At 45.2% G+C, this 461373-nt stretch carries 378 protein-coding genes, 10 tRNA genes, 1 other RNA gene and 1 pseudogene (1 of these 390 running past the window's edge); 140 read left to right on the forward strand and 250 right to left on the reverse strand.

Annotation, left to right across the window (positions count from 1 at the left end; genetic code table 11):
• Positions 1-171 precede the first annotated feature (171 nt).
• The 4 genes from J7623_RS03625 to J7623_RS03640 all read right to left on the reverse strand — a co-directional run bounded on the left by J7623_RS03625 (position 172) and on the right by J7623_RS03640 (position 3703).
• A complete protein-coding gene (locus tag J7623_RS03625) occupies positions 172-903 on the reverse strand; it encodes a LytTR family DNA-binding domain-containing protein (RefSeq protein WP_291917238.1) in 732 nt (243 codons plus the stop codon).
• Positions 900-2057 (reverse strand): histidine kinase, encoded by a 1158-nt coding sequence (locus J7623_RS03630; protein ID WP_291917241.1) that lies wholly within the window; start codon positions 2055-2057, stop codon positions 900-902. Before J7623_RS03630 ends, J7623_RS03625 begins: the two co-directional genes overlap by 4 nt.
• A 313-nt stretch (positions 2058-2370) precedes the next feature.
• Positions 2371-2718 (reverse strand): DUF4907 domain-containing protein, encoded by a 348-nt coding sequence (locus tag J7623_RS03635; protein ID WP_291917243.1) that lies wholly within the window; start codon positions 2716-2718, stop codon positions 2371-2373.
• Complete coding sequence (locus J7623_RS03640) at positions 2711-3703, reverse strand: kelch repeat-containing protein (protein ID WP_291917245.1); 993 nt, start codon at positions 3701-3703, stop codon at positions 2711-2713. Before J7623_RS03640 ends, J7623_RS03635 begins: the two co-directional genes overlap by 8 nt.
• A gap of 247 nt (positions 3704-3950) precedes the next feature.
• Between J7623_RS03640 and J7623_RS03645 the strand changes: the two genes are divergently transcribed.
• Positions 3951-5285: a DUF4270 family protein gene (locus J7623_RS03645; RefSeq protein ID WP_291917247.1), complete on the forward strand. Its 1335-nt coding sequence runs from the start codon at positions 3951-3953 to the stop codon at positions 5283-5285.
• Between the two features lie 9 nt (positions 5286-5294).
• A complete protein-coding gene (locus J7623_RS03650) occupies positions 5295-6524 on the forward strand; it encodes a hypothetical protein (protein ID WP_291917249.1) in 1230 nt (409 codons plus the stop codon).
• An 83-nt stretch (positions 6525-6607) separates the two neighbouring features.
• On the opposite strand, the gene J7623_RS03655 is transcribed toward J7623_RS03650, so the two are convergent.
• The gene (locus tag J7623_RS03655) at positions 6608-7987 is read right to left on the reverse strand and encodes a GH1 family beta-glucosidase (RefSeq protein WP_291917251.1); all 1380 of its coding nucleotides are present in this window, start codon (positions 7985-7987) and stop codon (positions 6608-6610) included.
• Positions 7988-8273: 286 nt separating this feature from the next.
• On the opposite strand from J7623_RS03655, the gene J7623_RS03660 reads away from it, so the two are divergent.
• Positions 8274-9314 (forward strand): formylglycine-generating enzyme family protein, encoded by a 1041-nt coding sequence (locus J7623_RS03660; protein WP_291917253.1) that lies wholly within the window; start codon positions 8274-8276, stop codon positions 9312-9314.
• Positions 9315-9317: 3 nt separating this feature from the next.
• Here the strand turns inward: J7623_RS03660 and J7623_RS03665 are convergent, their stop codons facing one another.
• From J7623_RS03665 to hisG, 22 genes are all read right to left on the reverse strand, one after another.
• Positions 9318-9827 (reverse strand): thioredoxin domain-containing protein, encoded by a 510-nt coding sequence (locus J7623_RS03665; protein WP_291917255.1) that lies wholly within the window; start codon positions 9825-9827, stop codon positions 9318-9320.
• A 5-nt stretch (positions 9828-9832) separates the two neighbouring features.
• Positions 9833-10285 carry a redoxin domain-containing protein gene (locus J7623_RS03670; RefSeq protein ID WP_291917257.1) on the reverse strand — a complete coding sequence of 151 codons (453 nt, stop codon included), beginning with the start codon at positions 10283-10285 and terminating at the stop codon, positions 9833-9835.
• A 110-nt stretch (positions 10286-10395) separates the two neighbouring features.
• Positions 10396-11784, reverse strand: coding sequence for a M56 family metallopeptidase (locus J7623_RS03675; RefSeq protein WP_291917259.1), 1389 nt, complete (start codon positions 11782-11784; stop codon positions 10396-10398).
• A 45-nt stretch (positions 11785-11829) separates the two neighbouring features.
• A complete protein-coding gene (locus J7623_RS03680) occupies positions 11830-13329 on the reverse strand; it encodes a TonB-dependent receptor plug domain-containing protein (protein WP_291917261.1) in 1500 nt (499 codons plus the stop codon).
• An 11-nt stretch (positions 13330-13340) separates the two neighbouring features.
• Entirely contained in the window at positions 13341-13700 is a 360-nt protein-coding gene (locus tag J7623_RS03685) for a BlaI/MecI/CopY family transcriptional regulator (protein WP_291917263.1), read from the reverse strand.
• A gap of 188 nt (positions 13701-13888) precedes the next feature.
• Complete coding sequence (locus J7623_RS03690; RefSeq protein WP_291917265.1) at positions 13889-15028, reverse strand: redoxin domain-containing protein; 1140 nt, start codon at positions 15026-15028, stop codon at positions 13889-13891.
• 70 nt (positions 15029-15098) lie between these two features.
• Positions 15099-16184, reverse strand: a complete 1086-nt coding sequence (locus tag J7623_RS03695; RefSeq protein ID WP_291917267.1) for a TlpA disulfide reductase family protein — start codon at positions 16182-16184, stop codon at positions 15099-15101.
• 223 nt (positions 16185-16407) lie between these two features.
• Entirely contained in the window at positions 16408-17004 is a 597-nt protein-coding gene (hisIE, locus tag J7623_RS03700; protein ID WP_291917269.1) for a bifunctional phosphoribosyl-AMP cyclohydrolase/phosphoribosyl-ATP diphosphatase HisIE, read from the reverse strand.
• 21 nt (positions 17005-17025) lie between these two features.
• Complete coding sequence (gene hisF, locus J7623_RS03705; RefSeq protein WP_291917271.1) at positions 17026-17781, reverse strand: imidazole glycerol phosphate synthase subunit HisF; 756 nt, start codon at positions 17779-17781, stop codon at positions 17026-17028.
• An 11-nt stretch (positions 17782-17792) separates the two neighbouring features.
• Positions 17793-18938: a 1-(5-phosphoribosyl)-5-[(5-phosphoribosylamino)methylideneamino]imidazole-4-carboxamide isomerase gene (gene hisA / locus J7623_RS03710; protein ID WP_291917273.1), complete on the reverse strand. Its 1146-nt coding sequence runs from the start codon at positions 18936-18938 to the stop codon at positions 17793-17795.
• A gap of 1 nt (position 18939) precedes the next feature.
• Positions 18940-19533, reverse strand: a complete 594-nt coding sequence (gene hisH / locus J7623_RS03715) for an imidazole glycerol phosphate synthase subunit HisH (protein ID WP_291917275.1) — start codon at positions 19531-19533, stop codon at positions 18940-18942.
• A gap of 4 nt (positions 19534-19537) precedes the next feature.
• Positions 19538-20311: a tryptophan synthase subunit alpha gene (trpA, locus tag J7623_RS03720; protein ID WP_291917277.1), complete on the reverse strand. Its 774-nt coding sequence runs from the start codon at positions 20309-20311 to the stop codon at positions 19538-19540.
• 7 nt (positions 20312-20318) lie between these two features.
• On the reverse strand, positions 20319-21527 hold the full coding sequence (gene trpB, locus J7623_RS03725; RefSeq protein ID WP_291917279.1) for a tryptophan synthase subunit beta: 1209 nt from the start codon (positions 21525-21527) through the stop codon (positions 20319-20321).
• 6 nt (positions 21528-21533) lie between these two features.
• Positions 21534-22169, reverse strand: a complete 636-nt coding sequence (locus tag J7623_RS03730) for a phosphoribosylanthranilate isomerase (protein ID WP_291917281.1) — start codon at positions 22167-22169, stop codon at positions 21534-21536.
• A gap of 6 nt (positions 22170-22175) precedes the next feature.
• Entirely contained in the window at positions 22176-22976 is an 801-nt protein-coding gene (gene trpC, locus J7623_RS03735; protein ID WP_291917283.1) for an indole-3-glycerol phosphate synthase TrpC, read from the reverse strand.
• 10 nt (positions 22977-22986) lie between these two features.
• Positions 22987-23982, reverse strand: a complete 996-nt coding sequence (trpD, locus tag J7623_RS03740; RefSeq protein ID WP_291917285.1) for an anthranilate phosphoribosyltransferase — start codon at positions 23980-23982, stop codon at positions 22987-22989.
• An 87-nt stretch (positions 23983-24069) separates the two neighbouring features.
• Positions 24070-24639, reverse strand: coding sequence for an aminodeoxychorismate/anthranilate synthase component II (locus J7623_RS03745; protein ID WP_291917286.1), 570 nt, complete (start codon positions 24637-24639; stop codon positions 24070-24072).
• A gap of 2 nt (positions 24640-24641) precedes the next feature.
• Complete coding sequence (locus J7623_RS03750; protein WP_291917287.1) at positions 24642-26054, reverse strand: anthranilate synthase component I family protein; 1413 nt, start codon at positions 26052-26054, stop codon at positions 24642-24644.
• A 364-nt stretch (positions 26055-26418) separates the two neighbouring features.
• Positions 26419-27555, reverse strand: coding sequence for a bifunctional histidinol-phosphatase/imidazoleglycerol-phosphate dehydratase HisB (gene hisB, locus J7623_RS03755; RefSeq protein ID WP_291917288.1), 1137 nt, complete (start codon positions 27553-27555; stop codon positions 26419-26421).
• Positions 27552-28625 (reverse strand): histidinol-phosphate transaminase, encoded by a 1074-nt coding sequence (hisC, locus tag J7623_RS03760; RefSeq protein WP_291917291.1) that lies wholly within the window; start codon positions 28623-28625, stop codon positions 27552-27554. The genes hisB and hisC overlap by 4 nt, the downstream gene beginning before the upstream one ends.
• Before the next feature lie 22 nt (positions 28626-28647).
• Positions 28648-29928: a histidinol dehydrogenase gene (gene hisD, locus J7623_RS03765; RefSeq protein ID WP_291917293.1), complete on the reverse strand. Its 1281-nt coding sequence runs from the start codon at positions 29926-29928 to the stop codon at positions 28648-28650.
• Complete coding sequence (gene hisG / locus J7623_RS03770; RefSeq protein ID WP_291917295.1) at positions 29928-30782, reverse strand: ATP phosphoribosyltransferase; 855 nt, start codon at positions 30780-30782, stop codon at positions 29928-29930. The genes hisD and hisG overlap by 1 nt, the downstream gene beginning before the upstream one ends.
• Positions 30783-31267: 485 nt before the next feature.
• Between hisG and umuD the strand changes: the two genes are divergently transcribed.
• The 5 genes from umuD (at position 31268) to J7623_RS03795 (ending at position 35131) form a co-directional block, all read left to right on the forward strand.
• On the forward strand, positions 31268-31687 hold the full coding sequence (gene umuD, locus J7623_RS03775) for a translesion error-prone DNA polymerase V autoproteolytic subunit (protein ID WP_291917297.1): 420 nt from the start codon (positions 31268-31270) through the stop codon (positions 31685-31687).
• 11 nt (positions 31688-31698) lie between these two features.
• Positions 31699-32193 (forward strand): hypothetical protein, encoded by a 495-nt coding sequence (locus tag J7623_RS03780; RefSeq protein WP_291917299.1) that lies wholly within the window; start codon positions 31699-31701, stop codon positions 32191-32193.
• Between the two features lie 6 nt (positions 32194-32199).
• Positions 32200-32955: an SOS response-associated peptidase family protein gene (locus J7623_RS03785; RefSeq protein ID WP_291917301.1), complete on the forward strand. Its 756-nt coding sequence runs from the start codon at positions 32200-32202 to the stop codon at positions 32953-32955.
• Positions 32956-33119: 164 nt separating this feature from the next.
• Positions 33120-34121 (forward strand): TlpA disulfide reductase family protein, encoded by a 1002-nt coding sequence (locus J7623_RS03790; RefSeq protein WP_291917303.1) that lies wholly within the window; start codon positions 33120-33122, stop codon positions 34119-34121.
• An 11-nt stretch (positions 34122-34132) separates the two neighbouring features.
• Positions 34133-35131: a hypothetical protein gene (locus tag J7623_RS03795; protein WP_291917305.1), complete on the forward strand. Its 999-nt coding sequence runs from the start codon at positions 34133-34135 to the stop codon at positions 35129-35131.
• Positions 35132-35206: 75 nt separating this feature from the next.
• Here the strand turns inward: J7623_RS03795 and J7623_RS03800 are convergent, their stop codons facing one another.
• The 4 genes from J7623_RS03800 to J7623_RS03815 are packed head-to-tail and all read right to left on the reverse strand — an operon-like array spanning position 35207 to position 42636.
• On the reverse strand, positions 35207-36544 hold the full coding sequence (locus J7623_RS03800; RefSeq protein WP_291917307.1) for an alkaline phosphatase family protein: 1338 nt from the start codon (positions 36542-36544) through the stop codon (positions 35207-35209).
• Positions 36545-36562: 18 nt separating this feature from the next.
• Positions 36563-38299, reverse strand: a complete 1737-nt coding sequence (locus tag J7623_RS03805; RefSeq protein ID WP_291917309.1) for a RagB/SusD family nutrient uptake outer membrane protein — start codon at positions 38297-38299, stop codon at positions 36563-36565.
• Between the two features lie 18 nt (positions 38300-38317).
• Complete coding sequence (locus J7623_RS03810; RefSeq protein ID WP_291917312.1) at positions 38318-41647, reverse strand: TonB-dependent receptor; 3330 nt, start codon at positions 41645-41647, stop codon at positions 38318-38320.
• Between the two features lie 17 nt (positions 41648-41664).
• A complete protein-coding gene (locus J7623_RS03815; protein ID WP_291917315.1) occupies positions 41665-42636 on the reverse strand; it encodes a FecR domain-containing protein in 972 nt (323 codons plus the stop codon).
• 201 nt (positions 42637-42837) lie between these two features.
• Here J7623_RS03815 and J7623_RS03820 point away from each other — a divergent pair, with 201 nt between their 5' ends.
• Together J7623_RS03820 and J7623_RS03825 are read left to right on the forward strand one after the other, a co-directional pair.
• Positions 42838-43395, forward strand: a complete 558-nt coding sequence (locus J7623_RS03820; protein ID WP_291917316.1) for an RNA polymerase sigma-70 factor — start codon at positions 42838-42840, stop codon at positions 43393-43395.
• 143 nt (positions 43396-43538) lie between these two features.
• Positions 43539-44522: a hypothetical protein gene (locus J7623_RS03825; RefSeq protein ID WP_291917318.1), complete on the forward strand. Its 984-nt coding sequence runs from the start codon at positions 43539-43541 to the stop codon at positions 44520-44522.
• On the opposite strand, the gene J7623_RS03830 is transcribed toward J7623_RS03825, so the two are convergent.
• Both J7623_RS03830 and J7623_RS03835 read right to left on the reverse strand, forming a co-directional pair.
• Entirely contained in the window at positions 44512-44946 is a 435-nt protein-coding gene (locus tag J7623_RS03830) for a DUF4267 domain-containing protein (RefSeq protein ID WP_291917320.1), read from the reverse strand. The two genes, J7623_RS03825 and J7623_RS03830, sit on opposite strands and share 11 nt — an antisense overlap.
• A gap of 63 nt (positions 44947-45009) precedes the next feature.
• Positions 45010-45588, reverse strand: coding sequence for a Crp/Fnr family transcriptional regulator (locus J7623_RS03835; RefSeq protein ID WP_291917323.1), 579 nt, complete (start codon positions 45586-45588; stop codon positions 45010-45012).
• Positions 45589-45759: 171 nt separating this feature from the next.
• On the opposite strand from J7623_RS03835, the gene J7623_RS03840 reads away from it, so the two are divergent.
• Positions 45760-48453: a histidine kinase gene (locus J7623_RS03840; RefSeq protein WP_291917324.1), complete on the forward strand. Its 2694-nt coding sequence runs from the start codon at positions 45760-45762 to the stop codon at positions 48451-48453.
• Positions 48450-49199, forward strand: a complete 750-nt coding sequence (locus tag J7623_RS03845) for a LytTR family DNA-binding domain-containing protein (RefSeq protein ID WP_291917326.1) — start codon at positions 48450-48452, stop codon at positions 49197-49199. Before J7623_RS03840 ends, J7623_RS03845 begins: the two co-directional genes overlap by 4 nt.
• A gap of 2 nt (positions 49200-49201) precedes the next feature.
• Here the strand turns inward: J7623_RS03845 and J7623_RS03850 are convergent, their stop codons facing one another.
• From J7623_RS03850 to J7623_RS03895, 10 genes are all read right to left on the reverse strand, one after another.
• Positions 49202-49648, reverse strand: coding sequence for a hypothetical protein (locus J7623_RS03850; protein ID WP_291917329.1), 447 nt, complete (start codon positions 49646-49648; stop codon positions 49202-49204).
• Between the two features lie 160 nt (positions 49649-49808).
• Complete coding sequence (locus tag J7623_RS03855; protein ID WP_291917331.1) at positions 49809-50843, reverse strand: isoaspartyl peptidase/L-asparaginase family protein; 1035 nt, start codon at positions 50841-50843, stop codon at positions 49809-49811.
• Between the two features lie 22 nt (positions 50844-50865).
• Entirely contained in the window at positions 50866-51909 is a 1044-nt protein-coding gene (locus J7623_RS03860) for a cyanophycinase (RefSeq protein WP_291917333.1), read from the reverse strand.
• 55 nt (positions 51910-51964) lie between these two features.
• Positions 51965-53359 carry a RagB/SusD family nutrient uptake outer membrane protein gene (locus J7623_RS03865; RefSeq protein ID WP_291917336.1) on the reverse strand — a complete coding sequence of 465 codons (1395 nt, stop codon included), beginning with the start codon at positions 53357-53359 and terminating at the stop codon, positions 51965-51967.
• Positions 53360-53371: 12 nt separating this feature from the next.
• Positions 53372-56731 carry a SusC/RagA family TonB-linked outer membrane protein gene (locus tag J7623_RS03870; RefSeq protein ID WP_291917338.1) on the reverse strand — a complete coding sequence of 1120 codons (3360 nt, stop codon included), beginning with the start codon at positions 56729-56731 and terminating at the stop codon, positions 53372-53374.
• A gap of 106 nt (positions 56732-56837) precedes the next feature.
• On the reverse strand, positions 56838-57908 hold the full coding sequence (locus J7623_RS03875) for a FecR domain-containing protein (protein ID WP_291917340.1): 1071 nt from the start codon (positions 57906-57908) through the stop codon (positions 56838-56840).
• Positions 57909-57958: 50 nt separating this feature from the next.
• The gene (locus J7623_RS03880) at positions 57959-58510 is read right to left on the reverse strand and encodes a sigma-70 family RNA polymerase sigma factor (RefSeq protein ID WP_291917342.1); all 552 of its coding nucleotides are present in this window, start codon (positions 58508-58510) and stop codon (positions 57959-57961) included.
• Between the two features lie 97 nt (positions 58511-58607).
• Positions 58608-60146, reverse strand: a complete 1539-nt coding sequence (locus J7623_RS03885; RefSeq protein ID WP_291917344.1) for a hypothetical protein — start codon at positions 60144-60146, stop codon at positions 58608-58610.
• A gap of 532 nt (positions 60147-60678) precedes the next feature.
• Positions 60679-61788: a serine hydrolase gene (locus J7623_RS03890; RefSeq protein ID WP_291917346.1), complete on the reverse strand. Its 1110-nt coding sequence runs from the start codon at positions 61786-61788 to the stop codon at positions 60679-60681.
• A 223-nt stretch (positions 61789-62011) separates the two neighbouring features.
• The gene (locus tag J7623_RS03895) at positions 62012-62371 is read right to left on the reverse strand and encodes a cupin domain-containing protein (RefSeq protein WP_291917348.1); all 360 of its coding nucleotides are present in this window, start codon (positions 62369-62371) and stop codon (positions 62012-62014) included.
• A 644-nt stretch (positions 62372-63015) separates the two neighbouring features.
• On the opposite strand from J7623_RS03895, the gene J7623_RS03900 reads away from it, so the two are divergent.
• From J7623_RS03900 to J7623_RS03935, 8 genes are all read left to right on the forward strand, one after another.
• Positions 63016-67101 carry a hybrid sensor histidine kinase/response regulator transcription factor gene (locus J7623_RS03900; protein ID WP_291917350.1) on the forward strand — a complete coding sequence of 1362 codons (4086 nt, stop codon included), beginning with the start codon at positions 63016-63018 and terminating at the stop codon, positions 67099-67101.
• Between the two features lie 199 nt (positions 67102-67300).
• Positions 67301-70492, forward strand: coding sequence for a TonB-dependent receptor (locus J7623_RS03905; protein WP_291917352.1), 3192 nt, complete (start codon positions 67301-67303; stop codon positions 70490-70492).
• A gap of 18 nt (positions 70493-70510) precedes the next feature.
• On the forward strand, positions 70511-72160 hold the full coding sequence (locus J7623_RS03910) for a RagB/SusD family nutrient uptake outer membrane protein (RefSeq protein WP_291917354.1): 1650 nt from the start codon (positions 70511-70513) through the stop codon (positions 72158-72160).
• Between the two features lie 18 nt (positions 72161-72178).
• Complete coding sequence (locus J7623_RS03915; protein WP_291917356.1) at positions 72179-73420, forward strand: glycan-binding surface protein; 1242 nt, start codon at positions 72179-72181, stop codon at positions 73418-73420.
• A gap of 63 nt (positions 73421-73483) precedes the next feature.
• Complete coding sequence (locus J7623_RS03920; protein WP_291917358.1) at positions 73484-75214, forward strand: alpha-L-arabinofuranosidase; 1731 nt, start codon at positions 73484-73486, stop codon at positions 75212-75214.
• A gap of 8 nt (positions 75215-75222) precedes the next feature.
• Positions 75223-75618, forward strand: a complete 396-nt coding sequence (locus J7623_RS03925; RefSeq protein WP_291917360.1) for a hypothetical protein — start codon at positions 75223-75225, stop codon at positions 75616-75618.
• A gap of 122 nt (positions 75619-75740) precedes the next feature.
• The gene (locus tag J7623_RS03930; protein WP_291917362.1) at positions 75741-76553 is read left to right on the forward strand and encodes a hypothetical protein; all 813 of its coding nucleotides are present in this window, start codon (positions 75741-75743) and stop codon (positions 76551-76553) included.
• Positions 76554-76901: 348 nt separating this feature from the next.
• On the forward strand, positions 76902-78506 hold the full coding sequence (locus tag J7623_RS03935; RefSeq protein WP_291917365.1) for an NAD(P)/FAD-dependent oxidoreductase: 1605 nt from the start codon (positions 76902-76904) through the stop codon (positions 78504-78506).
• A 128-nt stretch (positions 78507-78634) separates the two neighbouring features.
• On the opposite strand, the gene J7623_RS03940 is transcribed toward J7623_RS03935, so the two are convergent.
• The 3 genes from J7623_RS03940 to J7623_RS03950 form a co-directional block, all read right to left on the reverse strand.
• Entirely contained in the window at positions 78635-79699 is a 1065-nt protein-coding gene (locus tag J7623_RS03940; protein WP_291917366.1) for a hypothetical protein, read from the reverse strand.
• A 291-nt stretch (positions 79700-79990) separates the two neighbouring features.
• Positions 79991-80061, reverse strand: a tRNA-Gln gene (locus tag J7623_RS03945).
• Positions 80062-80138: 77 nt separating this feature from the next.
• A complete protein-coding gene (locus tag J7623_RS03950; protein WP_291917368.1) occupies positions 80139-80621 on the reverse strand; it encodes a DUF4126 family protein in 483 nt (160 codons plus the stop codon).
• Between the two features lie 242 nt (positions 80622-80863).
• Between J7623_RS03950 and J7623_RS03955 the strand changes: the two genes are divergently transcribed.
• Positions 80864-81196: a DUF4870 domain-containing protein gene (locus J7623_RS03955; RefSeq protein ID WP_291917369.1), complete on the forward strand. Its 333-nt coding sequence runs from the start codon at positions 80864-80866 to the stop codon at positions 81194-81196.
• A 77-nt stretch (positions 81197-81273) separates the two neighbouring features.
• On the opposite strand, the gene J7623_RS03960 is transcribed toward J7623_RS03955, so the two are convergent.
• Entirely contained in the window at positions 81274-83208 is a 1935-nt protein-coding gene (locus tag J7623_RS03960) for a LuxR C-terminal-related transcriptional regulator (protein WP_291917370.1), read from the reverse strand.
• Positions 83209-83576: 368 nt separating this feature from the next.
• Here J7623_RS03960 and J7623_RS03965 point away from each other — a divergent pair, with 368 nt between their 5' ends.
• The 3 genes from J7623_RS03965 to J7623_RS03975 are packed head-to-tail and all read left to right on the forward strand — an operon-like array spanning position 83577 to position 85481.
• Positions 83577-84230, forward strand: coding sequence for a FadR/GntR family transcriptional regulator (locus J7623_RS03965; RefSeq protein WP_291917371.1), 654 nt, complete (start codon positions 83577-83579; stop codon positions 84228-84230).
• A 12-nt stretch (positions 84231-84242) separates the two neighbouring features.
• Positions 84243-85076: a sulfite exporter TauE/SafE family protein gene (locus J7623_RS03970; protein WP_291917372.1), complete on the forward strand. Its 834-nt coding sequence runs from the start codon at positions 84243-84245 to the stop codon at positions 85074-85076.
• Between the two features lie 9 nt (positions 85077-85085).
• The gene (locus tag J7623_RS03975) at positions 85086-85481 is read left to right on the forward strand and encodes a DUF1634 domain-containing protein (protein ID WP_291917373.1); all 396 of its coding nucleotides are present in this window, start codon (positions 85086-85088) and stop codon (positions 85479-85481) included.
• A gap of 2 nt (positions 85482-85483) precedes the next feature.
• Here the strand turns inward: J7623_RS03975 and J7623_RS03980 are convergent, their stop codons facing one another.
• The 5 genes from J7623_RS03980 to J7623_RS04000 all read right to left on the reverse strand — a co-directional run bounded on the left by J7623_RS03980 (position 85484) and on the right by J7623_RS04000 (position 91358).
• A complete protein-coding gene (locus tag J7623_RS03980; RefSeq protein WP_291917375.1) occupies positions 85484-85876 on the reverse strand; it encodes an acyl-CoA thioesterase in 393 nt (130 codons plus the stop codon).
• Between the two features lie 176 nt (positions 85877-86052).
• Entirely contained in the window at positions 86053-87522 is a 1470-nt protein-coding gene (locus J7623_RS03985; protein ID WP_291917377.1) for an RICIN domain-containing protein, read from the reverse strand.
• A 370-nt stretch (positions 87523-87892) separates the two neighbouring features.
• Positions 87893-88681, reverse strand: coding sequence for a TerC family protein (locus J7623_RS03990; protein WP_291917379.1), 789 nt, complete (start codon positions 88679-88681; stop codon positions 87893-87895).
• 174 nt (positions 88682-88855) lie between these two features.
• The gene (locus J7623_RS03995; protein WP_291917381.1) at positions 88856-90325 is read right to left on the reverse strand and encodes an RICIN domain-containing protein; all 1470 of its coding nucleotides are present in this window, start codon (positions 90323-90325) and stop codon (positions 88856-88858) included.
• 181 nt (positions 90326-90506) lie between these two features.
• A complete protein-coding gene (locus J7623_RS04000; protein ID WP_291917383.1) occupies positions 90507-91358 on the reverse strand; it encodes an AraC family transcriptional regulator in 852 nt (283 codons plus the stop codon).
• A 103-nt stretch (positions 91359-91461) separates the two neighbouring features.
• Between J7623_RS04000 and J7623_RS04005 the strand changes: the two genes are divergently transcribed.
• Positions 91462-92526, forward strand: coding sequence for an SDR family oxidoreductase (locus J7623_RS04005; RefSeq protein ID WP_291917386.1), 1065 nt, complete (start codon positions 91462-91464; stop codon positions 92524-92526).
• 108 nt (positions 92527-92634) lie between these two features.
• On the opposite strand, the gene J7623_RS04010 is transcribed toward J7623_RS04005, so the two are convergent.
• The 6 genes from J7623_RS04010 to J7623_RS04035 form a co-directional block, all read right to left on the reverse strand.
• Positions 92635-92705, reverse strand: a tRNA-Gln gene (locus J7623_RS04010).
• A 114-nt stretch (positions 92706-92819) separates the two neighbouring features.
• Positions 92820-93872: a glycosyltransferase family 9 protein gene (locus J7623_RS04015; protein WP_291917387.1), complete on the reverse strand. Its 1053-nt coding sequence runs from the start codon at positions 93870-93872 to the stop codon at positions 92820-92822.
• Positions 93873-93883: 11 nt separating this feature from the next.
• Complete coding sequence (locus tag J7623_RS04020) at positions 93884-94489, reverse strand: DUF4254 domain-containing protein (protein WP_291917389.1); 606 nt, start codon at positions 94487-94489, stop codon at positions 93884-93886.
• A gap of 750 nt (positions 94490-95239) precedes the next feature.
• Positions 95240-96664 (reverse strand): amino acid permease, encoded by a 1425-nt coding sequence (locus J7623_RS04025; RefSeq protein WP_291917390.1) that lies wholly within the window; start codon positions 96662-96664, stop codon positions 95240-95242.
• Positions 96665-96742: 78 nt separating this feature from the next.
• On the reverse strand, positions 96743-97351 hold the full coding sequence (locus J7623_RS04030; protein WP_291917392.1) for an OmpH family outer membrane protein: 609 nt from the start codon (positions 97349-97351) through the stop codon (positions 96743-96745).
• A 147-nt stretch (positions 97352-97498) separates the two neighbouring features.
• Positions 97499-98188 (reverse strand): DUF4397 domain-containing protein, encoded by a 690-nt coding sequence (locus J7623_RS04035; RefSeq protein ID WP_291917394.1) that lies wholly within the window; start codon positions 98186-98188, stop codon positions 97499-97501.
• A gap of 138 nt (positions 98189-98326) precedes the next feature.
• Between J7623_RS04035 and J7623_RS04040 the strand changes: the two genes are divergently transcribed.
• Positions 98327-98884, forward strand: coding sequence for a hypothetical protein (locus J7623_RS04040; protein WP_291917396.1), 558 nt, complete (start codon positions 98327-98329; stop codon positions 98882-98884).
• 543 nt (positions 98885-99427) lie between these two features.
• Here J7623_RS04040 and rpoC read toward each other — a convergent pair.
• From rpoC to J7623_RS04150, 22 genes are all read right to left on the reverse strand, one after another.
• Positions 99428-103726, reverse strand: coding sequence for a DNA-directed RNA polymerase subunit beta' (gene rpoC, locus J7623_RS04045; RefSeq protein WP_291917398.1), 4299 nt, complete (start codon positions 103724-103726; stop codon positions 99428-99430).
• A gap of 122 nt (positions 103727-103848) precedes the next feature.
• Entirely contained in the window at positions 103849-107658 is a 3810-nt protein-coding gene (gene rpoB, locus J7623_RS04050; RefSeq protein ID WP_291917399.1) for a DNA-directed RNA polymerase subunit beta, read from the reverse strand.
• A 217-nt stretch (positions 107659-107875) separates the two neighbouring features.
• Positions 107876-108247 (reverse strand): 50S ribosomal protein L7/L12, encoded by a 372-nt coding sequence (gene rplL / locus J7623_RS04055; protein ID WP_291917400.1) that lies wholly within the window; start codon positions 108245-108247, stop codon positions 107876-107878.
• Between the two features lie 135 nt (positions 108248-108382).
• Positions 108383-108910: a 50S ribosomal protein L10 gene (rplJ, locus tag J7623_RS04060; protein WP_291917401.1), complete on the reverse strand. Its 528-nt coding sequence runs from the start codon at positions 108908-108910 to the stop codon at positions 108383-108385.
• Between the two features lie 58 nt (positions 108911-108968).
• Positions 108969-109658 (reverse strand): 50S ribosomal protein L1, encoded by a 690-nt coding sequence (gene rplA, locus J7623_RS04065; RefSeq protein ID WP_291917404.1) that lies wholly within the window; start codon positions 109656-109658, stop codon positions 108969-108971.
• Between the two features lie 44 nt (positions 109659-109702).
• Positions 109703-110146 (reverse strand): 50S ribosomal protein L11, encoded by a 444-nt coding sequence (rplK, locus tag J7623_RS04070; RefSeq protein WP_079470671.1) that lies wholly within the window; start codon positions 110144-110146, stop codon positions 109703-109705.
• A gap of 221 nt (positions 110147-110367) precedes the next feature.
• A complete protein-coding gene (locus J7623_RS04075; RefSeq protein ID WP_291917411.1) occupies positions 110368-111579 on the reverse strand; it encodes a transglutaminase-like domain-containing protein in 1212 nt (403 codons plus the stop codon).
• A gap of 91 nt (positions 111580-111670) precedes the next feature.
• Positions 111671-112873, reverse strand: coding sequence for a transglutaminase domain-containing protein (locus J7623_RS04080; RefSeq protein WP_291917413.1), 1203 nt, complete (start codon positions 112871-112873; stop codon positions 111671-111673).
• Between the two features lie 73 nt (positions 112874-112946).
• The gene (gene nusG / locus J7623_RS04085) at positions 112947-113513 is read right to left on the reverse strand and encodes a transcription termination/antitermination protein NusG (RefSeq protein ID WP_145672408.1); all 567 of its coding nucleotides are present in this window, start codon (positions 113511-113513) and stop codon (positions 112947-112949) included.
• On the reverse strand, positions 113514-113714 hold the full coding sequence (gene secE, locus J7623_RS04090; RefSeq protein WP_106527941.1) for a preprotein translocase subunit SecE: 201 nt from the start codon (positions 113712-113714) through the stop codon (positions 113514-113516).
• Positions 113715-113824: 110 nt separating this feature from the next.
• A tRNA-Trp gene (locus J7623_RS04095) sits at positions 113825-113898 on the reverse strand.
• 101 nt (positions 113899-113999) lie between these two features.
• The gene (gene tuf, locus J7623_RS04100; RefSeq protein WP_291917421.1) at positions 114000-115187 is read right to left on the reverse strand and encodes an elongation factor Tu; all 1188 of its coding nucleotides are present in this window, start codon (positions 115185-115187) and stop codon (positions 114000-114002) included.
• A 72-nt stretch (positions 115188-115259) separates the two neighbouring features.
• Positions 115260-115333, reverse strand: a tRNA-Lys gene (locus tag J7623_RS04105).
• Positions 115334-115446: 113 nt separating this feature from the next.
• Positions 115447-115518, reverse strand: a tRNA-Thr gene (locus tag J7623_RS04110).
• A gap of 38 nt (positions 115519-115556) precedes the next feature.
• A tRNA-Gly gene (locus J7623_RS04115) sits at positions 115557-115629 on the reverse strand.
• Between the two features lie 193 nt (positions 115630-115822).
• A tRNA-Tyr gene (locus J7623_RS04120) sits at positions 115823-115907 on the reverse strand.
• 54 nt (positions 115908-115961) lie between these two features.
• Positions 115962-116035: transfer RNA gene (locus J7623_RS04125), tRNA-Thr, on the reverse strand.
• Positions 116036-116271: 236 nt separating this feature from the next.
• The gene (locus tag J7623_RS04130) at positions 116272-116571 is read right to left on the reverse strand and encodes an HPF/RaiA family ribosome-associated protein (protein WP_291917423.1); all 300 of its coding nucleotides are present in this window, start codon (positions 116569-116571) and stop codon (positions 116272-116274) included.
• A 161-nt stretch (positions 116572-116732) separates the two neighbouring features.
• Positions 116733-117719 (reverse strand): tyrosine-type recombinase/integrase, encoded by a 987-nt coding sequence (locus J7623_RS04135; protein WP_291917425.1) that lies wholly within the window; start codon positions 117717-117719, stop codon positions 116733-116735.
• Between the two features lie 41 nt (positions 117720-117760).
• Positions 117761-117958, reverse strand: coding sequence for a 30S ribosomal protein S21 (gene rpsU / locus J7623_RS04140; RefSeq protein ID WP_291917427.1), 198 nt, complete (start codon positions 117956-117958; stop codon positions 117761-117763).
• Positions 117959-118029: 71 nt separating this feature from the next.
• Positions 118030-118356, reverse strand: a complete 327-nt coding sequence (locus tag J7623_RS04145; protein ID WP_291917429.1) for a cupin domain-containing protein — start codon at positions 118354-118356, stop codon at positions 118030-118032.
• A gap of 170 nt (positions 118357-118526) precedes the next feature.
• Positions 118527-119279 (reverse strand): LexA family transcriptional regulator, encoded by a 753-nt coding sequence (locus tag J7623_RS04150; protein WP_291917431.1) that lies wholly within the window; start codon positions 119277-119279, stop codon positions 118527-118529.
• Between the two features lie 109 nt (positions 119280-119388).
• On the opposite strand from J7623_RS04150, the gene J7623_RS04155 reads away from it, so the two are divergent.
• Positions 119389-119835: a hypothetical protein gene (locus J7623_RS04155; protein ID WP_291917433.1), complete on the forward strand. Its 447-nt coding sequence runs from the start codon at positions 119389-119391 to the stop codon at positions 119833-119835.
• Positions 119836-119920: 85 nt separating this feature from the next.
• Here the strand turns inward: J7623_RS04155 and J7623_RS04160 are convergent, their stop codons facing one another.
• On the reverse strand, positions 119921-120592 hold the full coding sequence (locus tag J7623_RS04160) for an SdpI family protein (RefSeq protein WP_291917435.1): 672 nt from the start codon (positions 120590-120592) through the stop codon (positions 119921-119923).
• Between the two features lie 324 nt (positions 120593-120916).
• Between J7623_RS04160 and dinB the strand changes: the two genes are divergently transcribed.
• The 5 genes from dinB to J7623_RS04185 all read left to right on the forward strand — a co-directional run bounded on the left by dinB (position 120917) and on the right by J7623_RS04185 (position 126496).
• Complete coding sequence (gene dinB, locus J7623_RS04165) at positions 120917-122134, forward strand: DNA polymerase IV (RefSeq protein ID WP_291917438.1); 1218 nt, start codon at positions 120917-120919, stop codon at positions 122132-122134.
• 84 nt (positions 122135-122218) lie between these two features.
• Positions 122219-122371, forward strand: coding sequence for a hypothetical protein (locus tag J7623_RS04170; RefSeq protein ID WP_291917441.1), 153 nt, complete (start codon positions 122219-122221; stop codon positions 122369-122371).
• A gap of 187 nt (positions 122372-122558) precedes the next feature.
• On the forward strand, positions 122559-125516 hold the full coding sequence (dnaE, locus tag J7623_RS04175) for a DNA polymerase III subunit alpha (protein WP_291917443.1): 2958 nt from the start codon (positions 122559-122561) through the stop codon (positions 125514-125516).
• A 42-nt stretch (positions 125517-125558) separates the two neighbouring features.
• A complete protein-coding gene (locus J7623_RS04180; protein WP_291917445.1) occupies positions 125559-126011 on the forward strand; it encodes an antitoxin Xre/MbcA/ParS toxin-binding domain-containing protein in 453 nt (150 codons plus the stop codon).
• Between the two features lie 26 nt (positions 126012-126037).
• Complete coding sequence (locus J7623_RS04185; protein ID WP_291917448.1) at positions 126038-126496, forward strand: RES family NAD+ phosphorylase; 459 nt, start codon at positions 126038-126040, stop codon at positions 126494-126496.
• Between the two features lie 110 nt (positions 126497-126606).
• On the opposite strand, the gene J7623_RS04190 is transcribed toward J7623_RS04185, so the two are convergent.
• The 10 genes from J7623_RS04190 to trpS form a co-directional block, all read right to left on the reverse strand.
• A complete protein-coding gene (locus J7623_RS04190) occupies positions 126607-127929 on the reverse strand; it encodes an aspartate kinase (protein WP_291917451.1) in 1323 nt (440 codons plus the stop codon).
• A gap of 80 nt (positions 127930-128009) precedes the next feature.
• Entirely contained in the window at positions 128010-129083 is a 1074-nt protein-coding gene (locus tag J7623_RS04195) for an Ldh family oxidoreductase (protein ID WP_291917454.1), read from the reverse strand.
• Positions 129084-129093: 10 nt separating this feature from the next.
• Positions 129094-129405, reverse strand: a complete 312-nt coding sequence (locus J7623_RS04200) for a DUF3467 domain-containing protein (RefSeq protein WP_291917457.1) — start codon at positions 129403-129405, stop codon at positions 129094-129096.
• A gap of 135 nt (positions 129406-129540) precedes the next feature.
• The gene (locus J7623_RS04205; RefSeq protein WP_291917460.1) at positions 129541-131013 is read right to left on the reverse strand and encodes a SusD/RagB family nutrient-binding outer membrane lipoprotein; all 1473 of its coding nucleotides are present in this window, start codon (positions 131011-131013) and stop codon (positions 129541-129543) included.
• Positions 131014-131056: 43 nt separating this feature from the next.
• Positions 131057-134374, reverse strand: coding sequence for a SusC/RagA family TonB-linked outer membrane protein (locus J7623_RS04210; protein ID WP_291917463.1), 3318 nt, complete (start codon positions 134372-134374; stop codon positions 131057-131059).
• A 67-nt stretch (positions 134375-134441) separates the two neighbouring features.
• A complete protein-coding gene (locus J7623_RS04215) occupies positions 134442-134609 on the reverse strand; it encodes a hypothetical protein (protein ID WP_291917468.1) in 168 nt (55 codons plus the stop codon).
• A gap of 717 nt (positions 134610-135326) precedes the next feature.
• Positions 135327-137399 (reverse strand): helix-hairpin-helix domain-containing protein, encoded by a 2073-nt coding sequence (locus tag J7623_RS04220; protein WP_291917469.1) that lies wholly within the window; start codon positions 137397-137399, stop codon positions 135327-135329.
• The gene (locus J7623_RS04225) at positions 137366-138160 is read right to left on the reverse strand and encodes a hypothetical protein (RefSeq protein WP_291917472.1); all 795 of its coding nucleotides are present in this window, start codon (positions 138158-138160) and stop codon (positions 137366-137368) included. The genes J7623_RS04220 and J7623_RS04225 overlap by 34 nt, the downstream gene beginning before the upstream one ends.
• 223 nt (positions 138161-138383) lie before the next feature.
• On the reverse strand, positions 138384-139019 hold the full coding sequence (locus tag J7623_RS04230; RefSeq protein WP_291917476.1) for a deoxynucleoside kinase: 636 nt from the start codon (positions 139017-139019) through the stop codon (positions 138384-138386).
• A 45-nt stretch (positions 139020-139064) separates the two neighbouring features.
• Positions 139065-140072: a tryptophan--tRNA ligase gene (gene trpS, locus J7623_RS04235; protein WP_291917480.1), complete on the reverse strand. Its 1008-nt coding sequence runs from the start codon at positions 140070-140072 to the stop codon at positions 139065-139067.
• Positions 140073-140294: 222 nt separating this feature from the next.
• Between trpS and gatC the strand changes: the two genes are divergently transcribed.
• The 5 genes from gatC to J7623_RS04260 all read left to right on the forward strand — a co-directional run bounded on the left by gatC (position 140295) and on the right by J7623_RS04260 (position 143315).
• Entirely contained in the window at positions 140295-140585 is a 291-nt protein-coding gene (gatC, locus tag J7623_RS04240; RefSeq protein WP_291917482.1) for an Asp-tRNA(Asn)/Glu-tRNA(Gln) amidotransferase subunit GatC, read from the forward strand.
• A 5-nt stretch (positions 140586-140590) separates the two neighbouring features.
• The gene (locus tag J7623_RS04245) at positions 140591-141292 is read left to right on the forward strand and encodes an ABC transporter ATP-binding protein (RefSeq protein WP_291917485.1); all 702 of its coding nucleotides are present in this window, start codon (positions 140591-140593) and stop codon (positions 141290-141292) included.
• 127 nt (positions 141293-141419) lie between these two features.
• Positions 141420-141980 carry a cob(I)yrinic acid a,c-diamide adenosyltransferase gene (locus J7623_RS04250; protein WP_291917488.1) on the forward strand — a complete coding sequence of 187 codons (561 nt, stop codon included), beginning with the start codon at positions 141420-141422 and terminating at the stop codon, positions 141978-141980.
• Positions 141981-142001: 21 nt separating this feature from the next.
• A complete protein-coding gene (locus tag J7623_RS04255; RefSeq protein ID WP_291917491.1) occupies positions 142002-142592 on the forward strand; it encodes a riboflavin synthase in 591 nt (196 codons plus the stop codon).
• 36 nt (positions 142593-142628) lie between these two features.
• A complete protein-coding gene (locus tag J7623_RS04260; protein WP_291917493.1) occupies positions 142629-143315 on the forward strand; it encodes a hypothetical protein in 687 nt (228 codons plus the stop codon).
• Here J7623_RS04260 and J7623_RS04265 read toward each other — a convergent pair whose 3' ends face one another.
• The 5 genes from J7623_RS04265 to J7623_RS04285 form a co-directional block, all read right to left on the reverse strand.
• On the reverse strand, positions 143316-144668 hold the full coding sequence (locus tag J7623_RS04265; RefSeq protein WP_291917496.1) for a DUF58 domain-containing protein: 1353 nt from the start codon (positions 144666-144668) through the stop codon (positions 143316-143318). It abuts the gene before it with no gap.
• Between the two features lie 87 nt (positions 144669-144755).
• Positions 144756-145736 (reverse strand): MoxR family ATPase, encoded by a 981-nt coding sequence (locus J7623_RS04270; protein ID WP_291917499.1) that lies wholly within the window; start codon positions 145734-145736, stop codon positions 144756-144758.
• Between the two features lie 3 nt (positions 145737-145739).
• The gene (locus tag J7623_RS04275) at positions 145740-146966 is read right to left on the reverse strand and encodes a DUF4350 domain-containing protein (protein ID WP_291917502.1); all 1227 of its coding nucleotides are present in this window, start codon (positions 146964-146966) and stop codon (positions 145740-145742) included.
• Positions 146963-147733, reverse strand: a complete 771-nt coding sequence (locus tag J7623_RS04280) for a hypothetical protein (RefSeq protein WP_291917506.1) — start codon at positions 147731-147733, stop codon at positions 146963-146965. The genes J7623_RS04275 and J7623_RS04280 overlap by 4 nt, the downstream gene beginning before the upstream one ends.
• Before the next feature lies 1 nt (position 147734).
• Positions 147735-148730 (reverse strand): stage II sporulation protein M, encoded by a 996-nt coding sequence (locus J7623_RS04285; protein WP_291917509.1) that lies wholly within the window; start codon positions 148728-148730, stop codon positions 147735-147737.
• Between the two features lie 127 nt (positions 148731-148857).
• Between J7623_RS04285 and J7623_RS04290 the strand changes: the two genes are divergently transcribed.
• Positions 148858-149595 carry an RDD family protein gene (locus J7623_RS04290; RefSeq protein WP_291917512.1) on the forward strand — a complete coding sequence of 246 codons (738 nt, stop codon included), beginning with the start codon at positions 148858-148860 and terminating at the stop codon, positions 149593-149595.
• A 168-nt stretch (positions 149596-149763) separates the two neighbouring features.
• On the opposite strand, the gene J7623_RS04295 is transcribed toward J7623_RS04290, so the two are convergent.
• On the reverse strand, positions 149764-150216 hold the full coding sequence (locus J7623_RS04295; protein WP_291917515.1) for a DUF5684 domain-containing protein: 453 nt from the start codon (positions 150214-150216) through the stop codon (positions 149764-149766).
• A gap of 192 nt (positions 150217-150408) precedes the next feature.
• Here J7623_RS04295 and ffs point away from each other — a divergent pair.
• The 5 genes from ffs to J7623_RS04320 all read left to right on the forward strand — a co-directional run bounded on the left by ffs (position 150409) and on the right by J7623_RS04320 (position 155362).
• Positions 150409-150508, forward strand: an RNA gene (gene ffs / locus J7623_RS04300) — signal recognition particle sRNA small type.
• A 124-nt stretch (positions 150509-150632) separates the two neighbouring features.
• A complete protein-coding gene (gene fsa / locus J7623_RS04305; protein ID WP_211971751.1) occupies positions 150633-151283 on the forward strand; it encodes a fructose-6-phosphate aldolase in 651 nt (216 codons plus the stop codon).
• A gap of 242 nt (positions 151284-151525) precedes the next feature.
• Entirely contained in the window at positions 151526-153019 is a 1494-nt protein-coding gene (gene glpK / locus J7623_RS04310) for a glycerol kinase GlpK (protein ID WP_291917523.1), read from the forward strand.
• 33 nt (positions 153020-153052) lie between these two features.
• Positions 153053-153763, forward strand: coding sequence for an MIP/aquaporin family protein (locus J7623_RS04315; RefSeq protein ID WP_291917526.1), 711 nt, complete (start codon positions 153053-153055; stop codon positions 153761-153763).
• A 288-nt stretch (positions 153764-154051) separates the two neighbouring features.
• Positions 154052-155362: an NAD(P)/FAD-dependent oxidoreductase gene (locus tag J7623_RS04320; RefSeq protein ID WP_291917529.1), complete on the forward strand. Its 1311-nt coding sequence runs from the start codon at positions 154052-154054 to the stop codon at positions 155360-155362.
• A 61-nt stretch (positions 155363-155423) separates the two neighbouring features.
• Here the strand turns inward: J7623_RS04320 and J7623_RS04325 are convergent, their stop codons facing one another.
• Positions 155424-156713, reverse strand: a complete 1290-nt coding sequence (locus J7623_RS04325; RefSeq protein WP_291917533.1) for a DUF5103 domain-containing protein — start codon at positions 156711-156713, stop codon at positions 155424-155426.
• Between the two features lie 182 nt (positions 156714-156895).
• Here J7623_RS04325 and J7623_RS04330 point away from each other — a divergent pair, with 182 nt between their 5' ends.
• Complete coding sequence (locus J7623_RS04330) at positions 156896-158131, forward strand: FtsX-like permease family protein (protein ID WP_291917535.1); 1236 nt, start codon at positions 156896-156898, stop codon at positions 158129-158131.
• 934 nt (positions 158132-159065) lie between these two features.
• Positions 159066-159176 (forward strand): hypothetical protein, encoded by a 111-nt coding sequence (locus J7623_RS31735; RefSeq protein ID WP_366838378.1) that lies wholly within the window; start codon positions 159066-159068, stop codon positions 159174-159176.
• A gap of 1245 nt (positions 159177-160421) precedes the next feature.
• Here the strand turns inward: J7623_RS31735 and J7623_RS04340 are convergent.
• Together J7623_RS04340 and J7623_RS04345 are read right to left on the reverse strand one after the other, a co-directional pair.
• Positions 160422-161456: a hypothetical protein gene (locus J7623_RS04340; RefSeq protein ID WP_291917539.1), complete on the reverse strand. Its 1035-nt coding sequence runs from the start codon at positions 161454-161456 to the stop codon at positions 160422-160424.
• 6 nt (positions 161457-161462) lie between these two features.
• Positions 161463-162203, reverse strand: coding sequence for an RNA methyltransferase (locus tag J7623_RS04345; RefSeq protein WP_291917541.1), 741 nt, complete (start codon positions 162201-162203; stop codon positions 161463-161465).
• A 153-nt stretch (positions 162204-162356) separates the two neighbouring features.
• Here J7623_RS04345 and J7623_RS04350 point away from each other — a divergent pair, with 153 nt between their 5' ends.
• Positions 162357-164738 (forward strand): BamA/TamA family outer membrane protein, encoded by a 2382-nt coding sequence (locus tag J7623_RS04350; RefSeq protein ID WP_291917544.1) that lies wholly within the window; start codon positions 162357-162359, stop codon positions 164736-164738.
• On the opposite strand, the gene truB is transcribed toward J7623_RS04350, so the two are convergent.
• On the reverse strand, positions 164719-165414 hold the full coding sequence (gene truB, locus J7623_RS04355; protein ID WP_291917548.1) for a tRNA pseudouridine(55) synthase TruB: 696 nt from the start codon (positions 165412-165414) through the stop codon (positions 164719-164721). The two genes, J7623_RS04350 and truB, sit on opposite strands and share 20 nt — an antisense overlap.
• 121 nt (positions 165415-165535) lie before the next feature.
• Between truB and J7623_RS04360 the strand changes: the two genes are divergently transcribed.
• Positions 165536-166333: a methyltransferase domain-containing protein gene (locus tag J7623_RS04360; RefSeq protein WP_291917550.1), complete on the forward strand. Its 798-nt coding sequence runs from the start codon at positions 165536-165538 to the stop codon at positions 166331-166333.
• A gap of 112 nt (positions 166334-166445) precedes the next feature.
• On the opposite strand, the gene J7623_RS04365 is transcribed toward J7623_RS04360, so the two are convergent.
• The 3 genes from J7623_RS04365 to J7623_RS04375 all read right to left on the reverse strand — a co-directional run bounded on the left by J7623_RS04365 (position 166446) and on the right by J7623_RS04375 (position 169691).
• Complete coding sequence (locus tag J7623_RS04365) at positions 166446-167186, reverse strand: shikimate dehydrogenase (protein WP_291917552.1); 741 nt, start codon at positions 167184-167186, stop codon at positions 166446-166448.
• A gap of 137 nt (positions 167187-167323) precedes the next feature.
• A complete protein-coding gene (locus J7623_RS04370) occupies positions 167324-168088 on the reverse strand; it encodes a phosphosulfolactate synthase (RefSeq protein ID WP_291917555.1) in 765 nt (254 codons plus the stop codon).
• Between the two features lie 181 nt (positions 168089-168269).
• Entirely contained in the window at positions 168270-169691 is a 1422-nt protein-coding gene (locus J7623_RS04375) for a tetratricopeptide repeat protein (RefSeq protein WP_291917557.1), read from the reverse strand.
• A gap of 149 nt (positions 169692-169840) precedes the next feature.
• Between J7623_RS04375 and J7623_RS04380 the strand changes: the two genes are divergently transcribed.
• Positions 169841-170263, forward strand: a complete 423-nt coding sequence (locus tag J7623_RS04380) for a hypothetical protein (RefSeq protein WP_291917560.1) — start codon at positions 169841-169843, stop codon at positions 170261-170263.
• A 462-nt stretch (positions 170264-170725) separates the two neighbouring features.
• Here J7623_RS04380 and J7623_RS04385 read toward each other — a convergent pair whose 3' ends face one another.
• The 3 genes from J7623_RS04385 to pafA all read right to left on the reverse strand — a co-directional run bounded on the left by J7623_RS04385 (position 170726) and on the right by pafA (position 174014).
• Positions 170726-171373 carry a hypothetical protein gene (locus J7623_RS04385; RefSeq protein ID WP_291917563.1) on the reverse strand — a complete coding sequence of 216 codons (648 nt, stop codon included), beginning with the start codon at positions 171371-171373 and terminating at the stop codon, positions 170726-170728.
• Between the two features lie 49 nt (positions 171374-171422).
• Entirely contained in the window at positions 171423-172202 is a 780-nt protein-coding gene (locus J7623_RS04390) for an enoyl-CoA hydratase-related protein (RefSeq protein ID WP_291917566.1), read from the reverse strand.
• Between the two features lie 144 nt (positions 172203-172346).
• Positions 172347-174014 carry an alkaline phosphatase PafA gene (pafA, locus tag J7623_RS04395; RefSeq protein WP_291917568.1) on the reverse strand — a complete coding sequence of 556 codons (1668 nt, stop codon included), beginning with the start codon at positions 174012-174014 and terminating at the stop codon, positions 172347-172349.
• 174 nt (positions 174015-174188) lie between these two features.
• Here pafA and J7623_RS04400 point away from each other — a divergent pair, with 174 nt between their 5' ends.
• The 3 genes from J7623_RS04400 (at position 174189) to J7623_RS04410 (ending at position 179509) form a co-directional block, all read left to right on the forward strand.
• On the forward strand, positions 174189-175430 hold the full coding sequence (locus J7623_RS04400) for a pyridoxal phosphate-dependent aminotransferase family protein (RefSeq protein ID WP_291917571.1): 1242 nt from the start codon (positions 174189-174191) through the stop codon (positions 175428-175430).
• Positions 175431-176101: 671 nt separating this feature from the next.
• The gene (locus J7623_RS04405; protein ID WP_291917573.1) at positions 176102-177175 is read left to right on the forward strand and encodes a PepSY-associated TM helix domain-containing protein; all 1074 of its coding nucleotides are present in this window, start codon (positions 176102-176104) and stop codon (positions 177173-177175) included.
• Positions 177176-177181: 6 nt separating this feature from the next.
• Positions 177182-179509, forward strand: coding sequence for a TonB-dependent receptor (locus J7623_RS04410; RefSeq protein ID WP_291917577.1), 2328 nt, complete (start codon positions 177182-177184; stop codon positions 179507-179509).
• Between the two features lie 99 nt (positions 179510-179608).
• On the opposite strand, the gene purL is transcribed toward J7623_RS04410, so the two are convergent.
• Positions 179609-181837, reverse strand: coding sequence for a phosphoribosylformylglycinamidine synthase subunit PurL (gene purL / locus J7623_RS04415; RefSeq protein WP_291917580.1), 2229 nt, complete (start codon positions 181835-181837; stop codon positions 179609-179611).
• Between the two features lie 290 nt (positions 181838-182127).
• Here purL and J7623_RS04420 point away from each other — a divergent pair, with 290 nt between their 5' ends.
• Positions 182128-184317, forward strand: coding sequence for a glutamine synthetase III (locus J7623_RS04420; protein ID WP_291917583.1), 2190 nt, complete (start codon positions 182128-182130; stop codon positions 184315-184317).
• Between the two features lie 198 nt (positions 184318-184515).
• Here the strand turns inward: J7623_RS04420 and accC (J7623_RS04425) are convergent, their stop codons facing one another.
• The 3 genes from accC (J7623_RS04425) to efp form a co-directional block, all read right to left on the reverse strand.
• The gene (gene accC, locus J7623_RS04425) at positions 184516-185853 is read right to left on the reverse strand and encodes an acetyl-CoA carboxylase biotin carboxylase subunit (protein ID WP_291917585.1); all 1338 of its coding nucleotides are present in this window, start codon (positions 185851-185853) and stop codon (positions 184516-184518) included.
• Positions 185854-185987: 134 nt separating this feature from the next.
• On the reverse strand, positions 185988-186467 hold the full coding sequence (accB, locus tag J7623_RS04430) for an acetyl-CoA carboxylase biotin carboxyl carrier protein (protein WP_291917589.1): 480 nt from the start codon (positions 186465-186467) through the stop codon (positions 185988-185990).
• A gap of 126 nt (positions 186468-186593) precedes the next feature.
• The gene (gene efp / locus J7623_RS04435) at positions 186594-187160 is read right to left on the reverse strand and encodes an elongation factor P (protein ID WP_291917591.1); all 567 of its coding nucleotides are present in this window, start codon (positions 187158-187160) and stop codon (positions 186594-186596) included.
• A gap of 234 nt (positions 187161-187394) precedes the next feature.
• On the opposite strand from efp, the gene J7623_RS04440 reads away from it, so the two are divergent.
• From J7623_RS04440 to J7623_RS04450, 3 genes are all read left to right on the forward strand, one after another.
• Positions 187395-187853, forward strand: a complete 459-nt coding sequence (locus tag J7623_RS04440) for a redoxin domain-containing protein (protein WP_291917594.1) — start codon at positions 187395-187397, stop codon at positions 187851-187853.
• Positions 187854-187950: 97 nt separating this feature from the next.
• A complete protein-coding gene (gene mdh / locus J7623_RS04445; RefSeq protein ID WP_291917597.1) occupies positions 187951-188892 on the forward strand; it encodes a malate dehydrogenase in 942 nt (313 codons plus the stop codon).
• 239 nt (positions 188893-189131) lie between these two features.
• Positions 189132-189593, forward strand: a complete 462-nt coding sequence (locus tag J7623_RS04450) for a MarR family transcriptional regulator (RefSeq protein ID WP_291917600.1) — start codon at positions 189132-189134, stop codon at positions 189591-189593.
• Here J7623_RS04450 and J7623_RS04455 read toward each other — a convergent pair.
• From J7623_RS04455 to J7623_RS04465, 3 genes are all read right to left on the reverse strand, one after another.
• The gene (locus J7623_RS04455; protein ID WP_291917603.1) at positions 189590-190825 is read right to left on the reverse strand and encodes an MFS transporter; all 1236 of its coding nucleotides are present in this window, start codon (positions 190823-190825) and stop codon (positions 189590-189592) included. The two genes, J7623_RS04450 and J7623_RS04455, sit on opposite strands and share 4 nt — an antisense overlap.
• An 83-nt stretch (positions 190826-190908) precedes the next feature.
• Positions 190909-191595 (reverse strand): DedA family protein, encoded by a 687-nt coding sequence (locus tag J7623_RS04460; protein ID WP_291917605.1) that lies wholly within the window; start codon positions 191593-191595, stop codon positions 190909-190911.
• Positions 191596-191660: 65 nt separating this feature from the next.
• Positions 191661-192938 carry a dicarboxylate/amino acid:cation symporter gene (locus J7623_RS04465; protein WP_291917607.1) on the reverse strand — a complete coding sequence of 426 codons (1278 nt, stop codon included), beginning with the start codon at positions 192936-192938 and terminating at the stop codon, positions 191661-191663.
• A 198-nt stretch (positions 192939-193136) separates the two neighbouring features.
• Between J7623_RS04465 and J7623_RS04470 the strand changes: the two genes are divergently transcribed.
• Entirely contained in the window at positions 193137-194636 is a 1500-nt protein-coding gene (locus tag J7623_RS04470) for an amino acid permease (RefSeq protein WP_291917611.1), read from the forward strand.
• 166 nt (positions 194637-194802) lie between these two features.
• On the forward strand, positions 194803-195513 hold the full coding sequence (locus tag J7623_RS04475) for a YebC/PmpR family DNA-binding transcriptional regulator (RefSeq protein WP_291917613.1): 711 nt from the start codon (positions 194803-194805) through the stop codon (positions 195511-195513).
• Between the two features lie 107 nt (positions 195514-195620).
• Here J7623_RS04475 and J7623_RS04480 read toward each other — a convergent pair whose 3' ends face one another.
• Both J7623_RS04480 and J7623_RS04485 read right to left on the reverse strand, forming a co-directional pair.
• Complete coding sequence (locus J7623_RS04480; RefSeq protein WP_291917616.1) at positions 195621-196343, reverse strand: response regulator transcription factor; 723 nt, start codon at positions 196341-196343, stop codon at positions 195621-195623.
• Between the two features lie 247 nt (positions 196344-196590).
• Positions 196591-197547, reverse strand: coding sequence for a D-2-hydroxyacid dehydrogenase (locus J7623_RS04485; protein WP_291917618.1), 957 nt, complete (start codon positions 197545-197547; stop codon positions 196591-196593).
• Positions 197548-197841: 294 nt separating this feature from the next.
• Here J7623_RS04485 and J7623_RS04490 point away from each other — a divergent pair, with 294 nt between their 5' ends.
• Complete coding sequence (locus tag J7623_RS04490; RefSeq protein WP_291917620.1) at positions 197842-198141, forward strand: hypothetical protein; 300 nt, start codon at positions 197842-197844, stop codon at positions 198139-198141.
• 479 nt (positions 198142-198620) lie between these two features.
• On the opposite strand, the gene J7623_RS04495 is transcribed toward J7623_RS04490, so the two are convergent.
• Complete coding sequence (locus tag J7623_RS04495; protein WP_291917623.1) at positions 198621-200999, reverse strand: thiamine pyrophosphate-dependent enzyme; 2379 nt, start codon at positions 200997-200999, stop codon at positions 198621-198623.
• Positions 201000-201223: 224 nt separating this feature from the next.
• Between J7623_RS04495 and J7623_RS04500 the strand changes: the two genes are divergently transcribed.
• Both J7623_RS04500 and J7623_RS04505 read left to right on the forward strand, forming a co-directional pair.
• Positions 201224-201628, forward strand: coding sequence for a DUF1573 domain-containing protein (locus J7623_RS04500; protein ID WP_291917626.1), 405 nt, complete (start codon positions 201224-201226; stop codon positions 201626-201628).
• A gap of 110 nt (positions 201629-201738) precedes the next feature.
• Positions 201739-202938 carry a pyridoxal phosphate-dependent aminotransferase gene (locus tag J7623_RS04505; RefSeq protein WP_291917629.1) on the forward strand — a complete coding sequence of 400 codons (1200 nt, stop codon included), beginning with the start codon at positions 201739-201741 and terminating at the stop codon, positions 202936-202938.
• A gap of 794 nt (positions 202939-203732) precedes the next feature.
• Here the strand turns inward: J7623_RS04505 and carA are convergent.
• Together carA and J7623_RS04515 are read right to left on the reverse strand one after the other, a co-directional pair.
• Positions 203733-204845 carry a glutamine-hydrolyzing carbamoyl-phosphate synthase small subunit gene (carA, locus tag J7623_RS04510; protein WP_291917632.1) on the reverse strand — a complete coding sequence of 371 codons (1113 nt, stop codon included), beginning with the start codon at positions 204843-204845 and terminating at the stop codon, positions 203733-203735.
• Between the two features lie 138 nt (positions 204846-204983).
• A complete protein-coding gene (locus tag J7623_RS04515) occupies positions 204984-205811 on the reverse strand; it encodes a hypothetical protein (protein ID WP_291917634.1) in 828 nt (275 codons plus the stop codon).
• A 234-nt stretch (positions 205812-206045) separates the two neighbouring features.
• Here J7623_RS04515 and J7623_RS04520 point away from each other — a divergent pair, with 234 nt between their 5' ends.
• The 5 genes from J7623_RS04520 to J7623_RS04540 all read left to right on the forward strand — a co-directional run bounded on the left by J7623_RS04520 (position 206046) and on the right by J7623_RS04540 (position 214375).
• The gene (locus J7623_RS04520; protein WP_291917635.1) at positions 206046-206609 is read left to right on the forward strand and encodes an RNA polymerase sigma-70 factor; all 564 of its coding nucleotides are present in this window, start codon (positions 206046-206048) and stop codon (positions 206607-206609) included.
• A 74-nt stretch (positions 206610-206683) separates the two neighbouring features.
• On the forward strand, positions 206684-207808 hold the full coding sequence (locus J7623_RS04525; RefSeq protein ID WP_291917637.1) for a FecR domain-containing protein: 1125 nt from the start codon (positions 206684-206686) through the stop codon (positions 207806-207808).
• 206 nt (positions 207809-208014) lie between these two features.
• Positions 208015-211503 (forward strand): TonB-dependent receptor, encoded by a 3489-nt coding sequence (locus tag J7623_RS04530; protein ID WP_291917641.1) that lies wholly within the window; start codon positions 208015-208017, stop codon positions 211501-211503.
• A gap of 17 nt (positions 211504-211520) precedes the next feature.
• Positions 211521-213020: a RagB/SusD family nutrient uptake outer membrane protein gene (locus J7623_RS04535; protein ID WP_291917644.1), complete on the forward strand. Its 1500-nt coding sequence runs from the start codon at positions 211521-211523 to the stop codon at positions 213018-213020.
• Positions 213021-213025: 5 nt separating this feature from the next.
• Entirely contained in the window at positions 213026-214375 is a 1350-nt protein-coding gene (locus tag J7623_RS04540) for a glycoside hydrolase family 16 protein (protein ID WP_291917647.1), read from the forward strand.
• A 215-nt stretch (positions 214376-214590) separates the two neighbouring features.
• On the opposite strand, the pseudogene rplQ reads toward J7623_RS04540, so the two are convergent.
• The 34 genes and pseudogenes from rplQ to fusA form a co-directional block, all read right to left on the reverse strand.
• Positions 214591-214941, reverse strand: a pseudogene (gene rplQ, locus J7623_RS04545) (50S ribosomal protein L17); the annotation flags it as partial.
• A 154-nt stretch (positions 214942-215095) separates the two neighbouring features.
• Positions 215096-216091, reverse strand: coding sequence for a DNA-directed RNA polymerase subunit alpha (locus J7623_RS04550; protein WP_291917653.1), 996 nt, complete (start codon positions 216089-216091; stop codon positions 215096-215098).
• Positions 216092-216160: 69 nt separating this feature from the next.
• Positions 216161-216766: a 30S ribosomal protein S4 gene (gene rpsD / locus J7623_RS04555; protein ID WP_079470751.1), complete on the reverse strand. Its 606-nt coding sequence runs from the start codon at positions 216764-216766 to the stop codon at positions 216161-216163.
• Positions 216767-216922: 156 nt separating this feature from the next.
• Positions 216923-217324, reverse strand: a complete 402-nt coding sequence (rpsK, locus tag J7623_RS04560; RefSeq protein WP_291917657.1) for a 30S ribosomal protein S11 — start codon at positions 217322-217324, stop codon at positions 216923-216925.
• Positions 217325-217431: 107 nt separating this feature from the next.
• Positions 217432-217812: a 30S ribosomal protein S13 gene (gene rpsM, locus J7623_RS04565; protein WP_291917660.1), complete on the reverse strand. Its 381-nt coding sequence runs from the start codon at positions 217810-217812 to the stop codon at positions 217432-217434.
• Positions 217813-217871: 59 nt separating this feature from the next.
• Positions 217872-217988: a 50S ribosomal protein L36 gene (gene rpmJ / locus J7623_RS04570; protein ID WP_073083232.1), complete on the reverse strand. Its 117-nt coding sequence runs from the start codon at positions 217986-217988 to the stop codon at positions 217872-217874.
• 69 nt (positions 217989-218057) lie between these two features.
• On the reverse strand, positions 218058-218276 hold the full coding sequence (infA, locus tag J7623_RS04575) for a translation initiation factor IF-1 (protein ID WP_012789309.1): 219 nt from the start codon (positions 218274-218276) through the stop codon (positions 218058-218060).
• Positions 218277-218424: 148 nt separating this feature from the next.
• Positions 218425-219225 carry a type I methionyl aminopeptidase gene (gene map / locus J7623_RS04580; RefSeq protein ID WP_291917664.1) on the reverse strand — a complete coding sequence of 267 codons (801 nt, stop codon included), beginning with the start codon at positions 219223-219225 and terminating at the stop codon, positions 218425-218427.
• A gap of 258 nt (positions 219226-219483) precedes the next feature.
• Complete coding sequence (secY, locus tag J7623_RS04585; protein ID WP_291917667.1) at positions 219484-220827, reverse strand: preprotein translocase subunit SecY; 1344 nt, start codon at positions 220825-220827, stop codon at positions 219484-219486.
• A gap of 78 nt (positions 220828-220905) precedes the next feature.
• Positions 220906-221352, reverse strand: coding sequence for a 50S ribosomal protein L15 (gene rplO, locus J7623_RS04590; RefSeq protein WP_291917670.1), 447 nt, complete (start codon positions 221350-221352; stop codon positions 220906-220908).
• Between the two features lie 119 nt (positions 221353-221471).
• The gene (gene rpmD / locus J7623_RS04595) at positions 221472-221657 is read right to left on the reverse strand and encodes a 50S ribosomal protein L30 (RefSeq protein ID WP_291917673.1); all 186 of its coding nucleotides are present in this window, start codon (positions 221655-221657) and stop codon (positions 221472-221474) included.
• Positions 221658-221765: 108 nt separating this feature from the next.
• Entirely contained in the window at positions 221766-222284 is a 519-nt protein-coding gene (rpsE, locus tag J7623_RS04600) for a 30S ribosomal protein S5 (RefSeq protein WP_291917675.1), read from the reverse strand.
• Positions 222285-222335: 51 nt separating this feature from the next.
• Positions 222336-222689 (reverse strand): 50S ribosomal protein L18, encoded by a 354-nt coding sequence (gene rplR / locus J7623_RS04605; protein ID WP_291917677.1) that lies wholly within the window; start codon positions 222687-222689, stop codon positions 222336-222338.
• 90 nt (positions 222690-222779) lie between these two features.
• Positions 222780-223334 carry a 50S ribosomal protein L6 gene (gene rplF, locus J7623_RS04610; RefSeq protein ID WP_291917681.1) on the reverse strand — a complete coding sequence of 185 codons (555 nt, stop codon included), beginning with the start codon at positions 223332-223334 and terminating at the stop codon, positions 222780-222782.
• Positions 223335-223461: 127 nt separating this feature from the next.
• Entirely contained in the window at positions 223462-223860 is a 399-nt protein-coding gene (gene rpsH, locus J7623_RS04615; RefSeq protein WP_291917684.1) for a 30S ribosomal protein S8, read from the reverse strand.
• 137 nt (positions 223861-223997) lie between these two features.
• Positions 223998-224267, reverse strand: a complete 270-nt coding sequence (gene rpsN, locus J7623_RS04620; RefSeq protein ID WP_142685981.1) for a 30S ribosomal protein S14 — start codon at positions 224265-224267, stop codon at positions 223998-224000.
• A 20-nt stretch (positions 224268-224287) separates the two neighbouring features.
• A complete protein-coding gene (gene rplE, locus J7623_RS04625; RefSeq protein WP_291917688.1) occupies positions 224288-224863 on the reverse strand; it encodes a 50S ribosomal protein L5 in 576 nt (191 codons plus the stop codon).
• Complete coding sequence (gene rplX, locus J7623_RS04630) at positions 224863-225201, reverse strand: 50S ribosomal protein L24 (protein ID WP_291917691.1); 339 nt, start codon at positions 225199-225201, stop codon at positions 224863-224865. The genes rplE and rplX overlap by 1 nt, the downstream gene beginning before the upstream one ends.
• Positions 225202-225360: 159 nt before the next feature.
• A complete protein-coding gene (rplN, locus tag J7623_RS04635) occupies positions 225361-225729 on the reverse strand; it encodes a 50S ribosomal protein L14 (protein WP_079470765.1) in 369 nt (122 codons plus the stop codon).
• 75 nt (positions 225730-225804) lie between these two features.
• Positions 225805-226065: a 30S ribosomal protein S17 gene (gene rpsQ / locus J7623_RS04640; protein ID WP_079470766.1), complete on the reverse strand. Its 261-nt coding sequence runs from the start codon at positions 226063-226065 to the stop codon at positions 225805-225807.
• 88 nt (positions 226066-226153) lie between these two features.
• Positions 226154-226354 carry a 50S ribosomal protein L29 gene (gene rpmC / locus J7623_RS04645; RefSeq protein WP_291917696.1) on the reverse strand — a complete coding sequence of 67 codons (201 nt, stop codon included), beginning with the start codon at positions 226352-226354 and terminating at the stop codon, positions 226154-226156.
• Between the two features lie 69 nt (positions 226355-226423).
• Complete coding sequence (gene rplP / locus J7623_RS04650; RefSeq protein WP_079470768.1) at positions 226424-226843, reverse strand: 50S ribosomal protein L16; 420 nt, start codon at positions 226841-226843, stop codon at positions 226424-226426.
• Positions 226844-226898: 55 nt separating this feature from the next.
• Positions 226899-227690 (reverse strand): 30S ribosomal protein S3, encoded by a 792-nt coding sequence (gene rpsC / locus J7623_RS04655; protein ID WP_366838294.1) that lies wholly within the window; start codon positions 227688-227690, stop codon positions 226899-226901.
• A 64-nt stretch (positions 227691-227754) separates the two neighbouring features.
• Positions 227755-228102: a 50S ribosomal protein L22 gene (gene rplV / locus J7623_RS04660; RefSeq protein ID WP_106527845.1), complete on the reverse strand. Its 348-nt coding sequence runs from the start codon at positions 228100-228102 to the stop codon at positions 227755-227757.
• Between the two features lie 97 nt (positions 228103-228199).
• A complete protein-coding gene (gene rpsS / locus J7623_RS04665; RefSeq protein ID WP_145672666.1) occupies positions 228200-228466 on the reverse strand; it encodes a 30S ribosomal protein S19 in 267 nt (88 codons plus the stop codon).
• Between the two features lie 66 nt (positions 228467-228532).
• Positions 228533-229366 carry a 50S ribosomal protein L2 gene (gene rplB, locus J7623_RS04670; protein WP_291917706.1) on the reverse strand — a complete coding sequence of 278 codons (834 nt, stop codon included), beginning with the start codon at positions 229364-229366 and terminating at the stop codon, positions 228533-228535.
• Between the two features lie 84 nt (positions 229367-229450).
• Complete coding sequence (gene rplW / locus J7623_RS04675; protein ID WP_291917710.1) at positions 229451-229750, reverse strand: 50S ribosomal protein L23; 300 nt, start codon at positions 229748-229750, stop codon at positions 229451-229453.
• A 61-nt stretch (positions 229751-229811) separates the two neighbouring features.
• Positions 229812-230450 carry a 50S ribosomal protein L4 gene (gene rplD / locus J7623_RS04680; protein WP_291917713.1) on the reverse strand — a complete coding sequence of 213 codons (639 nt, stop codon included), beginning with the start codon at positions 230448-230450 and terminating at the stop codon, positions 229812-229814.
• 1 nt (position 230451) lies between these two features.
• Entirely contained in the window at positions 230452-231069 is a 618-nt protein-coding gene (gene rplC / locus J7623_RS04685; RefSeq protein WP_291917716.1) for a 50S ribosomal protein L3, read from the reverse strand.
• A 192-nt stretch (positions 231070-231261) separates the two neighbouring features.
• Complete coding sequence (rpsJ, locus tag J7623_RS04690) at positions 231262-231567, reverse strand: 30S ribosomal protein S10 (RefSeq protein ID WP_012789286.1); 306 nt, start codon at positions 231565-231567, stop codon at positions 231262-231264.
• Positions 231568-233514: 1947 nt separating this feature from the next.
• Entirely contained in the window at positions 233515-234132 is a 618-nt protein-coding gene (locus J7623_RS04695) for an outer membrane beta-barrel protein (protein WP_291917718.1), read from the reverse strand.
• Between the two features lie 388 nt (positions 234133-234520).
• The gene (locus J7623_RS04700; RefSeq protein WP_291917721.1) at positions 234521-235294 is read right to left on the reverse strand and encodes a polysaccharide deacetylase family protein; all 774 of its coding nucleotides are present in this window, start codon (positions 235292-235294) and stop codon (positions 234521-234523) included.
• A 7-nt stretch (positions 235295-235301) separates the two neighbouring features.
• The gene (locus tag J7623_RS04705) at positions 235302-236027 is read right to left on the reverse strand and encodes a glycosyltransferase (protein ID WP_291917725.1); all 726 of its coding nucleotides are present in this window, start codon (positions 236025-236027) and stop codon (positions 235302-235304) included.
• A 339-nt stretch (positions 236028-236366) separates the two neighbouring features.
• On the reverse strand, positions 236367-238511 hold the full coding sequence (gene fusA, locus J7623_RS04710) for an elongation factor G (protein ID WP_291917729.1): 2145 nt from the start codon (positions 238509-238511) through the stop codon (positions 236367-236369).
• Positions 238512-238980: 469 nt separating this feature from the next.
• Between fusA and J7623_RS04715 the strand changes: the two genes are divergently transcribed.
• From J7623_RS04715 to J7623_RS04750, 8 genes are all read left to right on the forward strand, one after another.
• Positions 238981-239487, forward strand: a complete 507-nt coding sequence (locus tag J7623_RS04715) for a T9SS type A sorting domain-containing protein (RefSeq protein WP_291917731.1) — start codon at positions 238981-238983, stop codon at positions 239485-239487.
• 40 nt (positions 239488-239527) lie between these two features.
• Positions 239528-240706 carry a type IX secretion system outer membrane channel protein PorV gene (gene porV / locus J7623_RS04720; RefSeq protein WP_291917733.1) on the forward strand — a complete coding sequence of 393 codons (1179 nt, stop codon included), beginning with the start codon at positions 239528-239530 and terminating at the stop codon, positions 240704-240706.
• Between the two features lie 116 nt (positions 240707-240822).
• A complete protein-coding gene (locus J7623_RS04725; protein WP_291917736.1) occupies positions 240823-241266 on the forward strand; it encodes a hypothetical protein in 444 nt (147 codons plus the stop codon).
• Between the two features lie 29 nt (positions 241267-241295).
• On the forward strand, positions 241296-244790 hold the full coding sequence (locus tag J7623_RS04730; RefSeq protein ID WP_291917738.1) for a hypothetical protein: 3495 nt from the start codon (positions 241296-241298) through the stop codon (positions 244788-244790).
• Between the two features lie 462 nt (positions 244791-245252).
• Positions 245253-245759 (forward strand): T9SS type A sorting domain-containing protein, encoded by a 507-nt coding sequence (locus J7623_RS04735; RefSeq protein WP_291917740.1) that lies wholly within the window; start codon positions 245253-245255, stop codon positions 245757-245759.
• A 63-nt stretch (positions 245760-245822) separates the two neighbouring features.
• On the forward strand, positions 245823-246971 hold the full coding sequence (gene porV / locus J7623_RS04740; RefSeq protein ID WP_291917743.1) for a type IX secretion system outer membrane channel protein PorV: 1149 nt from the start codon (positions 245823-245825) through the stop codon (positions 246969-246971).
• Between the two features lie 46 nt (positions 246972-247017).
• Complete coding sequence (locus J7623_RS04745; RefSeq protein ID WP_291917745.1) at positions 247018-247455, forward strand: hypothetical protein; 438 nt, start codon at positions 247018-247020, stop codon at positions 247453-247455.
• Positions 247456-247468: 13 nt separating this feature from the next.
• Positions 247469-251047, forward strand: a complete 3579-nt coding sequence (locus J7623_RS04750) for a hypothetical protein (protein ID WP_291917748.1) — start codon at positions 247469-247471, stop codon at positions 251045-251047.
• Between the two features lie 206 nt (positions 251048-251253).
• Here J7623_RS04750 and rpsG read toward each other — a convergent pair whose 3' ends face one another.
• From rpsG to J7623_RS04765, 3 genes are all read right to left on the reverse strand, one after another.
• Positions 251254-251721 carry a 30S ribosomal protein S7 gene (gene rpsG, locus J7623_RS04755; RefSeq protein WP_291917749.1) on the reverse strand — a complete coding sequence of 156 codons (468 nt, stop codon included), beginning with the start codon at positions 251719-251721 and terminating at the stop codon, positions 251254-251256.
• Between the two features lie 29 nt (positions 251722-251750).
• A complete protein-coding gene (gene rpsL, locus J7623_RS04760) occupies positions 251751-252131 on the reverse strand; it encodes a 30S ribosomal protein S12 (protein ID WP_012789278.1) in 381 nt (126 codons plus the stop codon).
• A 401-nt stretch (positions 252132-252532) separates the two neighbouring features.
• Positions 252533-253627, reverse strand: coding sequence for a branched-chain amino acid aminotransferase (locus tag J7623_RS04765; RefSeq protein WP_291917751.1), 1095 nt, complete (start codon positions 253625-253627; stop codon positions 252533-252535).
• Between the two features lie 131 nt (positions 253628-253758).
• Here J7623_RS04765 and J7623_RS04770 point away from each other — a divergent pair, with 131 nt between their 5' ends.
• Genes J7623_RS04770 through J7623_RS04785 form a run of 4 tightly spaced genes read left to right on the forward strand, consistent with a single transcriptional unit; the run spans position 253759 to position 255939 of the window.
• Positions 253759-254256 carry a hypothetical protein gene (locus J7623_RS04770; RefSeq protein ID WP_291917753.1) on the forward strand — a complete coding sequence of 166 codons (498 nt, stop codon included), beginning with the start codon at positions 253759-253761 and terminating at the stop codon, positions 254254-254256.
• A gap of 29 nt (positions 254257-254285) precedes the next feature.
• Entirely contained in the window at positions 254286-254870 is a 585-nt protein-coding gene (gene rdgB / locus J7623_RS04775) for an RdgB/HAM1 family non-canonical purine NTP pyrophosphatase (RefSeq protein WP_291917756.1), read from the forward strand.
• Positions 254871-254890: 20 nt separating this feature from the next.
• Positions 254891-255343, forward strand: a complete 453-nt coding sequence (locus tag J7623_RS04780; RefSeq protein ID WP_291917759.1) for a thioesterase family protein — start codon at positions 254891-254893, stop codon at positions 255341-255343.
• Between the two features lie 2 nt (positions 255344-255345).
• The gene (locus J7623_RS04785) at positions 255346-255939 is read left to right on the forward strand and encodes a nitroreductase (protein ID WP_291917762.1); all 594 of its coding nucleotides are present in this window, start codon (positions 255346-255348) and stop codon (positions 255937-255939) included.
• A gap of 113 nt (positions 255940-256052) precedes the next feature.
• On the opposite strand, the gene J7623_RS04790 is transcribed toward J7623_RS04785, so the two are convergent.
• Positions 256053-257621, reverse strand: coding sequence for a glycerol-3-phosphate dehydrogenase/oxidase (locus J7623_RS04790; RefSeq protein ID WP_291917765.1), 1569 nt, complete (start codon positions 257619-257621; stop codon positions 256053-256055).
• A 202-nt stretch (positions 257622-257823) separates the two neighbouring features.
• Here J7623_RS04790 and J7623_RS04795 point away from each other — a divergent pair, with 202 nt between their 5' ends.
• Together J7623_RS04795 and J7623_RS04800 are read left to right on the forward strand one after the other, a co-directional pair.
• The gene (locus tag J7623_RS04795; protein ID WP_291917768.1) at positions 257824-260337 is read left to right on the forward strand and encodes a mechanosensitive ion channel domain-containing protein; all 2514 of its coding nucleotides are present in this window, start codon (positions 257824-257826) and stop codon (positions 260335-260337) included.
• Between the two features lie 124 nt (positions 260338-260461).
• Positions 260462-260535, forward strand: a tRNA-Met gene (locus J7623_RS04800).
• A gap of 110 nt (positions 260536-260645) precedes the next feature.
• On the opposite strand, the gene J7623_RS04805 is transcribed toward J7623_RS04800, so the two are convergent.
• From J7623_RS04805 to J7623_RS04845, 9 genes are all read right to left on the reverse strand, one after another.
• On the reverse strand, positions 260646-261794 hold the full coding sequence (locus tag J7623_RS04805; RefSeq protein ID WP_291917771.1) for an AhpC/TSA family protein: 1149 nt from the start codon (positions 261792-261794) through the stop codon (positions 260646-260648).
• A gap of 84 nt (positions 261795-261878) precedes the next feature.
• A complete protein-coding gene (locus J7623_RS04810; protein WP_291917773.1) occupies positions 261879-262796 on the reverse strand; it encodes a TlpA disulfide reductase family protein in 918 nt (305 codons plus the stop codon).
• Between the two features lie 72 nt (positions 262797-262868).
• The gene (locus J7623_RS04815) at positions 262869-264155 is read right to left on the reverse strand and encodes a TlpA disulfide reductase family protein (protein ID WP_291917775.1); all 1287 of its coding nucleotides are present in this window, start codon (positions 264153-264155) and stop codon (positions 262869-262871) included.
• A gap of 107 nt (positions 264156-264262) precedes the next feature.
• Complete coding sequence (locus J7623_RS04820; protein WP_291917778.1) at positions 264263-265720, reverse strand: RagB/SusD family nutrient uptake outer membrane protein; 1458 nt, start codon at positions 265718-265720, stop codon at positions 264263-264265.
• Between the two features lie 15 nt (positions 265721-265735).
• Positions 265736-269293, reverse strand: a complete 3558-nt coding sequence (locus J7623_RS04825; protein ID WP_291917781.1) for a SusC/RagA family TonB-linked outer membrane protein — start codon at positions 269291-269293, stop codon at positions 265736-265738.
• Between the two features lie 254 nt (positions 269294-269547).
• Positions 269548-270762, reverse strand: a complete 1215-nt coding sequence (locus J7623_RS04830; protein WP_291917784.1) for a FecR family protein — start codon at positions 270760-270762, stop codon at positions 269548-269550.
• 91 nt (positions 270763-270853) lie between these two features.
• Positions 270854-271453, reverse strand: coding sequence for a sigma-70 family RNA polymerase sigma factor (locus J7623_RS04835; RefSeq protein ID WP_291917786.1), 600 nt, complete (start codon positions 271451-271453; stop codon positions 270854-270856).
• A 69-nt stretch (positions 271454-271522) separates the two neighbouring features.
• Positions 271523-271888, reverse strand: coding sequence for an avidin/streptavidin family protein (locus J7623_RS04840; RefSeq protein ID WP_291917788.1), 366 nt, complete (start codon positions 271886-271888; stop codon positions 271523-271525).
• Between the two features lie 245 nt (positions 271889-272133).
• On the reverse strand, positions 272134-272601 hold the full coding sequence (locus J7623_RS04845; protein ID WP_291917790.1) for a DUF4265 domain-containing protein: 468 nt from the start codon (positions 272599-272601) through the stop codon (positions 272134-272136).
• A 140-nt stretch (positions 272602-272741) separates the two neighbouring features.
• On the opposite strand from J7623_RS04845, the gene J7623_RS04850 reads away from it, so the two are divergent.
• Positions 272742-273266 carry a hypothetical protein gene (locus tag J7623_RS04850; RefSeq protein WP_291917793.1) on the forward strand — a complete coding sequence of 175 codons (525 nt, stop codon included), beginning with the start codon at positions 272742-272744 and terminating at the stop codon, positions 273264-273266.
• Between the two features lie 180 nt (positions 273267-273446).
• Here J7623_RS04850 and J7623_RS04855 read toward each other — a convergent pair whose 3' ends face one another.
• From J7623_RS04855 to J7623_RS04880, 6 genes are all read right to left on the reverse strand, one after another.
• The gene (locus tag J7623_RS04855) at positions 273447-273929 is read right to left on the reverse strand and encodes a RidA family protein (protein WP_291917796.1); all 483 of its coding nucleotides are present in this window, start codon (positions 273927-273929) and stop codon (positions 273447-273449) included.
• Positions 273930-274830: 901 nt separating this feature from the next.
• Positions 274831-276168 (reverse strand): hypothetical protein, encoded by a 1338-nt coding sequence (locus J7623_RS04860; RefSeq protein WP_291917799.1) that lies wholly within the window; start codon positions 276166-276168, stop codon positions 274831-274833.
• Positions 276169-276174: 6 nt separating this feature from the next.
• Complete coding sequence (locus tag J7623_RS04865; RefSeq protein WP_291917800.1) at positions 276175-277389, reverse strand: DUF4998 domain-containing protein; 1215 nt, start codon at positions 277387-277389, stop codon at positions 276175-276177.
• Between the two features lie 28 nt (positions 277390-277417).
• Positions 277418-278587, reverse strand: a complete 1170-nt coding sequence (locus J7623_RS04870; protein WP_291917802.1) for a DUF5000 domain-containing lipoprotein — start codon at positions 278585-278587, stop codon at positions 277418-277420.
• 49 nt (positions 278588-278636) lie between these two features.
• Positions 278637-280577, reverse strand: coding sequence for a RagB/SusD family nutrient uptake outer membrane protein (locus tag J7623_RS04875; protein WP_291917805.1), 1941 nt, complete (start codon positions 280575-280577; stop codon positions 278637-278639).
• 22 nt (positions 280578-280599) lie between these two features.
• Entirely contained in the window at positions 280600-283740 is a 3141-nt protein-coding gene (locus J7623_RS04880) for a TonB-dependent receptor (protein ID WP_291917807.1), read from the reverse strand.
• 276 nt (positions 283741-284016) lie between these two features.
• On the opposite strand from J7623_RS04880, the gene J7623_RS04885 reads away from it, so the two are divergent.
• From J7623_RS04885 to J7623_RS04895, 3 genes are all read left to right on the forward strand, one after another.
• Positions 284017-284751, forward strand: coding sequence for a GntR family transcriptional regulator (locus tag J7623_RS04885; protein WP_291917811.1), 735 nt, complete (start codon positions 284017-284019; stop codon positions 284749-284751).
• Between the two features lie 89 nt (positions 284752-284840).
• The gene (locus J7623_RS04890) at positions 284841-286634 is read left to right on the forward strand and encodes a class I mannose-6-phosphate isomerase (RefSeq protein ID WP_291917814.1); all 1794 of its coding nucleotides are present in this window, start codon (positions 284841-284843) and stop codon (positions 286632-286634) included.
• A 43-nt stretch (positions 286635-286677) separates the two neighbouring features.
• Entirely contained in the window at positions 286678-288048 is a 1371-nt protein-coding gene (locus tag J7623_RS04895; protein WP_291917817.1) for a sugar porter family MFS transporter, read from the forward strand.
• A 93-nt stretch (positions 288049-288141) separates the two neighbouring features.
• On the opposite strand, the gene J7623_RS04900 is transcribed toward J7623_RS04895, so the two are convergent.
• Positions 288142-288594, reverse strand: a complete 453-nt coding sequence (locus tag J7623_RS04900; RefSeq protein ID WP_291917820.1) for a lipocalin family protein — start codon at positions 288592-288594, stop codon at positions 288142-288144.
• 184 nt (positions 288595-288778) lie between these two features.
• Between J7623_RS04900 and J7623_RS04905 the strand changes: the two genes are divergently transcribed.
• The 3 genes from J7623_RS04905 to J7623_RS04915 are packed head-to-tail and all read left to right on the forward strand — an operon-like array spanning position 288779 to position 290805.
• Entirely contained in the window at positions 288779-289615 is an 837-nt protein-coding gene (locus tag J7623_RS04905; protein ID WP_291917823.1) for a hypothetical protein, read from the forward strand.
• Between the two features lie 45 nt (positions 289616-289660).
• Positions 289661-290194 (forward strand): sigma-70 family RNA polymerase sigma factor, encoded by a 534-nt coding sequence (locus J7623_RS04910; RefSeq protein ID WP_291918338.1) that lies wholly within the window; start codon positions 289661-289663, stop codon positions 290192-290194.
• Positions 290194-290805, forward strand: a complete 612-nt coding sequence (locus tag J7623_RS04915; RefSeq protein WP_291917826.1) for a hypothetical protein — start codon at positions 290194-290196, stop codon at positions 290803-290805. The genes J7623_RS04910 and J7623_RS04915 overlap by 1 nt, the downstream gene beginning before the upstream one ends.
• 6 nt (positions 290806-290811) lie before the next feature.
• On the opposite strand, the gene J7623_RS04920 is transcribed toward J7623_RS04915, so the two are convergent.
• On the reverse strand, positions 290812-293928 hold the full coding sequence (locus tag J7623_RS04920) for an efflux RND transporter permease subunit (RefSeq protein ID WP_291917828.1): 3117 nt from the start codon (positions 293926-293928) through the stop codon (positions 290812-290814).
• Between the two features lie 192 nt (positions 293929-294120).
• On the opposite strand from J7623_RS04920, the gene J7623_RS04925 reads away from it, so the two are divergent.
• Positions 294121-294486, forward strand: a complete 366-nt coding sequence (locus J7623_RS04925; RefSeq protein WP_291917831.1) for a helix-turn-helix domain-containing protein — start codon at positions 294121-294123, stop codon at positions 294484-294486.
• Between the two features lie 129 nt (positions 294487-294615).
• On the opposite strand, the gene J7623_RS04930 is transcribed toward J7623_RS04925, so the two are convergent.
• The 10 genes from J7623_RS04930 to J7623_RS04975 form a co-directional block, all read right to left on the reverse strand.
• On the reverse strand, positions 294616-295176 hold the full coding sequence (locus J7623_RS04930) for a sigma-70 family RNA polymerase sigma factor (protein ID WP_291917835.1): 561 nt from the start codon (positions 295174-295176) through the stop codon (positions 294616-294618).
• Between the two features lie 391 nt (positions 295177-295567).
• A complete protein-coding gene (locus tag J7623_RS04935) occupies positions 295568-295912 on the reverse strand; it encodes a DHCW motif cupin fold protein (RefSeq protein WP_291917838.1) in 345 nt (114 codons plus the stop codon).
• 10 nt (positions 295913-295922) lie between these two features.
• Positions 295923-296402 (reverse strand): hypothetical protein, encoded by a 480-nt coding sequence (locus J7623_RS04940; protein ID WP_291917841.1) that lies wholly within the window; start codon positions 296400-296402, stop codon positions 295923-295925.
• A gap of 162 nt (positions 296403-296564) precedes the next feature.
• Positions 296565-297434 (reverse strand): hypothetical protein, encoded by an 870-nt coding sequence (locus J7623_RS04945; protein ID WP_291917843.1) that lies wholly within the window; start codon positions 297432-297434, stop codon positions 296565-296567.
• 86 nt (positions 297435-297520) lie between these two features.
• Entirely contained in the window at positions 297521-300505 is a 2985-nt protein-coding gene (locus tag J7623_RS04950; protein ID WP_291917846.1) for a hypothetical protein, read from the reverse strand.
• Positions 300506-300515: 10 nt separating this feature from the next.
• Positions 300516-300998: a DUF4280 domain-containing protein gene (locus tag J7623_RS04955; RefSeq protein WP_291917848.1), complete on the reverse strand. Its 483-nt coding sequence runs from the start codon at positions 300996-300998 to the stop codon at positions 300516-300518.
• 9 nt (positions 300999-301007) lie between these two features.
• Complete coding sequence (locus J7623_RS04960) at positions 301008-301967, reverse strand: hypothetical protein (RefSeq protein WP_291917851.1); 960 nt, start codon at positions 301965-301967, stop codon at positions 301008-301010.
• Between the two features lie 4 nt (positions 301968-301971).
• Positions 301972-302457 (reverse strand): hypothetical protein, encoded by a 486-nt coding sequence (locus J7623_RS04965; protein ID WP_291917854.1) that lies wholly within the window; start codon positions 302455-302457, stop codon positions 301972-301974.
• 1 nt (position 302458) lies between these two features.
• Positions 302459-303958, reverse strand: a complete 1500-nt coding sequence (locus tag J7623_RS04970; RefSeq protein ID WP_291917857.1) for a zinc-dependent metalloprotease — start codon at positions 303956-303958, stop codon at positions 302459-302461.
• A gap of 18 nt (positions 303959-303976) precedes the next feature.
• Positions 303977-305755 carry a phage baseplate assembly protein V gene (locus J7623_RS04975; protein WP_291917860.1) on the reverse strand — a complete coding sequence of 593 codons (1779 nt, stop codon included), beginning with the start codon at positions 305753-305755 and terminating at the stop codon, positions 303977-303979.
• A gap of 322 nt (positions 305756-306077) precedes the next feature.
• Between J7623_RS04975 and J7623_RS04980 the strand changes: the two genes are divergently transcribed.
• The 6 genes from J7623_RS04980 to J7623_RS05005 all read left to right on the forward strand — a co-directional run bounded on the left by J7623_RS04980 (position 306078) and on the right by J7623_RS05005 (position 313016).
• Positions 306078-307343, forward strand: a complete 1266-nt coding sequence (locus tag J7623_RS04980; RefSeq protein ID WP_291917863.1) for an erythromycin esterase family protein — start codon at positions 306078-306080, stop codon at positions 307341-307343.
• A gap of 75 nt (positions 307344-307418) precedes the next feature.
• Positions 307419-309374 (forward strand): glycoside hydrolase family 97 protein, encoded by a 1956-nt coding sequence (locus J7623_RS04985; protein WP_291917866.1) that lies wholly within the window; start codon positions 307419-307421, stop codon positions 309372-309374.
• A 144-nt stretch (positions 309375-309518) separates the two neighbouring features.
• Complete coding sequence (locus J7623_RS04990; RefSeq protein ID WP_291917867.1) at positions 309519-310355, forward strand: helix-turn-helix domain-containing protein; 837 nt, start codon at positions 309519-309521, stop codon at positions 310353-310355.
• A gap of 283 nt (positions 310356-310638) precedes the next feature.
• Positions 310639-310962: a hypothetical protein gene (locus tag J7623_RS04995; RefSeq protein ID WP_291917871.1), complete on the forward strand. Its 324-nt coding sequence runs from the start codon at positions 310639-310641 to the stop codon at positions 310960-310962.
• A 127-nt stretch (positions 310963-311089) separates the two neighbouring features.
• Complete coding sequence (locus J7623_RS05000) at positions 311090-312388, forward strand: hypothetical protein (RefSeq protein WP_291917874.1); 1299 nt, start codon at positions 311090-311092, stop codon at positions 312386-312388.
• A gap of 34 nt (positions 312389-312422) precedes the next feature.
• Positions 312423-313016, forward strand: coding sequence for a hypothetical protein (locus J7623_RS05005; RefSeq protein WP_291917877.1), 594 nt, complete (start codon positions 312423-312425; stop codon positions 313014-313016).
• 64 nt (positions 313017-313080) lie between these two features.
• Here J7623_RS05005 and J7623_RS05010 read toward each other — a convergent pair whose 3' ends face one another.
• The 10 genes from J7623_RS05010 to J7623_RS05055 form a co-directional block, all read right to left on the reverse strand.
• Positions 313081-317145 carry a carbohydrate-binding protein gene (locus J7623_RS05010; protein ID WP_291917879.1) on the reverse strand — a complete coding sequence of 1355 codons (4065 nt, stop codon included), beginning with the start codon at positions 317143-317145 and terminating at the stop codon, positions 313081-313083.
• Between the two features lie 32 nt (positions 317146-317177).
• A complete protein-coding gene (locus tag J7623_RS05015; RefSeq protein WP_291917880.1) occupies positions 317178-318623 on the reverse strand; it encodes a RagB/SusD family nutrient uptake outer membrane protein in 1446 nt (481 codons plus the stop codon).
• Positions 318624-318641: 18 nt separating this feature from the next.
• The gene (locus tag J7623_RS05020) at positions 318642-321914 is read right to left on the reverse strand and encodes a TonB-dependent receptor (protein ID WP_291917882.1); all 3273 of its coding nucleotides are present in this window, start codon (positions 321912-321914) and stop codon (positions 318642-318644) included.
• Positions 321915-322122: 208 nt separating this feature from the next.
• Positions 322123-323292 carry a FecR family protein gene (locus J7623_RS05025; RefSeq protein WP_291917885.1) on the reverse strand — a complete coding sequence of 390 codons (1170 nt, stop codon included), beginning with the start codon at positions 323290-323292 and terminating at the stop codon, positions 322123-322125.
• 89 nt (positions 323293-323381) lie between these two features.
• Positions 323382-323972 carry a sigma-70 family RNA polymerase sigma factor gene (locus J7623_RS05030; RefSeq protein ID WP_291917888.1) on the reverse strand — a complete coding sequence of 197 codons (591 nt, stop codon included), beginning with the start codon at positions 323970-323972 and terminating at the stop codon, positions 323382-323384.
• A 176-nt stretch (positions 323973-324148) separates the two neighbouring features.
• A complete protein-coding gene (locus J7623_RS05035; protein WP_291917890.1) occupies positions 324149-324553 on the reverse strand; it encodes a RidA family protein in 405 nt (134 codons plus the stop codon).
• An 89-nt stretch (positions 324554-324642) separates the two neighbouring features.
• The gene (locus J7623_RS05040; protein ID WP_291917894.1) at positions 324643-325764 is read right to left on the reverse strand and encodes an NADH:flavin oxidoreductase; all 1122 of its coding nucleotides are present in this window, start codon (positions 325762-325764) and stop codon (positions 324643-324645) included.
• Between the two features lie 83 nt (positions 325765-325847).
• Positions 325848-326444 (reverse strand): Crp/Fnr family transcriptional regulator, encoded by a 597-nt coding sequence (locus J7623_RS05045; protein WP_291917897.1) that lies wholly within the window; start codon positions 326442-326444, stop codon positions 325848-325850.
• Between the two features lie 53 nt (positions 326445-326497).
• Positions 326498-327793 (reverse strand): hypothetical protein, encoded by a 1296-nt coding sequence (locus tag J7623_RS05050; RefSeq protein ID WP_291917900.1) that lies wholly within the window; start codon positions 327791-327793, stop codon positions 326498-326500.
• A complete protein-coding gene (locus J7623_RS05055; RefSeq protein WP_291917903.1) occupies positions 327756-330218 on the reverse strand; it encodes a DUF2339 domain-containing protein in 2463 nt (820 codons plus the stop codon). The genes J7623_RS05050 and J7623_RS05055 overlap by 38 nt, the downstream gene beginning before the upstream one ends.
• A gap of 235 nt (positions 330219-330453) precedes the next feature.
• Between J7623_RS05055 and J7623_RS05060 the strand changes: the two genes are divergently transcribed.
• From J7623_RS05060 to J7623_RS05080, 5 genes are all read left to right on the forward strand, one after another.
• Positions 330454-330969, forward strand: coding sequence for an RNA polymerase sigma factor (locus J7623_RS05060; protein WP_291917907.1), 516 nt, complete (start codon positions 330454-330456; stop codon positions 330967-330969).
• An 83-nt stretch (positions 330970-331052) separates the two neighbouring features.
• Positions 331053-332093 (forward strand): FecR family protein, encoded by a 1041-nt coding sequence (locus tag J7623_RS05065; protein WP_291917910.1) that lies wholly within the window; start codon positions 331053-331055, stop codon positions 332091-332093.
• 90 nt (positions 332094-332183) lie between these two features.
• Positions 332184-335558, forward strand: coding sequence for a SusC/RagA family TonB-linked outer membrane protein (locus J7623_RS05070; RefSeq protein WP_291917913.1), 3375 nt, complete (start codon positions 332184-332186; stop codon positions 335556-335558).
• 15 nt (positions 335559-335573) lie between these two features.
• Positions 335574-337157: a SusD/RagB family nutrient-binding outer membrane lipoprotein gene (locus J7623_RS05075; RefSeq protein WP_291917916.1), complete on the forward strand. Its 1584-nt coding sequence runs from the start codon at positions 335574-335576 to the stop codon at positions 337155-337157.
• A gap of 18 nt (positions 337158-337175) precedes the next feature.
• Positions 337176-338069: a glycerophosphodiester phosphodiesterase family protein gene (locus J7623_RS05080; protein WP_291917919.1), complete on the forward strand. Its 894-nt coding sequence runs from the start codon at positions 337176-337178 to the stop codon at positions 338067-338069.
• Between the two features lie 53 nt (positions 338070-338122).
• Here J7623_RS05080 and J7623_RS05085 read toward each other — a convergent pair whose 3' ends face one another.
• From J7623_RS05085 to J7623_RS05100, 4 genes are all read right to left on the reverse strand, one after another.
• On the reverse strand, positions 338123-338746 hold the full coding sequence (locus tag J7623_RS05085; RefSeq protein WP_291917922.1) for a hypothetical protein: 624 nt from the start codon (positions 338744-338746) through the stop codon (positions 338123-338125).
• Entirely contained in the window at positions 338736-339239 is a 504-nt protein-coding gene (locus tag J7623_RS05090; RefSeq protein WP_291917925.1) for an RNA polymerase sigma factor, read from the reverse strand. Before J7623_RS05090 ends, J7623_RS05085 begins: the two co-directional genes overlap by 11 nt.
• An 11-nt stretch (positions 339240-339250) precedes the next feature.
• Positions 339251-340120, reverse strand: a complete 870-nt coding sequence (locus J7623_RS05095) for a TraB/GumN family protein (RefSeq protein WP_291917928.1) — start codon at positions 340118-340120, stop codon at positions 339251-339253.
• 152 nt (positions 340121-340272) lie between these two features.
• Positions 340273-341388: a suppressor of fused domain protein gene (locus J7623_RS05100; protein ID WP_291917931.1), complete on the reverse strand. Its 1116-nt coding sequence runs from the start codon at positions 341386-341388 to the stop codon at positions 340273-340275.
• Positions 341389-341483: 95 nt separating this feature from the next.
• Here J7623_RS05100 and J7623_RS05105 point away from each other — a divergent pair, with 95 nt between their 5' ends.
• From J7623_RS05105 to J7623_RS05120, 4 genes are all read left to right on the forward strand, one after another.
• Positions 341484-342254 carry an NIPSNAP family protein gene (locus J7623_RS05105; protein ID WP_291917934.1) on the forward strand — a complete coding sequence of 257 codons (771 nt, stop codon included), beginning with the start codon at positions 341484-341486 and terminating at the stop codon, positions 342252-342254.
• Between the two features lie 197 nt (positions 342255-342451).
• On the forward strand, positions 342452-343375 hold the full coding sequence (locus tag J7623_RS05110; RefSeq protein WP_291917937.1) for a family 2A encapsulin nanocompartment shell protein: 924 nt from the start codon (positions 342452-342454) through the stop codon (positions 343373-343375).
• Positions 343362-345005: a family 2A encapsulin nanocompartment cargo protein cysteine desulfurase gene (locus J7623_RS05115; RefSeq protein WP_291917939.1), complete on the forward strand. Its 1644-nt coding sequence runs from the start codon at positions 343362-343364 to the stop codon at positions 345003-345005. Before J7623_RS05110 ends, J7623_RS05115 begins: the two co-directional genes overlap by 14 nt.
• A gap of 268 nt (positions 345006-345273) precedes the next feature.
• Positions 345274-345345: transfer RNA gene (locus J7623_RS05120), tRNA-Met, on the forward strand.
• A 96-nt stretch (positions 345346-345441) separates the two neighbouring features.
• Here J7623_RS05120 and J7623_RS05125 read toward each other — a convergent pair.
• A complete protein-coding gene (locus J7623_RS05125; protein WP_291917942.1) occupies positions 345442-346362 on the reverse strand; it encodes an Abi family protein in 921 nt (306 codons plus the stop codon).
• 282 nt (positions 346363-346644) lie between these two features.
• On the opposite strand from J7623_RS05125, the gene yiaA reads away from it, so the two are divergent.
• The 4 genes from yiaA (at position 346645) to J7623_RS05145 (ending at position 352757) form a co-directional block, all read left to right on the forward strand.
• Positions 346645-347079: an inner membrane protein YiaA gene (yiaA, locus tag J7623_RS05130; RefSeq protein WP_291917944.1), complete on the forward strand. Its 435-nt coding sequence runs from the start codon at positions 346645-346647 to the stop codon at positions 347077-347079.
• A gap of 167 nt (positions 347080-347246) precedes the next feature.
• A complete protein-coding gene (locus J7623_RS05135; RefSeq protein WP_291917947.1) occupies positions 347247-347420 on the forward strand; it encodes a hypothetical protein in 174 nt (57 codons plus the stop codon).
• Positions 347421-348129: 709 nt separating this feature from the next.
• Entirely contained in the window at positions 348130-351105 is a 2976-nt protein-coding gene (locus J7623_RS05140; protein ID WP_291917950.1) for a TonB-dependent receptor, read from the forward strand.
• A 20-nt stretch (positions 351106-351125) separates the two neighbouring features.
• Complete coding sequence (locus J7623_RS05145; RefSeq protein ID WP_291917953.1) at positions 351126-352757, forward strand: RagB/SusD family nutrient uptake outer membrane protein; 1632 nt, start codon at positions 351126-351128, stop codon at positions 352755-352757.
• Between the two features lie 106 nt (positions 352758-352863).
• Here the strand turns inward: J7623_RS05145 and J7623_RS05150 are convergent, their stop codons facing one another.
• From J7623_RS05150 to J7623_RS05165, 4 genes are all read right to left on the reverse strand, one after another.
• Positions 352864-355329, reverse strand: a complete 2466-nt coding sequence (locus J7623_RS05150) for a PQQ-binding-like beta-propeller repeat protein (protein ID WP_291917956.1) — start codon at positions 355327-355329, stop codon at positions 352864-352866.
• Between the two features lie 78 nt (positions 355330-355407).
• Entirely contained in the window at positions 355408-357192 is a 1785-nt protein-coding gene (locus tag J7623_RS05155) for a RagB/SusD family nutrient uptake outer membrane protein (protein ID WP_291917959.1), read from the reverse strand.
• Between the two features lie 20 nt (positions 357193-357212).
• A complete protein-coding gene (locus tag J7623_RS05160) occupies positions 357213-360650 on the reverse strand; it encodes a SusC/RagA family TonB-linked outer membrane protein (RefSeq protein ID WP_291917963.1) in 3438 nt (1145 codons plus the stop codon).
• A gap of 230 nt (positions 360651-360880) precedes the next feature.
• Positions 360881-361963 carry a FecR domain-containing protein gene (locus J7623_RS05165; protein WP_291917968.1) on the reverse strand — a complete coding sequence of 361 codons (1083 nt, stop codon included), beginning with the start codon at positions 361961-361963 and terminating at the stop codon, positions 360881-360883.
• Positions 361964-362170: 207 nt separating this feature from the next.
• On the opposite strand from J7623_RS05165, the gene J7623_RS05170 reads away from it, so the two are divergent.
• Complete coding sequence (locus J7623_RS05170; protein WP_291917971.1) at positions 362171-362773, forward strand: RNA polymerase sigma-70 factor; 603 nt, start codon at positions 362171-362173, stop codon at positions 362771-362773.
• A 322-nt stretch (positions 362774-363095) separates the two neighbouring features.
• On the opposite strand, the gene J7623_RS05175 is transcribed toward J7623_RS05170, so the two are convergent.
• Positions 363096-365225 (reverse strand): thiamine pyrophosphate-dependent enzyme, encoded by a 2130-nt coding sequence (locus tag J7623_RS05175; protein WP_291917973.1) that lies wholly within the window; start codon positions 365223-365225, stop codon positions 363096-363098.
• Between the two features lie 80 nt (positions 365226-365305).
• Between J7623_RS05175 and J7623_RS05180 the strand changes: the two genes are divergently transcribed.
• Positions 365306-365743, forward strand: coding sequence for a MarR family winged helix-turn-helix transcriptional regulator (locus J7623_RS05180; RefSeq protein ID WP_291917976.1), 438 nt, complete (start codon positions 365306-365308; stop codon positions 365741-365743).
• A gap of 148 nt (positions 365744-365891) precedes the next feature.
• On the opposite strand, the gene J7623_RS05185 is transcribed toward J7623_RS05180, so the two are convergent.
• The 4 genes from J7623_RS05185 to J7623_RS05200 form a co-directional block, all read right to left on the reverse strand.
• Entirely contained in the window at positions 365892-366503 is a 612-nt protein-coding gene (locus J7623_RS05185; RefSeq protein ID WP_291917978.1) for a fumarylacetoacetate hydrolase family protein, read from the reverse strand.
• A 50-nt stretch (positions 366504-366553) separates the two neighbouring features.
• Complete coding sequence (pth, locus tag J7623_RS05190; protein WP_291917981.1) at positions 366554-367129, reverse strand: aminoacyl-tRNA hydrolase; 576 nt, start codon at positions 367127-367129, stop codon at positions 366554-366556.
• Positions 367130-367293: 164 nt separating this feature from the next.
• Positions 367294-367884, reverse strand: coding sequence for a 50S ribosomal protein L25 (locus tag J7623_RS05195; RefSeq protein ID WP_291917984.1), 591 nt, complete (start codon positions 367882-367884; stop codon positions 367294-367296).
• 37 nt (positions 367885-367921) lie between these two features.
• Positions 367922-368890, reverse strand: coding sequence for a ribose-phosphate pyrophosphokinase (locus tag J7623_RS05200; protein WP_291917987.1), 969 nt, complete (start codon positions 368888-368890; stop codon positions 367922-367924).
• A 277-nt stretch (positions 368891-369167) separates the two neighbouring features.
• Here J7623_RS05200 and radC point away from each other — a divergent pair, with 277 nt between their 5' ends.
• From radC to J7623_RS05215, 3 genes are read left to right on the forward strand one after another with little or no spacing between them, the layout of a single operon-like run.
• Entirely contained in the window at positions 369168-369875 is a 708-nt protein-coding gene (gene radC, locus J7623_RS05205) for a DNA repair protein RadC (RefSeq protein ID WP_291917989.1), read from the forward strand.
• Positions 369876-369920: 45 nt separating this feature from the next.
• Positions 369921-370907, forward strand: a complete 987-nt coding sequence (locus tag J7623_RS05210) for a Gfo/Idh/MocA family oxidoreductase (RefSeq protein WP_291917991.1) — start codon at positions 369921-369923, stop codon at positions 370905-370907.
• 56 nt (positions 370908-370963) lie between these two features.
• Positions 370964-371290, forward strand: a complete 327-nt coding sequence (locus tag J7623_RS05215; RefSeq protein ID WP_291917994.1) for a lipoprotein — start codon at positions 370964-370966, stop codon at positions 371288-371290.
• Positions 371291-371302: 12 nt separating this feature from the next.
• On the opposite strand, the gene J7623_RS05220 is transcribed toward J7623_RS05215, so the two are convergent.
• From J7623_RS05220 to J7623_RS05235, 4 genes are all read right to left on the reverse strand, one after another.
• Positions 371303-371989 (reverse strand): 2-C-methyl-D-erythritol 4-phosphate cytidylyltransferase, encoded by a 687-nt coding sequence (locus tag J7623_RS05220; protein ID WP_291917996.1) that lies wholly within the window; start codon positions 371987-371989, stop codon positions 371303-371305.
• Positions 371990-372115: 126 nt separating this feature from the next.
• Positions 372116-373165 carry a tRNA preQ1(34) S-adenosylmethionine ribosyltransferase-isomerase QueA gene (gene queA / locus J7623_RS05225; RefSeq protein ID WP_291917999.1) on the reverse strand — a complete coding sequence of 350 codons (1050 nt, stop codon included), beginning with the start codon at positions 373163-373165 and terminating at the stop codon, positions 372116-372118.
• Between the two features lie 99 nt (positions 373166-373264).
• Positions 373265-375013 (reverse strand): ABC transporter ATP-binding protein, encoded by a 1749-nt coding sequence (locus tag J7623_RS05230; RefSeq protein ID WP_291918003.1) that lies wholly within the window; start codon positions 375011-375013, stop codon positions 373265-373267.
• Between the two features lie 20 nt (positions 375014-375033).
• Positions 375034-375804 carry an AMP nucleosidase gene (locus J7623_RS05235; RefSeq protein ID WP_291918004.1) on the reverse strand — a complete coding sequence of 257 codons (771 nt, stop codon included), beginning with the start codon at positions 375802-375804 and terminating at the stop codon, positions 375034-375036.
• Positions 375805-375898: 94 nt separating this feature from the next.
• Between J7623_RS05235 and J7623_RS05240 the strand changes: the two genes are divergently transcribed.
• Complete coding sequence (locus tag J7623_RS05240; protein WP_291918007.1) at positions 375899-376342, forward strand: type I restriction enzyme HsdR N-terminal domain-containing protein; 444 nt, start codon at positions 375899-375901, stop codon at positions 376340-376342.
• Positions 376343-376467: 125 nt separating this feature from the next.
• Here J7623_RS05240 and J7623_RS05245 read toward each other — a convergent pair whose 3' ends face one another.
• The 4 genes from J7623_RS05245 to J7623_RS05260 all read right to left on the reverse strand — a co-directional run bounded on the left by J7623_RS05245 (position 376468) and on the right by J7623_RS05260 (position 379636).
• Positions 376468-377886: a Glu/Leu/Phe/Val dehydrogenase gene (locus tag J7623_RS05245; RefSeq protein ID WP_291918010.1), complete on the reverse strand. Its 1419-nt coding sequence runs from the start codon at positions 377884-377886 to the stop codon at positions 376468-376470.
• Between the two features lie 38 nt (positions 377887-377924).
• Positions 377925-378164 (reverse strand): CcmD family protein, encoded by a 240-nt coding sequence (locus tag J7623_RS05250; RefSeq protein ID WP_291918013.1) that lies wholly within the window; start codon positions 378162-378164, stop codon positions 377925-377927.
• Positions 378161-378823, reverse strand: a complete 663-nt coding sequence (gene ccsA / locus J7623_RS05255) for a cytochrome c biogenesis protein CcsA (protein ID WP_291918015.1) — start codon at positions 378821-378823, stop codon at positions 378161-378163. The genes J7623_RS05250 and ccsA overlap by 4 nt, the downstream gene beginning before the upstream one ends.
• A gap of 144 nt (positions 378824-378967) precedes the next feature.
• The gene (locus tag J7623_RS05260) at positions 378968-379636 is read right to left on the reverse strand and encodes a heme exporter protein CcmB (protein ID WP_291918019.1); all 669 of its coding nucleotides are present in this window, start codon (positions 379634-379636) and stop codon (positions 378968-378970) included.
• 159 nt (positions 379637-379795) lie between these two features.
• On the opposite strand from J7623_RS05260, the gene accC (J7623_RS05265) reads away from it, so the two are divergent.
• Together accC (J7623_RS05265) and J7623_RS05270 are read left to right on the forward strand one after the other, a co-directional pair.
• On the forward strand, positions 379796-381286 hold the full coding sequence (gene accC / locus J7623_RS05265) for an acetyl-CoA carboxylase biotin carboxylase subunit (protein WP_291918021.1): 1491 nt from the start codon (positions 379796-379798) through the stop codon (positions 381284-381286).
• Between the two features lie 76 nt (positions 381287-381362).
• Complete coding sequence (locus tag J7623_RS05270) at positions 381363-381842, forward strand: GtrA family protein (RefSeq protein WP_291918024.1); 480 nt, start codon at positions 381363-381365, stop codon at positions 381840-381842.
• Positions 381843-381993: 151 nt separating this feature from the next.
• Here the strand turns inward: J7623_RS05270 and J7623_RS05275 are convergent, their stop codons facing one another.
• The gene (locus J7623_RS05275; protein ID WP_291918027.1) at positions 381994-382569 is read right to left on the reverse strand and encodes a thymidine kinase; all 576 of its coding nucleotides are present in this window, start codon (positions 382567-382569) and stop codon (positions 381994-381996) included.
• Between the two features lie 90 nt (positions 382570-382659).
• On the opposite strand from J7623_RS05275, the gene J7623_RS05280 reads away from it, so the two are divergent.
• Positions 382660-383688 (forward strand): hypothetical protein, encoded by a 1029-nt coding sequence (locus J7623_RS05280; RefSeq protein WP_291918030.1) that lies wholly within the window; start codon positions 382660-382662, stop codon positions 383686-383688.
• On the opposite strand, the gene J7623_RS05285 is transcribed toward J7623_RS05280, so the two are convergent.
• Positions 383658-384914 (reverse strand): glycosyltransferase N-terminal domain-containing protein, encoded by a 1257-nt coding sequence (locus tag J7623_RS05285; protein ID WP_291918033.1) that lies wholly within the window; start codon positions 384912-384914, stop codon positions 383658-383660. The two genes, J7623_RS05280 and J7623_RS05285, sit on opposite strands and share 31 nt — an antisense overlap.
• Before the next feature lie 109 nt (positions 384915-385023).
• Between J7623_RS05285 and J7623_RS05290 the strand changes: the two genes are divergently transcribed.
• The 6 genes from J7623_RS05290 (at position 385024) to rfbD (ending at position 391027) form a co-directional block, all read left to right on the forward strand.
• Positions 385024-386163 carry a DegT/DnrJ/EryC1/StrS family aminotransferase gene (locus J7623_RS05290; RefSeq protein ID WP_291918035.1) on the forward strand — a complete coding sequence of 380 codons (1140 nt, stop codon included), beginning with the start codon at positions 385024-385026 and terminating at the stop codon, positions 386161-386163.
• The gene (locus tag J7623_RS05295; RefSeq protein WP_291918036.1) at positions 386160-387473 is read left to right on the forward strand and encodes a UDP-glucose/GDP-mannose dehydrogenase family protein; all 1314 of its coding nucleotides are present in this window, start codon (positions 386160-386162) and stop codon (positions 387471-387473) included. Before J7623_RS05290 ends, J7623_RS05295 begins: the two co-directional genes overlap by 4 nt.
• A 16-nt stretch (positions 387474-387489) precedes the next feature.
• Complete coding sequence (locus J7623_RS05300; protein ID WP_291918039.1) at positions 387490-388434, forward strand: UDP-glucuronic acid decarboxylase family protein; 945 nt, start codon at positions 387490-387492, stop codon at positions 388432-388434.
• Positions 388435-388451: 17 nt separating this feature from the next.
• A complete protein-coding gene (rfbB, locus tag J7623_RS05305) occupies positions 388452-389507 on the forward strand; it encodes a dTDP-glucose 4,6-dehydratase (RefSeq protein ID WP_291918043.1) in 1056 nt (351 codons plus the stop codon).
• Between the two features lie 82 nt (positions 389508-389589).
• Positions 389590-390144: a dTDP-4-dehydrorhamnose 3,5-epimerase gene (gene rfbC, locus J7623_RS05310; RefSeq protein ID WP_291918046.1), complete on the forward strand. Its 555-nt coding sequence runs from the start codon at positions 389590-389592 to the stop codon at positions 390142-390144.
• A 16-nt stretch (positions 390145-390160) separates the two neighbouring features.
• Entirely contained in the window at positions 390161-391027 is an 867-nt protein-coding gene (rfbD, locus tag J7623_RS05315; RefSeq protein ID WP_291918049.1) for a dTDP-4-dehydrorhamnose reductase, read from the forward strand.
• A gap of 81 nt (positions 391028-391108) precedes the next feature.
• On the opposite strand, the gene J7623_RS05320 is transcribed toward rfbD, so the two are convergent.
• Positions 391109-391804, reverse strand: coding sequence for a hypothetical protein (locus tag J7623_RS05320; RefSeq protein WP_291918053.1), 696 nt, complete (start codon positions 391802-391804; stop codon positions 391109-391111).
• A 182-nt stretch (positions 391805-391986) separates the two neighbouring features.
• Here J7623_RS05320 and tyrS point away from each other — a divergent pair, with 182 nt between their 5' ends.
• A complete protein-coding gene (gene tyrS / locus J7623_RS05325) occupies positions 391987-393267 on the forward strand; it encodes a tyrosine--tRNA ligase (protein WP_291918057.1) in 1281 nt (426 codons plus the stop codon).
• Between the two features lie 67 nt (positions 393268-393334).
• Here the strand turns inward: tyrS and J7623_RS05330 are convergent, their stop codons facing one another.
• Positions 393335-394627 (reverse strand): amidohydrolase family protein, encoded by a 1293-nt coding sequence (locus tag J7623_RS05330; RefSeq protein ID WP_291918060.1) that lies wholly within the window; start codon positions 394625-394627, stop codon positions 393335-393337.
• Positions 394628-394660: 33 nt separating this feature from the next.
• Entirely contained in the window at positions 394661-397708 is a 3048-nt protein-coding gene (locus tag J7623_RS05335; RefSeq protein ID WP_291918063.1) for an amidohydrolase family protein, read from the reverse strand.
• Positions 397709-397902: 194 nt separating this feature from the next.
• Here J7623_RS05335 and J7623_RS05340 point away from each other — a divergent pair, with 194 nt between their 5' ends.
• The 4 genes from J7623_RS05340 (at position 397903) to J7623_RS05355 (ending at position 401756) form a co-directional block, all read left to right on the forward strand.
• Entirely contained in the window at positions 397903-398346 is a 444-nt protein-coding gene (locus tag J7623_RS05340; protein WP_291918066.1) for a hypothetical protein, read from the forward strand.
• 62 nt (positions 398347-398408) lie between these two features.
• Positions 398409-399737, forward strand: coding sequence for a glycerate kinase (locus J7623_RS05345; protein WP_291918069.1), 1329 nt, complete (start codon positions 398409-398411; stop codon positions 399735-399737).
• An 84-nt stretch (positions 399738-399821) separates the two neighbouring features.
• Positions 399822-400997: a mannonate dehydratase gene (gene uxuA, locus J7623_RS05350; RefSeq protein ID WP_291918073.1), complete on the forward strand. Its 1176-nt coding sequence runs from the start codon at positions 399822-399824 to the stop codon at positions 400995-400997.
• 288 nt (positions 400998-401285) lie between these two features.
• Positions 401286-401756, forward strand: a complete 471-nt coding sequence (locus J7623_RS05355) for a MarR family winged helix-turn-helix transcriptional regulator (protein ID WP_291918076.1) — start codon at positions 401286-401288, stop codon at positions 401754-401756.
• Between the two features lie 10 nt (positions 401757-401766).
• On the opposite strand, the gene J7623_RS05360 is transcribed toward J7623_RS05355, so the two are convergent.
• The gene (locus tag J7623_RS05360) at positions 401767-402714 is read right to left on the reverse strand and encodes a FecR domain-containing protein (protein ID WP_291918079.1); all 948 of its coding nucleotides are present in this window, start codon (positions 402712-402714) and stop codon (positions 401767-401769) included.
• A 163-nt stretch (positions 402715-402877) separates the two neighbouring features.
• On the opposite strand from J7623_RS05360, the gene J7623_RS05365 reads away from it, so the two are divergent.
• Positions 402878-404176, forward strand: a complete 1299-nt coding sequence (locus J7623_RS05365) for a tetratricopeptide repeat protein (RefSeq protein WP_291918082.1) — start codon at positions 402878-402880, stop codon at positions 404174-404176.
• On the opposite strand, the gene J7623_RS05370 is transcribed toward J7623_RS05365, so the two are convergent.
• From J7623_RS05370 to J7623_RS05385, 4 genes are all read right to left on the reverse strand, one after another.
• On the reverse strand, positions 404177-404416 hold the full coding sequence (locus J7623_RS05370; protein WP_291918084.1) for a hypothetical protein: 240 nt from the start codon (positions 404414-404416) through the stop codon (positions 404177-404179).
• A 101-nt stretch (positions 404417-404517) separates the two neighbouring features.
• Positions 404518-405681 (reverse strand): alginate lyase family protein, encoded by a 1164-nt coding sequence (locus tag J7623_RS05375; protein ID WP_291918088.1) that lies wholly within the window; start codon positions 405679-405681, stop codon positions 404518-404520.
• 1 nt (position 405682) lies between these two features.
• Positions 405683-407482 carry a glycoside hydrolase family 36 protein gene (locus tag J7623_RS05380; RefSeq protein ID WP_291918091.1) on the reverse strand — a complete coding sequence of 600 codons (1800 nt, stop codon included), beginning with the start codon at positions 407480-407482 and terminating at the stop codon, positions 405683-405685.
• 53 nt (positions 407483-407535) lie between these two features.
• On the reverse strand, positions 407536-410067 hold the full coding sequence (locus J7623_RS05385; RefSeq protein ID WP_291918094.1) for a glycoside hydrolase family 95 protein: 2532 nt from the start codon (positions 410065-410067) through the stop codon (positions 407536-407538).
• Positions 410068-410530: 463 nt separating this feature from the next.
• Here J7623_RS05385 and J7623_RS05390 point away from each other — a divergent pair, with 463 nt between their 5' ends.
• Together J7623_RS05390 and J7623_RS05395 are read left to right on the forward strand one after the other, a co-directional pair.
• Positions 410531-411409 (forward strand): AraC family transcriptional regulator, encoded by an 879-nt coding sequence (locus tag J7623_RS05390; RefSeq protein ID WP_291918096.1) that lies wholly within the window; start codon positions 410531-410533, stop codon positions 411407-411409.
• Between the two features lie 101 nt (positions 411410-411510).
• Positions 411511-412176 (forward strand): siderophore-interacting protein, encoded by a 666-nt coding sequence (locus J7623_RS05395; RefSeq protein ID WP_291918099.1) that lies wholly within the window; start codon positions 411511-411513, stop codon positions 412174-412176.
• Between the two features lie 12 nt (positions 412177-412188).
• Here J7623_RS05395 and J7623_RS05400 read toward each other — a convergent pair whose 3' ends face one another.
• The 5 genes from J7623_RS05400 to J7623_RS05420 all read right to left on the reverse strand — a co-directional run bounded on the left by J7623_RS05400 (position 412189) and on the right by J7623_RS05420 (position 420093).
• The gene (locus J7623_RS05400; RefSeq protein WP_291918102.1) at positions 412189-412791 is read right to left on the reverse strand and encodes a response regulator transcription factor; all 603 of its coding nucleotides are present in this window, start codon (positions 412789-412791) and stop codon (positions 412189-412191) included.
• Positions 412792-413133: 342 nt separating this feature from the next.
• Complete coding sequence (locus tag J7623_RS05405; protein ID WP_291918105.1) at positions 413134-414591, reverse strand: sulfatase; 1458 nt, start codon at positions 414589-414591, stop codon at positions 413134-413136.
• 147 nt (positions 414592-414738) lie between these two features.
• Entirely contained in the window at positions 414739-416082 is a 1344-nt protein-coding gene (locus J7623_RS05410; protein ID WP_291918109.1) for an alpha-L-fucosidase, read from the reverse strand.
• A 36-nt stretch (positions 416083-416118) separates the two neighbouring features.
• Positions 416119-418278 (reverse strand): alpha-galactosidase, encoded by a 2160-nt coding sequence (locus J7623_RS05415; protein WP_291918112.1) that lies wholly within the window; start codon positions 418276-418278, stop codon positions 416119-416121.
• Between the two features lie 21 nt (positions 418279-418299).
• Positions 418300-420093, reverse strand: a complete 1794-nt coding sequence (locus J7623_RS05420; RefSeq protein WP_291918115.1) for an alpha-L-fucosidase — start codon at positions 420091-420093, stop codon at positions 418300-418302.
• 783 nt (positions 420094-420876) lie between these two features.
• On the opposite strand from J7623_RS05420, the gene J7623_RS05425 reads away from it, so the two are divergent.
• The 4 genes from J7623_RS05425 (at position 420877) to J7623_RS05440 (ending at position 425586) form a co-directional block, all read left to right on the forward strand.
• Positions 420877-421452 (forward strand): TetR/AcrR family transcriptional regulator, encoded by a 576-nt coding sequence (locus J7623_RS05425; RefSeq protein WP_291918118.1) that lies wholly within the window; start codon positions 420877-420879, stop codon positions 421450-421452.
• 40 nt (positions 421453-421492) lie between these two features.
• Positions 421493-421930, forward strand: a complete 438-nt coding sequence (locus J7623_RS05430; protein ID WP_291918120.1) for a universal stress protein — start codon at positions 421493-421495, stop codon at positions 421928-421930.
• Positions 421931-422193: 263 nt separating this feature from the next.
• Entirely contained in the window at positions 422194-424773 is a 2580-nt protein-coding gene (locus J7623_RS05435) for a phosphatidylglycerol lysyltransferase domain-containing protein (protein WP_291918123.1), read from the forward strand.
• Between the two features lie 123 nt (positions 424774-424896).
• On the forward strand, positions 424897-425586 hold the full coding sequence (locus tag J7623_RS05440) for an AcvB/VirJ family lysyl-phosphatidylglycerol hydrolase (protein ID WP_291918125.1): 690 nt from the start codon (positions 424897-424899) through the stop codon (positions 425584-425586).
• A 12-nt stretch (positions 425587-425598) separates the two neighbouring features.
• Here J7623_RS05440 and J7623_RS05445 read toward each other — a convergent pair whose 3' ends face one another.
• The 5 genes from J7623_RS05445 to J7623_RS05465 all read right to left on the reverse strand — a co-directional run bounded on the left by J7623_RS05445 (position 425599) and on the right by J7623_RS05465 (position 433759).
• Positions 425599-426288 carry a LytTR family DNA-binding domain-containing protein gene (locus tag J7623_RS05445; protein ID WP_291918127.1) on the reverse strand — a complete coding sequence of 230 codons (690 nt, stop codon included), beginning with the start codon at positions 426286-426288 and terminating at the stop codon, positions 425599-425601.
• 447 nt (positions 426289-426735) lie between these two features.
• Positions 426736-427011 carry an HTH domain-containing protein gene (locus tag J7623_RS05450; protein WP_133808462.1) on the reverse strand — a complete coding sequence of 92 codons (276 nt, stop codon included), beginning with the start codon at positions 427009-427011 and terminating at the stop codon, positions 426736-426738.
• A 223-nt stretch (positions 427012-427234) separates the two neighbouring features.
• Positions 427235-428602 carry a peroxiredoxin gene (locus J7623_RS05455; protein WP_291918134.1) on the reverse strand — a complete coding sequence of 456 codons (1368 nt, stop codon included), beginning with the start codon at positions 428600-428602 and terminating at the stop codon, positions 427235-427237.
• Between the two features lie 195 nt (positions 428603-428797).
• Entirely contained in the window at positions 428798-430981 is a 2184-nt protein-coding gene (locus J7623_RS05460; RefSeq protein ID WP_291918138.1) for a DUF5916 domain-containing protein, read from the reverse strand.
• Positions 430982-431140: 159 nt separating this feature from the next.
• Positions 431141-433759 carry a family 20 glycosylhydrolase gene (locus J7623_RS05465; protein ID WP_291918141.1) on the reverse strand — a complete coding sequence of 873 codons (2619 nt, stop codon included), beginning with the start codon at positions 433757-433759 and terminating at the stop codon, positions 431141-431143.
• A 251-nt stretch (positions 433760-434010) separates the two neighbouring features.
• Between J7623_RS05465 and J7623_RS05470 the strand changes: the two genes are divergently transcribed.
• Positions 434011-435591 (forward strand): FMN-binding glutamate synthase family protein, encoded by a 1581-nt coding sequence (locus J7623_RS05470; protein ID WP_291918144.1) that lies wholly within the window; start codon positions 434011-434013, stop codon positions 435589-435591.
• Positions 435592-435710: 119 nt separating this feature from the next.
• Here the strand turns inward: J7623_RS05470 and J7623_RS05475 are convergent, their stop codons facing one another.
• The 6 genes from J7623_RS05475 to J7623_RS05500 form a co-directional block, all read right to left on the reverse strand.
• Complete coding sequence (locus J7623_RS05475; protein ID WP_291918148.1) at positions 435711-436469, reverse strand: amidohydrolase family protein; 759 nt, start codon at positions 436467-436469, stop codon at positions 435711-435713.
• Positions 436470-436653: 184 nt separating this feature from the next.
• Positions 436654-437379 (reverse strand): 6-phosphogluconolactonase, encoded by a 726-nt coding sequence (pgl, locus tag J7623_RS05480; RefSeq protein WP_291918152.1) that lies wholly within the window; start codon positions 437377-437379, stop codon positions 436654-436656.
• Between the two features lie 123 nt (positions 437380-437502).
• Complete coding sequence (gene zwf / locus J7623_RS05485; RefSeq protein ID WP_291918153.1) at positions 437503-439008, reverse strand: glucose-6-phosphate dehydrogenase; 1506 nt, start codon at positions 439006-439008, stop codon at positions 437503-437505.
• 25 nt (positions 439009-439033) lie between these two features.
• Positions 439034-440452 (reverse strand): NADP-dependent phosphogluconate dehydrogenase, encoded by a 1419-nt coding sequence (gene gndA / locus J7623_RS05490; protein ID WP_291918155.1) that lies wholly within the window; start codon positions 440450-440452, stop codon positions 439034-439036.
• 178 nt (positions 440453-440630) lie between these two features.
• The gene (locus J7623_RS05495) at positions 440631-443210 is read right to left on the reverse strand and encodes a phosphoenolpyruvate carboxylase (RefSeq protein WP_291918157.1); all 2580 of its coding nucleotides are present in this window, start codon (positions 443208-443210) and stop codon (positions 440631-440633) included.
• Positions 443211-443496: 286 nt separating this feature from the next.
• The gene (locus tag J7623_RS05500) at positions 443497-444333 is read right to left on the reverse strand and encodes an energy transducer TonB (RefSeq protein WP_291918160.1); all 837 of its coding nucleotides are present in this window, start codon (positions 444331-444333) and stop codon (positions 443497-443499) included.
• 1055 nt (positions 444334-445388) lie between these two features.
• Here J7623_RS05500 and J7623_RS05505 point away from each other — a divergent pair.
• Complete coding sequence (locus tag J7623_RS05505; protein ID WP_291918163.1) at positions 445389-446219, forward strand: YitT family protein; 831 nt, start codon at positions 445389-445391, stop codon at positions 446217-446219.
• 22 nt (positions 446220-446241) lie between these two features.
• On the opposite strand, the gene J7623_RS05510 is transcribed toward J7623_RS05505, so the two are convergent.
• Complete coding sequence (locus tag J7623_RS05510) at positions 446242-447315, reverse strand: cellulase family glycosylhydrolase (RefSeq protein WP_291918165.1); 1074 nt, start codon at positions 447313-447315, stop codon at positions 446242-446244.
• A 182-nt stretch (positions 447316-447497) separates the two neighbouring features.
• Between J7623_RS05510 and J7623_RS05515 the strand changes: the two genes are divergently transcribed.
• Positions 447498-448619 carry a DUF5009 domain-containing protein gene (locus J7623_RS05515; protein WP_291918168.1) on the forward strand — a complete coding sequence of 374 codons (1122 nt, stop codon included), beginning with the start codon at positions 447498-447500 and terminating at the stop codon, positions 448617-448619.
• A gap of 161 nt (positions 448620-448780) precedes the next feature.
• A complete protein-coding gene (locus J7623_RS05520) occupies positions 448781-449566 on the forward strand; it encodes an SDR family oxidoreductase (RefSeq protein ID WP_291918170.1) in 786 nt (261 codons plus the stop codon).
• 125 nt (positions 449567-449691) lie between these two features.
• On the opposite strand, the gene J7623_RS05525 is transcribed toward J7623_RS05520, so the two are convergent.
• Positions 449692-450318 (reverse strand): hypothetical protein, encoded by a 627-nt coding sequence (locus J7623_RS05525; protein WP_291918172.1) that lies wholly within the window; start codon positions 450316-450318, stop codon positions 449692-449694.
• 179 nt (positions 450319-450497) lie between these two features.
• On the opposite strand from J7623_RS05525, the gene J7623_RS05530 reads away from it, so the two are divergent.
• Complete coding sequence (locus J7623_RS05530) at positions 450498-451730, forward strand: glycoside hydrolase family 88 protein (protein ID WP_291918174.1); 1233 nt, start codon at positions 450498-450500, stop codon at positions 451728-451730.
• Between the two features lie 125 nt (positions 451731-451855).
• On the opposite strand, the gene J7623_RS05535 is transcribed toward J7623_RS05530, so the two are convergent.
• From J7623_RS05535 to J7623_RS05550, 4 genes are all read right to left on the reverse strand, one after another.
• A complete protein-coding gene (locus J7623_RS05535; protein WP_291918177.1) occupies positions 451856-453292 on the reverse strand; it encodes a SusD/RagB family nutrient-binding outer membrane lipoprotein in 1437 nt (478 codons plus the stop codon).
• Between the two features lie 13 nt (positions 453293-453305).
• Positions 453306-456491 carry a SusC/RagA family TonB-linked outer membrane protein gene (locus tag J7623_RS05540; RefSeq protein WP_291918180.1) on the reverse strand — a complete coding sequence of 1062 codons (3186 nt, stop codon included), beginning with the start codon at positions 456489-456491 and terminating at the stop codon, positions 453306-453308.
• A 345-nt stretch (positions 456492-456836) separates the two neighbouring features.
• Positions 456837-457223: a hypothetical protein gene (locus J7623_RS05545; protein WP_291918183.1), complete on the reverse strand. Its 387-nt coding sequence runs from the start codon at positions 457221-457223 to the stop codon at positions 456837-456839.
• A gap of 178 nt (positions 457224-457401) precedes the next feature.
• Entirely contained in the window at positions 457402-458235 is an 834-nt protein-coding gene (locus tag J7623_RS05550; protein WP_291918186.1) for an N-acetylmuramoyl-L-alanine amidase, read from the reverse strand.
• A 153-nt stretch (positions 458236-458388) separates the two neighbouring features.
• Between J7623_RS05550 and J7623_RS05555 the strand changes: the two genes are divergently transcribed.
• Positions 458389-459270, forward strand: coding sequence for a lysophospholipid acyltransferase family protein (locus J7623_RS05555; protein ID WP_291918189.1), 882 nt, complete (start codon positions 458389-458391; stop codon positions 459268-459270).
• A gap of 45 nt (positions 459271-459315) precedes the next feature.
• On the forward strand, positions 459316-460347 hold the full coding sequence (locus J7623_RS05560; RefSeq protein ID WP_291918193.1) for a fatty acid desaturase: 1032 nt from the start codon (positions 459316-459318) through the stop codon (positions 460345-460347).
• Here the strand turns inward: J7623_RS05560 and J7623_RS05565 are convergent.
• Both J7623_RS05565 and J7623_RS05570 read right to left on the reverse strand, forming a co-directional pair.
• Positions 460295-460999, reverse strand: coding sequence for a DJ-1/PfpI family protein (locus J7623_RS05565; RefSeq protein WP_291918195.1), 705 nt, complete (start codon positions 460997-460999; stop codon positions 460295-460297). The two genes, J7623_RS05560 and J7623_RS05565, sit on opposite strands and share 53 nt — an antisense overlap.
• Positions 461000-461154: 155 nt before the next feature.
• Positions 461155-461373 carry the final stretch of an aldo/keto reductase gene (locus J7623_RS05570; protein ID WP_291918199.1) on the reverse strand. Its footprint extends 678 nt past the window's final position, so only the last 219 of its 897 coding nucleotides appear in the window; its start codon lies beyond the right edge, outside the window; the stop codon is at positions 461155-461157.

A 461373-nucleotide genomic window follows, 5' to 3' on the forward strand; every position in this document is an offset into this window, starting at 1 on the left:
TGGTGGTATGGTTGTCTTAAAAAGAGAGCGAAGATCGGAAAAAAAGCAGAAAGCGGAAAGAATTACGAATTACGAATTACAAATTACGGATATATGGGTAGCTAGTCAACGCGAAGGTCATTCGCTGCTATCTACCCATATATCCGTAATTTGTAATTCGTAATTCCTTCCCTAGGAATTACGGTTAATAACGTCATAAAACCGATCCCGGTAGCCGTCTGAAATCGGGATCGACTGATTCGCGATCATAACGGTATTTTTTTCTACGCAATTGATTTTATTGAGAGAAACCAGGTAGGACCGGTGTACCCGTATGAATTTGTCGGCCGGCAGGCGGGTTTCGAATGATTTAAGGCTCCGCAGGGTCAATACGGGCAGGTTATGTGTATAGATCTTCGTATAGTCTTTCAGTGCTTCGATGAAAAGAATATCTTCCAGGTTAATTTTAATAATCTTGTACTCTGTTTTAATGAAGATGTAGTCATTTACCCAGGTGGCATCCATGGGTAGGGCGTTATTCCCGGTGCTCCCGCTTTTTTGCTGGCTTACCGACCAGGTTTCGCTGGCTTTGGCCGCCGCCTTCAGAAAGCGTTCAAAGGGTACGGGCTTCAGGAGATAATCTACCACATCCAGATTAAAGCCATCCAGCGCGTATTCACCATAAGCAGTAGTAAATACCACCATAGGAGGATACTTCAGCGATTTCAGGAACTGAATGCCAGTGATATCAGGCATTTTGATATCCAGGAACACCAGGTCTACCGGTTCGTCCTGGATGAATCGTAAGGCGGTCGCAGCATTTTCGAATTTGCCTGCCAGTGTCAGGAATGGAACTTTACGAATGTAATCTTCCATGATTTCCAGCGCCAGTGGCTCGTCATCCACTGCAATACACTTCATCATTTTTTCAACACAATTTTAAGATCTACAATAAATTGGTTTTCCGTTTCCCTGATATTAATCTCGTGCTCGTTTTCATAGAGCAATTCCAATCGCTTCAACACATTATCCAGGCCTATGCCTCCCCTTTCTGCCACCCTTTCTTTAAAGTGACTGTTGCGGACAATTAACCTGATCATATTTTCCGTTGTAGTAATAACAATATCGATAAAGGAATCTTCTGTATAACTGATCCCATGTTTGAAGGCATTTTCCACAAACGGCACCAGCAACATGGGTTCTATCTGCAAGCGATCTGCATCGCCATTCAGCTGGTAATTGATGTCAATATCTTTTGGCAACCGTAGTCGTTGTATTTCTATGTAGTCGTGCAGGTATCTTAATTCCTGTGACAGCAGTACCCTCGCTTCGTTGGACTCATAAATCATGTACCGCATAATGGTTGACAACTTCAATATCGCGTGCTCGGTTTGTGTTGACTGCTTATGCGCCAATGAGTAAATAGTATTTAGACAGTTAAACAGGAAGTGAGGATTAATCTGTGATTTTAAAAATTTTAATTCCGCATTCAACTTCTCCACTTTCAACTCTTCCCGCTGTTTTTCACTTTTAAACCATTCCAGTGCAATTTTTATAAAGCCGCTCATGAATAACATCAGGAGCGCAAAAAATCCGGATCTACGGAGTACCTCCGGAAAGAAGAGATATTCCAGGATAGTGGGAGCATCTGGTTCCATCAACGGAAGCCCTGAAAAGGCCACTGTAGCAGCTCGTAAACTGTCGATGTGTAATTCACCTCCTCTTGCGGACGATACCGGTATGGCCATTGCCCGGGCGCCGCTTTCCTCAACCATATCCAAACGTCGGTGGTGAAACGGCGGAAAGCGGCCAGAAGTTACTTCCGCATTGTTAAATTTTTTATCCATCCGTAACGCCATCATCGACGGTGGACGATGCCCGTATTTTCTGAAGAAATAATAATTGAGCGCCGCTTGTTGCGCGGTAATAAACACGATGAGTAAAGCGATACTGCAAAGGTATATCGCAATCTTCTTCCCATTAAAAAACCGGGGAATCAGCACATAGATATTCAGATAAAAAATACCAATCAGGAAAAGGTTATCTATCAATTCTTTGATAAAAAAACCGGTATGCAAAATCTGAATCCGATAAATGAAAAACGGAAAAAATAAAAAACATGCCCATCCGAGCACGTGCAGTGAAATAAGGAAGGGACGACTCCTGATGATCCGTTTAAAATTTAGCATCCTGTTATTTGATGCGATAAACTTACACCAGATAGGGTTAGGCTTGTGTTAAAAAACGTTAATCCTTTATAAGGGATTGTTAAATTTAAGAATGATATTAAAATCAGATTAAAAATCCGGGGCACAGCAATGCTTTACTGCGGGAGTATCGTATTCTTTTTCAAGAGATCCTCCCACAGCAAAGCCGCTGCAATAGCTAATATTATTCCGCTTCGGTAATGTGCATGTTGATCAATTCCTGCTGTGTCATGGCGGGAATTTTATGATGTGTTAACTTATCTGCCACCACATTTCCCACCCGCAAAGCGTTTTCCCTGCTGCGAAAAACACGGTGTCCTTCTACACCCGGCAACATGTTCTGATAGATGTAGGTATGACCATCTACGTTTACTTTGTAGCCCCAGCCACCATTTACTTCGAACGGTTCCACCTCCACTGCCAGCATATCAGCCCCATGGCCGGCGGCCTTCTTTTCACGTGTAGTTAACCAGGCAATACATGTTAACACCAGCACGGCTATACCGGCTATAATAAGGTTACGCTTAGTCATTTTTGTTATACTCTGCTGTAGGATCAAATTCACGCATATCATCCAATTGAAGGGTACTACTTACGCCCAGCACTACGAAGCCACGATCTTTTACTGCAAAGCCGGTAGCATACTGACGGGCAGCACCTTCGAAATCTGTTTTCTGTGTCCAGCGATCGGTTTCAGGGGTATATTCCCAGGTAGCTGCAGACAAACCACCCTTGATACCGGATACCACATATCCTTTACCTTTCATTGCAAAGGAAGCAGCGCCGCTGCCTGCAAAGTTGTAGGAATCATCAAAGCTGTCATCGCTTACATTCGCAATAGAATTGAGGGTAGCCCAGTTGGTACCATCAAACGCATAGAAGTCGGTGATGGCCGTGCTGTTGGCTGTGCCCATACATACATATGCTTTGTTATTGATCACAAAAACGGAAGCGTCCTGTCTTTTACCGCTGGGCAAACTTTGCGCCTGGGTCCAGGTGTCTGTAGCCGGATCATATGCCCAGTTATCTTTTAACCAGTTACCATCGTAACCGGTGGCGATATAACCTTTGGTACCCAGTCCGAATGCCACTGCGCCATAACGGCCACTGCCAGGGAAGGGTTTCTTAGGTGTCCATTTATTCTGCACGGGATCATATTCGTAGAAGTCGTTCATCTTGGTTAATCCATCAGTACCGGTGCCCACATAACCCTTTCCATTGATGCTCATACCCACTGCATTGCTTCGGCCAGGGCCAGGGAAAGGTGTGGTTACCTGTGTCCACTGATTTTGATCCACATTGTACATCCAGAAGTCTGTTAACCTGTTAAGTCCATCATAACCGGTTCCTACATAGGCTTTATTATCAATTACGAAAGAAGCAGCTGCATTTCTGGCAACGCCTTCAAACTCGGACCGTTTAATCCAGTTTCCTACCAGTGTAGTGGTGTTTGAACTTTTCGAACAGGCTGCCAGGGAAGCCATCAATAATAAACTATAACCTTTTAAATATCGCATTAGCATGTTCTTTTTACTGCTGCCAAAATTATCCGCCGAAGCATTCCGGCAAACAGGAAATAGCTATTCCCCTGATTTTAGCTGACGGATACCGTTATTTCATCTACCAGTTGGAATCTTTGGCAGGAAATGCTTGTTCCTGCGCTACTGGCGGCATAAAGGATATATTACGTTATTCATCGATAAATTTTGGCCATTGGCATATTAAAGGAACTGAAAGTATTGATCCTGTCTAAAATTGCGCACCATGAACAATACCATGTATCATTTATTTTTAAGGCGCATAAACGGAAGCATATGGAGATATCTTCCGGCATTTTTATTGGTGGCGGCCATCTCTTCCTGTCAGAAAACAGGTTTTACCTATAACAATATTGTAGACAATAATCAGCAAACAGACTATGTACTCTCTGATACCTTGTCTATACAAATGAAAACCATCCTGACAGACTCCATGCCTACCTCCGGATCGGAAGTAATGCTGGCTGGGAAAAGAACGGATCCCATCTTTGGCGCTTCTTCCGCCCAGTCTTTTTTCCAGATTGCAAAACCTGCTGCAGTCACCATCCCACTGAACGGTTCCGGGTACGATTCCATGGTACTCATCATGCATCCCAACAGTTATGTATCCGGCGATTCCAACCAGGTACAACATTTACAGATATACCGGGTTACTTCTACCATACAAACGGCCACTAACTTTTACTACCTGTACAACAACAGTAACTTCTCAACAGAAAGCACGCCTATCGGCAGTTTCCAGGGAGTAATACGGCCTAATACCGACAAAGAAATCAGGGCGTATATGTCGAACCAGTTGGGTACCCAGTTATTCAATATGCTGCGTGATCAAAGTGGTGATATCACCACTACTCCCACCTGGCTGGATTTCTTCAAGGGACTGAATGTACGGGGTGCTGCAGATAGTAAAACCATCAACGGTTTCCGGGCAAACGATACCAGCCTGGTGATGCGGTTGTACTATCATATCAATGAACAGATTGTTACCGCCCGGTATGTGGACTTTAAAATGCAGGCTTCTAACCTGCAGTTCAACCAGGTAAAAACAGTACGCACCGGTACGCCGCTGGCACCATTTGATGGCACCGTAAAAACGTTACCTACTGCCAGCACGGGCAACCAGGGCTTTTGTCAACCTATAGCTGGTACGGCTACACGTATTGATATTCCGTATATCAAGAATCTCGTGTACCTGGGGCAATTCTTCAAAATCATGAAAGTATATATGACCCTGAAACCGGTCAACGGCACCTATGTAAACGACCAGCTACCTCCAAGAGTAGCCCTTTGCGAAGTGGATAAGAACAACAATGTAACCGATACGCTTACTTATGGCCGGCTCACGGTGGATAACCAGTTTAACGTCAACACTAACTACACCTTCGACATCACCAACTATGTTATTAAGGAGCAAACCGTCTCTGATTTTTATTCACGGGGACTTCTGCTCACACCCAGTGCCACAGATGGCAGAACAACCATGGACAGGCTGGTGATCGGCGATCAGCAGAACACGGCGAACAAGGCGAAGATTCAGTTATACTATCTGTTGTACAAATAAAGGATACTCATGCGCATCAAAATATATAGCGGTTTTATTTTACTCCTGTTGTGCAGTACGGCAGCGAAAGCACAACACGGCCTTAATTCCATTTACTCTGCCTATGGTATAGGCGACCTGGAGGAAAGGGATTACAGTCGCAATTTCGGGCTGGGAAGTACTGGCATCGGCCGTCGCCATTCCGGCTATCTCAATGAACTCAACCCGGCTTCTTACAGTGCTTTACCTCCACAAAACTTTATGTTCGATGTTTCACTGAAAGCACAACAAATTAACTATAATGGCAGCGGCATTTCACAAAGTGCCGGCGACATCAACTTTAAGCGACTGGCCCTTGGCTTTAAAGCCGCCAAATTCTGGGGCATAGGTGCTGGTATCACCCCTTTCAGCAGTGTAGATTATAAATTGCTGAACCAACAATTCATGACAGGCACCGGGGCTCCGGTTACCGCTACTACCACTGGTACCGGTGGTTTCAACCGGGCTTATATCTCCAATGGTTTCCAGCTGAACAAAAATTTCTCAGTGGGTGTATCTACCGCGTTTCTCTTTGGTCCGCTGAACACCACCCAATACATTGGTTCTGATTCCTTACAAACACAACATAACCGGTATGGCTTCAAGCCTAACTTTACGGCAGGTGCGCAATATACCGGTAAGATCAGTAAAGACTGGCAACTGGGACTGGGCGCCACTTACCGCTTCCAGACCAAAATGAAGCTGCAGGACAAACTCAATATTGTAGACCAGAACGGTACTTCCCTGTATAGCAGAGATGAAGATCCTTCTTACTTTACCTTACCCGCTACCTATGGTGCTGGTCTTAGCCTGACCAATGGTACTTTCACCTGGGTAGCTGATTATCGTCATCAGCTCTGGAATAGTCTGAATGAAAAAGGTGCCACTTATAGCTACCAGGATGGAGATCGCTTCTCTACCGGTATAGAATATACGCTGAAACGCCAGTACTATAATCAAACTTACGAGGGCACTGTATTACAAGCTGGTTTCGCTTATAACAGGTCTCCACTGGTAGTGAGCAGTACACAAATCAAAGACATCTCAGGCTCACTGGGCTTTTCTTTACCCAGTAAAAATGGGGCGTTAAGATATTACATCGGCCTTGAAGCCGGGCAACGCGGACAAAACGGTCCGGCGCTGATAAAAGAAACATATGTGAATGCAGTGTTTAACTTCAGCCTGAGGGATATTTGGTTCTTTAAACGGTTGTCGCAATAGCAGAAAGCATAAAGCTATTATAGCGAATGACAGAAGCGGGTAAATCATTTATATACTCGCTCCTATCATTCGCTATAATAGCTTTATGCTTTCTGCTTTATGCTTTCTGCCTCCAACAACTGCCGGAACCAATAACCTGAATCTTTAATGGTACGCTGCTGGGTATCGAAATTGATATGCACCAGGCCAAAGCGGGCGCGATAACCTTCGGCCCATTCGAAGTTATCGGTGAGTGTCCAGGCGAAGTAGCCGTCTACCGGCACTCCTTCCTGGCGGGCTTTCAGTACACCTGCCAGGTATTCCTGGAAATAGGCAATACGTGCATGGTCTTCGATGCGGCCATCAGCGGAGATCTCGTCAGCAAAGGCGGCGCCGCCTTCTGTCACAATGAGTTTCTTAATATTTTTGTAGGCGGCAAATTGTTTCAACACTTCGTATAGGCCGTTGCCGTTAATCTCCCAACCTAATCCTGTCATGGGTACATTCCGGGATTTGGCCTTCACCTCCGAAATTTTAACGATGGGCATAAAAGAATTGTATTTCACTACCAGCGGGAAATAGTTCTGCACACCAATGAAATCAAAATCAAATGCCAGGCGGTCCCAATCGCGCCATAGGGCATAACGGCGCTCAATACGACGAAGCAGCGGGAAGTCGGCCACCGGGTAACCCATGCCCAGCGAAGGCTCCAGGAACAGGCGGTTAAAGAGCGCATCTGCACGGCGTGCCGCCTGTTGATCGGCAGCACTATCGGAATAAGGAATAATCTGGGAACAGGATAAAGCAGTGCCAATATTGGCGCCGGCTACTTCTTCACGAATCACTCGCCCGGCTTCTGCCTGCGCTAATACAGCATGATGCACTGCCGGCAAAAACCAGGACAACCCAAATTTACCTGGTGCATGCACTCCCAGCATATATCCCAGGGCAGTAAAGCCAAAGGGCTCATTCAATACGATCCAGTTTTTTACTTTATTGCCATATTCACGGGTACATACCCTTACAAATTCTTCGAAGGCGAATACCACTCCCCGGTGAGCCCAGCCACCTTTGTGTTCCAGCGCCTGTGGCAAATCCCAGTGATACAACGTAACATAAGGTTCCAACCCCAATTCCAGGCAGGCATCTATAACACGGTGATAGTAGTCGATACCGGCAGGATTGACAGCCCCCGTGCCTTTGGGCATAATGCGTGACCAGGAAAGCGAGAAACGGAATACAGAAAATCCCAGCAATTTTGCAAGCAGGATATCCTGTGTATAACGGTTATAGAAGTCGGTAGCTATCTGCGCGTGACTTTTATCTTTGATTTTGCCTTTGCGGCCGGAGAAAGTATCCCAAATAGAAGGTCCTTTGCCGTCTGTGTCGAAGGCTCCCTCATTTTGAAAAGCTGAAATTGTGACGCCCCAAAGAAAGTCTTCCCCAAAATCCTTGCGTGTAAAGGGTACTGCAGTTTTTTGCATATGCGATACCTATAAAACAGGGGCATAGCCACCCGTAACTGGCTGCAGTTTACAACAGTTTTTGCGGAAAAATGATTATATAATTGTTAACGCGGATTTTGCCTGTCAACAGGATTATACTGATTGCACTGATTTTTAATTTTTTGATTAAGAGATTTTGGAAGATACCAGCGGATAAATTTGTCTCATATCTTCCAAAATTCTATAAAATCAGTGTAATCCTGCTCACAGGCAAATCCGTGTAAAACACTATTTTTGAGAAACGACTAAACGGATTGACTACAATATGTTGAAAATAAACCTGGTGCTTGGATTAGCACTATTAAGCGCCTGCGCTGGCAACCCCAGTAAGCAGGCTACTGCCGGCAAAGAGAGAGACACCTTGAACAAGATGGTACTGATACCTGCAGGTTCCTTCCTGATGGGCGCTGACGACAGCACCGGTATGGCGGATGAATATCCCAAACACCGGGTAGACATTGCCAGTTTCTGGATGGATGAACACGAAGTGACCAAAGCTGAATTTGCCCGCTTTGTGGATGCTACCGGTTACGTAACAACAGCAGAGCAACCTATCGGCAAAGCAGAGCTTATGGCCAGCCTGCCACCAGGCACGCCGGAGCCCGACAGCGCCACACTGGCTACCATGATGGCACCGGGCGCACTGGTATTTACCCCACCGGATCACGCCGTTCCTTTTAATGATATTTCCCAGTGGTGGTCTTTTGTACCCGGCACCAGTTGGAAGCATCCGGAAGGACCATCCAGTAATATCGCCAACAGGGACCATGAACCGGTTACGCAGGTATCCTGGCTGGATGCACAGGCTTATGCCAAATGGGCCGGCAAACGGCTGCCTACAGAAGCAGAGTGGGAATATGCCGCCCGTGGCGGTCTCTCCGGCCAATTATACCCCTGGGGCAATGAACCACTGACCACCGGTAAAGCCAAAGCGAATACCTGGAACGGAAATTTTCCTTATAAGAATACCAAAACAGATGGCTACTATAGCACTGCACCCGTAAAATCGTATAGCCCTAATGGTTATCAGTTATATGATATGGCAGGGAATGTATGGGAATGGTGTGAAGACTGGTACGATGCCAACTACTATATACAGGGAGAAAAAGGCGTAAAAAATCCGGCTGGTCCGGCAGAAGGTTTGGATCCTGATGACCCGGGACAGGCTAAGAGAGTGATCCGTGGCGGTTCTTATATGTGCAGCGATGAATATTGCCGGGGATACCGGGTATCTGCCCGCATGAAAAGTACGCCTGAATCCGGTTTATCTAACCTGGGCTTCCGTTGCGTGCGTTCTGCTAATTAGCCATCATTCTTCCAGGAAGGAGGATAACACACGATAATCGCCATTATACCGCTTACCGTTAAGATAAAAGGTAGGCGTGCCATTTACACCACTACGTACACCACTTTCGAAATCCGCTTCTACCCTGCTTAATAGTTTGGGGGAGTCCATGTCATCGGCGAATTGCCGGAGATCTAATTCCATATCAGCCGCCAGTCTTAACAATAATGCTTCGTTGAGTTCGGGCTGACGGTTGTAAATAGCGTCATGCATGTCCCAGAAGCGATCTTGCCTGGCGGCCGCTTCTGCCGCCAGGGCTGCATCCATGGCAAATTCATGCGCCTCCTGCAGGGGGAAGTTGCGAAAAACGAAGCGTAGCCTGTCTGCAAAACGTTCCTGTAATTGTTTTACTATATAAAAAGCTTCCCGGCAGTAGGGACATTGAAAGTCGCCATATTCTACCAGCTCTATGGTAGCATTGGGCGCACCCAGGATATGATCCAATGCATTCACGGGAGGATTCAGGTTAGGCATCCACGTTAGTTTTTAATATTTTCCAATGCAGCCAGGATACCATCTGCACCTGGATTCTGACCAATAGGTGATAAGTAACTCCATTGAATAACACCTTGGCTATCTATTACAAAAAGTGCCCGTTGACTCACGCCATTTTCATACACACCATACAATTGGGACACGGCGCCTTTGGGTTCAAAATCAGCCAGCAGGTCGAAGTGTAGTTGACGGGCTTTGGCGAAAGCAGCATGGCACCAGGCGCCATCTACGGAGATCCCCAGCAGTACAGCATTATACTTTTCAAAGTATTTCAACATTTCATTGTACAATGCCATCTGATCGCTGCATACCGGGCTCCAGTCGGCCGGATAAAAAGCGAGGATCACATTTTTGCCTTTCAGTTCCGATAAGGTAACTGTTTTTTCTGGTGTGGAACTCAGTGTGAAGTCAGGAGCGATGTCGCCTTTTTGTAGCATAAGCAGGTGCATTAATCACCTATATAAACAGCCGCGGATAGATAATGTTGTATAGAAACAAAAATGCCACGGTGGCGGACCGTGGCTTTTCGTGATTGGCAATATGATGATTATTTAATGAAGATGGTATCCAGTTGCGTTTTTACCTTTTCCTGTACATCGCATTTCATTATGAGTGGCTGGGTGATGATGGTAAAGGTTTGTGGCTGACCTGGTAATACTGTTACTGTAGCATTTCCCACCATTGTCTGTGTTTTTACATCATGAGACCGTGTTGACTTCAGCTCCTGCGTATTTACTTTCACACCATTGACTGTTACCTGGATATCAGCTGGATTAATGGTGGTGGCTGTAGTGGTGGCTGTTTGCTGTGTCAGGTTATCACTGCAGAGCGTAAGGAAAACTGTAGCGGTATCGGCCGCTTTAAGCTGGGTAACCTGCCCGTTTTTCACGTCTCCACTGGTAACGGTAAAAGACTTACCGGTTGAGTCACACAAAACAAACGTAACCTGGGTAGAGATCTGTGGTGCTGCTGTAGCAGGAGTTACTGGTGGCGGCGGTGGTGGTACAGGCGCGGCCTGGTGCCTGGTGCCATGAGAAGTTTTAGCAGGCAAAGTATCCTTTACATTATTCATGTGCATAACTTCAGCAGCCCTGGTATAATTCAACGACAGCACGGTTCCCCCAACCAGCAAGCCTAATACCATATAGCGTATTACGTGGTAGCGGGATGATTTTTTGCTGTTCATCATCATAATTCTTTTTTTAAGGTGTGATAAATTGAAATTGTTTGCGATGGCCGTCGCATAAGGGATCCCACTAACTTTCACCAGGTTGTACTGGTAACTGATTTTATCAACGCCCTGCTGCAGCAGGTGACGATCGGTAATGAATTCCAGGTTTTCACGGATGGCTGTTTTCATGAGCCAGGCGCCGGGATTAAACCAGTAAAAAATATTATTCAATTCTCCCAGTAATGTATCGGCGGTATGCCATTGCTGCACATGCACTTTTTCATGGCGCAAAATTTCCGGCAGCTCTTCCGGCTGATGCAGGGAGGGATTAATGTAGATGTGACGGAAAAAAGAAAAAGGATTCACCGGTTGTTGTAACAATTGTACGGTGATATCATAGAGCTTTCCCGTTTGCGATTTCCGGTGAATTTTCCACAGGGAAAAAAGTTGTACCAAAAAACGTATAGCCATTACTGATACTCCTGTCCAGAAGATGTATACCAATACATTCCACACCGTGAATACAGGCGCCGGCGCCTGCCAGGATTGTAAATTGGGCACATAGGTAATGACACTTCCTGCAATTACTTTATGCTTATTTACAAATGTATTTACCGATATAAAGGGGAACAAGGATGAAAAAGCAATACCTGCCAATAGAAATATCCTGTTCAGCGTATAGAAGGTGAGCTTGCGCAAACCAAAGCGGTAAGCAAGAAAAAACAGTGTCAATGCAATATTCGCTTTCAGAAGATATATCAGCATAGCAGGCACCATAACGGCATTCAGCTTTATCAGTGATTTGAATAATTATTTTACAGTGGTGGAATCTTCTTTACGTACTTCCATTTTAATCTCTTGCAAAGTAACGCGCCCCTCTGGTTTGGTTTTAATCAGAATCACGCCGTTGTTGCCAGCACTGCCATAGCGTGCTTTAGCCGCATTGTCTTTTAAAACCTCCATAGAGGAAATTTTGTCAGGCGAAATATCGTTAACGGATTGGCCATCAGGCAATTCCTTACCGTCTACTAAAATGAGCGGCTCCATAAGAGTTTCGTCTCTCGTCCGAATTGCTAATTTTTTACGGGCGGCAGCGGGAGTCGGGTTCTTGAGCTCAATAAACACAATACCGTTATTCACTCCTTCGCCATATAGGGAGATGAGCGATTCTTTTTCCAATCCACTAACGTTTTTCAACACATCCACCTGGGCAATACTATTGGGGTTTAAAGCATCTGAAACAGCTTTTGTTACCGCCACACCATCCACTACATACACGGGATCCCCGTTACCCCGTACGGTGATGGTGTTCACAGCAGGGGATCCCTTTTTTACAGGTGTTCCTTTGATTGTTTTGGCATCTGGTTGAACAACTCTGGGGGTTACAGTAAATTTCTTAACAGGTACAGTCGTATCTGTTGTTATCCGGATGAAATTCAAGGCGGCAGATGCTCTTGTATAATTTAATGATAAAACTAACCCTCCTACTAATACTCCTAATATCACGTAACGTACCAATTGATAGCGGGACGACTTTTTACTGTTCATCATGATAATTCGTTTTTTAAGATGTGAGAAATTGAAATTGTTTGCGATGGCCGTCGCATAAGGGATCCCACTAACTTTTATAAGATTATACTGATAACTGGTTTTATCTACGCCCTGCCGTAACAGGTATCTGTCGGTAATGAACTCCAGGTTTTCGCGGATGGCTGTTTTCATGAGCCAGGCGCCGGGATTGAACCAATAAAATACCTGGTTAATTTCTCCCAGCAATGCATCCGCAGTATGCCACTGCTGTACATGCACTTTCTCGTGATGCAGGATGGCTGGTAATTCTTCCGGCTGATGCAGGGAGGGATTGATATAAATATGACGAAAGAACGAAAAAGGATTTACCGGTTGCTGTAATAGCTGTACGGTGATATCATCGATTTTACCCCGCTGCGATTGCCGGTGAATTTTCCACAGGGAAATCAATTGTATAAAAAAGCGTATAGCCATTACCGATACTCCTGTCCAGAAGATGTATACTAATACGGTCCATACGGTAAATACGGGCGCGGGCGACTGCCATGCGGATAGGTCAGGCACGTAGGTCATCACGTTGCCGGCAATAACTTCATGCTTATCCACAAATGCGTTGATAGGGATAAAGGGAAACAAGGAAGAAAATGCGATGCCTGTCAGTAGAAATAACCTGTTCAACGTATAAAAGGTGAGCCTGCGCAAACCGAAGCGGTAAGCGAGAAAGAACATGGTCAGTGCAATGTTCGCCTTTAACAGATATATTAATATAGCAGGTATCATAGTCAGCAGTTTTATTTGCCTTTTTCTATCATTTTGATAATTTCTTTCAACTCATCCGGGCTGATCTTCTTTTCTTTTGCAAAGAAGGACACCAGTTCTTTATAAGAGTTTTCGAAATAGTCTTTTACAAAGCCGTTCATAAACTTTTGCTTATAGGCAGCTTCTTCTATAGCCGGCGTATATTCATATACGTTACCTATTTTCCGGCTTTCCAGGAACCCTTTTTTCTCCAGGTTTTTAATCGTGGAGGCGAGGGTTGTATAGGGAGGCGCGGGCGCGGGATGTGCTTCCAGGAAGTCTTTTACCAAACCTTTCCCTACCTTCCAGATAGCCAGCATGGCTGTTTCTTCTTGCTGGGTCAGTTTTTCCATGATATTATTTTATGTTCAATTACGATTCTTTCGTAAATCTACGAAAGAATCGTAGATAATACAAAATTTTTTTTAGCGAAAAGCATAAAGCGAAAAGCATAAAGCTATTGTAGCGAATGACCAAAGCATATATTTCGCTTTAATCGTTCGCTACAATAGCTTTATGCTTTTCGCTTTATGCTTTAAGCTTATTTCAATATTTCTTCCAGCTTGGAGGCCAGTTCTTCGCCACGCAGGTTTTTAGCTACGATTTTTCCCTTAGGATCAATCAGTACATTCTGTGGGATAGCGCGTACACCGTAAAGATCTGCTGCCGCATTCTTCCAGCCTTTGAGGTCGGAAACATGTGACCAGGTCAGTTTATCAGCCTCAATTGCTGCCAGCCATTTTTCTTTTTTATCATCCAGGGAAACACCGAGAATTTCGAAGCCTTTGGATTTAAACTGGTCGTAGGCTTTTACTACGTTCGGGTTTTCTGCGCGGCAGGGACCACACCAGCTAGCCCAGAAGTCCACCAGTACATATTTTCCACGGAAGGAAGATAAGCTGATATTTTTGCCGTTGGCATCTGCCTGTGCAAAATCGATAGCGGGTTGGCCGATAGCGGTTTTACGCGCTGATTCCAGGCGTTTGGAGAACTCCTTACCGGAAGGGGAGTTTCTTGCTTCCTTGCTTAATTTCTTAAACAGCGGGGTTACCTCATCAGGTTTAATATCATATCCTGCTACCTGGTTCAATAAGAACATAGAGATAGGAGAACTGGTATTCTTAGACAGAAAATCATTCTCAATTTTCTTTTCTTCTGCATCTAATGCATCGTACTCCGCTTCCAGCTTTTTAATGCCTTCTTCGTCTTTCTTTTGTGCCAGTTCACGATATTTCTTCTGTAATGCAGCCCCTCTTTCGTTCACATCTTTTAATAACTCATTCAGCTTTTTATAGTCGTCGTTAGCCTTGGAGCCTGTTACTTCGGCTTTGCTGATAGAATCGGTTGTAGTGACATTGACAACCCCTTTATCCAGGAATACTGCGAGCATATCGCGGCCCATAGATACCGGCTTTTCAGTACCTTTCTGTACCAGCATCAGGCTGGCCATAGCGGGTTCTTCCAGGGTGCCGTTAAAAGTGAATTTACCATCTTTGATCTGAGCGCTATCCATAAAGCTCTCTCCGCCTTTCCGCATTCTCAGGTAAACAGTAGCGGGGTTATGCTGTTGAGAAACAGTTCCCTGTATAGTATAAGCTTTACCTGCTGCCGAGCCTTTCTTATCCTGGGCAAATATTACTGCCGGTACGAAAAGGGCGATCCCTACAATCGTTTTTTTCATTGGTTTTTGTTTTACGAACAACAAATTTGTAAAATCGGCTGATCAATCACAACCTGATTTTGATAAGCGGCTATTTCAGTACTTCCTCCAATTTGGCTTCCAGCTCCTCTCCACGCAGGTTGCGCGCGATGATCTTCCCATCAGGGCTCACCAGGAAATTGGAAGGAATAGACTGAATACCGTATTGTACTGCCACTTCGTTTCCCCATCCACGTAAGTCAGATACCTGTGTCCAGTGGAGGTTATCCTGGCTGATAGCCCTCAACCAGCGATCCCGGTTATCATCCAGCGAAACACCCAGGATGGTAAAGTTCTTATCCTTGTATTTATTGTAAGCTTTTACCACGTTAGGATTTTCCTGGCGACAAGGGCCGCACCAGCTGGCCCAAAAGTCCACCAGCACATATTTTCCCCTGAAAGAAGAAAGTTTTACGGGTTGCCCTTTGGTGTCTGTCTGGGAAAAGTCATCTGCTGCAATGTTGACTGCACTGACTTTCAAACTTTTTATATAGGCGGTTACGCTTTGTCCGTATTGTCCGTTTTTAACAGCGGGATCCAGCGAATTGAACAGGCGCTGGAATTCTTCTCCATCCAGCCGCGTCCGTAATTCGTTCATCAGCAACCAGATACTGGCAATGCTGGCGGGATGGCCTTTGATAAATTCGGTACCGGTTTTAATGACATCCTGGCTGAACTCATCCGCTTTTTTACGAAAAGAATTCTTTGCCGGCTCATCTTCCGGGTTAACATTTTTAGCGATCAGGTTTAAATCCTGTGCCCGTTTAATCAACGGCTCAAATGCTTTCTGGTACTGTTGCATAGCCTGCGTATTCTCATTCCCTTTCACTGCAGATGCAATGGGAAAAGTAGCGAGAGACGTAGTAAAATGCACGGGCTCACTACCGCCTGTTACGAATAACATCGGGTAATTCACATCCCTCAAAATCAAGGCATATACAGCGGGCTCTTTACCACTTTTTACCTTGAAACTAAACTGGTCATTCTTAATGACTACAGAGTCATCCGGGTTATTATCCTGGTCGTCAAAAAGGTATATGGTTTTGCCGTTCCCATTCTTCACAATGCCTGACACCTGCTGGGCATACACTCCTGTGGAAAACAGCCCTACAGTGGCTAACAGGAAAAATTGTTTCATTACGAATTATTTTAATTAGTTAGTGGGGTGTAATATACGAAGAGATTTTTAAGGGAGGGACCATGGTTGTTTACCGCTGATCATATTTTGGGGAGAAGATATCCGTATTTCAGATAATGATGATGAATTTATTGCCATCTGTTACGGGATGAATAATAATTATTAAGCCCGGTGATAACCGCATCACCACTATCTGAAAACGTTATTAACCCGGAAGATCCGGTTATTTATTGTGGCGTTGTTTTAACACCGATATAACATCTGACAACTGGAATCCTTTTGCCTGCAAAAGGATCAGGTAGTGAAACAAGAGATCGGCTGACTCATTGAGAAACAGGTCGTCGTTATTATCTTTTGCTTCGATCACTACTTCTACCGCTTCCTCTCCTACTTTCTGTGCAATCTTATTAATGCCGCGTGCAAAAAGGCTGGCAGTATACGACTTATCAGTAGGATTGTTTTTCCTATCGGCAATGATGCCTTCCAGCGTGGCAAGGAAATCATTGCTGATATTTTGCTCATCCCAGCAGGTATCTGCGCCGGTATGGCATACAGGACCCAGCGGGCTGGCTTTAATCAGGATGGTATCCTGGTCGCAGTCCACTTTCAGATCTTTTACGATCAGGAAGTTACCACTCTCTTCTCCTTTCGTCCACAGCCGGTTTTTGGAGCGACTGAAAAAAGTCACCTTACTTTCTGCCATGGTTTTTTCCAATGCTTCGCGGTTCATGTATCCCAGCATCAGTACTTTGCAAGTCACGGCATCCTGTATAATAGCTGGCACCAGGCCATCGGACGACTTTTGAAAATCTATCTGCATGTTAACTTATTTCAGGTATCTCTAAAATCTTACGTTCACACCTTTGTTGTAAAGAAAGGTTTTGAGCGCAGGTATTTCTATTTCTTTGTAGTGGAAGATGCTGGCGGCAAGCGCGGCATCTGCCTGGGCGTTTTGAAATACTTCAACAAAATGCTCCATATTACCGGCGCCGCCAGAGGCAATTACCGGCACATTGAGGTGCTGCGACAGTTGCCCGGTTATATCCTGGGCAAATCCTTTTTTAGTACCATCGTTGTTCATGGAAGTGAGCAATATTTCACCAGCGCCGCGGTTCACCGCTTCTTTGGCCCAGTCAAATGCTTTCACGTCCGTTTTCACGCGGCCACCATTCAGGTATACGTACCAGTCGCCGTCTTCAAAACGGGTATCAATAGCCAATACAACGCACTGGCTGCCGAATTCACGGGCCAGGCGGTCTACCAGCTCCGGATCCTTGAATGCGGAGGTATTAACGGAGATTTTATCAGCGCCGGATTGCAGTAATACGTTCACGTCTTCTACAGAAGCAATGCCACCACCCACCGTAAATGGAATATTCACGTGACGCGCAATACGCGTTACCAGTTCCGACAATGTTTTTCTTCGTTCATTCGTAGCTGTTATATCCAGGAATACCAGCTCATCAGCGCCCTGAGCAGCATATAATGCACCCAGTTCTATTGGATCACCGGCATCGCGGATATTCTCGAAGTTGATACCTTTAACGGTACGCCCGTCTTTGATATCCAGGCATGGTATGATGCGTTTGGTCAACATGTACTAATAATTTACAGGAATGTTTTTAATTCATCCATGGAGATGTTACCCTCGTAGATCGCTTTACCAATAATAGCGCCGCTACAGCCAATTTCCTGCAAGGCTGCCACGTCGCCAATATTACTTACGCCGCCACTGGCCACAAAGTTAATCGCCGGGAAGCGTGCAATGATTTTTTTGTACAACTCCGTAGAAGGGCCCTGTAATAAGCCATCTTTAGCGATATCAGTACAAAAGATATTGGTAACGCCCTGCGCGATATTGCTCTCCAGGAAATCGAATACAGACAGCTCCGTTGTTTCCAGCCAGCCACCTACGGCGATTTTCTCTTCCTTCACATCTGCACCCAGAAATATTTTGCCGGCACCATACTGTTTTACCCAACTGAAAAATAATTCCGGTTGCTTCACTGCCACACTACCAATGGTAGCCAGGGCAGCACCGCATTCAAATACAATATCAATGTCTTTCCCGGTTTTAATACCGCCGCCAAAATCCGTTACCAGGCTGGTTTTACCCACAATACTTTCCAGCACTTTCCAATTCACTACCTGGCCTTTTTTAGCGCCATCCAGGTCTACCAGGTGCAAACGTTTTACACCGATGGCTTCAAATTCCTTTGCCACCTCCAGCGGATGTTCATTGTATACTTTCTGCTGGCTATAGTCGCCCTGGGTGAGTCTTACACATTTGCCATCAATGATGTCGATGGCAGGGATAATTTCGAAACGTTTAGCTGTCATATTATGCAGGTCCAGCGGCAATTCCATTCTTACATATGAAATTCCGTTCTTTATAAAATAATCGCCTTTTTTTGTATAGCCCAGCTTATCATAAAAGCCAACAGCCGTATCGCGGGCGTTGCACCAGAGCAGCCTGATGCCCTCTTTTTTGCAGATGCTCACCAGGTGTGCCAGGATGGCTTTTCCATAGCCTTTTCCCTGCGCCGCCGGTAAGGTAGCCAGCTTGCGGAACTGCGCACTGTCGCGCCCCAGGAACAGGGACACTACGGTCACCATTTGTCCTTGATCAAACATGCCAAAGTGTAAGCCATCGGCATCATGATCTACTTTTACGGCCGACAATGATTCATTGGGATATAATACATCCCTGCGAAGTTGCAACGTATCATCTGCACTTATCGAACGAATATTCATCTCAGAGGTTCAAAAAGTTTTCAATAATACGGCCGCCGGCTTCTGCGGATTTCTCCGGGTGAAACTGTACTGCGTAGAAATTATTTTTCTGCAGGGCGGCGCTGTAGTTGATCACGTAGTTGGTAATGGCTACTGTGTCTGTACCTAATGCAGCATAGTAGCTGTGTACAAAGTACATGTAGGCATTTTCCGGTACATGCTCAAACATCACACTGTGTAAGCCGGTGATATTGTTCCAGCCAATCTGCGGTATTTTAAGCAGGTTTTCTACCGGCGACTGAAAGCGCTTCACGGCAGTATCAAAAACGCCGATGCAGTCGGTGTCATTTTCTTCCGAATGTTTACACAATAACTGCATACCCAGGCAGATGCCTAATACCGGCTGCTGCAGGTTGGCAATCACCTGGTCCAGCTTTCTTTCTTTCAGGTACCGCATCGCCGAGCTGGCTTCTCCCACACCGGGGAAAATCACCTTGTCGGCCGACATGATCTCTTCGTGATCATCTGTAACAGTACCGTTAACGCCTAAACGCTCCAATGCAAACTGCACAGAGCGGATATTACCGGCGTTGTATTTTATGATAACCGTTTTCATGTTATTACTGAATTATTCCCGAGATAAACGTCTTCACCGTTTCATCAATATTCCGGCTATGTTCAATGGCCTTGATAAAGGCAGTTCCTATAATGGCGCCATTGGCATGAGCCGAAGCCGCCTCAAAAGTAGCTTTATCTTTTATACCAAACCCAATTAATACGGGATTACTGAGCTTCAAATTTTTTAATCGCTCGAAATAAGCCTGCTGGTCTTTCATATCCTTGTCTTTTCCCGTAGTGGAAGAGGAAGATACTGCATAGATAAATCCTTTGCTCAGGCTATCTATTTTGCGGATCCGGGCTTCACTGGTTTCCGGTGTAACGAGGAAAATAAGGTGCAGGTTATATTTCTCAAACAGCGGGCGGTATTCATGCTCATATTCCGCCATCGGCAGGTCCGGTACAATAATGCCGTCTACACCTACTGCTGCACATTTGGCGCAAAAAGCTTCTACACCGTAAGTGAGCACCGGGTTGAAATATCCCATGAGGATTACCGGTACCTGTATGGTTTCCCGGAAGCCAGCCAGTTGCTCAAACAACACATGCAGGCTCATACCGTTTTGCAGGGCTTTGGTGCTGCTATCCTGGATAACCGGGCCATCGGCGAGTGGATCGGAGAAAGGCATCCCCAGTTCAATAAGGTCTGCACCATATTGCTGTAATGCGGTCATTACCGGCAGGGTATCATTTAACTCAGGAAAACCCGCGGTGCAATATATATTTAAAACGCCGTGTTGCTTTTTAGCGAACAGTTGGTCAATACGATTTTGCATAATCCATTTATTTTTTCATGTGACGGATATAGGTATCCAGGTCTTTATCCCCACGGCCGGAAAGGCATACTACCACAACATCTTCTTCTTTCAGCGGCAGGTCTTTTAATTTCGCCAGCGCGTGAGCGGATTCCATAGCCGGGATAATTCCTTCCAGCAGGCTCAGTTCGTAGGCTGCTGCCAATGCTTCCTCATCGGTAGCTGACAGGAACTGCGCACGGCCTGATTCATACAGATGTGCGTGCATGGGTCCAATGCCCGGATAATCCAGTCCGGCAGAGATGGAGTAAGGCTCTGTAATCTGTCCGTCGTCGGTTTGCATGAGCAGGGTTTTACTGGCGTGGATAATACCAATGGTACCCAGTTGGGTGGTGGCAGCAGAGTGACCGCTATGTACACCATGACCAGCAGCTTCAACAGCCACCAGTTTCACATTCTCCCGGTCCAGGTAATGGAAGTAGGCACCAGCAGCATTGCTACCGCCACCAATACAGGCCACTACGTAGTTAGGATCTTCACTACCGGTTTTGGCTTTCAATTGTTTCTTAATTTCTTCGCTGATCACCGACTGAAGCCGTGCCACCATATCAGGATATGGATGTGGGCCGGCAGCAGTGCCGAGGATATAATGTGTATTTACCGGGTTGTTGATCCAGTCGCGGATTGCTTCGTTGGTAGCGTCTTTCAGCGTTTTGCTGCCACTGGTAGCTGCTACCACGGTAGCACCCAGCATTTTCATACGCGCTACGTTGGGGGCTTGCCTTTCAATATCGATGCTTCCCATATACACCACACATTCCAGGCCCATGAGCGCACACACGGTAGCTGTGGCCACACCGTGTTGTCCGGCACCGGTTTCCGCTATGATACGGGTTTTACCCAAACGCTTCGCCACCAGGATTTGCCCGATAGTGTTGTTTATTTTATGCGCGCCGGTATGATTAAGGTCTTCCCGTTTGAGATAAATTTTTGATTTATATTTTTCTGACAAACGTTTCGCGAAATATAGCGGGGAAGGGCGGCCTACGTAGTCTGTTAGCAGTGCTTCAAATTCCTGCTGGAAAGAAGGATCACTCAGTATAGCCAGGTATTGGGATTGCAACTCTTCTACATTGGGGTACAACATTTCGGGAATGTATGCCCCACCAAACCTGCCATAATAGCCGTTCTTATCTACCTGATACCTGGAGTTGCCGGTGTTAATTGCAATATCCATGACCGATTATTTTATGATTGATGAATGAATTTGTTTTACAAAAGATTCCACCAGTGCTATGTTTTTCACACCGGGGCTGTCTTCAAATTTACTGTTCACATCCACTGCAAACAGCGCCGGTAAAGGCATCTCACTGAAATCCGCGGCCTGATCCGGGCCAATCCCTCCACTCAAAAAGAAGGGATGATCAAATGGATAGGTAGCCAGCAGTTCCCAGTTAAATCGTTCCCCGGTGCCGCCGTAGCCTTTTACAGAAGCGGTATCAAAGAGGAAATAATCCGTTACGGGAACAAACGGCGCCAGGTCTGCTTCCCAGTTAACGTGATCACCTATACGAAAAGCTTTGATCACAGGAACCAGCTCCCGGATGGTGGCACAATACGCCGGTGTTTCATCACCATGCAATTGTACCAGGTCCAGCGCATAGTCGGCAATGGTGCGTTGTACCTGCTCCAGGGAAGCATTTACAAACACGCCCACCTTTTTGATGCCGGTGGTTTCACGTACCGTTCTTGCGTCTATTTTATTGCCGGCAAAACGGGGTGATTTCTCATAAAAAATAAATCCTGCATAATCAACGCTGTTAGCTACCAGCGCCTGCAAATCATTTATTTTAGTGATGCCGCAAACTTTAATACGCATAGGTAATTATTTGTTTTCCAGGTCGTGGAGTGTTTGAACAAAATTTTCGAAGGCACGTGCCGGGTCTTCCTGTTTCATGAAATGCTCTCCGATAAGGAAGCCCTGGAAGCCAGCAGCTTTCAGCGTTACAATAGCAGCCGGATCATTGATTCCACTTTCTGCTACTTTCACTTTATCTGCCGGAATTTTCGGTGCCAGTTCACAAGAGCGGTTGAAATCCACCTGGAAGGTGATCAGGTCGCGGTTGTTCACACCTACGAGGTGGGTATGTTCCGTAACTTTCTCCAGTTGTGCTTCACTATGTACTTCCAGCAATACTTCCAGTCCGAGGTTGTGTGCAAAGGTAGCCAAACGGGCTACTTCCGCTGCTTCCAGGCATTCTGCAATCAGCAGGATCACATCGGCGCCAATGGCCCTGGCTTCGAGGATCTGGTATTCATCTATCACAAAGTCTTTACGCAGAATAGGAATCTGGTTAAAACTGCGGGCCTGTTGCAGGTCGTCTGAAGAGCCACCGAAGTACTTTTCATCGGTGAGTACAGAGAGCCCTGAAGCGCCGTAACGTGTATACGCAGTAGTTACCTGCTGCACGGTTACATCACCATTGATAAGCCCTTTGGAAGGGGAGCGGCGTTTGAACTCAGCAATGATACCGGTTTTTCCGGGCTGCTGCAGGAAATGCCGCAACGATAATGTTTCACGGGCAAATCCGGGCGCCTGTTCCAGGTCGGCGGTGCTACGCTGCAGCTTACGGGCAGCTACTTCAATATGCTTATGTGCAACTATTTCTGCTAAGATATTCTTCATAAAAATATACCTACGACTGCAACGCAATCAGATTTTTAAATGCGGTATGTGCCTTGCCGGATTCCAGTGATTCCACTGCGGCGGCGAAGCAATCCTCATACGAATTATATTTTCCGAGGCTGTACAGTCCCATTGCCGCATTGGCGAATACAACGGAATTCTGTGCCCAGGTACCTTCTCCTTTCAGGATCTTCATAAAGATCTTAGCGGCTTCCTCTGGCGTATTTCCCCCATAAATATCTTCCTGGTGTACTTTACGTTTACCCAGTTGCTCCGGCGTCCAGTCCTGCTCTCCTTTGTTGGTGATGACTTTGGTATCGGCAGTCAGTGATATTTCATCGTATCCATCCAGGCTGTGAACAATCACAAACTGCTTATCTGTTTGCTGGAACAGGTAATTATACACCCTGGCCATTTCCAGGCTATATACGCCTATCAACTGGTGCTTGGCAAAAGCCGGGTTCACCAGTGGTCCGAGCATATTGAAAAAGGTGCGGATACCCAGCTGACGGCGGATACCGGCAACATTTTTCAAGGCCGGATGAAACAGTGGCGCATGGAGGAAACAAATGCCTGACGCTTCCAGTTCCGCTCTCAGTGCCGCATCGTTGTTCTTGAATTTATACCCCAGCAATTCCATGACATTGGAAGCACCGCTTACGGAAGACACGCCATAGTTGCCATGTTTGGCCACTTTAGCACCGGCGCCTGCCACCACAAAGCACGACAAGGTAGAAATATTAAAGGTATTTTTTGCATCCCCGCCCGTACCTACGATGTCAAGTACATCATAACCGTTGAGATTTACAGGTACGCAAAGTTCCAGCAGGGCATCACGGAAGCCCAGCAGCTCATCGATGGTGATGCTGCGCATGAGGAATACCGTCATGAAAGCCGCCAGTTCACTTTCATTGTACATTCCTTTGGAGATGCTGATCAGGATATCTTTAGCAGCTTCGCGGCTAAAGGTTTTATGTTCGAAGAGATAATTAAGAATCTTTTTCATGATAGCTATTATTGAAGCTGTTAGCTTTTAGCAGTTAGTTGTTAGTGAGATGGATAATTCGCTGTTGATGCAGATGATTAGCTGTTACTACAGGCTTAACCAGTTTCTCAAAATCGTTTCTCCCTGCGGGGTGAGTACACTTTCCGGGTGGAACTGTACGCCGCTTACATCGTATTTATTGTGCTGCAAAGCCATGATAAAACCTTCCTCATCTTTTGCGGTAATGGTTAATTCCGCGGGGAGCGTAGATTCATCTACTACCCAGGAGTGATAACGGCCTGCCATTATTTGTTTAGGTAAATGATTAAACAGGCGTCCATCTTCCTTAATGATATTTACTTTGGTAGCCACGCCGTGGTACACTTCTTTCAGGTTGATGAGCGAAGCGCCAAAAGCCTGTCCGATGGCCTGTTGCCCGAGGCAAACACCAAAAATGGATTTGGTGGGCGCATATTCTTTGATGAGCGGCAGTAATAATCCGGCTTCTTCCGGAATACCAGGACCGGGTGACAAAATAATTTTATCGTAGTCGTTTACTTTCTCTAATGGAATTTCATCATTACGTACCACGGTTACCTTACCGTTGATGATTTTTTCCACGAGATGAACGAGGTTATAGGTGAAAGAGTCGTAGTTATCGAAAACGAGAATGTTCATGACTAAATTTTTTGTGCCAGCAGGATGGCTTGTTTTAACGCATTGAGTTTGTTGTTTACTTCTTCGAGTTCGGAAGAAGCGACTGATTTGGCTACCACACCAGCGCCGGCCTGATAATACAGCGTGTTCATTTTACTGAGCATAGACCGGATCATGATGGCGTGGTTAAAGTTGCCATTGAAGCCTACCATACCGATGCAGCCGCCATAGAAGCCACGCGCGGTAGGTTCGTACTGGTCAATGATTTCCATCGCACGGTATTTAGGCGCGCCTGACAAGGTACCTGCCGGGAAAGAAGAAGCCAGGAGGGTAAAAGGATTCATTTTCGGATCTACCTTTCCAGTAACTTCGCTCACCAGGTGAATTACGTGAGAATAGAAGTGTACCTGCCTGTATGAAGCTACTGCCACTTCGGTAGCATTTCTGCTCAAGTCGTTACGGGCAAGGTCTACCAGCATCACATGCTCTGCATTTTCTTTTGGATCTTCCAGCAGTTTATCAGCGAGGACTCTATCCTGTGCATCATCGCCTGTACGGCGGAAAGTACCCGCAATGGGGTGAATAGTAGCCTTGCCATTATTGATTACAATTTGTGCTTCCGGTGAGGAGCCCATTAATTTGTAATCGCCATAATCGAAGAAGAAAAGATAAGGAGAGGGGTTGATGGAGCGGAGAGCGCGGTATACGTTGAATTCATCGCCGGTGAAGGATTGCTGGAAAGCCCTGGAGAGTACTACCTGGAACACATCGCCCCGGAAGCAGTGTTGTTTGCCTTTCTCTACCATCTGCATATATTCCGCGTCCGTCATATTGCTTTCTTCTGTTCCGGTAGTGGCAAAAGGATACCCGGGGGAATCTTTGTGCCGGATGATCGACTCTACCAGTTCAAACTCGCTGTCCACGCCTTCTATCTGGTTCTCAATCAAAAAAAGTTCATCTTTAAAGTGATTGATAGCGATCACATATTGATAGTAGCGGTAACGCATCAAAGGAATGGTGTTACCGGGTTGTTGCTTCTTTTTATTGAATTCAATGGTTTCGAAAAACTGTACGGCATCAAAGGTAGTATAGCCGAAGAGGCCCTGTGCCGTTGGTACCGGGTTGTTGCCGGAGAAAGAAAAATTACCAAGAAACTTCCCCATTTCATCCAGTACCTGTTGTTTGTTCTTCAGTTCTTTTCTTTCAACCGGGAGGTTGGGATATTTAAATTCAAAATGGGAAGTTGAGGTAACTTCAATGCCTCCGATAGGTTTCACACATATATACGAATAGCTGTTATCACTGGCCCTGTAGTCGGTGCTTTCGAGGAGGATAGAACCCGGAAATTTATCGCGCAACCGCAGATATATTCCCACTGGCGTGTAGATGTCCGCCAGCATTTGTTTGGATCTCGTTTTTACTTGGATGGTACGCATGATGTATTGGGTGAAATGTTTTTTTATTTAAAAAGGGGGAAGGGCTGAAAAAGCGGAAGGCCCGCTGTGTAACAGCGGGCCTTCCAAATATATTTCTAAACGAAACATGGCACTGTAACACAGATCAGGAATTGATTCCGTGCCACCACCAATGTTTGTTTATAGTAATCATATTTTGCATAGCGGGACAAAAATGAAACATTTTTTTGGAAGATGCAAATATTTTTTTGAGCAGAAAGCAGAAAGCAGAAAGCAAAAAGCTATTTAAGCGGATATTTTAGCGGATATTCCTGTTACTACTCGCTTCCAGCATTCGCTTAAATAGCTTTCTGCTTTCTGCTTTCTGCTTTATGCTTTCGGCTCCTTATAATACTCCTTTGGTAGAAGGCAACTGCATATTATACGGATTGCGTTTCACGGCCATTTTAATGGCTTTTGCAAAAGATTTGAAGATGGCTTCTATCTTATGATGTTCATTTTCTCCTTCTGCTTTAATGTTCAGGTTGGCTTTAGCGCCATCTGAGAAGGATTTGAAGAAATGATAGAACATTTCGGTAGGCATCTCCCCTATCTTCTCCCTTTTGAAAGTGGCATCCCATACCAGCCAGTTACGGCCGCCAAAGTCAATGCCCACCTGTGCCAGGCAGTCGTCCATCGGCAAATAGAAGCCATATCTTTCAATACCGCGTTTATCCGCCAGGGCTTTGGCCATGGCTTCGCCCAGGGCAATGCCAGTGTCTTCTATGGTATGATGTTCATCGATATGCAGATCGCCTTTGGCAGTGATATTCAGGTCCATCGCACCATGACGGGCAATCTGGTCAAGCATGTGATCAAAGAAGCCAAGCCCCGTATGAATATTAGCCTTTCCGGTGCCGTCCAGGTTCAGTTCAATGCTGATATCTGTTTCATTCGTTTTTCGTACATGCGTTACCGTTCTTAACCCCAGTTTCAGGAATTCATAGATCCGGTTCCAGTCGGTCGATTCCAATGCTATCACGGACTGCAGCGCTGCTATATCATCACTGATCTCTGCATTTCCCAAACCAGCGCCTTCATTCATCCAGATGGCTTTGGCGCCCAGGTTTTTAGCCAGTTGTACGTCTGTAATCCGGTCACCGATCACGAAGGAGTTAGCCAGGTCGTAGCTGCCATCCAGGTATTTGGTGAGCATACCCGTGCGTGGCTTGCGGGTAGGCGCATTGTCTGCCGGGAAAGAGCGGTCGATGAATACTTCATCAAACTTCACTCCTTCATTTTCAAAAGCCCTGATGATCATCTGTTGTGCAGGCCAGAAAGTATCTTCCGGGAAAGACGTGGTTCCCAGTCCATCCTGGTTGGTCACCATTGCCAGCTCATAGTCCAGCTCAGCGGCTATCCGCGCCATGTTCACAAATACTTTGGGATAAAATTCCACTTTGTCCAGGCTATCGATCTGGTAGGTGGGTGGCACTTCTTTGATCAGGGTACCATCCCGGTCTATAAAGAGTACGCGTTTCATGCAGATACAGGTGTTTCTTTTTTCAGGTTAAAGGATTTCAATACCTCCAGCAGGTGCAGGTTTTCAGCCGGTGTACCAATGGTGATACGCAAACAGCCCATGCAAAGCTCAACTTTGGAACGGTCGCGCACCACAATACCCTGTTCAATCAGGTGATTGTAAATACCTTTTGCATCCGTGGTTTTCACCAGGATAAAGCTGGCATCGCTGGGATAAATCTCCAGTACTTCCGGCAACTGTATCAGCGCCGCGGAGAGCAGATCGCGTTCTATCACGATTTCGCGGATCCATTCATTTACCTGTCCTACATTATCGAGTGCCTGTAAGGCCAGTTCACTCGTCGCCTGGCTGATATTATACGGAGGCTTCACTTTATTGAAAGTGTTGATAATATCCTCGCTGGCAAAAGCCATCCCGATACGAAGTCCTGCCAATCCCCATGCTTTGGACATGGTTTGCAACACCACGAGATTAGGATATTCGGTGAGTTCCTGTATAAATGTTTTCTGACGGGAGAAGTTAATGTAAGCCTCATCTATCACTACAATTCCATCGAAGTTATTCAACAGCAGTTCTATGTCTGCGCGGTGAATAGAGTTACCAGTGGGATTGTTGGGAGAACAGATGAAAATGAGTTTGGTATTTTCATCGATGGCCTGTTGCAACGCAGGGATGTCCAGTTGAAAATCAGGTGTGAGACTTACTTTGCGGATCACTGCATCGTTGATGTGTGCGCTTACCTCGTACATGCCGTAGGTAGGCGGACAAAGTATTACGTTGTCCACACCGGGGTTTACGAAACAGCGGTAAAGCACGTCGATGGCTTCATCACTGCCGTGACCGATAAAAATATTTTGCGGCGGTACGCCTTTTACGTCGGCCAGTTTATATTTTAGCTTCCACTGCAATGGATCAGGGTAACGATTGTAATTCACCGGCAGCGGCGATCCGAAATTATTTTCATTTGCATCCAGGAAGATAGTAGCCTCTCCTTTAAACTCATCTCTGGCAGTAGAATAAGGTACCAGTCTTTTTATGTTTGCCCTTACGAGGGTATCGAGATTAAACATATCAGTGATATTATCTTGTTATTTAAACGCCGGTATTCTCCAGCTGTTGCAATCTTACGGTAACGGCATTTTTATGTGCTTCCAATCCTTCTGCTGCCGCCATGGCTTCAATAGTGGCGCCAATGTTTTGCAGTCCTTCCGGAGCAATTTGCTGGAACGTAATTTTCTTCACAAAACTATCCAGCGACACGCCGCTATATGCCCGCGCATAGCCATTTGTAGGCAGCGTATGGTTAGTACCGGAAGCATAGTCGCCCGCACTTTCCGGTGTATAATTTCCCATGAAAACGGATCCCGCATCAGTGACTTTATCCGCGATATTTTCTGCGCCGTTGCAGGCCAGGATCAGGTGTTCCGGCGCATAGGCGTTGAGCATATCCATAGCGGTATCCATGTCTTTCACCAGGATCATTTTACTATTTTCCAGCGCGGCAGTAGCAATACCTTTGCGGGGTAACTGCTCCAGCTGTGCATTCAGCGCATTGGTAACATCCGTCAATACTTTTTCACTGGTGGTGACCAATACTACCTGGCTATCGGGTCCATGCTCTGCCTGGGATAAGAGGTCGGCTGCCACAAAATCAGGCACACAGTTCTCATCCGCCAGCACGGCCACTTCTGAAGGACCAGCAGGCATATCAATCGCTACACCGCTTTTATTTACCAGTTGCTTGGCACAGGTTACATATTGGTTACCGGGGCCAAATATTTTATACACCTGGGGCACTGTTTCCGTACCGTAGGCCATAGCGCCAATGGCTTGTACACCCCCAATAGTAAATACTTTTCCAATACCTACCAGTTGCGCCGTATATAAAATAGCAGGATGCAGTGAAGGCGTACAGAGTACAATTTCCTTACAACCGGCTATCATAGCGGGTATACCGAGCATCAGGATGGTAGAAAACAGCGGTGCGGAGCCACCGGGGATATATAATCCTACCTTTTGAATTGCCACTGGTTTACGCCAGCACTGTACCCCCGGCATCGTTTCAATCACCTGTACTTTTTCCTGCTGTGCGCGATGGAAGGTAGTGATGTTTTTTGCAGCCTGCTGAATAGCAGCTTTCAGCGCGGGTTCCAGCGTAGCTTCGGCCTGTGCAAAAGCAGTTGCTGGCACCTGTATATTTTCCAGCGTGATTTTATCAAATTCCGCTGCAAACTTTCTGATGGCCTGGTCGCCGTTGATACGCACTTCCTGCAGGATATCATTCACTTTTTTTTCCAATGCAGAAGTATCCATTACAGGGCGTTGCAACAATGTGCTCCAGGTGCTTTTATCGGGGAATCTCGTTGTTTGCATCAGATCACCATTTTTTCGATAGGCACTACCAGGATACCTTGTGCACCGGCAGCTTTGAGGCTTTCGATGATATCCCAGAATTCATTCTCATTCAGTACAGAGTGCACAGAACTCCAGCCTGCTTCTGCCAATGGCAATACTGTCGGGCTTTTCATACCGGGCAGTAAGCCGATGATTTCATTCAGTTTATCATTAGGCGCATTGAGCAGCACATATTTATTATTCTTCGCTTTTCTCACTGCCTGAATACGGAATAATAATTTGTCGAGCAACAGCTGCTGTTCCGGTTTCAGGTCGTGGCAAGCGGCCAGTACGGCTTCTGACTTCAAGACGGTTTCTACTTCTTTCAATCCATTCATGAACAGGGTAGAGCCGCTGCTGACGAGGTCACAGATGGCATCTGCCAATCCAATACCAGGTGCAATTTCCACAGATCCGCTGATTTCATGAATTTCTGCGGTGATACCGTTGCGTTGCAGGAATTCTTCCACTATTACGGGATAGCTGGTAGCAATTCTTTTGTTTTGCAGGTCTTTCACGCCGGTGTAATCCACTGATTTTTCTACGGCCATAGAAAGGCGGCATTTTCCGAAGCCCAGCTTCTGAACAATGTTCACCTGCTTTTGTTTTTCCAGCACTACATTTTCTCCTACAATTCCTATATCTGCTACGCCATCTTCAATGTATTGAGGAATATCATCATCACGCAGGAAGAATACTTCCAGCGGAAAGTTCGCCGCCTCTGTTTTCAGCTTATTCACGCCGTTGTTAATGTCGATACCGCATTCCTTCAATAGTTTGATGGAGTCATCGTGCAGGCGGCCGGATTTCTGGATTGCAATTTTCAATTTCATCCTGGATAATAAATAAAAAAGGGGCTTACCTCTTCGGTAAGCCCCTGTTGATGATTTAATATAGTGATATACACATTATCATCCCAGCCTACCGCGTTGGTAAGAAATGATGGTGATGATGGATATGTATGTTTGTGTTCATAATTCGAGTGCAAAAATAGGAAGTAAAACGAGAAATCAAAGGTTTTTTTTGGATTAGTGCGGAAATTTAAATATAAGCACTTATACATAAGGACTGATATAAGTGCCGATATCAGGAAGAAAACGAAGATGTTTTGCAGCCGTATTACCAACTAAACTTTCCTCTCCAAAAAAATCTCACTGCGCCTGTTTTAGCACTCATTTCCCCTACTTCACTGATCTGCTGCAACTTAGTTCCACGCCCATTTTCATCGTTTGTAAATGATCTGTTAATTGATTTTTTAAACTAATAATTTTAGCTTTATTTTGCTAATATTATTAGTATTTATTAAAACGATAGTTATATGGAAGCATTGAAAATGAGCGGATTGAATATAACCCTGCCCTTCTTTAACACCAGCATCCCCGCAGGGTTCCCCGCCCCCGCCCTGGATTACCAGGAAGAAGAAATTGATCTTTCCCGTATTCTGCAACCCAACCCCGCCACCTCCTTTATTATACGGGTAAAAGGAGACAGCATGGCCGAAGCCAATATTCCCGATGGCTGCATGGCTGTGGTAGACCGCTCTATCCGCCCCGGTACCGGCGATATTGTAGTGGCCGCACTGAATGGAGAATATACCGTGAAACGATTGGTGAAAGCCGGCCGTAACTGGGTATTACATCCCGAAAATCCGTTTTATAAACCCATCATCATCACGGAAGATGCCGATTTCCAGGTGTGGGGCGTAGTTACCTCCGTGATTGTAGACATGCGTAAATAAAATTGATCGTTATGCACAATCCATTGGCACTATTATCAGGAGAACTGGTTACTGCCCTGCTGGAAAACGGCTTTACGCTGTTTGTCCGCCAAAGCTATGCCGCCGGCAGAACAAACACGGATATTCACATCCGGGAAGTATTCCTGATCACACCTTATAAAGATATCGGCGAAGCCAATATGCACTTTCAGCATATCCGTTTTGACAGCCGCAAATATATCTACCAGGCGCATCATCCGGAAGAAATAGCAAAATTGTACAAGGCTGCCTCACAGCCTGCCGGCTATAAAGTATATGCATCCCTGTTACAGCAGGAAGTATGGCAGCCGCCACTGATAATGGATCCGGCGGTAAGAAGATATATTTCCCGCAAAACCACCTGGCGGCCCGACAAGGAAGAAGCCGTACAGGCGGAGTTATTCCTGCATTACGGCGAATTGTATTTTACCCTGAAGTATGGAGATGAGGAAATAAAAGTACCTTTATCGGAGATAGACTACGACTAATTCATTATGTGTTACGATATCGCGTTTACTGCCAACATAGAAAGTATTTATAAATATTTGCCACAACTGCAGGCCGCCGGGAACCTGGATATCGACTTCGATACCACCTGGCATAAGATAGGGATGTCGTACCCACAATGGCCGGTGATCACACAACACAATGGATTAAAGCTGGAGAAGTATACCTGGGGTCCTATCCCTAAAATGCTGGACACTATTGATAAAGTAAAAAGACAGCGGCAATTATTCCTGAATGCCCGTAGTGAAAAAGTACTGGAAAATGGAACACTATGGAATGCCATCCGGCATCAGCGCTGCCTGGTACCTGCTACCGGCTTCTTTGAATACCGGCAAATCAGCGGCTGGAAGAATAAAGTAGCCTATTATATCAAGTCGAAAGAGCAGGACGTTTTTTTTATCGCCGGATTATGGGCCTTATCCAACTCCTGGGATGTGGATAAACCCGCCCGTATCCCCACATTCACGCTGCTAACACGAAATGCCAATCCACTGATGGCGCAAATCCATAATGGTGGCGACAATGCAGGCAGAATGCCAATGATGCTGACCAACGAACTTGCACAGGAATGGATTCAGCCATCTCTTACGGATACGGGTATACGTGAGATATTACAATATGAATTGCCTGCCAGGGAACTGGATTACTGGCCGGTAAACTCCGTGCGCAAAGTGAAACCCGACGATGCGTCTGTTATTGCCCCCGCAGTATATGAAGGGTTACCCGCCCTCCAGGCATATTAACCCCATGCACTACTAACCCTGCTGCTAAAACAACTCCTATCCCTTTGATGGCAGGCCATCACCCGATTGGTTTACCCATAATAAAACAGCTATTTTAAAAGTATTTCCGGTTGCGCTTCACCCTTTATGCATAGTGCGTTGTCTAGTAATAAAAGCGCACAAATATGATCAAAATAGCGAATAGCGTCTGTTGCTTACTGCTACTGCTCCTGCTACGACTGCCAGGCCTCGCACAGGGCTTCGAAATCAAGGGCTCCGTGAAGGATGTTAAGTACGGCAAAGTCCAGCTACTGGCGTTGGAAGACGATAAAGTGATACTGGCGGAAGCCGCTATCAAAGGTCATCAGTTCATTATTAAGGGAAAAGTGGATTATCCGCAACCGGCGAAGCTCATCATCAACGGTATTTCTTCGTTTGTTTTCCTTCAGAATACCCGCTATCAAATAGCAACAAATTATTTCGGATTGAATGGCAAACAATTAAAAGGCGGCCTGCTGAATGATCAGTACCAGTACTACCTGCAGGACATGACCAACCCTTCCAATCCCGACCGCACCCTGGAGTTCCTGGCTAAATATCCCGATACCGAAGTAGGTGCTTTCCTGGCTAACTATTGGGGAAAATATCCTTATTCCCGTGTGAAGTCCATGCTGGATGCCATGGGCCCTAACGCCCGTAAATCATGGTACGGTAAATTAGTGACACAACGGGAAGAAGTGATGTCCAAATCACAACCCGGTCGTGTAGTACCGGATTTCAAAGCCCTGGGCGTAAACACCGGCGATACCGTTAATTACAACCGCTTCCGCGGCAAAGTGCTGATGCTGGATTTCTGGGCTTCGTGGTGTCATCCCTGCCGCATGGAAATACCACATCTCAAAAAAGTATATGAGGCTTATCATGGAAAAGGCGTGGAAATTCTCAGCATTTCTGTAGATGCAGTAGATGCTGCCTGGAAAAAAGCGTTGGGCCAGGAACAAATGCCATGGACGCAGGCACGCGACCCCAGAGGATTTGAGGAAGATGGTTTCCGCAAAGTATTTGGGTTCGGCTTCGTTCCTTTTGCCGTCATCATCAACGCGGATGGCACCGTATACAATGTATGGGACCGCACCGGAAAACCATTGGAACAATTGCTGGATGAAGCATTGGCACAAACCAAATAAAAAAGAGATTCATGAAATATACTTTCCTGTTAGGGCTGTTTGGGTGCTGGAGTATCTCTGCCACCGCACAGCAGGTACCAAAACATACCAGCTTAGCTGATCAACTGAAAACCATCCAAAAAATAGTGGCCGAGGGCGCTAACGATAGCGTCGCCGCCAGCAAAGCAGCGATTCAGTTATTACCGCAACTGGACCTCGATAATCCGGCGTTAGCGGCTTTAAGTAATAATAATGCGAGCCCCCGCGTTGATGGTGTTTCGCAGGTACACAGCCTTTCTGCAAAAACTAATGACAACGCCATCAACAATTACATCGATGGATTCTTTAAAATACGTAGTCTCGCAGGAGTAGCCAATGGTTTCGACAGCGACAATGTGATGCGGTTAAAGTATGTGTTATATAACGTACAGAATGACCAAGTAAGATGGGCTTACTACAAACGTGTGGCTACCGAGCAAACGGGGCTTACTGAAGAAGATGCCACGCTGAACGCACTCAATGGAGATCTCACAAATGTTGTCCCTACACACCAGCGGCATAAATACGACTCCCTGTTACAACTCTGGCGCAATGTACGCCAGGGAGAACTGGTACCTGTTTTTACTTTGTATGATGATCACGGCGGCCAACTGATAACCAATACCAAAAATGAAAAAGAATGGGTTATCCAGGTGTATGTACCTACGGATACTGCCAGCATGCGCATCTACAAAAATTTCTGCGCCCTGGCTCAGCAATTTGAGAAAGATACCAATTTCATTTTTATGGGAATTAACCTGCAGCCAGGCACACCCACTGCGGGTACATTACCACAATATCATTTGAAATCAAAAGATATATCCGAATTCCGCCGCCTGTTTGCTATACGCGGAAACGCCCGCTGCATGGCTATACGGAACGGTTATTTCCAGATGGCCAGTATCCCGGATAATATTCCTGAAGATATGCTGACCATGTTGATAAAGTACAATTCCAACCTGCATTATCCATTGAAACAACACGAAGAATAAACTTCCGCCTTCTATAAATAAAAGAGGGGTGGTATCTATTACAGATACCATCCCCTTTTTTTATACCGCTTATTATTATTTTCCCAATACCCCTACCGGTACTTTCCCATCAGTATGCTCCAGTGATACCCCCAGCAACATTGCTACTACCGGTGCTACATCTGTTACACTCATCTCTTTCACATGACCGCCTTTGTTGATCCCGGCACCAAAGGCTACAAAGCCGGTTTGTATCTCTTTAAAATCAGGGTAATATCCATGAGTACCTCCTTTGGCAGCCTTTACCAGTTCCCCGGTAGCAGCGCCACCTATGGTCACGCCAGGAGCCGCCGCCAGCGCAAATGCGGCATGTGGGTTTGCCCCTGCTGTTTCCAGTTGCGCATGACTAATTATTTTAAACAACTGCTGCTCTGCCGCTGGTAAGCTTTTTAGAATGGCCAACACTTTATTGGCGGTGGCCACATCTTTCTCATCTTTCAAATGCAGGAAAGCGGCGCCGCCCGAAGCCAGGAACTGCGCTTTCCAATTGCCAGAAGACGCATTATTTAACAAGCCATTTTTAGCGAGTAAGATATTCGGAGAAAAAGTTTTGCTGATATCCACAAAACCATGATCACCGGTGACAATAACCGCAGTGTTTTCGTACATACCTGCCCGTTTGAGCGCTTCTATGATGGTGCCCAGCGCCCGGTCTGCCCCTGCAATTGCTCTTCTTACCAGCAATCCGTCACGGCCCTGTTCATGTTCATAATGGTCTGTACAGGCCAGGTGCAGCGTAGTAAACGCGGGCTTGTAGGTAGTGATCAGGTAAGCCGACATCCGGGCCACATTTTCGTCGAAGATCATTTCTTCACCTTCCATGGTGAAGTCTCTGGCGCCCAGTTTACCGGTGGCATTTTCCTGCACTTCCTGCCACAAGCCGGCAGGTGTACACCAATTAACCATGATATCGCGACGGTCCTTTTTCCCCGGCGTCCATACATCGGGAATGTTATAGTCAACAGGCGCCCCTACTGTTACCGGCCATATCACGTTGGCCGACTTCTTTCCTGCCCGGCGCACTACATCGTATAAGGTTGGTACCCGGATACTGTCGTAATTGAAATACCATATCCCACTGGCCCCTTTGGGCTCAAATGGTGCATTGTAGTATACGCCGTGTTTTGCCGGCGTTACGCCAGTGATCAGGGACGTGTGATTGGGATAGGTAACGGTGGGGAATACACTATTCACACCATCTGCGTAAGCACCCTGCTCTTTCATCATCCGCAGGTTCACCATGCCCCAGGAAGGATCTGTGTAAAACTCAGGACGGAAACCATCTATGGTAATCAGCACCACATGCTGCGCCTGCTGGGCAAAAGAAGAGAACCCTACCAGCATCAACAGCGCTATTCCTGTTATTTTCCTCATGCGATAATACTTAAAATGTTAGTTCCAAAATGGGTTTTGTTTTAATGCCGGGTTCAACGACAAATCATTATACGGGATCGGGTACAGGTATTTATAATCTTCCCATGTTCTTACAATATTCCCCAGCCAGATCAGGTTACCACTGGTACCCGCCGACAACCTGGTCTGATCACCATCAATGAGGAAATAATACACACCGGGAACCTTGGTGGCAGGCACTTTTTTCACGAAAGAAACATCCGGTTTCCCATCTTCATTTAAATCCATTAATACATCCATGGCTGGTACGTAAAGACCTACATAGGGGTTGGTCAGTAATCCACCGAGACCCCAACGCATCAGGTCATAAAAGCGGAAGCCTTCCATGATGAGCTCTATGGCGCGCTCACGGCGAACTTCCAAAAGCACAGGCACTTTCAGATTACCATAGAATTGACTTACCAGGTACGGATCAACTGTTGAAGGCATGTCGGTATTTTTTAAACCGGCCCGTTGTCTCAGGGGCTTAATAGTTGCGTTCCAATCATCTGTTGACAGGCCACCATTCAGCTCCGCTTTGGCTTCCGCCTTATTCAATAATACTTCTGCATACCGGATAATAGGAATGGAATTATTATTCTCTGCCACACCATCCGTGGCCTTCGAGTCCAGTGTAAATTTCACCGGTTGGTAACCAGTATAGGTATACGTAAAATCCGGTGCGGCCACTTGTCCTTCGCGGCTGTAATTTCCCATGCGAATGGTTTGTTGCAGGCGTAGATCGCGGTTCTTTACTTCCTCATTAAAAGGCAGGTTATCAAAACCCGGCTTGTCTGTAAAGCGGCTACCATCAATATTCAGATAGGTATCTGCAAAAGTTTTCACCAAACTGATACGGTTACCATAAGTAGCACTGGTAAAATACCAGTTGGCATCATTGAATACCCGCATGCTTTTATTACATACATAAGCCAGTATTATTTCATTAGCGCTGGGTGTTTCATTGATAAACAGGTTGCGATAATTCATAGTTGGATCGCCGGCGGTATTGAGGGTATATTGTCCACTTTTTATCACCTCGTCGGCGGCATCCAGAGAGGCTTGCAGCCATTTTTTCTCTGCAAGCTGGTTGTTGGTAGAATGATAACGGAGGAAAGTACCTTCAAACAGGCATACTCTCGACTTATAAGCCAGCGCCACCCATTTGGTAATCTGAGAACAGGTTACATCTTTCTTTGCACGGATGTTAGCACAGGCGAAATCCAGGTCTGCCAATACGCTGTCCATCACTGCAGCGCGTGGGTCACGGCCTTTATACAGCGCAGGATCATTCATCTCCAGGGGTTTTGAATACCAGGGTACGTCACCGAAACGTTTCACCTTTTCAAAGTAAAACATGGCTCTGAAAAACCTGGCCATACCGGCATAATGATTCTTCGCTTCGTCTGGAATTTTTGCCTGCCCATAATGCGCCAGGAAATAATTGATATTGCGCAGATCTGTCCAGGTCCAGCCACTGGACTGGGTTGCCGAGTATCCCCCCTTTATCAGAAAATTGTTCACATCTTTTCCTGCCATCACATCACTCATCACATCTCCCCTGATAATACTATTCCCATCAGGTAATATCTTATAAAAAGAATTGGCATACAATTGCAGGTCGGACTCTGTATTAAACGCGTTATCAGGGCTCAGTTTATCAAATGGTCTCAGGTTAAGGTCCGTCTTACAGGCCACCATCGCCAGCATCAATAACAGGTAAACACTCTTTTTCATCTTAATAAGCATTAAACATTAAAAAGTTACACTCAAACCAACGGTATATGTTTTCAGCATGGGGTAGGACATACCGTTACCGGCGCCAATACCACCTGCGTTGTTATTCAACTCCGGATCAGATCCTTCAATCACTTCAGGATCCAGCGTTTTCATGATTTTATACATAGGCGACCATGTCCACAGATTCTGACCGGTAAAGAAAACGCGTGCATTTTTCATCTTTACCTTTGATAACCATGCCTGTGGCAGGTTGTATCCTACTGTCAGGTTTTTCAGGCGGATATAGGCAACGTTCTGCACATATTTGGATTGCTGCACTGTCAACTCTGCATTGGAATTGAGTGCGGTGTAGCCTCTGAAGCGCGGGAAATATGCATCACGGTTGGTTTCTGACCAGCGTTTATCCATAATATCTTCCGGCATCCAGCTATAAGGACGATTATATTGTCCCCAGAAAAGAGAAGCATCTGTTCCGGGCCACCAGTCCCGCTTTCCGATACCCTGGAAGAAAATATCGAAGAAGAAATTATTCCAGTTGGCACTACCTGTGATACCAAATGCATAGCGGGGTTCTGTATTGCCAATGATCGCCTGGTCGCCAGGTTTCTCCACCGTACCTTCTCCCTGATCTATTTTACCATTGCCATCGAGGTCTTTGAAACGAATATCACCAGGCAGTAACAGGTTAGCATTAGATACTTTAATAAAAGATTGATCTGCGGTTCTTTTTGCCACCTCATCCTGGGTCTGGAAGTAACCATCATTCACGAAGCCCCACATATCACCTACCCGCATGCCCTTATAGTAAGTGTTGATAAGCCCCCTGGGGTTATTAAAGCGGGTAATATAAGACTGGTAGTCAGATAACACCACACCAACTGCATAGTTAAACGGTTTGTTGCTCACGTTGAACTGATCGCTCCAGTTCACAGATAACTCCCAGCCTTTGGTTTGCAGATCAGCATAATTGCCCTTGGGTACTGTTGTACCAAACACTGCAGGCACCGGCAATCCCGTGGTAAACATGTTGGTGGTATTGCGGGTATATTTATCGAAACTCAGCTTCAGGCGGTTCTTCAGGAAAGCTATGTCTACACCACCATTTAAGGTAGTCGCCTTTTCCCAGGTAAGGCCATCCGGAATCACATTGGGCTGTTGGGTATAGTCTGGTAATACACCGTTGACAGACATCTGCAGCTTGCTCACCGACATCATTTGCAGGAACTGGTAAGGACTGACATTTCCATTTCCCAGTGCGCCATAAGATGCTCTCAACTTTAAATCGCTGATGAAATTATTGGATACATTCCAGAACTTTTCCTTTGATACACGCCAGCCGGCAGAAGCAGAAGGAAAAAATCCGAACTGCTGCGATTGCGGGAATTTGGAAGAACCATCATACCGGCCATTTACTTCCAGCAAATAACGCTCATCGTAGTTATAGTTTAAGCGGAAGAAACCGCCCATGGTACGCCATTCATAACCGCCACCTGTCAACGTATAGTTCAATCCATTCATCAGGGAAAAATCAGGCATACTGGCGTTGATCATGCCATCATGCTGATAATACCTCGACTTAAACAACGTGTTTTCATAGTTATAACCTACCAGTACTTTAAAGGTATGTTTCGCAAAACGTTGTTCATAGTCGGCATAAAAGTTCATACCGGTATAAGTAGTCCGGTCGTTTTGTTCGTTCATTTTACTTTCCCCGCGTAATAATGTCTGGCCGGGCGTTTTGCTATAGGGCACCGGCGTATATAAACGGGTTTCTACGTTGGACGTATAGGCGTAGGTGAAGTCGCCGTTTACATGTAGTTTGTCATGCAAAAAAGAGGTGGTGAACCGGGAAGTATTTCTCAGTAACAACTGTGTTTGATCAGAATAGTTGTTGCCTGTTAAGAAACTACCAAATACAATAGCGGCATTTTCCGTGAGCGAACCATCCGGATTTTTCAGCATGGCCACGGGGAAAGCTTCATCGGAAATCCTTCTCCATACGGGTGTATTACTGGGATGATTCAGGATGGGAAAGAAATAAGTACGTTGGGAAAAATCGAAGTTATTTTCCAGTTTTAGCCAGTCGAAAGGCCTTACTGCTCCTTTTGCCCGTACATTATACATTTTGAATTTATCCGGGTTGTAGCGGAAAATACCATTCTGCGACATATATCTTCCGGAGAGATAATATTCTGATTTAGCATTACTGCCGGAAGCGGATAATGTTTGTTCGGTAGATGGATTCCTGTCGGCGTACAGCTCCTGCATCCAGTCGGTGTTGCCATAGTAAACGTAATTGCCGGTGGTAGGATCAGTCACTACTTTGGGCAGCGAAGGATCATCGTTGCGGCGTTTCAGTTCATCGAGATAATCGAGTGAGAAAGGGAATACGCTATTGGCTTTAGCGGGATGTGATTTATAGTCATTCCATGCGTAGTATGCTTCATCAAAATTTTTCGCCCATTCATAGCCATTTGTTACAAACTTTGGTTTAATGGTACGATCATTCAGGGAATAGTTGCTGGAATAAGTAAGTTGTGTACCGTTTTTCGCCGGGTTCCGGGTAGTGATCAACACTACGCCAAAACTACCGCGGGCGCCGTAGATCGCGGCAGAAGCGGCGTCTTTCAGCACTGACACGCTTTCAATATCGTTAGGATTGAGCAAATTAGGATCACCGGGCACACCGTCTATCAGCACCAGGGCGCTACCGCCGGCACCAATAGAAGTGGTACCCCTTACATTGTAAGTGGCACCACGGATAGGTTTTCCATCGGTCATACGAATATTCAGGTTGGGCAGCACTCCTTGTAATCCACGGGTGGCGCTGGTCATAGGCCTGTTTTCAAATACTTCTTTGCCCACCTGGTCTACCGCGCCAGTGAGGTTTACTTTCTTCTGCGTACCATAACCTACCACCACTATTTCACTTAATGCAGAAGAAGATTCTTTCAGCACTACATAAATAGATTGTTCTTTTTGCGGGTCCAGGTTTAGCTTGGTGATGACCTGTGTAACATAACCAACGTACGCCACTGTAAATACAAAGGGGCCTTGCTGGCGGGTGTTGTCAAAAGTAAAAATGCCTTTGGGATCTGTTACTGCAAAGCTTTTCAGTGTATCTGGTCCGCTTTTCAACTGTACCGAAGCGCCCGGTATCGGCTGGCCTTTTTCATCTTCAATTAAACCTTTAATCCATGTTTTCCTTTGCGCCTGTGCAGGCAGCAGGTTGATAAAAGCCATCAGTAACAGCAGGCCCAAAAATTTACTGCCCTTGTGAAACGTTGACTGCTGTTGAGGAAGGGACAAAGCTCCGCCCTTCGCTAGCAGGTAGCGATGTGTCATAATGCACAAATATTTAGTTAGTGATTTTTTTCTATACGGTAACCTGTACGTGTTGATATTATTTTTAAATCGTGCAACATCGCCATGCGATGCAGCACCTGCGACAGTGAATCTGTATCCCTGATCACACCAGAGAAAGCAATATCATTGAAAGCGGTATTGTTGCCCGTGATGTTAACATGATATTTTCCGGCAATCGTATCCAATACGGCGGATAGTGGTACCTGGTCGAAAGTAGCGGCTACACCACGCAGTGATCCAAACGCGATTGCCGGTGGTGCTGGCATTGTTTTAGTCACCGCAGCCACCAGGCTAGCTGTTCCGGTAAGCGTATTACATACCAGCTGTTGTCCCGGTTGCAGGTAACGTGTTTGATCATGCGCTTTCACCATTACCTTACCTGTGTGTAGTACTACTTTTACTTCCCGACGAACCGTGGTAATGGTAAAAGAAGTGCCCAGTGCGGTAGTAGCTACACCATTGCTGACTACGGTGAAGGGCAGCGGGGCATTTTTAGTGACATTGAAAAAGCCTTTCCCTTCCAGCAATATCAACCTGCTATTTTCTCCGAAAGGAGTAGCATAGCGGATAGTAGCATCTTTATATAGCACCACTTCTGATCCGTCCGGCAAACGCAGGGTCTTCGGCTGTTGCGTAGCATTATGAATCACGGTACTATCTGTATTGGCCGCCACTAATTTGTCCATCGTTTTTCGTGCAGGCGATGGCGTGGTTTTAAACAGCCACAGCGCACCTGCCAATAACAGGATAACCGCTGCTGCTGCCCAGCGAAGAGAGATCACCGCGGACTTCCCCTTTATGTTCCCCGCAATTACGCGGTACATCTCTTTTCTTTCGGCAGCATTAAATGCTGGCTCTCCGTCGTTCTTTTGCTGTTCGTACCAATGGTTATATTCCGCCAGCTCCGCCGCCGTGGCTGTTCCGTTAAGATATTGTTCCAGTAAATATTGCAGGCGCGAAGGCGTCATTGGTAGGTGTGTTTGTTATACTTATCACATCAACGCGCATTTACCCCCATTCTTTTTTTACTAAAAAAGTGGAATTCATATTTAGTTAACATTGGAGCAGTTGTTTACTATAAGTTAACATACAAAGCTTGTTACAGTAAATATCTTTGCCCGCAAAACCACATTCTTATCTACTCCGGCACTTACCATATATGCGATCACTTGTGGCAGCAAGCCAGAACCGGCGATACAAAAGCATTTGAGCAATTGTATGATGCTACCGTTGTAACCCTTAGTAACCACGCTTACCGGATACTAAAAGACCGCGAACAGGTAAAAGATATTATACAGGATGTATTTACCAGTTTATACCTCCGGAGAGATGAAATAGCAGCAGATGTGAATATCAGCGGTTACCTGAACAATGCCGTGAAATATAAAGTGTCAAATTTGCTGCGGAATAAACTGCTGCAGGAAAATCATCACCAGGTATTAATCAGGCAGGCTTATCAGCAGGAGGTGGTGCAACCAATACAATTAGAGCAGTCGGAATTAAAAAATCAAATTGCGCGAAGTATTAATACGTTGCCACAAAAATGCAGGGAAGTATTTATGCTGAGCTACTACGGTAATATGGGTTATAAAGCCATTGCGCAGGAAATGGGTATTTCTGTAAAAACAGTGGAAAAGCATATGAGTAAAGCATTGCAGGTATTACGCAGAGAGCTGAGAACTGCTCATCCGCTTGGCGCTTTGCTGGTGGCCATATTCATTAGCTAAAGCGCGGGTTGAGGTTTTGTTCAGGATTATGCTGATTAGAACTGATTTTTATTATTTGATTTTAGAAGATAAAAAAGAATCAGCCCAATCAGAATAATCCTGAATAACACAAAAAGCCGTTTATTTGTAGTAAATAGCGATGGATGAAACGTTTATTTTGTTGCTGTATCCTGCTCATACCCTTTTTTTCCCAGGCACAGGAATTAGTAAATTACAGGGATACATTACACAATTTTGCAGTAGGCGTACCCAAAGGATGGGATACCTGGAAAAGTACCCAGGCGCCCGCCATTAAATTTATTGCACAACGGTTGTTGGCGGACAGTACGCAAAAAGCACCGGAAAGTTTTAATGTAAGTATCCTGTCGGAACCCGCTTCCAGCCCGGATAAGATTGTAAAGAAACTATTGAACTATACTGGCCGGAACCCCTTCTTCCGGCTCATTGATTCAGGGAGTATTATCAGCAACGGCAGGCGCACCATATGGCTGGATGAAATACACCTGGAGCCGAACCGTCCCGACACCTTCTTTACCAGTATTTTCCTCTCGTATACAGATAATAAAGTGTACCTGTTGAGTGCCACTACCCTATTGCCTTTTTCCGGCGTTTATGCTCCTTTATTTCACCAGATCGGGGAATCATTCCAAACAGGAAAGGCCATACGAAAAGAGCGGCTTAAAATAGCGTTTCCGGCAACAGATAAGTGGAAGATGGTAGCAGATACGGAAGTCGATCATTTTGTGACCCGTCAATACCTGTTAGATCATGAAACACCGGAAAACTGGAGCCAGATGATTTATGCCATGACCATGGAAAATGTAAAGGTGCCGAATATTGACCAGGCCGTTAAAAGCTTTGCTGATGCGGCGATGAGCAAGTCGCCCGGAGCAAAAGTAACGGTATTGCGTAAAGAAAACCTGCCAGGTCACCGTGAGGCCTTGTTCAAGATAGAACCACCGGCAGTAACGGGAACGCCTGCTCCTGAATCCCAGCTTTATTACATCCTGCAAGGCGCCCGTTCTTTTCACGCGGTTTTCATAGCTAAAAAGGCTGCGGTTTTATCTCCCGACTATACCAAAACCTGGGGAAACATTTTCCGCCAAAGCCGGCTGATTAACGAATAGCCGGCGTTCCCACAGCGGCAAGCGAAGCGCTTGCCTTTTCAGCCCGGGGACCGTAAAACTGTATTCCAACGGCGGCGATAGCTGTCAATACAATGGCGATGATATGCGGCATGGCGGTCATTACATTACCGTGTGTGGCCTGCAACACCAGGGTCATGTCTACTATCGGAACAAAAATACCCGACAGCAATACCACCAGCAGTGCTTTCCGCATATTCAATGCTGCCAGTAAGGTAATGATGGCGCCGGAAAATAAATCACGGATCCCTTTGATATAGTGAAAGGAATAATCTCCTCCTGTATTAACATCAATGCCGAAGCCATGTTCTGCTATTTCCGGCTGCAACAGGAACTTGCAACCAATATACACCAATGTTAAACCAGATACGATAGTGAGGTACTTGAAGAAATTGTAGTGTTTCATATGTTTTGATTTTATAACACAAATTTCCTCCTTCGATGACTCAATTTCGTTCACCTGGGTTAACTAATTTCCTTTAGCTATCCGCGCTCGTATTCTGCTAAGTGATTGTGGTTTTACGCCTATATAAGAAGCAATCATGTATTGGGGTATGCGATGTTGCAACCTGCTGAACTTCTCAAAAAATTCCTGGTAACGTTCTTCCGGTGTAGCCGCATATAAAGAAGCTACCTGCTTCAGGGATTCCACAAATACGCTTTCTATAATTAACCGGCCCAGCCGATCTCCCTGTTTCAGCGTATCGTACATAAGTTGCAGGTTTTCGCGGGAAATAACCAACAACACACTTGGCTCCAGCGCCACAATACTGACGTTGGCCGGTTGCCGCGACAGGAAACTTTCATGATTGCCGAGCCATTCATTTTCGCAGGAGAAATAAGTATGCATCTCTTCGCCATCGCGGGTCATTACATAGCGTATTAATCCCTTCTCCACAAATGCTACCTGGTTAGCGACTTTCCCTTCCTGGAGAAAGTATTCATTTTTCTTCAGGCTTACCCGGTTAAACAAAGTGGGTATGAATAATTCCTCTTCTTCCGATAAATGGATCAGGTATTTAATAGACTGGATTAGTTGCTGGCTCATAGCCTATAAAAATAAATCTTTTATGTCAGCTAAAAGAGTGCTATGAAAATTATGTGTATACTGATTTCAGTTATATATTCACCGGATATTCAGTCGGCCTTACCGTTTGCTCATTGGATAAAACCCGGGCTGCTGATCCAGGTAGCTTTGGTACAATAAAATTATTGTATCATGAAAAAAACAGCCTATTTATGCTTACTGCTTATCCTGCCGCTACTGTTACGGGCACAGGATAAAACGGGATATTTTGCATTAAAACCCGGCGACTGGTTTGATATGCAAGTAACCCAGGGGACAGAAAATGGCCCATATAGTGACTTGGAGCCCACTATGCTATTTACTTCCAGGTATGTATTGCGATATTATTTGCAAACACTGTACCCCAATGGCAATCAACAATATCTAATCACACAGGAAAGAGTTGTCCGGTATTTTCCACAACGGGATGATAATTATGGATGGGCAGGATACGACAGCTATTATCCTCCCTATAAACAGGGACTGGATAAAAAACCCGCCGGCGGTTCCTTCCACCTGGAAATCACTCCCACCGGGCAAATAGTAACCCTTGTGGCAGACAAGGACCAACCACCCCCTCCCCTTCAGCTGGTTACCTACAGCCCCAAAAAAAGTATAGCCGCTGACGTTACTTACACCTACACTCCCATGCAGGCTGTAGAATTGCGCACCATAGTGGAACAGCTATTTGCACACCGCCCTTCCGAAAAAATAGTACCCATTCGTATTGCGGGTGAAAAAAAAAGCTATTCACAACTGCTCATTGCCGCTTCCTTTCCACTGACAGGTAATACCTTACTAAAAGGTATAGCACCATCACCGTCAGAAAAAACAATGAAGATTACCCTGCCGAATCTTACTATCCAGACTCCCATTAATAGCAAAGGAGAATTCTCCTGCCTTTTGCAGCTTTCAGAACCTACCCTGGGCTTTTTTAAGGGAGGGGGAACCGGAGGTGATTTTTTCATGGTGCCAGGCGATACACTTACTGTTAATGCCGGAAACCGCGCCGTGCCAATTACCTTTACCGGCAGTGCAGCAATGAATACTCAACTGGGTATGGAACTCAGTCGCCTCCTTTATGCCGGTGGGGTAAACATCAACAACGCCACCAGTCTCTCCGGTGTTTTAGCCATGCAAAACGCTGCCACCAAAGAATTCAATACATTGCTACATAATTATGAAGACAAGGCATCACCGGTAGCCCTGGATTATTACAAAACCGCCTGGCGTTACAATATCGCCAGCGACTGGCTCCTGTATCTTTATAGTCATAATTACCAGGCCGACAGCGCTTCCCTACCTTTTCAACGGCTACCCGAAGCTGTAGCCAGTGGCATTGATTATATGCCTGTGTTGTTGAACCCCTACAAAGAAAACTACTTCTACCGCTATTACCTAGGCTGGGCGTTACTTTTCCAGCAGTCACGCATCAGTATGTCTGCAGGTGGGAGTATAGTGGGCTTTTCATTTTACAAGGATTACTTTGCACTGCTTTCCTCGTTGAAAGGATATCCATTGTATTATATGCTATCTGAAGGCATCCGGAAGGAATTGAAAAGAAGAAGCTGGCAGGATAATCAACGTCTGAAACCTTATATGGAAGACTTTATCCACAATTGCGGAGATAGCAGTATGACCATTCCCATCATCAACGACTGGCAGTCAATGAATCGTTGGGCTCCAGGCAATGTGTTACCCTTCACGCAACTTCCACTTGTTAAAGGTAAAACCTACAACTTCCAAACAACTCCAGGCAAAATCACCTGCCTGATATTAAATGGTGGCGGTCCTATTGACGACAGTGTATTAGTGAATACCATTAAGCGTCATCCGGATGTGACTTTTGTATACGCTGCGATCAACGAATCTTTCCCGGTATCAAAACTTCCAATTCTCAGCCCATATTCTAACGTTACCGTCGTGGAACTGGAAAATAAAGACAAAGATAACTATGCCACCTATGGCTTTTCGGGATATGGTGAGAAAAACATAGTAATACTGGATAAATGGGGCAAAATTACAGCAGACCACATTCAAACAATAGATAATAACTGGAGTACAGTGGATGAGGCAATAGAAGCAGCTGCTAAAGTCCCCCGTGTTTCCTTCTTACAAAAATCAAATATCCTGAACATCGCAGGGTGGAGCTTCGGCTCCATTCTGTTTACCGCGCTAGTTGGTTTCTGGATATACCGCGCACGTATACGCCGCATTCGCGCCGCCGCAGCCATTCAAAGCACTATCCGGGAACTGGAAATAAAAGCCATCCGCTCACAGATGAATCCGCACTTTATTTTCAATGCACTCAACTCTATCCAGTCACTTATCAATACCTCCCAGTATAAAGCCGCTAATACTTACCTGGTGAAGTTTTCGATGTTATTGAGATATGTGCTGCAACACGCCGAAAAAAATACCCTGACACTGGAAGAAGAGTTAAATACCATCCGCCTGTACTGTGAACTGGAACAACTGCGCTTTGATTTTACTTTTAAAATAGCTATTGCAGAAGATATAGCTACTGAGTTGGTGGAGATACCCGGTATGATATTACAACCATTGGTGGAAAACGCCATCCTGCATGGCCTGGCAGCCAAAGGTAAAGCTGGTATTTTGCATATTACCGCCAAACAGGAAGACGCTACCCTTCTGATTACAGTACGAGATAATGGTAATGGCTACCATCCTTCGTCCGCTAATAACGGCCAGCATAATGGTGTAGGACTTAAACTGGTCAGGCAAAGACTAGAACTATTCAAAGTACCCGGACAAAGCGCCCGGCTGGATATCACTAACCATCACGGCACTACGGCATTACTCACGATTCCAATTGAAGCAGCATGAAAATAAAAAGTATCCTGGTAGATGATGAATACAAAAGCCGCGATAACCTGCGCGCATTGCTCACCGAATATTGCCCGGCAGTAGAAATTGTGGGAGAAGCTGATTCCGCCGCCACCGCGCTTAAGCTCATCAAACAACTGGAACCCGACCTGCTTTTTCTCGACATTGAAATGCCAGGTGGCTCCGGGTTTCAACTGCTACAATCCCTCCCCACCCACCGCAACTTCGAAGTTATTTTTGTAACCGCTTATGATCAATATGGCATTGCTGCTGTAAAAGCCTGCGCCATTGATTATGTACTAAAGCCTATTGATGTGCTGGAACTCTCCTCCGCCGTTGAAAAGGCGATGGCGCAAATTATTCCTCAACGGGAAAACCACCGGCTGCGGGAACTCATCGCCAACATCAGCAAACCCGCCGTAGAGGCCCGCATTGCGTTTCCGCTGGCAGACAAAATTGTTTTCGCCGCGCCAGAAGATATTATACGCCTCGAAGCCGCTGGAAATTACACGCATGTATACATCTCCGGACAAAAAAAATTAATTGTCTGCAAAACACTCAAGGAATATCATGACCTGCTGGCCGACAAACACTTTATCCGTACCCATCAGTCACATCTGATCAACCGACATAAAATTACCGCCCTCATAAAATCAGAAGGAGGCGCCATTGCTATGGAAGATGGCAGCCAGGTACCTATTTCCCGGCAAAGGAAAGAGGAGATCTTAAAGCAACTGATGAAATAACGTTAACGGGTATCCGCATTGTTAGCGCAATCACTTTCCGGCTGATGTACTTTTTCGAAATCCTTCTCATGATCATCATCTACAAAAACCACCGTTTCCTCCGGGGAAGAAGGAGAATATTGAATGGTCCATTCGGCGGTCCCCTTCTGCTGGTCCAGCCATTTAAAGGTATATACTGATTCCTTTCCTTTCAGCCGGTAACCACCATTTACCGGGGTGGTGCTTACAATACGGCTGTCGTTCACCTCCATCGGCAACACTTCATGAATTGCCGAATCAGTTACTTTCATTTTTCGCAAGTCCAATGCGCAGGGAATGTATATTACATAAGCATTATTAATACGGGTTACCTGGGTCCAGTTGCCTTCATAGGGTTGAGGCTGGCGCTTATTGGTACAGGCAGGTAACAACAGATACAACAGGGTTAGGGCAAATAACAATCTGGTCATGGGATAGTTAGGGTTTATATTTAAAAAGGCCCATTAAAAATATAGCATAAAGCTGAAAGCACAAAGCAAAAAGCTCTTGCAAAGAAGCAAAGGAGCAAAGAGGCTAAGGGAGAAATATCTTAGCGTCTTTGCTCCTTTGCTTCTTTGCAAGAGCTTTCTGCTATTTATAAATAGCAATTTCAATTTTACCATCTTTAGTAACAGCGCCTCTGTACATGCCTTCTGTATTAAAAGACATGGTCATGTTGCCTTGCTTATCCAATGCAATCAGGCCTCCGTCGCCACCCATATCGCCAACTTTTTTGATCACGGTATTGCCTGCCTGCTGTACAGTCAGTCCTTTATATTCCATCAGGGCAGAGAGATCATAAGCTACTACATTGCGAATATAATACTCACCCCAACCCGTACACGAAATTGCTGCGGTTTGATTATTAGCGTAAGTACCGGCGCCAATAATTGGAGAATCCCCTATGCGACCATATTTTTTGTTGGTCATACCACCAGTTGAAGTAGCGGCTGCGAGGTTACCCTGCTTATCTAACGCCACCGCACCTACGGTGCCAAATTTATAGTCTATGTTTTTGATACCCAGCTTTCCCGGATTCGTATAGGCGTTGGATTTAGCTGCAGCAATAGAGTCTTCACGCAATGCCCGTTGCAGGTCTCTCCAGCGCGACTCTGTTCTGAAATAAGCAGGGTCCACTATTTCCAGGCCTGCTTCTTTCGCAAACTTTTCTGCACCGGGGCCTACCATCATCACATGTTCCGACTTCTCCATCACCGCCCGTGCAGCACTTACCGGGTTGCGTACTGTAGTAACACCCGCTACCGCACCAGCTGCTTTGGTTTTTCCATTCATGATAGCTGCATCCAGCTCATTGCGGCCATCATGTGTAAAAACAGCGCCCTTACCTGCATTAAAAAGTGAATCATCTTCCAGTACCCTCACCGTGGCTTCTACCGCATCCAAACTGCTGCCACCACCTTTCAGCACACCATAGCCTGTTTCCAGCGCATGCTTCAGGGAAGCCTTGTAGGCCGCTTCCTTTTCCGGTGTCATATTCTTCTGCAGAATAGTACCCGCGCCACCGTGAATTACCAATACATAGGAAGATCGCTGCTGTGCTACCGCCGGTGTAAAGGCGGAGATACCCAGTATTCCCATCAATAAATAACCAAACCAACCTTTCATGTGTACATTTATTAAAACGTTATCAAATTGCTTTTTTCTTCAGTTGTCCGTTTTCTACCCACCACCAATACCAGGCGCCACCACTGGCTTTCGCGGGATCAAAGTCGGCTACAGAAAAACTGCCGTTGCCGCTGGCGCTGGCAGCTATTTCATATACCTTCAGTGCCTGGCCGCCGGCATTCCATTGCAGGGGTTGACCCTTTTCGCAAAGTTCCGGTTTTTTCAAACTATCTGTCAGGATAAAACAGGCCTTGCTTACGCCAAACACTTGCGCCATGCCATGCTCATCGATACATACCGCCGTTTTTTCATCCGGTGCAATACCTCTTGGAAAGATACCATGATCTTTGATAATACGACTCATAAACGTAACGTGGCGTCCTTCGCGGCCCCGCTTCATGTAATGCTGATCGCTGATCACAGATTGGAGATACGGTGCATGCAGGAAGTCGTTGTTGTACAAGGTAACCAACGGATCATATGGATTGGCCAGCACGGAGTCAGATACCGCGCTGCCGCCTTCTCCGCTGTAGTATAAACCACTCAGTATAGCGCATCCTGCGCTGGTACCGCCTACCGGCACCTTCTTTTCGTTTAGGAGGTAGTTGATAGCAGCATTCACTTTAGTGTTTCTCCAGTTATTCATGTAGCGCGACTGGTCCCCACCAGCGATGAAGAGCATTTCTGCGTTGCGGATAATATTGGCAACGGTATCATTGTTGGCCAGTTCACGGGTAGTAATATTGAGCGTTTCTACCGAATTCACTTTTCCGAGTGAATCGATATCATGGTTATAGCTGCCATTGCCGGAAGCGGTGAGTACCACTACATCGCCACCGCCGCTGCGTGATATCATCCATTGGAAAGCGCCGTCTACATTACCGCCGCCGCCAATCAAAACTACGCCGCCGCGTACAGGTGTAAGCACATCAGCTGTATCGCCAATGATACCAATGGATGCAGGCCGGCCGGGAATGGTGGGTACTTTAGCGGCACGTTGATAACAGGCCGTAAAACAGATAGCCGTTGCCGTTATCACCGGCAATAAGAAAATATTTTTTTTCATCTGATCATCATTACAAGTTGCCGGATATGTTGCCGGCATAGGTTATCAAATCGGGCTATTTATATTCCGGGTTTTGTTGCATGTTTTTGTTGGCCTTGGTTTCTGCATCGGGGATAGGGAATACATATCCGCGCTGGCCGGGTTTCAGCAATACGGCACCCAGGGAGTTGATAGCATCCGCCGGTTCACGCGTAACATTGAGCCCTCTCCTTCTCAGGTCAAATAAACGTTGTCCTTCAAAGGCCAGTTCTTTAAACCGCTCAGTGTAAATAGCCGTGATCAGGGCATCTTTACCGGCGAAGTTCTCCGTTGTATATCCAGTGATGCGCGCTGCACGCAAGGCGTTCAGGTCATTGGCGCCATCGCTTACGCGGTTCTTCTCTGCCAGTGCCTCTGCACGAATCAGGTACATCTCACCGGTTCTGAATAACTTAATGTCTGCCAGACCGATGTTACCATCCGGACCATAATATTTGTTAACGATGTATTTGGAAGTACCATCGCCACGGGTATCATCATAGAGAATGTAAGCAGGATAGCGTACGTCTTTGTCTTTATCAAACAGGTTAATTAGCTCAAAAGACGGCGCATAGTATACTACATCGCCATCGTAGTAAACAGCACCCACAGGATCATTCACCCCGGCCACCTGTTTCAGTTTCCAGATTACCTCTGATTGTTTGGTATCTTTCCAGATAGCAGGAAAATCAGCTGCACTGGCCAGGGGAGCTGCATCAATAGCAGCAGTAGCATAGGTGATGGCGTCATCCCATTTTTTAGCATACAGGGCCGCTCTTGCACGGATAGCGGCTACACCGGCCAACGTAATACGGGAGTTATCGTCTGCATCTGCAGGAATGAGAGTGCTGGCCAGTTGCAGGTCTTTCTCAATGGCAGTCATTACATCCCCAAAAGTATTACGGGCAGGAAAACCGATGACAGATGTATCCATGAATGGTACACCCATCGCGGCTGGTTCGTAGGCTTCCGCATAACTCTGTAATAGTTGAAAATGGCAATAAGCACGAAGCGCCAGGGCTTCGCCGCGGTACCTGTCTTTCAAAGCTATATCATTTCCCTTGGCAGGCACCCGGTTCACGGCACCCAGTACGCGATTCACGCGATCAATGGTGATGTAGTACTCCCCGAAAGAACCAGTGATAGTTGTACTGCCCGGATCTATCTGCCAGCGGTAGGAAGCCACTCCCCTACCCAAATTATTTTCACTGGGCAACGTACATTCATCGGAGAGCAGCGATACACTGTAGATGGTGTTGTAGGTTAATGCAGCGTAAGCGCCTATCAGGCCTCCATTCAGGTCGGCCACATTGCGGAAAGTTCTTTCCGGATCAATAATACTATCGGTAGGTTGCAGGTCCAGTTGCTTGTTGCAGGAGAACAATGCAAAAGGCAGTAGTATTAACAGGTATTTTATATAACGGATCGTCATGAGTTGCTGGTTTTAGAAATTAACATTCAGGCCAAAAGTGTAAGTCCGCGCACTGGGATAATCGAACATCCCGGTTCCGTTATTATTTTCCGGATCAAAGCTTTTCCATTTGGTCCAGGTGTACAGGTTCTGCGCCTGCGCAAATACCTGGACGCCCTGTACAAATTTCAGATGCGTGGCTACAAATGTTTTAGGAACGTTATAGCCGACACTCAGGTTTCTCAAACGCAGGTAAGATGCGTCCTGTATGTCTTTAGATGAATAGTTACGGGGCGATGTAATGCCTGGCAGAATAGCGTTATCACCAGGCTTTTTCCAACGATCGTATAACATACGCTTCGACTGATTACTGCTGGCGAAAGAAGGATTTTCATTATAGTAGTCTTCATTCAGGTAACGCATGGCTTTATTGGCAAAGGTGAAGAGCGCATTTAAGTAAAATCCTTTCCAGGTAAGTGAAGTATTAAATCCGCCGGTCAATGGTGGAATATAGGTACCAAATTCTGCTACGCTCAAAGCGGTTTCATTATAGTTGCTGGTTTTATTACCGGCGCGATCGTAATACAATGGTTTACCATTGGCCGGATCTACACCTGCCCACTTCGGCGCATAGTGTGAACCATAGGGCAGCCCTACTCTTACAATCTGGGAGAGGCCCTGTGTAAACTCTGTAGCGGTTCCTAAATCGGTGATCACGTTTTTATTATAGGCAAAGTTGACGCCGACCGTCCAGGTGAAATCTTTATGGCGGATCACATCTCCCTGTACATCCATTTCTATTCCCCTGTTGCGCATAGCACCGGAGTTAAGCGACAAGGTATAAAACCCGGAAGTAATGGACTGTGGCTGATCTACAAAGAGGTTGTTGGTAATTTTATTATACACATCGGTCACGATACGGATACGGTTATCCAACATACCGAGGTCAAAGCCAATATTCAGTTCTTTGGCGTATTCCCAGTCGTACGCCGGGTTACCGGCCTGGTAAGGATAAATACCCGGGTTGCCGCCATACTGAATTGTTTTAAACGTACGGAAATAAGCGAAAGGCCCGGTACCGGTAAATGGATTGGCAGAAGTACCGTAGCTGGCCCTGAAGCGAAGGTTATTCACCAGCGCCACATCTTTCAGGAAATTCTCGCGCTTCACTTCCCAGCCGAAACCAACAGAATAGAAGCCATGCCAGCGGTTATTAACAGGTACGGTAGACGCGCCATCCCTGCGGTAGCTGGCGTTCAGGGTATATTTTTCATTGTAGGTATAACGTCCTACTGCGATGTAAGAAGCCAGTGCGCTCCTGGTTCTGGCGCCATGTAATAAAGGAGAATAAGGAGAACCCGGCGTGATAGCTGCCGGAGTAGCAGGCAAACGGCCATCCAGGTAGTATCCGGTGTAATCGAAAGAGCGATAGTTGTTGCTCACATATTCATAGTAACCGGATACTTCAAAATCGTGCTTATCCACAATTTTGCCGTAGGTTAAACCGGAAGTACTTACCAATGTGAAGTTTCGGGTGGTACCTTCTCCGAAGCTGCCTTTGGCGCCATTGTCTACTTTATAACCGGAATAAGAATCCGGGTTGATATATTGTTCAGCAGTGGTTTCTCTAAAATCCAGTCCTAATCTCGTTTTAGCCACCAATCCCTTTGCCAGCTGATAATTCAGGGAAGTACCAATAATACTTTTCAGCTGATTTTCTTTAGCGGAAGTATTCAGCATTGCTTCTAACGCTTTGCTGCCTTCACGGGGATCGAGGGTAGGATATTCATGGCGGTTATAGCGGGTCATCAATGTACCATCCGCGGCATAAGGATATTCATATGGCATGGCGTAGTACACAGCAGCCAGCGTGTTTTCCCCGCTGCTGGAGGCTTCATTGCGAATAAAAGACGACTCCGTATAGCCGAGACCGATATTGATGTTGGCCGTTAATCTACCTGCATTGAAATCCACATTATTCTTGAAGCTGTAACGTTTTAAATCGGAACGTCGGGCAATACCCTGTTGATTAAAATAGTTGACAGAGCTATAAAATCTCACATTATCATTTCCTCCGCTGGCGCTCAGCTGCTGTTCCTGGAATTTCCCGGTTTGCAGGAAAAACTTCTTCCAGTTGGTATTCATGCCACGTAAGCTATCCAGGATATGATCTGCCTGTTTTTGCTCTGCTGGTGTTTTGGTAGCGTAATCAGGATTTTTGGGAGAATAATCCCAGCCGGGTCCATTACTTTCACCGGTTTCCAGCCCCACTTCTTCCTGGAATTGCAGCACTTCTTTCGAGTTCATCATCTCATACTTCGGCGTGGTCATATTGGAGAAGCCGTATTGTGATTTATAGCTGATGGCTACTCTACCGGTTTGGCCTTTTTTAGTAGTGATCACGATTACGCCGTTGGAGCCACGGGAACCGTACAATGCTTTGGCAGAAGCATCTTTCAGCACGGTCACGGAAGCAATATCTTCGGGGTTGATGCCCTGAAAAGCGCCGGATTCAATGGGGATGCCATCCATTACGTAGAGCGGTGCAGACGTACCATTGATGGTACCCACGCCTCTTACGGTTACAGTAGCACTGCTACCGGGTTGTCCGGAGCCGGCTGCTACTACCATGCCGGGCACACGGCCCTGGAGGATCTGGTCGAAGCTACCCATGGGTACCTGCGTAATTTTATCAGCACCTATAATACCGGAAGCGGCGGTAGATTTATCCCTGGCATAATTCGTATAACCGGTAACCGTTACTGCGTTCAGGGTCTTGATATCTTCGGTGAGTTTGATGTTGATAACCTGGCGGTTGTTAATTGGTACTTCCTGTGGCACATAGCCTACCAGTGAGAATCTCAGGGTTTTCACCTGGTCGGGAATAGTTAAGGTATAAGTACCATCTGCCTGGGTGAGCGCCCCGGCAGTGGCCCCTACGGCTCTTATTGTCACACCGGGAAGGGGGAGGTTATCCATGCCGCGCACGGTGCCGGTAATGGTGATATTGTCGGCCGCCGTAGTAGCCGGGGTTTGGGCATATACTACTACGAGGCCGTCTTCCTTCAGCCGGTAAGCCAGGTTGGTACCGGCAAAGGCCTGTGTCAGCACTGCATCAAGGGTAGCATCTGTTGCGGCTACGGTCACTTTCTTATTGTCCGGAAGTGTTTTATCGTGAAACACAAATCGATAAGTCGTTTGCTGCTCCACCGTTTTCAGCAATTGCCGGATACTTGTTTCCTTTACCTGCAGGGTTATATTTTCCTGCCCAAAACAAATAGCCTGCACCCGAAGGCAGGTCAAAAAAAGTAAAATTGTCAATTTCATAGTTAGCAGCAATTTGCCGGCGGGAACAGGCTTCCCTTTCCATTCCAGGAATACAAGTTTTAACATACCTTTGATGTTGGTTTAGTAAATGATCAATCCCGACATTTCTGAACTTTTCGGGGGAAGTGTGCCACCACTTCCCCTTCTTTATTTTTGGTTGACTTACACTACGTTATTTGCTGATAATAATGGCGCCATTCACCATTTTGAAATTGAAAGGATACGATAACTGCAAAGCATCCAGTGCTTTGATGATCGTTTCACTTTCGAAGGTGCCGGAGTAACGGTATTCTTTCACGGTATCATCTGCAAACTCCACCCGGATGCCGTACCACTTCTCCAGTTTCGCCGCAATGGCTTCCAGGGTTTCATTTTCAATTTCAAGCCGGTTGCGTACCCAGGCAATTTCTTTTGCTTTATGATTCACCGGATCTGCATCCAGTGGCGCTACCGCAAATGGTTTGGCTGCTGCGGTGATTAACTTTTGATTTGGTTGCAATACAATTTTTTGCCCGGGATGTGCCGCCACGGTCACTTCTACTTTTCCTTTAAACAGTGCCGTTTCTGTTTCATGATCAGGGTATGCGCTGACATTAAAAACAGTGCCCAGTACTTTGATATCTACCGCCGCCGTATGTACTATAAAAGGATATTGCGCATTTTGTGTCACATCAAAAAAAGCTTCCCCGGTGAGCGTGAGCTGCCTGTTGTGCCGGTTAAATCCGGGAGATAACTCTACCCTACTATTTTCCCGTAATACCATTGATGACCCATCTGGCAATACCACGGTTTTACGGGGATCTTTACCGGCATTGATCACCACTTCTTTTCCGGGTGTTGGGGAATGGCGGTAAAAAAAGAAGGCACTGCCCGCCAGCAATGCGATACCACCTATTGCGGCGGCATATTTCCATACCCGGAAGCGGGAACCGGCATGACCGGAGTCCTCGTCTACCGCCTGTTGCAGCAGATCATACCGGGCAATTCCATCTTCCAGATGCCTCAGCTGCTCCAGGCGATTACCCTGCCCGGCAGATAACAACTTTACAAGGCTACGTGCTTCCGCTATCAGAGCGGCTTTTTCAGGATGCTGCTGTTGCCAGCCTTCCCAGAACAACACATCCTTATCATGTTCCTCCAGGCAATAGCGCTGAAAGGATTCATCACATGCAAAATCGATGACTTCGTATTCCTGGAAATTCATGGAGGTAATGCCTTTGATTATACAGACGGCAGAATGCATGACTTTTCCTAAGCGTTTTTAAATTTTTTTTTCGGGAGATAGATACCTGCTTATTTCAGCATCTTCCGGAGGGACTTGATGGCATCATAGATGGTATTGTAAGCCGTTTTCACGGTTTGAGAGGTTTGTGCGGCTATTTGTTCATAAGAAAGGCCTTCAAAGAATTTCAGTCGTACCAGCTCAATCTGCCTGGGGGTTAAGGCTTTCAGGGCTTGTTGCAGTCGTTGCTTCAGTTCTTCATCCTGTTGCACCTGGATGATGATCTCTTCATAAGATAATTCATTTTCCGCATCGTTGTCCGTCATCCGGTGAATAGCAGTATGAATTCGCTGCTGGTAGGCCAACTGGTCCAGCAGCTGGCGTTTAAGGGCGGTAAACAGGTAGGCAGGAACGTTCGTTACGGGAGGCAGGGTTTGGTGGCGGCTCCACAACTGCAAAAACAACTGTGTGATACAGTCTTTCACCAGCTCATCGCTGCCGGTTGTTTTCAATCCAAACCGCAGCAGATGTGAATAAGTGTTGTTATACAGCGCAAACAACGCCTGTTTATCGCCGTTTCTCAGACGTTCCCAAAAAATGTTATTGTCTTCTTCATAAGACATACCAGTTGCTATGCCGGATAGTTTACCGTAATCATCCGCTGATTTCGCGCATCCTGGGGTTAAGATACTGCGAAAATTATTTTTTACTGCATTTCATTCAGATGCCCAGCATAATCTGCTCTTCTTCCAGCTCTGCCTCCTCCTTTGAAACGGCCGGGCGATCAATTTCCCCGGTAAGCAACAGCGTATAAGCCAGTAATAATACGATCAGCAATACCTGGTAACGTAATACAATAGGCGCTGCCAACACACTAAAGCCAAAATTGATCAAAATAAATGTCCAGCACAATAGCAACGCGATATTAAATTTACGGCTGGATTTCCTGATACCTTTTTTGACCAGGTAACGAATAGTTTCTTCCAAAAACAATAAATGGCAAATAACAATCAATGAAGGGAATAAGGCCATGAGCGTACTTTGCAGCTCATCGTATTTGCTCCTGGGCTTCTGTATTTTTCCATCCGTAAAAAAGGCAGTTACACTGGCAGTATCAAACACCATAAACGGGCGATTGTAAGCTGCTAATACCTCCGGCTCCGGCAATAAATACAGTATTGCATTTTCCCGCAGGTAGTGGCGCGCAAAATCTACCGGGTATTTTTTAATTGTGTATGCCCCGTAACTCCTGAACAGCGGCGCCAGGTTAGCCCAGCAAGTATAAACATCCGCGTCCTTATGTGCCTGTGAATACTCTCCCAACATCGTTTTTTGCGGGCCGGCATTATCCCACATAAATACTGCACCATCCCATACATGTTTCTTTTTGGAACTTTGTCGTAAATTTTCACAGTAATGATACACCAGCTTATGCACGTGCGCAAACTGTGCAGGTACCCCGGTGGAATCCAGCTTCCGGTATTGCAACATGTACATCGAATTATTCATCAGCTGCCAGCCACTGAAAACAGAGAACTCGCGTACACCGGTGTACTCATAAGTACGCTGCCTGACAAATCCCATAAAGGAAAGAATCAACATTACCGGCAATAAAATAGCCGCCGCCTTCTGCCATTTTTTATACTTCGACAACAATATCGGAATTAACGCCACCAACGGATAAAACATAGCGTGATAACGGATAGTGAAGGCTAAACCCAGCACCAGTGCATGTAATACAAGAATGAAATTAGTAGGCCTATGCAGCATCCAGAGCAGCAGCGTAATCCAGGTAAGTCCGAGTGATAAAAACACGGCATCCGAAATGAAATAATTACTGAGAAAAGGGAACAACGGGTTGATCAGCAAAAACGCATAGAAGCCATACCTGAAGTAACCATCCGGACGAAAAATATACACAATGCTAAAGTAAAAGAACCAGGCGCTCAATTCCAGCAAGGTCAATTGCAGCACGGCCAGCGCAGTTTCCGAATGCGATACCTGGTGAAACAGCCACAAAAATTTAGAATAGCCAAGTGGCCAAAGGTTATGATCCAGGTTTTGTAATGCTGTTGTCATATAGGAGCCGGTATCGGAAGTAAAATCCATATAAGGAAAAAAATGCTTGAATACCACCATCCTGATGATGACTACAGCTATAGCTATCGCTAACAACAGGCGATTCTGGCGGTCAGTGAAAACGAAAGCACCGAAACTCCGGGCAGGTGTATTAACAGGCAGCAAAGGTGATAATAGCATAGTTATACTTTTAATTGATCCAACCGGCAGGATCTATGGTTTTATGCGGTAATGAGGGTTTCTATTCAGGGTTGACTGCATGTACAAGTATAAGGGCTACAACTGAAACCGCAATTCAGTGAAGCGGGTTAATGTATACCTGATGACTAAACTTAATACAACGTACTACCCCGGAGGCTGCCACCTTTAAGCCAGGAAATAGGCCTGTATTGCCTTTATTGCATTACAAACGATTAAAATTCAAGGTTTTTTCAAAAAAACCGGGTTTAAAATTTGTTCTTTTTGCGAAAAGTCCTAATTTCGCCGTCCTGAATTACTATTGCCTGATAGTATAACGGTAGTACTCGCGACTCTGACTCGCTCAGTCTTGGTTCGAATCCAGGTCAGGCAACAAAAAGCCGAAGCTAAGCTTCGGCTTTTTTATTGTTGATTTCGATCGTTCTACCTTGTTTTACCGGTGATTGTTCAGTCACTGCGCCTCCGGCCTGATCATTTATATTTTCCCCGATAATGGCTTTGAGGTCAACGCTCTCTATTTTTTCACCGCACCTAATACATCCCTCACCAGCACCTGATTTACCTGGTCTGTTACATCATTGTAATAACCGGCGGTCATCACTATTTCGAGATCCAGCGAAGGTATCATAGCGATGGTTTGGCCACCGTTGCCTTCCGCCTGCGCCATATCTACCTGTTGACCGGCTACCTGCTGTTTGGTGCACCAGAACTGGAAGCCGTAGCCGACGTTTTGTTCATCAGAATCCACGGTCCATTTGGTGGATTGGGTAATCCATGCGGCGGGAAGTAGTTGTTGCCCTTTCCATTGCCCCTGCTGCATATAGAGGCGTCCTACGCGCGCCATATCGATGGGACGCATACGCAACCCTGAAGGCATCCAGTATATGCCATCAGCGCGTGCACTCCAAAGAAAGTTGGTGATACCCAATGGCTGGAAAAGGTAACGGTTGGCGAAATCACGTATGCTCATGCCCGTAGTTTTTTCAACGATTCGTCCAAGCAGGTGGGTGTTACCACCGCTGTAGTTGAAGACTGTACCTGGCTTCGCTATGCTTTTACATTGTAATACAAACCTGGTAGGGTCCTGTGCTTCCAGCATTTGTCGTTCGCTGTTAGCGGGATTGTCATAGGATATTCGTTCGTTCCAGTCGAGTCCCGGGCTCATCGTCAGTAAATGCCGGATGGTGATATCGGCTTTATCGCCGGTAGCATATTGCTGATAATCCGGGAAATAGTCGAAGATTTTATCGTCTATGCTTTTGATCTTCCCTTGTGCCAGCGCAATGCCTACACAGGCGGACACGATGCTTTTAGTCACGCTGCGGCAGTCATGCAAACTATCGCGTGTATGCGGTACTCTCCCTACAGGCGTGGGGAAAACAGCATCTTCCCCCGCAAAGTAATGTTCGTAGATGAGTTTGTTTTTTCGGAGGATAATAAGACTATGGATATTGTATTTGCCATTATTAATCTCATTTTCCAGTGCGATGATTTTCTGCTCGTCTATGTTGGCCTCTTCAAAGGTACCCGTTTCCTGGTCCGGTGTTTCGGGGATAGGCTTGTCATCATTTTTATGGCAGGCGCAAAATAAGAGGGCTAAAAGAATGGGAATGATGTTTCTCATAATAATAGGTTTTTCAATGGTGATATAAGCATGTACCTATACGACGGGAAGCGGAATATTTACCCCTACGAGAAGATGTTAAAAAAAGCTTTCTTAAAACTAAAAATTTGAAATCTCAGGAATAACTAACGGGAGCTTACTTGCAGTGTAGTAACTATATCCCCTACAACACCGAAAGGCAGCGAATCCGCTGCCTTTCGGTTTATACTTTCTCCCAAAAAAACTATCCTTCCCGGTGAACCAGGTCAATAGAAAACGCCGGCATACAAATAGCCATGTATTCACAAGGCTCTTCAAAAGGATTGCTGTATCTTACTCTCGCACCTTTTTTCACCAGGATGCTTTCTCCTTTCTGCAGCACCACGCTGGCGCCATCAATTTCAAATTCTTTTTTTCCGGAAATGATATAGGTGAATTCATCGAATTCAGGCGTTTGATGAGGTTCACTCCAACCCGCAGGTGCTACCATGTGTGCTACTGAAATGTTGCCATGACCGGTAGAGTTGCCCCATATTTCTTCAATCAGCTTGCCATCTGTTGTAGGCACCACGAACGGACTTTTTTGTACTATGTAATTTTTCATTGACTCGTTTGTTTGGACCTAAAATAACGTAAAAAACAAATGACCCACATCTCTCTAAAAACTTTCCTAACAAAAAGACAATATATACCGGGGAAAATAAAACCTTCACTACTATGCAGGGGCTGTCAACAAACGAATATCACTGGGTACAAACTATTTTTTAGATACCGATTTCCTGGTGGCCTTCCTGGATACAGTCTTCTTTCTTGTATTTGGATCCATTGGAATTAAAAGATGTCGAATTCCTAAGTCGTCTATCAACTTCGCTGCCTCTTCCGGAGATTGAGAAACTCGCTTTCTTTGCTCGATTAAAGCATTACAAATAATTTGATAAGTAGCGTCTGTCATATATAGTCTTTTTTTGATGAAAGATTTTTTTTAAAGTATTAATACCTCAGATATTTTTCCTTTAGCACTACAAAATTACGACCCATAGTCATTTTCCGGTTACTCATCCTGATCTGATTTTACGGATATTGACATTACTTTTATCACCTATCGGATTTAGATAACAAAGATGCTTACTGAACAATCAAATATTACTTTTCATCACAGGCAGGTTAATTAAGCGTCTAAATAACACTAATCACCCCTCATTTTCTCCTCCCAATACCTTATATTTATACTAATGCCCGCAACACGTTATGCTAAAAAAAACAATACTGATTCCACTATTCCTGTTGTTCCTGCTCTATGCCAATGCCCAGGAGTTTTCGGCACTGAACGTCAACAACGGCCTTTCCAATAACCAGGTTAACTGTATATTCAAAGACAGTCGTGGCTTTATGTGGTTTGGAACCATGAGTGGCCTCAATCGTTACGATGGTTTTACCTGCAGAATATTCCGGCATAACGCCGCCGACCCGGCCTCCATCAGCGACGACTATGTGCTGGCGATTACCGCTGCTCCCGGCAATCAACTATATATCCGTACCCGCAATGGTGATGTATTTTACGACCCGGTAAAAGAACAATTTGCAGATGCAGGTGCCTGGCTCAAAGGCAAAGGACTGCCGCTGACAGGTATCGCCAGTACACAACTGATCGATAAAGACTTCTGGATCGGCTACCAGGATGGCAACATATACCGCATAAACGCTAGTCAGGCCGTTACCCGGTTCGTTTATCACAAAAGCCTGCCGGTGGCAGACATTGTTAAAACCGCTGCCGATCGCATAAGTATCCTTTATCTCAATGGAGAACTGGATATACTCGATAACAACGGACGACTGGTATCTCACTCGGATGCCGTTACGCACTATATCGACAATAACCCCATGTCACTCCGGCTCTTCACTGATGCCCAGCAGGATACCTGGATTTACATGCCGGCCAGCGATTTCGGCGTTATATATATCAACCATAAAACCGGTACACTCCGGCGGTTATCGTCCCAAAACAGTGCACTTAACAACGACATCGTGAACAGCATTGTGCAAGATGAAAAAGGACAAATCTGGATAGGAACAGATCACGGAGGCATCAACGTATTGAACAAAAACACCTTCAACATCTACTATCTCCAGAGAAGAGAAGAAGACATAAAAAGTATTGCGGAAAATACTATCTACTCACTCTATAAAGATGACCAGGGCATCATCTGGTGCGGTACATACAAAAGAGGCGTTAGTTACTATGCGGAAAACATGATGAAATTTCCCCTCTATGTACATAAATACGCCGATGCACATAGCCTGAGTTATAATGACGTCAACTGTTTCGCGGAAGACCAGAACGGTAATGTATGGATTGGCTCCAATGGCGGCGGCCTGATTTATTTCGACCGCAACACCAACACCTTTACACAAATGAAACATCAGCCGCTCAATAACAACAGCATCAGCAGCGATGTTATCCTGAGCCTGTATGTAGATAAAGATAACAGCCTGTGGATCGGCTATTACTTTGGCGGACTCGATCAATACCGCAATGGCCGTTTCACCCATTACCAGCCCGGTGCAGCCGGAACCAGTATCGGGAGTAAATCAGTCTGGAAAATATTAAAAGACAAACAAAATAACTACTGGCTGGGAACACTGGGCGGAGGTCTCGACAGATTTGACCCCAACGCCCAACTCTTCTACCATAACAATGTAAACATCACCAACTCCGTTCATTCCAATTTCATCACAGACCTCGCAGAAGATACGAAAGGTAATCTTTGGATAGGCACCGCCTACGGTATCGATGTACTGGATAAAGCCAAAGGTATATTTATCCACTACCTGCGGGAAACACACCAGCTTAGCAACGACAATACCAACGCCCTGCTTTGTGACAGCCGTGGCATTATGTGGGTAGGCACCCGTGATGGCCTCAGTGCCTATGATCCCGTTAAGCAACAGTTCCTCTCCTTTCGCATAAAAGACGGGCTGCCGGATAACAATATCATTGCCCTGCTGGAAGACAATGACCATCACATCTGGGCCAGCACATCCAACGGCCTTAGTAAAATAATGGTACAGCAAAATAAAGGCGTAATCAGCATCACCTGCCATAACTACGATGAAAAAGATGGACTACAGGGCAACGCCTTCAACATTAATGCGGCGCTGAAATTATCCACGGGTGAACTGCTGTTTGGGGGCGCCGACGGCTTCAACATCCTCAATCCTGCCAACGTAAAGCAAATCCGGCAGGAACCTCCTCTTGTGTTTACCAGCCTGCAGCTATTTAATCGTGCTGTTGCCGTCAATGAAAAACAAAACAACCATGTGATCCTGCCGGCCGCGATGCCCGAAATACATGAAATTGTACTCCGGCACAATGAAAATGATTTCTCTGTTGATTTCGCGGCACTCGACTTCACCAACACTGACAAAAACAGGTACACCTATACTTACAAACTCGAAGGCTTTAATAAAGAATGGCAAACCACGGATGGAAAATCACGCCGCATTACCTATACCAACATCAACCCCGGTAACTATACCTTGCTGCTGAAAGCCGTAAACGATGACAACATGCAGCCCTGGAAAGGTATTTCCCTGCGCATCCGCATATTGCCGCCATTTTGGGCCACCCCACTGGCCTATGTTTGCTACGTGTTACTGATTGCTGCTGTCCTGTTATTATTACGGAAGATAGTATTGCAACGCGCCCAGCGCCGCTTCGCGCTGCAACAGGAACGGAGGGAAGCACGGCAACTGCACGAACTCGACATGCTGAAAATCAAACTTTTCACGAATCTGAGCCACGAATTCAGAACGCCGGTATCGCTGATCCTGTCGCCACTGGAAGAAATCATTGCCCATGAAGAAGATCATACCTTTCGGCATAAGCTATACCTGATACGTCGCAATGCCAAACGAATGCTGTATTTAGTCAACCAGTTGATGGATTTCAGGAAGATGGAAATGCAGGAGCTAAAGCTAAATCCGGCCGCCGGTGATATCATCGGCTTTATCCGCGAAGTGGTATATTCTTTTACAGACCTGGCAGAACGTAAACAAGTCACCTTCTTCTTCCAGGCAGAAAATGAAACTTTATATACCAGCTTCGACCACGATAAAATAGAACGTATTCTTTACAACCTGCTCTCCAATGCCTTCAAATTCACACTGGCAGGCGGCTCCGTAAAAGTAACCACCAGCGTCACCAGTTCCGGTGAAAATCAGGTGCTGCTGGAAATTAAAGTAACAGATACCGGTATAGGTATCCCACCGGAAAGACATGAAAAAATATTCGAACAGTTTTTCCACAGCGATTCTCCCGGTGGATTCGTTAACCAGGGCAGTGGCATAGGCCTCGCCATTACGAAAGAATTTGTGAAGCTATGTAAAGGCACCATCACCGTTAGCAGTGAAGTCAATAACGGTACCTGCTTTACCTTGCAACTTCCTTTTGATAAATTACCGGAAACCATACCACCAGCGCCGGAAGATTTAACCATCGAAGAGGTGGCCGGCAGCATCACAACACCGCTTCCGGCCCCCCTCCCCGCCGAACCAATGCCCACCGGCAAAAAGGAAGAAAGACAAACCGTACTACTGGTAGAAGATAACGACGACTTCCGCTTCTACCTAAAAGAAAACATGAAGGCTTTCTATCACATTATTGAAGCACCCGACGGATTAACCGGATGGCAAAAAGCCTTGTCCTCCCACCCCGACCTGGTTGTGAGCGACGTGAATATGCCCGTGATGAATGGCATCGACCTATGTACAAAAATCAAAAATGATCCCCGTACCCGGCAAATTCCTGTCATATTGCTAACCGCCCTCTCTGCTGAAGAACAACAACTCCGTGGCTTCGAAAAAGGAGCAGACGATTATATCGTTAAACCGGTGAGATTTGAAATTATGCTCTCCAGGGTACGTAACCTGCTGATGCGCAAGGCACCGGTGAAGCAAATGATGATACTTCCTCCTGCTGCTGATACCAGCGCCACATTATCCGCCGATGAAAAATTTATGCAGAAAGCCCTGGAGATTGTAGAAAAACATCTATCTAATGCCGACTTTTCCGTAGAAGAGCTAAGCCGCGAATTATTCATGAACAGGGTATCTGTTTACCGGCGCATTTATGCTATCACCGGCCAGCCCCCTATTGAATTTATCCGGAGCGTACGCTTACAACACGCTGCCCGGCTACTCACACAAACGGAAATGAATGTGGCCGAAGTAGCCTACGAAGTAGGTTTTAATAATCCTAAGTACTTTACTAAATATTTTAAAATGGCCTATAACATGCTGCCCTCCGCATATGCTGCTGCCATGAAAAAAGCATAATGCAACAAAACCACCCTTAGAAAGCTACATTTAATACCCCCGGTATGCAACAAAATGTCCATGAATTATAAACATCCTGCTACCCTGCATTCCCTGCAATAGCTATACCTTCATGTCATTACCACGAATGAAGAACACTATGAAGTAGTAAACCAAAATCGACAAGGATTCTTTTTTAAAAATTTTAATTTCTCCACGTATGAAAAGAGCCAGTATTACTGGAAGGCCATTCCTATGGGTATGGTTAACGATCACTTACTGCGCCTTTGCCATTACCGCAAAAGCACAAAATCCACCTCCCTCCGGGAAAAAAATTACCGGCACTGTTACCGCACATGAATCAGGACAACCGGTACCCGGCGCCTCCGTCATTTTTAAAGGAACCAACACCGGAGTAGCTACCGACCAATATGGTCAATTCAGCATCACTGCCAATCCCGGCCAGGTATTGGTATTCACCTCTATCGGGTTTAGTCCCAAAGAAATAAAAGTAGGCGATGCCGCCAACCTGAACGTAGTGCTGAACGAAAGCAAAAGTTCGCTGCAGGATGTAGTGGTGATCGGTTATGGTACTATGAAAAAAACAGATCAGAGTAGTGCACAGGTATCTATTTCTTCTGCCGATATTAATAAAACCATCAACACCACCCTGGATCAGGCCATTCAGGGCCGTGCTGCCGGGGTATATGTTACGCAAAACTCCGGGCAACCCGGTGGTGGTATCTCTGTAAATATCCGTGGCGTAAATACCATCGGCAATACCAATGAACCCCTGTATGTAATAGATGGTGTACAAATACAACCGGCTACCGTTTCTTATGGCGCTACCAGCTCCGTAAATCCACTGGCTGGTATCAACCCATCTGATATTGAGTCTATGGAGGTATTACAGGGCCCTTCTGCCACCGCGGTATATGGCTCCCGTGCTACCAATGGCGTAATACTGGTCACCACTAAAAGAGGGCAGCAAGGACTGAAAGTAGGCTATAACTATTTGTATACTGCCCAGGAAAAACCGGAAGCAATCAACACCATGAGCCTGCAGCAATTTGCCATCATGAACAATGAAATTGCAGCACAGTTGAATCGCACGCCCACCCCGGAATTTAAAAACCCTTCTGTACTGGGCGCCGGCACCAACTGGCAGGAAGCGCTCTTTAAAGTATCTCCGCTGCAAAAGCACCAGGTCACCGTGAGTAACGGCAATAAAACCACTAACTACTATATGGCAGGTGAATACTTCAGCCAGCAAGGTGTAGCGGTGGGATCTAATTTTAACCGGTATTCTTTCCGGCTCAATCTCGATAACCGGGCCTTCGACTGGCTGAAGCTAAGCACCTCGCTGAACTTCTATCAAACTAAAGAAAAGCTGGCGTCCACCAGTGAAGATGTTATCCGCAATGCCATCAACCTGGCGCCCAATGTGCCGGTAAAAAATGTGGATGGTACCTGGGGCGGCGCAACAGAAAATGAATATGGCACCAATGCTAAATTTGCTCCGCTGAATCCTTTGGCTATTGCCAACCTGGTAAGCAACGAATATAAAAGAACAGGCGGTCTTGGCGGCGTAAGCGCAGAAGTAACCATTCTCCCCGGGCTTACCTTCCGCACCAGCTTCAACGGGAACTTCGAATATGCAGATGGCAGCAAATTTACGCCTACCTATCAACTGGGATATAATTCTAATGACAATGCCAGCCTGAGTATCAGCACTAACAAAAACTTTTACTGGAATCTCAACGAGCTGTTACAATACAATAAAACATTTAAGAAACACAACATCAGCGTCATGGCCAGCCATGAAGCACAGGCCTGGAATTACCTGAGCTTCAACGCCACCCGCACCGGCTTTTCCAGCAACGATATCCCATCGCTTAACCTCGGCAATGCACAAGGGCAAACTACTGGTAGCGGTAAAGGCTCCGGCGCCCTGGAGTCTTATCTCAGTCGGGTTAACTATATCTACAACGACAAATACATCCTGCAGCTCGCAGGGCGTGCTGATGCTTCTTCCAACTTCGGACCCAATAACAAATGGGGGTACTTCCCTTCCGTATCTGCGGCATGGCGGATTAGTAACGAACCGTTCATGAAAAGTGTGCCATTTATCAACGACCTGAAAATACGAGCAGAATATGGTACTACCGGTAGCACCGGTAGCGGTGGACAATATTCCAGCCTTGCACCGGTTACCACTCCCTGGGGCACGGGCTTCAAAGCCAGTGTGTATGGTAATTCCGACATCAAATGGGAATCTACCACTACTAAAAACATCGGGGTCAATGTGAGTGTGCTGGATAGCAGGATACAACTGGAAGCCGACTACTACATCAAAAAAACAGATAACCTGCTGCTCTTAAACCCGCTGCCAGCTTATATGGGAACACAGGGAGAAGGTAACATTACCCCACCTACCGTAAACATTGGTTCATTACAGAACAAAGGTTTCGGCATCACCCTGAATACCGTAAATATTAAGAGCCGTAGCGGGTTTGTATGGAGAAGCAATTTCAATATATCTTCTTTCAAAACAAAAATCACCAAGTTCTATTCTGATGCTGCAGTAGTGACCCGCTCCGCATGGTATATGAACAATTTCACCGCACAGGCAGCAGTAGGACAAGCGCCCTGGTTATTCTACGGTTATGTGGCAGATGGATTGTTTACTTCCGTGGATGAAATCAACAACAGCGCCGTTCCTGCAAAGGCCGATGGCAGCAGGTTAGACGTATCCAAAGATGGCGGCGTATGGGTGGGCGATATCAAATACAAAGACCTCAATCACGATGGTATCATCGATTCCCGCGACCAGACTTATATCGGTAATCCATGGCCAAAGTTGACCTTCGGGCTTTCCAATACCTTTTCCTATAAAGGCTTTGATCTCAACATCCTGATTACCGGCACACAGGGCAACGATATCTACAACTACCTCCGTTTTGAAAACCTGAATCCCAACAATGTAAACCTGGGGCGTAACCTGTTGGTAGAAGCATTTGATTACGCCCGCGTTGCCGGCGACGGTACCAAAGCCACCCTGCAGAATCCAGGTACTACCGTACCAAGAATTACAGGCAATGATGTGAATGGTAATGGCGTGCGCTTCACCAACCTGTTTGTGGAAGATGGCTCCTATATCAGGATCAAAAATATTCAGCTCGGCTATACGTTGCCGGCATCACTCATCAAACAGCAACCGGTCATTAAAGCAGTCCGCTTATCCGTAGGTGTACAAAACCTGGCCACCTTCACGAAATACAAAGGTTATGATCCGGAGGTAGGCGCTTCTCTCGGTAAAGAAGTACAACTGAACAGCCAGTTCTATGGCGTGGACGCCGGTCGTTATCCTTTAACCCGGATGTACTCCGCCAGTATAGGTGTTGATTTTTAATGCAGAAAAAAAACTACTATGAACAATCGTTTTTATAAAAGATACCTGATGGCTTTTACCTTATTATCTACGCTGGGTAGCTGTAGTAAAAGCTTCTTAAACAGACCTCCGGAAGATAATATTGTCGATGTTAACTTCTTTCAGACATCCGACCAGGTAATGGCCAGCACGGCTCCATTGTATGGACTTGTATGGTTTGCATACAACGATAAGGCCGCCAATGGCATCGGCGATGGCAGAGCCGGTGTACTCATGTCGGGCTCCTACCAGGTAGCCAATATCCGCATGCAAACAACTGATGTAACACCGGAAGTATACAGCGCCTGGAGTGCCTTCTTCAACGTGATAGCACAATCCAATATGGCCATTAACAACGTCACTAAATACACGGCGGCAACGGTGTCGCAAAATGTGAAAAATACGGCCATTGCTGAAGGACGGTTTATGCGCGGACTCGCTTACACCTACCTCGTACAAAACTGGGGACCGGTACCAGTCATAGAAGATAACTATAAGTTGGTCACAGATACTTCCGTAACGCGCAACACCGTGGAATCCGTATGGGGATTCATTATCCGGGAAATGCGTTTTGCAGCAGCCAATTTGCCCGCTACGCCTGTTCAGAAAGGACGCCTCACCAAATGGGCAGCAGAAGGTATGCTGGCGAAAATATACCTCACCCGTGCAGGATTAGGTGGCAACGGCACTCGCAAACAAACTGACCTGGATAGCGCCAAATGGTTCGCCAAAGATGTAATCGCCAACAGCGGCGCTGCATTAATGACCAATTACGAAGACCTCTTCCTCACAAAAAACAATAACAACTCCGAAAGCCTCTTTGCCCTCCAATGGAAATACGATGGTGACTGGGGTACACAAAACAGCGTACAGGCCTTCTTTGCCTATGGATCTGAAATCACCGGCTTCCAGGATGGCTGGGGAGCTGATATCGGTGCTTCATTAGATCAGCTGAACCTGTATTCTCCCAATGACAAAAGACGTAAAGCCACCTTTATGTTTCCGGGAGATCATTACTCCTACATCCATCAATCCGTAGATGATCCCAACAACCTGGGTAAAAAAATCATACAGGAACTACAGGTACCCTTACGTAGCAACAGCGATGGAAAATACAATACCAGGGCATGGGTAAAAAAATATGTGGTTGGTCGTCCGGAAGATAATGACGGCAAAGTTACCCAACAGCATACAGAAATTAGCACCTACATGCTGCGCCTTGCGGATGTTTACCTGCTCTACGCAGAAGCCATCCTGGGCAATGCCGCCAGCACAGCTGACGGAGAGGCATTGAAATATTTCAACGCCATTCGTAAACGCGCTGGTGTTACAGAAAATAATACCATCACCTGGGATGATTTGTATAAGGAAAGAAGAAGGGAACTGGCCATGGAAGGACAAGCCTGGAACGATCTGCTTCGCCTTCACTACTATAATCCGAAAAAAGCGATTGACCTCGTGAATGCACAGGACAAAGGTACTTACAAGATTGTACCTAACACCGAAACCAATGCTACCAGCTGGACCATCACTTCCGATCAGCCAGCCCAATACCCGGTAACAGAAAGCAACTTCCTGCTACCGTACCCGGCAGCAGAACTAACGGCAGCGCCTAATCTCAGAAAACCTCCGGTGCCTTATTCCTATTAATCTTCAAAATGTATGTATATGCTAAATCAATATAAAAAGCATCCCGCATTACTCACAGGCATGTTCGCAGTGCTGATTTGCCTGCTGTTCGCCTGTTCCAAAAATAATGATGTATCCGGCCCACCCCTGATCACTAAAGTTAGCCTGCTGGATTCTGCACACCAGGATAGCGCTTTCACCAAAGCCTTACCAGGTACAATGATCCTGATCACGGGGCAAAATCTGGGTGGTGTTACCAGCATCTCCTTTAATGGCATGAATGCATATGTAAATCCCACTTATAATACCAACACACATATCATTCTCACCATTCCGGGGAATGCACCTACAGAAGGAACCGATCCCAAAGTACCCAACCAGATCAGGGTGGTTACCAACCATGGTGAAGCCGTATATTCGTTTGTGTTAGATATACCGCCCCCGTCGATTGCTGCTATTTCCAACGAGAATGCACTACCCGGTGATTCATTGATTATCTACGGCTCCAGTTTACTGTTGATAAATAAAATAACCTTACCAGGAGGCCGGGAAATAACATCCTTTACAGCCGATAAAGGAGGCACCAGGATAGCCTTTCTGATGCCTGATTTAGGCACTGATACCGGTCGCATTACCATACAAGCCAAGTTTGGCACCGTGATGTCTGACGGGCCTTTAAATGACCATGCCAGCGGTGATGTAATCAGTAACCTCACAGAATATGGTAAACCCGGAGAGCCATCTGTATATAACTGGAGCTGGGGCGCAATTGTTAGCACAGATCCCACACTTTTCCCCGGTACAAGAGGAGGTTATGTACAACATATTTTCGGCGGCCTGGGTGCCGGGGACTATGAATGGTGGACCAGCAACCGTTCCGGCAACTTCAACGACGTGTCTATGTTTACCCCGGCTGCAGCTACAGAAGCCGCCTCAAACTACGCACTGAAATTCGAAATCAACACCAAGTCTCCATGGACGGAAGGCGTGAATATATTACGCTTCAACGATAAATACTGCTTCCGCTACCTGCCCTGGTTAACAGCCGCCGACAAAACTTTCGATACCAAAAACAAATGGCAAACAGTCACCATTAAACTATCCGACTTTAGGCTAACTGCCGACGGCCAGGAAGGCACCGGCGCCAACGCTGTAACCCTCGGCGACCTGCTGAAACCAGATGGCAAAGTAGCCTTCACGTACCACCTCATGGCGGAAGCTACCGGTATTGCCATGTATAATGCGGCGTACGATAACTTCAGAATCATTAAGATAAAATAATGACTAATGCCGGGCGTTGCTCCACGCACGCCCGGTACTTTATCAACCGGGCAATCTGACAACATGAAAAAAGCAAGTTATAGCGTATTTAGCTGCCTGTTACTTTTCTCCACAAGTGCATGTGGCAAAAAATCTTCTCCCACCGGCAATAACAATAAACCAGATACCACTATCACGGTGGTTACACCGTCAGACCCGGTAACAGCGGCAACAGAAGGATTTTTTGCAGATAGATGGACCGCCAAAAAGTTCACTGCCCCGGCATATAATAACGTGGCTCCACCAACAACAGTTAATGCCATTGTTAACGTAGACGCCTCTACGGTGATCACAAAAATTTCACCCGCTTTATTTGGTAACAACAGCAACCCCTATATGACCCAGATAGTTACCGAACCAACATTGATGGAACATATCACCAAACTACATCCGGGTATTATCCGTTTTCCGGGAGGTAACATCAGTAGCATCTACTTCTGGAATGCCGCCCCCGGCAGCCCTCCGGCAGATGCACCCGCCAACCTCCCTGATAAGAACGGTACCATGGCCAATGCCGGCTACTGGTACGGAAATAACAACAACGTTCGGACGCTCTCACTCGACAACTACTACCGCCTGTTGCAACAAACCAATAACGAAGGTATCATCACCCTGAATTATAGTTACGCCAGGTACGGCACCAGTGCCAACCCTGTGGCAGCAGCAGCTCACCTGGCAGCCGATTGGGTGCGCTACGACAACGGTCGCACCCGATACTGGGAAATAGGAAATGAAAATAACGGCAACTGGCAAGCCGGCTACCGCATAGATCCATCTCAAAATAAAGATGGACAACCCCTGCTGATAACCGGTGACCTTTATGGGCGCCACGCAAAAATATTCATCGACTCACTACGCAAAGCCGCTGCCGATATTGGCAAAACCATCTACATCGGCGTACAACTATTGGAAACGGAGCCAGCTTCATGGGCCACCACTACTGATAAAACATGGAACAGTGGCGTATTGCAACAAGCAGCCAATGCAGCCGATTTTTATATTGTACACAGCTATTATACGCCGTATAATACCAATTCTACAGCACCGGACATACTGGCTACTGCCGCTACTGTCACAAAAAAAATGGCCGATCATGTGAGTGCATCCACACAAGCCGCCGGCGTCAGCACTAAACCGCTGGCCCTGACAGAATGGAACATTTTTGCAACCGGATCACAACAAATGGTATCGCAGATAGCAGGCATACACGCCGTACTGGTATTAGAAGAGCTGATTAAAAATAAATTCGGTATGGCCAGTCGCTGGAACCTCGCCAATGCCTGGGATAATGGAAATGATCACGGCCTTTTCAGCCAGGGCGAAACGGCCTCCGGTGAACAACGCTGGGAGCCCCGACCAGCTTTCTATTACCTGTATTTCCTGCAAAAAACGTTGGGCGACAGGGCTATCAACGCCTCTGCTACTGATACCAGTATCATCGCTTACGCTTCCACATTCAGCTCAGGAGAAATTGCCACCGTACTGGTGAATAAAGGCAGCGAACCAAAGAATGTGCAATTGGCCTATCGCAACTTCAATCCCGGTAACAGGTACTACTGGTACACCCTCACCGGCGGCGAAACGGTGAATGGGTTTAGTCGTAAGGTATTGGTAAATGATAATGGCCCAACAGGTGCAGCCGGTGGCCCAAAAAACTATGACGCCATCAAAGCCAGTGCTGCAGCCATCTCCGGAGGCATTAAAGTAACATTGCCGCCTATATCAGTAGTGTATGTTGTGACAGAAAAAAAATAACCGGGTTTATGAATAGTTGGACAGAAAGCATTATTCAACAATGGAAAAACAATAGCATTGAACTCAATAAAGGTGCGCTGATAGAAATGATTATTGAAACAGAACACGCGTTGGATTTCCGGTTCCCGGGAGAATTCATGGAACTGTATCTGCAGGTGGATGGATTTTCCGATATGGCAATAAGTGGCAACACTTACGTCATATGGCCCATTCATCGCATCCTGGAGGCTTACCGCCAAAACAGGGACCGCCACTTTATCGGTTTTGCTGACTCACGGCACAACGGACATACCATCGGCTTCCTGAAAAACAAAGCCGGTATATTCAGGAATATAGATCAGCAGCAACCTATCGCCATATCGTTTAAGGAATGTATACTGCTGATGAATAAAGTCTCCTTATAACGTAGCGGACTATTTATCCCTTGCCTTCCCATCTCCACGAAAAACACCAAAAAAAATTTCCATTCCCGCAGTTTTCAGTAAATTAACATATGCGTTTACTTTTCCTTTCCCTAATTTGTGTAATGTTTACTACTGCATCGGCCCAAACAGTAACACCCGATATACTCGGTCATCTTGAAACAGATAAAATCCGGGAGGCGTCAGGTATTGCCTCCAGCGTGCCTTTGAAGGGCTGCTATTGGACGCATAATGATAGCGGGAATAAACCGGAAGTATATCTGCTCAATCACAAAGGTGCACTGATCAGCACCATCAAACTGGAGGAAGTAAGCAACCGCGACTGGGAAGATATTGCAGAAGGGATTGGGCCCGAAAAAGGAAAGTATTATGTATACGTAGGCGATATCGGCGACAATTCCGGCATCCGCAAACATATCCGCATTTATCGTTTCCCTGAACCGGGAAAAATGCCTGCAGAAAAAGAAAGTGTTACACCAGATGTACTCACCCTGAAATTCCCGAATGGCGCCAGAGATGCGGAGTCATTGATGATAGATCCTATCGGCAAACAAATTTATATTATCAGCAAAAGGGAAAAAGAAGTAAGTCTTTATAAAGCCGGTCCTCTCTTTTTTAAAGACGGAGATAAAGTTGTGCTGGAAAAATTGATAAAGCTCCCTTATACCTGGGTTACCTCGGGAGATATTTCTAAAGATGGCCACCACATTGTTATCAAAACATTAACCACTATCTACTACTGGCATCGTAACACCAATGAAAGTGTAGAAGAAGCGATGTCTAAACCTGCGAAAATACTGCCGTATGTAGTGGAAAAACAGGGAGAAGGCATCACTATTACACCGGCTAATGATGGTTATGTTACCATCAGTGAAGGGAAAAATGCACCCATCTATTTTTACAAATGGAAGTTCTGATCATCTGCCCACTCATTTAACAAAAATAAAATCCTTTACCGTATAGGCACTGCGCTCTAAACCGCTGCCAAAGTAGCCATGCTGCTGTCGCATTTCAGTAACTACTCCTATACTTGTATAGTGCAGGCAGCCCTCATCATCTGCTGCTAACCCAAAAAATATACACCCTCAAAACAGGTAATTCCTTCACCGGAAATACCTGCATAAAACCATTTTGCTATGCCAATGTTCAATAGGTACCGCCTTTTTTACATCCGGGGAATACCTCTCCAACGCTTTATGACAAATATTCTGATTACCACCATCTGCTCACCTCAGCAATCACTTATTTAATAACCTCATTCGCTCATGCAAAAGAAAGCTATCATCATCGGCGCCGGCCCTGCAGGGCTTACCGCCGCCTATGAACTCTTACAGCGCACCAGCATTATACCGGTAGTACTGGAAAAAAGTACAGATATCGGTGGCATTTCCAAAACAGTCAACTATAAAGGTAATCGCATCGATATCGGAGGACACCGTTTCTTCTCCAAATCCGACCGCGTAATGGACTGGTGGATGAACATGATGCCGCTGGACAAAGAAGCGGCGGAAATATTCTCTATCAGCTATCAATCGAAAACCAGGGAAGTAAAAGCGCCCCGCAACAACAATAACAACACCGATACGCTGGTAGCTACTGACCCGGACCTGATTATGCTGGTGAGACAACGCCTGTCACGTATCTATTTCCTGAAAAAATTTTTTACGTACCCTATACAACTCTCCATTGACACCCTCAGAAAATTAGGCTTTGCCACCACCATCAGCATCATGTTTTCTTACCTGTGGGCACAAATATTCCCGAGGAAAAATGAAAAGTCGCTCGAAGATTTCATGATCAACCGTTTCGGCAAAACCCTCTACCACCTTTTCTTTAAAGACTATACAGAAAAAGTATGGGGTATTTCCTGCAGCGCTATTTCTGCAGAATGGGGGGCACAAAGAATCAAAGGGATCTCCATCGGTAAAGCCATTGCACATGCCGTGAAATCTGCTATCGACGCAGGTAAACCGAAAGATCTCAAACAAAAAAATGTAGAAACCAGCCTGATTGAACAATTCCTCTATCCCAAACATGGCCCTGGCCAACTCTGGGAAGAAGTGGCTCACCAGGTGATCAATAAAGGAGGCACCGTACTCATGCAGCATGATGTGAAGAAAATTCATACAGCCGGCAATCAGATTGTTTCTATTGAAGCGCTGGACCGCAGCACCGGCGAAGTAGTTACCCTCGAAGGCGATTACTTCTTCTCCACCATGCCTATTAAAGAACTGGTAGCAGACCTGGAAGCGAATGTTCCTTCCAATGTACGGGAAATCGCGGCCGGACTGCATTACCGCGACTTCATCACCATCGGTATCTTACTAAAAAACCTCAGCTTTGAAGATAAAAAAACAGGTCAGCATCAACCATTATCTTTAAAAGATACCTGGATTTATATACAGGAAAAAGATGTAAAAGTAGGACGCCTCCAACTGTTCAACAACTGGAGTCCCTACATGGTGAAAGATCCCGATACCACCTGGGTTGGGATGGAATACTTCTGTAATAAGGGCGATGATTTCTGGGAACTGACAGACGAACAAATCAGGCAAACTGCCATCACAGAACTCTGTAAAATCGGGCTGGCACAGCAATCGGATGTACTGGACGCCACTGTTCTCAGGATGGAAAAAACCTATCCAGCCTACTGGGGTACCTATGAACGCTTCGAAGAACTGAAAGCATATATTGATACGTTTGAAAACCTTTTCCTGGTAGGCCGCAATGGTATGCACAAATACAATAACTCCGATCACTCAATGTTAACAGCCATGGTAGCGGTAGACAATATTGCCAACGGCATTGTTACCAAATCTAATATCTGGTCTATTAACACAGAACAGGAATATCACGAAGAAAAAAAATAACCCATTAATTCCGCCTGGAAACTTTGTTTTGAATGACGGACTTCAGAACAAGGTTTCCCGGTAAACTACTGCTTAATAAGAAACCGCTACAGGCAATGTTTGTAGCGGTTTCTTATTAATGCTTCCTTTTATTTGGCATTCAATATCAACGTCCTCACGCTCGCGTTAAAATTTTCTTTCGTAATGCCGGTTATTCTTACCAAAGCGCGAAAATAGTTTTCATTACCTGTTTCCAGCTTCCCACAGCATAATAGTTCCATGACTTTCGGGAATCCTTTTTCCGCTTCAATCATTTTTACGATCAACGCATTGATCGCAAAATCAGCCCTCAAAGGACGCTGGGTATCTGCTGAAAAATTATATGATTCATTGTACATATTAAGCCAGTTTGCGTCCGGATGTGTCGCTGCATAACGTTTAATGATATCCATAATCTTTGGCCATGGAATGCCCCAGCTGCCACCATATAAATAGGCGCATCCTTCATCCACGGGGCGATTAATTCGCTCTGCTGATACTTTGCTATGTAACCTGTCGTGCCACAGATCATGAATATCAACGTCATTAAATCCTTCCTTGTTATCTGCACCTGCCACGCAAATGCTTTTATTGCCATGAGAAGCGCTTAATGAGTTGAAGGCGATGCCACTGTAATCGACCTTGTATTGCAGTCCTGTAATGGCCTGTGCTTCATTGAAATCATCGCAACTATAAAATTCCGTGGTATGGCCGGAAAGTCCAAGTTTTGCATCAAAAGATTTCAACTTTTGTACGTACACAGTAGCTCGTTTTTCATTTAGCCGGTCCTTATAGTGAAAAGTAACATTACCTGTTTTATTGGTTTTCCAGGATTTTGTCAGTTGTAATAGTGGTGAATGGAAGTAATAGTGATCTCCAATTTTCTTTGCCAGGACGTGAAAGCTAGCTTTCAGCAAAGGAATGCTGTCATACACCGCTCTATAGGAAAACTGGATAGAAAAAATGCCATCACTTTGCGTAGTAAGATTGTTCAGGTAACAACGGTAAAAATAATCGTTCTTATACTTAGCACTTTTCTCAATGCCTTTCAACTCATCGAGTAAAACGGCGGTTTCCAGTGCATATTCCGGCGCCACGCGGCTGTTGCTGTCTACCGGTTTATTCTTCTGCGCGAGGAACTCATTTAAATCGCTGAACAGTTGAGCTTTCACCACACTATCAGTAATAGGAATCCGGATCCCAGGAAGGATTTGGATGTTAGTTTGCTGTGCTTGTGCAAATGGGATTGCTAAAAAAAGAAACACGGAAAAAAGCCATGTATGTCGCATTACAGGAGTTTTTAGGACTAAATAGGTTTCAGTTTATTAATCTATGAAAATTAATGCAGAATGATCTTTTCATGATTTTAATAACCAGCGACGGCAGACAATAGAAATACCTGCAATTATTATACATCAAACAAAAAAGGACAAAACGGAATCACTTCCACTTTGTCCTTTTCTTTGTTGCCCAACCTGGATTCGAACCAAGACAAACAGAACCAAAATCTGTCGTACTACCATTATACTATTAGGCACCGTTTCAACGGGATGCAAATGTAGTTTTTTTCCTAAATAAAACAACACCTGCAAAAATATTTCTCTCAAAAAATAATTATTTCCGAATCGATGCCGACGCAATACCTAATGCCATAGCGTCTTCTACGCCTCCTAACGCTGCATCTTTTATCTTGAATTTACGCCCTGCTTCCCGGCGCAAATAGAAAAAAGCATAGGCGGCTGCTACAGCCACCGCTGCGCCGAGTAGTCCGCCCTTCCATGCTTTGCCACCTTTTGCCTGGTACAAAGTTGCTCCTGCCAATGCACCCGACAACGCTCTGCCGGCAATACCGGTGGCGGCTATACGATTTCCGACACCCGGCGATTTATCCACCACCAGCTCACCGGCAGCCAGTGTTTTCAATACACGCGCAGTAGTGGGTTGCTGCATAAAGCCCAAAGGAGACCGACGTAATTTGTCGGAGGGGCGCTGGTTCATGGCATAACTGGTGAAGGCGGGCCCCATGGCACTACGCATGCCGGTCACGATTCCTAAACCAATTACCTGTAACATGGAGGGTACAATTGCTTTTTTCATACCAGCAGGGCATCAATCATTGTGCCACGCCGGGAGGGACTGCTGTGTATGCTTCTTTATAAAATAACAAAAATCACAACTAAGTAAACAATTGATTTATAACAAATAAAAGGAGATGTAGTTATTTTGTAGTAGCCCATTTTCTGTAGTGTAGACACCGTGTAGTACACCGTTTCCCGTCTTTGCAATTTCCGCCTCCTACATTTGCACCACATCGTTAAACCACAAAAACAACAACAACTATGAAAGCAAACCAATGGGCTATGATTGCTTATATCACCCTGATAGGATGGATTATTGCTTATGTAAAACGTAATGAGCAAAAAAGTTCCCTGGTTAATTATCACCTGGAACAGGCGCTGGGACTGATCATTGCCAGCATCGCATGGGGAGTGGTATTAGGAATTGTGATTTCAATTTTACCGGCATCACTGGCTGGAATACTGTCTATTGCAGGCGCATTGCCACTGGTGTTCATGATCTTTGGTATCATCAATGCCAACAACAACGCACAACAACCGATTCCTGTGATAGGAAAAATGTTTGAGAACAAGTTTGTTTTCCTCCGTGATTAATGAAAAACCTGCCCCAGATGTGAACCCCTTGAATGAGACTGTCTGCTGTACTGTAGCCAGTCTCATTCCTTTTTATGTTAATGTACAATACTCATCAGGTAAGCATCCAGCCCCTCTTCCTTGGCCAGTCCCAGCTTTTGCTTAATCCGGTAGCGCGACATCAGGATACTCTTAGGCGCCACACCCATCCTGGAAGAAATTTCTTTGGTGGATAATCCCATAGAGATATAAGAACAATGCTTCAAATCCAGCCTGGTAAGGCTATTCCCGGCCTTCTCCTGTAAGCGGCTGAAAAATTCCGGGTGAATATTTTCCAGCTCTGTTTTAGCCGTTTCAAAATCTTCGTCCATACGACGGTGCTGATCTATCATGCGGGTAATTTGCCCTACCAGGTTGCGGTCACCCGATTTCTCCGATAGCTTTTCCTGCAAGGTTTGCAGCAGCTCATTTTTCTGCTCTACCTGTAAAGCCCCTGCCAGCAAGTCTTTCTGCAGTTGCTCTTTCTGCGCCTGCATCAGCTCCTGTTCCGCCTGTAAACGCGCAGCTTCTTCCGCCTGTAAACGCGCCTGCAACGCGGCTTCCTGCTTCTCCAACGCCAGCGCCCTGGCTTCTTCTTCCTTCAACCGCACCTGTAGCACCGCATCCTGCTTTTCCTTTTCCAGCAAGGATTGCTGTTGCATGGTAGATTTCAACCGGAAATGATAAGAGCGGAAAAGGAATACCAGCGCCAGTATACAGGCAACTATCAATATCACATATACGATATTCAGCTTTTTATTGAAGGCCGCTTTTTCCCGTAAGGCGGTTAGTGCCTGCTCTCTTTGCTGCGACTGATACTGGGCTTCCAGCTTTTTAGCGATCGACATTTTCTCTGCATTGAAAGCCGCCGTATAATATTTAATATACTCCCGCGAATAATCCAATGCTCCACGTAAATCTCCCTTCTTTTCAAATACTTCCGATAAAGAGCCCATCACATGCGCCATTACATTATTATCGGGAGAAGTAGAGCGCAGCAGGGTTTCCAGCGCCCCCATTAAAAGATGGGATGCACGGTCATAATGCCCGTCCTCCATTTCAAAGTTACTCATCATACCATAGCTGCTGGCAATGACTTCCTGTTGATTGGTGGCCACACCTATTTCCAGGGAAATGTGCAGGTAGTTCAACGCCGAATCCCGGTAACTACGGGGAAAATATTCCGCATATAGGTTCGCCGTATTCAACGCCACCAACCCCAATATGCTCGGAAAACTGATCTGATTTTTATGTTGCTGATAATACTGGATGGCAGCACGGTTATAATATAACGATGAATCCAGCAACTGCCGGGCGCTGGTATCGCTGGTAAAGCGATGTTCATAGCTACTGGCTACGGCCTGGTAAGCATTACACTGATCATCCGGATCGGGAAAACGCTTAGCTGCTTCCAGGGTGGCAAATGCGTAACGCGACTGGTTCTCCAGGTCATCCCAATCGGCATAAACAGCAGAAAGATTATATAAGATACTTGTCTCCAGGCTGTTTGCCGGCTGCCCTGCACCATATTTCAATGCCTGCTGAAAACTCTTCACCGCCTCATGTGGCTTGCCAATCCTGTTCTCCAGCCAGCCTTTCCGGTACCATACATTTTCCATGGTAAACGGATCACCGGATTGTTCTGCCAACAGGAAAGCACTGTCCAGCTGCTGCTGTACTTTCTTCACCTCTTCCTGGCCAAACATCAGAGACACCAACGATGAATGGCATTGTGCAGCATATTTGCTATCCTTTATAGAACGACTCATCGATAACGCAACTTGTGCGTTAGCAAGCGCCTGTTTCTGATCGTAGCTCAGTAAAGCACGACTTAATTTCAGTCTTGTTAATACCTGCTCTTCTGCGGTCAGCCCGGGTTGAGTTAACACCCGCTTCAATGAATCCGCCACCGTTTGGGCAGATAATGTAGTTGTAGCTATCAGGCTAACAATGGCACCTAGCAAAAATACCAGCCCCTTTCTGATATGGTTCATCCGGCAAAAATACTATTTGTAGTTGTTTTGTAGATATAAAAATTGCACCCCTGTAGTCACGTTGTAGATCTACAAAACACCTGTAATCCGCCACTGTACTGTATTTTTGCATCAAGTTCAACAAAAAAAAGGAGCCATATGGAATAATTGAAAAACCGGCATCCTACACCTGAACTTAACATCGCATATATACGGCCTTTCCTCTTTTGTTAGTTATCCCAAATTCTTTTTTTACATCTTTATAAAAAAAGATAATGCAGCAAACCGGGTCTATTCCGGCTTGCTGCATTTTTATTTTTTCCGGGTTTAAAAATTAAACATCTGATGTTTAAATAAACATCATACCTTTGTATGGCAAAACAAGGAAAATGGAACCCACCTCTAAATTATCCGATCGCGTCATCAACGCCATCCAGAAAGATATCTCCCAGGGGAAATATAAACCCGGGCAAAAAATACCGGCGGAACCGGAACTCATGGTACAATATGCGGTTGGCCGCTCCACCATCCGGGAAGCCATTAAAATGCTGGCCATGTCTGGCATACTCCGCGTACAGCAGGGAGCTGGCACGTTCGTGAATGAAACCATCAAAGCGGAATCGCTGGACCAGCGCCTCCGCCGGGCCGACTTCGAAGAAATTAACCAGGTACGGCGCATGCTGGACTATGAGATCGTAAAGCTGGCCGCCGAAAACCACACCAAAGAAGACATCCATGAGCTCAAGCACCAACTGGAACAACGGAAAAAAGCCATCCTGGAACAACAGTACCAACAATGCCTGGATGCTGATATCGCCTTTCACACCGCAGTAGCCAAAGCATCCGGCAACAACGTACTGGCCGATCTGTTCCGCAGCTTCACCGTAGTGATCCGCGACTTCTTCACCAAACGCGATACCCAAAGTATTAGTCATTTTGCCATCAGCCATCATTTACATGAGGCACTTTATAAAGCCATCAAAAGCGGCAACGCCAAACAAGCCAGGCAGGTGATGGAAGATATCCTGGACAACAATTATTAAATTTTTTGAGAGATGAATATTCTGATTTTTAGCGTGATCCTATTGGGAAGCGCGTACATGGCAGGACTACTCGGCTCTATCACCGGGCTGGGCGGCGGTGTGATCCTCATTCCCCTGCTCACCCTTATATTTCATGTGGATATCCGCTATGCCATTGGCACCGCCCTGCTGGCCTCTATCGCCAATTCCTCCGGCGCGGCCACCGCTTATATTAAAGAAGGGATCACCAACATCCGCTTGGGCATGTTCCTGGAAATAGCCACCACCGCAGGTGCCGTAGGCGGCGCTCTTATCGCCATATTTATGCCGGTCAATGCCATCGCTATTCTGTTGGGCGTTGTACTGATCTTTTCCGCTGCCATGACTATCCGGAAAAAACACGTACATGCAGAACAAACAGGGAGTAAACTGTCTTACCTGTTAAAATTAAATAGCAGCTACCCTACTCCCAATGGCGTAGTAGCCTACAAACTAAAAAATGTAGGCGGCGGATTTTCTATCATGCTGCTGGCGGGCATCCTCTCCGGCTTACTGGGCATAGGTTCCGGCGCCTTAAAAGTATTGGCTATGGATAGTACCATGCGTATTCCTTTTAAAGTAAGTACTACTACCAGCAATTTCATGATTGGCGTTACTGCTGCCGCCAGCGCCGTGGTATACCTGCAGAGAGGTTATATAGATCCGGGTATTGCATTCCCCGTAATACTGGGTGTACTGGCTGGCGCCTTTACCGGAGCCAGGATACTCACTTACATCAACCCCACTACGTTGCGGATTATCTTCGGTATCGCCATTACGTTTGTGGCCATAGAAATGATCTATAACGGATTACATCATCAGTTTTAACACCGTGATATGACACCATTAAAAAAATTATTAGGCGATCGTGATATTGAATTATTTATTGGCCAGGTACTGAGAACCGGCGTCATCACCGCCAGCAGCATAGCCTTACTGGGCGGCCTGTTATACCTGGTACAGCAGGGCGCTGCCAGCGTTCCGGATTATAGTGCGTTTAAAGGAGAAGGAGCAGATTATACTTCTTTCCGCGGCATATTTCATGGCGTAGCTACCGGCAATGCCACAGAAATTATACAACTGGGCGTGCTCGTACTACTGGCCACTCCTATTCTCCGCATCTTTTTCTCACTCATTGCTTTTGCATTGGAAAAAGATAAACTGTATGTGGTGATTACCACGATAGTATTGGGAATTATTTTGTTCAGTATGTTCGGCGGACTGAAAATATAAAACTACTCTTCTCTCAGTCGTTCATCCGTGTACGTGATTTCTGTACGACCGTGTGGCACCGGTTTACCCTGTTCATCCACACTTACAAACACCATTTTATCGATGGTCAGAATGGTTTTCTGTGTAATCTTATTTCGCACCTGGCAAGTCAACGTTAAAGAAGTACGACCAAAGTGAGTGGCTTTGATACCCAATTCTACAATATCTCCCTGCCGGGCAGAGTTGATAAAGTTGATTTCAGACATATACTTGGTAACACAACGATTAGTGCCCAATTGAATAATAGAATAGATAGCCGCTTCCTCATCAATCCAGCGGAGCAAACTGCCGCCAAATAAAGTACCGTGCGCATTCAGGTCTTCGGGCTTTACCCATTTCCGGGTGTAAAAATTCATGACAATTAATTTGGGGCAAAGCTATCCCATTTCTTACATACGTACACAACTTTTCCAAAAGCAGAAAGCATAAAGCCGAAAGCATAAAGCTATTGCCGCGAGTGATTATCCGCTACAATACTTTTTTGGCTTTCGGCTTTATGCCCTTTGTTATTCCAGAAAACTAAATTGTTCTTTTATAACTTCACAATTTGCCATTGCTGGTTACCACCGGCATTCCAATACCATTGAATAATACTGGCGCCGTTAGCAGTAGAGCCGCCATTTACATCCAACGCCATTCCACTACTTACATTCATCACCTGGTAATAGCCAAAACCTATATCTATGATGTTCCATTGTTGATTTACACCACCCCAGTAATCCCACTGAATAATACCAGTACCGCCACTATTGGAGGGTGTATCCAGTGATTTATTACTGTTACGGTTAGTAATCGCAAATTTTCCGCTGCCCAGGTCAGTCATTTTCCACTGCTGGTTATTACCACCCCAATAAGCCCACTGGTTAATGGTTCCGCCGTTACTGGTGGAACTATTATACACATCCACTGCTTTGCCGCTCAGCAAAGAAATCATCTTATACCAGGCATTGCCATCAAAGGTAGCAGCAGGTTGGGTAATGTTTGTCAGTCCCCATGCATATTGCAGGCGGGTCAAACCGGAAATATTGGTAGTAGTAACGGTACCGCCATTAACGGCTGTTATCGAATAATAATCGCCGGTACATAACCCTGGCCAATACACGCAGCCAATGCCACGGTTACGGATACCATTGGTCATCCCCTGGTAATAAGTAGCATCAACATTGGAGCCTGGTGCTGCCAGGTAATCCACACTGGTGGTCATAGGGACACCAAATTCGGTGACTACGGTTCTGTCGGGGTAAGCCAGTGCATTGATGGCTGTTTCCCACTCGGCGCTCGTGTGTTTATTCGGTTCAAACCAGGTGTAGTCGTGGAAAGACAATAAACAGGAACTAAACCTGCTGTCTGCGCCTACGCCGTTAACATCTCCTGCATACCCCGCCCCATCCAGCATAATGCGGTTTCTGGGTACATTCGGATAATGCGAGAGCCAGTCTGCATACAGGTTATTCAGGTTTGCCAAACTATATCCATGAGGTTCATTAAATACCTCGAAATAAACGTTATCATTGCCACTGTATCTGTTAACCACGGCTTGCCACATGGCCCAGAATTGCGTTAAATTGTCCACTACTCCATCCTGGGAGCTGTACGCTTCCCAATAAGCGATGATGACTTTCATACCACTATTGGCTGCGGTATCAATAGCACCTACGTAACTATTCCACCATGCGCTGGAGGTAGTAGGTGGATTAATGGGGATACGAATAGTATTGGCGCCTCTTTGCTTAAAGGCATTCACAATATTAATCGCTTTGGCGGCAGTAGTAGCGTAGCTGTCCGATGAATTCAGCCCGCTGATTACCAACGCATTGTCATTGAAATTATTTGCCGGATCGGCCCAGTTCATGCCCTTGAAGTCCGACGAAGCCGTTAAGAGCTCCGATTTGGCTAACATGGTCTTCTCTCCGGGTATTTTTGCGACTATATTTTCTTTCAGGTTCTTAGTACAGCCAGCAAAAAGGACGACCAACGGCAAATAGAATAGTAATCGTTTCATGATGAATTACTTTTAAACGTGAAAAATGGAGGGTTAATAAAAAATCAGCTTTCTGTGGAATAACGCCGGCAATATAGAGGTGTTCCGATAGTACACCGGGGGAGTAAATCGTTTAAAACAGGGGGTAAATTAGTATACTTGTAAAAGTGAAATTAACAAGACAATCTAACTGCAGAATCGCTTCAGTAGCCCATTTCCGGAGAAGCCCTCACCTGCGATGCGATAAGCTGAAGGACGAATACATATTAAGAAGAAAAATTTTATCCCGGAAGAAATTATCCTCCCGGAAAATTAATTATCCGGGAAAGTAGCATACGTAAATAAACCGTATACCCTTTCCCGTTATTTTATTTTTTGGAAGATAAATACCTTATTGTTCATTATCCGGTAATTCAGGCTGATGCAGCTTTACCGGATTTTCCGAACGTGCTCTCATTTTCAGGTTGAGTACCTCTATGAATACAGAAAACGCCATCGCAAAATAAATATATCCTTTAGGGATATGCTGGTCAAAGCTTTCTGCAATCAGTGAAACGCCAATCAGCAACAGGAACGACAGCGCCAACATTTTTACAGTAGGATGCTTGTTCACAAAATGGCTGATAGATTCAGATGCCAGCATCATTACACCTACGGCAATCACTACCGCCGCAATCATAATTTCCACGTGGTCAGCCATACCTACCGCAGTAATCACGGAGTCCAGCGAAAACACAATATCCAGTAACAGGATCTGTACAATCACCTGTCCAAATTTCAGCGCTTTAGCATTTGCATTACCATGTTCTCCTCCCTCCAGCTTCTCGTGAATTTCTGCTGTACTTTTATAAATCAGGAATAATCCTCCAATCAGCAAAATAAGATCCCTCCCGGAGATAGCAGCCTTCTCCAGCCAATCCGGATTTTGCAATCCTATCCACTCTCCTACGTTAAACAATGGCCTGGTCAGTGACATGATCCAGCTAATGGAAAGCAGTAATAAAATACGGACAAACATCGCCAGTCCCAATCCCAGGCGGCGGGCCTTCTTTTGCTTTTCCAACGGCAGCTTCCCCGCCAAAATGGAAATAAATACAATGTTGTCGATCCCCAATACAATTTCCAGTACAGTCAGGGTCAAAAGACTAATCAACGCATCTATGGTGAGCAGGTGTTCCATAATTGACAGTTATATATAGGTTGTTACATGTGCAAACCGTAAGATACTTCCTTTTTTAATAGCAGAAAGCATAAAGCCGAAAGCATAAAGCTATTTTCGCGAGTGATCATCCGCTATAATAGCTTTATGCTTTCGGCTTTATGCTTTCTGCTATTCCAGAAAACTGATACGTTTTTATAATTTCACAATCTGCCATTGCTGGTTACCACCAGCGTTCCAATACCATTGAATCACAGCAGCGCCATTGGCAGTAGAACCACCATTTACATCCAACGCCATTCCACTACTTACATTCAACACCTGGTAATAGCCAAAACCTATATCTACGATGTTCCATTGTTGATTGGCACCACCCCAGTAATCCCACTGAATAATGCCAGTACCACCACTATTGGAGGGCGTATCCAGGGATTTATTACTGTTACGGTTGGTAATACTAAATTGTCCGCTGCCCAGGCTACCCATCTTCCATTGCTGGTTATTACCACCCCAATAACTCCACTGGTCAATAGTTCCGCCGTTACTGGTGGAGCTGTTGTACACATCTACAGCCTTACCGCTTTTTGAAGAAATAATCTTATACCATGCACTGCCATCAAATGTAGCAGCTGGTTGTGCAATGTTGGTGAGTCCCCATGCATACTGCAAACGGGCAAGACCGGAAGCATTGGTAGTAGTTACCGTACCACCGCTGAGTGCTGTTACGGCATAATAGTCGCCATCTCTTAACCCAGGCCAATATACGCAGCCAATGCCACTATTACGGATGCCATTGGTCATTCCCTGGTAATAAGTAGCATCACCATTGGTGCCCGGTGCCGCCAGGTAATCCGTGCCGGTGGTCATGGGAATTCCAAACTCGGTAACTACTGTTCTGTCGGGGTATGCCAGTGCATAGATCGCGGTTTCCCAGTCGGCGCTGGTATGTTTGGTATTATCAAACCAGGTATAATCATGGAAAGACAACAGGCAGTTACTAAACCGGCTGTCTGCGCCTACACCATTTACATCTGTTGCATATCCCGCCCCATCAAGCAGGATGCGGTTTTTCGGTACGTTTGGATAGTGTGTGAGCCAGTCTGCATACAGGTTATTCAGGTTTGCCAAACTATATCCATGAGGTTCATTAAACACCTCAAAATAAACGTTACCATTGCCACTGTATCTGTTAACCACGGTTTGCCACATGGCCCAGAATTGAGTTAAATTGTCCACTACTCCATCGCGGGAGCTGGCTGCCTCCCAATAAGCGATGATGACTTTCATGCCACTGTTAGCCGCCGTATCAATAGCGCCTATATAACTATTCCACCAGCTTTGAGAAGCAGTAGGTGGATTGATAGGGATACGAATAGTATTGGCGCCTCTTTGCTTAAAGGCATTTACAATATTAATCGCTTTGGTGGCGGTAGTAGCGTAGCTGTCGGATGAACTCAAACCACTCGGTACTACCCAATCGTCTTTGAAATTGTCGGCCGGATCGGCCCAGTTCATCCCCTTGAAATCGGAGGTCGCTGCCAGTAGCCCGGAGTTGGCTAACATGGTTTTTTCTCCGGGCATTTTTGTAACCAGGTTTTCTTTCATGTTCTTTGTACAGCCAGCAACGAGGACCACCAACGGGAAATAGAATAGTAATCGTTTCATGATGAATTACTTTTAAACGTGAAAAATGGAGGGTTAATAATATCAGCTTTCTGTGGAATAACGCCGGCAATATAGGGGTGTTCCGATAGTACACCGGGGGAGTAAATCGTTTAAAACAGGGGGTAAATTGGTATTCTTATAAAAGTGAAATTAATAAGACAATTCAACTGCCGTGGCCGCTTTAATGCCGCACTTCCGGCGAAGCCTGCACCTGCCCGCGATAAGCAGAAGGACTGATCCCATGGTATTTCCGGAAAAACTTATTCAGGTGGCTCTGGTCATTGAAGCCCAGTTCATGGCTAATTTCTTTTAAGGAAAACGTACTGTAGTGCAACCTGTTTTCCAGTAAATGCAGCTTATATTGATTTACATATTCCCGCAGGGAACTACCTGTTTGTTCTTTAAAGAAAGCACCGAGATAATGTTTGGAATAACCGAAAATAGCCGCCAGTTGCTCTATCTGCACTTCACCGGTTTCGTGAATATGTTCATGTATATGATGGAGAATAGCCGTTACCCGCGCTCCGCCAGCAGTTGCCGCCTGCGGTAACGCTTCATCGGCGGCCTTTTTTATTTTGGTAAATAATGCCTGTAACAGGAAGAAAATAGTTTCACTGTTTTCACCATTAGCCGCCTTCCATTCACTGCTGATCAACTGCACCAATGGCTCCATACCTGCAGCAGCCACGCTAAATATCCGCTGCTCCCTTGCCTGCAGTAATAACCGGTCCAGCTCCTGGTTCCATTGTTGCTCCAACCGCATATGCCCGCTGCCCTGCAGGTATACATTGGTAAACTTGATGAACGTAAAAGTAGTAGCGGTAGTAATGTTGAAGTGATGGGCATCGCAGGGTGCCAGCAGAAAAAGACAAGGCCCCGTATAAGGATAATCTACACCGGATATACAATGGGTACCACTTCCACTATGAATAAATATTAATTCAAAATGATTATGGTTATGCACGGGATGCTGCCACTCCGTAGCCGTAAAATGCGACACCTTCAGGTACTCCAGTTGTATGTATCTCTTCATTCGTTGAAATATACCAATTATCCACCGCAATGTACAAATCCGGTGAATCCCCGGCACGCGATCTTTGTGTTATCAAAATCAATACTAAAAATACAACAGTAATATGAAACAGCATAATAATCGGAAAGTGGCGCTGATAGTAGGCGCACAGGGTGTAATAGGACGTAATTTATCCGCTTACCTGGAAGCGCAACAGGAATGGGACATCATCGGTTTATCGAGAAGAGGTGGTGAAGAAACGCCGTACCTAAAACACATCGCAGTAGACCTGATGAACGAAGCTGACACTCAAAAAAAACTTGGTCATCTTACCACGGTAACGCATATATTTTATGCTGCCTACCAGGATGCCGGCACCTGGGCCGGGCTGGTAGCACCCAATATGACCATGCTGCAAAATGTAGTCAATGTAGTAGAACCTGTTGCCACGCAACTGCAGCACATCAGCCTGATGCAAGGCTATAAAGTATACGGCGCTCACCTGGGACCATTTAAAACACCTGCGCGTGAATCAGATGCCGGCACCTTTATGCCACCGGAATTCAACATGTCGCAGCAACATTTCCTGGAGCACAAACAGCGCGGCAAATCCTGGACCTGGTCAGCGATACGCCCGTCTGTAGTTGGTGGCTTTGCACTCGGCAACCCGATGAACCTCGCCATGGTCATTGCGGTATACGCTGCTATTTCCAAAGAGCTGGGACTACCTCTCCGCTTCCCTGGTAAGCCCGGCGCTTACCATACCCTGATGGAAATGACGGATGCCAACCTGCTGGCCAAAGCCACTGCCTGGGCGGCTACCAACGATGCCGGCGCCAACAGTGCTTTCAACATCAACAACGGCGACCTGTTTCGCTGGTCAGATCTCTGGCCACGCATTGCCCGCTATTTTGATATGGAAGTAGCAGATCCACTGCCCATACCACTGGCGGAAGTAATGGCAGATAAAGCACCGCTCTGGAACAATATGATGGAGAAATATGGACTACAGCACAGCTATGAAGAAGTATCTTCCTGGAAATTTGGAGACTTCGTGTTCTCCTGGGATTATGATTTCTTCGCCGACGGCTCAAAAGCCCGCAGGGCAGGCTTCCACGAGTTCGTGGATACAGCAGCCATGTTTATGGAAATCTTCGACAATTTTAAGAAGATGAAGGTGATTCCGTAAGTCTTAAAAAAAACAAAGGAAGCACTTCATTGAAATTGTTGTATCAGATTTTTTTGACCGATGGATAAAAAAAAGAGATGGAAATAATTTCCATCTCTTTTTTTGTAGTTGCCCAACCTGGATTCGAACCAAGACAAACAGAACCAAAATCTGTCGTACTACCATTATACTATTGGGCAATACCCTTGTTGTTTGGGATGGCAAAAGTATAACTTTTTTTATTTCTGCAAAAAAAACTTGCAATATTTTTTAGATATCCTTTGCAATCCTCCACAGTCAAGCATCACCAAGGGCTATTCTTTGACTGCCCCTGTTAACTTATTCGCTTTTTCACTTATTTGTTCCGGTTTTATCCACTCCATACAGGCGTGATCTCCTCTGAAACAGGGCTTATTCCCAAAAACAGAGCAGGGCCGGCAATTAAGATCATTCATTTGTACAGCATTGTCGGCTGACTGTGCATACCCCATAAAGCCAGCAAAAGGGTGTGTAGCGCCCCAAACAGATACTACGGGCACCCCAAACAGGGAAGCCAGGTGCATATTAGCGGAGTCCATGCTGATCATGACATCTAACTGGCTGATAATTGCCATTTCTTCCGCCAGCGCAAAGCGACCAGCTATCAATATAGTTTGCGGGTATTTAGCCTGTAATTCCGTTAATAAAGCTACTTCCTGCTTCCCACCGCCCATCAGCAATACCCGGTGATGCGGCTCCTGCAGTAATAGTTCCAACACCTCCGCCATTTTCTCCAGCGGATACATCTTTTCGCGGTAAGTGGCAAAAGGAGCCACTCCAATCCACTTTTCAGCGCCTTTCGTACCAGTAACCGCTGTGATGGATTCCGTTAAAGCACGGGGCGGAAAAACGGGTTTATGGCCCATTTCACAGCGTAGGCCTAGCTGCCGGAAAACCACGGCATAACGCTCAATAGTACTGGTAAGTGGCTGCAGCACTTTATTCTCCTTTCTTGTCAACGCCTTTTTCTCTGCACGGCCTTTATCAATCGTGGCTACCGGTGTACCCGTGAGCCGGAAAAAGGTGCGTATTATCTTCGACCGCAATACATTGTGCAAATCGGCTACGGCATGAATACGGTGTGCCTTTTTCACTTCCCGGAATAAACGGTATAGCCCTTTTATACCTTTATGAGTGCCTTTTACATCAGCTGGGAAAAAGGTAAGCCTGGGAATATTGGCACACAAAGCGCCCCAGTTCCGGTTGGTCACAAAAACAATCTCCGTGTCCGGATTATCCTCCAACACCTGCTTCATCACAGGGATGGTCATGGCTACGTCGCCCATAGCCGACAACCGGGTAACCAGTATCGTTTTAACAGTGCCCAATGATTGCAGATTTATTTTTCAGTTTTGTATAAAACAGGGTTCAGGGAAGGATCATTATACATCTTCATCTGCTTATATACCTTCATAAATTTCCTGCCTGCTTCAATATCTGCCAGTAACGCTTCTATAGCAGTTCCCAGGTCCTGTTGCTGTTCCAGCAGGATATCCAGTTTCTTCTGACAAGCTGCCCGGTGCTCAGGTGTAGCATCCACCCGGTTGGCTTCCTCCTGCATATGATAAATTTTCAGCGCCAGGATAGACAAACGATCTATTGCCCAGGCCGGACTTTCTGTATTAATGCTGGCAGTTGCCGCCGGTACTACTTTGCTGTATTTTTCCAGGAAATAGCTGTCGATATACTCCACCACATCAGTGCGTTCCTGGTTGGAACGATCTATCCAACGCTTAATACCCAGGGCTTCTACCGGGTTAATTTGCGGATCGCGGATAATATCTTCCAGGTGCCACTGCACCGTGTCTATCCAGTTTTTCAGGTAAAGCAGGTGCTCAACGCTGCTCTTTTCATAAGGATTGGAAATGGCCTGATGCACATCGTTATGCTCGTGGTAGGCCGCGATACTTTGGTTAAATATCTTATTGCACAATTGTGTAAACATGCCGCGAAGGTACAAAAAACAGGCATTTTCAATAGCTGAAAGCAGAAAGCGGAAAGCAAAAAGCTATTGTAGCGGATGAAAAACATAATATCCGCTCACTTCACTCGCTACAATAGCTTTTTGCTTTCCGCTTTCTGCTCAAAAAAAGAAGCGCATGGTAGAAACCATACGCTTATTGTAAAAGATTGTCATGTGAATGTTCGAGAATGCAAATCGTGAAGGCTTTTAATGGTTATCCTGGGGTTGAGATGCCGTCAAGGTTATACCACCTTAATTTCCTTTTTACCCTAAAATGATGCTGTAACACACCACTTGTTGGCAATAATATCTTTATTGACTGTTTATATTGTTTGAATATTGTTTGAACGAAGTAAATATCACTCACTCTAATGGCTATACGTTTTTTTGAGGGTATAAATAAAAAATAACTAATCGCTGCAATTGTTAACAAAAATCCAGATCACAAAATTACAGGGCCAGATCACAGACATTAAATATCATAAATGGAAGTGGTCTCTTACCACCAGCTTTATGGGACCTCCTATGCTTATGTTGACAATTCCGTTTGTTTAAATATTCTCTATACTAAATGGGTTTTCTAAATTATTAGGGTTCTGTTGGCAGACATCACGTTGTCCGTTTGTCTTAGTGCAAATTAAGAGTGGCCACTGCAGTATGCACTGCAGTGGCCACTCTTTTTTATACAACGTTCGTTGTAAATATGCTGTTTCCTTGTCCATTTTAGCTGTATCAACCCTTCGGCTGACGCGCCATGGCAATGTAATAGAGCGGAATACCCAATAAAATGATACCGAGACCAGGTAAAGTAAACTTACTCTCAAACACCAGCAACAATGCCGCGAGCGACAGTGCCACTATGATATACACCAGCGGCAGTACCGGGTATCCAAAGGCTTTGTAAGGCCTTTCTATCTCCGGACGCTTACGCCTTAAAATAAAAATACCCAGGATGGTCAGCACATAAAAAATCAATACCCCGAATATCACCAGCGCCAGCAAATCATTGTATCTGCCCGTCAAACACAGCATAGATGCCCAGGCACATTGTATCCATAAGCCATGCGCAGGTACACTATGTTTGTTTAATTCACCGGCCTGTTTGAAGAACAACTTATCTTGTGCCATCGTATAATAAATCCTGGCACCTGATAAAATCAGTCCATTGTTGCAGCCAAAAGTGGAAATCATAATCATCACGGCAATAATTATTGCCCCACTCGAACCAAAAATCTTTGCCGCTGCAGCAACACCTACACGGTCGTTTGCAGCAAAAGCAATTTCATTCAGCGGCAGTACCGCCAGGTACATCAGGTTGCAGCTCACATAAATAATCGTTACAATCAATGTACCCAGGAAAAGAGAACGCCCGATATTCTTAGCCGGATTCTTAATTTCCCCGGCAATGAACGTTACGTTATTCCACGCATCACTGGAAAACAACGACCCTTTCATGGAAACGGCAATCGCTCCCATTAAAGCCAGCCCGGATAAACCCGCCGTTACCACGTCGCCATTCAGCGAAGTAACGGACGCCGCATCCCAGGCATGCTGCCAGTTAGCCTGCCAGATGTCGGATTTAGCACCTACCGCAAACCCGAAAATAATCAGGCCAAATAAAGACAATAACTTGGCCAGCGTAAACACCGTTTGTATCAGTTTACCATGGTGCACACCACGTGTATTGATAAACGTTAGTAAGATAATAGACACAATGGCCACAATTTGTGCAGCAGAAATCTGCACAATACCTGCATCTAACAAAATATTCTTTTCACTGAACCCGGGAATAAGATAAGCGGTAAACTTGGCAAAAGCCACTGCCACCGCGGCAATAGTTCCCGTTTGAATTACACCGAACTGGGTCCAGCCAAACAAGAAAGCAATAAAGGGATTGTAAGCCTCCCGCAGATAAACATACTGCCCGCCGGCTTTAGGAAACATGCCGGATAGTTCTCCATAACTGAGCGCGGCAATCAGGGTGACAACCCCTGCCAATATCCACATGGCAGTGATCCAGCCAGCACCGCCTACACTACGGGCTATTTCGGCTGTTACAATAAAAATACCTGAACCAATCATGGAACCGGCTACGATCATGGTGGCGTCTAACAATCCCAGGGAGGGCTTGAAAGATTGAGTTTGGTTGATTTCCATATTGTTATTTATAAAAAATCCCGGTTCATAACGGAACCGGGACTATAAGGTAGATAAAATTTCGAAGGTTTTATGCGCTTATTTTGACGCACCCGCTCCATTCTCATTCATTCCTTTAATTACATCCGGTGTTACATCGTAAGCCGGATCTTTATACAGGATGTTGCTCGCATTGCTGCGGTAAGAGAATATATAAGCATAACGTTTGTCTGCATTGTAAGACTTCAGGAAATCGTCCAGTCTTTTTTGCAGTTCTTCATTAAACTTGGTTTGCTGCTCTGTATAAGAAGCACCCAGGTTCTGCGCTTCCTGATCCAACTGCTGCTTTTTAGCCATCAGGCTGCGTTGTGCGGCCTCACCCTGCTCTTGTGTCAGCGTAGAAGCTTTGCGCTGCAGATCTTCATATTCCGCCTGTAAAGCCCGGGCCTTGCCTTTCAACTGATTGTCCATCTGCTCCTGCTTCTGCTCCAGTAACGCCCTCTTTTCTTTAAAATATTCGAAATGCGCTTCCAGTGAATCCAGGTCTACATACGCAATTTTGAAACTTCCTGCTACTGGAGTACCGGTACCTGCTGCTGGCGTGGCTGGTGTGCTGTTACCAGCTTTATTTCCCTGGCAAGACATCAATAATCCGGCTGCTAATGCCGCTAATAATCCTTTTGTCACTAATTGTTTACGAGTGCGCATGTTAATAGGTGGATTTGTGCTTCTTTAGTACATTTTTAAAATGGAACGGCTAAAATAAGGTTTTTACCGGATTTTCAAATTCCGATCAACTTTTTTAGCTAGGATTTAACTAATAGTAGTGCATTCCCTTCTCCAACAGGATCTCCCTTAATTATGTTGTATCGTTAATATATTAAACCTTGCGGAGTCCAACGGATAACCAGCTGTCACCAGCGTATATACCTTCCCTTTCTGCGTAGGCAGCGGATGGTATCTCAATGTCAGTGAAGAATCTACATACTTGAAACGGATGGCATAAGCGCTATCACCCACCAATGGCGCAAAAGCAGTTTGCGATGGGAAAGCCAGTCCTTTAAAAATGATAGGCCCCACACCTGATAAAACGTCCATACCAAGTGGTGTTCTGTTAGGTTTAAATCCCTGGCTGAGATCAATCACCCTGAACTTCGCACTGTCGCCACGTGCCGGAGTCAGATCATCTTCCGTAATAATTAAAAGTGGGTTCTTTAAACTATCCCCTCCCAGGAACGCTGTATAGTAGCGATTATTTCTCAGGAAGATCCCGTTATTATACAATATCACACCTGGCTGTCCGGCTGGTGTAATAATCAGGTTATACTTTTGCGCACGATAAGACTTATAACCAGTCACCGTTTTATAGCCCACATTGCTGGCAAAAGCAATTGTATCCAGCCGGATATCATATTGTACACCATTAGGCAATGCATCTACCACCATAAAATTTCCGTGCGTGTCAGGCACCGCGCTGTCGCTGTTCTTTTTACATGCTCCCAACAATGTAAGTCCTATGATAATGGGTATAATCAGGTATTTCATGAAATCCACTTTCGTTTTTACGGAATCAAAAATAGGTTTTAATTAGTTTTTAATGGACCCCGCTTAAACAAATATTATTCTCCCCCGTCTATTTCTCACAAACAAGTTATTTATTATATAACCAAAACCTGCAACTACATGAAAATGCCAGCTATCCTCGTACCCGCCTTTATTTTAGGTCTCGTTTCTCTAAATACCAGCGCCCAGAAACACGTTGGCCGCGACCGGCAGGACATCCGCCACGACCGTAACGACATCCGCCATGATAACAGGGATATTAACCATACCCAAAAAGATATCAAACGGGATCGCAACGATGTGAAGCAGGATAATAACGATATCCGTCACGACAAAAAAGATATCAATGCCAACCGCAAAGACTTACAACATGACCGTAACGATGTCAACAAAGACAGAAAAGATATCGCACAAGACCGCAAAAACGGCGATACCAAAGATCTCGCAAAAGATAAAGCAGATCTGAAACATGACTACAACGATATTCATCACGATAAAAAAGACCTGCAACAGGATAATAAAGATCTGAATAAAGATCGCCGGGACCGGAACCAGGATACGAAAGATATTGAGCAGGATAAACGTCAGTTAAACCGGGAAAGAAGAGATAAGAAACATGATGTAAAAGATTTGCAGCACGATAAAAAAGATCTGCAACAAGATGTTGGTAAACAGTAATTATTTATTTGAAAAATTTATTCAACTCATTCATTGACCTGGCCCCGTTTTCATCCGTTTCCCCAGGTATAACTCCTTGTGATACCGGCAAGCAATAGGTATTCATACAGGAAGATATATACCACACATCCATTAGTTTACTTCAAAAATATGGCGGGTGTTTCCTGTAGGAAGCACCCGCTTCTGTATTGTTAATTACAGAGAGCTCTTTCAAAGGTTAGTACATTTAGAGAGATGAATACCACTTCATCTGTTCATTATCCACAAAAAGCTACAGGTATCTCTTGATTCAATACACCGGCTTTCCACGCTGATCAGGCCTACCAGTGAGCAGCAGGCATTTATTTAGAAAGATGAATACCTCGCATTCATGCTTTCTTTACAAATGAAACCAGGCGCCTTCCAATAAAAAATACCCGCACAGCCATTACCTGCTTTATTTAGAGAGATGAATACCTCCGTATTCATTCATTTGCCACAAAAAAAAGCGGGTGTCTCCTGTTGGAAACACCCGCTTTCGTATGTTGAATATGCTTGTCAGCACTATTCTTCTTCGTCGAACTGGAACACTTCTTTAGAAGAAGCCAGGATATCGTATTCTTCTTTAGAACCTACGATCATGTTTTCGAACTCACGTAAACCAGTACCGGCAGGGATCAGGTGACCTGTGATCACATTCTCCTTCAGACCCATCATATCATCGGTTTTACCGTTGATAGCTGCCTGAGACAGTACCTTGGTGGTTTCCTGGAACGAAGCAGCAGAGATCCAGCTGCGGGTACCGAGGGATGCCTTGGTAATACCCTGCAGGAGTGGGCTGGAAGTAGCTGGCTGTGCATCACGATACTCAACCAGTTTCTTATCTGCACGACGTAACAGAGAGTTTTCTTCACGAACCTGACGGAGTGTTACAATCTGACCTGCTTTCAGGTTAGTAGATTCACCCGCATCAGTTACTACCTTCTTATCGAAGATCATATCGTTTTCTTCAAAGAAGTCAAATCTATCTTCAGTATCACCTTCGAGGAAGCGGGTATCACCCGGATCTTCGATGTTTACTTTACGCATCATTTGACGAACAATCACCTCAATGTGCTTGTCATTGATCTTTACACCCTGTAAACGGTATACTTCCTGGATTTCATTTACCAGGTATTCCTGTACAGCAAACGGTCCTTTAATAGACAGGATATCTGCAGGAGTAGTAGAACCATCAGAGAGAGAAGTACCGGCCTTCACGAAGTCACCGTCCTGTACCAGGATGTGACGTGTCAATGGCACCAGGTATTTCTTGATCTGACCTTCACGGCTTTCGATGATGATTTCGCGGTTACCACGTTTGATGTTACCAAATGCTACCACACCATCAATTTCAGAAACGATAGCAGGGTTACTTGGGTTACGTGCTTCGAAGAGCTCCGTTACACGTGGCAAACCACCCGTGATATCTCTCAGTTTACCGATAACACGTGGGATCTTCACAATTACCTGACCCGCTCTCACCTTATCTCCTTCAGAGATAACGATGTGGGAACCTACTGGTAAGTTATATGATTTCACTTCTTTGTTACCTTCTACGAGGATAGACGGAATCTTATTCTTGTCTTTGGTTTCAATTACCACTTTCTCACGGTGACCTGTTTGTTCATCCGCTTCTTCACGGAAGGTGATACCTTCTACGATGCTATCGAAACGAATGCTACCAGGAATTTCAGACACGATAACGGCATTGAACGGATCCCATGTACAGAGCATGTCACCTTTCGATACTTTTTGTCCGTCTTTCACCAGTAAGGTAGAACCGTAAGGGATGTTGTTGGTTACCAGCAGACGATCATTTTTCACGTCCATGATACGCAACTCACCGGTACGACCGATAACGATCTGTACTTTATCACCTGTGTTGTTTTCGTAGGTGGTAGTACGTAAGCCATCGAATTGTACAGTACCTTCAAATTTAGCTGGTAAACCGGATTCAACGGAAGTAGAACCGGCCACACCACCCACGTGGAAGGTACGCAGTGTCAACTGGGTACCAGGCTCACCGATGGACTGAGCAGCGATGATACCTACTGCATCACCTCTCTGCGCAGTGTAACCGCTGGCCAGGTTTTTACCGTAACATTTCACGCACACACCACGACGGCTTTCGCAAGTCAGTACGGAGCGGATTTCTACGGTTTCAATCGCACTTTCTTCAATTCTGTGTGCAATTTCTTCAGTGATTTCAGCACCTGCTGCAACAATCAGTTCCTCGTCGTTATGAGGATCAAATACATCGTGCAGAGAAGTACGTCCGAGGATACGGTCGTACAGTGTTTCGATCACTTCTTCATTATCTTTCAATGCAGAAGTAGCAATACCACGGAGTGTACCGCAATCTTCTTCATTGATTACAACATCCTGCGCAACGTCTACCAGACGACGGGTCAGGTAACCCGCATCCGCCGTTTTCAACGCCGTATCCGCAAGACCCTTACGGGCACCGTGCGTAGAGATGAAGTATTCCAATACGTTCAAACCATCTTTAAAGTTGGACAATACCGGGTTTTCGATGATCTCAGAACCGGTAGATCCACTCTTACGCGGCTTGGCCATCAGACCTCTGATACCAGCCAGCTGTTTGATCTGCTGCTTGGAACCACGCGCACCGGAATCCAACATCATGTATACTGAGTTGAAACCTTGCTTGTCTGTTGCCAGCTCACGGATCAGGGTTTCTGTTACCTTCGTATCCACACGTGACCAGATATCAATGATCTGGTTGTAACGTTCGTTGTTGGTAATCAGACCCATGTTATAGTTATCCCAAACTTCGTCTACTTCGCTGGAAGCACCGTCAATCATGTCTTGCTTAACGTCTGGGATGATCAGGTCATTGATGTTAAATGACAGACCACCGCGGAACGCCATGCGGAAACCTAATTGTTTGATGTCATCCAGGAACTTCGCAGTTGCAGGGATATTGGTTGCTTTAATGATATCACCGATGATTTCACGCAGTGATTTCTTGGTCAGCAGGGCGTTTACATAACCGGCTGCTTTCGGTACGAACTGGTTGAACAGTACGCGACCTACGGTAGTTTCGATCAGTTTTCTTTCCAGCTCACCATTTGCATTTCTTACGTCCGCTTTTACACGAATGTGAGCATGCAGGTCAATGCGGTCTTCATTCAGCGCGATGATTACTTCTTCAGCAGAATAGAAGGCTTTACCTTCACCTCTTACCACTACATCGCCCATTGTTTTCTTACCCTTGGTAATGTAATACAGACCGAGAACCATGTCCTGTGAAGGCAGGGTAATTGGCGTACCATTCTGTGGGTTGAGGATGTTGTGAGAAGACAGCATCAGCAGTTGGGCTTCCAGGATTGCAGCATTGCTCAAAGGCACGTGTACCGCCATCTGGTCACCATCGAAATCCGCGTTGAACGCAGAACACACGAGTGGGTGCAACTGTATCGCTTTACCTTCTACCAGTTTAGGCTGGAATGCCTGGATAGACAAACGGTGCAGGGTTGGTGCACGGTTTAACATCACCGGGTGACCTTTCAGTACGTTTTCCAGGATATCCCAAACTACCGCTTCTTTACGATCTACCAGCTTCTTAGCTGATTTCACGGTTTTAACGATACCTCTTTCAATCAGCTTACGGATAATAAACGGTTTGAATAACTCAGCCGCCATATCCTTAGGCAAACCACATTCGTGTAATTTCAGTTCAGGACCTACCACGATAACAGAACGTCCGGAGTAATCCACACGTTTACCGAGCAAGTTCTGACGGAAACGACCTTGTTTACCTTTCAGTACATCTGACAGTGATTTCAGTGCACGACCACCTTCCGCTTTTACCGCATTGGATTTACGGGAGTTGTCGAACAGGGAATCCACCGCTTCCTGCAGCATACGTTTTTCGTTACGAAGGATCACCTCAGGTGCCTTAATTTCGATCAAACGTTTCAGACGGTTGTTACGGATAATTACCCGACGGTAAAGGTCGTTCAGGTCGGAAGACGCGAAACGGCCACCATCCAATGGAACTAACGGACGCAGTTCTGGTGGTACTACCGGGATATATTGCATCACCATCCATTCAGGACGGTTTTCTACACGGCCATTGGCTTCACGGAAAGCTTCCACTACGCTCAGACGTTTCAGCGCTTCCGCTTTACGTTGCTGGGAAGTTTCAGTGGCTGCCTGGTTACGCAGCTGGTAAGAAAGGCTGTCCAGATCAATACGGGCCAGCATCATTTCTACTGCTTCCGCACCCATTTTAGCAATAAACTTGTTAGGATCTTCATCCGGTAACAGCTGATTGTCTTTTGGTAAGGTGTCCAGGATATCCAGGTATTCTTCTTCAGTGAGCAAATCACCGTAGTTCATGCCTTTCTCCTGTTTCATACCCGCCTGGATAATCACGTATCTTTCGTAGTACACGATGGTTTCCAGTTTCTTGGAAGACATTCCAAGCAGGTAACCAATCTTGTTAGGCAGGGATTTGAAATACCATATATGTACAACGGGAACCACTAAACGAATGTGGCCCATTCTTTCACGACGTACTTTCTTCTCCGTTACCTCAACACCACAACGATCACACACAATACCCTTATAACGGATACGTTTGTATTTTCCGCAATAGCATTCGTAATCCTTTACAGGTCCGAATATTCTTTCGCAGAATAAACCATCACGTTCCGGTTTGTAAGTACGGTAGTTGATGGTTTCAGGTTTCAGCACTTCACCGTATGAACGCTCCAGGATAACATCCGGAGAAGCCAGACTAATGGTAATGCTGTTAAAATTTGATTTAGGACGATTTTCTTTCTTGATAGCCATCTGTTATTAGCTTTTAGCTGTTAGCCGTTGGTGATAAGCCAGCGACAAAAATTTTATTCCTGCGAAATATCCAAGCTATCAGCCATTAGCATTTACTGCTAATGGCTGGTAGCTAAAAGCTCTTAGTCAAATTTCAGATCCAGACCCAGACCACGCAATTCATGGATCAATACATTGAAGGATTCAGGTACACCCGCTTTAGGGATGTTGTCTCCTTTCACGATAGATTCATATGCTTTGGCACGACCAACGATATCATCTGATTTAATAGTAAGCAGTTCCTGCAGGATGTTGGATGCACCGTATGCTTCCAGTGCCCATACCTCCATCTCACCAAAACGCTGACCACCAAACTGGGCTTTACCACCCAGTGGTTGTTGGGTAATGAGACTGTACGGTCCGATAGAACGGGCGTGCATCTTATCATCCACCATGTGGCTCAGTTTAAGCATATAGATAACACCCACGGTTGCTTTCTGGTGGAAGCGGTCGCCCGTTTCACCATCGTGCAGGTAAGCGTGACCAAAGCTTGGTAAACCAGCTTCGTTGATGTAGGAAGCAATTTCCTCTGTAGTAGCACCATCAAAGATCGGAGTCGCAAAACGTACACCCAGTTTCAGACCTGCCCAACCTAATACGGTTTCGTAGATCTGTCCAAGGTTCATACGGGAAGGTACCCCGAGTGGGTTCAGTACGATATCCAGTGGTGTACCATCTTCCAGGAATGGCATATCTTCATCACGCACAATCTTGGCAACAATACCCTTGTTACCGTGACGTCCCGCCATCTTATCACCCACTTTCAACTTACGCTTGCTGGCGAGGTAAACCTTCGCCAGTTTCAGTACACCCGCTGGCAGCTCATCACCAATAGAGATGTTGAACTTCTCACGTTTGTAACGACCCAGCTCTTCGTTGAACTTGATGTTATAGTTATGCAGCAGGGTATTGATCTGATCGTTCACCACTTCGTCTGTTGTCCAGCCCAGTGGGTTTACGTTCATGAAGTCAATATTCACGAGGTTCTTTGGAGAGAACTTGGATCCTTTGGAAATCAGTATTTCACCGTAAGTGTTGGTAATACCCTGAGAGGTTTTATCCTTCAGTAATACCAGCAACTTGCTCATCAACACTTCCAGCAGATCTTCCGCATTCTTCTGGTGAATTTTCTCCAGTTTCTCGATCGCTGCTTTTTCACGGGTTTTAGAGTTCTTGTCTTTCTTAGCGCGGCTAAACAATTTCTTGTCGATTACCACACCTTCTGTTGATGGAGGTGCTTTCAGGGAAGCATCTTTCGCATCAGAAGCCTTGTCACCGAAGATCGCTCTTAAGAGTTTTTCTTCCGGAGAAGGATCAGACTCACCACGTGGGGTAATTTTACCGATCAGGATATCACCTTCTTTAATGTGCGCACCAACACGGATAATACCGTTCTGGTCGAGGTCTTTGGTAGCCTCTTCACTTACGTTAGGGATATCTGGTGTCAGTTCTTCTTCACCCAGTTTGGTATCACGAACTTCCAGTTCATATTCATCAATGTGGATGGAAGTAAAGAGGTCTTCACGTGCAACACGCTCAGAGATTACGATCGCATCCTCAAAGTTGTAACCTTTCCATGGCATGAACGCTACCTTCAGGTTGCGTCCCAGCGCCAGTTCACCACCGCGGGTAGCGTAACCTTCTGTGAGGAAGTCGCCATCCTTAACGCGCTGACCTTTCTTCACGCAAGGTCTGAGGTTGATACAGGTGCTTTGGTTGGTTTTAACGAATTTGGTCAGTGTGTAAACGATCAGATCGTCTTCAAAGCTCACCAGTTTCTGCATTTCATCACGTTCGTAGCGAACATGGATTTCATTTGCATCCACAAATTCGATTACACCATTACCATCTGCGGTGATCTGCAGACGGGAGTCACGTGCAGCTTTGCCTTCCAGACCAGTACCTACGATAGGTACTTCAGGATTCAGCAATGGAACTGCCTGACGTTGCATGTTTGATCCCATCAACGCACGGTTGGCATCATCATGTTCCAGGAACGGAATCAGCGACGCACTCAAACCTACGATCTGGTTAGGTGCCACGTCCATGAATTCCACTTCATCTTTTTCAAGAATCGGGAAGTCACCGGTTTCGCGGGACTTAATCTTATCATTTATGAAATTACCTTTATCATCCAGTGGGGCGTTTGCCTGTGCAATCTTCACAGAATCTTCTTCCTCTGCGCTCAGGAACTCCACTTTATGCATATCTACTTTACCGCTGCTTACTTTACGGTAAGGTGTTTCAATGAAGCCCATTTCATTCACTTTCGCGTGAACGCAAAGTGTAGAAATCAGACCGATGTTTGGTCCTTCCGGTGTTTCAATGGTACACAGACGGCCGTAGTGGCTATAGTGAACGTCACGCACCTCAAAGCCTGCTCTTTCACGACTCAAACCACCGGGTCCGAGAGCGGAAATACGACGTTTGTGCGTGATTTCAGATAACGGGTTTGTTTGATCCAGGAACTGGGATAACTGGGAAGTACCGAAGAAGGAGTTGATCACGGAAGACAAAGTCCTCGCGTTGATCAGATCTACTGGTGTAAATACCTCGTTATCACGTACGTTCATTCTTTCACGGATGGTACGCGCCATACGTGCCAGACCAACACCAAACTGAGCATATAACTGCTCGCCTACAGTACGCACACGACGATTAGACAGGTGATCGATATCATCGATTTCCGCCTTACCATTCGTCAGCTGTACCAGGTACTTGATGATGGAGATGATGTCATCCTTCGTTAACACTTTCATGTCTAACGGAGTAGGAAGACCTAATTTTCTGTTGATCTTGTAACGACCTACGTCACCTAAATCGTAACGTTTGTCGGAGAAGAACAATTTATCGATGATGCCCCTTGCAGTTTCATCATCCGGCGCATCAGCACCGCGCAGTTGGCGGTAGATGTGCTGAACGGCTTCCAGCTCGGAGTTAGATGTATCCTTATTTAATGTATTGTAGATGATGGAGAAATCACCGCTCACCTCTTCCTTCTGAACGAAAACGCTTTTCAGTCCCATGTCTACGATGGTTTCGATATTCGCTTCATCCAGGATGCTATCACGCTCCAGCATAATTTCATTACGCTCGATGCTCACCACCTCACCGGTATCTTCATCCACAAAGTCTTCCACCCAGCTTCTTAAAACGCGGGCAGCCAGCTTTTTGCCGGCATATTTATCAAGACTCTTTTTGTCTGCTTTTACTTCATCTGCCATGCCAAACAGCTGCAGAATATCCTTATCTGTTTCATAGCCGATGGCACGTAACAGGGTGGTAACCGGGAATTTCTTCTTACGGTCGATGTAGGCGTACATCACGTTGTTGATGTCCGTTGCAAACTCCATCCACGCGCCCTTGAACGGAATCACCCTTGCAGAGTAGATTTTAGTACCGTTCGGATGTACGGATTGACCAAAGAAAACACCAGGTGAACGATGCAGTTGGGATACAACTACGCGCTCAGCACCATTAATAACGAAAGTACCTCTTGGAGTCATGTACGGAATGTTTCCTAAGAACACATCCTGAACAATCGTCTGGAAATCCACATGCTCCTCATCATTACAGCTGAGGCGGAGTTTCGCTTTCAACGGTACGGAATAAGTAAGCCCACGCTCAATACACTCCTCGATGGTATAACGCGGCGGATCCACGAAATAATCGAGGAATTCCAGATTAAAGATATTTCTGGTATCCGTAATCGGGAAGTTCTCTTTAAATACTTTAAAAAGGCCTTCGTTGTTTCGCTTGTCTGGTGTGGTTTCTAATTGGAAGAAATCCTTGAAAGATTGGATTTGGATAGCCAACAGATCCGGTGTCTCAGTAACTTGTTTGATCTTTCCAAAATTTACTCTTTCGTTTGTTTGGGCTTTTTTTAGAGACATATTCGAAGTTAGCAGTTATATGACTTGTAAGAATTAGGGAAATTAAGATTTCTTTGCCAATACCATCCCGATTTATTTATGCCTTCTACACGTGGTCAAAGTCACCTCAAGTGATTCCCCGTTTTGACTCTCTGAAAAAGACACTTTCCCAAAGGGAATAAGGCCAAAAGTGCAAAAGCACTTTTGACCTTTAAAAGATGTATACTTAAGCAAAGAATTACTGAATTTCAACTTCAGCACCAGCTTCAGTCAGCTTAGCTTTCAGGTCTTCAGCCTCAGCTTTGCTTACGCCTTCTTTTACAGATTTAGGCGCACCGTCAACCAGTTCTTTCGCTTCTTTCAGACCTAAGCCGGTCAGATCTTTAACGATCTTCACAACGTTCAGTTTGCTAGCACCTGCAGATTTCAGGACTACGTTGAAGGCAGTTTTTTCTTCAACAGCAGCAGCGCCATCACCAGATGGAGCAACTACAACTGCAGCAGCAGCTGGCTCGATACCGTATTCTGATTTCAGAACGTCTGCCAGTTCTTGTACTTCCTTAACAGTTAAACCTACTAATTGTTCAGCTAATGCTTTTACGTCTGCCATTTTATAATGTTTTAATGTAATGTTTGTAATGTTGTTGTTAATTATATTGTGACTTGGAAGCCAGTTTTTGTGAGCTTCTAGCTTTTAGCTCTTAGCAGTTAGTCAAACTAACAGCTAATGGCTAACAGCTGATAGCTATTCTGCTGCAGGTGCTTCCACCCCAGCTTCTTCTTTCTTGCCTTTTTCCAGCAAAGCAGCGATAACGCGTTTTGCAGGAGATTGCAACAGACCGATAACTTCGCCAATGAGCTCGTTCTTGGTCTTGATGTTGGTCAGTGCCTTCAGTTGGTTGTCACCTACGAAGATTTCGTCAGCAACAAATGCAGCTTTCAGAACTGGTTTTTCCAGCTTGTTGTTAGCTTTACGGAAATCAGAGATGATCAGAGCCGGCTCTTTCGGGCTGTCAGAGAACATCAGGGCAGTTACGCCATGCAGACTGTCAAATACACCTGCATATTTTTCGCTATCCAGAGACTCCAATGCCTTGCGGATCAGGGTGTTTTTAGCCACCTTCATTTCCACCTGCTTGTTGAAGCACACTTTCCTCAGGTCATTCACCTGTGCTACCGTTAAAGACTCGGTATTGGTGATGTAAAAGTTGCTGTATTGAGAGAACTTACTTTTCAGCAGTTCGATCACTTCATTTTTTTGATCTTTATTCATATTAAAACGTTTGTAGCAAGCCCCATCTTTACAGATAACGACTACAACTCGTGATCAATTAGTTTTGAACAGATTTAGTATCGATAACAATACCAGGACTCATGGTGCTAGCCATAGACAGACCTTTCAGGTAAGTACCTTTTGCAGTAGCTGGTTTCAGCTTGATGATAGCATTGATCAGCTCCAGGGAGTTCTGCTCAATTTTATCAGATGCGAAAGATACACGACCGATAGAAGCGTGGATGATACCAGCTTTATCAACCTTGAAAGTGATTTTACCGCCTTTAACATCGTTTACTGCAGCTGCAACGTCGTTAGTAACAGTACCGGTTTTAGGGTTCGGCATCAGGTTACGTGGACCTAAAATCTTACCCAGTTTACCGATTTTCGGCATTACAGCAGGAGTAGCTACGATTACATCAACCTCAGTCCAACCAGCTTCGATCTTCTGAATGAATTCATCCAGACCTACGAAGTCAGCACCTGCTTCTTTTGCAGCAGCTTCTTTATCAGGTGTGCAAAGTACCAACACCCTTTTAGTTTTACCAGTACCGTGTGGAAGCGTTACGGAACCACGGATTGCCTGGTCTGCTTTCTTAGGATCAACGCCTAAGCGGATATGTAAATCGACAGAACTGTCGAATTTAGTACAGTTAATATCTTTAACCAAGCTAGAAGCTTCTTTCAGGCTATAAACCTTATTTTTTTCCAGCTTCGCGTCAGCTACTTTTCTTTTTTTAGTTGCCATTTGTCAAAATGATTTTAAGATCCTGCCTCAACAGGGTGAAACAATTAGTTTTCCCAAGGAGCTTTACCATCAACAGTAATACCCATGCTACGTGCAGTACCAGCAACCATTTTCATAGCGCTGTTCAGCGTAAAGCAGTTCAGATCAGCCATCTTATCTTGAGCGATAGCTTCTACCTGAGCCCAGGAAACTTTACCCACCTTGTTACGGTTAGGTTCTTTAGAACCACTTTGCAATTTAGCAGCTTCCAGCAATTGTACAGGTGCCGGAGGAGTTTTAATTACGAAGTCGAAAGATTTGTCAGTGTAAACTGTCAGCAACACAGGCAATACTTTACCCATTTTATCCTGGGTACGGGCATTGAACTGTTTGCAGAACTCCATGATGTTCACACCTTTGGAACCCAAAGCGGGACCAATTGGAGGTGCAGGGTTGGCCTGGCCGCCTTTAACCTGCAATTTCACGTACGTTGCGATTTCTTTTGCCATGTTTTTTGTTTTAATTTGGTTAAACGCCCCCACCTTACGGGGAGACTCCCAAAACTAAAAGGACTGAAAATAACCTTTTAAAGGGGATGCAAAGGTATATATTATTATGAAATTGTCAAAAAGTAATTGAAATTGGGCATCCTTTTTGCTTCGGAAAGGATTTTTTTTACAAATCTATTGCATTACCCGAAAAATTTCCCTATTATCCGAAGCGTGCAAAGTTACGATTTCTCCGCCACTTGTACATAAAACAATTCCCTGCGCTTTCCCTTCTCCGTTTTAATATACTTATTCACAAAAGCCTGCTCCCCACTCACCTTTCCCTTCATTTCCGTAATCGCCTGCAGCAACTCATCCATATTATGCTTGATCGTATCATCCTGGATACGAAGCCCCGAAAGCGACTTTTCTGCTGCCTCCAACCTGCCGGCAATAACATCAATCATCTTTTTCAATGCCTCGTCCTTCATCTCCGGCATAAACTGCTTATTTTTAAAAGCAACATACTCATTATATAACTTCACCACTTCCGTATAATCCCGGTTTACTTCGTTAAACTGGTCCACCCTCCGGTTCCGGGCTTCAATTTCCTGGTTGGAAGCCAGTACCTTAATCGTTTGATCCATCCAGTCCAGTTCCGACATAATAAAAGGATTGGCAGCACCGCCAAATTGCCGGATCCTGGCCGACGCATGTTGCAGCCGCTCCAGGCGGGACTGCTTAAACCAGGCATTCAGCGAATCATTGAACGCAAAAACCGGCCGCCTGGTGGCCGCTGCAAAGCCCTGGCTGTTCAGCTCATCATGACGCAGCGGGAAAGACAACATTTGCCACATAGGGTCATATGGCATATGCGTTTTTACGGCCAGCTGCGGCAACGCCTGGAACCAGGTCCAGTTGATTTTGGGAATAAACCGGCCGTTATCCACGGCTCCAGCTCCCCAGGTAGGATCTGTAATGGTCCACTGCGTACCGTTTTTCACTAATACCCAATCGTGTGACCCGGTAGGAATCATAATATCATTCTGCAAGCCATAACCCGTCACCACAATAGCATTAATACCGGCTTCCCGGCATACCTGTGCATACAATACTGCATAATCTGTACATAATCCCTTACGGGTACGCAAGGTCCGCTGTATAGCAGCCGCTGAATCCCGGTAACTGTTGGGATGATTCATATTGGGCACATCGTAAGCGATGTTGGTGGCAACCCAATTGAATAATGCCTGTTGCAGTGCAGTACTGCTACCGGTGTGCCCCTTTAGCCATTGGGCCATAGCTGCCGGAGAAGCAGTAGCCGCCTCAGGTATCTGGGGAATAGCAGTAGTTACAATTGGCTTAACGGCTTTAGTGGGCTTTGCGGATTTACCACTTTGGGCGCTGGCAGATATACCTACCATTACCAGCAGAAAAGAAATAACTGATTTCATACAATAATGAGATATAGGGACCGATATTGATTTATCCGGGCAACATCCGGATGACAGGCTAAAATTATAAAAATAAAGGGCTTTTCTCTCCCTATTTCCAGTTCATCTTATAAAACAAGCCTTTCCGGAATAGCTTCCCGGTCTTTATATATTTTGTAACAAACGCCTGTTCTTCAGTAATCCGTTGCCTTAATCCACCAATGGCGGTTTTTATCTCTCCCACACTTTTAACGTGGGAAGGCTCAGTAGCTGTCACGGTTTGCAATAATTTATCGATATCATCCAACTGCGTAGCCATTCCATCTACCCACTCGCGGATTTCCTTATCTGTTTTAGCAGGTGTATACTGGTTGTTTTTGAACACCACATATTGATTAAAGCTGTTCGTTACTTCATTATACAGGCTGCTGGCCTTATTGATTTTGCCCACCTGCTTATTATACGCATCTACCTGTTCATTATGCTCAGCGTTGGCAATGATATTACGCAGGTCGGTTAATTCAACAGATATTAACTGGTTACTGATACCGTATTGCGCAATGCGGTTAGCAGCATTTTGTGCCCGGTCTTTTTCCGACATCGTGGTATAAGCGGCCAATGTATCCAGGTAATTAAATATGGGCCTGGCACTACCTGCTGTCCATTTGCCATCGCGGACTTCATCGTGTCTTAACGGGTGATCCTGGAATTGGAACAGCGGATCAAATGGCACATGTGTTTTAATAAATACGGCTGGCGATACCAGGAAGTATTCCCAATTTAAATGACGCACAAATTTATTGTTATTGGCATAACCGGATCCCCAGGTGGGGTCAATCAGTTGCCACTTATTAGCTGTGAAAACAGCCACCCACATATGGCTGGCATTATCAGGTTTACCAGCAGTGATGGGATATCCACTCACCAGCCAGGCAGGAATACCTGCGCGGCGGCTAACATCCATAAACAGGCTGGCATATCCGTGGCAGATGGCGGTACGGGTTTTCAAGGTTTTGTTGATAGCATCAACAGTATCTGTATAATAATCCGGTTTAAAAGTGTTTACCATATCATAGCTGATATTGTTCCCCATCCAGCCATAGAGCGATTTCAGGATAGCTGCCTGGTCGCTGCGGTGAGTTTTCAGGTATGCAGCGATGGTAGCGGAGGTAGCAGTTACTGAATCCGGTATGGGTTCAAAAGTAATGGTATTGATTACAACGGGTTTGACGGGCTTTTTAGCTACAGTTTGGGCAGTCAGGCTTCCCATCAGGGATAAGCAGGTTACTCCAACAACAAGGGATTTGATATTCATCGTGTTATAGGTAAATGAGAAAAGCGTTCTGGATAACCAGAACGCTTTTCAATAAAGTAGTTGTATAATAGAATTATGCGAGTTTTTCCACCTGCATAAAATTCAGTTCTACTGGTGTAGCGCGACCGAAGATTTTCACGGTTACTTTCAGTTTCTTCTTGTCTTCGATTACTTCTTCAATCACACCGTTGAAGTCGTTGAACGGACCATCAATAATCTTAATGGTTTCACCAACGATGAAAGGTTCGCTCATGGTTAATCCCTGATCGCTCAGTTCATCCACTTTACCTAACATTTTATTTACTTCTGCTTTACGGAGTGCGATTGGTTTTTCTTTTCCGAGGAAGTGGATAACACCGGATACATTGCGTATAGCCTGTATTACTTCATCGGTCATTTTACCATCTACAGCTTCGATCATCACATATCCGGGATAGAAGTTTTTTTCGCGCATTACTTTTTTACCAGCCTGCACTTTATACACTTTTTCTACCGGCAGGAAAATCTGGCTGATCACGTTACCCCAGTCGGAGCGACGTACTTCGATATCCAGGTATTCCTTCACTTTTTTTTCCTTGCCACTAACAACGCGGAGTACATACCACTTTGTTTCCTGAGCAGGAAGATTGGCTGCATCCATTTATTTAGCTTTGAAAATTTCGTAATAGTGAGTTAACACAAAATTGGAAGCGGCATCCATACCCCATACCAGCGCAGTAACAAATATTGTTGCTATCAGGACAATCATGGTAGATGACTGGAGCTCTTGCCAGGTAGGCCAGGACACCTTGTAAACCAATTCATGATAAGACTCGCGGAAATAATTTCTGATCTTATTCATTCTATAAAGTTAACTATTTATGGTCAATTGTTTAAAGCCTAAAAAATGGTTGACTTGTCTTATTTTGTAATAACAACAATTCAACCATTTAGTTATATTTTCTTAAACCTTGGCACGGGTACTAGGATTCGAACCCAGATCAAAGGTTTTGGAGACCCGTATGCTACCGTTGCACCATACCCGTGTATAAAGCCATTAGCAGTGAGCTTTTAGCAGCCAGCAAATCTATATAAATTTTCTGACATTTAATTGCCAAAGCTAATGGCTTTTAATATTATTAGTTGCTTATTTCAGGATTTCAGTAACCTGACCAGCACCTACTGTACGACCACCTTCACGGATAGCGAACTTCAGACCTTTATCCATAGCGATAGGCTGGATCAGTTTTACAGTCAGAGTTACGTTATCACCAGGCATAACCATTTCAACACCTGCTGGTAATTCAACTTCACCGGTTACGTCAGTAGTACGGAAGTAGAACTGAGGACGGTATTTGTTGAAGAACGGAGTGTGACGGCCACCTTCTTCTTTGCTCAGTACGTAAACTTCGCATTTGAATTCAGTGTGTGGAGTGATGGTACCTGGCTGGCAGATAACCATACCACGACGGATTTGAGTTTTCTCAATACCGCGGAGCAACAGACCAGCGTTATCACCTGCTTCACCTTCGTCGAGGAGTTTTTTGAACATCTCAACACCAGTACAAGTAGATTTCAGTGGTTCTTCCTGCAGACCTACGATTTCAACGTTCTCACCAACTTTGATACGACCGCGTTCGATACGACCTGTAGCAACGGTACCACGACCGGTGATAGAGAATACGTCTTCAACAGACATCAGGAATGGTTGATCAACTGGACGTGGAGGCAGTGGGATGTAAGTATCAACTGCTTCCATCAGTTGGTCGATAGCACCTACCCATTTATCATCGCCAGCGAGAGCGCCGGTTGCAGAACCCTGGATTACAGGAACGTTATCACCGTCGAAACCGTTAGAAGACAGCAGATCACGAATTTCGATCTCTACCAGTTCCAGTAATTCTGGATCGTCTACCAGGTCAACTTTGTTCATGAATACTACGATACGAGGTACACCTACCTGGCGAGCCAGCAGGATGTGCTCTCTTGTTTGCGGCATAGGACCATCTGTAGCTGCCACCACGAGGATAGCACCGTCCATTTGAGCAGCACCGGTGATCATGTTCTTCACATAGTCAGCGTGACCAGGACAGTCAACGTGTGCGTAGTGACGAGAAGCTGTCTGATACTCAACGTGAGCTGTATTGATGGTAATACCTCTTTCTTTTTCTTCAGGAGCAGCATCGATCTCATCATAACCTCTCTTCTCTGCCAGACCTTTGTTAGCCAAAATTGTGGTAATGGCAGCAGTCAAAGTAGTTTTACCATGATCCACGTGGCCGATGGTACCAATGTTTACGTGGGGTTTATCCCGCTTGAAGGTTTCTTTTGCCATTGTATTTTCTTTTTAGATGGTTTGTAAAGATTGTATTGATTGTTGTTTTAAAAAAACGGTTTTACAAACTTGTACCGTTGATGAGAATTGAACTCATGGCCTTCCCTAAATAAAAATGGGTTGCTCTTCCATTGAGCTACAACGCTAAGTTTTAATTTCGGAGTGCGGAATTTACAAATTCGAATTCCGAAATTCGAATTTTATGGAGTTTGTTGAGGCGACAGAAATTTCACTACAACTATTCTTCTAAAATTCATTGAGCTGTTGAAGAGAATTGAACTCTCGACCTCTTCCTTACCAAGGAAGTGCTCTACCCCTGAGCTACAACAGCTTGAAAAAATTGCATCACGCAAAGCGTGTTAAAATACGAGCGGGAGACGAGGTTCGAACCCGCGACCTACAGCTTGGAAGGCTGTCGCTCTACCAACTGAGCTACTCCCGCATTTTAAATTCACTAAGTTTCCGGCAAACAACACTGCAACTTTCCACTTATAGAATTAAAGAATAAACAAAAGAACTTAAGAGCTGTTGTATCACAGGTTTAGGGTAATCTGATCAACTTCTTCTGAATTGATCACCTTCCTCTCAACAACCATGTTCCGCCTCTGCACGGGCAAAAGCGGAACACGCTGTATTGGTGGGCAGGATAGGATTCGAACCTATGAAGACGTAGTCAGCGGATTTACAGTCCGCCCCATTTGGCCGCTCTGGAACCTGCCCTAACACCTTTGGATTTTGTCATCCGGTTATGCAATAACCAAATAAAAATCGATGAGCCAGCAGAGGGATTCGAACCCCCGACCCACTGATTACAAATCAGTAGCTCTGGCCAACTGAGCTATGCTGGCATCTTTTCAAAAAACATTCTTTCAATAAAGTAACTCGTTGAAAGAGAGCGCAAAATTAAACGAATTTTTCAATTCTCAAAATCTTTTTTTCAGTTTGTTACAAATATTTAAAAATTTATCTGCTTCCCTGAAAACGCCCTACCATAAAGAACTTTGCTACCTTTACCGACCCTCTTTTTGAATCGGGATGGCAAAGGTAGCAAAGAGATTAATATTTCCAAAATTATTTCAGAAAATTATTGAAATTTCTTTTCCTTCTTTCTTTTCACCTGCTCAACAAGGGATTCGAAGGCAAGGTCGAAGGACTCTTCGAAAGATTTAGATTCGTGCTTGACAAATAAGTCCTGGCGAGGTATTCGGACTCTGATCTCGGCTATTTTATCTTTAATCTGGTGGGCTAAATTATCAACTTTTAAAAAGACATCCACGCTGATAATACGATCATAAAACGTGGTTAATTTCTGGAGTTTCTTGTTCACATGATCAATTAACTTAGAATCCGCATCAAAATGCACAGTTTGAATTTGTACGTTCATAGCACTAATTTTTTAAATATTTAACAATCTAGGTTCTAATTAGTAAAGGACGGTCATAGGCATTCTCTTTTAGTATAATGAACTTCATTACTAATATAGTCACTTTTGCAATGCAATGCGGAATAGCAGCGTAATATTTTGTTAAAAGCCTAAAATAATTGCTACGCCTTTGGGTGCGCCTGCCGGTAAACCTTCTTCAGTTGTTCAATCGTATTATGCGTGTAAACCTGGGTGGCAGCGAGGCTGGAGTGTCCTAACAGCTCCTTTATGGCATTCAGATCTGCACCATTATTTGCCAGATGTGTAGCAAACGTGTGGCGAAGAATATGCGGACTTTTCTTTTTTAAAGTAGTGATTTGATGTTCAGTGAGATATTTTCGTACTGTCAGATACACGTATTTGGGATAAAGTCGCTGACCGCTATACGGGTGCACCAGCAATACACCACCCTCAAATTCTTCCAGGCAACTGCGCTTCTGCTGCATATAATGATCCAACTGCTCTAACAGTCCCCTGCTAATAGGAATAATCCGCTCCTTACCTCCCTTTCCCATCACCTTAATAGAAAGGTTGCCTTTATCCACCTTAAATTCCTGCAAAGCAATTAATTCAGACAAGCGAATACCTGTCTGATAAAAGATATCAAAAATGAGCCGGTGGGTAGTCCCTTCGAAATCATTGGCAAAAATCTGCGTGGTAGTCAGGGAAACGGGACTGATATTATCTTCCAGGGCACGCATTCCCTTCTCCTCAATATAACCAGGCAAACGGCGGCTTATTTTGGGCGCTATGACTTTGACCATCGGCGATTGTTTTACAAGGCCCTGGCGCAGACAGTATTTAAAAAAGGATTTAAGTGTGGAGATTTTCCGGTTAACACTTTTGGCGGTCATAGCATCTTCCATGAGCCGTGCCAGCCAGCTACGGATCATTACATGGCTAAGATCCTCCACAGGAGTGCTGTTATAGGTAGCCGTAATGTAATCGATGAATTGGAAGAGGTCATTGCGATAGGCAGTGCAGGTATGCGCCGAGTATCGCTTTTCGAGCTGGATATAGGCTATAAAGCGCTCTACTAAGGAGTATAATGGTTCGTTCAACACAAAAAGATTGATGACTGTAAAGTTATTAAATAACCTTACAATCATCAAATATTTTGAGCTGCATTCAGCTTATCACTGAAAACAAATTAATCTTCAAATTTACCGGTAGCCAACTGTTGCTTGTAAACGGCTTTCAAAACCTCGTTACGACGTTTAACAGATGGTTTAGTAAAAGACTGGCGCGATCTCAGCTGCAGTAAAATGCGAGCTTTCTCAAATTTCTTTTTATATTTTTTAAGCGCCTTGTCTATGTTTTCGCAATCTTTAGAATCAATGATCAACATAATTTTTGCCTCTTATTTTTAGGATCGCAAAGATAACACAACATTTATTAAAAAACAAAAGACAATCAGAATTATTCTGCTTCTCCTCCTTCCGGTCCATAGAATATGACCCATAACAGCAGATCCGGGGTGAAATTCCGGAACCGGTGAGCGGCTCCGGCAGGCACAAACAGGAAATCTCCTACCCCTACCTGCACTTTTTTATCCTCCAGTTCAAATTCTCCACTCCCTCTTATTACCAGGTAAATTTCATCCTGGATATGGGGTTCCTGTCCATCTATCTCCTCAGGACCAAAAATAATCCCCCGCATGGAACCGTGTTCAAACAATACTGCGAAATCATCGTCGCTTTTCTGTAATTGTCTTAAAGACTCTGCAAAAGAGACATGGAACCTCATACTATGGCTATTTTAACGTATTCTGAGATAACCCGAATTTAAGAAAGAAAACGTGAATTTGAGCCAAAAATGAAAGGCATGCAGCCATTTTCCCGTACGACAATACCGGAGATAATTCCCCTGATCATCATCCGCGAAAATAGCTGTATGCCTTCGGCTTTATTGTTTTCTTAATCTTTCAGCTTCTTCTTCAGCAAGCTTACCTGGTCCTGGAGACTACTCACCATATCGGCCAGGTGGTTCACACTCATACGGCTTTGTTGACCGGCTTTGCTGATCACGACATCAGACTGCCATAATTCCAGCACATCTTCCATATCCACGCCATATGGCTCAAATTGTTCGTTGTCAGATGCCAGGGTAATTTTTGATTTGGAGCGGTTGTTCTTCTGGACTCTTTTAAACACAATACCTCCTCTGGCAGTTACCACCACATAGGTTTCATTGTTTTTAATTTCGTCCCACCCTTCTACCTTATGGCAAACGATTACAGAACCGGAAGTAACCGGCAGCATAGAATCCCCGGTTATTTCAAAAGCACGGTAATCACCGGCACCCAGCATGGGCAAGGTAAACGTATTCAGCTCCTCAATAAATTCTTCATCGTTATACCCGGCCAGATAACCGGCGGCCGCTTTTACCGGCACAAATTGTATCGCCTGCCGGGCACTACCCAGCTTTTGCTGACGACGCTTTTCCAGGAAGCTGTCTTTTTGGGAACCCAAATCACGACGAAGCAGATCATCGATGGAGACCCGGAACATATCACTTACCTGTTCCAGGATTTCTGTACGGGGCTCTGCACGCTCTTCCTCATATGCACCCAGCAGGGAACGCTTAATACCGAGTTTATCGGCAAACTCTTGCTGCGTCCAGGCTTTTTGCTTACGCAGATATTTCAAATTCTGACATACTACGGACATAACCTAAATAATTTAGTACCTTGCTAACAAAATTAGCAAATATTTTTATGAATTACCAAATATATTCGGGGCGCTTCGCTTATTTTTGCCCGGTAAAATCCAACTAGATATGTTAAATTATATCCACTCCTTTTTAAGATGGGCGTTATTACTCGCTGGGATCTGGGCCGTTATCCGTTCTTTAAAGGGCGTAACAGGTAAAACGCCGTTTACTGCAGCAGACAGCAAAGCCGGGCTTTTTTTCATGATATTCTGTGACCTGCAGTTGTTGGTAGGACTTATTCTCTTCTTCGTAAGTCCGTTATCACAGGCTGGCATATCCAATATGGGGGGGGCTATGAAAGATCCTGTTTTAAGATTTTTTACAGTAGAACATGAAACCATGGCTATCATTGCTATTGCACTGGTACACATTGGCAAATCTAAAATAAAGAAAGCCGCTTCTGACGCGCAGAAACATAAACTGGGGCTGATCTTCTTCGGGCTGGCACTGGTGTTGATACTGGCGCTGATTCCATGGCCTTTCCGTGCTGCATTAGGCAAAGGATGGTTCTAATAACCCATTCATTACAGATATTTACTGAAATGGCGTCCTTGTCAGGGACGCCATTTTCTTTTCCGGTTTATAGATTGACCACTGGTTATCCTTTGTCTTTGTTATATAATCTGAACGAATAAATGTATGGCAATGCCGCCAGCACAATGGCTACGAAGAAAATAATAAATACCCCGGTAATCAGCGAAAGGAAAAATCCTGCTATAATAATCACTACCCCGGCACTTACCCATAAATTACTGGCCATCAAATGAGTTTCGGTCCATACACTGGCGCTTTGCAACGTCCATGGCGTTCTTACTCCTACGTAATTATTGGGCTTCAACTTACGCAGGTAAAAGCCGATACCCGTAATCAGCAATCCTACACCGATGAAAGCCCAACGCTCCATGATAAATGATTTACCCTGGCTAACCAGGAAAATAATAACGCAGGTAAAAATGGCCTGATAAGCATGTATGAGAAAGCGGATGCGATAATATTCTTTATGCTCCAACTCTATAGCAGAAGGGGTGATCTGCTTTTCCCCTGCAGCAGGAATATAGCGGAACAGGAAATAGATCAGTGCGTTTGTGAAAAAAAGGAAAATCATCAGTAACAGGAAATCCCGCTTTGTGCTTACTTCTGTAATATCTAAAGCATTTGCGTTGGTAGAAAGTACTGCGGGTATTGAATTCCAGATGATGGCAAGGTAGGCCATGGGTACCAGCAGTAACGCAAGAATCAGCAATTCTTTGGTAAAATCCGGCTGTTTCATTTGGAGGTCAGTTTAAAGGTTAAACCACTCACATACGTCCCTTTTCCTTCATTTCCATTCTCTTATCTATTACATATTGGATGCCAGTTCTGTTTATTAAAGTTACGAAAATTGAACGGTAGGGAAGTTGTAATAAATTTTGCTAAATTTATTAGTATTACTAAAATAATTAGTAATTTAGCAGTCCCAGATTAATCAGATAGAAGTGATTCCGGCTGGCAGGCCTGCTGCTCTACTATCCTCACCCTTTGCCCGGCCCGCCATCCGTATCGCTTTTATAATATCGGGAATTCCGTCCTTGTTTATCCCATAAACCAACGTTTTATGATTACGCTACAACAAAGGACCATTGCGCATTTTGACCTGGACTGTTTTTTTGTTTCAGTAGAATGCCAACGGGATAGCCGGTTAGCCGGACAGCCGCTGCTGGTTGGCGGCAGCAGCGACCGGGCCGTAGTATCGGCCTGCAGTTATGAAGCCAGGCGTTATGGTATTCATTCTGCTATGCCGATGAAAACGGCGCTGCGCCTTTGTCCACATGCTATTGTCCGCAGTGGGGACATAGAACTGTATAGTGCCAAGTCCAGGGAAATCACGGAAATCATTGCCGGGAAAGCCCCCTTGTATGAAAAGTCCTCTATCGATGAATTCTACCTGGACCTTTCAGGCATGGACAAATTTTTCGGATCGCTGAAATGGACCACTGAGCTACGGAAAATGATTATGAAAGAATCCGGGCTGCCCATTTCATTTGGACTGGCGTCCAATAAACTGGTGTCCAAAGTAGCGACAGATGAAGCAAAACCCAACGGTCAACTGGAAATACTGTTTGGTAATGAAAAAAGTTTTCTGGCACCGCTGGCGGTGGAAAAGATTCCAATGGTAGGCCGTGAAACCGGTGCCCAGTTAAGGCGCCGTGGCGTAGAAACCGTGAAGACACTGAGTGAAGTGCCCATCTCCCTGCTGGAAGCATGGATGGGAAAAACCGGGATAGCGCTCTGGAAAAAAGCCAATGGTATCGATGAATCGCCGGTAGTGCCTTTTTATGAACAAAAATCTATTTCTACAGAAAGTACTTTCCCTGCCGATACGATCGACATGGAATTTCTACATGCAGAGTTAGTACGTATGACAGAAAAAATAGCCTTTGAATTAAGACAACAGAATAAACTGACCGGCTGTGTTACCCTGAAAATACGTTACTCCGACTTTGAAACCGTTACCAGACAGATGACCGTTGCCTACTGCTGTGCAGACCATGTACTGCTGCAACATGTAAAAGAACTATTCAAAAAACTATATGATCGCCGGCAGTTGGTACGCTTGATTGGCGTTCGTTTCAGCCACCTGGTACAAGGAAATTATCAGATCAGTTTATTCGACGATAAACAGGAAATGATTGCACTTTACCAGGCAATTGATCAAATTAAAAACCGCTTCGGCTGGGAATATTTAATGAAAGGCACCAATGTGGTACCTCCGGATAAAAGAAGTCAGCGGCGACCTGAAAAAGACATCATGCCGTATTTTAAAGTGAAATAAAATAGCTGGATAAAGGCCATGGTATTGCATGTATATAATGCAACATTTTACTGCGTATTACATCTCCGGAAAAAATACCAGGACATGTGTAAACAGTATTCAGATGCAACATACCGGAAAATGGCCATGACACAGGATGTGCATAGTATAGCGCACCACGCGTATCACATCTCCGGAAAAAATACCCGGACACGTGTAAACAGTATTCAGATGCAACATACCGGAAAATGGCCATGACACAAGATGTGCATAGTATAGCGCACCACCGCGTATCACATCTCCGGAAAAAATACCCGGACATGTGCATACCACATTCAGATGCAATATATCAGGAGATAACCACGATACAGGATGTGAATAATAACACTTCACCGCGTATTACATCTCCGAAAAAAAATAACAAAATGAACCAAGCCGTTCGATTATGTACTTAAACTGCAAAACTTTTTTTAGCCTGCGCTATGGCACTATGCACGCGGAAATGCTGGTAAAAAAAGCGTTTGAGCTGGGTATCCGCACACTGGCACTGACTAACATCAACATCACTTCGGACGCCTGGGAGTTTGTGGAACTGTGCCGGCAACATGATATTAAACCTATACTGGGATTGGAATGCAGGAATGGAAACGATTTCAAATACCTGCTGCTTGCACGTAACCAGGAAGGCTGGTACGGCATCCACCATTTTTTATCTCAACATCTTACGCAGGAAATTCCATTTCCAGCGCAAGCCCCTGTTATTCCCCACACCTACGCCATTTATGCATGGGGTACCCGCGACCCCGCCACATTAGCCGCACATGAGCTGATAGGTGTAAAACCCTGGGAAAGAAATAAATTATTCAGAACAAATACACCCGCCCTGCGCGACAAACTGGTGATACTGCAACCGGTAACTTTCCAGGATGAAGAATATTTTGAACTGCATCGCCTGCTACGGGCCATAAATGAAAATATCCTGATTTCACAGCTAACACCCGCTATGACCGGGCATCCGGCAGAACAATTTGTGCACCCAGCCAAACTGGTGGAGCACTTTTCCGACTATCCGCATATCGTGCAGAATACGCTGGAAGTCATGGAAAACTGTAAGGTTGAAATGGCGCTTTCTTCCCACCTTACCCGCAATAAAAAACATTTTACAGGAAGCGTGGAAGGCGATCGCGCCAAACTACGAGAACTGGCGCTGGCAGGCATGTATTACCGCTATGGCGATGATCACGAAGAAGCCCTGCGACGGATTGAAAAAGAATTAACCATTGTGGCACAAATGGAATTTGAAGCCTACTTCCTGATTACCTGGGATATTGTACGGTACGCGCAGGAACAGGGATTTTTCTATGTTGGCCGTGGCAGCGGCGCTAATTCCATTATCGCTTACTGCATAAAAATTACTGATGTAGATCCTATAGAACTGGATTTATACTTTGAACGATTTCTTAACCCTTCCCGCAGTTCTCCACCGGATTTTGATATCGACTTTTCCTGGCGCGACCGCGACCAGGTGATTCAATATGTTTTTGACACCTACGGAAAAGAATATACCGCCCTACTTGGTACTGTTACTACTTTTCAAACCAACGCTATCATAAGAGAGCTGGGCAAGGTATATGGACTGCCCAAGAAAGAGATCGATAAAATATTGGAGAATGGCTTCCAGCTGCAGTTAGACAACGAAGAGATTCATCGGAAGATAGCCCATTACTGTGATCTGATGGACAGAAAACCTGCTTTCCCTAATCACCTGAGCATTCATGCCGGCGGGATTTTAATCAGTGACGCTCCTATCCATCATTATTGCACTACTTATCTGCCTCCGAAAGGTTTTGTGACAGCCCAACTGGATATGTGGCAGGCGGAAAGAATCGGGCTTTATAAGTTTGATATCCTCAGCCAGCGCGGGCTGGGACATATCAGGGACGCCATCGACATTATCCGTGAAAACCGCCGTGTACACATTGACATCCACAATGTGAAAGCATTCCAGATAGATACCCGTGTAAAAAATAACCTGGCCACCGTTAATACCATTGGTTGTTTTTATATAGAATCTCCTGCCATGCGGCAACTGTTGCTCAAATTACGTTGCGACAACTACCTCTCGCTGGTAGCAGCCAGCTCTATTATCCGTCCGGGTGTAGCACAATCGGGCATGATGAAAGAATATGTAGAACGCTATCGTCATCCTGAGAAAGTAGTGTACCTGCACCCGGTGATTGAAGAATTATTGAAAGAAACTTTTGGCATCATGGTGTACCAGGAAGATGTGATTAAAGTAGCGCATCGGTTTGCAGGACTGGAACTGGCTGATGCGGATACGCTGCGTCGCGCCATGGGAGGGAAATACCGGGGCTCAGATCAATTTGAACAAATAGAAAAACGTTTCCTGGATAATTGTGAAGAACGAGGGCATCCCCGCCATATAGCAGCAGAAGTATGGCGGCAAATCTCCAGCTTCGCCAGTTTCTCTTTCTCCAAAGCCCACTCCGCCAGTTTTGCCGTAGAAAGCTACCAGAGCTTGTACCTGAAAACATATTTCCCGGCGGAATTTATGGTAGCTGTTATTAATAACTTCGGCGGCTTTTATAACCGTGAACTCTATTTCCGGGAACTGCAGAAAACCGGTGTAAACCTGCATCCACCCTGCATTAACAACAGTGACTATTACACCAATATCAAAGTACAGGAAGTATATGTAGGATTTATTCATATAGAAGGCCTGGAACAACTACTCACAGAGCGTATACTGGACAACCGGAAAAAGTATGGACCATTTGCCGACCTGGAAGACTTCACCCACCGCATTGCGCCGGGTCCGGAACAACTGGAAATATTAATTCGTATTGGCTGCTTCCATTTTACCGGGCATACCAAAAAAGAATTATTATGGAAAAGCAGCCTGCTCATGAAAAACAAAAATACGATGCAAGCCCCGGGGTTACCCTTGTTTGGCCCTGCCACTGTTGACTGCGAATTACCAACCCTGGCCTATCATGCGCATGAAGATGCTTTTGATGAGATTGACCTGTTGGGATTTCCATTGCAATCGCCTTTTAGCGTACTACAACACCAGCAAAATACGTATATGCCTGCCCGTGAATTCGGAAAACACGTGGGATTGCCGGTAACTACCCTGGGCTACCTGGTGACCACCAAGTTTTTACGCAGCAACAAGGGGGAACCTATGTGTTTTGGAACATTCCTGGACAGGGAAGGTACTTTCATAGATACCGTTCATTTTCCAGATAGCTTGCGGCAATTTCCATTTCAAAAAGGTGGTTTTTATGTTTTACAGGGAAAAGTGGCCCAGGAACATGATGTAGTGACACTGGAAATCAATAAAATGTGGAAGATTGGGTATTTTGAAGATAAAAAGTCTTAAAACCGACAAATTGTTGTATTTTTGCGACAAATGTCGGGTATTATGAAACACGTAAAAGGATACCGCGTACAGGAAAATGCGTTGCTCATTGTAGAAGCACCTGGAGCGGCTTTCAATGCCGGTAGCGGCTATTTTGACTTTATACAACTTTCCCGTAGTGGAATTATTAAGCAGGCATTGTTGAACCTGAGCAGGCAACTGTCTTTTTCTTTATCAGAGCTGGCGCAGGTAGTACATGTGTCTGAAAGAACATTACAGCGTTATGCTGATGATGCGAAACTCTCCGCCGATACGTCTGAGCGGGCCATATTGCTGTCTCAGCTCTACCAACGAGGCACCGAAGTGTTCGGTCAGCTGGAGAATTTCAAGGAATGGATGAGAACACCTTTGCCAGCATTCAATTATCAAACACCTATTTCGCTTTTAGATACCACTTTCGGGTTCCAACTGATCCAGGATGAGCTGGGGCGGATTGAACATGGCATCTTCGCATAATCAAACTTACTAACGAAACCTTCAACATGGAAGTATACAGGATCAGTAAGTGTGCTTACATCAATGATCTGAGCGGAACAGGTGCGCGCTTATATGGCGGACGCTGGAACAGTCCGGGGCATTCAATTGTGTATACCGCCGGCAGCAGGGCATTGGCCGCCCTGGAAGTACTGGTACACGTTCCGCTGAAAAATATTATCCAGGATTTCTGCATTGCTACTATTCATATCCCCGACAACATTGCTATTAAAGTATTAACCAAGTATGACCTGCCTTCCGGCTGGCAATCACTTGCGCCAGACCCATTGCTGCAGGCCATTGGTGACGAATGGGCCGATACCGCTAAATATGCTGTATTAAGAATTCCTTCCGTTATTATTGCAGATGAAAATAATTACCTGATAAATCCGCTTCACCCGGATGCACCAGCCATTACTATTGCCAATACACAACCCTTTGTTTTTGATCAGCGACTAAAAAAATAATTACGAATTTCAATTACGAATTACGGAGTTGTGTGTAGATAAAAGCGGATGATCTTCGCGAATATCTACACACAACTCCGTAATTCGTAATTGAAATTCGTAATTCTCTTTTATTCCAGGCCGAACAGCCCTTTATTCAGCACCTGCAATGTTTTCTCTTTATACTGACCATTGATCAGGATAGAGATGTTATGCCGGCTACCACCATAGGAAATCATGCGCAAAGGAATTTCTTCAATGGCATCAAATAACCTGGTGATAATAGATGGTGTTGCTGCAACCTCGTTACCTACAATAGATACAATTGTCTGATGGTAATCCAGCTCCACGGTACCAAACGGTTGTAATTCTTTCAGAATCTGATCAAGGTATTGCTGGTTATCGATCGTTACAGATACGGCAACTTCAGAAGTAGTGATCATATCAATTGGCGTGCGATATTTTTCGAATATTTCGAAAATCTTGCGGAGAAAACCATATGCCAGCAACATACGGCTGGATTTGATTTTAATGGCGATAATACCATCTTTTGCCGCGATGGCTTTTACGCCATTGCCATTAGGTAACTCTGTAATAATGGTGCCTTTGGCGTCTGGTTGCATCGTATTCAGCAATTTCACCGGGATGTTGAAATGCTGCGCAGGCCAGATAGAAGCCGGATGGAGAATTTTAGCACCGAAGTAAGCCAATTCTGCTGCTTCATCAAAGGAAAGCTGATCGATAGGGAATGTTTTTTTCACCACCCGTGGATCATTATTGTGCATCCCATCAATATCTGTCCAGATTTGTACTTCGCTGGCTTGTATTGCGGCGCCGATGAGGGAAGCAGAATAGTCGCTACCACCACGTTTCAGGTTATCAACTTCGCCACGGGCATTGCGGCAAATGTATCCCTGGGTAATAAATATGTGCTTGTCTTTATGCTGGCTGATCAGGTTAGCCAGTTTAATTTTTATCTTAGGAATTTCTGGTTCTTCGTATTCATCGATACTCATGAAGTCCAGCGCAGGTAACAATACTGCGGGAATGTTTGCTTCCTCCAGGTAAACGCTGAATAAACGGGTAGATAACAATTCTCCCTGTGCCAGGATATCTTTGTTCAGCGCTTCATTGAAAGAGATTTTCAGGATGATATTCAGAAATTCGAAGTGTTCATCAACAATCGCTTTGGCATTGGCGCGGCCGGCTTCCTGCTTCACCAGTTCATCACAAAAGCTGCGGTAGTGGCTTTCGAGCTTATCTATCTGCTGCTTCGCCTGTTCTTTTTTACCTTCTGATAGTGACTGACTAATTTCCACCAATGCATTTGTGGTGCCTGACAGTGCAGACAGGACCACAATTTTCTGATCGTTATCGACTGTGATCAGTTGTGCTACCGACTGCATACGCTCTGGTTTTCCCACGGAGGTTCCACCAAATTTTAACACTTTCATCTGAATGTTTTGTTTTTGCTTTAGCTACCTGAAATCCAGCATGGGCTTTATTCCCGGTGTTTTTTATGAACGATTATGATTTAAAAATTCAAATTAAACTTTGCAGCCACTTCCTTCATATCCTTTACCACAGGGGCTATTACAGGGATTCCCTTTTCCAGTCTTTCCTGCTGCATTTCTCTTTCCGGATCTCCGGGTATCAATACTTTTTTTCCGGCTACTGGCTCGGCTGCCCGGAAGCGGCTGATCCAGGTATCCATGTGTTGCTTAAATTCATCTGCCGGGCGGAAGGCGTCTACCCGCATTGCACCGAAGAAGTGGCCCAGCCCTTCCCCTACCGGGTCAGGTGCCAATGGCAGAAAGCTCACAAATGGAGGCGCCCACGGGCCATAATTGGCGCCGGAAAGAACAGCCGAAAATATATCAACGATGGCGCCCAGGCAATATCCTTTGTGGCTTCCATGTTCCCTGTCGCCGCCTAATGGCAACAACGCTCCGCCACTTTTGAGTTCATGAGGATTTTTGCTGGGGTTGCCTTCTTTATCCTGTATCCAGCCATAAGGTGCATCCTCATTTTTGCGTTGCAGTATTTCCAGCTTACCATTAGCTGCGGTGGTAGTAGCAAAGTCAGCTACAAACGCCGGCTGCTCTTTGGCAGGAATCGCTACAGCAATAGGATTGGTTCCCAACATGCGTTCGATAGAAAAGGTAGGTGCTACCAAAGGGCTGGCATTGGTCATGGCCATGCCGATCATATCCCGCTCCAGCGCCATCATAGCGTGATAACCGGCAATCCCAAAGTGATTGGAATTTTTCACACTCACCCAACCTGTTCCTACTGCCGCCGCTTTCTGCATGGCTATTTCCATTGCGAAGGGCGCCACTACCAGTCCAAGGCCTGCATCACCGTCAATAACAGCGGTGCTGGGGGTTTCATGTACTACGCGAATATTGGGACGAGCGTTGATCCGCTTTGCCTCCCATAAACGAACATAGCCCGATAAACGGGCTATTCCATGAGAATCGATACCACGCAAGTCGGCCGATACCAGTACTTCACTGGCCAGGGCGGCATGCTCAAGGCTACATCCCATATGGATAAACACCTCTTTGGTGAATTCTCTCAAATGATGATAAGAAAAAATGTGTTCCATCTGATGAGAATTAAGCCTGAGCGGTAGGACCACCAAAATTCAATGGAACGGAAACTTGTTCCTGATCCTGAATGGGACCATGTATAGACTCGTATTTCTTAATATTATCCAGCATCGCTTTCATAAAACGCTTGGCATGCTGAGGGGTGAGTATAATACGGGATTTAACCTTCGCCTTAGGCAGACCTGGCATCACATTCACAAAGTCTACCACAAATTCGGCGTTGGAATGAGTGATGATCGCAAGATTTGCATATTGCCCTTCGGCGATTTCTTCGTTCAACTCTATATTAAGCTGATTCTGTTCTTCCTGATTTTCCATGTTGTACGTTTTTGCCGTACAAAAATAGAAAAAGAGGACTCAAATGAGTCCTCTTTTTTTTATTGACCAGTATATTGACCACTGATATATAGTTCTCTTCGTCAAATTTGCTATGCAATATGCTTGCTGGCAACATTAATTAACGCCTGTGCGGGTGTCCCAATACATTTGTGCGCCCCAGTAGTTATCTTTTACTGAACCCACCGCTGCACCGCTGTTGGCGCCATTCAGGGTAGTTTCCGTGTTAGGATAAGGCAGGCGGAAAGATGTACGGGTATGACCCGGATAAGGAGATCCTGAAGCTGCTGGTAATAAAGGTACATCTGTTCTTCTGGTTTCGGCCCATGCTTCGTGACCGTCTTTAAACAGGGCAAGCCATTTCTGGATATAAATCTTTTTCACGTCGCCATCCCATTTTACGCCAGTACTTGTTTTATAGGTGGCTTCGGATATGCCATTTTCTTCCAGTGACAGGTCGATACCAGCTTCATAAGCGTCTTTTGCGCTTACGCCTGCATTCCAACCATTAGCCGCAGCTTCAGCCAGGATGAATTTCACTTCTGCTGCGCGCATGAATGGTGTAAACCCTGTTCTATTGTCCCTGAAGCGAGCGCCAATCCTGGAATACAATGCAAGAGAAGGCAGTTTTTCGCTATCCTTGATACCAATTCCTACACCTCGATATTTGCCATCGCCTGTAGCCGGTTTAACATATACGGGAAGACGCGGATCATTTAACTCAAGGAGTTTATTAACCAGTACATCGCTAACAGCGTGGTCGTCACGACCATCGTCGTACTTGTTGGAAGACCAGGGTTCATTGTAAGGTTTACCGCCAGGCCAATTCAGGAATGCATTATCAACATTGCCAGTCATGACAGGGAATTTAGCTGGGTTGCCTGCAATTTCTTCAATATTTGCCTTAGCTGTTGCAGGATCTTTCTTGCTCAAACGTATAGCGACCCTTAACCGCAATGAATTGCAGAATTGGCGCCATTTGGCTACATCTGTTTGAAACAGGACATCTCCGTCGCCCAGCACATCAGCACTGTTCTTTGCAAAGAGATCATTAGCAGTTTTCAGATCTGCCAATATCGCTGCATAAATATCCTTTTGACTATCATACTTCGGTGTAATGGCCCCACTGCCACCTTTTATAGCATCGGAGTAAGGTATATCGCCCCACGTATCTGTCGCTATTTGCGCCACGTAACACTTGAATGTGAGCGCCGCTGCCTGCTGATTTATTTTATTGCTGGCGATCGCATCATTGATGGTGATCTGGAGATTATTTAAAACATGGTAATGATAAGCCCAAAAATTCTCTATAGCTGCCGGTCTGAATACATTACGCGCCTCATCTATATATTGTGTCTTACCCAGGTGGCCCCCGAAACATTCAGGTTCATTCATGTCCGCAGTAGCATCAAAAAGGTTTTGTGCATAATAGACAAGAGAGTAAGCCAATGTATTGTTGCCTGGTACCTTCAGTGGAGTATTGGGGTCTGTATTTATTTTTTCAAAGTTTTTTGTACAGCTCCCTCCAGTCATCATTATCAACGCCCCGACCAGGAAATATTTTGATAATCTTTTATTATACAGTTTCATAATACTAATTTTAATTAAATCATTAATCAGCTTCCACACTATATTAGAAATTCAGATTTAATTTCAAACCGATGCTTCTGTTTGAAGGGATCTGGTATTCTTCAAAACCCAGTTGGGCAACGTCGTTACCAAATCCGGTTTCGGGGTCAATATGGGCTTTGTTGCTTTTATCTGTATACAGGAGTGCTACGTTCTGTGCAAATACAGATACTCCGGCACTTTTCAACCATCCCCATCTGCTGATTAAATTAGCTGGAATGTTGTAACCAAACTGAATGGTACGAAGTTTTATATAAGTACCATCGATGATATCGAATCTTGTACCAGAGGAAGCACCGTCGTAAGAGAGATACTTAAAGGCATTGTCGGCAGCTACCACTTTGGTATTGGGGCTACCACCTGCGTCTACAAACTTATAATCGGTTAGGATATCTTTACCAAGTACCACACCTGTTTCACGAATGTTGCCGGCTGCTGTAAAATCCGATACTCCGGTATTGGCGCCGAACATATGTGTTACGCTGAATATATCGCCGCCTTTCTTCATGTCGATCAGGAAGCTGAGATTGAAGTTGCGATATCTGAAAGTATTACTAACACCACCGATCCAATCGGGTACGATATTACCAATTACCTGGTCTTTCTTGAAAGAAGGTAATCCATTGGCTCCTACTACTATAGCACCTGATTTAGGATCTGTTACATAATCTGCCCCCCTGATTATACCATACTCCTGGCCGGGAATAGCTCCGATAGTAGTTCCCCAGTTGCGTCCCAGCTGGAACCATGGCAATTCCTGACCAGTTCTTGGATCAGTATACAGTTTGGTTACCTTGCTGTTATTTTTTGCCCAGTTGATAGTCATATCCCAGTTAAAGCCATTGTCGTTGCGCAGAATACCTAAATTCAGTTGTAGTTCCACACCCTTACTCACAATTTCACCAGCATTGATCAACGCAGTAGTAGCTCCGGACGCAGCGGAAACAGAGATAGGCATGATCTGGTTGATGGTTCTCTTGTCGTAATAAGTTGCATCGAGATTCAGCCTGTTATCAAGGAAATGTAATTCAGCACCAACTTCAACACTCTTGGCACGTTCTGGCTTCAGGTCCAACGGCGGGAGTCTATATGACTGATGATAGAGGGTCACGCCATTGAATGTATTTGATTGAGGAACAAAAGATCTTAGAATCATGTAAGGTTTTGTTCCAGAACCTACTTCTGCATAGCTCACACGCAGTTTACCATAGGTAAAGGCTGATGAGTTACTAATTTTTAATGCATCGCTGAAAATCCAGCTTAAGCTGGCGGAAGGATAGAAATAAGAAAGGTTATTGACAGGCAAAGTAGAATTCCAGTCATTCCTTGCTGTAAGATCCAGGTATAACCAGTTACGGAATCCTAGTGAAGCTTGCGCAAATACGCTATTAGAACGGAGTTGCGAAATATACATCGTGTTAGAAGTAGCACCTTTTGCGTTACCGATAGTGTATAGATCCGGAACAGTCAGATCGTTCGCGGTAATAGAAATATTTTTAGTCTTTGCATCCCGGTAGTTTCCACCAGCAGTATAAGACAAAGAGAAATCTTTACCCAGTTTACCACCACCACTTGCAATCAAATCTGCATTCACTTCATTTCCGTAAATGCTCCAATCAGTAAACTGACCACCTATGCCGTATAAAAAGTTAGCAGTAGCCAGCGAGGAAGTATTTTGAGTTCTGCTCTCAGAAAACCAATCGGTACCAATACGCCCCATCAGGCTAAACCATTTGTTGAATTCGTAAGAAACGCTTGCATAACCGAATATGCGATTTTTTGTGCGGGTGTTTAAGTTTCTATATAAACTCAGGTATGGGTTATCGTGATAGTTCAGGTTCCAGTTGTATGGAACGCCAGTACCAGGAAATGCGGGATTAGGCATCATTTTATCCCAGTTGTTTTTCAGGTCATTCATATCTACCTGGCGTCCGAACCAGCTACCTATTGACTGCATTGGGTTGAATTCGTTATACCCCTGTCCTACCAGGTTGTCATTAAGTGTTTGTATGTAGTTAGCCATAGCTTCTACTTTCAACTTATCAGTCAGGTTTTGTGCAGTGCTCAACATCGCCGAATACCTGGTTTGATCTGTGTTGGGAACGGTCCCCATCTGACGTTGATGACTCAGTGAAAGCCTGGTACTACCCCTGGCAGTGTTACTGGTTAATGATACGTTGTTATTGAGTGAAAATCCTGTTTTGAAGAATTGCTTCACGTTGTCGGGATGTGATATCCAGGGGGTAGCTGTCCTGTTGCCGTTAGCATCCAGCGGACTATTGTACTGAGGTAATTTTAGTCCTATATCCATTCTCGGGCCCCAGCTTTCATCCACACCATCATTTACTCCGCCTCCTTGTCCATCAACATACGCATATCCGTTTTGTAATGCCCAGTCCTGGTATGACAACGGGTTATTAGGTGTTTCCGCTTTATACAGGTTGTACCAGTATTCACTACTGGTGGAGCCCTGTCCGTATTTATTCTGGTATTTAGGCAGGATGTATTGTTTTTCGAATGAAGCACCACCGCTATACGAAACTCCAATGCCTTTAAAGGCAGACTTTCCACTTTTGGTGGTGATCAGGATTACGCCATTACCAGCCCTGTAACCATACAAAGCAGCGGCATTGGCGCCTTTCAGGATGGAAACGGAAGCGATGTTTTCCGGATCAATATCATTGATACCATTACCATAATCTACAGCAGATTGCTGGTCAGTAGCACTGGCTGTAAGCGCTCCTGGTATTACCACTGATTGTGGGTTATTGATGGGAATACCGTCTATAACAATCAGCGGAGCATTATTAGTAAATGAGTTGTAACCGCGCAATACAATGCTGACACTGGATCCCACAGCACCACCGTTGTTATTGATCTGTACACCTGCTGCTCTACCAGACAATGAGTTTAAAACATTCGTTTCATTTGTTTGTGTAAGTTCGGTTCCCTTTACTTCCTGCACCGCATATCCTAATGCTTTCTTTTCTCTTTTAATACCCAGGGCAGTTACCACTACTTCATTGATGGTTTTCTCTGTTCTTATCAGGCTTATGTTCAGCGTAGATCCGCTCACTGCTACTTCTTTGGTTTCATAGCCAAGGCCGGAAATTACCAGCACCTGTCCATTATTTACTTCCAGTTTGAAGCCGCCACGTTGATCTGAAACGGTGCCTTTAGACTGGCCCTTTAATTGAATGGTGGCGCCAACTACAGGATCACCGCCGGTGTCAGTGACTTTCCCTGTAACAAGTTTTGCTTGTCCGATGACAGTTGCAATAGATAGCAGCAACATCATCGTTAATAAGAATTGTTTTCTCATAAAACGAATTGTTTTGTTTTAGATTTAGGTTAGATAGTCCGAGGTGGACGTGGGAAGTGGAGGGCTGTTAACAGCCGGGCACATTGTCAGATAAACTATTCATCATACTTACCGAAGCAACACTGTTGGCCTGTGTAGCGGTAAAACCGGTAGGAGTGCCAGTCACTTGTTTCTGCGAACAAGGCTGGTGTACAATTGCCATAAGCACGGCAAAAAGGAGTAACACCTTTTTCATAAATAATTCAAATTTTGGTTGAAAAAGAAATAAACATGGCGTCATACAAGACGCTTTATTGTTGGGCAACAGCAGGCACTTACGCCAGGTATTACCTGATGCTTCATCATGCTGTCCGCATAAGCAATAGCATATCTTCCCCGTATCGCATCCGGTGATGCGACCAATAAATGCCATAAGACATCTTGTTCCCGGGTCAATGGGAAATATGGGCGAATAATATACCGTATACCTACGGTATGGCTATGTAAAAGGACAAGTACCTTTCTTCATAAACAGTTCAGATTTTGGTTGTTTAAATATTCATCGTGTATTCCGGGAATACTAAGCGAAATACAGCTAACTTATTACTGACGACGGTTCAAATTATTACTAACGACAGCTCTAATATAATTACAGAAAAAACTAAAACGCATTACATTTCAGGTATTGGTAGAAGTCCAGGCTAATGTGATGAATCCCCGCGTGATGTTGGCTAATCAGGTAATGAATCTTATATTGAATGCCTGTAATTTATGATGACTCACAAGCTACTAATCATTGAGATTCTACCTTCAAAACAAATCAGATTTAGATTTAGATTTAGATTTCGGTTGACCATCACAATTTAGAGAAAAAAAGAATTCCGTACTACATCTCGTTAACATTTTTTTAACTGGCTGTAAAGATCACGATTCAATGATTTGATAATCAGCGAGATTAAGTCGTCTAATTTTTCTATTTACTTATCAGATATTGCCACTGCAATTGCACTATTGTTTTTTTATTGCCGTTGATTCTATCGTTGCCACTACCTATTTGATCGGCATCCTGATAAATGGATTGATGAAAACGTCCCCACCCTGAAAGCCGGCGATTCACCTTCCATTTTACATTTGCGTAATACTGCCATCCGCGGCCATAGAGCTGGGATACAGCGTTCTCGTATAACACGCTGCTTTCCGTTGCATAGATGCGCGCATCATAACTGCTGGTTTGAAAACGCGACACGCGGCCACTAATGGCAAAGGGCAAACGACTAAAATGATACGCTGCATCCAGGTACATCATCCATCCCTGCTGCGTAATGGCAGTAGTACGATATCGGCTGCCTTCCAACCGCAGCGCGGTATTGAATTGCTTGCGCAGTTGCCAGTCCCACTGCATACGTAGGTGCGTAGCCGTTACTACTTCCGGCACTTTAACCGGGTTACCAGGCAGCAATATATTTTCAGCTCCCTGCCTATAATTATACCGGCATTGCCAGCTCATTTTTTTATTTAATGCATAGCTGCCGGATAAGAAGAACTCTTGCCCCGCAGCAGGTGCATTAATACGGTATTTCAACCATGGAAATTTAAAAAAATCCGCATAAGTGTCCAATTTACATTTATTATTTATCTTCAGTGTAAGCCCCATGTATATGCCCTGTTCATTCCCGGTGCGATAACTATCACCGAAACCTTTTGCAAAAAAGGATTGATAGGCTTTATCATAATAGCGATACAGCAATGCGGCATCTGCAGCAGGAGCTATGCTGGTAAGCAATCCCTGCACAATGGCCAGCTTGCCGTTATCACTGGCTGCCACTTCACCGAATACATGCACATTCTTCCAGCTTCCGGCATAGTCTATACTGCCACCCACTAACTGCTGACCGCGAAAATCAAACTGGTTGTAAGGCGCGATCTTTTGCTGTAAAGCGGGTGTAAATCGCTGCCAAAGCACATTCCCGCCCAGCTGCCAGCGATGAGTTACATACCGGACATTTCCACCGGCAGTGCCTGCCTGCACCTTTCCTCGTCGGCTTACTTCAGCCGAGGTACGATGATAACCGCTGCTGTTCACACTTTCCGCTATCAACTCTTCCATCAACGTATCTGTACTGGCGTCTTGTTTACGCCAGGAGCCAAATGCCGTTACTTCCCAATGACGCTGCTGCAGGGTGACCGCCGCGCCTCTAAAAAAATAAAACTCACCCGGAGACGTATAAGGCCGCAACACTTCCCCTTCCCGTTTTATCTGCATTACAGACGCTCCTTTGCCATAGGCCTGCCCCTGCCAGCTTAATAGTCCTTGTCCAAGATTAACCGTATAATCACCCAACGCCAGTGCTTTTATCTTTCCAGCATTCCTGATAAAAAGATGAGCGCTGTAAAAGTCAAATCCCTGTTGCTGCGCACCTTTAAAAAGTCCTTCTCCGGCGTCTTTCTCCATCACCACTCCCCAACTGCTGTAGCGGGGAAAGTTATAACGGTAACGTATAAACAATTTATCAGGACTTCCCATATAGGCAGGTTGAGTACTATCAGTATGCTGGTATCCTTTTGCTTTTTCCAGCGGATGCGCATAACGTAGCAGCACGGCATGATCTCCTTTGTGTAAGTAGTCCCGCATGGTGTAATGAGGCGCCAGATCATTTCCCACGGTCACGTAGGGCAGTATGCGCCGGATCACTTCCGGCTCAAAGCCTGGTATTGCCTGTAGTTCGTAGATACTTAGCAGGTCCCCGAGCACCAGGCGGTACTGCAGGAAGTGGCTGATCTGTAGTGGTGTTAACAAGCCAAGCGACTGCAGGGTCGCCTCATCTGCTGTATTCAGGGATATGCGGTGTCGCGCCAGGGCATTTAGGCGTTGCCATTGCGCATCATCTTCTGATACCGCGTCTGTGCCGGCGGTAGTTTGTTCCAGGTTATTGGCCATTACTGCCGGTAATGATTCCTCTGGCTGTTGTGCCATGGCGGCCTTGCATACATATAGCAGTAGTATGCCACAAATTATTCCGCAGCGGGTGCTGTAGCAGGTTGCCATATCAGCGATGTTGAAGGGGTGATACCTAACTGTGGATGAAAGCCGGCGGCAATATCTATACGCAGGGAGCGCAGATAAAAAATAACGGCCGCATTGTGATAAGCTGGTCCGGATGCGATACCCATTTCCAGCGCCAGGGCGTTGATCAGCCGGTAATACACCCCTGCTTTTATACTGGTTGTACTGCCAGTACCGGTAATCATGGCGGTTAGCAGGCAGTCCCGCGAGGCTTCAAAACCGGCGCCACCACTATAGCTCATTTCTTTTCCCATCCCTTTACGCACCTGCAGGCCGGTATGTACCTTCTCGTTGCAATGCCACAATATCCCTGCATCAACGCTCAAAGCACTGGTAGTACCTGCTCCCTGTGCAGTAGTGGATTCGTAATTAAACTGCAGTCCTATGCCAGCACAACGCCCCAGGCTACGCCCATAGGCACCGCTCAATTGCTGCTGATGCCAGGCACTGTTACCCAATCGCACCAGGCTGCCACCAAATGCACCGGCCGGTGAAGGCACCGCCAGCATCACGCCATACAACGATGCCGCCTTCAATAAAAATCTGTTCTCGGAATAAATACCAGCGCTAAATGCCGGCAAATCTGATAATCCGGCAGGATGATTCCATACTGACATGATCTGCTGAAAATGACGGCTATAACTGCCAATGCCGCTATTTTTTCCAATAGGCAGCAATAACGACTGCGCAGATAACAGGGAGATCCACCACGTGGATACAAGGGTTAACATAAAATGTTTCATCCGGAATTTGGGTTTAACAATAAATGCAGCAGACAGCTTTCTGTACTTGGGTTAACGGCTATCCACTGCAACAAAGGTAGATATCTCCTGATAGCAATCTGTTAATGAAACATAAATGAAGCAGAAAGCAAAAAGCAGAAAGCAAAAAGCTATTGCAGCGAGTGATATACGCGACAATAGCTTTTTGCTTTCTGCTTTCTGCTCCTGGTTTTACGGTTCCTTCCTAGAACAAACCGTACAACTGAGAATCAATTTTTGAAATAATTTCTCCCAGATCCTCATCACTTTCCGGGAATTTATTTTTATCGATATCAATAATCAATAAAGGACCCTCATCATACTTCTCGATCCAGTTGTTATAATATTCGTTGAGGCGTTTCAGGTAGTCCAAACGAATATTCTCTTCATACTCTCTTCCCCTTTTCTGGATTTGTGCCACCAGGGTAGGAACAGAAGCCTGCAGATAAATCAGCAGGTCTGGTGGTTTCACCATGCTTTTCAGCGTTTCAAAGAAATTGAAATAATTATCAAAATCACGCTTGGTCATCAGTCCCATTTCATAAAGGTTGGGCGCAAAAATATGCGCATCCTCATAGATGGTACGATCCTGGATCACCGTTTCTTTCCCGTTCTGCACTTCCAGCAGTTGCTTTAACCTGCCGTTCAGAAAATATACCTGCAGGTTAAAAGACCAGCGGGGCATATCTTCATAAAAATCATTCAAATATGGATTGTGCTCTACATCTTCATATTGCGGATGCCATTTGTAATGACGACACAGCATTTCTGTCAATGTAGTTTTGCCAGCTCCGATATTTCCGGCGATAGCGATATGCTTAATCTTATTCTGTTTTGCCATGCGATGATAGGTATATATTGAAAATAGCTACAGTTGGCGACTTTTTCAATAGTAATTTAAACCAATAAGTTTTCTCGCCTGTTGCAAAGTTTGTGCCGCATTCGCTCTCGCTTTCTCTGCACCGGCTTTCATGATTTTCTCCAGATAGTTAGTATCCCTTTGTAGTTCTTTTGCTCTTTCACGGATAGGTGCAATGAATTTCACCATGTCTTCTCCCAGCTGCGGTTTCAATTCTCCGAAACGGATATTACCGGTTGTATTCCATTGATTCTCGAAGAAGGCTACTGTTTCGGGTGCAGACACGAGCTTCATCAAATCCAGCAGGTTTTGCACAGATTCAGGCATTTCAGAACCTGGAACACCAGTACCTGTATCCGACTTGGCTTTCTTTATCTTATCCATGATTTGCTTATCCTCATCTGCTAAATAAAGCGTAGCCATTTCATTTTCACTTTTACTCATTTTGCCTTTACCATCCAGACTGGGAATACGTACCAGTCCATCACCATAGTTGAATGCTTCCGGTTCAGGGAACAGTTCTCCATAACGGTGATTAAAACGCTGTGCAAAATTGCGTGCCATTTCCAGGTGTTGTCCCTGATCTTTACCTACCGGTACTTTTACTGCACGCTGAATGATGATATCCACACTCATGAGTACCGGATAAGTCAACAGACCGGCATTTACATTATCTGGTTGTAAACGTACTTTATCTTTAAACGTAGGCACCCTTTCCAACTCACCCACATAAGCCAGCATGTTCATCAGCAAATACAGTTCTGCAATTTCAGGTACATCGCTTTGTGCATACAGTGCTACTTTTTCCGGATCCAGCCCGGATGCGATATTCTCCGCCAGCACCCTCATTACATTACCTTTCAGGTCCTTAGGATCCGGATGGGTTGTTAATGAGTGCCAGTCTGCCACAAAAAAGTAGCAGTTAAATTCTTCCTGCATCCGGATATAATTACGGATTGCGCCAAAATAGTTGCCTAAATGCAAATAACCAGTGGGGCGTATGCCGCTTACCACAATTTCTTTTTGAGTAGCCATAACAGGGCGCAATTTAATGAAAAAGCCGAAAGCTGAAAGCAGAAAGCAAAAAGCTATTGTAGCGAAAGACCAGAACGGATATTTCTGCGCTTTAATCATTCGCTACAATAGCTTTTTGCTTTCTGCTTTCAGCTTTCTGCTTTTTCTGGCCGTTTATCCCTAATTTTGAGATACTATCATATTTACCATTTATATTTCATTATCTTTTGATTTAATTTGATTATGGAAGTGAACGACGTGCTGGTGCAACAACTGGCAGATCTGGCCAGACTGGAATTTAATGACCAGGAGAAGGTAGAAATACGCGGAGAACTGCAACGCATGATTACCTTCGTGGAGAAACTGAATGAACTGGATACCTCCAACGTGAAACCATTACTTCACCTGACAGATGATTATAATGTTTTCAGGGAAGATAAGGTTATCCCCGGTATCAGCCGTGAAGAAGCCCTGCAGAACGCACCTTCCGCTACTGAGGAATACTTTAAAGTGCCGAAAATTATAAAGAAATAACCCACATGCAAAAGTCCGTCATCCATCTCGAAGGAATCAGGAAAAGTTATTTTCTCGGAAAAAATGAACTACCAGTACTCAAAGGAGTCGCACTAGACATTTTTAAAAATGAATATGTGGCACTGATGGGACCTTCCGGTTCAGGAAAGTCAACCCTGATGAATATCCTGGGATGCCTCGATACACCTACTTCCGGTAAATATGTACTGAGCGGACATGATGTGAGTAAAATGGAAGACAATGACCTCGCTACCGTGCGTGGCAAAGAAATTGGCTTCGTTTTCCAGCAATTTAACCTGATGCCCCGGCTTACCGCACTAGAAAACGTGGCCATCCCACTGATCTATGCCGGCATCGGTAAAAAGGAGAGAACAGAAAGAGCCATTGCCATGCTGGAAAAAGTAGGGCTGGGCGAACGCTATAAACACAAACCCAACGAACTCTCCGGCGGTCAATGTCAACGTGTAGCCATTGCCCGCGCCCTGGTCAACAACCCCTCCCTCATCCTTGCTGATGAACCTACCGGTAACCTGGATTCCAAAACATCCGTGGAAATCATGGATATCTTCGGTAGTATCCACACCTCCGGCAATACCGTAGTCCTGGTTACACACGAAGAAGATATTGCCGATCACGCCAAACGCGTGATCCGGTTAAGAGACGGAGTCATTGAATCAGACCGGGTTAATGAAAAAGTTATAGCCTAAAAAGGCAAAAGCATAAGGCCAAAAGCAAAAAGCTATTGTCGCGTATATCACTCGCTACAATAGCTTTTTGCTTTTAGCCTTATGCTTTTAGCTCTGTATAATTCGTAATTTGCACCAAACAGCAGCCATGTCATTCAAGATATACACTAAAACAGGCGACAAAGGAAAAACATCCCTTATTGGTGGTACCAAAGTACCTAAAAGCGATGTCCGCATTGACGCCTACGGCACCGTTGATGAACTCAACTCCTACATCGGCCTCGTGAATGATCATATCGCAGACCCGGATACCAAACTATTGCTCCGCGAAATACAGGACCGCCTCTTTACCATCGGCGCCGCCCTGGCCTGCGATCCCGACAAAGAAACCAAATTGAAAATACCCGACCTCCACGAAGCAGATATCACACTGCTGGAGAAAAGCATTGACCAGATGAATGAAGAACTTCCAGCCATGAAGTCGTTTATCCTGCCTGGTGGCCACGTAGCAGTATCTACCTGCCATATCGCCCGCTGTGTTTGCCGCCGTACAGAACGACTCTGTGTAGGCATGCAGGAACACGACCTCTTCATTGAACCATTGGTACTCAAATATATTAACCGCCTCAGTGATTACCTTTTTGTGCTGGCCCGCTGGGTAGGACACAAACTGGGCGTAGATGAAATTCCGTGGAAACCCCGGGTATAGAAATTTTCTTAAATTAGCTTCATGTTTACAGGAATCATAGAAACACTAGCAGAAGTAGTATCTACCAGGAAAGACGGCGGTAACCTGGTTATCACGATACAAACACCCCTGGCCCGCGAATTAAAAGTAGACCAGAGCGTGGCACATAACGGCGTATGCCTGACCGTTACCAACATACAGGGTGATACCTACGAAACCATCGCCGTAACAGAAACCCTCCAAAAAACCAACCTGGGACAACTATCTCCCACCCAGTTTGTAAACCTGGAAAGAGCCATGGTATTCAATGGCCGCATAGATGGCCACCTGGTACAGGGTCACGTAGACAGTGTAGGAGAATGTATTTCCTGCGAAGAACAGAATGGCAGCTGGTTATACCGTTTCCGCTTCCCTTCTGAATTCGCGGCACTCATCGTGGAAAAAGGAAGCATCTGTATGAATGGGATCAGTCTCACCGTATTTGATGTGACCAGCAACGAATTTTCTGTCGCCATCATTCCATACACTTACGAACATACCAACGTATCTAAAATAAAGAAAGGTACACTCATCAACCTGGAGTTCGATATTCTTGGTAAATATGTGGCCCGGCAATTAGCAGTAAGGAACTAATCTTCCTTGCTATCATTGACTAAAGTTGAGAGCTGAATGTTAAAACACTTTCTCTGCTGCGCCCTGCTTTTCTCTACCCTGTTGGCAAATGCCCAGCAGGCACGCGTAGTAAGAATACAGGGAAGCTATGATCCATCGGCAGTAGCCGAATTGTACAACAGCGCCCCCATCGCCATCACGCTGTTCTTCAGCGATAGCTCCACCCAGGCCACTACCGGCTATGGGAAAGGCAACTACCGATGGAATAAATTAAATGTCAGCAGCAGCAACGGCAACATCCGGAATGGCATACTCTATTTCGACAGGGCTCAACTGATCAGAGATCAATACCACGTGGTACTCACTGTAACTGCCGACAACAACCCATTACAGACCACTATCACACTGCCTTATATTACCGGCATCCGTTTTAATCACTATGCCGACAGCATCAAACGCGATATCCGCTTTTATCTGAACGTAGAAGGAAAATTTAATAGTGGGAAAGTGTTTCCGCTGGATACCAGCTCCATCCGGTTCGCCGCCTCTGACGGCACTGTCATCGGACAAGATCTGCTATTGCCTAAAAACGATACCATTAAAACTGTGACCGTTGAAGCTTGGTACAAATACAACGACCGCATGTACCTCCGGTCTGTTATCCCCGTAAAACAGGCCCCTGACAATGATTCCCTGATCATAAAACCTTCTCCCGAAGGGAATAAAAGAAAAAGAAGACAGTAATTATATCAGCATACGGGATTTCAACTCCAGGTATTTATTCACCACATTCAGGGTTAAGTGCTCCGGCGTACTTAATAACGACATGATGCCATATTTGGCCAGCTCCTTTACTATCAGCTTTTTATCGTACGCAAATTTTTGTGCAATGGTTTGTTTGTAAATTCCCTCTATATCATGCGCCGGATGCTCGGTGATTTTCTTTAGCTCCGTATTTTCAAAAAACACTACCAGCAACAGGTGATAACGGGCCAAACGGCGGAGAAAAGGCAACTGCCGCTGTAAGCTGGACATCGACTCAAAATTGGTATATACCATTAACAGCGACCGGGTAGATACACTGCTACGCAATTGTATACTCAATGCTTCATAATCACTTTCCTGCCACTGCGTTTCCTGGCCATATAGCATCTCCAGGATCTTGTTCACCTGGATTTTTTTATTGCTTGCCGCTAACACTTCCGACTTATTCTCTGTAAATGTGACCAGGCCGGCTTTGTCACCCTTGTTAATAGCTACATTGCTGAATACCAACGATGCATTGATGGCATAGTCCAGCAACGATAATCCATTAAACGGCATCTTCATCGTACGCCCCTTATCAATGATAGAATATACCTGCTGAGATCTTTCTTCCACATAATTATTCACCATCAGGTTACCGGTACGGGCAGATGCTTTCCAGTTTAACATGCGTACATCATCGCCTTTGGTATAGGGTTTAATATGATCAAACTCCATGCTATGGCCTATGACACGGCGCTTATGAACACCCAGTTCATTCAGCCTGTTCATATAGGAGTATAATTCAAAATGGCGCAACTGATGAAAGCTTGGATACACACTGATCTCCTGCTCATTATTAAACACAAAGCGGCGACTGATAATTCCCAGTGCACTTTTCACGAACACATTACTGTAGCCGAAATGATAGTTACCTCTTTCTACCGGGCGAAGTACATATCGGAAAACATGTGAAGAACCCGCTCCTACTTTAGCTTTCAGCAGAAAGTTCCGTTCCTGGAACTGAAAAGGTAATTCATCTATTATATTTACAAATACCGGGAAAGGATAACGGTTATGAAAACCAAGCAATACTTCATTATCATCTCCATTACTAAAACGATTACTGGCCTTACGTTCCAGCGAAATTATGCCTGAAGGCCGCAGGAGCAACAATATCATATCCATCAGTACCAATCCTATCAACACAATGAACACTACAATGGCCACATTGTAAAGACCGGGGAAAAAGAATGCCAAAACAAACAACAGGCTATTCAATCCCAGCAGGAGATACAACCTGTTGGTAAAAAAAAGTATCTGGTATAAATTATTCTTTACAGTTGCGGACATATTCTCTGAGCTTTTAGCATTCAGCCTTTAGCTTTTAGTGATCAATGGGCAGTAAATAACTAATAGCTAACTGCTAACAGCTGGTGGCTATCTCGGTACCTCTACCATTTTTATAATTTGTGCAATCACATCATCTGTCTTAATGCCTTCCATTTCTTTTTCAGGTGTCAGGATAATACGATGACGCAATACATGTGGCACCATTTCTACTACGTCGTCAGGAATAACGAAGTCCCTGTTCTTCATAGCAGCAGTGGCTTTGGCACAGTTCATAATGGCAATGGAAGCACGTGGAGAAGCGCCCAGGTACAACGACGAATTCATACGTGTTTCATTTACAATTGCTGCAATATAATGGAACAATTTATCGTCCACTAATACTTGTCTTACCTGTTGCTGATACGCGATAATCTGTGTGGTAGTCACTACCTTACTGATCATTTTGGTAAGATCTGTTTCTCCATTAAAATGATGAATGCTGCGCAACACGGCTATTTCTTCCTGCAGGTCAGGATATTTCACTTCTATTTTAAAAAGGAAACGGTCCAGCTGTGCTTCCGGCAGGCGATAAGTACCTTCCTGTTCAATGGGGTTCTGGGTGGCAATTACCATAAACGGGCGGTCGAGCAACCAGGTAGTACCGTCGTTGGTAATCTGTCTTTCTTCCATCACCTCAAAGAGCGCGGATTGCGTTTTGGCCGGTGCACGGTTGATTTCATCGATCAATACCAGGTTACTGAAAACAGGTCCTTTCTTATATTCAAACTCTCTTGTTTGCGGATTAAATACAGAAGTACCCAATACATCGGCCGGCATCAGATCCGGGGTAAACTGTATACGGCTGAAGTTAGCGTCCACACACTGTGCCAGCAGTTTGGCAGTTAACGTTTTAGCCACGCCGGGAACACCTTCTATCAGTACATGTCCCTGTGTCAGTAACCCTGTAACCAGGAGGTCCACCATCTGATGCTGCCCTACAATTACTTTTCCTATTTGCTCCCTGATGGCTTCCACTCCTTCATGTAAAGCAGAAAAATCAGTTCTGGGTTGAAATGTATTGGTATCCATTATTTATTTCGTGTTTAAATAAAATAGTTGAATGCGTTTATAAAATTCTCTCAGGTAATCATCACTTATATTTCCTTCTATCTGCACATGATGCATCATTTGTAACAGTGTTCTGATATCAGCCTCCGCTACGGCGGATTTACGTGATAAAGCAGCTACAAATTCTTCATTGAGTATGTTGGTATCAAGATAATAACGGGTACGTATATACTCCAACAGGTGCAGGATCATTTTATGCGCCAGGTTATCATTGTTGTGTTGCTGATAATACAGTTGCCCGATAGCGCCCACAAACTCCACAGAAGTATTGTTAAACACCGGCTTGTCAGGAATAATCCGTTGCCGGCGCTTACTTTCAAATATCACATATACCAACAGCAAAGCAACTCCCAGCCATAATGCCCACCGCATAGCCGGATAGCGCATGAGCACCTGCCATTCGCTGAAATCGCCGGATTGCGCGCTGTGCTGTGCATTGTAAAAGTCATCCCAATATACGCTGCCACGGAGGTCTGGTAAATATGATATTTGTGTTTCCAGGGCTGCTACATTACGTTTATGCAATAAAAAATAGTTGGTAAAAGTGTAAGGATTCAGTAATAAATAAACATATCCGTTGCTGTATGCGATGCGGACAAAGTTAGGCTTGTGTTGCCCATTGCTACCTAAGATAGTAGTGGTAGTACTATCTACGGCAGAGAAGCTGCCGCCGCTGATCATTCCCTCATAAGCGAAGCTGGTATCTATTGGAACAATGGTGTCCTGGTAATATTGTGCAATTCGTTCTTTAAAGAATTGTTCTTTACCACCACCGTCTACCTTAAGATTAAGTTGTTTGGCAAGATAGGGGTCCGGGTTATTCACTGCAATAAACAAATCATTTCCACCGGACACATATTCCAGCATGGCGTCCACGTCTTTTTCAGTAGTATACATTTGGTCGGCCACCAGGATATAAGTATTGCCGGCTTTCTTCATCTCAGCATCTTTCTCGTAGGTGCGGACAAATGGTTTGGTCACTACCTGTATGGAATGCTTGTAAAACAGTTGTGGCAGCATTTTAAAGGCAGCATAGGCCCCTCCGGCTTTCTTATCCTTGCTGGAAAAAGAAGACCGGTACATCTTGGTGCTTTGTTCTTCCTGGTTGGAACCGAGGTTGCCTCCAATGACCATCACTAATACCAGTACAAGTATTACCGATCCGATGATATAAATGGGTTTAGTATTCACGAAGTTTTTCCTATTGCGTTATTAAAATCCCGGAATTGCTGGTTAATATTTCTAAAATTCTCTTCACTAACCTCAAATCCGCCATACCAGCTATATTCATAATCCAGTGTAAGTGCAGCAAACTTTTTATAGTAAGGGGAACTACGCATATTACGCAGGTAGTCGTTGTTTGTTTTTTCCCTGCCAGCTACAATCATTTGCTTGCCTGCCAACTGATATAATGTATAGAGATACCACCAGCGGATAGCTTGCCGGGTATCGCCCGCTGCGATGGCTGCTTTTATTTTTTCCTCATATTCTTCCCCGCTATGGAGTTCTTCTGTTTGTATTTCTGTTAAGCCATCAATTGTCACCGGTTTACGAAACAAAGCCATGCCATTGGCTTTCATATACCGGTACACCAGGAAACCCAATCCAGCCAGTAATAATCCCATTAATATATAGCGGATGGTATGAATAGATCTGCCCAGTGCTACCAGGAATCTGTCCAGCCAGCGAAACTCTTGCGGGGGTTTCTCCTTTACATCGTGGTATTGAAGCTTTTTATTGGCTTTCAGATCATTTATCAACGAGTCCGAAATATGCCGCATATCATAGTAAGCCATATCTTCCTGGTATACTTCTTCCTCGTCATTCGCCACTGCTGAAATGCTGTCTGTTTGCATTGCAATGGCTGTATCCGGCGTTACTGTTTGGCCTGCAATTTTTAAGGGAAGCCAGCAAAACAATAACAGTACACTGCTCTTTAACCAAAAATATTTTATCATGTTACTGCTTTGAAAGGGTAAATGGGATCACTACTTTCCCTTCCGCACTTATATGATATCCTTTTTTATGCAGATAGATAGGATAAAAAATAAAGTAGCCCAATATAAAACTCAATGATGACAACAAGATAAAAAGACTTAATACCAATGGCATCTCTGTATGCCGGGTAACAAAGCTTTCCAGTATAGCAGCCACAATAAATACAGGCACCAGCGTTACCATAATTTTAATACCATCTTTTGCACCCTTACGAAGAGAATCAATCCTTTTGCGGGTACCGGGAAAAAGTATGCTTTTCCCTAAAATCACACCGGCGCAGGCAGCAATTACAATACTCGAAATTTCCAATGTACCATGTATCCAGATGACCAGTATTGACTTCCAGCCAAGTCCATGCGTAAAAAACAGGTACTGGAAAACACCCAGCATCACACCATTACGTACCAGCAGGTACAGGGATCCTATACCGAAGAAAATACCTCCCACGTAGCAAAAGAAAGCCACCTGTATATTGTTGACGGCGATACTAAAAAACATTAATACGGGGTTACCATCTTTATACACACCAAAAGGATCTCCGTTAGCAATGTTCCGTTCAGTCATATTCACGTATTCATCTCCCAGTACACCACGCACAAAGGTTTCATCATGGGCGGAGGAGAAAGCTCCTATCAAACAGAACAAGAGGAAAAAGCATAAGGTAAAAAGTAACAGCCGGTGGTATCTGCGAAACAGTAAGGGCAATTCGTATTTAAAAAACAGTTGAAAACGGCCTACTTCTTCTTTACGGTTCTGATAAATGCGATGATAAATACCAGCGGCCAGCCCATTAATATAACGGGTTACTTTACTAAAGCTATAAAATGTTTTAGCGTAAGACAGATCATCCAGTACTGATACAAATCTTTCCGCCATTTCATCAGGGTCATCTGTGGGCTCCTCCTGGTATTGTTTCCAGCGGGACAAATTCTTTTTGATAAACAGCGATTCTCTCATAATGAGTTCTTCTTTCCCTTTTAAATACAGATATTACCTACACTACAGTAATGGGTTACTAATGGGGGAATACCGGCAAACTTACTAAATCGTTTAACAATATATAAACAAATATGTAAATTTGAGTATGGCAGATATAAAAATACCAACTTCTTTTAATATAGACCTCGAATTTGAGTCGGCCGATATTGTAAAACGGTTTCTGGCCTGGCTGATTGATTTTGCCATACGGGTGGCATATTTCCTGGTGATGCTATCTGTATTAACTTCTTTCCGGATGGATATGGATACCAATGTTGTTATCTATATATTCCTGGTATTTCTCCCTATCATGTTCTATTTCCCGGTTACAGAAATCGCCATGCAGGGATCTACGCCGGGGAAAAAGCTGTTGCATATCCGGGTGGTGAGTATGATGGGAAATGCACCCAGTATCAGTCAGCACCTGATAAGATGGATTTTCCGGCTGATTGAAACACCCATTTATTTTATGGTGGTTATACCCGTGCTGATTCCCCTCGTTTCCATTGTAAGAACCCCTTATAATCAGCGTTTGGGCGATTTGATTGCAGGTACTATCGTTATCAGCACGAAACGAAAAGGCAGTATTGAAGAAACTATTTTCCGGGATCTTTCCCACAGCGATTATAAACCGCATTTTCCGCAGATCATGAAATTATCCGACAGGGATATGAACAAAGTAAAGGAATTACTGGATCGTGCGCTGATGGCAAAAGATGACGAACTCGCCGCGCGGGTGGCTTACCGGGTAAAGGATGTATTGCATATTGACAGTGAGATGTCGCATACTCATTTCCTGGAAACGGTACTGAACGATTACAACTATTATACTACCAGGAACTAGCATAAAGCAGAAAGCTGAAAGCAGAAAGCATAAAGCTATTAAAGCGAATGACCAGCGCGAATGAGTAATAAAATACTTGCGCTGGTCATTCGCTTTAATAGCTTTATGCTTTCTGCTTTCTGCTTTCTGCTTTCTGCTTTCTGCTTTCTGCTTTCTGCTTTCTGCCAGTTAAATATTTTTACCGATCGAATTCAGATCATCATTAACGTTATTGAAGCGGGTAGGATCGCCTGCCGGGCCTTTGTATACAATAGTACGGTCAAATGCCAGGATAGGATAAAACACGATACCCAGGAGGATCAGACCTACTGTAAAGCCTTCTGATTTACCAAAGCTTTTACTGAGCAGGTTGGTAGCCCAGATACCCCAGATAACGCCGATGTACGGAATGCACATCAGGATCAGCCACCACCATGGCTTACCAATAATCTGTGTGAGAACATAAATGTTGTAGATAGGAATAATGGCTTTCCAGCCTTCCTGTCCGGCCTTTTCAAAGATTTTCCACATACAGAATACAAAGAAAACAATGATGACCAGCATCACAACAAGGAACGTACCGGTAAACAATGCGCCGAATGCGCTACCGCCTTCATAAGGATTTGTTTGAAGAATTTGCATAAGAGGTTAAATTTAATAGTGTTTAAACAGCGGGCTAAAACCCATACGTCAAATATATATATTTTCTCGCTATATACATAGTTACTACATTATTAACAAGCAAAGAATGCGTATAAGTACGCTATGAAAAAAAAATTCAATTTTTTCTCCGCTAATATTTGGAGATTCAACACATTATATTACCTTTGCAACCGGCAAGTCTTATACGACCAGCTCCTACTGAACTCCCCCAGGACAGGAATGTAGCAAGGGTAGGTGGTTGTAGCGGTGCGATATAAGTAACTTGCCTTTTTTTTCTTTTTTTATTGTCATTAGTTGCTTGTCAATAGTATCTGGTTGCTATTTTCTCCTCCTCTTTCACTAATGACAGCATCTTCCACAAATGGTTCATTTCCTGACAACTAATTTATCATAGTATGAAATTCTTTATTGATACAGCTAATCTGGCCCAAATACAGGAAGCTCACGACCTCGGCGTTCTCGATGGAGTAACTACTAACCCATCCCTGATGGCAAAAGAAGGTATTAAAGGTGAAGCAGCAATCATTAAACATTACGAAGATATCTGCGAAATAGTAGACGGTGATGTAAGTGCTGAAGTGCTTTCCACAGATTTCAAATCTATAATTGAAGAAGGTAAGAAACTGGCCGCTATTCATCCCAACATCGTGGTGAAAGTGCCAATGATAAAAGACGGTGTAAAAGCCATCAAATGGTTTACTGATAACGGTATCAGAACAAATTGCACCCTCGTATTTTCTGCCGGTCAGGCTATCCTGGCTGCAAAAGCAGGTGCTGCTTATGTTTCTCCGTTCATTGGTCGTATTGATGATACCAATTGGGATGGTGTTGAACTGATTGCACAAATTGCACAGATCTACAGCTTACAGGGTTACAAAACTGAAATCCTCGCTGCTTCTATCCGTAGTGCACTCCACATCGTGAAATGTGCAGAAGTTGGTGCTGACGTATGTACTTGCCCGTTAGACTCTATCCTGGGCCTGCTGAAGCACCCATTAACGGATATCGGTCTGGCGAAATTCCTCGAAGACGCGAAGAAAATGTAATTGTCAGATATTTTTTTAGATGGTGTATCCCCGGTGCAGTAATTGCGCCGGGGATTTTTTTTGCACGCAAAGAAAAATAAGGAGCGAAGAAAAAAAACAAAGTAATTCATGTAACATGAAATGATCTTCGCTCCTTATTTTCTTTGCTCTCTTGCCCCTTTGCGTGAAAAAATGTTATATGGAAGAATTTAGTTAAATTCAAATATAATATCCACGCATACCCACAATAAACTGAAAACCTAATGGGAAAATATATCCTTTCACTGGATCAGGGTACTACCAGCTCACGCGCCATCATCTTTGATCATGATGGCAGCATCAAAGCAGTAGCCCAGAAAGAATTCAAACAAATATTTCCACAGCCCGGATGGGTAGAACATGACGCAATGGAAATATGGACCTCCCAGGCCAGCGTAGCTGCAGAGGCCATCCTCAAAGCAAGAGTAACCGGAGAAGATATTGCTGCCATGGGTATCACCAATCAACGCGAAACCACCATCGTTTGGGATAGAAAAACCGGCAAACCAATTCATAACGCCATTGTATGGCAGGATCGCCGCACTGCTGCCTATTGCGATTCATTAATCAAAGCAGGAAAAGAACAATTCGTAAAAGATAAAACAGGCCTTCGCCTGGATGCTTATTTCTCCGGTACTAAAGTACAATGGATATTAGATAATATTCCCGATGCCCGTAAACGCGCAGAAAATGGTGAGCTGGCATTCGGCACCGTTGACAGCTGGCTGGCCTGGAACTTCTCCAAAGGACAGCTCCATATCACAGATGTGAGTAATGCCTCCCGCACCTTGTTGTTTAATATCCACGACATGAAATGGGATTCCGAATTACTTGCCCTTTTTGATATTCCAGCTTCTATGCTGCCGGAAGTAAAACAATCCAGCGAAGTATACGGCTATTCAGAAGCCGTGCTCACCCCCTATCGCATTCCTATTGCCGGTATTGCCGGCGATCAGCAGGCTGCTTTATTTGGGCAGTTGTGTACTCAACCAGGGATGATCAAAAATACCTATGGCACCGGCTGTTTCCTCGTATTAAATACCGGCGACAAACCCATTCCTTCTAAAAATAATCTGCTCACCACCGTAGCCTGGCAAATTAATGGTAAAACCAGCTACGCATTGGAAGGCAGCATTTTTATTGGTGGTGCCGTGGTACAATGGCTGCGCGATGGACTGGGCATTATCCGCCACTCTGCCGATATAGAAAAGCTCGCGGCTACTGTGCCTCACAGTGATGGCGTATACCTGGTACCTGCTTTCGCCGGATTAGGCGCTCCCTATTGGAATCAACACGCCCGCGGCACTATGGTAGGATTGACCAGGGGCTCTACTGCTGCCCACATCGCCCGTGCAGCGCTCGATAGCATCGCCTACCAAACGATGGATGTCCTGAAAGCCATGGAAGCAGATGCAGGCATGCCTATCACGGAAATACGTGTGGATGGCGGTGCTACCAAAAACAATATGCTCATGCAGTTTCAGGCAGACATCACCCATCTCCGGGTAGTACGTCCCACGATTACTGAAACCACCGCACTGGGCGCCGCTTATCTCGCCGGGCTTGCCGTAGGCTATTGGGACAGCATCGAAACCATAGCACAACAATGGAAGATAGACGCCACCTTTGATGCCGCTATGGAAATGGCAGAGAGCAACAGGTTGTGTGGCGACTGGAAACGCGCAATCAGGGCAGCACAGGCATGGACAGAGGAATAATTTATCTACATTACCTAACATTTCACGCAACTTATGTCACCTTATTTAGCAGAGGTTCTCGGAACCGCATTTCTTATCGTGCTGGGAGACGGTGTAGTCGCAAGCGTTATACTGAATAAATCCAAAGGCAATCTCGGTGGCTGGATGGTCATCACTATGGGATGGGCCATGGCAGTATTTGTAGGCGTATATGCAACGGGAAAATACAGTGGCGCACACCTGAATCCAGCTGTTACTTTTGCACAGGCGTTACAGGGAAAATTTGCCTGGGGACAGGTGCCCGGATATATAGCGGCACAGGTGGCTGGTGCCATGTTGGGTGCACTCATCGTATGGCTTTGCTATAAACAACATTTTGATGAAACACCAGACGCTAACACCAAGCTGGGCGTGTTTTGTACCATCCCCGCCATTCGCAGCAACAAATACAACTTCCTGACCGAGTTCCTTGCTACCATGGTATTTATACTGGCTATTTGCTTTATCACAGGTCCCACTGCCGGCATCGGCTCGCTGGATGCCTTACCGGTAGCCCTCGTGGTATTGGCCATTGGCCTGTCACTCGGCGGACCAACAGGTTATGCTATCAACCCCGCTCGCGACTTCGGTCCACGGTTGATGCACTTCCTTCTCCCCATTCCCGGAAAACGAGACAGCGATTGGAGCTATGCCTGGATTCCCATTCTCGGCCCACTAACAGGTGCGGCCGCAGCAGCTTTTATCTTTAAGTATTGCCTGCAATAGCGGATTTTTTCTGACTGATTTTATTTTTTGATTAAGAGCGAAGAAGAACGTCATACCTACGTTCTTCTTCGCTCTTCTTCTTTATCATCTTATAAAATCAAAAAATAAAATCAGTATCATCAGTTTAATCCCGGTCAAAGGCAAAAAATCAAAATAAACTTTCATTTTTTTCTGAAAGTTTAGTAACTTTGATAAAATTTAGCACTGGTATGCCATTTGAGGCCTAATGACGTACTATCCGTTAAATACCATATCATCAAATTACTGCACCATATAAACTGATGAATTATGATTCAGCCCAACATACCGGACAGCACACTACCCCGCGTAGTAATTGTAGGCGGTGGATTCGGTGGCGTCAACCTTGCCAAAGCACTGAAACATGTGCCTGTACAGGTTGTACTATTAGACAGGAATAATTATCATCTTTTTCAACCCCTGCTATACCAGGTATCTACGGCCGGCCTGGAACCAGATAGCATCGCATTTCCACTCCGCGGTATTTTCCGGAAACAAAAAAACCTGGTGTTCCGCATGGCAGAAGTAACCGGCCTCCGGACATCTGAAAATATACTGGAAACAGGTATTGGTGAAATTCATTACGACTACCTCGTTTTCGCTACCGGCAGCAACACCAACTTCTTCGGGAATAAAGGCATAGAAGATAATGCCATCGGCATGAAATCACTGATTGAAGCCGTGCAAATCAGGAACTATGTAGTAAAACAGTTTGAAGAAAGCCTGCTGCTGCAAAACCCGGAAGATATCAAGCCTAAACTCAACTTCGTAATGGTAGGTGGCGGCCCTACCGGCGTAGAACTGGCAGGTGCCTTCGCGGAATTGCGCAAGTACATTATGCCCAAAGATTATCCTACTATACCGCAGTCACTTATGAATGTATACCTCATTGAAGCAGGCCCTAAATTGCTGGCCTCTTTCAGTGAAACTACTTCTCAAAAAACACTGGAAGCCTTACAGGACCTGGGCGTTCGCGTATTGACCAATACAGGTGTAAAAGAATATGATGGTAAAACCGTTACCCTCAGCACCGGTGAAATGATACAAACACAGTCCCTGCTATGGTCTGCCGGCGTAAAAGGCATCCCTGTAAAAGGTATTCCTCCGGATATCATACTTCCTAATGGCCGCATTATTGTGAATGAACTGAACCAGGTAAAAAGCCTGGCCAATGTATACGCTATCGGCGATCTGGCACAAATGACCAACGATCCCCGCTTCCCTAAAGGATATCCGATGGTAGCACAGGTGGCCATACAACAAGGTAAAAACCTGGCGCATAACCTCCGCCAATCTCTCAATAATAAACCCATGAAAGGCTTTACCTATAAGGATCTGGGCAGTATGGCCACCATTGGTCGTAACAGAGCCGTAGCGGAAATTGCCGGTATTCGCATGAGTGGTTATCCCGCATGGGTAGTGTGGATGGTAGTACACCTGATGAGTTTACTCGGCTTCAGAAATAAACTGGTAGTATTCATTAACTGGTTTTACCGCTACTTTACTTATGAAAGAGGTACCCGTATTATCATTAAACGCGGCGCCGCCAACATTGTGAAACTAAGACAGAGTATCAATTAGCTATATAAAAGTAATGGGAGATGAGTACCTCATCTCCCATTACTTTTATTCGCTTCTTTCCCTATTTCCTGTTTAAGATAGAGTTCAATGTAATAGAAGATACCAACTCATCAGACCTGCCTCCTAATGCCCGGTAGTACAACAGGATAGTATAGTTATTTTCTGTTTCCCACCAGTCGCCTTCTGTCAGTGATGTATCAAACTTAGGATTAGGCTGGGTTTTATCTACCAGGCCATAAATATAATTGTAGTAGCCCTGCTTCAATAAGAAAGTGCCTTCATAAGCACGGGTAGCACCGTTATAAGTAAGCTTATTGGTATTATTACATTCATAATTGGTAAGCTCTCCAAAAAGGTACATATCATAACCTGCATAAGGTTCAGGCGATAAGAAGGAGAAGTGCACGGATGCATAATCGCCTTCAAAATCAGGATCGTAATCATCCAGCGTGGCCAGGTAGTACCGCCCATTGACATCTTTAATAAACTGGTATACCTTATCGGCCCGTTCAACATCAGGTACTGCAAATACATCTGTACTGCTACTATGATATTCCGACCGCTGCACCCGCTCTGTTTGCAGGCGGAAGCTGCGTAAGTCAATCCACCGGTACTCCTTCCCTGCCGGCATCACACAATCCTGCTCTGCATTATACTTCAATATATTGCCGTTGATAAATTGTGGTTTGAGCCCGGTAATCGCATTATCCCAACGATAATTTTGCAACACAACTATCTTAATCTGGTCAAATGGGTTCTGGATATTCAACGAACCTGTATTGACTTCGAAATTAATCTTCTGATACGTGCGGAATAATTTAGGAGCAATAGGTTGCTGAATAAAACCGGAAATACCTGCTTTATTCTCCACTACATACATCCTGCGGGTAAATGCCAGCTGTGACGTGTCACTGTCCAGGTATACCTTTAGCAGGTAATTCCCCGATTTTACCGGGTAGCTATTGGTGCCCGGTAACTGCACTGTGTAGTGCGTATAACGTTCCAGCGCCACGCTCGACATCTTATAATTCATGATCCTCGTTTCTGAAAAACCACGCAGATAGTCGAGCTGATTCACCTGCGCCGGCGTCCAGTCAGCGTTGCAAAGCACAAAAGAATAATAATAGTTCTTCACATCGTTGTCCATATCGTCAAAAGATAATACCAGCTTATCTCCGCCGCCAATAGTATACATGGGCATACTCAGGGGATCACCTGCCTGGTTAAATTTCACCGATTTAATATTGTTGTAATACACATGATCCGGGGTAATAGCACTCACCTGTGCTGCCATCTTCTCACTCAACAAACAAACAGTAATGGCTATTAAAAAAAATGCTGCTGTACGCATATGAAGGAATTGATAATATTGAAGTTACTACAATTAGTGGAAAGCATAAAGCTCAAAGCAAAAAGCTATTTTAGCGGATCACAAGAGCGGATGCTTTAATTATTTATTCACTCTTGTGATCCGCTAAAATAGCTTTTTGCTTTGAGCTTTATGCTTTCGGCTTTTCCCTATATATTTGTCCCATGCGTTTATCATTTTTTATTGCTAAAAGAATCGCTTTCAATAAGGGGTCTACTTTTTCCAAATTCATTATCAATATTGCAGTTGCCGCCACGGCAATCAGCGTTGCGGTAATGATACTGGCTACAGCATTGGTAAACGGCTTTCAACAAGTGATCCAGGAAAAAATATTCAGCTTCTGGGGACATATCCATGTGAATCAATACCAACCCAATGCAGGGCCACTGACAGAAGAAATTCCTTTTACCGGAAGAAATAGCCTGGTAGACAGCATAAAACTGGCCCCTGGCATCAAAACCATCAGTAGCTATGCTACCAAGTCGGCCATCATCAAATCAGAAAAAGAAATAGACGGCGTTATCTTCAAAGGAGTGGATAGAAGCTACGACTGGCCACAGTTAAAGCGTTTCCTGCAATCCGGCAAGCTGCTGCAATTCAGTGATTCCGCGTACTCTCCGGAAATTATGATTTCCGAATATATGGCCAGAGAACTGCAACTGAAAGTAAATGATAAAGCCATTATATACTTTATCCAGGGCGGTGGATTACCTCCCCGTGCCCGCAAACTAACGGTAACGGGTATCTATAAAACCGGCATCGAAGAATACGATAAAACATATATCATTGGTGACCTGAACCTGGTACGTAAACTTAACGACTGGGAACCCACACAGGTAGGCGGCTACGAAATAACGCTGAACAACTACCATAACATGGATTCTACAGCCATCTATTTGTACCATAACCTGTTACCGGAAGAGTTGTTTACCCGTACAGTGAGAGACATCTATCCCAATATATTTGACTGGCTGCAATTACAAAACCAAAACGAATTGATCATCATTATCATTATGACGATAGTGGCTATCATTAACATGATTACAGCTATACTCATCCTGATACTGGAACGTACCAACATGGTGGGCATTACCAAAGCACTGGGGATGCGCAACTGGGATATTCAACAGGTATTTATTTTCCAGGCCGCCTATATTATCCTCCTGGGTATCCTGATTGGTGACTTCTTTGGATTAGGCATTGCTTTCCTGCAACAGAGCACCGGCATATTTAAATTACCAGAAGAGTCTTACTATATGTCGGTAGCAGCCATCTCCATACATTGGGTAGATATCCTGTTGATCAACATTGGCACCTTCCTCATTTGTACTTTGATTTTGCTGCTACCTTCTCTTATCATAAAACGTATCACGCCGGTAAAGGCTATTCAGTTCAAGTAACTATTTCTTACGGGTACTTTTTACGTAATCGCGCAGGTAACTGCACTGGTTATATACCTGTTGATAGAACTTAGTCTGGCCAAAATTATCCTTCAATAAGGGGAAATAACGGTTATGTATCAACGCAGAAACGTATTTATCCTGATCCATGTTTTCAGCGGTATGTTTCTGCGAACAACGGGCAGCCATAAACGCACACCTGGCCCTGTATTCCCTGTCGGTGCTGGCCTGCGCTGCTTTTAAATAGTAGCTTTCTGCATTATAGCATCCGAAATACTGTTTTTCAAAAGGATCTTTATCACATTTGGATTCATACCAGATGGTAGATGGACGATAGTCTTTTACGAAAAACCAGGTTTTACCATAGTAAGAAATGCTGAATAACCCGGACGCATACTCGTAATACACATTGGAAGGTACTGGTGTGATCTTCATTTTTTCTTCCAATTGCACCATGCGCTCACAAAACTGTTGCTGGGTAATCGGTTTAGTGAAACCGGCCCTGGCAGTGTCTTCTCCAAAATCCTTCAGTTGTTCACGGAATACCTGGTACGAAACCGCCTGCGCGGCTGCCGGTACTTTTTTGAACCAGTCGCGCGCATTGGCAAAGTCATGTACCCGCATATAGCTTTCTCCAATCACTTTATTTATATTGAGTGATTTTGGGAAGAAGCCCACCAGGTACGTTTCATACGGTGTTTTCACAGGTTGGTGCAGGAAGTCGTTGAGCTTGAGTAAGTCGGCCGACTTCATATCATCTGTTACCTGGCCGATAGCGGTTTGACCGGAAACACCCCAGCCGTTCATATTCAGGGAATCGCAGCGGCCTCTTACCAGAGCTTCTTTCACCAGGTCGCCTTGCTGATGGTAGCGGGGCGCCAGCACAGCAAATAAGAGGTTACGATATGTTTTCCGGAAAATATATGATTTATCAGTGCCATTCCACCACTCATTCGTTTTGGGATTTGGCGGTGTTTTACTGTCCAGCCACTTTAAAGAAGCCAGCAGGCTGGATTCGAAAGCATTGTCAATAGTTTTTTGCTGATTGATATTCACCAGCAGGCGAACTATTTCCCATTGGTCTTTTACAGCAGGATCTTTGGCTTTTACTTCCTCCAGCTTCGCTTGTGCCGCCGGGTAATCTCTGCGGATATAGGAAATATAGGCAGATGATACCCGCCACAGGTCCATATCTTTTAACTGGCCCTTGCTCACGAGGCTATCTACCACAGTTTGTAGTGCTTTGGTACGGTTAACTAACGCTTTCTTCTCTTCAGCAGAAGAGCTACGGTAGCTCACATATCCCGGCTGCGCCTCTTCCAGCGCAGGGCTCAGGTAATCGCTTTCTATCTTATTAATTTCCCTGGCCAGCAATATATTTAAAGCAGGAGAAGCCGGGTCCAGTGCGTATACCTGCCTTAATGCATCAATATCCGGATCGCTGCTGGCGAAGCCATAAACGGCTGCTACCATTGCCTTTTCGTGGTCATCCTTACACAGCGGATACACCTGCTTCCGGGTGGTATTGCACCACATCAGGCTGGTATAGCAGGAAATACGCAGCGAAGGTGCTTTTTCAAACACACGCGAAAACAGGTAGGCACTTTGTACGGAGTCTTTCAAACGCAGCAGGGCACCTGCTTTCAGCGCCAATGCCTTGAAATATACCAGGGAAGACAATTCCTTTCCTTCAAAAAAATGATCAAAAGAAGCGATCGCATCACGATAGTCTTTGCGGTAATGTTTCAGACGAATCAGTTGAAACGCATACCGGTCGCGTATATCTTTGTCTTTTGTTTTATCCAGGAGGTCTTCTCCGGTTTTATATAATTGACCCAGTAAAACGTTATTCCGTTCAGGCACAGACCATGGATCCGCGTTAATCACAGCAGGTTCGCAGGTTTTGGCAAATGATAAATATTGGGCTGCTTCCCGGTTCTTATCTTTTAATAAAAACTGTGCGAAGGTATTTTGCTTCACACTATCCGGCAGTGCGTTGTTACCAGCCGCAATGGCCGATAGCTGTTCCGGCGTATAGGTATAAATACATTCACGTATATCCTTTGCCGTTACCTTGCTACCTGCATAACCTTGCCAGTCGGCCACATTCGCTGTTTCCTCTGAAGGCGTCGGGTCCGCATAAAACTGCGACATCGAGGTGTAATAAAATGGCTCATAGCCGCCGCCTTTGGTCAGTGGGCTAAAGAAGGAAATGTAATAATCGTAAGGGTCTGGGTCGGGACCACAGGACAGCGTATAGATCACATTCCCGAAGAAAACAGCAAAAAAGCTAATTAAAAAGACGGATAATTTCTTGTAGTTCATTCAATGGATATTTTTCAAGCGTCAACGAGTCAAGATGATAAAATATAATAAAAGGATCTTTTGTTTGCAGTTGTCTGGCCACCATTTTGGCCGCTGCTGTCAATGCAGCCGGGTCGCTGGTTTCTCTCCGGATAACACTTCCTTTCGTGAGTGAATAGCCATTCAGTATGGTGTCTTGCAGTACGGTGTATAGGTTAGAGGGGCCTGGGGCAAAAAGCTTTGTATTTTTCAATTCCGGTGCGCCAACGTTCCTTAAAATTCCTGCATACCCAACATCGCGGCGGAATAAAACACTCCACTCGAAAAGCGGCAATGCGATATCCAAAGGTAAGGGATATTCCGCAACCCTGCTATCTCCCAGGTAGGAGTCCATCACTTCCGGATCAAGAATAGAGTTATGTGTGCCTGGCTTACGCAGGTCACCCATGTTATAGCACATCAGCAATCCTTTATCCACTGGCGGAATACCGGCACGGGTAGTATACTTCACCTGGTACATGCGGATGGTAGCGGAAATACGTCGCTGCCGAAAGAAAGGTGTTTGTTTAATTTGCCTGATAAAAGAGAAGTAAGCTTCGCGGGTACCCTGGGTCCAGTCGCAGTCCAACTGTATTTCCGGGATCCGCGCCCCGGGGATACTATCGCATAGTCCTTCTACTAACCGGGCCACATTGCCGGCCAATGTACTGTCCGCCTTTGCCCATACTTCATTCATCAGGAATACCACGGGAACGATATCCACATTCGCAGGCAGGGGGGCCGTTTTCCTGAAAATCGCCACCGGTACCGGGGCTTTGGTCACCTCATCGAGGTCTACATCAAATAACTTAATGTATAAACGCTTTGCGGGTAATTGGTCCAGGTACCGCTGTTCCTGGCTGTTACCCGTCCAGGTTTGTTTCCAGTAATAAAAGGCAGGCGTTATCTTCCCATGATCCACAGGTTGATGACAGGCAGCCATTAATAATAACAAGGTAATAAAACAGATGCGGGGTATCATGACAAATTAAATAAGCAGCCGGCCACAAATAATACCTGCAGCTACCGCAGCATTCAATGATTCAGCTCCGCCGAGGCGGGGGATGGTGATCTGGTGGGTAGCCAGGCGAATCACTTCTTCCGTTAATCCCCTTCCTTCATTACCAATCAGGATAATCCCTTCTTTCATAACAGGAAAATCGGCAATGTTCTTACCATGTAAGGTGGCCGCATAAGAAGGCAGGGAAGTTTGCTGTAATAATTCCCGGATATCGTATTCGGCTATACGTACCCGTATGATGCTACCCATGGTAGCCTGAATAGTTTTAGGATTATATACGTCCACACAATCCGGGGAACAAATAATCTGGGAGATTCCAAACCAGTCGGCAATACGAATCAGTGTACCCATATTTCCCGGATCCTGTATAGCTTCCAGCGCCAGTACCACTGTACCGGCAGCCGGTAACGGATCTACCGGTGCTGGCATATCCAGTAAGGCCATGGCCCTGTTAGGCGTGGTGAGCGACGATAATTGTTTCAGTACTGTTGTATCCACTGCTACTACCGCACCCGCAGGCAACCGGTCCAGCAACGCGGTATGCTGCTCCAGCCAATCGGCTGTTGCAAATACTCCTTTCACGGGCATGCCCGCCTGTAGTAGCTCCTGTACGATCTTATCACCCTCGGCTACATACTGGCTGGATTTTTGCCTGTTTTTTTTGTGCTGTAATGATTGAATATATTTAATTTGCGCCTTTGACAACATGGGACCAAACCTACACGTTTTCTTTTAATCAGCCAAGTAGCGGCATGGTTTCCGGTTTGTTCAACATTGCTTTTAAAACTACTAATAACGTTTTCACCCGTGATGCAGCTGCTTCCCAAGTCCAGAATTTTACTGCTGAAAAAATGGCTGCTATTGGCGGTAATATTCACGTTGGCAGCATGCTCCAACACCAAATACCTCCAGAAAGATCAAACACTCTACACCAATAGTAAAGTAGATGTACAGGGAGAAATACTCAACGCTGAAAAACAGGACCTTCGCAGTTCCCTCTCCTCCAAATCGCTGATGACACAGCAACCCAACAAAAAATTACTGACCACCCGCATAAAAGTTTGGCTCTATAACCAGAAGTATAACGAGAAAAAATCAAACTGGTTCTGGAACCTCGTACTGGCAAAAAGAAATCTCGAAGAACCGGTGGTATACGATTCTACTAAGTCCGTGGAATCAGTCACCCGCATGACCAGCTATCTCCGTAACCAGGGATTTTTCTACGCTACGGTAAATTATGAGTCCGACATCAAACGCAGAAAAACCAGCGTCACTTACCATGTGAACACTGGCAGAAACTTCGTGATCGACAAAGTGACCTATGTTATTCCGGATACCGCCATTTTAAATATCGTAAAGGCCAATGAAAACTTGTCCCTGGTACGCAAAGGCGTTGTGTTCAAATCCGCCACACTGGGCAGTGAAAGGGAAAGGCTCACCCGCCTCATCAGGGATGCCGGCTACTATAAATTTAACCGGGATGCTATTGAATACAGTGTAGATACCCTCAATAAGGCGTTGTTTCGCAATAGCCTCAACCCTTTCGAGGGATTTGTGAATATATTCAATGAAAATAAAGGAAGGGAAAAGCTAACCATGGACGTGGAAATCCACATCAAAAATCCGGAAGATAGCCTCACCACCTGGCAACAATACCACATTGGTAAGATATATGCGTACCCGGACTTCTCACTGAATAGTAACCCGGACGACAGTACGCTGAAACACGACAACCGCAAGTATATTAACATCCGTTATCACCAGGAAATTCTGCGACCTAAAATTCTTTCCAAATCAATATTGCTGCGGCCGGGAGAAACGTATTCCATACAGCAATACAATAATACCATCAATAAATTATACGATATCGGTATCTGGCAATTTGTAACCCTCCAATATAAAGAGCCTAAAGATTCCGCTAAAACCCTGGATGCATATGTATTCCTGACTCCACGCCGCAAACAGGAACTGGGGGTTAGTTTTGAGTTAAGTAACAGCTCCGACTATACGCTGGGATCAGGTATTACACTTAATTACCGGCATATTAATTTAAACAGAACAGCTACCCAGTTTGGGATGAGCCTCAATACTGGTATAGAACTGGTAAAACCTCAATCTGGTGGATGGGACCTCCAGGCCAAACAATTTGGCGGAGAGGTTAGCCTTACCTGGCCACGTTTCGCCCTGCCATTTCATATTAAACAATCTGCGAGGTCGAACGTAAAAACCCGGTTAACACTGGGTGCCAACTACCTGTCGCGCATAGAAAAATTTGACGTAAAGAGCATTAATGCCTCTTATGGCTACGACTGGAATGAAACAGCTTACAAACGCTGGATTATCCGGCCTATCACCCTCAACTATGTGGGAGTAAGCCTGAATCCTACTTTCCGCGACAGTATCGTAAATACCAACCCATACCTGAGACGTAGCTTTGAGCCGGCATTAATTGGTGGAGAAAGCGTGTCCTTCATTTTTAACAACCAGGACCTGCTGCATCCGCGCCACTACAGCTATTTCAGGATAAATGTAGAAGAATCCGGTCTGTGGTTGAGTGGTATCAATAGTCTTATGAACAGCATTACCAGTCATAAAACCAACCTGGAAACGCTGACCAGTGTAAATATCTCCAACTTCGTAAAAGTAGAAGCCGACTATCGCCATTTCTGGAAACTTGGCCTGCATAGTGGTTTGGCTACCCGCGCTTATGCTGGTATTGGCATACCGTACAGTTATTCACAGGTATTACCTTATGTACGACAATTTACTTCCGGCGGCCCCAATAGTATCCGGGCATTCCGCTTGCGTACACTGGGTCCCGGCGCTTATAAAGACACTTCCGCCAACGCACAAACTTTCCCCGACCAAACCGGCGATATGAAGCTGGAAGGCAATATAGAATATCGTTTCGACCTGTTGAGAATGTTTGGAGGTAGCGTAAACCTGAAAGGCGCCACCTTCCTGGATATGGGAAATATCTGGATGATCCGGAAAGATTCCACCAGGCCCGGCTCTGAATTCCAATTCAACCAGTTATATCACGACCTGGCAATAGGAACCGGTGCGGGCCTGCGGTTAGACTTCTCTTTCTTCCTCATCCGCCTGGATTGGGGTATTCCATTGAAAGTACCTTACTTTACCGGTAATAAAAACGGCTGGTATGTAGGTCAATGGGATTTGAAAGATGGTAAATGGCGGAGAGATAATATTATCTGGAATATCGCTATTGGTTATCCGTTTTAGGTGCCGTGTTGGCAGCAATGAAATCGGCCATATCAGTAGCATCCGACAATTTAAAATTACCGATCCTGGTTCTGCACAAGCTGCTCAGGTAAGCGCCACAACCCAAGGTAGCGCCATAATCATTTGCCAAAGAACGTATATACGTCCCCGTGCTGCATACTACCCTGAAGTGTACTTCCGGCAGTGCTATTTTGGTGATTTCAAATTCGGTGATCGTCAATTTGCGTGGCTCCACTTTTACATCTACCCCTTTTCTGGCCAGCAAATAAATAGGCTTACCATTTTGTTTGATGGCAGAATGTATGGGAGGGAACTGCATAATTTCTCCAATAAAAGGCTGTGTGGCTGCTAATATAGCGGCTTCATCGAGATGACTGATATCTTTAAAATTCTCCGGTTCAGATTCTTTATCGAAAGTAGGTGTAGTAGCTCCTAAAGTAAAAGTGCCGGTATATTCTTTTTCCTGCGCCTGGTATTCATTAATTTTTTTAGTCATTTTCCCGGTGCAGCAAATAAGCAAACCGGTAGCAAGCGGGTCCAGTGTGCCGGCATGACCTATTTTAGCTTTGGTGGTGTTCCTTATTTTACGCACTACATCGAAAGAAGTCCATGTCAGTGGCTTATTGATCAATATCACTGCTCCTTCCTGGTAATTAATATTTTCGTTCGTTTGCATGCCGCAAAGATAGGAAATAGCTGTTAGCCATTAGCGCCTGGCTTTAGTGAATCAGGCAGCGGCTGTGAGCAAATGCTAAAAGCTAGCAGCTTTTTATTAAATTCACGCAATTTTCAAATACATGGCATTAGAACATCACTTAGACGCAACACTACGGCACAAGCAACAGGTAGATAATTCGCGCGACTACGTACTGCCATTCATTCAGCAGGAATTCCCCCAACTGGAGGGCCTGCGGGTAATGGAGGTAGGATGTGGAGAAGGCGGCGTATTGATCCCGTTCCTGGAAAAAGGCTGTAATTGTGTAGGCGTGGATCTTGCACCTGACCGTATCGAACTGGCGAAAAACTTCCTTCAAAAATACCTGGATGGCGGACAATTAAAGCTGATCGCCCAAAACATTTATGACCTCGACTTCCTGGGAGAATTCCAGCATTCTTTTGATGTAATTATTTTGAAAGATGCCATTGAACACATTCCTGACCAGGAAAAAATTATTGGACACCTGAAACAATTACTCACGCCGCGCGGGCAGGTATATTTCGGGTTCCCACCCTGGTACATGCCTCACGGAGGGCATCAGCAGATTTGTAAAAACAAATTCCTCAGCATGGTTCCCTATATTCACCTCCTGCCCAAACCCTTGTACAAAGGTGTATTGCGCATGTTTGGTGAAGGCGACGATGTAGTTGTGGATCTCATGGACGTAAAATCTACTGGTATTTCCATTGAACGATTTGAACGCATTGTAAAGCGGCAGCAGTATAAAATTACACAGCGTCGTTTCTACCTGATCAACCCTATTTACAAATATAAATTCGGGGTAAGCGCCAGAGTGCAGTGGAAGCCAATTGCAGCGATTCCTTTCTTCAGGAATTTCGTTACCACCTGTATGTATTATATGATTAAACCCCAATAAAGCGGGGAAGCAGAAAGCATAAAGCAGAAAGCAAAAAGCTATTGCAGCGGATGATCATTGCGAATATTTATACGCTTTAATCATCCGCTGCAATAGCTTTTTGCTTTCTGCTTTATGCTTTCTGCTCCGTCCATATCTCCCACGAGGCTTCTGCCTGCAGGATCAGCATTTCATGGCCATTCTTAATGGCCGCTCCCTGTGCAGCGCCACGTTGTAAAAAGGCAGTTTCTGCCGGATTGTAAACCAGGTCATACAGCAGATGACGGGCAGTGAGGTATTGATAAGGTATTTCAGGGAAGGTATCTGTTTTAGGATACATCCCTAAAGGGGTAGTATTTACAATAATGGTATGTGCAGCCATGGTGGCCTCATCCAGGGCATCATAAGTAATAGTACCGTTACCTGCCTGCCGGCTTACAACAGTATAGGTAATATTAAGTTGCTCCAGCGCGTACATAATGGCTTTGGCCGCGCCACCGGTACCAAGTACAAGCGCCTGCGTGTGATGCGGTTGCAGCAAGGGTTGCAGCGATTTGGTAAACCCAATTACATCCGTATTATAGCCGGTTTTCTTGCCATCTTTTAAATGAATACAATTCACAGCACCTATTTGCGCGGCTGCTTTACTCAGGTCATCCAGGAAAGGGATTACAACTTCTTTGTATGGTATAGTTACATTGAGTCCATGTAATTGCGGATGTTGTTCCCATAGGGCCGTAAACCCGGAAATACCGGGAATCGGGAAGTTTTCGTACACACAATCAGTGATCTGTTCTTTTTCAAACTTCTCTTTAAAGAATCCTTTGGAAAAAGAGTGGCTAAGCGGGTAGCCAATGAGTCCGTAAATCTTCATGAAGCCATGATTAGCATTACGAATGACGGATTACGAATTACGGATTTGTGAGAAGATAATAGCGGATAATATTCGCGTTTACCATCTTCCCACAAATCCGTAATTCGTAATTCGTAATTCGTAATTATTTGTAATAACTATTCTCTATCTAAAAACAGGTTAAACGTATCTCCTCTTAAGCCGATACGCATGGCTTCCAGGGAAATCACTTCATTGGGTGCGAGGTTACCGAGGTTGGCATTGCATCCTACCAGTTCCAGGAAGTAAAGCTGTTGGGCTTTCTGAGGCGCTTCCCAGATAATTTTCTCAGCAGGGATCTGGGTCAGGATTTCCTGTACCAGGCCTTCACGTACTTCACCGCTACCGCGATAAATACCCACGTTGCCGCTTTCACGGGCTTCAGCGATTACATAGGTAGCGCCGGCAGCCAGTTCAGCACGCATCAGTTCAATCCATTTATAAGGAGGGATGATGTGTTCAGCATCTTTAGATCCTACCTCACTCAGTACCAATCCAATTTTGGACAATTTTTCAATGTAACCGCATTTTTCTGCATGCGGGATGGTGATAGAGCCATCAGATACTTCCATGTAGTTGATGCCGAAATCCTTTACTACCTTGATATATTCATCAAACTGGTTACGGATAACGAAGGCTTCAAACAAAGTACCACCAAAGTATACGGGAATATTTGCCGCCTGGTAAAGTTCAATTTTTGCGCGCAGGTTAGGCGTTACGAAGGCAGTGCCAAAACCCAGTTTCAGGATATCAATGTGCGGACCTGCTGCGGATAAAAAATTTCGTGCTTCTTCCAAACTCAGCCCCTTATCCATTACCATGGTCAATCCATGCGTGCGGGGCTTCTTTGTCCTTTCCGGGATTTGTGTCAGATTAAAATTCATTTGAAATATTTTTATCTTCTTATTTGGTCAGTAAAACACATACTAATTTTCGCCAGGCACTTCGGGATAGCGTAGATGCAATTTTAGTAACCGGAAATACTGTTGACTTTTGTCCATGACAATTAAAAGCCGGCGCAAAAATAAGAAGTATACTTTATTTTATTAAAGTAAATAACACTGGTTAACGTTTGCGGCGATATTGCGCAATCAAATCGACCACACTCACATGCTGTAACACAGCAGGGTCAAGCTCTACGAGCTTTTTAACAATTTTAGGCGCCTGTTGCAGGGCAGTTTCCAGGTGCAACAGTCCTTCTTTGGTTTTCCCCATAGCAATCAGGATGGCGGCCCGGTAATAGACAAATATGGGCTTGCGGCCGGCCTTTTCCTCCGCTATAGACAACTGTACCAGGGCTTCTTCCAGGAATCCGGACACATATAATCCTTTTAACAGCTCCTGCCAGGTAACGGCGCTCTTGGGCCGGGTACGTACTGCATTCATAAAATGAACCAGTGCATCTTTATTTTTACCCAGCTCCAGGTAGCACTCACCCAGGCTCATATTATATTCTGCGTTGGTTTTGTTGATTTTCAGGGCGCTCAGCAATGATTTCACCGCATTTTCCCAGTTAGCTTCCATCATGTATGCCACGGCGATCTTGTAATACAATTTATCGTCGTTAGGGCTCAGATGCGATGCCTTACGGTAGTAATACCGGGCCTGTGTAAATTTGCGTTGTCTTTCGTAGCAATGGCCAATCGCCTCATAGATCACATCCTCCGGTTTGGCTATTTCCAGGTGTTTCTGCAGCACTTCTATAGCGTCAGCATACTTACGGAGGCGGATATACGCATCCCCCATATTCCGGTAGGCATAATCGAATTTTTCATCGATAGCTACCGCATATTGGTAGGCGTCTATCGCTTTTTCATACAACTTCAATCCCTGAAACGCCGTACCCAGGTTGAACCAGGCCAGCTGATTAAAAGGATGTTCATCTATGATAGCGGTATGCAGGCGGATACTTTCTTCATTGCGCCCGGTAAACTCCGTCCAGAAGCAGATCTTATGCAGGGCCTCCTCGCTGTTGGGATCGTATTCCAGGGCCATTTTCAGGCAATCAAACACTTTTTCAAATTCTTCCCAGTCGTCATACACATCCGCCAGCTCCAGTAATAATTCGGTCCTGTCTTCCCCTGAAAATTGCTCTATCTGTTCTTCCAGCACACTGGCGGCTTTCTGGTGCTGATTCAGCGCCAGGTAAACATCCGTTTGAAGTATATAAAGATTAATATCAGTGCGGTCGAGTACTTCTGCTTTTTCCAGTAAATCCAGGGCTTCCTTATACTTTTTGGTTTCTATCAGTAAGTTGGCTTTTTTTAGCAGTAAGGTGGAAGAGTAGGGAAATTGTTCGATGGCTATTTCGGCGGCCTGCAATGCGATCGGCATTTCGTCATGCTCGTCATAATAGTCTATGATCTGCTCAAATGAATCTTCGTCCAAAAAAGAATGAGACTTACCAGCCCTGAGGTTTTCAAACTGCTGCAACAAGTCTCTCAGATCATCAAAATCTTCGTTTAAAAAGGAAAAGTCTTTACTCATTAATGTAAATATAGTACTTTTATTTGTGCCCAAATCCGGGGGCTTTACAACCTTTTAAATATTTTTTAACAATTCTTTGTGATTTAATCGTATCTTGCGTTAAGAATTTGTTATATAATATATCAAAAAGTTTGTACATTTGTGTTACAATGAAAGCGAAAACATACATATCACGCACTTTTTCATTGTCTTGCTTGTTAGCGGGCGCTTTGGCGTTTTTTGCTCTCAATGCGCTGGCAAATAATAGCTTTTTGCCCTCCGATAATAATAAAGACAAAACGAAAAAAACGGCCGATAGTCCTCATTTTGAGTTGACTACCGCCATTCCGAAGACGAGTTTAAGCCTGGATGCAGGCTACCGTTATTCCGGAACGTTCAGCTCTGCCTTTAAGTTTAATACCAATAATGTTGTTAATAACTACAATAATGTAATTAATCTGAAAGCGGTGAGTACCTACACCAAGGGCAATGTCACCTATGTGGTGCCTACCAATGTCCAGGTGCAGTCACAACCGCCAGGTAATATGAACTTCCAGAAGTTGCAGATCATTCTGCCACTCAAAAAGGGATAATAAATTCTACGTTTCTTCAATTACAATATGGGCCGGTTAATAACCGGCTCTTTTTTTGCCCTTATTTTCCGTTTTTTATATTTTTCGGGAGAAGTGACACGCACAGATATTACTTATGCCTCAATTTACCCCAATGGCCACTATACGCATTTAAAACCCTTTTTTACAGCGATCCGCCAAGAGAAGGGACACTTACACCCGAAGATATGAACCGGCGCTATTTGGCCTTCTTTTTCATTCATGTGAAGGAGAACAGCTTGGTTGGCAGCATTGGGTCAAAAAACGATTAAATCTTCCAAAAAAGACGGGAAAACCAATCTAACAATAACCGAATAGGGATACATCATACCTGCTTGGTCCGATATTTTTTCGGAAGATATCAAACCGGACAACGCACTCCTGGCATCCATTGATGCCCCGTTAAGCCTCCGAAAATTATCATATCTTCCGAAAAATCAACAATTACATATTTTTCAACTCCTCCTGGCTCACCTCTTTATATCCCGTTTTAGGCACATCGAAATAAGAAGCAGGAATTGGATATAAATCTATTTTGGTGGCAATCACCCTGGTTTTAGCACCTGTTTTAGTCAGGATTTCAAATTCCAGCGGTATCCCTTTCAGGTTCACAAAACGACGATTATATTGCCGGTTTTCCGGCACCAGGTCTACTGCGTAAAACACTTCAAATGTTTGCCCATCCGGCATAGTGCCTATTGCTCTTCTGCAGGTATACCCGGCGATGTCCTTTGTTTCCGCCTGGTCTTTGAATTGTATATTCTCATACTGCTTTAAATCCTTGTTGTACTGCTCTTTTCCGGCCCTGATCAGGTATTTGTTCCCATGCTGGTCAATCAGCGTGGTCATACTTTCTGTTTTGCTGTTAATGAGATAAGTATAGTGAACAATGTTAAAATTCATGTCTATTCTGCTCAGTGGTCCGCGCAGATATTGCGTAAAGGTGCTGCCTTCCAGCATAGCATCCATTTGCAACTGCTCCGGCGGCAACTCCATCTTGTATACAATTTTCGCGTCTGAAACTATGCGTTGCGCCAGTAATGAACCCGCACAGCAGGTCAGGATAAAAGTGAATAACAACCGGTAGAACATAGTGTGGTGTATTAGTTGAATGGTGGTATAGTTAAGGCGGATAAACTAACTACCAGGTAAACTTTTCTTTGTTTAAAAAAGCGGCGATACCGCGTTTACAGTCGTCATGCCCACGGGTAGCAGCATTCAATTCTGCAGCAAGCTGCAACCCATCCGTTAATGGTAAGTCCAACACTGTGCCAATCAATTTTTTGGTTACTTTCAGAGAGTTGGCCGAGGCGTCCTTACACAGGCTGCTGGCTATTTTAGCTACATAGGTACTTATTTCTGCTGCTGGTACTACCGCGGTAATCAGGCCATCGGAAGCGGCTTTTTCAGCGGTTACCAGTTTCCCGGTTAATAACAATTCCCTGGACCGCCCCTCCCCTATTTTCCTAACCAGGAAAACCGCTACCAGGGCGGGAATAAATCCAATCTTCACTTCTGAGTAACCCATTAAGGCCTCCGGTACGGCATAACTCAGGTCGCAGAGTGTTACCAGCCCGCAGCCTCCTGCTATGGCGTGTCCTTCCACCTGGGCAATTACAATCTTGTCAAGATGGTAGATCTCCCGGAATAGCTGCATCAATTCGCGGGAATCAGCGAGATTTTCATCGTAAGTATTTTTTTGCAGCTGTTGCAGGTATTCCAGGTCGGCACCTGCACAAAATGCTTCACCATTTCCTTTCAATACTACTACTTTGACTGCTTCGTCGGCTTCCGCAGCACGAAAAGCTTCCCTTAGCTCCTCTACCAGCTGACCATTCAGCGCATTGCGCTTCTCCGGCCGGTTCAGGGCAATGGTAGCCACACGCTCAGTAACTGAATATTCTAAAAAAGAAAATGCCATAAAGAAAGAATTACGAATTACGAATTACGAATTACGGACCTGTAAGGAGATCTGTAAGAAGATAATCATTCCGTCTTCCCACAACTCCGTAATTCGTAATTCGTAATTCGTAATTTTCCTTATGGCAATCTAAGCAAAAAAAATTTAATGGGTAATCTCTTGTATTACCTGCCCTACGTTACCACTGGGCATCTGAATACGTAATAATGCTGCCAGCGTTGGTGTAATGTCTGTCATACCAACAGTACGATTGGTTTTACCGGGTTGAATCCCCCATCCCATCCATACCAGCGGAATATGTGCATCATACGGATACCATAAACCGTGTGTGGTACCGGTTTTACCGCCGTCAATATAGCCAGGAGTCAATACCACCTGGATATCTCCGCTTCTTTTGGTATTAAATCCGTTATTCATCATTGTACGCATCGGCTCCGGTAAATTGGTGACCATCAGGTTTTCTACCGGGAAAGCTTTGGCAATAGCCGGCGATTTCAACAAACGGGCTATCATAAACTGCCGGATCTCATTTTCATTCTTGCCTGCTGCTGCAACCGCATCGTGATCCAGCCATAACTGGTAGTTATCAGATCCTTTCACAATGCCTTTCACGCCAAACTTAGCCGCCACCTGCTCGTTCAGATCTTTTACTGCTGCCTGCTCATCCCAGGTGCCACCAGGCAGTTTATTTTCTTCCAGGAAACCGGGTACGTGGGCCACGCCATGATCTGCGGTGATAAAGAAAAGATACTGGCCTTTACCCACGCGGGCGTCCAGGTATTTGAACAACGTGGCCAGGTCCTGATCCAGTCGCAGGTATGTATCTTCTACTTCTATAGAGTTAGGTCCAAACTGATGCCCCACGTAGTCTGTAGAAGAAAGGCTGATTGCCATAAAATCCGTTACATCTCCTTTGCCCATATCATAAGCTTCCATGGCCTTTTTAGCAAATTCCAGTGTCATAGTATTTCCAAATGGAGAAGCGGAAATAGCGGTATTGGAAATATCGGCGAGAGTATGTGGGAAAGCCGTATTGGTAGCGTTTTTATACCTGCCTTCATAAGGTTTTTCGTCGGCGGTGCTGAGGGTATAGGTGGAAACCGGGTACAGGGTAGTCCACGGTTTGCTCAGGTATTGCTTAGGATACTGTTGTTGGTTGAATTCCTGTGCCCATGCTGGTAATTCTTTCATATACCAGGTGCTGGTTACCCAGTTACCGGTGCTGCCATCGTACCAGAAAGCCGCATTGGCACTGTGACCAGCCGGCAGAATAGCGCCGCGGTCTTTAATAGCCACGCCTACTACTTTACTCTGGAAATTGTTGGATAAGCGGAGTTCATCGCCGATGGTGGTCACCAGCATGTTGCGCGGACTCATTTTACCGGCGGCAGAAGTACTGCCAACAGTAGTAACAGTGGTATCTTCAGCACAATATACCGTGCGACCCAACTCCGGACTATACCAGGAATTCCCGATAATACCATGAATGGCCGGCACAGAGCCGGTATACACGCAGGTATGGCCGCAGGCAGTAATAGTAGGGGTATAATTAATAAGGGTATTTTCACAGGAAAAACCTTCCTGTAACAGGCGTTTAAATCCACCGGCGCCATAGCGGTTACCATAGCGGTAAAGATAATCCCAGCGCATCTGATCTACCACTACGCCTACTACCAGCTTTGGTTTGGCAGACATTTTGGAAGATTTAGCAGCCGCGTGGTGGTTAAATGGTTTTGGTGAGGTTGCTTTTTGCGCATGTACCACTGAAGTGGAGAACAGCAGGACACCTGTCAGGAAATGTGTAAATTTCATTAGATTGTAAATATTTAAAAGTATCTGAAATACAACGAGATAAGGTGCTGTTTAGTAACAAATAAGTTGTTTGCAGCCAGATGCCAAATGTAAACCAAGATTACAAAAACTAATATTTTAATACCTTTGTGTCCATTTTAAATGGAATGAATTAACCATTACATAATATATCGTATGGATATTTTCGAGAAACTGCTGAAACATCTGGGCCCTATTGGGGAACATTCAGACAGAGCCCATGGCTATTTCGCATTTCCTAAACTGGAAGGAGAAATAGGTCCCCGCATGAAATTCCGGGGCAATGAAAAAATTGTGTGGAGCCTTAACAACTACCTGGGGTTAGCCAACCACCCGGAAGTACGGGCTACTGATGCGAAAGCCGCCGCTGATTACGGCATGGCGTCTCCCATGGGAGCGCGTATGATGAGTGGTAACACCAACTACCACGAGCAGCTGGAAAATGAATTGTCCGACTACATGGGCAAAGAAGCTACTACTTTATTAAACTATGGCTACCAGGGTATCATGAGTGCGATTGATGCTATAGTGGGCCGTAGAGATGTAATTGTATACGATGCAGAATGCCACGCCAGCATCCTGGATGGTTTACGCCTGCACCCGGGCAAACGTTATGTATTCAAGCATAACGACATGGAAGATTTCGACAAGCAGATGAAACGCGCTACTGAACTGGCTAAAACCCAGGGTGGTGGTATTCTCGTGGTAACAGAAGGCGTATTTGGTATGGCCGGAGACCAGGGTAAACTGAAAGAAATTGCTGCTTTTAAAGATAAATATGAATTCCGCCTGCTGGTAGATGATGCCCACGGCTTCGGTACCATGGGTAAAACCGGTGCCGGTACTGGTGAAGAGCAAGGTGTACAGGACAAGATTGACCTCCTGTTCAATACCTTCGCGAAATCCGGCGCGTCTATCGGTGCTTTCATCAGCGGTGAGAAAGCAATCATCAACTACCTGCGCTACAACATGCGCTCACAGATTTTCGCTAAATCTATTCCATTACCAATCGTTATCGGACACCTGAAACGTGTACAGCTGATGCGCCAGCATCCTGAAATGAAAGCGAAACTGTGGGATAATGTGAATAAACTGCAGAATGGTTTGAAAGAACGCGGTTTCAATATCGGCAGAACAAATTCCCCGGTAACTCCGATTTACCTGCAGGGCGATATTCCGGAAGCAACAGCGATGTGCCTCGATCTGCGTGAAAACTATAACATTTTCTGCTCTATCGTGGTATACCCGGTCATCCCTAAAGGACAAATCATTTACCGCCTGATCCCAACCGCTGCTCACAACGATGAGGATATTGAACTGACCCTCAAAGCGTTCAGCGAAACCAAGGCTAAACTGGATGAAAAAGTTTATCAGGTAGCCGAAATCCCGGTAGTATAACCGTCACTTTTTCAACATATTAAAAGCCTTCCTGCTCGTCAGGAAGGCTTTTCTATTTAAAACGGGAAAAGGCAGAGCAAAAGGTAGTAAAGGCAGCCAAATATTCAAAGGAACGTAAATAAGGAGCGAAAAATCTTTGCTGCTCATTCCTTTGAGGGAAAACAAAAGGGCTGATGTTAATCAGCCCTTACTTCAAATCGTTCTTTCACTAGGTGTAATTTTTCATTAAGATTTCATCAGGACATGGTAGAGAACAAATGGTTTTCATAGAAATTGGAATAACCAAGTGATTCCAAATATTTTATAAAATAGGTTTTATTTTAATTCAGTATTTCTTTTCATTGATGCTTATCAAAAATAGGTGAGATTTTAGCATTTTTTATAACACATCCGTTGGATTTTGTTAACGGGTTGTTAAAGATTAACACTGCGGTAATATATCACTCAAATGTAAAAAGGGCTCTTTTTTCCTAATCTGATTAAAAATTTTCCCTTTTGCGTAACAACTTCCCCCGCACTCCGTGATAACTTTGCGGCGGAAGCAAAACATATTCAGGCTTTTAACCGTCACGGCAGGTAAAAAGCAAAGCGGAATGCAACGTTTATAGCACATTCGTTGTTCCGCCAACTGGACATTATCAACTGATAAGGATTTATTAAACGGATTTGTATTGAAAATTCAATGGAGTAAGCAATTTTTCCGGGTACACCGGATCACCGGCCTGATAGCCGGTATCCTGCTATTGATGCTAAGCATCACCGGCAGCATGCTTGTTTTCAGTGATGAAATAGACCATGCACTCTACGCCGAAGCCTATCATGTTACACCCGGTACTACCCCAAAACCTCTGCAGGAGCTGATGCAGAACGCCCATAAATCGCTTTCCGGTAATCCTTATCTCCTCGTTATCCGGCTACCACAAGCCCCGGATGAAAGCATCGTGATGAGAGCGGAGTATACAGCCAACCACAAGGTATACATCTTCCTAAATCCATATACCGGTAAAATATTACAGCAATATACCAATACCGACCATTTTACGGGTTATGTGCTATACCTGCACTTCACCCTGCTGAATGGCAAAACAGGGGCTATTATCATACTTATAACAGGAATAGGGCTATTTCTTTCTGTATTAACCGGCCTGTTTATTTACCGGAACGCCGTGATAAAAGTGCTGACTTTCCGGGTAAAGCTGGAATGGCATAACCGTACCCGGCGCTGGCGCAACCTCCACCGCATCGTAGGTGTGTGGGCCTTGCTATTTAACCTCCTCATCTCCTTCACCGGCTTTATGATAGAACTAAAAGTGGTGGACAGCCAGAAAAATTCCAAAGCCGTGTTGACCTCCGCTCCTTTCTCCGGCGATTATGAACCCCTGCTGATAAAAGCACAGGCCAGCATACCCGGCTTCAAAATCATGGGGGTTCGTCCTCCCAAAAAAGCAGGAGACCCGATCCGGATACTGGGACATGCCCGGGAGTCTGCCTTCTTTGGCGAGTATGCTTCCTCTGTATTTATCAATGCCGACGGCACTGTTAAAAAAACGGTGAACTTCAGCAAAGCTTCCTTTGGAGATAAATTCAATGCATGCATAGCTCCACTCCATTTCGGCAACTACGGTGGCATCTTACTGAAAATCATCTATTCACTCCTTGCCTTAACGCCCGGCGTACTCTCCATTTCAGGTTTCCTGATCTGGTACCGCAGAAAATATATTATTAAAATACACAACAGGATATAGACAGATATGAAGAAGATTTTTGTTTTGGGGATGGTGTTTATAATGGCTACTTTACAATTAGCTGCACAAAGCATACAAGGCACTATAAAAGATACCGCACAAACAGCAGTTCCACTGCTGAGGATTTATCTTTCCGGCACACAAAAACACGCGGTAACCGGCGCCAATGGTCAGTTTACCATCAACGACGTAAAACCAGGTACTTATACTTTACTCGCAGCCGGCATTGGCTTCCAGACACTGGAACAAACCGTTACCGTAAAAGAAGGTACCAATTCCCTGCAGCTCACTATTCAACCTTCGGATGTGGGTCTCAACGAAGTAGTAGTCACCGCCAGCCGTAACAAGGAAACACTGGGTACCGTGCCTTCCTCGATTACGATTATTTCCGGGAAACAACTACGCGAACAAAGCGCCATCACTACAGACATCAACCAGTTGCTCAGCATGAATGTACCTGGTCTGACATTGGGTACCAATACTTCCACCAACAAAGGTCAAACCCTGCGTGGACGCGGCATGCTCATTATGATTGACGGTATTCCACAATCTACCCCGCTGCGCAACGGCGATAAAGACATGCGTAGTATAGACGTTTCCGTTATTGAAAGAGTAGAAGTAATTAAAGGGTCCACCGCCATTTACGGCAACGGCGCTGATGGTGGTATCGTTAACTTCATTACCATTAAAGCTAATCCTAACAAGCGTTTCAGCGGTACTACCGATGTGAGCAGCGCCGGTTCCCTCCTGCATCCCTCCAACACCATTGGTGGGCGCATCTCACAAAACTTTACCGGCAAACTCAACAAATTCGATTATGTAGCCAGCGGCGCCTATGAACAAACCGGCGTAGTAAAAGATGCGGATGGGATGGTTATAGCTCCTTTCCAGTCGCTCGCACAAAATAAAAACATCAACCTCTTCGCAAAACTCGGTTATGATATCAATGCCAGCAGTCGCATAGAAGTAATGTATAACTACTACCGTACCATGCAATACAGCAGCTACGTAGACTCTTCGACCGGCAAATTTGGAGAAGCCCCCATTATTGGCGTAAAAGGTAGTAATCCGGGCGACAGACAAGGTACTCCCTATAACCATAACGCCTATATTAATTATACCAACAAAGACATTTTCAAAAACACATCACTGAACGTAAACCTTTACTACCAAAGCTTTTATACCGTTTTTGAATATTCTGATTTCTATGCGCCCCCTGGCAACTCAGCGATTGTTTCCAAAAAAATGGGGGCAAGGGTAAACTTTAATACTGTATTCAATTTCCATCCCAATGTATTCGGTGATGTAACCTGGGGTGTGGACATCCTGAACGACAAAACCTCCCAGCCCCTCACTGATGGCCGTGGGTTTGTGCCGGAGATGAATATGAAGAACTATGCTCCATATGCACAGTTAAAAACCTATCTCTTTAAAGATTTCCTGGTAAAAGCAGGAGTACGGTATGAAAATATTTCCCTGAACATTCCTGATTATACCACCATTAAATTCGGCAACTATGCCGGCGGTGTATTTGTAAAAGGCGGCAACCTGCCTTATGAAGCGCTGGTATTTAATGCCGGCCTGCGTTATACGAAATTCCCGGTATTTAACCCATTCGTAAGTTATTCACAGAGCTTTTCACTGTATGACCTGGGCCGTACCCTGCGCCTGGCCAAAGCCGTATCTAACGGGGCTACCAGCATTAAAACGATTGAAACAGAAGCCATTATTACCAACAACTATGAAGCAGGTTTCAACAGTAACATTGGCAAATTCAACGCTTCCGGTGCTTATTTTATCAGTACTTCCAACCTGGGTACCAGTTTGAAAGATGTAAACGGGGTAGCTGTGCCGGAACGTGCTCCTGAAAGAGTGGAAGGCTTTGAATTAACGGCCGGTTACCAGTTCCTGTCAAAGTTGTCGGCCAATGCTTCCTACGCGCATGTGGAAGGCAAAAAAGATGTAAACGGTGTGCATACCTGGCTACCTACTACCCGTATTTCTCCGGATAAGATGACGGTGAATGTTAATTACACTCCGCTGAAACAATGGGACCTGGGTGTATACTATATCTACTCCGGCGTACGTAAACGCTTTGACGTTAATCCTACTACAAAGCAATATGATCTCGGTAACGGACCAGTCAGTGATTTCTCTCTCGTTAATTTGTATACCGCCTGGCGTTTCAATAAGGCCATGGCTATTCGTTTGGGTGTGGATAACCTGCTGAATGCCGACTACTACCCGGTAATGTCGCAAGGCAGGGTACGCACGGATTCTTATATTAAAGGCAGTGGTGCCAGGTTTAACATAGGATTTAAGTATTCATTTTAGGGAAGCATAAAGCTATAAAAGCGAATGACCTGAGCGAGTATTTAAACTCATACGCTCAGGTCATTCGCTTTTATAGCTTTATGCTTTCAGCTTTATGCTTTATGCTTTCTTCATAATTTCTTCAATAGCTGTATCGTAAGTATGTTTCCAGGTAGCTACGGTACCCCAGTCTTCACCATTTACTTTGATGTGACTGCCGGTAACAACCCCCAGTTTTTCATGACGAACAGAGTTATCTGAAGCGTCTACCAGGCTATGCATCAGCGCTTCGAACTTCTCTTTATCTTCCGGTCTAACGGTTACTACTACACGGCTCTGGCTTTCACCGAACAGGTAAGCATCTTTACGGAATTTATTGTTGGTTGTCAGTTCAAAGCCCAGGCCTTGTGGCATAGCGCTTTCCAGCAGGGTAATGAATAAACCGCCATCGCTTACATCATGTGCAGAGCGGATCAGTCCGGCTTTGTTCAGTTTAGCAATAGCCTTGTGCAGCTGCAGTTCTTCTTCGAGGTTGAAATGCGGTGCAGGGCTATATTCTATACCGATGATTTTGTGCAGGTATTCAGAGCTGCCGATGTCGTTGCGGCTACGGCCGATGAGATATACCAGGTGACCTTCTTCTTTGAAATCGAGGGTAATGCGTTGGTCCATGCTATCCAGGATACCCACCATACCGATGGTTGGGGTTGGATATACCGGTCCGTCTGGCGACTGATTGTAGAAGCTCACGTTACCACCGGTAACAGGTGTGTTGAACTTACGGCAGGCTTCACCCATACCTTGTACCGCGTGTACGAACTGGTAGTATACTTCCGGATCGTAAGGGTTACCGAAGTTCAGGCAGTTGGTGATAGCCACTGGTTCACCACCAGAGCAAACGATGTTACGGGCAGCTTCTGCTACCGCGATTTGTCCGCCTTTATGAGGATCAGCAAATACATAACGACCGTTACAGTCGGTTGTCATTGCCAATGCTTTTTTAGTTGGTTTTACAAGCACAACAGCCGCATCGCTTGGAGCATTTGTGCTGGCGTTAGCCGTACCTACCATGCTATCGTATTGGTTGTAGATCCAGCGTTTGGAAGCGATGTTAGGCAGTGCTACCATTCTTTCTGCTACAAACTGTGGGTTGTCTGTATCAGGAATATTCTGAATGTCGAATGCTTTTACTTTAGCGAAGTAAGCTGGTTCAGTGTAAGCGCGGTGATATTGGGGAGCGCCGCCACCCAGTACCAGGCTTTCAGCAGGAACGTCTGCTTCCAGCTCGCCGTTCATATAGAACTTCAGGTTTTTATCTTTGGTTACTTCACCGATTTGTACGCAGTGCAGATCCCATTTTTCGAAGATATCCAGTACTGCTTTTTCTTCACCCTTCTTTACTACGATCAGCATACGCTCCTGGCTTTCGCTCAGCAGCATTTCCCAGCCTTTCATATCTTTCTGGCGGGTAGGTACTTTATCTAACCAGATATGCATACCATGTTCACCTTTAGCGCTCATTTCCGCAGTAGAGCAGGTGATACCGGCAGCGCCCATATCCTGCATACCAACGATAGCGTTGGTTTTGATGATTTCCAGGCAGGCTTCCAGTAATTTCTTTTCCTGGAATGGATCACCTACCTGTACTGCTGGTAAGTCTTCCACGCTGTCTTCTGTGATATTGGCAGAAGCAAAGGAGGCGCCACCAATACCATCTTTTCCGGTAGCAGAACCTACAATGAAAACAGGGTTGCCTTCACCGTGGGAAGTAGCGGAAACAGTTTGACCTACTTTTACGATACCGGCGCTGAATGCGTTTACCAGAGGGTTGGTACCATAGCAGTCTTCGAAATATACTTCGCCACCTACGGTAGGAACGCCGAAGCAGTTACCATAGTGGCCAATACCATGCACCACACCTTTTACGAGGTGCTGGGTTTTCTTATCATTAATATTACCGAAGCGCAGGGAGTTCAGGGCAGCAATTGGTCTTGCGCCCATGGTGAAGATATCGCGGTGAATACCACCTACGCCTGTAGCAGCGCCCTGGAAAGGTTCGATAGCGGAAGGGTGGTTATGCGATTCAATTTTAAATACCACTGCATAGCCATCGCCAATATCTACCAGACCGGCATTTTCTTCACCTGCTTTTACCAGCAGTCTTTCTCCGTCGCGTGGCAGGGATTTCAGCCAAACGATTGAGTTTTTGTAGGAACAGTGCTCACTCCACATTACAGAATACATACTTAATTCTGTAAAGTTGGGGGTACGGCCTAAAATAGATATAATTCGTTCAAACTCGTCAGCGGTAAGTCCTAGCTGTTCAGCAATTTCTACGGTGGTTTGCATGTATTTAAGTATAAAAAACGAGTAATTTAAAAGAAGTCGCAAAAGTACATGATTTTCCTGCAAATCCCAAGAGGTAACCCGGTAGCTTATATGGAGTAAATTTTATCAGCAACAATCATATTACTAATTTTTTAATTTATCAGTTTTTAGACATACCGGGATAATTATTTTAGCCAAATAGCAAAAAAGCCCCCTTTTAAAAGACCCAAATGTAATTTTTCAGTTAAAATGAACAATTTATTTGCATTTTCAGCGAGTGTTGTGTTCTTTTGTGTAAAATAATTTACAGCATGCAATCGTTACGTTTCAAAGCGCTGGAAGGATTAGCTGGCGTAGACTCCACTCTCACCGAACATGACGGTAAAATCACCGACGTATTTGGCAGCAACGTTTTTACCGGCAAAGTTGTTCGGGAATATTTGAGCGATGAGGCTTATAAAAGCCTGATGAACTCTGTTAAAAATGGCACCAAGCTGGAACGTAAGATGTCCGAGCAGATTGCTTCCGGCATGAAAGCGTGGGCTATGAAGAAAGGTGTAACTCACTACACCCACTGGTTCCAACCATTAACCGGTACTACCGCTGAAAAGCATGACTCTTTCTTTACCCTGAAAGGTGACGGTACTGCACTGGAAACTTTTGACGGTGATGCACTGGTACAACAGGAACCAGATGCCTCCAGCTTCCCTAACGGTGGTTTAAGAGCTACTTTCGAAGCACGTGGTTACACTGCCTGGGATCCTTCTTCTCCTGCATTTATCCTGGAACAGGGTTATGGTAAAACACTCTGCATCCCTACTATCTTTGTGGCCTACACCGGCGAATCCCTGGATTACAAGGCACCACTGCTGAAAGCACTGGCTGCAATGGACAAAGCTGCAGTAGACGTATGCAATTATTTCGATAAAAACGTTACCAAAGTAACTGGTACCCTCGGTTGGGAACAGGAATATTTCCTGGTAGACGAAGCAATGGCTAACGCCCGTCCCGACCTGATCATGACTGGTCGTACTGTGGTAGGTCACGCACCTTCCAAAGGCCAGCAACTGGAAGACCACTACTTCGGTGCTATCCCTGAGCGTGCATACGCTTACATGCGCGACTTCGAAGTAGAATCTTACAAACTGGGTATTCCTTTAAGAACCCGTCACAACGAGGTAGCTCCTTCCCAGTTCGAGTGCGCTCCTATCTTTGAAGAAATCAACATCGCAGTAGACCACAACTCTCTGCTGATGGATGTAATGAATAAAGTGGCTAAACGTCACAAACTGAAAGTGTTACTGCACGAGAAACCTTTTGCAGGCATCAACGGTTCCGGTAAACACAACAACTGGAGCATGTCTACCGACACCGGCGTTAACCTGCTGGCTCCCGGTAAAACTCCAAAGACCAACCTGATGTTCCTCACTTTCTTTGTGAACACCATCAAAGCGGTACATGATTACGCTGATCTGATGAGAGCTGCTATTGCTTCTCCAAGCAACGACTTCCGTCTGGGTGCCAACGAAGCGCCTCCTGCTATCATCTCTGTATTTACCGGTAAATACCTGTTTGATGTACTGCAGGAAGTTAAAAACCGCGTAAACAACAAGTTCGACGAACAAGATGAAGCTATCCTGAAAATGGACCTGCACCGTCATATTCCTGAACTGATGCTGGATAACACCGACCGTAACCGTACCTCTCCTTTTGCTTTCACCGGCAATAAATTTGAGTTCCGCGCGGTAGGTTCTTCTGCGAACTGTGCTTCTGCTATGACAGTATTGAACACCATCATGGCTAAAACCCTGGTGGACTTTAAAACTGAAGTAGACGGTCTGATCGAGAAAGGCGAGAAAAAAGAGATTGCAATTATGCAAACTCTTCGGAAATATATTGTAGATTCGGAAAAAATACTGTTCGAAGGCGACGGATACAGTGAAGAATGGGAAAAAGAAGCGGAAAAAAGAGGTTTACCTAACGTAAAAACCACTCCTAAAGCGCTGGATGCAATGATTACGCCTAAAGCTACCAAGCTTTATACAGAAACCGGTGTTTACAACGAAAAAGAACTGCACGCACGCCACGAAATATTGCTGGAAGACTATGTGAAGAAAGTGCAGATCGAAGCCCGCGTTATCGGCGACCTCGCAACCAACACTATCCTGCCATCTGCTGTCAGCTACTTAAATGAACTGATCGCTAACATCAATGGCCTGAAAGCAATCGGATTAGGCGACGAAAGCGTGAAAGCACAAAAACAAATTGCTGCTAAAATAGCTGAACATATTAACGTAATCAGCGAAAATGTACAGGCAATGATTGAGGCGCGTAAAGTAGCTAACAAGCTTACTGACAGCCGCCAGAAAGCAATCGACTATTGCGAAAAAATCAAGCCTTACTTTGATGTTATCCGCTACCACTCCGATAAACTGGAGTTCCTCGTGGACGACAAAAAATGGGCACTGCCTAAATACAGAGAACTGCTTTTCTTGCGATAAAACCGTAAGATTGTTTTGGTGTATGATTAGCCCCGGATTTTCATCCGGGGCTTTGTTTTTCTTGTAACTTCCATTAGCAGGATAAGTGCTACTTCTCAAACCTGTTTTGCTTTTCTCTTATATACAGATACTGTTAATGACATAAAAAAAAGTCCTCCCAAAGCGGGAGGACTTTTTTCAATAGTATATCCGTTTCCGTTATACCAGCTTAAATGTTTCTGTAAACTTGGTAGTAAAGTTCCCCTTACGGAAGTTTTCATCGCGCATCAGTTGCTGATGGAATGGAATAGTAGTTTTAACGCCTTCAATCACAAATTCGCTCAGTGCGCGTTCCATGGTATTGATCGCCTCTTCGCGGGTTTGTGCCATGGTAATAATTTTCGCTACCATGGAATCATAGTAAGGAGGTATTACATACCCAGCATAGATGTGAGAGTCAACTCTTACACCGTGACCGCCAGGAATGTGCAGGGTAGTGATTTTACCCGGAGAAGGACGGAAATCGTTATAAGGATCTTCGGCATTAATACGGCACTCGATGGCATGCATCTGTGGAGTATAATTTTTTCCGGAGATAGGAATACCTGCAGCAATCTTGATCTGTTCTTTTACCAGGTCAAAGTTGATCACTTCTTCTGTTACGCCGTGTTCTACCTGGATACGAGTGTTCATTTCCATGAAGTAGAAATTGCGATGTTTATCTACCAGGAACTCAATGGTACCAACGCTTTCGTAGTTGATAGCACTGGCAGCTCTGATAGCAGCTTCACCCATTTTTTCGCGCAGTTCAGGCGTCATAAACGGAGAGGGAGATTCTTCTACCAGCTTCTGGTGACGACGCTGGATAGAGCAATCTCTTTCGCTGAGGTGACATACTTTACCATATTGATCACCCGCTACCTGGATTTCAATGTGACGAGGTTCTTCCACGAATTTCTCCATGTAGATACCATCATTACTGAAAGCGGCGCGAGCTTCATTTTTAGCCATGTTGTAGGCATTCTCCAACTCACTTTCTTCCCATACTACACGCATACCTTTACCACCACCACCAGCAGTTGCTTTGATGATTACCGGAAGCCCCATGCCTTTTGCAATAGTTTTGGCTTCTTCCACGCTCTGAAGCAAACCTTCAGATCCTGGAATAACCGGTACACCAGCGGCAATCATGGTTTCCTTGGCAGTCATTTTATCACCCATTTTGCGGATCATTTCCGGAGTAGGGCCGATAAATTTAATACCGTGTTCACCACAGATTTCAGCGAAGCGGGCATTTTCAGCCAGGAAGCCGTATCCGGGGTGGATAGCGTCTGCATTGGTAATCTCAGCTGCCGCCATCAGGTGAGGGATGTTCAGATAAGACTCGGTGCTTTGTGGTTTGCCTATGCATACTGCTTCATCGGCAAATTTCACATGCAGGCTGTCCTTATCTGCTGTAGAATAAACTGCCACCGTTTTGATACCCATTTCCTTACAGGTACGGATAATCCGAAGGGCAATTTCACCACGATTGGCAATTAATATTTTTTTGAACATTGTTTTCCTTAATAAGTTAATAATAGCTTTTAGCGATTAGCAGTTAGCTTTCAGCTATTAGCCTTTAGTATTCCGGCTTGACAATACGCACTCCGGAAGGCTAAAGGCTAACAGCTGAAAGCTAAAGGCTATTATTACGGTTCAACTAAGAATAAAGGTTGATCATATTCTACCGGAGATGCGTCATCTACCAGTACTTTCACGATTTTACCACTTACTTCACTCTCGATTTCGTTGAATAACTTCATTGCTTCGATGATGCACACCACTTTGCCCGGAGCTACTTCATCACCTACGTTGATGAAAGGAGCTTTATCTGGTCCGGCGCTGCGGTAGAAGGTACCGATCATTGGAGATTTGATGGTAACCAGGTTGTCTGTTTTGGTAACAGCAGGCGCAGCTGCGGCTGGAGCTGCGGTAACCGGCGCTGCTGCAGGAGCTACAGGGGCTGCTGCCGGTACGGATGCCATGGTTGCAGGAACGGTGATTACTTGTTGTACTTCGTTATCCTTCTGCTTTATTGTAATCTTAAACTTGTCCTGTTCAATGCTCAGTTCACTGATATTTGATTTGTTGATCATTTTTACCAGTTCCTGAATCTGTTTAAAGTCCATGTAGACAGTTTTTGGTTTAGAAATATAGAATATGATGGACGCTGATTCACGGAGCCAGGAATTTGGTTTCAGAAAGAGGCTCTCAGAAACCAAACTCCTATCACGAAAATCAGCACGCCAAATGATTTATGCTTTTACTCTCTCGATATACTCACCATTCTTGGTGTTTACGCGGATCAATTCTCCTTCATCCACAAACAGCGGCACCATTACAGTAGCTCCTGTTTCAACAGTAGCTGGTTTCAGGGTACGGGTAGCGGTATCACCTTTCACGCCAGGCTCAGAATAAGTAACCAGTACTACGATTTTGTCTGGTAACTCTACTGCCATGTACTGGTCAGTTTCAGTATTGATCTGTACACTCACCTCCTGACCTTCTTTCAGGAACTGAGGCGCATCAATGGCATTTTCCGGCATAGCAATCTGCTCAAACGTTTCATTATCCATGAAGTTATAGCCGGTGTCATCTTTATATAAATACTGGAAAGCTTTCTTTTCAATGCGGACAGGAAAGATAGTATCTCCTGAGTTCCAGGTGTGCTCTATAGAACGGCTATTGTCAACGCCTTTCAATTTTGCCCAAACCTTTGCGGCTGCACGGGCTGTTTTGTTCTGACCAAACTCTACAACAGAATACAAACTGTTCTCCAGCTTGATGATTAATCCTGTTCTGATATCTGCGGTGGTAGCCATAAATAGGTTACTGATTTTAAGTTAAAAATTTATACGGATTGCAAAAGTAAAAATTTTCGCATATGAACAAGCAACTAATTCCCAAAATTAGCGAGATTAGTCCCTTTTCGGCCCAATTTTCGTCTTTTTTATTCAATAAATGACATTTATCCGGTAAATTTAAACTCAAATCAAGAAACTTTTATAAGTATGCGCTACGTGTTTTTGTTAATTTTAGGCTGTTTACCCGTGTTTTTGAAGGCTCAAAAAGCAGCTACTCCTCCGTCCAAACCTGCTTATTTACAATACCCGATTATTCCGGCTTTCCCGCTTACCCTTGTTGATGGTCATTCTATCACCAAAAGCGACCTGAAGCGTAACGAAAAAACCATGGTATTTATATTCAGTGTAGATTGTGATCACTGTAAACACCTGACAGAAGAAGTGTTGAAAAACATCGACAAGTTCAAAAAAACACAAATCCTGATGGTTACTCCATTCAAAGTGGAGCAAATGAAAGAATATTACGATCACTATAAGATTCAGAACTACCCTAACATTGTGATGGCCAGCGAACCAACCCGGCAAATCATGTACTTCTATGACCTGCACTACTTCCCCGGTCTATACATATATGATAAGAAACAACAGTTTGTAAAGGGTTTTGAAGGAACAGCCAAGCTCGATTCTTTGCTGTTTTACCTGAATAAATAATCCTGCGAAAATGTGCCTGTCCGGCCGTTTATTCTACCGTCGAATCATTACATTTGTTTAATCACAATCATTCTTCACTTTTAAAGCTATAGACAAAATGAAAGTTACAGTAGTAGGAGCCGGGAATGTAGGCGCAACGTGTGCCAATGTGCTGGCCCACAAAGATTTTCTGCAGGAGGTGGTTTTATTGGATATCAAAGAAGGAACGGCTGAGGGTAAAGCCCTGGATACATGGCAACAGGCTCCGATTGATTATTACAGTACTAAAATTACGGGTGTCACCAATGACTACACGAAAACCGCTAACAGCGATGTGGTAGTTATTACTTCCGGCCTGCCCCGTAAACCTGGAATGAGCAGGGATGACCTGATTTCTACCAATGCCAACATTGTGAAATCAGTTACTGAAAATATTACCAAACATTCTCCGGATGCTATCATCATTATTGTGAGCAACCCATTGGATGTAATGACGTATTGCAGTTATCTGACCGCTAAAAAAGACAGCAGTAAGGTGTTCGGTATGGCTGGTATCCTGGATACTGCCCGTTACCGCGCTTTCCTGGCCGATGAAATTGGCTGCTCTCCAAAAGATATACAAGCTATACTCATGGGTGGTCATGGTGATACCATGGTGCCATTGCCTCGTTATACCACTGTAGGCGGTATTCCCGTAACAGAACTGGTAGCCAACGATAAACTGGAAGCCATTATTCAACGTACTAAAGTAGGTGGCGGCGAAATTGTAAACCTGCTTGGAACTTCTGCCTGGTACGCACCTGGCGCTGCTGCCGCTCAAATGGTAGAAGCCATCGTGAAAGATGAAAAACGTATTTTCCCTGTATGCGCCTGGTTATCCGGTCAATATGGCCTGAAAGACATCTACCTGGGCGTACCTGTGGTATTGGGTAAAAACGGTATAGAAAAAATCATCGAACTGCAGTTGAACGCCGCAGAAAAGGAATTACTGAATACCTCTGCCAAACACGTTAAAGAAGTAATGGACGTACTGGATAATATGCAGTCGGCCACAGCTTAGGCTATTGCTCATTTTAACCAACACAATATTTAAAGATTAGCGGTGGACCGATGTGGATAACCTCATCTATCACCGCTAATCTTTTTTATCTCCCTCAGGAAAATCACCAAAATCAACAGCGGACAAAATCCGCAATTCTGTTTTTATTCGTAATTTTACTAAGCCTTTTATCACGGCTAAAACAATATAAATGAAACACTTCTAAATTGTTTCATCAAATTTGGTTTAACTCTCAATGTATGTCTAACCTGGAAAAGCTGATTACACAGAAAGCATTTGAAAATGAAAATCAACGGGGCCTGGTCAGCCTTATTTTTATCGGTAACTGGGTAACGTCCCGTCACCAGCAATTTTTTAAGCAATATGGTATTACCATGCAGCAGTATAACATATTGCGGATACTGCGCGGGCAACACCCCAAAGCAGCGAATATCAACATCCTTAAAGAAAGAATGCTGGACAAAATGAGCGATGTATCACGCCTCGTGGAAAGACTCCGCAAAGCCGAACTGGTAGAACGTAAAAGCAGTGAAATGGACCGGCGCGCAGTAGATGTCCGCATCAACGACAAGGGCTTGCAGCTGCTCGCCGTTATTGACGGTGAAATCGGACAGCTCAACAATACCCTTAAATCATTGAACGAAAAAGAAGTAATACAATTGAATAAATTACTGGATAAAATGCTGGATAGCTATCACTAAATTTCTTCCAGGTAGTTCAGGTCCTTACCAAACGTTTCCTCTACTTTCCATGCAGTAATCAGTGCGATACCAATGCAGACAACTGCCACAATAGCCCCGCTTTGCAGGAAAGTATAATAGTTTTGCACTTTTATAAATAGTAAAGATATTAAAGGAAGCATGCCCCTGGCGAAGTTGGGAACCGTAGTAGCCACTGTTGCCCGTAAATTGGTACCAAAACTTTCCGCCGCTATCGTCACAAAAATGGCCCAGAAACCCACACTAAATCCCAGGATAAAACATACGGTATAAAATACCCAGGTTTCCGCTCCATGCAGGTTCAAATATACAGTTACCATCACACCGGTGAGTACCAGGAACAACAGCATTACCTTGCGGCGGCTTTGCCATAACTGGCTTACAAGGCCTGTGGTAAAGTCGCCCAATACCAGCCCTGCATAACAAAATGCTACCGCATCGCCCGGACTAATGGCTCCTTTTACATTCATCACTGCTGCAAACTTGTTGGAAAAGGCAATGAGTATACCCACAACAAACCAGGTAGGAGTACCCAGCAGCATACATTTCAGGTATTTGAGAAACCGTTCTTTATTGGTAAACAAGGCGATAAAACTTCCCCTTGATGCGGATGATTCCCGTACTGCATTGAACAAGTGCGACTCCATTACGCTCACCCGGAGAATCAGCAAAGCCAATCCCAGTCCACCACCTATGAAATAGCAAATGCGCCAGTCGCCCACCAGTTTAGCGATGAGGTTCGCAGCTACAGCACCCGAAACCCCTACTGTGGCCACTATCATCGTACCATATCCCCGCTTCTCCTTCGGTAATATTTCAGACACCAGGGTAATACCGGCCCCCAACTCGCCCGCCAGGCCAAAGCCTGCCACGAAGCGCCATAATACATAACCATTGATACCGTGTACAAACCCATTGGCTATATTGGCTACTGAATAAATCAGGATAGAACCAAACAACACACTCAGGCGTCCTTTTTTGTCGCCAATAATACCCCAGAAAATACCTCCAATCAGCAGACCAATCATCTGCACATTAATCAATAACATCCCCGCGCCGGCATCGATTTCGCTTTGCGGTAGTCCCAGCGATTTTAAACTTGGTACTCTTACAATCGTAAACAGCAGGAGATCATAAATATCCACGAAATAGCCCAATGAGGCCACTATCACAGCGATATTGAAAATTGAAACGGAACGATTCTCGGTTTTCATTTTAGTTTGGTTGACGAGCTTTTATAACGGGAATAAATAAAAAAAAGGGCCTCGCAAAAAGGCCCTTTTAAAGATATAAAAAATTATAATGGAGAATCTGTTTTTTCTACCTTTTCGGAATGTTCATGTTCATGCTGGTGTTTTACCTTCCCGAAGATTACTTTGATCAGTACCGGTAAAGTGGTGATCAGGATGATGACCAGGATAATCAATTCCAGGTGCTCTTTCAGGTTAGGGAATAATTTATCCAGGTAATGGCCGGCCAACATCATGGAAAATACCCACGCAAAAGAACCGATGATATTAAAGAACATGAACTTCTTGCCTTCCATTCCTACTATACCTGCCACAATTGGAGCAAAAGTACGGATGATAGGCAGGAAGCGGGCAAAGAAGATAGCACCGCCGCCATACTTCACGAAAAATTCATGGGCCTGGTGTAAGTGTTTCTTCTTGAAAAAGAAAGTGTCTTTCTTCTTAAATAACAAAGGGCCAGACTTTTTACCAAACCAAAAACCCACCATGTTCCCCAGCACACCAGCAGTAGCTATCAGGAACATAATGACTACAAATGGCATGTTAAAAAAGCTGTGGCAGAGGTCCTCACTGTAGATACCAGCCACAAAGAGCAGGGAATCTCCCGGCAGAAAGAAACCAATAAATAAACCTGTTTCTGCAAAAATAATTGCCAGTAACAGGTAAAGGCCACCATGTTCAATAATCCACGAGGGATTAATGAGGTGTTTAAAAAACTCAATAATCTGGTCCATGCTAGTACGCTATTTCTATTTCTGAAGTGGTAAAATAAACATTAAACTGTTACGCATTTGTTAAGTTAGGCATTGTTGGCATTTCCGGGCGTAAGTTTATTCTCCCATTTGGACACAACAGCAGTAGCCATCGCATTCCCGATTACGTTGGTAGCAGAGCGGCCCATATCCAGCAGGTGATCTACCCCCAGCAACAGGATCAGACCTGCTTCCGGAATATGGAACATAGACAGGGTACCTGCAATCACCACCAGGGAGGCACGCGGTACACCCGCAATACCTTTACTGGTAATCATTAATACCAATAACATCGTAATCTGCTGATCAATGCTCAGGTGCATACCATACGCCTGGGCAATAAATAAACTGGCAAAGGTCATATACATCATGGAGCCATCCAGGTTAAAAGAATAGCCCAGGGGTAATACAAAGCTTACAATGCGATTATCGCAGCCAAATCTTTCCAGTTCTTCCATGGTTTTGGGATAAGCCGCTTCGCTGCTGGCGGTACCAAAGGCCAGTAATAACGGATCTTTGATTAACCCGAGCAAGCGGAATACGGGTTTGCCAAGAATCATCCAGCCTACCAGTGCGATGACTACCCATAAAGACAGAAGTCCGGCATAGAACTGTAAGATAAATTTACCATAGGTCACCAATACAACAGGGCCTTTTAAAGCAATGATACCTGCCATCGCGCCAAATACGGCGAACGGAGCAAAATTCATTACAAAGCCTGTTACTTTCAGCATGATATAAGCCACGCTGTCCAGGAGCTTTACCACCGGTTGTGCTTTTTCACCAATTGCGGCGGCGGCCACTCCAAAGAAAATGGCAAAAACCACGATTTGTAATATTTCATTGTGCGCCATGGCATTCACCACACTATCAGGCACCACGTGCTGGAAGAAACCTCTTAACGTCATATCTGCTTTGGCGATGCCGGTAGCAGCATGTTCATCCGGCAGCGGCAACTGCAGGGATACTCCCGGCTTCATCAGGTTTACCAATACCAAACCGAGAAACAATGATACAAAGGTTGCACTGATAAACCACAGCATCGTTTTGCCACCAATACGTCCTACCGCCTTGATATCGCCCAGTTTAGCCACACCCACCACCAGGGTAGAGAATACCAGTGGAGCGATGATCATTTTAACCAGCCGTAAAAAAATGTCTGTCAGGATAGAAATATTATCGGCGAAGACCTGCGGTGTATCCTTCACACCTGCCGGAGCGGGTGTTGTACTGCCATAGGTAAGGAATACAATATAACCAGTACCTATCCCGATTACCATGGCAAGGAATATGTATAACGTAAGCAGGTTCGATGATTTCTTCATGCAGCGCGAATGTTTATCTTATAATAATTAAAAGTTGTAACCAGGAAAATTTCCCAAAAATAAGGTTAAGCTGCTAAAGATGCGCGTTAGCGGGCAAAATAAAAGTATCTGTTCTTAATTTTAGATATTATATTTGGCGACTACAAAACAACAACATAACTAAACTACCTTAAAACATCAACCACAATACGACTGCGTATGAGCAAACTCTTTGCTAAAAAACAACTGTCTGTTTTATTGGCGGAAGCTGGAGAATCCGAAAAGGGTCTGAAAAGGACACTTGGGGCAGGTTCTCTGATCGCCCTTGGGATTGGCGCCATTATTGGTGCGGGCCTTTTCGTAAGAACAGCTGCAGCTGCTGGCCAACATGCCGGACCTGCTGTAACCATTTCCTTCATTATTGCCGCTATTGGCTGTGCGCTGGCGGGTTTATGCTATGCCGAATTTGCTTCCATGATCCCTATTGCCGGAAGCGCCTACACTTATTCTTATGCTACTTTAGGAGAATTTATTGCCTGGATCATTGGCTGGGACCTGGTGCTGGAATATGCATTGGGAGCTGCCACTGTAGCCATTGGCTGGTCACAGTACCTCAATAAACTACTCACCAATGTATTTGGGATTACCATTCCTTATGAGTGGTGTCACAGCCCTTTTGAAACATCAGATGCTGGTGTAACAGGTATTATGAACCTCCCTTCTGTGTTTATTCTCCTGGCGCTTACCATGTTACTGATCAGGGGTACACAAGGTTCCGCTATTGTTAATAACATCATTGTTATCACCAAAGTGGCTATCGTACTGTTATTCATCTTCCTGGGATGGAAGTTCATCAATCCTGTTAACCATACGCCATTTACCATACCTGCTACTGCTGGTACGGTGAAAATGCATAACGGCCAGATCGTTGATTATTCCAACTTCTGGAACCATGGATGGGCTGGCGTGCTACGGGGTGCTGGGGTAGTATTCTTCGCTTTCATTGGGTTTGATGCCGTATCTACTGCTGCCCAGGAAACCAAGAATCCCAAGAAAAATATGCCGATCGGTATCCTGGTATCGCTGGCTATCTGTACCCTGTTGTATATCCTGTTTTCTTTTGTACTGACAGGTATTGCACCTTTCCAGGACTTCCTGAAAGCAGGTGGTGAAGCATCTGTAGCTTATGCTATTGATACCTACATGCCTGGCTATGGTTGGTTATCTACCTTCATTACAGTGGCTATCCTGGCTGGGTTCTCCTCAGTAATCCTCGTGATGCTGCTGGGCCAGACAAGGGTATTCTACTCTATGAGTAACGACGGCCTGGTACCTTCCGTATTTGCTAAACTGCATCCTAAATACCGCACTCCATACCGCTCACAGTGGATGTTCTTCGGATTTACCACCCTGTTTGCGGCGTTCATTCCGGACAACGTAGTAGGTGATATGACCAGCATCGGTACCCTGTTTGCCTTTGTACTGGTATGTATCGGGGTAATTGTGATGCGTAAAAGCAATCCTGATTTACCAAGAGCCTTCAAAACACCGATGGTACCGTTTGTTCCTTTATTAGGAGCGGCTTTCTGTTTAACCATGATTATCAGTCTTGGTATAGAAAACTGGGCACGTCTGTTTGTATGGCTGGGTATTGGATTCATTATTTACTTCGGTTACAGTGTAAAACACAGTAAAGCCCGTAAAGCACTGGATAATTAGTCCTTATTTATACAAGGTATTCAAAGCGGAGAACAAAGCGACGCCGGGAAACGGTTCGTTTTTGTTCTCCGCTTTCGTTAAAAAGTAAATCCCGCTACGCCTAAATCTGAAAATCCTTATTTTTGCGTTCAATTTTTACAAGTAACTATAATTACATATCACTCTAATGGGAAGAATATTTGAAGTAAGGAAATCGACCATGTTTGCCCGCTGGGATAAGATGGCGAAAGCATTTTCAAGAATCGGAAAGGAAATAGCGATAGCTGTAAAGGCTTCCGGCCCTGATCCTGACAACAACCCGGCACTCCGTCGCTGCATCCTCAACGCCAAGAGTGTGAACATGCCTAAAGACCGCGTAGATGCTGCCATCAAGCGTGCTATGGGTAAAGACAAGACTGATTACGAAGAAGTTGTATACGAAGGCTATGCGCCTCATGGCGTAGCGGTGATCATTGACACTGCTACCGATAATACTACCCGAACTGTAGCCAACCTGCGTATGCACTTCACTAAAGGTGGAGGCAGCCTGGGAAACAGTGGTTCTGTAGGATTTTTATTTAATCGTGTGGGTGAGTTTAAAATCAAGAATAGCGGACAGAATCTGGAAGACCTGGAACTGGAGCTGATTGATTTTGGTTTGGAAGAAATTGGGGAAGATAGCGAAGGCAATGTGATTATCCGTGCTGCGTTCAACGAATTCGGCAACATGGCAAAAGCCCTGGATGATAAAGGCATTGAAGTGATCAGCTCAGAGCTGAAACGTATTCCGACTACTACAGTGGAGCTGAATGATGAGCAAGCCAAAGAAGTACTGGAACTGGTAGATCGTCTGGAACAGGATGACGACGTACAGGCGGTATTTTACAACCTGAAATAACGAAAGGAGCCGTGGAATACGGCCCTGACAGCTTATAAAAAAGAACGTCCCGCATGTATGCGGGACGTTTTTCATTGGATACGGTTAACTTTCCAAACCAAAAACAGCTAAACTTTAGCAATGGTGTGTGAACGATCCAGGTCATCCGCTATGAACATGAGTCCTTTGCCATGGTAGGTTTCGAGTTTAACGGCAGGATCCTGTGCAATATGTTTACGGAGACGTGTCAGGTAAACGTCCATTACACGTGAAGCAAAGAAATCTTCCTGTCCCCAGATACAGGACAGGATATCATCTTTCTTCAGTTTTTTGTTAGAGTTTTCACACAGAAAGCGAAGCAGCTCCGCTTCTTTTGGGGCCATACGAACATGGGAATCGGCTGATTTATGCCTAATATGATATTGGGAATAGTCAAATACCAGGTTACTGATGGTGTATACAATACGGCGTTCACTTTTCAGGAGGCGGCTGCGTTGCATATAAACTTTGACGCGGCATAGCAGCTCCTGCATATTAAATGGTTTTATAATATAGTCATCTGCACCGGATTCAAAGCCCTGTAGCCGGTCTTGCTCCATATAGCGGGAGGTCGTAAAAATGATAGGCACGTTTACATCCATCGTGCGGATATCCTCTGCCAGCGCGAAGCCATCTTTTTTAGGCATCACCACATCCAGTAAACAAAGATCGAAAACGTGTTTTTGAAATTTTTCCCAGCCTTCAAGGCCATTTTCACACAGGGTAACATTATAACCGGCGCGTTCCAGTTGTCTTTTTACCACCTTGGCAAAAAAGATATCGTCCTCCGCCAAAAGAATGCTTGGTTGCATGTACGTTGGTTTTAAAGCGAGTGAATATGAGATTTTAGTTGTAGAATCTGAATTAATGAGCGTATCCGGTACGTTTATTCAAAAATAAATAACATAACCATAACCCTGTTCGTTCATCCTTGTTCAATTCTGAGCTGGACGTTCATTTTAACCATTATGGCCGGCGTAATACCCCTGTTGTTATTATTTTCGGTTTAGCATTCCTTACAACTATAAAAACATATTTTCTTGCTTCACGGGGTATTCACTAGTTGATAATATTTTGAGGCACCCCACCCTGGAAGGCTTTTAAATTTTCCACCACCGTATGCATCAGCCGTTTTCTGGCTGCCTGTGTAGCCCAGGCAATATGAGGAGTGATAATAATATTAGGAGAAGAAATTAACGGATTACCGGCCGAAGGTGGCTCGGCAGACAATACATCCAATGCCGCACCGGCAATGATCCCTTCTTTTAACGCCTCCGCCAGGTCAGTCTCCCGGATCAATGGCCCGCGACTGGTATTAATCAAAAAAGCAGAAGGCTTCATGGTACGTAATAAATCCATTTGCACAAACTCTTTGTTTCCTGCATTTAGCGGACAATGCAGGGAAATAATATCCGCATCCCGGAAACAGGTGGCCAGGTCCACAAACGTAACACCCTCCATCGCATCCCGGTCGGGGTGTTTATGGTTAGCTATTACCTTCATGCCAAATGCCAGCGCAATACGCGCCACCGCCTGCCCTATCTGCCCTAATCCTACTATTCCCAAAGTGCTGCCAGACAGCTCTGTCAAAGGCGTTTTCCAATAACTGAAATCAATACTGCTACTCCACTCCCCTGCCCGCACACTTGCTGCATGTAAACCAGTATGATGGCATAACTCCAGTATCAGTGCAAAGGTCAGTTGCGCTACCGATGCAGTACTATAAGCCGGTACATTCGTGACCGGAATATGTCTCGCACGGGCGGCCGCAATATCCACCACGTTAAACCCGGTAGCAGTAACCCCGATATACTTCAACTGTTTCGCCTGCTCAATAGCAGCGGCATTCACAATAGCTTTATTGGTCAACACCACATCTGCTGTTGCGATTCTTTCGGCTACCATTGCTTCTGGTGTACGCTCATATACCGTTACATTCCCCAATGCCTGTAAGGCAGTCCAATCAAGGTCGCCAGGATTTAAAGTATGGCCATCCAGTACAATTATATTCATCATGACGGTAGTTGTTTAAAACAAGAAAACCTGGAACTTATCCAATATCATTTTTCCCACCGGATTCTCCTTAGGATAAACGGGCTTCTCTCTCATAAGGCTGGCCCACATCATAAAATATCCGGAGGCGCTATCAGGTAGTCGCATTGCACTATCAGGTAATGATCCGTGTTTACATGACTACGGGAAAACCGTTTTCATAAAATTGCGATCCAATAGTGACCAGCGAAGATATCAAATTTGATGGTGTACATCTTCCAAATAATCAATTATATTTATTTTTCATATTGCTACACTATGCTGAAATTCATTTCCAAAAACCACGCATCTATACTGGATGCCAACTCTCTGGGCGACTTCATTGATAACCTTGATGCCCGCATCAGCAGTCCTGTATTGAACAACCTTGTAGACACACTGAATAAACACTATAGTAAAGTGAAATGCAGCGATCACAGAGACGCAGCAGTTACCGTGATGGTTGACTACCTTGGCCTGGGAGAAAAACAGCTGACATTTAAAACAGTGGATTGTTGTTGTAAGAAATTTGAGGAGGAACTGCAGGAGAGACTGGGAGAGATAAAAGTAAGAGAGTAGTCTTGCGGTTGCCGGCCTTCCAACACCAACTATCGGATATGATTGTTGGTGTTTTTTTTAATAATTTATATAGATAGGAATCCTACCATTAGTAGATCATTCACAATTCCCGCATCTCCATATTAAAAATCACCGTCCTGCAAGTCACTTTTCAGTATAGGCACACTGTGAATTACTTGTTGCCGGCCGGATGATAATGCCAGGTACATCTTTCTTATTTATTTTCTTATCTGACATCAACATGAAATAATCATTAACTCCGCGCCTATCGCTTCTTACATTCAAAAAATCCCCACACCTTTGCTGCGCCATAATAGCAACATACTACTAAGCCTATCAACTGCTTAATTTTAAAAGAGGCCGTCATTTCAGCAGATGCATGCTGTTATGATGGCTTCGCCAATTCCGGTAATTATATAAAATAAAAAGCCGGTTCCTGTTAAGAAACCGGCTTCGGGATATTTTAATCAGAGCAGATGCTATTCCTGCATCATCTCCATCACTATCTTTACTACATCTTCCGTATTAGGCTTAGAGAAATAATCCCCGTCGGAACCATAGGCCGGACGGTGTGCCTGAGCACTCAACGTGCGTGGTGCCACATCGAGGAAACGGTAACCACCCTGATTTTCTATCACTTCCTGGAACATATACGCGGTGCCTCCACCAGGTACATCTTCATCCACAAAAAGAATACGGTTGGTTTTCTTCAATGACTCCACAATGCTGTGATTAATATCGAAGGGCAATAAGGTTTGCACATCTATCAGCTCACAGGAAACACCTACTTCATTCAAGGTAGTAATTGCTTCTTCAATGATGCGGGTCATAGAGCCGTATGTAACGATAGTAACATCTGTTCCTTCGTGCAATACTTCCGGAATACCCATTGGCACTGTGAATGACTCCAGGTTAGCAGGTAATTTTTCCTTTAAACGGTAGCCGTTCAACGATTCTATCACCAGGGCTGGTTCATTGGCTTGCAGGAGGGTATTATACATCCCTGCTGCCTGTACCATGTTGCGGGGTACACAAACATACATACCGCGAAGGGCGTTAATAATCATTCCCATTGGAGAGCCGCTGTGCCAGATACCTTCCAGGCGATGGCCGCGGGTACGTACAATAATGGGACAGGCCATACTACCCTTGGTACGATATTGCAGGGAAGCCACATCGTCACTGAGTGGTTGTAAACCATACAGCAGATAGTCGAGATACTGTATTTCCGCTATCGGGCGAAGGCCACGTAATGCCATCCCAATACCTTGTCCCATGATGGTCAGCTCACGTATACCGGTATCGGCTATACGATTTTTTCCATGCTTCTGTTGTAAACCGGCAAAGCCCTGGTTTACGTCTCCTATTTTACCTACATCTTCTCCGAAAGCAAATACTTTAGGGTTGTTGGTAAACAGTTGATCAAAATATTTATTCAGTATTTCGTAGCCATTAACAGTAATACTGTCTGCTTCGTATGCAGCGGGTATTGCTGGTACATTCAGTGCTGAGTTTACACCGGTGGCATGTAAATAAGAATTATAGTTTTCTTTTTCTTCCTGCAGATAGGCATCATAATACTGTTGCAGTGCCTGGATAGCGGCAGCTGATTTCAGATGTTTGTGCTTCAGCAGGATGGTAGCAGCTGCTTTTAAAATATCCCGGCGAAGTGGTTCGCGGTTATTTTGCAGATCACGGATCGCCAGGTTGACCATGTTTACATCGGCTCCTGCTACTTCCGCAATAGGGGCAGCCAGGGTCACGAACGATTGTACATGTGCTTTAATAGGTGCGATATATTTTTCCCAGGCGCTTTTGCGGGCTTCCTGTGCTTTTACTTTGGCTTCTGCTTCTACTGCCTGCAGTTCATCTTCAGTGCATAATGCGTTTTCGATGATCCAGGAGCGCATTTTAAGGTTGCAGTCAAATTCCCTTTCCCAGGAAAGACGTTCCTTACTTTTGTAGCGCTCGTGGGAACCGCTGGTGGAGTGGCCCTGAGGCTGTGTGATTTCTTCAACGTGGAAGATAGCAGGAATATGTGTTTCGCGGATTTTGCGGATAGCCGCTTCAAATACCTCACACATGCCGGCATAGTCCCAGCCTTTTACATTATAGATATCAAAGCCATTAGAATCTTCTGTTTTACGGAATCCTTCCAGGGCGGCGCTGATAGAGTTTTTCGTTGTCTGATATTTACGGGGTACGGAAATACCGTAACCATCATCCCACACAAATACGGCGAGAGGTACCTGTAGTACGCCTGCAGCATTGATGGTTTCCCAGAAATGTCCTTCCGACGTTGAGGCGTCACCGATAGTAGCAAAACAGATTTCGCTACCATTATTAGAAAGTCCTTTAAGATCGTGTAAGGCTTCTACATCCCGGAACATTTTGGACGCATAAGCCAGGCCGAGTGCACGGGGCATCTGACCGGCAGTAGGCGCCATGTCCGCTGCGGAATTTTTCGTTTCCACCAGGTTAAGCCAATTGCCATCCTTATCAAGATTGGGGGTAGCAAAATGGGAATTCATCTGGCGGCCGCCGGAAAACGGATCGTTTTTCAGGTCGGGATCAGCATATAACTGCGAAAAAAATTGTTCAGGAGTAGCGATACCTGTGGCAAATGCAACAGTTTGGTCGCGATAATAACCGGAACGGAAGTCCCCTGGCTGAAAGTATTTTGACATTGCTATCTGCGCCACTTCCTTTCCATCGCCAAAAATGCCAAACTTTGCCTTCCCGGTAAGCACTTCCTTACGGGCCAGCAGACTAATTTCCCTGCTATCACAGGCCAACCTGTAATCATTTAGCACTTCCTTACGAAATTCTTCGAATGACAACCGGCTTTCTAAATTCATAGCTAGTTCGTTATTTTCTATCATGCCTCATGGTTAAAGTACAAAAGTAAGGTTAATTATACAGTAGAAAAACGCACGGAAACCTACATTTAAAATAATCTGATTTTTTTTAATAAGAATTTAATAAATTGTAAGGTTTGTAATGCTTTTTGGCCGTAAATTTGTTCTTACCAGAAAAGATATCAATATTTTTTAACCGGTCGTTTTAAAACCATCATATGAAAATGAAAAAGTTTATCTTATCCCTGTTTGCAAGCATGCTGCTGACTACAGCGCTGTGGGCTCAAACCACATCTACTCAGAATCCTGCTGATACAAAAGTAAAATTCGTAAAGGAAACTGTTGATTTTGGCAAAACTGAACTAAACAAACCGGTAACTGCTGATTTCGAATTTACCAACATTTCCAAAGAACCAATTTTAATCGAAGCTGCCCGCGCAAGTTGCGGTTGCACTACACCAAAATGGACACAGGAACCTATTCTTCCTGGTAAAAAAGGAAAAGTTACCGCCACTTACAGCGCTAACGGTGTAGGTCAACAGAACAAAACCATCTGGGTGAAGTTCAGAGGCGTGGATCAGGATAAAGAACTGCACCTGACCGGTACAGTTGGTTCCAACAACAAGTAATCGTCCACAACTTTAAACATACTAAGACCTTACAGTACAATGTACTGTAAGGTTTTTTGTTGCCCATACGATCCCCTATCTTTGCACAGCAAAAGAATCAAAACAATTTTATGCCTACCATTAGCCAGAGAGGTGTGCAAATGCCACCATCTCCCATCAGAAAGCTCGTACCATTCGCAGAAGCAGCCAAGAAAAGAGGTGTGAAGGTATACCACCTGAACATCGGTCAGCCGGACATCGAAACGCCGAAACCAGTACTGGATGCGGTGCGTCATTCCGATTTCAAAATCCTTGAATACAGCCACAGTGCCGGCAATGAAAGCTACCGTAAGAAGCTGGTTACCTATTATGAAAGATTCAACATCTCTCTTAATCCCAACCAGATTATCGTTACTACAGGAGGCTCCGAAGCCATCGTGTTTGCATTCATGGCCTGCCTGGATCCGGGAGATGAAGTAATTGTACCTGAACCATTTTATGCCAACTACAACGGCTTTGCCGTGGAAGCGGAAGTAAAAATTAAAACCATTACTGCCAGTATTGACACCGGTTTTGCGTTACCGGCAATGGCTGATTTTGAAAAAGCCATTACACCGCGTACTAAAGCGATCCTGATCTGTAACCCTAATAACCCAACCGGTTACCTGTATAGTAAGGAAGAAATGGAAGTGCTGAAGCAATTGTGCCTGAAATATAACCTGTTCCTGTTTTCTGATGAGGCTTACCGCGAGTTTTGCTATACGGGTGAGCATTTCTCTGCCATGAACCTGGAAGGTATGGAAGATAATGTGATCCTGATGGATACCATTTCCAAAAGATATAGCGCCTGTGGCGGCCGTATCGGGGCTTTTGTCACCAAAAACCAATCGGTGCTGGATGCAGCAATGAAGTTTGCACAAGCGCGTCTGAGTCCTCCCTCCTTCGCGCAAATTGCCGGTGAAGCTGCAGTGGACCTGCCGGTGAACTATTTCGACGGTATCAAAGCTGAATACCAGAGCCGCAGAGATATCCTGGTAAAAATGCTGAACGAAATTCCTGGCGTATACTGCCCTAATCCGGGCGGCGCATTCTATGCTATGGCTAAATTACCAATCGATGATTCGGATAAGTTCTGCCAATGGATGCTGGAATCTTTTTCTCATGAAGGACAAACCGTGATGATGGCGCCTGCTACCGGATTTTATGCGACTCCTGGGTTGGGTAAAAATGAAGTTCGCCTGGCTTATGTATTAAATACAACCGACATTAGTCATGCGATGGTCTGCCTGGAAAAAGCACTTGAAATATATCCGGGAAAAACTTCCAAATAATTTTCTTTGGAAATCGTGTATAAAGTACACTAAGTTACCAAATAAACATATTATGAATAATTTTATATTTGTTTTTTTATGCAAAAACACGATTTTTTAACACACAACACTTGGAATTCTCGTGTTTTGTTTTGTATATTTGATGTAGAAATAACAACAACGACAAAAAAAATCAAATTATAAAAATATTTACAAATACGATAGACGGCAAAATCTAAACTTGTTTAAGAAAAATTTAACCTGCATTATTTCTTATAACGTTTATTTGGTCCGACCTTTGAATTGTTATTACGAAGAAAGAATTATCACTCTTCTGTAAAACTCAAAGAATTACTAAAACGTTTTAGCATAATATCGTATTTTTGTATCAGTTTTTCATAACGTGGAATTTATAAAGGCAAACGGCTCTGATCACAGAGCCGTATTTTTTTGCCCTTTTTTGCCGATTTCTTCCTAAAACACGCAAAAAGGCCATGTTTCGAATAAATATTCCCAAAAATTCCCCCTTCTGCTTTACCTTTTTTCTATAATATTGTTATGTAATAAAACGGGCGGAATAACTAACACAACGTGTTACTGTATTTCGTTTGTTTTCATAACGTGGAATTTTAAAATGCAACGGTCCCGATTCTTCGGGACCGTCTCTGTTTTAAAAAAGCTAAAAGCAGAAAGCAGAAAGCAAAAAGCTATAAAAGCGAATGACCGAAGCGATTAATAAAATAATCTACGCTTCGGTCATTCGCTTTTATAGCTTTTTGCTTTCTGCTTTATGCTTTATGCTTTATGCTTTTAGCTTACGCCTTATGCTTCTTAATCATTGTAAAGAAATCATCAAACAGGTAACGGCTATCGAACGGTCCGGGTGTGGATTCCGGGTGATACTGTACACTGAATGCCGGCTTATTTTTAATACGGATACCTTCTACAGAGTTATCGTTCAGGTTAATGTGGGTTACTTCCACATGTTCGCTGGCGGCCACTGCTTTAGGATCTACTGCAAAACCGTGGTTCTGGGTAGTGATTTCGCACAAACCTGTTTGCAGGTTCTTCACCGGATGATTTAATCCACGGTGACCGTGGTGCATTTTATAAGTTGGGATACCATTGGCCAGCGCCAGTAACTGATGTCCCAGGCAAATACCAAACATCGGTCTTTCTGCTGCCAGAATCTGTTTCACCGTATCAACTGCATAAGTCAATGGAGCCGGATCACCAGGGCCATTGGAAATAAAGTAGGCATGTGGTTTAAATGCTTCACATACTTCAAACGGAGTATCTGTAGGGAATACCTGCAGATAAGCACCCTTTTCAGACAGGCATTTCAACATGTTTCTCTTTACACCATTATCCAGTACTGCAATACGAATGTCCGCTGCCGGATCACCCACATTGTATACTTCCGGTGTAGTTACTTCTTTGCACAGCGCCAAACCTTCCATAGAAGGAACTTTAGCCAACTCTGCTTTCAGTTGCTCTACATCCAGGATAGAAGAGGAAATGATACAGTTCATAGCACCTTTACTGCGAATGTGGGATACAAGCGCACGGGTGTCTACATCATAAATGGCTACCAGCTCATTATCAGTCAGGAACGTTTCCAGGGAAGCATCTGCCATTTTCCTGGAATAGTTATACGCGATATTTTTAGCGATCAAACCGTTGATCTTCACACTGCTGCTTTCTACGTCATCTTTTTTAGTGCCGTAGTTTCCAATATAGCAGTTGTTCATTATCAACACCTGTCCTTTGTAAGAAGGGTCTGTAAACACTTCCTGGTAACCCGTCATACCGGTATTGAAAGCTAATTCACCGGCAGCAGTGCCAATTTTTCCAAAAGCTTTTCCCTGAAAAACCGTACCGTCGTCTAACAGCAGTATGGCAGGTTGGATGGTTCTTGTCTGAGGCATTTCTGGTATCTGTCTTGTTTTATATTTTAAAAAAAACCTTCAAGGGTACAATCAGCCCTGAAGGTTCGGATAAAAAACCGTGCAAAGGTATGAAATGCAACAGTTAATTATCGATTTTTTTTACCAGAAATGAATATGTTACTTAATTTTTACAGATTTCAGTATTCTTTGCGCTACCTGGTACCCCACCTGGTCATCATCCCTGTAGTTAATTAGTATCTGCCAACGGGCACTACCCTTTATCATCACCAGGTTACAAAAAACCAAACGGATACCTCCTTTATATAAATAATTCCCTTCTTCCAAAATTCCCTTCATTCCTGAAATAAGCACTGGCACTGATTTGCAATTCATATCGGTGGCAGTTTCACTGAGCTGCATATCGTTGTGTGAGGCGGCCATGGCTGTTTCCAGGTCGTTTGCCGCATTAGCCTGGTAGTTATACATATTTACAGCAATCCGGATACCGCCACCATCTTCATTTCTATAGCTCTTGGCATATTCTATCATCTTAGCCTCCTCTCCTTCCAATGGCTGATCATGCACCCATAACTTCACCGGTGTGCTTATTTCAAGCGCCTGACGGCCAATGGTGGCGGTTTGCCAGCTATTGTACAACGAACTCGCCGGTACTTTCGGATAAATAAAAGTAAACACCGCCCTTTTTCCGAATAAAGTGCCGGTCACCGCAATAAGTACCAGGAATACCGAAAAAAACAGGATCACCTTTCCCCTGTTGCCCGGCTGTAATTGCGCTTTCATCCAGGACACCATAAAGTTGGGTTTATTAATTTTCAGGGAGATGCCTACTTCCTGGGTGTATTCTGTAAATGAGCCCATAGGACGATGTTTCTGCCAATCGGCAAATGTCTTTGGTAACTTCTTACCACAGGTATCACAAAAAGTCAGGTATTCCGATTTCAGTGGGTTGGCATGTCCACAACTATCACAGTGCAGGTATTTCATAGGAGTATCGTTAAATGCGAACAGGTGTAATATTACGAAATATATTTATTTAATATCCCGGAGATTTTATCCAAAAAAACAGGTCCTCACATTCCGGGGGGCAAAGAAAGCATTTCACACGGAAATTACCGCAGTGAATTATTGCGCTATTCATAAAAAAGTAGCAAATTTGAATCGGGCGCGCAAAACAAATTTGCGCCGAAGGATAAGTGGCTGCTGAAGGCTAAAGCGTATATGAGGAATTATAAACTATTAAACGATGACGAATTACTTCTTTTAATAAAGAAAGGAGAAGTACATGCGTTCAACGAAATATACTTCCGCCATTTTACTACCCTTTACCGCTTTGCCTATAATATTCTCAAAAACGAAGAGGAATGCAGCGACGCCATACAGGAAATATTTGTATGGATTTGGGAGAATAGAGAAAAACTGGATATCACTTCTCTCAAAAATTATCTTATTGCTTCTGTTAAATACCGGCTGGCCAGGGTGATACAAACATCCCGCCGTCATGCGGAAATTATCGCAGCCAATATTCCTGTAGCTGCTTTCACCGTTATAGAAGACGATATAGAAGCCAGGGAGCTGAAAAAAGTAATCAGCGACTGGACAGAAACCCTTCCCCCGCGCGCCAGGCAAATATTCCAGCTCAGCCGGGAACAACATCTTAGCAACAAAGAAATAGCTCTGCAGTTGGGCATTTCCGAAAAAACAGTAGAAAATCAAATCACCATCGCCCTGAAAAAATTACGTTCCGATTTAACCAAACGGATGCTCTCCCTCTTATTTCTTTAACTTTTTTTTCTGATGCTTGGGGGCTGGCCTCCCTTTATGTCTCTTACTATACAACGGGATATAAAAAGCACTACATGAACCAGGAACAACTCACTGCTATTATTGAGCGCATTGCCAACAACACCGCTACAGACGAAGACATCTCCGTTTACAGTGCCTGGTGTGATGCCCAACAGGAACAGGCGCAGGAGTTGAATGACCTGTCAGATATAGAAGCATTCACCTTCCGTCAAATACAACGTAGAACCGGACTGTCAACCAGAAAATGGATGATGATCCGTCGCATTGCCGCTGCAGCCGCTGTAACAGGTATCCTGGCCGGCAGCTTGTATATTTATAAATATGCCAACCACCGGGTAACTCCCGCGCCAATCGCCGCTGTTACTACAGATCACCCGATTACCGCCGGAAAAAATACCGCTACCTTAACACTGGCCAACGGGAAAACAATTGTACTGGCGGATAGCCACGACGGCAAACTGACCAACCAGGCAGGATCCGAAATTACCAAAACAACAGATGGCTCCCTGGAATATCATCCTGTTGCTACCGGAGCCGCTATTGATATTCAATACAATAAATTAAGCACCGCACGGGGAGAACAATACCAGATTACATTGCCTGATGGCACCAAAGTATGGCTGAATGCTGCTACCACCCTTACTTTCCCCACTTCCTTCGCCAACCTGCCTTCCCGGAAAGTAGACGTCACCGGCGAAGCATATTTCGAAGTAACACCAGATGCCGCACATCCATTTATTGTGCGTACCACCCAACAGGAAGTGAAAGTATTGGGCACCAGTTTCAACATCAATAATTACGCGGATGAACCACTTGCGAAAACAACCCTGATTCAGGGTGCTATTAAAATAAACAATGGAAAAACTTTAACGCCAGGACAACAGGCCATCAGCGCCAAAGATGGCGCTATGAAGATTGCCAACGTAGCCACAGAAGCCACCATTGCCTGGAAGAACGGCTATTTCGAATTCAACGACGAAGACATTTATGAAATCATGCGCAAGGTATCGCGCTGGTATAATGTAGAAGTAATTTATGAGGGCGATATTCCCATGAACGCCATGGAGGGTACCATCTCCAGGTTCGAGGACGTTACCAAAGTTTTAAACACCATACAAAAAACAGGACTGCTCAGATTCAGAATAGCACAAAAGAAAATTTATGTGAGCAAATATTGATACCACGAAGTGAACAATTTTTGAAAAAACACCATTTAAAATTCCAAACAATTATGAAGTAAACAAACAGCCAAAATTTTCCTTTGCTGAATAAAAAAAACGTGAAAGTGAGGAAGCACTTCCACGTTAGCTGTAAGGCCAAATCAGCATTGAATTTCGTCAGTAGAAAGATCAACATCTAATTCAAAACCAAACTAAGTAAAGGTATGAAATTAAGCCTTCTTGACAAGGAGGGCAGGGCTCATTATTGCCTGTCTTCAAAAATCATCTTTTTTATGCGACTCGCCACTCCGGTATTACTTGCTCTTTTCGTCAGCCTCAGCGCTGCGGCCAGTGCGCAGAACGTCACACTTTCCGAAAAGAACAGTTCACTGTATTCCGTGCTCCGTAAAATACGGACACAAACCGGCTACAACTTCTTTTATGTAAAGGATTACCTGAACACAGCAAAGCCGGTTAACGTAAACCTGTCTAATGCGCCATTGGCAGAGGCCCTGAAAGCAGTTTTTGCTGATCAGCCACTGACCTATGCCATAGAAGACAAAGAAATCACTATTAAAAAGAAAGAAAGCCCTGCCACCACTATCAGCAGCTTTGCTGAAGTAACGGGTAGAGTAGTTGATGAGGAAGGGCATCCCATACCCTTCGTCAGCGTGGTTATTAAAGGAAGTACTAAAGGTGCTATTTCCGCTACCGACGGTAGTTTCAAGCTGCAGGTAACCAAAGGTGATATCCTGTTGGTGACCAGTGTAGGATTTGAACCTAAAGAAATTCCTTATACGGGTCAAACTACTATCGATGTCACGCTGAAAAAATCTACCAGCAGCTTAACAGACGTGGTGGTGATCGGTTATGGTACCGTTACTAAAAAGAACCTGACTGGTGCAGTAACAACGGTAAAAGGCAAAGACCTGGATGTAAGTACTACCACTACTTTTCAATCTGCGTTACAGGGTAAAGCTGCTGGCGTGCAGGTGACACAAGCCACTGGCCAACCCGGTGCCGGTGTGAAAGTACAGATCAGAAGTAACCCTTCCAATGCAGATGGTGGCGTGTTATATGTAGTAGATGGTATTCCCGTAAATGACGCGGCGGATCAACCTCAACTCAGTGGCAATGTAGGCGGATCAAAATATGGTATTGGTGGTGTGGATAAATCGCCGTTAAACTTTATCAACCCTAACGATATTGCCTCCATCGAAATATTAAAAGACGCAAGTGCTGCCTCCATTTACGGTGCCAGAGCGGGATCCGGCGTAGTATTGATTACTACCAAAAAAGGTACCTCAGGTAAACCAAGGGTGGATTACACCGGCAGTTATGGCATACAACGCGTTGATAAAATGTATCCTGTATATGGTGCAGCCGACTACATGAACCAACGGAATTTGCTGAAAGAAGAAATGTGGTACCGTGACAATAAACTGGCACCATATTATGGAACCGTTGATCCATCTACTGTTTCGCCTTTTAGTCCAATTTATTCCAAAGGGCAGATCGATTCCGCCCGCAACAATACAGAAAAAGCCACCGACGCTATTACCAGAGCAGGCTTTACCACACAACATAACCTTTCTATCTCCGGCGGCAATGGTAAAACCACCTACTTTGCTTCTGGTAACTATTTCGACCAGAAAGGGGTGATCATCGGAACGGATTACAAACGTTATAACGGTCGTTTGAGCCTTGACCAGGTAGTTTCCGACAAAATTAAAGTAGGCGCTAATATTATCCTTTCTAATTCTTCTGCCAATAATACCATTACGGGTGGTGCAAATGAGAATGGTGGTATTATTACTTCAGCAATTTACTGGGCACCGGTACAGCCCCTGCAAAAGGCTGATGGCAGCTATCCACTCAACCCATATTATTCCAATATTCCTAACCCATTATCATATGGCACAGTTACCGACCTGACAGTTACCAACCGCGCGTTGAGCAGTGCATATGCGGAATGGACTATTATCCCGGACCTGAAAGCCAACGCGCGTTTCAGCCTGGATAACTCTAACTCTAAAAGATCATCGTATTTCCCTACTACTTTTAGCTATGGCGCAAAAGTAAATGGCTCGGCAGGTATTTCTGAGTCTGATGCGAAAGTGAAATTGGTGGAGTATACATTGTCGTATAACAAAACCCTGTCGCCTAAACATTCCATCAGTGCGGTGGCTGGCTATAGTTATCAGAAAACTGACTGGGAAGGTTTCAACGCTGCCAATCAGAATTTTCTCTCTGATATATCTCAATATTACAGCTTACAGTCAGGTCAGGCACTGTCTCCATCAGTTGGTTCCTCTAAATCACAAACCACCTGGGCGTCGTATTTTGCAAGGGCCATCTATGTATTCAAAGGGAATGTTACTTTACAAGCCTCCATTCGCCGTGATGGTTCCTCCGTTTTTGCACAAAACATCAAATGGGGTAACTTCCCAGGTGTTTCAGCAGGCTGGGTTATTTCAGATGAGTCCTTTCTACAAAATCTGAAAGCTTTATCGTACCTGAAACTGAGAGCAGGATATGGCGAAACTGGTAACAGCTATTTCGGTAAAACCGGAACAGTGAGTGAAATGGCCGCAGCATTCGCGCTTTACAACTCCAGTTTAAGCCCTTACTTCGGAACTGGTACTGTTAATTCCGCATTGGTACTCAAACGTGCTGCTAATCCAAATCTTACGTGGGAAACTGCCGGCGAGTTTAACGCCGGACTGGACTTTGCCTTTTTTAATAACAGGCTAAGTGGATCAGTAGATTACTTCAACAAGAATATCAGGAATCTTATCTACTTCGTTCCTTACCCATCAGGATTCATTATTGACGGGGTTTATAGCAATTCCGGTCAAACCCGTTCTACCGGTTATGAGATTGCTTTACAAAGCAGAAATATCGTTTCACCGAACGGTTTTAACTGGTCAACCAGTGTCAACTTCTCCCACTATCTCAATTACTGGGTAAAGAGAAGCCCCGAAATGCAGGCCCGCCTGGACAGATGGGAGGCTCCTACCGGCAAAAACGCCTTGTACAATGGCGCATATGGTTATGAATCCACCGGTCTTTATAAAGGCGATAAAGCAAGTATACCATCCTATATGCCAGGCATGCTTCCCGGTGGTCTTATAATTAAAGATATTCATGGATTTGATGCCAATGGAAATTTAACAAGTCCGGACGGTGCTATCAGTGCTGCTGATAAAACCTTACTCGGTAACCTGGATCCCCGGTTTAACTTCGGTATAGGAAATACCTTCTCCTACAAAGGTTTTGACCTGACCATTTTCATGTCAGGACTGGTACAAAAGAAATGGTCACCATACCTGTCAGGCAGAGTACAGGAAAGCACTACCAACAGTTTTGGTTTTAACGCGATGCCGGTATCTTCCAGCCGCTGGAGCTTCCAGAACCCAACCGGAAATTTCCCAACGTCTTTAACAGATGGATCTTATTCACAGTATCAGAATGCCGCCAGCTACTGGTTCATCGATGCATCTTTCTTACGTTGCAGAAATATCACACTGGGTTATGCGCTTCCTGCAAAAATGTTGTCTAAGCAACATACATTTTCTGCAGTACGCTTCTCCTTTGATGTACAGAATCCATTCACCATTACGAAGTATCCGGGACTGGATCCGGAGCTGAATCCAGACAACTTGTATCCGTTGGTGAAAAGCTATGTTTTTGGCGTTAACGTATCCTTCTAACAATTAACAGAGAAATCATGAAATGTATATATAATCAACTCAAATTAGCGCTGCTGGCAGGTACCGTCGCTTTAACCGCATGTGAAAAGGGGCTTGACTATAAAAGTTATGGCGACTTATCTTCTGTTGTTACCACTCCACAGGGAGCCGCAGCAAATGTAAACGCTGCCTACACCGGCTTAGCTGGTGGAGCCGATTGGCAGGGAGGCTGGGATGCCGGTACTTATGCATGGCGTACACAAGCCATGATGACTACTGACGAAGGCGTTTGCGCCTGGGGAGGAAACTGGCTCCCACTCCGCGCACTGAACTATAACCCGGATTTCGACTGGGTAACACACAACTACAACAGGTATACTCCTTATATCTCCCGGATCACTATCTCTTTAAATGATATATCAAATCTCACTATCGACGAAACAGTGAAAAAGAGATACCTGGGTGAATTAAAAGGACTGAGAGCCCACTATGCAGAAATGTTGTATTTCAACTATGGCCCTTTTACCATTGTAACAGATGCCAAAGTAGCAGCAGATCCAAAAGCACCTTATGTTCCAAGACCTACAATCGCTCAAACAGTAGCACAAATTGAAAAGGATTTCAAAGAAGCTGCTGATGCGTTACCAGATAAATTCACCGGACAAGACTATGGACGCTTTTCCAAAGCCGCTGCCCTCACCGGATTGATGAAGTTGTATATGCATGAAAAAAGATGGAATGATGCAGTCACAATCGGGAAAACAATTACCGGCATGGGATATTCCCTGGTGAATAACTACGAGGATAACTTCAACATCAATAACAAAGGTGGTAATTCTACTGAAATAATTTTAGCAGTAGTATGCTCTGCTACCGGAGGCGATCAGTATTCCAATATGTGGCTGGCTCACTCACTTCCCGGCGATTACCAGGATTCAACCGGCATTCCATTGACAGCATGGGGTGGCTATAAAATGCCATGGGCTACCTATGATAAATTCGATAAAAAAGACAAACGCCTGAAAGTAGTACTGGAAAGCTATCCGGTAGGCAAAACTGCTGATGGTAAAGTGATCTATAAGAATGCCAGAACCAATGGTGATCTGGGCGCGGTGGCAATGAAGTTTGGACCGGATCCATCCAAAGCGAACTCCCAAAACAGCGCTGTAGATTTTCCTATTTACCGCTATGCAGATGTGCTGTTGATGCTGGCAGAAAGCATCAACGAAGCCAATGGCGCACCTAACCAGGAAGCCTATGATGCAATTAATGCAGTCAGAAAAAGAGCTGGCTTAGGCGATTTACCAACAGGCTTATCTAAAAGTCAATTCCTGGCTAAACTACAGGATGAAAGATTATTTGAATTATGGGGAGAAGGTTGGAGAAAAGATGACCTCATTCGCTGGAATCTCTATATCCAACGCGCTGTAAACGATGGTTCCACCACTGCCCAGTCTTATAAAGTGCTGTTGCCTTTACCAAGATCCGTGGTGAATCAAAGCAATGGTGTTATCAAACAAAACGAAGGATATAACTAGTGATTATGAAACAACTGTTTGGCCTGTTTTTATTAATATCATCCAACTTATGGGCGCAGCAACCAGCTGCGCCCATAACGTCTGTAAAAGGCAGTGTGAAATCAACATTCGACACAACAGCGCCTGACATTTCCAGTTCCGCGGCTGTACCAGAAGGCATGAAGCTTTTCTGGCATGATGAATTCAATGATACCGTACTGGATAGGAGTAAATGGTTTACTGTCTATTATTCCAATATTGACTTTCTGAAGAAGGACAACCTGCAGGCCATGCGGGACGACAGTCTTCCACAGGCGGCTTATTCTTTCACCGGTCATTCCATTCACCTGTTTACGAACGACACCCTTCCCGTTAAACCCTTTTACCCTGGTAATAACAGAAAGATTTCGTCTATTCAGACCTATGATTGGAGAACCAATGAAAATAAGCTCGATAACAGCCGCGGAGGGTACTTTGAGGTAAGAGTAAAGAGAAGCTATACCGGGCATCCTAAAGGGCTTAATACGGCCTTCTGGTTCGATTCTCCGGGACCAGACCTGAAGTACTACCTGCAGGAAGGAACTACCCTGGAAGGGACCACCGGTATCCGGCCTAAAGGGCAGGTATTTGAAATAGATGTATTTGAAAACCTGGATGCGCAGTTTGTGCTGCATGGCCATGTGGATGAGAAAGGTAACTTTGTACATAACCTGGCGACACATATTGCTGAGGGCTTTACTCATGAAAATAACTGGGTGGTGCATGGTATTCTCTGGACGCCCACCAGCATCAAACATTACATCAATGGTAAGCTGATCAAAGCTTATACAGACAAGCACCAGGTATATTCACCCAATCACTTTATGAATGTATTCCTGGGAAGCTATGGCGCCGGAGGATCTGTAGACATGGAAGTAGATTATATCCGGGGTTATCAATGGCCCCTGGAAGGTGGAAATGAATTGCCTAATCCCGGTTTTGAAGCCAACCAGCAGGGATTACCCTGGGAAGGTGATGTGACCCTTTCTACTGATATCAGGCGGAGTGGTAAACAGGCTTTGTTACTGGCACCTGGTCAGGAAATAGCGCAATATGTATATCTGAATAATGATGTGCCTTATGAACTCACTTATTGGGCTAACGGGCAGGGTAACCTGTATGCGGCTGTTGATAATGTGAAGTTGGTTACGGGAGAAATGGAAAAAGCGGTATCACAAACTACTGCGGGTGGTGAATCATTTGGCAGGCATGCCTTGCGCTTTCGTACGGGTAAAGAGTATGGCGATAATATGAAAACAGTGCGTATTTATTTTAAGAATACGGGTAAGCATCCGATCGTGATAGATGATGTTACTGTAATGAAAGTGGGCAGATAAACGACTTACCATAAAACGGAAAGAGGGTGTCATTCAACATGACACCCTCTTTTTTCGTATCGTAAGATATAAGATTACTCAGCAGATTTTTCTTCTGTTGCAGTATCAGCAGCTTTAGTTTCAGTTGCTTCTTCTGCTTTCTTCTTAGCACCACCGGCACGACGGGTTTTCTTAGCAGCAGCTTTTTCTTCTGTTTTACCGTAGATTTCGTTGAAGTCTACCAGTTCAATCAGCGCAACTTCTGCGTTATCCCCATGACGTTTACCCAGTTTAATGATACGGGTGTAACCACCAGGACGGGTAGCTATTTTCTCACTGATCGTACCGAACAGTTCCTTGATAGCTTCTTTATCCTGCAGGTAGCTGAACACAATTCTACGGTTGTGGGTAGAATCGTTTTTACCTCTTGTCAGCAGCGGCTCAACATACACGCGCAGTGCTTTCGCTTTAGCGAGGGTAGTGGTGATACGTTTGTGGCTGATCAGTTCGCAAGCCAGATTGGACATCAGGGCTTTACGGTGGGAAGCAGTTCTGCTTAATTTGTTTAATTTAACTCCGTGACGCATGACATTTTGTTTTTACCCTTACACCGTGTCAGGAATTGTAAGGTCTGTTTAAATATAAGCTGATAGCGGTTGGCTAAGAGCCTTTGGATATAAAATTTTTAGCCTTTAATCCCTTGCCGGAGGGCGAAGGACTAAAGGCTAAAAGTTATTTGAACTATTCTTCTTCTAATTTCAGTTTAGACAGATCCATACCGAAGTGCAGACCTCTTTCGCCTAATACCTGTTCAATTTCGCTGAGTGATTTCTGGCCGAAGTTTCTGAACTTCATCAGTTCTTCCTGTTCGTATTGTACCAGTTCACTGAGGGAATTGATTTTAGCTGCTTTCAGACAGTTGAATGCACGTACGCTCAGATCGAGATCTTCGAGAGGTGTTTTCAGTATCTTACGCAGTTGCAGTGTTTGTTCGTCCACTACATCTTCTTTTTCAGTGTCTTTAGTATCAAAGCTGATGTTTTCATCAGTAATGATCATCAGGTGTTGAATCAGGATGCGGGAAGCTTGTTTCACTGCTTCTTCCGGATGGATAGTACCGTCTGTGACAACCTCCATTACGAGTTTCTCATAGTCAGTTTTTTGCTCCACACGGGTATTTTCTATGCTATACTTTACGTTTTTAATCGGCGTAAAGATAGAGTCGATTGCGATGTAGCCAAATACAGCATCTTTGGGTTTATTTTCCTCAGCTGGAACATAACCACGGCCTTTACCGATAGTCAGTTCGATATCCAGCTTGGCAGAAGGGTCCAGGGTGCAGATTAACAGCTCAGGGTTCATGATCTGGAAAGCGCTGGTGGCTTTTTCGATCATGTCTGCGCGGAATTCTGTTTTACCTTTGATGGACAGCGTGATCTTTTCGTTCGTTACATCACTTTCAGAGATTCTTTTGAAACGTACTTGTTTCAGGTTCAAAATGATCTCAGTAACGTCTTCAGTAACACCTTTCAGCGTAGCGAACTCGTGATCTGCTCCTTCAATTTTAATACCCACAATGGCATAGCCCTCCAAAGAAGACAACAGTACGCGACGTAACGCATTACCGACTGTCACAGCATAACCTGGTTCTAATGGACGGAATTCGAATTGAGCTTCAAAGTCGGTAGACTTCTGCAATACGATCTTATCAGGTTTCTGGAAATTTAAAATTGCCATTGATGTGATAGATTTATTTGTTAAATATGAGGTTAGTCCATGACCTTCTGGCCATGGACTAATTATTTATTACTTAGAGTACAATTCTACGATCAGTTGTTCCTTGATATTTTCAGGAACGCTCTCTCTCTCAGGATAAGCAATGAATACACCTTTCATTTCTTTCTCATTCCAATCCAACCAGCTGAATTTAGGATTTTTACCACGGATAACGCTGGTTAATGCAGAATTGTTTGCAGTTTTATTTTTCAGGCTGATCACATCTCCTGGTTTCAGTTGGAAAGAAGGAGTGTTTACAACGATACCGTTAACGGTAACGTGTTTGTGAGAAACCAGCTGACGTGCAGCAGGACGGGAAGGAGCGATACCCAGACGGAAAACGGTGTTATCCAGACGGGCTTCGAGCAATTTGATCAATACTTCACCGGCAACACCTTTTCTACGGGTAGCTTCGTCGAACAGGTTACGGAACTGGCGCTCCAGCAAACCGTAAGTGTACTTTGCTTTTTGTTTTTCTCTCAGCTGCAGTGCGTATTCGCCTAATTGTTTGCGTTTACGGTTAGCACCATGCTGACCCGGAGGGTTGCTGTTCTTACTTAAATACTTACCATTGCCGAGAATGGGTTCACCAAAAATTCTGGAAATTTTGGTCTTTGGTCCTGTGTACCTTGCCATGTTTTAAATATACTTTAGATTTTTTAGTTAATGATGTATGCTCTTCAAAAAATCTGAAAACCTGATCATACACCCATTTATTTAATAGTAAATTACAATGTCCAGAAACCAAACTTCTGTTGAAATTTGGCTTCTGGATATCGTAAATATATATTACTATACTCTTCTCTTCTTAGGAGGACGGCAACCGTTGTGAGGTAAAGGCGTAACGTCTTTAATCATGTTCACTTCGATTCCAGAGTTGGCGATCGCACGGATAGCGCTTTCACGACCAGCTCCAGGGCCTTTCACAAAAACATCTGCTCTTTTCAGACCTGAGTCCATAGCTACTTTAGCAGCATCCTGTGCAGCCAGCTGAGCTGCATATGGAGTGTTCTTTTTAGAACCTCTGAAGCCCATTTTACCAGCAGAAGACCAGGAAATAACCTGACCATGCTTGTTGGTGATGCTAACAATGATGTTGTTAAAGCTAGCAGAGATATGAACATCTCCGTAGTTATCTACTTTTACTACCCTCTTTTTACTAGCAGCAGTTTTTGAATTATTTGCTTTTGCCATAATGATTTAAATTCCAAATATGAAATTCCAGATCCCAAATTTACACGACTCACGGTCATTGAAACCCCTCGATTCGGAATTGGGATTTCAACCTGGGATTTTATTTATTATTTCTTAGTTGCTTTTTTCTTACCAGCCACTGTCTTACGCTTACCTTTACGGGTACGGCTGTTGGTACGTGTACGCTGACCTCTTACCGGTAAGCCTTTCCTGTGACGCAGACCGCGGTAGCAAGCGATATCCAGCAAGCGCTTGATATTCATTTGTACTTCAGAACGCAATTGACCCTCTACCTTAAACTCACCGTTGATAATGTTACGGATGGCAGCTTGTTCATCGTCATTCCATTCCCGCACTTTTTTATTGAAATCAATTTCCGCCTTGTTCAGGATATATTGGGCGGTAGAACGGCCTATACCAAAGATATAGGTGAGGCCAATTTCTCCTCTTTTATTTTTAGGAAGATCTATACCGGCTATACGTGCCATATTTCTATTTTAGATTTTATGATTCTGATTAAAAAATCAAATTCCGTTATGGGAACCGATTAACCCTGGCGTTGTTTAAAACGAGGATTCTTTTTGTTGATTACCAACAAAACACCTTTTCTACGAACTATTTTACAATCCGCACTTCTTTTTTTGATTGCAGCTCTTACCTTCATGATTAATACTTTATAAAAGGTTATGATATTTATTAAATTATTCTCCCAATCGCCTCTACCCGTTCCGGCTTATTTGTATCTGAATATTATACGGCCTCTTGACAAATCGTATGGGCTCATCTCTACGCCAACCTTATCTCCTGGCAGAATGCGGATGTAGTGCATTCTCATTTTTCCAGAAATGGTGGCCAGGATCTCATGCCCATTTTCCAACTTTACACGGAACATAGCGTTCGACAAGGCTTCTAATATAATTCCATCCTGTTTAATGAGTGCCTGTTTTGCCATAAAAATTTTTAGGACTGCAAAGATAGCATTTATCTTTTGAAATAGAAAAATTTACCCTTATTTTTATTATTATTGCCGGTTTTTGTGCCAAATCCTGTCTGACGAGTCGTTTAAACGCGCTTATTTTAGACAATTGCAAATGCCCAAATCAATAATTTGAGTTCAATGCAGGATTGTTCTTCTCTTCTCTTTCTATATCCACGTAGGTAGACAGCACATCTGCCTTGCCTTTGCCAACAGCTACGGTGTGTTCGAAGTGTACTGAAGGGCTACCATCACGGGTAGCTACTGTCCAGCCATCTTCCAGGTATTCTACGTCTTTGGAGCGGAGGTTGATCATTGGTTCAATGGCAATCACCAAACCTTCTTTCATCACCGGCCCGCTTCCTCTTTTACCATAGTTAGGTACCTGTGGGTCCTCATGCAGGTTACGGCCGAGGCCATGTCCTACCAATTCCCTTACTACCCCATAACCACGTTCCTTTTCAGTATATTCCTGTATGGCGTAGGAAATATCTCCTATCCTGTTCCCTATCACTGCTTTTTCGATGCCTTTGTAAAGGGCTGCTTTGGTAGCTGTCATCAGGCGGAGTACATTTTCAGGAACATTACCGATGGCAAAAGTATACGCGCTGTCTGAATGATAACCATTCATATAAACACCAACGTCTACTGTCAGGATATCACCATCTTTCAGCACGTAATCATTAGGAATACCGTGCACTACTTCTTCATTCACAGAAATACAGCAGGCGTTAGGAAATCCTTTGTAATTTTTGAAAGAAGGAGTACCGCCGTTTTCCACAATAAACTTATCTGCAATAGCGTCTACTTCCAGTGTGCTCATTCCTGGTTTCAGGTTTTTGGCTACTTCAGCCAGTGCCGCACTCAGGAGCAAAGCACTTTTGCGCATCAGCTCTATTTCTTCCTTCGTCTTATAGTGAATCATACATTGAGCTTTTAGCTGTTAGCTATTAGCGGTTAGACTAATGCTATTTTGCTACTAATATTGGAACTTCTAATGGCAATGATAATACCATAAAAGCGAGCTGAGGCAGTTATCTGATAATAATCAAGCTTTTAGCCAATCACATCTGGCTAAAAGCTAACGGCTAACTCCTAACAGCTGTTAAATAATATAGCCACTAAAGCGTAGAAGCTTCTGTGGCTATTTTATTGTTATCATAACACTTTCGTGTTCAAACACTTATGCATTAGCCGGCGCAGTTCTGCCTTTGATTCTGCCGGTGCTCATCAGGCCATCGTAATGGCGCATAAGGAGTTGGCTTTCAATCTGTTGCAGTGTATCCAGGATAACACCTACCATGATCAGCAGAGATGTACCACCGAAGAAGGTAGCAAAGTTGCTGTTGATCTTGAAGGCAGCAGCTACACCTGGGAGGATACCTACCAATGCCAGGAAGAATGCACCAGGCAATGTGATACGATCCATTACAGCACCGATGTAATCAGCGGTAGCTTTACCAGGTTTAATACCTGGAATGAAACCGTTGTTACGTTTCATTTCATCCGCCATTTGGGTTGGATTGAAAATCAACGCAGTGTAGAAGTAAGTAAATACGATCACCAGTACCGCGTAAATCAGGTTATACCAGCCATTAGTGTGGTCACTAAAGATGCGGATAAAGCCGGATGCACTTTCAGAAGAAGTAGCAAAGCCTATCGCAGTTGCCGGGATAAACATGATTGCCTGGGCAAAGATGATAGGCATTACACCAGCTGCATTCACTTTCAGTGGAATGAACTGACGTACACCACCATATTGTTTGTTGCCTACAATACGTTTTGCGTAGTTTACCGGTATTTTTCTTGTACCCTGTACCAGGAGGATCAGACCAACAGTAATCAGGATGAAGATTGCAATTTCAATGAGGAACAGGATCGGGCCACCCGCTTCACCTGCCACCTTACTGGAGAACTCAGCGACCAGTGCCTGTGGCAAACGGGCGAGGATACCCATCATGATAATGATGGAAGTACCATTACCAATACCTTTGTCTGTGATCTTTTCACCGAGCCACATTACGAACAGGGTACCTGCTGTAAGTACAACGGTGGTAGAGAGCCAGAAGAAAAAGGAGCCATACTCAGGGATAATAGCGCCACCGGATTGATTACGCAGATAAGCTACGTAAGCGCTCGCCTGGAAACCTGTTACTATTACTGTGAGATAACGGGTGTACTGGTTAATCTTTTTACGGCCGCTTTCACCTTCTTTCTGCAGTTTCTGAAAATAAGGAACTGCTATCGTCAACAGCTGAATAGCAATTGACGCAGAGATGTAAGGCATAATACCCAATGCAAATATGGAGGCCCTTGAAAACGATCCGCCCGCAAACATGTTTACCAAACCTAAGATACCCTGATTAGAATTTTTCTCAAAGTTGGTCAGCGCGTTTGCATCAATGCCAGGCAAAGCGATATAGGATCCTACACGGTAGATGAGGACCAGGAGCAGGGTGGTCAGGATGCGGTTACGCAAATCCTCAATACTCCAAATATTCTTAATCGTTTCGATAAATTTCTTCACAGGAAGATAAAGGTTTAATAGCGCTATTAAATATGAAAAGACGCACTACTCCGTAGGCGTCTCCTCAGTCGTAAAGTCTTATACCAGTTCTACTGTTCCACCTGCTGATTCGATGGCCTGTTTAGCTTTTTCGCTGATAGCGTTTACTTTAACAGTAACCTTGGTTTTGATTTCTCCGTTAGCGAGGATCTTAACTTTAGCTGTTCTGTTAATCAGACCGTTCATGAACAGGTTTTCCAGATTGAACTCCTGGAGACCGTATTTCTCAACTAATTGATCAATTTGGCCCAGGTTGAAGATTTTGTACTCTTCACGGTTATTATTGATGAAACCGCGTTTAGGCATACGGCGTTGGATCGGCATCTGGCCACCTTCGAAGCCTCTTTTGCTCGCGTAACCAGCACGTTGCTGGATACCTTTGTTACCTTTTGTAGAGGTACCACCTTTACCGGAAGCCTCACCACGTCCAAGACGTTTTTCTTTATGTACAGCGCCTTGTGCAGGCTGTAATGAATGCAGATTCATGTTTAATTGTTTTACTTGCGCGGAAATTAACCGCTCGCTTATTCTAAAATAAAAATGGTAAAGTCACAAATGTAAAGGTAAGATTATCAGCAGACAATCCCACAGCAGTGTTACTTAAATTAAGCGTTTACTGTTTCTACCGATACGAGGTGATTTACTTTGCGGACCATACCCAGGATCTGAGGAGTTGCTTCTACTTCAACAGTAGCGTGCATCTTCGTCAGGCCCAGTGCCTTCAAGGTCAGTTTCTGCCTTTCCGGACGGTCAATACCACTTTTCACTTGAGTGATCTTAATCTTTGCCATAAACCCCTATCCGCTTTTAAAGGCGGAGTAATTTAATTGTTAATGAATTATTTTCAAAATTTCCACGGAGGAAAGTACCGGTACTCTCCGGGGAGAGTGGGGTAATAATTATCCGTTGAAAACTTTCTTCAGGGCAACGCCTCTGGTTTTAGCGATGCTAATAGGTTCACGTAACAGACCCAGTGCTTTGAAGGTAGCTTTTACCACGTTGTGGGGGTTAGCAGAACCTAAAGACTTAGCCAATACGTCGGTTACACCAGCGCTTTCCAGCACTGCACGCATAGAACCTCCCGCGATCACACCAGTACCATGAGCAGCTGGTTTGATTAACACTTTGGCAGCGCCTTCTTTAGCAAACTGATCGTGAGGAATGGTACCGTGCATAACAGGAACCTTGATCAGATTCTTCTTCGCATCGTCTATACCTTTAGTGATCGCTTGCTGTACTTCTTTCGCTTTACCAAGACCGTGACCAACAACACCGTTTTCGTTACCTACTACTACCAGTGCGGAGAAACTAAATGTACGACCGCCTTTTGTGGTTTTAGTAACACGGTTGATCGCCACCACTTTTTCTTTCAGCTCCAGATCACCAGCCTTTACTTTATTGAATGAATTCTTTGCCATTTTATTTTATAAGAATTACTTGTTCAGAATTATAAGATTCGGACCTCGTGATTAAAACTGAAGACCGCCTTCTCTTGCTCCGTCAGCTACGCTTTTAACGCGGCCATGATATAAATAACCACTTCTGTCGAAAATGCAGTTGGTCAGACCCAGTGCCAATGCTTTAGCAGCCAGCGCTTTTCCTACCATTACAGATTTTTCAGATTTAGTTCCTTGCTGGGCTTTGATATCCTTATCACGGGAAGAAGCTGAAGCCAGGGTAGTGCCATTGGTATCATCTATCAATTGCACATAGATATCACTGTTGCTACGAAATACAGATAATCTTGGTGCTTTTGCAGTACCGGAGATTTTCTTGCGGATGCGGTAGCGGATTTTCTGTCTCCTGTTAACTTTTGTGCTCATTTTGAGTTTTATTTTATTACCCCGATGCTGCCGGGATATCTGTTAAAATCGGCTAACCAGCTTAAAAAGCTGATTAGCCAATTAAAAATTTTATTTACCAGCTGATTTACCAGCTTTCTTACGTACCACTTCATCACTGTAGCGAACACCTTTACCTTTGTAAGGCTCTGGTTTACGCAGGCTACGGATTTTAGCAGCCACCTGACCCAGTAATTGATTATCGATACCTTCCAGCATGATCTTAGGGTTCTGACCTTTTTCAGTCAGGGTAGCTACCTTCAGTTCTTTTGGAATTTCGAAGATGATATTGTGAGAATAACCTAATGCGAGATCGAGCAACTGACCGTTGTTTGCAGCTTTATAACCCACACCCACCAGTTCCAGTTGTTTTTTAAAGCCATCAGTTACACCAGTAACCATGTTTGCCAGCAAAGCGCGGTATAAACCGTGCAGCGCTTTGTGACGGATCTGTTCAGTAGGGCGGATGATAGTCAACACGCCATCCTTCACTTCTACTTTCATATCCCTGTCGATGTTCCTTTTCAGTTCACCTTTAGGGCCTTTTACGGTTACTTCATTGGTAGCAGATACAGTAACTGTAACGCCGCTGGCCAACTTGATAGGACTTTTACCTATACGAGACATAACTTTAATTTAAAAAGTTGTTTGATATTATTGTACCGGTTATCCGTGTTCAGCGCCGTATAGAGAGCTTAATTGTCAGATAACTTAAGTGATTGATTGGTTGAGCAACAACCAATCAATCAATATATTAATATACGTAGCAAACTACTTCGCCACCTACGTTTTGAGCTTTTGCTTCTTTATCGGTCATTACACCTTTAGAAGTAGAGATGATCGCCACGCCTAAACCGTTTTTCACACGTCTAAACTCATCTGGTTTAGCATACTGACGCAGACCTGGACGGCTAATACGTTGTATTTCTTTGATAGCGGGCTCTTTGGAGATTGGATCGTATTTCAAAGCGATTTTGATAACGCCTTGTTTGTTATCCTCTTCGAATTTGTACTTGAGGATATAACCTTTGTCGTACAGAATTTCTGTAATGCGTTTTTTCAGCTTGGAAGCCGGAATTTCCACAATCCTGTGGGTGGCCATTTGCGCGTTCCGGATACGTGTCAGGAAGTCTGCTATTGGATCAGTAACCATTGTTGAAATAGTTTGATAATGTTTACAATGCGATATCCAATCGTAATAAGATGGGAATCAAATAACTTACATTCAGAGATATACGGATTTGATTATTGCTTCATGGAATAAATAACCAAATGCGTCAATCTTTTTAATTACCAGCTGGCTTTTCTAACGCCAGGGATTTTACCTGCCAGAGCCAGGTCACGGAACATGTTCCTGCAGAGACCGAAGTGACGCATGTATCCTTTAGGACGACCGGTCAGCTGGCATCTGTTTTTCAGACGAACAGGAGAAGCATTTTTTGGAAGTTGATCCAGTGCAGCGTAGTCACCGGCAGCTTTCAGGGCAGCACGCTTTTCTGCGAACTTTGCTACCATAGCTTCTCTTTTCCTTTGTCTGGCTTTTACGGATTCTTTTGCCATAATTATATTATCGTTTCGATTTACTGATTATCTTTTTTCATACCCTTAAACGGCATACCCATTTCCTTCAGGAGCTCGTAAGCTTCTTCGTTAGTGGTAGCAGTGGTAACGAAGGTAATATCCATACCGGACATTTTAGTTACCTTATCGATGTCGATTTCAGGGAAGATGATTTGTTCGGTGATACCCATTGTGTAGTTACCACGACCGTCAAAAGCTTTTTCGTTCACACCTTTGAAGTCACGTACACGTGGCAGGGATACAGAGATCAAACGATCCAGGAAGTCGTACATATTAGTGCTGCGTAAAGTTACACGTGCACCGATAGGCATGTTCTTTCTGAGTTTGAAGTTGGAGATATCCTTTTTAGACAGGGTAGCAATAGCTTTCTGACCGGAAATACGGGTCATTTCGTCTACTGCGATGTCTACCAGTTTCTTATCACCTACAGCGCCGTTAATACCTTGGTTCAGGCAGATTTTTACCAAACGGGGAACCTGCATTACGCTTTTGTAGTTGAATTTCTTCATCAGAGCAGATTTTACCTCATCCTGGTATTTTTTCTGCAGTCTCGGAGTATATTTTGCGTTTGACATTATTTAATTTCCTCCCCTGATTTTTTAGCGATACGAATTAATTTCCCGTTTTCTCTCTTTCTGTTAATTTTAGTTGGTTTGCCAGTTTTAGCATCCCACAGCATTACGTTAGAGATAGCAATAGGAGCTTCCTGCTTAACAATACCACCTTTGGTATTCTGAGCAGTAGGCTTCGTGTGCTTGGTAATAATGTTAACGCCTTCTACAAGAATGCGGGCTTTGTCAGGCTGTACTTCCAGCACTTTACGTGCTTTAGTTCTGTCCTTGTCATCACCGGCAATAACCGCAACCAGGTCGCCCTTCTTAATGTTGAATTTAGGCTTAAATCTAGTTTTCATTACTTTGATTTATTTATAAACGCCAAGCGAAACAGTTGTTTCGCTTGATTAATGTTTTTTCTCGTTTTGCAAACGGGCTGCAAAGATAAGAAATATTTATGAATTTTGGGATTCAGGAAATTTTTGTCAAAAATCCTGAATCCCATCATCGATAATATCTTATAATACCTCAGGAGCGAGGGAGATAATTTTCATATAACCCTTGTCTCTCAGCTCACGTGCAACCGGACCGAAAATACGGGTACCGCGAGGTTCGTCTGAGTTATTCAGCAGTACTACTGCGTTATCATCGAAACGGATATAAGAACCGTCTTTACGACGTAATTTGTTCTTAGTTCTTACGATTACCGCTTTGGTAACCATACCTTTCTTTACACCACCGCCCGGCATTGCATCCTTAACGGTTACTACAATTTTATCACCTACGCCAGCGTAGTCCTGACCGGAGTTACCTAACACGCGGATGCAAAGTACTTCTTTCGCACCGCTGTTGTCAGCTACACTCAGTCTTGATTCTTGTTGTATCATCGAAATGAGATTTGATATTGTTTAGTCAGCGGCTGTAACCGGGATTGCCGGATACAGCTTGAAACAAATAGTGAATTATTTTACTTTAGCGATTACTTCTACCAGTCTCCAGCACTTGTTCTTGCTCAAAGGACGAGTTTCCGCGATTTTCACGGTATCGCCAATGCTGCACTCGTTCTTATCGTCGTGTGCCATGAACTTGGTAGTTTTTTTCACGAATTTACCATAGATCGGGTGCTTTACCTTACGCTCCACCTTAACAGTGATGGTTTTATCCATTTTGTTGCTGGCAACCACACCAATCCTGGTTTTTCTTAATTTTCTTTCGGTCGTCATTGTTGAAAGTATTTAACCCTCCGTGAGGAGGTCATAAATTGTTATACTAATGCTATTCAGCAGCCCCGGTGTTACCGGGACTGAAGATTTAGAAGCCCAGTTGTCTTCTACGCAGTTCGGTATTCATCCGGGCGATATCGCGTCTTACGGCGCGGATGCTCATTGGATTTTCGATCGGCGTAATTGCGTGACCAAAGGTCATTTTTTTCAAGCGGAGTTCCTCAGCAGAGATCTTCTCTTTAAGCTCTTGTTCGCTCAGGCCTTTCAGTTCCAGCTTTTCTTTTGCCATTGTATTGAGTTTGATTCGGTTAGCTGCCGGGGCAGGTTTACCGGATTTTTAGTTATTGTGTACCTGTTATTAAGCTACGTAGTCGCGGCTGGTAACAAATTTTACTTTGATGGGCAGTTTTTGAGCTGCGAGTTCCATTGCTTCTTTCGCTACCTGTAAGGAAACGCCGTCTGCTTCAAATAAAATTCTACCTGGTTTTACTACTGCTGCCCAATGGTCAGGAGCACCTTTACCTTTACCCATCCTCACTTCCAAAGGCTTAGCAGTGATAGGTTTGTCAGGGAATATGCGGATCCACACGTTACCTTCACGTTTCATGTGTCTGGTGAGCGCCACACGAGCAGCTTCAATCTGCCTGTCGGTGATCCACTTAGGTTCTAATGCTTTAAGACCGAAAGTACCAAAGGAGAGGGTAGCGCCTCTTTTAGCGTTCCCTTTGATGCGGCCTTTGTGCATCTTCCTGTGTTTCGTTCTTTTTGGCTGTAACATCGTCTATGTTGTTAATGTTAATAGTAATTGTTAATGTCTGCTCTACCGCCAGATATTATCTGCGGCCGCCGCCACGGTTTTCTCCACCGCCTCTTCTTTCGCCACCACCGCGGTTGTCTCTACGTTCACCGTGATGTTCTCTTCTTTCACCACCATGACCAGTGCCACGGTTATCGCCTTCTTTACCGGTTAAAACGTTCGGGTTAAGATCGCGTTTACCCAGTACTTCACCTTTACAGATCCATACTTTGATACCGATTTTACCATAAACGGTTAAAGCGAACAGGGAAGCGTAATCGATGTCCATACGGAAAGTATGTAATGGAGTACGACCTTGTTTCATTTCTTCCGAGCGGGCAATTTCAGCACCACCTAAACGGCCGCTGATTTTAACCTTGATACCTTCTGCACCCATTCTCAGAGCAGTAGCAATTGCCATTTTGATAGCGCGTTTGTAGTTAATACGGCTTTCGATTTGTTTAGCAATTGTTTCAGCAACGATGTTAGCATCCATTTCAGGACGACGGATTTCGAGGATGTTGATCTGAACATCTTCTTTACCTGTCAGCTTCTTCAGTTCTTCTTTGATGCGATCAACTTCGTTACCGCCTTTACCGATGATGATACCAGGCTTAGAAGTATGAACAGTGATGATTAACTTACCTAAAGTTCTTTCGATCACAACTCTTGAGATGCCACCTTTGTTGATACGGGCATTCAGATAAGTTCTGATCTTGTTATCTTCGATCAGTTTGGTAGCAAAATCTTTTTTGCTGCCATACCAATTAGAGTCCCATCCTCTGATGATACCTAACCTGTTACCAATAGGATTTGTTTTCTGACCCATGTTCTGGTTATTTGTCTATTAGTTTAAATAGTTTTGTTTCTATCTCGTTTCCGATTTGCACGAATTATTGTGCTTTACCGTCCACTACAATCGTTACGTGGTTACTTCTCTTACGAATACGGTAACCCCTTCCCTGTGGAGCTGGACGCATTCTTTTCAGTGTGCGGCCACCATCAACAAAAACGGTTTTTACGATCAGGTTAGCATCTTCTACCCTTGCACCTTCGTTCTTAACTTTCCAGTTAGCGATTGCAGATACCAGCAGTTTCTCTAAAGGTACGCTTGGGTGTTTCGGATGGAATTTCAAAATATTCAAAGCCTTTTCTACATCCAGACCACGGATTAAGTCCGCCAGCAAACGCATTTTGCGGGGAGATGTAGGATTATTATTCAGCTTAGCTACTGCTTCCATTGTAATTAATTTCTTTTATTATTAAGTGTCTGATGCCTGATGTTTGATGTTGCAGGTTTGAAACTGATACTTCAAACCTCAAACCTCAGACTATAATTTACATTTTCTTGTTAACGTGTCCTCTGAAGTTACGTGTTGGAGCAAATTCGCCCAGTTTATGACCTACCATGAATTCCGTTACATAAACAGGAATAAATTTGTTGCCATTGTGAACTGCGAAAGTGTGACCTACGAAATCAGGAGTGATAGTAGAACGACGGCTCCAGGTCTTGATAACAGTCCTTTTGGTGCCGGTATTCATTTTCTCAACTTTAGTTTCTAATTTCTGGTCTACGTAAGGACCTTTTTTTATGGAACGAGCCATGTCTTACTGATTTATGATTTTTCAAACCCGGGATCCGATACTGCTACCGGAGCCCGAATTCAGAAATTATAATTTTTTACCGTTTTTTCTGCTAATGATCAGCTTATCAGAACTCTTATGCGGTTTTCTGGTTTTCAGACCTTTCGCATATTTACCAGTTCTTGATCTTGGATGGCCTCCGGAAGATTTACCTTCACCACCACCCATTGGGTGATCCACAGGGTTCATAGCCACACCACGGTTGCGGGGGCGGATACCTCTCCAACGGTTAGCACCTGCTTTACCGATGGATTGCAGTGCGTGGTCAGAGTTAGAAACAGTACCTACAGTTGCTTTACAAGTATTCAATACTTTGCGGAGCTCACCAGAAGGCATTTTCAGTACGGCATATTTTTCTTCCTTGTTGGATAACTGTGCATAAGCGCCGGCGCTTCTTGCGATCGCACCACCTTTACCAGGTTGCAGCTCAATGTTGTGTACTACAGTACCCAGTGGCATATTTTTCAGAGGTAAAGCATTACCTACTTCAGGTGCAACGTCAGTACCGCTGATTACAGTACCGCCAACTTGCAGGCCCTGTGGAGCGATGATGTAACGTTTTTCACCATCTGCATAGCTTACCAGTGCGATGAATGCGCTACGGTTTGGATCGTACTCGATCGTTTTAACTGTAGCTGGTACATTCTCTTTATCACGTTTGAAATCAATTACGCGGTATTGTTTCTTGTGACCACCACCTATGTAACGCATGGACATTCTTCCTTGCGCATTTCTACCACCGGTCCTTTTGATTGGTTCCAGCAGGCTTTTTTCAGGGGTATCCGATGTCAGCTCAGCGTAAGCGTTGCCTATTTTCCAGCGGGTACCGGCCGTCATTGGTTTGAACTTCTTCAGTGCCATTACTTCCTAAAAAGTTAAATGTTAATTAATATAAAAGTGATCTGCATATACATCCACATCCCGGCTGTTCAGGCCGGAAAGGCACTACATGTTAGCATACAGATCTATAGTTTCACCAGCTGCAATGGTAATGATCGCCTTTTTGTAAGACGGTTTTTTACCTGCGATGAAACCGGCTTTAGTAAAGCGGAATTTAGCTTTACCTGGCATTACAGCAGTATTTACATCTGCTACGGTTACGCCGTAAAATTCTTCTACTGCTTTTTTGATCTCCAGTTTGTTGGCTTTTTTGTCAACGATGAAGTAGTAGCGGTTGAATTTTTCGGTTGCTTTGTTAACCTTTTCGGATACCACCGGTTTGATTAAAACGTCAGAAAGTTTCATTTTCTTTATATCTTTTAGCTATCCGCGTTCAGCGCTTAGCTTGTTTTGTTAATTGTTATCCTTACGCTTCAGCAGGCTCTTCAGTGAAGATCTTAGCAGCGCTTTCTGTGAACACGATATAGTTGCTGTTCATGATGTCGTAAGTGTTTACGTCGCTCAGAACGGTACCGTCTACAGTAGGAATGTTTCTCAAAGACAGATAAACGTTGTCATTGTATTCAGGCGTGATAAACATAGTTTTTCTGCCTTCTACATTGATGTTCAGGTTCTTCAGGAAACCAACGAATTGTTTGGTTTTAGGTGCTTCGAGTTGCAGATCTTCAACAATGATGATGCTGTTCTCTTTAGCTTTTACTGACAGGGCAGAGATCTTAGCGAGATCTTTTACTTTTCTGTTCAGTTTGAAACCCCAACCGTGTGGTTTTGGTCCAAAGATGGTACCACCACCTTTATAGAGTGGGTTACGGATGTTACCTTTACGGGCACCACCAGTACCTTTTTGTTTGTGCAGTTTACGGGAAGCACCTTTTACTTCAGCTCTGGTTTTTACCTTGTGGGTACCCTGACGCTGAGCAGCCAGGTATTGCTTAACAGCCAGGTAGATTACGTGGTTGTTAGGTTCAACACCAAAGATCTCCTCAGGAAGTTCAATGGATCTTCCGGTTTTCTTTCCTTGTATATTTAAAATATCTACTTGCATGTTACTTCTGGATTAAAACGATTGAACCATTGTGGCCGGGAACGGAACCACTTACCAGGATATAATTCTTTTCAGGGAATATTTTCACGATCTTCAGACCTTTCACTTTCACTCTTTCATTACCTGTCTGGCCGGCCATACGCATACCTTTGAATACGCGGGAAGGATAAGATGATCCACCAACAGAACCAGGAGCTCTGCTTCTATCGTGTTGACCGTGGGTAGCTTCACCCACACCACTGAATCCGTGGCGTTTTACAACACCCTGGAAACCTTTACCTTTGGAAGTGCCTACAACGTCAATTGTCTCACCTTCTGCGAAGATTTCGCAGGTGATAGATTCACCGAGGGCTTTCTGTACATCCGGGTTGCGGAGTTCTTTTACGAAACGTTTGGGAGAGGTGCTTGCTTTCGCGAAGTGACTGCTTTCTGCTTTTGTGGTGTGCTTTTCTTTCTTCTCACCGAAAGAAACCTGAATTGCATTGTAACCATCTGTTTCCAGGGTTTTTACCTGGGTTACAACGTTGGGACCCGCTTCGATAATGGTTACAGCAGTTTGCTTACCATTAGCTTCGAAGATACTGGTCATACCAATCTTTTTGCCAATAATACCTTTCATTTTTTATATGATTTTACCCAGCGCCTGGGGGATTTCGTGCTATCCCCAGGATGGGCGGTTTAAATACATTTATTGGGTGGTTGCCCAGAAGGCGCAACCTATGTTTGTTGTTAAAATTGTTATCTTGTTGAAAATCAACAGGATAACCATAAATCAATAAAAGGCCGGCCTTTCGCCCGCCTTGCTGTTGTCCTATGCTTTAATTTCAACTTCTACTCCAGATGGCAGATCGAGCTTACTCAGCGCATCTACAGTTCTGGAAGAAGACGTGTAAATATCCAGTAAACGTTTGTGTGTACACAGTTGGAACTGCTCGCGCGCTTTCTTATTTACGTGCGGAGAACGTAATACTGTAAATATTTTCTTCTCGGTAGGTAAAGGAATTGGACCTGTTACCACGGCACCCGTGTTACGCACGGTTTTAACGATCTTCTCAGCAGACTTGTCTACCAGGTTATGATCGTAGGACTTCAGCTTGATTCTTATTCTCTGAGACATATGCAATGAACTTCTTCTAGTTTTTTCCCAATACAATTTGGGAGGGCAAAGGTAACCCGTTTTTTCTATTTGGCAAATAAATCTCAGAAAAAAATGAAAGTTCCGGGGCAAAAAGCCAGCTCCGGTAGTAGTTGGAAGGGGAGGAAAACAAAATTAATTGGCATTAAGGCTTCAGAAAACATTCATTGTGTGTGCGTTAAGCCTTAAGGTAACTTCACATGCTCGTTTTGACAAATATAGGAAAACAAATTTCAAAACCCAAAAAAGGTGGATTTCTTTATATTTTTTTCGGGAGATGGGATTAAACCAGTACCTGGCAGGCGAGAAATTCCGCCCAGTGGGCTTCCAGAACTTTAATGAGGTTTTAGAGACCAGGATCCGGACCTGAATATCGCATGAACCTGCCAATGATACCCTGATGCCCAAAATACGCTCCGCTCCCCTCCCCGGATTCCCTAAGAGCATCCCTGGTGAATTTCAGTTACCAGGTATTCACCAAATTATATCTAATCTCTTTAAAATAGAAAATCCTGTTATTACAACCAGGAAACACAACGGAAGGATTGCAAACTTTCTATAGCCTCATCTTTCAATACAAAAGGTTGTTCCAGCTTTCCCGGAACAACCCTTTGTTAAATAATTAACGTGATTGGGGTACGTCTATAGCCGAATGGCTACCCGATTAAAGTGGTAAGCCACCACCTAAACCACCCAGTAATGATCTTACTAATCCTAAGATTAATGCCAGCAGTTGATTCAGTAAATCCATGGGAAAAAGGTTTTTATAAGATATTGCCTACTCTATTGCCTGGTTTTCGGCATTCCCAGTTGTTATTCAGTTAACAGTCCTAAAATTAAAAGCAATCATTCAATATGTAATCGTTCATTTTGTTCATTCGTAACAAAATGAACTGATCCTGTTCATTCAGCTATCAGCATGAATTAGAAAGGATTACTGACTAATAAAAAAAGGCTGTTCATATATGAACAGCCTTCGGATGATGTGCGTAAGGGAAATAGCATCGCTTAAATACTGTATCCCTTAGCGGGGGCATCTGATTACAGACCACCCAGCAGAGATTTCAGCAGTGCAACGATGGTTGCCAGCAGTTGAGTCAGTAAAGCCATAAGATAGTTTTTACTACGGGGTGATACCTACTCTTTTGATTTGGTTTTCGGCAATCCCAGGTACACTCTCTTTTTAAGTGTTCGCCGAAATTAAAGTCTATTCACAAAAAATCCTTCGTTCATTTTATTCAGTTCGGATTCCTGAAACAATCCTGTTCAATCCGCTACCACAGGCACTATAAATCACAACACATTATTCTAAATAAAAAAGGCTTCCATATGATTATGGAAACCTTTACTCATTTGTAAAATTAGATTGTGAAATACACTAAAAAAGACGAATGATTTTCGTGCACTACCTTAACATTAGCTGAAACACTATTGCCAGGTCAGGGGCGTGTGCTAACGGCATCATTAAAGACCACCGAGCGCAGATACCAGTAATGCCAGCAGGCCTTTCAGAAATGTGTTTAACGCATCGAGGATCATAAGTAGGTTGTTTTTCTTTTATGCCTACTCTATTGTATGGTTTTCGGCAATCCCATCAGGAGAATATCCTTTTGTAACAACGCAGAAATTACAGTGCTCCGATTACGGTTTGCCAAAACTTAAGCACTGCAGCGAGAATAGTGTTTATCATACTGAGGTATTTATGGACGTAACGCCTACTCTATTACGGGTTTTCGGCAATCCCCCTGCCCGCATCATCGCAGACAGGTTACTAAAATAACAGGTTCCTGCTAAAAAGCCATCGTTCACTTAATTCATTCTTACCCCTGTTGTTCATTTTGTTCAACCCTTACTCCTGTTAGGACTGCAAATAAAAAAGGTTACGGAAAACATACCTGTTTCCGTAACCCAATAGGTGTTTGTACACAATTATTTTCCGCTTCTTTCTTCTTTATAAATAGCTTTTGCTTTGGCAGAAGGCAGATAAATCTGGAAGCCTACGCCCAGGCTAAGACGGTTAGCAGTAGTAGAGTTACCACCACCTACAGTAAGATCATATTTAAATAAACCTTCCAGACCAATATTTGGTGTAATAAAATAAGAAATGCCAGGTCCGATACCTACATTAAAACCATTGGTAGAAGCTCCACTGGCGGGGTTTTGCCCAGCAAAACCAGCGTTCGCTTCTACAAAGAACCGGGTTCTCTTCGAAAATTCGAGTTTTCTTACATTTTTATCCTCTACAAAATAACGGGCAAATGCACCTACCCCATAATTGGTATTGGACGCCCTGGTATCCGTTGTTTTGTTCTTAGTGGTATTGGCACCAAAATCAACGTAACCACCAATGGCCAGCCCATCCTTGATAAACCAGCCTACTTTTGGGGACAGGTTAAAGCTAAAAGCAGTACTTTCTTTTTGGAAGGTAACACTCAGGTTGGTGAGATCCGCGCCCACCATAATATTTCCTTTCTGAATCTGGGCATTAGCAGCAGAACCAAACAATACAGCTGAAAGTGCAAGGGTCAAGAGACGAATTCTTTTCATAGTCTGATTTTTTGTTTTAACAATTAACGTGTTGAATGAATAAGAAAATTCCAGGCAAACGCATCCATTTGCATCTAAGCTGTCAATAGTCAGCCATCAAAAAAAATATAAAAGGCAGGGGGATAATGGGGGTAGTCTTCAGCATCGTTCAACAAACATCACATGACAACAGATATCATCTGTTCTTACAAAACTACTGAAAATGAATATACTAAGCGCTTGTTCTTCAAAAAAAAATGTTATCGTACAGTTCGGAAATTCTCTGAACATGAATACTTATCGTTATTCATTATTACTATAACATTTATAACTTAAATGTTGTTGCATAAAAAACATCTTTCGCAACCAGGTAGTCCGGCAGCGAAAGATGTATATTATAAAGTCGGCACTAGCGTGATTTTAGCAGGTCGGTGTGTGTACAGAAAGTTCCCTGTTGCTGTAAGAAACTTAGGAATCCATCCATTTTACGTTGCATTTTTTCTCCCGAAACGCGTCTGATATAAGCCGGCAACGTATACGAATTAATATCCATCAGTTCCCAGGGATGGAAATAAAAAGACAGGTAATTATCTTTCTTTAAAACCCTTTTACTAAAATGGCGGGTCACCCACAGCGGCATGTTTTTGATACTTAACCAGAATATGGGATACCTGATAAGGGGGGATACGGAAGATGGGATAATCCACGTATCATTCTCTTTAAAAAGAGTTCTCGGCAGATGCCAGTTATTATATCTCCCCGGCAGCCAGGTGGGATTCACCGAGGCATCATATACATATCCTGCGGCCTTTAAAGCCTCCATGTTTACTTTACGGAGACGGGGCATGCGAAAGCCCTGTATTTGTTGACCGCTGATTTCCTGCAGGGCTAACCTGGAACCTTCCAGGTCTGCTTCAGAGAATGAGCTATGGTAATATGCGTGAGAGGCTATTTCGTGTTTGGCCGCCATTTGCCTGATTAATTCAGGATAATGTTGGGCCCAGTAAGCCGTCACAAAAAAAGTAGCACGTACGTTATATTTGTCAAATAATGCCAGGGTAGCCTGTAAACCACTTCTGGAAACTTCCAGCTTCTCCTGTAATGATACCTGTTGACCAAATTCTTCCGGGATATCAAATTCCTCTACGTCAACGCTGATCAATATCCTGTTCGTTTGTTCCATAAAAAGTCTAAGCGGCTTTTGAGCCCATGATAATCCGGCAATAATTCAGCAGTTCTTTCATTAAAAGTTTCATGCGGAAAGAAGAAAACTGAATACCGGGGCGGCAAGATACTGCGATTGCGCCAATTTTAATATGAGGGCGCTTGCCGGCATGGTACAAAAATTCGCTGTCATACAGGAAGCCATCAACGCGGGTTTTCAGCAGTATATTCCTGCCATAGGCATTAAAGCCTTTCAACCCCGCCTGTGCATCGTCGACTTTCAGATCCAACACTACCCTATTCAATGCACGGCTAATGCGGGTAATAATACGACGCTTACGTGGTAATTCCCTGAGATAGGCAGCACCTCTTTCTCCAGCCACTACGTCCAACCCCTGGGAGAGGCGGTCGTATGCTTCTTTCACGGCATATACACCGAATGGAAAATCCAGGTCTGTGTATACCTGGAAAGCATGTTGGGAACGTTTTACACCTTCTCTCACCGCATATCCTTTACCACGATTGCGGGTATAGCTAACAATAATAATATTGGGGATGGCTGCTTCCAGCCAGGCAATATGCTGTGCAGTGAAATTCCGCAATGATCCGTCATTCACCAGAATCAGCTGAACCGGCACTTTTCCCATGATGGTCGTTACTTCATGATAATGCCTGATAAGTGATTCCACCCAGGGGCCCGAAGGGTTCCAGCAGGGCAGAATCAAGTCCAGGCCGGAAGTTAGTGTAATCATTTCTCCCGATGTAGAAACCACAGTTGTAGGAGGTGCTTGCAATAAATCTATTGACATAATTTCAAGACGGTCTAAAAAAATATAGGTGAAGTGGAATACATTCTATGAACTAGACGCTTGAAATGACACTTCCCTCTATGGAGGGAAAAAAAATAAAAAAGGTCCTGTAGATCAGGACCCTGGCAGTTAGCAAAAAGTAAATTTCAGTTGTAGGTTATTACACCGAAAATATCGAATATTCTTATCCTGGCAATAGCATGTTCATGTCAGTTGGGCCCGGAAAGCAGAAAGGGTTGTTCCGCTTGCGCAGAACAACCCTTTGCGTATAAAAAGCTGTGATTAAGCGTTTACTTTGCCTTTCACTTTAGCAATCACTTCTTCAGCTACGTTGTTTGGAGCTGGAGCATAGTGAGAGAACTCCATGATGGAGCTTGCGCGACCGGAAGACAGGGAACGCAGCTGAGTTACGTAACCGAACATTTCGCTCAGTGGCACTTTAGCTTTGATTACCTGAACACCGTTTTTGGCGTCCATACCTTCCAGCATACCACGACGACGGTTCAGGTCACCTGTAACATCACCCATGTATTGGTCTGGAGTTTGAACTTCTACTTTCATGATTGGCTCCAGCAATACTGGTTTAGCTTTGCGGGCAGCTTCACGGAAAGCTTGTTTAGCGCACAATTCGAATGACATTGCATCGGAATCCACCTGGTGGTAAGAACCATCAAACAGACGAATTCTTAAGCTGGTCAGCGGGAAGTTAGCGAGAACACCCTGGTTGAGAGATTGTTCGAAGCCTTTCTGTACAGCCGGAATGAACTCTTTAGGGATCGCACCACCAAAGATATCATTGATGAACTGTAAGGATTTACCTTCGTTTTCTTTCAGCCATTCTGCATCAGCAGGTCCGATTTCAACCTGGATATCAGCAAATTTACCACGACCACCGGTTTGTTTCTTGAATACCTCACGGTGTTCAACTTTGGTAGTCAGGGCTTCTTTGTATGCTACCTGAGGAGCACCCTGGTTAACTTCTACCTTGAACTCGCGACGCATACGGTCAACGATGATTTCCAGGTGAAGCTCACCCATACCGCTCAGTACGGTTTGGCCGGTTTCTTCGTCAGTTTTAGCTTTCAAGGTAGGATCTTCTTCTACCAGTTTAGCCAGTGCCATACCCATTTTATCAACGTCTGCCTGAGTTTTAGGCTCGATAGCGATGCTGATAACTGGTTCTGGGAAGGTCATAGATTCCAGGATAATTGGTGATTTTTCATCACACAGGGTATCCCCGGTTTTGATATCTTTAAAACCAACAGCAGCACCGATATCACCAGCTTCGATGAAATCGATAGGATTCTGCTTGTTAGCGTGCATCTGCATGATACGGCTGATACGCTCGTTTTTACCGGTACGGGTGTTCAGTACATAAGAACCTGCATCCAGGTGACCGGAATAAACCCGGAAGAACGCCAGACGACCTACGAAAGGATCGGTTGCAATTTTGAACGCCAGTGCAGACAGTGGTTCTTTAGCATCTGGTTTACGCTCAATTTCGTCACCAGTTTCAGGATCAGTACCTTTTACTGCTTCCACATCCATTGGAGAAGGCAGGTAGCGGCAAACCGCATCCAGCATCTTCTGTACACCTTTGTTTTTGAAAGAGGAACCGCACATCATAGGGATGATAGCGATGTCGATGGTAGCTTTACGGATAGCTTCGTGGATTTCAGCTTCGGAGATTGAATTAGGATCTTCGAAGAATTTCTCCATCAGGGTATCATCGTATTCAGCAACTGCTTCTACGAGTTTAGCTCTCCATTCTTCCGCTTCTGCCACCATATCTTCCGGAATAGGAATTTCCTGGTAGGTAGCACCTTTACCTTCTTCGTCCCAGATGATACCTTTCATGGTAATCAGGTCAACAACCCCTTTGAAGGAATCTTCAGCACCGATTGGCAGGGTTAAAGGAACGGGGTTAGCACCCAGCATTTCTTTTACCTGTTTTACCACGTTCAGGAAGTCAGCACCAGAACGGTCCATTTTATTAACGAAACCGATACGGGGTACACGGTAGCGGTTAGCCTGACGCCAAACGGTTTCAGACTGAGGTTCAACACCGGATACAGCGCAGAACAATGCCACCAGACCATCCAGTACACGCAGGGAACGCTCTACCTCTACGGTAAAGTCCACGTGACCTGGGGTATCGATGATATTGAATTTATATTGTTTGGTATCAGGTAAGGCTTTACCTTGTAAGGTTGGAAAATTCCAGAAACAAGTGGTTGCCGCAGATGTGATGGTAATACCTCTTTCCTGCTCCTGTGCCATCCAGTCCATTGTAGCAGCACCCTCGTGCACCTCTCCAATTTTGTGGGATTTACCTGTATAATACAGGATACGTTCTGTGGTAGTGGTTTTACCCGCATCAATGTGCGCCGCAATACCAAAGTTCCTTTGAAATTTTAAGTCTGCCATAATATTAAAGTGACTAAATAATGCAATTTGGGGGGCAAAGGTAATTTATTTTTGACAATAAATAAAATGACTAGCTTTTCCAAATTGTTATTTCTTTTTAACGAGTACAAGCATTTTATCACATTATAATTCTATACAATAAGTAGAAGCTCGAAAACCAGTTTTTAGACGGTATCAACCATCTTTTGGGAAAATCCCACCAAAAGTTAAATGGCAGTTCTCCTGTTACCCCATTTCAACCATTTTTGTAGCGAATTGTTAGTAGTTGTAATCCCCCAGGATCGGAAAGTTTAAGAAGCAAGAGCGGTCATTACATAATTCCCCTTAAACAAACATGTATTTATGAATGAAAAACTGTACACCATTCCCTGTTCTACAGGTTGTCACGTCATTTATGTACGGCAATAACAGATCTGATGTAGCGCGATAGCCTTATTTGACAATTTATTTACCGATATACCCATTTAATATGCGAACATTTGTACTCAGTAGCATTTGTGCACTGCTGTTGCTGCACTGTGTCTGTACATCATCCCAAGCCCAGGTAATACTTAACCGACAGGTAAACGCCGTTTCAGGCGGCCAGGGAGTTGTACAAAACATCCACATTCAATACACCATAGGAGAAGCAGTAGTGCTACCTATTACTAATGGTAAAACCTTGCTAACGCAAGGTTTTCAGCAACCGGAGGAACTTCCTAAACTACCTCCCGGCGCAACTCCGGTGAAGAATTATGTCATATTCCCCAACCCCGCGGTCACCAATACCAAAATCCAATTTGACCTGCTAACCAACGCCAGTATTACGATTGAAGTAATTAATCCGGCAGGACAAAATGTTTACCACCAGTTCCTGCAACTGGGTACAGGACGGAACCTGGTGGTATTGCCTGTCAACCATTTCGCAGCGGGCATATACACTGTTATGCTGACCGTTAACGGGAACGTATTTTTTGAGAAACTCATTGTGCAGTAACACGTTACCTGCCATCCCGATCACACTTAATTGATAACACATGAAACATGGTTATATCATCCTGCTTCTTGCTGGTACTTTGGCTACCAGTAGCCGGTTATCCGCACAAAAGGGCAGCCAGAAACCACCCAACATTGGCGCCAGTTTCCTGCTGGTAAACCCCGACGCCCGCAGCAGCGGTACCGGCGATGCCACCACCGGATTAACCCCAGACGCCAATTCGCTGTTTTCCAATGCAGCCAAAATAGTATTTGCAGGCGACTGGGGCGTCAGCGCCAACTACTCACCCTGGATGTGGGAGTTGAACAATAATAAATCGAATATGGCTTATGTGGCTGCCTATAAAAACTGGAATCAATCTGAAGGACTGGGCGTTTCCTTAAAATACTTTAACTATGGTTCCGTCACTTTCAGAGATGACAATGGAACGGTGCTTCAGGATTATAACCCCAAAGAATTTGCGATTGATGGAGCCTACTCCCGAAAACTGGGCAAACATATGTCGCTGGCAATAGGTGTAAGATATATTCGCAGTCAACTGGGACAAGGCTCCTACAACAGCCTGCAACAAAAGCCTGCATCCGCAGTAGCAGGAGATATCAGTTATTATTATCAGAACACTAAAGACCTGCTGGATTTTGGCAACCGGTACTGCTTTGGTGTCAGCATTACCAACATCGGCAGCAAATTGCAATACACAGATGATAATACGAGAAAGAGTTTTCTGCCGATGAATCTTCGTATCGGTGGCGGCTATACGTTTGTTCACACAGCCGACCATGAATTCACGCTTTCTCTCGACATCAATAAATTACTGGTTCCTACTCCTCCTATTTATGCCCTGGACTCAAACGGTATAGAAACCAGCCAGATTTTAAAAGGGAAAGACCCTAACCGCGGCCTGGTATCAGCCATCTTTTCCTCTTTTGGAGATGCTCCCGGCGGCTTTAACGAGGAGCTGAGAGAATTTACCATTGGCTCTGGTGTGGAATATGCTTACCGGCAGGTATTTTTTGTACGGGCCGGATACTTTTATGAACATCCAAATAAAGGCTACCGGCAACATTTTTCGGCAGGTATGGGTGTACGGGTATCCAACCTGGCATTGGATCTCGCCTACCAGTTGCCCACTGGCGAGAGCCTTGTTCAGAAAAGAACGTTGAAATTTTCGCTGGTTTACAATATTGGCGGCACAAGAGATGAAACCGTTCAACCTTAAAACTGTGGAAGCAACCAGCTGATTATTAGATAAGCGGAGCCGGATGAAACCAAAAAACAAACTATTGCGACCTATAAAAACAATTATTCTTTCATGTATCTATAACTCTCATTCATATGAAATCACTGATTCTACTCCTCTCTTTCCTACTGTCAGGACTTACTTACGCGAATGCACAAACGCCGCCTGAACAAACAAGGCCAGAACAAATAAAGCCGGGGCAAATAGGCGGAGGAACCGGCAAGATGAGGGATGCCTTATTTCCAGATTTTAAGAAAGACATTGCTAATCTGCAGTCCAAGTCTGTACGAACAAAGCCTGATCTTTCCGTTGTATCAACCTCCACCAAAAGACGGCTTTTTACCAATTATCAACCTACTCGTAGCACAGGTACGCTGAATAAGGCTGCCGCCCAGCAAAAGGCAGCGACTATACCATCTGATATCAGTGCAAAAGAGTCTGCCAATAACTTAAAACAAGACAAATCTTTACAACCAGCTACACATTCGGTACCCAACCAGGATGGAGGTGGTGCTTCTGCTCCTCATAAAAAAAATTAAGAGCACTATAAACTTTTAAAATGATTCTTATGAAAAAGATATACTACCTGGCTATAGTGCTATTGATATCATTTCAAGCTGCAAAGGCACAAAGCGGGCTTACCGGAACTAATTACCAGGCGGTAGCCCGAAACGCCAATGGTACTGTACTCGGCAATCAATCAGTAACAGTACGTTTTTCTATATTAGGCGGATCTGCCGCGGGTCCTGTTCAATACCAGGAAACGCATAATGCCACTACCAATAACCTTGGTTTATTCACGCTGCAAATTGGTAAGGGAACCCCTTTAACCGGTACCTATAGCAGCGTTCCATGGGCTAATGCCAATCAATACCTAAAGGTTGAAATTTCTGTGAATGGCAATAATTTCAGCGAATTAGGCACCTCTCAGTTAATGAGTGTGCCCTATGCATTGTTTGCTGCTAACGGTAATCCGGGCCCTGCCGGACCTGCAGGCGCCAAAGGTGATCCTGGTCCGGTTGGCCCAGTGGGTCCTGCAGGTGCAGCAGGACCACAGGGAGCCAAGGGCGATCCCGGTGCAACTGGCCCGGTTGGCCCGGTTGGACCCGTGGGGCCAGTTGGACCAATGGGAGCTGTAGGACCACAAGGCGCAAAAGGTGATCCTGGGGTAGCAGGTCCGGTTGGGCCGGTTGGGCCAGTAGGACCTGCAGGTGCAGTGGGCCCCCAGGGTGCTAAAGGCGACCCGGGAGTAGCAGGACCAGTGGGACCGGTTGGACCTGCAGGCGCAGTAGGACCACAAGGAGCCAAAGGCGATCCTGGTGTAGCGGGTCCGGTTGGGCCAGTGGGGCCAGTTGGACCTGCAGGTGCAGTAGGGCCACAAGGAGCCAAAGGCGATCCTGGTGTAGCGGGTCCGGTTGGACCTGTCGGACCAATGGGAGCTGTAGGACCACAAGGTGCTAAAGGTGACCCGGGAGTAGCGGGTCCGGTTGGACCTGTCGGACCTGTCGGACCTGTCGGCCCCGTAGGAGCCGTAGGACCAGCAGGACCTCAGGGAGTGCAGGGTGATCCAGGCGTAGCAGGACCGGTTGGACCAGCGGGACCCGTTGGGCCTATTGGACCGGCTGGGCCGGTAGGACCACAAGGTCCGGCTGGCGACATTAATGGTGTTGCTGCAGGAGGTGATCTGACAGGCACTTATCCTAATCCATTAATTGGTAACGGAAAAGTGACGCTGGCTAAAATTGCGCCTGGTGTTATTCCAACCAGCTTGCCTCCGAATGGACCGGCGGGTGGTGATTTGACTGGCACTTATCCTAATCCGGTTGTAAAAGGTTTGCAAGGACAGCCAGTAAGCAATGTGGTGCCTGCAGCGGGACAAATACTTAAATACGATGGCGCACAATGGGTAGCCGGTGCACCTCCGGGAGGTGGCTTAACCCTACCTTTCGTGGCAGTAGAAAATAACGCAGGTACACTTTTCAGCATCACGAATGATGGAGATGGTACTTCTGTAGAGGGAGTAAATAACACAGCTACCAGCAACATTTCTGCTGTCAGGGGAATTGTATCTTCTACTTCACCAGGAGGATTTTCTGCTGCAGTACGAGGTATCAACAATGGTACGGGCGGACTTGGCATAGGTGTGTATGGGTTGCAGAACGGCTCCGGATGGGGTGTATATGGCGTTACACCGAATGGTTTAGGTGTATATGGTAATGCTTCTGCCAACGGTTACGGTGTATATGCCAATAGTAATACTGGTACCGGGTTAAATGCCACCAGTAATAACGGTATACCAGCCAATATTTCTATCTATAATAATTCCAATAACAACAATGCGTTAGTTGTTAATACTGTTGGTAATGGTACTGTTGTTAATGTGACCTCCACTGGAAATGGCGCAGGTGTACTCAGTAGTACAGGAGCCGGTTTTGGTATACATGGCATTACCTCCGCGACATCCTCTGCAGGAGTAGTGGGTGATAATAACGGTGGTGGTGAAGCTGTAGTAGGACGTACCACCAGTGATATAGCCGGCGCTGTGGTAGGTCGTAATGATGGCGGCGGCTATGGCGTAAGGGGCTTTGTTGCTACCAATACAGCCAATACTGGTATCGGTGTATACGGCCAGGTGGGTTTGAATGGCAGTACCGGCCGCGCAGGACGTTTTGAAAACTTCAATACTACTAATATAGATGCCAATATCCTCGAGGTAGTCAGCAACGCAAATGGAAATATTCCTGACAACACACTGGGCAACGCCTCCTCCTTCCTGTTAGACAATACCAATAGCGTTGGCGCTGCTGTACGGGCCGAGGTAAATACTATTTTCGGCAATTTCGGAGCGGCTGGTGTGTTTGGCGTTTCCTCCGGCACGGGTGGACGTGCGGGTTTATTCTATGCTTCCAATCCTTCAGGTAACGGAGCATCATTAATTGCTTTAACCGACGGTAATGGTAATGCTATTACTGCTAACGCTGGTAAGGACGGTAATGCTGTAGAAGCAAATATAGATGGCGCTGGTAATGCACTATACGCTTGGGTTCCTTCCTTTTCTACCGGCAGAGCAGGTAGGTTTGACATTTTTAATGAAAGTAATACCGGCGATGTGATCACAGTGACCACCGTAGGTAATGGAATAGCGGGTAATTTCCTGGTAGATAAAACTACTGGTACTTCTCCCGCCGTAAAAGGCGAAGTAAATTCTCAGTTCGCCAATTTCGGGACTGCGGGGATTTATGGTGTTTCTTCCGGTACCGGTGGATACGCAGGGTTATTTCATTCTTCCAATCCAGCGGGTAATGGCCCTGCAGTGGTAGCGCTTTCAGAGGGTAATGGCAATGGTATCACCGCCAATGCCGGGGGTAACGGAGATGGTGTAGAAGCTTCCTGCGATGGTGGAGGAAATGCTATTTCCGGTTTTATACCCAACTTCGGAACCGGTAAGGCCGGCAGATTTGCTAATTTTAATAATGCCAACGGACAGCCAGTGGTTCACATTACCACCACAGGTACCGGTAGCACAATGCTTATTAACCATCAGGGGCCATCCGGCAACATTGCCGTATTCCAAAGTGCCAGTGCAAACGTAGCCCGTATCAATAAAGCTGGCCGCGGCTTCTTCAATGGAGGTACACAAAACTCCGGGGCTGACCTCGCAGAATCTTTTGCAGTGTCAGGACAACGAAATGCTTACGAGGCGGGAGATGTGCTGGTCATTGCCACACACGCCGATCGTACCGTTGAAAAATCATCAGAACCGTATTCCACACTGGTAGTCGGTGTATTTGCTACAAGGCCCGGGGTGCTACTGACAGAGCATGACGTTGAAACAGATCTTTCCGAAGAAGTACCCATGGGTGTAGTAGGGGTAATTCCTACCAAAGTATGTAATGAAAATGGCATTATTCACCGGGGAGATTTACTTGTTACTTCCAGCAAACCCGGATATGCGATGAAGGCAGATTTAGATAAAGTAAAACCAGGACAGGTTATCGGGAAGGCATTGCAGGAGTTGAACAGTGAGGCAGGTGTTATCAAAGTAATGGTAAACGTGAAATAGGCTGTTAACAGCATTTATTCAGTATTAAATAATTTACAAAAGCAGGTATCTCAGGATACCTGCTTTTTATTATAAGGAAATTTCCAGCTACTGGTAAACGCTCGATGGCAGCGGATATCAGGCGCCGCCCACTAATACATTAATACTATTAATAATAACTAATTTATAAGAAACCAATTTTACCGTTATAACTACCATTTTTTTTCCAATTTCTGCCAAAAGATAAATGTAGGTTTTCCGGCTAACCGATTTCGTTCAAATTAGTGATTGATTATAACTGGTCAAATACGATTCCCCCAAAGAAAGAAGCAAAAAGTTGGAGCAAAAAGAGAAGTAACACCCTAAAAACGACTATTTAATGGACTAAAGTTTTACTTGCTGCGATAGTACATCGCCTATCTCACATGTAAACCCACTGCGCAATTGCAGTATCCCCACCCTCTTATTGATTAACAACGTGATATGAAAACATTTATACTCACCAGCGCGTGTGCGTTATTTTTATTGACATGTATTAACCTATCTTCCCAGGCCCAGATTATTCTAAACCGGCAGGTTGTTGCAAGTACCGGAGGTGCAGCAACAGTTCAAAAAATGATGATTCAGTACACCGTTGGAGAAGCAGTGATACAACCAGTAACCAATGGCAAGTTTTTTTTAACACAGGGCTTTCAGCAACCGGAAGAACTGCCAAAACTTCCCCCGTTGACAAATCCTGTCAAGAGCTACATACTGTTTCCAAACCCTGCTGTTACCAATACCAAAATTCAGTTTGACCTGTTATCTAACGCAACGCTTACCCTTGAGTTGATCAATCCTGCGGGGCAAACTATTTACCACCAGTTCCTCGAACTAGGTGCTGGCAGGAGTACGGTGGTATTGCCAGTTAATCACTTTGCAGCCGGCATCTATACAGTGATGCTGAATGTAAACGGGAACGTGACTTTCGATAAACTCATTGTGCAATAGCACTTCTCTGATGACTACTTAACCGATGAAATTATGAAATACAGTTTTACAATCATACTTCTTATGGGTGTATTGACAGCTGGTATTCCTTTATCAGCGCAGAAAGCAGTACAGAAGCCTCCTAGTATTGGCGGCAGTTTTCTGTTAGTGAATCCAGATGCCCGCAGCAGTGGTGTAGGTGATGCCACCACCGGGCTGGTTCCCGATGCTAATTCCCTGTTTTCCAATGCTGCTAAAATAATATTTGCGGGAGATTGGGGTGTTAGCGCCAGCTACTCGCCGTGGATGTGGGAGTTGAATAATAACAAGTCAAATATGGCTTATGTATCTGGCTACAAAACCTGGAATGGATCTGAAGGCATAGGATTTTCCATGAAATACTTCAATTACGGTGCTGTGACTTTCCGGGATGATAATGGTACTGTACTGCAGGATTATAATCCAAGAGAATTTGCAGTGGATGGGGCTTATGCCAAGAAGCTTGGCAAACACATGTCGTTGGCAGTTAGTATCCGCTACATACGCAGTCAGCTGGGACAAGGCTCCTACAATAATTTGCAACAGAAACCGGCATCCGCTGTTGCGGGTGATATTAGTTATTACTACCAAAACAGTAAAGACAAACTGGATTTTGGCAACCGTTACTGCTTTGGAGTAAGTATTACCAATATCGGCACCAAATTGCAGTACACCGATGATAACACACGTAAGAGTTTTTTACCGATGAATCTTCGTATCGGTGGCGGCTATACGTTTGTTCATACCGCTGATCATGAGTTTACCCTGTCTTTAGACATTAATAAGCTGCTGGTTCCTACTCCTCCCTTGTATGCACTGGATTCCAATGGCATCGAAACCAATCAGATCTTAAAGGGTAAAGATCCTAACCGGGGTGTGGTAAACGCCATCTTTTCGTCGTTTGGAGATGCCCCTGGCGGGTTTCATGAAGAATTAAGAGAGTTCACGATAGGTTCCGGAATAGAATACGCTTACCGGCAGGCTTTATTTCTACGGGCGGGCTATTTCTATGAGCATCCCGACAAAGGCTACCGGCAACACTTTTCGGCAGGCGTAGGGGTACGGGTATCGAACCTGTCGCTGGACATTGCGTACCAGGTACCTACCGGTGAAAGCCTGGTGCAGAAAAGGACATTGAAGTTCTCGCTGGTATATAATATCGGCGGAACGCGGGATGAACCCATTCAACAATAAACACTATCCATCATATCATTCACCTTTTTCTTAAATATAATAACAGATGAAACTATTCTACACTGCGCTTTGCCTGTTGATAACAGTCATTGCACATGCGCAAACGGGGAAAGTTCCCATGAGGAAAAGCGATCCGCCTCCAGGCGCTTCTATTATTCAACCCCAACAGTTATCATCCGCGAAAGGTCAGGTGCCGGTGAAGGCTGGAGATGCGGAGGCAAAGAATAACCTGTCCCGTATAGCGGCGGTAGATAACAAAGTACCTGTGCAGACAGGCGGTGCCGGTGCGCAGACATCTAATATCAATCGTCGGGCTACTGCCCCTCAGGGCAACGGTAAGGGTCCTTCTTCCCAGGATATTCCAGTTTCCAAACCGGAATCTAAGGCAGTAGTTCCTCCCGTAATAGAGCAACAGGGAACTCCTCCTCCACCTATACAGCCTCCCAAAACAACTACTGGTATCAAAAAAGCTGTAAAAAATTAAATCTGATTTCCTTATGAAACGAATTCTATTCCTAACCGTTGTTGCCTTATTTGCAGTACTGTTACAATTGCATGCTCAAAGCGGGTTAACTGGTATCAACTACCAGGCTGTTGCCAGGAATGCCAATGGCACTACTTTATCGAACCAGGCATTGAAAATCAGATTTAGTATCCTGGGAGGATCAGCTGCCGGCAACGTACAATACCAGGAAACACATGATGTAACCACTAATCAGCTCGGGCTTTTCACCGTGCAAATTGGTAAGGGAGATCCGGTATCTGGTACTTTCGCCAATGTTCCCTGGTCGCAGGCCAATCAATATCTGCGGGTAGAGATTTCTTCCGGAGGAAGCAATTTTGCAGAATTAGGTACTTCTCAACTTATGAGTGTGCCTTTTGCCATATATGCCGCTAATAGTCAGCCTGGGCCTGCAGGCCCACAGGGGGTAAAAGGTGACCCCGGACCACAGGGTGTTAAAGGTGATCCCGGTGCTACCGGACCTGTGGGTCCTGTAGGCCCGATTGGCCCCACAGGAGCTGTTGGACCGCAGGGTGCTAAAGGTGATCCTGGTGCAGTTGGGCCTATTGGGCCCATCGGACCTGTAGGTGCAACCGGAGCTGCAGGACCACAAGGCGCTAAAGGTGATCCCGGTGTTACCGGCGCAACAGGTGCTACCGGACCGGTTGGACCACAGGGTGCAAAAGGGGATCCCGGTGCAGCTGGCGCAACAGGTGCAATAGGGCCCATGGGTGCTACCGGACCGGCCGGACCACAGGGTGCAAAAGGGGACCCAGGAGCTACCGGCGCAACAGGTGCAATAGGACCCATCGGGCCTATGGGTGCTACCGGACCGGCTGGACCACAGGGTGCAAAAGGGGACCCAGGAGCTACCGGCGCAACAGGTGCAATAGGGCCTATTGGGCCAATAGGCGCCACCGGACCGGCCGGACCACAGGGACCAGTTGGTGCTACCGGACCACAAGGGCCAGTTGGACCTGTTGGACCCATAGGACCACAAGGGCCACAAGGTATTCCAGGCACCATTAGTGGCGTTGCTGCTGGAGGAGATTTGAGTGGTACTTATCCCAATCCGTTAATAGGCAATGGTAAAGTAACTGCGGCGAAAATTGCGGCCGGGGTAATACCCACCACACTTCCGCCCAATGGACCTGCTGGCGGGGATTTGCAGGGGACCTATCCCAATCCGGGAGTAGCAAAATTGCAGGGCATTAGTGTAAATACAGTGGCGCCTGTAGCCGGACAAGTGCTGACATATGATGGTACCAAATGGTCGCCAGCAGCGGCTGCCGGTGGGCTGGTACTGCCTTATAGCAATACCGTGAATTTAGCAGGTAGCGTATTTGCTATCACCAACCAGGGTGATGGTACCGTATTGGATGGAATTAGTAACAGTACTTCCGCCAGTATTTCCGCATTACGTGGAACTGTTTCTTCCGCCACTCCCGGAGGCTTTTCTACTGCAGTAAGGGGAATTAATAACGGCACCGGAGGATTAGGTATAGGTGTATGGGGATCACAGAACGGAGCTGGTTGGGGAGTATACGGTGTAACCCCCAACGGACTTGGTGTATATGGTAACTCTTCCGGGACGGGTATGGGTGTATACGCCAACAGTAACAACGGAAATGGCTTATATGCCACCAGTACTAATGGAGGGGCCGCAGTAGTGTCTATCTCCAACAATACTAATAATTCAATTGCCCTACAGGTAAACACTGCTGGTGGTGGTAATGTGATAGATGCCAGTACAGCGGGTAGCGGAGTAGCAGTAAAGGCTATAACCACAGGAACAAATGAAGCTATTTCCGCCTCCAGTTCCAGCAACACAGCAGTACATGGTACCACGGCTGTTATAACGGGTGCTGGTGTGCTGGGAGATAATACCGGTGGTGGCGAAGCTGTTACCGGACGTACCAAAAGCTCAGGAGCTGCAACTGGTGCGGTAGTTGGTCGAAATGACGGCGCCGGCTATGGTGTATACGGATTTGTAAACACTGATGTCAGTGGCAATGGCATCGGTGTTTATGGCAGGATAGGTGGCGGTTCCAGCACTGGCAGGGCTGGGTTCTTTGAAAATATCAACAACACCAATACTAATAATACGCTGGAAGCGGTAAGCAATGGACCAGGCGTGATTGCAGATCACAGCCAGGGAAATGTAGCTAATTTCTTCGCTAACAACATAAATGGCGTGGGCGCTGGTGTACGTGGGGAAGTAAACAGTATTTTTGGGAATAGTGGTACAGCGGGCGTTTATGGTAGCGCTTCCGGCACCGGGGGATATGGTGGTTATTTTGACCATACCAATACAAGCGGTTTTGGGCGTGCCTTATATGTTACCAGTGTAGGCCAGGGTACTGCCACAGAACTAACCCATGCTGGCCCGAGTGGTAATGCGGCATTCATTCATACAGATAATGCTTCTAATACTGACAATGTACTCCAGGTAAGGTCTACCGGAGCTGGCGTTATTGCAGATCATTCTCTTGGTAATGCCGGCAACTTTGTTGTGAACAATACAACCAGCGTAGGTGCGGGTGTACGGGGGGAAGTGAACAGTATTTTTGGGAATAGTGGTACAGCGGGTGTTTATGGAGTAGCTTCCGGCACAGGAGGTTATGGTGGATATTTTGAGCATAGCAGTACAACAGGTTTTGGACGGGCTTTATTTGTTACCTCTCAGGGCCAGGGTACCGCCACGGAATTGGACCACAATGGCCCCAGCGGCAATGCCGTATTGATTCAAAACCTTAATAATACCAATACAGATAATACTTTGCAGGTAACCACCGGAGGCCCAGGCGTAATTGCCGATCACTCCCTTGGTAATGCCGGCAACTTTTTCGTGAACAATACGACCAGCGTAGGTGCGGGTGTACGAGGCGAAGTGAATACTATTTTCGGAAATGGAGGAGCCGCAGGCATATATGGTGTTGCTTCCGGTACGGGGGGATATGCTGGTTACTTCGAACATAAAGAAACCACTGGATTTGGCATTACGTTACAGGTAGTGACCAATGATCAGGGTAGTGCTTTTGTAGTGGATCATGAGGGTTCTTCCGGCGATTTGGCCCTATTTCAAACCGGGGGTTTCAATAGGACCAGGATTGACAGAACAGGCAGGGGCTTTTTTGATGGTGGTACACAGAACTCCGGGGCTGACATGGCAGAATCGTTTGCGGTATCAGGACAACGGAATGCGTATGAACCCGGGGATGTACTGGTAATAGCCACACATGCCGACAGGACCGTAGAAAAATCATCTGAACCTTATTCCTCATTAGTGGCGGGGGTATTTGCTACCAAACCAGGGGTATTGTTAACAGAACATAATATAGCAACAGATCTTGCGGACGAAGTACCAATGGGAGTAGTAGGGGTAATTCCTACGAAGGTATGTAATGAGAATGGTGTTATTCACCGGGGAGATTTACTCGTTACTTCCAGCAAACCGGGATATGCCATGAAAGCAGATGTGGATAAAGTAAAGCCTGGACAGGTAATAGGAAAGGCGTTACAGGAGTTGACTGATAATACCGGGGTGATCAAGGTATTGGTGAATGTGAAGTAAGTTGTCAGGTTAAAATAGTTGATGAGCTTTCTGAGCAGGTATCTTCGGATACCTGCTTTTTTTATGTTATCGGTGAAATGAGATATCAACAGTTCGTTCCAAGGGGATTAAGCGTTCAATGGCAGCAGGATGCAGGCACACAAAAAGGCAAACAGCTCCAAAGGAACTGTTTGCCAAATATATTGAGTTGCCTGTAAGGGCTATAACTAGATTCTGAAGTGAGAGAAAGCTTTGTTCGCTTCTGCCATACGGTGCGTATCTTCTTTCTTCTTGAACGCTGCGCCTTCACCTTTACTTGCTGCTACGATTTCATTCGCCAGCTTATCAGCCATGCTCTTACCGTTTCTTTCACCAGCAAAACGTACTAACCATTTGATGCTCAGAGAGATCTTTCTATCAGGACGTACTTCCGCAGGGATCTGGAAGGTAGCACCACCAATACGGCGGCTTCTAACTTCTACACCAGGTGTAACATTAGCCAATGCTTTTCTCCAAACCTCGTAACCGTTTTCACCGGTCATTTGGCTTACTTTATCCACAGCATCGTAGAAAATTTTATAGGCAATGCTCTTTTTTCCTTGTTCCATAACGTTATTAACGAAGCGGGTTACCAGCTTGTCATTAAACCTAGGATCTGGAGCCAGAGGCAATTTCTTTGCAGCTTGCTTTCTCATTTATTGAAAATTACGACTATTTATAATTATTATTTTTTAGCCTTTTCCTTCTTAGTACCATATTTGGAACGGCTCTGCTTTCTGTCTTTCACACCTGCAGTATCCAGGGAACCGCGAACGATGTGGTAACGAACACCTGGTAAATCTTTTACCCTTCCACCACGGATCAGTACGATAGAGTGCTCCTGCAAGTTGTGACCTTCACCAGGGATATAGGCAATCACCTCAACTTTGTTGGTTAAACGCACTTTCGCTACTTTACGCAGAGCGGAGTTCGGTTTCTTAGGCGTGGTAGTGTATACACGAGTACAAACGCCACGACGCTGAGGGCAGCTATCTAATGCCCTGGACTTAGACTTAGCCCGGATAATTTCTCTTCCTTTTCTTACTAATTGTTGTATAGTAGGCATTCTTTACCTAGTTTTTTATGTCGGTTTACAATGACATCCAAATTCCCCATATAGGGATTTTGGGACGGCAAAGGTAAAACTATATGTGTGAATAACAAAATTGTTTCGAAAATATTTTTGCCCGGATGATCTTCTGTTTAAACAGGGAAAGGTCTTAATTATTCTGGTAGCAGCTCAGGATTACCAAAAACCGGAGTGCAAATGTATGCTTTCCCTGAGAAACAACCATAAAAAATATTGGATGGCTTTGAGACAAAGAGGCATAAAGCATAAAGCTGAAAGCAAAAAGCTATTGAAGCGGATGATTATCTGGGATAATATATTGATATTCAAAAGAAAAGCTATTGAAGGGCATATGATCCGCTTCAATAGCTTTTTGCTTTCAGCTTTATGCTTTCGGCTTACTTAATAATATAGTTCCAACCGCGGGTATCTGCAGCCCGTCCGGTGCGGATAGCATCCAGGCGTTGGATCACTTCAGCGCCAATAGTATATTTAGTTGTATCCAGTTTGATATGGGTGTCGAGATAATCGAGCTCTTCCACGTAGGCCACGCTGGAAGCGGTACCAGTTCCAAATACTTCGCGGAGGGTGCCTGCTTTATAGGCAGCTACTACTTCGTCGATAGAAATAGGTCTTTCTTCCACCTGGAGGCCCATATCTGTCAGGATGTCCATGACACTGGCCCTGGTCACCCCTTCCAGGATAGTTCCCTGTGTGAGGTCCGGGGTGATGGCGGTATTGCCTATGATGGCAAAAACGTTCATGGTACCGCATTCCTGGAGGTATTTATGCTCGTATCCATCTACCCATAAAATCTGGTCATACCCCTGTTTCCTGGCCTGCATGGTAGGATACATGGTACCACCATAGTTTCCGGCAGCTTTGGCATAACCTACGCCTCCCGGGAAGGCACGTACATATTTGTCCTGTACCAGTAATTTAATCGGTTTATTAAAATATGCTCCTGAAGGGGAATTGATGATAGCGAATTTATATGTATCAGAAGGACGAACGCCAATAAACTCATCTGCGGCAATCATAAAAGGACGCAGGTACAGGGAGCAGCCTGCCCCGGTAGGTACCCAGTTACGGTCCATATCTATTAATATATCCATACCGCCGATAAACAACCATTCAGGTACCTGCGGCATTCCCATTCTCTCTGCAGAGGTATTAAAGCGTTTGTAGTTATCATATGGCCGGAAGATCATCGGGTTACCCTGTGGATCTTTATAGGCTTTGATACCTTCAAAGATGGCCTGTCCATAGTGCCAGGCAGCATTTGAAGGGCTTACAGACAGATTTTGAAAAGGCAGGATTTCAGCATTTACCCACTCTTTACCATTAAAATCGGCTACCAGCATATGGTCGGCATACATTTTACCAAATGCCAGGTTATTGAAATCCACTTCACTCAGCCTGCTATGCGTAGTTCCGGTGACTTTGATCTTCTTTAGCGCCTCTTCCTTAACTGTTGATTTTTCTACCATCATGGTTAATCGATTTTATCTCAATATTTTTACATTTCAATCGTTGTGCCGCCGAAGCCTTGCCGCTCCGGCAGTGCAAATAAACAGATTTTTCCCCAGCCGGGGTTTTCATATTAAATTAAATAATAATAAACATGTCGCTTGATCAATTCCAACTGGATCCTTATTTTCTGGCTAAAATCTTTACCCAGCCAATCATTCCGGGGAAAAGCGCGCCGGCTGTGGCTGCAGAAAAAGTGGTACCTAAAGTCAAATATTTAGGAGAAAATCAAAAAAACATCGCGCTCTTCATAGAAAACGAAAAGGAAGCGTACTTAAACGACGAATTATTCAACCTCCTCACCAATATATTAAATGCCTGTAAACTAGGCATGCAGGATGTATCGCTTGTAAATGTATCGCACTACCGTTCCCTGGCATTTCCTGACTGGCAGGCAGCCGTGAAGATAGAGAGAAGCGTTGTATTTGGCATTGCACCGGAACAACTTGGACTCAGTGATATTCCTTTATACCAGTTGGTCACCGTAAATGGCACTACCCTGCTTTTCTCTGACGAGTTATCACTCATAGGCAGCGATAAAGTGCTGAAAGCGCGCCTTTGGGCAGGATTAAAACAATTATTAGGTATTTAATACAATAAAACGCTTTTTCATCCGACTATATGAAATTGATATTTGCTACCAACAATCAAAACAAAGTAAAAGAGTTCCGTTCCCTGCTGGGCGACCAGTTTGAGATCATCACCCTGCTGGAAGCCGGAATAGACATCGATATCCCGGAACCACACGATACGCTGGAAGCCAATGCCACAGAGAAATCTGCTACCATTCACCGGATGACCGGAGAAAACTGTTTTGCAGAAGATACCGGCCTGGAAATTAATGCCCTCAATGGTGCACCAGGTGTGTTATCTGCCCGTTATGCCGGGGAACAGAAGGAAGCGGCCGATAATATTGTGAAGGTATTGCATGAAATGGAAGGTCAAACTGACCGCAGCGCCCAGTTCCGTACGGTGATTTCCCTGATCCTGGATGGCAAAGAATACCAGTTTGAAGGTGTGAGTAAAGGACATATCACCACAGCACCACAAGGGGGCCAGGGATTTGGCTATGATCCTATTTTTGTACCGGAAGGTGAAACCAGGGCTTTTGCAGAAATGAACCTGGCAGAAAAAAATCAGTATAGCCACCGCGCCAGGGCCTTCGCGAAATTTGTGGCTTTCCTGAAACAAACAACAAATGTTTAGCATCTTCCTAAAAAATAATAATGGCAAGGATTAAGATAGATTTACCGGAAACATTCCCTTTTAGTATACAAATTCCTGTACGCATCCAGGATGTTAATTATGGCAACCATGTAGGCAATGATGCTATTCTGTCGATTATGCATGAAGCCAGGATACAATTCCTGAGCAGCATTGGCTATAAAGAGCTGGATCATGAAGCCGGCAGTGGTTTTATCATGGCAGACGTAGCTGTAGCCTACAAAGGAGAAGGATTTCATGGAGATATTTTTGAAGTAGCCATTGCAGCGGGAGAATTCAATGCCTTTGGCTTTGAATTATTTTATCGCATCACTACTAACAGGAATGCACAAACGATCACCATTGCCGAAGCAAAAACCGGCATGATCTGCTTTGATTACAAACTTCGCAAAATAGCGAAATTACCGGCCCACCTGAAGGCCAGCCTGGAAACAGGAAAACAAATACCGTTATAATTATGATAGATACCAACACATTAGCCTCCGCCGTAGAGCAGGTGATCACTGCCCGTCGCACGGTGAAACCCACCAGTATGAATGGCCGGAAAATACCCGACGAAACGGTACAACAATTATTACAACTGGCCGACTGGGCGCCCACCCATGGCCATACAGAGCCCTGGTACTTTATGGTATACAGCGGTGATAAAGTGTCCCGGTTTTGTTTGGATCATGCGAACCTCTACAAGCAATTTACTCCCACAGATAAATACATTGCCGGCAATTACGAAAAGCTGAAGAACCAGGGCAACCTGGCCTCACATGTGCTGGCGATTTGTATGAAAAGAGGTAATAATCCTAAGATTCCGGCCATAGAAGAAATTGCCGCCGTATCCTGTGCAGTGGAAAATATCTGGCTTGGTGCTGCTGCCCTTAATCTCGCTGCCTACTGGGGTTCCGGCGGGATGACCTACCACCCTGCCATGCAGGATTACCTGGGTTTGGGAGATGAAGACCAGGTACTGGGTTTCTTTTACCTCGGTTATACCGATGAGCCTGCGCAACCTGGCAGAAGGCTGAAGCCTTTTGATCAAAAGTTTGTTTGGATGTAGCAGAAAGCAGAAGGCATAAAGCAAAAAGCTATTGAAGCGTATGATCATTACGGATTTTATCCGCTTAGGTCATACGCTTCAATAGCTTTTTGCTTTATGCCTTCTGCTTTCTGCTACTTTAACAAATATCCGTTTGCTTCCGCTTCAAAGCTACTGATCTGTGTAGCTACCCAATGTTCATCTTTATGTAATTCGGCTGCCATAATCCTGGCTACGGCCGGGGCTATACGTATTGCTTCCTTTGCATCCAGGAAGAGCAGGCGGGTACGACGGGCTAGAAAGTCTTCTACATTGCGGGCCATTTCTTCTTTCACAGCCCATACTACCTGCGCTTTAATGATGTGGTATTCCCGGCTCAGTTCCTCCTGCAGATCGGGCTGCCGGGCAACCATCTGATGAATGTGCAGCGCATCGCTACCATAGAAATACCAGGGATCTTCCCAGTTGACATTATTGGTAGCTCCATGAATTTTAAGATGCGTAGTGGCCGTAGTTGTTTCTTTCCAGCGGAGTACTTCCTCCAGCTTATGAACTACATCTTCCGCCATGCGGCGGTAGGTAGTCCACTTGCCCCCGATGATGGTGATAAGCCCCGATTTAGCCACAATAATTTTATGGCTGCGCGAGATCTCTTTTGTTTTATGTCCTTCTGCTTTGGCAGCGGCTAATGGCCGGAGGCCGGCCCATACGCTGCGTACGTCTGCCCGCTGGGGTGGCCTGGACAAATACTGTCCGGCTGTACTGAGGATAAATGAAATTTCGTTTTCCAGCGCCCGGGGTTCCAGGCTGATATGATTGACCGGCGTATCAGTAGTGCCTACTACCACTTTATTATGCCAGGGCACCACAAACAATACCCTGCCATCACTGGTGGAAGGAATCATCAAGGCATTGTGACCTGGCAGGAATTCACTGTCCAATACCACATGCACGCCCTGACTGGCCGCAATAGACTTAGGTGCCTGCGGGTTATCCATCTCCAGAATATCATCTGCAAAAACACCAGTAGCATTAATTACCGCCTGGGTATTGATGTAAATATCTTCTCCACCATTGAGTGTATCCCTTACCGTTAGACCGCTGATTTTCCCCTCTCCATCCTTACGCAGGCTGGTTACCCGCATATAATTCAGCGCCGTACCTCCTTTATCGCTGATGGTTTGTACCAGGTTAATAGCGAGGCGGCTATCATCAAACTGGCCGTCGTGGTATAATACGCCGCCGGCGAGCTTATCTTCTTTTAGTGTTGACAGTCGCTGTAATGTTTCTGAGCGGGAAATATGTTCTGACTTACCCAGACTGAGACGGCCGGCCAGCCAATCGTACATTTTGAGGCCAATAGTGTATTTTAAATTCTCCCAGAAATTAAAAGTAGGAATTACAAAAGCCAGGTTACGTACGAGATGTGGCGCATTGGCAGCCAGCAACCCGCGTTCTACGCTGGCTTCCCGCACCAGCGATACATCTCCCTGCGCCAGGTAGCGCACCCCTCCATGCACCAGCTTTGTGCTTTTGCTGGAAGTTGACTTCGCAAAATCGACCTGTTCCAGCAACAGCGTCCTATACCCTCTTGTAACTGCCTCCAGGGCAGCTCCCAGGCCAGTGGCCCCGCCTCCAATTACTACTATGTCCCAGGGTTCGAGATCCTTTCTTAATGCGGTAACGAGCATTTCTCTGTTCATAAGTTAGTTTTCTTGGTATGGCAATTACTTACAAAGTACGGCGGAATTAAGTACCGGGCAAAAGTTACCCCATCCATTACAGAAAACTTAACGGACAAGCGGAGTAAAAGTTTTAAATTCAGGAACATTTACGCGGAAAAAATGTTCCTCCATCAGGACGCCCCACCGCTGGTGGGTATTCAAAAAATATATGCTGTTTCATATGTTCATGAAGGCTAAACCATTCTTGCTACACCTCCTGTTGCTGCTACCCATGCTTGCCAGCAATTTTTCCGGCACTGCGCAGAAAAAAAAGCAGGACACCGTTCATATGGTAGCCATAGACAGCGCTACTATCCGGAAAAGCATTGCCGCACTGCAAAAAGATAGTAACCGGATCAGGAAATCAGATACCTCCGTTGCCCTCCTGATCAACCGCATTGAAAACTATACCCTGATGCTGAATGAACTTATGAGTTCACTCAAACGCGGCTTTGATACCACCAACATCAGCAGTGGCCTCCCCCTGATAGATACTTCTATTGGACTGGTGAAGTATAATATTGCCAGCCTGGGTCGTACTCCTAATATCAATGACATTTACACCAATAAAGTAATGCTGGAACAGTTGCAACGGAAACTTAACTCCTGGCAGGGCACACTTTCCAACTATTACGGCAAACTGATTGCCATCAACGATACTATCCATAGCATGCGAACCGATACCACCATGCGGAATATCCCTGCAGAAGATGAGCTATACGGTTTTTATCTTGGTCAAATTACTAACCTGGTGCTCAAATTTCATGCAGTAGACAGCGCCAACAAACATCATCTCATTAAAATGGGGCTGCTGCAAAACAAGGTAGCGAACCGGTATATTGAGGTATCAAACTTATATGAAGATATGGATTACCGCCTGGAACAATATTCCCTGAATATGTTTGCGCGGGATTACCGCTATCTATGGAAACCTCACCGCGACAGTATCAACCCGCTGGATTTTTTTCCTGTGCTAAAAAGCTCGCTGCATAAAAGCACTAAAGTAGTACTCATCTTTTTCTCTATACAATGGCCGGTATTCTTTATCTGGCTATTATTGGCTGTACTCCTCTCCTGGTGGGTATATAATAACATCCGGAGGATCCGGCAAAATCATACGGAGGCAGAAGGCGAAACCATATTGCAACATGCGAAATACGTATACCGCTTTCCTGTAGCCAGTATCGTGGTATTCATTACTACGTTGTCGGCAGTACTCTCTGTCCGTTACCCGATCCTGTTTACAGAAATTACGTGGGGGCTGGCCGTGGCAGCATTATCCATTATCTTCCGGGAACACTTTCCTAAAACATTATACCGGAACTGGTTATTCCTGATAGGATTATTATTTCTTTACAGCCTGAATAACCTGCTCATAGAGATTACCTATGCAGAACAGTGGGGGCTGTTGATTGGCGCCATCCTGTCTATTATACTGGCCCGGCGCTTCCTGAAAGAAAACGCATTAACCACTTTCGCACAACCCAAATACACGCGGCCGCTGTTGCTCTTTTTTCTTGCCACCAGCATTTTTTCATTGTTGCTCGTTGTTTTTGCCAGAGTGGGCACGGCCAAAATAATGGGCTCCAGCGCTGTTGTGAATACTGTTATGGCCCTCAGTCTCTTTGCATTGGTGAAGATACTCATGGAAGCCGTTTACCTGCAGGTAGAAGCCAATAAAGACTCCAGCACTTTTATTTCCTTCATGGACTACCAGGATGTACAACGCAAGCTGAGAACGTTTCTTAGCATACTTGCCGGCATCGGCTGGCTGATGGTTGTAGCCCGCAACCTGTATTTATACGATGCCATTTATGATGCCATCACGGAATTCCTCTCCTCCCGCCATCAAATTGGCAACTCTGACTTTACTTTCAGCAGCATTATTATTTTCATCCTGGTGATATGGGTATCTACGGTGGCTTCCCAGCTGATTGCCTATATGTTTGGCAGCACCGGCACCAGCTCGAGTCCTTCGCGGAAAACAAAATTTGGTTCTGCCCTGCTGTTGCTGCGGCTTGCAGTGCTAGCCGGTGGCGTGCTGCTGGCCTTTGCCGCCTCCGGTATTCCAATGGATAAATTAACCATCGTAATAGGTGCCTTAGGCGTTGGTATTGGCTTTGGGTTGCAGAATGTTGTTAACAACCTGGTATCAGGAATTATCCTCGCCTTTGAAAAACCACTGGAAGTAGGCGATGTGATAGAAATAGGCGCCCGTTCCGGCGTAGTAAAAGAAATAGGTATTCGCTCCAGTAAAATCAGCGCACCCGATGGCTCTGAAATCATCGTTCCCAACGGCGAGCTCATCTCCCAGCAGCTCATCAACTGGACAAGAACCAACCGTATCCGCCGCGTTACCTTCACCATCGGCGTTGGCTACGGCAGCGATGTGAAACAAGTGATGGATATTATAAAATCGTCGTTTACGGAGCGACAAGGAGTGCTCGGCAGTCCTGCTCCCGCCGTGCAACTCTATGAATTTGGTGCCAGCTCCATTAATTTCCGTGTCTACTTCTGGGTAGCCGACCTGGATACGGCCGGGACCCAGCAAAGTGATGTACTGGCCTTTATTTACGAGGCGCTGAACAAGGCGGGCATTGAATTACCTTATCCACAGCAGGATTTACATGTAAAATCCATTGATGAAACCTTACTGAAGAAGTGGGATAAACCTCGTTCTGATGACGCTGTTTAAAAAAATTTATAAAAAAACGGCTGATACATTTTGAATTTTCATTTATAAGCCGTTATCTTTGCACTCCCGTTTTGGACGAGTAGTCGCTACAGATAGTAGTTACAGCGAGTTTTAAAAAGGTAATGGCGAGGTAGCTCAGGTGGTTAGAGCGTTGGATTCATAACCCAAAGGTCTCGGGTTCAACTCCCGATCTCGCTACAAACAGGAGGTTCTCCCAAATTGCTTAAGGGCTGCTCTACAAAGAGCAGCCCTTTCTTATTTACATTCATATAATTACACTTAATTCAGCAATACGCAATACCCCGGCGTCAGTTAGCTGTATGCGTTGAATGAAATATTCCGCTTAATGTTTCATCCAATGCTTTTCCCGACAGTGTTTTTCCCACTATAATTCCATTAGGATCGATCAAAAAATTCTGAGGAATTGCCTGGACACCATAAGATTTCGCAGCCCCGCTATCCCAAAATTTCAGATCAGAAAGCTGAAGCCATGAAAGTCCGTCGTTTTTAACTGCCGCCAGCCACAACGCCTTGCTGTCAGACTTATCGAGAGAAATACCGACAATTGTGAAGTTCTGGTCTTTGAATTTATTGTAGACTTTAACCAGGTTGGGGTTCTCTGCCCTGCATGGTCCGCACCAGGAAGCCCAAAAGTCGACCAATACATACTTACCACGAAATGACGAAAGTTTAACCGGCTTCCCTTCTGCATCGGGTACTTCAAAGTCCGGCGCTGGTTGCCCTATTGCAGTTACTTTCATTTTATCCAGGTTAGCGGCCACTTTTTTACCTTCCTTACTATTTTGAATTTTCAATGATAACCCGTCGAACAAGGGCTTCACTACATCATAGCGTTGCTCGTAAGCGATTTTGGGAAACAATTCCAGGCTAAGCATTGACGCAGGATGGGACTGGATGAACTTAATGTAGGCATCTTTGGTGATGTCACTAAACCGCTTCCGAAAGCCTTCCAGTTTGGCCTCGTAATCCTGCGTGGCCTGTGGCGACAACTTCCCTTCCATGAATTGCCTGTCTTCATCGGTCATTTGTGAAAGGCCGGCATCAACCAGGTGATTAAGATCCGTATAATCATTATTCCTGGGCGTTCCGGTTACCTGCACTCCTTCTACTGTAGCTCCATTCGTTTTAACATGAATGCTACCCGGCTCAAGATAAACGGGTACCTGTTCAAGGCTGTTTGCTCTTCCAACACCTTTCGTATCAAAGGTTAGTGTAGCAGCTACCGGCGAAGTGGTCACCGCACCGGAAAATTTGAAAACACCGTTCTTTAACCTAACGGAATCAATGATGGACTTACCATTCATGGTATACTCCAGGTATGCCTTTTCAGGAGCGTTGCCTGTACCATATTTTCCATTGATTGTAAATTTATTATTACCCTGGGCGAAAGCTGTCAAAGACATTATTGACAAGCCGGCTATAATTAACTTTCTCAATTTAAGTAGGATTAATTTGGATTCAGAAATCGAATTATAATAAGAGGTGATAAATACATTACCATGAAAAAAAGCGTCTCTTATTTAGTTAAACAGTTCTATCAGCTTTGCTTCCAACTCTTTTCCATGGAGATCCCTGGCAACAATTACCCCTTTGTTATCGATCAAAAGATTCCTGGGAATAGCTTTAATCTGATATTTTTTAGTAACAGGAGAATCAAATCCTTTCAGGTCTGCCAGGTTTGTCCAGGTATAACCATCCTTCTCTATTGCCTTTTTCCAGGCAGCTGCATCCGTATCGAGAGAAACGCCAATTACCCCCAGCCCTTTGGTCTTATACCTGGCATAAAGCGGCATAAGTTCTTTTGCCTGCTTTCTGCATGGCGAACACCAACTGGCCCAGAAATCAATAAATGTATACCTGTTATTGGAGATGATTGTTTTGGTGTATATTTTTTTCCCTTTTACATCCGGCAGCGCAAAGTCCTCATACTGTACGGCTTCCTGCGTACCCGGCGCCTGTATATTTTTTTCATTTTCAGCAGTAACAGTAATACCGCCAGCATCATTTACAATCAGCGCATACTCCTTTGATGAAGGAGGAAGACACATTTGATTATTGCATGCCATATACCTGATCCGGAAATGCAATACTGTCTTCTCATCTGCCCGGAGTTTGATAGTTTGTGAAAACGTAACTCCCTTCGCATAAAAAGCCACTGTTTCACCGGCAGAAGATACAGCTCCTTTTTCTTCCATCTCTCCTATCAACTGAACATTCGGATTTTCTCTCCATGTAATAGTAGTGGGCATTCCCATTCCGCCATCGTAAGACTGTGGATAAATATGAAACGGTTCGTTAATAGACGCTACAAAGGAAATCTTAAAAGTGAGTGGCGCTATTGAGTCGCTGCGGAATTTCCACGAAACCGGTTGGCTGTCCTGCGCAATGCCGGACAAAGCTGCCAGACTGGTCAATATCAAAAAAATCACTCTTCTCATAAATACTTTTTGCACGGCAAAAGCCACATTCATTTAAATTCAGTTATTATCATCTAACAGGTGCAAATTGCATTACCCTTTATACCTCGATTTTGTAATCTCTACCATAGACTTCAGTTTATAATACTCCCTGTCTGTGGAACCAGCGTAACCAGAACTAAAGAATCTTATATTACCCAATGGGTCAAATATGATTTTAGTGGGCGTTCCCTGTACATCAAAGAACTTGTTTTCTTCATCCTGTAAAACATCGAGGGTAATTCCTTTTTTCTTCACGAAAGATTTTACAGTAGCGCTATCTTCAAACAGGCTTACCACAAACATTTGAAATACATCTTTTTTATAATCTGCCACCACGCGCTCAAATCCGCTGAAGGCGGCCACGCATGGAGTACATCCAGTAGACCAGAAATCAAGGGCCAGCACCTTGTTCTTATAATCCTTCAGATGAACAATTTTTCCGTCCAGGTCCGGCAGCGATACCTCTTTTACAGGTCTCGTGGCGTGAAAAAGTGTAAACATTTTACCATCCGCTCCCGGGGTTGGTACTGCACCATCGAGTGTTGTTTTCGGTGACGCTATGTATAACTTTTCCAGTTCCTTATAACAGTGATGGTATGCTTCATCCTTCAGGGATTTAAGATATTTCTCAAATCCATTTTCGGTACCTTTTACCTTTTTATATATCAACCTGAATGTATTAACCATCACCGGGTTTGACTCCGCCTCCCTGAATGCTTTACTTAAGGTATCGAATGCCACCTGGTACTTACCGGCAGCAAACATCACTACGCCATACCGGTTCAGGTAATTGGATTTTGCATCTTTGAAATAATGCATTTCGCGCATACCGTCTTTTACTTCGGATGATTTCGCCAATAACTGCAATGCCTTATCTGTATTTCCCAGTTGAGCATTAGTTGCAGCATTTACTTCCAAAACAGCCTGCGTTCTGCCAATTCCATCTTTCAATGCTCCTGTGTTCAAATCTTCCAATAGCCCGGCTGACACCTTTTCCACTTCGCCCGGATTAGTATTTGCATCAAAGAGGTTGTCCAGTGCATAAGTCAGATACAGGAATTGAAGTACATTGAATTTTGGCCTGGTGTTTTTATAATACCAGTAACGTTCAAAGTTTCCTTTGGTAAGCCATCCCATCGCCAACTGCGCACGGTATTCCTCATACATGGATGGTTTGGCAGGGTCTATCGGATCTGCTTTCAACATTTCATTGTATTGCTTCTCCTGGTCTTCCACGTTTACTATTGAAGTAAAATCCTGAAAGTTATACTTCGCGGATGGCGATTGCTGCGCGAAGACAGAACCGGAAATCAGCAATAGCAAGATTAACTTTTTCATTTTCATCAGATTCGGATTAAACGGTATTGAAATTTTTAATTATTACGATTGAAATTTCCTGCCAGGTAAATGTGGTACAACTGCAGGCTGCCCTTGACTTACCAGCTCTATTCATTTTCTACTAATCCCTTGTTCGCGGCCAACATCCTTTCCCCGAACTTCAGGGCAAATCTTGCGGGCTTGAGCGTATAGGTTGCCACTACGTTGCCGGCGTCATCATAAAGTTTATGTGTGTACTTAACCGTATTGCTATAAACCGGGTCCACTGAAAGCCGGCGCATATCCCACCAGCGCATGCCGGAAGTGGCGAATTCACGAATACGTTCCTCAAGGATATAGCGAACCAATGCCTCTTTGTTTCCCGCTATATTTGCAGGTACAGTAGAGATATTGGCAGGCATTCTTTTGGACCGCAGCATTTCAAGAGCGCTCTTTGCCCCTGTAAGATCACCTGCCCTTGCTTTAAGCTCTGCACGCATCAGGTAGAGATCAGGTAATGACGGACCGATTTCCAACCCGGAAAAAAGTGATGCGGAGTAGCGTCTCATTCCACCCGGAAAAGTTTTGTCGGGATTGAACATTTCCATTCCTGAGTATAGTTCCAGGCGCTTATCTGCCGGATCATATAAGGCAGCCGTTTCCGGGGAAAACACATAGGTATTGGCTTGTTGCAGCTGAAAATTAATCATACTGAGATTGTATATCACCTGTGCATTATTGGCAGCCAACGGATAATTTGAAAGTCCGAAACCGAAATCTGGAAACCATGAATTATCGCTATCAGGATCAAGTACTATGTTATAATCGTATAACGCGAGGGGCACTGCAGCTTTACTAAGCTCCGCGAATGCGGCATCCACATGTGTGCTGGCCTCACTGAATTTTGCCATATACAGATAAACACGGGCCAATATAAATTCTGCCGCCAACCTGGAAAATTTCCGCCTGTGTGTTAATGGGCCAAGGTCTGGCAAGGCTTCTGTTAAATCCTTTATGATAAAGTCATAACATTCCTGTACAGAGGCCCGTACAAATGTTGTTTGGGTTACGTCTGCCTTTGTAAGCAGTGGCACTCCCAAATCCGTAGCAGCAGTGGCAGCATTATAGGGTAAGGAAAAGTCATTCAGAAAATAAAGATGGCAAAGCGCCCGTCCGACTTTAGCCTCTGCGAGGATAGCACGTTTTTGCTGATCGGTTCCTCCCTCTGATTGCATTACCTCATTTATAACTTTATTAAAGGTATAAATGTTGGTTAGTGGCCAGGTTTCATTAGGCAGCTGATCTTCGTCGTATACCCTTGCTTCAAACCTGAACAGTCTTTGGGTTCTGATTTGGGCAGCATCCATATAGGTAGCCTGGGCAGCCATTTCATCGCCCATGTATAAAGATGGCGGATAGGAAACCTGCAGGCTCACTGCATTCATTAATTGCTCATAGTCCACCGTATTTTTGGCCACTCGGGAGCCTTTAGGCTCAATTTCCAAAAAGTCTTTGGAGCATGAAGTCTGAAGCATCAGCGATATAAACAGAATGGGTAATAGTACCCTATGAATGGATTTCATCATCTTAAGCAGGTTTAATTAAAGAGTAATGTGTGCGCCAACTGTGAATGTGCCTTGTCCTATACGGATATTTCTGACACCTGCCGGCGATTGAAACTCCGGATCGATCCCGAAGTGGTTCTTCTTCCAGAGCATGAGATTGGATACCTGTGCCCTGAAAGTTAATCCTTCCGCATGCAGCCTCCGAACCAACGTCTTACCTACATCATAGGAAAGCGTGATCTCCCTGATCTTTGCATAAGACGCATCAAATGAATTCAGGTTGGAGTAGGTGTAGTAAAACATATTTCTGCCGTTGTCGATGGTAGTATTATAGGCATACCTGGGGATATTGGTTTTATTTTCATCTCCCGGCGTCTTCCAGCGATTAGCAAATTCGGGTTGAAGTGTGTTCTGATAAAGAGGGTCTTGCCAAAAATTATTAAAATCACGGAACAACACATGTCCTAAGTTAAAGCTGATGTTAATTCCCAGTTGAAATCGCCTGTAATAAAATGTATTGAATAATCCACCTGTCATGATCGGTTGAGAAGTTCCTGCCAAATGAACATCTTCTGGCTTGGAGCCATTTTTATCAGACAGTATTTTTCCATTGGCCTGGATGATCTGTGGGTCTCCCACCGCGTTAAGTCCGCCATTGATGAATTCAAATACAGCGTATGCAGGTTTCCCTTCCACGAAGGGAGTTCCAATCATTCCTGTACCGGTTGTGATGGCGGTTGCTGTTGCCATCCTCGTTATCTTATTTTTGTTGTACGACAGGTTCAGGACAGTATTCCAGTTGAAATCCCGGGAAATGATATTCAGTGAGGTCAAACTAAATTCAAACCCTTTATTTTCAAGGTCTCCGTAATTACCGATAACAGTTGCATATCCAGTCAACGGCGCTGTCATCAATGAGCCGATCAGGTTACTGGTCTTTTTTATATATCCGTCTATCGAACCGCCTAGTCTGCCACCCAGCACTGTAAAATCCAGTCCTCCGTTATAGACCTTGGTTCCCTCCCAGGTCAGTTTGTCGTTGCCGGGAGTACCGATAACCAAACCAACTCCTGTTACATAGTTTACGTTCGATGAGGATTGCAGGATATCGAATGATGCAGCCTGCGCAGGCTTGGGTGCATTACCTGTTATGCCATAGGTGAATCTCAGGTGGAGCCGGTCCAGCCATGTAAACGATTTCATGAAATCTTCCCTGTTCAGCAACCATTTACCGCCTATGCTATACACGGGCCTGTTTTGAGCAGATTTGGCAAGACCAAATAAATTGCTCTCATCAATCCTCCAACTTGCATTCAGTGCATACTTCCACTGATACATGTATCCCAATGTAGAATAGTAAGAGGTAGTTCTTGCGATAGCCCCTTCTCCTCCACCCACATTATTTGATGGTAACACTCTTCCCAGCAGACCTGATACCGTTCCTGTAATCCCTTTCATGAGTGTATCAATATTTACCGGGCGGGAAACCTGCAACTGTTCATCCCAGCCATAATAGGTAGCAGATGATGTCAACGGTGTGGAGCTTGTAGCTTCCTGTCCTGCCATAACAGTCAGCTGATGCGGATCCCAGTTCCGATCAAATATCAGCTGATTTCTTACCGTCCAGTTTTTCTGAGATGCATTACTTACATTGAGCATCCCTCCATCCTTTGGCAACCAATACCTGGGGGTGCTGTTTACAGTTGGCGCCTGTGTAAAACTTACCAGCTGGTCCCTTACCGCGTAACTTTCCTGGTACTGAACTGTCCGGTTGTTTCTTACAAACGTCTGGTAGCCATAAGTACCCTCAAAGCGAAGTCCTTTCAGCAATTGTAATTTCATGCTTCCCACTACTCTTCCGGATAAACTGCTGCTCTTTGAATATCCCCTGTTAAACTCATCAAGCGGAACGTAGTCCAGGTTAACACGGCTCCTGGCAGCATAATCAAGCCTGAGAGAATCGCTGTAATTTCCCAGGAAATTCACTGCCAGCGGATTTCCTGCCTTATCACGGAACCGCTGATAAGGCACCATAGAAACATCCGGGGCCAGCACTCCTATACCCAGATTTGAAGTACTTGCCAGGGTATTGGTAAGATCAGTGACTACGGATAACTGCAATCTTTTATTGAAATTGAAATCCTGTCTGACATTCAATTTATACGAATTGTTCCTTTCACCACGTGTGCTGCTTTGAATACCGGTATAGCTCAATGATCCATAAAAGCTGTAAATGTCGCCGCCTCCAGAAAGCGAGACTGTATGGTTAGTTGAGGCTGCATTTCTGTAAAAAATACTGGAAATTTCACTCCTGTTATCGATGGCTGCCAAACTATCCAGCGCCTTATTCGCCTGAGCACCGGTGATTAGCCCTCTGTACTCATCATATTGAATTTGCAGGTGCGGAGGAACCGGAGCAAGGGCCTGTACTGCACTCCAGTTATAATAAGGCGCAAATTGAGGGAAGATTTCTTTTGCAGTAGCAATAAAATCCCTGCTGTTCATTTTCGGGATATAGGATCGATCCGGTTTACCCTGGAAATTATAATAACCATCGTAATCGACCCGTAATTTCTGTCCTGTCTTACCCTTTTTGGTAGTAATAACAATTACCCCGTTCGCCGCTTTTGCGCCCCAGATAGAAGCCGCGGAGGCATCTTTCAGAACAGTTATATCCGCAATATCCTGCGGATTGATGTTAGCGATGGGATTAGCGGTGTTCATAATATTATTACGGGATGCATCACTAGTATTATCACCTGGTAATTCCACGCCGTCTACCACGATCAATGGCGACCTGGTAGCATTGAGGGAAGTCAAACCCCGAACCAGCAACGGCTCTCCACCCGGTGCATTGTTTATCGCCAGGCCGGGTACCAGCCCATCCAGCCTTTGAAGAATATTGGTACTGCTGGATCTGCTGGCAACAGTGCCCATGTCCACTTTTGCTACTGCCCCTGTATTTCGTTCCCTGGTAATATTCTGATAACCCGTGGAAACAATTTGAATAGCTTCCAGTTTTTGTTCCGAAGGCACCAGAATAACCGAAATCATTTCTGAACCGTTCACTTTCACCTCTTTTTCATTGAATCCTATGAAGCTTATTATCAGCACTGCGCCTTTTTCTGCTTCTATATGAAACGTTCCCTTTTCATCGCTCACGGCTACTACCTGGCTGCCTTTAATACGGATGGTAGCCCCAGGCAGAGGATTTTTATCAGAGTCCGTGATCAATCCCGATACTTTCGTTTTAGGCTCCTCAGCAGCGGATAAATTTCCATTTTTATCAGGTACACCAACATCTCTGCGCATCACTACTATATTACCCTGCTTTATCTCGAAAGCAAGTTTCTCTGGCTTTAAAACAGCGGTCAAAAAATCATTCAATGGCATCTGCTGTGCGTCTATAGTCACGGGGTGCGCGTTCTTAATATGCTCATCATTATAAAAAACAGTTACTCCCGTCTGTTTCTCAATAATTTTAAACACATTATGCAAAGGTTCTTTGTTTAGTTTGGCAGTAATAGATTGCGCCAGTCCTATGGCTTGCACCTGAACTAAGAAAACAGTTAGTAAAACAAATGTTAGTTTCATCCTGAACGGTATTTTGGTTGATACTGGACGGCCGAAGAAGCCACACCAAGCTAACCTGAGCCTCCACGGCAGGTTTAAAGCAGAAAAATGCATACTTTCTAAATAGTTTTGGTTGGTTTTTGTAGTTGATCCTGAACAAAGTGCTTTATTTACATACCAGATCATTCCGGAGATATCCCGGCATGCCTGTTTTTATTAAGCGGCCTGCCCAATGCGTTATCAATAACACCTGATGAATGACTCATCAATAGCCATCAGGGAAGTATAATTAATGTCCTGTTGTCTTCCAGTTTGTAGTGAAGTCCTACGTTGCTCAGAAAATACAGCACATCGGTAAAGGGAAGGCTCCTTTTAATAGTGCCGCCCAGCTGTACTTTCGGAATTGTTTGCTGATAAATTATTTTAACATCATACCATCTTGCAAGTTGCCGCATGGCCTCTTCCAGCGGAACATCATTAAAATCAAAGACGCCATTTTTCCAGGCAACAACCGAAGCTGCATTTACATCGTCAAACACCTGGATAGGCTTGTTTCCGGTGGTAGTAAGTGCCTGTTGTCCGGGCTTAAGTAGTTTGTAGGCTGCTCTTTCCGATCCTTTCATTGCAACCCGTATCGCTCCATCCAGCAGCGTGGTTCGAACGGATTGCTCATTGTCATATGCATTCACGTTAAAACTTGTTCCCAGTACTTCAACAGAAGTTCCGCCGTTAACTGCAACCCTGAAAGGAACAGAAGGATTTTGAGCAACTTCCATATAAACCTCTCCTGTAACACTAATAAGTCTTTCCTTACCCGTAAAAGCTACCGGGTAATGAATGGAACTTTCCGCATTCAGCCACACGTTGGTTCCATCTGATAACCTAAGTTGAAACTGCTTGCCTTTCGGGGTAGATACCGTATTATATTGAACTTCTGAACCGGTTCTCTCGTATTCAAATACTCCATTGGTGACTTTGGCAACTGTCCCTCCCTGCAATGTTATCCGGCCATTTTTGACAGTATCTAAAAGTACCTGTGATCCGTCCGATAAGGTAAGTAAAACGCTACTTTTCCCTTGTTGTTCATTTGTTACCGACTGCACAATTCCAGATGGTGTTGCTGCCTGCTTTTTGTAATACAGGTAATAAGCACCAATACCAATTATCAATGCCACCGAAGACGCTACCGCCCAACTCCATTTCCGTATGAGCGGATTCCGGTGACCAACATACATACCCTTCCCTGCCTCCTTATCAGCAGGAAGCTTCCTGCCTGGATAGCGATCCAGGATATTTTTGATCATTGTTTGCTGCCGGGCTTCACTAAAGAGACCTTCATCCTGTATTTTTTCCCACATATCCTCCAGTACAGGAATGATTTCCTGTTCAGTAGAAGCCGATTGCAACATATCAATAAGCTCCTGTCTTTCTGCATCGGTAAACTGGTCATTTGACCACCGCTCCAGTAGGTGTTTTAGTCTGCTATTCACAGTCAATCAATTTTATCTCAATGGATATGATCTATCTTTATCTTAGGAGAAGGCTTTTGTAAAAAAGGGGGTATTCCAATGGAAAAAAATTTTACAACTTTATAATCAGGAACGAAATTATGATTGGCAGGCCATTATTCCTGATGTAATCGACGATAGATGAAGAGGCAATCTGGAGGTATTTTTTTACGGTTTCCCGGCTAATCTGCATTTCCTCTGCTATTTCGGCATATTTTTTCCCTTCTAACCGGGCAAGCATCCAAACCTTCTTTTGCTGCGGCGGGAGCCGATCTACTGCACTTTTTACTAATATATCGTACGCGTCCTTTAAAGAGGCCTCGTCCTGTGCCTCCATGCCGTCGGCCACAGTTTGTGTAATCTGATGCCACTCCTCTCGTTTTTTGTACTCTTTGTCAATGTTCTTCAGCATCCTGACCGCATGATGCCTCGATATTACAAATAGCCAGGAACGAAAACTTTCCACTTCTCTCAGAGATTCCCTTGTTAGCCATAGCTGGGTGAAAATTTCCTGCACCACATCGGAAGCTATGTCCTGATCTTTGGTAATTTTGACCAGGTATGTAAAAAGAAGGCCGGAATACGCTTTCACAAGCATAGCAAACGCCTGCTCATCCCCCTCAGAGATCTGCAACAGCAGTTGGCGGTCACTATTATGATTAATACCTGACAATTAATAAGTTGATTGATTCGAATTAGCCACAATGTTATTAAAAATTTCACACAGTTAATAGTGGCCTATTTACATTCTCTCAAAGGTATCTGCATTCGTTTTTACAGACTGCCACCAGGCAAGTGGCTTTTTTATTGCAAGCGCACCTCCTTTACTGGCTCCGATGACCTCATCGGTCACCACCTGCCACATCGTTTGCATTTTTCCTTCATAAAACATTCCTGCATAGGTGACAACATGATCTCCACCAGCGCAGGTTAGCGCTATCAGGTTTCTGCGACATACACCTGTTAGCAGCAACTGCTCGCCCTTCGTAGTTTCATCTACAGCGGATTCGAAATAACCTTGCAGCATCCCATCTTCCTGATGGGTAATTTCCAGAATGGAACCATATTGGTTTTTCCATCTCCCTATCCAATTCATTTCTGATGACATAAAATAATAGTATTATGTTTCAGTGATAAAATGAGGTACACTGAAATAGCTGATGCTGTCTGCTATTTCCGGTCAAAGACCGCCCAAAAATAGTGCCTGTGGAACCAATTGCTCCGGGCTCCGCGCTTCGGTCTATGGCTTTTAGTACGTTGGTTTAAAGGGAATGAAAAGACAATCGCTGGCGGATATTGTAAAAGGACGGACGCTAGATGGATGAGTTGCCGCAATGCCTATCCTTTCTTCCTCTAATATTGATGATTACATGATAAATAGGGTTCTCCGTAATCAATAATTCCCGCATATTTAAGTTGCTCCAATTTTGCCCTTATCGGAGAATAATCTAACTGTGCAGGAATTTCTACTACAAAATACCCTGCACCTGTTCCTTCACTCTCACACCCTACTTCCTTGAACGTTGCACGAAGTGTTGCTACATCTTGTGTCTCATCCGTTACAACCACCTGAATAGTAGAGTTCCCCGAGGCCTCTATGGTTCGACGATATGTTATTCGGCCCTCCGTCTCATCATATTCGGCAAAAACAATGTCGTCGCTGGCTATCATTGGTGCGTAAAAAGGAATATTGTCCATTTTGTAATATCCTTTCTCTTTGTCAATAGTTAATGCCCACATTGTTTCCACCGTTTCCTTTCCGAGTACTTCGCTGTAAAATCTGAATAGTATCTTTTCGTATTCATGCTGATCATCAAGCATAGAAGCAATATGTTGTTAATGTTAAAGTAACATAATAAAATAAACAATCTCCATTTGTCACCCAAAACATACTATCTTAGGCACAATACCCAAATTAATACTGCCCTATACTAATCTGATTACCTATAAAACATTAAGAATTGAACTTCCGATTGCTGGCTTTAAAAATCCTGTTAAATATTGAAAGCATAAGAACCGTGCCCAGTGCCGCGTTACAGGCATTGCAGGAAGGATATGATTCTCCCTCTCTCTGGATTTTGGCTGGGTTTTCTAAGCACGACGACGTTTATGACATTCTTCATTATTACCATAACGCATTAGATGAATTAGGCATTATATTGCCAGATAAACGTGACGCAGCTATTGAAATAGCGCTTTCAATAGCGGATGAAATATTTGATAATAGAAGACAGCTTATCGAGGGTGTCCGGGGAATAAAAAATACCGTTATTGACGCTTATCCATTTTATGAAGAGAGTAAACATCGTGTTTATGATAGTATTAGCTTTGAAAACATATATGCTTCACTTCTTGAAATTGAAGAATTAGAATGGTCAGCCTATCAATGGCATCATAATAAGACGAATAAGGAGCTGGAAGCTGAATTTAGCTTAGACCTGATGAAGGAGCTCCGAGAGTGGTATGCACTTATGAAAAACAAGTAAACCCTAAACCTTTACGCTACCTTATCAATTCAATAAAGTATACACGCAACAAACCGGAGAATATGAAAACGGTCTGCGGATGCTGTTTGTAACAGACACGAGAAATGACATACTTGTTGATGTGAAGCTTATCTATCTTTATACAAAGATCTCATTCAAATCATCCACAACTCCTACCAGTTATTTATGAGAAGGAATGACTGCGGTCGCTTCTATCTCCAGTAAAACATCCTCCCTAAACAAACTACTTACCTGTACCAGCGTACTGGCTGGCGGATGTTGAATATCTATATATTGATCCCTTACTGCCCGGAGTGTTTTCAGATTTTTTGTATCCCGTATAAAATAAGATAGTTTTACGAGGTCAGACATCTTTCCTCCTGCGGCCGCTATCACTTTCTGAATATTAGTAAAAACCTGCTCTGCCTGTTGTTCAAAATTATCCTTCCCAACAAGGTCTCCTTTAGCATTTAATGGTACCTGCCCCGAGAGTATGATCATTTTGTTAGCTCCCAGGTCAATAACGGCGGCTTGTGAGTATCCATTAGGTTTAGCTACTTCAGCAGGATTCATAAACTGGACGGAGGACTTGTCTGACTGGGCTTCGGCAATTGATACAACAAACAACAAGGCTATAATACCTAAAATAATTTCTTTTCTCATAGCAGTGGATAGTTTATTTCAAGATAGACATTTACCATCACATTTGATTAAAAAGAAGTGTATAACGATATCGCTGCACACTTCAAAATAATGCCGCAATTACAGCTGTGGCGGACGCAAGAGAATAGATATCTGCGAGCATTATGTAAAGGAAGAACAACCGGAAAGAATAAATAAGTTGATTTTGGTGCAGATAAAAAAGTGAGTATATTTAAAATCGGACAGCAGAACTATCCAGAATAACTTCGGGAATTCTCTTTTCTTATATAGACGCACGGGAAATACCCACACAAACATTAAATCATACCGATGATCCGAATTCTTCGTTTATTAGGCTGCTTTATTTCCTTCGTAGGGCTCATTACTTCTATTGCCTTGATCATAGAAGGAACGCAGCCATGTAGTGGCGATGGGTGTCTTATATACATTGCGCTTTTTATAGGAGTAGCAATGTTGGCTATTTCGGCGCCTGTTTTTTTCTTTACGCTAAGGTGCGAAATTTTGAACTGGCAGGCAAAAAGAAAACCTTCCTAATATTATTATTTATTCTTCCTGGGATCAACTAATAGTTCGCATATACTTACATCCAAAGCAAGAGCAAGATCTCTTAATAGTTTAATGTTGATTAAAAATCATTATTACAAATCCGCGTAATAGCACCAGGCGTTTTTCCCACCATAGCAGCAAGGTTTTTGCAGAATATCTTTCTCTGCCAGTACAGCTTTAATTCTATTAATTTTTGGCTTTTCTGCCATCTTTGATAAGGTTACTATCAAATTCTAAACAAAAAAACGCGTTAAAAAGGCTTAAATGCGCTATCTGAGCAACATAAAAATCAATCATAAAAAATCCCATAGAACAATCGTTCCATGGGATTTTCGCATCTAACATTCAACACTTATTACTTCACTTTTCCAGCCCACGCTTTCAACTGATTAATAGCATCAAACAACACCCCGGCTTCTCCTCTGAAGTCGCCTGATCCGGATGCTTTGCCAGTACGCACATCATACCATTCATTGAATCCTTTATTCTTGATTACACGATCCAGCATGGGGCTCATTTCCGCATAGGCTTCCAGTGGCATACCATTGTTAGCTAATGCGGTGATCATACGCCCGCCGAACCAGGTCCAGTCGCCGGCATTCTGGTAGAGATAGGCGGCCATGTTGGGAAATACTTCCACCGGGTATGGAGGATAAACAGTCATACCAATGGTAGCGAATTGCTCTTTTTCGGCGGCGGCCAGGAATTGCTGGTTGATCGCACGGATCTCTTTCTGATCGTGTAAACCGGCCAGTATAGCACAGGCGGTACCTCCGGTGTAAAGAATGCTGCGTTCATCGAAGGAGGCCGGGAATGGACTTCCATTCAGGTAGAGATGCGGAATGTACTTGTTAGCTTTCGCATCCCAGAGATGTTTCTGGATATTTTTCCGGAGCGTAGCAGCAATATTTTTCCAGTTATCCTTAGCGGCATGGGTAGCTGGTTTGACAGCCATGAAATCATTGATGGCCAGAAGGAACATGGCGTTATCGTAGATGTCAACCGACCATTTTGTTTTGTCGTTCAAGGCTACGCCCCATCCGGTTTCTGGTTGAACATCTCCCCAATCTATGGTGGTAGCGCCTTTCACCAGGCCATATTCTTTTGCCCAACGATCATTCAAAATGAAACGCATAGCGGCTTCCATTCTTTGCAGCACGGTTTGATCCCCGACTTTTTCCTGGAGAATAGTTTTATCACCTGTTACATCTATATATTGTTTTACGGCCTGTATCAGGGATGACTCCTGGTCTGTTTCCACGGTGTTTTTGTGGCTGGCCCAACCTGGCGCCAGTTCTGAGTGTCCATATTTATAACCGATGTTGGCTTGCTTTTCATTGATAGCGCCATCGGGAATATTGCCATCAGCGCCTTGTAGTTTGAAAAACAGGAGCAGCGCCTCTTTCACATCCTGGCTGCTACGTACTTTTAACGAGCCTTTGATAAAGGTATTAAAGTCCCTGATCCAGATTTCACCATAACCTGTGCCTGCGTTGAAACCGGTTAATACTTTTAACGCCCATGCCTGTACGGTGTCTAAACGATGGTCGGCCAGTATCTGTTTAGCCAATGTAGCTTTGCTGATATTAGCTGTTTCCACCCGGCCCGGATAGGATAACAACTTCAACTCTCCTTGCTGTGCGTGTGCTGCCATTGCCAGAATAAGGCATGGCAGTATGAATAATCGTTTCATCTGTCGTTACTTATCGTGTGTATAAAATGTAATTTCTTCTATTGTCATAAACCCTGCATTGCCCCAGTTGGTCAGCAATTTAAAGCGATAATACCTGAAAGGTGCTGTTCCTGCAGGCACACTGAATTCTTCGCCGGCTTTGGCATAAGCAACATCATCGTCTGAATTTTGACCAACAGGCAAACCAGAAGGCTTGACAGATTCATATGAGCCGATCTTTGTCCAGCTCCCCCAGCTACCATCTGCCGCAGGCTGATTACTACCATATAATTCAAAGGTCTTAACACTTTCGCCTACATATAAGCGGTCATTAGCCTGCCATACTTTGAAACGGCTGAGGGCTGCTGCTTTGGCGCAATCTATCGTGAACCAGCAGGGGATGATAGATTGTGTAGCAAAACCCGGAGGATTGTAATTGTCGTCCCAGAGATAATTAATGAACCATAGATAACCGCCATCTTTTACATCGGTTGGTAGTTCCAGTACACTAAAGCCAGATTTGGGTAGTTGTCTTTCAAACTGCGGTAATGTAATGGTAAGCGCACCTTCTTTAGGATAAAAAAATACAAAAGAGCTGGTGTCCGGCTTACATCTGGAAATATAGCTTAATGTTGAAGCTCCTTTATAATCAGTCAGTACTGTTTGGGTTTCTGTAGCAGGTACAATCCTGGTACATGTCTTTCCATCATAGCCGATATAATTTAGTTCAACCCCTTGCTCTCCGGTAGCAGCTGCTGCCCAGTTTAACACCACATTACCATCAACATTCTGCGTTACGGACTGCAGGTTTCTGTTAACGAGTGTGCTTACATAACTTTCGCCAACGGCTGCTCCGAAAGCATTCACCATTACAGAGCGATGACTTTCCTTATCATAAGTATAAATGATAAAGTTGTAATCTCCTTCATTCAGGTTAGTTATCATTTGGATAATAGTATCTCTTCCCGCTGTTCTTTTTACCGGAATATCTACTGAATCGTTGTTATTATTCCAGAGAATCTTTACCCGCGTTACTAAAGGATCGTTACCTAAAATAACATACAGTTGAAGGGTATTAAGGCCGGCCGCACCTACCAGTACTGTGTCTGCTCTGCCCGGATAGGTGATTTCACCACCCTCCATAAACTTTCTGTAAGCATCGCCTTTGGTTTTGGTACAGGACATAATGAAGGCGGTAATAGCCAGTGTCCCTAAAAAAATGAAAAGCCTGATATCTTTCATGTGGTTAATTTCTTGGTTGACAGATAATTTATTTTGTATCTCCCCAGGTCATGAGTTCGTGAAACTGACAATAAGTCCCATTGGTCCAGTTACTCAGTGTTTTAAACCGTATATAACGCACTTTAGGTGTATTCAATGGGAAAGTGACAGTTTCTCCCTCTGCTGCTGCATCCATATCTGCCTGGGAAAGTTTTCCCGGAGGCAAGCCCGATGGTTTTATCTGGGTATGTTCAGTGAGCAGTATCCAACTATCATCAAAACTTCCATCTGGATTAGGTTTGTTAGAGCCCCATATTTCCACTTTTCTGGGACTATGAAGGCCATATAAGTAATCAGGCCTCATGAACCATACAATACGGCTTAATTTGGCGGTTACGCCCATATCATAAGTAAGCCATTGCGGCATTCTGGCGGCATCTCCAGAGTGATAAAAACCGGTGGTGGTGCTGCCATCAAAAATTCCTGAGATATCTCCTCCATAACCCAAAGGCGCATCCGTAGGCAGTATTAGCCCCTTCATTTTCTTACGATCCAGCAGCTCTTCGTATAGTGGTGTTATTTTTATATGGAAGGTATCGGACATATTCCCCCATCTATCACGCACATATACGCCAAAGTCGGTGGGGACATCTTTCATATTCCTGGTTGAAAAGTCACCCACTGGTAAATTGGTATACTTCGTCATATACGGAGAAAATGCACCAAGAGAATCCGTAGCCAATACCACCACCGCCAGATCTGATTCTTTCGCATTGTCAAATTTCACATTCACGCCGCCAAAATCAGGCACCACACTAATCGTTCTTCTAACAATCCAGATGATTGGTTCCAATGGTTTTACGGTTACTTCTACTGGCGCAGAGACATTCTCGCTTTTATCTACTGCATACAAGGTTATTTTGTAGTTACTGGTATCCCCAAACCCTTCTACCAGGAGGCTACTGTTATAGCGACTTACTTTCGTTTCACTTTGCACTCCCTTAGTGGTTTTATATACTGCTTTTATACATAACAGATCAGCATCCTTCGGTAAGATATAGCTGATTCTTGCGGAGCCATTGAGATTGATAACAGATACATTTGTCACCACGCCAGGAGCCGTATGATCTTCTATTACAGGTCTGGGTTCTTCTCTTTTACAGGAGGAGATCACCAGCAGGGATATTAATACTATGTGGAGATAAATTCGTTTGTTCATATCAGTGCATTTAAGCAGGTATAAATGTTTTTAAGCAAATAGCCAGCTGTTACCACCCTGGATTTTGTTGCAGGTTGGTATTGATCTGGAGATCATATTCCTTTATGGGCCAGAAATAATCGCGGGGAGCAACAAATTGTGTGTTGTATATAAATACTTTACGATTATAACCTTCATAGGTCGTTTGCTGAATATCCCACCCATAAATAGGACCATTTAATACCTGTGGTGCTGTTTTCCATCTACGCAGATCCCAGAAACGACTAGCTTCAAACGCCATTTCTATACCGCGCTCCTGCCAGATAATACTACGTAGTCCGGCTACAGATGTATACTTTGTTGGGTTGGTAGAATAAGTAGACCAGGAAGTTTCTATCGATGGTAGTCCGGCTCTTTCGCGGATCTGGTTCAGATAGGGCAACGCTTCTGCGGAGGCACCGGTTTCATTCAACGCCTCTGCGTATAAAAGATAAAGATCTGCCAAACGCATTACCGGCCATGGATATGATTCTGTTTTCAGCGAAGTAGCGGTAAAATTCAGGTTCCAGCTCACTACTTTCTTAGTATAATAACCGGTGACAGAATATAAGCGGATTTGCTTTTTACCTGAATATTGATCCGCTTTACTTTGAATATTATAATTCTGGTTTTTCATGAACCATTTGGAACCATCAAATGCTATATCTGCATAAAATCTTGGCTCTCTTTCAAAATGTAATCCAACTGTTTTATACCCTTCCTGCATACCGGTATCTTGCGCTGTTACTGTCCGCAGCTTATAGCGGTTACCATAATCCCAGGTCTTATCTTCTTCAATAGGTACGCCATTTTGGGTATAGAACATTTCGGCCATTTTCATAGGAGGTGCCAGCTTTCCTTTCAGGTTGAGGTTAAACTCTTCAGGATCCAACTGAGGGCAGGCAAATGTTTGCAGCCAGTAGGTAGGGTCTCCGTCTGATGTTAATCCAAATATTAGTTCACTGTTCCATTTCTCACACACGGCATTGCGGATATTCATTTCTATTTGTGTAGCGTGATCTACTGTTGTGAGTGGAGAGGAGAAGTGATATAATCTCACTCCGGCGGCCTTAGCCAGATCGATAGCTTTTTTACAGGCATCCTTTGCCCTTACCCATTTGGTAGCATCATACTGTGGATTAAAAAGTATCTGTCCGTTTTTATTCTTCATACCGGCAAAGTCACCGTTACCATTGAACAAAGGGCTTGCGGCCGTTACCAGTACACGGGCTTTGATAGCCAGTGCTGCTACTTTTGTGATGCGTCCGAGTTCTGTAGTAGAGCTGGTAATAGACAGTGGTAGTCCGGTGTTCTCACCAGCGGCAGCCTCATCCAAAAGGCTGGCAATATAATTAACGACGGAGTCAACAGGTTGCCTGAATATCCGTACTTCATCCGGCGTTGCGGTAGTAGGTAAATTTTTATCCACAACGGGAATGGGGCCATACATTCTGAATAAATACCAGTGAAAATAGGCTTTCAGGAATTTCACCTCAGCAATCCAGCGCTCTTTTTCATAAGGCTGCAGATCGATTACTTTATTCACATTTTCGAGAAAAATATTACAGTTACGAATCCCCTGCCATAGTGGTCTTCCATCATATCCATCCCAATAGTTCATGTATGGTTCTGCACTGCTTTGGGTACCACGGGCAATGTTGTAAGGGTCGAGATTAAAATAATCCTCATTCATGGGCCAATAGGTCCATGCTTCATCACCAGCACTGAACCCTGGATTCATATCCGGATTTCCTTCTCTCGGCAGGTAAGCGTAACAGGTAAATAAAAATTTTTCTGCTTCCTGCCGGTTAGCAAAAGCATGATCCAGTGTAGGCAGGTTGTCTGGTATGATATCCAGGAATCCTTTTTTACAGCCTGCAAAAAAGGCGGCAGCAGCGCATAGCAGAATGATAGTGAAATATCTGCTACGTAAAGATTTTATTGATGTCTGATATGTATGTAATGGTTGCATAACAATTGATTTTGGCGATACACTATAAACTAACATTAACGCCTACGTTAAACACACGTTGAACAGGATATCCCAATGCGTTACTTCCCTGTTCAGGATCCCATAATTTAAAGGCACTGATCAGGAACAGGTTGGTACCATTGAGATAAATTCTCAGGCCGGAGATATGATATTTTTTCATCCCCTTCTCACCGATATTATAACCAATTTCCGCACTCTTCATCCGAAGGAAAGCGCCATTGCGTAACCACCAGTTAGAGAGCTGATTGTTATTTTTATTCTGTGTAGAACCAAGTCTGGGCCAGAAGGCATACAGATTGCGATTGTCTTCTGACCAGTGATTTTTGGCGATAACATCCAATAATCCGTTTTGATTACTACCATCCTGTACGAAGGGAGAAATAGAGGCAGGATCTATTAAGAATGAAGATCTGGCCGAACCCTGGAAGAAGGTACTGATATCAAAGTTTTTATATCCGAAAGAGAAACCGAATCCATAAATAATTTCCGGTGTAACAGGGTATCCCATGGCATTCACCATATCGAGGTTAGTGATTTGTCCATCGCCGTTCAGGTCGCGGTATTTGATATCTCCGCCTCTCACTTCTCCAAAATTCTGACGGGGAGAGTTCTTTACTTCTTCATCATCTACAAATAATCTTTCTGCTACCAATCCGTATACCTGGCCTAAGGAATGTCCTACGCGGGAAAGGTATTTCATGCTGGCTGGATAATCTGGCTCCTCATTGGCCAATAGTTTGCTGGCGGCATAGGTAAATGTTCCCCTTGCCTGCAGCCATGTTTTACCGAAGTTCTTATTATAATCCAGGGCTACGTCTATCCCTCGGCCTTCTGCTATGCCCACGTTGGAGCTGATAGGTGCTGAAAGCCCCATAGTACTTGGGATATAAGCCCTTTGCATCAGAATATTACTTCTGCGTTCCTTATAGGCATCTATAGTCAGATTGAGTGCACTCCAGAGTCCCAGGTCCAACCCGATATTGGCTTTTTGGGACTTCTCCCAGGTGATGGCGTTGTTGGCGTAGCGGGAAATGGTTACACCTGGCCTGTTATATTCATAATTCTGACCAAAATATGATCCGTACCCATTATTGTTCAGGTTAACATTTGACAGGTAAAAGAAACGATCATTTGCGCTTCCTATCTGGTCATTACCTACCAGGCCATAGGTAGCGCGTAACTTCAGTTGTGTGATCGTATTTTTATAACTCTCCAGGAATTGCTCATTGCCCGCATTCCATGCCATCCCAATGGATGGGAAGAAGCCATATCGATTATCTTTTGCAAAGCGTTCCGACCCATTGTAACCAAAGTTACCTTCCACCAGATAGCGATTATCGTAGCCATAAGTAAAGCGGCCGGAAATTCCCTGGTTGCGGAATGGGAGCGATGATTGCAGGTCACCGGCGTTTCCATTCAGATAGTTCCGGCGAATACCGATTAACAATCCACTGATATTATGAACTCGGTTGAATGTACGGTTATAGTTCACAGCCGCTTCCATATAAGTAGTAGTATTCACCATTTTTCCACCACCATTGTAATTAAGATATTCCGTGGCTGTTTTTTCATTTAACAGTGTAAGTGTATAATCGCCCGGCGCCTTTATAACGGGATTAGCGGCATAAAAGAATGCATTGTATTGCCGGCTCAGGTCGAAGTAAGAAAGACGTTTGGTGTATGCCATTACTCTGGCAGAAAGACCAGGTATAACAAAATTGAGATCTTGTTTTATTTCCAGTTGTACATTCAATATGGAGGTATTGTATTGGCTGAATCCTGATACCATCCATGCATAAGGATTATTATACACTTCACCATTGGAGCCACGTGCAGCATTTCCGAATAGTGGGTGGTTCACTTTTGGCAGCGCGCTGGCTGGGTAGATAGCTGGGAACAATACAGGGTTGGCCTTCAGAGCTCCCTGGAAGATAGCAGCACCTCCTCCTATGGGACCATTATAATCATCGAAATTACCAGTAGTTCTGATGATGGCTTCTGTGGTGGACGTCAGCTTCATGTTGATGTTAGAACGCACCTCATAACTTCTCAACTTGATATTATTATTGAAGTTATTTCCCTTCTGTGTTTTTAGTATCCCGTTATCCTGGTTCATGGTGGCCCCTACATAGTATTGCGCCTTCTGGCCACCACCAGAGAGATTGACATTCAACCGCTGGTTATTCGTTGATTTTTTGATCAAGGTTCCGAGCCAGTCATTACTAGGATACAGATATGGATTATCGCCTGCTTTGGTGTGGTCGATTTTGTTTTGGCTATAAGGCAACGGTGCCAGCCTGTCGCGGGTAACGGCTGCTTCATTGGCCAGCTCCATATAGGAAATGTTATCTGCCAGTTCTATATTACGGGTATTGGAAGAGAAGGCGTTCTCAAAACGTATATTCATTTTCGTTACACCGGATTTACCACTTTTGGTAGCAATAAGGATAACGCCGTTGGCGCCACGGGCACCATATAAAGAAGAGGCGGCGGCATCTTTGAGCACAGAGAAGCCGGAAATATCATCTGGTTGCAGACGGGCCAGTTCTGTATTGGTAGATTCCATTCCATCAATTAATATCAGGGGGTCTTGCTTACCGGAGCCGAAAGTGGTAATACCGCGGATAAAGAAGGAAGCATTATCTGCTCCCGGCTCACCGCTGCGTTGGTAAGATATCAATCCGGAGATACGTCCGGCGAGCATAGTAGTAAGGTTACTGGTTGGTCCTTTGATTTCTTTTGGATTGATGGTCGTGATGGAACTGACCATGCTTTGTTTCTTTTGTTGGCCGTAAGCCACGACAACTACATCGTTCAGGTCATTACGGTTCTCTTCTAATGTGACGAGTAAGGTACGTCGCGCGTTTACAGGGATTTCCTGTGGTACATACCCCATGGAGCTGATGAGTAAGGTATCAGAGGCTTTCTCCAGTTTGATGGCAAATTCGCCGATGGTACTGGTGACAGCGCCGGTATTACGATGCTTCACCTTTACAGTTACGCCGGGCATCGCTTGTCCTTTTGCGTCTACTACTTTACCTATTACGGTAATAGATTGGGCAAAGGAAGCATTCCCGATAAATAGCAGCAAGAGACAGTATAGGCATTTCTGTCGCAGAGAGGTTGGGATGCGTTTTTTCATAACAGAGCAGACAAATGAATAATTAGATGTTGGTTTGTACATACATAAGTACATATTAAAAAGTTAACGTCAAAGCTTTTTGAAAAGAAAAATTTTCTCTTGAGCTATTTGTATTATTAATCAATAATTTATACATTTTTATCCGTATAAATGTATTAGATCTTCTCAAAGACATACGTTATTTTGACCCTGCTGAAGACAACGGTATTCGTCAAAAATGGCCATGGATTTAGGCTATTTGTTAACTTGCAGCCAGCTTTCTATGTTATTACATATATGAACTTATCAATTGACCATCAAAGCGGCACTCCACTGCATATACAGGCAGAAAACCTGCTAAGGGAGCTGATAAAACAACCCGAGTACCAGGCAGGAAAACTGTTGCCCAATGAAGTAGAGCTCGCAAAGAAGCTGGCCATTTCGCGGCCAACACTGCGTCAGGCTATTAATAAACTGGTATATGAAGAATTACTGGTAAGGAAGAAAAGACTGGGAACCAAAGTGGCCCACCAGAAGATGAGCTCCAAGTCGATGAACTGGCTGAGCTTTACACAGGAAATGCAAGCCAGGGGCATTACTATCAGGAATTATGAATTACATATCAGTTGGGTACACCCGGATGAACAGGTAGCCAATTTCTTCGATATCAAACCCGAGAAGAAAGTCATGAAGCTGGAACGTTTGCGGGGTAATCCACAGGAGCCATTTGTTTATTTCGTTTCCTACTTTCATCCCCGGATCGGCCTCACGGGCGACGAAGATTTTAAGCGGCCCCTGTATGAAATGCTGGAGCAGGACCACTACGTAACGGCCACCGTATCCAAAGAGGAAATCAGCGCCAGGACTGCCGATAAGTTCATTGCGGGCAAACTGGAAGTAGACGTGGACAGCCCTATCCTATTCCGGAAAAGATATGTTTTTGACCAGGCAGAACGACCAATAGAATACAACCTGGGCTATTATAAGGCTGAAAGCTTCGTGTATACCGTGGAAAGCAGGCGCACCCCCTGATCTTTCCGCGGTGGCTTAAAAGAAAACTTGCTTTTCTTGGATACAAACAATATGTTTGTACATATTTACATAATGATTAAATGGCAAACATGTTATCATCCACTCAAGCACAACAGATGACAGCGTCACGGGCCACAGCACAATACCTGATCCCACTGACGAAAGATAAACAGCATACAGGATACGACATCTACCCGAGCTTTCCTGCAACGGGTCCTATCTATACAGGCTTTGACACATTAGCTCACCAGATCGCACAACAATCATCCAATATAGTCCTGGATGGCTATGGCGGCGTACTCTGGGAATCATTCATCGAAAAGCTGCAGGCAGCACTGGCTGTATTAAACATCGACACACATTTTGTTGCCATCACAGATGCATTGCTACCTTCCTCAGATATCAACTCCCTCATTGCCTCCAGCATCGGTGGTGAAGATCCTTTGTTTGGTAAACGTTTTACCGGAACATTATCTGACTTCTTTGCCCCTGATAAACTGCAGCAACTACAACCCATACCAGGGAAACTCAATATTGTATATGGCTGCGGCGCCTCACTGGCCGGCTGGTCAGCCCCTATCTTCTACATTGATGTTCCTAAAAATGAAATTCAATTCCGCTCCAGGGCAGGTAAAGTCTGCAACCTTGGCCAATCTGCACCAGGTAACAATCCGAAACTTCAATACAAACAATTTTATTTCGTAGACTGGCCGGCACTCAACCGCCATAAAAAACAATTGCTGCCACAAATCGATATCATCATTGATGAGCAGCGTATCAACGACATCAGCTGGTGTACCGGCGCCACACTCCGTGACACACTTGGCAATATGACACGTAACAGCTTCAGGGCCCGTCCCTGGTTCGAACCAGGCGTATGGGGCGGACAATGGATCAAAGAACAAATTCCTGCACTCAACCCGGACGTGGTAAATTATGCCTGGTCTTTTGAACTCATTGCCCCCGAAAACGGCGTATTACTGGAGTCTGATGACGTACTCCTGGAAGTCACCTTCGATACCCTGCAGATGTTGAACAACGAGGCACTGCTGGGAAAAGCAGCAGCACGGTTCCCCGAAACCTTCCCCATCCGGTTCGACTTCCTCGATACCTTCGACGGTGGTAATCTTTCTGTACAATGTCACCCATCAGTAGCTTATACCAAAGAAAATTTTGGCGAAGATTTCACACAGGATGAAACCTACTACATCCTGGATGCAAAGCCCGACGCTAAAGTTTACCTCGGGTTCCAGGAAAATATTAACGCCGCTGAATTTGAACAGGTACTGCACAACAGTTTCCAGGAGCATCAACCCGTGGATATCGAAAAATATGTACAGGTTTTTCCATCTCACAAACATGACCTGTTCCTGATACCTAACGGTACAGTACACAGCTCCGGGAAAAACAACCTGGTACTGGAGATCAGCGCTACACCTTATATTTTCACTTTCAAGATGTACGACTGGCTACGGGCAGACCTGAGCGGACAACCCCGCACACTGAACATCGACCGCGCCTTTGCTAACCTTGATTTTGAGAGAAAGGGAGAAGTGGTGAAAAATACTTTACTGTCTCAACCAATGACGATACAAACCGGGCACGATTGGCAAATTGTGTACCTGCCTACTCATCCACAACATTTCTATCGCATTGAACGCCTCGAATTTAATTCCGTGATGGAATTGACTACAGCCGGGCAATGTCATATCTTAAGCCTCGTGGAAGGTAGTACTATCAAAGTCATTACCAATGGCCGGGAACAAACCGTACATTACGCGGAAACATTCATCATACCCGCTGCTACCGGTAGTTACACGCTGGTGAGTGAAAACGAACCGGTGAAAGTAGTAAGGTCGTTTATGAAAGAAGAATGTTGCTAACCATTTCCTTTCTATTTTATCAACCGAAATAAAAAATACATTCATGAACCGCGCTTCATCTTCATTGTTGCTCATCACACTCATCGCCACACTGGGAGGACTGCTCTTTGGTTTTGATATGGCAGTTATTTCCGGCGCATTACCCTTTGTAACAGATCAGTTCCACTTGTCGGATTCTGCACAGGGTTGGTTTGTATCTTCTGCCTTAATGGGTTGTGTGGCAGGTGTGGCATTCTCCGGTGGCCTTAGCGACCGGTTAGGCCGCAAAAAGATGCTGATGGCATCTGCGTTGCTGTTCCTGTTATCAGCGGTGGGTTCTGCATTATCGCTCGATTTTACCATGCTGGTACTGGCACGTATTTCAGGCGGAGTTGGCGTGGGTGTGGCTTCTATGGTAGCACCGTTATATATTTCAGAAATAGCGCCCTCCAATATCCGCGGACGGTTGGTCACCTTTTATCAACTGGCTATTACTGCGGGTATCCTGATTGCTTATGCCACCAACTTCCTGTTACTGCAATATGCCATCAGCCAGGTGGATGCTCCATCTACGTCATTTATGCACCTGCTTTTTGCGAAAGATGTATGGCGTGGTATGATTGGTATTGGCGCCATCCCATCTATCCTGTTCCTGATCGGATTATTTTTTGTGCCGGAAAGTCCGCGTTGGCTGATACAAAACAACCGACGCGAAGAAGGATTGGACATTATTAAAAGTCTAACGGGTACGGCTATAGATACAGATCACGAAGTTCCTGCTGCCGAAGCTTCTTCTACCAGCATTTACAGGGAGTTGTTGTCGCCCGCTATGCGCAAGCCTTTGCTGATCGGGATATTACTGCCAGTATTCTCGCAATTCAGCGGGATCAACGCCGTAATCTATTATGGACCACGGATACTGAGTGATGCAGGAATCAATATTTCCAACGCCTTTCTTAGCCAGGTGATCTTTGGTCTGGCGAATTTTATATTCACACTCATTGCCATCTGGAAAGTGGACACCATGGGCCGCCGTCCACTTTATATTGCCGGAGCCATTGGTGGTACTGTCAGCCTGCTTTTCACCAGCGTTTGTTTTTATACCGGGGCTACGAATAATATTGCGCTGGTCATCTCCATCATCCTGTTCCTGGCATGTTTCGCGTTCTCGCTGGGGCCGTTGAAATTTGTGATTGCAGCAGAGATTTTCTCTACTAAAATCAGGGGGAGGGCCATGGCAGTAAGTATTATGGCCATGTGGGTATCAGATACCATTGTAGGACAGCTAACACCGATATTATTAGGTCGTGCGGGGGCTGCTGTTACATTTTGTTTCTTTGCGGTTTGTTGTTTCCTTGCGTTTGTGACGGTATATAAATTGGTGCCGGAAACGAAGGGTAAGTCATTGGAAGAAGTAGAAGGAATGTGGCATTAAGCGATATAGCATAAAAAAGAAGGCGTTTTCCGGATGGGAAACGCCTTCTTTTTTTATGCTAATAACTGTTTTTTACCAGCAAGCAAACATTTCCTACTGCTTCACCCATGTAAACGTTAACCTATCCCCCTGCTTCAGCGCATTTTCCACATAATACACCATGGTCTTACTTTTACAATCGTAGCTTTCGATAGTAGCATCCAACTCTCCATCTTTGCTTAAAATATTTCCTTTCAACTGCCAGGTACCATGCTCGGTCTTATCGGGGCTACAGGTAGTTCCGGCATCGTTGTAGTCATAACTGCCATCACTTTTAAAGGTGACGATATCGTCTTTCTCACAGTCCTCTGTATAAGCGTAGTAATCTACCGGAGCGGCGGTAGCACTGGCTTTGTATTGCAGGGCGGTCAGTTTATATGCCCCGGAGATGTTGGCCACATTAACCGCACATGCCGGTGGATCAATGCTTTTCTCTTTCTTACAGGAAAAAAGGATAGTACCTGCTGTCATTGCTATTAAAGCCCATTTTTTTGTAATTGTATTCATACATTTGATTTGAATAGAAATAAGTGTTTGCCAGTAGTACCTCCCTATTAACCCAAATGGTTGGGAAAATTGAAAAAATATTTTTTTTAGGGAATACCCAACCCTTCTTTAAAATCCGGGGTATTAGTAACGGAGATCGGGCTGCATATATGAAGTATCGTATTAAAATAGCCGGTAAAACAAGATGAAAAACATTGTATTAGTATTGGGTATCGCGGGCTTAATGAGCTGCCGGACGTCTATAAAACTGGCTATTCCGGAGCAGTTTAAACAACAGGCAGTGATGCAGCATGTGGACGGTGCCAGGGGCAATAAGATGTCGTTTGCCAATTTCAGCACGTCTAAAATTAAGAGAGGGATGCATATCAGCAATGCGCCATGGTTTTGGGGTGGGAATGGCTTTTTCCTGGAAAACTTATTCCTCCAGAAGTATGGTATCCGGAAATCTGAACTCGTTACCCAGGAAAAAACAAAATTCCGTTACACGTTATCAGATGGAAGAGACCAGGTAGACATATACGCACGTGAAAAGGAGTTAACCAAAACACGGGGATACGAAAGCATCAACAACGATAATAGCATCCTTAATGGCTTTTCCGTATTGATGGCGCACCAATATATATTTTCTGCAATGATTGTGGCAGATACCACCCGGAGTAATAATAAAAACTGGGAACTGTTGATGACGAACATCTACGACCGGGAAGCCGAGCACGACAATAACCCTTTTACTTTTATTAAACAGGAAGATAATGGACTGGCTACCAACGGCGTTGATACTATTTTTATAAAGCCGTTGAGTATCAAAAAAACATCCTTATCCAACGGTAAAACCGGGCAGTTGCCATTTAAATTATTGTCGGGTTACGAGCTAAGCACGCATGACGGGGTGATTGCCATTATTGACCTGATAGACCGGAATGTCTGGTTCTATAATGAATTAAATGCTACGGAAAAGTTACCTGTCAGTGCTATTGCCACCGCTATTTTTGCGAGGCGGGTGAATGATGCCAAATGGTAACATCTCCCTAAACATGCATATAAAAAATTAAGGGCTCATTAATTCCTGGAACAAGATTTAAGCAATATCATCCTTGATTGCCGCAATGGCAATAGAAAAGCGCAGGAGCAACTGTACCGGCAGCTGTATGGCTTTGCTATGGCTATTGCCATGCGCTATGCCACGGATGAACATGAAGCCGCTGATATTTTGGGGCATGCTTTTGTGAAAATGTTCCGGAGCCTCCACACCTTTGATACAAACAAAGGAAACTTTCATGGATGGTTGAAGAAGATCGTTATCAACGAGTCATTAGATCATATTAAACAACGCAGCCGGTTTACCAGCCTGGAATTACATACAGCAGAAGAGCTTTTCGTCAACAACAGCGTTATTGAAAAAACAGATGCGGCAGCTATATTGCAGCTGGTCCGACAGCTGCCACGCGCTACCCACGCGGTATTTGTACTATATGCCATCGACGGCTATACGCACAAAGAAATTGCCGCACAACTGAATATCAGCGAAGGCACCAGTAAATGGCATTTGAGTGAGGCAAGAAAAATTCTTCAGCAAAAATTAACAGCAACAAAAACATAGTGAATAAAACCACACCATACGAAGATTTAATAGCAGCAAAGCTGGAACAGATGCCTGTGCCTGATATGGCAGACGCGATCTGGGACAACATTGCCATGCAATTGGATGCCGGTGTGGATATCCCGGAAGCCAAACCTACGCCTAAGCCTAAATACGGGGGTAAAGCCGGGTTTGGAATCATAGGCGCCATCATTATTGCTGCATTAATATACTGGTATTATCATACCAAACATCAAACACCTGCTAACACCACTACGCCCAAAGCACCACCAGCTATAGAAAAAACAGCACCTGCTATTGATAGTGCTGCTGTTAATGACCATAATACAGGAAAGAAAAATGCGCCCCTCCTTCCTGTTATTATAAAGAAGAATAGCGCATTTTCCCCTGTTCATGTACCAGACAGTGTTCGTGTAGATTCTATTGCCACACCGCCGCTAACACCGGAAAAAATAGATTCTTTTGTTTCTTCTCATCAGAAAACACCGGAACGGGTGTTTGACAGTATTTACCAGATGCCCGTCCGCAAAAGGCCCAAAGGCGTAAAAGGTATTAAGCCCGATGACTACCGGCTGGATGTCAACAAGGACTCGATACCTAAAAAGCAATAGTTCCGTTTACGCTTTAGCCGGCACTCCGAAGAATTTTTCATGCAATCCCTGAAATACCACAAACAATACGGGGATAATAAACAGTCCTAATATCACCCCGAACAACATTCCTCCTACCGCTCCGGAGGCGATGGCGCGGTTTCCCTGCTCAGATGCGCCTTGGGCAAACATCAAAGGCAACAGGCCTGCAATAAATGCCAGGGATGTCATCAGGATGGGACGCAGCCGAAGCGTAGCTGCTTCCAATGCCGCTTCCACCAGCGATTTACCTGCACGACGACGTTGTATGGCAAATTCCACGATGAGGATAGCATTCTTTGCGAGTAACCCAATCAACATAATCAGCCCTATCTGCACATAAATATTATTGGTCACATCCATCATCCGGATAAACACAAATACGCCGAGGATACCGGTAGGCAGGGATAACATAATTGCCAGGGGGAGGATATAACTTTCATATTGTGCTGACAACAGGAAGTATACAAATATGATACATAGCCCGAAAATGAAAACCGTTTGCGAGCCGGATGCCTGCTCTTCACGAGCCAAACCAATATATTCATGGGAAAAATCCACCGGCAATACCGACGCCACTTCATTAACAGCTTTCATGGCGTCTCCGGTAGAAAAACCTTTGTTCGCCTGCACACTGATGGTGATGGCATTGGCCTGGTTGAGGTGATTAATTACTTCCGGACCAAACACACGTTTCAGGCGGGCAACGGATTTCACAGGCACCATCTCTCCATACTCGTTTTTCACATATATATAATCGAGGCTGCCTTCATCTTTGCGATAGGGAACATCCGCCTGTACCACCACCCGGTAATATTTACCAAAGCGATTAAAATCAGAAGCATATACGCTGCCATAATATGCCTGCATGGTATTTAATACATCACTGACCTCCAATCCAAATTGCCTGGCCCTCACCTCATCTACCTCCAGCTGGTATTGCGGGTAGTTAGCACTGAAAGAGGTGTAGGCGCCCCCAATTTCTTTACGGGCCAACAGGCTGGCAATAAACTCGTCGGCCTGCTTTGCCAGCTTGTTGATATTGCCGCCGGTATTGTCTTTCAGCACTACATCCAATCCATCTATCGCCCCAAAGCCAGGCACGGTGGGCATGGTGAAGGTAAAAGCATAGCCTTCCGCGAAGGCGGCAAAAATCTTGTTGATAGAGTCTGCAACCTGGTTGATATCTGAAAAATCACCCCGTTCCTTTTTTGCTTTCAGCACCGTATATACGGAACCGTAGGAAGGAGACACCGTAGCAGACATCAGGTTCTCTCCTACTACCACTACGGTGAAATCTACGGCGGCTATTTTACTGATGCGGCTTTCCACACTGTCCAGTAGTTTCTTCGTACGCATGTAGCCTGCGCCTGGCGGGAGACTCACCGTCGATATCAGGTTACGCTGATCTTCCGTAGGAATAAATCCTTTGGACGTATTTTGTACCAGGATAAAAGCGGCCGCCGTTATTAGTGCCAGTCCGCCGAAAGCCCACCATTTTTTCCGCACCAGGAAATGCGCAGCTTTGGCGTACTTGTTCGTGGTAGCGGCAAAGCCGGCATTGAACAATTCAAAAAAGCGACGGCCAGTTTTTTTATCTCCCACATTCGATGTTTTTAGCAGGATAGCTGATAGCGCAGGACTGAGGGTCAATGCATTCACGGCAGAAAGTACAATAGCAATCGCCAGTGTAAAAGCAAACTGCCGGTAAAACACGCCCACAGGGCCATCCGTCAGCCCTATCGGTAAAAACACTGCCGCCATTACCAGCGTAATGGAAAAGATGGCGCCGGTAATTTCACTCATCGCGGTAATGGTGGCTGTTCGTGGCGACATTCCATGGGCCAGTTTACTGTGCACTGCCTCTACTACCACCACGGCATCATCTACCACGATACCAATGGCCAGCACCAATGCAAAGAGTGTCAGCAGGTTGATGGTAATGCCAAATAACTGCATGAAAAAGAAGGTCCCAATAATGGATACCGGTACGGCCAGTGCTGGGATCAGGGTAGAACGCCAGTCCTGCAGGAAAAGAAATACTACCACAAATACCAGTATAAACGCTTCCACCAACGTATGCGTTACCTGCTCAATGGCTTCATCGAGGAAGTCTTTGGTACTGTAACTCAGGTTATACTTAATGCCGTCAGGAAGCGACTTCGCCTGTTTTTTCATCAGTTCATAAATGGCCGTTTGTATTTCGTTGGCATTGGAGCCGGGCACCTGGTATACAAATAGTCCCACATCTGGTTTCCCCCGGGTGCTTACCGCCGACGCATATACGTGATCAAGGGATCCCAGCTCTACACGGGCTACATCTTTCAGGCGCATCACCCTGCCCCTGGAATCGGCGCGGATCACAATGTTTTCGTAATCCACTTCCTGGTTCATCTTGCCTTTGTATTTGATAGCGTATTCATAAGACGACTCACTGCCTTCTCCAAGCCGGCCGGGGGCGGCTTCCAGGTTCTGGTGATTGATAGCGGCGATCACTTCATCCGGTGTAAGGTGGTAAGCTGCCAGTTGTGCAGGGTTGAGCCAAATACGCATGGCGTAGTCTTTACTGCCGTATAATGCCACTTTACCGACCCCTGATATCCGCTGTATTTTGGGGATGATGTTGATCAATGCATAGTTGTTAATAAATTCTCCATCATAGCGGCCATCAATTGCGTACAGGTCCATGTACATGATCATACCATTTTGCTGCTTGGCCGTGATAACACCCGCCTGCACCGCTTCTTTGGGCAACTGGTTCATGGCCTGTGCTACGCGGTTTTGCACATTTACTGCCGCCTGATCTGCATTAGTGCCTTGTTTGAAGAAAACAGTCAGGTTTAATGTGCCATCATTGGCAGAGGAGGAAGACATATAAGTCATATTCTCCACCCCATTCACGGCCTGTTCCAATGGGGTAGCAATAGCGCGTGCAATGGTTTCGGCGTTGGCGCCGGGATACCTGGCGGTGACTACCACAGAAGGAGGGGCTACATCAGGGAATGTTTCCATAGGCAGCCCTTTCAAGGCTAATAGTCCCAGTATCACCAGGATAATAGATACCACAGTGGCCGTGACTGGACGGTCAATTATTCTTTTCAACATACATTATTCTGTTTATCAATTCCGGGCGGCCGCTCCGTGTGTATATAACTGTTATTCGCAGTACAAATGTCTTTTTAATTGATTCAGTAAGCAATACAGGATGAAAGAATCTCTAACGGATAAATTAATCACTATGGGCTGCTGGCGGCTTCCACGAAATGGAATATATTTGGTCTAATAAAATGGTACTGTATGTATGTTAAAAAGCTCCCCGAAATTGAATACGGTGTAAATATTACCATCAAAACACTGGGTGGCAAGTGGAAGCCATGTTTACTCGACTGCATCCAGCTGGGCATTCATCGGCCGAGTGAAATGTGGCGTGCCATCCCCGGGTCTACCCTGCGGGTATTGAGTCAGCAATTAAAGGAAATGGAAGAAACCAATATTGTATATAAGAAGATATATGCAGAAGTACCACTCCGCGTGGAATACCACCTGACAGAATGGGGCAGCCGGGCCATCGCAATCATTAACATGATGAATAAATGGGGCAATGATTATGCGGAAGCGCATGGCGACGGACAAGAAATAGGTTGTTGCACCAAAAACAATTGATACCTACCTGGGATATTAATAAGCAGAAAGCATAAAGCTGAAAGCAAAAAGCTATTATAGCGAATGATCATCCGCTATAATAGCTTTTTGCTTTCAGCTTTATACTTTTTGCTAAATACGATGAGAGGTTTACAGGTGGGCTGGACTAAAATAACCGCGTAAAATTTTCACTGCAGTTCCGATCTGGTTCTTTACTGTTTGGATGCTGGTATTCATTTCTTCCGCTATTTCCTTATGGCTTTTCTGATCGTAATGTCTCAAACGGAAGGCAGTGGAGGATTTAGGCGGCACCTTACTTTTCAGGGCGGTATTCACCTGGGTATAAATCTCTTTGCTTTCCAGTGGATCATTTGGCAGAAATGGCTCATCCGGAATTACGCTGGTAAATTTCTTTTCACGGGTAATCTTGTTCAGGCAGCGATTACGCACGCTGGCATACAGATAGCACTTCATGATAGAAGCCCTGTCCCGGTTCTGATAATTTACATCAATTTTAAGAAAGGATTTCTTCTGCCAGAAATCAATAAAAAACTCCTGGATAAGGTCTTCCGCCTTATTGTCATCCTTCAGCATGTCTGTGGCAAGTGACATCAAAATACGGTGGTACTTATTGTACACGGTGGTAAAAGCTTCGGCACTACCATCCTTTAGCAGTTCCAAAAGGACTGCATCCTGGTTGTTTTGTTGCATTTCTCGTTTCCTTTTTGAAGAGATTGGTTTAGGAAAAATTAATTCACATTTTTTTAGTTGTACGGTGCTAGAAAATTGCTTTTCTACTGGTTTAACACTTAGGTTGAAATTGGTTTATCTGTAGCCCCTTTTTTAAAACTTAACTTAAAAGTAACGCTATAAAACATTACAACTGGTTAAGCATTTGTTAAGCAGGAATGTTTAAAAAGTGTGCAGATTAGCCACCACGGCTATTAAGGACAAGAATACGCTTATTAACAAACAGAATTAATGTAACCAAATGGTTACATTAAAAAAGGGGCGTTTTTAGCCCCAAAAATGACCCCAAATAAAAAAGCGGAGATAAGTAGTACCCCTACCTATCTCCGCTCTTTATGTACTTAAAAAATGTTTATGGTTTCAAAAAATCACCATCCACTATTAATAGTTTTACACCTGCCTCCGACAATGATCGATGTGAACTTAACTGATCAGACACTACATAACTCATCCCCGCCGACAACTCCACACTTTCTCCATTTTCCAGTTCACTCACAAAAGCGCCCTGCAGGCAATGAACAATATGACCTTTCTGACACCAATGATCTGCCAGATAACCGGGCGAATACTCTACTATCCTTATTCTCAGGCCGGGGAACTGCAATGTTTGCCAACGGGCAGTACCACTTTCGCCCGGATGAATAGTAACCGGAATTGCCGACCAGTCAATTGTCTGAAAAGGAATAGCGGTGCTCATATAACATGTTTTAACGTAAACGGATATACGCTTCTATTGTCTGATGATCTACTCCAATGCTTTCAATTTTCTCTATTCCTTTTTGTATTAAGGTATCATTCTTCAGAGAAAGCGTAAAAGAAAAATGTTTGTCTTCCCAATCCCGGTAAGTACAATACTGCAGATGTTCTTCATACTTATCACCAGCCAGCGTATAAGTACCCGCGCCGGAGCCATAAGACACATTCGCGGTATCTTTTCCTTTGGCCAGATCATGCTTAAAGAAAGCAAAGTGAGAACCATTGAACATTTTAATCATTTCCTCAGACTTTCCCGGTACAGGGTACGTGGTGGAGGTGTCTCCGTTTTTAATCAGTTTACTATAGGCTAACTTCCAGGTACCGGTGATGGGTGATACTTCAGCAGCAGGCGTTTCAGCTACTTTTTTTTCTCCGCAGGAGGCAAGGGCAAATGCTATCATTCCTATGACAGCCGTTGATCGTAGATTCATATCAGTGAGTGTTTAAAGTCCAATAAAGAGGCTTGCCTGAATACCACACACTTCCATCAGGCTGGAGTACAACGTTACTTAAAACATTTTGATTTTAAAATACACCCGCAAAACAAAAGGCCAGTATCCCTGAGGATACTGGCCCTGGTGCAAAAAAATACTTTATCGTATTACCTGCAGTTGGTTACTTCCGGCCGGCTTATGTAGTATCAGGTTATAAATTCTGTATTTACCATCCGAAGATGTACCCACCATAGCCGATTCACCTCTTAATTCATCGTCGGTACGCACCAGCCCCACTGCTTTTCCATCTCCATAAAATCTGAGTTCATAATGTTCCAGCGGCTCCATCTCCAGGTGATAATTCCGGATCTCATTAAACCGTTTCCAGGTATCTTCTGCATCGGTTGGTTTATTGAAAAAGAATGCCTGTTCTATTTCTACCTCCCGGTTGTAGAGCAGGCCTGCAATAGCATCCATATCACCCTTCGCCAGCAGCTCGCGGTAATGCTGATAAAATGCCACTACTTCTTTTGTCAACTGTTCCCTATTTTCCTTTCTCAGGTCCTGACTCTGGCTCCAGCCCTTCAACTGGTAAGGAACAGTAGCCTCAAAGCTGCCTTTAAATTCTACATAGGGAATATTACCATTTTGTACTTCCGGCATTTTATACTGAAAAAGCTGCTTATACTCCTGTTGTTTTTCTTTGTCATAATCTCCTGCTTTAATTTTAATATTCAGGCCACTGTTGTGAGCCAGCAGGAAGGTGTCCATTTTGTCGTTATCATCTACACGCGGATACACCCGGATAGTAATATCCTGTTTACCGCTTTTGAGTATATTGGAGGAAACAGGCACAATAGCTCCACCCTGGTTTCCGCTTGTAAAACTTACCAGCGCAGGCATATCATTCACCAGTATTTCGTAGGTACAGTTATAACTCTCAAAATCCAGCAGGAACCGGGGATTGTAGTCATATTTTTTAATTAACTTATAGCTGTTCAGGTATTTTTCCTTGATGTTCTGATTCATGTTTTCTTTTTTGGCATTTGATCCCTGACCACAACTTTGCAGTGTAGCCATCAAAATAAAAACAATAACGGTTATTATTGATTTTCTCATCCGTCCGATTCTTTTTTGGTTAAATATAACTTGGGCAATGATAATCTTTTCTCATCAATTCCAATTTCAAAAGAAGCCTTTGGATTATAATCAAATATTGAATTATACTTCGCTGGTTTTCCCGCTACTTCCGGTGACGTAGCATCCTTCTTTTTCTTCTCCCTTACTTTCTCTGAAACGCTTATTTTGCCTTCCACCATTCCCTCAATTTTTATGCCTTCAAAAACAAGATCCAGGCCGAGGTAAAGCCCTTCTTCATCGGAGCCAAAGATACCCTGCAGTCCCAGGCCGGATGAGCCTTCCAGCCCCATTCCGAATGACACTACCACTTTGGTTGTCAGGAAGGTAGTCGTTTTCGCCAGGTTCAGTTTACATTCCACTTTCACTGAAATAAATGCACCACCTTTAATCAGCTCTTCTTTTTTATCGGAGTGGCCGGCCTCTCTCGTAAACACATTACCTCCTACGGTATTATGTTTGAATGTGGCCTCCATATCTATCTTACCGGTAATCGACACATTCAGCACCACCTTACTTTCATCGTCTGCCAGCAGGTACAATAAAGCATCCACTGTTTTCAGGATCGCGTAGGCGAGTGGATGACGGCGGCAAAGCAGCTCCAGGAAATCCCATTTAACTTCCAGTCCAATCAACGGTTTTGCCTCCAGCTTTATCAGCACTGTTTTTCCGGCTCCCCACAGCTCCGACGATTTATCCACCGGCGGCATGGTTTCATAATACCAGGATGCAGCCAGCCCCACTTTCGGGAACTGCAACTCATAATCCACCGGCTTACGTTGCATCTTACTGATCAGCCCCTGTATATTCTTATCGGCACTATCCTTATTCTTAGTAATGAAGGCGTCCGGATCTTTTCCATCTCCTTCTACATCTGCTTTGGCAGTATATTTTCCCTCCAGTATATCTTTCGCTCCCTGAGCCAGTTCCCATACCTTCCTGATCATTCCGCAGTACTTCTGCACCAGCTCCTGGATGGGTTCTATGCTCTCCTTGTCGTTATTCCATTCCACTTTGATGGAAAACTGGAACTTCCGGAGCACTTCCAGTAATTCAGCGAATTTCCCCTTTGTTTTTACATCTGCCGGCGGCGCGTCTTTACTTTCAGGCAGTGCCATCATCTGCCCAATTTCGCGGGCATTGGATTCGTTATAATGATCCAGTACAGGAGTTGGTTTGCTGTATTTGTCTTTCACCTTATCTCCTATCTTCTCCACACTCTCCATCCTGTTCAGCACAAAGCGCTGCATTTTTCCGGTGATCCCTTTCCCTTTGTTATCGTTGGCAAACTTTTCTTTCAGCTGTTTGAAGTCTTCTTCCTTCATATTGAACGCCAGTGCCGCCGTCCATTTGATATCAGGATAGATGGCAAAGTTGATGAGGTGTTTCCAGCGACAGGTTTGTATTGTCACCGGGAAATGATCCACCTGGGCCGCCGGAATCCAGATATAGCCCAATACTCTTTTGGCCAGTTCTACTTTGTCGAGCCCCTCCGGCATATATTTATATTCGGCATCAAATTCCAGCTCTGTATCAGACGATTTAATCACGCCCGAAAAAGAACTGCCCGTATCCCGTTTATACTTGTAGTTATTCAGTTTTACCTCCACCTTTCCTTTGGCAGCACTGTCGCTGTCACCCGGCCGTTTTACGCCGGCCTTTTCATCTTCCTTTTTATATCCTTTTGCCAGGAAGCTGCTCAGGTCTATCACATGATCTTTGTGCTTAGGGGTAGCAGTACATTCTTCTGCATGTGTAACCAGGCTTTCCACCTTTAGCTTGATCGTTTTTTTCGCAGGGCCTCCGCCGGCTACGATATTAAACGTTAGATTTTCTGGCGGCTTGAAGTCAAGAATATTTTCATTGAAGATGGTTTGCAATCCATCATCTTTACCTTCCACCGTGATCATGCTGTATTTGCAGGGCTGAAAGCGTTGCGAATTGGTGGGAATATCTCCTACTATCACGGGTTTATTACCACCATACATCAGGGGAGATTCTTTTACTTTTTCGTCTTCTGTTACGGTGATAAAAGCATTCGCCAAAGACTTGGAAATCTTACCATTTTTCGATTTCAACACCGGGTATATCTTCAAACTTTCGCCAGCGCCAGGCTTCCAGAGGTCATCAATAAATACATCGATGATTACTTTTTGCACAAAAGCCTCGTAGGTAATGATGCCATCAGCGGCAATTTTAGCGGTTTTCTTACCGTCTTTATCTTTTAACACATAGTCGGTAACCTGCTTTGCGCCACGGGTGGTTTCATCATTTAATATCTTGGTGATTTTCACCTGCCGGGTAAAGTGTTTGATAGCATCGTTGGGAGTTTGCTTGCCTTTTTCAATGTCTGCTTTGCCATCAGTACGTTCCCATGGCGGGAGGTCATCATCAGCGGAGGTGGTGTCATGGTCCATCAGGAATATCTTGATTTCGTGACCATACATGGCCTGGGTATAGATATGCAGTTGTACGCTTTCACGGAATTTCCTGGCGCTGCCGGTGATGATAGCACCATCGTTGTTGGGCGAATACTCCCGCCATTCGGCGGAGAGGAACGCCGGTTTACCCTTGGCCGCAACAAAATAGCCATGTGTGGCAGAGTTGGTAGGTTCCTGTTCCCCTAATATAGGCTCCAGCCAGGCCAGGCCGCCGCCTTCCACTATTTTAGGGAAGTTGGCATATACGAGTGGGCCTTTTAGTGCGTCATTCACATCTGTTTTTTTGAAAGTGAGCGTACGCAACATAGACCAGATCCAGCGATAGGCGGGTTTATCCGCCGCCGGCGCCTTCATGGGAATGGTAATTTTTGTGGGTGCAGGTATCTTTTCCACCATCGTGGTGATACTCGTCATCTCTGCACGTATGGATCCCGCTTCATTTAATACGGCAGTAGATCTTTTGGAGTCAACGGTTCCTTTGGTAGCCGGAATGGTAACAACAAGTTTTTTATTATCAGACATGGCTGCTATTTTAGAATGGCTGCCCCTGTGGCAGTTTAATCAGGAATAAATCTTCTTCTACTTTTTGCACATCTACCATGGGGTTAAGATGTGATTGTACTTCTTTATCGGCTTTTTCTGCATCTTTCTTTGTCATGTCGGCGGTTTGCCCATGGAAGGTAATGTCGATACAGTCTTTACCACCAATAGCACAGGTGCCTTTGCTATCTTCCAATAAAATATTACTACCTCCCGGCAATACCACCTTATCATAAAACCCGCTCCAGGCTGTGATAGCCACTTTACACGGGTTATTATTCATTTTTTTGCAGCTACCGAAGGTATTGGCTTCGAAAGGCTGACCAATATCTTTGGTGTTGGCCAACGGCTTTTCCGCACCATCCTTATCATTGATATAGTGTACCTGTTGGCTCTTTACTTTTAGTTTATCGGGGGTAGTACCAAACTTGCACTGGCAGATGGCACCCTGGCATACCAAATGTTTTTCGCTCATATCCTGATTTTATCCACGCTTGAATAATGATGAAAAGAAGCTTTTCTTTTTTTCGTTTGTTTCGGATGGTGTATCGGGCATCACCACCTGCATTGTGGGCGCCGGTGCTTTGTCCTTTTCCCGCAGGTGATAAACAGAGAAACTGATTTTCTTCTCCAGGCCTGGACCTGATTCCATGTGACAGTGGCCTATAATAGCGTTGATGGAATAGTCGTGATGATATAGCTTATACACCATATCCATGTTGCCTTTCAACGGTGTATGTACGCCCTCCATATGCTGCGACAATGGCAGGTCCTTTTCCTGTAGCAGGTCTTCCACACTGCGCGGATCATTGCAGTAACCTTTTTGCTGGAGAATAAGACAGCCGCTATCGGTATGATGCTGTACCGGCTTTTGCGTTACGGCAAAGCTCACCGGCGCCGTATATGGCATCACCGGCAATGCCGCAGTGATAGGTCGCTCTATGATATCACTCCCCTGGTATACATTGGAAAAATAAAGCGACATAAACCAATCGCGGCAAAGCGACTGGTAAATATGTGCAGGGCTGCTTACCGCAAGGTCCATGTATTCCACAATATCGTCTGTTACGTTGCCGGTATAATACTGCGTGATTTTAGGCTTAGCCGCTTCCCAGGCGGCGGCAATCTGCTCCTGGTTAGCCACAGCGATAAACTGTCCGGCGTCATTCACCGTGATCTGCAATGGATACAATACGCGCCCACAGCTTTCTGCCAGCTTATCGATCATTTTCTCCGGCGCCTGGTCGTTAATATATACTTGTCCTTTATTGATTTCAAAGAGAAACTGTGGACCCGGTTGTTTTCGTATACAGCATACCGTTATTTCATAGCTGATGGTTTGCAGCACACCAGCGGTTTCAAAGGTATACGTAACTCCGTAGGTCCTGTTCAGATGTATTGGGTTAAAGCGGAAAGCATTCGCCGCTGTGGATGAATAATTCATATCACTAGTACTTATTTATGTGAACACCTGTTAAAACCAAACGGGTGGTTTGTACCAACACATCATTCACATATTTCCGGATGGATACCGGTATGGCGCTGGTATCAGTATCGATCTCATAATACAATGGCGGGCGGTTGGTAAATCCCAGCTCTACCATCAATGCCGGTTGATCGTGACAATACACGCATCCCCATTTCGCCGTATTACCGGCAGTGAATAACAATGCAGGAACGGAGTCCATGATAAACCGGCTTTGCTGCCACTGTTCGGCTGATTGTTTTACCACGGCAGAATCTACCTTAGGGCCGTTGAAATCCAGCCAGGTACGTTCCAGTGCGTGGGCAGTAATTTTATATTTCGCACGTACGGCCATGGAACTTACCCCAAACTTCACCCAGCTAAGGGAATTATTGGAAGTAACCGTTTGTGCCGGTACGCAAACGCTTACCTGTAGCAGGAATACAAGGAGGTACAAATACTTGCCCATACTAATAATTTGTAGTTAAACTTCTGTCTTTTCGCATGATATCCCATTGCCACTTGAAAAACGAGCACATTTTATCTCCTGATTCAAACGGGTTACGGTTGCCGTTCTTCTGCCAGGTGTAGTCCATGATATTATCCGTATGGCCCTGGAAGAAGGTAAACGGTGGTGGCGTGAGGCCTGCCAGTGGCTCGCCTGCACTAAAGGTATGTTGCAACCCCAGCGAGTGGCCGGCTTCATGCAACAGTGTATGCCGGTGATTCAATCCGTTCAGGAATATCACATATGCATTGCCCCATTGAAACTCTTTTGCAACGCTGCCATCGCCGGAGGTCAGGCCGTAAAGGGAATTAGCCGGCGCATCTGTCAGGAATATATAAGTACGTTTGTTGGCGTCGCCGTCAATGCTCCCGCCGGCAGGCTTGTGGGTACCGTATTTCTCGTATAGTTTGATGATGTCATGGAGGTATGCATCGGTTGAGAAGGGCCGGTTGGTAGCACTCAGATTATCCAGGCAGAAAACAACATCCCTGTCGGTTTGTGGAAGTGTACTGATATCAAAAGAAGTGTCTGTCTTTAGTTCTGCCCTGATAAGGGCCTGGTTAAAAGAGTTTCTTTTAAACTGGTATTCAAAGTCCTTTACATGTTTTTGCTCTATGGTAGTCATGCTGGTACCCTGGTAGCCTACCCGCACCAGCACCAGTTCCATTTTAGGAATCTCATTGTTCTGGTATACCATCAGTTTACCTATTTCGGTTTTCTTACTACCTAACTTCGCAAAAATCTTTATTTCTTCATGCTGCGATAGCGGGGCATCGTTATTTACCACGTTGATGGCGGCTTTCAGGGTATAGTACATTACCTTCACTCCATTAGGTAAAAATTTCTTTTTCTTACCTGCTCCAATCAATGCCCCGATACTTATTTTCTGCGGGCTTACTTTCAGGTGTGGATTTTTGCTTTCGAAGATGATTTCCGTGCCATCGTTAATGACTTCTTCAATTTCCTCCAGTTCCACATCCAGTTGAGCGCCGTTTTTGTTCATCGATGAACCATGCTTAAACTGTGCTTCCGTAGTATGTGGAAAAAGCGATAGCCATGCCGGGTAATAGTCTTTCCCATAAGGCTTTACCGGGTTCTTCACATCTTTCAGGTAGGTGCTTTTCACGGCCTCCACGTTATCCGCCAGGGGCAGGGTACTCATACAGGAGCTACCATTATTATCACGTTCTATAAAGAAAAGCGGGTAGATGTACTCATCCCTGATCCAGTCGAAACCGTATTCGCCTTTGTAGCCGGCAGGTCTTCTGACATGCACCAGGAATTTTTTGAGTTCTTTTTCCTTTTGTTCAGGTGCTTTATACTTATCGTAAACAATTTTGTCGGTGCTTTTCAATTTCACCTGGTTGGCGGCATTCAGGCTGATATCGCCGTTGGTGGCGTAGGTAACAGATTGTTCTGAATGCTCTACAATTGTTTTTGCTACAGAAATTATACTTCCCATGTGATCAGTATATAGGGGTTAAAACATTTTTGCTTTGTCGCCGCTTTTATTCACAATTTGTTTAGCGCTGTGCATTTCAATATTTTCCTTTGTACTGTTCATGCTTACTTTTTCGGCAGTTTTCTCGATACTTTTAGCGGTGCGCTGCAGGGTATCATCAGCCACTTCTTTAATATTAGCTGCCAGCAGGCTGAAATCTTTGGTGGCGGTTTGTGAAATATTTTTGCCGGCGCTCACCTGTATATTTTCTTTTGCGGTAAAGCTGATATTTTTTGCGTTGACAGTAATATTTTCCGGCGCGCTGATATTGATGCTTTGAGCGCTGGTATCCAGCGTAACGATGTTCCCGGATTTATCAGTGATGGTGATACTTTCAGCACCATCGGTATCATCGAGGCGGATGATATGGCCGCTGCGGGTTTTAATTACTTTCAGGTTATTCTGTGCATCGCCGAAACTCGTTTTGGCGTTACCGTTATATACTGTTCCCATCACCAGCGGTGCTTCGGCGTTGCCGGCTTCAAAGTCCACCCATACCTCCTCTCCTGTTTCGGGGATGAAGTAAAAGCCTTTGTCGGCTCCGCCATGTGGTGATACAATGCGCAGCCAAGGTGTACTCCCTTGTTGCTGCCATTGGAATTTCACCCGTACGCGGCCCAGGCCTTTAGGATCGTTGTTGTCTGTTACAATGGCGCTTTGTGGCTCGCAAAGAGGGACCAGTCCAACGTTGACTGCAGGCATTGCCGCAGCGGCCGGAATAGCTTCAAAGGTATTTTTATACAACCCGTTTTCTGTGCAATGATGTACCAGCCGGGTAATCACAAATTCGCCGTGATGTTCCTGCGACAGCACCGATTCATTTACAGCAATAATATCCCCGATGCGCAGGGCGCTTTGCTGGCTGGTACCTTTCAGTACAGCCATCTGCGAAAGCTTTCCTTTCTTCTGCAGGGTAGTATATTTATCCAGTTGTAATTTAGCGCCGCTGGCCACAGCCTGGTTCACGTTATAAAGAGAAGTTTTCTTATAGAGTCGTTCACTCACTTCTTTCATATGGCTCGTATATACGTCGAGGTTACCTGATGCCGCTGAATTGGTATCATTGCTGACCGCCTGGTTCTGGCGGTATTCAAACGCATGCAGCCGGCTGTTATTGGACTTCACGGTGAGGTCGAGGTGAAAGTCAATCAGGTCTACCTGGTGCGTGAGGGTTGTTCTTTGTGGGCGATAGTTGCCAAACACTACTTTCTCTCCATCATAGAAAAACCATTCACCGAAGCGGGCGGCCAGTCGTGATATAAATTGGTAGGTGGTTTCCTTGTACTGCACAATGTATTTGAGTGCATCAGTGGTAGCCGGATCTATCACAGGGGATTTAGCATAAGGTCCGCATCCCTTCAACGCTTCCGTTACAATGGCTGATAATGTTTTTTGTTCGAAACAGGCAATGTGTTCATCATCTTCCAACAGCATAGTAACACTATGTCCTTTGATAATACAAAAGCCATGGGTGCCGTCGCTGGCTTTACCCATGCTGATGCCGCTTACAAGGCCATTAAAAATTAGTGGTTTATATACACCGTTAGTTTCTACTGGTTTTATGGAGATGGAAATTTCCTTGCCCAAAAATTCTTTACTGGCGCTGAACAGGCCTTTCCCCAGCCTGGTAAGCCAGTCGTAGCCAATCATAATTTCAAAGGCATGGTGTCCATTAATGGTTTGTTGTAGTTCCAGGGAATGAAAAGAGGTGAACTGGTGATCACCAATAGAAAATGAGGTGTGCGTATACAATGACATTTCGCAGCTTTTACAGTTTTAAATATGGTTATAAACAATATATCCTTTGTCAGCGGCCGTTTCCGGCGCCTGAAAAATGATATGGGCCATTACTTCAACATGAAATTATCCAGGAGCTGCTGGTTGAAATACACGGGTTGAACACTCAACACAGCAGATAGATATGGTTCCTAATAATCTGCAACTAATATACAACATGTGGTAGAATTTCCAGCAACCGGGCTCAAAAAATACCATCCATCAAATTTAATCTGCAAAAGAGCTCAGCCATTGTAAAAATGTCCGGATGAACAATTAAGTTTACAAGCTCAAAATTACTACTATGTCCCCTACCCGTATAAACCGGCTACTGGCTGGCTTCTTGCTGCTAGCCTTACCTTGTAGCAGCCAGCAACAAATTCCTAAAAAAAATATCGCGGAGATCCGGTCTATTGATCCTGCCGACACCAACTTTTCTGATCTTGAAAGTATCAAGACCGCCATCGGCGACACCCGCATTCTCTTATTGGGAGAACAAACGCATGGCGAAGGATCAACTTATCTAGCCAAAACAAGGCTCATTAAATACCTTCATGAACAGCTGGGATTCAGTGTGCTGGCTTTTGAAAGCGGCTTCTATGACATGGCCCGCATCTGGGAAAACACGCTTCACGGCAGCCCTATTCAAAAAGAAATTCCCGGCAGTTTATTTTACATGTATGCGCAGAGTAAACAGATGTTTCCTTTGTTCGACTATATACAATCCAAAGTACATCAGCCGGATGAATTGACCGTGACTGGTTTTGAGAGTCAACATTCCGGAGAAAAAGCAAAAACACTGCTGTTCCCTGACTTTGAAAATTTCCTGAAAGAAAGGAATCCTTCCCTGTTAGGTGCCGACTGGGAAATTTTCAGGAGGCTCTCCGTAGCTACAATGGCTTCCAGGTCCTATCGCCCGGCGGATGATGAGAAGAAAGCTTTCTTCCGTGAACTGGCGGCGCTAAAGAAATCCTTATCTCCCAACGATGTAACCCCTGACAATCATTTCATCAACTCCGGTGGATTCTGGTACCGCGTAGTAGCCAGCATTGAATCAGAAGCACTGCGCTACTGGGGAATGGTAACAGGTAATGAAATGGCGGTCCGGGATCTGCAGATGGCGGAAAATATTATCTGGCTGGCGGAAAAAGTATATCCCGGGAAAAAGATCATTGTATGGGCGCATAACGTTCACGTATCTAAAGGTACACAAAGCATCAAAACAGCTATAGATCCGGTGAACAGTTTCTTCTCTACTTATACACCACTGGGAGTAACAGTGCACCAACATTTTGGCAAAGCCGCTTATACCATAGGCTTTACTGCCGCAACGGGCACCTTCATCGACTTCAATAATGGCAAACTGCAAACTATTTCACCATTGGATCCTAACAGCGTAGAAGCCATACTTTCCAACACCGGCTACAAGTATAGCTTTACTAACTACCGGGCATTAAAAGGCAAGCGGGCAACAGGTATGCTCATGGACTACATTCCCGGAACCACCATATGGCCGGAAGTGTTAGACGGACTATTCTTCATTAAAAACGCTACGCCGGTAGACCGGTAACAGCGGCCGCAGGCAGCCATCCGTTGCTTTTATATAAAATAACGAGTAATTTCAACCCTTATACAACTTTAAGGGATGATGAAATTAAAAGGATGGCTGCTTGCATGGATAGCCTCCACCGGCAGCATGGCTGCGGTAGCACAGGAGTACACATTACATTCGCCGGATGGCAAAACGGAATTACGTATAACCGTAAAAGATAGTATACGATATACCGTATCGTTTAACGGGAAAATGCTGCTACAACCGGCTACCGTTGGGTTGTCTACCTCTCTTGCACAGGATGGCCCGTGGAAAGTGGCGAATACTAAAACCAGTACCGTCTCCCAATTACTGCATCCGGTAGTTCAACAGAAGTTTGCCTCCATCGAAGATCATTACGATCAGTTGCAGCTCAACTTTAAAAATCGTTTTACCCTGCAATGGCGTGCCTACAACAATGGTATCGCCTGGCGCTGGCTCGTGAACGCCAAAGGTGCATGGCAGGTAACCAATGAAACCGCTAACTTCTCCTTCCAGCCTAAAGACAGTGCGTGGTACCCTGTAGAAGATGGTTTCTTTTCCCACAATGAGCGCCTTTATCACCACCTGGCCATTAGCCAGATCAAAGAAAAACAAAGCCTGGCCAGCTTGCCTGCCTTGTTTAGTGTAGACGGCGTAAAGCTCCTTGTTACGGAAACGGCCCTGCTCAATCATGCCGGCATGTGGCTGAACGGAGCAGGTGATAATACCATCCACGCAGTATTTCCCAACTATCCCATCAAAAAAGTGGCGACCTCCGACCGGGACGAACACGTAGAAACCCGCGAAAACTTCATCGCCAAAAAAGAAGGCCCCGCAGAACTCCCGTGGCGTATTGTAATGATTGCACCGGAAGATAAAGACTTGCTTGTAAATGAGCTGCCTTATCAACTGGCAGCGCCTTCTGCCGGCGACTATAGCTGGGTGAAACCCGGCAAAACCATCTGGGACTGGTGGAACAATAACAATGTATACGGCGTAGATTTCCGCGCCGGCGTTAATACCGCCACCTACAAATATTATATTGATTTTGCCGCTAAATACGGCCTTGAATACGTAGTATTCGACGAAGGCTGGAGCGATACCCGGAGCCTGTTGAAAGTAGCGCCAGAAATGGATATGGAAGAACTCTCCCGCTACGCTGCTGCTAAAAAAGTAGGCATCGTGCTATGGGCAAACTGGCTGGCGCTGGACCAGGAACTGGATGCTTCGCTCAACCTCTTCGCCAGATGGGGCGTGAAAGGTATCAAAGTTGACTTTATGCAACGCGACGATCAGCAAATGGTCAATTTCTACGAAAGAGTGGCCAAAGCTGCTGCTGCACGCAAAATGCTGGTAGACTTCCACGGCGCACATAAACCTGCAGGGCTACAACGTACATACCCCAACGTAATTTCCTTTGAAGGCGTATACGGCCTGGAGCAAAGCAAAGGCGATGAAAGCAAATCTATTTCTCCCGAACATAACGTGACGTTTCCTTTTATCCGCATGGCGGCTGGCCCGGCAGACTATACCCCCGGTGCCATGCTGAATGCACAAAAAGACGACTGGGCCCCACATTGGACCAACCCCATGAGCATGGGTACACGCTGTCATCAACTGGCGATGTATGTGGTATATGAAAGTCCGCTGCAAATGCTGGCGGATAATCCTACCCACTATTACAAAGAACCGGAATGTATGCAGTTCCTGCAGGCCGTTCCTACCGTATGGGATACCACCATTGTACAACAGGCCAGTGTAGGGAATTATATCCTCACTGCCCGTAAAGCCACTAACGGCGACTGGTACGTGGGCGGCATGACTAACTTCACCGCACGTACGCTAACATTGGATTGCAGCTTCCTGCCGGCAGGCACTTACACGATGCATACCTGGAAAGATGGTATCAATGCAGATAGAAATGCCCAGGATTATAAGATGGAGGAAATTACTATAGACAGGAATTCCAAAGTGCCCGTAGTGATGAGCATGGGCGGTGGATGGGCAGCGAGAATAGTGAGAAAATAACACCTCCTCACAAGTAATCCTGGTTGTCTAAATGAAAGGTTTTAGCGCCAGCAACGCAAGTTTGGCATAGTTTCATGTCGGATCTATACAAGAACATTTCACAGCGAAGCACTAATTTTGTAAAAAAAACAGGACAGCCCTGATATGAAAGCAGACATTTACCAGCCAAGCCTCCCATTAAGCAGGTATATCGACAATTATATGATTGTTGATATCGACTGGAAAGCTGTCAATCAGGAATATGCTGTTTGGCGGCTGATCCCTTTCGGGCAGACTTCCATGTTGTTTCTGTATGGAGATCTGCATCAGTACAACATGGAGGGAGCGCAGTTTGACATGTTGCAAACACGGCGTGCGTTTATGGTAGGTCAATTGACCAAACCTATCTGGCTGAAATTTTCAGATCATACCAGGCTGGTGAAAGTACAATTTAAACCTGGCGGCATACATCAACTGCTACCGGTAAATATGCAGGAATTCACCAATGTTCCCAGTGTAGACCTGGAGGCTGTATGGGGATACACCGTCAACCTCCTCCTGGAGCAGCTCTTTGAGGCTACGAGTGATGAGCAACGTGTAGCATTAATGAATCAATTCTTAGAGGCGCGTTTATATCCTGCTTCCGGTTTGATTGATTATGTAGATTTTTCTATTCAGCAACTCCGGAAGAATAAGGGCAATGTGGCGGTCCAACAGTTGGAAGATCAACTTGGTATTAGCAGCAGGCACCTGGAAAGACTATTCCGTACAAGAATAGGGCTTTCTCCTAAAGAGCTGGGTAAAATTATGCGTCTTAATTTTGCTTTAAGCCGGTTAAAGGAAGCAGATATTTCTTTATGTGCCGTATCGCACGATGCCGGTTATTATGATCAGTCGCACTTTTCAAGGGACTTCAAAAGCATAGCTGGCGTGGCTCCCTCCAAACTTTTATCGGAAAGTGCTACCGAGCTTTTTGTCACCAATGGTAAATGCTTTATATAAATCCATCGATTTATAGCCCCAAATAAATGATAAGCCACATCAAAAGATGTGGCTTTCTATTTTTATAAGGACTCCTTTCATTAATACAGGTCGGATTTATACAAGTTTATTAATTACAATCATCGCATCTTTGCATTATTAAATAACCTTCAAAAATGAATATCAACATCATTACCCCAATTGCCTGTATCCCCATCGGGCCCCCACTTGCAGTTATTACTGCCAATATACCTCAACCTTTATTCAAAAAATATTAAGGTATTGTTACTGTAAAAACTGCCTCTTGCCAGCCAAACACAATACATATATCGCTCCAGGAGTAACCTTTACCTGGCACCAACCGAAAGGGTTATTCACTGCTAACGTCAATGAGCATTTATTGCTGTTGACAACAGCAGCGGGAGAAGTATTGATAGCATATATTAAGCTGATCAGGGCTTATTATTCATCTTTTGATGATCATAAAAAAATTATAAACTATTACTATACAGAAATTGGAAAGAAATTAGCCGCTATTGACGCTATTATTCAGCCTGAAGATATCTCCCGTTTAATACACCAACTGGGATGCCTCACCGACTGGCCCCGTCACCAGCCTTTGCACTAATAAAACGTACCCAAAAAATTAAATACAATTCATTGCTTACTATTTACAGCAGGCTTCATTTACCTGCGTACTTCTCAATGATGAACTACCCCATATGTATTTTTCAAATTGTCATAAAATAAGATTCATGTATTCATTTTTAAAAAACTCCAAAACGGTGCTGCTAATGAGCATTATGCTGATTAGTATGTACAGCTGTAAAAAGAATGATAATCAACCTGTGCCCACACCCCAACGTGGTACCATACACGAAAAAGGCACTCCGGCAGGAGAAGCGGTAACGGCTAAAATAGGCCCTGCCGGCGGAACATTAACCACTACCGATGGACGGATGAAACTAAATGTACCAGCAGGCGCAGTGACAAAAGAAACTGATTTTATTATCCAACCGGTTACCAATACCCTGCCAGGCAGCCCCGGTAACGCTTATCGCTTGTTACCGGAAGGACAAACTTTTACCAAACCGGTAACGCTCACTTTTCACTACAACAACAATGACCTGGAAGGTACCGCTGCACAGGTACTATTCCTGGCCTTTCAGAGCGCCGACGGTATATGGAGATGTATGCCACAAACAGCACTGGATGAAGCAGCTCATACACTCACCGTAAATACCACGCATTTCAGCGATTGGGCGCCCTTTGCAGAATTTTGGTTAAATGTAGACAAACACGAACTGAAGCCCAAAGGCTCCACCACCGTAGATATCTCCTCCCCTTTCCTGCTGGAACCACTGGTGAAGGGTGATCCCATGGAAATAGCCGATACCCATGCGGAAGACAATCCAAAAAACATAAAGAACTGGCAAATATTCCAGGCAGGTAAGCTCACTGTTGAATCCAATAACAAGCGCGCGCTTTATACCGCCCCGGATCAGATCCCTCCTCATAACCCGGTGCAGGTTACCGTGGAAATATACAACTTCATTCCGCCGGGATATGTACGTCCGGGCGCTACCGGCAAAGCCATACTGATGTCTAATATCTATATTGTAGATGAAACCTATTTCATCGCAGAAGTAGATGGCATTCCCTATAACCTTAGCGGCATTTTATATACCATGGAAGATGGAAGGCTGGTGATCAATGGCAATCTGTCTGCCGGATCAAATATTATGTTGGTGACCATCGGTACCAACACCGGCTTCTATCCCTTTGCTACAGAGGAAAATGGTGGCACCGGCATTGCAGTATATAACGGCGGGCCCGGCATCGGATATGTACATGAATATACCCCCTGTGAGTCGGACGCTATTGCCTCTCCCGGCGGAATATCCATACAAAAAAAGGAAAAGTCCGGAGACGTGGAATATGTAGAAGGCTCCTTTAATGCTACTGTATATAAAGAAGAAGGCTTATGCCCACACCTGGTTGTACGCCAGAAAAATATAAAAGGAAGCTTCCGTGTGATCAGAAGAGTAGAATAACTCCATTCCTAACATCTATTAAACATTGGTTAACATGACCTATAAATTACTCCGTTCCATAGCAGGAACTGGCCTGGCCTGCCTGCTGTTAAGCATGAATATCGCCTGCAAAAAAAATAAGGACGACAACAGCATACCTGTTACTCCCCGTACAGACATTACCGCGGATGTTTCCGGCGTCTCCTGGTTTGGCCTGGATGAAACAAACATGGACCCTGATCAACATTTCAGTCTTACAGTATATAATCCAACAACCGGTATCTGGTTTAACAATGCACCTACACCATGGGATATGGTACCCCGTCCGGGCAATGGCATCCGTTTCAGTGCAAATGGTGACTTTGAGATTTGTCGCTTTACCAACTCTGGTATGGGTGGCCTGAAATCATATGCATTCTTTTATATGAAAGGTACCGCTGAACAAAATGGAAACGATATTATGCTACATCCTACTATTTACCGGAATAAATACCATAGTGTGAGTGATCCCGGCCTGAACTACGACAAAGAACTACCCAGAGAAGCAATGAAAATAAAATACGCCACGCACCGCTATACCAACGGTTGGGATCATGTAGACATCACCTGGAGTGACAATACCGTTTCCCGTTACTACCGGCGTTACTAAACGTAAAAAACATACTGCAATAAAAAAGGCCATCTCAGTAATCTCTGAGATGGCCTTTCTACATCTACAATTTAATCAGCCGTATCACTTCCGACTTTCCTCGTCCTTCCAAAGTCAATAAATACATGCCATTCTTCAAACGACCAAGGCTTTCACTGATCCGGCGTGTTCCTGGCGTGATCTTCCAACGGAATACCACGATGCCTGCAGCATCTACCAAAGTAGCTCTTTCATAAGCTTCCTGGAATACGATGTTGAGTTGTTCGGTAAAGGGATTAGGATAGACCCGTGTTTTAGTCAGCGTAATGGTTTTAGGTTGCGTCATTGCGGATGACTGCATAGCAGATAACGGCTGTATAGGTGTACAGTTGTCGATGTTAAACCAATTGAATTTAAAGGTACCGGCTCTCACATGAATGCCGGTATACGTCAATGCCGGCAACGTGATGGTGTCGCTGATAGTTTGCCAGGTACCACCGGTATTCGGAATATTAATGACGCCATAAAGCACACCTCCACTGCCTACGCCGGCCTGTGCTGCCGCAGTAGTTAACACCCGCAAACGTACATTGTATTTACCCGCTGTGGGCACTACCAGGTTGTTATACGCAAACCAATCGCTTAGTTTCAAATTGGTAAAGTTTTGCCCACCGCCTATATCTGTGCAGGTTTCCTTCACTGGTCCGGAGATATAAGAAGAAGCGCTTTCTGCTTCATACCGGTTATTCACGGCGCAGTTATATGCGGCAACACGTACATTGGTAGATTGACTCACCCCACTCACGGTAGCGGTTACACTAAAATTACCCACGGTGCTGTCTGCGGTAAACAATCCAGCCGGACTAATACTGTTGCCTGTGCCGGTGACGGTCCACGTAAGGCCGGCCATGTCTATTACATTGTTGGCGGCATCGTACCCGGTAGCGGTAAACTGTTGTGCTGTACCAGCCGGCAGCGTTACATCCGCAGGCGTGATTTCAATCCTGGCCGGTGGCGGCGCCACGCAATCATCTATCGAGAACCAATTGAATTTAAACGTACCTGATACCACGTGTATACCTGTATAAGTCAGCGCTGGTAATGTGATGGTATCCCTAATCGTTTTCCACACCCCACCGGTAGACGGAATGTTAATGGTGCCAAAGGTCTGGCCACCATGACCTACCGACACCTGTGCTGCTGCAGTAGACAACACACGTAAGCTGATGTTATACCTGCGGGCCACGGGCACATTCAGGGTGTTATAAGCAAACCAGTGACCGGCGTACAAATTCTTATAATCCTGTCCGCCGCCCACATCAGTACAAGTTTCCAGCACCGGGCCGGAAGATAATGACGACGCCGATTCTGCTTCATATTTCCCGTTTATAGTACAACCATAGGCAAGTGTAACAATAGCCGTATCTGTAATAGCACCGGCAGTTAAGGTAACCTGGTAATTGCCGGTAGTATTACCTGCGGTGAGCACGCCATTGGCCTGGATGCTGTTACCAGCGCCGGTTACCGCCCACACTTTGGAAGCAGGTAATGGCATCACGCTATCGGTTTGATCATAGCCTTTAGCCGTAAAGGTATAGGTAGATCCTACCGGGATCGTCACGGTGTCCGGAGTGATCCGGATCCGTGTCAGCACCGGCAATGGCAACACTTTAACGATAGCAGCACCAATGACGCTGTTGTCTTTCGCCTGCACCGTAAAGTACCCGGAGGTATCCGCGGCAGTGAATAAGCCGGTTTGACTGATCATCTGGTGACTGTTATTCACCATCCATTCCGGTGTAATAGCCATCTTCACACTATCCTGGTCAAACCCGGTGGCAATGTATTGCTGTGTAGCCAACGCTACTACAGACACGGAATCAGGCGTCACTTTAATCCTGTTCAGCGTTACCGCCTGGGCCGGGATGATCTTCAGCCAGTTAAAATTCCATCCGGAGCTGTTAGACAGGATACGGATGGTTTGCGTACCCTGCTTTAATGTAAAAGCGGGCGAAGTGATGGTATACCAGTTCTGCCAGCCGCCGGAAACAGGCAGGCTCATAGTAGCCAGGTTAGCGCTATCCAGCTGGACAGACAGGCTGGATAATGTATTCGCCGCCACCCGGAACTGTATGCGATATAATCCGCTGTCCGGAACACTCAGATCGTATTCCATCCAGGTACCTTTGCCGATATAGCTAATATTTAGGTTACCACTGGTATCCGACACCGGTTCTGTGCAACAGGTATTGCTGTTATCAAATGCCTCTGCCTCTATCCTTGCCGGTACAGGTTTGTAGTTGGTAGCGCGGATATTGGCGTAGGTGGTAGCAGAACGGGTAATGGTATCTACAGTAGCCGTTGCCGTTATAGTGCCCGACGATTGAAAAGTAGCTTTACCGCTGGCAGTAATAGTGTTGCCGGCACCGGTAATACTCCATACCGGGTTGATGGCAATAGGACGGCCGTTCTGGTCGTTCGCGGTGGCGGTGTACTGAATCACTTTACCAGGCAGCAATACCTGGTTGCCCGGCGATATCATAATGGTATCCAGCATTGGTGTTCCCAGGCCTTTCTGGTAGATTCTCACATAGTCTACGTTCATGCTATCGGGCCAGTTGGAATCCGTAATATTTCCACCCATACCACCACCAATAGCGAGGTTCAGGATCACATGAAATTGCTGATCGAAGGGCCAGTCTTTCCAGTCTGTTTGCGGATTAGCATACGCATATATGCGACTGCTATCATAGGTGAAAATGAGGGAATCGGCAGACCACTCCATCGCATACACGTGATAGGCCGTATTTACATCCGGGATAATTTTTGAGCCGGTAAGATGCCCGCCATTTGTCCAGTTACTATTCTTCGTATGTACGGTAGACATCACATTGCCGAGGTTATTCCCTACTTCTTCCATGATATCCAGCTCCCCACTGGCGGGCCATCCGCCATATACACTGTAGGTAGGCATCAGCCAGATAGCCGGCCATGATCCTTTGGCTTTGGGTAGTTTAGCCCGTACTTCTACTTTGCCGTAAAGGATATCCATCTTGCCCTGTGAAATTAGCCTGCCGGAAGACCATGGCTCGGTAGTGTTGCCGTTGGGATAATCCTTTTTCCCGGTGATGACAAGGTCACCGTTGCGTACACGGATATTATCGTGCGTGGTATCGGTATATACCTGTTGTTCTCCATTGATCCATCCTTTGGGTTTTGCATCCACAGTCCATTTGCTGCGATCCGGCAAGCCATCTGTATTAAACTCGTCGTTGTATACCATTGTCCATGCAGGGTTTCCGTCGAATACTGCGTTACCTTTTGCCACATAGTAAGGCAGATTGGCGGAGTCCAGCTCCGTGCCTGCCACGGTTAACTGCAACGTTCTCCGGGAATAGTTGGCGGGGGAATTACCACCCAGCACAATATTCGCCAGGGTGTCGCTGATACGTTGAATGCTGTCTATCCGCACGCCGGGAGGAAGATTGGCCGCGGTCCATGATAACTTATCCAGTTGCGCTTTAAACGCTGCGCCATTGAGTTTGGCAGGAATGATGGCACCATTCTCCTGCCCCATTAATATCCGTGTACTCGTTAACGTGATACCAATAGGGTTAGGTGCCTGTACCAGGTCGAAATACAAAATACCATTGGCCTTTCTGCCATCGATAAATTGTACGGCGATATTATTCAGGTCGGTGCGGTTTTTTACACTTTGAAAGTTGAAGGTGGCTTCTTCCCACTGGTTAATATTTTTGATTTTGTATGTAAAATAAACTGCTTTCGTATAGTCGCTACCGGGTTGCAGCTTAAACATCACTTCCTCTTGCACATTACTGTACACCAACATTTTGAAGGTACTGTTGACAGACAGATCGAAAGGCGTATTCAAAGGACAGGTAGCACTCATGTACTCAAAACAGCTGGTATCTTTCGTGAACTTTGCCACATAGGGGCTGGGATTTACGGTAGATGGAGCAGGATTGGCAACATGAAAAAGCACCGATCCGGTGGCCCCGGCGCCGGCATAATACGACCAACGGCCGGAACAGGGACCATGTCCTTCCATGTCATCCAGCAACAGGTACTGGGCATGGAGGGTCTGGCACAGCAATATGCTGCACCAAAAGAGCAGTAACATTTTTTTCATAACGGGTATTTTTTATCGTGGAATAAAAAGCATTACAGATTTGGATTCATCACTGCATCTGCACCCGGAATAGGCATCCAATATTTTTGTTTCGTAATAGGTCCGTTAACGGGTAAGTCGTCCGGATTTTTGTTGGCATTAGCCGCTTCTACTTTCTCTAAGCGCACCAGGTCAAACCAACGGCTCCATTCGCCCGCCAGCTCCCAGGCTCTTTCGTTCACTACCGCGTCCGCAAAATCAGCGCCCGATAAATTAGCCGGCAGTTTAGTTAAACCAGCGCGCAACCGCACGGCATCAACAGCTGCATAAGCTTCTGTACTGGGTGTGCCTGTAGCCCGCGCCTGTGCTTCGGCATAGGTAAGCAACACCTGCGCATACCGCAGCATGATCACGGGGTTATTGGACATATACGTATCTTTTTGTCCACTCTGGATGGTGAATTTTTTATAGTAAGGATGTTTAGTGGTTACATTCTGCCAGGTAATCGTTTGCCCCTTTACCACAAACTCCGTGGAAAATGTCGCGTCTTTACGACGGCCGGCCGGGAAGTTATTAAAGAAGTTAATTTCCGGGAAGAAGTCGGACCAGCCGCCTTCATTTTCCGGCATGGTGGACAAGCCATAGAAAGAATTGTAAGTAGACCATTGCCCACGTGTGAACAAAGTAAATACATCTTCTACCGTACCTCCTGCAAAAATTTTCAGGTAATCATCCTGGTAAAGGTCAAATTTATAGGTGGCTTTGTTATCGATGACTTCCTTTGCTTTCGCCGCTGCCAGCGCATATTTGGAAACATCTTTCAGCGGCCATCCGCCTTCTGTCAGGTATACTTCTGCCAGCAACGCTTTCACGGAACCTTTGTTTGGTCTGCCCGGATCACGTTTATTATTGGGTACCCAATCTTCCGCTTTCAGCAGATCCTCTTCCACCAGTTTATACACTACTGCCGGCGTACTTTTCTTCAGCGTTAGTAAGTCGGGTGTATATTTTTCAGAAGGAATAACCGGTACTTCTCCCCAATATCTCGTCAACCAATAATAGCAAAGCGCCCGTAAAAAGTATGCTTCTCCTACAATGGCATGCACAGTGGCTTCGGTGCCGTCTTTTGCTTCTCCATAGTTATTGATGATGTTGGTGGTAGATTGTATAGTTTTATAACAACCGCGCCAGATGGGCGTCATACGGCTGTTAAGCGAAGAAACATTGAAGCGGTCGAACTCCCTGAACTCTTCTTTGTTGGAGCCGGGATGCGTAGTAAGATCATCAGCACCCATACACATTGCAATTTGCGACACGGTAGTAAAACCACTTTCCCAGGGAACCATCAGGCTACCATAAGCGCCTGTGAGGGCTGCTTCCAGCCCGGCCTGGCTGCTAAGTCCCGCGTTGCCGGCAATCAGCCCGCGGGGGTTTTCTTCCAGCGACTTGCTGCAAGATGCCAATATGATGATGAGTGCGAGTGAATATATCTTTTTCATGTGGAACCGTTTGAGAAATTAAAAACTAAGCGAGAAGCCGCCTGTAATTGTTTTTGCATTAGGATAAGCACCATAGTCAATACCCTGCCTGAAATCGCCTGCAGAGGAATTTGCCTCCGGATCTATACCGCTGTAATTCGTAAAAGTCAACAGGTTGGTGGCACCAATGAACACTTTGATGGCTGCAATATTCCGGATGGCCGATTTAGGGAATTCGTAGGACAGGCTAATATTTTTCAATCGCACAAAATCTCCTTTTTCGAGGAAGCGGGTAGATTGTGTGAAGTTCCTGTTGGTAGTGCTGAAAGCCGGAATATTGGAAGTTTCATTCACGCCCGGAATATAGCGGTTCACGATCTGGTGCAGCGTTGCTTCGCGCGCGTCGCCACCATAGTACATCGTAGCGGCATTATTATAATTCAGCCGGTCGAAGCCGAACATGCCCTGCAGGAATACATTCAGCGTGAAATTTCTATAGCTCACCGTGTTATTCCATCCGGCGGAAGTTGTAGGGATACCACTGCCAATTACGCCGTAGTCACCGGCATCAATCACACCATCTGCTTTAAGATCCAGGTACCTGGAATCGCCCGGTTTAGCCCCAAATTTGGCGGCTTCTGTTGCTTCCGAAGGCTTCCATGTACCCAGGTAAGTAAGGCCCCAAATGGCGCTCAATGACTGTCCCGGTATTACTACAAATTCAGATTGAGGCGACATGCCAGAACCTATCTTACGGGTATTGGGATCAAATAATATGGTTTTAGCGCCAATAGACACCACTTTATTTTTCACAAAGGATACGTTGAAGTTAGTATTCCACTTCAAGGGTCCTTTATCAATCACCGCTGCATCCACAGATATTTCCCAGCCTTTATTCTGTACCGTACCTACGTTGCGCGTAATGGTATTACCACCCAGGTAAATAGGCAGGGTTTCATTCAGTAACAGGTCGCGCGTATTTTTCACAAAATAATCGGCGCTCACACTGAAGCGTTCATTTAAGAAACCCATATCCAGGCCTACGTTCTGCTGCTCCGTGGTTTCCCACTTTAAATCCGGGTTGCCAATATTACCCAGCACAATACCATTCAGAAAAGTACTGTTGGTAAAGGATGCAATCCTGTTCGAGTAAGCAGAGAAAGTACTGTAAGGTCCTACCCCTTCGCTACCGGTGTTTCCCCAGCTACCGCGTAATTTCAGGTTGCTGAATAAGCGCTGGTTTTTCATAAAGGATTCTTCAGAAATGATCCAGCCAACAGAGGTAGAAGGGAAGTAACTGAACTTATTTTTGTCCACAAACTTGGAAGATCCGTCTCTGCGCAAGGCGCTGGAGATAAGGTATTTCCCGGCGTACGCATAGTTCACGCGGCCCACCAAAGAAAAGATACTCCATTTGGAATAGCCGGAACCCGGGCTGCTGGCCGTTCCCTGCGACAGGTTATTCCATTGAAAGTTTTCATAGGTCAGGTTGGAAGCGCCGGCAGATACATAGTTATAAGTACCTTGCTGGTATTCTGCCACCCCGGTAATATCCAGGCTATGCTTCCCAAAAATCTTTTTATAGTTCAGCGTATTGGTATTCTGTAACCTGGCTTCTTTGTTAGACCGGATACCGGCAGTAGCCGTGCCGGAATTCACCACTTTCCCGGTAAAACTTTTATCATCGTAACTCAGGTAATTAGCGCCAAACTGCAAATTCAGCGACAAGCCTGGAACCAGGATATCATCAAACTTAAATCCTCCGATTATATTCGCCAGCATACGTTCCCGTTCTGCCAGTTGCTCTGTGGTCAATGCTACCGGGTTAAAAAATACAGAGCCAATAGGATCGCTGGCCGTATAGGTACCATCGGCTTTGCGTACCGGCACCGTAGGCGACCAGGTAATTGCCTGTGCCAGCGGACTATGCGGACCATCAGCAGGAATATCCAGGTTCAGTCCATCGCTATAAGAGCCGGTGATGTTGAATATCGCCGAAATCTTATTGGTTAGTTTTGAATTGATGTTGGAGCGGACCGTATATCTTTTGAAAGATGAATTATTGATAATCCCATCCTGGTTGAGATAATTACCGGAGATAAAGTAGCCGGTTTTATCGTTTCCACCGGAAAGACTCAGCATATATTCCTGTGCAAAAGCGCGGCGGAATATTTCATCCTGCCAGTTGGTGCCACCTTTCGCTGCCAGGTCTTTCACCTGCGATTCTGTGAAAGGCGCTGCCGTACCAATGGCTGCGGCGTGGGCATTGGCAGTTTGCGCAAAGGTAGCTGCATCCAGCAGATCCATTTTTTTAATTACTTCTGAAGAGGATAAGCGGGTGGAGAAATTCACTTTTAACCCGCCTTTCGTTCCTTTTTTGGTGGTAACAATGATAACACCATTGGATCCCCTGCTTCCGAAAATAGCGGTAGCAGAAGCATCTTTCAGCACCTGTATGGATTCTATATCATCCGGGTTGATGGCAAATAATTCCGCGCCGATAAAGCCATCTACCACATACAACGGGCTGTTATCGCCATTGATGGAGTTGGCACCACGGATACGGATACGTACACTTCCTCCCGGTGATCCGGCAGCGTTAGTTACCTGTACGCCAGACACCCTTCCCTGTAACACCTGGTCCAGCCGGTTCACGGGCTGTTCCGCGAAATCTTTCGCAGAAATAGAAGAGATAGCGCTGGTGAGTGAACCCTTTTTCTGTTCACCATATCCTATCACTACCAGCTCCGTCATTTTGGAAGCGGCGGCCTGTAAGGTGATGTTTATTTGTTGCCGGCCATTTACACCAATCTCCTGCCGGTCAAACCCAATATAGGAAATGAGTAATACGGCATCTCTATCAGGTACGCTTATTTCATAAATACCTTGTTCATTCGTGACTACACCTTTCGCCGTTCCTTTCACCTGGATAGTAACACCCGAAAGCGGTTCCCCTTTATCGCTGAGTACCTTTCCTTTCACTATAATTTCTGCTATACGCAAAGGGGCGGTGCTTACGACTTTTCTTTTAACGATAATTGTTTTATCGGCGATCACGTAGGTCAGTGCCTGGTTCTCGAAACAGAGATCCAGCGCTGTTTTCAGGGAAACATTTTTCACCTGCAGCGTTACCTCCTGTGCCTGTTCCATTTGTTCACTGGTACAGAGGAAAGCATATCCTGTTTGCTTCCTGATTTCACGGAAGATTTTCTCCAGCGAAACATGGTCAGCTGAAATGGATACCGTTTGTGCATATCCTGTCGCATATCCCTGCATGAGGGCTAACGTCATTAAAAGCACTGTCAATTTCATGATCCGGAAAATTTTTACTGACAATCGTGAAAAATGCATGGCATGCCACATTGCACGGGAAGCCCTGCCTTGGAAAAAAAGCCTTAAATACATACATTTGTATGGTTTGGGTAAATGAAAAATAATTGCTGAAACGATTATGGTTTATAGACCCATATTGACCGGGAGTGCTTCGAACCACTTCCGGTTTTTTAGTCTTTGGTTGTTTTTATGGTGATACGATAATTTGGTGTTCGCGTATATCAAAATGTACTTCGCCGGTTAATTCCATCATTTTTAATACTTGTGAGATAGGTACGTTTCTCGGGATAATTCCGCGGAAATGCGCAGGCACTTCTTTTTTGTATATCACCTCCACATTGTACCAGCGGGCTATCTGCCGCATTACTGCAGGGAGGTCGTTTCCTTCCAGTTGGATAAATCCATTTTTCCAGGCAATCGCATCTGCTGCATCTGCTTCTTTCAGCACTTTAATGAGTCCTGTGCTACGATTGAGGTGTGCGCCCTCTCCGGGTGACAGTTTTTGATTGTAATGGCCGTTATTTACTTTCACAGCGCCTTCCAGCAACGTGGTGTTGATTTGTGCTTCGTCGTCATAGGCCATGATATTAAAGTGTGTGCCTAGTACCTGTACTTCCATTTGATCTACTTGTACAATAAACGGTTGGGCGGCGTTTTTGGCGACTTCAAAATAGGCTTCTCCTGTTAATTGTACGGTGCGGTTATTCCCGGTAAAGGCAGCCGGATAACGCAGGCTACTGGCGGCATTCAGCCAAACACGGGTACTGTCGGGCAGGGTAAGCTGGTATTGACCGCCCCTGGGTGTAGCTATTTTATTGAACAGTGCTGCAGTGTTGGCCGTATTATGATTGGAAGAGCGATACAATAATTGTCCGCCGGCAGATTTAATGACCGCTGTATTCCCTTGTTGTGCCAACGTTCCATTAGCGGCGCTATCCAACGATATCACGCTTCCATCTCCCAAAGTCAGCATCGCTTTATTACCACCTGGCAAAATATCTGCAGGTGTTTTCGCAGCCACTACCTTCGCGGGCGGAGCCGCCTGGTGTTGCAGGAAGAAGTAACCACCAACACCCAGTAACAGCAGTATGGCGGCTGCAGCGGCAACACGGGTCCATGGCCGCATACGCACTACTTTAGGCCGGTCTGCCTGCAGAATGTTATTGGCTAGTAATTCCCAATTGATGGTATCATTTACAGGAGCAACAGGTGCAGCCAACAGTTGTTCTACCCGGGCAGCGAGAGCGCCCGTATTATCTTCCAGCAAAAGATCACACAGCTCCTGCAACTCTTCCGGAGTAGCAGCTTGTTTTTCAACCTGGTGAACGAGGTACACCAGGCGTTCGTGGATAGTCAATTGGTATCGTTTTTCAGTTTAACGTGGTCATTCCTGGTATAACAGACGCGCAATGGAACGTTTAGGACCTAATGATTTAAAAAAAAATTTCACTGCCCGTAAAACAGCCACAGCAGCCAGAAAGGTAGTACATACCCGGCAGTTTCCAGGTATTTCCGGATGGCATGCAGCGATCTGACGAGAGAATTTTTTACGGTATTGGGAGAAAGTGATAGTTCCGCTGCGATTTCCGGAATCTTCTTTCCTTTTTCCCGGCTTAACAAATAAATACGCCTGGCCTGCGGCGGCAACGCCAGCACAGCTTCATTAATGAGGCGCAGGGTAGCTGTAAAAGCCACGGCCTCCTCTGTGGTGAATTGCAGGTCCGCATCTGCTGCCAGCAGGTTCATGGCCTTCTGGTGTACGGCCTGGCGGCGCAGATAGGAGAACGACTGATGGAATAGTATGCGTAGCAACCAGGACCTTGGATTTTCAATACCCGGCAATTTATCACGACTCATCCACACCCGTAAGAAAGTTTCCTGTATAATATCTTCTGTTACCGCAGGTACTTTCGTCAGGTGAATCACCAAAGGCTGAAACTGTGGACCATACGTATAAAACAGTTGTTTGAAGGCAGCCTCATCGCCCTCAGCAATCAACTGAAATAATTCTCTATCACTGTATAGGTGGTCATGCATGCGTTGGTAGGCCTGTGGAATGTTTTATGTCAACACCTGACTAAAGTAGGAAAAATAAATTATAGTTTCCAGCACCCATATTCCAGCGGTAGCATGCATCCGCCCCTTCCGATGTGCCTGATAAAATAAAATAGCCACCCCGGGAAGGAGTGGCTATTCCTGTTAACAACAAATGATTACTGCCATTCAGCCGCTTCATCTGCCACCGCTACGGCTTCTATCTCAATCAGCGCATCGGGAGAATACAGGGAAGAAACTTCCAGGATTGTATCTGCCGGATAAGGTGCTTTGAAATACTTCGCTCTTAGGGCCACAATCTTGTTGAAGTTGCCCATATCTTTTAATAGGATAGTTACCTTCACTACGTTTTTAAAACTGGAACCGCCGGCCTTCAATACTTTCTCCAGGTTCTCAAAAGCTTTGGCAGCTTGTTTGTCGAAATCACCGATCCCTGTTAACTGACCATTATCATCAATAGCAGTTTGTCCGGAGATGAATAACAAGTCGCCCACCCGATGGCCCTGGGCAAGGTGAAAGGGTTGATAAGGATCTGGCGTGATTTTTATTTGTGAAATTTTCATTTTATTATTTTTTAATTGATGAGTTGAATTATTTTTTTGTGCGAAAGCGTGTACGCTGTAAAAATTGAGGAGTATTACTAAGAGTGTTTTCATAAACTGATGAGTGTATTTGATTGAATAACTTTTTGAGTATGCTGAATGGTGGCCTCCGGCCAGAGCATATCAGGATGGAAAGGCAGTGCGGTGGTTCCGTTCAGTGCGTGCAGCGGCCATGCAGGATCTGCGAGGGCTGCCTTTCCGATCGCCAGCAGGTCGGCATGTGATTCACTGATTACCCTGGCTGCTCTTGTTAACTGGTGCATGCCGCCGTTAGCGATAACTATCGCACCAGTGATTTGTTTGGCCAGGGCGGCATAGTTGGTTCCATCAGCGTAAAAGCTATCGCGCTCCCACTCTCCGCTTTGTACCGCAATATGAATAAAGTCGGGGGCTGTGTTACGGACTTCCTCTAAAATCTCGATTGCCATAGTGGCGCCTGCTGTCCAGCGATATTTGAGGTCATTTACTTTTCCTTCTGACAGTCTGATGCCCACCAGGAAATGCGCGGGTACTATAGCCCTGATGGCCTGCATGATCTCTGCAATAATGCGGAAACGGTTGTGGGTATTACCTCCGTATTGATCGTTGCGGACGTTTAACTCAGGGGTCAGGAACTGATCCAGCAGGTAGCCATTGGCAGCGTGTAGCTCTACCCCGTCAAAGCCTGCCAGTACGGCCATTTTAGCAGCGCTTACAAATCCGTTTTTAGCGATATCAATATCTTCCTGGCTCATGGCCTGCGGAAAAGGATAGGCACCGGTACCACCATATTGTACCATTTTTACGCCGGTGGGTTGTACGGCAGAAGGAGCCAGTGTTTCACCGGCGTACTGCGATAATGCTCCTGCATGCATCAATTGCGCAATGATCAGCGCACCATTTGCCTTTACCTGTGTTACTGCCGGCTGCCACGCCGCTGCATGTGCCGGGGAAATAAGACCGGGCTGATGACAATAACCTTTACTTGCTATTTCATCGGTGTAATTACCTTCGGTGATAACCATACTGAAACCACCTTTTGCAAATTGGGTATAGTAGTCCACCATATCAGCAGTGGCCAACCCATCGGCGGAAGCGCTTACCCGCGACATCGGCGCTACGGCCAACCTGTTTTTCAGTGGGTGCTCCAACCATTGCAAGGGTTGGAATATAGGGTGATTATTTGTGTTCATATGCTTAATGATTATGAACACAAAAGTATTTCAGCCGTTACGGCTGCACGTATAATTAGTATAACAAATAGGCTTAAACTAATTTAATTTTTTAGTTGCTTCTTTCGGATCTGACTGAGGAAAACGGGCGTGATGCCCAGGTAAGAGGCAATATGCTTTAGGGGCATACGCTGATCTATGGAAGGATATTTTTTCAACAAACGGGCATATCGTTCGGCCCCGGTGATAGCGATGTTATCGAGAATACGTTCATCCTGCGCGGCACAGGCATTTTCATTGAGGATACGCCAGAAGCGTTCCAGCACGGGAATCTCTTTCAGCAACTCATCTCTTTTATGCTTTTCTATCTGCAATACCGTTACCGGTTCCATGGCCACAATATTACGGGTAGCAGCTTCCTGCCTGATCAGGCTTCGCAGATCGGTAATCCACCAGTCTTCCATGGCAAAATGCAGGGTATGTTCATCACCCTGGTCATCTACATAAAAAGACCGGAGAAACCCTTTACATACATAGCTTTCATGCCTGCAAATATCTCCCTGCTGTAGCAGGTATTGTTTGGGCAGTAAACGCCGGAGCGTTAATGCATCGCAAAAACGTTGCTGCTCCTCTTCCGTTAAGTTGATCCGGGCAGTCAAATGATCAAGGATCATCTCATAATAATTGGAAGCATCAGACATAGCAACGTTTTTGCGGGCAAAGATAAATAAGCATTATTTACTTTGGAGAGCTATCATTGTTTCCCCTGCATTTCCTTTAGCATCTTCGTAGCAAGGAACACCAGGAAGGCGGCAATGACAATCAGGGCCGCCCATATCCACCACTTGCTGCCGAACACAGTTACCGGGCTGTTTTTATTATCGGCCACCGCTGCCACAATATTCACGGGTGCCTGCGGCTGAATCACGGGAATACCAGCGGGTACGCTGTCTTTGAAATATGCCAGGTCGTATACCGGCAATGGCTGCATAGCATCTCCGCCTTTGATCACGTAAGAAGCGCCTTGCTGCAGGTTGGCCGTTAGCCAGATGGTTTGCTGCCAGGCATTCACCGCGCTGATCTGTAACGGTGGGTTATCATCATTATGCACCACCACAATGAGCTCTTTATAATTACCAGGACTACTTAACACTACCTGCGCTGACTGGTCGGACGAGAGGTTGAATTCCGCTACCGGAATAGCATGAACAACGGGTCCTTTTCCGACACTGGACTCAGATGCTGCCAGCGCAATTATCTCTGCACTGCGACGGTACAGGGAGGGTGCAGTAATGGTGAATGATAATTTATTGACCAGGTAAGCCTGATCAAACCTCAGATGCAGGCGGGTATCACGTGGATATTTGGCGGCATCAGGTGTACTAAGCACCGGCGCCGGTACCGGGGTATATTCCGTAGCACGGCTATCAGACTTATAACGGCCAATCTTCTCAATAAACACAGGTGCGCTGGTAGAGTCATTAATCTCCAGTTGGTACCAGGTATATTTGGAAGAAGGGATATCAATTGTTTTTACCACCTCTGTACCGGAAGCATCAGGCGCCGCACTGGCCGGATCAAATACAAAGGTATCGGTAACGCCATACCAGTTCGTTTTATCATCGCTGCCGCTGATACGCATTGTTTTAATGACCCGCGCATTTTTAAGCACCATTTCAAAATGGTCCAGCGTGTAGTGATTGGCGTTATGAAATACAAGGGTAGAATGTTTTCCGGGTACGCTGACTTTATCCGTGATCTCAAATGGCTCAAAGCCAGCAGTAGTATAACCTCCCACCTGTTCCTGCAGGAGATAGGGTACTTCCTTATCAGCCTGGTAGATTCTAAAGTTAGGCCTGCCGCCCACCCGGGCTGCTACGGCAGGTGTCATTGTAATATGGTAAAATCCGGTAGCCGGCACTGGCGGCAAGGCCGCCTGCCATGTGTATTGCGGTGGCGGATTCTGGGCATTTACAGCCCCTGCTGCCAACAGCAACAGGAGCATTGGCCATTTATGCGTTATTTTCCGGAACATCTTTTTGTTGATCATCTGCAAACAATATTTTTTTCAAACGCTGATACATAAACGAAATAATCAGCAGAATAACGCCCAGCGAAATGAAAGCCGCAATTTTTCCTCCTTCTCCCAAACCTGCAAAATCAAACAGGAACAGCTTCAGCAAGGTAAGGCCAAACAGCGAAATGGAAATAATACGTATAGTCTTTGACTTCCAGCGCAAGCCCAGGTAAATCAATACAAAGGCAAATGCTCCCCAAAGGATCGCATACCCTACCCGGTGCGTATTGTACAGGTCCTGGTCGTGACCACTGAAAGCCACCAGGTGATCCAGGCTGGCACTCACAATATAAAGAATGGCCGCAGAGCTGACCCATTGATAAATAACGACAAACTCCCCTCCTTTCAAAGAGCTAACCGTTTTCCAGGCCTGGTAAATTACGCCCAGCAACAATACTATCAACAGGTATTGCACATAGAAGTACGCTACCGGCGCCTTACCTGCCAGTACTTCTATTCTTACATCAATGATAGCCGGGTTATAATATAATGGGAATGCTACCACGAAACATAATGTCAGCAACAACAGCGGCAAACGTACTGCTTCAAATTTCCGGCGGCTCAGGTACAACAACACGCCGATGAACAAGTAATTATAAGCACCTGCCCATACCGGTGTTAATAACACGAAGTGACGATTGCTCTGGTATAAAATTTCCAGCAACAATACCACGTAAGTCAGCAGCACGCCTAATATCAGCAGCCCCGTACTATAAATGGAAAGGGATAAGTCAATAATAAACGGCTTCTCCGGGTCTTCATTTTTACACAATCTGCGCAGTAAAAACACCGCCGTTACAGATACCGCCCCGGTGATGAAGGCTTTATTAATAAACGGCAGGAACAGCGTTTTAGCACCATCATACAACTGGGTCCAGTCCAGCATCAGGCTGATCATCATCAGCGCCAATACCAGTACAGACACATACTTCATCAGGGTAATACCTGACTTCTGCCATAACCATAATAACAACACCGTTTCTGCTGCCCAGAATAAAGTAATATAATTCCCGTGCAATTGTATGGGAGCGGTCAGGCTCACAAAGCTTAATACCAATCCTATCAATAGGAATATCAGGGTGCGGTCAGCGCTCTTATTACGGTACAGGCTATACGCAAATACAAAGTTAAACACTGCCATCAGTGCCGTGAATAAACCCTGCCAGGTATCGCCGCTTAACTGATGCAGGATCAGCATACCCGCCGCATAATACAGGAACGTATTACTCAGCAATATGGCAATATCGAAAAAGTCGAACTTCCTTTTATTACGCACATTATTGATCACGTTCATCGCAAAAAATACAAAGTAATACAAGGTAGCATATACCAGCCCGGTGCCATAAGGCGTAGGTTTGGCAGGATGTGTTTCTGTGAGGTGATACGACAACCAGCCGCCGAAAAGCAGGATAGTAGCCAGGTAGCAGATAATATTAACAATATTCCATTTCTTGAAATAGGCTAAAATCAACATGCCGATATCCAGGATCAGGATATAGGTAAACAGCACCACTACATTGCCTTCACCGGTACTTACCATAAATGGCGCCGCAAAACCGCCTACAATTGCAATCACGGCCAGTTCCTTCCGATCGTAGTTCAGCGACAGTAACACTGTAAATGCTGTAATAAAAATGGTGAGCAGGAAAGCCAGGGTTTGACTAATCAAATGATACTGCTGAAATGCAATAGTGATCGTAAAATAAAGCACAGACACCCCGCCGCCTACCAGCACAGAGCTGAACGCTGCAAAGGTTTTCCGCATTCTATAAGACAGCCCAATGAGTAATCCGCCACAAACAATGCCTATAAACGTACGGCCTATTTCATTGATCCAGTCTTTATCAATAGCATACTTCAGGAAAAAACCGATGCCCAGCACCAACACAGCGATACCTATCTTATTAAACAGGTTTTCTCCAATGAACTTCTCAATATCCGGGTTCTTTTCCCAGAATGTAGGTTGTGGAGGTTTAGGAGGTGTTGGTGGTATTGGCGGTGGCGCCTCCGTATGGTACAGCACTTCCGGCGATATTGTCCAGCTGTTAGCCTCGCTGGCCGCTACAGGTGGGGTTACTGGTTCCGGCTCTGGCTCCCGTACCAGCTCAGGCTCAGGTATTACTACGGGTGGAAGAGAAGCTTCTACGGGCAAAGGAGGAGGCACTACCGGCTCCGGTACCCTTACCGGCGGCGGTGGCGGCGATGATCTCACCGGCACTTCAGGGGTTTTGTCGGCCCAGGGTTCGGGCCTGCGCGCCGACTGCAATTCCTCCAGCCGCTTCTGCAGATCCAATATCTGGTTCCTTAAAATAAGTATAGTGCCTGATGTTTCATTTTTGAAAATTAACAAAACAACGAAAATGGCCACCAATAACAAGAAAACGACAGCTTCGTACATATTTTTATGACAGGTATGGTTGAATAATAGTCCAACAACAGTTAAATATAAATTTAATATTGAGAATATGTTAATTTATTGATTCCCAATACCATGATTGCGTAATATCCCGCTTGACAAGATTATACACGCTCACTGCACCGCTTAACATTAAAATAACCTTGTTGATTAATCATTTATAATTCACTTTGCAGGATCCTGATCCATAAAAAACTGCCGCAATATTTATATTTAAATGCTCAACATTTCACTAATAAAAGATGGAAACGAAAAAGCGTTTAAACAACTATATGACCTTTTTCACGTCAAATTATTTCATTACTTCCTCAAACGGAAACAACCCCACCACATCGCCCGGGAGCTGACACAATGTACCTTTATTAAGATCTGGCAATACCGCCTTTCATTAACGGAATCGTGCAGCATCGATACCCAGGTATTTACCACCGCCAACTCCGTTTTAATAGATCATATCCGCATGGAAGCGCGGCAGGCGCAGATCTCCGTGTATACCCCTGAACTCCCCGACCACGAAGCCGCTCCCCAGGTACAGACTTTTGAAAAAAATAATTATATCCATACCTATATCTCACAACTTCCTCCTGTAAGAAAAAAAGTAATTGAACTAAAACTGGTGCACGGATATTCCAACAAAGAAATCGCCCACCAATTAAGTATGGCGGTAAAAACGGTAGAAGACCATATCACCAAGGCTGTACGCACTATTAAAACATTACGCCTGTTCCTGTAATATTAACTAAATGTTAAGAGCAGGGGTTACCCCACCGGCTATACGTAAACAATAAGTAACTATTTATTTTTCAGTAGCTATTCATGCAAGTAACAAAAGAAAAGATTCAGCAATTTCTAGGTGGCGGATGTACAGCGGCGGAAGCTGAAGAAATAGCTGCGTGGCTGAAGAAGCACCCGGAAGTATTGAACGGCTACCTGGAACAGGACTGGCACACTGCTGCTGACGAAGGCCAATTATCGCAGGAAGAGAGCAAAGCCATGTACCAACAGTTATTGCAACAGTTATCGCTGAAAAAATCATCCATTTTCACTATAAAAAAAATGGGACTGGTGGCGGCGGCTTCCCTGTTATGCCTGGTAGTGGCAACCTTTTATAACGCTCACAAACAACCAGCTACAACAGTAACGCAAACCACTGCAGCTATCATTCCTGCAGCAACAGCCACCACATGGGTCGTATGCGAGAACAACGGCGTACAAAAGAAAAAAATCAACCTCCCTGATGGCAGCATTGCCGTGCTGTCAGGGAACAGCCGGATAAGCTACCAGCAGCCTTTTCCGGCCCACAAAAGAGATATCCACATGAACGGACAGGTATATTTTTCGGTACATAAAGATCAATCGAAGCCTTTTACCGTGTATGCCGGCAACACTGCTACTACAGCATTGGGTACCGCCTTCCGCATCCATATGCAACAAAAGAATATTACCATCCAACTGTTCAATGGAAAAGTAAAAATCCAGCCCATCACCAAAACGGCAAAGGGATGGGACAGCACCATTTACCTGTTGCCCGGAGAACAGCTACAGTACAACATTGCAAAATCATCTACGACTATATCCGCCTTTATTCAAAAAAACGCTCATGAGGAAGTATCGCCAACAACCACCTTGTCATTCAATAATGAACCAATAGATAAGGTATTCGATCAGCTATCCGTAAAATATAAAGTCACTATCCTTTATAATAAAAAAGAAATCAATGGCATCTCGTTTACCGGCAACGTCATGAAGAACGATTCATTACCCCTGATATTACATATCATCGGCAAAATGAATGGCCTGGAAACAGATCAACAAAACAACGCATTCATCATTAAAAAAACGGCCGTACCGAAATAATTTAATCACGTCACCCAATAAAATACCAATGCAGGGAAACGCCTGCACATGGGCATTCTATGCGTATTCATTAACATCACTTTACATTTTATGCATTTTAAAAGCAAACTACGCCGGGAAAAAACCGGACTACTTACCTGCCTTTTTTTATTGCTGTTTGGACAGGTTGCCTTGTCGCAGGAAAAACTGGCTGAGCTCACAGGTACTGTTATGAGTGAAAAAGGTGAAACACTGCCAGGCGTAAGTGTTACCGCCACTGATCAACATACCCATCAGCATTTTTCCACCGTTACAGACGGATCAGGTATTTTCATCTTCAAAAAATTAATACCCGGTAATAAATATGATCTGAATTTTACTTTCATGGGCTATCTGCCCGGCAACTATAAAGGCTTTGAAGTAAGCACGGCTACCAACAACCTGCTCATGCGCCTACAGGAAGATACCAAAGCGCTTAGCGAAGTAGTAGTCACCGCACTGGGTGTTAAAAAAGAAATCAAAAAAATCGGTTACGCCGTACAGGAAGTAAAAGGTGCTGACCTGGTAAAAGCCCGGGATGCCAATCCTGTTACCGGCTTAACCGGTAAAGTAGCCGGCCTCTCCGTAGCCGCCAACGCGGAAATGCTTGGTACTCCCTCCCTCGTGATGAGAGGTAACCAGATCACCCTGTTCGTAGTAGATGGTGTGCCCATCAGCTCCGATACCTGGAACATCAGCCCGGATGATATTGAAAGCTATAGCGTTCTGAAAGGACCTGCTGCCGCAGCTTTGTACGGTAGCCGCGCACAATATGGCGCCATCCTCATTACCACTAAAAAAGCCGGTAACAAAAAAGGCATGAGCGTGGAATTAAATTCAACCAACTCTGTGGATAAAGGCTTTATTGCAATGCCACACACCCAGCACGAATATGGAGGTGGTATGTATGGCCAGTATGCCTATGCAGATGGATTTGGCAGTGGCGTTCAGGATGCCCAGTACCAGCTCTGGGGGCCTAAGTTCCGTGGACAGCTGCTTCCCCAATACGATGGAGAATACGATCCTAACCAAACCTACACCACCATCTTCGGGGATCGGATATACAATGGACATATCAAGCCAACACCTTACGTAAACCGTGGTTATGTAAACGGTAAAAGCAACCTGGAAAGATTCCTGAAACCTGGCTTCCAGTCCACCAACAACCTTGCTTTATCCGCCACCGGCGATAAATATGCCCTGCGCTTTTCCGTATCACAATCGCACCAAACCGGCATTGTGCCTAACACCGGCGTAGATGTAGCCAACTTCAATACCACCGCTACCTACAAAATCACACCACGCCTGACGTTCAACTCTGATGTGAACTTCAGCAGAACCTATACGCCTAATATTCCTGACGTGACCTACGGTCCGAACAGCCTTATTTATAACCTTTCCGTATGGACCGGCGACGAGTGGAACGTGGATGCACCGGACATCCGCGGCAAATGGCAAGCAGGCCAGAAAGATGTAAAAATTGTATTCCCGGAACACGTACACTACAACAACCCCTGGATGATGGTGGAAGACTGGCTCAGAGGACATTACAAAACAGATATCAATGGCTATTTATCCCTGAACTATAAACTCAACGATCACCTCGATGTTACCGGACGTACACAGGTGAGTACATATAGCCTGTTCCGTTCTGAAAAAATGCCATGGGGCGCGTATACCTACGCCAGAACACTGGGCCAGGGCGACTATCGCGAAGATCGCCGCAATATGTTCGAGAACAATACCGATGTACAGTTAAACTATAATTACAAGGTGAACCGCCTGATCAACGTTTCAGGCCTGGCAGGCGCCAGTTTAAGGTCGTTTACCTATAACTCCAATTTCACCTCTACCGACTACCTGGTAGTACCAACAGTATATAATTTCAGTAACTCCCTCAATACCCTGATGACGAACAACTTTAGTTCCGACATGCGGGTACTGAGCGCCTATGCTTCTATGGATGCGTCTTTCGGGAGATATGCCACGCTGTCAGCTACCGGCAGAGTAGATAAGTCATCGGCCTTGCCTAAAGGAAGTAATGTGTACTTCTATCCAAGCGTATCACTGGCGTCTGTGATCTCCGATTATGTAAACCTGCCATCAGTGATCTCCTTCCTGAAAGTACGTGGTTCCTTTGCTACCGTGCACGGAGATGCTACTGCTACGTACATCGGTGCTACCCCTTACAACGTATGGAGCCAACTGAATGGTTCTACTGCCAATAGCTTAAACACCAACTTTTCCCAATATGGTAATAACTATTTAAGTCCTTATGGCGGTCCGGATTATTCCCTGCAGTCGGCTTTCTCTACGGCTAAAAAATATAACAACGTTACCGCCGCATTTTCTACCAACAGCATCTTCGATCCCAATATCAAAACATTTAACCGGGTGAACTTTGAAGAAGGGTTTGATGTAAAAGTGCTGAAAAACAGGCTGGGATTGAGTGCTACCGCTTTCCAATATATTGATGGACCACAGATCTTGCCAAACCCGATTTCACCATCTACAGGATATACTACCTACTACATCAATGCCCTGAAAACAAAGAAAACAGGATATGAGCTGTCGCTGACCGGTACTGCTATAAAAGCAAAAGATTTCAGTTGGGATGTACTGGTGAACTGGTCTACTTTCAAAGAAGTATATAACGAATTACCTCCCGGACAAACCAACTATAACACCTACTTCCAGAAAGGCGACAGAACCGATAAATTATATTCTACCGGTTTCGTAAAAACCCAGGATGGAAAGATTGTGTATGATGCCGGTGGTAAGCCCTTGAAAAATCCTTATCCACAATTCCTGGGATACATGAATGCGGACTACATGTGGTCTTTCAGTAATAATTTCCGTTATAAAGATTTCAATTTCAGCTTCCAGTTTGATGGTAGTGTGGGTGGTGTGATCAGCAACCGTCTTTATTCCCTCACTATGCAGGGTGGTGCTAATATCGCCACCGTAGAAGGTGCCATCGGTAAGTCACGATTGGATGATGATGCCAATGCAGGCGTAGCATCTTATAAAGGTACTTATATTGGCGATGGCGTACAGGTATCTAACGGCGTACCTATTAAGTACGACAACTATGGTAACATCACCAACTACAAAGACCTGCAATTTGCCCCCAACCAATCTACCAGTACCGTACAAAGCTGGGCTACCCAATACTACGGACAAATACAGGAAGGGATGCTCACCAGCAAAACCTACGCAAAACTGAGAGAAGTAGTGATTGGCTACAATCTGCCACAGCAATGGTTAAGCCGCACTTTCATCAGTCGCGCAACTTTATCGCTGGTAGGCAGAAACCTGCTGTACTTCTATAAAGACAACAAATACAAGGGGATCGATGTGGAACAGTATAATACCGCTACCGCTTCTTCTGGTTTGCAAACGCCTACCACCCGCAGATTCGGCTTTAACGTTAATGTCTTATTCTAAACCATGCATCATTTTATGAAATCAGTATTTAAAAATATATTCATTGCCGGTACCGCATTACTGCTTACCGGAAGCTGTAAAAAAAGCTTTGATGAGCTTTATGTGAATAAAAACAAACCGCTGTCTGTGCCAGCCTCCCTGCTGTTTAACGGTATCCTCAGCAGTATGATAGATGCACCAGGTGGGCAAATGGACAGAACTAACCAGTTTCAGCTACAGAACAATTCTTATTTCGGGAATAACCAATACCTGTTTGGCGCCGGCGACAATCTCTATGCTACGTTAACCAACGTCATCAACATGGAAAGCCAGGCGAAAGTATTTGGCGCCAGGGATCAGAATCCTTATCGCGCCATGGGCAAGTTCTTCCGGGCTTATTTGTTTTCGAGAATGAGCCTCCAGATGGGCGATATCCCCATGTCAGAAGCACTGAACGGATTGAATAACCTGAAGCCAAAATACGATCCGCAGAAGCTGGTGTTTAAGCAAGCGTTGGCCTGGCTGGATAGCGCCAACACCGACCTCGCGCAGTTAATCAGCAATAACGACCAATCCTTATCCGGTGATATGTACTTCTCCAATAACCTGAAAAGCTGGCAAAAGGTAGTGAATACTTTTCGTCTGCGGTTGTTGATACATCTCAGCAAGAAAGCGGCAGGTGAAGCTGATCTCAATATACCCGGACAATTTGCCGATATTGTGAATAATCCAGCAAAGTATCCTATCATGGAAAGTCCGGCAGACAACCTGCAGTATATCTGGCTCAACCCTACCAATAAATATCCCATGAACCGGGAAACATTTGCAGATGGTGCGTTGAACAATATTTCTGCTACCTACGTGAGCTTATTAACCACGCTGAAGGATCCCCGCGTATTTATTACTGCAGATCCGGCGCCGGGTATTGTAGCCGCAGGTACCAACCCGGGCACATTTGCAGCCTTCCAGGGCGGTGATCCGGGCCTGGACATGGGCGTACTGGCCAGCCAGAATGGTGGTGGTAACTTAAGTTATATAAACAGGTACCGTTACTTCCTTGGCTACACCGGTGAGCCAACACCCATCATCGGCTATACCGAAATGTGCTTTAATATTGCAGAAGCTATCAACAGGGGCTGGTTAGCCGCAGGCCCTAAAGGCAATGCAGAAGCCTATTACAATGCAGGTATCAAAGCGTCGCTGGCTTTCTACAACATTCCGCTAAAAGGCACTATCACAGCCTATTCCCTGCCCTCTGGTGCCAAGTTAACGGATCCTAATCCATTTGTGGCCACACCGGTAAGTGTGGATTACGATACTTACTATGCACAGTCGACGGTGAAATATGCTGGCAACAACGCGACGGGTCTTACCCAGATCCTGCAACAGAAATACCTGGCGTTCTTCCTGAACAGCGGGTTAGAGCCTTATTACAACTGGCGTCGTACAGGCGTTCCCGTATTTACCACAGGGGTAGGTACCGGCAACAACGGTAAAATTGCGATCCGGTATAAATACCCTACAGCAGAACAATCTGCCAACACCGCCAACTATAACGCTGCTATTGCCCAATACAACAACGTTGATGATATTAACGGGCAAATGTGGTTATTGAAATAATGTTAAAAACACGTTGATATGAATCGTATAATATTATCTTTCTGTGGTGCGCTACTTTGTGGCAGCGCCTTCGCACAGCAATCTATTGATGTACAGGCCCACCGGGGCGGTATGGCGCTGATGCCGGAAAATACCATTCCTGCTATGCTCAATGCCGTGAAACTGGGCGCCAGAACACTGGAGCTGGATTGCATCATTACGGCTGATAATAAAGTGGCCGTATCTCACGATGCGTATATGTCGGCAGAATTTATGCGTAAACCGGATGGATCCGATATTACCAAAGCAGAAGAGAAAAGCCTGGCGCTGTATAAAATGACCTACGACAGCATCCAAAAATATGATGCAGGCACCAAACCGCATCCCCGCTTTCCACAGCAGGAGAAAATGATGGTGCATAAGCCATTGTTATCTGTGCTGATCGACAGTGTGGAAGCCTATGTAAAAGCACATCACCTGAAGCCGGTGTATTACAATATGGAAACCAAAAGCTCCCCTGATGGCGATGGTACCTATAATCCTGCACCTAAGGAATTTGTAGCCCTCCTGATGCAGGTGATCAAAGAAAAGAAGATTGCCAGCCGGGTAATCATCCAATCTTTTGATGTACGTACCTTACAGGTATTACATCAATCTTTCCCTAAGCAAAAAACAGCTTTACTCATTGGTAATAAAGATAGCTTTAGCACCAACCTGGAAAAGCTGGGATTCACGCCGGATATCTACAGCCCATACTACCTGCTGGTTAACGCCGACCTGGTAAAAGAAGCGCATGCTAAAAAAGTAGCAGTACTGCCATGGACTGTAGATGAAGAAAGTGATTTTAAAAAATTAATAGCAGATGGGGTGGATGGGATTATTACCAATGCACCGGATAAGCTGATCAAAGTAGCAGGTAGCTACCAGCAATAAAAGAAAAAAGGTTGGTCATCTCTCCATGACCAACCTTTTTTCTTTTATAAAAATCAGGCATTCTCCTTAAACTCGTTCAACACCATCTTTATTTGATCCAGGTGTCTTCCATAATATGCTTTCGCCCAAAGATTAGTACCAAGCATTGTTACCAATACCAGGAACAGAAATGTACCTATCAATAGCGCCGCTTTCCACTGGTGGGTTTGAGCCATCTGAAGCAGTTCCCTTGTCCTGGCACCGTATATACTCATTAAATGTAGCCCCTCCCCCATAAAAAATAACGGAATTAACGTATAAGCAAAGGATTTATACATCTCCACGTTCAATTTCCCTTCGTAGTATAACTCGTATAAATGATCCTTCGAACGAAGCAGGTTGGTGTTAAGCTGCTTGTAAAAAATATGAAACCTGGAAAAATAATAAATGGTAATAATAACTGCCACAAAATAGATGATAAAAAAAGGCACCACCGCCAACTGTCCAATGTAACCGAACGTCGGCAAAAATCCTATCAGCACCATTGTAATCAACTGTATATAAAACTCCAGCCGCATATTCTTACGAATCTTCTCTATGGGTAGTGACAACGTTTTCAACTGATCCACACTATTGGGGACCACTGCACCTTCTCCCTCATCATTATTCCACATAGATTTTATATCATCAAAATTCATAGCCTTGTTGTTTAATAAGTTCTTTTAATTTGTCTTTGGCCCTGCTGAGCTTTATTCTTGCATTCCCTTCCGATATTCCCAGGTTGTCACCTATTTCTTTATGAGAATAATTTTCGAGATGCAGGAATACCAATGCTTTTTCCAATCTTTCCAATTTTTGTACGGCCTTGTAGAAATGTGCCAGTTGCAGTTCTTTGGTAGCAGTTGCACTTTCTTCCATCGCTATATCTTCCGGCATCATATCCGTAACCGGCATTTTCTTTTTTTCTTTTTTGAAGAATACGAGGGCGGTATTCAGTGCCACCCGGTACATCCAGGTAGAGAAGCGGCTTTGTTGCTGGAAGGAATCAAAGGATTTCCACAATTGATAAATGATCTCCTGTGTTAAGTCCTGCTGATCATCTTCGGTATCCATGTACATTTTGGAAATTTTATGGATGATCCCTTTGTGGGTGGCTATCAAATCCAGAAATTCCTTTTCCTTGCTTTTCAAAACAGCGGGCTTTAGTTCATAACAGGCTTAACAGTATATCCTTTTGCCTTTAACAATGCAATCACTCCACCTGGACCTGGGAGGTGGCCCGCACCTACTGCAAAGAAGCAGCTTTCTTTCTGCATCATGCCCGGCATCTTCTCTGCCCAGGCGCTGTTTCTCACCAGCAGCATGTATTTCATGGTATTTTCATCCATTAATTCAGGTGAGGTCATTAAGGTATATAAGCCGTTAATATCTTCTGCTTTGTATAGGTTGGCCAGTTTGACAGATCCTGCTACAGCACTATCAAAGTCTTTTACCTGTGCTACAATCTGTGAGTCGGTATAGGCTTTATTCAGGAGTCGCATTTGTGCTATCACGTCTTCCATGTAGTCTCTATGCATATTACGTTCTGTTGCCATCTTATTTAACGCCATTTCATAGGATTTCGGCGTAGCGCAGGGAAAGGTCTTAACTGCCACCAGCGACATTACCATGGAGAGTTTAAAATTGTCGAATGTTTTTAGCGGCATGCCACATTTGAGCTGCAAAACAGAGTCTACTGCAGCATAATCGGCAGTGGCCAGTTTTTTACTCAATGGTACATCCGATGCCATTTCTGTCCTTATCTGGCTTACGAGCGCCGGATTAAATACATCTGCTTCCAATACTAATGCCGCGCTGCTATTAAATGCTTTTGTCACCTTATCAGTGATCTTAAAATCGTTTTCACAAATCATGTGAATAGTGCCATATAGATAAGATGGCTGCTTGAGGCCATTGCCACTCACTTCCCACAGGAGCGAATTTTCTAATGAAGATGTTTGAGCCTCTGCACTACTTACAGATAAACAAGCGAGGATGACAACGGAAACGATATTACGAAGGGTCTTTTTCATATGCTTTGAAGTTTCTTTTCATCATTAGTAGGTGATGAAATCTTTTCGTTACAGATTTTCGCTACTTTTTTTTAAAAATTCCCCAAACCAGCCGCAGATAAGGAAAAGGCCCCGATAATGCGGAGCCTTTCTATATTTAAAAATATCGTTTTTTATTCAAAAGGCAATTCTGCCCGTTTGTTAACAATATGATTCAGCCCGTTGTGAATCATTTTCTCCAGCAAAACATATCCTGCATTACGTTCAATATGGGCAAACTCCCGCTCCAGTTTGGTAATAGGAGTCAACCAGTAGAGATTGACTTTATCGCCGTATACCTCCGGCAGCGATACTGCAGGACCATTATATAACGCAGTAGACACTACTACGCTCTCATAAGGTTTGGGCAACTCGTCTGAGCTAATAGTATGCCCTTCTCCCAGCCAGGTGACCTGTTTCCAGGGGCGGTCTGCCAGACCAGACATCAGGCCGGCCATTGCCATAATTTCCTTATCGGTATAATCGGCTTTGCTGATAGCCATCGCCAGTTCCATACGGCGAAAACCGGGTGAACGGTCATTATATAACAGTTCTACCCAGGGCATAGGTCGTATACTCACGCCCATGGTACACAGGTATACCACTTCATCCTTTTCAAATTTACCCAATGCCATAGGCGGCCATTGCCCGCCATCTATAGCGTAATATTGCACCATAGGACCATATGCCGCCTCATAAGCCTTTATATACTGATCTTGTAAGATGCTCCATGCCTGGGAAGTTTCATCGGACCATTCCTGCCAGAAAGCCATTGCCTGATCTACCTTATCATACATCACATTAACACCCCGTTTACCCAGTGGCATCTGCCGGTCACTATCATCTGCACCGATACAGTCAGCTGCATAGGCTACCGCGTATTCTTTATTATATAAACTCCATCCTGGAATTACACCAAGGATTTCGCCGTCATATAATACTGCCGCCCCATCTCCTTCTTCCATCCATACAATACTAATCCGCTCTTTTTCCAGGGGCTCCTTACCCTGAGGGTGATTACAATATTCGGCCTGCAACATAGGTGCCATGCCTTCCTTCATGGCGTCTGTATCTCTTTTTTCCGGGGCGGCTTTCAGGTTACGTAACCAGCAGGGACGCGGATCATATTTAGATTGTAATAATTCTGATGGATACAGGTAGAAGTAAGCTACCCTGTCGTCCTGCTCTACCACGGCATATAACGTTCCTCGGTTATTAGGCTGTTCTATCAACATTACCGGTTCTGACATAACTACATTTTTAATATTACCCAAAAGTAATGCATTCAAACAGGACTATAAATCCTGATTTATTTGCTGTATTTTGTTGAGTATACAATTATTTTATGATGAGAAATTCCACTTTGTTATTGGCACTGCTACTGCTATGCGCTGTTAACTTGTCGGCGAAAGAGCGACAATTTTACCAGATTAAAATTTATCACCTGAAAACAGCCGCCCAGGAAACGCTGGTAGACAACTACCTTGAAAAGGCCTGGCTGCCCGCTTTACACCGGGCGGGCATCAAACAGGTCGGCGTATTTAAGCCTGTGGTAACGGATACCGCAGATATCCGGATCTATGTATTGATTCCTTATCAATCGCTGGAACAATTTGCAACGCTCCATCAAACATTACTAACTGATAAAACGCTGGCCGCTAACGGTGCCGAATATACGGATGCACCATGGAACAATATTCCGTATACCCGTATCGAATCCATCCTGCTACAGGCATTTCCCGGTATGCCTGTATTGGAAGCTCCTTCGCTGCAATCACCCAAAAGCGAAAGGGTATATGAGCTACGCAGCTATGAAAGTCCTTCTGAAAAATACCATGTGAATAAAGTAAAGATGTTTAATACCGGTGATGAAATTGGCATTTTCAAAAATCTGCACTTTAATGCCGTATTCTATGCATCGGTGATATCCGGTCCACGCATGCCCAACCTAATGTATATGACCACCTTCAATAATAAGGAAGACCGCGACGCCCACTGGAAAGCCTTTGGCGCCGACCCAAAGTGGAAAAGCCTGTCGGCCCTGGAAGAATACGCCCATAACGTTTCCAAATCAGAGATCACTTTCCTGAGACCCACCAACTATTCAGATCTGTAAATATCTTTGGCTGCTACCCTGTTGCGGGTAGTAGCCAACACCTGCCCTGTTAATCACGAAGTATTAATGTGGAATTTCCTGAAAATGCCTTAATTTAAGGCTCACTATACCCTCCGACAGGATAAGAAATGAGCCACCACACATTTTGCCTCCTGTTTCCAAAACTTCATTTTTAAAATTTCAAAAACTGACTTCCCATGGCAGATGAAATTCAACACAAGGTTCAGACAGCACTCGGCGACGTAGCTGCAAGACAATTGGCCATCGCCACCCGTACAGTGCCGCAGATGTCCACCATCACCCCACGCTGGCTTACGCGGCTAATGAGCTGGATACCGGTAGAATCGGGCGTATACCGGCTCAACAAAGTAAAAGATGAAAGCAATGTGGCCGTAGATTGTTCCGGCAGGGATGAGCGGGAATTGCCACAAACCTATGTAGATTACATCGATAATCCCCGGGAGTATAACCTGAGTGCGGTGAACACCGTACTGGATGTGCATACCCGCGTATCAGACCTCTACAGCAAGCCTTACAACCAGATCAGCGAACAGCTGCGACTGATCATAGAAACGATCAAAGAAAGGCAGGAAAGCGAATTAATTAACAACAAAGAGTACGGATTGCTGCACAGCGTAGTACCTGCCCAACGCATTAAAACCCGCACCGGCGCGCCTACCCCCGACGACCTGGACGAACTGATCACCAAAGTATGGAAGGAGCCCGGCTTCTTTTTACTGCATCCCCTTACCATTGCTGCCTTTGGCCGGGAATGTACCCGCCGGGGCGTACCACCGCCTACCGTTTCTTTATTCGGCTCTCAATTCATTACCTGGCGCGGCATCCCACTGATCCCGTCAGATAAATTGCCAATAGAAAACGGTAAATCAAAAATCATCTTATTACGTACCGGCGAAGCCAGGCAAGGCGTTGTTGGGCTCTACCAGCCTAACCTGCCCGGAGAACAATCTCCCGGACTATCGGTGCGCTTCATGGGTATCAACCACCAGGCCATTGCTTCTTACCTGGTTTCCCTTTACTGCTCACTGGCAGTGTTGGTGGATGATGCTATTGCAGTATTAGATGATGTTGAAATAGGCAAATACCATGAATACAAATAATTTTCATAGCGATGGACTCCCGGATATTGCCGCCCTGGAAAAGCTGGCCAACCAGCTATTTTCTTCGCTGCAATCCGGTAACGAGCCCCTGTCGCCGGCATACGCCACTGCTGCTCCCGACCCGCTGCTGCAACAAGGCAGCGTAAGCGATGTAACGCAGGCACCAACCAGCTTACCGGATCCTCATTTTTCCGGTAATGGCGGTATCCCCGCCTCTGTAGCGGGTAGTGGCATTTCCCCTTCCGCCGTGCAACAACAACCCGCTGCATACGACTCCCCTTTTGAAAAGGAGTTGCAGCGCGCCCTGCAAAGTATTCCGGTGTCAACGTATACGGCACAACTGCCGTCAACAACGCCCTCGTATTATTTTCTGCCAGCGCAAACCGCCGGGATTACCGGTGTTATACCGCCCTCGCTCGACATCAATCGCGTACGGGCCGACTTCCCCATTCTGCAGGAACACGTAAACGGACGCCGCTTGATATGGCTGGATAACGCCGCCACCACACAAAAACCCAGGTCTGTTATTGATCGCATCAGCAGTTTTTACGAGCACGAAAATTCCAACATCCACCGGGCAGCACACGAGCTGGCAGCGAGAGCCACGGATGCCTACGAAGGCGCCCGTGAAAAAGTAAGGGCCTTTCTCAACGCTGCTTCCGTGAATGAAATCATTTTTGTTCGCGGCGCCACAGAAGCCATTAATCTTGTAGCCAAAAGCTGGGGCGAACAATTCCTGCAGGCAGGCGATGAAATTATTCTCAGCCACCTCGAACACCACGCCAATATTGTACCCTGGCAGCAGTTGGCCAACAAAAAAGGCCTGCTGATTAAAGTGATCCCGGTAGATGACGACGGGCAGGTGATATTGGCAGAATACCAAAAGCTGCTCACTACTAAAACAAAGCTGGTGTCGTTTACACAGGTATCCAATGCGCTTGGTACCGTAACACCGGCGCAACAGATCGTAGACCTCGCCCACCAGGCCGGCGCCAAAGTATTGGTAGATGGTGCGCAGGCAGTATCTCATATGCGTGCGGATGTACAGCGGCTTAACTGCGACTGGTACGTATTCTCCGGGCATAAGGTATTTGGCCCCACCGGTATCGGCGTGTTATATGGCAAAGAAGCATTGCTTAATGAAACAGCCCCCTGGCAAGGCGGCGGCAATATGATTAAAGACGTTACGTTTGAGCATACCCAGTATCATGCAGCTCCCGGCCGCTTTGAAGCCGGTACCGGCAACATCGCTGATGCCGTAGGACTGGGTGCTGCTATCGACTACGTAAATCATATAGGCATTGATGTTATATATCAATATGAACATTACCTGCTCACATATGCTACGCAATTATTAAAAGATGTACCCGGGCTGCGCTTAATAGGAACAGCACCAGACAAAACCAGTGTTCTTTCTTTTGTATTCAAAGACTTCACCACCGAACAGGTAGGTGCGGCGCTGAATGAGGAAGGCATTGCGGTACGGTCCGGACACCATTGTGCGCAACCCATTCTACGCAGGTTTGGAGTAGAAAGTACCGTGAGGCCATCACTGGCTTTTTATAATACCTGCGCTGATATTGACACCCTCGTAAATACTTTATTGCGCTTACGCAGGAGCCGGATTTAAATATTTTAGTAAGATGATGGAATGGTAAATTGCCTGATTTACTGCGGACATCTTGTCGTTTCATCATCTTACAAAAAATATTTTTCAGGCACAGCCAGTTAAAAAACCACAGACTAAAATCCTACACAACCCAATACCACAAAGGATTACACACTACACGTCCAACCGTATCAAAAAACGCAATCTCTTCAAATGCAGTGCTGTGCGGGTAAAAAAGTACATTTAAATTTTGCAGTTTGAATTAATTACCTACATTTGCACTCCACATTGCGAGGTAGAGCAGAGGTAGCTCGTCGGGCTCATAACCCGAAGGTCAGTGGTTCGAATCCGCTCCTCGCTACAAGAAAAAGCTTTTAAGTAGATTACTTAAAAGCTTTTTTATTTTATGCAATGCGATAATTATCGAATAGAACTATCTCTAAACCTACAATACTATTTACTTACAAGCCCAAAGAGGTTCTTTCTCCCATTCATCAGGAAAGCCCATTTGAGAAATTTTTACCCCTGAAAATCTGCCAACTATCTTCCTAAGCATTTCATTAAAATCTGTTTCAGGGTAAGCTGTAAACAACAAGTATCTAACCACACAAATCTGGTAATAAAGTTGCTTGCTTAGTAATCCGCCTGGTGCTGCAAGTGGCTGGATCCATGGATATGCAGGCCTTCCCATAGTCTTCGGAGTAGATGTAAACCTACGATAACACAGTCGCGAATGATGTGCGCAATAGTTTCTCAACACTGCTACCACTTGTAAAAAACTTTCTATCCATTCAGCACCACCTTTAAATCCAAAAATGTTTGCAATCCTTTTCCGCTCAGGAACATTGTTATCTATATTACTGTAAATCTTAGACAAAGTGCCAAAAGATACTACCTGCATAGCTTTCCAGGCGGGTGGCACTTCTTCACTACCATAGTTACGTTCGTGATGCCCTATGAAATCCTCTTTAGCATGGCCAAACTCCTGCATTACTACTCCCAGGTTTTCCTCATAATTTTTATCATTGAAAGAAAGATTTCTATTGGCATACCAACTAGCACCATAGGCCTGGCACATCTCATTTATCAAAACAGATCTGAAAGAAACTTCAATCCTTTCTATCGCATCAAATAGGATAAGCCGGAGTTTCCGATCAAAATTGTATAGCTCAATTATCTGCTCAAACTTAGTGTTATCACAAAAGATATGGTTTACCTTATCTTCCTGGTAATGCAACCAGTATCCGGTTAAGCGATAATAACCAATATGATTCAGGTAGTATTTTGCTTTTGGAATATCATCAATGACTAATTTCCGGGTTGTTAACAATGTAATTTGCTCTTCTATAGAGGTAGAAGGCTTAGTATATGGTGTCATAAAGATAATGGCAAAAAAAAGACCCGCCTGGGTGCGCTGATCTAAAGGGAAGCGTGGCGAGTTCTGTTATTACAAATATAAGATATCTTTTAAAAAATAACAGATCAGCCAATTCTTTTTTGCATGTTTTTTTATTAAAAATTCATGCAAAAAAGATCTTAAACATCCATGCTGCTCTCTTTTATCTAAAATAAATAGTATTATTACAGCAGGCCTTCAATATGCTGATAGCAATTTTGTTAGCCATTAACCTAATCCCATTATTAAAATTTAATTCATTCAATGAAACAAAAACCTTCCACGGCATTTATTGCCGCCTCCTGGGTAGCAGTTTTTGCAGGTGTACTGGGCTTCGTCATTGGTCTCTGGAATGCCAACACTATGCAACTAAACGAAAAAGGTTACTACTTCACGGTATTAATGTATGGCCTCTTCTCTGCAGTATCTGTGCAAAAATGTGTACGCGACAGACTCGAAGGCATCCCTGTTACCGACATTTACTATTCCCTTGCCTGGGTATCTATGTTGCTTACTATCGTATTGCTGACAGTAGGTTTATGGAATGCTACACTGGCACCCAGTGAAAAAGGGTTCTACGCGTTTGCATTTTTACTCAGTGTTTTTGGCGCTATTGCCGTACAAAAAAATACCCGCGATAGTCAGGCTGCAAAAGACGATGCGCCTGTTGTTAAAGAAAATGCTTCTACCAACTTTTAACTGGTTGCAACCGCGTCCAACAACGACGCGGTTGTTTTTTGCCCCTGCGCTTTTTCCGGAATACATAAATACTTTTCCTGATTCGCCTTACTCCTCCATCTCACTCCCGCTAATTTTGTACCTCAACTAAATCGTATCCGTTACAAACTTTTTTATTGACGTCGGTTATGCCCGATTATTTCCGGATGGATGGACGTATCTCCCGGCAAAATGGCCAATACTCCCTGGCGCTAAATATCAACAACCTGCTGAATGCTTATTTATATTCCGGCGCGCTTTACGATACTTACTACTATTGGCAGGCAGAACCGGGCCGCATATCTGCCGGTATTAAATTCTAATCTATCCTTTAATTCCCTTCGCTAACACCTGGCATAAAGTCTCCTTCCTACCGGTTGGGAGGCTTTATGCTATTTAATACTGAAGATGATCACGAGATGGAATCATTCCCAAATGATGTGTTGCCGCTTGCCTGTCCTATTATTACGTTTTTGTCACGATGAAAAAAAATGTTAAAAATGATTTCATTTAATACAAATAAGTATTACTTTTATTCCCGAAGCAGAGAAAAAGTGTCTACGTTTATCGAAACTTGTTATTAATAATCAGATTCTCCGGAATCTTTTTTTGGAAACCGTTGCTAAATCGATTTTTGTAAGATGAATCCTATCATCCATAAAAAGTCGGGTAGGGAAAAAACCTGCGTATATGAAAGAAATTATTAAGCTAAATCTTATTGTTCCGGGCATATTCCGGTGATGTTTTTTGTTGAAACTTGTTATTCTAATTGTTAGCTAAATCGATATTCTACTGAGTAAACAGTACTGTAAGTATCGGGTATTTTGCTTATGCTACATTATTAGGGAAACCATTGCCAAACCTGACCGGAAGCCAGGTGTCCTCTCCGCAGGGAGATATTTTTCTATTTCTAAAACCATTTAAATCGTATCTGAATTTTAAACGAAATAGCCTGTGGCTGTATTGCTAAATCGATTTTATAAATACTTACACCACAACGCTTTCTTATTTAACCACTATCAATAAATGTATATGCACAAACGATCCACGTTTTGGGCTCAGGTAAGTATTGCCAGTACTTTCCTGCTGCTTATCTCGCTATTCGCCTTTTCACAAGGCAAAACAATTTCCGGCAAGGTGACGGATGCCAATGATCACACACCGATACCAGGCGTATCTGTACAGATCAAAAATACCAGCACCGGTACCATCACCAAATCAGACGGCTCCTTCAGCCTGCAGGCACCGGCAAATGCCACACTGGTATTTTCATTTATCGGATACCAGCAGCAGGAAGTACCCATTGGCAACGGCACACCACTCGATGTAAAAATGACGGCAGGTGTAAAATCCCTGCAAGACATCGTAGTAGTAGGATACGGTACACAAAAAAGAAACGAAGTAACCACCTCCGTAGCTACCGTAAAAGCGGAAAATTTTAACCAGGGCGGCTCGCGCTCTCCCATGGACCTCATCCAGGGTAAAGTAGCCGGCCTCTCCGTTACCAGAACACAAGGTAACAACCCTAACAGCGGCGCCTCTATACAAATCAGGGGCATCAGCTCCCTGTCGGGCGACAAAAACCCGCTCATCGTTATCGATGGTATTCCCGGTGGTAACCTCGACCTGCTGCAACAGGACGACATCGCTACCTTCGATGTATTGAAAGACGGCTCCGCCGCCGCTATTTACGGTACCCGTGGTAACAACGGCGTCATCCTCATCACCACTAAAAAAGGAAAAGCCGGCGAACCGCAATACACCTACTCCACCTACCTGCAACGGGAAGCAGTAGCCAAAAGACCCAGCATACTCAGCGCCGCCGAATATGCCAAAATACCAGGCGCCGACAACAAAGGCGGTGATGTGGATATGTATGATATGCTGCTCGACAAAGACAACCTGAGTCATTATCACAACTTCGCAGCCTCCGGTGGAACGGTCAACAGCAACTACCGCGCATCCCTTTACTATAACGACGCAAACGGCATTGCCAAACAAAACGGACGCAAACAATACGGCGGCCGTGTAAACGTGAACCAAACCGGCTTACAGGGCCTGCTCACCATGCAGTTCAATCTCGCTGCCAACTTCAACAAAGCCAACCTCAACGGCGGCAACAGCGGTGGCGGTGATAACAAAGCCGGTAATGCCGGCGCCGACTTTGAACAAGCTGTGCAACGCAATCCCACCGCTCCCATCTACGGACCAGACGGCAAATTCATTGAAACCAACGGCTACAACAACTACAATCCCCTGGCCCGTCTCCAGCAGGAACTGTATGACAGAGATCAGAAAACATATTCCGGGGACGCACGTATAACGTTAGAGCCTATACGTGATTTGAAGCTGTCGGCTTTCGGCGCCATTGTACGCGATGAGTACAACGACCGCCAGTATAAACTCAAAAGCTCCCGCTCCTCTGTACAGGACTACAAAGGCGGTGGATACGCTTACAAAGCCAACTCCGCAGCCATGGACAAAACCTTTGAAGCCACTGCTGACTATACCCGGACCGTCCATTCCGATCATACCATCAACGTACTCGGCGGTTACAGCTACCAATACAGCACCCTGGAAAAGTACTCGATGGATAATAATGGCTTCCTGACCGATGCTTTCCAGGACTGGAATATCTCCGCCGGTAATGCCTTAAACGATCAAACATTACCACGGCCTAAACAAAGCAGCAATAAGATAGACAACACGCTGATCGCTTTCTTTGGCAGGATCAATTATAACTATAAACAGAAATACATGCTGCAGGCTATCCTGCGCCATGAAGGCTCTTCCCGTTTCGGCGCCAACTACAAATGGGGTAATTTCCCCGCTGTTTCCGGCGGATGGGTGATTTCAAAAGAAGCCTTCATGCAGGACATTACCGTGATCAATAACCTGAAACTACGTGCAGGCTATGGCGTTACCGGTAACCAGGGGATACCCAGCTATCAGTCCATCATCACACTTGGCACTGGTGGTCCTTATATCCAATACGGACAATGGATACAAACCTATGGCCCCAACAAAAATCCTAACCCGGACCTGAGATGGGAAAAGAAAAAAGAGTTTAACATAGGGCTGGATTTCTCCCTGCTGAAAAACAGGTTAGGCGGTTCCATCGACGTATACAGCCGCAAAACAGAAGACCTGCTGTTCAACTACACTGCGCAGCTGCCTTCCAACATCCTGGACAACATCTTTACCAACGTAGGCGCCATCTCCAATAATGGCGTGGAAGTAGTGATCAATGCAGTACCTGTACAAGGGAAAGATTTCACCTGGCGCAGTGACCTCACCTTTAATTCCCAACGGAATAAAATGGTGTCTTTCTCCAACCAGATCTTTAAAACTACCGAACAATACTATGGCGATCTTCCTTCTCCCGGTAACCTGGGATCTGCTATCCGCGTAGTAGAAGGCGGTCCTTTGGGTACCTTCTATGGCTATCGCTATGCAGGACTTACCGAAGATGGTAAATGGCAGTTCTACAAAAAAGATGGCAGCATCGGCACTATTGAAACCATGAACCCGGACGACAAAACCGTTATTGGAAACGGTATTCCTAAATACATGGCTTCCTGGAATAATAGCTTCCGTTATAAAAACTTCGATCTGAGCATTTTCTTCCGGGGCAAATTTGGATTCGATATCCTGAACCTGCAGGATATGTACTTCGGTAACAAAAAATGGACACCGAATAACATGCTCACTTCGGCCATCGGTAAAAATGCCAAACTGAATGCAGATCCACAGTTCTCCGACTACTACCTGGAAAAAGGAAATTTCGTAAAACTGGATAACATCACCCTGGGTTACAACTTCCGGCTTCACACCAAATATATCCGTAACCTGCGGGTATATGCCAGCGGACGTAACATCGCCACCTTCACCAAATACACCGGCCTGGATCCTGAACTGCAGGATACCGCCCTGGATTCCGGTATCGACGGCAGAGGATTTTATCCACGTACCCGCTCTTATACTATTGGCCTGAACCTCGGATTCTAAAAGCAGCAAAATTGTAACGTATGAAAAAAAGTAAAGTATATATCAGCGCAGCCTTGCTGGCCCTCGGTATGAGCGCCTGTACCAAGCTCGATGAAAAACCATATAGCGAAATCATTTCGGACCAGTTTTACAACAACCGCCAGGAAGTAATGTCCGCAGTACTCCGCCCCTTCACACATGCCGGCGCCTGGGCTGCACCTACTGGTCAAACCGGCTACTGGCGCCTGCAGGAACTCTCCGCCGACCAACTGGCATGGCCGCAGAAAGGCCGCCATGGCTACGATGGTGGTAACTGGATACGCCTGCACTACCACACCTGGATTGCCAACGAAGACAATGCCTGGAATCCATGGCGACTCATGTTCTGGGGCATGGGCTTCTGTAATAATACCATCAAAGACCTGACACCACTGGATTTTACTAAGATAGGTATGACGGAAGCAGAAAAAACTACGCTACTCGCAGAAACCAAAGTACTCCGCGCCTGGCATTACCTGAAGCTGATGGACCTCTACGGAAACATTCCCATCGTAACAGAAGTAGCCAATTCCGCTTCTCCTGCTACCAAATCCCGTAAAGAAGTATTTGCGTTCGTGGAAAAAGAAATCAAAGACAACATCGACGGCCTGCAGCCGTTATCACCGGCCATGGTAGGCCGTGCTACCAAAGCAGCCGCTTATGCCATGCTGGTAGAATTATACCTCAATGCACAGGAATGGACCGGTACCCCACGCTGGGACGATTGCATTACGTACTGCAATAAAATTATTGCAGGGGAAGGTGGCTCCCTCAGTGGTACCGTGCCCGCACTGGAACCTGATATTTTCCGCGCATTTGCCAACAACAACAGTACTTCCCCGGAAGACCTGTTCCAGCTTACCTACGATCTGAGAGCCGGTAACTCCCGCTTCGGATGGCAAGGCGATTTCTGGCACTACCGCCAACGCCAGATCTACAACGCAGATGTGGACGGCAACAACAGCATTGTAGTCATTCCTTCTGCCTACGACGCCTTCAAAGACAATGACCTCCGCAAACAAAACTGGATGCTCATCGGGCCACAGAAAAAAGATCCTGCCCTGCGCACCAGCGTGGGTGACAGTCTCGTATTAGGCACTGAAGAATACTCAGATAAACCACTCGTTTTTGTAAAAGAAATCCGTAAAAATGCTGCCGGCGAAACCGGTCCTGGTGGTATGACACAGGGAGAGGAAAACAGTGGCGCACGTTTCGCCAAATACCTGCCCGGCAAACAAAGCGACGCCAACTACTGGGGCAACGATTTTGTGCTATACCGCCTCACCGAAATTTATTTCAACAAGGCCGAAGCCATGATGCGCAAAGCCGGCGGTACTGCTTCCCAGGAAGCAGTAGACCTGATCAATACCTGCAAAAAACGCGCTTTTAAGGCGGAAGATTGGTCTAAGGAAGCTTACACCACCTCTACCCTCACCATGGACGAGTTACTCGCAGAAAGAGGCCGGGAATTCATTTTTGAGGGCAAGCGCCGTACAGATCTGATCCGCTTTGGGAAGTTCACCACCGCTGCCTGGTGGGATCACCAACCATCATCAGATAAATACAAATTGTTCCCGATTCCATTCAAACAAACCAGTATCAATCCTAACCTGGTACAGAATCCAGGCTACTGATAAACGGAAGTGAATAGTTGTGGTAAACGACAAGTATTCAATATGCGGAAAAACAGAAACGCCCCCCGCTAATTGCGGGGGGCGTTCTCTTTCCTGCCAGTGTTGACTATAAAGCAAATGCATTCACATTCCCGGAAAAATCTGCTACATACAGCAATCCGTTAGCAATTGCCATCTCTGCAAATACGGGAGCGCCTGTACGAAAACGGGACACCGCCTTACCGGTTTTCAGATCTGCCATATACACGTACCCATCAGAAGCACCAATGTATACGCGATTGCCAACGCACAATGGCGTAGATTCAATGGTAGCTGAAGAAGGTTGCGTATACGGCGCCGTATAAAACAGTGCTTCTCCCGGTACAAAGCGCCACACCAGTTGTTTGGTATGCCTGTCATATGCGGCCAAACCATTGGTAGCAGTAGATATTAATATCAACTGATCCGTTACCACGGGCGCCGTCATTGTTTTCAACGCATCCTCCACTGCAATACTATCTACCGTGCGGCCGTTTGCAGGATCAATAATATGCAGCCTGTTCAGTCCATGCACATAGAGCTTACCATCATAAAATGCCGGTGTACCACTGCGGAAACGAATTCCTTCATCGCTGCGTTTCCAGCGCAATTTACCGGTATGGAGGTTATGTGCAAACAGGTGATTCCAGTTGGAAGAAGTGACCAGGCAATCGCCTTGCACTGCCATAGCCGCGGGGGTTCCTTCTCCCCCACTCCAATCCTGGTTCGTCCATTTTACCGCTCCGGTCAGGATATCCAATGCCTGCATGTATTTTCCGGCACCAGTGTAGTAGATACCATTTTGTACTACTCCCCCGGAGTTATAAGACGCCAGGCTTTTCATATCACCGGCATGCTGCCAGCGCAGCTTACCGGTGGCTGCTTCCAGCGCATACGTAATTCCTTCCGCGTCGGTAGCCAGCAACAGGTGACTGGCATAGCTAATACTATGTTTAATGGAATTTTTAGTAGGAAACTGCCACACAATTTTACCCGTGCGGGCATCCATCGCAGTAATGCCGCTGTGATGATTACCTTCATCATCCAGGGTACCCACAAATATTTTGCCTTCGGCACATATGGGAGATGATTTCCAGATATTACCACCGGTGTTGGCAGACCATAACAGGTGGAATCCTTTACTGTTATTGCTTACACCCGGCACCACCCCTAAACGCTGTGCATTCTGTAATACTTCCGGCCATACAGGTCCGGTAATGGCAGGTATATTAGTTTTCTCCAGGGAGAAGGTATCCCTTCTGAAGAAAATTTGTCCCGTGCTGGTAGTCGCTTCTACCGTAGAAGTATATACGTTCTTTAACCATGCAGCAGGAACCGCGGTAGTAATAGCCCAGTTCCAATCCGTACGGGGTTGCAGGGGTAACTGCTTCAGTAACTGCCCTTGCTTATTATACAGGCTAAACAGTACCTGCCGGATGTTAGCGGCAGTATGATACGCATTCACACTTACCAGCAATTTGTCGCCCTCAAATGCCACACCGGTAGCCGCCGGCGAAACCTGTGTAAGCTGGTTATCTACATAAGTATAACGTCTTTGCACCGACGAAATTCCATTTTTATCAACACCTATCACATCAAAATTGCTGGCGGAATTATCGATGCCACCATCGGCTGCCGGGGCAGAGCAAAGCGAGCGAATACCGGTATTACCATGCTGTTTGGCAAAGTTAATATGCCAGTGCCCGTAGATCCAGGCTTTCAGGCGATGATCATTCAGGTTAATGCTGTCTTTATCCGTACGGATGGTAAACAGGGTATCATACGTGAGCAGATCATGATTAAAAATAATCACCGGTTTAGCCGGGTCAGTAGCTGCCAGGTCGTTCTTTATCCATTGCAATACATCATCTGCCGTGTAAGAGGGTGCATAGTCGCCATACCACATGGGCGTTACAATAAAATGTGCCGGCCCCGCTTCGAACGAGTAAAATACCGGCCCGAACAACGACTCATATAATGCTTCACCGTAAGGACCTTTCACCAGGTCGTGGTTACCGATGCAATAATATACCGGCACCCCCATGGTGGCGGTATTCACCTGCTTTGCATGGAATTTCATACCATCTTCATAACAGATGTCGCCGGTATGAACCATAAAATCTGCCTGCTCATTCTTTGCATAATCTTTGGCTTCAGTGATCCAGTTATTATACATCGTGGTTTCTGTATCCGTTAACCGTACAAACTTCGCCGCGGTAGTTGTAGCGGATTTTACCGGCATCAGGGCAAAATCATAAGTGGTTTTGCTGCTGTCTGCTTTGAGATAAAACGATTTGGTAAACCGGTAGCCGGCAGGTGTGGTAATAAACACAAACCTGGTTTTAGGCGATGACGGCAAATGAAACCTGCCGTCGCCATCTGTAACGGTAACGGCTACACCGTTAGAAACCTTTACCCCTGCCATTCCTGCCTCTCCGGCATCACAAATATTGTTGCCGTTGCTGTCTGTAAATACTTTCCCGGAAAAGCCCTGGGCCATCACTGTCTGCGTGCACAGCAGCAACAAAGCCGTGCGCATGATACTTTTATACATCTCCATTGTTTTTTGCCTTGTCTGGATATAAATAGCAAAGGGGAAGACCGTAGTCTTCCCCTTTAACTTATTCATCACTTACTTTTCCCAGCCTAAAATCTGTTCCAGTTTACGATTCAACACAATTTGATCTTGCGGTATCGGACGATAATAATACTGAGGCATTTTAAATTCACGGCCGGCACGATCCGCCACAAACATAATATGGCCGCTGGTTCCATTCTCCAGGTAGAAATTCTCCGTCAGGTAATAACGGCCCATATTTTTCTTCTTATCCCACGGAATATTTGCAATAGACGAGGTGTCTGTAGGAGACGGTAAAATAGCAATATCCGGTACGTCGTCACCTGTCATATCGATGGCTCCTATGGCAGGAACATACATTCCTTTAGGTGGTTCATTCAATAATTTACCGGCAGCCCACCTGTTCACATCATTAGCACGTAACCCTTCGCAGGCAGTTTCCACCCTCCTCTCTCTCCTGATTTCCAGGATCACACCTCTATTGGCGCCTGTTACATTTTTATAGGCATCATCCAGTACAGGATCAATCTGGCTGTTAGCCGTAGCCATATTCATAGCAGGCATGTCTACACGGCTACGCAATTTATTAATGGTTTGGTCAATATCAGATTGGGTCAGCTTGCCCTGTTCGGCTTTTGCCTCTGCATAGTTCAGCAATACCTCTGCAAAACGATAGATGGGTAAAGCTGTGTAGTTCAGCTCCCAGCCTTTGCGTAATGCGGGATCGCGGGGATAGAATTTCAACTGATCATAGCCGCCGAGGTTGGGTTTCGCTACATACAACACATCATTCATGGTAGTAGAAAAACCCGGATATGCAATAGTTTCCGCCATACGGGGATCGCGGTTGGCAAAGCTACCCACGAAACCTATTTTATCATAACCTGCGATCGCTGTAAAAGCAGTTCCATCTTTCATCAGGTAACTATTCGCCAGGCTCTGGCTCAGCGACCACACCCAACCCAATACAGTATGCGTATTATTACCTACACCCAGTGAAGCCTGGTAATCGCGCCACTGAAGGATTTCAGGATTATTCTCCAGGGAAGTGCTTACAAATAATGCGCGGTAAGAAGCGGCACCATCACCACTTTTATATATACTGAATTTATTGCTGTTCATGATCTTCTCCGCCGCTGTTACCGCCACATTCAGGAATTTATCTGCACTTCCTTCCAGCTTCAGTTCAGGATGGTATTTACGGAAAGTACCTTCAAACAAACCAAATCTCGACATCAGCGCCAGCGCTGCATACTTGTTTACGCGGGTACCATTACCATCTTTTTCTTTCAGATGGTCTGCTGCATACTGCAGATCGTCCAGTACAGAATCCGCTACCGCAGCACGTGGATCACGGGCTTTATACATAGAACTATCTGTGTCTGACAAGGCGTGACCATACCAGGGTACATCAGAATAGGTGGCTATTTTAGCAAAGTAAAACTTCGCGCGGAAATAACGGGCAACTGCCACGTAATGCGCAATTTCCACGGGATCCCCCTGTGTTTTGTACACGTTATCGAGCATGAAATTCACACGACGGAGTTGATTCCAATCATCCCAGCCCCCAATTGTATTAGGTGTGATAGCACCGCGTACCAGTTTATCCATTTCGCTGCCGGTATAGCTGGAAATGTTATCGGAATTGGCGTCATCATATGGAGAAGAGATCTGTTTATCATAAAACCCATTTACATAGGTAGCCAGATCCGCCGGCGTTTTAAAGAATTGCTCCGGAGAAATTTCCGTTTGTGGATTACGCTGCAGGAAATCCTTGCTACAGGAAGCTGCGGTAATCCCTAATATAGAGAGTGATAATAAAAGCCACTTATTTTTCATGTTGCACATTTTAGAATTCATTAAAAGTTCAGGTTCAGACCACATGAATAGGTTTTCTGATAAGGATACAATGATCCATCCAGGCCTTCCGGATCAATATTCGCTTTCAGGTGAGAGATGGTAAAGATGTTCTCCGCACTGAAGTAGAAACGAACACGGGTAAGCTTGATCCGTTCTGTCAGTTGCTTAGGCAGTGTATAACCTACCGTTACGTTCTTTAAACGGGTATAAGCAGCATTCTGTAAGTAGCGGGTCTGTGGCGCGCCCAACTCTGTAGCATCTTCCGCGATGTAGGACTTCAGGCGTGGGAAATAACCATTTGGATTATCTGGTGTCCAGCGATCCAGGTTGTGCAATTGCACGTTGGTCCATGGCTGCGCATATACCCCCCAGAAATAGTGATTGCTTGCATTAGGATACCAGTCTCTTTTACCAATACCCTGGATCAGCGCACGGATATCAAACCCTTTGAAAGAAGCGGCCAGGTCTACGCTGTAAGGGAAACGTGGCGCATTGTTACCAATAATCTTTCTGTCGCCAGGGTTAGAAACCGTCTTATCGCCATAATTGATCTTGCCGTCATTATTAAGATCTTTAAACTTCAGGTCACCTACATAAAACAGGTAGTTCTGATCATCGGAGCCCACCTCTGTTTGTTTAGCATGTTTATCAATTTCATCCTGGCTTTGGAAGAATCCTTCTGTTACAAGTCCCCAGATATCACCAACTTCCTGTCCTACATAATAGTTCCTGTCTGCAGGATTGCCGGCGTCATAATTTATCAGCGATCCGGTTGGATTGGCGTAACGGGTAATGAAAGAGCGGCTGTCGGCCACCAATAATTTCACACTATAGTTGAAAGGATCCTTACCAATGTTAAACTGATCTCTCCAGGATAAGGTCATTTCCCAACCACGTGTTTTCAGGTCTGCTGAGTTAGTCCTGGGTGGTTTGGCACCATATACGCCTGGTAATTCCTGGCTTTTCGCAAACATGCCATTGGTATAACGGGTATAACGGTCATAGCTAAACGACAATCTTTCTTTCAGGAAACTCAGGTCGATACCTCCATTAATGGTTTTCACCGTCTGCCAGGTATAAGTAGCAGTTACAGGGGTAGGATCATATACTGCTATTGGTTGTTTACCATCCAGAATAGTGGTGATGTTACCTGGTTTCATCAATGACATGTAACCATATTCAGACCATTGCTGATCTCCCAGGGTACCATAAGAACCACGAAGTTTCAGGAAATCCAGTCCTGCTGCTTGTTTTACCCCCTCAAAAAATCTCTCTTTCGAAACTACCCAGGCGGCAGATGCTGATGGGAAGAAGCCCCAGCGGTTATCTGTGCGGAAGCGGGAAGATCCGTCGTTACGGGCATTCAGCTCCAGGATATACTTATCATCAAACGTATAGTTCAGGCGATAGTAAACACCTCTCACTGCCCAGTCGGCAATATGCTGTTCCTGTTTAATCAGGCCAGTAGTTAACTGTGATGTAGGCAGGCTCGAGCTGATTAATCCATTTGCTGTCAGGAAGAAGTTATTATAGTAGTGATATTCCTGGTTAAACCCAACCAGGGCGCCTACAGCATGTTTCTTATTGAATGTTTTATGAAAATCAGTATACACGTTATATACGTTATACTTCACGTCATTGCTGCTATTAGACGCGGAAGACAGGTTATTACTGGTATAGCTGAAAGGTTGATTAGGACCGGTGCGATAAGCTACCGGAACACTGAATCCTTTACCTACGTTATTACCGCGTCTCCAGGTGGCATCAGCTTTCAGGGTCCATACATCTTTAATCAATCCCAGCTCTGCGTTCAGGGTGGTCATAAACTCGCTCCAGGTATCCATTTTGCGGCCACCACTCTGTAATACGCCCAGCAGGTTAGCGCCGTCTGATGTCCAGGTGCCGTCCGGGTTATGTGGTACTGATAAAGAAGGCGTACGGTTTGCCTGGTGGAAAAAAGAGTTATTCGTACCTGCACCGGTATAAGGTGCGTTATCTGCAGTACTGGTAGCAAAAGGCTGGTCATACTTTGTATTGGTATACATAGTATTGGTACCCAGCTTAAAGCGGTCATTAAAAGTATAGGTAGCTTTAGCACGCAGGTTGTAACGTTCGTATTTATCGGGATTATTACGCAGCATACCATCTTGCGAATAATATTCTCCGGATAAATAATAATTCAATTTTTCATCGCCGCGGGACACGCTGAAATTAGCGGTATAGGCAGGTGCTGACTTGTTATATACTTCATGCAGCCAGTCTGTTTCTCCATAATAGCTCCATGCTTTGGGATCATTTGGATTAACAATCACTCTTGGAAGAGAGGGATCTTTCTGCAATTTCGCCGCATAATCCCTGTCAGACTGTGGATAGAGATTATACAATGGCGTAGCTGCATCATGTTTATACTGCATAACCGTGAGTGGATCGGTGGTCATTTTAGGAACCAGGCCCAGTGTACGTACGGCATAGTTGGTATTGGCAGTTACGGCAATGCGGCCGTCTTTACCTGATTTAGTGGTAATCAACACCACCCCGAAAGCGGCACGGGCACCGTAAATGGCAGCAGCCGCCGCGTCTTTCAGTACGGTTACGCTTTGAATATCCGCAGGGTTAATCCGGGATACTTCTTCACTGGTGAATGGAATATTATCTACCAGGATAAACGGATCACCACCATTGATAGAGGTCATACCACGCAGGTTAAACTTCTGCGCAGAAGAAGCCCGGCCATCGGAGTTGGTGATGTTCAGGTTCGGGATCAATCCCTGCAAACCGCTGCCCACATTGGTGATAGGGCGGCTTTCCAGTTCTTTACCAGAGATAGCATCTACCGCACCACTGAGGTTAATTCTTTTTTGCTTACCATAACCCACTACCACTACTTCATTTAAACCACTGGAATTGGCTTTCATGGAGATGTTGTAATGTTGATCTGCTTTGGCGGTCAGCTGTACGGTTTCGTAGCCTACATAGGAGAACTCCAGTATGGCGTTTTCCGGCGCTTCCAGGGAGAAGCGGCCATTTTCGTCGGTATGTGCGCCATGGGTGGTACCTTTTACCAATACGGTTACACCAATCAGCGGATTACCGGCATCATCGGTCACCCTACCTTTTATGTTAACATTCAGCACTTTATCTCCTGCCTCCACAATCACAACCAGGTTGTCCTTCATTACTTTATAGTCTAACGAAGTACCTGCCAGTGCATTATCCAGGATTTCCCGTACAGGCGCATCCTTCATGCTGATGGATATCTTCTTATCCGGAATGATGGCGTTCTTATACAGGAAAGTATAATCGCTCTGCTTTCCGATGATCGTCAGGAGTTTGGCAATGTTGATATTCTTATAATCAACACTGATCTTCTCCTGGGAAAATCCATGTGCGCTCAATTGCAGAAAACCTGCACAAAGCAATACAGAAGTTAATTTCATACTTAGTAACAATTTCCTCATACGCCGACGGGGAATATGAGAAGGCCACCAATGACTTTTTTTCATAAATTTGTTTCGTTAGGTTAAATAATTAGGCCATTACCAGATTGTGTGGATCGGTTTAGTTGTTTTAGCCGGCAAATTTGAAAGGGGAATGTTCGAGCATTTCCCTTTTTTTATTTGCAGACCGCCATAAAAAAAGTAATATGATTTATGTGTCTAAAAGATGTTTACCATATGTCAATAACATTTTCCTTACTATTCACTTCATAATGAAATCCAGACGTTAACTGCAATGCCTGCAGAATGCCGTCTATGCTTTGTTTGCGGAAGGCGCCACTAAATACTTCATTTTTATACCGGTCATTTTTAAACCGTATAGTTACATTGTACCAGCGCTCCAGGTCGTGCGACAGCTGTTCAAAAGTGATTTTATCAAAATCAAAACGATCATTCATCCAGGCGGTGGTGGGGCTGTTAATTGCTGCATCTCCCTCCTGGATTACCTTTACAGGCGTAATGGTGTAATTGCTATTGTTGTTGGCATTGGCTGCTTTTACAGGTAAAGCAGTGTTATTATTTTTATCGATGATTAGTTTTTGTTCCGGTTGTAATACCACCACCTTATGTCCGCCGGAAGCTGACTTTTCAGGAAAACTAACTTCTACTTTTCCACTCAGCAAAGTGGCTTCCACCGTGGCATCTTCGGCATATGCCTTTACATTAAATACAGTTCCCAATACTTTGATATTGGCATGTTCTGTTTGAATGATAAAAGGATGTTGCGGATCATGTTTCACATCAAAAAACGCTTCTCCCACCAGGTTTACTTCCCGGTCGCCATTCAGGAATTTCGTTACATCATAACGTAAATGACTGCATGCATTCAATACTACGCTGGTGCCATCCGGCAATACCACGGCCGTTTTCGAACCATTTTTAGTGACCACCTCGTTGCGCAGATTCTGGTTCCGCGGATGTTGCCAAACACTGTAAGCTGTTACCAGCACTGCAATGCAGGCTGCTACTCCCATCACTTTCTTCCATGGGAACATCCGTCTTTCTTTTGCCGGCTCAGCTGTTGCCATCAGGCGGTCTATATTAGACAATCCTTCCTGCAATAAATGCTGTTCTTCAGCAGCAGTAAAGCCATTCCCTTCTCTTAATACCTGGATATCTTCTACAATGGTATACGCGTAATGAAGTCCGGGAAATTCCAGCAGCAGTGCTTCCAGTTCTGTCAACTCCTCCGGAGAAGCCTCCCCTGCAAGTTTCCTGGCCAGTAAAATATTTATCCGGTGTTCTTCCTTCATCTAATTTTTTCGAGTTACAACAGAAGGACGAAAAGAAATTGAAAAACCCCCAAAAGAATTTTAAAAATAATTTTGGGTTCATTTAACAGGGGCTACCAGCAGGCATCAGGCGAGAATACTATCAATTTATCATGAAATAACATCAGTTTTGAAAAGATAACGTGATAATTATTTTTGTTAACTTTAGCGTAATCTACGTTATATAATTTGCAACCATTATCAGCGGACAAAGGAATGGATGAGTCTACAATAAGTGAACTATTCAATAATATCACAGCGAACAATGATCAGGCAGCCTTCCGGGCTTTCTACAATCATTTCTTCGTGACCTTACTCCGTTTCTCCTACACGCTCACACATTCCAAAGAAACAGCCGAAGAAATTACCAACGATGTTTTCATGCATTGCTGGGAAAAACGTACCTCGCTTTCTCACATCAAAAATCCGCAGGTCTATTTATTTGTCATCGCTAAAAACAAATCGATCGATCACCTCCGTAAACAGGCTTCCTCCCGGCAGGTAGTTTTTGAAGAAGAAGAAAAAATGGAAATCGCGTTCGACAGCAATCCGGAACAACTGATGATTTCCGCAGAGATGGTACGTAAAATGGAATTTGCCATTCAACAACTTCCTCCCAAATGCAAAATGGTATTTACGTTGATTAAGCAAAACGGGATGAAATACAAAGAGGTGGCCACAGTATTAAACCTCTCCGTTAAAACAGTGGAAAATCAACTGGCCATTGCCATGAAACGCTTAACTGCTACGGTAAACTTCACCCTGGGCACTACTCCTAAACCCGTAAAATAATTACGCCTGGTTTCCCTGTAACAAGGCTGGAAGCTCTTCTTTTCAGCAATTCTGATAGGGACATGTAATTTACGTATATACGTAATCGTTAGTAACTACCGATTGAATGAGTTGTTGCCGTTCGTACACCTCTGCCTGTGTAACGGGCAATTCTGCCAATACATTTATCAATGCCCCGCGGGCGCTGATATTACCGGCAGTACCAAATAAGGGAAGTAGTTGTTTTTCTTGGATGAGAATTACGAATTTATAGGGAAGATGATAAACGCGATTGATAACTTTCGTTTATATCTCCTCACAAATCCGTAATTCCTAATTTTTCTTAATAGGCTAATAATTCTTTGATAGCTGCTTCCACTTTTTCTGCAGTAGGCAGCATAGCTGCTTCCAGGCCGGTGTTCAAAGGTACGGCTGGCAGGTCCATAGCGCCCATGGTAAATATGGGAGCATCCAGGTAACGGAAGCAGGCTTTTTGAATCCGTCCGGCAAGTGCCTGTGCAAAGGAGTTATTGAGTTGTTCTTCTGTAAGGATCAAACACTTTCCATGTTGTTGCACCATATCAAATACCAGTGCTTCATCCAATGGGAACAGGGTACGCAGGTCTACAATGGTAACATTACCCGGATATGCTTTGGCAGCGGCTTTTGCCCAATATACACCCATGCCATAAGTAATGATACAGATGGCGTTGCCCTGTGCAATATCTTTAGGATGCGCATGTAATACTACATTTCCTTTCCCCATCGGCAATACATAATCGGCGGCAGGTTCTACCATCATGGCGTCCAGCGTGCCTGGTACCTTGCTCCAGTAAAGACCTTTGTGTTCCAGCATCACCACCGGGTTGGGATCAAGGAAAGCGGCCTTCATTAAACCTTTCATGTCGGCAACATTGGAAGGATATACCACCTTAATACCTTTAATAGTCAGTAAAGTAGATTCCACGCTGCCGGAATGATAAGGTCCACCGCCGCCGTAGGCGCCAATAGGCACACGGATCAGCGTTTGTACCGGATATTTACCATTACTTAAATAGCATGATTTGGATATTTCGGTTACCAGTTGATTGAATCCGGGATAGATGTAATCCGCAAACTGTACTTCCACAATAGGCTTTACGCCTACGGCAGAAAGCCCTGCAGTAGCGCCTATAATATACGCTTCCTGTATCGCGGTGTTATACACACGATGGCTGCCGAATTTATCACCAAGGGTAGCTGCTTCGCGGAAAACGCCTCCCAGTCTGCGTCCTACGTCCTGTCCAAAAAATATGGCTTCCGGGTATTGTTGCATAATTTCTTCTACCGCGTGTAAGGCGGCATCTACCATCACTACCTTTGTTTTATTGTCGGGAGTGCGGGTACCACTTTCTTCCGTAATAGCAGCAGGTGCAAATACGTGTTCCTGCACCGTTTCAGGCGAAGGTTCGGGTGCAGCCACTGCTTTATCAAAAGCGATTTTTATATCGGTAGCAGCCTGCTGAGCAATGCGATCCAGTTCTTCATCAGTAACACCATGCTTTTGCAACAGTGCTTTTAATTTAGGCAGCGGATCATTGGCTGCATGTTTTTCCAGGTCTTCCGCTGTACGATACCATTCTTTCCTTACCCCGGAGGTATGGTGGCCCAACAAAGGCACATTGGCTTGTACCAATATAGGGCGACGTTCATGACGCACATAGTGGATAGCCGTTTCCATAGCGGCATAGCTGGCGGTAAAGTCACTACCGTCTACCCGCATACGCTCCAGCCCATTAAAACCAGCGGCGTATTCATAGGCATCCATGGTGCGTACTTCCGCTGCAGTAGCAGAAATGCCCCAGTCGTTGTCCTGTACCAGGTATATAATGGGTAATTGTTTCAATACAGCAAACTGAAAGGCTTCGCTTACCTCTCCTTCTGTTACGCTGCCATCTCCCAGTGAACACAATACTACCGGCAATTCTTTGTCGGGTCCGGCTTTCAGCAGTTCCGAATGAATTTGTTCCAGGTATTGTATGCCTTGTGCCATACCGGTGGTTGGAATCACCTGCATGCCAGTGGCGCTGCTTTGGTGGGGGATTTGCGGCTTATTGGCCTCGCGGCTGTTAGGATGGCTGTAATAAGATCTTCCGGCTGAAAAGGGATCATCTGCTTTGGCCAACAATTGTAACATCAGCTCATAGGGGGTAAACCCCATGGCCAATAACATGCTCTCATCCCGGTAGTAAGGGCTTACAAAGTCCCATGGCCGCAATTGCAGGCCTGTGGCAATTTGTATAGCTTCATGACCGCGGGAGGTGGAGTGAACATATTTGCAGGTGGCCCGGTTGGCTTCATAGGTGGCGGCCATTTGACCTGCTTCACACATCAGACGCCAGGCGGTTAATAATTCAGCCAGTTCGCCACTGTTACGCTCCTGATTAACAGCGGGCGCTTTTAAAGTTGAAACGCTTGTGCTATCTTTAAACACAATAAGACTGTTTTGGTGATGATGGTGATTTAAAAGCAATAGTTGCCATAGCAACAGTTGCTAATGCAAACATAATTAATATGACTGATACTTTCGTCAGTAATCCCTCTTTTTTTAAGTTGGATGCTACGCTTAAAAAATTGCGCAACTACTGGCAAAAAACGTTCGATGCCCAACAGAAGGACATCACAGTGGATCAATGGCTGCTAATAGAGAACCTCTATAAGCATAAAAAAACTACTCATAACGAACTGGCGCGTAATACTTCCAAGGATATTACCACCATCTCCCGCATTATAGAATTACTGGTAAAAAAAGGACTGGTAAAAAGGGAAACCGATGCGCTGGACCGCCGCAAGGTGTATTTACAGCTAACGCCGGAAGGTGTGGATAAATATAAAGACGTGAAATCGCTGGTATATGATATGCGGAAAATTGGCTGGAAAACACTCACAGAAGCCGATTATTCGGAGCTGACCCGGATCCTGGATACTATTTACGCCAACATTCCTTCTTAACACTAAAAGCCTTTAAAAAGGCTGATTTTCGACTGAATTTTCCGTTTAAAAGATATATTTCAACATTTCACCAAAAGAATTGGCGAAGAATGCAGGGTAAAAACTGCATTTCTTCGCCAATTCTTATGTTGGTAAAAACGGGAAAAGTTTACTTCACAGAAAACTCCAGCAGGCTGTCATCTTCTATAAAAGCTTCAAACCCATCTCCAATTTGAGTAGGTCCTACGCCGGCAGGGGTACCGGTAAAGATCAGGTCACCAATATTGAGGGTAAAGAACCGGGAAATATAAGCGACCAGGTAGTCGAAAGAAAACAAGAGGTCCTGGGTATTACCTGACTGGGCCAATGTTTTGTTTTTGTATAAACAGAAGTTGATATCTTTTTTGTCCATTTCCGGGGTAATGGGAATAAAATTGCCTACCACGGCGGAGTTGTCGAAAGCTTTGGCAATTTCCCAGGGTAAGCCTTTGGCTTTCTGCTTTTCCTGCAGATCACGGGCGGTAAAATCGATTCCTACAGAAATGTGATCATAGTATTTATCAGCAAACTTCTCCTGTATATGCTTACCATTTTTGCTGACTCTCAACACCAGCTCACATTCATAATGAAGGTTGGTTGTAAATTCAGGGTAGTAGAAAGGATGACCATTCTGCAGTAATGCATTCTTTGGCTTCATGAACAATACGGGTTCATCAGGCACTTCGTTCTTTAACTCTTTGGCATGGTCGGCATAATTCCTGCCTACGCAAATAATTTTCATAATGCGCTTTTTTTTAAAGATAAAAAAACAACCAGGTATCGGTGATGTAACTACAACTGGAAAGTGAGTTTATTGCACTCATTCATAGTACGGGCAATACCGATACTGGCGAAACTCTCTATAATTTCTGTGCTTTTATTAATTTTCTCCTGTACTACCGCTTCTTCCACATTTTTCCATTTGCTGAGTACGAAATCTACCTGACGGCCTTTGGGATAGTTGTTACCTACGCCAAAACGCAGTCGCGGATACTGGTTGGTGCCCAATGATTCCTGGATACTTTTCAAACCGTTATGCCCGGCATCGCTGCCACCGGGGCGCAACCGGATCACTTCTATTGGAAGTGCCAGGTCATCGAGAATCACCAACAGGTTTTCAATAGGAATTTTCTCCTTATCCATCCAGTATTTCACCGCACGGCCGCTGAGGTTCATGTAAGTAGTAGGTTTAATCACAATAAAGGTTTTGCCTTTCCATTTACATTCCGCTACATCCGCCAGGCGATCATTATTGAAAACTGCGTTATGCTTGGCAGCAAATGCATCTGCTACATCAAACCCAATATTATGGCGGGTATGTTTGTATTCGTCTCCGATATTGCCTAATCCTGCAATTAAGTATTTCATTTGAGAAAAATTACGAATTACAAATTACGAATTACGGAGTTGAGAGAAGATAATTACGGAAGATCTTCCCGAAAATCCGTAATTCGTAATTTGTAATTCGTAATTCTAAACTAAAAAGCCCCTCTAAAAGTAGAGAGGCTTTTTGGAAAAATATTTCTAAAAGATTATTTCTTTTTAGCGTCTTTTTCAGCAGTAGCTTCTTCCTGACGCAGCTGACGGGTCATTACCACAGAAGCGATAGGAATACGTGGAGAGTTAGTGATTTCAACACCTTCCAGTTTCACGTCTTCAACGCGGATGTTACCGTTCAGCTCCAGGTTCTCGATGTTAACTTCGATGTTTTCTACCAGGTGCTTAGGCAAAGTTTTAACTTTCAGTGCTTTCAGTTTGCTCACCAGTTTACCACCAGCTTTAACACCTACAGAAGAACCTACCAGTTTAATTGGAATAGTTACATTCACTTGTTTGTCTTCTACCAGCTCCATGAAATCGATGTGAGCGAGTGCGTCAGTAACTACGTCAAACTGCATATCTTTCAATACGCATCTGTAAGTTTTAGCGCCCAGTTTAATTTCTGCGATCTGGAAAGCAGCAGTGTAAACCAGGTTTTTGAATGCTTTTGCAGGAGCTGAAAAATTAACAGTTTCTGCACCCCCGTAAATAACGCAAGGCACTTTTTCCTCAGAACGGATCTGGCGGGTGGCTTTTTTGCCGAATTCGCTCCTGAGTTGTCCTTCGATGGTTATTGTTTTCATTGTTTAGACAATTTATATTGATGATTAAAAATACTTCTTATTCTCCCCGGCGATGACTGTGAATAAACAGGCTGGTGATAGACTTGTTTTCGTGCATGTTACGAATAGCTACCGCAAACAGCTCTGCTACTGAAATCACCTTTATCTTGGAATCGGGCCCCTGCGGTTTGATAGGAATGGTATCACATACCACTATCTCCTGCAGTACTGAGTTCTGGATATTTTCGTACGCATTTCCGCTAAATACGGGGTGCGTACAAAATGCACGTACACTTCTGGCGCCTTTTTCCTTTAACAGGTTAGCGGCTTTGGAAAGGGTACCTGCAGTATCACAGATATCGTCAATGAGCACAATGTCCCTGTTTGTTACGTCTCCAATTACTACCATGGATGCGATTTCATTGGCACGCTTACGATGTTTGTCGCAAATCACCATTTCCGCATTAAAGTAAGAGGCTACTTCACGTACTCTGTTAGTACTTCCTACGTCAGGGGACGCAAAGGTAAGGTTTTCCAGCCTTAAATTCTCTATATAAGGAATAAAAATAGCGGAACTATCGAGGTGGTCCACCGGGATATCGAAGAAACCCTGGATCTGCGGAGCATGTAAATCCATGGTTATCACTCTGTTAGCACCTGCAGAGGTCAGCAAATTAGCGACCAGTTTAGAGCCGATGGCTACACGGGGTTTGTCCTTTCTATCCTGGCGGGCATATCCGAAATAAGGAATTACGGCGGTAATGTAGCCGGCGGAAGCACGTTTGGCGGCATCAATCATCAGTAATAGTTCCAGCAGGTTATCTGATGGAGCACTGGTGCCCTGGATGAGAAAAACATAGTCGCCACGGATACTTTCCAGGAATACCGGCTGAATTTCGCCATCACTGAATTTCTGGATTTTTACTTTGCCAAGACCGCCATTAAGACCCTTGCCATATTTCTTGGCAATTTTCTCGGCCAATGCCGGATTACTGTTGCCTGTGAAAATTTTTACTGAAGGTTGCATACTAGATACTAGTGGAAAAGAGGTTGCAAAACTATGATTTTTGGGTGTACCAGCCTGATTTTTTTTAAAACAACTATCATATAGTTATTTTAAAACAACTATAACATGCATTCTTTCAATTGGATCGGAAAGGTAAAAGCTCCCGAAAAATTCTCATAACGATCGGTACCCAATATAACAATTTTATAACGATCAGAAGAATATAGAATAAAAAAATGGGGGTGTGGCAGGAAAAAACCGGGGGAAGAGAAGTATATTTGAGTAAATGGAATAAGTCATGTTTGTAACCCTCGAACCAGCCCCCCATCTGGCCATTCGTCATTGGCCGGAAAATGAAAAGCCCAGAGAAAAATTAATGAATACCGGTGCTGCCACCCTCAGCGATGCAGAGCTACTGGCCATTCTATTGCATACCGGCCATAAGCACAAATCTGCCCTGGAATTAGCCACAGAAATACTACGCCTGGTACATAACAATCTCGCTGAACTGGGAAAAATCAATGTGAAACAGCTGCAAAAGCTCCGTGGAATGGGCCACGCCAAAGCAGTCACTGTTTTAGCAGCCATGGAACTGGCCCGCAGACGGCAAGCCGGCGCCATCCATAAGAAAAGCATTATCAGATGCGGTGCAGACGCCGCCCTGTATTTTAAACCCCTGCTCGCCGATCAATGTCATGAATCTTTTCATGTGATGTTTCTCAACCACGCCAATAAAGTGCTGAAACACCGCTGTATGAGCAGTGGCGGCATGACCAGCACCGTAGTAGATACCCGCATCATTTTCCGCGAAGCCCTCGACACCAACGCTACCAAGTTATTACTCTGCCATAACCACCCATCCGGTAGCCTCCGCCCCAGCCAGGCAGATATCCACATTACGCGCAAAATAAAAGACGTGGGAGGCCTCTTCGATATTGATGTAATGGACCATATCATTGTTTCTGAAACCGGCTATTGCAGCCTTGTGGAAGAAGGAATGATATGAGATGATGATATTTGTTTACTTTCGCGAATATTTATTCATTTCCATATGCTCAAAATAGGACTCTTCGGCGTAGGACACTTAGGTAAAATACACCTCTCTCAACTAGCCACTATGAAAGACGTAGAAGTGATCGGCTTCTATGATCCAAACAATGCAAATGCAGCCAGTATCTCCGAGCAATATAATATTCCGCGCTTCACCGTGGCGGAAGAACTCATACAGTTGGTAGATGCCATCGATATTGTGGCCCCTACCACCCTGCACTTTAAATTATGTGAACAAGCCATCCGGAACGGCAAACACATATTTGTGGAAAAACCCATGACCAACACCATGGATGAAGCTAAAACACTGGTAAAACTGGTGGATGAAGCCAATATCAAATTCCAGGTGGGCCATGTGGAAAGATTCAACCCCGCCTTCCTGGCACTCAAAGGGTACGATCTTAAACCCATGTTTATTGAAGTACATCGCCTGGCTGAATTCAATCCACGCGGCACCGATGTAAGTGTCATCCTTGATCTGATGATCCATGATATCGACATCATCCTGAGCATCGTGAAATCTACCGTGAGCCGTATTTCTGCCAGCGGCGTAGCCGTAATGAGCGACACACCGGATATCGCCAACGTACGCATCGAATTCCATAATGGTTGCGTAGCTAATCTTACCTCCAGCCGCATCTCGCTGAAGAAAATGCGCAAAATGCGCCTCTTCCAGAAAGACGCTTATATCGGCATTGACTTCCTCGATAAAAAAGCAGAGATCATCAAACTCAAAACACCGGAAGATGAAGGCCTGTTTACCCTGGATATCGAAACCAACAATGGCAAAAAAACCATTGCGATCGATAACCCGGAAATTAAACAGTCCAACGCTATCCGCATGGAACTGGAAATGTTCCGCGACAGCATCCTGCAAAATAAACCAGTAGCCGTAAATGCGATCGATGGGCTGCAGGCAATGGATGTTGCCCACCAGATTTTAGCGAAAATAAATAAAGGACTGTCTGAAACAGCCGCCGCCAAATAATTAGTGATTGTAACAAAAGCCGCCGTCTGCCCGTTTTCATAGCTCAACCAATAATTATGAAACGTATATTCTTTGTGCTGACGGCGGCCCTGGTTTTATCTTCCTGCTTTAAAGATCCACCTACTGTATCCGCCTATATGTGGTACAAAGAAACACTTTGTAACGACCCATGGGGCAAAGCATTAACCACCAAAAGTGACACCGTAGCTGCCTGGCTCACCAAACAAAATATCAAATTTGAATACGTTACCATCCAGGGAGAAATATTCCAGGGTGCAGCCAATGTTACAAAATGCGACACCTTCACCAACCGTTTGATTAGTGCCCATATTCTGTATGCTGACACCACAAAAGCAACGGCAGCAGGCTTCAGAAGTCGCTAAGTCAAAATAATCTTACGCAATGGCCTGCCTGTCTTTCAACAACGCTTCCGCAATCGTGAGATCCAGTGGTTTGGTAATTTTAATATTAGACTCCTCTCCTGCCACCAGGTACACAGGATGTCCCAGTCGCTCCACTACCGTGGCTTCATCCGTAAACAACGGATCATAAGGCAGTTCAAAAGCAGGCAGAATTAATTCCGAGAGAAAGGTTTGAGGGGTTTGAATGATTTTAAAACGATCACGGTCCACAGCGGCATTATTGCTGCCTGCTATTTCCCGGATACTATCTTTCATATCCACTACCGGAATAGCGCTACCATGGCTGATAGCAGTGTCATAACAGTGACGGATCAACGTAGGAGACACCAACGGGCGAACGCCGTCATGCACAAACACCACCGATGGTGTGGTGACTTGCTGCAAGCCGTTTTTTACAGAATGGAAACGGGTTTCGCCTCCCTTTACAAGAGTAACAGCTGGCCGGTGTTCAAAGGCGGATAATATATCGTTGGCAAAAGTGAAATGGGCTTCCGGTAGTACCAATACAATTTCCATATCCGGAAAAGCAGTGGCGAAAGCAGCAATAGTGTGGTATAGTACAGGTTTTCCTGACAGGTTCAGAAACTGTTTTGGGACAGCGCTCTGCATCCGGGTACCGGAGCCTCCGGCAACAATGATGGCTACTTTTTTATATTCCATATAAGAAGGAATTACGAATTTCAAATTACGAATTACGGATTTGTGAGTAGATAGCAGCGAAGATTGTATTCGCGTTTACTGTCTACCAACAAATCCGTAATTCGTAATTTGAAATTCGTAATTTTTTTAAACGATCAACATGGCATCGCCATAGCTGAAGAAACGGTATTTTTCCTTAATCGCCTGTTGATAAGCTTCCATTACCAGGTCATATCCTGCAAAAGCGCAGGTCATGATCAGTAAGCTGGTCTTAGGCAGGTGGAAGTTAGTTACCATTGCATTTGGAATAGCAAATTCGTAAGGCGGATGAATGAACGTGTTTGTCCATCCTTCAGCAGCCTTCAGGTGGTTTTGCGCAGTCACAGAAGATTCCACCGCACGAACAGAGGTAGTACCGATCGCGCAGATTTTGCGGTTCTCTTCCTTCGCTTTGTTCACCACTTTCACAGCATGATCTTCAATGTGGAAATACTCCGCATCCATTTTGTGCTTGCTCAGGTCTTCTACCTCGATAGGACGGAAAGTACCTAAACCAGTGTGCAGCGTTACTTCTGCAAACTTAACACCTTTGATTTCCAAACGCTTGATCAACTCGCGGCTGAAGTGCAAACCGGCAGTAGGTGCAGCTACAGCGCCTTCGTATTTGGCATACACCGTTTGATAACGCTCTTTATCTTCATCTTCCGGCTTACGTTTAATATACTTAGGCAACGGCGTTTCACCCAGCTGATCTAACACCTGTTTGAACTCATCATCATTACCCTCAAATAAAAAACGAATAGTACGGCCTCTGGAAGTAGTGTTATCAATTACTTCTGCCACCAACGTTTCGTCATCGCCAAAATACAATTTGTTGCCTACACGAATTTTACGGGCCGGGTCAACAATTACATCCCACAGGCGGTTTTGCTTGTTCAGCTCACGCAGCAGGAATACCTCAATTTTTGCTCCTGTCTTTTCTTTACGACCATACAATCTCGCAGGGAATACCTTCGTATTGTTCACAATCATTACGTCCTTGTCGTTGAAATAACCGAGGATGTCTTTGAATACTTTGTGCTCAATTTTGCCGGTATTACGATGTACCACCATTAAACGTGATTCATCTCTTGTCTTGCTTGGGTGCTGGGCGATCAGATTTAAAGGAAGATCGAATTTGAACTGTGATAGTTTCATATTACGGTATGAATGAATTTTTAGAGGTGCAAAGCTACCGATTAATATCAACATCATCAAAAAATGATATAAAACACATATTAATCAGGTAATTATACATTACATTCCTTTCGGAATAGCCGCAATCAGTTGTCGCGTATAAGGATCCTGCGGATGATTATAAACCGCATCTGCCGCCCCCATTTCTACTATTTTCCCCCGCTGCATCACCATCATCCGGTCGCTGATAAACCGTACCACCGACAAATCATGGGAAATAAAAATACAAGTGAAGCCCAGCTCCTCCCGTAAACGGATCAGCAAATTCAGCACCTGCGCCTGTATACTCACGTCCAGCGCTGCTACCGATTCATCACAGATAATAAAGGATGGCTCTACTGCCAATGCCCGGGCAATCACAATCCGCTGCCGTTGCCCACCTGAAAACTCGTGTGGATAACGCTGATAATAATCCGCCGGCAAGTTCACCTTCTCCAGTAAGGCTACTACTCTTTCCTTCCGGGTACGTTCATTTCCATACAAGCCATGTACCTGCATGGGCTCCAGGATAGCTGTACCAATAGTTTGACGCGGATTCAGCGAAGCATATGGGTCCTGGAAAATCAATTGCATATCCTTGCGCAATGCCCGCATTTCTCCCGGCGACAAGCTGCCGATGTCCTGTCCTTTATAAATAATTTGTCCGGCAGTGGGAGGAATTAATCTGAGCAAAGACCTGCCCAAAGTAGTTTTACCACAGCCTGATTCTCCCACCAGTCCCAGGGTTTCACCGGTTTTCACTTCAAAGCTCACATCATCTACCGCCTTTGACCATTGCAACACCTTGCCGGTAATGCTTTTCTTCACCGGGAACCAGGTTTTAAGTCCGGTTACCTGCAACAATGGCGGGGCCGCCGCCAGTTGTTGCTCCCGTTGTTGCAATACTGCAGGAGGAATCACCAGGGAACGTACTAATTCCTGTATAGCGCCGGCTTTTTCGTATATCTGTCCCTGTGAGTCTGTTTCCATGAAGTCACGAATCACCGGAAGCCGCACCAAACGCTTATCCAATGGAGGCCTGCAAGCCAGGAGTCCTTTGGTATAAGGGTGTTGAGGATGCTGAAACACCGCTTTCACATCTCCCGTTTCTACAATATTTCCTTTATACATCACCACTACCCTGCTGGCAATTTCAGCCACTACACCCAGGTCGTGCGTAATGAAGATCACGCTCATATCCATTTGTTGCTGTAGCTCCCGGAGTAATTCCAGGATTGCCTTCTGCACCGTTACATCCAGGGCGGTAGTAGGTTCATCAGCTATCAGCAGGCGGGGGTGACAGGAAATAGCCATCGCAATCATGACCCGTTGTTTTTGTCCACCGGACAACTCATGCGGATAACGATTCATGATGCCGGCAGGATCCGGTAGTTTAACTTTTTCGAAAAGGGCTATCACCTGTTCACGGGTAGCGGCACGGGTGGGATGGTTGTGCAGGCGAATGGCTTCCGCCACCTGGTCGCCGCAGGTATGTAGCGGGTTAAGGGCCGTCATTGGCTCCTGGAATATCATGGCAATTTCATTGCCCCGGTAGCTGCGCATGTCTGCAGCAGGCAGTTGTAGCAGGTCTACTGCTACTTCCCCTGTTGCCTGGTACAGGATTTTTCCTCCGGAGATGACGCCTGGCAATTCTATCAGTCGCATGAGCGAAAGTGCGGTTACGGATTTACCGGAACCGGATTCTCCTACTACGCCCACGATTTCTCCTTTACCAATGGAAAGGGAAATCTGATTAACAGCTGTTGTTGTTGTGGGGCCTGACCGAAAAGTAACGGCCAGGTCCTGTATCTCTACCCGCGTGGAAAGCATAGCGGGAAGATACAACAATTCTAAAAACGCAGGTGCTTCACGGTTTGGTGACTATCGATCAGCTTCTGCAAAGAGTCGATCCCCACTTTCAGGTGACGTTCCACATATTTGGTGGTTACCTTTTTGTCGCTTTCTTCCGTTTTCACGCCTTCCGGCACCATGGGTTGGTCAGATACGAGCAATAAAGCGCCGGTAGGAATTTTATTATAGAAGCCTACTGAGAAAATAGTGGCGGTTTCCATATCCACCGCCATCGCCCTGATTTTTTCCAGGTATTGCTTAAATTCTGCATCATGTTCCCATACGCGGCGGTTAGTGGTATAGCAGGTACCTGTCCAATAATCGTAACCGGAGTCACGGATAGTGGTGGAAATAGCCTTCTGCAGGGCAAATGCGGGCAGTGCAGGTACTTCCGGCGGGAAATAGTCGTTGCTGGTACCTTCCCCCCGAATGGCTGCGATAGGCAGTATCAGGTCGCCGATGTTATTTTTCTTTTTCAACCCGCCGCATTTTCCGAGGAATAATACTGCTTTGGGAGAGATGGCAGATAAGAGGTCCATCACGGTAGCCGCGCCGGGACTTCCCATCCCGAAGTTAATGATGGTAATATCTCCTGCAGTAGCGCATTGCATAGGTTTACCGGCGCCAACGATTTCAACGTTGTTCCATTCGGCAAACATAGTCACATAGTTACTGAAATTGGTGAGGAGGATGTGGGACCCGAAGCGGTCCAGTTTCTCACCCGTGTAGCGAGGCAGCCAATTAGCTACAATTTCTTCTTTTGTCTTCATAGCCTTTTGACAAGCAAATATAAGGTTTTGTTCGCTAACGGCAATATTATCCTAATGTGACTATCTTCGCGGGTGTATTAAACATCGTCGCATCTTGATCGCTATCAGCTTTCCACCGCCGGATTTTAAAATTGTGAGAGAAGGCAACAAAGAAATGATCTTTGACCGCCATCGGAAAAAGTATGTGGTATTAACCCCGGAAGAATGGGTGCGGCAAAACTTTCTCAACTACCTGGTACAGGTACTGCAATACCCTGCTTCACTGATAGGTATTGAAAGAGAAATTTTTTTAGGAGAGATGAAGAAGCGGTATGATATCGTGATCTACAATCGTGCGATGCAACCCTGGATGCTGGTGGAATGTAAAGAAATGAACGTACCGCTTACAGAGCAAACCATGCAGCAGGTGATTCGCTACAATATGGTGATACCGGCTACTTTCCTGGTGATCACCAATGGTACCCATACTTTTTGCGGCAATTATATCGCTACCAAAGGCAAGTGGCGGTTTTTGCATGCCTTGCCGGCATTTGTTTAAAGAGCAGAAAGCTGAAAGCATAAAGCAAAAAGCTATTATAGCGAATAACCATTGCGGATGTAAATACGCTTTGATCATTCGCTATAATAGCTTTTTGCTTTATGCTTTCAGCTTTCCGCTTATCATCAAGGGAAAATACCCAGTTGCTCGTAAGCAGCACCTACCTTGTTGATAGCTACTACATAAGCAGCAGTACGCATATCATGAATCTGCGGATTTGCCATCATCACGTCACGTACTTCATGGAGTGCAGCGTGCATGGTTTCTTCCAGTCCGGAATATACCAGGTCCACTTCATCCGCACCGTGTGCAATGAATTTTCTTTCTTTCTCAGATACTTTTTTACCGGTCAGATCTTCGATGGTTTGCAGGATATGAATATTCATATTCTCATCAAAGCGTTTTCCTAAACGGCCATAACGCACGTGGCTCAGGTTTTTCAACCACTCAAAGTAAGAAACGGTTACACCGCCGGCATTCAGGAACATGTCCGGAACAACGATCACACCTTTCTTATTCAGGATTTCATCTGCTTCCGGAGTTAACGGACCATTAGCCGCTTCCCCGATAATTTTAGCCTTAACGTTAGGCGCGTTATGTTTATCAATTACATTTTCCAGGGCCGCAGGGATCAGGATTTCGCAATCCAGTTCCAGACCGTCTGTATTTTTATTCAGGTTAGTAGCACCAGCGAAGTTGACGATAGAGCCGGTAGCTTTTTTGTGCATCAGCACTTCGTCAGGATTCAGGCCCTGTTCGTTGAAGATGGCACCATCCCACTCGATCAGGCAGATTACTTTGGCGCCTGCTTCGTGGAAGTATTTAGCAGCGTGGTAGCCCACGTTACCCATACCCTGTACAATTACTCTTTTACCTTCAATACTGGTAGTCAGGCCCAGGCGGTCCATATCTTCCTTGATATTGCACAGTTCACGTAAACCGTAGAAAACACCTAAACCGGTAGCTTCTGTACGACCACGTACACCGCCCTGTGATACGGGTTTACCGGTAACACAGCCATAACCGTCAATTTCACCCGGACGTAAGCTCATGTATGTATCCAGGATCCAGCTCATCTCTCTTTCACCTGTTCCATAGTCAGGAGCCGGAACATCTGTACCGGGACCGATAAAGTTTTTCTTTACCAGTTCAGCTGTGTAACGACGGGTAATCGCTTCCAGCTGGAAGGGAGTATAATTGCGGGGATTGATTTTCAAACCACCTTTAGCACCACCAAACGGTACATTCACAATAGCACATTTGTAGGTCATCAGGGATGCCAGTGCCATTACTTCGTCCTGGTTTACTTCATCACTGAAGCGGATACCACCCTTACAAGGGAGTTTATGATGGGAATGTTGTACACGGTAAGCTTCAATTACCTGTACAGAATCGCCTATTCTCACCGGGAATTTAATCTGGTAAACGGCGTTGCAGGCTTTGATCTGCTCCAGGATACCTTTGTCCCATTTGGTGAACGCAGCTGCTTTGTCGAAGCTTCTTTCCACGCTTTGGAAAAAGCTATAATGCTGATCTTGCGACATAAATTATTGTTTTGGTATAACGATTAGATTTTAAGCAATTATGGGTTATTCTTTTCTCTTTCTTCGAGCTTGCCGATCTTCCGGTCCAGTCTGATCATAAATAACACGATTCCTATAAAAATGATCACTAAAACGCCTACTATCACATATATCTTATCATTGCTGCGAAAGAATTCGTTAACAGGTCCTTTCTCTGTATTCTGCTGCTGGGCATTTGCCAATACTGATATTAACAGCAAGGCCAGGCTCAGGCAAAATGAAAACGCTTTGTTGATCATTTAAAAATATTTTTAAGCTGTAATTTCTTATAACGTACGACCAGTGTAAATATCCACACACTTAGTAAAGTCCAGCCAATAAACGCCGGATACAATACTGTTTTCATGGTCCCGTCTGTATCTTTAGAGGCGAAGCCTGGTGTGGAAGCGCTTCCGGGATGTAAGGAGTCCACCATGCGGGGAATGATATAGGTCAGTGGTATTAATAAGGCAAATGCAAAAACGTTGAAAACTGCGGATATGCGTGCCCGTTTGTCGAGGTCATGGATAGACATCCGCAATACCAGGTAAGCCATATAAATCAATATAGCAATAGCCGTACACATTTGTTTCGGATCATCCGTCAGTGTACCTCCCCAGGTATAAGTAGCCCAAAGTGTACCGGTAGCAAAACCCAATACGCCAAAGAAGGTACCTACTCCGGCTGCGCTGGAAGCGATCACATCTTTCTTCAGATCATATTTTGACAGGTAAAGCAGGGAGTTGACAATCGAGATAGTGAACATGGTATACATACATATCCACATCGGTACGTGAAAGAACAATCCGCGGGATGATTGTCCATTGGTTCCTATTATAGGTATTTTAACAGTGAACCCGGCGATAATTACATATATAAGAAGCAGTATCGCTAATGCTTTCCACCAATGTCTGGCCATTTTTAACAGCTATATTCGGGGGCAAACCTACAGGTTTTAAACCTAACCGCAAAGCTTTTCAGGGATTTTAAGTTTATCAAACGGCAGTAAATCCCTGTTAAATATCGTTTACAGAAGTAGCGTTTTTCTTTGATATTTCTAATATCAGTCTTTCCACAGAAACGGGAAAAGGATCATTGTCAGGGCTATTACGAGGATATCCATTCCTCCCAGCAACAGGAACATTTTGGGCAGCTCTGGCTGGAATACAGTCACAAAGGCCGACAAGGAAATATTAGCCAGCAACATCAGCACCGGCATAATCAGCGGAAACCCCATCACCGCCATCAGGGCGGCATTGTGGTTGGCCTGAGCCGCAATCGCCGCCAGCATGGTAAACAGCAGGGATAAGCTCACCCCTCCCAGCAGTACCATTCCGATGAAATAAAAAGGGTTAATGATGGGATTTCCCAGGAAAGCAATACTGCATACCAGCGCAATAAGGCTCATCAGGGTCATCAATATCACATTGTAAATCAACTTAGCCGCAATAAATACCCGGGGATTAACCAATGAATAGAAATACAACAGGCGGCCCCTGCTTTCCTGCATGAAGCTTTTAGCCACGGCGTTTACCGCTACAAACAACTGTATTACCCAAAAAAGGGCATTCCACACCTTATCCTCCGGCCGGCCCATCATCAGGTTGATAACGAACACAGTGGAAACAATATAGAGTAATACCCCATAAAAAGCATACTGCTGGCGTAATTCCAGCTTAAGATCCTTTTTTACAAGGGTAAATGTCTGGTGGATTGGGCTGTTTTGTTTCATGATCGCCGCAAAGATAGCATAAAGCAGAAAGCGAAAAGCAAAAAGCCATGGAAGCGAAAAGCAAATCCGCTTCGGTCATCCGCTTCCATAGCTTTTTGCTTTTCGCCTTCAGCTTTATGCTTCTAAAGAACTATATTAGCCCCTCCATAAAAAGTAGCGATGAATAAAATTCTGGTTGCCAATCGGGGAGAAATAGCTTTACGCATTATGCGTTCAGCAAGGGAAATGGGCATTAAAACGGTAGCGGTATACTCCGAAGCGGATCGTACCATGCCATTTGTACAATATGCGGATGAAGCGGTTTGTATAGGTCCTGCACCTTCCAATCAATCCTATTTGCTGGGTGAAAAAATCATTGCCGTGGCGAAAGAAAAAGGCGCGGATGGCATACATCCGGGTTATGGCTTCTTAAGTGAAAATGCCCGCTTTGCCCAACAGGTGACTGATGCTGGTATTACCTTTATTGGTCCGTCGGCCGCGTCAATTGAAGTGATGGGGAGCAAGCTGGCCGCCAAGCAGGCGGCCCAAAAGTTTGGCGTGCCCATGGTTCCCGGTACAGAAACACCGTTACGTAGCGTAGAAGAAGCCAGGGAAGTAGTGAAGAAAACAGGTTTCCCTATTCTCATTAAAGCCTCTGCCGGTGGTGGTGGTAAAGGGATGCGCGTGGTGAATTCCCCGGAAGAACTCGACGAGCAGATCAGGATGGCGAAAAGTGAAGCCCTGAGCGCTTTTGGCGACGATGCCGTATTTATCGAAAAATATGTGGGTTCCCCACGACATATAGAAATACAGATCCTGGGCGATCGCCATGGCCACTGTGTATATTTATTTGAAAGAGAGTGCTCCATACAGCGCCGTCACCAGAAGCTGATAGAAGAAGCACCTTCTTCCTGCCTTACACCTGCCATCCGCGCCGCCATGGGCCAATGTGCTGTAGATGTGGCCAAAGCCTGTAACTATTATGGCGCTGGTACAGTAGAATTCCTGGTAGATGAACAATTGAATTTCTACTTCCTGGAAATGAATACCCGCTTACAGGTGGAGCACCCTGTAACAGAGCTGATCACCGGGCTGGACCTGGTTAAAGAACAAATCAAAATAGCCAGAGGCGAGCAACTCTCCTTTACCCAGGAGGATCTCAAAATCAATGGGCACGCCATAGAATTACGTATTTGCGCAGAAGATCCTGCCAATAACTTCCTCCCGGATACCGGCCGGCTGGAAACGTATATCCGTCCGCAAGGCTATGGTGTACGCGTAGACGACGGTTATGAGCAGGGCATGGACATCCCTATCTACTATGATCCGATGATAGCAAAGCTCATTGCCTGGGGCAGTACCCGCGAAGAAGCCCGCCTTCGCCTGATGCGGGCCATTGCAGAATACCAGGTCAAAGGGATTAAAACAACCCTGCCCTTTGGATACTGGGCATTACAACAGCCTGCATTTATTGAAGGAAATTTTGATACCAATTTTATTGGCAAATACTTCACACCACAGGTGTTACAAACGGAATCTGCCGAATTAAATAAATTAGCGGCTATACTGGCTGCGTATGTGTGGCAGCAAAACAATATAAATTTACAACAGGCAGCTATCAGCAATACCACGTCGGCTTCCGGATGGAAAAAAAGAAATATGTTAAGATAAGCTGTAACAGTTGTTAACTTTCGTTAAAGTATTTCCGAAAAACCGGAAAACGTATAACTTTGCGCCAATTTTTAATATGCTACGTAACATCATTCTACAAATCCTGGAATTCTTCTACCAGCCCTTTTCAAAGGTATTGCCCTGGCAAACCTTCCGTTATCTGGCCTGTGGTGGGGGAAATACCGCACTGGACATCTTCCTGTATTTTGTTTGTTACAATTTTGTTTTACACCAGCAGATGGTGCATTTGGTGTTTTTCAATATGAGTGCGCACATCGCCGCCCTGTTTATGTCTATGGCGGTTACATTTCCTACGGGCTTCCTGTTGAGCAAATACGTGGTGTTTTCAGATTCTAACCTCCGCGGACGGGTACAGTTGTTCCGCTATTTCGTACTGGTGGGCATATGTATTGTACTGAACTATGTGCTGATGAAGCTGTTTGTGGATCAGTTGCATTTCTATCCTACCATAGGAAAAATATGTACCACCGCCCTGGTAGTGATCTTCAGCTATCTTACACAGAAGAAATTTACATTTAAGGTGCGGAAAGCATAGGTGCTAAAGCACCGTAAACAAAGCATAAAGCATAAAGCTGAAAGCACAAAGCATAAAGCTATTGAGGCGAATGACCTTAGCGATTATTGTTCGCTTTGACCATTCGCCTCAATAGCTTTATGCTTTCTGCTTTCAGCTTTATGCTTTATTTCTACGCCTGATGATCTTCATAATAACAATGCCTGCACCTTGGCTCGTACAAATCTTTTTCTCCCAGCAACAACGTTTCTTTGGAAGCGGACTTACGATAAGAATAGTTGGCAATATGCCCACACTTTACACAAATTGCATGGAGCTTGGTAATATAATCCGCCTTGGCGAGGAGGAAAGGCATCTGCCCGAAAGGCTTTCCGGTATAATCCATGTCCAGCCCGGCTATGATCACGCGTACACCACGTAATGCCAGCTGATCACAAACATTAGGTAATTCATCATCGAAGAATTGTGCCTCGTCAATGCCCACTACATCTACATCCTGTGCCAACAGCAATATTTGCTGGGAGTTTTCTATCGGGGTGGATACTATTTTATTTTCATCATGAGAAGTAATACTGCCTTCATCATAACGGGTATCTACCGCTGGTTTAAAAATCTCCACTTTCAGATTGGCGATACGTACCCGTTTTAGGCGGCGGATCAGTTCTTCGGTTTTTCCCGAAAACATAGAGCCGCAAATTACTTCAATCCAGCCCCTCCGTCCTCCTGCAAGAGAAGGTTCAATAAACATATTATACTAATTTGATTATTAATTAATTAAAATATTCTAATTTTATGAAAATAAAATAATTTCTATCATTCACCCGTTAACAATTAAGGCATGGAAAAAATTAATGCATTAATTGAAAAACTACAGGAATTAAAGAATTCCGGCGCAGACCTGTCTGCATTGTCCTATTATGTACAATTGCTGCAGGCGGAGGTGTTGCATGAACGCAACCGGCAACATCAGCAACGGGTGCAGGCGACCCAGGGCAACATCGCCGTTATCATGCCGCAACAATCAATGGTTACGAACACCGTACCAGTAACAACCGCGGCGCAAACTACAACATTACCATCAAATAAAACGCCGGAGCCTCCAGTAGCAGAAAAACCACTGCCCATTGCTCCGGAAATAGCCGCCAAAGCGGGAAATCCCGTTATAGCCACTCCTGCTCCGGCTAACGAAGAGGAAGATATCAATACCCGCGCTGCCAGGCTCTCTACGGCTAACACCATCAATAATATTATTTCTTCAGAAGATATTAATACGCGTGCGGCTAAAGCACAAGATACTACGCCTCAGCCAGCGGCAATAGATCCTGTTCCGCCTGCCACTCCTGAACCGGTAGCTGCAGCGGTTCCACCGGCGACTGACCTGGTACCGCCCAAACCAACACCGGTAGTTACTGCACAGCCAATTCCTACATTGGCAGCGTCACAACCAGCCGCGGAAAAACCCAGGCCTGCCACGCTCTTCGATGATATTCCCGCTACAAACGGACATACGGACACGCCTACCCGCGAACTGAGAAAAGACCTGAACGAACTGGCCGGTAATAATGGACAGTCAATAAATGATCGTTTGCGTCAGCAACAGGTAGAAGTTGCCCAGAAGCTGGGAGACATGCCTATACAGGATCTCCGCGCGGCCATTGGTATCAACGACAAATACCAGTTTATCCAGGAGCTGTTCCGCGGAGACAGAGACCTCTACGAACGGTCCATTAAAACCATCAACGAATGCGGTAACCTGCAGGAAGCTGATTACTGGATACAGCGTGAAATAAAAATCATACAAGGCTGGCAGGACGACCATCACCTGGTACAGCACTTCTATTCCCTGCTTAAGAAGCGGTTCTCCTGAATATAATGCAGGATTTTTTGTGTAGCGCCGGTATTGGCGGCTACATAGGCCCCTGCAATGGCAGCTATCCTGTTATATTCCGTAGGATCTGTCAGCAGCCGGTCCATATAGGTATGAAGTTGCTGATCATTGCTCACCACCAGAGCCCCTCCTGCTTTCACCAGTTCAACGGCTTCAAAATATTTGCTGAACTCCGGGCCCATTAATACGGGTTTACTGTATACGGCTGGTTCCAGGATATTGTGAATGCCGCCTTTTCCAAGGCCCCCGCCCACGTACGCAATGCTGGCATAGCGATATAAAGCGGTTAACATGCCGATATTATCAATTATTATGACATTGGCCGTGGCAGGCTGTTGCAGGGTGGAATACCTGGCAGCGTCGGGAAACAGCGCAAGGATAGCTTGTATATGTGATTCATGAATTTCATGGGGAGCTATAACCAGTTTCACATCAGGCACCTCGTTTTCTTTCCACCACTCACTCAGCATCTTTTCATCTTCTGGCCAGGTGCTTCCGGCTACTACTAATCTTTTCCCCTCTGCAAAGGCTGCGATGGCCGGAAGGTTGGTTTGTTCCAGCAGGAGCGCTGAAACCCGGTCGAAACGGGTATCCCCGCTAATGCTGCTGTTATGTAAGCCAATGCCCTGCAGTAGCCGGAGGGAATTATCATTTTGTACGAAGATATGGGTCAACTGTTGTAATAAACTGCGAAACATGCCACCATAGCCTTTAAAAAACACCTGGTCCTGGCGGAAAATACCAGATACCAGTAAAGTAGGGATATTTCGTGTATGCAAGGTGGTGAGGTAGTGATACCAGAATTCATATTTTATGAAGATGGTCAGCGCGGGCTGCACAATATCCAGAAATTCCCGGGCATTGCGCCGAGTATCCAGGGGCAGATAAAATACAAAATCGGCGCCTTTATAGTCTTTCCGGACTTCGTAGCCAGAGGGGGAAAAGAATGTCAATAGTATTTTATAGGCCGGCCAGTTGGCGCGAATAGCTTCCAGCACGGGTCTTCCCTGCTCAAATTCGCCCAGGGAAGCTGCATGGATCCAAACCACGGGCTGGTTACCCACACCGGCCTGGCGCATACAGGCTGCCCAATACTGACGGCCCCGGAGCCAGTGCTGTGCTTTGGTTTTACCGGCCATAGCCGCCAGGTGTACTCCTGCCTTATATAATTGAAGCCCTGCGTTATAAATTCCTTTTGCTATCATTCGCCTGCGTACTTTTACCTAATTTTCAACTAAATGCAAAGATAATCCCCAGCCATTCCCAAAATTTGTAAATTTGCACACTTTAAACAAAATAAAAATATACGATCATATGGTTCCTATTCAGATGGTGGACTTGAAACGCCAGTATACGAAGATTAAATCACAGGTAGATGCTGCCATCGGAGAAGTACTGGAAAGCACTGCTTTTATTAATGGCGGTGCTGTGCAACAATTTGCGGGAGCTTTACAATCGTACCTGGGGGCGAAGCATGTGATTCCCTGCGCCAACGGAACTGATGCGCTTCAAATTGCCATGATGGCACTTGGCCTGCAACCCGGCGATGAAGTAATCACCCCTTCTTTTACTTTTATTGCTACCGCAGAAGTGATTGCCCTCTTACATCTGAAACCTGTTTTTGTGGATGTAGACCCAAAAACATATTGCCTGGACGTAGCGGCGGTAGAAAAAGCCATTACGCCTAAAACCAAGGCCATTGTACCCGTGCATTTGTATGGCCATGTGGCAGATATGGAACCACTGATGGCGCTGGCAGCTAAACACAACCTGTTTGTGGTAGAAGATAATGCGCAGGCAATCGGTGCCGATTATACATTTGCAGATGGCACTAAAAAGAAAGCCGGTACTATTGGCCATATTGGCTGTACTTCTTTCTTCCCTTCCAAAAACCTGGGCTGCTACGGTGATGGTGGTGCGATCTTCACCAACGATGACGCTATCGCTGCACAACTCCGTATGGTAGCCAATCACGGCCAGTCTGCCCGCTACTACCATGATGTAGTAGGCTGTAACTCCCGGCTGGATTCTGTACAGGCAGCTGTATTAAATATCAAATTACCGTTACTCGATGAATACATCAGTGCCCGTCGTGCTGTAGCTGATGCCTATGACGCAGCATTTGCCGACGTACCTCAAATTACAACGCCTTACCGCGCAGCAAACAGTTATCACGTATTTCACCAATATACCCTTCAGATAGACGGAGCTGATAGAAATGAATTACAACAGTACCTGTCTACCAAAGGAGTACCAGCCATGATTTACTATCCTGTTCCGGGTCACCGTCAAAAGATGTTCGAGCATTTCGGTGGCGCGTCCTTTAATCTCCCTGTAACCGATAATCTAACCACCAAGGTGATTTCCTTGCCAATACACACTGAAATGGATGCCGATCAACTGGAACACATTATCCAGTCCGTTAAATCATTTTTAAACAACACCCCCGCATGAAGATTACAGTAGTAGGAACCGGTTATGTAGGACTCGTAACCGGCACTTGTTTCGCAGAAACAGGAAATGACGTCACATGTGTAGACATTGATGCTAACAAGGTAAAAAAGCTTTCCGCTGGTCAAATTACTATCTATGAGCCAGGGCTGGAAAAATTATTTGAAAGAAACCTGAAAGAAGAACGTCTGTCTTTCACTACCAACCTGGAAGAAGGGATTAAAGATGCAGAAGTAATTTTCCTTGCACTACCTACTCCTCCCGGAGCTGATGGTGCGGCAGACCTTTCCTTTGTACTCAATGTAGCTACCCATTTAGGTAAAATCATGACTGACTACAAAGTAATTGTAGACAAAAGTACTGTACCTGTTGGCACAGCTGAAAAAGTGATTGCTGCCATTGCACAAAATTGCAGTACGCCATTTGACGTAGTATCCAATCCGGAATTTTTACGTGAAGGGGTTGCTGTAGATGACTTTATGAAACCAGACAGAGTGGTAATCGGAACTACCTCTGAAAGAGCACGTAAAGTAATGGGAGAATTGTATGCACCATTTGTAAGACAGGGGAATCCAATATTATTCATGGATGAAAAGTCTGCAGAACTCACCAAGTACGCAGCCAACTCCTTCCTGGCGACCAAAATTTCCTTTATGAATGAAATTGCGGTGCTGTGCGAAAAACTGGGTGCAGACGTAGACATGGTGCGCAGAGGAATAGGTAGCGATGATCGTATTGGTAAACGCTTTTTATTCCCTGGCATAGGCTATGGTGGTAGCTGTTTCCCTAAAGATGTGCAGGCGCTGGTGAAATCATCTGAGGATGCACAATATGAGTTTAAAATACTGAATGCTGTAATGGATGTAAACGAGAAGCAAAAACTCTTTTTACTGCCTAAAATAAAGGCATTCTTTAACAACGACCTTACCGGAAAGCATTTTGCACTGTGGGGGCTTGCATTCAAGCCTAATACAGATGATATCCGGGAAGCTCCGGCTTTATATATCATTGATGCGTTGCTGGCGGCAGGTGCTACAGTAAGCGTTTTTGATCCGGAAGCTATGAATAATGTTAAACAGGTAATGGGAGATAAAATCACCTATGCAGAACATCAGTACACCTGCCTGGAAAATGCAGATGCCCTGATTATTGCTACCGAATGGAGCGTATTCAGAACACCGGACTTCCATAAAATTTCTGCCAGCTTAAAGCACCATGCTATCTTTGATGGTAGAAATCTTTTTGAAGTAACGCGTATGAAAGAATTGGGCTATCATTACGAAAGCGTTGGACGTATGCCTGTTACTCTTTAATAACTTACACCCAAATATGGAAAAGAAAAGAATTCTCATTGCTGGTGCGGCTGGTTTTCTGGGTTCCCACCTTTGCGACCGCTTTATAAAAGAAGGTTACCATGTAATAGCCATGGATAACCTGCTCACGGGCAATATCAAAAACATCGAGCATCTTTTTCCGCTGCCCGATTTTGAGTATTACCACCATGATGTTACCAAGTTCGTACATATTCCGGGGAAACTGGATTATATATTAAACTTTGCTTCTCCGGCCAGCCCGATTGACTATCTGAAGATGCCTATTCAAACATTGAAAGTAGGCTCCTTAGGTACGCACAACCTGCTCGGTTTGGCTAAAGAGAAGAAAGCCCGTATCCTCGTGGCTTCTACTTCCGAAGTGTATGGCGATCCTAATGTGCACCCTCAAACGGAAGAATACTGGGGTAACGTAAACCCGGTAGGCCCAAGAGGCGTATATGACGAAGCCAAAAGATTCCTGGAATCTATTACCATGGCATATCATAACTTCCATGGCGTAGATACTCGTATCATACGTATTTTTAATACTTATGGTCCGCGCATGCGACTCGATGACGGTCGTGCCTTGCCGGCATTTATGAGCCAGGCACTGAATGGACAGGATCTGACCGTATTTGGCGATGGCAGCCAAACGCGTTCTTTCTGTTATGTGGATGACCTGGTAGAAGGTATCTACCGCTTATTATTAAGCGATTACCATCTGCCTGTAAACATTGGTAATCCTCAGGAAATTACCCTGAACCAGTTTGCAGAAGAAATCATTGCCTTAACCGGATCTAAACAGAAGATTGTTTATCATCCATTACCAAAAGATGATCCTAAGCAACGCCAGCCAGACATTACTAAAGCCCGCACCCTCCTGGGATGGGAACCTAAAGTAAGCCGGCAGGAAGGTTTAAAGATCACTTATGAGTATTTTAAAGAGGCGTTATTAAAATAAACTAAATCTTATCTGGAATGAAGCGGAAACTATTGATTACCGGCGGGGCCGGATTCATTGGTTCACATGTAGTACGGTTGTTCGTAAATAAATACCCGGACTACCAGATCGTAAACCTGGATGCACTTACGTACGCCGGGAATCTGGAGAACCTGACTGACATAAAAGATAAACCTAACTACACTTTCGAGAAGGGGGATATCACAGATGAATCTTTTATCGATTCACTCTTTACGAAATATCAGTTTGATGGTGTTATTCACCTCGCAGCAGAAAGTCATGTGGATCGTTCTATCATGGACCCGCTGGCATTTATTAAGACAAATGTATTAGGCACAGCTGTATTGTTGAATAATGCCCGGAAACATTGGAAAGACAACATGGAAGGAAAGCTTTTCTACCATGTATCTACTGATGAAGTATATGGTTCTCTGGGAGAAGAAGGATTTTTCCTGGAAACAACTGCATATGATCCCCGTTCGCCATATTCCGCTTCAAAAGCCAGTTCAGATCACTTTGTGATGGCTTATCATCACACGTATCACTTACCAGCAGTGATTTCCAACTGCTCTAATAATTATGGCTCTCATCATTTTCCGGAGAAACTAATTCCACTGGCGATACATAATATTAAAAATAATAAGCCAGTGCCGGTTTATGGCAAAGGAGAAAATGTACGCGACTGGCTATACGTAAATGATCATGCCAGAGCTATCGATACTATCTTCCATCATGGCAAAATCGGGGAAACCTACAATGTAGGCGGCTTCAACGAATGGAAAAACATTGACCTTATCCAACTGTTGTGTAAGATCATGGACCAAAAGCTGGGACGTCCTGAAGGTACTTCTGCACAATTGATTACCTACGTGAAAGACCGTGCAGGACATGATCTCCGCTATGCAATAGATGCCACCAAACTCAATAAGGAATTGGGCTGGGAGCCCTCTCTCCAATTCGAAGAAGGGCTGGAAAAAACAGTAGATTGGTACCTGGAAAATGAAAGCTGGTTGAACAACGTCACCAGCGGAGAATACCAGAAATATTATAACGAACAATATCAAAAAAGATAGCTTTTAGTCATTAGCTTTTAGCTATCAACCTATTATTGGTTGGTGGCTAAAAGCTAAAAGCTACCAGCATATATCACTCTCTATGGGCTTTCAACAAACCGGAATACCAGGACTTTTAATTTACGAACCTAAAGTACACGGCGATCATCGTGGCTATTTTTTCGAGAGCTATAACGCCAATACTTTCAACGCAGAAGGTATTACTTATCAATTTGTGCAGGATAACCAGGCACGCTCTACCTACGGTGTATTAAGAGGATTACACTATCAGCTGGAACCATATGCACAAACCAAGCTAATACGTGTACTGGAAGGCGCTATTATTGACGCAGTAGTAGATATCCGCAAAGGATCTCCTACTTACGGTAAATCTTTTGCCATCGAATTAACTGCTGCCAACAAGCTGCAATTACTGGTTCCAAAAGGATTTGCACATGGTTATGCTGTTATCAGCGAAACCGCAGAAGTAATGTATAAATGTGATAACTTCTACCAAAAAGGTAGCGAAGGAGGTATTATTTACAATGATCCGGCATTGAATATCGACTGGGGCATTGATCTTAAAGATGCTATCGTTTCAGAAAAAGATCTGATACTTCCCCCACTGGCGGACATACAACATAATTTCATTTTTTAACAGCCGATCATTTGCCATGAAAAACATTCTTGTTACCGGCGGAAAAGGTCAATTGGGACAATCCCTGCAAAAAATTGCAGGTGCATACCCACAATTTAACCTGCTATTTACTGATTACCAGGACCTGGACATTACCAATGCAGATGCACTTGCAGCCTTTTTCTCTGCTCAACAAATTGATGCCTGTATTAACTGTGCAGCTTATACCGCGGTAGATAAGGCAGAAGAAGATGAAGACAATGCTTTTCTGCTAAACTTCCAGGCCGTACTAAACCTGGCGGAAATCTGCGCACAACATAATGCCCAACTGGTACATATTTCTACCGACTATGTATTCAGCGGAAAACAGTACCTGCCGTATTCAGAAGCGGACGACACTGATCCACAAAGCATTTATGGTGCCTCCAAAGTACGTGGAGAAGCAGCAGCAATGGGCTACAATGAAAATACCATCGTTATCCGTACCTCCTGGCTCTACTCCGAATATGGCGTCAATTTCGCCAAACGTATGAAAGAGCTGATGCAGGAAAGACCGGAATTAAACGTAGTATTTGATCAGATAGGCACTCCTACTTACGCCGGCGATCTGGCTACCACCATCCTGGATATCCTCCAATATAAAGTACTTCACCAGGATACGGCCATTGGCGGTGTATATCATTATAGTAACGAAGGAGTGGCCAGCTGGTACGATTTTTCCGTGGCCATTAAAGAAATGATCAACGCCAATACCACCATTTTACCGGTTACATCAGACAAATACAAAACTGCTGCAAAACGCCCGGCATACAGCGTATTAAACAAGGAAAAAATTAAAAGCACATTCGGTATTACTGTTCCATATTGGAGAGACAGTTTAGCGAAATGCCTGAAAAATATATAATACAATAGCAGAAAGGCTGATTAAAGAGATGGCTACCTGCGCGGCGCTTTCTTTTTAATCAGCCTTTTTCGAGCTTGCAAATTATTTCTTCAGCCCTGTAATCAACGTACCACCCGTCTTTTTCCCCTCCCTGAAAGAGGCTGTCTTAACCGGACCAAAACCCGGTGCAAACCATTCCGTTGCACTGAATTTCATTGGCACTATCTTGTTCATCATCGTCATCTGGAAATTCAGATCGTAGTTAATCACATAGCAGTTCCAGCTACCGGCCGCGGTGGTAACGGTTTCCCGGCCTGTCACCTTCCGGTTACTGATCGTATACTTCAGTACCATATCCATGCCTTTCACCTTATTAGTCATTTCGTAAGAACCTCCGGGTAGCTCCTGCCCTACGGCCATATGAGAAGGATAATCAAGAAATGCCACATTACTTTTTCCTTCTATTTTAGTATCGCTCATATTGGGTGCGGCCGGTACACTCATTTTCATATCTATCGCCGCCGTGTTGCCACTACATTTAAAATGCCCGGCGCCAGTGTTAACCGGCTTGTTGTTTTTATCATAATACGTGTTGGAGAAATCAGAGCTAACAGCATCTCCATCTTTATGTACATTATTCACTTTGTAGATAGTTTTGCCCGTGGCGGCACCACTGGCATCGTACACCGTCATTTCTATTTCGGCATTATTAAGCAGGTAATAAAAACCTTTGCAATCCTGGGCCAGCGCCGGCGTAATACCACCGCAAACCATGACCATCAGTAATAAGCTTTTCATAAAACAAGGAGTTTTGGGGAAGATGAGGAATAGTTACCGGATGGATTAACGCCGGATGGATGAATCAGCCGCCGGGCTGTTGTTATAAAGTTACGCAGATATCCCCAGATCTGACGGGATGGCCTTTAAATGGGTGAATCCTGTGAATTTTATGTAGGTTTGCAAAAATTGTTATTAAAATCATGAATCTGATAGAAGAACTGCGCTGGCGGGGTATGCTACAGGATATGATGCCTGGCACGGAAGAGCAACTGCAAAAGGAAATGACCACTGCTTATATTGGTTTTGACCCTACTGCGGAGTCGTTGCACATCGGAAGCCTGGTGCCTATTCTGCTGCTGGTGCACCTGCAAAAGGCAGGACATAAGCCCCTCGCGCTGGTGGGCGGCGCTACCGGCATGGTAGGCGACCCCTCCTTTAAAGCGGAAGAAAGAAAAATGCTGGACCTGGATACCCTGCAAAAAAATGTCAATGGTATCAAAGCTCAGTTGGAACGCTTCCTCGACTTTGATCCTGCCAAACCCAATGCGGCAGAAATGGTGAATAACTTCGACTGGTTCCAACACATTTCCTTCCTCGATTTTATTCGCGATACCGGTAAACACATCACTGTCAACTATATGATGGCCAAAGATTCTGTGAAAAAAAGAATCGAAGGCGAAAACGGGATGTCTTTCACTGAATTCACCTATCAACTGATACAGGGTTACGATTTCTATCATTTATATACAGCCAAAAACTGCAAACTGCAGATGGGTGGCTCCGATCAGTGGGGTAACATTGTTACCGGTACTGAGCTGGTACGCCGGAAAGCCCGCGGTGAAGCTTTCGCTTTCACCTGCCCGCTGATCAAAAAAGCAGATGGTACCAAATTCGGAAAAACCGAATCCGGTACGGTATGGCTGGATCCTAAACGTACGTCCCCTTACGCGTTCTACCAGTTCTGGTTCAGAACATCTGATGAGGACGCCGAAAGCTACATTAAGATCTTCACCTTTATGGAGCAACAGGAAATAGAAGACCTGATTACAGAACATAGAAAAGACGCAGGGCAACGACTGTTGCAAAAACGTCTGGCCAAAGAAGTGACTACTTTCATTCATGGTGAAGAAAGCTACAACTTCGCTGTAGAAGCATCTTCGGTGTTATTCAATAAAGATACTGCTGCTATATTATCGTCCCTCTCTGAAGAGGACCTCATGGATTTGCTCAACAACATTCCAAAGTATGAGATTTCCAGGGCGGATATTGAAGCAGGTAAAGACATTGTGAGCCTGGCCGCAGAAAGTGGTTTACTCCCCAGCAAAAGCGAAGCACGTAAAATGGTGCAGGGTGGCGGCGTAAGCGTTAACAAAGTAAAAGTTCCCGGCATCGACATGGTGGTAAATACCGAATCTTTGCTGAGAGATAAATATATCCTGTTGCAAAAAGGAAAAACATATATCGTTGTTCAAACGGTATAAACCATACGCATAAAAAGAAAGGCCCCCGCATCCGCGGAGGCCTTTTCTTTTTTATACTTACACCCCATTATTTTAATCCATACTTCTTTTCATATTTCTCATACAACTGCTTCTGCTTATTATCCAGGTTAATTTCCCTCCCCTGGATAAATGCTTTGTTGATAACACTGGACTTCATATCCATGATATCACCCGCACTAATAGCAATATTAGCATCTTTGCCTGCTTCCAGGGAGCCGGTGGTTTTGTCGATGCCTAATATTTTAGCAGCATTCAACGTCACCGCAGTAAGTGCTTCTTCTTTGCTAAGACCGTAAGTGGCCGTAGTTCCTGCTTCATAGCCCAGGTTACGCTGCTGCCAGAAACCGTCGTTGCTCAGGCAAAACAGTACGCCGGCTTTCTGCAGTTGGGCAGCAGTTTTGTAAGGTTGATCCACATCATCATCCTGCATAACAGGCAGGCTATGCGGTTGCGTTAATATCACCGGCACATTATTTTGCTTCAGGATATCAGCAATGAGCCAGGCATCACTACCTCCTACAATGGCGATATCCAGGTTAAATTCTTTTGCAAAATCAATGGCGATCAGCATTTCCTTTACCAGGTCGCAGTGAATAAACAGCTTTTGCTCCCGGGTAAACAGTTTGCGCATGGCCTCAAATTTCAGGTTCGTGGCCGCATGTTTTGACTCCTGCTGATAGGCATGTGCCTCGCGGAAGAACGTTCTCACCTGTTCTACCTGGTCCATGGCTACCTTCAACCGGTCTGTGGAAGAAGCGCCACCACGGCCGCTACTGGCCACGGGCAACAGGCTGGGCATATAAAAATGCAGCGCATTATCGGTTTTATACGCCGCATCTTCCCAGTTCCAGGCGTCCAGTTGTACTACGGATGAGGTACCGCTGATCAATCCACCTTCCGGCGTTACCTGTGCCAACAATATACCATTGGAACGCAGTGTGTTGATCACTTTTGAATCGGCATTATAAGCAATGATGGAGCGTACTGACGGATTCACTTCACCTACTTCCCGTGCATCAATCGTGGCGCGGACGCTTTCAAATTCCACCAGCCCCAGTTTGGATTCCGGTGCAATAATACCAGGATATACATGCTGCCCTTTCAGATCCAGGATAGTAGCGTCGCTACCGGCTGCAGGAACACTGTTTCCCACAGCTGTAATTTTCCCTTTGCTGAAGGCAATAGTGCCATTGTTAATCACTTCCCCATTGCCTACATGAATGGTGGCATTGGTAAGAAATACCGGCTTGTCCTGTGGCAGTGCCGGTGATATAGTTTCCTGTGCATAGGCGGTATGTACTCCTATGGCCAGGCCTAATAAAATCAAATGTCGTTTCATCGCTGTTTGCATTTTGCGTGTAGCTTTTAATAATTAATAGCCAATGGCTTGCTGGTGTCCTCCCTGTAAGTCTTCACAGTGGTACATTTCATCCGCCACAAAGGCAGCTTTTTGGGTAGGAGTACCTTTCTTCTTTTCCGACAACAGCAGTTGGGTAAGACGATTACGTTCTGCGGCGATGCGTTTGCGTAACAGCAGATCATTGTCGCGGTCAAATTCCACGATACCATCTACAATGGTCTTTTCCGCTTTGGCGTAAATGCTTAGCGGATTATCGCTCCACAGTACTACGTCGGCATCTTTTCCTACTTTGATACTGCCCATGCGGTTATCCACGTGCAGCAGTTTAGCGGGATTAATGGTCACCATTTTCAGGGCTTCTTCCTCGCTCACGCCGCCGTAGCGGATGGTTTTAGCGGCTTCCTGGTTCAGGCGGCGGGCCATCTCGGCATCATCAGAGTTGATGGCGGTGACTACACCTACCTTGTGCATAATGGCGGCGTTGTAGGGAATGGCATCCTGTACTTCCATTTTATAGGCCCACCAGTCGGCGAAGGTACCTGCGCCGGCGCCATGGGCTTTCATTTTATCGGCTACCTTATATCCTTCAAGGATGTGGGTGAAGGTATTCACGCGGAAGTGAAAACTATCTGCCACATGCATGAGCATATTGATTTCACTCTGTACATACGAGTGACAGGTAATGAAGCGTTGCTGGTGTAAAATCTCTACCAGTGCGTCCAGTTCAAGATCGCGGCGCTTGCCGGGTCCTTGCTTTTCATAGTCACGGGCACGGGTAAACGCATCTGTATAAATCTGCTCTACGCCCATCCTGGTTTGTGGGAAACGTACCGTATTACGCTCGCCCCAGTTGGATTGCTTCACGTTTTCGCCGAGGGCAAATTTGATGAAAGGATCCCAGTTAGCAACTTTCAGGTCTTCTGCATTCTGGCCCCTGCGCAGTTTGATCAATTGCGACTGGCCACCAATAGCATTGGCGCTGCCATGTAATAAATGGGAAGCAGTGACACCACCGCTAAGTTGACGATAGATATTTACGTCATCAGGATTCAATACGTCGGCAATCCGTACTTCGGCGGTAACAGATTGCGATGATTCATTGACGCCCTTGCTGATAGCGATATGCGAGTGTTCGTCGATAATGCCGGCAGACAAGTGTTTGCCGGTACCATCAATTACGCGGGCATTGCCGGCGGAGAGGTTTTTTCCGATCTGTGCAATTTTACCATTGCGTAATAACACATCCGTATTTTCAAGTTTGCCTTCTTTTTCGTTGGTCCAAACGGTTGCATTTTTGATGAGCAGGTCTTCCTGTTTAGGCAGTTTCTCCCAGCCATAGCCATTAAATGGATATAAGAGTGCTCCCATCACTGGCGCAGGTTCTTTCTTAATAGGTTCTGCTTTTTCTGTGGTATTACTCACAAACACAGCCGACCATTTAACGAGGTTACCGCTGGTATCAGCGCCCGTACCGGCCCAGCTGTTGCCGCTGATGATACCGCTGAGTCGAATGCTGCTTTTGCTGTTTTTGGCCAGTGGTAAAGATATTGACACCAGTTTACCGTTTACGTCGATACGTCCGGGCAGGGTATCTTTTTGCAGCACAGACAACAGCGGAGCGCTGGCAGTACCTCTTACCTCTACGCTATAACTGTTTCCTGGCGTGAGTGTAACGGTATAAATACCGCGGATATCATTCCAACCATCGCTTTTGATAATGTAGCGGTTGCCTTGTATCCAGTTTTGATACAGGACAGTTTTATCGCTGAAGATAGGACCGGAGGCAATGAGGAAGTTAGCGAGTTTACCGGCTTCCAGGCTACCAACTTTGTCGTATGCTTTCAATATGGTAGCCGGTGTTTTGGTTAATGCTTCGAGGGCTTTTTGTTCGCTGAGGCCATAGGCAATTGCTCTGCGGACATTAGCCATAAACTGTTTCACATCTTTCAAATCAGCAGCTGTTAAACAGAAAGGGATATTTGCTTTTTCGAAAGCGCCGGCTTCAGCGGGAGCCATTTCCCAGTGTTTCATGTCTGCCAGTGATACAAAGCGGGCATCGGCAGGATCTTCCATGTCGATAGCACCGGGGAAGTTCAGCGGCAAAATAAACGTGGCTTTGGTGGCGGCCATTTCAGGGATACGCTGGTATTCGTTGCCACCGGCTTTGATAATATATTGTACACCAAATTCATCTCCTATTTTATCGGCGCGGAGTACGTCCCATTTATCTGCCGCTTCAAATACCTGTGGCAGTTGCTGATTGGCGTTCCAGGCCTGCAGGCTGAGGTTTACGCCTTCTTTTGCCGGTTGTGATTTATACCACTGGGCATCCAGGTAAGTTTGCCGTAGCAGGGCAATACAGCCCATCAGGGAATTAGGATAATTTTGGGTGGAAGTACCTTTATCGAAAGAATAAACGGCAGCCGCTTTTTCGCGGAGGATCGCTTTATTCTCTTTCACGGTAGCCAACGTTACCAGGGCCGCCGTACCACGGGCGATGCCATCCGGTTGCTGGGTGAGCACCGTTCCAAAACCGGCTTCCCGTAATGGCGCTGCTTTATTATCATCTCCCGTAAACAAATCCACTGCATTTACCTCACTCCGGATAGCCTGGTTCCAGCCATATGCCCCTTTGGTGTTAGACAGAAACTGGGGCGGAGCATTCCAGGAAGAACCGCCTCTTTTGGCTTCGGACAGCCCGTAGCTGCTAAAAATATCCACAAAGGAAGGATAGATATATTTCCCTTTACAATCCAGTACTACCGCATCTTTGGGAATAACGGCCCCGGGATCCGCGGCAATAATTTTTCCATCACGGATAACGAGGGTGGCATTTTGCAGGGTGGTTTGCGCATCTTTTACAATGGTAGCATGTGTGAATGCGAAACATCCTTCGCGGGGATCTGCAATGCCGTTTACAGGAAAAGTTTCCTGCGCGCTGGCGTAAGTGCCGCACCCCAGCAGGGCCAGCAAAACCACCTGGCTGCGATACCGGTTCAGGGCATGGGTAAGACATCGGGATAGCAAGGCCATCGCGGGTTTCTCAAAAGCTCTTTTCATGTAAATCTTTAATTTTTCGGTACAGATTTAGTTGATCCGCTAAATGTAATAAATCATTAAGGCGGACGTTAACAAAACACGATATTTTTTATGAGTGGTAGCCGGTTCTAAAATTTTGGATTCACACGAAAAAGGGATAATTTGACAATGGATTAGATCCTAAGTTTGTTTTAAATCGATAATACTTGCTGATTATGCAATTTTTTTCCATCTATACACAGTTACTGCGCATCTGTTTACTGGCAGTGATAACTACCACCGCTTTTGCGCAAACAAAGGACACTACTGATATAAAAGGCCGCTGGAGTGTGGAAGGAAGGGCCGATAAAATCACTGATAAAATTTCCCATAAAATTGGCCTGAACAAAGAGCAGGCGAAAAAAACGTATGTGATCAATGAAGACATTGTGCGCCGCAGAGATGCGGTAAAAAGTAATCCTTCCCTCACGCAAAAAGAGCGGATGACGCAGTTTAAAGCATTGGATTCCGAACGTAGCCAGCGCTTTAAAACCGTGTTCACAGCTACTCAGTATAAGAAGTGGAACGACTGGGAGATGAATAAAAAAGAGCATCTTGAACAGAAAATGGAAAAGAAGCGGCTGAAAAAACAAACGAGAAATGCCACCCAGCAACAATAAATAACTTATTTTTAAATGGAAAAGCAGTGAGTCTTCTCACTGCTTTTTTATTTTTCAGGCATATGACGACTACCGATATCCGGAACATATTTTTACACGCTGTGGCAGCCGTACATCCGCAGGAGCTGATGCGGAAAAATGTGCAGGTGCTGCCGGCTGCCCGTATAATAAATATTTCGGGAGATGAATACAGGGTCCCTGAACATGCCCGTGTTTGGGTCCTGGGAGCGGGCAAAGCTGCTGCCGCGATGGCACAGGAACTGGAACAACTGCTCCTTCCCCACTTTCCGCTACAGGGCTTGGTGATCACCAAATACGGACATGCGTTGCCGTTACAGCACCTAACCTTGCTGGAGGCCGGGCATCCCGTGCCTGATGAAAATAGTGTATCCGCTTCCGTTAAACTGCAGGCCATTGCGGCGCAGGTGCAACCGGAAGACCTGGTGATTTTTCTCCTGTCTGGCGGTGCTTCCGCGCTGCTGGCGGATGTTCCGGCTGGCAGTACCCTGCCGGAAGTACAACAGTTGTTTACCGTCCTGCTTAATAGTGGTGCAGACATCCGCGAAATGAATGTGGTCCGTAAACATTTGTCGGCCATCAAAGGCGGGCAACTGGCCAAAAACATATATCCGGCTACGTTATGCACCCTTATCCTGAGCGACGTAGTGGGTGATGACCTCAGTGTGATAGGCTCCGGCCCTACTGTGCCCGACCCGTCTACCTTTGCAGATACTTTACAGCTACTGCAACAGTATCATTTACCGGGCAAGATAGCGCCGGCATTATGGCAACATATTGAAAACGGGGTAGCCGGAAAAGTACCTGAAACCCCCAAACCCGGAGATCATCACTTCAAACATACCCATAACTACCTGGTGGGCACGAACCATATTGCGCTGGAAGCCGCTGCCTCAAAGGCTGGAGAACTGGGGTATTACCCGGTGCTGTTATCTGATACTATTACGGGAGATGTGCATGCCGTGGCGGAGCAACTGGTACAAACTGCACTCAATTACCACGGACCACTTCCTGCCTGTTTATTAGCAGGTGGAGAAACAACTGTAACAATTACTGGAAACGGCCTTGGTGGCCGCAATCAGCAGTTAGCACTGGCTGCCGGTATTGCGTTGGCGGAGCATCCGCATATCACTTTTTTAAGCGGAGGTACTGATGGCAGCGATGGTCCCACAGATGCAGCCGGCGCTATCGTAGATGCCTCTACGATGAAAAATGCCCGAAACAGGCAACTGGATGCAAATAGTTTTTTACGCAACAACGATGCGTTGCATTTCTTCTCAAAAGCAGGCGGGCTACTGGTTACAGGTCCTACCCAAACGAATGTCATGGACCTCATGATCCTCCTTATCACCGCAGATACTCCTGAAATTTAAAATCAAAGTTTGTATCTATGTAGATAGATTATATTTTTGGGGTTTGGAATTAGAAATTCTGTATTTACTAAACGTATTTGCATTATGCTGAGAATGGAACAGACATGGCGATGGTACGGGCCCAATGATCCGGTTAGCTTGTCTGATATAAAACAGGCTGGCGCTACCGGCATCGTAACAGCATTGCACCATGTACCTAATGGCGCGGTATGGACGAGAGAAGAGATATTAAAGCGAAAGGCCATCATCGAAGCGGCAGGTCTTACCTGGTCAGTGGTAGAAAGTGCGCCGGTGCATGAAGATATTAAAACACAACGAGGGAATTTCAGAGAATATATCAACAACTACCAGCAAACCCTGCGTAACCTGGCAGCCTGCGATATTCGTACGGTGACGTACAACTTTATGCCGGTACTGGACTGGACCCGCACCGATCTTTCCTATACCGTGGAAGACGGCTCCAAAGCACTGCGCTTTGAAAAAGCCGCTTTCATTGCATTTGATTTGTTCATGCTGCAAAGACCAGATGCAGCTAAAGATTACAGCGACGAAGACATTGCCCGCGCGAAAGAACATTTCGACAGCATGAGTAATGAGGCACGCGCCCTGTTACAGAAAAATATTATTGCCGGCCTTCCCGGATCTGAAGAAAGCTTTACACTGCAACAGTTCCAGGAAGCCCTCGACAAATACAAAGGCATTGATGCCACCCAACTAAAACTACACCTGTTCTATTTCTTACAGCAAATAGCGCCGGTAGCAGATGAAGCGGGTGTAAAACTGGCCATTCATCCGGATGATCCTCCCTTCCCGATTTTTGGACTGCCACGTATTGTGAGCACCGAACAGGATGCCCGGGAACTGCTCATTGCCGCTCCTTATGCAGCCAACGGCCTTTGCTTCTGCACCGGCTCCTATGGCGTACGGGCCGACAACGACTTACCCGGTATGATAGAGCGCCTCGGCGATCATATCCACTTTATCCACCTGCGCAGCACACAGCGGGATGCGTTGGGCAACTTCCACGAAGCCAACCACCTGGAAGGTGACGTAGATATGTTTGCCGTAGTAAAAAACATCCTCATCACCATGAAACGCCGCAACGTATCTATTCCAATGCGCCCGGATCATGGACACCAGATGCTGGATGACCTCCATAAAAAAACCAATCCTGGCTACAGCGCCATTGGCCGTTTACGCGGCCTGGCAGAGCTTCGTGGCCTGGAAATGGGCATCGCGGGGGCTTTAGGCTCTGATTGACTGACGTCTACCAGTATCAGGTCTGCACAAAGAGTAAAGGTGGGGATAAGCAATACCATCGTCGGACTGAGATGCTACACCAGGTCAGAAAGCGTATTTGAACACATACCGTAATGGCTGATTACGCGTACAAATCACACTGACCCATTAAAATATTAAGGACCCACCTTGCTGGTGGGTCTTTCTTTTTATAACACGTTTTATAATCACGAAAAATCAATGCTTTTTTGTAGCATTGCATCAGGATAACATTTTATCAACTGTACACTTTACCAAACCTACAATACGATGAACGCAACTATTGATGCGAGATATGAGGCATGCCTGGCCAAAAGACCAGATAGCCTTGCCCGACTGATCAACCTCTTCAAAAAAGATATCGACACGCGCATTACCAACAGAATTCAGCAACGGGGCTACCAGAGTTTTAAACTGGGCGATATGTCGCTGCTCGTGCATATCGATCCACAAGGCACCATCAACAATGACCTCGCCAGAAAAGCACGTATCAGCAAACAAGCCATGAGTAAAGTGGTAAAAAACCTGGTGGCAGGAAACTATATCGGTACCCGTAAACATGATACAGACAACCGCGCCAGCATCATTTTCCTCACAGAAAAAGGAAAAGAATTTATGATCGACGTGTATGACGGGGTTGACGAAATACAGGCTTTATACGAAGAAATTATTGGCGTAGATGGCGTGGCGGAATTGAAAACCATCCTGAAAAAATTAAATGCAGGCTTAAAAATAGACTAATCCTTTACCGCTATTTCATACTAACATAGTAACGGTTAGCGCTGTCTTTTACGATCGGCACACGCAGCATTTTACGCAACATCTCCAGGATTTCATCTGCCGACCGGTGTTCGAAATCTGCCGTGAGCCGACGTTTATACAGGTTATCCGCAGACGGTGGCACCAGTATTTCCAGGCTGTAATAACTATTTACCGCCTCCAGCACCTCTTCTAAAGGAATATTGTGAAACTTCAGCAGCCCGGTCTTCCACGCCAGTTGCGACAGACTTTTCACCGTTTTCTTTTGCAATGCGTGATGCAACTCCCGCTTTGCCTGCATGTTGGCCGTTAACTGCACTTTCTTGCCCTTATCCGGTACCAGCGTTACCTTTCCCTTTACTACCAGTACCTGGAACGACGTGGCTGTTTTATGCACACCAAATACCGCGTTGGCGGTATATAAAACAGTGTGCTCATCCAATAGCATCCGGATACGTTCCGGCTGGTGAATTTCGAAATAGGCGTCACCGTTAAGTACCTGCAGCTCCGGCGTTATATCGAATTTTGCGGCATAGGCCATAGTAGTTTCTCTCTTGGTAATAGCCCGGCTGCTCTTCGCCAACTGAAGGGTGTCAATCCCATTTGTGTGATTGACATATTGCAACATCCGGGATGTCGGTTGCCACCAATAAAAAATAATGCCACCTGCACACAGTACCCCGGCAATAATAAGTGCTACCCATTTAAGCGGCCACCTACGACGCGGCGGCTCCTTTACAACAGGTACCATCCGCTCTACGTTAGCTACCGGCACAGGTGCCCCATCCTTTAACCACGCGGTTAACCGGCCTTCCACATAGGCTGCCTGTTCAGGTCCGGCCGCTGCCAACGCAGCCACCTGCTCCTGTAAAAACGGATCTTGCGGAGATTGTATATATCGTGATATCAGGTCACTGACATCGGACGGCGGTTGATACATGTTAAATGGATACTATCGCTATAGCTGGTACATCCGGCAAGATACTTAACTTCCTCACAAATTTCACCGCATAGGCACTGCATTTGTATACAGAATAAATAATTAGGTCACTTGCGCAAGGTTTAATATTTTAGTAAAGACGAACAAGGCAAAAACGATATGTATGTCACCTGAACCTTTAATTCATAACGACCAGGAATATATTGAGGGATTGCTTCACCATAAACCAGCAGTAATAGAAAGTATCTACCAGCGGTTTGCCTCCAAGGAAAAGCGGTTTATCCTCCAGAAAAGCGGCCACGTAAAAGATGCCGCACATATCTTTGAAGAGGCCCTGATGGATATCTATTACTTCGCCAGACGTCACCCGCTCAAAGTAACCGACTTCGAACCCTTTCTTCAACTCCTCTGCAAACGTATCTGGGAACAGGAACTGGAAAGACGCGGACAACGCATCCCCGGACTGGAAGCCGAAGAACTCTCTACCATGAGCCGCGATGATATACAGGATGTGGAAGATGTGCTGAAAGAAGGAGAAAAAAGAAGAATGGCGTATCACTACTACCTCGCCTTATCAGACGAGTGTAAAGAACTACTCCGGTGGTCTCTCACCGAAGGATGCCTGCAGGAAGACATTGCCGCCGAAACACATATTCCCGTTGGTGATTTACCGGAACACAGAGCAGCCTGCTACCGCAGCCTGTTCAGAGATATCGACACCAAATTAAAAGCCAACAGCCTGTCGGAAAATGACCTGCTGGATACCGATCGTTTCCTGAGCGGACAAATGAATGAAGCAGATCGCAAAGCCTTTACCAGCCGGCTGCAAACAGAGGCGGTACTGAACCAGCAGGTAAAAAGATTTGATGCAATACGACAACTGCTCGCTCAAAAAATATGCATTGATACCAACCGGGATGAACTGCAGCATTTATTGTTTACACATCGCAATGCGTGGTATACCCTAAAAGATAATTACACCACTCCTATCCGCAATTACGTAATTCTTACCGCGCTGATTGCCGCAGGGATGGCCATTTTACTGTATATAAGCCCGTGGAGAAAAAATATCTACCGGCAATTCGCCTCTACAGAAATGCAGATACCGGATATCGATAGTGTTCGTGTGCCCGAAGAAGCGATTAAACAATTTAACCGGGGCCATTTCAACGAAGCCGTTGTATTGCTGGATCATACGCTGACCACCAATCCGGGCAACCTGTACGCCCGCTATTACCGCGGTGTGGCTTTAATTGATCAGAACCGGCTGGAAGATGCACGCAAAGACCTGCTTGCTGTATATAACAACAGCAACGAGCTGCGCAATGAAGCCAGCTTTTACCTGGCGTTAAGTTATCTGAAAGAAGGGCGCAAACAGCAGTGCCGGGAGTGGTTATTAAAAATTCCACCCGGAGCCCCCAATTATCCGAAAGTGCAGAAACTGATAGAAGAATTAAAATAACTAATTCAGGTATTGTCCTTTACTACAATGAATAATGCTTTCCACTTCTCCTTTAATCAATTCATACACAGGCGCCTTATCTGTTTTAATACGTATCAATTGTTGTAATACCAGGAAGTAAATTTCGCCCTTATTACTACAGCCGGCAATCTGGGCTTTTAAAATGTTATGTTTTACCTCTTCACAACCGGTGGCATCCAGTTTCTGGTAAATTACATACAAGTCGTCCATCCAACTCATATCTCTAAAGTTTAAACATAGTGTATAGTCCCCTAAAGTTAATCAATTATATTAATAAAAATAACCATCCGAATCTTAATAAATTGTAAATTCTAATCCTCTCAAAACCAGATGGCTGGGTTTCTAACCGGCAGGTTCCGTAGTACTTCTTCGTTGGTAGGATCTGCGTCCAGTGAGCGCCATAAACGATAATAATCCATATGCTGTAAAGCGGCCGCACCAAAAAGCAGGAAAGGCTGGGCCACCGGCCAGTTATTCCAGTACATCACGTCATGGGCATAGGGCCAGTTATTTTTGTTTTTTACATAGGGAGACAGGAACGCAATGCCTTTGCTGATACTACGTCCATTTTCCGTGGTGTACTGCCACAGGTTATTGTCTTTCGTACTCAGCAACTGGCACAACGTACTCATCGCATCCAGGTTAAACAGCGAGTAGCCGTATGGTTTAGTACGTTTTAATTCTCTTGGAAAGCTGCCGTCATCGGCCATTTGCGAAGGCAGCAACACGGTCTTATAACGATCCGCGCAAAAATCCAGTATTGTTTTATCTTCCACAAAACGGGCAAATGCCGCTACCTGCATCACCCAACAGGTGCCATGATTATTGGCCGCATTCATTTCGTCCTTGCCGTAAGGATGTGTGGTAAGCCATTGCAGGTAAGTGCTAAACCACTGCTTAAATGCCGCCAGATCTGCCGGCGGAATAGCGCCCGCCTTTTCCATGATACGCAGTGCCTGTACTACTTCCATCAGGTGAATGGTATCAATAATACCAATTCCACGGCCCGTTGCCCGGCCTTTTATAGCCTGCGCATACAACAGCGACGGGTTCATACGGGTTGCTTCTTCTTCAAACCAGGCCTTTGCATGCAACAAAGCATGCTGTAAATAAATACGGTCGCGGGTAGCCACGTATCCCGCTGCCAGCGCTCCCATCACACGACTCAGCCGGATCATCACCTGCCGGTGTGCCACGAAGTTATCCGGGTTAGATTGCCCGTCGCGCTGAATATAAGGACTATCCGGATGCGCCGGATCCGGCCACCAGTAGTCGCCTTCAGAATAAAAATCGTGTATACCACCGGCGCTCCTATCACAATGAAACGCCGTAATAGTTTGCGGCTCCTGCTGCAAAGCCCAGTTGGCGCGTTTCGCAATGTCGCGCCGTGTATCTTTGATCAACTGCTGCAGGAAAGGTGATTGTGCATGTACTACATACATCATGCAGCAGAGCAGTGCCAGTAAACCAATACGTTTACACATGTTATTGCTTTGGTGTTAATGACAAAACCCTCCCGTCATGTCCGCGTAGCTGCAGTGAGAACTGGCCTTTAAAACGTCCCAATACCTTACCTGTCCAGTAATCCGCCACCTCATAGGTTTTATCCAGTTTTACGGATATTGTTTTGGGAGATGACTGCCAGTTAAGCAAAATCAACTGTTCACCGCTGGCAGCAGTGACCCTGCCTGCTTCAAAATTTATATTATCAAAAGCGGCTGCGCGCGCTGTTGGTGGTACTGCCTTACGCAAAACGTTTAGCCGTTCGGGTGATATCTTCGTCAGGTCATCTCCACTGAGCAACATCCCGCCGGTAGCGTATAACAGCGCCGCATGGAAATTAAACTCGTTGTCAGGCATATTGCCGGTAAGTACCAAACAGTCCGGATCATTCCACCACAGGCGGCCGTTCTGCCAGGCACGATATAAATTTTCACGCCCGGAGCGCTCAAACACACTCCAGCTACGCTTAATATCCATAGAACTACGGCTGCCATGCACCAGGCCCAAAGAAGGCCACAGCGGATGATTACAACCCAGCAAAAAGGCGTCTTTACTGCCACGGATAATCGCTTCCATACCACGACGATACGCTTCTACGCGGGTAGCTTTCTTATCATAAAAATAGCCACCGTGAATAGCTCCCCAGAAATTGGCATCCAGTTTAAAATAAGTAACGCCCCATTCATTGCGCATGGTACGGAATAACTGCTCCAGGTGCTGTTGCACCGCGGGGTGGGTACCATCCAGCGCATACCAGGGTTTCAAACGCCAGCCACCAAATGTAACGAGGTCGCTGCGCAGTGGTGCGCCGGTGGCGTCTTTCACCAGCCAGTCCTTATGATTTTTATAAATGATGGAGTTACTGTCACAAATAAACGGCGCCACCCAAATAGCCGGCTCAAATCCTTTGTCACGGATACTGCGTAATACCTGTTGTACGTTTCCTCCAAATGAGTTCCCTACTTCCAGCCAGTCGCCCATATGGGGTTGATACCCATCATCTATCTGTATATACTTTAATGCAGGAATGTGGTCTTTGATATAATCCAGGTTATCATAAATATTCTGCGCCGTTACTTTAGGGCCAAAGCAATACCAGGAACACCAGCCGGTGGGTGGTTGCTTAAACTCCAGGCGGGGATGGAAATGATGAATACGATCTGCGAAACGATCCAGTAATTGATTGCCATCTTTCCCGGTGGCCAGCATCAGCTCTTCCAACTGGAAAGCCTCGCCCGGCGCCAGCTCCAGGTTTTCGAGATCTGTTACCACTTTAATAGTATCGGCAGATAAATAAAACTTTCCTACAAATCGTTGGCTGGAAGTATAGCCCAGCAACAACTGTACGTCGCCTGCCGGATAAAGCCGCAGCAGGTTATACACCGCCAGGTAGCCGGCGGGTTGCGGTATTTTATAGTGCCCGGCATCTGTATAGTTACCCAATGTTTCCGGCTTGGCCAGCGTGCCAGCAGTTTGCGTGAGCATCTGGAAACCTTCCGCATAAAAAGGGGTGGTGGCAGGTAATACCTTTCCTACCGTGCCGGTTACCACTTCTTTCAAACGAACCGCTGTACTACCGGTATTGACAACACGTACTTCGCACAGTTCATCTTTCCAGCTACGAATTACTTTTATAAATGCCGGGGCCGGGCTGCCGTCGGCGGTATAGGCTACCGGCGTGCTATTTTTCAGTGCCTGGGCAAATTGTTCGGGATCACCGGCGCTGGCGGCGATAGCGCCGCCCAGTAAACAACACAGTAAAAACAGGGTGTACTTTTTCATCGTGGAAATTATTTAACGTCTTCAAATATACGCTACACATTGGCTCCTGGTATTCATTGAATATGATAAGTTTTGCCGGCTGCAGTGGGAACATCATACTCAAATACTTTTCCCAGCTGCAACACCGGCAATTTTGTTGGATCTTTTACCACTGTTTTACCGGGTGTCTGTAACTGGTAGAACATATTGGGATTGGTGCCAGTTGCTATTTTTACGGCCTTACCATTTACCTTCACGGCAACGCGTGTACGAATACGGCAGTTTCCACCTAAGGAGGATCTGACCACCGCATGCGTCAGCTGTCCGTTCTGCCATTCTATATCTACTTCAAAACCTCCTCTTGCCTTCAGTCCTTTTACGCTTCCGGAAGGCCAGGCGTCCGGCAACGCCGGCAATAGGTATAATACGCCATCATGGCTCTGTAGCAGCATTTCGGTAATCCCGGAAGTAACACCGAAGTTCCCGTCTATCTGGAACGGCGGGTGTGCGTCAAACAGGTTGGGATAAGAACCTCCGCTACTATTATTGGCTACACTTACCGATTGACCACCGGCGAGGAACAATTGTTTATTCAGCATCGTATATGCGTGATTGCCATCTTCGAGGCGCGCCCACCAGTTAATTTTCCACGATTTAGACCAGCCGGTACCACCATCACCGCGCAACAGCAAACTACGTGTAGCCGCTGCCGCGAGAACAGTGTCTCTCCTGGGCGAAATGAAACTACCCGGGAACAACCCGTATAAATGTGATACGTGGCGGTGTGTATCTTCCGGATCATCCCAGTCTTTATACCACTCCTGCAGCTGTCCGTATTGCCCGGTATGGAAAGGATAAATATCTTCCATGGTCTTCCGTAAACGTGCTACCAGCGGCGCATCCAGCTGTAACACGGTAGCGGCCTGTATGGTATTGTTAAACAGGTCATGGATAATGGACAAGTCCATAGTGGTAGCGATGCTCACGCTGCCGGTACGTTTACCATCAATACGAAAATCATTTTCCGGGGAAGTAGAAGGATTGGTCACCCATTGCCCCGCTTCATTTTTGATGAGCCAGTCCAGCATAAATTCAGCAGCCCCTTTCAGGTCGGGATACATTTGTTGCAGGGCTTTTTTATCCCCTGTATACAGGTAATGCTCCCACAGGTGACGGGTGAGCCAGGCCCCGCCCATTGGCCAGATGGCCCAGGTAGGTTTGCCGTTGGGATCTTTAAAATCAAAGCCTCCGGCAGGATTGGTCATGTTCCAGATATCCGAATTATGGTGGGCAGTCCAGCCTTTGGCGCCGTAATTAACGGTGGCGGTTACACGCCCTTTTTCCGACAGGCGGTGAATGAATTCAAACAGCGGTGTACCACAATCCGACAGGTTGGCGGACTCCGACGGCCAGTAGTTCATCTCTGTATTGATGTTGATGGTATAGTTAGAACCCCATGGCGGTTGCATTTCCTTGTTCCATAATCCCTGTAGGTTCATGGCTGGTCCGCCTTTACGGGAACCCGATATCATCAGGTAGCGGCCGTATTGATAAAGCAGAGTGGTTAACTGCGGATCCCGGTTACCACCATGCTCCGTGTAAACCTTGAGGCGCTCATCTGTCGGCAAGCCGGCATCTCCATCTACACCCAGGTAGAGAGATACGCGGTTAAACAATTTCGTATAGTCATTTAGGTGATCACGCAATAACGTGGCATAATTACCGGTGTGTAACAATGGAGCAACGGCAGCAGAGTGTGGATCTTTTCCATTAGGTTGTCCATCTTTAAAGCTGGTGCCTACTGATAGTAGCAACAAGGCTTCTGTAGCACCTTTCACATGTACACCGGCGGTATCTGTGGTGACTTGTCCGCCGTTTACACGGGCATCCAGGTGTACTTCGTAATTGATGCCTTTATCACCATATACTACCTGGTTTGCTTCATAAGGCCTGGCGGCAACGTATTCCGGGCACCGGCCCTTCATCACGAGGTAGTGGTTATTCACTACTTCGTTGGTATGTGGCATGGCGTTAGCGAAACGGGTGCTAAAATGCAGTTGCGCGGCTTTGCTGGCGGTATAGCGCACTACCAGTAATTGTTGCGGATAGCTGGCAAATACTTCTCTCGTATAGTCTACACCGTTAGCTGTGTATCTTACGCGGGCAATGCCGTTGTTCAGATCCAGTTCACGTTTATATTGCGTGGCATTCTGCGGAATATCGTTGTCTATCAACAGGCTGCCGAGGGTAAGATAGCGGGCGCTGTAGGTGCCCATCATCTTTTTCGCCAGCACATGCGCTTCCGCGTACTTTTCTTCGAACAGCAGCTTGCGTATTTGCGGCAGTGTTTCTTTGGCCAATGGATTATTGCCATCACGGGGAACGCCGGACCAGAGATAGGCTTCGTTCAGTTGCAGCTCTTCCTGCTGTACACCACCAAATACCATGGCGCCGATGCGGCCGTTGCCCACGGGCAGGGCTTCTACCCACTGTTGTGCGGGCTGCCGGTACCAGAGCTTCAGCAATGAATCAGCAGGTGAGGCCGCATAGCTAATATGGGTAAATAGTATTACAGCGGATACGGATGCTAACAGATACTTTATCATGAATGCATTATTTTTTAATTGAGTTTCCAGTTCTTTGCCTGTGACGGTTTATTACCCCTGTTGATGGAATAGCCTGTTGTGGTGGTTATTTTTCTGATCAACATGTTCTACTGTTTTTTCATAACCGGAAAGCGATATCCTGTTGTTCGCCTTGCTTTGTCCGTGGAATGACTGTCTTTTTATAAGAGATGCTATTTCTTTTCATGGAATTTAAACTGTTTAACAGCAAACGTTTGCAATATATTTCCAGATCTATAAGTCAATGCTATAGCAATATTCTATTCCTATTGGTTGATACATTATGCCAATAAAATCCGAATTTATGCAATCGATTGTAGTTAAATGTATGCAATTTTACCTATTTCAGATATCTTTTTCAGGCAGCAGCATACAATAATTATGAATCCGGATCGTCTGTTAAGATAGGTGTCGGGGATAAAGCAGATCCCCTTAATTTGGACTTATGAAAAGAGATAAAACATGCGGCATTCCCTGGCATAGTCTTGATGAGTTATTAGTGGAGCCAGGATTGAAGCTGGACGTACGTTACGGCATAAGAGGTGGTATTGGGCCACATTCCGGTCACATTGAGGCTCACCGGCATGAGTTTTATACACTGGGTATTTCTGGTGCAAAGCCCGGTGTGCATATGGTAGATTTCCGGCACATAGACATGCCTCCTTACAGTATGTTCTTATTGTCGCCATGGCAGGTGCATATGCCTACGGATTGGGCCAGGAGTGCAGATGATGTGTATCTCATTTCCTTTATGCCTGATTTTTTACCGGCAGGAATGCCTTCGTTGCCCATTTGTATGGAAAACCCGGTAACACCTGATGCGGAAAGTTTCAAAGAAATATGGCATCTCTGTGAACAGTTATACCGGGAGTACACTCAACGCAAAGCATTATTGCAGCCAGTGTTGCAACATTACGTGGCATTATTGCTGACCCTTTTTATGCGCTACCTGCCGGAAAACAATACGGTGAGGTCTTTACAACCTGAATTACTGACCCGGTACCAGGAGCTGATGGAAACGCATGTGCTGAGCTGGAGCAGCTCCGGCGATTATGCACGGGCCCTGCATGTAACAACGGATCATTTAAATGAGGTAGTGAAACAGGAAACAGGGCAAACCGCATCCGCATTACTGGCCGCCCGGCGTATCCTGGAAGCCAAACGTATGTTGCTGCATTCTACCCAGGGCATTAAAGAAATTGCCTGGCACCTGCACTTCAACGAGGTGACGTATTTCAACCGGTTTTTCAAGCAACACACCGGACAAACACCAGTAGCATTTCGTATTGCCAGCCGGGAAATGTATAATTATACCCCGGAATAGTATAATAACGGATAATAGCCCGTCCGCTAGTTTTGCATTAAATATTTACCTATAGCCTGCCGGATGGCAGATCAATTATAACCCAAAAAAATAAACTTTACATGCCTTCAATTAAAGACAGGGCGACCAGTTTACTGATGTCGCGCATAGGGAAAACTGCGTCCGTTAATCACGTACGTCGTATCGGTAATTTCCTGATGCAGGTAGAACTCCAATTGCCTCAATTACTGCCTGAGCGCAGCACGCAACACCTTAAATGTGAAGTAGCTCCTTATACTTATCGTGACTATACAGTGGCCAATTGGGACGCCGCCACACAAACCGCTACCTTGTTGATTGACTGCGGGCACGATGGTGTTGGCAGCTACTGGGCACTGGACCTGCAGCCCGGGCAGGAAGTGTATTATGCGGGACCTGGTGGCGGTAGTCATCAACCTACCAACTCCCAACACCTGGTATGTATAGGTGATGCCAGCGCCACTGGCCATTTCTGCTCGCTGTATCAGTGCAAAGCAGCTACCCAGCAATTCCATTGCTTCCTGCAACTCGATAATCCGGCCACCCGGCAGATTATGCAAATGCCGGTACAACCACTTTCCAATAACGAACACTATTTCGTGGATCTGCACGAATGGTTGTATAGCCACAATTTTCCTGTAACAGATACTACTTTCTATGTAGCCGGTAATCAAAGAATGGTGGTACAGGTGCGTAAATCACTGCGTCAGCAAGGTGGACAAGTTAAGGCAGTAGGTTTCTGGGGCTAAAATATTGCGTACTCAGACCAGGTGTTCTTTCATTGCCTTCACTATGGCGTTGGAGCGGGAATTTACATCAAGCTTGCGATAAATATTCATGATATGGGAGCGTACCGTTCCCACACTGATATGACAGGTATCAGCGATTTGCTTATACGTGTCTCCATTCACCAGGCAACGCAAAACTTCTTTCTCCCTGGGTGATATTCCATAGGGATCCTGATGGACCTGCTTTTCCTTGCGGAAAAACGCCAGCACTTTATTCACCGCCACTAAGTTCGACTGCAGCGCCGTTTCATACACCTGTGCAATAAATTCCGACAAGGATACCGGTGGCACATGTTCCGGTTCATATCCTTTTGTTACCGCCGGTAGCTGTGTCAAACCCTGTTCTTTTTCATTCAGGGTAAGCAACAACACATTTATATCAGGGTATGCTGCTTTTACTATGCTGGCGGCTTCTATCGCAGTCAATCCAGGTACCTCTATATCCATAAAAACCAGGTTGCAGATATCTTTTGCTAATTGTTGTAACACTTCTGTTGATTCGCTGTGCAGTCCGGAAACTTCTAATCCACGCGCTTCTCCCCAATTGCCAGGACTTATAGGCCGCACTCTTTTCATAATATTCCTTTTGGGTTATGTATATTCATATGAAATTTCCCATTGATAACTGCAAGTTCTCGGAAGCTGGTATGGTTGATAAAAATTATAAATGGAAAGCTGACACGGTTTCCATACCCGTAACAAATTTGAAACAATTACATGCAGTAGTCAATCGGATACGTATATGGTTTTTCAATAAATATTAATATACAATTTGTTTTATATTACTTATAAAACAATAGTATAACGTGGTAATTTATAAATCTTTGCTGGATTAACGCCTATATAATACTCTAAAAATCAGCTCTTTAAAAGTTGGCCCATCGTTCATTTAAAACAAATTATATTTAAACATATATATTACATCTGTACCTTTCCCGCCATTCTTCGTCCGGTTCCTTTATTATTTGTAAGATCATCTCCCAAATCATTCCGGTACTTTTCTGCGATCGCCGTCAGCATTTTTACTACCTCCGGAAATTGCTTTTGTACATCTAATGTTTCACCAGGATCGCGGCGCATATCATATAATGCCAACGGTACCTCTACTTCTGGTTGTGCTCCCGGGAATCCATCATAACCCGGCAGATTTAATTTGTAGGTCCTGCTCCGGTGTGGCAATACCAGTTTCCAGGGGCCTTTACGGATAGCCTCTAAGCTATTCACCTGGTAATATACGGCCAACTCGTCTCTGGGGTTTGCATCCGGATCATTAAATAATAATGACTTCAAATCCACCCCATCAATTTTCCGTACCGGCAACGCTGCCCCACAAAAATTAGCGATGGTTGGCAACAGGTCAATCGTAGCCGCCATTTTATTACACACTGTACCAGCAGGGATCTTGCCCGGCCACCGCATAATACAGGGCACCCGTAATCCACCTTCCCAGGAAGTTCCCTTCCCTTCTCTCAGGCCGCCCGTATTACCTGCATGGTTACCATAAGACAGCCAGGGTCCGTTATCGCTCGTAAATATTACCAGGGTATTTTCTGACAGCCCATTTTCTTCCAACGTTTTCATCACCTGTCCTACCGACCAGTCAATTTCTTCTATCACATCTCCAAATAAACCATCCTTGCTCTTTCCTTTATGTTTTTCTGATACAGCAATAGGCACATGTGGCATACTGTGCGCCAGGTAAAGGAAAAACGGATGCTGCTTATTTTGCCTGATAAAACGGCAAGCCCGGTCAGTATACAGCGTTGTGAGTTGCGCCTGATCGTCCAGTGTCCTGATATATTTCACCGGCTTATTTCCTTCTATCAGTGGCAAGGGCGGATATTTCCGGCGGGGATTGGTAGAAGTGTCTGCATAGGGTTTACCATCATAATGCACCGGCCACATGTCGTTGGAATAAGGCAACCCCAGGTACTCATCAAATCCATGCTGTAAAGGCAACCATGGCTCTTTGCAGCCCAGGTGCCACTTGCCCACCATGCCTGTACGATATCCCTGTTTTTTTAATACGGTGGCAATGGTCTGTTCTGCCGTATCCAACGCAATTGGCGCCGTAGGCCACAATGCCCCGTTGATGCCTACCCGGTTGGGATAACAACCCGTGAGCAACCCCGCACGCGAAGCAGAACAAACTGCCTGCGCGGCATAAAAATAAGTGAATCGCATCCCCTGCGCTGCCATACGATTTAAGTTAGGCGTGTGCCAGGGCGTACCAGCAAAGCACTCCAGGTCACCATACCCCATATCATCCATAAAGATGATCACCACATTAGGTGACTTAACTTCCGGCAAAGGCTTGATAAAACTGAATGATATGGCCGCCAGACACATAGTCAGGCTAAAATAAACTCTCTTCATCCGGGATGTTTGACAATAAAAAAATGGTACACATAAAATTATACATCTTCCTGACATTTTTTTGAAAAAAAGCAAAAAGCAAAAAAGCTATTATAGCGGATAATCATCCGCTATAATAGCTTTTTTGCTTTTTGCTTTTGCTTTCCGCTATTCCAGCACCAGCTCTATCACCGGAATCTCTACGTCTGGCTTACGCACAGGCAGATCCAGCGCCAGGTCACCTTTATCAGTGCCACGCATTTTTATTTCAGAACCATCATTCAGCAACTGGGCATATTTCACTTTCCCCTTCATACCAGGCAGTTCAAAACGTTGCAACGGGTAATCCAGTAAGTGTACGTATAAACGTTTGGTGGTGGGATTGTAGGTCAGCAGGCTGTTTTCCGGACGTTTAAACTCCGCCGGTGCTTCGGTACAACCATAAATAGAACGACCATTTACTTCCATCCAGGCACCCATACCTTTCAGCCTGTCCTGTGCCCGGCTATCGAAAGTACCACGGGAAGTAGGTCCTACGTTCAGCAACAGGTTACCACCTTTGCTCACTGTTTCTATCAGTAATACCAGTAATTGTTTATTGTCTTTCCAGGATGTTTCATCCCTGTAATACCCCCAGGAACCAGAGAAAGTCTGGCAGGTTTCCCAGTGAATACGCTTACCATTGCGGGTAGGCCACTCTGATACTTTATACTGTTCAGGTGTTGCAAAATCACCACCATCTTCATATTCTCCTAAATCGAGGCGATCGTTCACAATAATGCCGGGTTGCAATTTGCGGATCATCTTAATCAGGTCCAGCGAATTCCAGTCGTTATGATCTTTTCCGTGTTCGCCAGGGAAAGAAAAGTCCGTCCACAGGATATCGATTTTACCATAATTGGTCAGCAATTCTTTCAGCTGATTTTTCAGGTAAGCGCGGTATTTTTCCATATCACGTCCTTTGTTCAATTGTTCGTAAGCCTTTGGATCGGCAGGGCGCTGCGGATGTACGCGATCAATGGTATAATCAGGATGATGCCAGTCGATCAGGGAGTAATAGAATCCTACTTTCAGCCCTTCTGCCCGGAAAGCATCTACCCATTCTTTGATCAGGTCTCTCTTCGCCGCTGTATTAGTGGCTTTATAATCGGTATACTTTGAATCAAACAAACAAAAACCTTCATGGTGTTTGGTGGTGATCACTGCATACTTCATCCCGGCAGCTTTGGCCTGACGTGCCCATTCTTTGGGATTATACAGGTCAGGGTTGTACAGGTCGAAGTATTTCTGGTAATCCGCATCGGTAAGATGCTCATTACTTTTTACCCATTCGTGGCGGGAAGGCATAGAGTAAAGCCCCCAGTGAATAAACATACCAAAACGGTCATTTACCCACCACGCCAATCTTTGCTCTTTTTGCTCAGGTGTTTCGTTCAGGATTTTCTTGTCCTGCGCATGTACCTGCAACAGGAACAGGAGAAAAGCAACGGCACAGAGTGATAGTTTTTTCATAACTGATAAATTATGCTGATTTGGTTTAATACTTTTTTATTCCGCCACCAGCCAGGTATAGCCGGCTGCAGGGATGGTTACTTTTACATGAGCCTGGTAGTTACGGTCAAGGCTATACGCTTTTGCAACTCCTTCTTTTTCGCGTACGCGCACACTTTGTGTAGCGCCTGTATAATACATCGGCAGCACAAATTCCCTGGTAATAGGCTGTGCAGTTGGATTATACAGCATCACCAGCGCTTTTTGCGGCAATGTGGGGCTAACATGCATCACACCATCCCAATCGCGGCCGTCGGCGCGGCGCAGGTGTATCATATCGGCGTTCAGAATGTGACGATATTTTTTATACCAGGTGATCATGTTGGTCACTACTGCTTTGGTGGCGTCAGTGTCGTATAACCGTGGACCACGATAGCAGGCTTGTACGCCGGCACCGTAGTATTGCGCCATGAGCTGGTCATAGGAATCGAGATGGTCTTTCAGCGGCTCCAGCGTAGCAGCAGCGCCACCGCCCTGGTATTCGCTGAGTGGCACAAAACCCCAGCCCATAGAAGATGTTTTCTCCCAGGTACCATCAAAAATATTTTGCCTGTTCAGGATCAGTTGTTCTGCTCTTGGCAATGAGAAATTCACTTCGCGATAGCCCAATGCTATTTTATTAGTACCATCCAGGAAATACCAGTCGGGCGCATTTACATACACGCCTCTCTCATTGCACCAGTGATAAAGCGCCTTCTGCAACTGCATCTGCTTCCATTGGGAGTCATCTGCACCGGTATGTCCGGGATGCGTGGCAGAGGCACAAACATCGCCGGGATAAGGTCCATCGTTCTCGAAAATATCGAAGCCGGTGGCGGCAATAAAATGTTTGATCTTTTGCAGGTAGCCCAATCCCCATTTGCTACCCAGGCAGGGAGCGTTGCCGAAGAAAGCGTTGCCGGTTTTACCGGTAACAGGACTGATCACATCATCTTCCTCACTGATGCGCCGGCTCGAAAACAGGGAGTAGCCTCCCAGCAATATTTTTTTGCTGTGGGCGTAGTCTGTGAGCGCTTTAAATTTGGCGATATTGGTGGCGCTGGTATCTTCCATATTCAATCCACTGCCAAAGCTCAGAATCACGCCTTCATAACCGGTTGCCGCACATTGGTCGATGATAGCCTTCACCTTTTCAGGATCCGTGCTTACCAGGTGCATGAAAATTGGATTCTCCGTAGTCCATGGTGCAATGGTGCGATAGAATTTTCGTTTAGCCAGCCCGTTACGTTCGCGGTCATAACTATCAAACAGCAGTTCATAGGTGCGGATAGATTCAAAATGTTCTCCGGCAACCATGGTAATACCTACCGGCACTTTAGGATGTACTTCCAGCAGGCAGGGCGTTTGAAAATCGTAGTTCACCTGTGAAGTGTAGGTGCTGTCTGTTTTCCAGTGAGTGGTTTGATCACTGAGATTGGCTTTCATGGAATTGTTGAAAGCGTAGTTACTTTCAATGTAAATGCCGTGAGGTACCTGCATTTTATCCACGGCCCCTACTACCGCAGATTCTTCTTCAGGGGTAGCGAGTATTTCATTCACTACCTGGTTCAATTTCACGGGCTGCCCGGTTTGATTGGTAATTTCCAGCCATTTGGATATCAGTGGAATGCCGTCAAATATTTCGTAGTGTACTTTTATCTGCAGTCCTTTCACTTCCGGTGCCTGTGCTTCGTAGGAGAAGATGAGCGCTTTGCCGGTGGCTTGTTTGGGGTTGCTGCACCAGCCGTGGGCTGTCCATTTCAGGTAAGGCTGTATAGTGGTTACCTGGTGACCTGTATACATAAAATCTGATTGGCCGGCCTGGAGCTGATCCAGCCAGGCAGGTAGCAGATAGGCTTGTTGTGATTGTCCTTTGGCACCACCAATCATGTAATCGCGGCCGTTTACTACGATCCGGGCTTCCGGTTTTACGGCACGCAGTAGTTGCTCTCCGCTTACCAGGTTACGGTAATCGGTGCATATCACGTTGGGGGTTATACGAAAACTCCGGCTCAATAGGCCATTACTCAATGTGATGTCTTTGCCTTTTTCTGTAATAGCAGCCGTATACGACTGTGGTTGAATTAACCAGTCGCTGGCAGGCGACTTCACTTGCGCCGATAAAGTACCGGCATACAAACAAGCCAGCATTCCTGCCAGGAGATTCGTTCTTTTCATGTTCATACTTTTCTTATATAATTATTTCACGGGCTGTAAGATCACCTTACGCAACCAACATAGCTCATTTTTGTTACCAGAAACCGGCTTAACGGTCAGGTTTTGTTTACCTGCTTTATCAATATGTACAATACCAACAGCATGTTGAATGAACTGCATAGGCAGATGGCTGTTATAGGTACCTGTAGTCAGCGTGAGGAAAGGTAATTGCTGCCCGCCAACAGTGACGAGGCCCTGCTGGGAAGCGCTGGCCGGCTCGCAGGCATAATCGAGTATTACTTTATAATCGCCGGCGTCCTGTATATCGAGCGGAAATATAACGGCATCATCCGGTTGCAACATGTTGGTGATGCAATTATCGTGTTTCCAGTCGCCGAAATAATGCGAGTAAGTAAACAGTTTACTTTTCGCGTTACCGTTAAACACCGCCCATACGGCCGGTATTTCCGCCTGTGGATATTGGCTGCTAACGGTTTGTGTACGTAGTTGTGACAAGTCCGCTTGCTGACCGCTATACTCCACTACCAGCACCGTATTTCGTGTATCCGGCAGCGTTCCCGGCAACTGGATAATGGTTTCTTCCGGTAGTTGTTTAAAGGTAAGGGCAGATGAAGTACCGGGTATTTTAACTGATTTGATTTTTGCTGTTACGCCGGGTACACGTAATTGCCTGTTGGCGGGCATTCTCCATACGTGCAGGAATAGTTTCCCGGGCTTGCTGGTAGTAACGCCCCAGGGCTGTGCAGGAATGAGGCCCCAGGTGGTACCATAGATGCTCTCACCGTAAATCTTCAGCCATTTGCCAACAGCTTTCAGGTAGGCAACGGAATAGGCGGGCCATTGGCCGTTGCCATCCGGGCCTACGTTCAACATCAGGTTGCCGCCTTTGGAGGCTACATTAGATAGCAGGTGAATAATTTCTTCCGGTGATTTGAAGTTAAGATCATGTTGGATATATCCCCAGGAATCGTTGTGCGTATAAATAGATTCCCAGGCGCCGGCAATGGGTACCGGAGGCACTTCAGAATCGCCGAAATCGCGGTAGTCGCCGAGGTCATGCCCTACCCTGCTGCTGAACAGGCAACCGGGTTGCAGCAACCGCAGGCTATCGATCATTGCTTTGGTCTGGTCTACTGTTAACCCGCCGGGCATATCAAACCATACGAGGCCCAGGGGACCATAGTTGGTGAGCAGTTCTTTTAATTGCGGGATAGATTTAGTGCGATAATATTGCTGGTAGTCTTTCTCTTTGTTGTTGAAATCCCAGTTGTTGCCGCCACCGTTGGGTTCGTGCCAATCGAGGAACTGGGAGTAATAAAACCCGAAAGGAATGCCTTGTGTTTTACAGGCGGCAGCCAGTGCTTGCATGGGGTCCTTCTTATATGGAGAAGCATCTACGATATCGAAGTCGGTAACTTTAGAATCGAACATGCTGAAGCCTTCGTGGTGTTTGGCGGTGATGACAAGGTATTTGATGCCGGCTTCTTTGGCGGTGGCTGCCCATTCGCTGGCATCAAAGCCAATAGGATTAAAGGTTTGGGCTACTTTGGCATATTCGGCGGCCGGTGCTTTGGCGCGTTGCATGATCCATTCCCCGCTACCGTAGTAGGCGCTGTCGTGCCAGCGACCTGCCAGTTTAGAATACAGTCCCCAGTGTATAAACAATCCGAATTTTGCCTGCCGGAACCATTTTAGGCCGGGGTGTACCGTATTGCTGCTGGCTCCTTTGTTCCACATGTCGGGCATCTCCTGTGCGGCGACTTTCGTGTGCAGGAACAGGCATAGTAATAATAAACATGGAACCCGGTGGAACATAGCGCTGAGAAATTTAGTAAACCAACGGTAAAAATTATACATAACCACTGGCATATGCAAATGCATGGAAAATGGTATCAGGGAAAGGGAAAATGATACAATTAAACGTGCATTCGCGCCATTAACTAACGGTTAACGAATTTTACCGGGGCGAATAACTAATTTCGATTGCAGAATAAGTTATATCTGTCTCTGTGTATATAACTTCACCCGTTTGTCAACAACTTATTTAGCTCATTAACAGGCTATAATGTGTTATTAGCATCTGGTACAATACCAAGGTGCCATGTGAATGTTTTAAAGCGCCTCTGCTGTATGTCATCAGCAGAGGTTTGTTTTTTTTTAGTCCTTCCTGTTTTACCACTCGTTATTTCAATTCTTGTTTGGGTTCAATTAACGCTCTTTGCCGGGCATCCGCTTAATATTGTGCTAACGCTTCATCATCGTTGGGTTTGAAGTGCTACAGTTGTAGATAACTGAAAATGCATACAACTAACAAATATCTGAGCTGTACCTGTTGGCTTCTCCAGGCCGACGGGGATATTTTTTGATGAATGGGAACCCATAGGTTTAACGACCCATGGGTTTTTGATTTAATCATCATCTAGCTATAGCGCCTTTGCAGTTTCTACTGCGAAGGTTTTTTTTTAGCTGTTAGCCGTTAGCCTTTAGCTTCTAGTAAATGCAGCGAAGATCATTTGCGTAAATAATCCGCTGCATTTTACTAAAAGCTAAAAGCTAACAGCTAAATGCTAAAGTGAATATTTATTCGCTTATATTTGTATGGTGAAACTGAAAGATGATAAAAAAGTAACCCAGATTTTCCAGGCGACAGTTAAGCTGGTAGCCAGGAAAGGCCTGTCTGGTATCACCATGGGCGACATTTCCAAAGAAGCCGGGATTGCCACCGGTACGTTATACGTTTATTTCAAAAGTAAAGATGAGCTGATCAATGCCCTGTTTGCTGCCTGCCGGGAAAATTCGGTACAGGTATCTTTTAAAGGATACCAGCCGAACCGACCTTTCAAATTAGGATTCCGGCAAATCTGGCTTAACATCTTACGATATAAGCTACAGAATTTTGAAGAAACCGTCTTCCTCGAACAGTGTTACCACTCCCCTTTTATCACCGCAGCTACCCGGGAAAAGGCGCTGCAACTCGCCGCTCCCTTCTATGAACTGATGAAACGAGGACAGCAGGAACAGCTGGTCAAATCTGTGGATAGCGGCTTACTACTTACCTTTGTAATGGGCACCATGAACGAATTGATCCGGCAAACACATTACAGCGGCATCCCTCTCAGCAGAAGCCGGATTAATACCGCTTTTGACCTTTGCTGGGATGCCCTGAAGGCATAAATAAAAATGAATAATTATTCACAAATAAATATCACTGCATATGTCAGACATTATGATCGCAGTAGACCTGAGCAGCTTTTCAGAACACCTGATCAGCACAGGCATATCACTGGCCGATAAGATGAATGCATCCGTTACGCTCTTTTCTGTAGTGGAAATTGGAATCGGATTAGGTTTACCGGAAGGGGGCCCCGTATTTACAGACATCCCGGCACAGATAAAGGAAGTAGAAGAAAGACTGGAAGCTTACAGGCAAAATTACCCGGACAACGACCGTATCAAGATACTCGTTTCCGCAGGTAATCCGAAACATGAAACACTGGAACAGGCACATGCAGGCAACACCTCTATGCTGGTGGTAGGCACCCATGGCAGAACGGGGCTGGATCATATGCTGCTGGGCAGTAACGCCGAATATATTATCCGCCATTCCAGGATCCCGGTATTGGTAGTGCCTTACAACCAGGACAAACACTAGCGGTTTCCGATTAACACTCAACAGTTTATAGCAACAGTCCGACCTGTTGCCCGATCCCGGCGGATTTCGCCGGGATTTTTTTATCTCACCCGTCTCTCCAAAGCAATTATTCATCAGGATAGAAGAATGAATTGTTGCCTGCAGGAAAACTAATCCTGATGATTAAAATCCGCTTAAACTCCGCACGGTTAAGGAATTAAAATGAAAGTTACCCTAACTTTGTCCGCTATAGCGAACAACAATTTCACGAAACCTACAAACCTTTGGGAAAGAAATTTTTTACTGCAGCATTTCTGCGCAAGCTCCATTTAAAAGAGCTGCTGGCGGTGTTATTTATCTTACTGGCCATCTACTTTTTCCGTTCACAACGTCATGAATTATATGCTTTAGTGCCTGCCATCAAACGGGCCAACATCAATTGGGTGACCACCGGGGTGATCATTACCGGGGTATATATTTTACTACAGGCAGCAATGTATGTATTCAGCTTCCGTGCGGTTGGAGCGCGGCTGGATCTCATAAAGAGTACAGAGCTTTTCCTGAAACGCAACCTGTTATCCGTATTTCTGCCCGCGGGAGGTATCAGTTCCCTGGCTTACCTCCCGCAGAGTTTGCGTCGCACCGGCTTGCACAAACAACAGATACATCAGGCTTCCGGCATTTACGGCTTCGTAGGCATCCTGTCAGTTTTCCTGGTAGGCATTCCCGTAGTAGCTTACTCGATGTTACATAACGGTTCTATGCGTGATGCGATATGGGGACTGGTGGCTATCTGTGTTCTGCTGCTGGGAGTGGTGCTGCTGGTGCGTTCTATGCAATCCAAGGGCAAAGCCTATCAATTACTGGTAAAATATTTTCCGGGCGCAGCACAACAGGTAGATGAAATTTTCACCTTCCAGTTATCGGTGCCTGCATTTATGAATACCGTATTAGCTTCTGTGCTGATTGAAGTGGCGGGCGTGGCACATTTATACCTGAGTATGCTGGCCGTGGGCGTTACCCCGTCGCTGGAAGCGGCTTGTGTAGGCTATATTGTGGCTACCATCTTCCTGATTATTTCCCCTTTTTTACGTGGACTGGGTGCTATTGAATTATCGCTGGCATACCTGCTTAGTAACTATGGATTCACCACTTTACAGGCACTGGAAATCACGTTGTTGTTCCGTTTATTTGAATTCTGGCTGCCGTTGATAGCAGGTATGTTTGCCTTTGCATTAAAAGGCAAAGAGCTGGTACTGCGGTTATTACCCCCTATCCTGATTTTCCTGCTGGGTATGGTCAATATCTTTTCAGTGCTCACGCCACCGCTGGCCAATCGTATGCATTTACTGCGTGCATATATTCCCGGCACTTCTATACATGCCACCAACTTACTGGTGGTATTCCTGGGACTGGTATTATTGGTAACGGCCACTTTCCTGTTCCGCGGCCTGCGCAGCGCGTGGATTGTAGCGCTGGCAGTATCTGTGCTATCGGTATTTGGGCATATCGGGAAAGCGCTGGATTATGAAGAAGCTTCCCTGGCGCTGGTTACCAGCGTTATATTATTGATCACTTCGCGGCATTACCGGGTAAAAAGTAATCCACAACTGGTGAATATCGGCGTGGTAACGGCTTTGGCCACCTTCTTCCTGGTGCTGGTTTTTGGTACCATTGGATTTTACTTCCTGAATGTGCGTCATTTTGGTATTGACTTTACATGGCAACAATCTATCCGCCATGCTTTTCACTGTTTTATGTTGTTGGAAGATGATGGATTAAAACCAGTGACCCGCTTTGGGAAAGAGTTTATGTCGGCCATCCGGGTATTGGGTGTGAGTGCCTGGGCTTTCCTCTTCTACACCATTATCCGTCCTTACCTTCATATCACGCAGCAAACGAATACCAGTCTTGAAAAAGCACGCTTTTACCTGAGCCAGTATGGTGATTCCCCGATGGATTATTTTAAAATAGGGCAGGATAAGTTGCTGTTTGTATCTGATCAGTACGAAGGGTTTATTGCTTACCGGGTAGCTGGCAGCTTTGCCATTGTGTTAGAAGAACCGGTATGCAGTGAAAGTAACAAACTGAATGTGTTACTGGAATTTGAACAACAATGTAAGAAGATGGGATTGCGTCCTGCGTTTTATCGTGTAGATGAAGACAGTACCTATTATTTCAGTCATCTTAAAAAGAAAAAGATGCTGATAGGCCAGGAAGCGATCATGGATATACGCAATTTTACCCTGAGTGGGAAAGATAAAAAATCGCTCCGTAACGGGTTGAACAGTTTAGCCAACAAAGGCTATGTAACTACCTTCCATGCGGCGCCGCAAACACCGGCGATGTTACAAACCTTGAAGCAGGTGAGTGATGAATGGCTGCAACAATACGAGGTGAAAGAACTTACTTTTTCACAGGGCCTTTTTGATGCAGATAGTATCCGCGAGCAGGATGTGATTACTGTAACAAATAGTGAAGGCCTGGTAGTGGCTTTCCTGAATATCATCCCTGACTATGCGCCGGGAGAGTGTACTTATGACCTGATCCGCAAGCGTTCTGATGCACCGGGTGGTGTAATGGATGCGCTGATCATTGCTTTAATCCAGGATGCACAGCAAAAGGAATTGCAATTCCTGAACCTTGGTATGGTGCCGATGTCGGGCATTATTCAACCCGAAAACACTGCAGAAAAAATGGTAAAGTATGCCTATGAAAAATTGCGTTTCTTCCGTCATTACCAGGGTTTACGGGAATTCAAAGAAAAATATGCAACGGAGTGGACCAACAAATACCTGGTATACGAACACGATTTCGACCTGATACAACTGCCTTCTGCACTGAGTAAGGTAATGCAACCGTAACCATTTGCGAACGAACAATTGCCGGAGGGATATTGTTTCATCAGCATGTGCTAATTTAGCAGTGGGGGCTCTACCCGTCCTCATTCACCATTGCAAGCAGAAGACCATATGATATTATCAGGAATGTTATCAAAGACAAGGAAGTTGTTCATCGGGGTATTATTGTTGGCGGCAACGCAGGCGCCTGCACAAAACATCAGTAATCTGCCGGTGGTAACCAAAGCCCCCGCAGCAGTTACTACTGCTCCCCTGATCCTCTATATCACCGGAGATGGGGGTATGAAAAAATTTTCCGCCAATGTGATAGAGTCTTTCCATCAGAAAAATTATCCGGTGGTGGCGTTAAATGCCCTGAAGTATTTCTGGAATAAGAAAACGCCGCAGCAGGCCGGCAAAGATGTTGCCGCCCTGATTAAAAGTTACCAATCGCAATGGTCCAGCAATAACGGTGTTGTGTTGATTGGTTATTCATTAGGGGCAGATGTTATGCCTTTTATTTACACCAGCTTGCCGGTAGAAGTGGCGGCGGAGGTAAAGCATATGGTGTTGCTGTCTCCTTCTTTAACCACCGACCTGGAAGTACATGTATCTGATATGCTGGGGAAATCCAACAATAAGGGCATGAGTGTCATTGCGGAAATGAACAAAATTTCCGGAAAACCCTTGTTATTGGTTTTTGGGGCAGAAGAAAAGGAGTTTAATTTTTCTGCGCTGAGTATTCCTTACCAGAAGCTGATACTTCCGGGCGGGCATGCTTATGACGAAGATGCCAATGGCGTAGCGGGGAAAATACTGACCGCTTTACATCCCTGATTTTTTATCTGCTTACATCGGTAGTTTATACCGCTTTTCCAATTCATTCCGGATGCTGCTGGTCAGCGAAATCCGCGCGGCGCCTATCATTACATGGTCGTGGTTTAGTTCTGTAATATGCCGGAGACTTATTACAAACCAGCGATGTACCCGCATAAATGCATTGGCGGGCAACTGGGATATGATCCAGTCCAGCGTTTCCGTGGTCACCAGCTTTTGATCTTCCAGGTGCAGGGTAATATGGTCATCCATGACTTCTATGTACTGCAGGTCCTTGTAAAATACTTTTTCGAGGCGATGTGCTGTTTTAAGCACAAAATACTCAGCTGCATACTTTGAGGGGCGGGCTATTCCTTCCATGTCTATGAGGTTATATATTTTGGTAAATACTTCGGTCAATGCTGTTTGAGTAAGGGGCAATTGCAAGAGTTCTACCGGCAGGTAATCAAAGCTGCCTGGCGGGTCGGAGTAGGTCATGACCATTACCGGTAATACATCCTGTTGGCCAGGCGGAGGTGGAAGTGGATCGTCGTAGCATCCAACCAGCAGCACGTCTATCACCTGGGCATCCAGCCATATGCGGGCTTCCTTCATAGTTTGGTAACGTCCTGCGAAGTAAACGTATGGGATTGCAGACAAAAAAGTCTCCAGCTCCCCGAATCCTTCCGGGTCATTGCCTAAAATAATACAGTTTAGTACCATAGCGCTGATTTTGATTCATTACGGCTACGAAAATACTCTCCAGTCAGTTGCCCGCGGGCACAGAAGATTAAAGTTAAAGCAGGTGACTGAATAGAGACCCGCGTATTATCTAAAATCTAATCTAAACCGCGTTATGAAAAAAGAAATATGGTTCGCATAATACTTTATCAAAAGCTGACAATACTTTCCGATAAAATTGGATTTATTTCAGGAGGGAACCGTTAATCCAATGTTAAGTATTATGGAAAAAGAAGGTGGACAGTTAAAGTGATTGTCGCAAGGGGCAATAACTTTCCTGTCCACCACTTCAGGGAGGCTTACATAAAAGATCTTTTCGCAGTTGTCTCAGCAACTGTATGAACAGATCTAAGGCCCGAAGGCGGGCGTGTCGTGGGCGCAGGGGAGCTAACGGGAAGGCCGGTTAACTGGCCGGTGCGCGGACCATGTTTACCAGATGTGCAGGAATAAAAGTAACATCGTACTCACGGTGATCAGATTTTTCGAGAACCTGACATTAAATCCACCTTTTTCAGAGTAGTAGTAACTTTCTTTGTACCGGTCGTACTCAATGGGAGCACCTAACTCCTTCATCATTTTGAGGAATTCATAGAGTGTTCTTTCGGAAATACGAAGCCGCTTGGCTAACTGAGCGGGCTTACCGGTCCCTTTGATCCTGATGAGGTAATCAATGGTCTGTAGTCTGTCAAAATAACGCTTTGGCATGTGGCATAGAGGGGTCTTAACGGTTATTTACTGAATTTACGGAATGTGTCTTGATTAAACCAGCATTCTCATATATATATTTAAATGTAAATATTAAGAGTCTGGTTTAAACGGGTTTTTCAAAATCCGGCTGCATGGCAATGGCGCTGATGCGATCTATCTGCGGACATTTTATTAAACGTTTCCCACATTGTTTTATTGGCGTTAGACCCCAAAAAATTACTCACTGCAATAATGCGTCATAGATAATGTTGGTAAGCGCCGTTCCGTAGTCCATAGCGGGATCCGGCGGCCTGGTAGCATATATTTTTCCATTCTTTCCTACTACAATTAATGCAGGATACCTACTGATATTATACTGCGTTAATACCTCCTGATGTTGTGCATCCAGAGAGAGTAACCACCCCGGCAATTCCTTTATGGTGGCTCCATTACAGCATATATTCACAAATGAAACAGTACCTTCTGTGAAGCAGTTTTTCATCTCTGATAATATCTTTTCCAATGAATCACTACCATTGTAAAAGTGCAACAGCACTACCTTTCCGCTGAATTGCTGCAGGCTTATCATCTTTCCCTGCTGATCAGGGAAACTAAACGGCGGCGCAATGCTACCCTTGCTGATGCCTTTCCTTGATCGCCCGTAAAGCTTTCCTATGGCCTGCCTGCAGGCATCATCCTGTGCAATGGACAGGTAATCTTTCACACACCACTCCTGCTCTTCCTGTTGATTACCTGCCGCAAAACCGAGCGTGAGTGCATGTGCCAGCAGCTTATCCCGAAACCGGCCACTGTAATGCATTTTAATCCATTCATAGATGGCCCGGTTATTACATTCATACCGGTGTTGTATAAAATAATCAGCTTCTGCTTTTTGCAGCAGGTAACTTAAATAACGTATAGACATGGCCGTTGTATCCAACTGGGTAACCGATGGCAATGCCGGTAGAATATCCTGCTGATAAAACCGTACCTGCCGTTCTTCCAGTGTACTATCCGGCGATGGGGGTAACTTCCATAAAGTACTCACCAGTTTGGCGGCTACTTCTCCCTGTACGTGCGCCTGCGCCAACGCCCAGGTAACTGCGGGTATACTATCGCGGTAGGCTGCCAATACCCGGTCACCTGCCTGCAACTGCTGCCGGTACACCGTTGCCAGCGCCGTTGCGGTAGCTTGCAGCGGTAGCGGGATCTGTGCCTGTTCCCGTCTTGCTTTATACACCCCCCGGTTCACTACCGCTCCCCTGCCGGTAAATACCATACTGTCACCCTGCATGGTGATATGTATACTATCACCTTCCCGGATCAGGCCATAGAACTGGTATCCGCTACCGGCATCTGCATAAAAAAACACCTGCCTGCCAACAGACAGCGGCAAACGGAAATAAAAAGAATCTTTCTTTAATAAGGTATCCTGCGTAAATGCAAGGGAAACACCCGGGTCGTACCACCAGGATAACGATACATTACGCACCGGCCGGTCCACCACCTTGCCTGCAATCACAGTGGGCGACTGTGCGGCTGCAGATCCTGCCAGCCCTATAAATACGCAGCATATACGCAGTAGCTGCCCTGGTATAAAAAAATGCATAAAAAGGATTTTAAAATGGTAAAATCCCCATGGTAAACACCATAGGGAGATATGATTCACAACGATAGTAAATGAAAACATGATGTATATATCGACGGGTATAGTCGTCTCATACACCAACTCTGTGCAGCAATGTTAAGGGGAATAAAAGACTGAAGTGTTAATAGATTCTAAACAGTTAATACGGTGTCCGCACTAAATGTTAAACCAATACACCAGTTTGAGCACCAGCGCCCTGTTTTTTACGTAAAATGGCTCCGGGAGGTAATTGTCCGTATACACAATAAAAAGGTCAGAAGCGGGCCTGTAACGCCATTGAAAGCGGGTATTCAGGTTCATGTTCTTCTGCTGCCCGTTGTACTGCATAAACCCGGTAAAAAACAGGGTATTGGTCATGGTGACATCCAGGCGGGGCCCCACCAGCCAAAACGAATTAGTACCCCATGGCTTTGGCAGGTTGATATAGTTATAGTTAGCACTCAGCGCAATGCTCACATAAGGCTGGAAACGGTATCCCAGCTCTGTATTTGTCATCAGCCGGGTTCCGTCGGCGTAATAACCACCATAACGAGCCGATAACGCATAGGTAAACAACGACTGCGGCTTGGATACATAATCCACTCCCACGGTATTCCAGTTATGCTGAGAGCCGGTGAGCAGGCTATCCTTGCGGGTATTGGTAGGATCAAAAGGTTGTAATAACTGAATGTAGGTGTTGGAGGCCCATACATTCAGTGTATTCCGCTTACGGAATACAATTCCATAGTTCAGGATCGTTTCATTGTCTGTACGATGCAGGTCCTTTTCATCAAAAAACCAGGTACTTGTAACCTGTGGTCCATGACTCAGCACCTTTCCGGATAAAGGGAAAAACAAGTGAGTGATCTGCGGCACTATTTTCACATAGCCCTGCCGGGGTACATATCCTACTTCTGCATTATAATTTTTTCCTACATACTCGTGCTGCCAGCTAATATTCCATTCCTTGCTGGTGTATTGCAGGTTGGCGGCGTGGGCCACGTCGTGCCCGCTTTTGCCAGGGCTATACGATTTCAGGAACATGGCTTTGCCGGTCCAAAAGTTATTGGAGGAAGCCAGGTTATACTCCAGCCCCATATTCCGGTTATACTTATTGTATACCGGCTGATCGGTCACTTTCGACGGATCATAATTCACCGATTCTTTATTGATAAAAATAAATCCAAGGTTGGAGCGGGAAAACACACGGCGCTGCAAAGCCGCTACCGTAAAGTTCTGCGCGGGTAGCCCTGTTTCTTCCTGTCTGCCCGTTTGCATATTCATTACCCCCAAGCGCCAGTCCTTATTGATCTTTCCACTCAGCCTGGCGCCAAAACGAATAGGTACGCCTCCCAAACCAATGCGGCGGGAAAAGAAAGGACGTATGGTAGAATAACCAAAATTAGACATCTGGTCGCCATTCTCCAGGAAGAACTGCCGCTTCTCCGGATAAAATAATTCAAACCTGTCCAGGTTTGTCACCTGCTTATCCACGTCTACCTGCGAGAAATCAGGGTTTACGGTTAAGTCGAGGTTCAGGGAGGAAGTAACCGCTACTTTCGCATCCAGCCCGGCATCACGGCGCCATTTTTCAGATGTTCCCTTTTCATAGTCTTTGGAAATGCCTCCCAGTAAATAAGGGATCAACGATACATTGGCGCCGGCTTCCGGCGGTGCGGCATCCCATACCAGGTTACCCGTATAGGCCAGTGAGGCGGTGGCAAACTGCCGTGGTACTGGTGCCCAGGCCGACTTCTCCGTTGTTTTCAGGTCGTTGCGGCTAAAGTTAATCCCCCACCTCGTGATCCCTTTTTTATAACGAATGGTTTTAAAAGGAATCGATGCTTCGAACACCCATTTATCCGGATAATTTTTCACTACAGAAGTCCACTTATTATCCCAGCTCAGATCCACTTTTCCTCCATCATACATCAGCCCATCCCACTGCGCACCGGCGGCATTGGCGCCGAAGGTAAAGCCATTAGTCTGGTCGTCGAAAGGATCCATAAACAACAGGAAGTTGTCATTCTTTAAAAAAGCAAAATCCCTGCGTAATGATTCCACCATATAAGGCCCATCTCCCATGGTATAATTCTCTACCAACAGGTAAATATTTTTATCATCGTAAGTCATCCGTACATCTGTACGCAGTCGCGCCAAACTGGTATCCATAGGCAACACCATGTGAAATTGCGTCGTTACATCCGCCTGTTGCCAGGCAGCCTCATCGATCACACCATCTATCGTTACCGGCGAAATCGCTTTACGCATCTGCAATTGATAGGATTCGTTTTTCTTTTGTGCTACTACGGAAATGCCTAACAAGCTACAACAAAGTATCAGTGGAATTGTACGAAACATCAGGTTGTTATGGGTTTAGCAAACAAAATACAAAAATGAAAAAAGGGAGAAAGGAAAAAGGGATGAGTGGAGATAGCCGCTAGCCTTTAGCCATTAGCTTTTAGCAAAAATGCAGCGAAGAAGATATCTCCGCTGCATTTTTGCTAAAAGCTAACTGCTCTAAAGTTTATTATTCTTCATTTGTGTATCCGCTACCGGCACCTTCACGGTAGTGGTTCTGCTGCTGCGTCCGCGGGGACTGAATACTTTCAGTTTCACCACTTTTCCACCAGCGGCTACCGGTGTAGTGTATAACGGGCTTTTCAGCGTAGGTTCTTCACCGTTAGTAGTATAACGGATCTGTAAACCGGGCATCTGCACGTTGGCGTTAAACACACCATTTTCCACAGCTACTCCAGCAGTTGGAATACGCCAGTTAAAGCCACCTCCGTAGTAATCCAGCCGGGGCATTTCACGTTTACCCATTACGTTGCTGAATACGCTCCAGGCCTGGGCATACAATGCTTCTGCTTTGGCCGGATCCTTCTCGGTAGCCCACGCCGGATCCTGTGCCCACGCCCGTTCCGACAGGCCCAGTAATTTCGGTAACATCATATATTCCATGCGGTCAGAGCTGGTCACCGTTTCGCTCCATAACAAGCCTTGTATACCAGGAATATTGGAAGCACCGAAACCAGTGAGCCGATCTTTTCCTACAAACATGTCTTGTGTTACCGGGTTACCTTTACCATCCACTTTTTGATTTTTGTAGTAGTCGAAAGGAATGAAATAAAATGGCTTATCCACATCTACGAAACCGCCCCAGTAATAGCCTGGTTCATCAAAAGATTTCATGTAAGCCATATCGAAATAGAAGTTGCTCACACCAGACAACACTACTTTGTAACCAGCGTTGGCCAGGCGATAAGATAAGTCTTCCTGTCCGCCACCGATCACATTATTCCATACATTCAACTGGAAGTTATCGTTCACGAAATCAGGATTCGGGATGCTCTGTGCTTCTCCGGCCAGCGACGTTTTACGCATACCGGCTTCTTCCCAGCCTGCAACGGTGAGGCCGCGGGCTTTCAGCAAGTCATTCACTTTGCGGTAGTAATAGTACCACAGATCATTCACACCGGTAATGGATTTGTCTTGCTGCATCAGTGCAATGCAGGCAGGTGATTTTTCAAACACGCCACCAGGCACTTCATCGCCACCCATATGCACCTGCGTGAGTGGTGCGCCTGCTTCTTTATACATGGCCTGTAATTCTTCCAGTACTTTATCCAGGAAACGATAAGTAGAAGGTAAAGCAACATTCATCACGTTGTCGCTCCAGGCTTGCACGGATTGGTATTCAGATTTATCCTGCAAATCGGTCAGTAAATATTCGGTAGCTTCCTGTTCTTTACCGGCTGCTTTCAGCCGATAGTAGCGGGATTCCATTGATTTAACGGCAGCGCGTGCGTGACCGGGACTTTCAATTTCAGGCAGTACGCGTATATGCCTTGCCGTTGCATAGCGTAATATTTCGATAAAGTCGTTGCGGGAGAAATGACCGGTACCAGCGGTGTTGGTGGTATCGGGACCGGAGCCATAAGAAGGTGGTAATATATCTCTCCAGGTGGTACTATGTCCGCGTTTGGCACCTACTTGTGTCAACTCAGGCAGAGAAGGTATTTCCACGCGCCAGCCTTCATCATCGCTGAAGTGGAAGTGTAATACATTCAGCTTATATAACGCCATCAGATCAAGGATACGCAACATATCCCGCTTGTTGTGGAAGTTGCGTGCCACATCGATCATGAAGGCACGATACCCAAAACGCGGTTCATCGGTTACTTCCACACCAGGGATGGTAACCGATTTCTGTACGGCAGACCAGGCGGCAGGTGCAATCAGTGTTTTCAGTGATTGAATGGCATAGAAAGCGCCGGCTTCAGATCCTGCTTTAATAACAATGCCCTGGGGGCTTACTTTCAAGCTATATCCTTCGTTGTGTTTACCTGCAACGGAAGCATCATAGGTCAATGTAGCGGAGAGCGTGCCGGGAGTAGCGCGTTTACCCAATAACGCCTGCAGTTCTTCTTTCAGCACATCTGCGCTGGCAGACAACTGCGGATCGGCAGTAATGATGGGCAATGCATTCAGTACCAGGTTATTGCCGGTAGCGTTATAAGTTACCGGTGTAGGAAATACCAGTGGCAATTGCGAAGCTGGTATATCTTTTACAGCAGCATTCTGTTTAAATATATCCGTTGGGGTTACTACGGCGGTTTTGTCGCCGGGATAACGCATCAGTTGTTTGGCAGTAGTAGAAGGTCGGATACTATAATCTTTAATCAGCAGTCCTTTCTCCGGTTGGTTTTCCCAAACGATATATAAACCGGTAGGTGCATCTGTAAAGTTTACGGCCCAGGCGTCACCGGCAATCGCCAGTTTCAGTGAGTCACCGGGAGCAATACCATTGAAGCCTTCAGCAGGTACAAAACGGTACAGGTCACCGTTGATGTGTTCTACTTTCACGTGGCCGGGTAATTCAGTGGCAGCCACTGTTCTGATAAAGTTGAAATATAGCTGCCACCCTTTGGCAGGGAATGGCTTGTTGGCAGTATTCACCAGTGTAAAGGCCGACAGGAAGTTGTCCTTTCCCTGGTAGTGGTTTTCTACCACTTCCCAACTGGTTTTCAAACGGGCAACGTCGTAGGGAGTTTGTTGGGCCTGCACACCTGCTACGGTATTGAATAACAGCAAACCAGTTGCTACCAGCTTACCAAGATAGTTGTATCTTTTCATGTTGTGGATTAATTAAAGAATTGGCTTAGGTTGAAAGATAATAAATAAATTTAAAAACTAGCAGTTGATTCATTTGATATGCTGAATTTTGGGATGAGCGGAGAGATAGAAAATGTTTTGACGCAGATATATTTAACAAATTTATCTGACCTGCGTTAAGTAGATTTATGGGAATGAAGAAAAACAGGTAAGGAAGTATTCAACTATCTCCCCTAACAGGGAGCATCAAAAAATTACAAAAATCAAAGTCCATGGTTAAAGCATTTATCGGATTTTCAGTAGTGAGCCTGGCAGCGATCATTGTGCTCGGCTTATTTTTCCCCTGGGTGTATTGGCTGCTGATCCTGGTAGTACCTATTGTTATTATGGGTATACTGGATATGTTACAAACGAAACACGCCATTATCCGCAACTACCCCATTGTAGGCCGTGCGCGTTACTGGATGGAAGCATTGCGCCCCAAAATTTACCAGTATTTTGTAGAAAGTGATATAGATGGCAGCCCGATTAACCGGGTAGACCGCTCCACCATTTACCAGCGGGCCAAGCGTGAGCTGGACTCCCAGCCGTTTGGTACCCAGTTTAACGTGTATGCAGAAGGTTATGAGTGGATGGCACATTCCATTCAACCGCAGAATTTTGATAACCTGGAGAAGGATCCCCGGGTAGTTTTTGGTGGGAAAGACTGTAAACAGCCTTATTCTGCCAGCATTCTCAATGTAAGCGCCATGAGTTACGGTTCGCTGAGTTCCAACGCTGTGCAGGCTTTAAATGGTGGTGCTAAAATCGGGAACTTCGCCCATAACACCGGTGAAGGCGGTATCAGTGATTTTCACCTGAAGCAGGGCGGTGATATTATCTGGCAAATAGGCACCGGCTATTTTGGTTGCCGCACAGAAGATGGCAATTTCTCGGATAGTCTTTTTGCAGAAAAAACGGCTCTTCCACAGATTAAAATGATAGAGCTGAAAATTTCACAGGGTGCTAAACCTGGCCATGGGGGGATATTACCGGCGGCTAAAAACACACCGGAAATTGCAGCTATCCGTCATGTGAAACCACATACTACCGTGTTCTCTCCTCCTTATCATAAGGCGTTTGGTAGTCCGCGGGAAATGATGTTGTTTATTCAGCGTTTGCGTGATCTCAGCAATGGCAAACCCGTAGGCTTCAAACTATGTATAGGCCAGCCACGGGAATTTTACGCCATTTGTAAAGCGATGGTAGAAACGAACATCTTCCCTGATTTTATCACCGTAGATGGTGGAGAAGGCGGTACTGGTGCCGCACCACCGGAATTCTCCAATTCCGTGGGGATGCCACTGATGGATGGACTCTCCTTTGTGCATGATACCCTCACTGGTTTCAATATCCGTCATCATATGAAGCTCATTGCTTCCGGCAAAATCCTCACCGGCTATCATATACTCCGGGCAATGGCGCTGGGCGCCGATACCTGCAATAGTGCACGCGCCATGATGATGGCACTGGGCTGTATACAGGCATTGGTATGTAACACCAACAAATGTCCTACCGGTGTTGCTACGCAAGACAAATGGCTGTCGGCAGGTCTGGTAGTAGATGATAAAAAACATCGTGTAGCCAATTATCACCGCGACACGATAGAAAGCGCCATAGAACTCGCTGGTGCCGCAGGCTTACAGAAACCACACGACATTACCCGCCGGCATATTTTCCGCCGTGTATTTATGAATACCGTAAAAACTTTTGAAGACATTTACCCCAGTACCCTACCTGGCGCTTTGCTCAATGGTCAGATGCCGGAACAACTGAAAAAAGAAATGGATACAGTGGGGATAGATAACTGGTAAAGAGCTGAAAGCATAAAGCTGAAAGCAAAAAGCCATTGAGGCGATTGATCGAAGCGGATTCATATTCGCGAAGATCAATCGCCTCAATGGCTTTTTGCTTTCAACTTGTTATTAGGCGCTTATGCTTTCGGCTTATACAGCGCCAATGCATTTTCCCTGCATATCTTCGCTGCAATATCAGCAGGAAAACTATCCAGGATCAGTTGCAGGTCTGAAGCCGCAAATGGGCGTGGTGCACGGGTAGATGGCAAATCAGTACCAAACAATAATGCGCCGGCGTTAATAGCGCTGATCTGTCGCATGGCAGTGAGTACATCAAAGTCGCAGCGACTGAAACCCGTTGCTTTTACCCTCGCGCCTTTTTCTACCAGCGGCAATAAATATTTGAATCCTGCTTTAGACAGTCCCAGGTGGTCGATGACTACAGCGGGGAGTTTATGCAAAGTGGTGGAGATTCCTGGCAGCTGCCGGGAATCCACATATAATTCCACATGCCATTTTACGAGGTCATATACACGTAAGCCGAGCGTTTCCAGGTGCTTTACGCTTTCGGAGCCACCACGCTGTACATTAAAGCGCACGGCGCGTACGCCGGCATCGTGGAGGGCTATAATTTCTTCATCTGTTGTGCTGGCGGGGATCTGTGTAACGCCCACATAAGCGGGGCCTAATTGTTTCAGTGCTTCCAGCAAATACGATTGATCAAATCCCTGGAAAGAACCGGATACCACCGCTCCGCCTTGTACATTCAGTGTTTTCACCTGTTGCTGGTAATCTGCTACGGAAAAGTCGGCCGGTAAAAATCCCTCATTAGGTTGCAAGGGGAACCGGTGATCAATAATATGTAGGTGTGCATCAAATACGGGCTTATCAAACATAATCTCATCGTTGTTGTTACAGTACACAAGCTACTGAAAATAGCTGAAAAAGGAGAGCAGAAAGCAGAAGGTATAAAGCAAAAAACCACCGAAGCGGAGACATAAGCGACAAAATTTAACTTTATTCGCTCGAATCTCCGCTTCGGTGTTTTTTTGCTTTATGCCTTCTGCTTTCTGCTCCTGGTTATATTTCCATCGCGCCGGCTGCTGCTTCATCCACAAACCAGTGTAATTCACCTTCTTCTGGTCTGATCAGTTGAGAAGGGAACTTTTCGGCATCAAAGGTACCTTCAATGACATTTTTCAGGGTGATCGCTTTGTTAGCGCCGGTGGTGAGAAATAATACGCAGGCAGCCCGGTTGACTACAGGAGCTGTTAAGGTAATGCGATACATATTCTGTGCTTCCAGGAAGAAAGCCTTTACCCAGGCCTTTTGCTCGTGTACTACGGCTGTACCGGGAAACAGGGACAGGGTATGTCCATCATCTCCCATACCTAATAATACCAGGTCAAAGGTGGTATCTTCTTTCCCAAAATATGATTTCAGTATTTTTTCATATTCTTCAGCGGATGCTTCCGGTCCAATATCGGTACGCATTACGTGGATATTTTCCGGATTTACCCCTACTTTATCCAGCAGTTCGAGGTAAGCCATGCGGGCGTTGTTCCGTTCATCATCAAACGGTACATCTCTTTCATCTCCCCAGAAAAAATGGATTTTCTCCCATGGAATCACCATGTTATAGGGCGCTTTTGCCAGCAGGCTATATAATTGCTTAGGCGTATTGCCTCCGGATAATACGAACGTAAAACGCTCCTGTGTTTGTAATACTTCGAGGATGTAGTTGCTGATCCATGCAGCTACGTTTTCACTCAGTTGCGCAGGATCTTTGGCGATATGTAGTTCCATAAGAAGAATGGAATTACGAATTACGAATTACGAATTACGGATTTGTGGGTAGATAGTAAACGCGAATATTCCTGCTACAATCTCCACACAAATCCGTAATTCGTAATTCGTAATTCGTAATTCTTATTTAGTCGGTAAATTAATCCAGGTATGACCATCACGGGCTACGAGTGCATCTGCATCATCGGGGCCCCATGAATCCGGTGCATAGTTCGGGAAGTCCTGCGGGGTGCGGTTTTCCCATGTTTCCAGGATAGGCATGATTACTTTCCAGGCTGCATCTACCTGGTCGCCACGCATGAACAGGGTAGCATCACCTTCCATTACATCCAGCAGCAATGTTTCATATGCTTCCGGTGCATGTTCGCCATTGGCGGCGTCGTAGTTGAAGGTCATATCTACCGGGTCCAGTGTCATGGTCTGGCCGGGGCGTTTTGCCTGGAAGCGGATCCTGATATCCATTTCCGGTTGAATGCTGATGGTGAGCCTGTTAGGGCGCCATGTTTGTGCAGCTTCTATCGGGAAGGAATAAGGAGGTGCCTCCTTGAAGGTGATAATGATATTGGTAGCTTTCTGGTGCAGGTATTTTCCGGTACGTACATAGATCGGAACACCCTGCCAGCGCCAGTTATCGATATAAAATTTCACCGCAGCATAGGTATCGATGTTGGATTTGGGATCTACCCCTTTCTCCTGGCGATAACCTACTACCTGGCTGCCTTTCATCCATCCGGCAGAGTATTGACCACGTACCGCATGTTCATGCACCTTATCAGGTGTAATGCGACGGATAGCGTTCAATACATCCACTTTCTTGTTACGCACTTCGTTGGCATCGAAAGATACGGGAGCTTCCATGGCGAGGATGCACATGATCTGCAGGATATGGTTCTGTACCATATCACGCAGGGCGCCTGCTCTTTCGTAGTAACCGCCCCTACCTTCCAGGCCCACGCTTTCAGCAGCAGTAATCTGGATATTATCGATGTAATTGCGGTTCCATACCGGTTCAAATAATGCGTTGGCAAAACGGAAAGCCAGGATATTCTGGATGGTTTCTTTACCGAGGTAGTGATCGATACGATAAATCTGTTCTTCCGTAAATTTCTTTGCCAGCAGCTCATTCAGTTCATGTGCGCTTTGCAGGTCATGACCAAATGGCTTTTCCACCACAATACGGGTGCAATGTTTATCGGAGCAGAGGTTCAGCTCACCCAGGCGGGTAGCGATATTGGGAACCAGCTGCGGCGCAACTGCCAGGTAAAAAATAACGGTAGGATGTACGCCCCACTCAGCTTCTTTCTGTGTAACAAAATCAGTGATTTTGCTATAGGCAGCCGGATCTTCGGCGTCCATCTGCAGGTAAGAAACGTGGTTGCTGAAATCTTTCCAGTGACCATTCTGCTCTCCCTTCCGACGGGAAAATTTACTGATCCCTTCCAACAGGTGGTTGTTATAATCTTCGTTGGAGTAAGGGCTGCGGCCCAGGCCAGCAATAGCAAACTGCTCGGGCATCCAGTCATCTAAAAACAGGTTATATAACGCAGGCGTTAGTTTCCGGTAGTTTAAATCGCCACTGCCTCCGAAAATAAAGAGAATGGAAGCAGGTGGGCGTTTATGGATCTGCATAAATTTAATTGAAGATGAACATTTTTTAGTGTTGCTGCCACTCTGTGTGAAAAGTGCCAGGCATATCAATACGCTGATAAGTATGCGCACCAAAATAATCACGTTGTGCCTGTATCAGGTTAGTAGGCATACGGCCGGTACGGAATGCATCGAAATAAGACAATGCAGACATAAAGCCAGCAACAGGTACACCGGCAGCAGCAGCTTGTGCTACGACAGCGCGGGTGTTACTTTCTACTGACTGCACCAGGTAGGCTACGCCTTCATCCAACAGGATATTGCCCAGGTCAGCGTTTTTCTGGTAAGCTTGTGTAAATACTTCCAGCAGGGTAGAACGGATAATACATCCGCCTCTCCATACTTTCACTACTTCCGGTAATGGAATTTCCATCTTAAGATCGGCAGATGCTTCACGCAACATAGCCAATCCCTGCGCGTAGCTCAGGATGGTAGCGAAATACAAGGCGTCGTGCACCTGTTTGATCCACATGTCAGCAGGAACATGCAGGGTATTTTCCGGTGCTTTGTACAGTGCTTCCGCCTGCAAACGCTGCTCTTTATAAGCAGAGAGTGTGCGCATAGCTACCGCGGTATCAATTACCGGTACTGCTACGGGTAATTCCATCGCATCCTGTGAAGTCCATTTGCCGGTACCTTTGGAACCTGCTTTATCGGAAATCACATCTACCAGGCGTTGATCCGTTTTATCATCGTTCTGCAGGAAAATATCTGCGGTGATTTCTACGAGGAAAGATTGTAACGCGCCCTGGTTCCAGCTTTTGAACACTTCATGTAACTGATCATTATTGAGTCCTGCGCCTTTTTGCAGTAACGCATAGCTTTCACTGATCAATTGCATGATGGCATATTCGATACCATTGTGTACCATTTTTACGTAGTGGCCGGCGCCTTCTTTACCGAGGTAAGCAACGCAAGGTACATCCTTTACTTTGGCAGCAATGGCTTCCAGCATAGGTTTTACCTTGGCATATGCATCGAGGTCGCCCCCAGGCATGATACTGGGGCCTGTACGGGCACCCTGTTCACCACCGGAAACGCCCATACCCATAAAATGGATGCCTTTCGGACGAAGTTCCTGCACGCGGCGTAAAGTGTCTGTATAGTGGGAGTTACCACCATCTATTACTACGTCGCCCTGCTCCAGCAGCGGCAACAGAGAAGCAATCACGTCATCTACCGGTTGACCCGCCGGTACCAGCATCATCAGTTTGCGCGGACGCTCCAGCAATTGTACCATCGTAGCCAGTTCTGCTACGCCTTTAACAGTAGTACCGGGAGTAGCGGCTGATTCCAGTGCGCTGTTCTTGGCAGCGTCTTTATCAAAGCCGATAACGGAAAAGCCATGATCCGCCATATTCAGCAACAGGTTTCTACCCATTACGCCGAGGCCAATCATTCCAAAGTCATATAAGCTGTTTGCCATATATAGAGAAGTTACTTAAGGAGGTGTAAAAGTATGGAAGAATTACGAAATATTGCAGTCAGGGTATTTTTTGTGACGATTGTATCACAGAGGTCATGCCCATATAAAGCGCATGAGCCTTTGGATATCTCCAAAGGCTCACTGTTTATCATTATCTCCATGATATCAAAATGATGGATTATGCAGAGTTTCTACCTGCGTTGATAATACCGAATGAACAACGCATAATGAGTTTCTCGTACGTTTCCCTGCCATGGCCATTGTCCGGGTGTGAATCCAGTTCCCGGATACGGGTCAGCGCATATTGCTGCGTAGTTAGCAACGGCAGCACCACTCTTTCACGCATTTGTATAGACAATAAGTCAATCGGACTACCTCCCATCAATTCAGTTTCGTTTGTCAGCTGCAACAAATATTTGCGGGTCAATTCAAATTCAGCATAGATCATCTGCCATACTTCACCGTATTGCGGATGTTTGGCCAGGTAGGCTGTCAGCGGGAAATAGCTTTTCTTCATCGCCATTTCGCAGTTGTCCAGCAGTGTGCGGAAAAACAGTGAATGTTTATACAACGCCGTTACTTCTTCCCATTTACCTTGTTTATCCAGCTGTTCCAGCGCACTGCCCACACCATAATATCCGGGTACATTCTGTTTCAGCTGGCTCCAGGCGCCTACGTAAGGTACTGCTCTCAGGTCGTTGAGATTGAGTTTAGCAGAGGCATTACGTTTACTGGGACGGCTGCCGATATTGGCTTCTGCATAATAGCGCAGTGGGCTGGCATGATCCAGGTAGGCGAGGAAATGCGGGTGTGTTTTTAATTTATTGTAAGATTTATATCCTTCATCGGCCAGCAACTGCAGCAAATCTTCTTCTGATTTGGTGAGTGTAACATCGCGGGAAGAAAACAATTCATTACTGATGCCTGCGTGAATCAGTTGTTCCATGTTGAATTGCGCAGCATCAACGGTACCAAAGTTAGAGCTGATAGTTTGCCCCTGTATGGTTTGTTGAATTTCCTGGTTGGCAATATTTCTACCCATGGAAGCGTAGAACTGGTGCGTTTTTCCACCACCACGTGCCGGAGGACCTCCCCTGCCATCGAAAAACACCACGCTGATACCATATTCTTTAGAGATCTTGGTCAGCTCTTCTTTTGCCTTATAGATGCTCCAGTTGGCCATCAGGTAGCCGCCGTCTTTGGTGCCGTCGGAGAAGCCGAGCATAATGGTTTGCTTACACTGGCGGCGACGCAGGTGTTCGCGGTAGTCTTTATTTTCATACAGCAACTTCATCACCTGGCCTGCGTGACGCAGGTCATCGATGGTTTCGAAGAGCGGTACAATGTCTACGGTCATGTCTTCTTTCTTCCATCCACTCAGCAGGAACAGGCCATATACTTCCATCACATTGAGCACGCTGGTGCTGTGACTGATAATATAGCGGTTACATCCTTCTTCTCCATTGGCGGCCTGTATTTGTTTGATGCCGGCAATAGTTTGCAGGGTATCCTGGTGCAGGGAGTTTTCCAGCGTCATCGGATCAATGGCACCGGAGACGTTGAGCAATGCTGCAATTTTTTCCTCGTCAGGCAGGGAAGTATAGTTATCCGGCAGCGCCTTGGCCTGCGCTGCCACGGCCTCCAGTACGGCTTCGTGTACGGAGCTGTCCTGGCGGATATCGAGGGAGGCAAAGAACAATCCAAATACTTCCACTTTGCTGATCAGGTTATCTACCAGGTGAACGAACAGGCCGTTGTGATCGGCGAGGATCGTGCTACGTATATCCGACAACGTGGCCAGGATTTCTTTGCGGCTGATATCTGCTTTATGACCGGGAACGAAGAGATTGCGGGACAGCTTTTGTTCCAGGGCAGCCACCACATTTTCCACCCCTTTAAAGGTAAGGCGACGGCGCAGGTTACGTACTTCGCGGAAATAGCATTTCATCACGGAAGAACGCAGGGCTGCGGCCACTTCCAGGGTGGTTGGTGCATTTACGAAAGGATTGCCGTCGCGGTCGCCACCAGGCCAGAAGCCCATGCGGATAAGGGAATTATCGCTGCTGATAGCGCCGGGGAATTGTGCCCGGATAGACGACAGGATGCGGCCGGCAGACTGATAGAATATATTTTCCAGGAACCACACCAGGCTGATGGCTTCATCATACGGGGTAGGTTTCTCTTTTTTGAAAAAAGGTGTTTTACCCAGCTGTTGCAGGTACATATTTACCTGGCTGGTATTTTCATCGATCAGGGCTTTAGACAGGTCATTAATAATACCTAATACTTCGCCTGGATAAAACTGGGTAGGGTGTGCGGTGAGAACCAGCCGCACGGAAAAGTCTTTCAGCTTTTCCTTCAGTTGCTCCTGTGCCTGCTCCTGGATTACTTCCGATTGCAGGTGACGGAGGGTACCGGCCCCTTGCAGGTCGCGGATATTGCGGAATGCAGCATCTTCGAGTGCGTCAAATAATACGACTTGTCTTTCAGCGTATTGCACAAAGCGGAATAGCAGGTCTGTTCGCTGTTTCTCCTCTGTATAAGTGGTATACTGTTTAAAAAAGGAATCCATGATTTCCTGGGGGCTGTTGCCTTTGGCATAACCTTCCTCGCAATGCAGCAGGAAAAGCGACAGGAACACACCTGTCTTTTCCACGCGGTGGAAAGGTAATGAGGTGAAAAGGCTATTATACAGCTGGAACTTGGTACCAACGAGGTTCTTAAACTGTTGCAGCGAGTTATTTACCGGCGCTTCCATACTAATTATCCGTTTATAGTGCTAAAGAAGAAGACTAAGCGGCCGTTAAATTAATAATTATTGCGGTAATTTTTAAATTTTTTGATTTTTGTTTGACATACATACAGAAAGTTTGAATATTATCAAATAAAACAACTTAAAAAAACAATCCCGGCCACTTCATGTGTGCCGGGACTGGTATCAGGATTAGAATGCGCAGGTTAAATGGTAAGCCAAATGGATGCAGGCCGGATAAACAGGACAGACGAATTTGATGGGTGAAACAATTAATGATGGTTTGAGTTGACTATTGGCCCAGTACGAACCGGATAGGCAGGTTAAAGAATACAGCTACATTTTGTCCGTTCTGACGACCGGGTTTCCACTTCGGCATGTTGCTTACCACACGTTTGGCTTCTTCTTCAAGACCACCACCTTTTGCAGCGCCTACGGTTTTTACATCTGTGATGCTGCCATCGCGGTTCACAACAAACTGGATGAAAACGGTACCTTGAATATCATTTTCCTGTGCTACGTGGGGATATTTTATACTCTTATTGAGATATTTCCCCAATGCAACTTCTCCTCCGGGAAACTCCGGCATCATTTCTACAAAAGTAAGTGGGCCTGCATGATCGGCTGCTGGTGCGGCTTCCACTTGTATCACACCTGTACCGGGGCCTTTGGATAATTCTGCAGCAACGCCATCATCCGGGCCTTCTGCATTCTCTATACCAATGGCTTTGTTACCGATTTCATTCATCTTGGGAGGCAATGACTCTTCAGGCACTTCTCCTGCTACAATCTCTGGTTTCACAAAAGCAACAGTAGCTGCTACCGGTGGTGGCGCGCTCTGAACAGGCGGTGGTGGCGGAATTACCGGATCAGGATCTGGAATTTTAATGTCATCCAAGATGGCTACTGGTTTTACCAACACAGGCCGATGCACATTGTCCGCAGCCATTAATGTGTTGTTCAATACATAGCCGCCAATCATTACCAACACAATAGAAGCGGTACCTACTATGGCGTTACGAACACGTTTGTCGTAGCGGCTGCGGAGCTCATAAGCTCCGTAATCTTTATTCCTTCCGTCGAAGAGAATGTCGAGGAATTCATTCCCCGGGATCTTAGTTGAGTCCATGGTAATTTGTTTTTTAATTAGATGTGCGGCAGAAATATTTTCCATACGGTTATTGAAAATATTTTTTCCCGGAGATGGGGAGCGCTGTGAGGCTACAGGATAGCGCGATCGCGGATGCGGGTATATAATAATGATATAACCCTGGCGGTTATATAAAAATAGAAGTCCCGACGGTTGTCGGGACTTGCTGGCACTGGGGACCTTACCTGGAAACAAGTGGCTCCTTTTATTCAATCAGGCTTTCCGAAAAAGGTATAGTCGTACACGTTATATGTAGTCACCACTTCCGGATAATATCTTCATGTAATGGTTGGTAAGTGGCGATGAATGTGTTTACATGCTTCAGTTTTTCGGGGCAGTTACCAACAAATCCCACCAGAATTGTTTGAGGCAACGCCCCTTTGAACTGAAGTCGATCGTTTAATTTCATTGGATAGTAACAAGTCTTGTTTGGCTGCGCACACAAAACGTGTATGCGTCAACGTTATATTATATCTATTAATGGTTGGTAAAAATTAAATAGCATTGTTTTCATATTAAACTGAGTAAGGTAACAACGAAGGTGTTAGTTTTAAATGCCAGGAGGATGCGGGTAAGTATGTTGCGGATAATTTACCACCAATAAATTTTTGCAATATACTGTCCCCGCACGCCACACCAGGCATTCTATTTACAGCTTACAGAACGCAAGATCTTTCATCAACAACTGCAACACGCAGCCGTTTGTATGTAACGGGAACAGGTGATATTCTCCACGAATTGATGCGTGTGGGAACGCATTCCACTTGTCAGCGTGTGCCTTTTCATAGTGTATTTTTATTTACACGTTTTTTATAATGATGGCTGCAACACCTTGCTGGTGGATCAAAGGATGCCGGAAGCGTTTTGCCGATTGCTTCCCTTATCGTAGCAGACGATATTAGTCTACTGAATTGGTAGACAAATATAGGATGGGGTTTTATTAATTCCAAATTATTGAAAGACTTTTTTGTTATTTTTCTTTCACCGCAGGGGTGGCTGTGATGGAGACTACAACAAAAGCGTATTTTTGCGCCATGAAAGAGCATTTGAAAAATATTTTACTCATTGTGGCCGGTGCCCTCATCTTCGCAGTAGGCATCAACTACCTGGCTATCCCTAACAAATTATCTGAAGGGGGCGTAATTGGTATTACCATCGTGACTTATTACTACTGGGGGTGGTCACCCGGTATCACCAACCTGGTTATTAACGCCGTCCTTATTGTTACCGGCTATAAGCTGCTGGACAAACGAGGGATGCTGTATACCCTGCTGGGCATCTTCTTTTGCTCACTATTCCTCTACCTTACCGAAAAGCCCCTGATCCCGGTTACCAGTAACCCTTTGCTGGCAGCTATCTTCGCCGGATTACTGGTAGGTATCGGCATCGGGCTGGTATTCCTTTCCGGTGGTACTACCGGCGGTTCCGCCATTGTGGCCCGCCTGTTCAATAAATACCTGGGATGGAGCCTGGGCAACGCCATGCTCATTTTTGATATTGTAGTAATACTGGCATCTTCCTTTATCATTGGTATAGAAAAAACCATGTACACCTTTATTGCGGTATACATCGGCGCCAGAACGGTAGACTATATCGTAGATGGTTTGAACACCAAGCGTGCCATCACCATCATCACCAATCACACTGACGCCATCGCGAAGAAAATACTGGACGACATGAAACGCGGTGCTACCGTATTGCATGGACACGGTGCCTATACAAAATCTCCCAAAGAAGTGCTGTATGTGATCATCGGTAAACAGGAGCTGATGCGCCTGAAAGCTTTGGTACAGGAAACAGATCCTGAAGCTTTTTTCGTGATACACGAAGTACATGAAGTATTTGGCAGGGGCTTCTCCAAATAAAATTGCCGCTTTCGGACCGCGGCTATCGCGGTCCGAAAGCCTGCGTCCCTGTTAACGCCCGTATTAACTTTACCTCCGCTGCATTATACGGCGTTCCATCTTTCCGGAAAATATCATGGTACCAAAGTGCAGGCTCACTTCCATCCGTCACCGGCATACCCTGCGCATACATCGTATTGGTTTTACCAGCCACCAATCCCCAGCTATAGGCGCCAATATTTTCCTGCTGCAACAACGGCATAATATTATCGAAACGGCTTCCCAGGGTGCGCGCCATATATTCTGTACAAAGCAACGGACGATTAAATGGGCGCAACTGCTGAATATCCTGCCGGTGCATATCCGGCGGCAGATAGTTGTGATACGTAATGATGTCGGAATGTGCTACCCCATACTCACTCAGCTCCTCTAAATCCGGGTTCCAGACACCTACGGTTAAAGGCTGTGAAGGCTTTGCTGCCCGGCTCCAGCGAAACACGTCCTCCAGCAGGGACATACTTCTGTTGCCAGCTCCAAAGCTGCCTGGCTCATTATAAAGGTCCCAAAACACGACACGTGGATCTTTACCAAAGGTTTGGAGTATATCTTTTACATATCTCTCCAAAGTATCCTTCAACGCAGGATGATCAAAGATGGCGCTTCCGGGATCCTGCACCCAGCGCGAATTGTGCACACCTGGGATGGGTGGTGGCTGCGGACCTGCCGTATATACATTGTTCCAGCAGTCGTCGAAGAATACGAATGCAGTAGAGAGATGGTGGTGTGCAGCAATCCCCAGGTAAGTATCGATACGCCGTTTAAAGCCATGCGCATCTTCCACCCAGGGAACATGATGCAGGTATACCCGCATAGAATTGAGGCCAATCCCTTCGGCATATCCCAGTTCCCGATCGATAGTAGCAGAGTCGAAAGTAGCGGCCTGCCACATTTCCAGTTGGTTTACTGCGGTGCTGGGAATAAAATTACATCCGCGGAGCCAGCCTTTGCCGGCATACCATTGCTGTGCTTTTTCGATGGGCCAGGTATCAGCAGGAGCTTGTTTACAGGCAGTTACCAGGAGGGTTATCCCACATACTGCCATTAATTTGTTGAGCATAGGGGCAAGGATTAAGGGGTATCTAAAAATAATCAATTTTGAGATCTCCCGCAGGGATTTGTGATCCCCATATCTTTTTCTTCGACATTTCATATTTGGTTTTTGAATTTTAGATGTATATATTGTAGTCGCTCAACGCTCTTTTCATTCCTTACCGTCTTATCAACCATAATTAAAGGGAAATGACACAAAGCTCTCAACGCTTTTTACCGCTGGATGTATTCCGCGGCATGACCGTTTGTTTCATGATCATAGTGAACACAGGCGGTACAGGTGGAACATACTGGCCACTCGATCATGCCGCCTGGCATGGATGGACGCCCACCGACCTTGTATTTCCTTCGTTTCTTTTTGCTGTTGGCAATGCTATGAGCTTCAGCATGAGAAAATATGAACAACTGGGAAATTCAGCGGTGCTCGGAAAGATTTTCAAGCGCACCCTGATTATTTTCCTCCTGGGCTACCTGATGTACTGGTTCCCGTTTTTTGAACAAACCGATCATGGCATCGTGTTCAAACCATTTAGTGAAACCCGCGTACTGGGCGTATTACAACGTATCGCTCTTTGTTATGGTATAGCTTCGCTGTTAATCCATTACTGCTCTAAAAAAGTGGTATGGGGTGTCAGTGCCCTGTTTCTGCTGGGCTACTGGGCTATCCTATGGTATTGCGGTACACCGGGTGATCAATACAGCATGACCGGCAACGCCGGCATCTTCCTCGATAAAGCGATACTGGGCGAAGGCCATATGTACCACGGCGAAGGCATTGCGTTTGATCCGGAAGGTATACTCAGTACCATTCCCGCAGTAGTAAACGTAGTAGCCGGTTACTATGCTGGTTTATTTATACAGCAACAAGGCAGAACCAAACAAGGCCTCATGCGCATGGTGATGGTAGGTATTGTGCTTTTTGCACTGGCTTATGCCTGGAATACCGTATTCCCTATCAACAAAAAACTGTGGACCAGCTCTTATGTGCTGCTGACCATTAGCATAGACCTGTTCCTCTTATCACTGCTCATCTTTATCATTGATATCGCCGGATTTACCAAAGGCACCGGATTTTTTACCGTATTCGGAAAAAACCCACTATTCCTTTACCTGTTGTCGGAGATCCTGGCTATCATATTCTGGACCGCACATGTAGGAGGCGACTCTTTGTATAAGTGGATCAACGATACTATTTTTCAGCCGCTGTCGCCGGGCAAGTTCGGGTCACTGTTATTCTCGCTGGCATTCATGCTTACCTGCTGGCTGGTAGGATACATTTTGGATAAACGTAAAATTTACGTGCGGGTATAGGAAGAGCAGAAAGCGGAAAGCAGAAAGCAAAAAGCTATTAAAGCGAACCACCAAAGCGGATAAGTAATTTAAATACTCGCTTTGGTGGTTCGCTTTAATAGCTTTTTGCTTTCTGCTTTCCGCTTTCTGCTTTTTCCTATATTGTAACCAAAACAAATCCAATGGACCTCTCACTGAATGGAAAAACAGCCCTGGTATGTGGCAGCTCACAGGGAATAGGATTAGCTACAGCAGAAGAACTGGCATTATTGGGCGCCACCTGCATTTTGTTGGCCAGGAATGAAGATCGTCTGAAAAGCGTGCTCCCTGGCCTGAGTACAAACCAGGGACAACAACACCGGTATGTAGTGGCTGATTTTTCGGAAGTGGCGCAGGTAACTGCGGTGGCGACGGGTATTGCAGCACAGGGTCCTGTGCATATCCTGGTCAACAATACCGGCGGACCCGCTGCCGGCCCTATTTTATCTGCCGATGCTACTGCATTCACTGACGCGTTTTCGCAGCACCTGCTCTGTAACCAGGCATTGGCACAAGCCCTGGTGCCAGGCATGATCGCCGCAGGTTTTGGTCGCATTATCAATATTATTTCTACTTCTGTAAAAACGCCGCTTAAAAACCTGGGGGTATCTAATACTACCCGCTGGGCAGTAGCTGCATGGTCTAAAACGCTGGCTACAGAGCTGGCCCCACATGGTATTACGGTCAATAATGTATTGCCGGGATCAACCAGTACGGCGCGGTTGGAAGGCTTATTCCGCAGTAGTGCGGCTGCCAGGAATGTGTCGCCGGAAGTAGTGGCGGCCGAGTGGCTGAAAGAAATACCCATGCAGCGTTTCGGGGAAGCCCGGGAGATAGCTGCCCTGGCCGCTTTCCTCGCTTCGCCTGCCGCCGCTTATATTACCGGCACCAGCACTGCAGTAGATGGTGGGAAAACACCCGTGATGTAATTTGTTGTAACTAAAAAGCCGGTAGCACCCAACGGTACTACCGGCTAATTCAGATAGTTATCTCTCGTATAAATATTTCGTATACCCGTTACTGTTATCACAAACATGTATACCTGTTGTCATCCTCAGCAGGGATTAAAATTCACTACACGTACCAGTTTCCCGTTTTCGAAATACAACTGTACACTACTGTCGCTTTCCATACTATAGGAATCGCGGAGCGTGATCATATCTGTTTTCCCTTCATTTTCTGCCTGCAATGCGGCATTAGGGAAAAGTTTGCTCACCTCTTCCCAGGTAGTGTTTCCGGTGAGCGTTATTTTGCCCAGTTTGAGTTCATTGTCCGGAGAGAATACAAATTCCTCGCAGGCAACAGAATCTTTACAAAGCTCGAAGGTGGAACCTTTAATATAAAAATAGCTAAAGTCGTCGTCAAACTGTGATCCGCAGATATCTTCATTAGCAGTAGAAATAATGCTGTCTGCCGCTGCGATGCTGCTTTCCAGGCGCTGCCGGTTGGTAAACAACGGTACTTTGCCATTGATCAGTGCTTTCGAAAATTCAAACACTTCCACTTTATCCCAGGAAATGTTATGACGGCGGTGCGGCTCCTGCATAGAGTCATCTGCGGCAGTGAGGGGCTGAATGGTGGTAGCTGCGGCTGCTACTGCCAGCGTATCTGGTTCTTCCTGTTTTGGCTGATGGCAGGCAGCCAACGTAATTACTGTTAGCAATAAAACTATTCTATTCATGATCGTTACTTCTTCTCAGGCCAATAACGTTGGTAATTCATAGGCCGGTAAACTAAAACTATCCTTCTTAAACACATAATTAAAATAAATTATATTAATAGCCAAGTTATTTTTATGCAATCGTTTGCATTAATCGGCAAAGCGCATTATATTGTTAGTATAAAACCCACGTATTATTTATGAAAAAGCTACAATTCCTGTTATACCTGGGATTGGCCATCCCCCTCACCGGCCGTACCCAGGACAATTCCGCTGATCTGGCGGTAGTAAAAAAAGTAGCCGACTACGCCATTGCACATGCGGCCTTTCAATTCAAAGGAGACAACCAGCAAACCTGGAACACCAGTAAAGAAATTCCTGCCGGCACCAATGCGCTCATCTCCGACCACCTGAGCGAATGGCATTATCCAAACGGCGTACTCAACATTGCCATGGTGGACCTGGGCAACTACCTCAAAGATGATAAATACAACGCCTTCGCGCAAAGGCATGTAGCGTTTGCCTTCGACAACTACGCATACTTCGAAGCCCTCAGCAAAAAAGGTGTTAAGTATAAGAACTTCCCGTTTAATCAACTTATTAACACCCGGGTACTGGACGACTGCGGCGCCATGGGAGCCAGCCTGCTGGATGTATACAATACCGTAAAAAGAAACGATTACAGGGCTTATATCGACAAAGCGGCACATCATATCAGTAAGGTGCAGGAACGACTGCCAGACGGGACCCTATGCCGCCCCAATCCCTATAAATGGACCCTATGGGGAGATGATCTTTACATGAGCGTTCCCTTTCTCGCCCGGATGGGAAAGCTGACCAACAACAATAACTATTTTGATGATGCCGTAGCACAGGTGCAACATTTCACATACTATCTCTGGGATCCCCGTACAGAACTATATGTTCACTATTATTACCAGGATCTGCAAAAACAGGGCGTAGCTCACTGGGGACGCGCCAACGGCTGGATCATGCTCGCCAAAGTACAACTGCTGAACTTTCTGCCCGCCAACCATCCTGGCAGACAAAAAGTAATCGACGATCTCACACAACAAATTCTCGGCGTAGCAAAGTACCAGGGCGCTAATGGCCTGTTTCACCAGGTATTGGATCGCACCGACTCGTATACAGAAACATCCTGCACCGCCATGTTTGTTTACTCCATTGCCAGAGCCGTTAATGAAGGCTGGCTCGACAAACGTTATATCACCATTGCCGAACGCGGATGGGAAGGACTGGTAAAGGAAAAAATACAGGAAGATGGACAACTGAAAGATGTATGCATTGGCACCAATACTTCTGCCGATCTTTCTTTCTATTACAATCGTCCCACGGAGTTAAACGACTTTCACGGCATAGGACCCGTTATAGAAGCAGGTCTGGAGATTATACGGTATAGAGCAAAGAAGTAATCGGTAGAGCCGAAAGCATAAAGCATAAAGCTATTGAAGCGATTGATAAAAGCAAATGAGTAATTCAATACTCGCTTTTATCAATCGCTTCAATAGCTTTATGCTTTATGCTTTATGCTTTCTGCTTAATACACATCAAACCACACCTTAGTCGTAAGCAGATCCGCTCCCTGACGGGCTACAGCCGCTTTATAGTTTTTGCCGTTCAGTGCCTGCTCGCTCGAAGGATAGGTTAAACGCAGGGGCATTTTGCCTTGCAGTGCACCGGTATAAGCTGGCGTGAGCTGGGGATAATCCAGTCTTCTCCACTCTGCAAAAGCTTCCAGGCCTTCGCTGAACAATGCCAGCCACTTTTGATCTCCAATGGATTTTTTATAGTTATTGGGATCGTAAGTAACGGAGGGTTGTGCCAGGTAATCGTCTACCAGTTTACCTGTAATACCATACTGTTTGAAAGAAGCACGGATAGCCTGTTGATAAAGACCTGCCGCATCACCGTTGATCAGGCCACGTTGCGCAGCTTCTGCCAGGATGAATAATTGCTCAGCATAGGTAAATATCCACGCAGGCGCCTGGGTGGCAGTAAATGCCGCGCCTACATCGGATGTTTTGCTGAAACCCAACCGGGCTGCGGAATCCGAGGGCAAACCATTAGTTACTCCTACGTAATCAGTGGAACCCGGTTCTTTAGGCAATGCTGCGTATATGCTTAACCGTGGGTCCTTCAATGCTTTTAACCTGTCGATCACTGTTTTACTGATCCGGTAATCGTTCCTCGTTTCCCTGTTTCTGCCTACCGGGTTCTGGTTAGGCGAGGTGAGATAAATCAACCTTGCTTCCCGATCAGAAGGTCCCAGCAGGAAGTTGCCTTCTGCTGCCAGTTCGGCGAATACAGCTTTGGCTGCTTCAGGATCACGGTCGGCAATACGTAAAGCGATGCGGCTGCGTAATCCATTAGCAAATCGTTTCCAGCCATTCATATCGCCGGCAAATAAAGAGTCGCCCTGGATAGGATTAGTGCCGGGTGTAATAATTTGAGCGGCGCCTTTTAACTCCGCCAACAAGCCTCTGTATACGGTCTTCTGGCTATCGTATACCGGCGTGAGGTATTTCTCAATATTGGCCGACTGAGAATAAGGAATATCTCCGTACAGATCTGTTAGCAACTGAAAGATCCAGCTGCGCATAATAATGCCTGCTGCCTTATAGTTAGGGTTATGCAGGCTATCTCCAAGCTGTGACAGTGTGGTAAAATCCTGTATTCCCTGTGCATAGAAATTACTCCAAACGGATTGAATATTGGTAGATGCCGGGATATAACGGTCCGGGTCAGGGTATTGAATTTTAGCCCAGTACTGAATATACAACAGGGAAGTTTCCATGGCGGCATCCGTTCCCCAGTAGGTATCTACGTTCGCCTTAATACCATTGCTCAACAGGTAGTCTGGCTCAACGGTAGTTGGCTCGTTTGGATTGATATTGGTACGCTCCAGGTCTTTCTGGCAACTAGCCAGTAAGGTGGCAGCAAATATGATATAGAAAGGTATCAGCAACTTTTTCATGATCGGTCAATAGTTAAAATGAAACATTCAGGTTAATGCCAAAGCTGCGCGTAGTAGGTATCTGCAGTGTTTCCAATCCTTGTCCATTGCCGGTATTAAAGGCGGTTTCCGGATCAATATTGGGAGTATGCTTGTTCAGGTATCCAAGGTTTCTGGCTACCAGTGCAACTTTCACGGCCTGCAAGCCCCATCTTCCTACGATAGACGCCGGCAAAGTATAACCCAGTTTAATTTCACGCAGCTTCACAAAGGAGCCATCGTATACGGCGCTTTCATTGAGATTGCTGCTGTACACTGCTTTGTAATAAGTTTGTGCGCCCAGAATAGCAGTATTCTTTTTCCCATCGGCTGTGTAACCATCAAATATAATCCCGTCGTGCTTCACGGTAGCGCCGCCAGGTGCGGTGGCGTTATGATCCGGCAACTGGATGTTTTGTCCGGTGGCATTTGTGTAATAAGGCAGGCCGCCGTGTTCCTGGTCGCGACCCGGCATAGTAGCTGCCAGCACACCTGTTCCCATACCGGTTGAGTTAGTACCCGACCAGATGGAGCCTCCTTGTTTGGTATCAATCAGCACACTCAGGTTAAAGCCTTTGAAGCTGAAATTATTATTCACACTACCCGTCCATTTCGGGGTATAGTAGCCCAATATCTTTTTATTAGGATCTACGGATGGTGTACCATCTGCGTTCACCAGGATCCGGTTCTCGCTATCTCTTTTGTAAGCCGTGCCATAAAGTGCGCCATAACGCTGGCCGGTAGTGGCTAACACCTGGATATTACCGGAGCTGCCTAATACATAGTTCTGCAAAAATCCGTCTGCATCAAGTGCTAGTACTTTACTCACGTTACGTGCATAATTCACGTTCACGTCCCAACGAAACCCGGAGCGGGTAGAGATGGGTGTCAGTCCCAACATCACTTCCACGCCCTGGTTGCTGATTTCCCCGGTGTTCAGTAATTTTTTCAGGTAACCGGTAGTGGGACTTACATCCGCCAGCAGTATCTGGTTGCGGCTATGAGAATTGTAGTAAGTCAGATCCAGCCGGATGCGATTATCCACAAATCCTGCTTCCACGCCAAATTCTGTAGAGGTGGTGATTTCCGGTTTGAGGTTTTTATTCAAGAATTTATCGGACACTGTTTGCAGCGGGAAAGAGCCAAAGGGTTGGCTAAAGGGATAGGTATTGATCAATTGGTAAGGATCAGTATCCTTTCCTACCTGTGCCCAACCTCCGCGTACTTTCAACAACGACAGTGTGTTGCTTTGTATATGCAGAGCTTCTGATAACACCACGCTGGCATTGGCAGAAGGGTAGAAATAAGAGTTGCTTCCTGATGGCAACGTGGAAGACCAGTCGTTACGCGCTGTTAAGTTCAGGAATGCATAGTTGCGGAAACCTATTTGTGCAGAGGCAAAACCGCTGTATACTTTTTGGCGGTTGAGCAGGCTGTTGGATATAAACGGATCGCGTGAGTTGTTGAGTGTATACACACCTTTCACCGCCAGTTTAGGCGCCTGTTGGTAGTTTTGTTCCAACTGATTGGTGCGCAGGTTAGCGCCGGCCAATACATCGAAATCAAAGTCGCTGCCTACTTTCTTCTTTGCATTCAGGGTGAATTCACCATTGGTTTCACTCACCGTATAGGCGTCTTCGGTATAGGAACCAAATGGCGTACCGTTGGTATAGTAAGCTATTTTATACTTGCGCCTGTCTGTATAATAATCAGTACCCAGGCGGAAGTTGGCGGTGAGCCAGTCGAGCACCTGGTATGATAACCGGGCGTTTCCGAGGAAACGGTTACGCAGGAGTCCTACGGTATTTTCATTTTGAATCCAGTATGGGTTGCTGTAGTAGCTATGGTTCCAGTTGTAGTCGGTGCCATCCGGATTCTTATAATTTTTCAGCTTGCTTACATCTACCTGGCGGCCAAACCAGATGAACTGTAAGGTAACGCTGTTACCACGTCTGCCGTCTACACCGGGCAGGTTATCAGCTGCGCTGCGTATATAGTCAGCGTAAGTGCTGAGTGTGAGTTTGGGTGTAATACGGAAAGTATTGCTGGCGGTAAATGTATTCCGCGTGATACCGGTGTTCGGCAGAATGCCTTCCTGCTTGGTGTTATTATAAGAGAAGCGATAATCCAGTTTCTCGTTTGTACCACCTACCGATAAACCGTTATTCAGCGTATAGCCGGTAACGTAGAAATCTTTCACATTGTTTGGATGCGGTACAAAGGGCACAGCTTCCCCGTTGGAGAAAAACTGGGGAATCAGGCGGCCATCCATTTTAGGGCCCCAGCTTTCATCCACGCCATCGTTGATACCGCCGCCTTTACCGTCTTTATAAGAAAATTGTCCGCCGGTACCTTGACCGTAGCTATTCTGAAAGTCGGGCAGGATCAGCACTTTATCCATGGTAACGCCGGAGTTCACGGTGATACCCAGGCCTCCTTTAGTATCTTTACCGGTTTTTGTTTTGATGACGATTACACCGCTGGAAGCGCGGGAGCCGTACAATGCTGCGGCGTTAGGGCCTTTCAATACGCTGATGGAAGCGATATCGTCCGGGTTTACATCAGAGATAGCGTTGGCAAAGTCGCGGCCGGTACCGATTCCGAGCTGGCTGTTATCTACCGGCATCCCGTCCAGTACAAACAGGGGTTGGTTATTACCAGCGATAGAGGTTTCGCCGCGGATCACAATACGGGAAGAACCGAGGTTACCCTGGCTGTTCGTTACCTGTACCCCTGCTATCTTTCCGGACAATGCGTTGACCAGGTTCGTTTCTTTGGCTTCAGAAATATCTTTGGATTTCAGTTCCTGCACGGCGTATCCGAGTGATTTCTTTTCGCGGGAAATACCAAGTGCAGTCACCACCACTTCATCCAGTTTCCGGTTATTATTTTCGAGGGAGATATTAATCACCTTGTTGCTGCCGACCACTGCAAGCGTAGTCTGGAAACCAATTGAAGAAATTTGTAGTGTGTCATTTACGTTTGCGCTGATGGTATATTTCCCATCCGGATCGGTTTGTGTACCATGACTTTTTCCTTTCAACTGTATAACAGCGCCGGGTATGCGTTGTGCATCGGAACGGGAGGTAACTACCCCACTCACCCTGACTTCCTGGGCAATACTCTGCTGCAGCCACAGTAGCCCTGGCAGCAGGCATAATAGCCTTTTTACGTAGTTCATGCTTAGTACTTAGTTTATTAGTTGATTTAGATCTTTGCGGAGCATGGTTGTCCCGTTACACCGTTCCGATTTTGGCATTTATTTGTTGGCGTATGATGGTTTGGTATGATATCAGGGGCAAAATTAAGGCACAAATATTAATCTACAAAATTTATAGACTAAATAGATTTAATAAAGCGAATATTGTCTGTGGCAGGATGATACTGATTTTTATTTTTGATTTAGGGAGAGAAGAAAGATAGTAATGAATAATATCTGCTTATATCTCTGCTTTATTTATCTTACAAAATCAAAAAAATAAAAATCAGTATCATCCTGCCAAAGACAAAAGATCGCGACCATACGCTATAGATTCAGCAATTTCTTCAGCTCTGCTTTACAGTCTTCGATGTTTTGCCAGATTTGTCTGTCCTGGCATACCGTACCTTTATACTTAATAGACACTTTGGTTTTGCGCAAAATCACCTGGTAATATTCGGGTGCATCGGGAGAGTTTTCCCAGGTAATTTTTCCGCCTTCTTCAATGCCACCGGCGAGTTTGTCTTCTATAACAGCATTTACTTTTTTTCGCATGTTCTCTGCAAAATCGTAGCTGACCTCTGTTTTCACGAGGCAGGTAGAATCTTTCCTGGCTGGTGTCTGATGGGAGGCGCTCGCCTGTTGACGTGAGATACATAGCAAAACAGCACTGGCTGCGAGCAGCAGTAACGGGAATTTAATAATAGGTTTCATAACAAGTATAGATTAAGGGAACGTTGGAGAATAGGTATATAACAAGTCCGTAAGATGCTTTCTTAGATTTTGGTTGCTGGTACTAACTCATTATTAAAATAACATATTTATCTCACTCCACAAAATAAATGCGGGGGATCGTAGGGGTAAAAGTAAGATGGGGTGTCTTCCTAACAGGTCATTGATATTGCTGCTGCAGATTCAGGAGGATTTTTCTCCCTGCATCGCTCAGGCCCGTCAGGCTATCCGTTGGCATAAAATGGCGTTTAAAGGCCATGATGGCGGCGGACGAATCTTTTACATCGTAACCGATAATACGAAGGGCCAGTAATGGGTTAAAAGATTCAGGCACTACGGTGGCGCTGGTGTCTTTATACCAGAGGCCGAAACCTTTTTCAGACAATTGTTGCCAGGGAAAGAATGCGCTTGGATCTACTTTTCTACCGGGAGCAATATCACCATGGCCTACGAAGTTAGCAGCAGGAATATTATAGCGGTGCTGCAGGGTATCCAGTAATACAAGCAGGCTGCTGATTTGCGCAGAGTCAAAGGGTTCGTGTCCGTTATTGTCCAATTCTATACCAATGGAAGAAGAGTTAATATCGGTCAGGTTGCCCCATTTGGCGATGCCTCCGTGCCAGGCCCGGAGATAGTCATTGAGCATATGGTGGATGGCACCATTGCGGCATATAACGTAGTGAGCGCTTACCTGGGTTTTCTCCATGGTAAACGTTTTCAGTGTTTGTTCACACGAATTCTGAGCTGTATGATGAATGATAACGAGATTAGGTTTACGCATATTGAAATTAATGGTGCCTACCCAGGATGGGGCAGCTACGCCATTGGCGCCGGCCAGCTCTCCGGGTTGTTGCCGCAGCGTTTTCGCATAGGACTTCGCATGCTGCCGGTACACCTTATTGGTGCCGGCATACGGGTTACGCGCGCAATATGCAAAGCCACCAATTACGGCTATCAGGCAACTATATTTTATAAAAAGAGATATGGTCTTCATCGGTATCTGTTAAAGTTTACACAAGACTACCAGATAAAGATACTAAATGAACCGATCCGTCGTTTTTTTCACGGATACTATGAAAAGTGTTCTTTAAAATATATATTTACGTTTTCAATAATACTTTTCGGAGTATCAAAAACCTGTGCTACATTGTCGTTTATTGCCTACAACTTACTGTTACCGCTGATTTACGCGTTATCGCTATTGCCATTCCGTGTACTTTACCTGGTGTCTGACGCAGTATATGTGCTGTTGTTTTATGTGCTGGGCTACCGTAAAAAAGTAGTGCTCCAGAACTTGCGTAATTCCTTTCCGGAAAAGAGCGATGCGGAAATTAACCGCATCTGTAAAGATTTCTATCATTATCTGTGCGATCTTTTCCTGGAAACATTTAAAACACTCACCATCAGCAAATCCGCTATGGTAAAGCATTGCAGCTTCACACCGGCTACAGTGGAGTTGTTTAACCGCCTGGAAGCGGAGAAAAAAAGTGTTGTGCTCGTGATGGGGCATAAAGGGAACTGGGAATGGGCAGGCAATACCTTCAGCATCCTGTGCCGTCAGCAGTTGTATGTTATTTACCATCCGCTGGCCAACAAACATTTCAATGGTTTAATGTACCGCATGCGTACCCGCTTTGGCACTAAACTGATTGCCATGCAGGATACCTTCCGCGATATGGTGCAAAACCGTGGCGAAGTAAATGCTACGGCTTTCATCGCAGATCAGGCTCCACAGCCTAAAACAGCCCAATGGCTCAATTTCCTCCACCAGGACACCCCTGTGTTCAAGGGTACGGAGAAAATAGCGCAGAAAATGAACTACCCGGTAGTATATGTTACCGTACAACGTTTAAAAAGAGGATATTATACTGTTAGCGCAGAACTGCTCACCGCCACTCCCGCAGAAGAAAAAGACGGGGCTATCACGGCGGCGCATACACGTAAACTGGAAGAAGATATCGTTTCACAGCCAGCTACCTGGCTGTGGTCACATAAACGGTGGAAACATAAACGTCCTGCCGTTATTTAATCGTACATCAAGAACAACTTTAGAAAAGCTTACCTAACTAACTGTATGCTGGAAGGAAAAGAACTGATCCTGGCTACCAAGCCATATGCGCGCGAAGACAGGGCCAAAAGCTGGCGCTGCACCTTGTCAACATTATCACTGTTGGTTTTATCACTAACCGGTACCCTGCTATTACCACACCTGGCATTACAACTGCTGGCCAGCATCCTGTCAGGATTGCTGATCGTCAGGATGTTTGTAATTTATCATGATCACCAGCACCACGCCATCCTGCATAATTCCAGGATAGCAGAAGCCATTATGCTCACTTTTGGCATCTACGTATTGGCACCTTCCAGTATCTGGAAACGTTCGCACGACTATCATCATAAACATAATTCCAAACTTTTCAGCGCCAGTATCGGATCTTATCCCATCATCACCCGCAAAAAATTTGAATCCATTACACCAGCCGAAAGACGCACTTATTTGTTCAGCCGTCACCCATTGACTATTGCAGGAGGATACCTCTCCATGTTTATGCTCGGGATGTGTGTACAATCATTTTTGAGCAGTCCGCGTAAACACCTGGATTCCTTATTAGCGCTTATCATCCACATTGGAGGCAGCGCTGCAGTGATATATTTCCTGGGATGGCAAAGCTGGATGCTTTTTATCCTTATTCCGTTTACCATTGCCTGCGGAATAGGCGCGTACCTCTTTTATGCGCAGCATAATTTTCCGGGTGTAACTTTCAACGTTAACCAGGAATGGTGCTATGATAAGGCCGCATTACTATCTTCCAGCCACATGCTCATGAACCCGGTAATGACATGGTTTACCGGTAACATCGGCTATCATCATATTCATCACCTTAATGCTCGTATTCCTTTCTATCGTTTGCCGGAAGTAATGAAGGCGATACCCGCCTTACAAAATGCCAAAACCACTACGCTGAGCCTGCGCGATATACGCGCCTGCTTCCTGTTGAAGGTTTGGGATCCGGAACAGGACAGGATGATCAGCCTGGCGGAAGTTCGCGCTATCAGGTCAGCTCAATTGATGACGAAGCCCGATCCTGTAATAGTTGCCGGATAATTCGTTTTCTCGTTTCCAGTGTCAGCTGGGTAATTTCTTTTGCTTTTTGCAGTACGGGCAATCCGGCTGTATTGGGAGAACCCGCTCTGAATGGAGGTTCGGGATTATATTCCAGTTGCAGTTGCACTACTTTTGCCAGCTCCTCACCTCCTATGATGGCGGTAAGCTGCAGCCCGAAATCAATACCGGCGGTTACCCCGCCGCCGGTGATGCGATTCCTGTCGCGCACCACCCGTTCTTCGATCGTTTCCACACCAAACATCCGCAGTAGCTCCAGCGAACGCCAGTGTGTGGTTGCCTTATAGCCATCCAGTAATCCGGCAGCCGCCAGCACCAGCGCACCGGTACATACGGAAGTGATATACTTTGCCTTCACCGCCTGTTCACGCAGAAATTGCAGCACCGGCTGATCTGTCAGCAACGCATTAATTCCCCTCCCACCGGGTACAAAAATGATATCCAGCTGTGGACAATCCGCCATCGCAATATCCGGTTGCAGGGTTAACCCTCCTTCCGCACGAATGGGCGCCCTGGTAGCGCCGATAATCAATACTTCAAAACAGGGCGCTTTGATAAATACATCATAGGGGCCTGTAAAATCGAGGATTGTTAACTCAGGGAATAGTAACATCCCTACTTTTAATTTTTGCATACATGGAGCTTTAAATGCCCTACAATAATAATGCAGCGGGCTGTAAACAGAGAGCAGAACAATTATTATTCCTGCAAGCGATAATGTCCTGAAAGGTTTCTATAATGGCCGAAATACAACTGGTACGGCTGCGAAGTGTTGCCCGGGCAGCTACACTAACGGTGCTGGTCATACGTATTCGCAGGTACGGCTTGCTGCAATGCCGCTATTTCTTCCGGCAGCAGTGCAGGCGCCTGCACTGCACGCAGTGCATCTTCCAGTTGCGCTACGGTGCGTATCCCTACTACAGCGCTGCTGACAACTGGTTGCTGTAATACGAAGCGCAGGGCCGTTTGCGCCGTATCACGGGCGGTATTACTGTGTGCCCTGATGGC

Source organism: Chitinophaga sp., assembly GCF_017745275.1.
GTDB lineage: Bacteria > Bacteroidota > Bacteroidia > Chitinophagales > Chitinophagaceae > Chitinophaga.

Bases quoted from the DNA above. Each gene is read 5' to 3' on its own strand.
- J7623_RS03625 (WP_291917238.1), bottom strand. From the start codon at position 903: ATGATGAAGTGTATTGCAGTGGATGACGAGCCACTGGCGCTGGAAATC.
- J7623_RS03635 (WP_291917243.1), bottom strand. From the start codon at position 2,718: ATGACTAAGCGTAACCTTATTATAGCCGGTATAGCCGTGCTGGTGTTA.
- J7623_RS03640 (WP_291917245.1), bottom strand. From the start codon at position 3,703: ATGCGATATTTAAAAGGTTATAGTTTATTATTGATGGCTTCCCTGGCA.
- J7623_RS03645 (WP_291917247.1), top strand. From the start codon at position 3,951: ATGAACAATACCATGTATCATTTATTTTTAAGGCGCATAAACGGAAGC.
- J7623_RS03650 (WP_291917249.1), top strand. From the start codon at position 5,295: ATGCGCATCAAAATATATAGCGGTTTTATTTTACTCCTGTTGTGCAGT.
- J7623_RS03655 (WP_291917251.1), bottom strand. From the start codon at position 7,987: ATGCAAAAAACTGCAGTACCCTTTACACGCAAGGATTTTGGGGAAGAC.
- J7623_RS03660 (WP_291917253.1), top strand. From the start codon at position 8,274: ATGTTGAAAATAAACCTGGTGCTTGGATTAGCACTATTAAGCGCCTGC.
- J7623_RS03665 (WP_291917255.1), bottom strand. From the start codon at position 9,827: ATGCCTAACCTGAATCCTCCCGTGAATGCATTGGATCATATCCTGGGT.
- J7623_RS03670 (WP_291917257.1), bottom strand. From the start codon at position 10,285: ATGCTACAAAAAGGCGACATCGCTCCTGACTTCACACTGAGTTCCACA.
- J7623_RS03675 (WP_291917259.1), bottom strand. From the start codon at position 11,784: ATGCTGATATATCTTCTGAAAGCGAATATTGCATTGACACTGTTTTTT.
- J7623_RS03680 (WP_291917261.1), bottom strand. From the start codon at position 13,329: ATGATACCTGCTATATTAATATATCTGTTAAAGGCGAACATTGCACTG.
- J7623_RS03685 (WP_291917263.1), bottom strand. From the start codon at position 13,700: ATGGAAAAACTGACCCAGCAAGAAGAAACAGCCATGCTGGCTATCTGG.
- J7623_RS03690 (WP_291917265.1), bottom strand. From the start codon at position 15,028: ATGAAAAAAACGATTGTAGGGATCGCCCTTTTCGTACCGGCAGTAATA.
- J7623_RS03695 (WP_291917267.1), bottom strand. From the start codon at position 16,184: ATGAAACAATTTTTCCTGTTAGCCACTGTAGGGCTGTTTTCCACAGGA.
- hisIE (WP_291917269.1), bottom strand. From the start codon at position 17,004: ATGCAGATAGATTTTCAAAAGTCGTCCGATGGCCTGGTGCCAGCTATT.
- hisF (WP_291917271.1), bottom strand. From the start codon at position 17,781: ATGTTGACCAAACGCATCATACCATGCCTGGATATCAAAGACGGGCGT.
- hisA (WP_291917273.1), bottom strand. From the start codon at position 18,938: ATGAATATTCGTTCGATAAGTGCAGATGATACGTTGCAACTTCGCAGG.
- hisH (WP_291917275.1), bottom strand. From the start codon at position 19,533: ATGAAAACGGTTATCATAAAATACAACGCCGGTAATATCCGCTCTGTG.
- trpA (WP_291917277.1), bottom strand. From the start codon at position 20,311: ATGCAAAATCGTATTGACCAACTGTTCGCTAAAAAGCAACACGGCGTT.
- trpB (WP_291917279.1), bottom strand. From the start codon at position 21,527: ATGGATATTGCAATTAACACCGGCAACTCCAGGTATCAGGTAGATAAG.
- J7623_RS03730 (WP_291917281.1), bottom strand. From the start codon at position 22,169: ATGCGTATTAAAGTTTGCGGCATCACTAAAATAAATGATTTGCAGGCG.
- trpC (WP_291917283.1), bottom strand. From the start codon at position 22,976: ATGAAGAATATCTTAGCAGAAATAGTTGCACATAAGCATATTGAAGTA.
- trpD (WP_291917285.1), bottom strand. From the start codon at position 23,982: ATGAAAAAGATTCTTAATTATCTCTTCGAACATAAAACCTTTAGCCGC.
- J7623_RS03745 (WP_291917286.1), bottom strand. From the start codon at position 24,639: ATGAACATTCTCGTTTTCGATAACTACGACTCTTTCACCTATAACCTC.
- J7623_RS03750 (WP_291917287.1), bottom strand. From the start codon at position 26,054: ATGCGTACCATCCAAGTAAAAACGAGATCCAAACAAATGCTGGCGGAC.
- hisB (WP_291917288.1), bottom strand. From the start codon at position 27,555: ATGAAACGCGTACTCTTTATAGACCGGGATGGTACCCTGATCAAAGAA.
- hisC (WP_291917291.1), bottom strand. From the start codon at position 28,625: ATGTTTAATCTCGATACCCTCGTAAGGGCAAACATAAAAAGACTGGTA.
- hisD (WP_291917293.1), bottom strand. From the start codon at position 29,928: ATGCAAACAACGAGATTCCCCGATAAAAGCACCTGGAGCACATTGTTG.
- hisG (WP_291917295.1), bottom strand. From the start codon at position 30,782: ATGAAATTGAAAATTGCAATCCAGAAATCCGGCCGCCTGCACGATGAC.
- umuD (WP_291917297.1), top strand. From the start codon at position 31,268: ATGGAAGCATTGAAAATGAGCGGATTGAATATAACCCTGCCCTTCTTT.
- J7623_RS03780 (WP_291917299.1), top strand. From the start codon at position 31,699: ATGCACAATCCATTGGCACTATTATCAGGAGAACTGGTTACTGCCCTG.
- J7623_RS03785 (WP_291917301.1), top strand. From the start codon at position 32,200: ATGTGTTACGATATCGCGTTTACTGCCAACATAGAAAGTATTTATAAA.
- J7623_RS03790 (WP_291917303.1), top strand. From the start codon at position 33,120: ATGATCAAAATAGCGAATAGCGTCTGTTGCTTACTGCTACTGCTCCTG.
- J7623_RS03795 (WP_291917305.1), top strand. From the start codon at position 34,133: ATGAAATATACTTTCCTGTTAGGGCTGTTTGGGTGCTGGAGTATCTCT.
- J7623_RS03800 (WP_291917307.1), bottom strand. From the start codon at position 36,544: ATGAGGAAAATAACAGGAATAGCGCTGTTGATGCTGGTAGGGTTCTCT.
- J7623_RS03805 (WP_291917309.1), bottom strand. From the start codon at position 38,299: ATGAAAAAGAGTGTTTACCTGTTATTGATGCTGGCGATGGTGGCCTGT.
- J7623_RS03810 (WP_291917312.1), bottom strand. From the start codon at position 41,647: ATGACACATCGCTACCTGCTAGCGAAGGGCGGAGCTTTGTCCCTTCCT.
- J7623_RS03815 (WP_291917315.1), bottom strand. From the start codon at position 42,636: ATGACGCCTTCGCGCCTGCAATATTTACTGGAACAATATCTTAACGGA.
- J7623_RS03825 (WP_291917318.1), top strand. From the start codon at position 43,539: ATGAAACGTTTATTTTGTTGCTGTATCCTGCTCATACCCTTTTTTTCC.
- J7623_RS03830 (WP_291917320.1), bottom strand. From the start codon at position 44,946: ATGAAACACTACAATTTCTTCAAGTACCTCACTATCGTATCTGGTTTA.
- J7623_RS03835 (WP_291917323.1), bottom strand. From the start codon at position 45,588: ATGAGCCAGCAACTAATCCAGTCTATTAAATACCTGATCCATTTATCG.
- J7623_RS03840 (WP_291917324.1), top strand. From the start codon at position 45,760: ATGAAAAAAACAGCCTATTTATGCTTACTGCTTATCCTGCCGCTACTG.
- J7623_RS03845 (WP_291917326.1), top strand. From the start codon at position 48,450: ATGAAAATAAAAAGTATCCTGGTAGATGATGAATACAAAAGCCGCGAT.
- J7623_RS03850 (WP_291917329.1), bottom strand. From the start codon at position 49,648: ATGACCAGATTGTTATTTGCCCTAACCCTGTTGTATCTGTTGTTACCT.
- J7623_RS03855 (WP_291917331.1), bottom strand. From the start codon at position 50,843: ATGAAAGGTTGGTTTGGTTATTTATTGATGGGAATACTGGGTATCTCC.
- J7623_RS03860 (WP_291917333.1), bottom strand. From the start codon at position 51,909: ATGAAAAAAAATATTTTCTTATTGCCGGTGATAACGGCAACGGCTATC.
- J7623_RS03865 (WP_291917336.1), bottom strand. From the start codon at position 53,359: ATGACGATCCGTTATATAAAATACCTGTTAATACTACTGCCTTTTGCA.
- J7623_RS03870 (WP_291917338.1), bottom strand. From the start codon at position 56,731: ATGTTAAAACTTGTATTCCTGGAATGGAAAGGGAAGCCTGTTCCCGCC.
- J7623_RS03875 (WP_291917340.1), bottom strand. From the start codon at position 57,908: ATGCATTCTGCCGTCTGTATAATCAAAGGCATTACCTCCATGAATTTC.
- J7623_RS03880 (WP_291917342.1), bottom strand. From the start codon at position 58,510: ATGTCTTATGAAGAAGACAATAACATTTTTTGGGAACGTCTGAGAAAC.
- J7623_RS03885 (WP_291917344.1), bottom strand. From the start codon at position 60,146: ATGCTATTATCACCTTTGCTGCCTGTTAATACACCTGCCCGGAGTTTC.
- J7623_RS03890 (WP_291917346.1), bottom strand. From the start codon at position 61,788: ATGAGAAACATCATTCCCATTCTTTTAGCCCTCTTATTTTGCGCCTGC.
- J7623_RS03895 (WP_291917348.1), bottom strand. From the start codon at position 62,371: ATGAAAAATTACATAGTACAAAAAAGTCCGTTCGTGGTGCCTACAACA.
- J7623_RS03900 (WP_291917350.1), top strand. From the start codon at position 63,016: ATGCTAAAAAAAACAATACTGATTCCACTATTCCTGTTGTTCCTGCTC.
- J7623_RS03905 (WP_291917352.1), top strand. From the start codon at position 67,301: ATGAAAAGAGCCAGTATTACTGGAAGGCCATTCCTATGGGTATGGTTA.
- J7623_RS03910 (WP_291917354.1), top strand. From the start codon at position 70,511: ATGAACAATCGTTTTTATAAAAGATACCTGATGGCTTTTACCTTATTA.
- J7623_RS03915 (WP_291917356.1), top strand. From the start codon at position 72,179: ATGCTAAATCAATATAAAAAGCATCCCGCATTACTCACAGGCATGTTC.
- J7623_RS03920 (WP_291917358.1), top strand. From the start codon at position 73,484: ATGAAAAAAGCAAGTTATAGCGTATTTAGCTGCCTGTTACTTTTCTCC.
- J7623_RS03925 (WP_291917360.1), top strand. From the start codon at position 75,223: ATGAATAGTTGGACAGAAAGCATTATTCAACAATGGAAAAACAATAGC.
- J7623_RS03930 (WP_291917362.1), top strand. From the start codon at position 75,741: ATGTTTACTACTGCATCGGCCCAAACAGTAACACCCGATATACTCGGT.
- J7623_RS03935 (WP_291917365.1), top strand. From the start codon at position 76,902: ATGCAAAAGAAAGCTATCATCATCGGCGCCGGCCCTGCAGGGCTTACC.
- J7623_RS03950 (WP_291917368.1), bottom strand. From the start codon at position 80,621: ATGAAAAAAGCAATTGTACCCTCCATGTTACAGGTAATTGGTTTAGGA.
- J7623_RS03955 (WP_291917369.1), top strand. From the start codon at position 80,864: ATGAAAGCAAACCAATGGGCTATGATTGCTTATATCACCCTGATAGGA.
- J7623_RS03960 (WP_291917370.1), bottom strand. From the start codon at position 83,208: ATGAACCATATCAGAAAGGGGCTGGTATTTTTGCTAGGTGCCATTGTT.
- J7623_RS03965 (WP_291917371.1), top strand. From the start codon at position 83,577: ATGGAACCCACCTCTAAATTATCCGATCGCGTCATCAACGCCATCCAG.
- J7623_RS03970 (WP_291917372.1), top strand. From the start codon at position 84,243: ATGAATATTCTGATTTTTAGCGTGATCCTATTGGGAAGCGCGTACATG.
- J7623_RS03975 (WP_291917373.1), top strand. From the start codon at position 85,086: ATGACACCATTAAAAAAATTATTAGGCGATCGTGATATTGAATTATTT.
- J7623_RS03980 (WP_291917375.1), bottom strand. From the start codon at position 85,876: ATGAATTTTTACACCCGGAAATGGGTAAAGCCCGAAGACCTGAATGCG.
- J7623_RS03985 (WP_291917377.1), bottom strand. From the start codon at position 87,522: ATGAAACGATTACTATTCTATTTGCCGTTGGTCGTCCTTTTTGCTGGC.
- J7623_RS03990 (WP_291917379.1), bottom strand. From the start codon at position 88,681: ATGGAACACCTGCTCACCATAGATGCGTTGATTAGTCTTTTGACCCTG.
- J7623_RS03995 (WP_291917381.1), bottom strand. From the start codon at position 90,325: ATGAAACGATTACTATTCTATTTCCCGTTGGTGGTCCTCGTTGCTGGC.
- J7623_RS04000 (WP_291917383.1), bottom strand. From the start codon at position 91,358: ATGAAGAGATACATACAACTGGAGTACCTGAAGGTGTCGCATTTTACG.
- J7623_RS04005 (WP_291917386.1), top strand. From the start codon at position 91,462: ATGAAACAGCATAATAATCGGAAAGTGGCGCTGATAGTAGGCGCACAG.
- J7623_RS04020 (WP_291917389.1), bottom strand. From the start codon at position 94,489: ATGTTTACACAATTGTGCAATAAGATATTTAACCAAAGTATCGCGGCC.
- J7623_RS04025 (WP_291917390.1), bottom strand. From the start codon at position 96,664: ATGGAAATCAACCAAACTCAATCTTTCAAGCCCTCCCTGGGATTGTTA.
- J7623_RS04030 (WP_291917392.1), bottom strand. From the start codon at position 97,351: ATGCGCACTCGTAAACAATTAGTGACAAAAGGATTATTAGCGGCATTA.
- J7623_RS04035 (WP_291917394.1), bottom strand. From the start codon at position 98,188: ATGAAATACCTGATTATACCCATTATCATAGGACTTACATTGTTGGGA.
- J7623_RS04040 (WP_291917396.1), top strand. From the start codon at position 98,327: ATGAAAATGCCAGCTATCCTCGTACCCGCCTTTATTTTAGGTCTCGTT.
- rpoC (WP_291917398.1), bottom strand. From the start codon at position 103,726: ATGGCTATCAAGAAAGAAAATCGTCCTAAATCAAATTTTAACAGCATT.
- rpoB (WP_291917399.1), bottom strand. From the start codon at position 107,658: ATGTCTCTAAAAAAAGCCCAAACAAACGAAAGAGTAAATTTTGGAAAG.
- rplL (WP_291917400.1), bottom strand. From the start codon at position 108,247: ATGGCAGACGTAAAAGCATTAGCTGAACAATTAGTAGGTTTAACTGTT.
- rplJ (WP_291917401.1), bottom strand. From the start codon at position 108,910: ATGAATAAAGATCAAAAAAATGAAGTGATCGAACTGCTGAAAAGTAAG.
- rplA (WP_291917404.1), bottom strand. From the start codon at position 109,658: ATGGCAACTAAAAAAAGAAAAGTAGCTGACGCGAAGCTGGAAAAAAAT.
- rplK (WP_079470671.1), bottom strand. From the start codon at position 110,146: ATGGCAAAAGAAATCGCAACGTACGTGAAATTGCAGGTTAAAGGCGGC.
- J7623_RS04075 (WP_291917411.1), bottom strand. From the start codon at position 111,579: ATGAAATCAGTTATTTCTTTTCTGCTGGTAATGGTAGGTATATCTGCC.
- J7623_RS04080 (WP_291917413.1), bottom strand. From the start codon at position 112,873: ATGAATATCAAATCCCTTGTTGTTGGAGTAACCTGCTTATCCCTGATG.
- nusG (WP_145672408.1), bottom strand. From the start codon at position 113,513: ATGGATGCAGCCAATCTTCCTGCTCAGGAAACAAAGTGGTATGTACTC.
- secE (WP_106527941.1), bottom strand. From the start codon at position 113,714: ATGAATAAGATCAGAAATTATTTCCGCGAGTCTTATCATGAATTGGTT.
- tuf (WP_291917421.1), bottom strand. From the start codon at position 115,187: ATGGCAAAAGAAACCTTCAAGCGGGATAAACCCCACGTAAACATTGGT.
- J7623_RS04130 (WP_291917423.1), bottom strand. From the start codon at position 116,571: ATGAACGTACAAATTCAAACTGTGCATTTTGATGCGGATTCTAAGTTA.
- J7623_RS04135 (WP_291917425.1), bottom strand. From the start codon at position 117,719: ATGATTGTAAGGTTATTTAATAACTTTACAGTCATCAATCTTTTTGTG.
- rpsU (WP_291917427.1), bottom strand. From the start codon at position 117,958: ATGTTGATCATTGATTCTAAAGATTGCGAAAACATAGACAAGGCGCTT.
- J7623_RS04145 (WP_291917429.1), bottom strand. From the start codon at position 118,356: ATGAGGTTCCATGTCTCTTTTGCAGAGTCTTTAAGACAATTACAGAAA.
- J7623_RS04150 (WP_291917431.1), bottom strand. From the start codon at position 119,279: ATGTCCGTAGTATGTCAGAATTTGAAATATCTGCGTAAGCAAAAAGCC.
- J7623_RS04155 (WP_291917433.1), top strand. From the start codon at position 119,389: ATGTTAAATTATATCCACTCCTTTTTAAGATGGGCGTTATTACTCGCT.
- J7623_RS04160 (WP_291917435.1), bottom strand. From the start codon at position 120,592: ATGAAACAGCCGGATTTTACCAAAGAATTGCTGATTCTTGCGTTACTG.
- dinB (WP_291917438.1), top strand. From the start codon at position 120,917: ATGATTACGCTACAACAAAGGACCATTGCGCATTTTGACCTGGACTGT.
- J7623_RS04170 (WP_291917441.1), top strand. From the start codon at position 122,219: ATGTGTAAACAGTATTCAGATGCAACATACCGGAAAATGGCCATGACA.
- dnaE (WP_291917443.1), top strand. From the start codon at position 122,559: ATGTACTTAAACTGCAAAACTTTTTTTAGCCTGCGCTATGGCACTATG.
- J7623_RS04180 (WP_291917445.1), top strand. From the start codon at position 125,559: ATGAAACACGTAAAAGGATACCGCGTACAGGAAAATGCGTTGCTCATT.
- J7623_RS04185 (WP_291917448.1), top strand. From the start codon at position 126,038: ATGGAAGTATACAGGATCAGTAAGTGTGCTTACATCAATGATCTGAGC.
- J7623_RS04190 (WP_291917451.1), bottom strand. From the start codon at position 127,929: ATGAAAGTGTTAAAATTTGGTGGAACCTCCGTGGGAAAACCAGAGCGT.
- J7623_RS04195 (WP_291917454.1), bottom strand. From the start codon at position 129,083: ATGGAACACATTTTTTCTTATCATCATTTGAGAGAATTCACCAAAGAG.
- J7623_RS04200 (WP_291917457.1), bottom strand. From the start codon at position 129,405: ATGGAAAATCAGGAAGAACAGAATCAGCTTAATATAGAGTTGAACGAA.
- J7623_RS04205 (WP_291917460.1), bottom strand. From the start codon at position 131,013: ATGAAACTGTATAATAAAAGATTATCAAAATATTTCCTGGTCGGGGCG.
- J7623_RS04210 (WP_291917463.1), bottom strand. From the start codon at position 134,374: ATGAGAAAACAATTCTTATTAACGATGATGTTGCTGCTATCTATTGCA.
- J7623_RS04215 (WP_291917468.1), bottom strand. From the start codon at position 134,609: ATGAAAAAGGTGTTACTCCTTTTTGCCGTGCTTATGGCAATTGTACAC.
- J7623_RS04220 (WP_291917469.1), bottom strand. From the start codon at position 137,399: ATGGCAACCTGCTACAGCACCCGCTGCGGAATAATTTGTGGCATACTA.
- J7623_RS04225 (WP_291917472.1), bottom strand. From the start codon at position 138,160: ATGAAACATTTTATGTTAACCCTTGTATCCACGTGGTGGATCTCCCTG.
- J7623_RS04230 (WP_291917476.1), bottom strand. From the start codon at position 139,019: ATGGCAAAACAGAATAAGATTAAGCATATCGCTATCGCCGGAAATATC.
- trpS (WP_291917480.1), bottom strand. From the start codon at position 140,072: ATGGCTACTCAAAAAGAAATTGTGGTAAGCGGCATACGCCCCACTGGT.
- gatC (WP_291917482.1), top strand. From the start codon at position 140,295: ATGGAAGTGAACGACGTGCTGGTGCAACAACTGGCAGATCTGGCCAGA.
- J7623_RS04245 (WP_291917485.1), top strand. From the start codon at position 140,591: ATGCAAAAGTCCGTCATCCATCTCGAAGGAATCAGGAAAAGTTATTTT.
- J7623_RS04250 (WP_291917488.1), top strand. From the start codon at position 141,420: ATGTCATTCAAGATATACACTAAAACAGGCGACAAAGGAAAAACATCC.
- J7623_RS04255 (WP_291917491.1), top strand. From the start codon at position 142,002: ATGTTTACAGGAATCATAGAAACACTAGCAGAAGTAGTATCTACCAGG.
- J7623_RS04260 (WP_291917493.1), top strand. From the start codon at position 142,629: ATGTTAAAACACTTTCTCTGCTGCGCCCTGCTTTTCTCTACCCTGTTG.
- J7623_RS04265 (WP_291917496.1), bottom strand. From the start codon at position 144,668: ATGTCCGCAACTGTAAAGAATAATTTATACCAGATACTTTTTTTTACC.
- J7623_RS04270 (WP_291917499.1), bottom strand. From the start codon at position 145,736: ATGGATACCAATACATTTCAACCCAGAACTGATTTTTCTGCTTTACAT.
- J7623_RS04280 (WP_291917506.1), bottom strand. From the start codon at position 147,733: ATGATAAAATATTTTTGGTTAAAGAGCAGTGTACTGTTATTGTTTTGC.
- J7623_RS04285 (WP_291917509.1), bottom strand. From the start codon at position 148,730: ATGAGAGAATCGCTGTTTATCAAAAAGAATTTGTCCCGCTGGAAACAA.
- J7623_RS04290 (WP_291917512.1), top strand. From the start codon at position 148,858: ATGGCAGATATAAAAATACCAACTTCTTTTAATATAGACCTCGAATTT.
- J7623_RS04295 (WP_291917515.1), bottom strand. From the start codon at position 150,216: ATGCAAATTCTTCAAACAAATCCTTATGAAGGCGGTAGCGCATTCGGC.
- fsa (WP_211971751.1), top strand. From the start codon at position 150,633: ATGAAATTCTTTATTGATACAGCTAATCTGGCCCAAATACAGGAAGCT.
- glpK (WP_291917523.1), top strand. From the start codon at position 151,526: ATGGGAAAATATATCCTTTCACTGGATCAGGGTACTACCAGCTCACGC.
- J7623_RS04315 (WP_291917526.1), top strand. From the start codon at position 153,053: ATGTCACCTTATTTAGCAGAGGTTCTCGGAACCGCATTTCTTATCGTG.
- J7623_RS04320 (WP_291917529.1), top strand. From the start codon at position 154,052: ATGATTCAGCCCAACATACCGGACAGCACACTACCCCGCGTAGTAATT.
- J7623_RS04325 (WP_291917533.1), bottom strand. From the start codon at position 156,713: ATGCGTACAGCAGCATTTTTTTTAATAGCCATTACTGTTTGTTTGTTG.
- J7623_RS04330 (WP_291917535.1), top strand. From the start codon at position 156,896: ATGCGTTTATCATTTTTTATTGCTAAAAGAATCGCTTTCAATAAGGGG.
- J7623_RS04340 (WP_291917539.1), bottom strand. From the start codon at position 161,456: ATGATACCCCGCATCTGTTTTATTACCTTGTTATTATTAATGGCTGCC.
- J7623_RS04345 (WP_291917541.1), bottom strand. From the start codon at position 162,203: ATGTTGTCAAAGGCGCAAATTAAATATATTCAATCATTACAGCACAAA.
- truB (WP_291917548.1), bottom strand. From the start codon at position 165,414: ATGCAAACGAACGAAAATATTAATTACCAGGAAGGAGCAGTGATATTG.
- J7623_RS04360 (WP_291917550.1), top strand. From the start codon at position 165,536: ATGGCATTAGAACATCACTTAGACGCAACACTACGGCACAAGCAACAG.
- J7623_RS04365 (WP_291917552.1), bottom strand. From the start codon at position 167,186: ATGAAGATTTACGGACTCATTGGCTACCCGCTTAGCCACTCTTTTTCC.
- J7623_RS04370 (WP_291917555.1), bottom strand. From the start codon at position 168,088: ATGAATTTTAATCTGACACAAATCCCGGAAAGGACAAAGAAGCCCCGC.
- J7623_RS04375 (WP_291917557.1), bottom strand. From the start codon at position 169,691: ATGAGTAAAGACTTTTCCTTTTTAAACGAAGATTTTGATGATCTGAGA.
- J7623_RS04380 (WP_291917560.1), top strand. From the start codon at position 169,841: ATGAAAGCGAAAACATACATATCACGCACTTTTTCATTGTCTTGCTTG.
- J7623_RS04385 (WP_291917563.1), bottom strand. From the start codon at position 171,373: ATGTTCTACCGGTTGTTATTCACTTTTATCCTGACCTGCTGTGCGGGT.
- J7623_RS04390 (WP_291917566.1), bottom strand. From the start codon at position 172,202: ATGGCATTTTCTTTTTTAGAATATTCAGTTACTGAGCGTGTGGCTACC.
- pafA (WP_291917568.1), bottom strand. From the start codon at position 174,014: ATGAAATTTACACATTTCCTGACAGGTGTCCTGCTGTTCTCCACTTCA.
- J7623_RS04400 (WP_291917571.1), top strand. From the start codon at position 174,189: ATGGATATTTTCGAGAAACTGCTGAAACATCTGGGCCCTATTGGGGAA.
- J7623_RS04410 (WP_291917577.1), top strand. From the start codon at position 177,182: ATGAAGAAGATTTTTGTTTTGGGGATGGTGTTTATAATGGCTACTTTA.
- purL (WP_291917580.1), bottom strand. From the start codon at position 181,837: ATGCAAACCACCGTAGAAATTGCTGAACAGCTAGGACTTACCGCTGAC.
- J7623_RS04420 (WP_291917583.1), top strand. From the start codon at position 182,128: ATGCAATCGTTACGTTTCAAAGCGCTGGAAGGATTAGCTGGCGTAGAC.
- accC (WP_291917585.1), bottom strand. From the start codon at position 185,853: ATGTTCAAAAAAATATTAATTGCCAATCGTGGTGAAATTGCCCTTCGG.
- accB (WP_291917589.1), bottom strand. From the start codon at position 186,467: ATGGACTTTAAACAGATTCAGGAACTGGTAAAAATGATCAACAAATCA.
- efp (WP_291917591.1), bottom strand. From the start codon at position 187,160: ATGGCTACCACCGCAGATATCAGAACAGGATTAATCATCAAGCTGGAG.
- mdh (WP_291917597.1), top strand. From the start codon at position 187,951: ATGAAAGTTACAGTAGTAGGAGCCGGGAATGTAGGCGCAACGTGTGCC.
- J7623_RS04450 (WP_291917600.1), top strand. From the start codon at position 189,132: ATGTCTAACCTGGAAAAGCTGATTACACAGAAAGCATTTGAAAATGAA.
- J7623_RS04455 (WP_291917603.1), bottom strand. From the start codon at position 190,825: ATGAAAACCGAGAATCGTTCCGTTTCAATTTTCAATATCGCTGTGATA.
- J7623_RS04460 (WP_291917605.1), bottom strand. From the start codon at position 191,595: ATGGACCAGATTATTGAGTTTTTTAAACACCTCATTAATCCCTCGTGG.
- J7623_RS04465 (WP_291917607.1), bottom strand. From the start codon at position 192,938: ATGAAGAAATCATCGAACCTGCTTACGTTATACATATTCCTTGCCATG.
- J7623_RS04470 (WP_291917611.1), top strand. From the start codon at position 193,137: ATGAGCAAACTCTTTGCTAAAAAACAACTGTCTGTTTTATTGGCGGAA.
- J7623_RS04475 (WP_291917613.1), top strand. From the start codon at position 194,803: ATGGGAAGAATATTTGAAGTAAGGAAATCGACCATGTTTGCCCGCTGG.
- J7623_RS04480 (WP_291917616.1), bottom strand. From the start codon at position 196,343: ATGCAACCAAGCATTCTTTTGGCGGAGGACGATATCTTTTTTGCCAAG.
- J7623_RS04485 (WP_291917618.1), bottom strand. From the start codon at position 197,547: ATGATGAATATAATTGTACTGGATGGCCATACTTTAAATCCTGGCGAC.
- J7623_RS04490 (WP_291917620.1), top strand. From the start codon at position 197,842: ATGCTGAAATTCATTTCCAAAAACCACGCATCTATACTGGATGCCAAC.
- J7623_RS04495 (WP_291917623.1), bottom strand. From the start codon at position 200,999: ATGAATTTAGAAAGCCGGTTGTCATTCGAAGAATTTCGTAAGGAAGTG.
- J7623_RS04500 (WP_291917626.1), top strand. From the start codon at position 201,224: ATGAAAAAGTTTATCTTATCCCTGTTTGCAAGCATGCTGCTGACTACA.
- J7623_RS04505 (WP_291917629.1), top strand. From the start codon at position 201,739: ATGCCTACCATTAGCCAGAGAGGTGTGCAAATGCCACCATCTCCCATC.
- carA (WP_291917632.1), bottom strand. From the start codon at position 204,845: ATGCCTCAGACAAGAACCATCCAACCTGCCATACTGCTGTTAGACGAC.
- J7623_RS04515 (WP_291917634.1), bottom strand. From the start codon at position 205,811: ATGAAATACCTGCACTGTGATAGTTGTGGACATGCCAACCCACTGAAA.
- J7623_RS04520 (WP_291917635.1), top strand. From the start codon at position 206,046: ATGAGGAATTATAAACTATTAAACGATGACGAATTACTTCTTTTAATA.
- J7623_RS04525 (WP_291917637.1), top strand. From the start codon at position 206,684: ATGAACCAGGAACAACTCACTGCTATTATTGAGCGCATTGCCAACAAC.
- J7623_RS04530 (WP_291917641.1), top strand. From the start codon at position 208,015: ATGAAATTAAGCCTTCTTGACAAGGAGGGCAGGGCTCATTATTGCCTG.
- J7623_RS04535 (WP_291917644.1), top strand. From the start codon at position 211,521: ATGAAATGTATATATAATCAACTCAAATTAGCGCTGCTGGCAGGTACC.
- J7623_RS04540 (WP_291917647.1), top strand. From the start codon at position 213,026: ATGAAACAACTGTTTGGCCTGTTTTTATTAATATCATCCAACTTATGG.
- J7623_RS04550 (WP_291917653.1), bottom strand. From the start codon at position 216,091: ATGGCAATTTTAAATTTCCAGAAACCTGATAAGATCGTATTGCAGAAG.
- rpsD (WP_079470751.1), bottom strand. From the start codon at position 216,766: ATGGCAAGGTACACAGGACCAAAGACCAAAATTTCCAGAATTTTTGGT.
- rpsK (WP_291917657.1), bottom strand. From the start codon at position 217,324: ATGGCAAAAGCAAATAATTCAAAAACTGCTGCTAGTAAAAAGAGGGTA.
- rpsM (WP_291917660.1), bottom strand. From the start codon at position 217,812: ATGGCACGTATAGCCGGTATAGATCTTCCTAAAAATAAAAGAGGAGAA.
- rpmJ (WP_073083232.1), bottom strand. From the start codon at position 217,988: ATGAAGGTAAGAGCTGCAATCAAAAAAAGAAGTGCGGATTGTAAAATA.
- infA (WP_012789309.1), bottom strand. From the start codon at position 218,276: ATGGCAAAACAGGCACTCATTAAACAGGATGGAATTATATTAGAAGCC.
- map (WP_291917664.1), bottom strand. From the start codon at position 219,225: ATGATTCACTATAAGACGAAGGAAGAAATAGAGCTGATGCGCAAAAGT.
- rplO (WP_291917670.1), bottom strand. From the start codon at position 221,352: ATGAATCTGCATTCATTACAGCCTGCACAAGGCGCTGTACATAAAGAA.
- rpmD (WP_291917673.1), bottom strand. From the start codon at position 221,657: ATGGCAAAGATTAAGATCACTCAAGTGAAAAGTGGTATTGACCGTCCG.
- rpsE (WP_291917675.1), bottom strand. From the start codon at position 222,284: ATGGCAAAGAATTCATTCAATAAAGTAAAGGCTGGTGATCTGGAGCTG.
- rplR (WP_291917677.1), bottom strand. From the start codon at position 222,689: ATGAGCACAAAAGTTAACAGGAGACAGAAAATCCGCTACCGCATCCGC.
- rplF (WP_291917681.1), bottom strand. From the start codon at position 223,334: ATGTCTCGTATAGGTAAAAGTCCTATCAAGTTGGCCAGCGGCGTTACA.
- rpsH (WP_291917684.1), bottom strand. From the start codon at position 223,860: ATGGTTACTGATCCAATAGCAGACTTCCTGACACGTATCCGGAACGCG.
- rpsN (WP_142685981.1), bottom strand. From the start codon at position 224,267: ATGGCAAAAGAATCCGTAAAAGCCAGACAAAGGAAAAGAGAAGCTATG.
- rplE (WP_291917688.1), bottom strand. From the start codon at position 224,863: ATGTCAAACGCAAAATATACTCCGAGACTGCAGAAAAAATACCAGGAT.
- rplX (WP_291917691.1), bottom strand. From the start codon at position 225,201: ATGAAAACTAGATTTAAGCCTAAATTCAACATTAAGAAGGGCGACCTG.
- rplN (WP_079470765.1), bottom strand. From the start codon at position 225,729: ATGATACAACAAGAATCAAGACTGAGTGTAGCTGACAACAGCGGTGCG.
- rpsQ (WP_079470766.1), bottom strand. From the start codon at position 226,065: ATGACGACCGAAAGAAAATTAAGAAAAACCAGGATTGGTGTGGTTGCC.
- rpmC (WP_291917696.1), bottom strand. From the start codon at position 226,354: ATGGCAAAAGAAAAGCTGGAACTGAAAGGCCTGAGCGAACAAGAGCTT.
- rplP (WP_079470768.1), bottom strand. From the start codon at position 226,843: ATGTTACAGCCAAAAAGAACGAAACACAGGAAGATGCACAAAGGCCGC.
- rpsC (WP_366838294.1), bottom strand. From the start codon at position 227,690: ATGGGTCAGAAAACAAATCCTATTGGTAACAGGTTAGGTATCATCAGA.
- rplV (WP_106527845.1), bottom strand. From the start codon at position 228,102: ATGGAAGCAGTAGCTAAGCTGAATAATAATCCTACATCTCCCCGCAAA.
- rpsS (WP_145672666.1), bottom strand. From the start codon at position 228,466: ATGGCTCGTTCCATAAAAAAAGGTCCTTACGTAGACCAGAAATTAGAA.
- rplB (WP_291917706.1), bottom strand. From the start codon at position 229,366: ATGGCACTGAAGAAGTTCAAACCAATGACGGCCGGTACCCGCTGGAAA.
- rplW (WP_291917710.1), bottom strand. From the start codon at position 229,750: ATGAAACTTTCTGACGTTTTAATCAAACCGGTGGTATCCGAAAAGGTT.
- rplD (WP_291917713.1), bottom strand. From the start codon at position 230,450: ATGCAAGTAGATATTTTAAATATACAAGGAAAGAAAACCGGAAGATCC.
- rplC (WP_291917716.1), bottom strand. From the start codon at position 231,069: ATGAAAGGTATTATTGGCAAAAAGATTGGTATGACCAGTATCTTCGAA.
- rpsJ (WP_012789286.1), bottom strand. From the start codon at position 231,567: ATGTCTCAGAGAATAAGAATCAAGCTGAAGTCCTACGATCATAACCTG.
- J7623_RS04695 (WP_291917718.1), bottom strand. From the start codon at position 234,132: ATGAAAAGAATTCGTCTCTTGACCCTTGCACTTTCAGCTGTATTGTTT.
- J7623_RS04700 (WP_291917721.1), bottom strand. From the start codon at position 235,294: ATGGAACAAACGAACAGGATATTGATCAGCGTTGACGTAGAGGAATTT.
- J7623_RS04705 (WP_291917725.1), bottom strand. From the start codon at position 236,027: ATGATTACACTAACTTCCGGCCTGGACTTGATTCTGCCCTGCTGGAAC.
- fusA (WP_291917729.1), bottom strand. From the start codon at position 238,511: ATGGCAGACTTAAAATTTCAAAGGAACTTTGGTATTGCGGCGCACATT.
- J7623_RS04715 (WP_291917731.1), top strand. From the start codon at position 238,981: ATGCGAACATTTGTACTCAGTAGCATTTGTGCACTGCTGTTGCTGCAC.
- porV (WP_291917733.1), top strand. From the start codon at position 239,528: ATGAAACATGGTTATATCATCCTGCTTCTTGCTGGTACTTTGGCTACC.
- J7623_RS04725 (WP_291917736.1), top strand. From the start codon at position 240,823: ATGAAATCACTGATTCTACTCCTCTCTTTCCTACTGTCAGGACTTACT.
- J7623_RS04730 (WP_291917738.1), top strand. From the start codon at position 241,296: ATGAAAAAGATATACTACCTGGCTATAGTGCTATTGATATCATTTCAA.
- J7623_RS04735 (WP_291917740.1), top strand. From the start codon at position 245,253: ATGAAAACATTTATACTCACCAGCGCGTGTGCGTTATTTTTATTGACA.
- porV (WP_291917743.1), top strand. From the start codon at position 245,823: ATGGGTGTATTGACAGCTGGTATTCCTTTATCAGCGCAGAAAGCAGTA.
- J7623_RS04745 (WP_291917745.1), top strand. From the start codon at position 247,018: ATGAAACTATTCTACACTGCGCTTTGCCTGTTGATAACAGTCATTGCA.
- J7623_RS04750 (WP_291917748.1), top strand. From the start codon at position 247,469: ATGAAACGAATTCTATTCCTAACCGTTGTTGCCTTATTTGCAGTACTG.
- rpsG (WP_291917749.1), bottom strand. From the start codon at position 251,721: ATGAGAAAGCAAGCTGCAAAGAAATTGCCTCTGGCTCCAGATCCTAGG.
- rpsL (WP_012789278.1), bottom strand. From the start codon at position 252,131: ATGCCTACTATACAACAATTAGTAAGAAAAGGAAGAGAAATTATCCGG.
- J7623_RS04765 (WP_291917751.1), bottom strand. From the start codon at position 253,627: ATGATGGTAGAAAAATCAACAGTTAAGGAAGAGGCGCTAAAGAAGATC.
- J7623_RS04770 (WP_291917753.1), top strand. From the start codon at position 253,759: ATGTCGCTTGATCAATTCCAACTGGATCCTTATTTTCTGGCTAAAATC.
- rdgB (WP_291917756.1), top strand. From the start codon at position 254,286: ATGAAATTGATATTTGCTACCAACAATCAAAACAAAGTAAAAGAGTTC.
- J7623_RS04780 (WP_291917759.1), top strand. From the start codon at position 254,891: ATGGCAAGGATTAAGATAGATTTACCGGAAACATTCCCTTTTAGTATA.
- J7623_RS04785 (WP_291917762.1), top strand. From the start codon at position 255,346: ATGATAGATACCAACACATTAGCCTCCGCCGTAGAGCAGGTGATCACT.
- J7623_RS04790 (WP_291917765.1), bottom strand. From the start codon at position 257,621: ATGAACAGAGAAATGCTCGTTACCGCATTAAGAAAGGATCTCGAACCC.
- J7623_RS04795 (WP_291917768.1), top strand. From the start codon at position 257,824: ATGTTCATGAAGGCTAAACCATTCTTGCTACACCTCCTGTTGCTGCTA.
- J7623_RS04810 (WP_291917773.1), bottom strand. From the start codon at position 262,796: ATGAGAAGAGTGATTTTTTTGATATTGACCAGTCTGGCAGCTTTGTCC.
- J7623_RS04815 (WP_291917775.1), bottom strand. From the start codon at position 264,155: ATGAAAAAGTTAATCTTGCTATTGCTGATTTCCGGTTCTGTCTTCGCG.
- J7623_RS04820 (WP_291917778.1), bottom strand. From the start codon at position 265,720: ATGATGAAATCCATTCATAGGGTACTATTACCCATTCTGTTTATATCG.
- J7623_RS04825 (WP_291917781.1), bottom strand. From the start codon at position 269,293: ATGAAACTAACATTTGTTTTACTAACTGTTTTCTTAGTTCAGGTGCAA.
- J7623_RS04840 (WP_291917788.1), bottom strand. From the start codon at position 271,888: ATGTCATCAGAAATGAATTGGATAGGGAGATGGAAAAACCAATATGGT.
- J7623_RS04845 (WP_291917790.1), bottom strand. From the start codon at position 272,601: ATGCTTGATGATCAGCATGAATACGAAAAGATACTATTCAGATTTTAC.
- J7623_RS04855 (WP_291917796.1), bottom strand. From the start codon at position 273,929: ATGAGAAAAGAAATTATTTTAGGTATTATAGCCTTGTTGTTTGTTGTA.
- J7623_RS04860 (WP_291917799.1), bottom strand. From the start codon at position 276,168: ATGAAACGATTATTCATACTGCCATGCCTTATTCTGGCAATGGCAGCA.
- J7623_RS04865 (WP_291917800.1), bottom strand. From the start codon at position 277,389: ATGAAAGATATCAGGCTTTTCATTTTTTTAGGGACACTGGCTATTACC.
- J7623_RS04870 (WP_291917802.1), bottom strand. From the start codon at position 278,587: ATGAACAAACGAATTTATCTCCACATAGTATTAATATCCCTGCTGGTG.
- J7623_RS04875 (WP_291917805.1), bottom strand. From the start codon at position 280,577: ATGCAACCATTACATACATATCAGACATCAATAAAATCTTTACGTAGC.
- J7623_RS04880 (WP_291917807.1), bottom strand. From the start codon at position 283,740: ATGAAAAAACGCATCCCAACCTCTCTGCGACAGAAATGCCTATACTGT.
- J7623_RS04885 (WP_291917811.1), top strand. From the start codon at position 284,017: ATGAACTTATCAATTGACCATCAAAGCGGCACTCCACTGCATATACAG.
- J7623_RS04890 (WP_291917814.1), top strand. From the start codon at position 284,841: ATGTTATCATCCACTCAAGCACAACAGATGACAGCGTCACGGGCCACA.
- J7623_RS04895 (WP_291917817.1), top strand. From the start codon at position 286,678: ATGAACCGCGCTTCATCTTCATTGTTGCTCATCACACTCATCGCCACA.
- J7623_RS04900 (WP_291917820.1), bottom strand. From the start codon at position 288,594: ATGAATACAATTACAAAAAAATGGGCTTTAATAGCAATGACAGCAGGT.
- J7623_RS04905 (WP_291917823.1), top strand. From the start codon at position 288,779: ATGAAAAACATTGTATTAGTATTGGGTATCGCGGGCTTAATGAGCTGC.
- J7623_RS04920 (WP_291917828.1), bottom strand. From the start codon at position 293,928: ATGTTGAAAAGAATAATTGACCGTCCAGTCACGGCCACTGTGGTATCT.
- J7623_RS04925 (WP_291917831.1), top strand. From the start codon at position 294,121: ATGTATGTTAAAAAGCTCCCCGAAATTGAATACGGTGTAAATATTACC.
- J7623_RS04930 (WP_291917835.1), bottom strand. From the start codon at position 295,176: ATGCAACAAAACAACCAGGATGCAGTCCTTTTGGAACTGCTAAAGGAT.
- J7623_RS04935 (WP_291917838.1), bottom strand. From the start codon at position 295,912: ATGAGCACCGCTATTCCTTTTCAGACAATTGACTGGTCGGCAATTCCG.
- J7623_RS04940 (WP_291917841.1), bottom strand. From the start codon at position 296,402: ATGAATCTACGATCAACGGCTGTCATAGGAATGATAGCATTTGCCCTT.
- J7623_RS04945 (WP_291917843.1), bottom strand. From the start codon at position 297,434: ATGAATCAGAACATCAAGGAAAAATACCTGAACAGCTATAAGTTAATT.
- J7623_RS04950 (WP_291917846.1), bottom strand. From the start codon at position 300,505: ATGTCTGATAATAAAAAACTTGTTGTTACCATTCCGGCTACCAAAGGA.
- J7623_RS04955 (WP_291917848.1), bottom strand. From the start codon at position 300,998: ATGAGCGAAAAACATTTGGTATGCCAGGGTGCCATCTGCCAGTGCAAG.
- J7623_RS04960 (WP_291917851.1), bottom strand. From the start codon at position 301,967: ATGAATTATTCATCCACAGCGGCGAATGCTTTCCGCTTTAACCCAATA.
- J7623_RS04965 (WP_291917854.1), bottom strand. From the start codon at position 302,457: ATGGGCAAGTATTTGTACCTCCTTGTATTCCTGCTACAGGTAAGCGTT.
- J7623_RS04970 (WP_291917857.1), bottom strand. From the start codon at position 303,958: ATGGGAAGTATAATTTCTGTAGCAAAAACAATTGTAGAGCATTCAGAA.
- J7623_RS04975 (WP_291917860.1), bottom strand. From the start codon at position 305,755: ATGTCATTGTATACGCACACCTCATTTTCTATTGGTGATCACCAGTTC.
- J7623_RS04980 (WP_291917863.1), top strand. From the start codon at position 306,078: ATGTCCCCTACCCGTATAAACCGGCTACTGGCTGGCTTCTTGCTGCTA.
- J7623_RS04985 (WP_291917866.1), top strand. From the start codon at position 307,419: ATGATGAAATTAAAAGGATGGCTGCTTGCATGGATAGCCTCCACCGGC.
- J7623_RS04990 (WP_291917867.1), top strand. From the start codon at position 309,519: ATGAAAGCAGACATTTACCAGCCAAGCCTCCCATTAAGCAGGTATATC.
- J7623_RS05000 (WP_291917874.1), top strand. From the start codon at position 311,090: ATGTATTCATTTTTAAAAAACTCCAAAACGGTGCTGCTAATGAGCATT.
- J7623_RS05005 (WP_291917877.1), top strand. From the start codon at position 312,423: ATGACCTATAAATTACTCCGTTCCATAGCAGGAACTGGCCTGGCCTGC.
- J7623_RS05010 (WP_291917879.1), bottom strand. From the start codon at position 317,145: ATGAAAAAAATGTTACTGCTCTTTTGGTGCAGCATATTGCTGTGCCAG.
- J7623_RS05015 (WP_291917880.1), bottom strand. From the start codon at position 318,623: ATGAAAAAGATATATTCACTCGCACTCATCATCATATTGGCATCTTGC.
- J7623_RS05020 (WP_291917882.1), bottom strand. From the start codon at position 321,914: ATGAAATTGACAGTGCTTTTAATGACGTTAGCCCTCATGCAGGGATAT.
- J7623_RS05030 (WP_291917888.1), bottom strand. From the start codon at position 323,972: ATGCATGACCACCTATACAGTGATAGAGAATTATTTCAGTTGATTGCT.
- J7623_RS05035 (WP_291917890.1), bottom strand. From the start codon at position 324,553: ATGAAAATTTCACAAATAAAAATCACGCCAGATCCTTATCAACCCTTT.
- J7623_RS05040 (WP_291917894.1), bottom strand. From the start codon at position 325,764: ATGAACACAAATAATCACCCTATATTCCAACCCTTGCAATGGTTGGAG.
- J7623_RS05045 (WP_291917897.1), bottom strand. From the start codon at position 326,444: ATGTCTGATGCTTCCAATTATTATGAGATGATCCTTGATCATTTGACT.
- J7623_RS05050 (WP_291917900.1), bottom strand. From the start codon at position 327,793: ATGATCAACAAAAAGATGTTCCGGAAAATAACGCATAAATGGCCAATG.
- J7623_RS05055 (WP_291917903.1), bottom strand. From the start codon at position 330,218: ATGTACGAAGCTGTCGTTTTCTTGTTATTGGTGGCCATTTTCGTTGTT.
- J7623_RS05060 (WP_291917907.1), top strand. From the start codon at position 330,454: ATGCTCAACATTTCACTAATAAAAGATGGAAACGAAAAAGCGTTTAAA.
- J7623_RS05065 (WP_291917910.1), top strand. From the start codon at position 331,053: ATGCAAGTAACAAAAGAAAAGATTCAGCAATTTCTAGGTGGCGGATGT.
- J7623_RS05070 (WP_291917913.1), top strand. From the start codon at position 332,184: ATGCATTTTAAAAGCAAACTACGCCGGGAAAAAACCGGACTACTTACC.
- J7623_RS05075 (WP_291917916.1), top strand. From the start codon at position 335,574: ATGAAATCAGTATTTAAAAATATATTCATTGCCGGTACCGCATTACTG.
- J7623_RS05080 (WP_291917919.1), top strand. From the start codon at position 337,176: ATGAATCGTATAATATTATCTTTCTGTGGTGCGCTACTTTGTGGCAGC.
- J7623_RS05085 (WP_291917922.1), bottom strand. From the start codon at position 338,746: ATGAATTTTGATGATATAAAATCTATGTGGAATAATGATGAGGGAGAA.
- J7623_RS05095 (WP_291917928.1), bottom strand. From the start codon at position 340,120: ATGAAAAAGACCCTTCGTAATATCGTTTCCGTTGTCATCCTCGCTTGT.
- J7623_RS05100 (WP_291917931.1), bottom strand. From the start codon at position 341,388: ATGTCAGAACCGGTAATGTTGATAGAACAGCCTAATAACCGAGGAACG.
- J7623_RS05105 (WP_291917934.1), top strand. From the start codon at position 341,484: ATGATGAGAAATTCCACTTTGTTATTGGCACTGCTACTGCTATGCGCT.
- J7623_RS05110 (WP_291917937.1), top strand. From the start codon at position 342,452: ATGGCAGATGAAATTCAACACAAGGTTCAGACAGCACTCGGCGACGTA.
- J7623_RS05115 (WP_291917939.1), top strand. From the start codon at position 343,362: ATGAATACAAATAATTTTCATAGCGATGGACTCCCGGATATTGCCGCC.
- J7623_RS05125 (WP_291917942.1), bottom strand. From the start codon at position 346,362: ATGACACCATATACTAAGCCTTCTACCTCTATAGAAGAGCAAATTACA.
- yiaA (WP_291917944.1), top strand. From the start codon at position 346,645: ATGAAACAAAAACCTTCCACGGCATTTATTGCCGCCTCCTGGGTAGCA.
- J7623_RS05135 (WP_291917947.1), top strand. From the start codon at position 347,247: ATGCCCGATTATTTCCGGATGGATGGACGTATCTCCCGGCAAAATGGC.
- J7623_RS05140 (WP_291917950.1), top strand. From the start codon at position 348,130: ATGCACAAACGATCCACGTTTTGGGCTCAGGTAAGTATTGCCAGTACT.
- J7623_RS05145 (WP_291917953.1), top strand. From the start codon at position 351,126: ATGAAAAAAAGTAAAGTATATATCAGCGCAGCCTTGCTGGCCCTCGGT.
- J7623_RS05150 (WP_291917956.1), bottom strand. From the start codon at position 355,329: ATGTATAAAAGTATCATGCGCACGGCTTTGTTGCTGCTGTGCACGCAG.
- J7623_RS05155 (WP_291917959.1), bottom strand. From the start codon at position 357,192: ATGAAAAATAAGTGGCTTTTATTATCACTCTCTATATTAGGGATTACC.
- J7623_RS05160 (WP_291917963.1), bottom strand. From the start codon at position 360,650: ATGAAATTAACTTCTGTATTGCTTTGTGCAGGTTTTCTGCAATTGAGC.
- J7623_RS05165 (WP_291917968.1), bottom strand. From the start codon at position 361,963: ATGAAGGAAGAACACCGGATAAATATTTTACTGGCCAGGAAACTTGCA.
- J7623_RS05180 (WP_291917976.1), top strand. From the start codon at position 365,306: ATGACTGATACTTTCGTCAGTAATCCCTCTTTTTTTAAGTTGGATGCT.
- J7623_RS05185 (WP_291917978.1), bottom strand. From the start codon at position 366,503: ATGAAAATTATTTGCGTAGGCAGGAATTATGCCGACCATGCCAAAGAG.
- pth (WP_291917981.1), bottom strand. From the start codon at position 367,129: ATGAAATACTTAATTGCAGGATTAGGCAATATCGGAGACGAATACAAA.
- J7623_RS05195 (WP_291917984.1), bottom strand. From the start codon at position 367,884: ATGAAAACAATAACCATCGAAGGACAACTCAGGAGCGAATTCGGCAAA.
- J7623_RS05200 (WP_291917987.1), bottom strand. From the start codon at position 368,890: ATGCAACCTTCAGTAAAAATTTTCACAGGCAACAGTAATCCGGCATTG.
- radC (WP_291917989.1), top strand. From the start codon at position 369,168: ATGTTTGTAACCCTCGAACCAGCCCCCCATCTGGCCATTCGTCATTGG.
- J7623_RS05210 (WP_291917991.1), top strand. From the start codon at position 369,921: ATGCTCAAAATAGGACTCTTCGGCGTAGGACACTTAGGTAAAATACAC.
- J7623_RS05215 (WP_291917994.1), top strand. From the start codon at position 370,964: ATGAAACGTATATTCTTTGTGCTGACGGCGGCCCTGGTTTTATCTTCC.
- J7623_RS05220 (WP_291917996.1), bottom strand. From the start codon at position 371,989: ATGGAATATAAAAAAGTAGCCATCATTGTTGCCGGAGGCTCCGGTACC.
- queA (WP_291917999.1), bottom strand. From the start codon at position 373,165: ATGAAACTATCACAGTTCAAATTCGATCTTCCTTTAAATCTGATCGCC.
- J7623_RS05230 (WP_291918003.1), bottom strand. From the start codon at position 375,013: ATGCTTTCCACGCGGGTAGAGATACAGGACCTGGCCGTTACTTTTCGG.
- J7623_RS05235 (WP_291918004.1), bottom strand. From the start codon at position 375,804: ATGAAGACAAAAGAAGAAATTGTAGCTAATTGGCTGCCTCGCTACACG.
- J7623_RS05245 (WP_291918010.1), bottom strand. From the start codon at position 377,886: ATGTCGCAAGATCAGCATTATAGCTTTTTCCAAAGCGTGGAAAGAAGC.
- J7623_RS05250 (WP_291918013.1), bottom strand. From the start codon at position 378,164: ATGATCAACAAAGCGTTTTCATTTTGCCTGAGCCTGGCCTTGCTGTTA.
- ccsA (WP_291918015.1), bottom strand. From the start codon at position 378,823: ATGGCCAGACATTGGTGGAAAGCATTAGCGATACTGCTTCTTATATAT.
- J7623_RS05260 (WP_291918019.1), bottom strand. From the start codon at position 379,636: ATGAAACAAAACAGCCCAATCCACCAGACATTTACCCTTGTAAAAAAG.
- accC (WP_291918021.1), top strand. From the start codon at position 379,796: ATGAATAAAATTCTGGTTGCCAATCGGGGAGAAATAGCTTTACGCATT.
- J7623_RS05270 (WP_291918024.1), top strand. From the start codon at position 381,363: ATGCTACGTAACATCATTCTACAAATCCTGGAATTCTTCTACCAGCCC.
- J7623_RS05275 (WP_291918027.1), bottom strand. From the start codon at position 382,569: ATGTTTATTGAACCTTCTCTTGCAGGAGGACGGAGGGGCTGGATTGAA.
- J7623_RS05280 (WP_291918030.1), top strand. From the start codon at position 382,660: ATGGAAAAAATTAATGCATTAATTGAAAAACTACAGGAATTAAAGAAT.
- J7623_RS05285 (WP_291918033.1), bottom strand. From the start codon at position 384,914: ATGATAGCAAAAGGAATTTATAACGCAGGGCTTCAATTATATAAGGCA.
- J7623_RS05290 (WP_291918035.1), top strand. From the start codon at position 385,024: ATGGTTCCTATTCAGATGGTGGACTTGAAACGCCAGTATACGAAGATT.
- J7623_RS05295 (WP_291918036.1), top strand. From the start codon at position 386,160: ATGAAGATTACAGTAGTAGGAACCGGTTATGTAGGACTCGTAACCGGC.
- J7623_RS05300 (WP_291918039.1), top strand. From the start codon at position 387,490: ATGGAAAAGAAAAGAATTCTCATTGCTGGTGCGGCTGGTTTTCTGGGT.
- rfbB (WP_291918043.1), top strand. From the start codon at position 388,452: ATGAAGCGGAAACTATTGATTACCGGCGGGGCCGGATTCATTGGTTCA.
- rfbC (WP_291918046.1), top strand. From the start codon at position 389,590: ATGGGCTTTCAACAAACCGGAATACCAGGACTTTTAATTTACGAACCT.
- rfbD (WP_291918049.1), top strand. From the start codon at position 390,161: ATGAAAAACATTCTTGTTACCGGCGGAAAAGGTCAATTGGGACAATCC.
- J7623_RS05320 (WP_291918053.1), bottom strand. From the start codon at position 391,804: ATGAAAAGCTTATTACTGATGGTCATGGTTTGCGGTGGTATTACGCCG.
- tyrS (WP_291918057.1), top strand. From the start codon at position 391,987: ATGAATCTGATAGAAGAACTGCGCTGGCGGGGTATGCTACAGGATATG.
- J7623_RS05330 (WP_291918060.1), bottom strand. From the start codon at position 394,627: ATGAAACGACATTTGATTTTATTAGGCCTGGCCATAGGAGTACATACC.
- J7623_RS05335 (WP_291918063.1), bottom strand. From the start codon at position 397,708: ATGAAAAGAGCTTTTGAGAAACCCGCGATGGCCTTGCTATCCCGATGT.
- J7623_RS05340 (WP_291918066.1), top strand. From the start codon at position 397,903: ATGCAATTTTTTTCCATCTATACACAGTTACTGCGCATCTGTTTACTG.
- J7623_RS05345 (WP_291918069.1), top strand. From the start codon at position 398,409: ATGACGACTACCGATATCCGGAACATATTTTTACACGCTGTGGCAGCC.
- uxuA (WP_291918073.1), top strand. From the start codon at position 399,822: ATGCTGAGAATGGAACAGACATGGCGATGGTACGGGCCCAATGATCCG.
- J7623_RS05355 (WP_291918076.1), top strand. From the start codon at position 401,286: ATGAACGCAACTATTGATGCGAGATATGAGGCATGCCTGGCCAAAAGA.
- J7623_RS05360 (WP_291918079.1), bottom strand. From the start codon at position 402,714: ATGTATCAACCGCCGTCCGATGTCAGTGACCTGATATCACGATATATA.
- J7623_RS05365 (WP_291918082.1), top strand. From the start codon at position 402,878: ATGTCACCTGAACCTTTAATTCATAACGACCAGGAATATATTGAGGGA.
- J7623_RS05370 (WP_291918084.1), bottom strand. From the start codon at position 404,416: ATGAGTTGGATGGACGACTTGTATGTAATTTACCAGAAACTGGATGCC.
- J7623_RS05375 (WP_291918088.1), bottom strand. From the start codon at position 405,681: ATGTGTAAACGTATTGGTTTACTGGCACTGCTCTGCTGCATGATGTAT.
- J7623_RS05380 (WP_291918091.1), bottom strand. From the start codon at position 407,482: ATGAAAAAGTACACCCTGTTTTTACTGTGTTGTTTACTGGGCGGCGCT.
- J7623_RS05385 (WP_291918094.1), bottom strand. From the start codon at position 410,067: ATGATAAAGTATCTGTTAGCATCCGTATCCGCTGTAATACTATTTACC.
- J7623_RS05390 (WP_291918096.1), top strand. From the start codon at position 410,531: ATGAAAAGAGATAAAACATGCGGCATTCCCTGGCATAGTCTTGATGAG.
- J7623_RS05395 (WP_291918099.1), top strand. From the start codon at position 411,511: ATGCCTTCAATTAAAGACAGGGCGACCAGTTTACTGATGTCGCGCATA.
- J7623_RS05400 (WP_291918102.1), bottom strand. From the start codon at position 412,791: ATGAAAAGAGTGCGGCCTATAAGTCCTGGCAATTGGGGAGAAGCGCGT.
- J7623_RS05405 (WP_291918105.1), bottom strand. From the start codon at position 414,591: ATGAAGAGAGTTTATTTTAGCCTGACTATGTGTCTGGCGGCCATATCA.
- J7623_RS05410 (WP_291918109.1), bottom strand. From the start codon at position 416,082: ATGAAAAAACTATCACTCTGTGCCGTTGCTTTTCTCCTGTTCCTGTTG.
- J7623_RS05415 (WP_291918112.1), bottom strand. From the start codon at position 418,278: ATGAAAAGAACGAATCTCCTGGCAGGAATGCTGGCTTGTTTGTATGCC.
- J7623_RS05420 (WP_291918115.1), bottom strand. From the start codon at position 420,093: ATGTTCCACCGGGTTCCATGTTTATTATTACTATGCCTGTTCCTGCAC.
- J7623_RS05425 (WP_291918118.1), top strand. From the start codon at position 420,877: ATGGTGAAACTGAAAGATGATAAAAAAGTAACCCAGATTTTCCAGGCG.
- J7623_RS05430 (WP_291918120.1), top strand. From the start codon at position 421,493: ATGTCAGACATTATGATCGCAGTAGACCTGAGCAGCTTTTCAGAACAC.
- J7623_RS05440 (WP_291918125.1), top strand. From the start codon at position 424,897: ATGTTATCAAAGACAAGGAAGTTGTTCATCGGGGTATTATTGTTGGCG.
- J7623_RS05445 (WP_291918127.1), bottom strand. From the start codon at position 426,288: ATGGTACTAAACTGTATTATTTTAGGCAATGACCCGGAAGGATTCGGG.
- J7623_RS05450 (WP_133808462.1), bottom strand. From the start codon at position 427,011: ATGCCAAAGCGTTATTTTGACAGACTACAGACCATTGATTACCTCATC.
- J7623_RS05455 (WP_291918134.1), bottom strand. From the start codon at position 428,602: ATGCATTTTTTTATACCAGGGCAGCTACTGCGTATATGCTGCGTATTT.
- J7623_RS05460 (WP_291918138.1), bottom strand. From the start codon at position 430,981: ATGTTTCGTACAATTCCACTGATACTTTGTTGTAGCTTGTTAGGCATT.
- J7623_RS05465 (WP_291918141.1), bottom strand. From the start codon at position 433,759: ATGAAAAGATACAACTATCTTGGTAAGCTGGTAGCAACTGGTTTGCTG.
- J7623_RS05470 (WP_291918144.1), top strand. From the start codon at position 434,011: ATGGTTAAAGCATTTATCGGATTTTCAGTAGTGAGCCTGGCAGCGATC.
- J7623_RS05475 (WP_291918148.1), bottom strand. From the start codon at position 436,469: ATGTTTGATAAGCCCGTATTTGATGCACACCTACATATTATTGATCAC.
- pgl (WP_291918152.1), bottom strand. From the start codon at position 437,379: ATGGAACTACATATCGCCAAAGATCCTGCGCAACTGAGTGAAAACGTA.
- zwf (WP_291918153.1), bottom strand. From the start codon at position 439,008: ATGCAGATCCATAAACGCCCACCTGCTTCCATTCTCTTTATTTTCGGA.
- gndA (WP_291918155.1), bottom strand. From the start codon at position 440,452: ATGGCAAACAGCTTATATGACTTTGGAATGATTGGCCTCGGCGTAATG.
- J7623_RS05495 (WP_291918157.1), bottom strand. From the start codon at position 443,210: ATGGAAGCGCCGGTAAATAACTCGCTGCAACAGTTTAAGAACCTCGTT.
- J7623_RS05500 (WP_291918160.1), bottom strand. From the start codon at position 444,333: ATGGACTCAACTAAGATCCCGGGGAATGAATTCCTCGACATTCTCTTC.
- J7623_RS05505 (WP_291918163.1), top strand. From the start codon at position 445,389: ATGAAAGAGCATTTGAAAAATATTTTACTCATTGTGGCCGGTGCCCTC.
- J7623_RS05510 (WP_291918165.1), bottom strand. From the start codon at position 447,315: ATGCTCAACAAATTAATGGCAGTATGTGGGATAACCCTCCTGGTAACT.
- J7623_RS05515 (WP_291918168.1), top strand. From the start codon at position 447,498: ATGACACAAAGCTCTCAACGCTTTTTACCGCTGGATGTATTCCGCGGC.
- J7623_RS05520 (WP_291918170.1), top strand. From the start codon at position 448,781: ATGGACCTCTCACTGAATGGAAAAACAGCCCTGGTATGTGGCAGCTCA.
- J7623_RS05525 (WP_291918172.1), bottom strand. From the start codon at position 450,318: ATGAATAGAATAGTTTTATTGCTAACAGTAATTACGTTGGCTGCCTGC.
- J7623_RS05530 (WP_291918174.1), top strand. From the start codon at position 450,498: ATGAAAAAGCTACAATTCCTGTTATACCTGGGATTGGCCATCCCCCTC.
- J7623_RS05535 (WP_291918177.1), bottom strand. From the start codon at position 453,292: ATGAAAAAGTTGCTGATACCTTTCTATATCATATTTGCTGCCACCTTA.
- J7623_RS05540 (WP_291918180.1), bottom strand. From the start codon at position 456,491: ATGAACTACGTAAAAAGGCTATTATGCCTGCTGCCAGGGCTACTGTGG.
- J7623_RS05545 (WP_291918183.1), bottom strand. From the start codon at position 457,223: ATGAAACCTATTATTAAATTCCCGTTACTGCTGCTCGCAGCCAGTGCT.
- J7623_RS05550 (WP_291918186.1), bottom strand. From the start codon at position 458,235: ATGAAGACCATATCTCTTTTTATAAAATATAGTTGCCTGATAGCCGTA.
- J7623_RS05560 (WP_291918193.1), top strand. From the start codon at position 459,316: ATGCTGGAAGGAAAAGAACTGATCCTGGCTACCAAGCCATATGCGCGC.
- J7623_RS05565 (WP_291918195.1), bottom strand. From the start codon at position 460,999: ATGCAAAAATTAAAAGTAGGGATGTTACTATTCCCTGAGTTAACAATC.